This is a genomic window from Prevotella sp. oral taxon 376, from assembly GCF_003043945.1.
Lineage (GTDB): Bacteria > Bacteroidota > Bacteroidia > Bacteroidales > Bacteroidaceae > Prevotella.
On sequence record NZ_PYXG01000001.1, the window covers coordinates 979,364 to 1,347,500 of the forward strand.

Annotated in this window: 283 protein-coding genes, 4 tRNA genes, 1 rRNA gene and 9 pseudogenes (2 of these 297 cut by a window edge); 167 read left to right on the plus strand and 130 right to left on the minus strand. The window is 50.3% G+C overall.

Annotation, left to right across the window (positions count from 1 at the left end; genetic code table 11):
- From C7120_RS04295 to C7120_RS04330, 8 genes are all read left to right on the plus strand, one after another.
- Nucleotides 1-393: the final stretch of an isoprenyl transferase gene (locus C7120_RS04295; protein ID WP_107620497.1), read on the plus strand. Its footprint begins 396 nt before the window's first position; 393 of the gene's 789 nt are visible here — the last part of the coding sequence; the start codon falls outside the window, past its left edge; it ends in the stop codon at nucleotides 391-393.
- Nucleotides 393-3,032, plus strand: a complete 2,640-nt coding sequence (locus C7120_RS04300) for an outer membrane protein assembly factor (protein WP_107621384.1) — start codon at nucleotides 393-395, stop codon at nucleotides 3,030-3,032. The genes C7120_RS04295 and C7120_RS04300 overlap by 1 nt, the downstream gene beginning before the upstream one ends.
- 82 nt (nucleotides 3,033-3,114) lie before the next feature.
- Nucleotides 3,115-3,630, plus strand: a complete 516-nt coding sequence (locus tag C7120_RS04305; RefSeq protein ID WP_107620498.1) for an OmpH family outer membrane protein — start codon at nucleotides 3,115-3,117, stop codon at nucleotides 3,628-3,630.
- Nucleotides 3,631-3,744: 114 nt separating this feature from the next.
- Nucleotides 3,745-4,230 (plus strand): OmpH family outer membrane protein, encoded by a 486-nt coding sequence (locus C7120_RS04310; RefSeq protein ID WP_107620499.1) that lies wholly within the window; start codon nucleotides 3,745-3,747, stop codon nucleotides 4,228-4,230.
- A 76-nt stretch (nucleotides 4,231-4,306) separates the two neighbouring features.
- Nucleotides 4,307-4,813, plus strand: a complete 507-nt coding sequence (locus tag C7120_RS04315; RefSeq protein WP_107620500.1) for an OmpH family outer membrane protein — start codon at nucleotides 4,307-4,309, stop codon at nucleotides 4,811-4,813.
- Nucleotides 4,810-5,652, plus strand: coding sequence for a glutamate racemase (murI, locus tag C7120_RS04320; RefSeq protein ID WP_107620501.1), 843 nt, complete (start codon nucleotides 4,810-4,812; stop codon nucleotides 5,650-5,652). The genes C7120_RS04315 and murI overlap by 4 nt, the downstream gene beginning before the upstream one ends.
- A 4-nt stretch (nucleotides 5,653-5,656) precedes the next feature.
- Nucleotides 5,657-5,992, plus strand: coding sequence for a 30S ribosome-binding factor RbfA (gene rbfA / locus C7120_RS04325; RefSeq protein WP_107620502.1), 336 nt, complete (start codon nucleotides 5,657-5,659; stop codon nucleotides 5,990-5,992).
- Between the two features lie 40 nt (nucleotides 5,993-6,032).
- On the plus strand, nucleotides 6,033-7,265 hold the full coding sequence (locus tag C7120_RS04330; RefSeq protein ID WP_107620503.1) for an FtsX-like permease family protein: 1,233 nt from the start codon (nucleotides 6,033-6,035) through the stop codon (nucleotides 7,263-7,265).
- 67 nt (nucleotides 7,266-7,332) lie between these two features.
- On the opposite strand, the gene C7120_RS04335 is transcribed toward C7120_RS04330, so the two are convergent.
- Both C7120_RS04335 and C7120_RS04340 read right to left on the minus strand, forming a co-directional pair.
- Nucleotides 7,333-8,031, minus strand: a complete 699-nt coding sequence (locus tag C7120_RS04335; protein WP_107620504.1) for an O-methyltransferase — start codon at nucleotides 8,029-8,031, stop codon at nucleotides 7,333-7,335.
- A 15-nt stretch (nucleotides 8,032-8,046) separates the two neighbouring features.
- Nucleotides 8,047-8,463, minus strand: a complete 417-nt coding sequence (locus C7120_RS04340) for a type II 3-dehydroquinate dehydratase (RefSeq protein ID WP_107620505.1) — start codon at nucleotides 8,461-8,463, stop codon at nucleotides 8,047-8,049.
- Nucleotides 8,464-8,502: 39 nt separating this feature from the next.
- Between C7120_RS04340 and xerA the strand changes: the two genes are divergently transcribed.
- The 14 genes from xerA to C7120_RS04410 all read left to right on the plus strand — a co-directional run bounded on the left by xerA (nucleotide 8,503) and on the right by C7120_RS04410 (nucleotide 25,269).
- Nucleotides 8,503-9,423, plus strand: coding sequence for a site-specific tyrosine recombinase/integron integrase (gene xerA, locus C7120_RS04345; RefSeq protein ID WP_107620506.1), 921 nt, complete (start codon nucleotides 8,503-8,505; stop codon nucleotides 9,421-9,423).
- Between the two features lie 189 nt (nucleotides 9,424-9,612).
- Nucleotides 9,613-12,432 (plus strand): pitrilysin family protein, encoded by a 2,820-nt coding sequence (locus tag C7120_RS04350; RefSeq protein ID WP_107620507.1) that lies wholly within the window; start codon nucleotides 9,613-9,615, stop codon nucleotides 12,430-12,432.
- A 250-nt stretch (nucleotides 12,433-12,682) separates the two neighbouring features.
- Nucleotides 12,683-13,036, plus strand: coding sequence for a hypothetical protein (locus C7120_RS04355; protein ID WP_107620508.1), 354 nt, complete (start codon nucleotides 12,683-12,685; stop codon nucleotides 13,034-13,036).
- On the plus strand, nucleotides 13,014-13,271 hold the full coding sequence (locus C7120_RS04360) for a hypothetical protein (protein WP_146154195.1): 258 nt from the start codon (nucleotides 13,014-13,016) through the stop codon (nucleotides 13,269-13,271). Before C7120_RS04355 ends, C7120_RS04360 begins: the two co-directional genes overlap by 23 nt.
- A gap of 26 nt (nucleotides 13,272-13,297) precedes the next feature.
- Complete coding sequence (locus C7120_RS04365; RefSeq protein WP_146154196.1) at nucleotides 13,298-13,786, plus strand: hypothetical protein; 489 nt, start codon at nucleotides 13,298-13,300, stop codon at nucleotides 13,784-13,786.
- 468 nt (nucleotides 13,787-14,254) lie between these two features.
- Complete coding sequence (metK, locus tag C7120_RS04370; protein WP_107620511.1) at nucleotides 14,255-15,514, plus strand: methionine adenosyltransferase; 1,260 nt, start codon at nucleotides 14,255-14,257, stop codon at nucleotides 15,512-15,514.
- A complete protein-coding gene (locus C7120_RS04375; RefSeq protein WP_107620512.1) occupies nucleotides 15,511-16,542 on the plus strand; it encodes a DUF4271 domain-containing protein in 1,032 nt (343 codons plus the stop codon). The genes metK and C7120_RS04375 overlap by 4 nt, the downstream gene beginning before the upstream one ends.
- Nucleotides 16,543-16,551: 9 nt before the next feature.
- On the plus strand, nucleotides 16,552-17,301 hold the full coding sequence (locus C7120_RS04380; protein ID WP_107620513.1) for a uroporphyrinogen-III synthase: 750 nt from the start codon (nucleotides 16,552-16,554) through the stop codon (nucleotides 17,299-17,301).
- A 5-nt stretch (nucleotides 17,302-17,306) separates the two neighbouring features.
- Nucleotides 17,307-17,708 carry a ribonuclease P protein component gene (locus C7120_RS04385; RefSeq protein ID WP_107620514.1) on the plus strand — a complete coding sequence of 134 codons (402 nt, stop codon included), beginning with the start codon at nucleotides 17,307-17,309 and terminating at the stop codon, nucleotides 17,706-17,708.
- Nucleotides 17,705-17,953, plus strand: a complete 249-nt coding sequence (gene yidD, locus C7120_RS04390) for a membrane protein insertion efficiency factor YidD (protein ID WP_107620515.1) — start codon at nucleotides 17,705-17,707, stop codon at nucleotides 17,951-17,953. Before C7120_RS04385 ends, yidD begins: the two co-directional genes overlap by 4 nt.
- A 60-nt stretch (nucleotides 17,954-18,013) precedes the next feature.
- A complete protein-coding gene (gene tyrS / locus C7120_RS04395) occupies nucleotides 18,014-19,315 on the plus strand; it encodes a tyrosine--tRNA ligase (RefSeq protein WP_107620516.1) in 1,302 nt (433 codons plus the stop codon).
- 58 nt (nucleotides 19,316-19,373) lie between these two features.
- Nucleotides 19,374-19,444, plus strand: a tRNA-Gln gene (locus C7120_RS04400).
- A gap of 485 nt (nucleotides 19,445-19,929) precedes the next feature.
- Nucleotides 19,930-23,610 carry a TonB-dependent receptor gene (locus C7120_RS04405; RefSeq protein ID WP_107620517.1) on the plus strand — a complete coding sequence of 1,227 codons (3,681 nt, stop codon included), beginning with the start codon at nucleotides 19,930-19,932 and terminating at the stop codon, nucleotides 23,608-23,610.
- Between the two features lie 15 nt (nucleotides 23,611-23,625).
- Entirely contained in the window at nucleotides 23,626-25,269 is a 1,644-nt protein-coding gene (locus tag C7120_RS04410; protein WP_107620518.1) for a RagB/SusD family nutrient uptake outer membrane protein, read from the plus strand.
- A gap of 373 nt (nucleotides 25,270-25,642) precedes the next feature.
- On the opposite strand, the gene C7120_RS04415 is transcribed toward C7120_RS04410, so the two are convergent.
- Nucleotides 25,643-25,915, minus strand: coding sequence for an HU family DNA-binding protein (locus C7120_RS04415; RefSeq protein ID WP_107620519.1), 273 nt, complete (start codon nucleotides 25,913-25,915; stop codon nucleotides 25,643-25,645).
- 214 nt (nucleotides 25,916-26,129) lie between these two features.
- Between C7120_RS04415 and C7120_RS04420 the strand changes: the two genes are divergently transcribed.
- From C7120_RS04420 to secDF, 3 genes are all read left to right on the plus strand, one after another.
- Nucleotides 26,130-27,044 carry a rhomboid family intramembrane serine protease gene (locus C7120_RS04420; protein ID WP_107620520.1) on the plus strand — a complete coding sequence of 305 codons (915 nt, stop codon included), beginning with the start codon at nucleotides 26,130-26,132 and terminating at the stop codon, nucleotides 27,042-27,044.
- A complete protein-coding gene (locus C7120_RS04425) occupies nucleotides 27,044-28,132 on the plus strand; it encodes an endonuclease/exonuclease/phosphatase family protein (protein WP_107620521.1) in 1,089 nt (362 codons plus the stop codon). Before C7120_RS04420 ends, C7120_RS04425 begins: the two co-directional genes overlap by 1 nt.
- A 114-nt stretch (nucleotides 28,133-28,246) precedes the next feature.
- Nucleotides 28,247-31,240 carry a protein translocase subunit SecDF gene (gene secDF / locus C7120_RS04430; protein WP_107620522.1) on the plus strand — a complete coding sequence of 998 codons (2,994 nt, stop codon included), beginning with the start codon at nucleotides 28,247-28,249 and terminating at the stop codon, nucleotides 31,238-31,240.
- A gap of 258 nt (nucleotides 31,241-31,498) precedes the next feature.
- On the opposite strand, the gene C7120_RS04435 is transcribed toward secDF, so the two are convergent.
- The gene (locus C7120_RS04435) at nucleotides 31,499-32,296 is read right to left on the minus strand and encodes an ADP-ribosylglycohydrolase family protein (RefSeq protein WP_107620523.1); all 798 of its coding nucleotides are present in this window, start codon (nucleotides 32,294-32,296) and stop codon (nucleotides 31,499-31,501) included.
- Nucleotides 32,297-32,328: 32 nt separating this feature from the next.
- Nucleotides 32,329-32,403, minus strand: a tRNA-Arg gene (locus tag C7120_RS04440).
- Nucleotides 32,404-32,508: 105 nt separating this feature from the next.
- Here C7120_RS04440 and C7120_RS04445 point away from each other — a divergent pair.
- Both C7120_RS04445 and C7120_RS04450 read left to right on the plus strand, forming a co-directional pair.
- Complete coding sequence (locus C7120_RS04445; RefSeq protein WP_107620524.1) at nucleotides 32,509-35,007, plus strand: TonB-dependent receptor domain-containing protein; 2,499 nt, start codon at nucleotides 32,509-32,511, stop codon at nucleotides 35,005-35,007.
- An 83-nt stretch (nucleotides 35,008-35,090) separates the two neighbouring features.
- On the plus strand, nucleotides 35,091-37,319 hold the full coding sequence (locus C7120_RS04450) for a GH92 family glycosyl hydrolase (RefSeq protein ID WP_107620525.1): 2,229 nt from the start codon (nucleotides 35,091-35,093) through the stop codon (nucleotides 37,317-37,319).
- A 142-nt stretch (nucleotides 37,320-37,461) separates the two neighbouring features.
- Here C7120_RS04450 and C7120_RS04455 read toward each other — a convergent pair whose 3' ends face one another.
- Nucleotides 37,462-39,165, minus strand: a complete 1,704-nt coding sequence (locus C7120_RS04455) for a Na/Pi cotransporter family protein (protein ID WP_255413135.1) — start codon at nucleotides 39,163-39,165, stop codon at nucleotides 37,462-37,464.
- A gap of 333 nt (nucleotides 39,166-39,498) precedes the next feature.
- Here C7120_RS04455 and C7120_RS04460 point away from each other — a divergent pair, with 333 nt between their 5' ends.
- From C7120_RS04460 to C7120_RS04470, 3 genes are all read left to right on the plus strand, one after another.
- Nucleotides 39,499-40,134, plus strand: a complete 636-nt coding sequence (locus C7120_RS04460; RefSeq protein WP_107620527.1) for a hypothetical protein — start codon at nucleotides 39,499-39,501, stop codon at nucleotides 40,132-40,134.
- Nucleotides 40,135-40,142: 8 nt separating this feature from the next.
- Complete coding sequence (locus C7120_RS04465; protein WP_107620528.1) at nucleotides 40,143-40,424, plus strand: transcriptional regulator; 282 nt, start codon at nucleotides 40,143-40,145, stop codon at nucleotides 40,422-40,424.
- 109 nt (nucleotides 40,425-40,533) lie between these two features.
- A complete protein-coding gene (locus C7120_RS04470) occupies nucleotides 40,534-42,999 on the plus strand; it encodes a TonB-dependent receptor domain-containing protein (RefSeq protein ID WP_158267345.1) in 2,466 nt (821 codons plus the stop codon).
- A 199-nt stretch (nucleotides 43,000-43,198) separates the two neighbouring features.
- On the opposite strand, the gene C7120_RS04475 is transcribed toward C7120_RS04470, so the two are convergent.
- From C7120_RS04475 to C7120_RS04490, 4 genes are all read right to left on the minus strand, one after another.
- Nucleotides 43,199-44,494, minus strand: a complete 1,296-nt coding sequence (locus C7120_RS04475) for a serine dehydratase subunit alpha family protein (protein ID WP_107621385.1) — start codon at nucleotides 44,492-44,494, stop codon at nucleotides 43,199-43,201.
- A 53-nt stretch (nucleotides 44,495-44,547) separates the two neighbouring features.
- The gene (locus tag C7120_RS04480) at nucleotides 44,548-46,632 is read right to left on the minus strand and encodes a cytochrome c biogenesis protein CcdA (protein ID WP_107621386.1); all 2,085 of its coding nucleotides are present in this window, start codon (nucleotides 46,630-46,632) and stop codon (nucleotides 44,548-44,550) included.
- 264 nt (nucleotides 46,633-46,896) lie between these two features.
- Nucleotides 46,897-48,957, minus strand: coding sequence for a methionine--tRNA ligase (gene metG / locus C7120_RS04485; protein ID WP_107620530.1), 2,061 nt, complete (start codon nucleotides 48,955-48,957; stop codon nucleotides 46,897-46,899).
- A 266-nt stretch (nucleotides 48,958-49,223) separates the two neighbouring features.
- Complete coding sequence (locus C7120_RS04490; RefSeq protein WP_158267346.1) at nucleotides 49,224-49,874, minus strand: DKNYY domain-containing protein; 651 nt, start codon at nucleotides 49,872-49,874, stop codon at nucleotides 49,224-49,226.
- A gap of 125 nt (nucleotides 49,875-49,999) precedes the next feature.
- Here C7120_RS04490 and C7120_RS04495 point away from each other — a divergent pair, with 125 nt between their 5' ends.
- Entirely contained in the window at nucleotides 50,000-52,387 is a 2,388-nt protein-coding gene (locus C7120_RS04495) for a TIM-barrel domain-containing protein (RefSeq protein ID WP_107620532.1), read from the plus strand.
- A gap of 25 nt (nucleotides 52,388-52,412) precedes the next feature.
- Here the strand turns inward: C7120_RS04495 and C7120_RS04500 are convergent, their stop codons facing one another.
- The 3 genes from C7120_RS04500 to C7120_RS04510 form a co-directional block, all read right to left on the minus strand.
- Nucleotides 52,413-54,644, minus strand: coding sequence for a patatin-like phospholipase family protein (locus C7120_RS04500; RefSeq protein ID WP_107620533.1), 2,232 nt, complete (start codon nucleotides 54,642-54,644; stop codon nucleotides 52,413-52,415).
- A gap of 153 nt (nucleotides 54,645-54,797) precedes the next feature.
- Nucleotides 54,798-55,637, minus strand: a complete 840-nt coding sequence (locus C7120_RS04505; RefSeq protein ID WP_107620534.1) for an RNA methyltransferase — start codon at nucleotides 55,635-55,637, stop codon at nucleotides 54,798-54,800.
- 61 nt (nucleotides 55,638-55,698) lie between these two features.
- Nucleotides 55,699-56,784, minus strand: a complete 1,086-nt coding sequence (locus tag C7120_RS04510; RefSeq protein ID WP_107620535.1) for a winged helix-turn-helix domain-containing protein — start codon at nucleotides 56,782-56,784, stop codon at nucleotides 55,699-55,701.
- A gap of 206 nt (nucleotides 56,785-56,990) precedes the next feature.
- Between C7120_RS04510 and C7120_RS04515 the strand changes: the two genes are divergently transcribed.
- The 3 genes from C7120_RS04515 (at nucleotide 56,991) to C7120_RS04525 (ending at nucleotide 61,203) form a co-directional block, all read left to right on the plus strand.
- Nucleotides 56,991-57,842 carry a GLPGLI family protein gene (locus C7120_RS04515; RefSeq protein WP_107620536.1) on the plus strand — a complete coding sequence of 284 codons (852 nt, stop codon included), beginning with the start codon at nucleotides 56,991-56,993 and terminating at the stop codon, nucleotides 57,840-57,842.
- Nucleotides 57,843-57,903: 61 nt separating this feature from the next.
- Entirely contained in the window at nucleotides 57,904-60,378 is a 2,475-nt protein-coding gene (locus C7120_RS04520; protein WP_146154197.1) for a carboxypeptidase-like regulatory domain-containing protein, read from the plus strand.
- Nucleotides 60,379-60,567: 189 nt separating this feature from the next.
- Nucleotides 60,568-61,203 (plus strand): DKNYY domain-containing protein, encoded by a 636-nt coding sequence (locus C7120_RS04525; protein ID WP_233247018.1) that lies wholly within the window; start codon nucleotides 60,568-60,570, stop codon nucleotides 61,201-61,203.
- Between the two features lie 60 nt (nucleotides 61,204-61,263).
- On the opposite strand, the gene C7120_RS04530 is transcribed toward C7120_RS04525, so the two are convergent.
- The 12 genes from C7120_RS04530 to prmC form a co-directional block, all read right to left on the minus strand.
- Nucleotides 61,264-62,049: a TlpA disulfide reductase family protein gene (locus C7120_RS04530; RefSeq protein ID WP_107620539.1), complete on the minus strand. Its 786-nt coding sequence runs from the start codon at nucleotides 62,047-62,049 to the stop codon at nucleotides 61,264-61,266.
- Between the two features lie 44 nt (nucleotides 62,050-62,093).
- Nucleotides 62,094-63,641 carry a YifB family Mg chelatase-like AAA ATPase gene (locus C7120_RS04535; RefSeq protein WP_107620540.1) on the minus strand — a complete coding sequence of 516 codons (1,548 nt, stop codon included), beginning with the start codon at nucleotides 63,639-63,641 and terminating at the stop codon, nucleotides 62,094-62,096.
- Between the two features lie 20 nt (nucleotides 63,642-63,661).
- On the minus strand, nucleotides 63,662-64,660 hold the full coding sequence (locus tag C7120_RS04540) for a DUF4369 domain-containing protein (protein ID WP_107620541.1): 999 nt from the start codon (nucleotides 64,658-64,660) through the stop codon (nucleotides 63,662-63,664).
- A gap of 30 nt (nucleotides 64,661-64,690) precedes the next feature.
- Complete coding sequence (locus tag C7120_RS04545) at nucleotides 64,691-66,370, minus strand: lipopolysaccharide assembly protein LapB (protein ID WP_107620542.1); 1,680 nt, start codon at nucleotides 66,368-66,370, stop codon at nucleotides 64,691-64,693.
- Nucleotides 66,371-66,392: 22 nt separating this feature from the next.
- Nucleotides 66,393-66,478 (minus strand) — tRNA-Leu (locus C7120_RS04550).
- Nucleotides 66,479-66,563: 85 nt separating this feature from the next.
- A complete protein-coding gene (locus tag C7120_RS04555) occupies nucleotides 66,564-67,136 on the minus strand; it encodes a hypothetical protein (RefSeq protein WP_107620543.1) in 573 nt (190 codons plus the stop codon).
- A gap of 47 nt (nucleotides 67,137-67,183) precedes the next feature.
- A complete protein-coding gene (argH, locus tag C7120_RS04560) occupies nucleotides 67,184-68,521 on the minus strand; it encodes an argininosuccinate lyase (protein WP_107620544.1) in 1,338 nt (445 codons plus the stop codon).
- A gap of 29 nt (nucleotides 68,522-68,550) precedes the next feature.
- Nucleotides 68,551-68,967: a polyketide cyclase gene (locus C7120_RS04565; protein ID WP_107620545.1), complete on the minus strand. Its 417-nt coding sequence runs from the start codon at nucleotides 68,965-68,967 to the stop codon at nucleotides 68,551-68,553.
- Nucleotides 68,968-69,083: 116 nt separating this feature from the next.
- Nucleotides 69,084-69,719 carry an orotate phosphoribosyltransferase gene (pyrE, locus tag C7120_RS04570; protein ID WP_107620546.1) on the minus strand — a complete coding sequence of 212 codons (636 nt, stop codon included), beginning with the start codon at nucleotides 69,717-69,719 and terminating at the stop codon, nucleotides 69,084-69,086.
- A gap of 175 nt (nucleotides 69,720-69,894) precedes the next feature.
- Complete coding sequence (locus C7120_RS04575) at nucleotides 69,895-70,590, minus strand: ComF family protein (RefSeq protein WP_107620547.1); 696 nt, start codon at nucleotides 70,588-70,590, stop codon at nucleotides 69,895-69,897.
- Complete coding sequence (locus tag C7120_RS04580) at nucleotides 70,587-71,060, minus strand: regulatory protein RecX (RefSeq protein WP_107620548.1); 474 nt, start codon at nucleotides 71,058-71,060, stop codon at nucleotides 70,587-70,589. Before C7120_RS04580 ends, C7120_RS04575 begins: the two co-directional genes overlap by 4 nt.
- Nucleotides 71,057-71,911, minus strand: coding sequence for a peptide chain release factor N(5)-glutamine methyltransferase (prmC, locus tag C7120_RS04585; RefSeq protein ID WP_107620549.1), 855 nt, complete (start codon nucleotides 71,909-71,911; stop codon nucleotides 71,057-71,059). The genes C7120_RS04580 and prmC overlap by 4 nt, the downstream gene beginning before the upstream one ends.
- A gap of 30 nt (nucleotides 71,912-71,941) precedes the next feature.
- Here prmC and ribD point away from each other — a divergent pair, with 30 nt between their 5' ends.
- Both ribD and C7120_RS14010 read left to right on the plus strand, forming a co-directional pair.
- Nucleotides 71,942-72,874, plus strand: a complete 933-nt coding sequence (ribD, locus tag C7120_RS04590; RefSeq protein ID WP_107620550.1) for a bifunctional diaminohydroxyphosphoribosylaminopyrimidine deaminase/5-amino-6-(5-phosphoribosylamino)uracil reductase RibD — start codon at nucleotides 71,942-71,944, stop codon at nucleotides 72,872-72,874.
- A complete protein-coding gene (locus tag C7120_RS14010; protein ID WP_199220670.1) occupies nucleotides 72,871-73,032 on the plus strand; it encodes a hypothetical protein in 162 nt (53 codons plus the stop codon). The genes ribD and C7120_RS14010 overlap by 4 nt, the downstream gene beginning before the upstream one ends.
- A gap of 5 nt (nucleotides 73,033-73,037) precedes the next feature.
- On the opposite strand, the gene C7120_RS04595 is transcribed toward C7120_RS14010, so the two are convergent.
- The 5 genes from C7120_RS04595 to argS are packed head-to-tail and all read right to left on the minus strand — an operon-like array spanning nucleotide 73,038 to nucleotide 76,169.
- Nucleotides 73,038-73,220 carry a hypothetical protein gene (locus C7120_RS04595; RefSeq protein ID WP_107620551.1) on the minus strand — a complete coding sequence of 61 codons (183 nt, stop codon included), beginning with the start codon at nucleotides 73,218-73,220 and terminating at the stop codon, nucleotides 73,038-73,040.
- On the minus strand, nucleotides 73,220-73,423 hold the full coding sequence (locus C7120_RS13755) for a hypothetical protein (protein ID WP_146154198.1): 204 nt from the start codon (nucleotides 73,421-73,423) through the stop codon (nucleotides 73,220-73,222). The genes C7120_RS04595 and C7120_RS13755 overlap by 1 nt, the downstream gene beginning before the upstream one ends.
- Nucleotides 73,387-73,860 (minus strand): RNase H family protein, encoded by a 474-nt coding sequence (locus C7120_RS04600; RefSeq protein WP_107620552.1) that lies wholly within the window; start codon nucleotides 73,858-73,860, stop codon nucleotides 73,387-73,389. Before C7120_RS04600 ends, C7120_RS13755 begins: the two co-directional genes overlap by 37 nt.
- A gap of 5 nt (nucleotides 73,861-73,865) precedes the next feature.
- Complete coding sequence (locus C7120_RS04605; protein ID WP_107620553.1) at nucleotides 73,866-74,345, minus strand: DUF2059 domain-containing protein; 480 nt, start codon at nucleotides 74,343-74,345, stop codon at nucleotides 73,866-73,868.
- A 9-nt stretch (nucleotides 74,346-74,354) separates the two neighbouring features.
- Nucleotides 74,355-76,169 carry an arginine--tRNA ligase gene (gene argS, locus C7120_RS04610; RefSeq protein WP_107621387.1) on the minus strand — a complete coding sequence of 605 codons (1,815 nt, stop codon included), beginning with the start codon at nucleotides 76,167-76,169 and terminating at the stop codon, nucleotides 74,355-74,357.
- A gap of 155 nt (nucleotides 76,170-76,324) precedes the next feature.
- Between argS and C7120_RS04615 the strand changes: the two genes are divergently transcribed.
- Nucleotides 76,325-77,290, plus strand: a complete 966-nt coding sequence (locus tag C7120_RS04615; RefSeq protein WP_107620554.1) for a YitT family protein — start codon at nucleotides 76,325-76,327, stop codon at nucleotides 77,288-77,290.
- A complete protein-coding gene (locus C7120_RS04620; RefSeq protein ID WP_107620555.1) occupies nucleotides 77,287-78,246 on the plus strand; it encodes an alpha/beta hydrolase in 960 nt (319 codons plus the stop codon). The genes C7120_RS04615 and C7120_RS04620 overlap by 4 nt, the downstream gene beginning before the upstream one ends.
- A 151-nt stretch (nucleotides 78,247-78,397) precedes the next feature.
- On the opposite strand, the gene C7120_RS04625 is transcribed toward C7120_RS04620, so the two are convergent.
- From C7120_RS04625 to C7120_RS04650, 6 genes are all read right to left on the minus strand, one after another.
- Complete coding sequence (locus C7120_RS04625; protein WP_107620556.1) at nucleotides 78,398-78,814, minus strand: hypothetical protein; 417 nt, start codon at nucleotides 78,812-78,814, stop codon at nucleotides 78,398-78,400.
- A 14-nt stretch (nucleotides 78,815-78,828) separates the two neighbouring features.
- Nucleotides 78,829-81,183: a glycoside hydrolase family 3 N-terminal domain-containing protein gene (locus C7120_RS04630; protein ID WP_107620557.1), complete on the minus strand. Its 2,355-nt coding sequence runs from the start codon at nucleotides 81,181-81,183 to the stop codon at nucleotides 78,829-78,831.
- Nucleotides 81,170-83,086 carry an AAA domain-containing protein gene (locus C7120_RS04635; protein ID WP_107621388.1) on the minus strand — a complete coding sequence of 639 codons (1,917 nt, stop codon included), beginning with the start codon at nucleotides 83,084-83,086 and terminating at the stop codon, nucleotides 81,170-81,172. The genes C7120_RS04630 and C7120_RS04635 overlap by 14 nt, the downstream gene beginning before the upstream one ends.
- A gap of 420 nt (nucleotides 83,087-83,506) precedes the next feature.
- Nucleotides 83,507-84,376: a PfkB family carbohydrate kinase gene (locus C7120_RS04640; RefSeq protein ID WP_107620558.1), complete on the minus strand. Its 870-nt coding sequence runs from the start codon at nucleotides 84,374-84,376 to the stop codon at nucleotides 83,507-83,509.
- Nucleotides 84,377-84,599: 223 nt separating this feature from the next.
- Nucleotides 84,600-85,466: a helix-turn-helix domain-containing protein gene (locus tag C7120_RS04645; protein ID WP_107620559.1), complete on the minus strand. Its 867-nt coding sequence runs from the start codon at nucleotides 85,464-85,466 to the stop codon at nucleotides 84,600-84,602.
- Nucleotides 85,463-86,368 (minus strand): AraC family transcriptional regulator, encoded by a 906-nt coding sequence (locus C7120_RS04650; protein ID WP_107620560.1) that lies wholly within the window; start codon nucleotides 86,366-86,368, stop codon nucleotides 85,463-85,465. The genes C7120_RS04645 and C7120_RS04650 overlap by 4 nt, the downstream gene beginning before the upstream one ends.
- 222 nt (nucleotides 86,369-86,590) lie before the next feature.
- Here C7120_RS04650 and C7120_RS04655 point away from each other — a divergent pair, with 222 nt between their 5' ends.
- Nucleotides 86,591-87,409, plus strand: coding sequence for a pyridoxamine kinase (locus C7120_RS04655; RefSeq protein ID WP_107620561.1), 819 nt, complete (start codon nucleotides 86,591-86,593; stop codon nucleotides 87,407-87,409).
- The gene (locus C7120_RS04660) at nucleotides 87,410-89,071 is read left to right on the plus strand and encodes a putative transporter (RefSeq protein WP_107620562.1); all 1,662 of its coding nucleotides are present in this window, start codon (nucleotides 87,410-87,412) and stop codon (nucleotides 89,069-89,071) included. It begins immediately after the preceding gene.
- A 16-nt stretch (nucleotides 89,072-89,087) separates the two neighbouring features.
- Here C7120_RS04660 and C7120_RS04665 read toward each other — a convergent pair whose 3' ends face one another.
- Together C7120_RS04665 and C7120_RS04670 are read right to left on the minus strand one after the other, a co-directional pair.
- Entirely contained in the window at nucleotides 89,088-90,629 is a 1,542-nt protein-coding gene (locus C7120_RS04665) for an RluA family pseudouridine synthase (protein ID WP_233247019.1), read from the minus strand.
- A 90-nt stretch (nucleotides 90,630-90,719) separates the two neighbouring features.
- A complete protein-coding gene (locus tag C7120_RS04670; protein WP_233247020.1) occupies nucleotides 90,720-91,832 on the minus strand; it encodes a carboxymuconolactone decarboxylase family protein in 1,113 nt (370 codons plus the stop codon).
- Nucleotides 91,833-92,179: 347 nt separating this feature from the next.
- On the opposite strand from C7120_RS04670, the gene C7120_RS04675 reads away from it, so the two are divergent.
- From C7120_RS04675 to C7120_RS04705, 7 genes are all read left to right on the plus strand, one after another.
- Nucleotides 92,180-92,380, plus strand: coding sequence for a hypothetical protein (locus tag C7120_RS04675; RefSeq protein ID WP_107620563.1), 201 nt, complete (start codon nucleotides 92,180-92,182; stop codon nucleotides 92,378-92,380).
- Entirely contained in the window at nucleotides 92,380-92,685 is a 306-nt protein-coding gene (locus C7120_RS04680; protein ID WP_107620564.1) for a type II toxin-antitoxin system YafQ family toxin, read from the plus strand. The genes C7120_RS04675 and C7120_RS04680 overlap by 1 nt, the downstream gene beginning before the upstream one ends.
- Nucleotides 92,686-93,166: 481 nt before the next feature.
- Complete coding sequence (locus tag C7120_RS04685) at nucleotides 93,167-94,276, plus strand: phosphotransferase enzyme family protein (protein ID WP_107620565.1); 1,110 nt, start codon at nucleotides 93,167-93,169, stop codon at nucleotides 94,274-94,276.
- Nucleotides 94,273-94,926 carry a carbohydrate-binding family 9-like protein gene (locus C7120_RS04690; RefSeq protein WP_107620566.1) on the plus strand — a complete coding sequence of 218 codons (654 nt, stop codon included), beginning with the start codon at nucleotides 94,273-94,275 and terminating at the stop codon, nucleotides 94,924-94,926. Before C7120_RS04685 ends, C7120_RS04690 begins: the two co-directional genes overlap by 4 nt.
- 265 nt (nucleotides 94,927-95,191) lie before the next feature.
- On the plus strand, nucleotides 95,192-98,518 hold the full coding sequence (locus C7120_RS04695) for a TonB-dependent receptor (protein ID WP_233247021.1): 3,327 nt from the start codon (nucleotides 95,192-95,194) through the stop codon (nucleotides 98,516-98,518).
- A gap of 21 nt (nucleotides 98,519-98,539) precedes the next feature.
- The gene (locus tag C7120_RS04700) at nucleotides 98,540-100,444 is read left to right on the plus strand and encodes a RagB/SusD family nutrient uptake outer membrane protein (RefSeq protein ID WP_107621391.1); all 1,905 of its coding nucleotides are present in this window, start codon (nucleotides 98,540-98,542) and stop codon (nucleotides 100,442-100,444) included.
- Nucleotides 100,445-100,510: 66 nt separating this feature from the next.
- A complete protein-coding gene (locus C7120_RS04705; RefSeq protein ID WP_107620568.1) occupies nucleotides 100,511-102,739 on the plus strand; it encodes an alpha-N-acetylglucosaminidase in 2,229 nt (742 codons plus the stop codon).
- A gap of 103 nt (nucleotides 102,740-102,842) precedes the next feature.
- Here the strand turns inward: C7120_RS04705 and C7120_RS04710 are convergent, their stop codons facing one another.
- Both C7120_RS04710 and C7120_RS04715 read right to left on the minus strand, forming a co-directional pair.
- Entirely contained in the window at nucleotides 102,843-104,048 is a 1,206-nt protein-coding gene (locus tag C7120_RS04710) for a GTP-binding protein (RefSeq protein ID WP_107621392.1), read from the minus strand.
- A gap of 456 nt (nucleotides 104,049-104,504) precedes the next feature.
- Nucleotides 104,505-104,684 carry a toxin PIN gene (locus C7120_RS04715; RefSeq protein WP_107620569.1) on the minus strand — a complete coding sequence of 60 codons (180 nt, stop codon included), beginning with the start codon at nucleotides 104,682-104,684 and terminating at the stop codon, nucleotides 104,505-104,507.
- A 121-nt stretch (nucleotides 104,685-104,805) separates the two neighbouring features.
- Between C7120_RS04715 and C7120_RS14120 the strand changes: the two are divergent.
- Nucleotides 104,806-104,973, plus strand: a pseudogene (locus tag C7120_RS14120) (IS982 family transposase); the annotation flags it as partial.
- A gap of 50 nt (nucleotides 104,974-105,023) precedes the next feature.
- On the opposite strand, the gene C7120_RS04725 reads toward C7120_RS14120, so the two are convergent.
- The 9 genes from C7120_RS04725 to C7120_RS04765 form a co-directional block, all read right to left on the minus strand.
- A complete protein-coding gene (locus tag C7120_RS04725) occupies nucleotides 105,024-108,728 on the minus strand; it encodes a hypothetical protein (RefSeq protein WP_107620570.1) in 3,705 nt (1,234 codons plus the stop codon).
- A gap of 68 nt (nucleotides 108,729-108,796) precedes the next feature.
- Nucleotides 108,797-108,997 carry a hypothetical protein gene (locus C7120_RS14015; RefSeq protein ID WP_199220694.1) on the minus strand — a complete coding sequence of 67 codons (201 nt, stop codon included), beginning with the start codon at nucleotides 108,995-108,997 and terminating at the stop codon, nucleotides 108,797-108,799.
- 76 nt (nucleotides 108,998-109,073) lie between these two features.
- Nucleotides 109,074-111,200, minus strand: a complete 2,127-nt coding sequence (locus C7120_RS04730; RefSeq protein ID WP_107620571.1) for a hypothetical protein — start codon at nucleotides 111,198-111,200, stop codon at nucleotides 109,074-109,076.
- 613 nt (nucleotides 111,201-111,813) lie between these two features.
- A complete protein-coding gene (locus C7120_RS04735; RefSeq protein WP_233247022.1) occupies nucleotides 111,814-114,756 on the minus strand; it encodes a discoidin domain-containing protein in 2,943 nt (980 codons plus the stop codon).
- A gap of 173 nt (nucleotides 114,757-114,929) precedes the next feature.
- Nucleotides 114,930-115,139 carry a toxin PIN gene (locus C7120_RS04740; protein WP_107620573.1) on the minus strand — a complete coding sequence of 70 codons (210 nt, stop codon included), beginning with the start codon at nucleotides 115,137-115,139 and terminating at the stop codon, nucleotides 114,930-114,932.
- Between the two features lie 86 nt (nucleotides 115,140-115,225).
- Entirely contained in the window at nucleotides 115,226-118,885 is a 3,660-nt protein-coding gene (locus C7120_RS04745) for a peptidase M26 (RefSeq protein ID WP_107620574.1), read from the minus strand.
- A gap of 30 nt (nucleotides 118,886-118,915) precedes the next feature.
- Nucleotides 118,916-119,731, minus strand: coding sequence for a DUF6261 family protein (locus tag C7120_RS04750; RefSeq protein ID WP_233247023.1), 816 nt, complete (start codon nucleotides 119,729-119,731; stop codon nucleotides 118,916-118,918).
- Between the two features lie 708 nt (nucleotides 119,732-120,439).
- Nucleotides 120,440-120,787: a hypothetical protein gene (locus C7120_RS04760; protein ID WP_233247024.1), complete on the minus strand. Its 348-nt coding sequence runs from the start codon at nucleotides 120,785-120,787 to the stop codon at nucleotides 120,440-120,442.
- A 46-nt stretch (nucleotides 120,788-120,833) separates the two neighbouring features.
- Nucleotides 120,834-122,573, minus strand: coding sequence for a helix-turn-helix domain-containing protein (locus C7120_RS04765; RefSeq protein ID WP_107620577.1), 1,740 nt, complete (start codon nucleotides 122,571-122,573; stop codon nucleotides 120,834-120,836).
- A 542-nt stretch (nucleotides 122,574-123,115) separates the two neighbouring features.
- Here C7120_RS04765 and C7120_RS04770 point away from each other — a divergent pair.
- On the plus strand, nucleotides 123,116-124,117 hold the full coding sequence (locus C7120_RS04770; RefSeq protein ID WP_107620578.1) for a LuxR C-terminal-related transcriptional regulator: 1,002 nt from the start codon (nucleotides 123,116-123,118) through the stop codon (nucleotides 124,115-124,117).
- A gap of 79 nt (nucleotides 124,118-124,196) precedes the next feature.
- Here C7120_RS04770 and C7120_RS04775 read toward each other — a convergent pair whose 3' ends face one another.
- The 8 genes from C7120_RS04775 to C7120_RS04810 all read right to left on the minus strand — a co-directional run bounded on the left by C7120_RS04775 (nucleotide 124,197) and on the right by C7120_RS04810 (nucleotide 138,671).
- Entirely contained in the window at nucleotides 124,197-126,650 is a 2,454-nt protein-coding gene (locus C7120_RS04775) for a zinc-dependent metalloprotease (protein WP_107620579.1), read from the minus strand.
- 16 nt (nucleotides 126,651-126,666) lie between these two features.
- Nucleotides 126,667-129,153 (minus strand): zinc-dependent metalloprotease, encoded by a 2,487-nt coding sequence (locus C7120_RS04780; RefSeq protein WP_107620580.1) that lies wholly within the window; start codon nucleotides 129,151-129,153, stop codon nucleotides 126,667-126,669.
- A 167-nt stretch (nucleotides 129,154-129,320) separates the two neighbouring features.
- On the minus strand, nucleotides 129,321-130,961 hold the full coding sequence (locus C7120_RS04785; RefSeq protein WP_107620581.1) for a hypothetical protein: 1,641 nt from the start codon (nucleotides 130,959-130,961) through the stop codon (nucleotides 129,321-129,323).
- A gap of 29 nt (nucleotides 130,962-130,990) precedes the next feature.
- The gene (locus C7120_RS04790) at nucleotides 130,991-131,851 is read right to left on the minus strand and encodes a DUF4843 domain-containing protein (RefSeq protein ID WP_107620582.1); all 861 of its coding nucleotides are present in this window, start codon (nucleotides 131,849-131,851) and stop codon (nucleotides 130,991-130,993) included.
- 12 nt (nucleotides 131,852-131,863) lie between these two features.
- On the minus strand, nucleotides 131,864-133,375 hold the full coding sequence (locus tag C7120_RS04795) for a RagB/SusD family nutrient uptake outer membrane protein (protein ID WP_107620583.1): 1,512 nt from the start codon (nucleotides 133,373-133,375) through the stop codon (nucleotides 131,864-131,866).
- Between the two features lie 28 nt (nucleotides 133,376-133,403).
- A complete protein-coding gene (locus tag C7120_RS04800; protein WP_107620584.1) occupies nucleotides 133,404-136,739 on the minus strand; it encodes a SusC/RagA family TonB-linked outer membrane protein in 3,336 nt (1,111 codons plus the stop codon).
- Nucleotides 136,740-137,036: 297 nt separating this feature from the next.
- A complete protein-coding gene (locus C7120_RS04805) occupies nucleotides 137,037-138,116 on the minus strand; it encodes a FecR family protein (RefSeq protein WP_107620585.1) in 1,080 nt (359 codons plus the stop codon).
- A 57-nt stretch (nucleotides 138,117-138,173) separates the two neighbouring features.
- Complete coding sequence (locus tag C7120_RS04810; RefSeq protein WP_107620586.1) at nucleotides 138,174-138,671, minus strand: RNA polymerase sigma-70 factor; 498 nt, start codon at nucleotides 138,669-138,671, stop codon at nucleotides 138,174-138,176.
- 422 nt (nucleotides 138,672-139,093) lie between these two features.
- Between C7120_RS04810 and C7120_RS04815 the strand changes: the two genes are divergently transcribed.
- The 12 genes from C7120_RS04815 to C7120_RS04870 all read left to right on the plus strand — a co-directional run bounded on the left by C7120_RS04815 (nucleotide 139,094) and on the right by C7120_RS04870 (nucleotide 152,578).
- The gene (locus C7120_RS04815; protein ID WP_107620587.1) at nucleotides 139,094-139,651 is read left to right on the plus strand and encodes a pilus assembly protein N-terminal domain-containing protein; all 558 of its coding nucleotides are present in this window, start codon (nucleotides 139,094-139,096) and stop codon (nucleotides 139,649-139,651) included.
- Between the two features lie 130 nt (nucleotides 139,652-139,781).
- A complete protein-coding gene (locus C7120_RS04820; RefSeq protein WP_107621394.1) occupies nucleotides 139,782-140,450 on the plus strand; it encodes a NigD-like protein in 669 nt (222 codons plus the stop codon).
- Between the two features lie 28 nt (nucleotides 140,451-140,478).
- Nucleotides 140,479-141,030, plus strand: coding sequence for an RNA polymerase sigma factor (locus C7120_RS04825; protein ID WP_107620588.1), 552 nt, complete (start codon nucleotides 140,479-140,481; stop codon nucleotides 141,028-141,030).
- 10 nt (nucleotides 141,031-141,040) lie between these two features.
- Nucleotides 141,041-142,303: a porin family protein gene (locus C7120_RS04830; protein ID WP_107620589.1), complete on the plus strand. Its 1,263-nt coding sequence runs from the start codon at nucleotides 141,041-141,043 to the stop codon at nucleotides 142,301-142,303.
- 375 nt (nucleotides 142,304-142,678) lie between these two features.
- Nucleotides 142,679-143,902 (plus strand): site-specific integrase, encoded by a 1,224-nt coding sequence (locus tag C7120_RS04835; RefSeq protein WP_107620590.1) that lies wholly within the window; start codon nucleotides 142,679-142,681, stop codon nucleotides 143,900-143,902.
- Nucleotides 143,903-144,231: 329 nt separating this feature from the next.
- The gene (locus C7120_RS04840; protein WP_075588643.1) at nucleotides 144,232-144,456 is read left to right on the plus strand and encodes a helix-turn-helix transcriptional regulator; all 225 of its coding nucleotides are present in this window, start codon (nucleotides 144,232-144,234) and stop codon (nucleotides 144,454-144,456) included.
- A complete protein-coding gene (gene dndC, locus C7120_RS04845; protein ID WP_107620591.1) occupies nucleotides 144,446-145,786 on the plus strand; it encodes a DNA phosphorothioation system sulfurtransferase DndC in 1,341 nt (446 codons plus the stop codon). The genes C7120_RS04840 and dndC overlap by 11 nt, the downstream gene beginning before the upstream one ends.
- Nucleotides 145,783-147,870, plus strand: a complete 2,088-nt coding sequence (gene dndD, locus C7120_RS04850; RefSeq protein WP_107620592.1) for a DNA sulfur modification protein DndD — start codon at nucleotides 145,783-145,785, stop codon at nucleotides 147,868-147,870. The genes dndC and dndD overlap by 4 nt, the downstream gene beginning before the upstream one ends.
- 1 nt (nucleotide 147,871) lies before the next feature.
- A complete protein-coding gene (locus C7120_RS04855; protein ID WP_107620593.1) occupies nucleotides 147,872-149,458 on the plus strand; it encodes a DndE family protein in 1,587 nt (528 codons plus the stop codon).
- Between the two features lie 5 nt (nucleotides 149,459-149,463).
- Nucleotides 149,464-149,865 carry a hypothetical protein gene (locus tag C7120_RS04860; protein WP_146154200.1) on the plus strand — a complete coding sequence of 134 codons (402 nt, stop codon included), beginning with the start codon at nucleotides 149,464-149,466 and terminating at the stop codon, nucleotides 149,863-149,865.
- 12 nt (nucleotides 149,866-149,877) lie between these two features.
- Entirely contained in the window at nucleotides 149,878-151,056 is a 1,179-nt protein-coding gene (locus tag C7120_RS04865) for a DNA phosphorothioation-associated DGQHR protein 1 (protein ID WP_107620595.1), read from the plus strand.
- 25 nt (nucleotides 151,057-151,081) lie between these two features.
- The gene (locus tag C7120_RS04870; protein ID WP_107620596.1) at nucleotides 151,082-152,578 is read left to right on the plus strand and encodes an ATP-binding protein; all 1,497 of its coding nucleotides are present in this window, start codon (nucleotides 151,082-151,084) and stop codon (nucleotides 152,576-152,578) included.
- Nucleotides 152,579-152,637: 59 nt separating this feature from the next.
- Here C7120_RS04870 and C7120_RS04875 read toward each other — a convergent pair whose 3' ends face one another.
- From C7120_RS04875 to C7120_RS04910, 7 genes are all read right to left on the minus strand, one after another.
- Nucleotides 152,638-153,285, minus strand: a complete 648-nt coding sequence (locus tag C7120_RS04875; protein ID WP_107620597.1) for a hypothetical protein — start codon at nucleotides 153,283-153,285, stop codon at nucleotides 152,638-152,640.
- Between the two features lie 2 nt (nucleotides 153,286-153,287).
- Entirely contained in the window at nucleotides 153,288-154,208 is a 921-nt protein-coding gene (locus C7120_RS04880) for a relaxase/mobilization nuclease domain-containing protein (RefSeq protein WP_107620194.1), read from the minus strand.
- Nucleotides 154,205-154,558: a plasmid mobilization relaxosome protein MobC gene (gene mobC, locus C7120_RS04885; RefSeq protein WP_107620598.1), complete on the minus strand. Its 354-nt coding sequence runs from the start codon at nucleotides 154,556-154,558 to the stop codon at nucleotides 154,205-154,207. Before mobC (C7120_RS04885) ends, C7120_RS04880 begins: the two co-directional genes overlap by 4 nt.
- Before the next feature lie 143 nt (nucleotides 154,559-154,701).
- Nucleotides 154,702-155,613 carry a toprim domain-containing protein gene (locus tag C7120_RS04890; protein ID WP_004354396.1) on the minus strand — a complete coding sequence of 304 codons (912 nt, stop codon included), beginning with the start codon at nucleotides 155,611-155,613 and terminating at the stop codon, nucleotides 154,702-154,704.
- A 267-nt stretch (nucleotides 155,614-155,880) separates the two neighbouring features.
- The gene (locus tag C7120_RS04900; protein ID WP_004354431.1) at nucleotides 155,881-157,071 is read right to left on the minus strand and encodes a primase-helicase family protein; all 1,191 of its coding nucleotides are present in this window, start codon (nucleotides 157,069-157,071) and stop codon (nucleotides 155,881-155,883) included.
- Between the two features lie 3 nt (nucleotides 157,072-157,074).
- Nucleotides 157,075-157,368, minus strand: coding sequence for a helix-turn-helix domain-containing protein (locus C7120_RS04905; RefSeq protein WP_004354446.1), 294 nt, complete (start codon nucleotides 157,366-157,368; stop codon nucleotides 157,075-157,077).
- A 124-nt stretch (nucleotides 157,369-157,492) separates the two neighbouring features.
- The gene (locus C7120_RS04910; protein ID WP_004354444.1) at nucleotides 157,493-158,413 is read right to left on the minus strand and encodes a hypothetical protein; all 921 of its coding nucleotides are present in this window, start codon (nucleotides 158,411-158,413) and stop codon (nucleotides 157,493-157,495) included.
- Between the two features lie 392 nt (nucleotides 158,414-158,805).
- Here C7120_RS04910 and C7120_RS04915 point away from each other — a divergent pair, with 392 nt between their 5' ends.
- Nucleotides 158,806-159,987 carry an IS256 family transposase gene (locus C7120_RS04915; RefSeq protein ID WP_004354393.1) on the plus strand — a complete coding sequence of 394 codons (1,182 nt, stop codon included), beginning with the start codon at nucleotides 158,806-158,808 and terminating at the stop codon, nucleotides 159,985-159,987.
- A 187-nt stretch (nucleotides 159,988-160,174) separates the two neighbouring features.
- A pseudogene (locus tag C7120_RS04920) lies at nucleotides 160,175-160,578 on the plus strand (site-specific integrase); the annotation flags it as partial.
- 30 nt (nucleotides 160,579-160,608) lie between these two features.
- On the opposite strand, the gene C7120_RS04925 reads toward C7120_RS04920, so the two are convergent.
- Nucleotides 160,609-161,511, minus strand: a complete 903-nt coding sequence (locus C7120_RS04925) for a DUF6268 family outer membrane beta-barrel protein (protein ID WP_036877353.1) — start codon at nucleotides 161,509-161,511, stop codon at nucleotides 160,609-160,611.
- Nucleotides 161,512-161,710: 199 nt separating this feature from the next.
- Between C7120_RS04925 and C7120_RS04930 the strand changes: the two genes are divergently transcribed.
- A complete protein-coding gene (locus tag C7120_RS04930) occupies nucleotides 161,711-162,679 on the plus strand; it encodes a sensor histidine kinase (RefSeq protein ID WP_233247026.1) in 969 nt (322 codons plus the stop codon).
- Between the two features lie 4 nt (nucleotides 162,680-162,683).
- Nucleotides 162,684-163,424, plus strand: coding sequence for a LytTR family DNA-binding domain-containing protein (locus tag C7120_RS04935; RefSeq protein WP_023983920.1), 741 nt, complete (start codon nucleotides 162,684-162,686; stop codon nucleotides 163,422-163,424).
- A gap of 570 nt (nucleotides 163,425-163,994) precedes the next feature.
- Here C7120_RS04935 and C7120_RS04945 read toward each other — a convergent pair.
- Nucleotides 163,995-164,076 (minus strand) — tRNA-Leu (locus tag C7120_RS04945).
- 125 nt (nucleotides 164,077-164,201) lie between these two features.
- Between C7120_RS04945 and C7120_RS04950 the strand changes: the two genes are divergently transcribed.
- Nucleotides 164,202-165,293: a mannose-1-phosphate guanylyltransferase gene (locus C7120_RS04950; RefSeq protein ID WP_107620599.1), complete on the plus strand. Its 1,092-nt coding sequence runs from the start codon at nucleotides 164,202-164,204 to the stop codon at nucleotides 165,291-165,293.
- A 143-nt stretch (nucleotides 165,294-165,436) separates the two neighbouring features.
- On the opposite strand, the gene C7120_RS04955 is transcribed toward C7120_RS04950, so the two are convergent.
- The 4 genes from C7120_RS04955 to C7120_RS04970 form a co-directional block, all read right to left on the minus strand.
- Nucleotides 165,437-165,838: an HIT family protein gene (locus C7120_RS04955; protein ID WP_107620600.1), complete on the minus strand. Its 402-nt coding sequence runs from the start codon at nucleotides 165,836-165,838 to the stop codon at nucleotides 165,437-165,439.
- A 35-nt stretch (nucleotides 165,839-165,873) separates the two neighbouring features.
- On the minus strand, nucleotides 165,874-166,344 hold the full coding sequence (greA, locus tag C7120_RS04960; protein ID WP_107621395.1) for a transcription elongation factor GreA: 471 nt from the start codon (nucleotides 166,342-166,344) through the stop codon (nucleotides 165,874-165,876).
- A 497-nt stretch (nucleotides 166,345-166,841) separates the two neighbouring features.
- Complete coding sequence (locus C7120_RS04965) at nucleotides 166,842-167,411, minus strand: porin family protein (RefSeq protein WP_107621396.1); 570 nt, start codon at nucleotides 167,409-167,411, stop codon at nucleotides 166,842-166,844.
- A 101-nt stretch (nucleotides 167,412-167,512) separates the two neighbouring features.
- Nucleotides 167,513-170,875: a DEAD/DEAH box helicase gene (locus tag C7120_RS04970; RefSeq protein ID WP_107620601.1), complete on the minus strand. Its 3,363-nt coding sequence runs from the start codon at nucleotides 170,873-170,875 to the stop codon at nucleotides 167,513-167,515.
- Between the two features lie 77 nt (nucleotides 170,876-170,952).
- Between C7120_RS04970 and C7120_RS04975 the strand changes: the two genes are divergently transcribed.
- Nucleotides 170,953-171,420, plus strand: coding sequence for a nucleoside deaminase (locus tag C7120_RS04975; protein ID WP_107620602.1), 468 nt, complete (start codon nucleotides 170,953-170,955; stop codon nucleotides 171,418-171,420).
- Nucleotides 171,421-171,546: 126 nt separating this feature from the next.
- On the opposite strand, the gene C7120_RS04980 is transcribed toward C7120_RS04975, so the two are convergent.
- Nucleotides 171,547-172,542 carry a YqiA/YcfP family alpha/beta fold hydrolase gene (locus C7120_RS04980; RefSeq protein ID WP_107620603.1) on the minus strand — a complete coding sequence of 332 codons (996 nt, stop codon included), beginning with the start codon at nucleotides 172,540-172,542 and terminating at the stop codon, nucleotides 171,547-171,549.
- Between the two features lie 87 nt (nucleotides 172,543-172,629).
- On the opposite strand from C7120_RS04980, the gene C7120_RS04985 reads away from it, so the two are divergent.
- Together C7120_RS04985 and C7120_RS04990 are read left to right on the plus strand one after the other, a co-directional pair.
- Nucleotides 172,630-175,773 (plus strand): glycoside hydrolase family 2 TIM barrel-domain containing protein, encoded by a 3,144-nt coding sequence (locus C7120_RS04985; RefSeq protein ID WP_107620604.1) that lies wholly within the window; start codon nucleotides 172,630-172,632, stop codon nucleotides 175,771-175,773.
- 186 nt (nucleotides 175,774-175,959) lie between these two features.
- Nucleotides 175,960-178,149: a glutamine synthetase III gene (locus C7120_RS04990; protein WP_107620605.1), complete on the plus strand. Its 2,190-nt coding sequence runs from the start codon at nucleotides 175,960-175,962 to the stop codon at nucleotides 178,147-178,149.
- Nucleotides 178,150-178,204: 55 nt separating this feature from the next.
- Here C7120_RS04990 and C7120_RS04995 read toward each other — a convergent pair whose 3' ends face one another.
- From C7120_RS04995 to tsaB, 9 genes are all read right to left on the minus strand, one after another.
- Nucleotides 178,205-179,368, minus strand: a complete 1,164-nt coding sequence (locus C7120_RS04995) for an FN3 domain-containing metallophosphoesterase family protein (protein WP_107620606.1) — start codon at nucleotides 179,366-179,368, stop codon at nucleotides 178,205-178,207.
- Nucleotides 179,369-179,564: 196 nt separating this feature from the next.
- Nucleotides 179,565-180,533: a transporter gene (locus tag C7120_RS05000; protein ID WP_107620607.1), complete on the minus strand. Its 969-nt coding sequence runs from the start codon at nucleotides 180,531-180,533 to the stop codon at nucleotides 179,565-179,567.
- A gap of 134 nt (nucleotides 180,534-180,667) precedes the next feature.
- Complete coding sequence (gene trpS / locus C7120_RS05005) at nucleotides 180,668-181,756, minus strand: tryptophan--tRNA ligase (RefSeq protein ID WP_107621397.1); 1,089 nt, start codon at nucleotides 181,754-181,756, stop codon at nucleotides 180,668-180,670.
- Between the two features lie 53 nt (nucleotides 181,757-181,809).
- Nucleotides 181,810-183,201 carry an RIP metalloprotease RseP gene (gene rseP, locus C7120_RS05010; protein ID WP_107620608.1) on the minus strand — a complete coding sequence of 464 codons (1,392 nt, stop codon included), beginning with the start codon at nucleotides 183,199-183,201 and terminating at the stop codon, nucleotides 181,810-181,812.
- Between the two features lie 20 nt (nucleotides 183,202-183,221).
- Nucleotides 183,222-184,382 carry a 1-deoxy-D-xylulose-5-phosphate reductoisomerase gene (locus C7120_RS05015; protein WP_107620609.1) on the minus strand — a complete coding sequence of 387 codons (1,161 nt, stop codon included), beginning with the start codon at nucleotides 184,380-184,382 and terminating at the stop codon, nucleotides 183,222-183,224.
- Nucleotides 184,383-184,391: 9 nt separating this feature from the next.
- Nucleotides 184,392-184,913: a ribosome maturation factor RimM gene (rimM, locus tag C7120_RS05020; RefSeq protein WP_107620610.1), complete on the minus strand. Its 522-nt coding sequence runs from the start codon at nucleotides 184,911-184,913 to the stop codon at nucleotides 184,392-184,394.
- Nucleotides 184,913-186,223, minus strand: a complete 1,311-nt coding sequence (gene murA / locus C7120_RS05025; RefSeq protein WP_107620611.1) for a UDP-N-acetylglucosamine 1-carboxyvinyltransferase — start codon at nucleotides 186,221-186,223, stop codon at nucleotides 184,913-184,915. The genes rimM and murA overlap by 1 nt, the downstream gene beginning before the upstream one ends.
- A 9-nt stretch (nucleotides 186,224-186,232) precedes the next feature.
- Nucleotides 186,233-186,832: a DUF4290 domain-containing protein gene (locus C7120_RS05030; RefSeq protein ID WP_107620612.1), complete on the minus strand. Its 600-nt coding sequence runs from the start codon at nucleotides 186,830-186,832 to the stop codon at nucleotides 186,233-186,235.
- 2 nt (nucleotides 186,833-186,834) lie between these two features.
- Entirely contained in the window at nucleotides 186,835-187,527 is a 693-nt protein-coding gene (gene tsaB, locus C7120_RS05035; RefSeq protein WP_107620613.1) for a tRNA (adenosine(37)-N6)-threonylcarbamoyltransferase complex dimerization subunit type 1 TsaB, read from the minus strand.
- Nucleotides 187,528-187,638: 111 nt separating this feature from the next.
- Here tsaB and C7120_RS05040 point away from each other — a divergent pair, with 111 nt between their 5' ends.
- The 13 genes and pseudogenes from C7120_RS05040 to C7120_RS05100 all read left to right on the plus strand — a co-directional run bounded on the left by C7120_RS05040 (nucleotide 187,639) and on the right by C7120_RS05100 (nucleotide 200,291).
- A complete protein-coding gene (locus C7120_RS05040; RefSeq protein WP_107620614.1) occupies nucleotides 187,639-188,514 on the plus strand; it encodes a YicC/YloC family endoribonuclease in 876 nt (291 codons plus the stop codon).
- A gap of 199 nt (nucleotides 188,515-188,713) precedes the next feature.
- Nucleotides 188,714-188,953, plus strand: a pseudogene (locus C7120_RS14125) (endonuclease domain-containing protein); the annotation flags it as partial.
- Between the two features lie 60 nt (nucleotides 188,954-189,013).
- On the plus strand, nucleotides 189,014-189,763 hold the full coding sequence (gene gmk, locus C7120_RS05045) for a guanylate kinase (protein ID WP_233247073.1): 750 nt from the start codon (nucleotides 189,014-189,016) through the stop codon (nucleotides 189,761-189,763).
- A gap of 21 nt (nucleotides 189,764-189,784) precedes the next feature.
- Nucleotides 189,785-190,453 (plus strand): nicotinate (nicotinamide) nucleotide adenylyltransferase, encoded by a 669-nt coding sequence (gene nadD, locus C7120_RS05050; RefSeq protein WP_233247027.1) that lies wholly within the window; start codon nucleotides 189,785-189,787, stop codon nucleotides 190,451-190,453.
- A gap of 527 nt (nucleotides 190,454-190,980) precedes the next feature.
- Nucleotides 190,981-191,595, plus strand: coding sequence for a hypothetical protein (locus tag C7120_RS05060; RefSeq protein WP_107620616.1), 615 nt, complete (start codon nucleotides 190,981-190,983; stop codon nucleotides 191,593-191,595).
- Nucleotides 191,596-191,763: 168 nt separating this feature from the next.
- Nucleotides 191,764-193,569, plus strand: coding sequence for a phosphoethanolamine transferase (locus C7120_RS05065; protein WP_107620617.1), 1,806 nt, complete (start codon nucleotides 191,764-191,766; stop codon nucleotides 193,567-193,569).
- Nucleotides 193,562-194,671 (plus strand): acyltransferase, encoded by a 1,110-nt coding sequence (locus C7120_RS05070; RefSeq protein WP_107620618.1) that lies wholly within the window; start codon nucleotides 193,562-193,564, stop codon nucleotides 194,669-194,671. Before C7120_RS05065 ends, C7120_RS05070 begins: the two co-directional genes overlap by 8 nt.
- Nucleotides 194,652-195,665, plus strand: coding sequence for an acyltransferase (locus C7120_RS05075; protein ID WP_107620619.1), 1,014 nt, complete (start codon nucleotides 194,652-194,654; stop codon nucleotides 195,663-195,665). The genes C7120_RS05070 and C7120_RS05075 overlap by 20 nt, the downstream gene beginning before the upstream one ends.
- Complete coding sequence (locus tag C7120_RS05080) at nucleotides 195,650-196,528, plus strand: decaprenyl-phosphate phosphoribosyltransferase (RefSeq protein ID WP_107620620.1); 879 nt, start codon at nucleotides 195,650-195,652, stop codon at nucleotides 196,526-196,528. The genes C7120_RS05075 and C7120_RS05080 overlap by 16 nt, the downstream gene beginning before the upstream one ends.
- Nucleotides 196,525-197,109, plus strand: coding sequence for an HAD family hydrolase (locus C7120_RS05085; protein ID WP_107620621.1), 585 nt, complete (start codon nucleotides 196,525-196,527; stop codon nucleotides 197,107-197,109). The genes C7120_RS05080 and C7120_RS05085 overlap by 4 nt, the downstream gene beginning before the upstream one ends.
- Complete coding sequence (locus C7120_RS05090) at nucleotides 197,081-197,479, plus strand: GtrA family protein (RefSeq protein WP_107620622.1); 399 nt, start codon at nucleotides 197,081-197,083, stop codon at nucleotides 197,477-197,479. Before C7120_RS05085 ends, C7120_RS05090 begins: the two co-directional genes overlap by 29 nt.
- On the plus strand, nucleotides 197,476-198,876 hold the full coding sequence (locus tag C7120_RS05095) for a DUF6080 domain-containing protein (RefSeq protein WP_107620623.1): 1,401 nt from the start codon (nucleotides 197,476-197,478) through the stop codon (nucleotides 198,874-198,876). Before C7120_RS05090 ends, C7120_RS05095 begins: the two co-directional genes overlap by 4 nt.
- The gene (locus C7120_RS05100; RefSeq protein WP_107620624.1) at nucleotides 198,870-200,291 is read left to right on the plus strand and encodes a DUF6080 domain-containing protein; all 1,422 of its coding nucleotides are present in this window, start codon (nucleotides 198,870-198,872) and stop codon (nucleotides 200,289-200,291) included. Before C7120_RS05095 ends, C7120_RS05100 begins: the two co-directional genes overlap by 7 nt.
- A gap of 148 nt (nucleotides 200,292-200,439) precedes the next feature.
- Here the strand turns inward: C7120_RS05100 and C7120_RS05105 are convergent, their stop codons facing one another.
- From C7120_RS05105 to C7120_RS05125, 5 genes are all read right to left on the minus strand, one after another.
- Entirely contained in the window at nucleotides 200,440-201,351 is a 912-nt protein-coding gene (locus C7120_RS05105; RefSeq protein ID WP_107620625.1) for a glycosyltransferase, read from the minus strand.
- Nucleotides 201,351-202,241, minus strand: a complete 891-nt coding sequence (locus C7120_RS05110) for a glycosyltransferase family 2 protein (protein WP_107620626.1) — start codon at nucleotides 202,239-202,241, stop codon at nucleotides 201,351-201,353. Before C7120_RS05110 ends, C7120_RS05105 begins: the two co-directional genes overlap by 1 nt.
- A complete protein-coding gene (locus tag C7120_RS05115; RefSeq protein WP_107620627.1) occupies nucleotides 202,238-204,067 on the minus strand; it encodes a glycosyltransferase in 1,830 nt (609 codons plus the stop codon). The genes C7120_RS05110 and C7120_RS05115 overlap by 4 nt, the downstream gene beginning before the upstream one ends.
- Nucleotides 204,068-204,070: 3 nt before the next feature.
- Entirely contained in the window at nucleotides 204,071-205,507 is a 1,437-nt protein-coding gene (locus C7120_RS05120; RefSeq protein WP_107620628.1) for a lipopolysaccharide biosynthesis protein, read from the minus strand.
- A gap of 295 nt (nucleotides 205,508-205,802) precedes the next feature.
- Nucleotides 205,803-206,522: a porin family protein gene (locus C7120_RS05125; RefSeq protein WP_107620629.1), complete on the minus strand. Its 720-nt coding sequence runs from the start codon at nucleotides 206,520-206,522 to the stop codon at nucleotides 205,803-205,805.
- Between the two features lie 481 nt (nucleotides 206,523-207,003).
- Between C7120_RS05125 and rplM the strand changes: the two genes are divergently transcribed.
- The 23 genes from rplM (at nucleotide 207,004) to C7120_RS05240 (ending at nucleotide 235,635) form a co-directional block, all read left to right on the plus strand.
- Nucleotides 207,004-207,465: a 50S ribosomal protein L13 gene (gene rplM / locus C7120_RS05130; protein ID WP_107620630.1), complete on the plus strand. Its 462-nt coding sequence runs from the start codon at nucleotides 207,004-207,006 to the stop codon at nucleotides 207,463-207,465.
- Nucleotides 207,466-207,477: 12 nt separating this feature from the next.
- Nucleotides 207,478-207,864, plus strand: coding sequence for a 30S ribosomal protein S9 (gene rpsI, locus C7120_RS05135; protein ID WP_107620631.1), 387 nt, complete (start codon nucleotides 207,478-207,480; stop codon nucleotides 207,862-207,864).
- A 167-nt stretch (nucleotides 207,865-208,031) separates the two neighbouring features.
- Entirely contained in the window at nucleotides 208,032-208,907 is an 876-nt protein-coding gene (gene rpsB, locus C7120_RS05140) for a 30S ribosomal protein S2 (protein ID WP_107620632.1), read from the plus strand.
- Between the two features lie 38 nt (nucleotides 208,908-208,945).
- Nucleotides 208,946-209,944: a translation elongation factor Ts gene (gene tsf, locus C7120_RS05145; protein WP_107620633.1), complete on the plus strand. Its 999-nt coding sequence runs from the start codon at nucleotides 208,946-208,948 to the stop codon at nucleotides 209,942-209,944.
- Nucleotides 209,945-210,450: 506 nt separating this feature from the next.
- On the plus strand, nucleotides 210,451-212,685 hold the full coding sequence (locus C7120_RS05150) for an anaerobic ribonucleoside triphosphate reductase (RefSeq protein ID WP_107620634.1): 2,235 nt from the start codon (nucleotides 210,451-210,453) through the stop codon (nucleotides 212,683-212,685).
- Nucleotides 212,682-213,182, plus strand: coding sequence for an anaerobic ribonucleoside-triphosphate reductase activating protein (gene nrdG / locus C7120_RS05155; RefSeq protein WP_107620635.1), 501 nt, complete (start codon nucleotides 212,682-212,684; stop codon nucleotides 213,180-213,182). Before C7120_RS05150 ends, nrdG begins: the two co-directional genes overlap by 4 nt.
- Nucleotides 213,183-213,411: 229 nt before the next feature.
- Nucleotides 213,412-216,207, plus strand: coding sequence for a carboxypeptidase-like regulatory domain-containing protein (locus C7120_RS05160; protein ID WP_107620636.1), 2,796 nt, complete (start codon nucleotides 213,412-213,414; stop codon nucleotides 216,205-216,207).
- A 17-nt stretch (nucleotides 216,208-216,224) separates the two neighbouring features.
- Entirely contained in the window at nucleotides 216,225-217,547 is a 1,323-nt protein-coding gene (locus tag C7120_RS05165) for a DUF4876 domain-containing protein (RefSeq protein WP_107620637.1), read from the plus strand.
- 80 nt (nucleotides 217,548-217,627) lie between these two features.
- Complete coding sequence (locus tag C7120_RS05170) at nucleotides 217,628-219,079, plus strand: DUF6850 family outer membrane beta-barrel protein (protein ID WP_107620638.1); 1,452 nt, start codon at nucleotides 217,628-217,630, stop codon at nucleotides 219,077-219,079.
- Nucleotides 219,080-219,108: 29 nt separating this feature from the next.
- Nucleotides 219,109-220,971 carry a hypothetical protein gene (locus tag C7120_RS05175; RefSeq protein WP_107620639.1) on the plus strand — a complete coding sequence of 621 codons (1,863 nt, stop codon included), beginning with the start codon at nucleotides 219,109-219,111 and terminating at the stop codon, nucleotides 220,969-220,971.
- Between the two features lie 405 nt (nucleotides 220,972-221,376).
- A complete protein-coding gene (locus C7120_RS05180; RefSeq protein WP_233247028.1) occupies nucleotides 221,377-221,868 on the plus strand; it encodes an RNA polymerase sigma factor in 492 nt (163 codons plus the stop codon).
- A gap of 2 nt (nucleotides 221,869-221,870) precedes the next feature.
- Entirely contained in the window at nucleotides 221,871-223,028 is a 1,158-nt protein-coding gene (locus C7120_RS05185) for a hypothetical protein (RefSeq protein ID WP_107620641.1), read from the plus strand.
- Nucleotides 223,029-223,083: 55 nt separating this feature from the next.
- Nucleotides 223,084-225,408 (plus strand): TonB dependent receptor, encoded by a 2,325-nt coding sequence (locus C7120_RS05190; RefSeq protein WP_107620642.1) that lies wholly within the window; start codon nucleotides 223,084-223,086, stop codon nucleotides 225,406-225,408.
- A 375-nt stretch (nucleotides 225,409-225,783) separates the two neighbouring features.
- Nucleotides 225,784-226,725 carry an aldo/keto reductase gene (locus tag C7120_RS05195; RefSeq protein WP_107620643.1) on the plus strand — a complete coding sequence of 314 codons (942 nt, stop codon included), beginning with the start codon at nucleotides 225,784-225,786 and terminating at the stop codon, nucleotides 226,723-226,725.
- On the plus strand, nucleotides 226,646-228,034 hold the full coding sequence (locus tag C7120_RS05200; RefSeq protein ID WP_158267347.1) for an amidohydrolase family protein: 1,389 nt from the start codon (nucleotides 226,646-226,648) through the stop codon (nucleotides 228,032-228,034). Before C7120_RS05195 ends, C7120_RS05200 begins: the two co-directional genes overlap by 80 nt.
- A 153-nt stretch (nucleotides 228,035-228,187) precedes the next feature.
- Nucleotides 228,188-228,775, plus strand: a complete 588-nt coding sequence (locus C7120_RS05205; protein ID WP_107620644.1) for a hypothetical protein — start codon at nucleotides 228,188-228,190, stop codon at nucleotides 228,773-228,775.
- A gap of 120 nt (nucleotides 228,776-228,895) precedes the next feature.
- Nucleotides 228,896-229,117, plus strand: coding sequence for a DUF2795 domain-containing protein (locus C7120_RS05210; RefSeq protein ID WP_092113532.1), 222 nt, complete (start codon nucleotides 228,896-228,898; stop codon nucleotides 229,115-229,117).
- Nucleotides 229,118-229,194: 77 nt separating this feature from the next.
- Nucleotides 229,195-230,133, plus strand: a complete 939-nt coding sequence (locus tag C7120_RS05215; RefSeq protein ID WP_107620645.1) for a type IX secretion system membrane protein PorP/SprF — start codon at nucleotides 229,195-229,197, stop codon at nucleotides 230,131-230,133.
- 4 nt (nucleotides 230,134-230,137) lie between these two features.
- A complete protein-coding gene (locus C7120_RS05220) occupies nucleotides 230,138-231,595 on the plus strand; it encodes an SUMF1/EgtB/PvdO family nonheme iron enzyme (RefSeq protein WP_107620646.1) in 1,458 nt (485 codons plus the stop codon).
- Nucleotides 231,595-232,359, plus strand: a complete 765-nt coding sequence (gene gldL / locus C7120_RS05225; RefSeq protein WP_107620647.1) for a gliding motility protein GldL — start codon at nucleotides 231,595-231,597, stop codon at nucleotides 232,357-232,359. Before C7120_RS05220 ends, gldL begins: the two co-directional genes overlap by 1 nt.
- Before the next feature lie 18 nt (nucleotides 232,360-232,377).
- Complete coding sequence (gene gldM / locus C7120_RS05230) at nucleotides 232,378-233,937, plus strand: gliding motility protein GldM (RefSeq protein ID WP_107620648.1); 1,560 nt, start codon at nucleotides 232,378-232,380, stop codon at nucleotides 233,935-233,937.
- 23 nt (nucleotides 233,938-233,960) lie between these two features.
- Nucleotides 233,961-234,992 (plus strand): gliding motility protein GldN, encoded by a 1,032-nt coding sequence (gene gldN / locus C7120_RS05235; RefSeq protein ID WP_107620649.1) that lies wholly within the window; start codon nucleotides 233,961-233,963, stop codon nucleotides 234,990-234,992.
- A 31-nt stretch (nucleotides 234,993-235,023) separates the two neighbouring features.
- The gene (locus tag C7120_RS05240; protein ID WP_107620650.1) at nucleotides 235,024-235,635 is read left to right on the plus strand and encodes a porin family protein; all 612 of its coding nucleotides are present in this window, start codon (nucleotides 235,024-235,026) and stop codon (nucleotides 235,633-235,635) included.
- A 122-nt stretch (nucleotides 235,636-235,757) separates the two neighbouring features.
- On the opposite strand, the gene C7120_RS13880 is transcribed toward C7120_RS05240, so the two are convergent.
- The gene (locus C7120_RS13880) at nucleotides 235,758-235,898 is read right to left on the minus strand and encodes a hypothetical protein (protein ID WP_158267348.1); all 141 of its coding nucleotides are present in this window, start codon (nucleotides 235,896-235,898) and stop codon (nucleotides 235,758-235,760) included.
- 229 nt (nucleotides 235,899-236,127) lie between these two features.
- Between C7120_RS13880 and C7120_RS05250 the strand changes: the two genes are divergently transcribed.
- The 6 genes from C7120_RS05250 (at nucleotide 236,128) to C7120_RS05280 (ending at nucleotide 244,688) form a co-directional block, all read left to right on the plus strand.
- Nucleotides 236,128-236,745 (plus strand): fumarylacetoacetate hydrolase family protein, encoded by a 618-nt coding sequence (locus C7120_RS05250; RefSeq protein WP_107620652.1) that lies wholly within the window; start codon nucleotides 236,128-236,130, stop codon nucleotides 236,743-236,745.
- Nucleotides 236,746-236,768: 23 nt separating this feature from the next.
- Nucleotides 236,769-240,308 carry a type IX secretion system sortase PorU gene (gene porU, locus C7120_RS05255; RefSeq protein WP_107620653.1) on the plus strand — a complete coding sequence of 1,180 codons (3,540 nt, stop codon included), beginning with the start codon at nucleotides 236,769-236,771 and terminating at the stop codon, nucleotides 240,306-240,308.
- An 82-nt stretch (nucleotides 240,309-240,390) separates the two neighbouring features.
- Complete coding sequence (gene porV, locus C7120_RS05260) at nucleotides 240,391-241,527, plus strand: type IX secretion system outer membrane channel protein PorV (protein ID WP_369916861.1); 1,137 nt, start codon at nucleotides 240,391-240,393, stop codon at nucleotides 241,525-241,527.
- Nucleotides 241,524-242,000, plus strand: a complete 477-nt coding sequence (ispF, locus tag C7120_RS05265; RefSeq protein WP_107620655.1) for a 2-C-methyl-D-erythritol 2,4-cyclodiphosphate synthase — start codon at nucleotides 241,524-241,526, stop codon at nucleotides 241,998-242,000. The genes porV and ispF overlap by 4 nt, the downstream gene beginning before the upstream one ends.
- A 640-nt stretch (nucleotides 242,001-242,640) precedes the next feature.
- The gene (locus tag C7120_RS05275; RefSeq protein ID WP_107620657.1) at nucleotides 242,641-243,915 is read left to right on the plus strand and encodes a glycosyltransferase family 4 protein; all 1,275 of its coding nucleotides are present in this window, start codon (nucleotides 242,641-242,643) and stop codon (nucleotides 243,913-243,915) included.
- Nucleotides 243,912-244,688, plus strand: a complete 777-nt coding sequence (locus C7120_RS05280; RefSeq protein ID WP_107620658.1) for a glycosyltransferase family 2 protein — start codon at nucleotides 243,912-243,914, stop codon at nucleotides 244,686-244,688. Before C7120_RS05275 ends, C7120_RS05280 begins: the two co-directional genes overlap by 4 nt.
- A 77-nt stretch (nucleotides 244,689-244,765) precedes the next feature.
- Here C7120_RS05280 and C7120_RS05285 read toward each other — a convergent pair whose 3' ends face one another.
- The 4 genes from C7120_RS05285 to C7120_RS05300 form a co-directional block, all read right to left on the minus strand.
- The gene (locus C7120_RS05285; protein WP_107620659.1) at nucleotides 244,766-245,707 is read right to left on the minus strand and encodes a M23 family metallopeptidase; all 942 of its coding nucleotides are present in this window, start codon (nucleotides 245,705-245,707) and stop codon (nucleotides 244,766-244,768) included.
- A gap of 230 nt (nucleotides 245,708-245,937) precedes the next feature.
- Nucleotides 245,938-248,037 (minus strand): ATP-dependent DNA helicase RecG, encoded by a 2,100-nt coding sequence (recG, locus tag C7120_RS05290; protein WP_107620660.1) that lies wholly within the window; start codon nucleotides 248,035-248,037, stop codon nucleotides 245,938-245,940.
- 27 nt (nucleotides 248,038-248,064) lie between these two features.
- Nucleotides 248,065-248,742, minus strand: coding sequence for a 2-C-methyl-D-erythritol 4-phosphate cytidylyltransferase (locus C7120_RS05295; protein WP_107620661.1), 678 nt, complete (start codon nucleotides 248,740-248,742; stop codon nucleotides 248,065-248,067).
- 45 nt (nucleotides 248,743-248,787) lie between these two features.
- Entirely contained in the window at nucleotides 248,788-249,351 is a 564-nt protein-coding gene (locus C7120_RS05300) for a DJ-1 family glyoxalase III (RefSeq protein WP_107620662.1), read from the minus strand.
- A 422-nt stretch (nucleotides 249,352-249,773) separates the two neighbouring features.
- Here C7120_RS05300 and C7120_RS05305 point away from each other — a divergent pair, with 422 nt between their 5' ends.
- Genes C7120_RS05305 through C7120_RS05335 form a run of 7 tightly spaced genes read left to right on the plus strand, consistent with a single transcriptional unit; the run spans nucleotide 249,774 to nucleotide 257,726 of the window.
- A complete protein-coding gene (locus tag C7120_RS05305; RefSeq protein ID WP_107621399.1) occupies nucleotides 249,774-250,658 on the plus strand; it encodes an NAD kinase in 885 nt (294 codons plus the stop codon).
- 18 nt (nucleotides 250,659-250,676) lie between these two features.
- On the plus strand, nucleotides 250,677-252,356 hold the full coding sequence (locus tag C7120_RS05310) for an ABC transporter ATP-binding protein (protein ID WP_107620663.1): 1,680 nt from the start codon (nucleotides 250,677-250,679) through the stop codon (nucleotides 252,354-252,356).
- The gene (locus C7120_RS05315) at nucleotides 252,353-253,255 is read left to right on the plus strand and encodes a thioredoxin-like domain-containing protein (RefSeq protein ID WP_107620664.1); all 903 of its coding nucleotides are present in this window, start codon (nucleotides 252,353-252,355) and stop codon (nucleotides 253,253-253,255) included. Before C7120_RS05310 ends, C7120_RS05315 begins: the two co-directional genes overlap by 4 nt.
- 56 nt (nucleotides 253,256-253,311) lie before the next feature.
- Nucleotides 253,312-254,031, plus strand: coding sequence for an ABC transporter ATP-binding protein (locus C7120_RS05320; RefSeq protein WP_107621400.1), 720 nt, complete (start codon nucleotides 253,312-253,314; stop codon nucleotides 254,029-254,031).
- 54 nt (nucleotides 254,032-254,085) lie between these two features.
- Nucleotides 254,086-255,345: an ABC transporter permease gene (locus C7120_RS05325; protein ID WP_107620665.1), complete on the plus strand. Its 1,260-nt coding sequence runs from the start codon at nucleotides 254,086-254,088 to the stop codon at nucleotides 255,343-255,345.
- Nucleotides 255,346-255,352: 7 nt separating this feature from the next.
- Nucleotides 255,353-256,597 (plus strand): ABC transporter permease, encoded by a 1,245-nt coding sequence (locus C7120_RS05330; protein WP_107620666.1) that lies wholly within the window; start codon nucleotides 255,353-255,355, stop codon nucleotides 256,595-256,597.
- Nucleotides 256,598-256,613: 16 nt separating this feature from the next.
- Nucleotides 256,614-257,726, plus strand: coding sequence for an efflux RND transporter periplasmic adaptor subunit (locus C7120_RS05335; protein ID WP_107620667.1), 1,113 nt, complete (start codon nucleotides 256,614-256,616; stop codon nucleotides 257,724-257,726).
- A 216-nt stretch (nucleotides 257,727-257,942) separates the two neighbouring features.
- Here the strand turns inward: C7120_RS05335 and pdxT are convergent, their stop codons facing one another.
- From pdxT to C7120_RS05380, 9 genes are all read right to left on the minus strand, one after another.
- Nucleotides 257,943-258,554 carry a pyridoxal 5'-phosphate synthase glutaminase subunit PdxT gene (pdxT, locus tag C7120_RS05340; protein WP_369916843.1) on the minus strand — a complete coding sequence of 204 codons (612 nt, stop codon included), beginning with the start codon at nucleotides 258,552-258,554 and terminating at the stop codon, nucleotides 257,943-257,945.
- A gap of 9 nt (nucleotides 258,555-258,563) precedes the next feature.
- Complete coding sequence (gene pdxS / locus C7120_RS05345) at nucleotides 258,564-259,439, minus strand: pyridoxal 5'-phosphate synthase lyase subunit PdxS (protein WP_107620669.1); 876 nt, start codon at nucleotides 259,437-259,439, stop codon at nucleotides 258,564-258,566.
- 3 nt (nucleotides 259,440-259,442) lie between these two features.
- Nucleotides 259,443-260,327, minus strand: a complete 885-nt coding sequence (locus tag C7120_RS05350) for a hydroxymethylpyrimidine/phosphomethylpyrimidine kinase (RefSeq protein ID WP_107620670.1) — start codon at nucleotides 260,325-260,327, stop codon at nucleotides 259,443-259,445.
- 70 nt (nucleotides 260,328-260,397) lie between these two features.
- Entirely contained in the window at nucleotides 260,398-261,657 is a 1,260-nt protein-coding gene (locus C7120_RS05355) for a glycosyl hydrolase 53 family protein (protein WP_107620671.1), read from the minus strand.
- A gap of 127 nt (nucleotides 261,658-261,784) precedes the next feature.
- On the minus strand, nucleotides 261,785-263,545 hold the full coding sequence (locus C7120_RS05360; RefSeq protein ID WP_107620672.1) for an alpha-amylase family glycosyl hydrolase: 1,761 nt from the start codon (nucleotides 263,543-263,545) through the stop codon (nucleotides 261,785-261,787).
- A 358-nt stretch (nucleotides 263,546-263,903) separates the two neighbouring features.
- Nucleotides 263,904-265,382: a DUF5115 domain-containing protein gene (locus C7120_RS05365; protein WP_107620673.1), complete on the minus strand. Its 1,479-nt coding sequence runs from the start codon at nucleotides 265,380-265,382 to the stop codon at nucleotides 263,904-263,906.
- Nucleotides 265,383-265,398: 16 nt separating this feature from the next.
- On the minus strand, nucleotides 265,399-266,625 hold the full coding sequence (locus C7120_RS05370) for a SusF/SusE family outer membrane protein (RefSeq protein ID WP_107620674.1): 1,227 nt from the start codon (nucleotides 266,623-266,625) through the stop codon (nucleotides 265,399-265,401).
- A 46-nt stretch (nucleotides 266,626-266,671) separates the two neighbouring features.
- Nucleotides 266,672-268,342, minus strand: coding sequence for a starch-binding outer membrane lipoprotein SusD (susD, locus tag C7120_RS05375; protein ID WP_107620675.1), 1,671 nt, complete (start codon nucleotides 268,340-268,342; stop codon nucleotides 266,672-266,674).
- 19 nt (nucleotides 268,343-268,361) lie between these two features.
- Nucleotides 268,362-271,370 carry a TonB-dependent receptor gene (locus C7120_RS05380; protein WP_107621401.1) on the minus strand — a complete coding sequence of 1,003 codons (3,009 nt, stop codon included), beginning with the start codon at nucleotides 271,368-271,370 and terminating at the stop codon, nucleotides 268,362-268,364.
- Nucleotides 271,371-271,679: 309 nt separating this feature from the next.
- On the opposite strand from C7120_RS05380, the gene C7120_RS05385 reads away from it, so the two are divergent.
- From C7120_RS05385 to C7120_RS05420, 8 genes are all read left to right on the plus strand, one after another.
- Nucleotides 271,680-272,708, plus strand: coding sequence for a LacI family DNA-binding transcriptional regulator (locus C7120_RS05385; RefSeq protein ID WP_107620676.1), 1,029 nt, complete (start codon nucleotides 271,680-271,682; stop codon nucleotides 272,706-272,708).
- Between the two features lie 72 nt (nucleotides 272,709-272,780).
- Nucleotides 272,781-274,088, plus strand: coding sequence for an MFS transporter (locus C7120_RS05390; RefSeq protein ID WP_107620677.1), 1,308 nt, complete (start codon nucleotides 272,781-272,783; stop codon nucleotides 274,086-274,088).
- Between the two features lie 308 nt (nucleotides 274,089-274,396).
- Nucleotides 274,397-274,960, plus strand: a complete 564-nt coding sequence (locus C7120_RS05395) for a phosphatase PAP2 family protein (RefSeq protein WP_107620678.1) — start codon at nucleotides 274,397-274,399, stop codon at nucleotides 274,958-274,960.
- Nucleotides 274,961-275,089: 129 nt separating this feature from the next.
- Nucleotides 275,090-277,792 carry a 4-alpha-glucanotransferase gene (locus tag C7120_RS05400; RefSeq protein WP_107620679.1) on the plus strand — a complete coding sequence of 901 codons (2,703 nt, stop codon included), beginning with the start codon at nucleotides 275,090-275,092 and terminating at the stop codon, nucleotides 277,790-277,792.
- A gap of 56 nt (nucleotides 277,793-277,848) precedes the next feature.
- Entirely contained in the window at nucleotides 277,849-279,978 is a 2,130-nt protein-coding gene (locus C7120_RS05405) for a glycoside hydrolase family 97 protein (RefSeq protein WP_107620680.1), read from the plus strand.
- A 49-nt stretch (nucleotides 279,979-280,027) separates the two neighbouring features.
- A complete protein-coding gene (locus C7120_RS05410; RefSeq protein WP_107620681.1) occupies nucleotides 280,028-282,124 on the plus strand; it encodes an alpha-1,6-glucosidase domain-containing protein in 2,097 nt (698 codons plus the stop codon).
- 1 nt (nucleotide 282,125) lies between these two features.
- Entirely contained in the window at nucleotides 282,126-284,057 is a 1,932-nt protein-coding gene (locus C7120_RS05415) for a glycoside hydrolase family 13 protein (RefSeq protein WP_107620682.1), read from the plus strand.
- A 400-nt stretch (nucleotides 284,058-284,457) separates the two neighbouring features.
- Nucleotides 284,458-286,854, plus strand: a complete 2,397-nt coding sequence (locus tag C7120_RS05420) for a TonB-dependent receptor (RefSeq protein WP_233247029.1) — start codon at nucleotides 284,458-284,460, stop codon at nucleotides 286,852-286,854.
- 114 nt (nucleotides 286,855-286,968) lie between these two features.
- Here C7120_RS05420 and C7120_RS05425 read toward each other — a convergent pair whose 3' ends face one another.
- From C7120_RS05425 to C7120_RS05460, 8 genes are all read right to left on the minus strand, one after another.
- Nucleotides 286,969-287,544, minus strand: coding sequence for a chromate transporter (locus C7120_RS05425; protein ID WP_107620683.1), 576 nt, complete (start codon nucleotides 287,542-287,544; stop codon nucleotides 286,969-286,971).
- Nucleotides 287,544-288,086, minus strand: a complete 543-nt coding sequence (locus tag C7120_RS05430; RefSeq protein ID WP_233247075.1) for a chromate transporter — start codon at nucleotides 288,084-288,086, stop codon at nucleotides 287,544-287,546. Before C7120_RS05430 ends, C7120_RS05425 begins: the two co-directional genes overlap by 1 nt.
- A gap of 189 nt (nucleotides 288,087-288,275) precedes the next feature.
- Nucleotides 288,276-292,019, minus strand: coding sequence for a phosphoribosylformylglycinamidine synthase (gene purL, locus C7120_RS05435; RefSeq protein ID WP_107620685.1), 3,744 nt, complete (start codon nucleotides 292,017-292,019; stop codon nucleotides 288,276-288,278).
- Between the two features lie 303 nt (nucleotides 292,020-292,322).
- A complete protein-coding gene (locus C7120_RS05440; RefSeq protein ID WP_146154202.1) occupies nucleotides 292,323-292,805 on the minus strand; it encodes a hypothetical protein in 483 nt (160 codons plus the stop codon).
- 12 nt (nucleotides 292,806-292,817) lie between these two features.
- Entirely contained in the window at nucleotides 292,818-293,549 is a 732-nt protein-coding gene (locus tag C7120_RS05445; RefSeq protein WP_146154203.1) for a hypothetical protein, read from the minus strand.
- A gap of 617 nt (nucleotides 293,550-294,166) precedes the next feature.
- Nucleotides 294,167-294,757 carry an epoxyqueuosine reductase QueH gene (locus C7120_RS05450; protein ID WP_107620688.1) on the minus strand — a complete coding sequence of 197 codons (591 nt, stop codon included), beginning with the start codon at nucleotides 294,755-294,757 and terminating at the stop codon, nucleotides 294,167-294,169.
- A gap of 13 nt (nucleotides 294,758-294,770) precedes the next feature.
- The gene (locus C7120_RS05455; protein ID WP_107620689.1) at nucleotides 294,771-297,242 is read right to left on the minus strand and encodes a M1 family aminopeptidase; all 2,472 of its coding nucleotides are present in this window, start codon (nucleotides 297,240-297,242) and stop codon (nucleotides 294,771-294,773) included.
- On the minus strand, nucleotides 297,232-298,140 hold the full coding sequence (locus tag C7120_RS05460) for a DMT family transporter (RefSeq protein ID WP_107620690.1): 909 nt from the start codon (nucleotides 298,138-298,140) through the stop codon (nucleotides 297,232-297,234). The genes C7120_RS05455 and C7120_RS05460 overlap by 11 nt, the downstream gene beginning before the upstream one ends.
- 156 nt (nucleotides 298,141-298,296) lie before the next feature.
- Here C7120_RS05460 and C7120_RS05465 point away from each other — a divergent pair, with 156 nt between their 5' ends.
- A complete protein-coding gene (locus C7120_RS05465) occupies nucleotides 298,297-299,160 on the plus strand; it encodes an OmpA family protein (RefSeq protein ID WP_107620691.1) in 864 nt (287 codons plus the stop codon).
- A gap of 71 nt (nucleotides 299,161-299,231) precedes the next feature.
- Here the strand turns inward: C7120_RS05465 and C7120_RS05470 are convergent, their stop codons facing one another.
- From C7120_RS05470 to C7120_RS05480, 3 genes are all read right to left on the minus strand, one after another.
- Complete coding sequence (locus C7120_RS05470; protein ID WP_107620692.1) at nucleotides 299,232-299,861, minus strand: helix-turn-helix domain-containing protein; 630 nt, start codon at nucleotides 299,859-299,861, stop codon at nucleotides 299,232-299,234.
- Complete coding sequence (locus C7120_RS05475; protein ID WP_107620693.1) at nucleotides 299,861-300,754, minus strand: YitT family protein; 894 nt, start codon at nucleotides 300,752-300,754, stop codon at nucleotides 299,861-299,863. Before C7120_RS05475 ends, C7120_RS05470 begins: the two co-directional genes overlap by 1 nt.
- Before the next feature lie 129 nt (nucleotides 300,755-300,883).
- Nucleotides 300,884-301,666 (minus strand): Cof-type HAD-IIB family hydrolase, encoded by a 783-nt coding sequence (locus tag C7120_RS05480; protein ID WP_107620694.1) that lies wholly within the window; start codon nucleotides 301,664-301,666, stop codon nucleotides 300,884-300,886.
- Nucleotides 301,667-301,788: 122 nt separating this feature from the next.
- Here C7120_RS05480 and C7120_RS05485 point away from each other — a divergent pair, with 122 nt between their 5' ends.
- From C7120_RS05485 to C7120_RS05505, 5 genes are all read left to right on the plus strand, one after another.
- Complete coding sequence (locus tag C7120_RS05485; RefSeq protein ID WP_107620695.1) at nucleotides 301,789-302,562, plus strand: SDR family oxidoreductase; 774 nt, start codon at nucleotides 301,789-301,791, stop codon at nucleotides 302,560-302,562.
- Nucleotides 302,559-303,842 (plus strand): PDZ domain-containing protein, encoded by a 1,284-nt coding sequence (locus C7120_RS05490; RefSeq protein WP_107620696.1) that lies wholly within the window; start codon nucleotides 302,559-302,561, stop codon nucleotides 303,840-303,842. The genes C7120_RS05485 and C7120_RS05490 overlap by 4 nt, the downstream gene beginning before the upstream one ends.
- A gap of 185 nt (nucleotides 303,843-304,027) precedes the next feature.
- Nucleotides 304,028-304,390 (plus strand): BlaI/MecI/CopY family transcriptional regulator, encoded by a 363-nt coding sequence (locus C7120_RS05495; RefSeq protein WP_107620697.1) that lies wholly within the window; start codon nucleotides 304,028-304,030, stop codon nucleotides 304,388-304,390.
- A gap of 1 nt (nucleotide 304,391) precedes the next feature.
- Nucleotides 304,392-305,654 (plus strand): TonB family protein, encoded by a 1,263-nt coding sequence (locus C7120_RS05500; RefSeq protein WP_107620698.1) that lies wholly within the window; start codon nucleotides 304,392-304,394, stop codon nucleotides 305,652-305,654.
- Nucleotides 305,655-305,671: 17 nt separating this feature from the next.
- A complete protein-coding gene (locus tag C7120_RS05505; RefSeq protein ID WP_107620699.1) occupies nucleotides 305,672-306,721 on the plus strand; it encodes a lipopolysaccharide assembly protein LapB in 1,050 nt (349 codons plus the stop codon).
- A gap of 190 nt (nucleotides 306,722-306,911) precedes the next feature.
- On the opposite strand, the gene C7120_RS05510 is transcribed toward C7120_RS05505, so the two are convergent.
- Complete coding sequence (locus C7120_RS05510; RefSeq protein WP_107620700.1) at nucleotides 306,912-307,370, minus strand: AraC family ligand binding domain-containing protein; 459 nt, start codon at nucleotides 307,368-307,370, stop codon at nucleotides 306,912-306,914.
- Between the two features lie 42 nt (nucleotides 307,371-307,412).
- On the opposite strand from C7120_RS05510, the gene C7120_RS05515 reads away from it, so the two are divergent.
- From C7120_RS05515 to C7120_RS05530, 3 genes are all read left to right on the plus strand, one after another.
- Nucleotides 307,413-308,720 carry a hypothetical protein gene (locus C7120_RS05515; protein ID WP_107620701.1) on the plus strand — a complete coding sequence of 436 codons (1,308 nt, stop codon included), beginning with the start codon at nucleotides 307,413-307,415 and terminating at the stop codon, nucleotides 308,718-308,720.
- 324 nt (nucleotides 308,721-309,044) lie between these two features.
- Nucleotides 309,045-309,827 (plus strand): porin family protein, encoded by a 783-nt coding sequence (locus tag C7120_RS05525; protein ID WP_107620702.1) that lies wholly within the window; start codon nucleotides 309,045-309,047, stop codon nucleotides 309,825-309,827.
- A 109-nt stretch (nucleotides 309,828-309,936) separates the two neighbouring features.
- Entirely contained in the window at nucleotides 309,937-312,015 is a 2,079-nt protein-coding gene (locus tag C7120_RS05530) for an LTA synthase family protein (RefSeq protein WP_107620703.1), read from the plus strand.
- 345 nt (nucleotides 312,016-312,360) lie between these two features.
- On the opposite strand, the gene C7120_RS05535 is transcribed toward C7120_RS05530, so the two are convergent.
- Nucleotides 312,361-313,026, minus strand: a complete 666-nt coding sequence (locus C7120_RS05535; protein ID WP_107620704.1) for an MgtC/SapB family protein — start codon at nucleotides 313,024-313,026, stop codon at nucleotides 312,361-312,363.
- Between the two features lie 116 nt (nucleotides 313,027-313,142).
- Between C7120_RS05535 and pncB the strand changes: the two genes are divergently transcribed.
- From pncB to C7120_RS05585, 10 genes are all read left to right on the plus strand, one after another.
- Complete coding sequence (gene pncB, locus C7120_RS05540; RefSeq protein ID WP_107620705.1) at nucleotides 313,143-314,351, plus strand: nicotinate phosphoribosyltransferase; 1,209 nt, start codon at nucleotides 313,143-313,145, stop codon at nucleotides 314,349-314,351.
- Between the two features lie 455 nt (nucleotides 314,352-314,806).
- The gene (locus C7120_RS05545; protein WP_107620706.1) at nucleotides 314,807-315,454 is read left to right on the plus strand and encodes a DUF47 domain-containing protein; all 648 of its coding nucleotides are present in this window, start codon (nucleotides 314,807-314,809) and stop codon (nucleotides 315,452-315,454) included.
- 4 nt (nucleotides 315,455-315,458) lie between these two features.
- Nucleotides 315,459-317,018: a LuxR C-terminal-related transcriptional regulator gene (locus tag C7120_RS05550; RefSeq protein ID WP_107620707.1), complete on the plus strand. Its 1,560-nt coding sequence runs from the start codon at nucleotides 315,459-315,461 to the stop codon at nucleotides 317,016-317,018.
- Nucleotides 317,019-317,047: 29 nt separating this feature from the next.
- Nucleotides 317,048-318,406, plus strand: coding sequence for an OprO/OprP family phosphate-selective porin (locus C7120_RS05555; protein ID WP_107620708.1), 1,359 nt, complete (start codon nucleotides 317,048-317,050; stop codon nucleotides 318,404-318,406).
- Nucleotides 318,407-318,432: 26 nt separating this feature from the next.
- On the plus strand, nucleotides 318,433-319,266 hold the full coding sequence (locus tag C7120_RS05560; RefSeq protein WP_107620709.1) for a lamin tail domain-containing protein: 834 nt from the start codon (nucleotides 318,433-318,435) through the stop codon (nucleotides 319,264-319,266).
- A gap of 30 nt (nucleotides 319,267-319,296) precedes the next feature.
- The gene (locus tag C7120_RS05565) at nucleotides 319,297-319,941 is read left to right on the plus strand and encodes a hypothetical protein (RefSeq protein WP_107620710.1); all 645 of its coding nucleotides are present in this window, start codon (nucleotides 319,297-319,299) and stop codon (nucleotides 319,939-319,941) included.
- Between the two features lie 16 nt (nucleotides 319,942-319,957).
- A complete protein-coding gene (locus C7120_RS05570) occupies nucleotides 319,958-320,425 on the plus strand; it encodes a CYTH domain-containing protein (RefSeq protein ID WP_107620711.1) in 468 nt (155 codons plus the stop codon).
- A gap of 87 nt (nucleotides 320,426-320,512) precedes the next feature.
- Nucleotides 320,513-322,228: a DASS family sodium-coupled anion symporter gene (locus C7120_RS05575; RefSeq protein WP_107620712.1), complete on the plus strand. Its 1,716-nt coding sequence runs from the start codon at nucleotides 320,513-320,515 to the stop codon at nucleotides 322,226-322,228.
- Nucleotides 322,229-322,241: 13 nt separating this feature from the next.
- Entirely contained in the window at nucleotides 322,242-323,699 is a 1,458-nt protein-coding gene (locus C7120_RS05580; RefSeq protein WP_107620713.1) for a hypothetical protein, read from the plus strand.
- Nucleotides 323,696-324,064, plus strand: a complete 369-nt coding sequence (locus tag C7120_RS05585; RefSeq protein WP_107620714.1) for a hypothetical protein — start codon at nucleotides 323,696-323,698, stop codon at nucleotides 324,062-324,064. The genes C7120_RS05580 and C7120_RS05585 overlap by 4 nt, the downstream gene beginning before the upstream one ends.
- Nucleotides 324,065-324,355: 291 nt before the next feature.
- Here C7120_RS05585 and C7120_RS14340 read toward each other — a convergent pair.
- A pseudogene (locus tag C7120_RS14340) lies at nucleotides 324,356-324,457 on the minus strand (mobilization protein); the annotation flags it as partial.
- Nucleotides 324,458-325,248: 791 nt separating this feature from the next.
- Here C7120_RS14340 and C7120_RS14345 point away from each other — a divergent pair.
- The 5 genes and pseudogenes from C7120_RS14345 to C7120_RS05620 all read left to right on the plus strand — a co-directional run.
- Nucleotides 325,249-325,458 carry a hypothetical protein gene (locus tag C7120_RS14345; protein WP_078805560.1) on the plus strand — a complete coding sequence of 70 codons (210 nt, stop codon included), beginning with the start codon at nucleotides 325,249-325,251 and terminating at the stop codon, nucleotides 325,456-325,458.
- Between the two features lie 12 nt (nucleotides 325,459-325,470).
- Nucleotides 325,471-325,689 (plus strand): hypothetical protein, encoded by a 219-nt coding sequence (locus C7120_RS05605; protein ID WP_107620715.1) that lies wholly within the window; start codon nucleotides 325,471-325,473, stop codon nucleotides 325,687-325,689.
- A gap of 11 nt (nucleotides 325,690-325,700) precedes the next feature.
- Nucleotides 325,701-325,982, plus strand: coding sequence for a hypothetical protein (locus C7120_RS05610; protein ID WP_107620716.1), 282 nt, complete (start codon nucleotides 325,701-325,703; stop codon nucleotides 325,980-325,982).
- 12 nt (nucleotides 325,983-325,994) lie between these two features.
- Complete coding sequence (locus C7120_RS05615; protein ID WP_107620717.1) at nucleotides 325,995-326,585, plus strand: hypothetical protein; 591 nt, start codon at nucleotides 325,995-325,997, stop codon at nucleotides 326,583-326,585.
- Nucleotides 326,586-326,602: 17 nt separating this feature from the next.
- Nucleotides 326,603-326,821, plus strand: a pseudogene (locus C7120_RS05620) (PcfK-like family protein); the annotation flags it as partial.
- Nucleotides 326,822-327,045: 224 nt separating this feature from the next.
- Here C7120_RS05620 and C7120_RS05630 read toward each other — a convergent pair.
- Nucleotides 327,046-327,144 (minus strand): annotated as a pseudogene (locus C7120_RS05630) (ParA family protein); the annotation flags it as partial.
- 799 nt (nucleotides 327,145-327,943) lie between these two features.
- On the opposite strand from C7120_RS05630, the gene mobA reads away from it, so the two are divergent.
- The 4 genes from mobA (at nucleotide 327,944) to C7120_RS14130 (ending at nucleotide 332,106) form a co-directional block, all read left to right on the plus strand.
- Nucleotides 327,944-328,357, plus strand: coding sequence for a conjugal transfer protein MobA (gene mobA / locus C7120_RS05640; protein WP_107620719.1), 414 nt, complete (start codon nucleotides 327,944-327,946; stop codon nucleotides 328,355-328,357).
- Entirely contained in the window at nucleotides 328,342-329,571 is a 1,230-nt protein-coding gene (gene mobB, locus C7120_RS05645) for a conjugal transfer protein MobB (RefSeq protein ID WP_107620720.1), read from the plus strand. The genes mobA and mobB overlap by 16 nt, the downstream gene beginning before the upstream one ends.
- Before the next feature lie 14 nt (nucleotides 329,572-329,585).
- Nucleotides 329,586-331,598 carry a conjugal transfer protein MobC gene (mobC, locus tag C7120_RS05650; protein ID WP_107620721.1) on the plus strand — a complete coding sequence of 671 codons (2,013 nt, stop codon included), beginning with the start codon at nucleotides 329,586-329,588 and terminating at the stop codon, nucleotides 331,596-331,598.
- A 295-nt stretch (nucleotides 331,599-331,893) separates the two neighbouring features.
- Entirely contained in the window at nucleotides 331,894-332,106 is a 213-nt protein-coding gene (locus C7120_RS14130) for a permease of the drug/metabolite transporter (protein WP_233247030.1), read from the plus strand.
- Nucleotides 332,107-332,246: 140 nt separating this feature from the next.
- Here C7120_RS14130 and C7120_RS05660 read toward each other — a convergent pair whose 3' ends face one another.
- From C7120_RS05660 to C7120_RS05700, 8 genes are all read right to left on the minus strand, one after another.
- A complete protein-coding gene (locus C7120_RS05660; protein ID WP_107621403.1) occupies nucleotides 332,247-332,582 on the minus strand; it encodes an RteC domain-containing protein in 336 nt (111 codons plus the stop codon).
- A 44-nt stretch (nucleotides 332,583-332,626) separates the two neighbouring features.
- Nucleotides 332,627-332,845: a hypothetical protein gene (locus C7120_RS13885; protein WP_158267350.1), complete on the minus strand. Its 219-nt coding sequence runs from the start codon at nucleotides 332,843-332,845 to the stop codon at nucleotides 332,627-332,629.
- 209 nt (nucleotides 332,846-333,054) lie between these two features.
- Nucleotides 333,055-334,542: a hypothetical protein gene (locus C7120_RS05665; RefSeq protein ID WP_107621404.1), complete on the minus strand. Its 1,488-nt coding sequence runs from the start codon at nucleotides 334,540-334,542 to the stop codon at nucleotides 333,055-333,057.
- Between the two features lie 645 nt (nucleotides 334,543-335,187).
- Entirely contained in the window at nucleotides 335,188-336,696 is a 1,509-nt protein-coding gene (locus C7120_RS05680; protein ID WP_107620724.1) for a hypothetical protein, read from the minus strand.
- 24 nt (nucleotides 336,697-336,720) lie between these two features.
- Nucleotides 336,721-338,085 carry an OmpA family protein gene (locus tag C7120_RS05685; protein ID WP_107620725.1) on the minus strand — a complete coding sequence of 455 codons (1,365 nt, stop codon included), beginning with the start codon at nucleotides 338,083-338,085 and terminating at the stop codon, nucleotides 336,721-336,723.
- A gap of 116 nt (nucleotides 338,086-338,201) precedes the next feature.
- A complete protein-coding gene (locus C7120_RS05690) occupies nucleotides 338,202-338,789 on the minus strand; it encodes a hypothetical protein (protein WP_107621405.1) in 588 nt (195 codons plus the stop codon).
- A 35-nt stretch (nucleotides 338,790-338,824) separates the two neighbouring features.
- The gene (locus C7120_RS05695; protein WP_199220672.1) at nucleotides 338,825-339,685 is read right to left on the minus strand and encodes a hypothetical protein; all 861 of its coding nucleotides are present in this window, start codon (nucleotides 339,683-339,685) and stop codon (nucleotides 338,825-338,827) included.
- 188 nt (nucleotides 339,686-339,873) lie between these two features.
- Nucleotides 339,874-340,134 carry a hypothetical protein gene (locus C7120_RS05700; protein WP_199220673.1) on the minus strand — a complete coding sequence of 87 codons (261 nt, stop codon included), beginning with the start codon at nucleotides 340,132-340,134 and terminating at the stop codon, nucleotides 339,874-339,876.
- Between the two features lie 361 nt (nucleotides 340,135-340,495).
- Here C7120_RS05700 and C7120_RS05705 point away from each other — a divergent pair, with 361 nt between their 5' ends.
- The 9 genes and pseudogenes from C7120_RS05705 to C7120_RS05755 all read left to right on the plus strand — a co-directional run bounded on the left by C7120_RS05705 (nucleotide 340,496) and on the right by C7120_RS05755 (nucleotide 357,958).
- Nucleotides 340,496-341,764: an ATP-binding protein gene (locus C7120_RS05705; protein ID WP_107620726.1), complete on the plus strand. Its 1,269-nt coding sequence runs from the start codon at nucleotides 340,496-340,498 to the stop codon at nucleotides 341,762-341,764.
- 34 nt (nucleotides 341,765-341,798) lie between these two features.
- Nucleotides 341,799-344,660, plus strand: a complete 2,862-nt coding sequence (locus tag C7120_RS05710; protein ID WP_107620727.1) for an ATP-binding protein — start codon at nucleotides 341,799-341,801, stop codon at nucleotides 344,658-344,660.
- A 386-nt stretch (nucleotides 344,661-345,046) separates the two neighbouring features.
- Nucleotides 345,047-346,441, plus strand: coding sequence for a DUF3945 domain-containing protein (locus tag C7120_RS05715; RefSeq protein WP_107620728.1), 1,395 nt, complete (start codon nucleotides 345,047-345,049; stop codon nucleotides 346,439-346,441).
- Nucleotides 346,442-346,475: 34 nt separating this feature from the next.
- Nucleotides 346,476-348,608 (plus strand): type IA DNA topoisomerase, encoded by a 2,133-nt coding sequence (locus C7120_RS05720; RefSeq protein WP_107620729.1) that lies wholly within the window; start codon nucleotides 346,476-346,478, stop codon nucleotides 348,606-348,608.
- Between the two features lie 139 nt (nucleotides 348,609-348,747).
- Entirely contained in the window at nucleotides 348,748-349,179 is a 432-nt protein-coding gene (locus C7120_RS05725; protein WP_107620730.1) for a DUF1896 family protein, read from the plus strand.
- A pseudogene (locus C7120_RS05730) lies at nucleotides 349,166-353,461 on the plus strand (DNA methylase); the annotation flags it as partial. The gene C7120_RS05725 and the pseudogene C7120_RS05730, both read left to right, overlap by 14 nt.
- 679 nt (nucleotides 353,462-354,140) lie before the next feature.
- Complete coding sequence (gene ltrA / locus C7120_RS05740) at nucleotides 354,141-355,811, plus strand: group II intron reverse transcriptase/maturase (protein WP_107620234.1); 1,671 nt, start codon at nucleotides 354,141-354,143, stop codon at nucleotides 355,809-355,811.
- Nucleotides 355,812-355,914: 103 nt separating this feature from the next.
- Nucleotides 355,915-356,898 (plus strand): annotated as a pseudogene (locus C7120_RS05750) (DNA methylase); the annotation flags it as partial.
- Nucleotides 356,899-357,022: 124 nt separating this feature from the next.
- Entirely contained in the window at nucleotides 357,023-357,958 is a 936-nt protein-coding gene (locus C7120_RS05755) for an IS982 family transposase (RefSeq protein WP_107620731.1), read from the plus strand.
- 388 nt (nucleotides 357,959-358,346) lie between these two features.
- Here C7120_RS05755 and C7120_RS05760 read toward each other — a convergent pair whose 3' ends face one another.
- From C7120_RS05760 to C7120_RS05780, 5 genes are read right to left on the minus strand one after another with little or no spacing between them, the layout of a single operon-like run.
- A complete protein-coding gene (locus C7120_RS05760; RefSeq protein WP_107620732.1) occupies nucleotides 358,347-360,053 on the minus strand; it encodes a DUF2326 domain-containing protein in 1,707 nt (568 codons plus the stop codon).
- Complete coding sequence (locus C7120_RS05765; protein ID WP_233247032.1) at nucleotides 360,044-360,298, minus strand: ABC-three component system middle component 6; 255 nt, start codon at nucleotides 360,296-360,298, stop codon at nucleotides 360,044-360,046. Before C7120_RS05765 ends, C7120_RS05760 begins: the two co-directional genes overlap by 10 nt.
- Entirely contained in the window at nucleotides 360,274-361,257 is a 984-nt protein-coding gene (locus C7120_RS05770) for an ABC-three component system protein (RefSeq protein ID WP_146154204.1), read from the minus strand. Before C7120_RS05770 ends, C7120_RS05765 begins: the two co-directional genes overlap by 25 nt.
- 30 nt (nucleotides 361,258-361,287) lie before the next feature.
- Complete coding sequence (locus C7120_RS05775) at nucleotides 361,288-361,599, minus strand: helix-turn-helix domain-containing protein (RefSeq protein WP_107620734.1); 312 nt, start codon at nucleotides 361,597-361,599, stop codon at nucleotides 361,288-361,290.
- Nucleotides 361,583-361,936: a helix-turn-helix domain-containing protein gene (locus C7120_RS05780; RefSeq protein WP_107620735.1), complete on the minus strand. Its 354-nt coding sequence runs from the start codon at nucleotides 361,934-361,936 to the stop codon at nucleotides 361,583-361,585. The genes C7120_RS05775 and C7120_RS05780 overlap by 17 nt, the downstream gene beginning before the upstream one ends.
- Nucleotides 361,937-362,157: 221 nt before the next feature.
- Here C7120_RS05780 and C7120_RS05785 point away from each other — a divergent pair, with 221 nt between their 5' ends.
- Entirely contained in the window at nucleotides 362,158-362,436 is a 279-nt protein-coding gene (locus tag C7120_RS05785; RefSeq protein ID WP_107620736.1) for a helix-turn-helix domain-containing protein, read from the plus strand.
- Nucleotides 362,437-362,473: 37 nt separating this feature from the next.
- Nucleotides 362,474-362,776 (plus strand): helix-turn-helix domain-containing protein, encoded by a 303-nt coding sequence (locus C7120_RS05790; protein WP_004366620.1) that lies wholly within the window; start codon nucleotides 362,474-362,476, stop codon nucleotides 362,774-362,776.
- Between the two features lie 49 nt (nucleotides 362,777-362,825).
- On the opposite strand, the gene C7120_RS05795 is transcribed toward C7120_RS05790, so the two are convergent.
- Nucleotides 362,826-363,188 (minus strand): hypothetical protein, encoded by a 363-nt coding sequence (locus C7120_RS05795; protein WP_107620737.1) that lies wholly within the window; start codon nucleotides 363,186-363,188, stop codon nucleotides 362,826-362,828.
- 15 nt (nucleotides 363,189-363,203) lie between these two features.
- Nucleotides 363,204-364,439, minus strand: a complete 1,236-nt coding sequence (locus C7120_RS05800) for a site-specific integrase (protein WP_107620738.1) — start codon at nucleotides 364,437-364,439, stop codon at nucleotides 363,204-363,206.
- A gap of 586 nt (nucleotides 364,440-365,025) precedes the next feature.
- Here C7120_RS05800 and C7120_RS05810 point away from each other — a divergent pair.
- Nucleotides 365,026-365,199 (plus strand): annotated as a pseudogene (locus tag C7120_RS05810) (helix-turn-helix domain-containing protein); the annotation flags it as partial.
- 150 nt (nucleotides 365,200-365,349) lie between these two features.
- On the opposite strand, the gene C7120_RS05815 reads toward C7120_RS05810, so the two are convergent.
- Entirely contained in the window at nucleotides 365,350-365,835 is a 486-nt protein-coding gene (locus tag C7120_RS05815) for a hypothetical protein (protein ID WP_146154205.1), read from the minus strand.
- Between the two features lie 1,011 nt (nucleotides 365,836-366,846).
- Here C7120_RS05815 and C7120_RS05820 point away from each other — a divergent pair.
- Nucleotides 366,847-368,137, plus strand: a 16S ribosomal RNA gene (locus C7120_RS05820) (it continues 242 nt past the right edge of the window).

The following is a 368,137-nucleotide window of genomic DNA, read 5'->3' on the forward strand; positions in this document are numbered from 1 at the left end:
GCTCTCAGCTATTCGTCGCGCTGGGAAATCATCGAGGCGATGAGGCAGACGGTGTTCCATGCGCTGGCTGACGGCTCCGCAATCCCTGACGGGCGTTCGGGCGAGGCTGTCTACGCCGAGTTGGAGGCGCGGCTTACCGAGGAAAACTTCGAAAGGAACCTTGAAACCTCGTTCATGCCCGACCCTGACTTGCTCATCCGTACGGGTGGCGAGGTGCGTCTGTCGAACTACCTGTTGTGGCAGTGTGCCTATACCGAGCTGTATTTCTGCGACACTTACTGGCCTGACTTCGGGGAGGAAGACCTTCACGAGGCCATCCGGAGCTACCAGAATCGCCAGCGGCGATATGGGAAGACGGAAGCCCAAATAGAAAAAGAAAATAATTCCAAATGATGAATAAAATAAATAAGGTGTTGACATTGCTCGCGGCCCTGCTCTTCATGGGCTGTATGAGTGTGCGGGCGCAGGATAAGATCGTGCATCCGGAAATCAGCTATGCCGGGGCACCACGCACCGTAACCATTGCCGGCCTGAATGTGTCGGGTGTCGAGGGCTATGAGGACTATGTGCTTACAGGTATTTCCGGTCTCGTGGTCGGACAGAAAGTAGAGTTGCCGGGTGCCGAGATCACGGAGGCCGTGAAGCGCTACTGGAAGCACGGGCTCTTCTCCAGAGTTCAGATATCGGTCGATTCCCTCATCGGCGACAGGGCTTGGCTGCATATCTCGCTGCGGGTACGGCCGCGCGTCTCTACCATTAACTGGATAGGTCTGAAAAAGTCGGAGCGCGAGGACATGGAGGCTAAACTGGGACTGCTGAAGGGCTCGCAGGTTACGCCGAACTCCCTGGCTCGCGCCAAGATCCTTGCCACGAAATACTTTGATGACAAGGGCTATAAGAACGCCGAGATAGAAATCAACCAGCGCGAGGATGTGGCCGGCAAGAATCAGGTGATTCTCGATGTTGTCGTAGACAAGAAAGAAAAGATGCGGGTGCATGCGATCATCATCGACGGGAACGAGCGACTCACCGACAAGAAGCTCAAGGGAAACCTGCTCTCCAAAGGCGCTTTCGCCAAGATTCACGAGGCCGGGAAACTGGGCAACTTGTTCAAGTCGAAGAAATATACCCCGGAACGCTGGAAGGAAGACCGCAAGAACCTCATAGCGAAGTATAACGAGTATGGCTACCGCGATGCCGCCATCCTGGCCGACAGCGTGTGGAACTATGATAAAAAGCATGTAAACATCTATGTGAAAGTTGACGAGGGCAAGAAGTATTACCTGCGAAATATCAGCTGGGTAGGCAACACCGTCTATTCTACCGACTATCTCAGCCGGGTGTTCGGGATGAAGACCGGCGATGTCTATAACCAGAAACTGATGGACAAGCGGTTATCAGGCGACGAGGATGCCGTGGGCAACGAATATTGGAACCACGGCTATCTGTTCTATAACCTCGACCCCACGGAGGTGAACATTGTCGGCGACAGCATTGATTTGGAGATGCGTATCACCGAGGGACCGCAGGCACATATCAACCGTGTGCGCATCAATGGTAACGACCGCTTGTATGAGAATGTGGTGCGGCGGGAGCTTCACACGAAGCCGGGCGACCTCTTTTCGAAGGACGCGCTGCAGCGTTCGGCGCGTGAGCTGGCCTCTATGGGCCACTTCGACCCAGAGAAGGTGAATCCCGATGTGAAGCCTCATGTCGAGGACGGAACGGTGGACATCAACTGGAATCTGGAACAGAAGTCCAACGACCAGGTAGAGTTCTCACTTGGTTGGGGGCAGACGGGCGTCATCGGGCGTATCGGACTGAAGCTTAACAACTTCTCCCTGCGTAACCTCTTTAATAAGAATAAGGAACACCGAGGCATCCTGCCTATCGGCGACGGCGAGGTGTTGAGCCTCGGCGCACAGACCAACGGTACCTATTACCAAAGCTACAACGCCAGCTACAGCACCAACTGGTTTGGCGGGAAGCGCCCTATCCAGTTCAGCGTCGGAGGTTTCTATTCCAAGCAGAGTGATGTCTCGTCCAACTTCTACCGCAATAACATGAGCAATTATTATGGTTATCTCTCCGGTTACGGCAGCAGCTACTATAATAACTATGAGAATTACTACGATCCGGACACCTATATCAAGCTCTACGGAGTGAATGTGGGCTGGGGCAAACGCCTGCGTTGGCCCGACGACTATTTCTCGCTGTCGCTACAGTTGTCGTATACCCGTTATTCCTTGAAGAACTGGAGCTACTTTGTGATGTCGAACGGAAATGCCAACAACTTGAACCTGAGCATCTCCTTGAGCCGTACCTCGACCGACAACCAGCTTTTCCCCCGCCGCGGTTCGGAATTCATGGCTTCCGTAACGCTCACTCCGCCATGGTCGAAATGGGACAAAAAGGACTATAAGAATCTGGCGAACAATCGTCAGTCGGCTACTTTTTCGCAGGAACAGCAGGATAAGTTCCGCTGGATAGAATATCATAAATGGAAGTTCAAGGCCCGCACCTTCACCGCTCTTTCGGGTGGGCAGAAGTGTTTCGTGCTGATGACGCGTGCCGAGTTGGGTATTCTGGGCTCCTATAACCGATATAAAAAGTCGCCCTTTGAGACCTATTATGTGGGCGGCGACGGTATGAGCGGCTATTCTTCCGGCTATGCGGAGGAGACCATCGGACTGCGCGGTTATGAGAATGGAAGCATTTCTTGGAAACCGGAAACGGGATATAACGCCTATGCCTACGACCGTTTCACCCTCGAGTTGCGCTATCCGTTCCTGCTGGGTAACACCACTATCTATGGACTGGGCTTCGTGGAGGCCGGTAATGCATGGTATGATTCCAAGAAATTCAATCCTTTCGACATGAAGCGCAGTGCCGGTATCGGCGTGCGCATCTTCCTCCCGATGGTGGGCATGATGGGTATCGACTGGGCTTACGGCTTTGACAAGGTGTATAACGGATCGTCCTATGGAAAGGGCGGAAGCCAGTTCCACTTCATCCTCGGTCAGGAGTTTTAGGGAGAAATATTAAAAATAGATAATTAAAATAACTTTCCGGATGCCTCGAGCGTCTATAAGGTTAAATGTAAAATATCAGGGTATGAAGAAATTAATGTCAATATGTCTTTTTGTCCTCGTGGCAATGACAGCAAACGCACAGAAGTTCGCGCTCCTCGACATGGAGTATATCTTGAAGAATATTCCTGCCTATGAGCGAGCTAATGAGCAACTCAATCAAGTGAGCAAGAAATGGCAGGCCGAGGTGGAGGCTCTCAACACCGAGGCTGGTACTATGTATAAGAACTACCAGAACGAGCTGGTGTTCCTCTCGCAGGAGCAGAAGAAGGTCCGTCAGGAAGAGATCATGAAGAAAGAGAAGGAAGCTTCCGAGCTGAAGAAGAAGTATTTCGGCCCCGAGGGCGAGCTCTTCAAGAAGCGTACAAGCCTCATGAGTCCTATTCAGGAGGAAGTCTATAATGTGGTAAAGGAGATCTCCGAGCTGCGTGGATACAGCCTCGTGCTCGACCGTGCGAGTGATTCCGGCATCATTTTCGGTTCTCCGAAGATCGATATCTCTAATGAGGTGCTGCAGAAATTGGGGTACGGTATTCGTTGAAAAACAGTCTTGATGAGACGAAAAACTGTTCCCTGATAACAGGAAAGTTCGTGGATTTCGGGATCAATCGGAATAAAAAGAATAAATCATTAATCAAATTATAACAAGAAAAAGATGAAAAAAGTAATCGTTATGTTGATGCTTCTGGCGCCGATGACAGCATTTGCCCAGAAGTTTGGCAAAGTAAACACGCAGACCGTGGTACAGACAATGACTGAATACGGCAAGGCTCAGGGCGAGCTCCAGGCATTGCAGAAGCAGAAGGAAACCGAGCTCAAGGGTCTGCAGGATGAGCTGCAGCGCAAGAGCGAGGAATATGACAAGACAAAGAGCACCCTGAACGCTACCAAGCAGAAGGAGACAGAAGAGGAATTGCAGAATATGTATACGAAGGTTCAGCAGGCTTATCAGGATGGTCAGCAGGAACTCCAGAAGAAGTCTCAGGAACTGATGACCCCTATCCAGGCCAAGATCATGAACGCTATTCAGGCTGTCGGCAAGGCGGGTAACTTCACTTATATCTTTGAAGAGGGTGCCGCAGTCTATACGGGTACCAATGTAGAGGATGTAACGAGCAAGGTTCAGGCCCAGCTCAAGTAAAAGAAAAGATTTTTTCCGATAATCAACATGGGGGCAGGCTGAGAGTGGCCCGCCCCCATTATATATTAATAAGGTGATGAAACAGTTAATTCTTTCTTTAGTCCTATTGGTGATGCCTCTCGTGGCTGACGCACAGAGCCAGTTGAAGTATGGCTATTTCAGTTACAAGGAGGCGTTTGAGTCCATGCCTGCCTACGCCACGGCTAAGAGCAGTCTGGAAACGCTGAGAGGAAAGTATGATGCCGAGATGAAGCGTGTGGAGGACGAGTTCAACAAGAAGTATGAGCAGTTTCTTGACGGGCAGAAGGATTTTGCTCCTTCAATTCTTAAGAAACGCCAGGCAGAACTGCAGGAATTGATGGAGAAAAACCTGGCTTTCAAGGAAGAGGCAAAGCGTCTGCTTAAACAGGCAGAGGAAGAGGCCTATGCGCCGCTTAGGTTGAAACTCTCAGAAGTGCTCCGCGGCATCGGTGACGCACGGGGCTATGCCTTTATCCTGAATACTGACAACGACGCCGTCCCTTATATCAGCTCGGTGGTCGGTGAGGATATTTCGTCACTCGTCAAGGATACATTGCGTTGACAAATCTGCTGCCTCTGGCTCCTGGGCCGATTGGAGTTTTCGATTCCGGCTATGGCGGACTGACCATCTTGGATGGCATTCGTCGGCTATTGCCCCAGTATGACTATATGTTTCTGGGCGATAATGCCCGTGCCCCTTACGGTCCTCGTTCCTTCGATGTAGTATATGAGTTTACGCGGCAGGCCGTATGGAAACTTTTTGAGAAGGGCTGCCATCTCGTCATTCTCGGGTGTAATACGGCTTCGGCAAAGGCACTCCGGACCCTCCAGCAGAGCGACCTGCCCAGGTGGGACTCCTCACGCCGCGTGCTCGGGGTCATCCGCCCTACGGCAGAAGTTATCGGCACGCTTACTCGGAACGGTCATGTGGGGCTGCTTGCCACCGAGGGTACCGTGAAGAGCCATAGTTACGACCTCGAGGTAGCCAAACTTTGGCCGAAGATTCAGATTACGGGCGTGGCCTGTCCTTTTTGGGTTCCGCTCGTGGAATACAACGAGGCTGACAGTCCGGGTGCCGACTATTTTGTAAAGAAACGCGTCGATGAGCTGATGTCTAAGGATTCGGACATTGACACCATCATTCTCGGTTGTACCCATTACCCCATCCTTCTGCCGAAAATTCAGAAATATGTCAAGGCGGGAGTGAGCATCATTTCGCAAGGTAGATTCGTTGCCGAGAGTCTGAAAGGCTATTTAGAGCGACATTCGGAAATAGAGCGCAGTTGTACCAAGAACGGCCGCGTGGAATACTATACCACGGAAAATCCAGACAAATTCAAGGAAGGCGCACGCATCTTCCTTCACGACAAGGTTAAAGTAGAACATATAGATTTAGAGTAAACACATGCAGGAAACAAGAAAAAACCGTATCTCACGCTTGCTCCAGAAAGAGCTTGCGGAAATATTCCAGTCGCAAACCCGCAAGATGCACGGTATCCTTGTGAGTGTTACCCGTGTCCGTATAAGTCCGGATTTGAGTATCTGTACGGCTTATCTGAGTATATTTCCATCGGAAAAAGGTGAGGAATTTCTGAAAAATATCACGGCAAATGAGAAGACTCTGCGCTATGAACTGGGCACTCGCGTCCGTAACCAACTCCGCATTATCCCAGAGTTACGGTTCTTCATCGATGACAGTCTTGATTATATCGACCATATTGATGAACTCCTAAAGAAGTAGAACGGTCTCATCTTTAAGGCATTCAGCGAGGAAGCGAATCATGAATTTTCCTTTTTACATAGCCCGTCGTTATCTCTTCTCAAAGAAGAGCACGCATGCTATCAATGTTATCAGCATCATTTCGGTTGTCGGAGTGGCGGTGGCAACGGTGGCATTGGTTATCGTGATGAGTGCTTTCAATGGTTTCCACGACCTCGTGGCATCGCTCTTTACCAACTTCGATCCGCAGATAGAAGTATCGCCCGCCATGGGGAAAACGGCTCCGAGCGACGATCCCATCCTCACCCGAATCCGTCAGTTGCCGGAAATTGATGTGGCGACGGAATGTGTGGAAGACAACGCGTTGGCCGTATATCAAGACAAACAGGCTATGGTTGTCATCAAAGGGGTGGACGAGAACTTTGCCGAGCTTACCCATATTACGGAGATTCTGTATGGCGACGGTGAGTTCGGATTGCGTGCCGCAAACCTGAACTACGGCACCTTGGGTATTATGCTGGCCCAGACCTTGGGGACGGGTGCCCGTTGGAGAGGTCCGCTCCGTGTCTATGCTCCAGTGAAAGAGGGGCAGATTGACCTGTCGGATCCCGCCCGGGGCTTCGTCATAGACTCTCTGGATTCTCCTGGTGTGGTTTTCCAAGTGAAACAGTCGAAGTATGATGCCCGTTATATCATCGTTCCCATTTCCTGGGCTCGTGTCCTTTTCGAGCAGCAAGGCATGCTCTCTTCGCTCGAGCTGAGGCTCAAGCCGGGTAGCGACTTAAGCGATGTAAAGGCGGAAATCAAGCAAATAGCTGGGGATAAATATAAGGTTCGCGACCGTTATGAGCAGCAGGATGACACCTTCAAGATTATGTCGATAGAGAAACTCTTCGCCTATATCTTCCTGACTTTTATCCTCGTGGTGGCATGCTTCAATATCGTCGGCTCGCTTTCGATGCTTATTCTTGATAAGAAAGAGGATGCCGTAACCCTTAGAAATCTTGGTGCTACCGACCGACAAGTTACTCAAATCTTCCTTTTCGAAGGGAGAATGATAGCCGTAATAGGCGCCGTGGCAGGAATTTTGATCGGTTTGTTGCTCTGCTGGTTACAGCAGACTTATGGGATTGTGCATCTTGGTAATAGCGACGGATCTTTCATCGTGAACGCTTATCCGATAAGTGTCCACTATACGGATATCGCTCTCATCTTCATTACGGTTATTGCTGTGGGGTGGCTTGCGGTGTGGTATCCGGTAAGGGCATTGAGCAAAAGACTGTTGAGTGTCTGAAGACAGGCCGTTTAGGGAAGCTTTTCCAGAGGGCAGACAACGATTACCCCCCCTCTTTTCTCATGTCTCATTTCTTTCTGATGAGGGTCAGGCCGTCTCTCAAGGGTAGTATGACCTTCTCCACTCTGTTGTCTTTAGCGATGAAGTTGTTGAATTCCCGGATGCCCAGCGTCTGTCGATCTTCGTCATAGGCAGGGTCGATGACATGTCCGTCCCATAGCGTATTGTCAGCAAGGATGAAACCTCCGGGTCGCATGACGGCCAGTACCGTCTCGTAGGTTTCTTTGTAAGTGCGCTTGTCGCCGTCGATAAAAGCCAAGTCAAAGATAACGCCTAATTCAGGGAGCAGTTGGTTAGCATCGCCGATGAGAAACTCAATCCTGTCTGCATAAGGTGAATTCTCTATCCATGGGCGCGTGAAATCCTCCATCTCATCGTTGATTTCCAGCGTGTAGAGCTTGCCATCCCGTGGCAGTCCTTCGGCCATGCAGAGTGCGCTATAGCCACTGAAAGTCCCCACTTCGAGTATTTTCTTGGGGCGAATCATCTCTACCATCATCTTGAGCAGGCGGCCTTGCAGGTGTCCGCTGGTCATCCTGCCGTGTACGGTCTGTATGTTCGTAGCCCTCCAGAGGTGGTGTAGGTAATCTCCTTCTGGATCTATGTGGGTGAGAATATAGTTGTCGAGAGCCTCTATTGCGGAGACTTCTGCGCCGGCAGCCGCTGCTCCTGGGCTGAGCGAGCTGTTTTGTTTACCGTTGCTCATGGTGGTACAGGGCCTTTATTTCAAGAAGGATTCCACGGCCAGTCGGTAGCTGTCGAGCCCGAATCCGGCAATCATGCCCTTGCATGCAGCCGAGATGAGAGACTGATGGCGGAATCCTTCGCGCGCGCTGACATTGCTGATGTGCACTTCTATGACCGGAGCTTTCAGGCTTCGGATACAGTCTTGCAGGGCCACGCTGGTATGCGTGTAGGCTCCCGCATTGAGGATTATGCCGTCGAAACTGAATCCCACTTCCTGCATTTTGTTGATGAGCTCGCCCTCTATATTGCTCTGATAGTAGCCGAACTGGATGTCAGGATACCGGATAATGAGCCTTGCGAGATAGGCTTCAAACGACTCTTGACCGTAGATCTCCGGTTCACGCACTCCCAAGAGGTTCAGATTTGGCCCATTTATAATTTGTATTCTCATAATTTTCTTGTATTTTTGTGGGCAAATATAGCAAATAAAATGGAAAAAGACAAATCTTCCGTAGATATTGTGAAGGCCTACCTGCGTTATCTGAAGTTAGGGAAGAACTATTCCATAAACACGGTGGAGGCTTATAGGCACGACTTGGGGCATCTGCTTGAGTTCTGCAAGACGCAGGAGAAGAGCCCCCTCGATCTACAACTTGAAGATTTGGAACAGTTTGCCGTGCTGCTGCACGAGAAGGGGATAGGCCCTTCCTCGCAAGCCCGCATCTTGAGCGGAGTGCGCTCCTTTTATCGTTTTCTGTTGCTGGACGGCTTCTTGGAGAAGGATCCTACGGAGCTTCTCGACTCCCCCCATTTGGGTGAATATCTGCCCGAGGTGCTCTCTGTGGAGGAGATTGACCGCATGGAGGCTGCCATCGACCTGTCTAAGTCCGAGGGGCAACGCAACAAAGCCATCATAGAAGTGCTCTTCTCGTGCGGTCTCCGTGTGTCGGAACTCGTCAACCTCAAGCTCTCTCAGCTTTATTTAGACGAGCGATTCGTGCGGGTCTTAGGTAAGGGAAACAAGGAACGCCTTGTTCCGATTTCACAGAAAGCCATCAGGGAGCTTCAGCTCTGGTTTTCCGACCGTGTACACCTGACGATAAAGCCTGGCGAGGAAGACTATGTATTTCTCAACCGTCGGGGGCACCATCTCACGCGCACCATGATTCTTATCATGATCAAGCGCACTGCCCGTGATGCCGGCATCCATAAGACCATCTCGCCCCATACGCTGCGCCATTCGTTCGCCACGGCTCTCCTGAAAGGCGGGGCCGACCTTAGGGCCATACAGGCCATGTTGGGCCATGAAGACATCGGCACCACTGAGATCTATACCCATATCGACACTACGACCCTGCGGGAAGAAATTCTCCTGCATCATCCGAGAAATATCAGGTCGTCTAACTTCTAAGGGCAAGGTTATCCCTTCTCTTTTCTTCGGATTGCGGTTAGGCCTGAAAGCGGGTGCCCTAAACCTCTCTCCGCCCTCTGGCTCTAAACATTCTGTTTTTTTGCAAAATAATATCAAATAATTAGGTGAGCCAAGGTTTTTTTAATATCTTTGCCATTAGAAATTGTTTAATTCAAAATTATAGTAAACATGAAACTAAGAGACCTCTTGGTATTAGTTCTGATCTTTGTGGCTGGCTCTGCCCGGGCGCAGATGGACATGACCATTCCTGCCGATACGGCAGTGCGGAAGGGCGTGCTTCCCAACGGACTTACCTATTACATTCGTTACAACAACTGGCCGGAGCATCGCGCAAATTTCTACATTGCCCAGAAAGTGGGTTCTTTGCAGGAGGAAGAGAGCCAGCGCGGCTTGGCTCACTTCTTGGAGCATATGTGCTTTAACGGCACGACTCATTTCGAGGGTAACGGCGTTATTGAGTGGTGCCGTGCTCACGGAATAGAGTTCGGATCCGACCTGAACGCCTATACCAGTATTGACCAGACCGTATATAACATCAGCAATGTGCCTACCGGCAGTCAGGGCACACTCGATTCCTGTCTGCTCATTCTTTCTGACTGGGCCGACGGTTTGACCCTCGACCCTAAGGAGATAGACAAAGAGCGTGGCGTTATTCACGAGGAGTGGCGTCTGCGGTCGAGCGCAAGTCAGCGAATGCTCGAGCGCGCGCTACCAAAACTCTATCCCGGCAGTAAGTATGGACTGCGTATGCCCATCGGACTGATGAGCGTCGTAGACAATTTCAAGCCTAAGGAGCTGCGCGATTATTACGAGAAGTGGTATCATCCGACTAATCAGGGCATCATCGTTATCGGTGATGTGGATGTAGACCATACGGAAGCCATGATCAAGAAATTCTTCGGCAGCATCAAGAATCCAGAGAATCCAGCTCCCATTGTAGATGTAGAAGTGCCAGACACGCCTACTCCCATCGTTATTGTGGAGAAGGACAAGGAGCAGCGTCAGGTCATTGCCGAGCTTATGTTCAAGCACGATGTGTTCCCAGACTCATTGAAGAGCACGATCGTTAACCTGATGCAAGGCTATACGAAAGGGGCAGCCATGTCAATGCTTAACAATCGCATGAAAGAGACGGCGCAGCAGCCGGAGTGCCCATTCGTGAGTGCCAGTGCCGGAGACGGAACCTATCTCTTCTCCAAGACCAAGGACGCCTTTACCTTAGGAGTAGCTCCTAAGAGTCCGGAAAAGATCTCCGATGCGCTTAAGGCTGCGTTTGTAGAGGCTCGTCGGGCGGCAGAGTTCGGCTTCACCCCTACGGAGTATCAGCGCTATCAGGAAGATTATCTTTCCGGGCTTGACAAGGTTTACAGCAATAAGGACAAGCGCACGAACGAGACTTTCTTCTCGCAGTGCTTGGACAATTTCCTGGAAAACGAGCCGATGCCCAGCATTGAGTATACCTATCCGCTGATGAAGCAGCTCGTTCCGAGAATTCCTGTTCAGGTAATCAACGAATATATGAAAGAGCTTGTGCCCTCAAGCGACAGCAATCTGGTGGTACTCTGTTTCAATCCGGAAAAGGAAGGAGCCGTCTATCCTACGGAATCCCAACTTCTTGGAGCCCTGCAGGGCGCCCGCGCGGAAAAGGTAGAGGCTTATGTGGACAATGTGAAGAACGAGCCCCTGATGGCTCAGCTGCCTAAGGCAGGCACCATCAAGAAAGAAGTGAAGAACGACAAGCTCGACTACACAGAACTTACGCTCTCTAATGGTATCAAGGTGGTACTGAAGAAGACCGACTATAAGAAAGACGAAGTGCGCCTCTCCGGTGAGGGCGAAGGCGGCAGCTCGCTCTATGGCGACAAGGACTTCTATAACACGAAGGTGTTTAACAGTGTCATCGGCATCAGTGGTCTGGGAAATTTCTCAAGCACCGAGCTCCAGAAAGCACTCGCGGGAAAGATTGCGAATGCCGATCTCACCATGGGCGATCGCAAGATGGGCATCAGCGGTTCGTCTACTCCAAAGGATGTGGAGACCATGCTCCAGATGGCCTATCTCTATTTCACCAAAATCAACAAGGACCAGAAGTCGTTCGACAACTTGGTGAATCAGTTGGAGCTTGCCTTGAAGAATCGCGACAAACAACCGGACGCGGCCCTCTCCGACTCGCTCACCGCCACGCTGTATGACCACAATCCGCGCATGGCGAACCTGAAGGTCGACGACTTGAAGAATATCAGCTACGACCGAATCCTCGAGATTGCCAGGGAGCGCACGGCATCGGCCAGAGGGTGGGAATTCACCATCATTGGCAACTACGACGAGGCTACCATCCGTCCGTTGCTCTGCCAGTATCTCGGCGCACTGCCTACGAAGGGCAAGGTGGTTAAGGGATATCGCATCGGCAAGCTGCATCAGGGTAAGACCGTGAACGAGTTCCGCCGCAAGATGGAGACTCCTAAGGCCAACAGCTACTTCGTATGGTATAACGAGAAGATGCCTTATACCGTTGAAGACGGTATCAAGACCGATATCGCGGGAGAAGTGCTTTCGCAGATATATCTCAAGAAAATCCGTGAGGATGCCAGCGCGGCATACTCTTGCGGGGCGTATGCGGCAGCATCGGTGGCCGACGACGGTTACCATGTCTACCAGATTGTCGGCTACTGCCCGATGAAACCGGAGAAGAAGGACATAGCCATTAAGATTATGAACGAAGAACTCCCCGCCCTGGCTAAGACCTGCGATAAGGAAATCCTCGAGAAGGTGCAGAAAGCCATGCTCAAGCAGCTGGAGACTTCCCTGAAGACCAACAGCTTCTGGCAAGGCATCATCGGTATGCAGCGCAAGTACGGCATCGATTCCAGCTACGAGGTTCGCAAGAGGGCCATCGAGGGCCAGACTCCGGAAAGCATCTCTGCCTTTGTGGCCGAATTTCTAAAGGACAACAGCGGGGTTACCGTCATTATGTTGCCGGAGGAATAATGTTTTCGGAAAGCAACCCTATACAGAAAGGCCGGAGGAATTGTCTTCCGGCCTTTTTGTTTGCCGTCAGGAGGATGACAAAATCGGCGATTTTGCAGGATTGATAAGTGTTTTCTTTTCCTTGCAGGCCTGGGAAAAGTAAACTTGTAGTTTCCCCGAAATGCGTATTTTATAAGTTTTTTTCTCCCCCCAAGTATAGGTATATTAGAAAAAAGAGTAATTTTGTGGTATTAATTGAAAACTGATAAAGATGATGAAAACTAATATTGGCTTCTCAGAACATTGTGAACTTTTGCTTCGCGAGATAAAGGCAGCCATAGAAATACAGCATTGTGATACTGTTGCTTTAGCTTATATGTTTTCTATAATTGATAAAAAAATAATAGAAGATGGCAATTTGCCTGTGGTCGATAGAGCAATGCTGTTAGGTACAAGTGCAATTGCCAAAGCCAGCTATAAATATAATTTCTTCAACAAGCATGGCAAGTCAAAGCGGAAAATGATTCATCGTTATGGAATTAGAAGAACGAGATCATTTGATATGTTGGAAGATTCTTCTTCTGTAGAGTCAAATAGTGAAGATGGTGATTTTGGTAACAACTAATGCTTGTAAGGGAAAAATGTCTGGGTTAAACTTGGTTTTTGATGATACGGATATGAATGTCTTTCTGAAAAAAAGTTGGGATATTATAAAAACTGATGCGTTCGGATTTGCTGGTAGCTTTGCGAGTTCAGGAGCTATAGAGTTTCTTGTAGAGAATACAGTCAATGTTGAGGTTGCTCTTGCAAATGGCATATTTGGTGGAATTTGTAGTAGTTATGATGCGGCAAATCCATAATTAAAGTAATAATAAACAAAAACGAAATGCAGTTAATACTTCTCTTAAACCTCATTTTTGTAGCCTGTAACTATGTCGTGATTTTCCATACCCGGTGGTGGGACACATTGGAGGAGAACTACTACGACTTGACAGGCCACGATAAATCAAGGTGTCTACTGTCGGTTTTTCTGATGGCCGGATATGTGGTTTTCATGTTTCTGTTGTTGATCAATCTCAAGAACCTTGCCTTATGGCTTGTCATTGGCCTTACGCTCATTTATATGGCGCTATGTGCATATCTCGTGTTGGCAAGGTTTTGGCTGCGGAAGATGGGGGAGAAAGTCAAGAGAGAGAGGGTGGCCTTTTTCTTCCTGGGCAGTCTGACGGTTACGGCTTGTACTTGCTTAAGCAGGCTGATCGGCCATTATTATGCATTGGATGAGGAAAAGGCAATGGGCTTGGTACTCCTGATATTGATGGTATTTGCCGGCTGTGTGTGGATTTGGCGGAAGCTCTTTGTCAAGAACAGATGAAAGCTGGAGGCCTTTAGCGTCTGGCGCAGGTACAGCATCAGCCCAATTAGTTTATACGAAATAGCCGGAGGAATTGTCTTCCGGCCTTTCTGTTTGCCGTCAGGAGGATGACAAAATCGGCGATTTTGTCCCACGATTTCGGCGATTTCGTCAGACAATCTCGCCGATTTTGTCATGCTGTCGTTGGCTTCCTGTTCTGCGGGAGGGGAAGTGCCAGACCGGCATGGGCTTTCCTTATGACTTCCGCCGATCCTCTTTTTGATGTCTCGGATTTGATAAATAGCCTCTGAATATTTGGAGAAGTCAGAAAAAAACAGTATCTTTGCTGACGATTTTAGAATATTGGTTTAACACTTGTGGAAGAATTTGGCTGCTTGCAACCACACTAAAAAATGCTAAAACTGCAAAATCCAGAAAAAGATTTTACGGTCGTTTGGTGTTTTTCCACTTAAAAAAAGTTTGGGAAAAATGAGTTATTTATTTTCATCAGAATCCGTTTCAGAAGGGCATCCAGACAAGGTTGCCGATCAGATCAGCGACGCATTGGTCGACCAGTTCTTGGCTTACGACCCCAAGGCGCATTGTGCCATCGAGAGCTTTGTTACCACTGGGCAGGTGGTTATCATGGGCGAAGTGCGGTCGGAGGCTTACATTGACCTCCAGGCCATTGCCCGCCGCACCATCAACCGGATTGGTTATACCAAGGCGGAGTATCAGTTTGACGGCGACAGTTGCGGTATCATGACTGCCATCCATGAGCAGAGCGGCGACATCAACCGTGGCGTGGAGCGTGCCGAAGAGGAGGAGCAGGGTGCCGGAGACCAGGGCATGATGTTCGGCTATGCCGTCAACGAGACCGAGAACTATATGCCCGTGTCGCTCGACCTGGCTCATCTGCTCATGACAACGCTCGCCGACATTCGCCGGGAGGGCAAGGTGATGACCTACCTCCGGCCTGACTCAAAGAGCCAGGTTACCGTGGAGTATAGCGACGACAATATCCCGCGGCGCATCGATACCATCTTGGTAAGCACGCAGCACGATGAATTCGATAGCGACGACGAGCGCATGCTGGAGAGAATCAAGAAGGATGTCGTCAACATCCTTATCCCTCGCGTGAAGGCTCAGATTCACTCCGCGAAGGTGCTTGCGCTCTTCAACGACGACATCAAGTATCTGGTCAACCCCACGGGAAAGTTCGTTATCGGCGGGCCTCACGGCGATACGGGGCTCACGGGGCGCAAGATTATCGTTGACACTTATGGGGGTAAAGGCGCCCACGGTGGCGGAGCTTTCTCAGGCAAGGACCCTTCGAAAGTGGACCGCAGCGCTGCCTACGCTGCCCGCTATATCGCTAAAAACATGGTGGCGGCCGGTGTTGCCGACGAGATGCTGGTCCAGTTCAGCTACGCCATCGGCGTCGCACAGCCTGTGAGCGTCTATGTGAACACTTACGGGCGCAGTCATGTGGGCCTCTCAGATGGAGAAATCGCAAAGAAGATAGGCACGATGTTCGATCTCCGGCCGAAAGCCATCGAGCGTGCATTGAAGCTTCGCCAGCCAATATATCTCGAAACAGCTTCGTATGGTCATATGGGGCGTAAGAACGAGGTGGTAAGGAAAACCTTTACAAGTCTCTACCATCAGGTGAGGACGATGGAAGTGGAGCTCTTTACCTGGGAGAAACTCGACAGGGTAGAGGATATCAGGAAGGCTTTCGGCTTATGATACAGCAGGCAGACTCCACCACATTGGGTCATACGGGCGAAGCCGGGCTCGGGAAAGAAGTGCCCCGGCCTGTCAAGCATCGCCGCCAGCCTACCCCCCGCGAGGTGGTAGGTTGGTTGCCGGAAAATGCGACTCCTGCCCAGATGGACTCTGCCATACAGCTGCATGTCAAGCCTTCGGAGATTCATTGGAGCCAGATGCCGGACACGCTTCATCTGCCGGGTCATCCTCGGAGTAAGAGTGTCCGCGACATTGGGCTACCCACCTATTATAAAGAGTCGTTTTTCATGAAAGACTCACTCTTTCATCCGGAACTCCCCGGGGGGCGTCTTGGTGTTTCCGGCGACCCGATTCCTTATGCCATTGCCAACGATAACTTCTTTGCGAGCCTACTGATAGGCTGTTTCGTCCTGGCATTGGTGGCCTTCTCACAGTCCAGAAAGTTCATCTCCCGGCAGGCCAAGAACTTCTTCTTCGTTCCCCATGAGCATGTAACCCAGATTCCTGAAACGGCCAATGAGATTCGCTTTCAGGTATTCCTGGTGCTGCAGACCTATCTACTTCTGGCTCTTTTCTTCTTTTTCTATAGCAACGCTTATGTGGGCGAGGCCTTCATGCTGGCTCCATATCCGGTCATAGCAATCTATACGGGCATCGGATTTGCCTATTTCCTGTTGAAGGTGTTCCTTTACTGGTTCACGGGATGGGTATTCTTCGACAGGAGAAATAATGTGCAATGGCTGAAGTCATTTTTGTTTATAGTATCGATGGAGGGGGTCGCCCTTTTTCCTATTGTCGTGCTTCAGGCTTTTTTCGGAGTATCGATGCAAACGACGGTGGTTTATGCCATTGTTCTCTTAGTTTTTGTAAAAATGCTTACCTTCTATAAGACATATATCATCTTTTTCCGTAAGAAAAGCTCTTTTTTGCAAAATATTTTGTACTTTTGTGCGCTTGAAATAATTCCAATGCTTGCATTGTGGGGAGTTGTAATTACGATAAACAGTTATTTGAAAATAAATTTTTAATACAGAAAGATGATTAAGAAGATCCTTATCTCACAGCCAAGGCCTTCTAGTGAGAAGTCGCCCTACTATGACTTGGAGAAAGAACATGGCGTTCAGTGCGTTTTCCGTCCTTTCTTTAAAGTGGAAGGATTGTCTGCAAAAGAGTTCCGCCAGCAGAAAATAAACCTGCTTGATTATACGGCCGTAGTGTTTACTTCGCGTCATGCCATCGATAACTACTTCAAAATCGCCAAGGAAATGCGTATAACGATTCCCGAGGACATGAAGTACTTCTGCGTCATCGAAACCATAGCTCTCTATATCCAGAAGTATGTGCAGTATCGTAAACGCAAGATTTTCTTCGGCAATACAGGTAAGATCGACGATCTCGTACCTATCATGGCAAAGCATAAGGCAGAGAAGTTTCTCGTCCCTATGAGTAGCGTTCACAATGATGATGTGAAAAACATGCTCGACGAGAAGAAACTGAATCATGAGGAATGCGTGATGTATCGCACCGTGAGCAATGATTTCACGGAAGAGGAGAAGAACAACTTTAACTATGACATGCTCGTGTTCTTCAGCCCCACGGGCGTTAAGGCCCTGAAGAAGAACTTCCCGGACTTCAAGCAGGGTGATATCAAGATTGCGGCTTTCGGTCCGGCCACGACAAAGACTGTCGCGGAAGAGGGGCTTCACCCTGATGTAGAGGCTCCCTCAAAGGAGTATCCTTCGATGTCGAGCGCCTTGAATGCTTATCTCAAGAAAAGGAAGAAATAAAAAATATGCCTGCGCCGGGAGCTCTCATACTGAAGAAGGAAGAGCGCATATGCAGCAAGAAGCTGATAGACGAACTCTTTACGGGAGGAGAAAGCCATGCTATGACGAGCTATCCTATAAGAGTGGTATATATGCTGAAGGAGCGGAAGACAGTGGAGGAACCATCGGCGATGATGCTTGTGAGCGTCCCGAAGCGATGTCTCAAGCATGCCGTAAAGCGCAATCGGGTAAAACGGCAGATTCGCGAGGCCTATCGCAAGAACAAGGCTCTGATAATCCAAAGGCCGGATATGGATGCGCGACAGCTTGTCATGGCGCTTGTCTGGCTCGACAATAAGGTATATCCTACAAACAGGGTAGAACAGAATGTCATAGGACTCTTGACCCGTTTAAGTGAAAAATTATGAGGAATCCGAGACTTGTTCACTGGATTTCGAGAAGTCTGACATGGCTGCTCATACTTCCAATCAGATTTTATCAGAAGTTTATCACTCCCTACACTTCTCCCTCGTGCCGATTTACGCCGACCTGCTCGGAATATGCTCGTCAGGCTTTATTGAAGCATGGTCCTGTAAAAGGGCTTGTATTGGCCGTTTGGAGAATCTTAAGATGTAATCCATGGGGTGGCTCGGGATATGACCCCGTGCCGTAAGTTTCCGGACATGCCGGGCCCCGTCAACAAGAATATAAAAATAAAAAGATCTACGATTCGATGACAAAAAACTTTGTAGAAGAACTGAAATGGCGCGGTATGCTGGCCCAAATCATGCCAGGTACGGAAGATTTGCTCCAGAAAGAACTCGTTTCAGCCTATTTAGGTACTGACCCTACCGCCGACTCATTGCATATCGGTCATTTGTGCGGTATCATGATGCTTCGTCATTTGCAGCGTTGTGGGCACAGGCCTTTCTTGCTCGTGGGCGGAGCAACAGGCATGATTGGCGATCCCTCAGGTAAGAGCCAGGAGCGCAACTTGCTGGATGCAGAAACACTTTACCATAATCAGGAAGCCATAAAGAAGCAGGTTTCGAAGTTCCTTGACTTTGAAGGAAACGGGCCGAATAAGGCCGAGATGGTGAATAACTACGACTGGATGAAAGACTTCACCTTCCTTGATTTTGCTCGTGAAGTGGGTAAGCATATCACGGTAAACTACATGATGGCAAAAGACAGTGTGCAGAAGCGACTCAACGGTGAGGCTCGCGACGGACTTTCTTTTACAGAATTCACCTATCAGCTCCTACAAGGCTACGACTTTCTCTACCTTTATCAGCATCATGGAGTAAAGCTCCAACTCGGGGGAAACGACCAATGGGGTAATATGACGACAGGTACAGAGCTCATTCGCCGAACTCTCGGCCAGGAGGCTGAGGCCTACGCGCTCACCTGTCCGCTGATAACCAAGTCTGACGGAAAAAAATTCGGAAAGACGGAAAGTGGTAATATCTGGCTCGACCGTGATCGCACAACACCTTATAGGTTCTATCAGTTCTGGTTGAATGTAAGCGATGAAGATGCAGAGCGCTACATCAAGATATTCACTTCGCTCGACAAGGAAACCATAGAAGCTCTCGTGGGCGAGCATAGCCAGGACCCAGGACGGCGTGTCTTGCAAAAAAGACTTGCAGAAGAGATTACCACCATGGTTCACTCCAAGGAAGACCTGCAGGCATCCATCGAGGCCTCTAACATTCTTTTTGGAAAGGCAACAAAAGACAGTCTGAGGCAGCTTGATGAACAAACCTTACTTGATGTGTTCGACGGAGTTCCCCGTTTCGACATCTCCAAAGAGCAGCTTGGGCGCCCGGCAGTAGACCTCTTCGCCACTGATGAAGCTAAAATATTCCAAAGCAAGGGAGAAATGCGTAAACTCGTACAAGGGGGTGGTGTGTCGCTGAATAAGGAAAAGCTTCTGTCTTTTGATCGTCTTGTTACGGCGGAAGACCTTATTGATGGTAAGTATCTATTGGTGCAGAGGGGTAAGAAAAACTATTATCTCATTACCGTTAAATAAAGAAAAAGGGTCGAAAATTTGGTAGTGGGTGAAAAATCCACTACCTTTGCACCCAGATTGTCCTATGGTGTAATGGTAGCACTACAGTTTTTGGTTCTGTCAGTGGTGGTTCGAATCCGCCTGGGACAACAGATTGGTTCCGCATTTCATTGTTCGTCAATGTTGTGTGGAACTTTCTTTTAAGAATTCTACAACATAAATCTAATAAAGGAGTGCACCTTCTTAGGTGCCAAGCGAGCAAGGTTGATCCCGGATTCTGTGGGTGGCTGTTTTCCCCTATCTGTTCTTTGCATTCTTTCCATAATGGTTCATTGTCATGAAAAAGCTCTGACTTGTTCTTTATTCATGATATAGCGATATCATGGAGGAGTATTTAAGTAATCAACATTTTGCGCAAAAAAATTGTGCCTTTTCAACTGCTTTTTTTTAGGATACAAATTAAAAAAGAGTGAAATAGTTGTAAACTATGCGAAAAAGTTTGTATGTTTGTAGCGCTAACAGAAAATGGATTAATTTATAAATAATACCATGACAGACATGTTATGATTTTTTAATTTACTAAATATGGGAATCTTGTGAAACCAATATATTTGTTTAACCTAAAGTGATAATTTATGGATGAGAATTTGAAGAATCGTTCATTCGGTTTGCCGGAGAGGAGACAGTGGAAAAACCTGTTCGCTGCCTCTTTGTTCCTGCTGGCTCCAATATGTATGTCAGCAGCGGAAAGCAATGCTAATAAAAAAACTGTTGCCATCCAGCAACAGGCGAAAAAGACAGTTACGGGTACGGTCCTCGACGAGACTGGCCAGCCCGTAATGGGAGCTACGGTGGTGGAGAAGGGAAATCCCTCGAACGGAACCGTTACCGATATAGAGGGAAAGTTCACATTGAGGATTAATCAGGAATCCAAGATCTCCGTGAGCTATGTGGGCTACAAGTCGCAGGATGTAACCGTAGTTGGGAATTCTGTGGCTGTAAGGATGGTTCAAGATGCTGAAGCTTTAGATGAAGTGGTTGTGGTAGCTTATGGTGTTCAGAAGAAGAAAGACCTGACAGGCTCCATGACATCTGTAAGGCCTGAGAACATTCAGGTTCAGAATACGACCACCGTAACTCGTGCATTGGAGGGTGCAGCCCCTGGTATTCAAGTGGCGGCAGTGGATGGTCAGCCAGGTTTCGATATGGCGGTGCGTATCCGTGGTGTAAGTTCTACGAACGGAAATAGTTCAGCAGCTCTGATTGTAATTGATGGTGTTGCCCAACAAACTAATTCAGAATGGGAAAACCCATTGTCGCAGTTAGATCCTAACGACATTGCCTCTATTTCTATTTTAAAAGATGCAGCCTCCACGGCACTATATGGTTCTCGTGGCGCTAATGGTGTTGTATTGATTACCACGAAAAAAGGGAAGAGCGGTAAGGCTAAGATTACTTTCGAGAGCCGCTGGGGCTGGAATTCCATAGGAGACTATAATGTAAACTCCATAGACAATGCGGCTACTTATTATGAATATGCCTGGAAGAGCATTTATAATTCCTATCGCTATGGTGTGAACGGAACAGGCTTGCCAGGTATTGATGCCCAAGGATTTCCTTATACTAATGTAAAGAATCCAAATCACACAGATGAAGAAGCGCGCTTATTTGCCAGCCAGCATTTATTTGATTATAATAACAGTGAAACAGCTTTCCAGATGAATGTGCTGCGTAACAATATGGCTTACGATCTACCAGGAGCGATTTATACCAATACAGGTACTGGCACACAATCAAGTTCTACAATGAGTGGTGAGTATTTGATAGACCCTGCTACGGGTAGACTGAATCCTGCGGCTAGACTGCTTTATAATGATACAGCTAAAGACCTTTTATTTAAACATGCCTTTCGACAAGAATATAACTTGTCGGCAAGCGGCGGGACAGATAAAATGCATTATTATTTCTCTCTGGGGTATCAGAATGAGCCTTCTTATTTGAAGTATAATGATTTCCGTCGTTACAATGGTCGTGCTAATATGGATGCACAATTATTCGACTGGGTGAAGGTTGGTGCCAACATCGGTTATTCTAATACAAAGACTCATGCTCAGGCTGGGCGCTGGGGTCCCCGCCAGATTGGTGCGGCTTCAGGTAATGCCATTATGTATGTAAAGGGATGGACTCCCATAGTTCCTTTATATCAGAGAGATAAAGAAGGAAGAATAATGTATGGTGCAAATGGTGATGCGATTTTGAATATTGCCAATAAATCCTATTCTCCTTTAGGGGCTGATAATGTTGCTTATTCTGCATGGACTCGTGATTTTATCTATGAAGCTAAGACGAATCAAGATCGTCAGGATATTGCCTTGTGGACGGGTCGTTTGTTTGCGGAGTTTTCTTTTTTGAAATATTTCAAGTTCAACTTGAATTTTAATATGGATGAAACCAACTGGCGTCGTACTCGTTACATGAATAGTATTGCCGGTCGTGGTGCGCCCAATGGTGGTATCGGTATTCTGACTTATAGTCGGCGTATTATCAATACACAGCAGCTGTTATCTTACTCTCAGGACTTTGGAAAGCAACACCATGTGGATGCAATGATTGGTCATGAGTATGAGGATCTCGATAGGAAGGATGTGAACTTTGGGGCTGCCTATGAAATGATTCCGGGCTATCTGATTCCAGGTAACTTTGTAAGCCGTTATTCTAATATTCCGGCTTTCCCCAATCCAGGATGGTCATTAGCTAAGTTTCGTACAGAGTCTTATCTTGGCCGTGCAAATTATACCTATGCAGATCGCTATTATGCATCAGCATCTTTCCGCCGCGACGCATCTTCTAAGTTTACAAAGGATAATCGCTGGGGTACCTTCTGGTCTTTAGGAGCAGGTTGGAGGATTTCTTCAGAGAATTTTATGGCTAACACCAAGGATTGGCTGGATAACCTTAAACTCCGCGTAAGTTATGGTGTAACGGGTAACTCTAACGGGCTGACCTCTTATTACTTGAATCACACATGGAACTATGGTGTCGCCGCCTGGCAGACCTCTACCAATGGAACTGGTATTCCTAAGACTTTCGTAGTAAATTCCGGTGAACTTGTGCGTGATGACCTTACTTGGGAAAATATTCACCAGTTTGACATAGGAGTTGATTTCTCTTTCCTTAATAGTCGCATAACTGGTGCTATTGATTACTATAATCACTTGACCACAAACTCTCTTTATAACCAGATAGTATCTCCTTTGGCAAATGCGGGGAATGAGACACTCATCAAGAATTCGGCGAAGCTTCGTAATACTGGTATTGAGTTTGAGCTGGATGCTGATATTATTCGTACAAAAGATTGGACTTGGAGCGTTGGGCTCAATGGTACCCATTATCGTACTATATTGGTAAAAGTTCCTGCAAGCCAGATTCCTTATTGGGACGAGACCATTGATCTCCCTAAAGGCTGTTGGACCGCTAACAATGAAGCGATGCTAACCGCAGGTACAGGTCTTGTTGGCGGCAGAGGTATTTTCTATTTACGTGGTGAAGGAAAGGATCTCTTTAATCTTTATATGTTTAAATATGCAGGTGTTGATCAGGAGACAGGGTTGCCAATGTATTGGCATCGCGTAACATATAGAGATGTAACTCCAGACAAAGAGACCGGGGCATATGCACATAATGGGCGTTATAAGCAATATAAACAGGGAGAAGATGTGAAGACTACTGCCTATTCTGATGCCTCTCGTTATGAGGTGGGCAGTGCTACTCCGGATTTTATGGGCGGTATAACAACTTCTGTCCGTTGGCGTAACATAGATTTGGGTATCGTAGCTGCTTATCAGATTGGAGGAAAGTTCTTCTCCACGGAATATGGAAATAATTTGTATAAGGGCTCAGACTTGGTAAGGCAAAGCATGCCTCCGTCGAATGACTTGGTAGGTAATACCTGGACTCCTGATAATACAGGCGCTTATTTTCCGATGCAATGGTTCCAAGGTAATGAGAGCAGCGTGGGATCTCTCCATTATGACGGATCTTGTTTTGGTGGATATAATTATACAGATATGGCTCTGTTTGATGCTAGCTATTTCCGCATTAAAAATGTTACCTTAGGCTATACGCTTCCCAAAAATCTTATAAGAAAAATAGGAATTAGTAAGTTGCGTGCATATGTATCTGCTGATAATGTGTTATTATTCTCTAAGAAGCAAGGACTTGATCCAACTGTTTCTACAATTGGTGGTATGGAAGTGCAGGATATGGCCTATCCACAAATGCAGACCATTACGATTGGTTTGAATATTGAGTTCTAATTAAATATAAAGAATATGAAGATATATAGGAATGTAATCGTTTTTACGGTTCTTGGATTGTCTTTTGTGGCTTGCAGTTCTCGTCTGGATGTTACGGATCCGAATAAATTCACAGACGAAGAAATAAACAAGTATAAGGAAGAATCTGATAAAAATACGGAAAGAGTATTAGGCGGCATGGTCAATGCTATGCCAAACTATGTAAATCTTTACGATGCAAAGATGAATAGGAATTATTCTAATAGCAATGCTTATGAGTCCTCATTTGAATTAAGGCGTTTCGTACAATCGGGTGATGTAATAGAAGGGCGAGAGAGTGATAAAGGTAGTTACACCTTATTCTATCAGAATCATGATAATCTGCCTTATTGGGAAAATGATCAGATTGAGCAAAACTATGGGTACTATATAGGACCGGTATTGAAGATCGCGGCAGCCACGAAACCGTTAGACTGGTTGATTAATGCTAAGACACCATTGCAAAAGGGCTATAAGGCTCGCTGCCTTACCATTAAGGCCATGGGATACATGCAGCTAATGGAGCGCTGGACAGATTTGCAAGATGTTACTTCGGATACGAAACAAGGCTGGCCCATCTATAATAAGTATGCATATAATGATCCTTTACCGCCGTTATCTGTAAAGGAAACTTGGAAATGGTTAAAAGATTCTCTGAAATTTGCAGTAGAGTGTTTTAAGGCTTCAGATATTGGAGTGGGTGGGTATACCATTGGTAATGATGCTGATAAAATCCACGATGTGGATTGTGCTGTTGCCCAATATATTCGTGCCCGTGTGGCTTTAGATATGAAAGACTGGGCTACGGTTATTGAAGCAGCCACAGACTTACTGACTCATTATCCTAATCTTATTAAGGCAGAAGATTATGGAATGAACGAATCTTTGCTTCCATCTGTGGCTGCGCGGGACAAGAATAAGGGATGGATAGGTTCTGACTACAATGCAGAAAAAAACGCCTTCTTCAATCTTGAGAAAAATCCAGAAGCTATTTTCGGGGAGGCAAGAGGTGCTTCTTCTAAGTATTGGGAGTATTTTAACACATTGAAGAGCCGTCTAAACAAGTGTTATCAAATAGACCAGAATCTTTATAATGCCATGTCTGATAATGACTGTCGTAAGGCTTGTTTCCTTTCAAAGCCATTTAAGAATTATTCTGTTTATTCTTATGAAAATGGAGATTCTACATGGTATACCTATGATATTCCCGCATACACCAACTTAAAGTGGGCCGCAACTTCTGCCATTGGCTATACCAATCATGCTAACCACTCCAGTGTCTCAGATTTTATTTACTATCGCTCATCTGCGGTTCTGTTAATGTTAGCCGAGGCATATGCGCAAAATGGACAAGAAGCCGAAGCAAAGACTGTGTTGAATAGGCTATTAGCGGCGCGTACTTTACCTCATAGACCAACCATGACCTGCGACAACACGATGAATGCTATGTCGACTTTGGATATGGTAAGGTTGCAATGGCGTATTGAAATGTGGGGAGAGGGAGATTGGGCTTTCTTCAATCAAAAGCGTTGGGGAACGGTTCCTGTTCGTGGTGCTAATCATTGGAGCATGAAGCCTATATCCCACTATACTTGGGAAATTCCACAGCAGGAGCGTCAAGGGAATCCTTATTGGAATTAGATAGCTATTAGATAAATATTCAAGTGGAAGAGGCTGTGCCCTAACATAAATGTCGAAAGCTAGATATGATTAAACTCTAAATCATGAGCCCGGTAAAATACCGGGCTCATTTCATCCAATTTCGATTTAATGCTTTTATAAATGGGATGTATGACTTAGTATAGGTTCTGGTTATTCTCTAAACTTATCACATGGGGAAAAGCATGTTAAATCTGAATTTTCTGCTTCTTTGATGCTATGGCATTATTCGAACTCCTATACATAAATTTCAGAGGTTCGTATTTATAGATGGGAATATACATAATTCCCCCCGAAAGGTAAATAATTGCCTTTCGGGGGGATATCAAAGAAAAGTTCTAAATTATTGTTGCTATTACTTAACAGCGTCAGCCAATTCAGCACCAGCCTTGAACTTAGCTACCTTCTTTGCAGCAATCTTAATTTTTGCCTTGGTAGCAGGATTGATGCCTTCACGAGAAGGACGCTTTGCTACTGCAAATGTTCCGAAACCTACGAGCTGTACCTTGTCACCAGCAACCAGGGCCTCCTTGATGGCCTCTGTTGTAGCATCCAATGCTTTCTTTGCATCTACTTTGCTTAACCCTGCAATTTCTGCAATCTTTGCAACTAATTCTGACTTGTTCATAATTTTGATTTATTAAATGATTAATTAATGATTAGATGTCATATTTCTGCACAAATATAAGTTAAAGATTTTAGAAAACAAACAAAAAATCAAGAAAAATAAAGAAATCCTCGAAAAAAAGGTGTTTGAAATCCCTTTTTATGTTGATTACGGGATATTTTTTGTAATTTTGTCGCTGTTTTTAGTGTTTGATGATTAAACGGAATTACTCTATATGCGGAATATACCTTTAGTAACAAGGAATTTGCTTATCTGCAATGTATTGATGTTTTTGGTAACATTGTTGTATGGGACGAATGCCAGTGGAGGATTCATTCTCAATGACATCCTGGGTCTGCATTTTTTCATGGCTTCCGATTTTCATATTTATCAGTTGTTCACCTATATGTTCATGCATGGTGGGTGGGGGCACCTTTTCTTTAATATGTTTGCCTTGTGGATGTTTGGCATGGTCGTAGAAAGGGTATGGGGACCTAAGAAGTTCCTTTTCTATTATATTTCCTGCGGCCTGGGAGCTGGACTAATGCAAGAGTTGGCTCAGTATGGCACCTATCTGGTAGAGAATTTTGCTGCTTATCAATATGTTGTTACTGAATATGGTCGGCGCATTGCCATGGGAGATTATCTCAATCTGTGGACTACGGTGGGGGCTTCGGGTGCGATATATGGCATTTTGCTGGCCTTTGGCATGATATTTCCGGATGAAAGAATTTTTATTTTCCCTTTGCCGGTTCCAATCAAGGGCAAATGGTTCGTACTCTTGTATGCGGGCATAGAGCTTGTGTCGGCTTTTGCCTCTCAGGGCGACGGTGTGGCTCACTTGGCTCATTTGGGAGGTATGCTTTTCGGATATCTGATGATTCTTTATTGGAAGAAGCATCCTGCGTCGGGATATGGTCGCTCGAACGGGGAGAGAATTTTTGACAGTATGCGAAACAAATGGGAGCAAAGGAATCATAAAGGCTCAAGGAATACGACTACGCGAGCCGGTTCCGATCAGGATTATAATGTGCGGAAGAAGCAAGAGCAGGAAGAAATTGACCGCATCTTGGACAAGATTCGCAAGAGTGGTTACGATAGCTTGACAAGTGAAGAGAAGCAGAAGCTTTTTGAACACAGCGACCGATAATGTTTAAGCAAATAAAGAAGTTTGCGCTGCAGATGGTGGCGGGTGCTAATATAGCCACCCTTCTGGTAATGTGGTTAATAGGATATTCGGGTCATCTGAATCCTGCCAGTCATGCTTCGTTGTCGAATCTTAATTTAGCCTTTCCGATTTTTTTGCTTCTCAATCTTGCTTTTTTAATCTTCTGGATAGTCTTCAAACTGAAATATGCGTTGATACCCCTCGTGGGATTTATCCTTTGTTATCAACCCGTCAGAGCCTATATTCCCCTGAATGTTCCGAGCGAAGTGCCAGATGATGCCATTAAAGTATTGTCGTATAATGTGTGGGGGTTTGCATATTGGGAAGAGCAGAGCCGGGGGAATCCCATCATACAGTATATTGCGGGCCAGAAGGCGGACATCGTTTGTTTGCAGGAGGCTTCGTGCCCTTCGGAGACCCGAGCCTATTTGGATAAGGTGATAGGGGGGATGTATGAGTATTCTGACACATCCTGCATGAAGAAAGGAGAAAACATACTTGCGATTTACAGTCGTTTTCCTATCGTCCAAAAGGAGAAAATCGTTTATAAGTCAGTAGGGAATCATTCTGCCGCATTCACCTTGAATGTACGCGGGGAGAATGTGGTTGTCGTCAATAACCATTTGGAAACCATGGGGCTTTCAGCTGCTGACAAGGCAAACTTCAAAATGATGATGAAAGGGAAAATGGTAGGCGACAGTGCCAGGCACGAGTCATACCGGCTCATAGACAAGCTTTCTGTTGCCGCAAAGATTCGTGCACCCCAGGCAGAGGCTGTCAGGCAGTTCATCAAGAAGCGCAACTACCAAAGTATTATCTGTGTGGGCGATTTCAACGACTCTCCGCTGTCGTATACCCACAACACGATAGCAGAAGGCCTTGTCGACTGTTATATTGCGACAGGGAATGGTCCGGGTATCAGCTATCACAACTCGGGCTTCTATGTGAGAATCGACAATATCATGTGTTCAGACGACTGGAAACCTTATTGTTGCAAAGTTGATGATAAAATTGCCACAAGCGACCATTATCCCATATATTGCTGGCTAAAAAGGCGACCTAAGCCTTAAAAAATGAAGAATAATGGCTTAAAATTTTCCCAAGTATGAAAATTTGCTTATCTTTGCATGTCTTATATACAATTGAAAAAGAGAAACAAATAAATCAAATAAATAAAACAAAAAATGCAAAACAAAGGAATTGTTATTACAACAGCCATCTTGCTGACACTTGCAAGCATTTTTTATCTGTCATTCTCAGTAGCTACACGCTATTACGACAGTCAGGCTGCAAAGCTTAAAGACCCGATAGCACAGAGGGATTACAAGGATTCCGTCAAGTATTTGGGGATTTATTCTTACCAGAAGTGCTTAGAGACTCAGATTGGTCTTGGTCTTGACTTAAAGGGTGGCATGAATGTCATTCTTGAGATCTCTGTTCCCGATGTGATAGAGACATTGGCGGAGCACAAGAGCGATGTGGCTTTCAAGAAGGCGATGGCAGAAGCTCGCAAGGCTGAGGAAACCAGCCAGAGTGATTTCATCTCCTTGTTTATTGATGCGTACAAGAAAAATGCGCCGGGACACCGCTTGGCCGAAATCTTCGCCACGCAGCGCCTTCAGGGCAAGGTGAGTCCTCAGAGTTCCGACAAGGAGGTTGAAAATGTACTCCGCGAGGAAGTGCAGTCGGCTGTCAACAACTCTTACGATGTGGTTCGTACGCGTATTGATAAGTTCGGTGTCGTTCAGCCTAACATCCAGAAACTGGAAGGTCAGGAAAGCCGTATCATGGTCGAGATGCCTGGCATCAAGGAGCCGGAGCGTATGCGCAAGCTGTTGCAGGGAAGTGCAAACCTCCAGTTCTGGGAGACCTATAATTCCGAGGAAATCATCCCTTACTTTACCCAGATAGACATGCGCCTTGCCAATGGCGCGGAGGCAAAGGATACTGCCGCCGTGGATACGGCTAAAGCCGCAAAGCCTGCCATACAGGAAAAGGATGCGAAATTCCGGCTGAAGAATCAGGAAAACAAGGCGAAGGCAGTTGCTGAAAGCACAAGCGCAGAACTTGAGGCTGCCAAAAAGCAGCATCCGTTGCTCGCTATCCTGCAACCTTCAGGCAGTGGTTCCCTAAGCCTGGTCGGTTTTTCCAATGTGCGTGATACCGCTGCTGTCGACGCAATCATCTATTCCGGGCTTGCACGGCAGATTCTGCCTTCAGATGTCAAGCTGCTCTGGAGTGCCAAGCCAACGGACTTGATCAAGGACAATAAAAATGTATATGAGCTTCATGCCATTAAGGTAACCTCTTCCACGGGTCGTCCTCCATTGGAGGGTGATGTCGTTACCGACGCCTCGGACGAGTTCAATCAGCTGTCCGGTTTCCCGGAGGTTTCCATGACGATGAATTCTGAGGGAGCGCGCCGTTGGGCTGCCCTTACGAAAGCTAATGTAGGTAAGGCGATTGCCATCGTTCTTGACGACGCCGTCTATTCTGCTCCCCGTGTAAACGGAGAGATTGACGGTGGCCGCTCTTCCATCTCTGGAAACTTCACGATAGAGGACACCAAGGACTTGGCTAACACGCTGAAATCTGGTCGTATGCCCGCTCCTGCCCGCATTGTTCAGGAAGAAGTGGTCGGCCCGACATTAGGCGCGCAGTCTATCCAGCAGGGGATCAACTCGTTTATCATTGCGTTCGTGCTGTTGATCATCTATATGCTGGTAATGTATAACATCATCCCGGGCTCCATCGCCGTGGGCGCCTTGCTCATCAATGTGTTCTTCACGCTGGGTATCCTCACCTCGTTTCAGGCCGCCCTTACCATGTCGGGTATTGCCGGTATGGTGTTGTCATTGGGTACGGCTGTGGATGCCAATGTGCTGATCTATGAGCGCATCAAGGAGGAACTCAGGGCTGGTAAGGGCATGAAGCAGGCCGTTCAGGCTGGTTACAGCAACGCGTTCTCTGCCATTTTCGACTCTAATGTTACCTCGGCCTTGACAGGTATCATCTTGCTGTTGTTCGGAACAGGGCCTATTCAGGGCTTCGCCACGACATGGCTGATAGGTATTGCCTGCTCATTCTTCTCGGCTGTGTTCCTGACTCGTCTTGTTTACGAATACAAGTTGAGTAAGGAGAAATGGCTCAACCTGAAGTTCTACACTCCGCTTTCTGAAAATATGATGCAGAATACTGACTTCAAGTTCATGTCGATGTATAAGGTTACCTTCATGGTAGCGGCCGCGGCTCTCGTCATTTTCTTGGGAAGTCTCTTCGTGCGAGGTCTTGACCAGAGCATTGACTTCACTGGCGGCCGTAACTATGTGGTGCAGTTTGAGAAGTCAACTACGCCCGAGCAGGTGCGTGCGGTGCTTGATGATGCTTTCCCGGGTTGTACGAATGGTGCGCTCTCATTGGGAACGGACAATAAGACCATCCGTATTTCCACCAATTATAAGATAGAAAGTAATAACCCGACGATTGACGACGAGGCAGAGTCAATGCTATATACGACATTGAAAAAGCATGGCATGGTGAGCCAGAAGAGCGTGGAGGACTTCAAGAACCCCGATATCCGGCAAGGCGGCTCCATTATCAGTTCTTCAAAGGTAGGTCCGTCGGTAGCCAAGGATGTTACCTATGGTGCGATCATCAGCGTCATTGTCGCCTTGGTTGCCATCTTCCTGTATATCTTGCTGCGTTTCCGCAACATCGCGTTCTCGCTCGGCTCTACGATAGCTTTGACCCTTGATGCCATTACCGTGATTGGCTTCTTCTCGCTCCTGAAGGGATGGCTGCCGTTCTCGTTGGAGGTAGACCAGACATTCATTGGTGCCGTGCTGACGGTCATTGGTTACTCCATCAACGACAAGGTGGTGGTGTTCGACCGTATCCGCGAGAACCTGAAACTGCACCCGAGGGAAGATTATCAGATTGTGTTCAACAACTCCATCAACCAGACTTTGGCTCGTACGATCAATACATCTTTTTCTACATTGATCGTGTTGCTCTGCATTCTTTTCCTTGGAGGGAAGAGCATCCAGCCGTTTGCGTTCGCAATGACACTGGGTGTCGTGTTCGGCACCATCAGTTCCATCTTCATCGCGTCTCCGATTGCTTATCTCGTGCTGGGTCGCAAGATACGCAATCGTGCGGGCGAAGTTACGGAGCGTTAATCCGGGAAGACGATTCTCGTTAAGAGAAAGAATAAGAAAACAGGCCCTGCACATGTGTGTGGGGCCTGTCTGTTGCTGTTTGCAGGAAGATTACAAGCAGTGTGTAATAGGATTACAAGCAGTGTGTAATGGGATTACACGCATCGTGTAATAATGTTTGTGTTCGCTTTCGCGTTTCCTCGAAATAGAAGATGGCGGCGGTCAAAGACATCCGGACTGAGCACATCGACGCTCAGCGGCAGCTGTCGGAGCCGTGCGCTATACATGAGAAATCTCCTGTTGGATGGAGGAATAGAACTGCTCGATCACATCCAGCATGTCGCCGGGGAGGTATTCATAGGCTTTTTCTATGAGTTCCTCGGGTATTTCGTAGAATGCTTCGGCCATGCTTCCGCAGATGGCAGCTTTCGTATCGGTGTCGCCTTTGGCAAGGACGGCGATGCGAATGGCGTCTTCGAAGTTCTGGCTTTCCAGGAAACAGCGGATGGCATAGGGGACGGTTTCCTGGCAGGTAGCGTCGAAATGGCCCTCGTCTCCTATCTTGTAGATGTCCTTGAGGGGAGGGAGCGTGTAACCGAAGTTATGCCTTACGGCACTTTCTATTTCTTCCTTGGTCATGCGCACGGTGCGAAGCCAGTAAATGACGGTGGCCACGCACTGCGCTCCCTTTACGCCCTCGCGGTGAGCATGGCTTACCATGGCCGAGCGTTCAGCCTCTCTCAGCACTTCGTGATAGTCGTCGAAGAGCCATCCTATGGGGCTTACGCGCATGGCCGAGCCGTTTCCGTAGGAGCTGGTGGGGTGCGAGTGGTCGCTGTTCAGCCAGTGATGAAACATGTTCCCATAGCCTCCCATGGGGTCTGGATAGCGGTGGCACCAGTCAAGCAGGGAGTCTTTATAGGGGCGGCTGTTCAGTATGGCGTCGGCAATGGCAATGGTGCAGACGGTGTCGTCGGTGTAGTTGCATTGGGGAGCAAACAGCTCAAATCCCTCGACAGGTTTCTCATCGAATTCGAAACGCGAACCTACGATATCTCCTATGATGGCTCCCAGCATGGTCGTAAAGATTTACAAGTTAGAACAAAAAATGGTGATCCCACCGAGAATCGAACTCGGATCAAAGGTTTAGGAAACCTCCGTTCTATCCATTTAACTATGGGACCTAACCATTTGCAAAGGTAATACTTTAACATTAAACTTCCAAAAAACTATCTGTTTTTTTCTTTCTGCGTTAAACTCTTAGGTTTCTTGTGCGTCTAATTCTTGTTATGAATCGATTTCTGATTAGCTTTTCGCTGTGGTTAGGCGTGCTCTCGGCTTCGGCGGAGGGCGTTGTCAAGGGTAAGGTTCTGGACAAGAAAACCAACGCTCCGCTTGAGTTTGTCAATGTTCAAGTATTCTTTGCCTCTGATACTACTTTGCTGGCGGGTGGCACAATTACGGATACCAATGGTTTTTTTCTGGTCTCGAAGCTTGCCGACGGCTCGTATGTTGCCAAGGTTTCGTATGTTGGCTACAAGGAGGCAACTCGCCATTTTGTCATCTCCAGCCAGAACCAGGTGGTAAATTATCCGGCAATTTATATTCGCGAGGATGCGAGGATGCTGGGAGAAGTGCAGGTTACCGGGCAGCGGTCGGCCGTGAAGCTTGAGGTAGACCGCAAGTCGTATGATGTCAGCCAGTTGGTGTCGAATGCCGGGCAGGCAGCGTCGGATGTGCTGGAGAACATTCCGTCGGTGGAGGTTGACAACGATGGAAACATCTCGTTGCGGGGAAATTCAAGCGTAGAGGTGTGGATTAATGGTAAGGCGAGCGGTCTCACGAGCGACAATCGTGCCTCCATACTGGAGCAGTTGCCTGCTGAAAGCATCGATTGCATCGAGGTTATCGACAATCCTTCAGCCAAATTCAGCGCCGAAGGGTCGGCCGGAATCATCAATATCGTATTGAAAAAGAATCGCACGGCAGGCTATTACGGGTCCGTCCAGGCAGGTGTTGACACGCGGAAAGGCGCGAATACCAGTTTCAACATCAATTATACCAGCTCAAAATGGGACGCCTATGCCAACATCGGGTTCCGCCATCGCAACGACGAGGGCTACACCGACAGCGAGCAGGAGTATCCCGGCTCCGGCCTGTATCAGAACTATCACGGTACAACCCGTAACCAGGGCAACAACCTCTTCACCCGTGCCGGACTCACATGGCATATTACCCGGAAGGACGACATCGGTATCAGCGGCATGTTTATGAAAGGTCTGCACAAGAACTGGGGCGATACGCCTTACCGCTACGGCCGCCTGAATACGGGCGAGGAGACGCGTATGATGCTCCGTCGGGCCACCGGACGCGGCGACATGGACATGCCGCATGGCGAGTTCAACTATCGACATAACTTCACCGACAAGCATTTTCTCGACATGACGGCAAGCTACAATCGCTGGAAGGCCGACAACGACAACTGGTATCAGGATTCCACCGTCTATTACGGAGCGGCCCCACAGCCCACGGAGTACGGCTACCAATATCGCCCGATGTTCGTGAACAGCCGGGGGTGGGAGTTCAAGATCGACTACGAGAACCCCCTCACCGACAAGTTTAAGATTCAGGCGGGATATCAGGGAAACCTCAATCACGAGAACACTCCTCAGGAAAGCTGGATAGACAACTCGTCGTGGACAGGCACGAATGCCGTGGAGGATCAGGCCTACTACAACCGATTTATCTACGATATGGATATCCACGCACTCTATTTCACGGCTCAGTATCAGCTCGGAAAGCTTGGCATTATGGGCGGTTTGCGAGGCGAATACTGGAAGGTGAACACCGAGAGCTACGACTGGGAGCAGGAACATGATGCCGCCAAGCGTGGAGAGCCATTCAAGAAAGACTATTTCGAACTCTTCCCGAGCATCTTCATGAGCTATCAGCTCACGCCGAACGACCAGTTCCAGCTGAACTATGCCCGCCGGCTTCGCCGCCCGTGGGGAGGACAATTGAATTCTTTCCGCGATACGAGGGATGCCACGACGGTCTCGTTTGGTAATCCGGAGCTGACCCCGGAGTTCTCCAACTCGTTCTCGCTGAACTACCTGCGCACATGGAATAAGTCTTCGCTGCTCGTCAGTGCCTATTATCGCCCTACGACGGATGTCATGCAGCGCATCAACTGGCGCGGCTCTTCCGACGGGCTGATGTATTCCACCAGCGTGAATGTGGCGCGTTCCACCAGCTCCGGACTTGAAGCTACGATGAAGAATAACCTCTTCCGCCGACTCGAGCTCACCACGAACATGAATGCCTACTACTATAAATTGAACGGCTTCAGCTATGACATCGACGGGCAGACCATCACCGGCGAGGGACGGCACAGCTTTACCTGGGACGCCCGTATGACGGCAAGCCTCATCCTGCCTTACGACATTTCCGTCCAGATGAGCGGGCGTTACAACTCCCGGCAGGCCGTCTCGCAGGGATACCGCAAAGCCAGATACAATGTGGACCTGGGGCTCCGCAAGAACTTCCTCAACAAGAAGCTCACCCTCTCTGTCAGCTGCCGCGACCTCTTCAACTCCCGCAAGTGGGAGAGCTATACCTCTTCCGACACTTTCTGGCGCCACCAGATCAACAAGCGAGGAAGCCGGAAGGTGAACTTCACGCTGACCTGGAACTTCGGAAACAACAACAAGAAGAAACATCGGGAGCAGCAGGGCGGCGAAGACGAGCTCGATCCGCAAGAGCGTTATAATGGCGGCGGGGAGATGTAAAAACATAATTTTTCCTCCATTCTTCTTTCAGGCTTTTCGCTTTTTCATTATCTTTGCACGGAAAATCTATAATAGATAATATCATGAAGAGTGTCAAGACAGTCATTTCGGCATTGCTGTTATTGTCGGCCATGTCGGTTTCCGCTCAGCCGGAGAGGGTTACGCCCTATGTCAATCCGTTTATCGGAACGGGAAAAGTAGATGCAAACAGCCTCAAGGGAGGCAATTTCCCGGGAGCCACGATGCCGTTCGGAATGGTGCAGCTGAGCCCCGAGGAGTTTGTCCGCCCCAACGGAGACGAGGCTTCCGGTTATGATTATAGTTGTAATACGATATATGGCTTTGCCCACACCCACTTGAGCGGTACGGGCTGCGTAGACCTGCTGGATGTGCTGATGCAGCCTTCGGTGAAGCCCCTCGCCGCTCTCACCGGGCAGGAAACTTTCCCCGAGACATTCAGCCATGCCCATGAACAGGCCCGTGTGGGCTACTATTCGGTGCGCTACGACGGCTCCGACATCCTCTCCGAGCTTACCGCCACCGTGCGCACGGGCATGACCCGCATCACTTTTCCTGCCGGAATGCCTCACAGCCTGATATTCGACATGGCGCACGCAGGCCAGAACCGCGGCGGCGACCGCAAGACCGTCATCATCAATTCACAGCTCCGCCTGCTCGATTCCATCACGCTCGTGGGCTACCGCAAACTCAGCGGATGGCAGAAGGAGCGGTCCGTATATTTCTATGCCAAGTTCTCCCGCCCTGTTACGGGAGCCATCTTCAAGTCGGGACAGGCAATCTTTCCAAGCGGGGATGTCGCCAACGGGCGCAACACCAAGTGCTTCCTGTCGTTCGGCAACGCCTCCGCCCCCCTGCTCGTAAAGGTGGCCCTCTCACCCGTGAGCATCGAGAATGCCCGTGCCAACATGGAGAAAGAAAACCCGTCGTGGGACTTCGACGCTGTCGCGAAGAACGCGGAAAGCGCCTGGGAACGGGAGCTCTCCAACATACGGGTAGACGGAACCGACGAGCAGAAGGCCATTTTCTATACGGGTCTCTACCATGCCTACATCCAGCCGAATACGATTTCGGATATCAACGGCGACTATGTGCGCTCTGACTATACTGTGGGAAGGCTTAAGGAGGGCGAGACCCAGTACAGCACCTTCTCTCTCTGGGACACTTTCCGGGCCTGTAACCCGCTCTACACGCTGCTCAAACCCGAGCGTGTGGGCGACTTCGTGAAGAGCATGCTGCGGCAATATGAGGTCTATGGGTATCTTCCCATCTGGCAGTTATGGGGCTCGGAGAACTACTGCATGATAGGCAACCATGCCATTCCTGTGGTCGTCGATGCCGCCTTGAAGGGGCTTCCCGGAGTAGACCGGGCCAAGGTCTACGAGGCCGTGAGGGGCAGTTCGCTTCGCGATCATCCGCAATCACCATGGTCCATGCTCGATAAATACGGCTATCTGCCGGAGCCCCGGCAGATAGAATCGGTGTCTATCACGCTTGAGAACGCCTATGACGACGCCTGCGTGGCACGGCTGGCGAAGGCGTTGGGCAAGACCGACGACTACGACTACTTCAACCGTCGCTCCCGTTTCTATCGCAATCTTTATGATGCCCGGACGGGCTTCTTCCGTGCCAAAGACGAGCAGGGCAACTGGATGGAGCCGTTCAATTCCTATTCCTATAAGCCCGTGGGCATGCACCCCTATGCCGAGGGCAATGCCTGGCAGTATCGCTTCTTTGTGCCGCAGGATGTTCCCGATCTGGTGATGCTGATGGGGGGCAAGCGCAAATTCGAGCAGGCGCTCGACGCCCTGTTTACCGACGAGACGCGTGTAGACCTCGACGGTGGCGGCAATGCTTCCGGGTTCATCGGGCAATATGCCCATGGCAATGAGCCGAGCCACCATTGCGCCTACTTGTATAACTGGTGCGGAGCCGACCGTAAGGCGCAGTATTACGCCAACAAGGTGATGACCGAGCAGTATAACGCACGGCACGACGGCTACTCCGGCAACGAGGATTGCGGTCAGATGTCGGCCTGGTATGTCTGGTCGAGCATGGGGTTCTATCCTGTGGATCCGGCTTCGGGTGTTTACAGCTTCGGCTCTCCGCAGTTCCGCAAGGTGGAGATAACCCTCCCGGAAGGTCGTAAATTCATCGTCAGGAGCAACCGCAAGGGGAAGGAAGACTGCTACATCAAGAGCGTTAAGCTCAATGGGAAGCCCTATAAGAAGAACCATATCACCCACGGAGACATCCTCCGGGGAGGCACGCTGGAGTTCGTGATGGGCAGATAAATGGGCAAAGGGGAAGCCAGACGCCGTCAGGAGGCTGACAATCTCGGCGATTTCGTTCCACGATTTCGGCGATTTCGTGGGACAAAATCGCCGAAATTGTCCGACCGTAGACTACAGATGTGAGGCAGGCTGGCCGCCGGGCCTACTCCTCGTCTTTATGGGCGCTGCCCCCTTTCGTGTCAAGACATGCCTCCACTACATTCAGAATGTAGTCGCCCACCTTCTCGCACTCGGCTATCAAGTCGACATAGTAGACGCCCAACTGATAGCTGTACTTTCCGTTCTCCACATCACGCACATTCTGGTTCTTTAGCTGATTGCGGAAGTTATTGATCTCGTGCTCGATGTTATACGACTTGTTGATGTTCTTGCGCTGTGCCGGATGCTCCACCTTGAGCACCATTTCGTCGAAGGCCTGGTCTACGAGCGACATCATCATGACGATGTGCTCGTGCTGCTGCGGCGTGAAGCTTTCCTCGCCGTGTTCCCGTTTGCGGTTCAGGGAGCGGCCTATGTTAAAGCAACTGTCGCCTATGCTTTCGAGCTCGCTTATCTGCCGGAGCATCATCTGGATTTCCATTTTCGACTCGCTCGACAGCCTTCCTTCGGACACTTGGTTCAGATAGTTGGCAATCTCGACCTCCATGCGGTCGGTGATGGCCTCGTATTTTTCAATGCGGGAGAAGAGATTCATGAAGTCTTTCTCGTTATCGGTGTCGAGCAGAGTCTTCGTAAAGCCGTACATTCGCTGGCAACGCTCGGCGAAACTGTTGATTTCCTTCTGTGCCTCCAGGATGCTGAGCTCGGCCGTAGAGAGCAGTCCGGCGGAGATATACTTAAGTCGATACTCCTCATCTTGCTCTTTCATCGGCAGAATCTTGCACACGAGTTCCTCAATCTGCTTGACAAACCAGATGAGCAGAAGCGTATTGAAGATGTTGAAAGCCGTGTGGAAGGCCGACAGTTTGAAAAGAGGATTGTTGTCTGCGCCCATCACATGGGTAACAAACCAGCTCACGCCGTCGCAGGCGGGGTAGAAAAACGGGAGGATAATGACCACGCCAAACACATTGAAGAACATGTGCGCCAGGGCGGCACGGCGGGCTTGTGTATTGGCCGTGAGCGATGCCATGAAGGCTGTAATCGTGGTTCCGATGTTCTGGCCCATGGCTAAAGCGGCAGCTTGCTCGAACCCGAACCCGGGAATATTCATGTCGAAGAGCATCAGGGTGATGGCCATGGTGGCGGCAGAAGCCTGTACGAGCATGGTTACGAGGGCTCCTACGAGCACGAAGAGGAGGATGGTCCAATAGCTGTTGCCGGATACATGAGCGAGCATGTTGGCCACCAAGGCGCCGATGTTCATGTTGTTTGCCGCCTGCTGGAGGAAGCTCAGTCCCATGAAGAGGAACGAGAAGCCGAAGATAAATTCACCTATGCTTTTCTTCTTGGAGTTGTTTGAGAAAATGAGCGGCATGCCGAAAGCCAGCAGAGGAATGGCAAAAGCCGCAATGTTAATCTTGAATCCGATGGCTGAAATGACCCATGCGGTAACGGTCGTGCCGATGTTGGCTCCCATGATGACCCCGATAGCCTGGGTGAGATTCATCAATCCGGCGTTGACAAACGAGACTATCATGACGGTCGTGGCACTCGAACTCTGGATAAGAGCCGTAACAAAGATGCCCGTAAGCACGCCCATCACGCGGTTTTTGGTCATAGAGGCGAGCACGGTTCTCAACCGGTCGCCGGCGAATTTCTCAAGTCCCTCGCTCATAATCTTCATTCCGTAGAGGAACATGGCGAGTGAGCCTAACAGAGAAAAGAGGTTCAGAATGGTATTCACAAGAATCTATAAGAAGTGTGGTAATAATTATCGCAATTACCCTGCAAAGGTAATTAAATTCAATAAAAATGCCAAATATATTCTTGCTTTTCGCCCTCCTTCCGGCTGGGGAATGCTCACTTCATGACTCAAGACAGGCGCGCGCATCTTATATAATAAGGTGAAATGTTAAAAATGATGGTTCCCATGAATGTTTTTAGCTATTAATTTGGTTTATATTATAAACTTCTTTATATTTGTGCTGTGGTTTAAAGAAAAGAAGGACGCAAAGTTCCTAACAAGAATAAACGAGTTAACGAAAAGAAAAAACCAACCCTTTAAAAATGTAGTAATATGGAAGATCAGAACAAACTGACTGCCGAGCGCAGTCTTGAGATTATCAAGGAGTCTATCGAACAGAGCCGCCGCGACATCACGAAGGGCTCCTGGAAGAGCATGCTGGTGTGGGGCGTCTTGGTCGCGGTTATCGCCCTCATCGTCGGACACCTCTGGGAGCACACCTCCTTGGGCTCCGGCGCAAACGGATTATGGGGCATTCTGGGGCTTATCTCCCTCGGGGAAGCCCGGTATAAGTCGAAGAAGCCTAGGCGGCCGATTACCTTTGTCTCGAAGACCATTACCCAGGTATGGACTTGTTTCGGTGTCATGGCCGGATCACTGGGCGTTATCTGCGGGGTGATAGCCGGCTTCGGATGGAAGATCTCCCTGCTCCACGCTCCCGTAAATGAACCGATGACTGTGATATTGCCCATCACCGCCATCATCATCTTGTTCATGGGACTGGCCGGGATGATCACGGGAAGCATCCTGAAGAGCAAGGCCATTGCCGTCTGCTGCTTCATCGCAGGTGCCTTCGGAAGCCTTCTGGCTCTCATCTTCCACGGCCCCATGGAGATGGTAGTACTGGCGGGAGTCTGCGTGGTGGGACTTGTTATCCCGGCATTGATCATCCGTAACGAAGAAAAATAAGCGCAGCTATGTTTGAGAAACTGGACCCCTTGTTGCATAGCGAGCTTCGACTGGCAGTAATGTCGCTGCTGTTGGGCGTCGACGAGGCCGACTTCCCGTTCATCAAGGAGCAGACGGGAGCCACGGCGGGAAACCTCAGCGTGCAGATAGACAAGCTACGGCAGGCCGGCTATATAGAAGTGTCGAAGGCCTTCGAGGGCAAGCGCCCGAAGACCACCTGCAAGATAACGCCGGTGGGCGTCAAGGCTTTCGAGGAGTATGTGAACGCCCTGAAGAGCTATATCGGATAGCTCTGCGGCTGCCGTGGGCAGCCGTTCCCTCTGCTAAGAATGTCAGAGGCGGCTGCAACTTTCCGCAATCTGACAGCGTCTAAAGATTATGATTATATCCCAAAAAACAATGAAAAGATTATTTCTATTATTAATATTGGCTCCATTGAGCCTCGCCCTGAGCGCCCAGACCCTGCTGAAGGGAACGCTCGTGGACTCGCTGACCCACGAGGCAGAGGCCTATTCCACCGTCCGCGTCTTCAAGGACGACAACACGGAGAGACCCGTCGCCATGTCGATTACCGACACCGACGGCAGGATCAGTATGCGCGTGGCGGGCAAAGGCAGGTATAGAATCACCTTTTCCTCGCTCGGAAAGGCTCTTGTGGAGCGCAGCCTGACTCTCTCAGGAGAGCCGGAAGTAGACCTCGGAACCATCCTCGTGCATGCCGATGCCCAATCTCTGGGCGAGGTAACGGTGAAGGCGCAGGCGCCCCTCGTCAAGATGGAGACCGACAAGATGTCGTATAATGTGCAGGACGATGTCGACTCAAGGTCGTCTACCGTGCTCGATATGCTCCGCAAAGTGCCGATGGTTACGGTGGACGGACAGGACAACATCACCGTGAACGGCAGCTCCTCGTTCAAGGTTTATGTAGAGGGGAAGCCGAATCCGATGATGAGCGCCAACCCCTCGCAAGTGTTCAAGGTGATGCCGGCGAGCATGGTCAAGACCATCGAGGTCGTTACCAATCCCGGCGCGAAGTATGACGCGGAGGGAGCCGTGGGCGTGCTGAACCTGACGATGAACCGCGAGCAGGCCACGGGAGGGCCGGCGCCTGACGGACACAACGGGAGCGTGGCTCTTTCCGCCGGCAACCGCTCCTACGGCGCACAGGGATATGTGAGTGCGCAGAAAGGCCGGTTCAGCGTGTCGGGAAACATGGCTTTCCAACACCAGACGATAAAGGGAATAGAGGTTGCGGTCGACAATTCCCAGACCGCGGACAACGGCACCTCGCTCACCCATGCGGTGTCTGAGACCGACCAGCGTTCCAATGCCGTTCTCGGAAACCTCTCCATGAGCTATGACCTCGACTCGATGTCCGTCGTCAGCGCAACCGCCGGACTCATGCACTATCGCCAGAAACAGCATACGCCCTTGCTCATATCCCTGCGGGGAGGATACTATGGCGAGGGCGCCTCTTACCGAAACGAGGAGTGGGAGCGCCCGAAATACCAGAACCTGTCGCTCGGCGCCGACTATCAGCGCTTCTTCAACAAGGAGCGCACACGCTCGCTGACGCTGAGTTACCTGTTCACCTTGAACCCTACCCACCGCGACATGACGAACTACTACGAGCTTCTCTCGGGCACACCGCTCGTCGACCTTACCGACCGGATGTCGCTCAACCACATGCTGTCGCGCGAGAACACCCTCCAGTTCGACTATATTACGCCCCTCTCGAAGGCCGTGTCGTTCTCGGCGGGCGTGAAGTATACCGGCCGCCGCAACACCTCCAACGCCGAGTATTACACGGCCACGGCCGGCGAGTTCGCCTATCGGAACGACCTGAGCATGCGCTACAAGTATCTGAACCACATTGCGGCGGCCTATGCCGAGGCTACCGCGAAATCCGGAAAGCTGGGCGCAAAGGCGGGCTTGCGATATGAGTATACCTGGCAGAATGTAACCTATGAGCTGGGCAACGGCGAGGATTTCAGGAAGCACTACGGCAATCTGGTGCCGTCGCTGAGCCTTACCTATAACATGGCTCCTACCCGCAACATCGGCCTCACCTATAATATGCGCATCTCCCGACCGGGCATTACCTATCTGAACCCCTATGTGGAGCGGACCCCGCTGTCGCAAACCTATGGCAACACGACGCTCGAAGTGGAGAAGAACCACAATGTGGGGCTGGTGCTCAACTCGTTCAGCCCGAAGCTGATGGTGAATGCCAGTCTCAGACAGAGCTTCTGCGACGACGCCATCTCGCAGTATCAGTTCTATGAGGGGAGCATCCTCAACACCACCTTCGGCAACATCGTGAGGCAGCGCGTCTCCTCTCTGAGCAGCTACCTGAACTGGGCAGCAGCACGGGAAACACGCCTCATCTTCAACGGAAGCGTCTCCTACAGCGACCTTCGCAGTACCGCCCTCACGCAGGAGACCAGCGGATGGGTCGGCAACCTGATGCTCGGCTTACAGCAGACGCTGCCCTGGAAGGTGAAGATGAGTGCCAACCTGATAGTTTCCACTAGGTCTTACAGTCTCCAGGGATGGAGCAGCGGCTTCTCGGGAGTTTTCGGCAGCTTCTCGAAAGACCTCTGCAAGGGCAGGCTGAACATAGCCCTGCAGTATTTCACGGGCCTCCACCGGCATGGGCAGCTGGCCTTCGACAATTATCACGGGGGACGAAACTTTGCCGCCATGCAGCATATCAGGGTTCCCGTGGCTCAGTTTGCGGCGAAAGTGAGCTATTCGTTCGGAAACCTGAAGAAGCAGCTTACCCAGCGCAAGTCGAAGATTCAGAGCGACTTCATCGACCGGAAGGAGGGCGGAACGCAGCTTCCCGAGGGTATGGGCATGTAAGACAGGGAGCCTTTCGGCCGTGATCGTTCGGCATGGCGGGCGCCTTTCATAAAGTTACCAGCCGTTAGTAACACGATTACAAGCGGCTGGTAATGTCGTTACAAACTGCTTGTAATCGTGTTACAAGCCGCTTGTAACAAAATGGGGGATGGGTGTTTGCCGGTCTCTTGGCCGCTGCACGACTGGCGGCTTGCCGTTCTCAGTCCTTGCAGTTCTTGTGCGTCATGATGTCGAGCACCATCTTGTCGGTGGAGCACATGGCCTCCTTGCCGATGCTGGTGAGGTTGCGGATGCTGCGGTCTACATCCTGATCGATGATTCCTTCTGCCGCCGTAACATGCTTGCCCTCGCGAGCCAGCAAGGCGGAGAGCAGGGCCGTGGAGACGCCCGAGCATATTTTGAGCGAGCAACTGGGCTTGGCGCCGTCGCAGATCATTCCCGTGAGGTTGGCTATCATGTTCTTCACGGCATGCGTGATATCGGTGTAGTCGCCGCCCATGAGGTAAGTGATGCCGCAACTGGAGCCTATGCTTGCCACGACACATCCGCAGAGGGCGCTCAAGACGCCGAGGCTCTGCTTGATGTAGATGGCTGTCAGGTGGCTCAGTGTGAGCGCGCGGATGAGTTCTTCTTCGGTGTTCTCGTTCTCGGCAGCATATACGGCCACTGGGTTTGTGGCGCAAATGCCCTGGTTTCCGGAGCCGGAGTTGCTCATCACGGGTATCATCGCGCCTCCCATTCGCGCGTCGCAGGCGAGTGCGGTCTTAGAAAGAATGTGCGAGAACATGGAGTTTCCGAAGATGCCATGGCTCAAGGGGCGGTCCATGGTCTTGCCTAAGCAGTGGCCATAGTTGCCTTTCAGCGATTCCCGGGCTGCCCGCATGTTGTATTCCTGCGTCTCGAGCATGAACCTGATTTCGTCGACGGGGGTCGTGGTGGCAAAGTCGTAGACCATCTTCAGGTCCAGACAGATGCCGCAGTCCATGCTGCCGCCGGCGGCCGTGGCCTGCTCGTCGCGCAGTACCTGCCCGTTTTTCTCCTCGCGGACGATGCTGGTATGTGAGCCAGAGATGACGGCCGTGGCCTTGTCGTCGCCCGCCTGACAGGTTACTTCCACATGTAAGATATCGCAGCAGTTTTGCTTCAGGCTGACGCAGATGCGGTTCTCGGCGATGTACTGCCGGCCTTCCTCGAGGGCTTCAGGGGTGAGGTCCTTGATAACCTCAAGCTTGTATTCCGACTTTCCGATGAGGGCTCCGAGAGCTACGGCTATGGGCAGTCCGATCATTCCCGTCCCCGGGATGCCCACGCCCATGGCATTCTTCAGGATGTTGGCGCTGAGGAGGACCGATATTCGTTCCGGCCGCTTGCCCAACAGTTCCTTGGAGCGAGCCGTGCAGAGGGCTACGGCCATCGGCTCCGTGCATCCCACGGCCGGAACCACCTGCCTGTGGATCAGGCCGATAATCTGTTCGCGAATCTTTTTGTCAAGCATAGTATTATATTGTAGGATGTTCCGGCTCTCTGCGCGGAGAGCCGGGATGAGTGTCATTTCTTGTAGTTCTCGAGTCCCCTGTTGAGGAATTCGAGGAAGGCGGGTATATCCTCCTTATAGCTGTAGGATCCTACGAGCGGGTTACCCTCGTTGTCTACGGGCACATAGAACGGCTGCGTGTTGGCGCCGAACTTGTGGCTCTGCAGGTAGCTCCATTTGTCGCCCACGGTGCGCAGCTTGCGCTGTTGTCCGTTCTCGTTGATCTCGATGGGCTCGGGGAGAGGAGTCTTGTCGTCCACAAAGAGCGAAATCAGCACATAGTCCTTGGTGAGGATGTCGGCCACGGAGGCATCTGTCCAGACGGCAGCCTCCATCTTGCGGCAGTTCACGCAGCCGAAGCCGGTGAAGTCGATGAACACCGGCTTGCCTTGCGCTTTGGCTGCTGCCATGCCGAGGTCGTAGTCGGTGTACTGGGCCTCTACCACCTTGGTGTTGAGATTAAAGTCCTGCGTGGTAATGGGCGGCGCGAAGGCACTCACGGCCTTGCAGGGAGCCCCCCACAAGCCAGGCAGCATGTAGACGGCGAACGCCAGCGAGCCCAGACCGAGCATGATGCAGGCCACGGGTTTGGGCTTGTTCAGCTCGCCTCCGATCTCGTCTATCTGGAACTTCAGCCAGCCTATAAGGTAGAAGCCGAGAGCCGCGAAGATGATGATCCACAGGGAAAGGAAGACCTCGCGGTCGAGGATATGCCATCCGTAGGCCAGATCAGCCACGGAAAGGAACTTCAAGGCGAAGGCCAGTTCGATGAATCCGAGCACCACCTTGACGGTGTTCATCCATGATCCTGACTTCGGCGCGCTCTTCAGCCAGCTGGGAAACATGGCGAAGAGGGCAAACGGAATGGCCAGTGCCAGCGCGAATCCGAGCATGCCCACGGTGGGCGCGATCCAGTTGCCGGAGGTTACCGTCTCCACCAGCAGCAGTCCAATGATCGGCGCGGTGCAGGAGAATGAGACGAGAACCAATGTAAATGCCATCAGGAAAATGGATAACATACCGGTGGTATTCGAGGCTTTTGAGTCTACGGAATTCGACCAGCTGTCGGGCAGTTTGATTTCAAACCATCCGAAAAAGGAAAAGGCAAACACCACTAACAGCAGGAAAAGGAAGATGTTGAACACGGCACTCGTCGAGAGTTCATTGAGCTTGCTCGGACCGAAAATGGCCGTAACGAGCAGTCCGACGCCAAGATAGATCACCACGATGGACACTCCGTAGATGATGGCGTCGCGTATTCCACGCTTCTTATCCTCCTTCGCACGCTTCAGGAAGAAGCTTATCGTCATCGGGATAATAGGCCAGATGCAGGGCATGACGAGGGCTAAGAGCCCGCCGATGATGCCCATCAGGAAGATGTACCACAAGGAGTGGCCCATGATGTCGTTGGTACCGCCGAAAGATTTCAGTTCCTTGACGACGGGCTTCCACCATGAATCGGTATTCGAAGGGGAAAGGGTGGCGGCGATGGCGGCGGAGTCAATCCCTGTCGTGGCATCTTCCCGGTTCTGCAAGGCAGTTGCTGCCAGCGAGTCGGCCTTAGCCTTGGCAAGGGCTGCTGCTGCGGCCGGATCCGGCTTGCTTTCCTTCTTGTTCTCCTCGGGCTTTGCCGTTGCCGTGAAAGCGGGCGACTTACCCGACTGCTTGATACTTACCTCTTGGGGAGGAAGACAGCTCTCGTCGTTGCAGGTGCCATACTCCAGATAGGCATCGATGGTATAGTTTGGCTTGGTGAACCTCACTTTCTGCACGAAGGTAACCGACCCTTCGAAATAGCGGAGGTTCATCTCGAACATCTTGTCGAATTTCGCAATCTCCTTTCCGCGTGGCGTAAGCTTGCCCACAAGTTCGATTCCGTCTTTCTTTTCTACATGAAATATGGCAGGGATAGGTCCCTCGGAGCCTAAGTCGGTGGAGTAAACATGCCATCCGGGATCTATGCTTCCGCTGAAGATTATTTCGCCTTCAGCAGTTCCATTGGTCTTCAATGTCGAAGACATATGTACCGGCTTTGCCATCTGGGCGTTGACCATCAGTGCCGCAAGGAGCATGAGAGTCAGTGTCATTAGTTTTTTCATGTGGAGATTCATTTTTTTAGATTTTGCTGCAAAGATAGCTTATTTCTCCGAAATACATTGTGTTGCCCTCATTTATTTTTAGTTGTTTAACCATATAGGAATGAATCCTGGGGGGAGAAAGGGAGTGTTCCTGTCTTTTCAGGATATGCCGGATGCAGGGAAAAACAAATCCCCCGCTCCGTCGCGGAGCAGGGGACAGTCATTTAATTAATTAGAGAGTTTATTGTTGTTAGCTTTGTTTATTCCATGAAAATGTCGTGGTGTTCAGCACACCTGACTGCCCGGTTTCACCTTGCCGAGCACCGTCGTAACGCTCAGGTCTCCGTCGAAGTTCTCCGCGGAGAGGATCATTCCCTGGCTTTCGATGCCCATGAGCTTGCGCGGGGCAAGGTTGGCGATGAAGAGAATGTCCTTGCCGACGAGGTCTTCGGGGGCATAGAACTTGGCGATTCCGCTCACGATGGTGCGCTCCGTGCCGCTGCCGTCGTCGATGGTGAACTTCAGGAGCTTGTCGGCTTTCTTCACCTTTTCGCAGTTGAGGATGTGTCCGACACGGATGTCAAGTTTCTCGAAGTCTCCGAACGGTATGTTCTGCTTGATGTCCTTGGCCTTGTAGGCAGCAGCCTCGTTGGCCTTCTTGGTGGCGGCGAGCTTGTCGAGCTGCGCCTGAATGGTCTCGTCCTCTATCTTTTCGAAGAGCAGGTGAGGCTCGGCAAGCCAATGTCCGGCCTTCAGGAGGTCGGTTTGGCCAAGCTGGCCCCATTCGAATCTCTCGATGTTGAGCATGCCTCGCAGGTCCTTGGAGGAGAAAGGCAGGAACGGCTCGAAGGCTATGGCCAGATTGGCCACCAGCTGCAAGCTGATGTTGAGGATGGTCTCCACACGCTTGGGGTCGGCCTTCCACACTTTCCACGGCTCACACTCGGTGATGTATCGGTTGCCGATGCGGGCGAGGTTCATGGCCTCGAACTGCGCGTCGCGGAACTTGAAGCTGTCGAGCAGGCTCTCTATCTTCTGCCTTGCGTCCTTGAATTCCCCGATGGTCTTGCGGTCGGTGTCGGTCAGTTCGCCGCAGGCGGGCACTATGCCGTCCCAGTATTTCCTTGTGAGCTGCAGCGCGCGGTTCACGAAGTTGCCGTAGACGGCCACGAGCTCATTATTGTTGCGTTCCTGGAAATCCTTCCAGGTGAAGTTGTTGTCCTTGGTCTCGGGAGCGTTGGCGGTGAGCACATAGCGCAGCACATCCTGCTTGCCGGGCAGCTCCCGGAGGTATTCGTGCAGCCAGACAGCCCAGTTGCGCGAGGTGGAAATCTTGTCGTTCTCAAGGTTGAGGAACTCGTTTGCCGGCACATTGTCGGGCAGGACATAGTCTCCATGCGCTTTCAGCATGGTCGGGAAGATGAGGCAGTGGAACACGATGTTGTCCTTTCCGATGAAGTGTACCAGCCGGGTTCCCTCGTCCTGCCACCATTTCTGCCACGGACCCCACTTCCGCGGCTCTCGGTCGCACAGTTCCTTGGTGTTGGAGATGTAGCCGATGGGCGCGTCGAACCATACATAGAGCACCTTGCCCTCCGCTCCCTCCACCGGCACGGGAATGCCCCAGTTGAGGTCGCGGGTCATGGCGCGCGGCTGCAGGTCTATGTCGAGCCAGCTCTTGCACTGCCCGTAGACATTGGAGCGCCACTCTTTGTGCCCGTCGAGAATCCACTGTTTCAGCCACTCCTGATAGTTGTTCAGGGGCAGATACCAGTTCTTTGTCTTCTTCACAATGGGCTTGGAGCCGGAGATGGTGGAGTGGGGATTGATGAGTTCCATCGGACTCAGGTCCGACCCGCACTTCTCGCACTGGTCGCCATAGGCGTTCTGGTTGTGGCAGTGAGGGCATTCCCCGACGATATAGCGGTCGGCAAGAAACTGACGGGCTTCCTCGTCGTAGAGCTGTTCCGTTTCCTTCTCCAGCAGCTTCCCGTCGTCGTAGAGCTTGCGGAAGAAGTCTGACGCAAACTGGTGATGCACGCTTGAGGTGGTGCGGCTGTAGATGTCGAATGAGATGCCGAACTCCTCGAACGAGTCCTTGATGAGTTTATGGTAACGGTCTACCACATCCTGGGGCGTGATGCCCTCTTCTCTCGCGCGGATGGTAATCGGCACTCCGTGCTCGTCGCTGCCGCCAATGAAAACCACTTCCTGCCTCTTCAGGCGCAGGTAGCGTACATAGATATCGGCCGGAACATAGACTCCGGCCAGATGGCCGATATGGACACCGCCGTTGGCATACGGCAGAGCGGCCGTAACGGTGGTGCGCTTGAACTTGTCTCTCATTGCTGTTTGTGAATTTGATTGCAAAAATACGAATTATTCTCGATAATCGGGAATCTCTCGTCTTTTTTTTATTAATAAGGTGGAAAATGACCGGCGGGCGGGTCTCCTCTGGTGTTTCGTCCTGCCTGTGTCGGTTTCCCGTGTGGCTGTCAGCGGCAAACAGCCTGACAAAATCGGCGATTTTGTCGCACGATCTCGCCGATTTCGTCGTACGGTTTCGCCGATTTTGTCAAACCGTCGGTCGTCTCCGAGAAAGAGGGAGGGGCTTAGTTGCGATCCACCTCCTTGCCTTTGAAGTAGGTGTGGAGCCCGTCGGTGGCATAGTCGTCGCCGCTATAGGAGAAGTGCTTGCCGCCGATGGCATTGCTGATGACGGTGCCTTTGTAGTAGCCATGCCGCCGGTCGCGGGCATAGCCGGCCTTCAGCGGTTCGAAGGACGCGGCATCGGCACCTTTGACGGCATGCCCCTCGTAGGTTACGATGCCGTCTTTCACGAGATACTCGCCCGCTTCCGACGGGCCCAGTCCGAGCCATCCCTCAATGTCCAGCCCCTTGCCCTCGCCCTGGGGGGAGGCCAAGGCAGAGGCTTTTCCCTGATTTTCCGAGTGCGCCGTGCGAGGAACGGGCGTCCGTGCGGCAGCCCCAATCTTGTGATGCCGCGTGAAACGGGCGTCCACCTTGAAGCAGGAGGGGTCTACAAACTCAAGCACCTCGCCCAGATAATACACATTATAGCGGTCTCTGGCATATCCGAAGCCGAGCTCCTCGAAGCTTTCGGCGTCGGCGTCGGGCAGATACTGTCCCTGATAGAGCACCTTGCCGTCGGCAGCGTGATAGTCGTTCCACCTTGTCTGAGCCTCCAAATGCAGGCAGGCCGTCAGTGAGAGGGCTGCCAGAAAAACTCTCATCGTTCTCATATTCGTCGGTCTTGTTGCGCTTAATTGTGCCAAAGATACGCATAATTTTTCGGAATCCCAATCCTGTTTCGTGCTTTTCTCAAATATTTCCATTATCTTTGTGGCTGATAATATCATAGAAAACAATGAAGAAACTACTTTTACTGCTCTTCGCGGCGGCCGTGGCGATGCCGATGAGAGCACAGGCTCAGACGGAGTTCAACCTACGACTCGACAATCGGATGCAGATGAATATTCAGGTCTGCACCGATGAAATCTTTCGCATACGCATCACCCCGCGCGACCAATATGCCGAGAACCTGTTGATTCGCTACGGCGTGCAGAAGGCCGACTGGCAGCGGGTGGACTGCCGGCAAAGGGATAACGGCTCGACCGTGGAGCTCTCCACGGACAAGTATGTGCTCACGGTGAGTAAGAAAGACGGTGCCGTCCGTGTGGCCGACAGGAACGGCCGCATCGTGCTTGAGCGGGTGCTCTTCCGCCCGGGGGCCGACGCCCTCACGGCAGAGCTGGGCAAGAGCGTCAACGAGCAGTTTGCCTCGTTGAAGGTGGCGAGAAACGACGGCATCATCGGCGACGACAGAAACCGGAAACAGGCGAAGGATACCGTGGAGACGGGCGACTACCGCAAGTGTAGCGTCGTGAGCCTCTCGATGAAGCCCGGAGAGCGCTTCTACGGCGGCGGCAGCACCTCGCGCGAGCACATCCAGCACCGCGGCGAACTGCTGCGCATGTGGGCAACCTATCAGCACACCGAGATTCCGCAGCCCTTTTTGATGAGCAGCGAGGGCTGGGGGGTGTTCAATAATACCACCGTGAAGAATTTCTTCGATGTAGGGCGCTATCAGAGCGACGCCCTCAACATCTTCAATACTGTCGACGAGGCCGACTTCTATCTGATGTTCGGACGGTCGATGCCCGATGTGCTCAGCGCCTTCACGCTCATCACGGGGCGTGCCTATCTGCAGCCGAAGTATGCCTACGGTCTTTGTTTCGGCCCTAATATGTATGAGAATCAGTTTGATGTGCTGAGCGACGCGGTCGCCTTCCGCCGCGACGGATGCCCCTGCGACCTCCTCTGGTTGGAGCCGCAGTGGATGGAGAAACGCTACGACTTCTCAACCAAGAAGAAGTGGAACTACAAGCTCTTCTCGCCCGAAGGCTACTGGGACTCTCTCTCCTATCCGAAGAAAGAGCACTTCCGCCTCTTCATCGGACGCCTCCACGGCATGGGATTCAGGCTCGGACTGTGGCTCTGCGAGGAATACGACCTCAGCATTACGGAAGAAGACGAGATTGCTGCGGCCGCGGGCAGGAAGACCAGCGGCAAGGAGCACTGGATGGATCACTTGACGAAATTCATCGACAATGGCGTAGACGGATTCAAGATGGACCCCGCCCGCACCATCGACGAGCATCCCACATGGAAATATTACAACGGTTATAGCGACAAGGAAATGCATAACCTGAACCAGGTGCTGCTGCCCAAGCAGATGGAGCTGATGATGCGCCGCCACACGGGACGCCGCAACTGGCATCACTATACCTCGGGATATGCCGGAACGCAGCACTGGGGCGCATCGACGAGCGGCGACAACGGGGGCGGCAAGACGGCTCTCTTCGACCAGCTGAACCTGGGAATGAGCGGGCACATGAATACCTCCTGCGACATCATGTCGGTGGATTCGCTGGCCCTGGAGATGCCGGCGCTGTACTTCGGGGTGTTTCTCCCGTGGATGCAGATCAACAGTTGGTACTCGCTGATGCAGCCGGAATACTTCGCGCCGAAACAGAAACGGATGTATATCGACTATATCCGGCTGCGCTATGCCCTGCTGCCCTATATCTACTCTACGGCCATCGAGGGATCGCAGACGGGCATGCCCATCGTCAGGGCGATGCCGCTCGAGTTTCCCGACGACCGCAATGTGGATGATGCCTGCTATCAGTATATGTTCGGAAAGAATCTGCTTGTGGGCATTTTCAGCAACTCTGTCTACCTGCCGGAGGGCGAGTGGACCGACTTCTGGACAGGAAAAAAGGTTGCGGGGGGCACTACCGTTACCCACGCATACCCCAAAAATCGTGCCGGCTTGCTCTTCGTGCGTCCCGGAGCCATCGTTCCGATGCAACGCGACATGAACTTTGTGGGCGAATATCCGCTCGATACGCTGACGGTGAGGGTGTATCCTGACGGCAAGTCAAGCTTCACGATGCTTGAAGACGACGGCATCTCGTATGACTTTGAGCAGGGAGCCATTGCCCGGACCACCTTCCAAAGCAGTCTTTCAGACCGCCTGCTGGAGTTCGAGGTGCTTCCCGTTGAGGGGCAATATAAGGGCATGTATACTCATCGAGTCTACCAGTTGGAGGTCTATCTGCCCCGACAGCCGCGGAAAGTCTTCGTGAACGGTGTGAAGACCAAGGCTTCCAGTTATGCGGACGGCATCCTCAAGGTGGCCTTGCCACAAGAAAGCATCGGTGAGAAGGCGACCTTAAAAGTGGCCTTTTAGGGCATGCAGGCTCCTGAAAGACCCTCTAAAACTCATATCCGAGGTTGATATAGAAATAGAGCCTGTCGCTGCGGTTGTTCCATCCGAGGCTTGCCCCGAGCGGGCCGAGCATGGATTTATAGTACCCGCCGACCTGAGCGCCCCAGAGCATGGTGGTGGAGAAGAGGTCGGCAAGCCGATTGGCATGCACCGCGGCATTGACCTTGGCAGTCAGGAAGACGGACTTATAGATGTTTTCCTGCGCCTTGAGCCGCAAGCCGATGAAGTGGTTGTCGGCAAGTTCCATGTGCCCCAGTCCGGCAAACGGCATCTGCTGGTCTACATAGTGGCCGAAGAAATCGCCTCCGATGGTATTGGCGACGACCATGGGGATCTCGCTTCCGAAGAGCATGCGGCCGTAAGCCATGGGCTGGAGAGTAAGCCGCTTGCTGAGGGCAAACGCCATTCGCCATGCCGCGTCAAGCACGGAGAAGCCCGTGTGGCCGTCAAATCCGGTGAAGTTATCGGTGTAATAGCCGTATCCACCATGGAAACGGGCGCCCCGGGTGGGGAAGTAAGCATCGTTCTCAGAGTCGTATAGCGTCTGGAAATGGTAGCTGTAGTAGTGGTCGTCGGTAAGTTTCTGCAGGTCGCCGGCGGCCAGATACTGCACTCCGGCCAGCAAATCGTCGTGGTGATAGTAGTCCCAGCAGGCACTCATGGTGATGTTGAAGTTGCGCAGATTGAAGTCCAGAGGCGTGAAGCTGACGGCATGGTGGTTGAAGGTATGATTGAAAGCCTTCGACCCCTTGCTGTAGATGTTCATGTCGTTGTGGGCATATTCGTATGCCAGACGCAGCTTGGTGAAGCTGACGGGGGTGTATACGATTTCAGCCCGGGCCTTCACGCGGCGTCCGAGCCGCACCGTGATGTCGAGCACGGCGGGTATCTTGGTGTGGAAGGGAACCTCTGCTCCTATCTGGATGGCTGCCATCTCTTCGGTGTCGAAGCGTGTTCCCGCCTGTATCTGGGCGGTCTCCCGTGCGCCGGCTTTAAAGGTAAGCGTATAGCCGTCATGGTTTCTTGCGAACTCATAGTCGGCCTCTTCATAGTAGAGGTCTACCCTCATGGAGGTGGCGATGAGCTCCGCGTGGGCAGCATCAATGCTGTCGCCGTCTTTCAGGCGGAACTTAGTGCGGATGAAATACTCGTCTTCAGGGGTCGTGCCGACGAAGTTGAACCGGCTTACAAGGTATTTCTTTTCCATCGACTGCGGCTGCTGACAGGCTATCGGGCTGACCTGATAGTCGGCCGGGATGCCGATTCGGGCCTTGAGTGCCATGAGTTCGTCCCAGTGCCTCATGGCTTCTTCCTCACCGCGGTGTATGAGCGTGTCGATGGCTTCACGGGTGAAGCTCGCCGCACCGTAAGGTTTGGTGTTCATGCGGATGGGCACATCGGTGATGGACAGATTCTCGTCGTACTTGTTCTTGCAGTTCACATCCACGATCTGGCCTAAGATTGCCGCCGTGTTTGTCAGGTCATCCGCCGTCTTGGGAGTTCCTTGGACGGTGGATCCGATGATGATGTCGGCCCCCATTCGGCGGGCGATGTCGGCCGGATAGTTGTTGCGCAGTCCGCCGTCTACGAGCATCATCCGCCCTTTTCTTACCGGCGAGAAGGCACCGGGGATGGCCATGCTGGCCCTCATGGCCTCGGCGAGCACGCCGCTATGGAAGTCATACTCCGTATTGGTAACGATGTCGGTGGCCACGCAGGCAAATGGCCGCGGGAGCGAATAGAAGTCGAGGCTGTCGTTATAGCCGTCGGTGAGGTTGCGGAAGAGCACCGCAAGGTTCTTTCCCCGGAGTATTCCCGCCGATGCCGACTTCTTTTCCGACTTCAGCGAGATGCCCCGTTGGAAGAGGTAGGTATTCTTCTTCTCACGCTTGCTGAGGCTCTGATTTCTGAGGTTTTCATCGTCGGACAGCACATAAGTCCAGTTCTGCGCCCGCACGAGGGAGTCAAGTTGGTCGGCGGTATAGCCTATACTGTAGAGCCCTCCCACAATGCTGCCCATCGAGGTGCCTGTTACGATGTCGACGGGAATGCCCGCTCGCTCAAGCACTTTGAGCACTCCGATGTGCGCTATGCCCTTGGCGCCGCCGCCGGAGAGCACCACGGCCACCTTCTTGCGCTGTTGCTGCTGTGCCCAGCAGGGCAGGACGGCAATTCCGGGAAGCATGAGGAGCAGGATGAAGAGCCGTTTTCGTTTCATGATGATAGGGTGTCTGTATATTGCAAATATAAGCAGTTTTTTCGTAATTTGCAATCTTTTGCCTCCCTTTTGGCGTTTGTTTTTCGTGGGCGGGCCGGTGTCGCTTCGTGTAAAAGGTCGTTATCGGCTCGACAAAATCGGCGATTTCGTCGGTCAATCTCGGCGATTTTGTCGGTCAATCTCGGCGATTTCGTTGCGCTGTCTGACAGCCTCGAAGAGAAGGATGGCCGTGCTTACCGATACATTCAATGAGTCGAGCCGACCAAGCATGGGGATGCGGATGTGGGCATCGGCGGCCGTGCGCCACAGGTTTGTGAGCCCCGTGGCCTCCGTTCCCATGACAAGGGCCGTGCCGCAGGTCATGTCGGTGTCATAGTAGAGCCGTGAGTCCTGCAGCTGGGCGGTGAGGATGCGGATGCCTTTGGCTTTCAGAAACGCGACGCACTCTTCGGAAGAGCAGGCCACGAGGGGGATGGTGAAGACGGAGCCGACGCTGCTGCGGATGAGGTTGGGGTTGTAGAGATCGGTCAGCGGGTCGCAGACGATGACGGCGTCGGCAGCCGCCGCGTCGGCGCTGCGCAGCACGGCTCCCAGGTTTCCCGGCTTCTCCACGCTCTCCAAGACCACGATGAGCGGACTTGGGGGCAGCCGGAGGTCTTGCAGGGTCTTCCCGCGAGCCTTGACGAGGGCCATGATGCCCTCGGTTGCTCCCCGATAGGCCATCTTGCCGTAGACCTCCTTGGTAACTTGATAGCTGTCAGTCTGGCGTAACAAGCCCGGCAGACGGGCTGCCTCGGGGTGGTCCTGCATGATCTCGGGGCAAAGGAAAAGGGAGTCGATCGTGAACCCGGCATTGACGCAATGGCTCACTTCCCGGACGCCCTCTACGACGAAGAGCCCCGTCTTCCTGCGCTCTGACGACTTCTGCTGCAGGGTTACAAGTTTTTTGACTCTCGTGTTCTGAGGGCTGGTTATCAGGTTTTCCGCTGTCATCTCGTTATCGTTTATGCCGCAAATTTACGAAGAAATTACGAGAAACGGCCTCTTTCCGGCCTTATAATTTCACCCTCAGAAGGTAGCCTTTCTTGTATATGACATCGATGGCGAGGCTTTCATCCGACCTGATGGCCCGTCTCAGATAGCTTATCTGTACATTCAGGGCCATGGAATTGGCATAAGAGTCGTCGCCCCAGGCCGCGAGGAGAATCTGCTCCCGCGGCACAATCTCGTTGGGGGCATCGCTCAGGAGCTTGAAGATTTCAGCCTGTCGCGAGGTGAGCATCACTCGTTCGTTGCCGCATTTCAGCTCATTGAGGTCGTAGCGGAACTCTGTGTTGCCGAGTCGGAGGAAGTTTTTGCCGGAGGAATCTTCCCTGGGTTGTTTCATCTCGAATATCATGTTCTTCATAAACTCATGCCGGATGCCGTCGATGCGCTTCTGTATGAGAATCGTTTTCACCTGATATATGAGGCAGAAAGCCAACACGCAGAGGAACAGGAGGCTTATCAGCAGCTGCCACGCCATGGTCCTGATGACGCCACTCACGGGGATGGGGATGATGAAGGAGACGCCTTCCTTGAGCATGGGGTTGCTGCAGTAGACCACTTCCAGCTCTTTGCGCCATCTGTTGAGGATGCGGTATTGCGGCTCCATCTTCACCTCTGTCTTTTTCAGAAACCTGAATTCGGCGGAGGGAGGCAGGCTCCCGGCGATGAGCAAAGAGTCGAGAACATCTTTCTGGAACGGCCTGAAGCGGGTGTTGACATAGCGGTTGTAGATGGTGGAGGCATCCTCCGTTTCCAGTCCTCGCCCGCTGAACCTGATGCGCCGCTTGCCGGGCAGGTCGTAGGTGAAGGTCGAAGTGGTCTGCGCGGGGCCGTTCCTGCGGTTGTCGATGTGTATGTTGATGTTGATTTTCAGGGTGTCTTTCTCGCCGTTTCTCGGTTTTGCCCTCGTGCGTGCGTCGCTTCTTATCCGCTCTTCGGCCTTGATGACCTTTGCGCAGACCTGCTTCATCTCGTCAGCTTTCTTGCTGCCGTTGTATTGATACTGGTTGTATAGCCAGTAGAACTGCCCTGTCAGCATGAGCAGCAGCGTGAAGATGCTCAGGTAATATACAGTCTTGATTCGTCTGTCCATAGCCGTTGTGTTTCGGAAAGCAGGTCGTTGGCTCCTGCTCTTGCAAAGATAGCATAAACTTGGCGAAACCAAAGGCTTTTGGGGCAGATGTTAATAAATTAGTAATAAAAAACGGCTCGCAAGATAAGAATATAGTAATAGAAACCGAAGGCGCGGCCGCAAGGAATTCGATAACTTTGCGTCAGGACTTTAAAATACGGAAGCATATGAAACAAAATGTCATGTTCCTGGCCTGTATGCTGCTCTCGCTGGCGGCGTGGCCGCAGGGTGTAACGGTTTATACGGCGGCAGATGCCGCTCGTGGAGACTCCATAGACCGGGTGAAATATGAAGTGGTGTATGACTTGCGGGGCATGGTTCCCGCCGTTCCCGACTCCATCGTCTACGATGAACGCATGCTGCTGCAAATCGGCGAGAGGGCCTCGGCTTTCTACAGTTACGCCGCCTATCAGGTGGATTCGATGGTCGCGGAGCAGATCAGGAGGCGCGATAACCTGAATATCCGCTACACGGCCAGGGTGAATTGGCGGCTTTACAAGAACTATCCGGCTATGGGCAGGACCATGTTTCTTGACCGCGTGGCCAACGATCGCTATGCCGTGGAGGAGGGCGAGGAGCTTCCGGAGTGGTCGTTGGTGGCCGACAGCGTAAAAGAACTGCTCGGTTACCGGTGCCATCAGGCCGTAGCGGCGTATAAGGGAAGGATCTGGAGCGCATGGTATACCGATGATGTGCCCATCGACAACGGCCCATGGAAGCTGCAAGGACTGCCCGGCCTGATTCTTCAGGCTTATGACGAGGGACGGGAATTTGTGTTCACGGCCGTCGGGATGATGAATGTCGGCACGGGGAAGGCCATTGAGTATAAGGGCAGAGGCTTCACCCCGATAGACCGCGGGTCGCTCAACAAGATTTATAAGCGTTATTATGCCGACGCCATCGGCTATACGCTGATGAGCTATCCGTCGTCATCCCGCAACTCCATCAAGATTACCGACGGCGAGGGGAACGAGCTGAAGCATTCCAAGCCAATACCCTATAACCTGATAGAGCGGTGATTCCGGGCGATGCCGGATGGTTTTAAGCCACGCAAGAATCTCTCATGAAGGAGGCTATACCGTGAAAAGGATCATAGGAATCCTTGTCTTTCTGACGACCTTTCCCAGCCTGCGGGCACAGAGCTTGCTTTTCGGCGTGGTGGAGGATACGGTTACCCGGAGCCCGATAGGTGGAGCTTCGGTTACGCTGCTGCGGCAAGGCAGGCCCTTGAAGTTTACTCGCACAAACGACCGGGGCGAGTTTCGCATCGGCATACAGGCCTTGCAGGCGGGCGACTCGCTGCAGGCCGCCAGTATAGGATATGCCAAAAAGCGTGTGAAAGTTGTCCCGGACGGGGCGACGAGAATACTGATGTCGGCCCAGACCTTTGAGCTGAGCGAGGTGAAAGTGCGTGCCGGGAGGGTCTTCGGCAGGCAAGATACGACGGTCTACGACCTCACCCGCTTTGCCAGCGAGCGCGACAACTCACTGAAGGATGTGTTGAAGAAGCTGCCCGGAGTAGAGGTCGGCGACGACGGCAGCCTGCAGGTGAACGGCAGGGAACTAAGTCGCTTCACCGTAGAGGGGCTTGACCTGACGGGCGGAAGATACAGCCAGTTGGAGGAAAGCATCAAGGCCAGGGATGTGAGAAAGGCCGAGATCATCGAGCACGACCAGCCCGTCAAGGCCTTGCGGGATAAGATTCTGACGGATGCCGTGGCCATGAATATCGTCTTGAAGGATGAGGCGCGCGACAAACTGCTGCCCACCCTGAAGCCATATGCGCTCGCCGGTGAGCCTACGCATGTGGGCGGAGCGGTTCATCTGCTGCAGATTGGCAAGAGGCGGCAATGGATGTACGACGCTGCCTATGACCGCACGGGCCGGGATCTCGCGCAGGAAACGAGAGTGCTGGCCGACTATGGCCGTGGCCTGAGCCCACGGAGTCTGCCCTCATGGTTTTCCACACCCTCGCTCGTGGCTCCGATCGATGCCAACCGACTGCGTTTCAACACTTCCCAACGGTATGGAGCCAGCAAGATTCAGAAGACAGACAGCGACGGGGAACTTCGCTTTACGGCCGACTATCTGCGCATCGTGGAACGGCAGGATACAAGGAACGAGTCGGTTTACAACCTCGGGGCGGCCTTGCCCGTGGTAACAAATCAGAAACAGCGTCTTATCCTGCGGCATGACGACTTGTCGCTGGAGCTGGAGCGTAAGGTGAACACCGAGACCGCTTATGGCAGGGAACTATTGCGGCTGTCGGCAAGAAAGGCCGACGGAAAGGCCGACCTGAACGACACGCTAAGCCAGCGTGTCCGCACGCCGGAAGTGAATGTAGAGGGCAATCTCCATCGCCTGTATACGCTTGGCAACGGACAGTTGTCGCTGCAGTCGGTCCTGGACTACCACCATTCCTCCCCCTGCTTGTATGTGGATAAGGACGAGATGCCCCTGCAGACCAATCTCTGGCATGGGGCGGCAGCTATAGGCTGGCTGAACAAGCGGCTGTATCTGACACGCCAATACACCGTGGGAGCGGATGTGCAGAGCCTGAATGTGCAGGGCGGCAACGCCCTGCTCTCACTGTATCTCGCGCCTTATTGGCAATACGAGCGGGGGAAATGGCAGGCCTCCTTCAGCCCCAAGGTGTCGTGGGAACGGTATACCCGGCAGCGGCGGTCGTTCTTTCTGTGGCATCCGAGCGTCTATGTGCGGTGGAAATCGGGCTTTCACGGCGAGTGGACCTTTGCGGGAAGCTACGATGAGAGCATCGGAAATATGGAGGAATTTGTGCTGGGGAGCTACCGGCGGGACTATCGCACCTATTATGAGAGCCGGGGGCTGATACCCCGGACGGCCGCCCTCTATTCCACCTTAGGCTATGTCTACAAGCGTCCGGTGCAGGAGTTTTTCCTCAATGCGCACATGACGGTGGGGAGAAACTGGCACAACACGATCAGCGATCTGCGCATTGCGGAAGGAAAGTATTATCTCTCCAAGGAAGAAGGCCATACCCGCAGCGACTTCTTCCGGACGGAAGGCACCCTCTCGAAAGGCATCTACGACTGGCACCTGAAGCTGCGCCTGAGCGGCAGTTTCATGTATGCGGCCGGCTGGCAGATGTCGGCCGGCAGCCTGTTGGGCTACCGTGCTAAAGTCTATGAGCTGACACCCCATATCGAGTTTGCACCCGCATGGGGAGCCTTGAGCTATCAGGGCAACTTCAAGTGGCAGTATTCCTCCGTGATGAAGACCTTGTGCGGATGGGGGCAGAGCCTCTCGCTGACCTCCACGATGGGGCCGGCAGACCTCACATGGAGCATGACCCACCATCGCAAGGAACTGCAGGAAGGGCACACGCTCAACGCCCTCATTGCCGACGCCAAGGCTGTCTGGCGGATGAAGAGGCTGCGTTTGTCGGCCATGCTGAGTAACCTCTTTAATAAGCGGGAGTATATAGTCAGCCAGTATAGTGGCGTAAGCATGTTCACGGATTATTATGTGTTGAGGGGGCGCGAGCTGCTGGTATCAATGCAGTATTCATTCTGAGAAAGAGGGGGCGGGCGCCCTTCGCCCTTCGGGACTCCACGGCCAGTCTGATAGAAAGCGGCAGAAAGCGGGACAATCTCGCCGATTTCGTCCCACGATTTCGGCGATTTTGTTCTTCAATCTCGCCGATTTTATCTTTTTAATGCTTATCTTTGTAGCGATAATTAACGGTAAGTTGTCATGAGAAAAATGAAAAGAGGCATTATTGCTAAGATGGCCTTGGGCCTATTCCTGCTGTTCGTGTCTATGCCCTTGATGGCTCAAGAATACAGGTCGGACTATCTGATAAGGGACGGACAGGTGTTCTACGACTATGTGCCGATGGAAACGGCAGACTTCAGAACCTTCCGGGTTCTGGGAAAAGGCTATGCCAAAGACCGCTATCATGTGTATTTGGACGGAAAGATACTGGCCTATGTAGACCCTCTCACTTTCCGTCTGCTCGGCGAGGGATATGCTCCGGAGTATGAAGAGGCGGAGCCCTATGGACGGAATCGTGCGGGCGAGGGCTATTTCAAGTCGAATTTTGATGTCTTTTATAACGGTCGCAAGCTGGAAGGAGCTTCCGCCAGCACCTTCCGGGAGATAGGGGCAGGCTATGCCAAGGATGCTTTCAGGGTGTATTATCGCGGACGATTGCTGGAGGATGCGACATCCAGCACATTCCGGGAAATCGGCGGAGGCTACGCCAAAGACTCCTTCCGGGTGTACTATTGCGGACGAGAACTGGCCGACGCGTCGGCAAGCACTTTCGTATATTCCGGCAAGGGCTATGGCCGCGACACCTTCAACACCTATTTCTTAGGCAGGAAAATCTCAGACTGAGACAGCCTCTGGCAATCGGAAACGACGCTGCTCGTGGCTTTTCGGCCTGCCTCCTCGCATTCAATGGCCGTGCAGGGTGTCCAGTAATTCTAATATTTTCCGATGCACGGCCTCGCTCGCCCCATGCGAGATGTGCCTCACGATGCCCTCTCTGTCTATGACAAGGTTCAGCGGATAGCCCTTGTCGCCCACCCATTTCGTGAAGTAGGTGTCTTCCGCCAGATGTGTCCAGCTAAAGCGTCCGGTTGTGATTCTCTGGATTTTGTCGGCATTCTCAAAATCAGCTGACAGGAAAACGGCATCGGGGTATTTGTCTTTCCAAAGGGAAAGGGCGGGCATCTCTTTCCGGCAAGGGCCGCATCCGGAGTACCATACATTGACGACGACGGTCTTGCCGGCGATGGAATCCTTTGTCCAGACATGCCCGTCGATGTCTTTCAGGCGGAAGTCGCCGGGTAGCTTCTCGTTGATTGCAAGGGCAGGGGTGGTCTGCCCGTTGCCGTGCGTGGCTCTCCGCATCAGCGAGTCGGTGTGGATCGCGCTCTCGAAGTCGTCTAATCCCCTTACTCGTTCTCGGGGTATGAGGAACCTTTTTGCGCTTTCCGGAAGTTGAGCGTCTGCTTTCAGGGCGATTCTGAGAATGGAGTTGCCGTCTTTGTCGCTGAAACTCCCAACCTCCTTGATGCTTTCCATAAGCGTGTTCAGGGGCAGTTCCTTGGTGTAATATTCGCCGTTGATGGTATATGCGGGAGTTATGGCCTGTGCTTTTGACTGTGCCCGGATTGCAAGGGGGGCTGCTGCCAAAAGCAGAAACGGGAGTGTTCGTAATATGCGGGGATATTTCATGTCTTTATGTTTTTATGTCTTTAAAATGTGATGGTAGGCTTCCGTCAGATGCCGCGTTCGGCCCAGTCGCCGCGATCGAGGTTCCGGTAGCTGATGGCTTCTGCCAGATGTTCGGGTCGGACGCCCTCGCTGTCGGCAAGGTCGGCGATGGTGCGGGCCACCTTCAGGATGCGATTGTAGGCCCGGGCGCTCAGGCTGAGGCGTTCCATGGCGGTCTTGAGCAGGCTGATGCCTTCCTCTGAGGGCTCGGCGAACTTGTGGATCATGCGCTCTGACATCTGCGCGTTGCAATAGATTCCCCGGTAATCCTTGAACCGCTCGTTCTGGATGGCACGCGCCTTGATTACCCGTTCCCGGATGGCAGCACTCGGTTCGCCGGGCCCGGCCTTGGAAATGTCGGAGAAGGGAACGGGCGTAATCTCTATCTGGAGGTCGATGCGGTCCATGAGCGGACCGGAGATTTTCGACATATATTTCTGTATCTGTCCCGGCGTGCACACACAGTGGTGCGTGGGGTCGCCGTAATATCCGCAGGGACAGGGATTCATCGAGGCCACGAACTGGAAGTTGCAGGGAAACTCGACGGCATATTTGGCCCGTGAAATGGTAATCTTGCGGTCTTCCAGCGGCTGGCGCAAGACTTCAAGGGTATGGCGATTGAACTCGGGAAGCTCGTCGCAATACAGGATGCCATGATGTGCCAAGCTGATCTCTCCGGGCATGGGATTGGCTCCTCCGCCTACCAATGCTACTTCGGAAATCGTGTGGTGAGGCGACCGGAAGGGTCGCTGCGCGATGAGGGAACTGCCTTTGCCGAGCTTTCCGGCTATGGAATGCACCTGTGTTGTTTCCAGACTCTCGGCCAGAGTGAGGGGAGGAAGGATGGAGGGAAGGCGCTTTGCCATCATGGACTTTCCGCTTCCGGGCGGTCCGATGAGGATGATGTTGTGCGAGCCGGCCGCTGCCACTTCCAATGCCCGCTTCACATTCTCTTGCCCGCGGACATCGGCGAAGTCGAGATCGTATTGGTATTGATGCTCGTAAAACTCCTTGCGCGTGTCGATAACGGTAGGCTCGAAAGCCTTCTGACCTGTGAGAAACTGGATGACATCCATCATGGACTCCATGCCGTAGACCTCCAGATTGTTGACCACGGCAGCCTCACGGACATTCTGTCGGGGCACGATCAGGCCCTTGAAGTGCTCCTTTCGGGCACGGATGGCGATGGGCAGGGCTCCTTTCACGGGTTGCAGTCTGCCGTCGAGGCTGAGTTCTCCTACCATCATATATTGCCCGAGCTGCTCTGATTCTATATTTCCGTTGGCGGCAAGGATGGCTATCGCAAGCGGCAGATCGAAACTGCTGCCTTCCTTTCTGAGGTCGGCGGGAGCCATATTGACGGTGATGTCGGCTGTTGGGAATCGGTATCCGGAATACTGCAAGGCGGCTGCTATGCGGTCTTTGCCCTCACGCACGGCCTCATCGCCCAGCCCCGTGAAGTGATACATGACGCCCCGGTTGAGGCTCACCTCTATGGTTATCGTCGTAACATCGAGCCCATTTACGGCCGCGCAGTATGTCTTTACCAGCATTTAGATTATATTCGTGGGTGTTAAATCAGTTCTTCGAGCCGTCTCTGCAGGTCTGTAAGCTTCAAGTCTCGCGCGATAATCTTGCCGTCTTTCAGTAGAATATTGCCGGGAATGGTATATAGGCCGAGCTTTTGCAATAGTGGCGACTCGAGCATTTGTTCGTCGCAGATTGTCGGCCAGATGGTCAGCGAGTCGTTTTTCAGGAAATCCCGGCAAGTTTTCTTATAGGGATCCACGCAAATGCTCACGGCTTTTAGCCGACCCTTGGACCGCTTGACATATCCTTTCAGCTGTCTCTGGAAAGTCTGGCTGTCGTAGTTCCATGTAGCCCAAGTGGTTATCAAGGCCACGGGGGCGTTCAGAGAAGATTTGCTGACCAGGTTGCCATTGATGTCGTATGCCGTGAAATTGGGAAGTTGCGAGCCTATTGTGAGTCCTGCGAGCGGTTTCAGCTGTGCCGACAGGCGGATAATCTCCCTGTTTTCAGGATTCTCTTCCTGCATTATTTTCAGCAATTTCTCCGCCTTTTTGTAATCAGGTTTGGCACCCGCGATGAAATATTTGCGAAGGATGTAGGTGCTGATGGAGGATGTGGGATGGTCTTTGACAAACTGTTCGGCATATTTCAATATCTCGGGGGGTGAGGCATTGGCAATCTGCTTGCGGAAGTCGTTCATCAATTCGTTTTCTTTCGTGCCCGTGATTTCAAGTTCCTTCAAGTGCGAGGCATCGGCTCTCAGCTCCACCGACTTGCCCGGTTCGGCAAATACCGGCTGTTCGGAAAAGTTCGGGAATACGAGCATTAGGGTGGTCGGCCTGGCACACGGCATTTCATAGGCCAGCTTTCCGCCATTCACCTTGATGGTGTCGATGCCGTTGACGGAGCCGTCAAGGCTGTAAATGTAAAACTCACCTTGGTTCATGTTGCGCATCCGGCCCTTCAGTTTGAAGTGGTTATTGTCGGTATTGCAGGCTCCAAGAACCAAAGTGAGCAGAAAAATATAGGTTATTTTCCTCATTTCAGACTTTTAATTCCAAGTCGTTTTCCCTCATCTCAGGCTTTCAAATTCCAGGTCGTTTTCAGCATAAGTGCTGAGGGAAGGGTCTTTTTGCAATGCCTCTTTCAGATAGGACTGTGCAGCATATTTGTTTCCCTGCCGTGCGCTGGCTACTGCATGGAGGTAGCTTGTGAGCCCGTCAGGGGTCTTGATGTTATTCAGGGTAGCCTTCGCGGCAGCGTAATTCTTATTCAGAATCTGCGCGAGGGCGGCACTGTTGTTATAGCTGTCCTTGAAGTTCTCTTCTGCCTGGGCATAGTTTCCTTTGGCGATATTCAGGTTTCCGAGGGCCTGATGGAGGTCGTTGGCGTCAGTAGCCTTGGCGATATATCGCTCTGCCTCCTCGATATTGCCGTTTTTCAGCGCGATCAGGCCGAGGTTTGCGTTAGCTTCTGGTGCACCTGGGTTTTTGCTGAAGGCGCGCTCAAGATAGCTTTTGGCCTTGGTCTCGTCCCCTTCTTTGAATGCCAGCACGGCAAGATTGTTGTAGGCGCGGTAGTCTTTGTTATAGTAATTTGCGGCAGTCATATAGACTTGCTCTTTCTCTGCATTCGTTTCTACGAGCGTGGCAAGGTAGAGAAGCTCCTCCGGAGAAAGCTTCGTGGCATCCGTCTTATACTGCTCCTTAATCTCGTCGTCGCTGCGGCCGATGGTTTCGTAATTGATGATGAGGCGGCTTCGGCGTAGTTCGGGTAGTATTCCGTCGGCTAATTCGCGGAAACCTTCACTCATATTGCGGATTTGCTGCTCGCGCTGCTCGGGATCCTTGTACATGGAAAGCACGCGCAGGATGACTTCCTTGTCCTGGATATTACTTGCCTGGACGAGGCGTTGGAAGCCGTCCCAGTCTTGTGCGGTATAGTGAGCGTCGATACCCGTCTTCAAGCCGGCGCTCTTCAGTTGCTGTTTCACATAATCCTCCGAAGTGTTCTGGCGCTTGTTAGCCAATTTGTCGTTAAATGCCACGCCACCTTCAGGAGACGCATAGGCCTGAATCTCCACATTGTTCATGTTGAGGCCTTCTCGGTCTTGGTTGATTTTCTTCAGCATTTTCACGAATTCCTGCACGCTGTTGTTCTTCAGTTCACTCTTGCGGATGTTAGCCTGATTGACAAGGAATTTGATGTTTGCCTCCTGCTTTTGTTCTTTAACTCGCTGGAAGGAATCGGGAGCGATACAGCCGCCGGCATTCAGGAGAGTCTTCCTGTACAGCTCGGAGGTAGTGATGATGCCATAGTTGACCTTCACGGCAGGGACACTGACCCTCTTGTTGCCAAGGCGCGCATCGAAAGTGAGATACATATCGCATTTCTGGAGGCCTTCCTGATAGGTGAAATTGCTCTTCATCGTGTAGTGTCCGCCCAGCCGATAGGAAATGGTCTGGTCGTTCCCCATTACTTTCTCACCCTGGAAAGTTGCAGGCGTTCCTTGTGCCACGATCTGATTGTTGGTTGTAGAACGCAATTCCGGGACAACAGTTACTACGGCATTGCGCTTCATGTATTTCTCCGGGAAAGTTCCGTTGATGGTAACGGGGACATTCCCTCCCACGGTCTCAAGCGGCTTGGGCGTTACGGTGAAGTTGTCGGCTGACAAGGCACCGAGTTTCGAACAAGAGCTGAAAATCAATAAAGAACAGGCTGCAAAAGCAAGCAATAATTTTTTGCGCATAAGGATTAAAGTTTAATAGAAGTGCCGCGAGCGGGACTTGAACCCGCACAGCCATTACTGGCCAAGGGATTTTAAGTCCCTCGTGTCTACCAATTCCACCATTGCGGCATGGTCGTTGATTTCGATACAAAGGTAGTGTTTAATCCTTAAAACTCCAAAGGATTTTTCACATTTTTAATACTTATGCGTGTATTTAATAGATGTGGAGCAGGCCGTTTGCGCCTGTTGTGGTTGCCCGATATCTGGTCAGTCCCTTTCCGGTGTTGTTGATGCAGTTGCCGCCACTATTCATGTTGTACTGCCGCCTACATTTGCCGCATGTGGCGATGCCGCTGCTGTTCATGTCAAGAGGATAGCTCTTCATGGGAATGGCGTTGTCGTCGAAGCAGTTGGGGCATTCCGCGTCGTAGGCATAGAATTGTGCCGGGTCGCTGAGGTTGCCGTATCCCACGATGACGCCGTTGTTCATACCAAGGCGGTTTTGACTCTGCAGCCTCTGGTCGATGGCATTGAAGATGGACTCGGAAGTCTGTCCCTGACAGTTCCTGAATACGAAGTAGAGCGCTCCGGAGTTGCTTTTATGTGAAATCTTGCAGAATATTCCTTTCGAATTGGGATTTAACGCGGAGTTCAGGGTCTGGTCAAGATGCTTGCTGTTGTCTATGGTGAGATTACAGTGATGGTCGCTGTAGGTGAACTCCTCGCCGCCACAGGAGGTCAGGGCGGCGGCAAGCAATATTGGTAAGAATATTCTGGATTTCTTCATTTCGTGGGTTTTATGTCTTGTCCTTATGGGGCGGAGCCATGTAAAAACTATTTCAGCAGCTCCTTCTCGGCCTTTTCCATTCTTTCAAAGTGGAACTCCCTGAGCGTCTGTTGCATCAGGGCTTCAATCCTTTCGTTACAGAGATTGCCCATGGAACCTTCGTGTGTGTGATGGATATGCTTGTCGGCCCTGAATGTGCCGGCCTCGATTTCGAGGCCCACTTTCTTGTAGGCGTCACGGAAAGGCATGCCTGCCGCGGCGAGCCGGTTCACTTCTTCTACGGAGAACATTGGGTCATACATCGGGTTTTCGGGGATATGTTCGTTCACTTCCATCTTGTTGATGATGTACGCAGCCATCTGCAGGCAGTCCTTGAGCTCGTCGAAAGCGGGCAGGAAAACTTCCTTGATAATCTGCAAATCACGAAAATAGCCCACGGGGAGGTTGTTCATGATGAGCATGATTTGCTGCGGCAGTCCCTGCAGCTTATTGCTTTTCGCCCGGATCAACTCAAACACATCGGGGTTCTTCTTATGCGGCATGATGCTTGATCCGGTGGTGCATTCCTTGGGCAATCTTATGAAATTGAAGTTCTGGCAGTTGAAGAGACAGGCGTCGAAAGCCATTTTAGCCAGCGTCCCGGCTACGGTGGCGAGCGCGAACGCCACATTGCGCTCCATCTTGCCGCGGCCCATCTGCGCGTAAACCACATTGTAGTTCATGGAGTCAAACCCCAGCAGATCGGTCGTCAGGGTGCGGTTGAGCGGAAAGGAAGAACCGTATCCTGCCGCCGACCCCAGTGGGTTGCGATTCGCCATCTTGTAGGCAGCCTGCAGAAAGAGCATGTCGTCGGCGAGAGACTCTGCGTAGGCGCCGAACCATAGGCCGAAACTTGAGGGCATGGCAACCTGCAGGTGGGTGTATCCCGGCATCAGGACCTCTTTGTATTGGTGGCTCTTGCGGAGGAGTTCGTCGAAGAGAATCTTCACCAATTCTACCGTTTCCTTCAGGGCATGGCGGGTGAAGAGCTTCAGGTCTACGAGCACTTGGTCGTTGCGTGAGCGTCCCGAATGGATTTTCTTGCCCATGTCGCCGAGTTTGCGCGTGAGCATCAGTTCCACCTGTGAGTGCACATCCTCCACGCCCTCCTCGATCTCAAACCTGCCTTCATCGGCAAGCCTGTAGATGGTTTTCAGTTCTGCGAGCAGCGCCTTGAGTTCCTCGGCCGTGAGGAGGCCAATGGTCTGCAGCATGATGATGTGCGCCATGGAGCCCAGCACATCATATTTTGCCAGGCAGAGGTCGAGCTCACGGTCTTTCCCTATCGTGAACCGCTCAATCTCCTTGCTGACCCCAAAGTTCTTTTCCCAAAGTTTATTCGTCATAATGCTGCCTTTCTAAGGTCATCTTTCACTTATTCGTATTGTATCATCTGCAACACATCAGCCACCTTTTCCAGTCCTTCTGTCAGCGGACCTGATACCATTCCCTTGATAAACGGGTTCAGTTCGGCCTTGATGGTGAGCTTCATCTTGCAGTTGCCGGCATCCATGGGCAACAGTTGGATCCAGAAATCGAAAGGCACGGGACTCTGTTCGGTCTCGAACTTGATGGTCTTCGGTTCCTCCCGGTCTATGATGCGGAGCTTGATTTCACCCACCACAGGTGCCTTGATGGCAATGTGGTCGGCGTCGAAGCTGAAGTCTTCGAGCTTGTCTTGCGGTATTCTGTCGCGCACCTTCTCAAGATTGTTCAGGTCGCTGAGTTTTTCGTAGACGCTTGTCTGCGGATACGGAATCTGCCGTATGGTGCTTTCAAAAGTGCTGCTCATATCTTTTTGTTTGATGGTTTATTGTTGCCTGTCTGACAAAACCGGCGATTTCGTCGCACGATTTCGCCGATTTTGTCCTACGATTTCGGCGATTTTACTCTCCTGTCAACGGTCTCTTACTCTGTTTCATAGTGTGCGGGATCCTGTCGCCAGCGATGCAGGGTGTCCACATCCTCGGCCTTGATGTATCCAATCTCAAGCGCCTTGTCGATCACATGCTCGTAGTCGGTGAGGGTAACAAGCCTCACCCCGGCCGCCGTGAACGCCTCTTCGGCAACCGGGAAGCCGTAAGTGTAGGAAGCCACCATGCCCACTACCTCGAACCCAGCCTGTCGCAAGGCCTCCACAGCCTTGAGTGAGGAGCCGCCGGTGGAGATGAGATCCTCTACGACCACCACCTTTGAGCCCTTGGGCAGCGTGCCCTCGATGAGGTTGCCCATGCCGTGGTCCTTGGGTTTCGACCTTACATAGCAGAAAGGCAGGCACAGCGCGTCGGCCACCAGAGCGCCTTGGGCGATGGCTCCGGTGGCTACTCCGGCCACGGCTGTTGCCTCGGGGAAGTTCTCAAGGATGGCGTGCACCAGCTCGAGCTTTACGAAGGTGCGCACTTCGGGGTAGGAGAGCGTCTTGCGGTTGTCGCAGTAGAAAGGCGATTTCCATCCGCTCGCCCAGGTGAAAGGCTCTCTTGGCTGCACCTTGATGGCTTTGATTCCAAGGAGTTTAGAGGCAAAGTCCAGTTTCAGTTTGTCCATGTCGTTCGTTTGATGAGGGTTTATTTTCCTGCAAAGATAAGGATTTTAATTCGAAATTCATAATCCATAATGCATAATTCATGATTTGCCGTGCATGTGATTCATAATTCGGGATGCACAATTCATGATTTTCCGGTATGACCGGTTGCGGGCTTTCGAGAGCTTCCCGCCCGTTTCACGACTTTGCGTAGGCAAGGGTGAGGATGCTCACCCGGGTGTCTTCAGCCTTCAGGAGCTCGGTGCCACAGGCGATGAGGGTGGCCCCCGTGGTGGCCACATCGTCTATCAGGAGCAGATGCTTGCCCCTGATGGGGCTTGCGTCTTCAAGGCGGAAGGCATCCTTCACATTCTCATTGCGCTCCCAGCGGCCTTTATGGGTTTGGCTTTCCCTGAACTGCGTGCGGCTCACGATGCGTTCGCCCACCAAGATGCCCGTAACCTCGCTGACGCCCCGGGCTATCTCCGCGCTCTGGTTGAAGCCCCGCTGGCGGAGCCGGTTTTTGCCCAAGGGCAGGGGAATGAGCAGGTCGATATCCTCGAAAAAACCGGAATCCATGAGCTCCGAGGCCATCTTGTGCCCCATTTTCCTGCCGATTTCCGGATGTCCGTGATACTTCATCTCGTAGATGATGTTGCCGGCCTCGCTGCCCGCATTATAGAAGAGGAAAGCTGCGCACCGCTCTGTCTTCATCCGCCCCCAGAACATTGTGGCCATGGCATTCTCGTATGGGTCTTCGTGATAGAGCGTGCGGGGCAGCCGGAGGTTGCATTTTGTGCAGACAATGTCCTCGCCCGGAGCCAGCCGGAGGCCGCACGATACACACCGCTGGGGCGAAATCAGGTTCAGAAGACGGCTGCAGACTCCGGTCATAGTTCTATGTCGCTGAGGTTGTCGACGCATTTCCGGATGATGTCGAGGCTGTATCCGCGCGCCATGGCCCACCTGATGAGCTTCACGGAACGCTCGTAGTCGCTCACGGCCTTGATAGTCTTCCACTTCCGTTGCGCCATCGGGCGGAGGATTTCAAGGTATTGCTCGTCTTCCACGGCATCGAAAACCGGGTCGGAAATATCCTTGCCGATGTGCTTCAGGCGTAAGGCCTGTTCTATCTTGCGCCTTCCCCATCCATTGTATTTCAGCTTGTCGTTGACAAAGAAACGGCAGTAGCGGCTGTCGTCGATGTATTTTTCCCGGGCCAGATACGCCATGATGCGTGCCTGAGCGTCGTCGGGGATGTCCCACTTGCGCATCTTCTCGAGCATTTCCCACGAGCAGTGCTCGGCTGTCGAACAGAGTGCGGCGAGCTTATAGAGCGCTTGTTGCTCGGTCATTTCCTTCATGGTCTTGTTCCTTTCATCATCCGTTGTTTGCCAAACTGGTCTTTCCTGATTTCCAAATTCCCGTATCCCGTTTTTTCCAGCATGGCTTTCAGCTCACCGGCATATAAGGGATTGATTTCAAAATAGAGTTCTCCGCCCGGTTTGAGGGCCGTCTTGCCATATTCCGCGATGGCCCGATAGAAGCGCAACGGGTCGTCGTCGGGCACGAAAAGGGCTGTTTCCGGTTCGTAGTCGAGCACATTCCGTTCCATCTTTCCGCGTTCTTTCATGCAGATATAGGGCGGATTTGAGATCATGATATCTATTTCCCCCTTGTCTTTTGCGGCCTTCTCGGAGAGGCCGGGGGCGAGTATGTCTTTCTTGAGAAACCTCACGCCGGCCTTCAGCCGTTCGTTGTTTTCCCTTGCGATGCGGAGGGCTTCCGAGGAGATATCCCATCCCTCTACCCGTGGATGAGGCAGGTTGAGGGCGAGCGTAACGGCTATGCAACCGCTTCCGGTGCCTATGTCGACGATGCGGAGGTGGTTGGAATGGGCGTGGCGGGCGGTGATCCATTCGCACAACTCTGCCGTCTCGGGCCTCGGAATGAGAACTCCGGGACGCACCGTGAAGGCTCGCCCGCAGAAGTCGGATTGTCCTAAGACATACTGCACGGGCTCGCCCTTTTGCAGTCTTCCGACAATTTCCCGCAAAACCTCTTCCTCGTCTGAGGATAATTCATTAACTTTGTCCGAGTAAAGGTCGGCGAGGCTGAAGCCGAAGACCACCTCCAGCACCATGCGGATGACGGCTTTTGCCTCGCTTTCGTCGTAGGGCGGCACAATCAGGTGCCACAGTTGGTTGTAGGTCATACAGAAAGCAAAATTATAAAATAAATTGAAATGACGCAAGAAGAGACGGATAAAAAATACATGCGACGCTGCATTCAGCTGGCCGGGAACGGCCGGCAGAGCGCCAAGCCGAATCCCATGGTGGGGGCTGTGCTTGTTGCCGGCGGGCGCATCATCGGCGAGGGCTACCATGTGCGATGCGGTGAGGGGCATGCGGAGGTGAACTGCTTTGCCTCCGTGAGTACTGAAGACGAGGTCTTGCTCTCTCGGTCGACGCTTTATGTGAGCCTGGAGCCCTGTTCGCACTTTGGCCGGACGCCACCTTGTGCCGACCTTATTATAAGGAAGGGGGTGCCCCGGGTGGTCGTCGGATGCGTCGACCCGTTTGCCAAAGTGCAGGGGCGGGGCATCCGGAAGCTGCAAGAGGCGGGCGCGGAAGTCGTCGTGGGCGTTCTCGAAGATGAGTGCCGTGAGCTCAACAGGCGGTTTATCACCTTTAATACGGCTCTTCGTCCCTACATTCTTCTCAAGTGGGCACAGACGGCCGACGGCTTTCTGGACGACCATTTCAGACCAATGCAGATCTCTACGGCCTTTACAAGGATGCTCACCCATAAGCTCCGTGCGGAGAATGACGCGATTCTGGTGGGGCGGGTAACGGCTGAGCGCGACCGTCCGCGGCTGGATGTGCGGGAGTGGAGCGGTCGGGATCCCCGCAGGTTAGTGCTTTCTTCCGCGACCTCCATAGACAAAATTCTCGACGAATGTTATCAGGAGGGGTTGCAGTCGCTGATCGTGGAGGGAGGGGGGAAGACCCTCGAGAGTTTCATGGAGCGTGATCTGTGGGATGAGATACGCGTGGAAACGGGCACGATTGCGGCAGGAGCAGGTACCCGTGCTCCCCGTTTGCCCGGCAATCTTAGGGTAGTGAGGGTTGAAAACTATGATGGAAACGAGATTATAACCTATGAGCGAAAGTCATGACAGCGAATAGATTCACCACACGGCTCAGCGACTCGGACGACTATCAGCGGGAGTTGCTGATCCGGAAGATAGAGCATGCCGTAGAACAGCTCAAGCTTTCGGAACTGGAAGCCTTGTCGTATGATATGTTTACGAAGGGATATATGAAGGAAGGGTAGGGCCGTTACTTCTTCTCATTGCGGAAAAACCTGTCGTAAAGGGCTCCCGCAAGGATGCCGGCGGTTATCGCCAGCGGGATTACGCCGGGGCTTCCGGTGATAAGGGAAAGGGCCACTCCGGTTATGGAGCCGTAGAGGACGCCCTTGAAAAGGCCGTTGTGCTTGCTGGAATTCTCGTTCTCGTCCATTATCTGGCGCCGTTCTCTTGCTCCAGACCTTTGCAGATATAGCCCACGATATACTCTATCGGGGTCTGCAGCTCCAGGTCGTTGTTGTCCTCCAAGTCTTCAATCAGCTTTCTGATGACTGGCCAATAGGGCGAGCTTTCGTATTTCTTGTAGGGATGGCACATGTCTATTTCCTCCCGAAATCGGCGGGTATCTCGCCCCATTTGGTGGTGTCCCACTTTTGGATGGGCGTTGTGATGTGGTGCGTGCGAAGCCAGGCCTCGGCCCTGGCGATGACCCGGAAGAGCGGCTCGGTCTGCGGATTATGCTCAAGCTTGGTCTTGCACTTCTTCTTGTTCACCCATAGAATGGCGTTGTAGGAGTCGCTGTAGATGATCTTGCCGCTGATGCCCTCCCTCTCCATGAGGGCAAGGGCGTGCACGATGGCAAGGAATTCGCCGATGTTATTGGTGCCGTGGACGGGGCCGAAATGGAAGACTTGTGCGCCCGTTTGCAAGTCAATGGCCTGATATTCCATAGGACCGGGGTTGCCGGAACAGGCTGCGTCGACGGCCCAGGCTGTTGCCACAACCTCCGGAGGCAGCGGCAACACGGTGTCGTTGCGGTAGTCGGGCGGGTTCAGGAGTTCCTTCTTCTTCATGGTTTTTACAGGGTTGTGGGTGTATAACCCTCTTTCTTCAGCTCTTGCAGCACTTCCCGTGCTATGCTCTGGCCTGCTTTCTGCCCCGCTTCCATCAACTCTTTGTTCAGGGTCGGTATGGTCATGGCGATTTTCTTGCCGAGGGGAGTCTCGTAGAAGGCGATGTATCCCTTGAGGTCTTCCAGCGTGAGGTATCTTTTATAGATAGGCGTATAGAGGTCGCTGATCCTTTCGAAGAAGAGGTCTCCAAACTTGTCCTCCATCTTATGAATGACTTCTTCCGGCACATCGGGCAGCATGTTCTCCATCATCTGCATCAGCAAGGGAAACTGGGCGCGGAGGGCAGTGGAAGTGCCGGAAACCAGCATGAGGCGGTCGAGCGTCTCGCGATATTCCTTGTCGTTGCCCTGCAGGGTGTCGCTTGTCTGTGCGTATCCGTAGCTAAGCGTGCACAGGAAGAAAAACAGAATGGCGGTTCTTTTCATATTTTTTGCTTACATTCTTTCCGGAACCTCTATGCCTAATAGCTCCATGCCGTTCTTGATGGTCTTGGCCACATTCTTTGCGATGACAAGACGGGTGAGTTTCTCGGTCTCCGTGCCTGCGCTCAGGATGCTGTAGTCATGGTAAAACTGGTTGAAAAGCTTCGTGAGGTCGTAGCAATAGTTGGCAATGCCGGCCGGATTGTAGTTCTCGCCGGCGTCCGCTACGGCCACTCCAAACTCATTCATCTTCTGAATGAGCTCCACCTCCTTGTCGTTGAGGGGAGCATCTGTCGCTACCGGTCCGAGATTGAGTCCCTGTTCCGCGGCCTTGCGCATGATGCTGCGGATGCGGGCATAGGTGTATTGGATGAAAGGACCTGTGTTGCCGTTGAAGTCGATACTCTCTTCCGGATTGAAGAGCATGTTCTTGCGGGCATCTACTTTCAGGATGAAGTACTTCAGCGCGCCGAGTCCCACGATACGGGCAATCTCCTGCTTCTCCGTTTCAGTCATGTCCTTGAACTTACCGAGCTCGTCGCTTGTCTTGCGGGCATCGTCTATCATGGTGGCTATCAGGTCGTCGGCATCTACCACGGTGCCCTCGCGACTCTTCATCTTACCGTTCGGAAGTTCCACCATGCCGTAGGAGAAGTGTACCAAATCCTTGCCCCATTTGAAGCCGAGGCGGTCTAAAAGAAGGGACAGAACCTGAAAATGGTAGTTCTGCTCATTGCCCACCACATAGATCATCTTGTCGATGGGGTAGTCGTTGAAGCGCATCTCGGCCGTGCCGATGTCCTGGGTCATGTAGACGCTGGTTCCGTCGGAGCGGATAAGAAGCTTCTGATCGAGGCCTTCCCGGGTGAGATCAGCCCATACGCTGCCGTCTTCCTTACGGAAGAAGAGGCCTTTTGCAAGCCCCTCCTCCACCTTCTTCTTTCCCTCAAGATAGGTGTTCGACTCGTAGTAGATCTTGTCGAAGCTTACGCCGAGTGCCTGATAGGTCTCGTCGAAGCCGGCATATACCCAGGAGTTCATCTTCTCCCAGAGGGCACGCACTTCTTTGTCGCCCTGCTCCCACTTGACAAGCATCTCGTGGGCTTCCTTGATGAGCGGGGCTTCTGACTTGGCTTTCTCCTCGGCTTTATCTTCGTCGAGGCCGTCGGTTACATATTGCGCCTTGAGGGCTGCACACTCTTCACGGTAATGCTTGTCGAAAGCCACATAGTAGTCGCCTATCAGATGGTCGCCTTTCTTGCCGCTGCTTTCGGGAGTTTCACCATCGCCCCACTTCTGCCATGCCAGCATCGACTTGCAGATATGAATGCCGCGGTCGTTCACGATGTTGGTCTTTACGACCTTATTGCCGTTGGCTTCCATGATTTTTGACAGCGACCAGCCGAGCAGATTGTTGCGCACATGTCCCAGATGGAGCGGTTTGTTGGTGTTGGGAGACGAGTATTCCACCATCACCAGTGGTGAATCGCCGGTGGATTTCTTCTCGCCGAACTTCTCGTCGGCATTGATATCGTTCAGCAGAGACAGCCATGCGCCTTTCGCGACGATAAGATTGAGGAACCCCTTGACCACATTGAACCTCTCAACGGCTTCACAGTACTGCTGCAAATACAGGCCGATGTCCTGCGCCGTGTCCTCGGGTTTCTTCCTTGAGGCTTTCAAGAAGGGGAACACAACGAGCGTGAGGTTGCCCTCGAAGGCCTCCTTGGTCTTCTGTAACTGTATCATCTTGGCTGGCACATCCTGCCCATATAATTCTTTTACGGCCTTGACGACGGCACCGCAAATTGTGCTTTCAATATCCATATCGTATTTGTTTTCCTTTTGCTTTTTGTTTTTTCTCAGACAGGGAATCCTGTTTTGTAAATACTTAGATGTGTGCAAAATTACAAAAAAATAATCGGATATAGGGGGAATCCCAAATAAAAATGTTACATTTGCCAGCAAATGTTTAATCATCTATGAAAACAAAGAGGAAATCGCGTTATCGAGACTTTCGGGATTATGTCATTATCAGCATCGCCATGCTCATGGGTTCGGTGGGTCTGGTGCTGTTTTTCCTGCCTAACGAGATTACGACTGGGGGTATCACGGGGGTCGCTTCTATTCTGTATTGGGGCTTCCAGATTCCGGTGTCGCTCACTTTCTTTGTCATGAATGCCGTTCTCATGATGTTCGCCCTGCGCATTTTGGGCTGGAAGTTTTGCGTGAAGACCATTTACGCAGTTGTTCTCTTCACGGTTATCACTTCTCTATTGCAATACTATGTGGGTGATTTGCACCTGCTGGCCGACCAGAAGTTCATGGCTCTCATCGTGGGAAGTGCTTTCTTGGGCACGAGTGTGGGGCTGGGCTTGTCGTCAGGAGGCTCCACGGGAGGCTCTGATGTGATCGCTGCCATGGTCCATAAATATAAAGATGTGTCGCTGGGGCATATCATTTTGTTCTGCGATCTCATCATCATCACTTCTTCTTATCTGGTCCTGAAGGACTGGGAGAAGGTGCTCTATGGCTATTGCTTCCTTTTCATCTGTTCTTTCTGCGTGGACCAAGTGGTGAATACCATGCGGCGGTCGGTGCAGTTCTTCATCATTTCCGATAAGTATGATGTCATCGGGAAGGCCATTAATGAGTTCGTGCCCCGTGGCTGCACGGTCTTTGACGGACATGGATTCTACTCGGGCAAGAAGATTCAGGCCCTCTTCGTCATAGCCAAGAAGAGTGAGTCGAACATGATATTCCATCTCATTGACGATATAGATCCCGACGCTTTTGTTTCCCAGAGTTCCGTAATCGGCGTGTTCGGAGAGGGCTTCGACCAGTTTCGTGCGCGTAGCAAGCAGAGGAAACAGGAGGAGAAGGAGTTCATTCGCCGGGCTTTGGAGGAGTCGGAAGCGGCAAAGGGAGAAACAGGCGGAGCAGCATGAGAAGGTCGTTTGGATTCTTATTGGCAGCAATCCTCATCGCAATTGTGGGAGTCCTGTCTGCGGCGAGTTGGTATATGCTTGACTATTCCCTCATGTCCTCCATGCGGCATAGCCACCAATTGGAGCCAAGACTGGCCGAGATGCGGCGAGGATATCCCCAGATTCGTCCGTGGGTAGACAGCCTGCAGGATGCCGGGGCACTGAGAGACACCTTTGTCCTCATGCCTACCGGAGAGCGTCATCACGCTGTCTATGTCCGTGTGGCACAGCCTTCAAATAAGGTGGCGGTGCTCATTCACGGATATAAAGACAACTGCATGGGCATGATGCATATAGGATATGTCTACAGTCGGTTGGGGTTCAATCTCCTGCTGCCCGACCTCCATGCCCATGGCAAGAGCGAGGGCGCTGACATCCGGATGGGATGGGAAGACCGCAAGGATGTCATGCGCTGGATGGCGGTTGCCGATTCGCTCTTCCGCGATTCCACGGCAACCTCGCGGATGATGGTTCACGGCATCTCTATGGGCGCTGCAACGGCCATGTGCATATCGGGAGAAGAGTTGCCGCCTTATGTGAGAGGCTTTGTGGAAGACTGCGGATATACCAGCGTTTGGGAAGAGTTCAGGGGCGAGATGAGGGCCCGGTTCGGTCTTCCGGCTTTCCCGTTGCTCCATGCGGCAAGTGTTCTTTGCAAGCTCCGCTTTGGGTGGAGCTTCCAGGAAGCCTCTCCCCTCAGGCAGGTCGGCAGGTGCAAGCTCCCGATGCTGTTCATTCATGGAGATGCCGACACTTATGTTCCTTTCTCCATGCTCGAGCCTTTGTATGAGGCCAAGCCGGGTATCAAGGAGCGGTATGTTGCGTCGAAGTCAGCCCATGCCCTCAGTTACCGCGACCATCCGCGGGAGTATGCCGGACGGGTGGCGGCCTTTGTCAGGAAGTGCGGCATCCCTTAGTCCATGGATTTTTTGCCGTCAGGACTGTCCGTGCGGCTCACTTGTTTTTAGATATGTATCTTCCGGTTTGACAAAATCGGCGAGATTGAAGGACGAAATCGCCGAAATCGTGGGACGAAATCGCCGATTTTGTCAGGCTGGGAGCGGCCTTTTAGTCGTCTGCTGTCCACTTGCCGTCTTGCCGGAGCATACTCTTGATGTCGCGTATTTTCTGTTTCCTGGACAGTGAGAACTCTTTGCTGTGGGCATCGATGTAGTCGTAGAGTCGGAAAGCTTTGTCGAGGAAGAGGTCGCGGAGCGGCTTCATCTTGCAGGTTCCCTCGGCATACCAGAGCTCGGCAAGCATCTCGAGCTTCTGTATCCGTCGGTCTTCTTCCCATTGCTGGCGGGCATAGTCGACGGCTTCCTCCATAGAACAGTTGCGCAGCAGTGAGTAGTCGCCCACATACTGTCGGTAGAGCTCCCTGAAGTCTTCGTCGGTTCGCTGGTCGATGTCTTTCTCGAGGAAGCGCTGCAAGGCTGCCATAAACTCCTCGATGATTCTGATGAAATAGTCGCGTTGTAACATACTGTTCTCTTAGATTAGTTCCATGTGAAAGTGTCTTCTAATTTAATGTCCTGCGAACTCCTGCCTATCATGACTCTGAAGGTCCCCGGTTCTACGGTGAACTTGCGTTGCAGGCCCCACAGGGCGAAATCGTGGGGATGGAGCGTAAAAGTTACGGTCTTCGTCTCACCTGGTTCCAGACAAATGCGTTCGAAGCCTCGCAGCACCTTCGTATATGCCGTTACGCTGCTCACCTCGTCGTGCAGGTAGAGTTGCGGAACCTCATCGCCGCTGCGGGTGCCCGTGTTCTTGACCTCGCAAGTTACTTTCACGCCTTCCTTCAGTCTCTGAATCTGGAGGTTGGCGTATTCGAATGTCGTATAGCTCAGTCCGTGGCCGAAGGGATAGAGAGCCCCCCAGACAGACCTGCTCGCCTTCTCGTCGGAACCTGGCTTGAACGGGAAGTGGAACGGAATCTGCCCGACGCTCTTCGGAAAGGTTACCGCAAGATGGCCTCCGGGGTTATAGTCGCCGAACAAGGCCTCGGCCACGGCCTGCCCCGTGAACTCTCCGGGATACCATCCATGTAGGATGGCGGGAATGCTTCTGGCGGCAAAGTTGATGGTACAGGCACGCCCGTCGAGCAATACGAGGACGACGGGAGTGCCCGTGTGATAGACAGCTTCGAGGAGCTCTTCCTGTCTGCCGGGCAAATTGAGGTCGGTGCGGGAAAGGCTTTCGCCCACAATCTGGTTGTTGCCTCCCAGCACGAGGATGGCCACATCGGCCTCTTTGGCGAGTGCCACGGCTTCGTCGCGGTCGGCTTTTTCTTCTTTGGAGAGCGGGAAATCCATCAGTTCGCTCTCTGGAAAATGCGTGTCGAGGAGGTCGCATCCTTTCGCGTAGCCGACCTCGGCGTAGGGAATCAGATGGCGAATGGCCTCGTATACCGTGATGATGTTTGCCCCCCGGGCTCCATAGCGGCTCACGAATTCGGCCTTTTCATTGGCATTTGGTCCGATGACGGCAATCTTTTGGAGCGACTTGCTCAAAGGAAGCAGGCCGCGTTCGTTCTTCAGGAGCACGAGCGACTGTCGTGCCGCCTCCAGCGAAACCTTCTGGGCGTCGGCGTTCCTGACGGTCTTTCCGGCTTCCCCTGCGTTGCCTCGGTAAGGATTGTCGAAAAGTCCCAGCCAGAATTTCACTCTCAAGATCTCTGCTACCCGCCGGTTCAGGGTCTCCTCGGAGATCTTTCCGTTCATGACGGCTTTCCTTAGCGGTTCGACATAAGTTTCCGGCTGGGTGAAGTTGGTGCGGATGTTCAGCCCTGCGTTCACCGCCAATGCCGCGGCATCCTCGTAGTCTGCCGCCACATGGTGCTTGTTGTAGAGGAATTCCAAAGCCTCGCTGTCGGATACCACATAGCCGCGGAAGCCGAACTCATTGCGCAGCAACTCGGTGAGGAAATAGTAGCTGCCGGATATCGGCTCACCGTTATAGTCGTTGTAAGAGCTCATGATGCCGAGCGCTCCACCTTCCTGTACGGCCATGCGGAAGGGCTTGAGATAAAGTTCGTGCAGGGCTTGCTCGGTAATATGGGGGTCGGTGCGGGTCCTGTCGTCGCGGCCTCCGACAGGACTACTGTATGCCGCATAGTGCTTGGGGGTGGACACCACGCGGCGCGCCTGAAGGCCTCTCACCATCTCAAGGCCAAGCTGCCCCACCAGATAGGCATCCTCTCCGTAAGTCTCGACGCAGCGTCCCCAACGGGGGTCGGTGGCGATGTCGAGAATGGGCGAATAGATGTTGGTGTATCCGAGGATGTCGGCCTCGGTGGCTTCGATGTCGGCTATCCTGCGAATCAGTTCCCGGTTCCAGGTAGCTCCCTGGCCGCATTGGGCAGGGAAATAGGTTGCCTGATAGTGACAAAGCCCGTGTATGCCCTCATTGCTGAAGTCTACGGGAATGCCGAGGCGTGTTTCCTCAACAAACCATCGCTGTATTTCGTGTAAGGCTTCAACATGTTTCCGTGCGTCGGTGATAAAGGGCTTGAGCGGTGTTCCTATTCCGTTGTGTTCCTCGTCGATGTTGCCGATGCCGTCTTTCCATACGCGGGTTTTCCATTCAGCTGTCGGGAGGTCGTCTTTGAGAACGCGTCCAGAACCATAGAGGGTGGTCATCTGACAGGTTTTTTCTTCCATTGTCATCTGCTGGAGAAGGTTGTTTACGCGAGCTTCAATGGGCATTTTGGGGTTTTCGAAGATGTCCATCTTTCCGTTTTTGTTGAAGTCAATCCATCCTTTATGATAGATTTTCTGGTTGCCGGCCTGTGTTCCCGTGGCCGTGAGGATGATGAGCGCAAGGGCTGCGAGTTGTTTAGGATTCTTCATGGAGCGATAGTATATGTGTATAAAGTTTTTTATAGAAGGGATGCTTGGTCAGCGTCTTGGCATCTCCGAGGATGATGAGCTTCATGCGGGCGCGGGTCATTGCCACATTCATGCGCCGCAGGTCGCGTAGGAATCCTATCTCACCCTCGGCGTTGGAGCGTACCAGCGAGATGAGGATGATGTCTCTCTCCTGTCCCTGGAAACCGTCTACGGTGTTCACGCTGATGAGTTTTCGGAAAGGCTTGAAAAACTCCCGTTGCTTGAGCAGGTGGCGCAGATACTGCACTTGGGCACGATAGGGCGAGATGACTCCTACATCAATGCGCTCGTCGAGGATGCGCTGCTTGCCGATTTTGGCGAAGTATTCTTGGAGCGCAGACAGCGTGAGCTGTGCTTCCTGCCTGTTGATTCTTCCGAAAGAATCGCCCACGAATTCTTCTCCCCATCGTTGTCCGGATGCAGGAGGGTCGCCGGCTGGAGCATCGTTGGTCGCCTGCCGCCATTCTATGGGGATGTCGTAGTCGAGTATTCCGCGGTATTTTATCTGTGGGGCACTCTCCACCTTGCCGTCGTAGAACCAGTTGCTGGAGAAGTGCATGATCTGTTCGTTCATGCGGTATTGTACCCGCAGGAGCGTTACCACTTCGGGCTTGTTCTCCACGATGCGCTCCATGAGGGTCTTGCCAAGCCCTCCTCTCAGGGCAGCGATGCTTTTCACGGTGGGTGGAAGCTGGCAGTGGTCGCCGGCAAGAATCACTCTCGACGCCCTGCGGACGGGTATCCAGCAGGCAGCCTCAAGAGCTTGGGCGGCCTCGTCGATGAAAAGCGTGCCGAACTTCTGTCCTTCCAAGAGCCGGTTGGCAGACCCGACGAGGGTAGAGGCGACCACCCTGGCCTCGCTGAAAAGCTCACTGTTGATGCGGATTTCGATCTCGGTGGCGCGGCTTTTCAGCCGGTCGAGCTTCTGGTGGAAAGCCTCACTGCGCCCTTTGCGCCGTCCTCTTAGCTCTCGTATGGCCTTTCTGATGGCCCAAAGCTGCGGATAGTCGGGGTGCGACTCGAAGCGCCTCTCATAGGTGAAGCTCAGCATTTTGTCGTTCACCCTCGTGGGATTGCCGATGCGGAGCACATGGATGCCCCGGTCGACGAGCTTTTCCGATATCCAGTCTACTGCCATATTGCTCTGCGCACAGACGAGCACTTGGCTCTCGCGCATCAGCACTTCGTTGACGGCTTCTACCAGCGTGGTGGTCTTCCCGGTGCCTGGCGGGCCGTGCACCACCATCACATCCTTTGTCCGAAGCACCTCGTTCACCGCCTTTTCCTGCGTGGGATTGAGCCACGGAAACCGCATCGGCTCGAAGTTGAGCTGCCCGGCCTGACGCGTCTTGCTATAGAAAAGGTCGCGGAGGTAGGCCAGGCGGTTGTCCTTGGCCTGCATCACCCGGTCGAGGGCATCGAACATGGTCTTATAGCTGGTCTCGTCGAAGAAGAGTTGCAGCCCTACGGAGTCTTCACAACTCTGTATGTCCACGAGGCTTCCATTGTCGGGAAGCACCACGACCATGCGGTCGCCGTCTACATAGTTTACGGTTCCCGTAAGGCGGAAATACCGCAGCTCACCGTTGCGGGAGACCTTGAAGAAAACCACGGGACGGCCAAACTCAAAGTTGTGTTCTATGTCCTGGTCGGCAGCGCGGGTTACTTCCAGCGACAGCTGGTTCAGCGAATTATAGTAACTCTTGCCGATCTTCAGCGGAAACCAGGCATCACCGCGCTTCACCTTCCGCGCCAGTCCCATTGTCTCGGTCTGCTTGCGGAAAGCCTCTTTCTCGGCGTTGTACTCCATTTGGAGCAACAATCGCTGTTGCGCCAAGGCCTGCTGTGGTGAGTTCTCTGCCATGTTCTTTGGAAATTCTGTCCAAAGATAATGCTTTTTCTCGATATCTGCAAGCATGGAGACATTTATGAATTCTCCTCTTGCTCACTTCAGGGGAGAGCGGGAGGAGTGTGGCATATTTCTATAATCAGGCCTTTAAAAAAGACACGGGAGTTGCTTTTTCTTTATAGGGATATTCTTGCCCGGTTCCACCGCAATGCTCCCAGGCCCTCATATCCTTGATGTATTGTTCTCCTTGATGGGCCTGCGCCTTTCCTCGATGATCCCGGCAAGGTGGAAACGAGGAGGCTTCCGCGGCGCATGGCCGCGGAAATGCGAAGGCCCTTTCTTCTCTCAACGCACGGCTTGAGACAGGCTTCGCAATTTGTTGATACCTTATTTTATATAGGTGGCGACAAACCGCGTGAAATCTTGAAGGTGGAGTTATCCGATGATATCGCGGATATCACTCAGGGTGCCGTGGAAGGGTCCGGAATGCTCCAGTTTCTTCGTGCACATGGCCGCGGCAAATTTTCCGGCTTCCAGGGGAGCCATTCCCTGCATGCGGCAGTAGAGATAGCCACATCCGTAGGTGTCTCCGCACCCCGTTGCGTCTATTAGAGCGTGTGGCGCATAGGCTGGAATTTCATAGAATATGCCATCTTTCAAGATGAGGGAGCCTTTGCTCCCAAAGGTCAAAATCACCTCTCTGATGCCGTATCCCGCCAGTTCCCGGGCCACGGAGCGAGGGTTGGTGAGCAGGCTGATGGTCGACATCTCGTGTTCGTTCAGCTTTACGAAATCCGTGAGGCGGAGCACTTTTTCTTTCTCAGTCCATTCCGCCGCGACCACCTCTTTCCCCTTGACTTCGCGCAGATAGCCTTGAATGTCAATGGAAACAAGTGCTTTCTCCTTCAGGGCCCTCACGACCTCCGTGGGGAAATCGTTTTTCAGGAGCGGGCCTAAATGAAATACCCGCGCCTCGAGCGATCTCACATCCTCAAGGGTGAAAGCATCGGCCTCGGCGAGCACCCTCTGTGTGCGGTGGTTGGCATTCTCCCCGTACTTGTTTTCAAAGCAAACCGTCTTGCGGCTATGGTTTGCGATGACCTCGATACCCGCCTCGCGCATTTTCTCCACTTCGCCGAGGGCATCGTCGCCAACCTTTGTAACAAGTTCAAACGATACTTTTCCGGGCAACCTGTTGATGCCGTAGGCGAAATAGAAGGCCGTCCCGCCCGCCATGTCTATCGACCTTTGCGGGGTGATGATGCGGTCGTGGGTGATGTGTCCGATGCAGCAAATATCTTTCATCTTATTTGTTTTTGGTCAATGTTGGTAAAATATTTTCAGACGGCTGAATCTTATGGGCTCCTTTGCCGTTCAGGGTTTGAAAAGCCGCTTGCGGCAAACCGGAAAGTAAAAGGCGGCTTTTTGCCTTCCTTTTAACGGCTGAAAGCCCTCCTTCTAACGGCTTTTTACTCGCCTTTTAGCCGCCTTTTACTTTTCGGTTTCTAACCATCTGATTCACAGCCGTTTAATTTCGGTACTCCTGGATGCTTATCCCCGTGATTCTCTGGAATAGGGAATGGAAACAGTCTGAGGATTTGAAGCCGAGCTTTTGTGAAATTTTTTCATCGTCATCCGTGGCCATCAACCGCTTGGCCATTTCAATTCTGCGAGACTGAAAATAGCCGTCAAACTCCTTGCCGGTGGCATGTTTGAGCAGGTCGTTCAGATAAGCCGTCGATATATTCATAGGGTCGGTGAACACCGAGGCGCCCGGCTGGCCTTCGTTTTGGATTCTTCCACTCTGCAAATATTCGTCTACGGCCTCCATGAATCGCGTCAGTATTCGCTCGGAAGCAATCTCGCGCGTGATGAACTGTCGCTGATAAAACCTTTGGCAATGGTGCAGGAGCTGCGTGATGAGGTCGCACAGGATGGATGCGGTGAGCTGGTCGATGCCCCATTCGAGTTCCCTGCTGATTCCGTCGATGCAGCATTCGGCGGCCTTCCGTTCTTTGCGGGAAATGTGGAGGGATTCATCCTGCCGGTAGCGGAAGAAGTTGAAGTCCTTGATCTGTTGTCCTAAGGGAGTGCCGCAGAACAGGTCGGGATGGAACATCAGCAGTTTCCCTTTGTGCTCGTGGAGGCTGTCTTTCTCAAGGTCGAGGGTCTTCTCGGGCGATCGGAAGAGCAGCGTGGCGTCGGAGAAGTCGCAGGCCTGACGGCCAAATCGTCTCTCGCCGTCTTCGTTGCGCCGTAGCAAGATGGCATAGCAGTCGAGCCTTATCGCCTCTTCCTTACACTCCGTGGAGAGGTTGATAACGCTCGCGAGAGGGTGTAAGGCCTTCTCGTCAAAGAGCTTGTTGCAGGCACAAATGCTGATAGAGTGTTTCATGCTTTGCGATACTGGCTTGGGCTCATGCCCATATTGCGCTTAAAATATCGGTTGAAGTGCTGGCTGTACTGGAATCCGAGCTGATAGGCGATTTCGCTGATGGTCTTCTCCGTGCCCAGCAGCGCCTCCTTGGCCAGGTCGATGATTTTAGCCTGGATGTGTTCTTGCGGGGTCATGCCCGTTTCTTTCTTTATCAGGTCGCCGAAGTAGTTGGGAGAAAGGAAACATTCTTCGGCAAAATACTTCACCGTGGGGAGCCCTTTTAGATAGGAATTAGTGTCCTCGAAATAGGTGTTGAGCAGTTCCTCAAACCTTTCGAGCACATCTTTGTTGACCGCCTTGCGGGTGATGAATTGTCGTTCATAGAAGCGCAGGCAGTAGTCGAGCAATAATTCTATGTTGCGGCAAATCAGCCTTTTGCTGTGATTGTCTATCGGATGTTCCAGCTCCTGTCGTATTTTTTGGATGCAGTCCTTGAAGATCTCCTTCTTATCCTCGTTCAGATGGAGGGCTTCCCGCGAGGAATACGAGAAGAAACTGTATTGCTTGATGTCCTTGCCCAGCGATGTTCCCTTGATGAGATCGGGATGGAAAACCAGTCCGATGGCATCAGGCTGCACATTGGGATGCAGCTTTATCGTTACCACCTGACCTGGCGCAAAGCTGGCCACGGTGCCTTCCTGATAGTCGTAAGGCTGCCGTCCGTAGGTGATGTCGCCGCACAGGGTCTGCTTCAGGAAGATAGCGTAAACCCCGTAATGATAGGTTGTCGTGGCGTTCAGGTCCACGACGGGATGCGCTTTCGCCATCTCTACGATTGACACGAGCGGGTGGCGGGTCTCTATGCCGAATGCCTTGTTATAGGCATCAATGGTGTTGATGTTGATAATCTGTTCTGCCATATGCTGATTCTATATTCTGATTCCGAGACAAAGATATATAAAATTTCTGAAACCGCAATGACCCGGATTACGGATAAAGAAAACTTCTTTATCTTTGATTCGGCGTCGCTGTGGTGGTGGGTGGGGGTATCTGGTTTTTTTGAGATTTGCTAATTTACTGTCTTTTCATGCTTCGTTTCAGAAAAATAGACTACCTTTGTACCCGGAAAAGAATGTAAGCACATGAGTAAGAGACAGATTCTTCTTATCAACGACATGGCCGGCTACGGCAAGGTGGCTACGGCGGCGATGCTCCCGATATTGTCTTACTTCGGCCATCCCACTTATAATCTGCCTACCGCCTTGGTATCGAATACGCTGGATTATGGCAAGTTCAACATCCTGGACACCACGGAATATATCAAGGGAGTCTTCCCCGTGTGGAAAGAACTGGGCTTCAGATTCGACGCGATAGCCACGGGCTTCATCGCCTCGGAGTATCAGGCCGGCATCATCTCACGCTATTGCATGGAACAGGCCGCGAGGGGGACGGTCATCTTCGTCGACCCTATCATGGGCGATGAGGGAAAACTCTATAACGGAATTACCGAGGCCGCCATCAAGAGCATGCGCGAAATGCTTTCCGTAGCGCATCTGTGCTATCCCAATTATACGGAGGCATGCTATCTCACGGGGCATCCGTTTCATGCAGAGGGAGTAACGCTCGGCGAGGCACGGAATCTTCTCGACCACCTTCGGAAGATAGGCTCGAATTCAGCGCTGATTACCAGTATCACCGTCGATGGGCAATCTTCGGTGGTGGGGTATAATCATTCTGAGGATGGATATTTCATACTTCCATATACGGAAATCCCCGTCCATTTCCCTGGAACGGGTGATATTTTCTCTGCGGTATTGATAGGTCATCTCCTCGATGGCGAGCCTCTGGAGCCGAGTACGCAGGCTGCCATGGATGCTGTGTATAGGCTCATCGACCTGAACAAGGACAATGAAGACAAGAACAGGGGAATTCCCCTTGAGAAATACTTGAATGTTTTGTAAATGGATTGGTTGAACAGTCTTTTTTCCATAGAGTCTCCGATACAGTCAATCATTGTTCTTTCGGTGATCTGCGCCTTGGGTTTGTCCCTTGGAAGGGTCAAGGTGATGGGCGTTTCGCTGGGAGTTGCCTTCGTGTTCTTCATCGGTATCCTCGCGGGACATCTGGGTCTGGAGATAAATCAGAAAGTCCTGAACTTTGCGGAGACCTTCGGGTTGGTGATCTTTGTCTACATGCTGGGGCTCTCGGTGGGGCCGAACTTCTTCAGTTCGTTGAAACATGAAGGCATGCCTCTCAACCTTTGGTCTTTGGCCGTGATATTGCTGGGCACCGTCATGGCCCTGATCATGGTTCCGCTTACGGGTATCAGCCTCCCTGACATGGTGGGTATCCTGTGCGGCGCAACTACCAATACTCCGGCGCTGGGTGCCGCGCAACAGGCATTAGGGTTGCTTGGACAGCCGGCGGGGTCGCTTGCCCTGGGTACGGCGGTTACTTATCCGTTGGGTGTCGTGGGCGTGATTTTTGCCATGGTGATATTCCGCAAGTTGATGATAACGGCCGACGACTTGAAGATTCGCGGCGAAGAGGCTGATGACCACACTTATATCGGACAATATGAGGTTTGCAATCCAGCCCTCGACGGCCGTCCGTTGTTGGAAATTGCGCAAAGCTCGCGCGATAAGTTCATCATCTCACGGGTGTGGCGGGGGCGAGAGGTGGTGGTGCCACAAGCCAGTACGGAGCTTCGTAAGGGTGATAATGTACTCGTCGTAACGAATCATGACGAAAGGAAATCAATGGAGATTCTTTTCGGAAAAGAGGTGGAAAAGGATTGGAATCAGGAACAGATAGACTGGAATCATATAGACTCGAAGGTGGCCAGTCGTAACCTTGTGATTTCCCGCCGGGTACTCAATGGCAAGAAACTGGGCACCCTGCAGCTGAGAAACATCTATGGTGTGAATGTAAGCCGGGTGCTGCGTGGCGACATGAAGCTTCTCGCGACCGACGATCTGCGCCTTCAATACGGCGATCATCTGATCGTGGTGGGACCTCCCAACGCGTTGGATGATGTTGAGAAATTCATTGGAAATGCAGTTCAGATATTGAATGAACCCCAGGTGGGAAGCATCTTCTTGGGAATTCTTCTGGGGCTGGCCCTCGGCACGATACCGATTTCCATTCCTGGCATGACGGCTCCCATCCGACTGGGCATTGCCGGCGGCCCGATTCTGATGGGCATCATCGTGGGCGCGCTCGGCCCGAAGGCTCATTTCATCAGCTATACCACACGAAGTGCCTCGCTGATGCTCCGCAAGCTCGGTCTTTCCCTCTATCTTGCATGTCTTGGCTTAGATGCGGGCAAGGACTTCTTTAATACACTTGTGCGCCCTGAGGGATTGATGTGGATAGGCGTCGGATTTGTGCTCACCATGCTGCCCATACTGATTGTAGGCATTATGATCCTAAGGACGAAAAAGTTTGATTTCGGTACGGTCTGCGGTATTCTCTGCGGCAGCATGGCAAATCCCATGGCATTGGGGTATGCCGATGATACAATCGAGGGCGACACGCCTTCTGTGGCATATGCGTCGGTCTATCCGTTGGGAATGTTTGTCCGCGTAATCATAGCCCAGATGATGATCATGTTTTTTGTGTAGGTTGCCCGACCCTTGGTCAGAAGTCGGCCTTTGCCTCGAAGTGGATTCTCTCATCGGTAGCGGGATGGGTGAATTCAAGATGTTCCGCGTGAAGATATAGGCGCTCGGCTCTCTTGCCGTAGAGCTCGTCTCCCAGAATGGGACGGGACAGTCCTTCTCGGTGTGCGCAATGGACACGCAACTGGTGGGTACGCCCGGTCTTGGGATAGAGGGCTATCCGGTTTTCGTCTAAGAACTCGTATTCGGTAATAGACATTTTCCCCTTCTTGAAGTCTATGATCTGTCGGGGCCGGTCTTCCGTGTCTGCCGTCAGGGGCAGGCTGATGGTACCTTTCACCTGAAGGGGCTTTTTAGGAGAGGGAGAGAGCAGGGCAATGTATCTTTTCTTAACAGTATGTTCCTTGAACTGCCGTTGCAGGCTCCAATAGCATTCGCGGTTTTTTGCCACTACGAGAAGTCCGCTTGTCGACATGTCTAAGCGGTGAACGATCATGGGATCGCTCTCTTTTCCGCAGTGCTCTTTTATCAGGGAGAGTACGGATTGCCGCTTACTCTTTCCGGGAATGCTCAACATGCCTGCCGGTTTGCTTACCACGATGATATCGTTGTCTTCATATAGGATAGGCAGTGGTTGACTCTGTTCTTCCTCAAGGGGATTTCCCTCCACATCCAGTCCTTTCAGCATCCAGTCTAATATCGGCTTGCACTTGCCCTGACAGGCAGGGTAGAAATGGAGATGATGCCTGATTTCCTGCCGGGGCGACTCTCCCCACCAGAACATGGCCATGCAGAGAGGTTTCATATGGTTGGCATAGGCATATTGCAGGAGCTTCGGCTCGCAGCACTCTCCCGCACCGGATGGGGGCATCTGGTTGTAGGCTTGGGAGAAAGAATCATGGAAGATGTCCGTCAGAGTCTTGTTCTCCCCACGGGCGTTGAGCATAGAGAACTGTGAGAAAAGCCATCCCTGCAGGGCGTCGCTCTTCTGTTTTCGGAGACGCTTCTTCTCTTCAATCTCCCTTATATACTTCTTCACTTTCTCTTCTTGAATGTCGATTTCAGCCGCCAGAGACCTTTTGAGTCTTCGCAGTTCGGCCTTCTGGAATTGTGATTCTTTTAAGAGAGAATCTTCGTCTGTGGCGCCGGAATTCCTGGCTTTGTCCCTTTGTTCCTTACACGCCTTCATATGTTGTCGGTAATCGGAAATCTTGTTGGAAGCTTCGGATTGTAATTTGGAAAGATGTAATTTGGCTTCTTTAAGGCAAAGACTCGTTTCCAGCTCCCTGATTTGCTGATTGAGAAAGGATATTCGGCTTTCCTCTTGCTTGAAATATCCGTCTGGCAGAAGGTAGTCGAATATCGCCGGAACAAACTCACGGTCATCCTGGGGATTTCTTTCCGTGGCTTCATCGATGGCAAGAATCTGTCCGCTATAGGCCTGGAGATAGCCAGTCTGTCCGTCGTTATCTACGATGAGCACGCCGAACATCTTGCCTCGATCGATTTCATTACGATAAGGGGCATGCCCCAACAGCGTCTTTAGCTCCTGAATAGCCAAAAGACAGAGGGGATGAGGCTCATAATAGAAAGGATTGTTGAACCTCTCGGGTGGTTTTGTTTTTATTTTTAATGAGTGAAAGATCAAGTCTTATTTCAGCTTGTTGTAGTCTTCTTCAGATACAGGCTCCAGCCATTCGTTGCTTGCGCCTTCCTGAACCTTTGTCATATAGGCAATATGCTGGAACCATGAGTATTTTGCGGCACCATGCCAGTGCTTGGCCTCCGCGGGGATGGCGATGACGGTTCCCGGAGTCATCTCTATTGCCGGCTTTCCCCATTCCTGATACCAGCCACGACCCGCCACGCAGATGAGCACTTGTACGGATTTGTGGTGAATATGCCAGTGGTTGCGGCAGCCGGGCTCGAAAGTAACATTGGACGCTACGCCTTCTAAGGGGGCGAGATAGCTGTTGCCGTCGAAGTATTGGGCATAGTTTACATTGGGTTCCCCTATCGGCCACGGACTGTTTTCTATGCCTTTCTTTACTTTGAGGTTTTCAGCCAGTTCCATGCCCAGCGCCTTGCTGATGGCCTCCCGACTTCTGGCAGCTTCAGCGCTTCCGACTTTGGTTTCCAATACGGTGGGGATATCCTGAAGCTCTTCTCTTTTCACTCCCATGTTCAAGGCTCCGTGGGCATGGGAAAGGAGCTGAGGCTCACAGCCGGGAAGACTGGCAATGGCAGATATGGTTACTATCTCACGGTCGGATTGGGAAAGTACCTTGCCGGCGAAGATGTCGCCAAACAGGTGGGCCTTCAGGTAATAGTCGGTGCGGGGAGCAAAGGTATAGTCGAAAGGCCTGCCGCTCACCTTGGTCTGGACTTCCTTACCCGTTTTCAGGGCATCAAAATCTTTGGGAAGAACCGTTGCGTCGTCCTGTCCCATGGGTGTCTCTTTGCCGGATTTCTTGCGGTAGTCTATGACCTTCTTGAGTGTTTCGAGCGCATTCAAAGACCGTGGGAAACCGGTATAGGCGTAAAGCTGGGAAAGGGCTTCCTTGATTTCCGCTACTGTCAATCCGTTGTCAAGGCTTTCGTCGATAGCCTTGCCGAGATTCTCTAAATCTCCTTTGGCCTCCAGTCCTGCAATTGCGGAGAGGCTTTGTTGTCTTGCGTCTAATGTCATATTCTGTTGCGCTTTCATTTGGGTTCCTGTGAATAGCATCGCTATTGCGAGCATGATTTTAGGGATGATCTTCATTGTTTGAATATTTGTTCTACGATGCAAATATACGATAAATTTAAATAAGATGAACAATAAATGTTACGGAATCACTTATCTTTTTTACGGATTACAGTATATCTCTTTTATGCGAGATCTATCCTAAACGGTCAAGAATCCGATTTCCCGATACCACGGCTGGATTATCCGATCCCCGTCCGTGGACCGCGGCATCTCCGCCTTACGGTCTGTTATTTTTTCTTTTTATTGCCTGTTGAATCTTTAAAATCTTTCCATATTCTTGCGTAATCCGGAAATATTCCATACCTTTGTCCTCGCTTGCACAATTTTTGCACCGGAACAATAAAAGAACAGGAGGTAAAACCATGGCAACTTACACTATCAACATCAACGAACGCACGAAGGAAGGACGCAGCATCGTGGACTACCTGCGCGAAAAGGGTTTGATATCAACAGCCAAGACAGACAACGGAAGAGAGGCTACGCGCCGTGCACTCCGCGAATTGAGCGAGGGCAAGGTAACCCATTGTAGAAATTTTGACGACTATCTGAAAAGTGTCAAGTGATGCGTGAAATCGTCTATACAGGGCAATATAAGCGCGACTTGAAGCGTGCCCGCAAACGTCGGATGCCGGAAGATGACCTTAACGAAGTCATTCGCCTACTGGCAGAAGACAAACCATTGCCCGCAGAAAGACGCGACCATGCACTTACAGGCGAATTCTCCGGGCTGCGTGAATGCCACATTCATCCCGATTGGCTGTTGGTGTACAGCAAAGAAGATATCATTTCTGCAGAAAAGGAATCAGTGGAAAAGGAATTGCATATTCTGAATCTTATACGCACCGGCACACACGCCGATTTGTTCTGACATTTCTTTTGCGGAAATCTTTTCCGTCCCACGCTTCACATCGTTTGGAGCGTGGGACGCTTGTTTTCCCACAAGCCGCCAGCCGAGATTTTTCGTTTTCCGTCGTGTGGTCAGTGCCAAATTTCGCGGTTTTTGTTTATCCGAGGGCTCGGATGAGCGGAAAATGAGAAAAATAACGCTTCGGCCACGGCCGAAATGCGGAAATTAGCAAAATCTACGTTTCGGCCATGGCCGACGAGTCAAAAAACAGCAAAAACATGGTTTCGCTCGCGGTCGAAAGCCCCAAAATGGGAAAAATAATGTTTCGCTCCGGAGCGACGAGTAGAAAATAGAAAAAACAGAGCTTCGCTCACAAGCGACGGACAAAAAACACTAAACACAAGCGGACAGCTTGTGTTTTTTTTAAAAGAAAAAACCTCCAAGGCCTTGTTATTTACAAAAAAAGACTTAACTTTGCGATATATTGTAAATCTAAGAATCCATGCAAGAAAGAGAACTACAGACCATCGTGTCGCATTTCCTGATAGAAGGAACAATTGATACCATCGAGCCATTGGGAAACGGGCTGATTAACGACACGCTCAAGATTACCACCTTGGAGAGCTGCTCGCCTGATTATGTCTTGCAACGCATTAATAATAAAATATTTACGGATGTAGATGTTTTGCAAGATAACATAGAGTCGGTAACCCGCCACATTCGCAAAAAGCTGAAGGAAAGAGGCGAGAATGACATCGACCGAAAGGTTCTCCGCTTCATAGAGACCGATACTGGAAAGACTTATTATAAGGACGAGAAGGGGCAGTATTGGCGAATCTCGGTATTCATATCCCATGCGAAGACCTATGAGACCGTGAATCCGGAGTACAGTTACTATGCGGGCAAGGCTTTCGGAGACTTTGAGGCGATGCTTGTAGATATCCCCGACCAGTTGGGTGAGACGATTCCCGACTTCCATAACATGGAGCTCCGCATGCGCCAGCTTTGTGATGCGGTAGGCTCGGATGTAAAGGGGAGGATGGAAGCCGTGAAGCCTCTCCTTGATGAACTGAACCTCGACGCCGACGAAATGTGCAAGGCCGAACGACTCTATCGTGAGGGCAAACTGCCCAAACGCATCTGCCATTGCGACACGAAGGTGAATAATATGCTTTTCGACGAGAACGGAAAGGTGCTCTGTGTGATTGATCTTGATACGGTAATGCCCAGCTTCGTCTTCTCGGACATCGGCGACTTTCTGCGCACGGCTGCTAATTTCGTGGCGGAGGACAGTCCTGAAATAACCAAGGTCGGCTTTAATATGGAAATCTTCAAGGCCTTTACGAGGGGCTATTTAGAGTCTGCAAAGGTATTTCTGACCCCCATTGAGATCGAGAACCTGCCTTATGCGGCAGCCTTGTTCCCGTATATGCAGTGTGTCAGGTTCCTTGCCGACTATATCAATGGCGACACCTATTATAAGATAAAATATCCAGAACATAACTTGGTGAGGACGAAGAATCAACTCATGCTCTACCGGAATGTGCGCAAACACGATGAGGAGATGCGGCGGTTTGTGGATTCTTGCCTTGATAATAATGGTATAGGATGAAACAATTGATCGTAAAAAGGTTGCCAAAGAATGATTATGAGGCGAGCCGTTTGCCGTCTTTGCTCGACGGGCAAGAGATGTCGTTCGAGCGGATAGACTGTGTGAATTGGGTGGAGGATTACCCCTATGCCCCGAAAGTAGAGTTCCGTATAGCCCATGCTGATGACAGAATCCTATTGCATTATCGGGTAGAAGAGGAAAGCGTGGCCTCCATGGCCGGGCATGACAACGGGCGAGTATGGGAGGACAGCTGCTGCGAGTTCTTTTTCGTGCCCGCTGCCGATGGGCTCTATTATAATGTGGAGTGCAACTGTACGGGCACGCTGCTTATCGGGGCGGGGGCCGAGCGCGAGGGGCGCGTGCTTGCCCCGGAAGCGGTCTTACAGTCTGTAGACCGTTGGTCGAGCCTCGGGAGCCGGCCTTTTGAGGAGCGTGTGGGCAAGGTGAAGTGGGAGCTGGCACTCGTCATTCCCGTGAGTGCTTATTTCAGAAGCAAGGTCGGCTCACTTTCCGGACAGGTTCTCAAGGCTAATTTCTATAAGTGTGGCGACAAGTTAGAGCGCCCACACTTCCTCTCTTGGAATCCGATCAATGTCGCAAACCCCGACTTCCATCGCCCCGATTTTTTCGGGGAGCTTCGCTTTGAGTAAGAGAATTCAGGGCAATGGGCGCCGGGGGCAATCTCTTGAAAGAATCTGCTCGTGGGAAACTCCCCATCCATAGTGAGCATTGATGCCGTTCCGTGATGTATTAATAACAATCCCTAATTTCATTTTGCCTATGAGGAAAACCACTTACTAAAGACTAATAGAACTGTTCCTTTATTTTATCCCTTGTTTAATATTAACCTAAAATTAGGTTTAATTCCTAATTTCTACCGTAATTCATGTTTTAATTCTTTATCTTATGATTTGTGTGAAAAAGAGAATCATGTTGATACTGCCGCTATTGCTGGTGGTTACTATGATGGTGTCTGGCCACTCGGTTTCTCGAGAATCAAGTTTCCCTGTAGTGGGAAAGGAGACAGGTCAGTTGCAAGAGAGTTCCAGACATTCTGTGAGTCTGCGGATAGACCAGAAAAAGAGAACTATAAGAGGTACAGTCGTTGATAATACCGGTGAGCCTTTGATAGGGGTAAGTGTCTTGGAAATGGGTACTTCAAATGGTGTCGTAACCGATATGAATGGCAATTTCTTATTGGAGGTGTCGTCTCATTCCGTGCTTCAGTTTTCGTATGTCGGCTTCGTTACGCAGAGAGTGAATATAGACCAACGAGATGAATATAGAATCGTGATGAACTCTCAGGACAAGGCTTTGGACGAAGTCGTGGTCGTTGCTTTCGGTAAGATGAAGCGCGAGGCTTTTACCGGATCCGCGGGAATCATGAAAGGCGACGACCTGGGCAAGGTGCAGGTTACGAATGCCACGCAGGCTTTGGCGGGTAGAGTGGCCGGTGTACAGCTCAATAACTCTTCGTCTCAGTTGGGCAGCTCTCCCTCAATAACCATTCGGGGTATCGGTTCTATATCTTCTGATACCCAACCGCTCATAGTCATTGACGGGATGCCTTTCGATGGAGACTTGAATACTCTAAACTCCAATGATATAGAATCCATGACGGTATTGAAGGACGCAGCCTCCAATGCTTTATATGGAGCCCGTGGCGCCAATGGTGTGATCATGATAACCACTAAGCAGGGGTCGTATGGAAAGACCCGTATCAATATAGATGCGAAATGGGGTTGGAACACCAATGGACTGAAAAACTATAAGACGCTGAATGCACGGCAGTTCTATGAGACCTATTATAAGATGCTGTATAATTATTATACCAGCGCTGATTATCCGAGTGGAGCCATGACCCCACAGGCTGCCAATGCACAGGCTAACTCGGACTTGACGAATGCCTCCTCGGGAAACGGCCCTGGATACATGGTGTATACGGTTCCAAACGGCCAGCCGTTCATTCAGCTGGATGGAACGATGAATCCTAATGCCACCCTTGGTTCCCTCTATACTTATGGGAATACACAGCTCTGGCTTCAGCCTGATGACTGGGAGAAAGAAGGGTTACAGACGGGTGCACGGCAGGAATATAATGCCACAGTATCGGGCGCTACTGATAAAATCAACTATTATACATCGCTGGGCTATCTGAATCAGGATGGCATACAGCGTGGGTCCAATGAAGACCGTATCTCCGCTCGCCTAAAACTTAGCTATCAAGCCAACAAGATTGTGCGTCTGGGCGCGAACTTTGATTATGCCCGTTATAAGTATTCCCGGACAGAAGAAGGTACCATCGGAACGGGTACGATATGGAGTACGATCAAGACGCAGGCTCCCATCTATCCCGTGTACTATCGCGGATCCGATCATAATATCTTGACGGACCAGTGGGGAGAGCCCATGTATGACTTTGCCCGTCTTTACGACCTGAGCAGGGCGGGAGGTGTAGGAGGCAACTGCATTTTCAGCAATAAGTATGTGGAAAACAAGAATACCGTATCAGACTATACGGCAAGCGGCTTAGCAGATTTCCGTATTTTCGAGGACTTGATCCTTACTTTAAACGCGCATGCCTATAATCATGACAGCCGGTATACTTACATTAAAAGTCCGTTTGTAGACCATTATACAGACTCTTCAGATAATGGCTATCTGTCGAAAAGCTCCTCTAAGATATTCAGCTATAACTTGCAGCAGTTGCTCAATTATAGCCATTTGTTCGGCAGACATACCGTAAGCGGATTGCTGGGACATGAGTATTATAATTATAAGTATGAGTATATGGGCGTGTCCGGTCGCAATTTCGGAATAGAGGGAGCTACGGAGATAGACCAGTTGCTCAACAAGGACTATCCTTCTTCCTACTCGTCGCGCTATAATAATGAGGGTTATTTCTTCAGGGGAATGTACGACTACGCTAATACCTATTATGCCTCGTTGTCTTTCCGGCGCGACGCGTCGTCCCGGTTCAATAAAAACAATCGTTGGGGAAACTTCTGGTCGGCGGGCGCGGCCTGGGTTATTTCCAAGGAAGATTGGTTCAGGATGCCTTGGATCGATAATCTGAAGCTCAAGTTTTCGGTAGGTTCACAAGGTAATGACAATATCGGAAACTTCCTTTACACGAACACCTACAACATCGTGAACAATGGCAATAGCGTGGGTTACCAGTGGCGCGGAAAAGGAACGGAGAACATCACATGGGAGACCAACACGAACTGGAATGCAGGCATAGAGTTTGAGGTCCTTGGCCATCGAATCAATGGTAGCCTTGATTTCTTCTATCGCAAGACCAGTGATATGCTTTTCTCCTTGGCTACGCCCCCTACCATCGGTTATACCAGCCGCTATGTGAACATGGGTGATATGAGAAACACGGGCGTAGAACTTGTGTTGAATGCGACTCCCATTAAGACTAAGAATTTGAATTGGGAAATCAGCTTCAATCTGTCGCATGTAAAGAACAAAGTGCTCAGTCTGCCTGCGGATGTGAAGACAACTACCGTGGAGGGATATGACGGATATGTGAATCATGACGCCTCCTTTGCGGAGAAGTATTGGTACTTCGTCGGTGAGGGATTGCCTCTCTATACTTGGCATATGCCGAAATATGCAGGAGTTGATGGGGAGACGGGCGAGGCTCTGTATTATAAGGATGTGCTGGATAGTGAGGGAAAGGTTACAGGTCAGGAAACGACGAAGAACTGGAATGAGGCCACCGACTACCTTTGCGGAGACGCCATGCCTTCTTGGTATGGCGGTATTGGGACAACGCTTACTGCTTATGGCTTTGACTTCTCTGTGAATTTCACTTACCAGCTGGGCGGAAAGGCCTACGATTATACTTATCAGACCCTGATGCATACCGGTGGATCGTCGGCGACCAACTGGCATGAGGACATCATGAATGTATGGTCGGCGGACAACAAGAACAGCAACATACCGCGATTGATGTTCAGCGAGAAGAATTCCCAGAGCGGCCGTTCCGACAGGTTCCTTGAAAGTGCCTCTTATCTGAATTGCCAGAACCTGAATGTGGGATATACTTTCCCCAAGAACTTGACGCTTAAAGCTCAGATAGAGAGTGTCCGCATCTACTTCTCGGCAGAGAACCTATTCTATCTTTCTGCCCGCCAGGGCTTTGATCCTCGATATACTATTGCAGGTTACACGAATCCAGAGTTATATTCCCCCATGCGGACTTGCTCTTTTGGGATTCAACTCGCGTTTTAAAACCATTAATTGAAAAAGATTATGAAAGGATATACGAAGATATGCGTGGCTGCAACTGCGGCCATACTTGCTCTCTCGGGTTGCATTGACGAGGTAACACCGACGCAATATGTAACAGAAGAGCAAATTTCTAACTCGGAGTCGGCATTGGATGGGATGGTTAATTCCATATATACCACGATGGTGGGATATTCTAATGACGACGGTGGTATCGAGCTGATTTCTTATGCGAGTCTGCTCGCCATGCTGGAGCATGCCACGACACCGATGGTATGCACGGGCACCAATGGATATAATACATTGGCCGCTTGGCATTATGGAAGTATCAGTTCTACGGGTTCCAACCGCGGGATTTATCCTTCTTATGTCTATTATGGGTATATTAAGACGGTGAACGACATCATCGGGATGATAGACTCGACGACGACCGATGCGGCGCAGCGGTCTTATCTGGGCATTGCCTATGCTTACAGAGCCTTGTATTACATGGAGATTACGCAGATTATGGAATACAAGAAGCCCACGGATAGCAGGTTCAGCTTTACCCAGCCGGAAAACGACCTGACGAATCTGGGAGTGCCGATCGTAACAGAGAAGACGCCTTCTGATGCAGCCACCCACAATCCGAGGGTATCGGTTGACGAGGATTTTGACCTCGTGCTGGGTGATTTGGCCAAGGCCGAGAGCTATCTGGCAGACTTTACGCGGACGGACAAGGTGCAGCCCGACATGAGTGTTGTCTATGGACTTTATGCCCGCGCCTACAATTTCCTCGCCTCCCATGCCAATATCTCTGCCAAGTATAAGGATGCGCCTGCTTATTGGCGGTTGGCGCAGCAGTATGCCGAGAGGGCCATCACCGCCTCTCATTGTACGCCTCTGACGGAGCAAGAGTGGACAGACCCGAAGAGCGGTTTCAATAACCGGACCTCCCAAAACTCTTGGATGCTGGCAACCTCCATATCGGAAAGCAACACGAATGCCGCCCATGGAGGAGCTTGGGGGTCTTTCGGCTTTGCGATGCTCTATGGCACGGAGACTAATTTCTCGGCCTATGGTTGGCGGGTAGGCCGCTCTCTGGATCGCAGGATGTATGAGCGTCTGGCAGATACCGACTTCCGAAAGAAGTCTTGGCTGGATCCCAATTTCTTCTATGAGTCTAAAAATCAGGTTGCCGGGCAACCGTATCTTGTGGAGCGGAATGCCAGCGGCAGTTTTGTTAATAACAAATGGAATCTGAAAGGGGATAACACCTTGACGACTGACTCGGCATGGAGCAAGGAGTATTCCGGCCGCTTGGCCGATGGCTATAAGTATCAGCTGACTTCGGGAAATGCCGCCTGGATTCGCTCACGCATCAATGTGTCGTATGGATTCCAGTCGTGGCCTTGGCTTTATGTGAACATTAAATTCCGTCCTCATAACGGCGACTATCAGCTGGAAGACATCGGGGGAGCTGTTGACTTCCCCGCCATGCGCGTCGAGGAAATGTATTTCATCAAGGCCGAAGCCCTTATGCACACGCAAGGTGTGAATGCGGCTAAGGCTGCGCTTGAGGAAATCGTCAGGACCCGCAATCCCCAATATTCGTGTACTGCGGCCAGCGAGGCGGATTTCATAGACGAACTGGCTTTCCAGAAGGCGATAGAATTCTGGGGCGAGGGTAGGAATTACTTCGACGCCAAGCGTCTGGAGCTCGGCATCCACCGTGGTTATAAGGGGACTAATTGTGAGAGATACCAGCAAGCGTTGGATATGAATGGTGTCTATGTGGGCTGGACTCCCGGATGGAACCAAGCCGAGCTGAACACCAACCATGTGCTCTTGCACTACAACAACCCTTACACCAATCCCACGGTATACCGCACGGCCGTGTTTAGTGATAATTCGGAGTTGCGCTCTCACTATGGGGAGCCCCTGCAATAGTCAGAATAGCAATGCCTGCCTGCGGCTTAAATGAATGGCCGCAGGCTCTTATAAAAACGATTTGATATGAGAAAGTTTCTTTTAATACTTGTTTTTTTCACGGGAGGCATCGTTTCTTCATTCTCCGCATCCGGGAGAAATGGAGATGTCGCGGCCGCCAGGGGGCTGGTCCATCGCCTGTTGCCCGGTTATGAAAAGTGGTTCGATTTCAAGTTGTTGAAGGCCGGCGAGGATGTCTTTCGCCTTGAGTCAAGAGGCGGCAAGGTGGTTATCAGCGGCAATAATGCCAATTCCATGGCCGTGGGACTGAACCATTACCTGAAGTATTACTGCCGGGTGGAGGTGGGCTGGCTGTCGCACGACAGTATCGCGATGCCCGCTGTGTTGCCGAAGGTTCGTGAGCCTAAGACCATCAGGGCACGCGTGAAGAACCGTTTCTTCCTGAACTACTGCACCTTCGGCTACACCATGCCGTGGTGGGACTGGCAGGAATGGGAGCATTTTATAGACTGGATGGCGTTAAACGGCGTGAATCTGCCGCTTGCCATCACAGGCCAGGAGTCCATTTGGTATAAGGTGTGGACGGAGCTGGGGCTTACCGACGAGGAGGTGAGGAGCTATTTCACGGGGCCGTCGCACCTGCCCTGGCACAGGATGCTGAACATCGACTCCTGGGGAGGGCCTCTCCCCAAGTCGTGGCTGGATGGGCAGTTGAAGCTTCAGCAGCAGATTACGGCCCGTGAGCGTGAGCTCAACATGCGTCCGGTGCTGCCGGCCTTCGCGGGGCATGTGCCCCATGCGCTGCTCCGTCTCTTCCCCAAGGCTCGCATTACGCGGCTTGAAGCATGGTCGGGATACCCTGATCAGTATGCCTGCAGCTTTCTCGACCCGATGGATTCGCTGTTTATCGAGGTGCAGAAAAAGTTCATCACCGTTGAGGAAGAGATGTATGGCACCGACCATATCTATGGCATCGACCTCTTCAACGAGCTCACTCCGCCGAGCTACGAGCCGTCTTATCTGAGCCGTGTGAGCCGTCAGGTCTACGAGTCCCTGCGGTCGGCCGACCCGGAGGCGGTATGGCTCCAGATGACATGGCTCTTCTGGAACGAGCGCAAGGACTGGACCAACGACCGCATCAAGCCTTACATCACCTCCTATCCCAAGGACAAGTCGCTCCTCTTGGACTACTATTGTGAGCGGCAGGAGATATGGCAGCTCACCGACAAATATTTCGGTGTGCCCTACATCTGGTGCTATCTGGGCAACTTCGGAGGCAACACGATGCTCGTGGGCGACTTCTATGAGATCAACAAGCGGCTGGAGAATACCTTTCGGAACGGCGGCGACAACTTCACGGGTATAGGCTCCACGCTTGAGGGGTTCGACTGCAATCCCTATGTCTATGAGTATGTCTTCGAGAAGGCTTGGGACTTCGGAACCCATAAGGATGTGAGGCTGTGGACCGCCGCCCTTGCCGACCAGCGCGTGGGGAAGGTTGATCACAATGCCCGGGAGGCATGGAGACTCCTTGTGGACAGCATCTATGTGGCTCCCTCCGTGCCGGGACAATGCCCGCTGATCAACATCCGGCCGACCTTCGGCAAGTATAGGACTTATTACGCGAATCCGCGTATCAGGTACGACAACCGCAACCTCCTGAAGATTGCCGAACTGCTGCTGAAGGTGCGGTCGGGCACGGCGGCCTATAAGTTTGATGTCGCGAACATCACCCGCCAGCTGCTCAGCAACTATTTCCTCACGGTGTTCAGGCAGTACGAGGAGGCCTATAACAGGCGCGACCGGCAGGTGATGGGCAGGCTGCAGACGGAGATGATGAGCCTTATCGACGATGTGGACCGCATGGTGGCCACGCAGTCTTATTTCCTCACAGGCAAGTGGATAGCCGACGCACGCAAGTGGGGAGGCGACTCGCTGCGTGAGGCACGCTACTATGAGCAGAACGCCCGCAACCTGATTACTACCTGGAGCGACAAGGATCAGCTGCTGAACGACTATGCGAGCCGCACCTGGGCGGGGCTTACCAAGACCTTCTACGGCAGGCGGTGGGGCATGTTCTTCGACGCCGTCAACGAGGCGCTCGACGAGGACAAGGCCTTCGATGAAGACCGCTTTGCCGTCTATCGCGACGCGGTTACCACCTATGAGCGGTATTGGTGGCAAGCCTGTCTCGGCCGCTTCGACGAAAGGCCTGTAGGCGACAGTCGTCAGGTGGCCGCCGAATTGGTAGCCAAGTATCGGGGGCATATCCTCAACGGTCCGCTGGCCGATTAGTCGCCCGCTGGCGGGATCATGCTGACATGACGAGGCCTCCTCTGGATTTGCCAGGGGAGGCCTCGTTTGTCTGATGCCCTAAAGTCGTTCTCGCCTGTCGGGCTTAGTCTTCCAGGCAGGAATCCAGGGCGTTTGTGATGGCTTTCTTGTCGAGGCTCTGGCCGATGAAGACCAGCTTCTGCATGCGGTCGCCGTAGCGTTCGTCCCAGTCCCGGCGGAGTCCCGGGTTCTGCTTCATGAACTGCTCCAGCTCTTTTTCAGGCATGGTGGCATACCACTGGCCGGCATTTCGCAGTCCCACCTGCTTTCCGGCCTGCTCGAACACATAGCAGGTGTCGGGCTCGTCGCGGAAGTAGCAGATGCCCTTGCACCGTATGACGGCCTTGGGCCATTTGCGGGCCACGAACTCATCGAAGCGTCCTAAGTTGAAAGCGGGGCGCCGACAGTAGACGAAGGTGTCGATGCCATACTCCAGCGCCTCGCCTTTCTCGCCGTGCGTGTGCTCATGATGGTGCCCGTGGTGATGGCCTTCGCCGCTTTCATGGTCATGCTCGTCCTCATCATCTTCTTCGTGGCCGTGCCCCTCCAGCATTTCAATCCATTTGGCGGAGGTGGCGACTTTGTTGAAGTCGAACAGTCTTGTGTTGAGAATCTTGTCGAGTTCCACATCGCCGTAGTTGCACTCCAGTATCTCTGCCTGTGGCTGCAAGGCGCGAATAATGTTCTTCAGCCCGGTCAGCTCGTCGGCGCTTACCTCCGCGGCCTTGTTCAGCAGGATGATATTGCAGAACTCCACCTGCTGGATGACGAGGCTGGCCAGGTCGTCCTCGCCCATGTTCTGTGCCGTCAGGTCGTTGCCATTGTTAAACTCGTCGCGCATGCGGAGAGCGTCTACGACGGTTACGATGGCATCGAGCTTTGCCACTCCCTTCTCCGCATAGTCGGGGTACATCTGCGGATAGGCACTAATGGTCTGTGCGATGGGTGCGGGCTCGCAGATGCCGCTGGCCTCGATGACGATGTAGTCGAACCGCTCCATCCCGATAATTTCTGACAGTTGCTGCACCAGGTCCATCTTCAGCGTGCAGCAGATGCAGCCGTTCTGTAGGGCCACGAGCGAGTCGTCCTGCTGCCCTACCACGCCGCCCTGCTCGATGAGGCTGGCATCGATGTTCACTTCTCCTATGTCGTTGACGATCACGGCGAACTTAATGCCGCGCTCATTCTTCAGGATTCTGTTCAGCAGAGTGGTCTTGCCGCTGCCTAAATAGCCCGTGAGCAGCAAGACGGGTGTTTCTTTCATCTTCATGATTTGTTGTTCCTTCATTTTTACCGGATGCAAAGATACGCTTTTCCCAGTTTCTGTGCAAATCTTTTTTTATAAACTATTGTAATGTGATTTATTGCTGTCGGCATGACGAAATCGCCGATTTCGTCGCACAATATCGCCGATTTTGTCATTCAAAATCGCCGAAGTTGTCAGACAGAAGACGGCTTCCGGGAAAAGTTCAGTCCACGACAATGAGATGTTCCTGTTTGTCCGGCCGTTTTATTTGGCTTCTGTGTCGGTTGGACAGGGCCGGTTCAGTGGCATGGGTTAATATACTTTCTCATGTTGATTCCTAAGGGATTGGAGCCACAAACCTATGGGGACTAAGGAAAAGGAAATAGGGGAACCAGCGTATAGGTTCCCCTGTGATGATGTATTGCGCCTTTCAGAGAAGGCTCTTTCTACATGATTTTACGGCGAGTGATTACTCCCCTGTTACTCTCCCCATATCGAGGAGGATGAACTGCCGTCCTCCTCGGGGGAGGAAGAGTCTTTCGACAGGGCCGGTCCCGTGGCGGGATCTTCGCTGATGGGCACGCTGATGGAGCCGGCGAGGATGCAGTTTTCTAACTCGATGAGTTTCGATTTCATTTCCGGTTTGATGTACTTTTTCATTTTCTAATTCTTTATTTTAATATGAGTTCAATGAATTATAAGTGCCTGTAAATTGGTGATCAGCGAAATTTGTTATAACTTTATAGTGTTGATGTATAAAGCATTACAAACACAAATCGCTATGATTACCGAGGACAAAGTTACGAAAATATTTTGTATTACAGATGATTTCTGCAATTTTTTTGATGCAATAATGGCAAAATACATGCTAAAAACCATTAATAAGAGGAAATACCACTGTTATTCCACGATGTCAAAGGCAGAAATCATGCTGATGATTTTTTATCATTGGGGGGCGCACCACATATTGCGCATTGCGCCCCCGATGAAAAGAGAGTTTTACTTCACTACCACCTTGCGGCCGCCCACGATATACACGCCTGCGGGCAGCTGGTGGCGTGCGTCGTCTAAGCGGTCGGCCACGCGACGGCCCTGCAGGTCATATACCGGACCGTTCTTCCCGTCGTTCGCTTCGTTCGTCACGTCGCCGATGCCGGTGGTCTCGCCGTCGAGGATGACAGAGAACTGCTTGGCACCTAACGTCTTCGGACAAGTGATATAGGCGCGATAAGCAGGAACGGTGGCTTCGGGATACTCCGTCGTTACCTTGTGGAACTTGCCGTCGTCCTGCAGGATGTAGGCGTTGGCTGCTGCAGCCGTAGCGTTGTCCACGCCGTCCACCGTGCCCACGAATCTGAAAGCTCCGGCGGGCTGCTTCAAGCCATCGGCATTGTAGGCTTTCACCTGCAGGTTATAGCCGCCGAGCTGCGGCGTGCCGCCGGCAGTGATGTAATACGGGCGGTATGCCTCGAGCTTATCTTTCGTTTCCTTGAAACTGATTGAGGTGTTGCTGCCGGCCGAGAGGTTGTAGGCTGTGAAACTTCCGTTACGAGGCAACTCGTAGGGCAGGCACACCGTGGCGTTGTTCTTGCTGCTGAAGGGGCGCTCGTAGGTAGCCTTGACGGCAAGGAAGTCGAGCCCGATGGGCAGTGGTGTGCCGTCGGTGAGGCGGAAGTCTTCGCACGTCCAGCGGCTGTTCGCCTCGTCGTAGTACACGTAGTTGGTCCTGCTCTTGTCGGGCGCGTGGTAGAGGTTGGGCATTTCGCCCAGCGTCTGTGCCCAATGGCAAACGTCGGTGCGGTTGTTCTGCAGGAGCTTGGTTACCTCGCCGCTCTTGAGCTGCTTCTCGGTTACCTGCGTGCCCTGTGGCGTATCGCCGCATTTGTTGAGGTGGTAGCAGTTGTTCAGGGTGGTGTACTTCTCGGGAGCAAAGGTTCTTAAGCTTCCGCCCATTTGGCTTACATTGCCTGCGCCGAGGTAGAGGCAGTTGTTCAGCGTAACTGGTTTTGTTGTAGGCTCGTTCTTATACTTATAATAAAGATCAAATATAAACCCGGACATCTCTGTTCGGGCCCAGTCAGACACAGGGACGAGAGATACTTTGACGAGGCAGTCGGTCATGGTAATCGAGGCGTTATATCCAGAGCAAATCATGCCGGCGCCATATCCCTTGTTGCCAACTGTGATCACGCCATTAGTAACGCATTTGGTCATGGTAAGACTACCTGCTGTCTCGCCAACCATGCCGCCAACATCGCCATCTTTAATCGTTAGACGCATATCGGTGATGCAGTTGGTGATAGTGGTATTGCCGTTCGCATTGCTAATCAATCCGCCAAAGATACCTCTATTCATTTCAGAATTTATGTTTCCTGTAACGCACAGGTTCTTGATGGTGGCGTTGTTCACCCTTTGGAAGGGGGCCACCCAGTAGACCAAGTCATAGTCATCTTTTGGATACCAGCTGACATTGAGCGTATGCCCCTGCCCGTCGAAGGTGCCAGTGTAGGGGTTGCCGAAACCGACGATGGCATAGCTGTACTCTTTATTGCCCACCATCGCGATGTCCCTGCCGAGGTTGATGTCGGCAGTCATTTTGGCATCGAGATTAGTCTGTCCGTCCTTCACGAGTTCGCAGAACTCTTTCCATTCTTCCTTCGAACCTATCATGTAACAGTTATTTATGAGTATGGTTACAATCACGGTGCGGTCGGCTGTGATGGGGGTGGAAGTCGTGAATTTGCCTGAGAAAGTGAATTTATAAGTCTCTTGAGGGTTGAAGTCGCTGCCCAACATCTCCTTCGCCGTGGGCAGCGTGCCGTAGATGCCCTTGCCCTTGTTGGCGTAGCGGGTGGTTCTCACCTGTCCTTTGTAGCTGAACTTCACTTCATACACTATCTTCAAGGGAGCGGTGGTAGGCATCGGCTGCGCGTCGCTGTCGAGGTCTTGTCCCCAAATCGTGTATTTCCTGCCGGCCTGCAGCTTATAGGCTACGTAGCCGTTCCTTAGCTGCTCGGCAGTTACCGGCGTGCCTTGTGCCTCACCGCAGGCGTTGAGGTAGTAGCAGTTTTTGATGGTGGCGTTGGCGGCGAAGGTGTTACCGCCGGTGGCGTTGTTCTCGCCAATGTAGAGGCAGTTGTTCAGAGTGCACTTACCATACTGATTTTCTACAAATCCGCTCATATATCTCCTGCCTCCCTCCGTCGTGGCGTGGAACTTGCCCTTGACGAGGCAGTCGGTGATGGTAACATTGGCATTATCCCTTACGCATTCAACCATGCCCGCTGCGTCGCATCCGCTACCGTTATAGGTGCTCGTGATGTTCACTGCGCTGACGCAGCCCGAGATGGTGGTGTTGCCATAGGCTTCGTGAACTAATCCTGACAAGATGTTCGAGCTTGACTTAATCTCTCCTTCGGTGCGCAGGTTGCGGATGGTGGCGCCGTTCACAGTTTGGAAAGGAGCTATCCATTTTCTATCGCCGCTATTCCAGTTGATCTTCAGCGTATGTCCGTTGCCGTCGAAGGTGCCGGAGTAAGATATGGAAGTACCCACCATCACAATGTCCCCTCCGAGGTTGACGTCGCCGTCAAGGCGGGCGTTGAGATTGGTCATGCCCTTTTCGTTGACGAGTTTGCAGAACAGCTTCCATTCGTCGGCGTCCTTGATGAGCATCGCGCCGTTGCGGTCCCTGCGTATCACATAGAAAGTCTGCGAGAAGGAGGCCGCCTCGTAGTAATCGTTCTGCGCCTGTTTGATGGTGATGATCGCCTCGCCAGCCTTACTGCCGCACTTGACCCTGCCGTCAAAATTGACGACATTGGAATTGCTGCTGGTAACGCTGAATCCCCCATTGTTCGTATTGTAATCTCTGTGACTGCTCGTGTTATGGTTGAACAACTCGAATATGCCGTAATTATCGCCGCAGGAAATCAGGTTGACCTCATTTTTCTTACTGAAGGTTACCTTGTCGCGCATCACGTTGATAGTAGTGCTACCCTCCGATTTGGCATATGTGCCATTGGCAAGGTAAGTGACGGTGAAGACTCCCTTTCCGGGGCGCATAATATGTAACTTACCCCCATCGAGGACTTTCGCGATAGTGCCATTATTCTCCAGAGAGTACCGGACATTGCCGGTGTGCCCATTGGAGATGATTTCGGGCGTTATCCAACCCGACATGGAGTATACATTATACTGTGAATGCTTAAATCCCACGCTGACGGCCTTTACATAATCTATCTCGTACACCGCGAACTCCACGTCTTTTAGCGCTTCTATCCTAATGTCTTGGCTGGGCGCGTCCCAGCAGCTGATATTTAGTGATTTTTCATGAGTTTCGTCACTGAATTCATAATACTTTTTCTTATAGCGATTGTCATCCACGCAGTTGATGTAGGTTGGGTTCTCCAGCTGTTCGCGGATGCTAAAACCGCGCACCCGCCAGCCATCCTTACACCTGATGGTAACGGAAGAACCTTTTTTCATCACCCAGTTGCGGTTGGCAGCCGTCAATGCCGGACCGGTCTTGCAGTCGCTCCACGTGACGGTAACAATGCCGTCCTTGGTTGTACGAGTACCCTCTACTTCGCCTCGGCTTCGGTAGCGAGCTATAGTTGTGTAGGATTTGCTCCACGCCGGCGCGGCCAGCAAGAAGACCAATAGAAAGAGGCAGAGCCTCTGAATTGTAATTGAATGTTTCATGTTAAATTGAAATTTAAATAATTAAACATTGAGTTTGAAATTAAACATTGCATTTTGAAATTAAAAAATTAGAAAATAATTATTTGTCCGATTTGTCCCGATTTGTAACGTGAGGCACACTCTTTTTCAGTCGGCTTCGCCGAGACGAGTTGATGAGCCGTCAGGCGAATAAATCTTCCAAATCTTTCCAAATCTTCCGATTCATCTTTCTTCGTTCGCGTCATCACCTGCTCCTTGTAGCGCTTGATGTCGGCGTTTGTCGTTTTCACCTTTTATATATATAGGGTTGCGGGATATCGGGGGAGCGCCCGTGGGCGGGCGCTCCCCCAGATAAGAAGAGAGACATTATTTCACGACCACCTTGCGGCCGCCCACGATGTAGACGCCGGCGGGCAACGAGTGGCGTGCGTCGTCTAAGCGGTCGGCCACGCGGCGGCCCTGCAGGTCATATACCGGACTGTTCACGCCGGCCGCGTCGTTCGTTACGCCGTCGATGCCCGTAGGCGTGGTTACGGTTACAGCCACGGTGCGGTCGCCATTGATGAGGGTGTAAGGCTGGAAGCCGCCGTCGTAAGTGAGCGTGTACGTTTTCTTGGAGTCGTATTCCGAGCCTAAGAGATCCTGCACGGTGGGCAAAGGAGCCAAGATGGGCTTGCCGCTGTTGGCGTAGCGTGTGGCCTTTACCCGGCCCTTGTAGGTGAAGGATACCTGATATACATGCTTCGCGGCTTCGGTCGTGAGCAGGGGCTGCTCATCGACTTGGATGAACTGTCCCCACACGTTTCCGGCGCGCTTGTTCTGCAACTGATAGGCCACCTCGCCGCTCTTGAGCTGCTCCTCGGTTATTTTCGTGCCCTGCGCCGTGCCGCAGGTGTTGAGGTAGTAGCAGTTCGTAATGGTGGTGCCGGAGAAAGAGTTCGTGCAGAAGGTGTAGCCGCTGGAGCTGTTGTTCTCGCCGGCGTAGAGGCAGTTGGTCAGAGTGCAGGTGCCATACTGATTATTTACAAATCCGGCCATATATCTCTTGCCATTCTCCGTCGTGGCGTGGAACTTGCCCTTGACGATGCAGTCGGTGATGGTAACCTTGGCATCTTTTCTTACACATTCAATAATGCCCGCAACGTTGCATCCGCCTTCGTTATAGCTGCTCGTGATGTTCACTGCGCTGACGCAGCCCGAGATGGTGGTGTTGCCATAGGCGTCGTAAATCAATCCTGACAAAAAGAGGGTGTTCGAATTGATCTCTCCTTCGGTGCGCAGGTTCTTGATCGTGGCGCCGTCCACAGTTTGGAAAGGAGCTATCCATTTTCTATCGCCGCTATTCCAGTTGATCTTCAGCGCGTGCCCCTGCCCGTCGAACGTGCCGGAGTAGCTTTTGCCACCGCCTGCCATCGTGATGTCCGTGCCGAGGTCGATGTCCTTCATCAGCTTGACGTTGAGGGAGGCCTTTCCGCTGTTCACGAGGTCGCAGAACTTCTTCCAGTCTTCCCTCGATGCGATGCGCATCTCGTTGTCTACGTTGACAGTAAATTTGAGCGTCGCACCTTTGTACTTGCGGGTTTGCGGGATCTTAACGGTGATGGTGGCCGACCGTCCGTAGCCCGAGCCGCCGAACTTCAGTCTGCCTCCTTCGACCACTGCCACACCGTTGTCGCTGCTCTCATACGTTATCTGACCGTCGTAGTCATTGGGCATTCCATTCAGTTTGGGTATCTGCGGATTTTCCCATGCTTTCATCGTGATGGCCGTTTGCGCCAGAGAGGGGTGAATGTCGCGCACCACGTTAATAGTTGCCGTAGCTTCAGTGAGAGCATGATCTTCGTCGGCTGCCACCTTAGCGGTGAGGGTGGTCTGGCCTACTCCCTTTCCTTTTACTTTCCCATTTTGAATTTCAGCCACATTCGTGTTACCTATGCTCCACGTGATGCTGCTTCCCGAAGGGTTGTCTATCATTTGGTCAAGCGGCGTGTCGAGTACCTGGTCCACGCCAACGGTGTAGCTTGATTTCTTGAAAGAGAGCGGACGCACTTGCACATAATCTATGGTGTACTCCGCAAACTCCACATAGTTCCCCGCGGTTATCGTAATGCTTTGTTGGGGCGCGTCGGTGTTTGCTATTGTCCCCCCCTTACTCCAATAGGTTTTGTCTGACGAGCAGTAGAGATACTCAGCATTCTTCAGCTGTTTGTTGACATAGAAAGCACGCACGCGCCAGCCTTCCTTGCAAGTGATGGTAACGGTAGAATTATATGCCATCTCCCAGTTGCGGTTGGCCGGAAGCAATGCCGGCCCGGTCTTGCAGTTGCTCCATTTGACGGTAAGAATGCCATTATCAAATGTGCGTGTGCCTTCCGCTTCGCCTTGGTTTCGGTTGCGAGCTGTAGTTGTGTATACTTTGCTCCACGCCGGCGCCGTCAGCAGCAGGGTGAAGAGAATGAGGCAAAGCCTCTGAACTGTAATTGAATGTTTCATGTTGAATTAAAATTAAAATTTGAAATTTGAAGTTTGAAATGAATCATTGAATTTGAAATGAATCATTAAGATTGAATTTGAAATTTGAAATTAAACCATAGGCTTTAGAGTTTGAAGTTTGAAATGTGAAGTTTGAAATTTGATGTTTGATGTTTAAAGTTTGAAATTTTTAATGTGAGAACGGTTGCCGTCGTTTGCCGGGACGTTTGCCGGGCTTCGGCATTTAACATCTATTATGTCTTGACGTTTGCCGAACCTCGGCATTTAACATCCGTTATACCTTAGCGTTTGCCGAACCCCGGCATTTAATATCCGTTATACCTTAACGTTTGCCGAACCCCGGCATTTAACATCCGTTATGTCTTGAAGCTTCCCGAACTCCGGCAAGGCTGTCGGCGTTTGTAGGAATGTTTTTTGAGAGGCCGGAAAGGCTGCCGCCATTTGACGGGGCCTCTTCTTGCATCTCGGAAAGGCTGCCGCCATTTGACGGGACGTCTTCTTGCACTCGGGAAAGGCTGCTGTCGGTTGTCGTTTCCACCTTATTATATATATAGGGTTGCGGGGTTATCGGGGAGCGCGCCACGGTTGGCGGGCGCGCCCCCGATGGAAGGCGTTACTTCACGACCATCTTGCGGCCGCCCACGATGTAGATGCCGGCGGGCAACGAGTTGCGTGTGGCGTCGTCTAAGCGGTCGGCCACGCGGCGCCCTTGCAGGTCATACACCGCCGTGCTCCTTGCGCCTACCCTGTCGACCGTCACGTCGTTGATGCCCGTGATGCTGCCGAGCAGCTGTGGCCAGAACTGGTCGCTGCGGCCGGCCTGCAGCAGACGGGCCACCTCGCCGTTCTTCAGCTGCGCCTCGGTGATCTGCGTGCCCTGTGGCTTGCCGCAGGCGTTGAGGTAGTAGCAGTTGTTGAGGGTGGCGTTGTTGTCGAAGGTGAAGGTGTAGTACTCTCCGTACTTGCTCGTGCCTAAGTAGAGGCAGTTGGTTATCGTGCGGGTGCCCTTGTAGCCACCTACAAACCCGCTGATTCTTTTACCCGCAAACCACGAGGCGTCGGTGATGCTGCCTTTGACGAGGCAGTCGGTGATGATAACCGAGGCACCATTCTCTACATTTGTAACCATGCCCGCTATATAGGGTGGAATGGAATGGTGGCCTCCCGTAATGTCCACGTCGGTGACGCAACGGGAGATGGTAGTGGTGCCATTGGCCTCCATAACCAATCCGGACAAATAGTCACCGCCCGTCATGATCCTCCCTTTGGTGCGCAGGTTTTGGATCGTGGCGTTCTCCACACGCTGGAAGGGGGCGATTTGGTTATCTTCGCCCGCATTCCAGTTGAACTTCAGCGTATGGTCCTGTCCGTCGAACGTGCCGGAATATTGCTGGTGGACTGTTCCCAGCATCACGATGTCCGTGCCGAGGTCTACGTCCTTTGTCAGCTTGGCGTTGAGGCCGGTCTCGCCGCCGTTCACCAAGTCGCAGAGCTCCTTCCAGTCGGCCTTCGAGGAGACGGCGAAATAGCCATTCTCGACGATGGCCATTTGCACCTTCACCGTGCGGTCTGCCGTTACGGTGGTCGTAGCGTCGAAGCCATCGGCAAAGGTGAGCGTATAAGAATTGTAGGGGTTGTAGCTTGCGCCGAGGATGTCTCGTGCTATGGGCAGGCCGCCGGCGATGGGATTGCCGTAGTTGGCGTAGCGGAAGGCCTTCTTGTCGTTGTAGGCGAAGGTTACCTGATACACGTGCTTCGCGGCGTCACTGGTGAACAGTGGCTCATCGTCCGTTCCGATCGTCTGTCCCCAGACTTGGTCGGTGCGGCCGGCCTGCAAGTGATAGGCCAAAAAGCCGTTCTTCACCTGCTCGTTGGTGATCTGCTCGCCCAAGTTGCCGTTCATGTTATTATCCTGATCAATGCCTTTAGACCTCTCGGAATAATACACGTGGCTCAGGTTGTTCTGCGAACCTTTGTCCCGGCACAGGATAGCGTTGAGTCCCGACACGTAGGTGTAGGTGGCATTCACGTAGCTGTTGCGGATAGTCAGCGTGCCGTCATCGCCCCAGGCTACGAGACCGGCGATGTTGGAAATGTAGCCATCGTCGCCTCTGATGGAACCGATGAAGGCGCAGTCTTCGATGGTGGTATTGCCCGATAAAATATGGCCTATCAAACCGCCCGAGTACTGGTCGTACCTCTTTCCAATATGTATGGCGGCTTTCACGACGCAACGCTGGAGGGTTGTGTTTTCACAGAAGCCCACCAAGCCGGCCGTGTGGTAATTGTCCGTATTGGACGGAGCGGTTACGGTGCCCGCGATGGTAAGGTTGCGGATGGTGGCGCCATTCGTGCGGTGGAAGGGGGCTGTGCCCTGCCCGGTGCCCACGATGTTGACGGTGAGCGTGTGGCCCTGGCCGTCGAACGTGCCGGCATACTTATGTTTTTCTGTGCCCACCAGCACGAAGTTTTTGTCGAGTTCGAGGTCGGCGGTCAGCTTGGCGTTGATGTTGGCATGGCCGTCCGCAACCATCGCGCTCCACCATTTCATCTGGGCGGCTGTGCCTAACTCATAGAATCCCTCGGTATTGACCGTCATGTAAGCGGGGTCGGGGCGATGGCAAATCGTGCAGTAGCCATCCACGTAGTTGTGCGCATGAATATCCTCGGCTTTCAGGGCCAGCTCGCCCATCTGGAAATACGTGCCGCCCGCCGCGCCGCTGACGGTGAAGCGATAGTACTGGTAACCGACGCTCGCCGATGTTACCTCGAAGAAGTAGGGATAGCAGTTCTTGTCCTGCATCACCGTGTTGCTGGTCTTGGTATCCAGCACGGTCCAGTTGGTCTGGTCATTGGAACCTTCCACTTTCCAGTCCTTCGGATTGCGACCGTGGTGTTCGGAATTGTCGTTGCCGGTAGTGAACTGGTAGCCCAACAGCAGGCATGGCTGGCTGGCTTTCACCACGACGTTCTGGGGGGTATTGCCCTCCCACTTCTGTCCGGTCTCGCCATCCATGGCCTTGGCATCGCCCGACGCCAAGGTCATCCCTTGCGCGGCCGGCAACAGGGCGAACTCGGAAATCTGGAACAGTCTGTCGTCATAGCCCCATGTGTTGTGCGATTCCTTGATCCAGAGCTTGAAGTACTTGTATTTCTCCTTGCTGTTGCAATACACCGTGTAGGTCTTGAAGTTCTCGTCCTCGATGAGGTTGTCGTCCTGCTGGTGATAAATGACGGTCCAGTTGGCATTGTCGTTGCTTCCGAAGATGGTGTAGTTCCTCGGAGCGCGCCCGCGGCAGGTTTTGCTGTCGTTGCCCGTGGTCATGCTGAAGCCTTCGATGTAGGTGGCCTCATTGGCTTCCACCACCAAGTAGCAGTTGTTTACGTTGTCGTTGCCTTTCTTGCACCATTTGGTGTTGATGTTTCCGTCAAACGCCAGCTTGGAGCCTTCGTCAGCGTCGAAATCGGAGCCGCCGATGGCTGTGAACGTAACTTGCCCCATGGCGCTGATGCTGACGAAGGCCAGCGCCAATAAAAAAAGAAGTTTCTGTTTCATTTTAATTTAATCATTTGATAATTTAATATGTTAATAATTGGTTGAAGTAAATATATTCATCATCATGTTTTTTATTCTCTTGTGGTTGTCCTCATTTTGCTTGTCAAATGATGGTTTATCGGGGCGCGCGCCCTGATTGGCGGACGCGCCCCCGATGAAAGCGGGCGGGAACGTTACTCGCCCCATACCGAATACGGAGCATAGCCGCGGTTGCTCTCGCTTACTTCCTCCTCGTCGTCGTCGCCAAAGAAGTTATTACCTTTCGACAGTGCTGGTCCCGTTGCGGGACCCTCGCCGATGCCCACGCTGGTGGAGCCGGCGAGGATGCAGTTTTCCATTTCAAGAGGCTTGGCCTTCATGGTCGGTTTAATATACTTTTTCATATTTTTTGTTTATAATTTATTAGTTATGTGCTATCGGGGAGCGCGTCGCTTCTTGGTGGACGCTCTCCCCGATAAGAAGAGAGACATTATTTCACGATGACCTTCCGTCCTCCTACGATGTAGATGCCTGCGGGCAGCTGGTGGCGTGCGTCGTCTAAGCGGTCGGCCACGCGGCGGCCTTGCAGGTCATATACCGGACCGTTCTTTCCGTCGGTCGCCTCGTTCGTCACGTCGCCGATGCCGGTGGTCTCGCCGTCGAGGACAACAGAGAGCTGCTTGGCGCCTAACGTCTTCGGACAAGTGATATAGGCGCGATAAGCAGGAACGGTGGCTTCGGGATACTCCGTCGTTACCTTGTGGAACATACCATCGTCCTGCAGGATGTAGGCGTGATCGGAAGCTAGCCACCTGTTCACCACCTCTTGCACCGCACCACTGAAGGCGTATTCGCCGGAATAGAGGACGATGCTGCTACGGTCGGCCTTCACCTGCAGGTTCTCGCCGTCGAGCCGTGCGGGGGCGTCGGCCACGAGCAGGTAGGGCCTGTAGGCCCCGAGCGTGCCGTTCACCTCCTTGAAGTGCACCGCGGTGCGGCTTTCCTGTCTGTCGGCAAGGGTGTAGGCCCTGAAGCCCTGCACGGGCAGCTCGTAGGGCAGGCAGAGCGTGGCCTTGCCGGCGGCGAGGGTGCGGTCGTAGGTAGCCTTCGTGGCGGTGAAGTCGAGCCCGATGGGCAGAGACTGTCCGTCGGTGAGGCGGAAGTCGTCGCACACCCAGCCTTTCTTTGCCGCGTCGTAGTACACGTAGTTCGCCTTGCTCTTGTCGGCTGCGTTGTAGAAGTCGGGCATTTCACCCAACTGCTGTGCCCAGTAGCACTTGTCGGTGCGGTCGGCCTGCAACTTCTTTGTCACCTCGCCGCTCTTGAGCTGCTCGGCGGTTATCTTCGTGCCTTGTGCCTTGCCGCAGGTGTTGAGGTAGTAGCAGTTGTTGAGGGTGGTGGTGGCCTCGTCGTCAGAGTCCGAGGCAAAGGTGTAGCCTCCGCTGGCGTTGTTCGTGCCGGCGTAGAGGCAGTTGTTCATCACGAGGGTGCCGTTCTGAACATATACAAATCCGCCCATGCCTCTCCTGCCTTTCTTGCCGGTGGCGTTGATCGAGCCCTTGACGAGGCAGTCGCTGATGGTAACGCGGCCAGTGGTGTATATATAGCAAATCAGGCCCGCCGCGTCGCATGAGGAATAGTCATAGCTGGTCGTAAGGTTCACATTGCTCACGCAGCCCGTGACGGTGTTTTCGCCGATCGCTTCGTCAATCAGTCCGCCCAGATAGTAGCTGTCCGACCGGATGGCTCCTTCGGTGCGCAGGTTTTTGATCGTGGCGCCGCTCACTCTTCTGAAGGGGGCGACGTCGTTGGCCGAGCCGGCATCCCAGTTGACGGTGAGCGTGTGGTTCTGCCCGTCGAACGTGCCGCCATAAAGGTTATTGGTAGTTCCCACCATCGCGATGTCCGTGCCGAGGTCGACATCGGCGGTCATCTTGGCGTTGATGCCGGTCTGTCCGCCGGCCACGAGGGCGCAGAACACTTTCCAGTCGTCCTTGGTGGCGATTTCGAAGGTGCCGCCCACGGTCATGCTCACGGGCACGGTCTTGTCTTCCGTTACGAGCGTTTCGGCGGTGAAGTTGCCGCCGTCGAAGATCATCGTGTACGTGTTCTGCGGGTTATAGCCCGTGCCGAGGATGTCCTTGGCCGTGGGCAGACCGCCGAAGACGGGCTGGGCGTTGTTGGCGTAGCGCGAGGCCATCTCATTGCCGTTGTAGGTGAACTTCACCCCGTACACCTGTTTTGTGGCGTCGTTGGTGAGCAGTGGAACGGTGTCGGTGCCGAGCGTCTGTCCCCACACTTGGTCGGTGCGACCGGCTTGCAGCTTGTAGGCCACCTCGCCGCTCTTGAGCTGCTCGGCCGTTACCTGCTCGCCCTGCAGCGTGCCGCTGGCGTTGAGGTAGTAGCAGTTTTCGAAGGTGCCGCCCTTGCGTAAGAAGGTGTGGCATTTTCCGTTGTCGGAGGCGTTGTTCGTGCCGAGGTAGAGGCAGTTGGTCATCGTGCAGTCGGCCCAATCGGTATAGATGAAGCCGGCCAATTGTCGCACGCTTTCCTCCGACCGGTCGGTGATGCTGCCCATGACCACGCAGTCGGTAATGGTGAGGTGGGCACTGCCTACGCCGCTAATCAGGCCCCCCGCGTTGGACGGCTCTCCGCTGTGGCCTCCCGTGATGTCGACGTCGGTGATGCAGTTGGAAATGGTAACGTTGCCATAGACTGCATAAGCCAATCCGGCCGTATTGCTTTCATCCACCGTGATTTTTCCTTTTATGCGCAGGTTCTTGATGACGGCGCCATTCTCCACGTTAAGGAAGGGAGTAGCTCCCGCTTCGCCCTGCCAGTTGATCGTGAGCGTGTGGTTCTGTCCGTCGAACGTGCCGACATACGGATGTAAATATCTGCCCACCTGCACGATCTCGGTGCCGAGGTCGATGTCCTGCGTCAGTCTGCCGTTGAGGTTGTGCTCTCCGCCGTTCACGCGCTGGCAGAACGCTTTCCAGTCAGCGGCCGTCGAGATGGCGACATCGTTGACATGGGCGGTGATCTGCACGGGCACGGTTATGTCGGCCGTTACGAGCGTGAAGACCTCGAAGCCGCCGTCGAAGATCATCGTGTAGGTTTTCGTTTCGTCGAAGTCAGCGCCCACCAGCTCCTTGGCCGTGGGCATACCGCCGACGATGTTGCCGTTGTAGTTGGTGTAGCGCGAAACCGTGTTGCCGTTGTAGGTGAAGTCTACCTTGTACACGTGCTTGCTTGCGAGGGCCGTGGGCAGCGGCTCGTTGTCGGTGAGGATCGACTGCCCCCAGATGTTGTCGGTGCGGCCGGCTTGCAGCTTGTAGGCCAAAGCGCCGTACTTCACCTGCGCTTCGCTCACCTGCGTGCCCTGTGCTTCGCCGCAGGCGTTGAGGTAGTAGCAGTCGGTGAGGGTGGTGCCGGTGCCGTTGCCCTTGGCGAAGGTGTTGCTGTTGGGATCGCCGGTGGAGTTGTTCTTGCCGACGTAGAGGCAGCGGGTCATGGTGCAGCTGCCCTCAGCCCAATAGACAAAGCCGGCCATTCCTCTCTGGCTTTCCCACGCATTGTCGGTGATGCTGCCTTTGACGAGGCAGTCGGTGATTTGAACCGAGGCACCTCTGGCTACAACGAGAACCATGCCCGCCGCTTGGGATGCCTCCCCCAAACGGCCCCCCGTGATCTCCACGTCGCTGGCGCAGCCCGTGATGGTGGTGGTGCCATTGGCCTCACGAATCAATCCGGACAAGCCGAAACCCTTCGTCGTGATCTTCCCTTGGGTGCGCAGGTTGCGGATGGTGGCGTCCTTCACACACCAGAAGGGGGCGAGGTTGCCCTTGTCGCTGCGATTCCAGTTGAACTTCAGCGTATGTCCCTGTCCGTCGAACGTGCCGGAATACATTTTTTCATATTTGCCCACCATCACGATCTCCTCGCCGAGGTCCACGTCCTTTGTCAGCTTGGCGTTGAGGGTGGTCTGTCCGCTGTTCACCCGATTGCAAAACGTTTTCCAGTCTTCTTTCGAGGCAATCGTAATGGTCTCGCTCTCGTTTCCGGAGCCGCCCTGCGCCCACGTCGGCATCGTCAGCACGAGGGCAAGCAAGAAGAGGCTGAGCCTCTCGATTAAATTTTTTGTTTTCATTTTGCTTATTATTTTGGTAAAAGTTTTGTTTTATGAATTCTCGTCCGCTGCCGTAAGCGTGTCGGCCGTGCGGGCGGTCGTCGTGTTGTCGCCACCGTACTTCTCGGGTCGGTCGTCGTCCTTTTTCTTGCCGCGCGTCATCACCTGCTCCTTGTAGCGCTTGATGTTGGCGTTGAGGTAGTTGATGAGCGGCGTGAGGCTCTTCTCGGTGCCCACCACGGCCATGGCGTTGATCAGGCGCACGGTGTCCAGATAGGCCTCGTCGCTTGCCAAGCGTGCCTTGCGCAGCGCGCCGGCTATCTGCTGCGAGCGATCGTCGGTGCGGGTGGCGAGCAGTTCTTCCACCGTGTCGTTGGCTGCCCTGAGGGCGTCGACGTAGGGTTTCAGACCAAGCAGCTGCACCTGTGGGGCCAACTTGTAGTCGAGGTCGGCCACGAGGTTCATCATCCGCGAGGTTTCGCGCTCGAGCTGCATATCGGGGTCGATGTTGTAGTCCTTCAGGTGCTGCCATAGGTCGGCAGCCGCCTTGGCCATTTCTGCCACGGGCATGCGCAGCATTCCCTTCACGGCGGTACGGTAGCCTCGGAAAATGGAGTCGCGCTCGCGGTCCTTGGCGGCAATCTGTTCGGTGTATTGACTTTTCTTGGAGAGGATGAGGCGTTCGTCTTCCTCCTTCACGGCTTCCTTGAGGGCTTTCACGGCGGTTTGTATTCTCGCCACGGTTTTTGCCCCCTCGTCTTCTTCTATCACATTCTCCACGTCCTTCATATAGATGAAGTGAGCGTCGTTGGTCAGGCTGTGCAAGTCAATGGTGCCAACCTGAGCCACTTTGCTTTCGTTTGCCATAATAAATTCTTTTTTTTTGATTAAATGATTAAAAATGATTTCTTGTTTTTTGTCTCCTCGTTTGCCGGGGCGTTTGCCGAGCTTCGGAAAGTCTGCCGTCGTTTGCCTTGACGTTTGCCGAACCTCGGCATTTAACATCCGTTATGCCTTGACATTTTCCGAACCCCGGCATTTAACATCCGTTATGTCTTGACGTTTGCCGAACTCCGGCAAGGCTGTCGGCGTTTGTCTTGACGTTTGCCGAACCTCGGCAAGGCTGTCGGCGTTTGCCTTGGCGTTTTCCGAACCTCGGCAAGGCTGCCGTCGTTTGCCTTGGCGTTTTCCGAACCTCGGCAAGGCTGCCGTCGTTTGTCGTTTTTCATCTTATTATACATATAGTTGCGTATTATCGGGCGGCCCGCCCGTTAGCGTGGGGTTCGGATGACTATTGTGAGGCACACTCCTACAGTCGGCTTCGCCGAGAAATTCCACAAATCTTTCCAAATCTTCCAAATATTTTTTATCATTATCTATTTGTTCTATTTGTTCTATTTGTCCAGATTTGTAAGATTTCTGTGCCGTGAGGCACACTCCTACAGTCGGCTTCGCCGAGACGAGTTGATGAGCCGTCAGGCGAATAAATCCTCCAAATCTTTCCAAATTCTCCAATTTTTATCATTATTAAATTAAGATTGAAAATAAATATTCTTTTGGTTATCGGGGGTATAGTTACAGCGTTTTTAGGAAAACTTCCTTGTAGATTTCTGTCTGTTCCCGATTACGTTGCACGAGAAAGTTGATCGTATCTTTGGAAAGAGAATCCAAAAGATGTTTGTGTGCCAAGCCGTCGAACGGTTTTTCAAACGGACGGAGATAATACAGCTTTTCCTTTCGCGTGGCGATTTCGGTGAACTTTTCATCCATATCGACTGAAAAGCCGATGATGATTTCTCCGGTTTCATTTCTTAAGATATATACCCAACAGTTCTTTTTCATCTTTGCTGTTTGTTGATTCTGTTGCAAAATTATTCTACGAAGCCCAACAGGGCGTTTCATATTTGCAAAAACTTGTATCATATTTGTAATTCACTAAGAATTGACGATTTATAAATGTCCGGAACACCTATGCCCTCTCTTCGGATGAGCCCTTTTGCGTTTTCTTTTTTTCTTTGGAAACAGCTTTGTATTCTGAAGGCGACATCCCGAAGAAAGTCCGGAAACAACGGTTAAATGTGGCCCGGGAATTGAATCCTGACCTATATTCCACCTCATTGATGTTCAAGTCGGGATTGTTGGTGAGCAGCGAAGCCGCGTGCCGCAGCCGGTAGCCGTTGATAAATTCGTTGACCGTGGCTCCATCGGCATACTTGCGCACGGCATTGGTGATATAGACGGCATTTGTTCCAATCCGCTTTGAGAGAATATCGCGGTTTAACTCCGTTTCTTTATAGATTTTCTCTTTCTGCATCAGCTCGCACAACCGGCGATAGATTTTCCCCTCACGGTCGAGTTCTTCCTCGGGAACGAGCCTTGCGGTGGTCTCGATGTCGCTTTCTGCCTTGCGGTATAATAGAATGGAGTCGTACAAAGCCCTGTTTTTGCGGCGCAAGCGGCGGGTGTAGATGATGTAAAGTACGACGGTGGCAAGCAGCAATACCACGATGATGAGTGAGAGATAGAGCCGTGTTGTGATGACCTCGTTCCGTAGTGTGAGCTTGTCAACCTCAAAGATGGTGCGCAGTTCGTCGAGCTGCTTGGCAAGCTCGGTGTTGCGCAGTTTGTCTTTATGTGGGATGACGAGGCTGTACAATTCTGCGGCTTCCTTGTATCGCCCGGCTTGCGTGTAGAGGTCGGCTTGCTGCATTTGCACGGTGAGCAAGCTGACGGAGTCGCCGGCGGCAGTCATGATGTCCATGTTCTCGTTGTTGCAGGCAATCGCCCGGTCGTACTGTTTTGTGGCTACATAGTAGCGGGCTTTCACTTGCAGAAGCTTGAATCGGGCGACGGCTTTACGCCCTTCGGCATATTTATCGGCGAGCTGCAGCAAATCCTTGGCGCGGTCGTAATGCCCCGTTTCCAGTTCAGCGACGGCAGTGGCCAGCGTGCAGTAGAGGTAACGCCCGTTGAGCGAGGGGGTGTAGCCTTTCTGTAGGGCTTCCTTCTTGTATTTGTCGATGACCGCTTTCCATTCTGCGCATTTCGCCCTTAGCTTTTCATATTTCCGCAGTCCGTCGAGCGTTTCGCCCAAGACATTATAGGCAGAGAGCAATTGAGAGATTTCATCGGCCTTGGAAAGGGCGGTGATGCTCTCCTCGATGGTTTTCTCGGCTTCGCGGAAACGCCCCATCGTCTGATAGATGCATGCCATGCCGTAGGTGGAAGTGCCTAATCCATAGTTGCTCTTTCTTTTTCGCGCATCGGCATACATCTTTTGCGCTTCCAGCAATGCGGTCTGCACCTTGTCTTCGTAGAGATAACTCTCAATGAGCACGTTCCACGCATTGTAGTAATAATCCCATGTGCCGTTCTTTTTCATAGCACTGAGGACTTCGGGCAAATAGTAGCTAATGCTGTCGGTCATCTCGTAGTTGTAATAGCAATACAGCTGGGTGACGCGCGCCTGGGCTTCCGCCTCCTTGTCTTTTTGGCGTAAGGATTCGGCAAGATATTCACGGATGCAGCGTAATTCATAGCCCATATTATCTTCGGCAGCTGCCAACCGGCAAAGATTATGGTAGGCCTGCAAAAGTTTTTCTCCTTTGAGGTGCTTCATCTCTTTGCGGATGGAGTCTGCCGGAGTGGCGGCATACATTTCTCCTGCGGAGAGTGTAATGACAAACAGCAGTGTGATAAAATTTTTCATTTCCGATATATATTCAGTTTTACAGCTTCATAGACATAACAGGTTTCTTGTCCTTCCTCCCCCTAAAGTATATCCCGCAGGTAGTAGCAACGACTGCTCTGCTTGAGCTGTTTTCTATCCCTGCCGTACCACCAGTATCAGGACGAAGAGGTAGGTGCTGAGCCTGATTCTCTGAATGATGCCTGTTGTTTTTCATTTGCCATAATCTCATTTTCTTTATGAATAACTCTTTTCGCTCATTATGAATTAAAAATATTTCTATGTTCTTATTTCACATTCCTGCCGGTTGAGTTTCGCATGCAGGAGACGGTTCTCTTCCAGGCTATTCTGCAAGGAATATTTCTGCGAGAACAGCAAAAGACCATACAAAAATAACAAAAAGCGAGTTGTGAATTTGAGAATTTTTAGTAAAAAGGCTATTTTAAAGGTATCATCGCACCCTAAAAACCTTAATATCCCCTTAAAAATACTTAATAAAAAGGTTGGAGAAAAGAGAATAAAAACATATCTTTGCAGTCGTTATAAAAAGTAAAACGACAACAATGATCATTCATTCTCTCACTGAAAAAGTTTCGGCCTTCTTGCAGTCGCGCGCCGAAAACACCATCGGGCGGCACCGCGTCATTGTATATTTGCTCCACTCCGTACTCGTTGTTACCGTCATCTCCTTGCAGTTCATGGGGCTTGGAGGTTCGCAGGAAGCGTTGCCACGGTCGATGAGCGGCATCCATCTGGCGACGTGTCTCTTTTCGTTGTCGCTCTATCTTACGCGGCGGCTGACGCTTTCCAAGGCTTTCTCGCTCGTGGCGCTCGTGGCACAGTGCACCATCGCCGTGCGTTTCTTTTATTTCGCCACGGTGCGGCCCGACCATTTTCTGCAACTCATCCTTATCAATCAGATAACATCGCTGCTGGCGATCTTCTTCCTTGTGATGAGCTTTGTCCGGTTCACCCCCTTCATCGTCTCCTTCATCAGCGTGACCAGCTACGGTTGTGTAGCCTCTTATCTTCACGAGCCCGCGCTTTGGCAGCTGTTTGGCTTCTTCCTCTTCGTGCAGTTTTTCCTCTGTGTACTGGGCGAACTGTTACAGCACAATGTGATGAGCGTGTCGAAGGAGAATACCGACCTGCACCACCGTGAGACGGCATTGATGCACGCCGTCAGGCTGAACAAACGGGAGATAGAGGCCTATCTGCGCATGAGCAGCAACGACCACCCGTCGCCCGAGGACACCGACCGCCTGTTTTCCATGCTCAAGCCGAAATCGCAACGCAACCTCGTCAACGCCGTGCGCCTGCATCTGAAAAAACACTTGATGGATGACTGCGACCTCGCCCAGATCTTCCCCTGTCTCACGAAATCGGAAACGGATGTGTGCCGCCTCATCCTCGCTGGGAAGAAGCGGAGCGAAATCAGCCTACTGCTCGACAAAACAGAGAACAACATCGATGTAACGCGCAACCACATCCGCAGGAAGCTCAACGTGCCGCAGAAGGAAGACCTCAAGCAACACCTCGTGGTACTGCTGGTGGAGAGACAGTAACCTAGGCGGAGAGGTCTTCGTTCACTTTAGTATCTTACCGTATATCCCTTGCCGCTGCCGTAGCAGGGGGCACAATCTATCATTTCTTTAATACTCTATTGACGGTTAAAAGAAGGTATTGGATCTTTGCCGCATCGTTAGGATTCCCGCAAAGACTTTTCGCCTTGAGCAGCAAAGCATGCGCATCGATCAGTTTTTCATAGAGAATGGGTTCTAAATCTGTCTGATGGAAGAAGTGGATATTGGTCGTAGGCCCTACTCCGGATACAGACATAACATCCTCGCCGATGAGTGCCTTCGCCTCTCCCTGCTTGTTTTTAGCTATGGCTGTCATGGTGGGGGAATATCCAATTAAATTGCCCACATATATTCCCATTTTGATAATGTCTGTGTGCTGCGGCGTCTTATTCAACCTGACGGCGTTGAAGACATGGCGCTCGATATCCGTCAAGAAATCTTTTTGTGTGTAAGGGTCATCGGAATGGTCGATACTCAGATCCATGAACTTCAGCCGCGGGAAGATGCTCCGGATGATGTATCCTTGTACCTGATAGAAATAGTTGACATTGCTGTTGGCGCCTCCCATTCTTGCGAACTCGGGGTTGGAATCATACCAAGTGATGTCTCCTAAAATTTCAAACAAGGCATCGGTGCATTGGCGTTGGAGTGTTTTAGGTACGGATACCGTGAGGGAATTGTTTCTGCCTTTCACAGGCTCGTTCTGATAGACACCACCGATGTGATACATCAGCGTATAAATAGAATTGGCGAGTTCCAGTATAGACATTTCGGGGAACAGCTCAAACGACGGTGGCAGTTCACTCATATTAAACCAAGATGGAGCATGCTGTACTAAATACTTCAGGTGATGGATTTTTGATTTCGTTGCTTCGATAGGATCATTTCCCAGATCATTGGATAAACTGCGTGGATCCATGCTGTAACGCATGTTAGGTTTTCCGTAAAGATATTCGGGATCGTTGGCATGCAGGGCAATTAGCTGTTCCATACCTCTTCGTGAATCGTTTCCATAAAGGTAGCGAAGGACGAAGGCATCAGCTTTCCCCGGCTTATTCAGTGTGAGGACTACTCCCCTTTCTTTATCTCCCGGCATTGCAACATAATTATAAATAATGTTATCCATCACCGATGCGGTAATCCCGTTCTGTTGAGTAAATTCAGGAGAGCGCAATTGCTGTGGGGAATAAGCATGTGAACCTGCTAAGTTCCGCGTAAGGCCTAAGCTGATTCCAAAGGCTTTCAGCATGTATGCTTTCAGGATCTCACAGAGTAAATCGTCCGGTAGATAATAAGTTCTGTATCGGTCGTCAACTTCGGCCATCAGGCTGATGCCATTTCTCCTAACATTGGCGGCCAAGTCTCGGGGTACGGAAATTTTCGTACTGAAGATTTCACCGGTCCTTGGATCCGTGATGTTGCGTGATGTTACATATCGACTCAAGTTGTTTGCGAAAAGAATCGTGTTGACCATCGGGTCGTTGGAACTAAAGGTCGAATCTTTCGAAAAAGGCTGTAATGTCAGTGGGCGCCCTAAGTTTAGTTTTTCAAATTCATCGTTCCAACGCTCGGCGGCCTCGTCTATGGACTTACGCCAAGAATCACTGATGAGCGTATCTACATGGAAAACAATCTTGTTTCCTGGATAAAACCTGCGGCGTGTGGCATAGTATCCCTGTTTCGTGTCAGTCAGTTTGCGATAGTCTGTATATTTTACGAATCCGCTCCCGATATGTGGGTCTGCCTCTTTGGTCTGCATCATCAATAGCCTTTCTGGTAGGACGCTGATCATCATCTGAATGGACAATGAGGTAACAGGCTTGTTGGCCAAAATACCAATCATGCTTCCAAGAGCAAGTTCAAGCGATATCGATTTGTTGACACAGACGCAGTTCTGATAGGCATTGATGCCTTCAATGAACTCTTCTCCCTTGGGGGTAGATGACTGAATTGTTATCCCCTCTTCATAGGCTTTGCCTTTGAGGTTGAAAAGATCCGTATTGTTCGTCTTCAGATAATTGGTAAGATCGATGACGACGCGCGAACTGTCTACATTATATGCTGCAATACGGAAAGAATTACAGATAGCGTCCATTTTAGACAGATCCATCGCTTTCGCCCTGGCAGTATCTTCCTGATTGACAGCATAAATGGCATGTGGTTTCTTGAAATAAACCAATGAGTCCTGCCGATCGATGATAATACATTTCGGCTGATTGGCCATGATTCCGTAAAGCGCAAGGTCCGTAGCTTGAGTGATGCTTGTCGTTAGCAGAAACTCACGGCCGAAGTTACGACGGGGAATCTCCAAATAGATTTTATCGTTGTAGAGATACAGAGACAGATCGAATGATTTGGCTGATGTTAATTTTGATGCATCTTTAAAGAGCTTGGGATATGTGCGGTCAGCCTTTACTTTTTCTATTTTCGTAGTTTTTTTCTTTTCTTTCTTTGCACTATAGGCATTGAAGCTGAATGTCGATAATACGATGAGTATGTAAATGATTTTTTTCATCTCCTGTTCCTCCGCTTTATTTTATATTTTGTTCTAAAACCTTCAGAAGGAATGCGTAATGTGCATGTGTCTTACCTTTAGAAGAAGCCAAGCGTGATTTCATCAAAGCTTGAGCCTTAAGAACATATGGGTAGAGGTCGGCCTGGGTAAGCCGTACGGATTTGGCGAACATATCGCGGTTACCGAATCCAAATCCGGAGATGGGATCGTTATCGATGTTGAGAGCAGCAACGGATTTGTCAGATTGGGGAACTTTGAAGCCGCTGTTAGTCATCATGTTGTATAGGAATGTTTTTTCCAATTCAATCTGCCCTTCATTCAGGGATTGTCCCTTGATGGTTGGGCCCCATACAAAATGATATACCATATTCATAGCCTCATCGTATTGCAGGGTATTTTTGTCGAGATCACTTGTTATTGTAATGATGAGAGGGGCAGTAATAATCTGATTGGCAATATAGGGGCGGATGGTTGCCTCAGGAGATCCCGATAGCGTAAGCTTGCGAAGCAAGGTCTTATTATCTAACCAATTTAGGTCATTGTATATGGTGAAGAGATAGCTTAAGGCTTCCTTCTGTTTGGATTTATTCAATGGAATGAAACGCTGTTGCCCGTCTCCTTCTTTTACTTCATTTGCATAATAGCCACTGACATTGCTTGCGACATGGATGGTATAGAGCCCTACTTGATTGACAATGGCAGAAAGCAATTCGTTTCGCTTTTCCATTGTGATATCTTCCTTACTGAGCCATTCGTCCATGTGGGCAACAATATATTTCAGATTTTTGATGCCATATTTTGTAGCGGCTACAGCATCATCCCCCAAATCTTCCATTTGATTGCGAGGATCTGTGAATGGGGGGCTGAACTGTTGTTTGCCATAGCGATACCAAGGATTTGCTTTCAAGGAATCGGTGATCCATTGGGACATGTATTCTGCCTCTTCTTTATCCGTTTTTCCAAATATAGGCATATATCCCCATTTTATCGAGAAATGATCGTAAACGCCAAAACGGGGCGGAGTTAGTTTTACGCCACGCTCTTTATCGCCTGGTTGGGCGATATAATTGAAGCGCGCATAGTCCATGATGCTGGGCGTAGTTCCATATTTCTGGGTGAATTCCGGATCACGAAGCTTTTCTACAGGGAAATTATGAGAGGCTCCCCAATTATGCATGAGTCCCAAGCAGTGTCCTACCTCATGTCCGATGACATAGCGGATGGCATCGCCCAAAACGGTTTCAGGGATGTTGGTCGTTCGGACCAGGGGATCAGCTGCGGCAGTCTGCACAAATAACCAATTGCTGATGAGCTTAATAAAATCATGATAAACATATACGGACGCCATGAGAATCTCGCCACTTCGGGGGTCAACCCATGACGGTCCCATTGCATTCTGAACATTGATAGGTGCATAGCGAACACAGTTGTACTTGATATTATCCGGATCGAAATCTGGGTCTTCTTCTTTCGTGGGAAAGTCTTTTGCAACGATAGCGCCTTTCAAACGGCATTCCTGTTCGAAAACTTCACTCCACATATTGACTGCCTGCTTGATATAAGGGCGCCATTGTCCAGGGAAGGTGTTGTCTATATAGAAAACGATCGGTTTGTTGACTTCTACGAGTTCTCCGTGTTGCCACGCAATTGTATCTTTAGGTTGCAAATCCCAACGATTGGTATAGTAGACTGGCAATGTCGTTGCTGAAGACGGTCCAAGTTGGTCCCTTCGGGTATAGAAATAGTTGATACGGTAGTCAGCCATGCGCGGACGATAAGGTTTCTCCTTGAGCAACATAATTGACCGGGTCATTTCCGCAGTAAAAGGCTGATCCTTGGCTATTTCTTTTCCTTGACCAGTGGTGAGAGTGAAGGTATAAGAGAGAATGCTCTTAATCATCACATTATCCGTGAAAGCTTTTATTTGTGCAAGGTATGAGAGGTTTTCCTTGTAACTTTCGGTCCGTTTGTATTTAGATGTATATTGGGAGTTATTGTCGAATGGGGACATTTTCTTATTATCACTGACGAAGAAAGAAGTCATGTCAAAAACTACAGCAGTGGAATCTTTATTCCATGCCTCGATTTTCTTGTTTTCCAATATCATGCCAATATTGTTCTTTTTCAGTGCTTGATCAATTGCCGATTCCGTGGCGATGTAGTCATAATTGACTAAGCGTAGCTGTACATGTGTCTTGTCCATGGTAAACTGTACATGTAACGGAGCTTGTGGTTTAGATCCGACAATAGCGTTTCCGTTGTCAGAAATATTGGTGACGGTAGAACCAATAAGCATGTCGTGTCCCATTAACTTGATAGGCATTTCGAAATAGAGTTTACCCTCTATCCGATGAAGAGTAAAGAGCCCTTCGGCAGTCTCGTGCTTTTTGGTGAACAACTTGTCGTAATCTGACTTCTTAGCTTCCGTTGTCTCAGCTTTCTTTTTTTTCTTCCAAAAAGGCACATTAATTGCATTCGTTTCGGTGGGGACGCAGAAAAGCATTGCCAAGAGAGTAGCAGTACCAGCTAAAAAATGTCTATTCATTACTTACTTATTATTTTGTTTTTTGTTTCTTGCCAATTTATCAAGTTTTATTCAAAACGGATTCGTCGCTTTTGGTGGATTTATCTTATTGACAATTATATGAATGTAGTATAAGATTAATGCTATTAGTATCCCGTAGCACAGAAATCAAGAATCTTTCCAAAGCCATCATATACTTTAGCTTTCGAGGAGTCTAAGTTTCCTGTACCAATTTGTTTCATTGGGATAACCACGATCTTTCCATTGTAGGTTTCGCTTTGTGTCGCTATGACGATGGCATTAGAGTTATATGGAAGTTCATCACGCTCAGGCCAAGATGTAGTATAGCAACTATAGGCGCCCTGAACAAAGAGCTTGGCCTTTGTGATTTTTTCTCCATGAGCTGGCGTGTATTTGGGAGTTGCATAGATTTCGGGAGTGTCTGTAGCAAAGTTGATTCCATAAACTCCATCTTCGGTAGCTATATATAAAATGGCTTGGTTTTGAGCAAAGAAAACGGATACAGCCTTGTCGAGCAAAGTTTTCCCTGCGTGTGGAATATCTATTCTACGCTCTGCTGAAGGAATCTGTTCGGGGATAATTATTTCGGTCCAATCATTATTCCATACAGCCTGTTGATAGGATGTAAGTGTATAGATAGAATACTCGCCGGTTGTTTTATTCTTCAGTAAGAAATCCGGGGATTTCCCATCTTCTGAAAAACCACCAGCGATAGCAGTGTAATTACTCAAATCTTTCGGATCAAAAACATTCTCCTTGGCAGCTAAGGCGTCATCATATGCAATCGTTGTGCCCATAGAGTAATTAAGCGCAACGATGTGTCCCGTATTTGAATCAAGCCAGAACACATTATAGTTATCTCCTGTCGGACTGGCAATAACCACATTATTGTTTATTTTATATTGACTGGTTGTAGCGTCATGCCATCCAAAAGTGTTGGCGCTTCCGGGCAATAGCGAATAAGTGGCTTTATCGCTGACAGCGAATAAAGTTGAGTGTCCGACGAATGTGTGGGAGAACTTGGGATTACCACCTGTATAAGTGAGAATGGCGTCGCCCTCTAATGAAGTTCCGTCAAGAGAAAAATCCTTGGTGTTATAGCGATATAAGGCACCGTCGCCAGTTACAGCCCAGATCTCGTTTTCGGTGCTTGTAGATGTAAATGTTCCCGAGAATACACTGAATGTGAGCTGAGAAAGCAAACGATCACATGCCGAGCCTGTAGCTGATTTGAGTATGTTGTGATATATTTTGTCTTCCTTATTATAATTAACAGTAATGTCTTTGTTCATGATTAACGAAAAGTCTGAGGTTCTGTCATCTAAAGTGGAAGCCACGGCAATACCGTCGATAAATGTGCTTTGTACATAGACTTCCCAGATTTTCGATGCTTTCAGATTGTCGTTTTTGGTATCTGTAACGGTAAGTCTCAATAGGTAAGGAGAGGTGGAAATCTCATTTTTGATGATTGTTTGGAGGCTCACCTCTTTACCTATTATAATATAGTTCTCAGGCTTACTGCCCGGTTCGTCTCCGATCTCCCATTGATAGACAAGGCCATCAGTATCAGCTGATGTTCCTCTTGTTACTGTCGGGATGATGGAAAGTTGGTCTAAATAGCCTACATACAGGGTGTCTCTGACATCAGAAGATGTGATATTGATAGCTTGAATTTCATCTGTTGCCAATGCGCTGTCATCGTTGATGCACGAGCTTATGCCCAAGGCCACGAAGCAGGCAATCCAGAGATATTTTGTCTTTTTCATATTCAGTTGTTATTTTCATTCATAATTGATTAATAGGTACGAGCTTGTATGGGTTGTCCCTTATAAGAACCTGCATCGTGGAGCAATGGAGAGCCATGTTCTTTCTTGTATTTCATCAGGTAATCTCCCAATTTGGCCGCATAACCTTTATAGGAATTACCTGTATAAATCCACCGATATTGTGGAAGATATTTGTAATATCCATAGGCTGGGCCATTGGCACGATTGCCATGGATATCCGTGTTGTCCCAATCATTCCAACCGGTGGCTGCAACAATGGCACGCAGGGCATTAGGACTTACAATTGCCGCACTTGTAGAAACGAAGTTCAAGGTTGAATACACTAGCATGTTATAGGAACGACGCAGGTTGTTGTGAGGAGGATATGGAATCTGATTATTCCATGTTAGTTTGGCTTTGCTGTAATTTGAAGGCCCAACCTTTAAGTCTGCTGAAGAGAGAAGCTGGATGAATAATTGATAGGTTGTATCATTCAGCTCTGTCGTATTTTTCAGAATCACACGAATATGTCCTGTATATTTCTTGGCAGGAATGAGCGCCTCCTTGATTTCATAGTCAGCAGCATTGCTTTTTGACTCCACTTTATATTTAACGATTCGGTCGTGGTCGGCAATCTTTCCTATCAAAGTTAATGGGATATCATAGGTAAAACTTTCAGAGTCGGGATATTCTATGAATGAGAAATTGCATTCGAGCAGAGAGTCAACACTCATATAGGATCCGTTCACAGAATCTGTTTCATGAGATCTTATCTGGATATTTGCCGCAAATCTTACGGCATCTTTACTCTCGTTATAAGTATTGATTTCATCTTTGCTGCAACTGAGTATGAGTGCAACAAAAGGAATGTAAAATAGTATTTTCTTCATAATGAGGACATTTTATTGTATGCGCCCTGATTGGATTTCCAAATCAGGATAAGGTAAAACATAGTCTGCATCTGTCATCGCTCCTGACTTGGCAGGGACAGTTTCTGCACCAATGCGTTTATAATAAAAATACATCATGCCTTCACTGAGGAACTCTCGTTGGTATTCTTTCCCGATTTCTTCCAATACCTGTGCTTGGTTGAGATCTATAAGCGGTTCATATAAACCTCGGGTTTCCCGGAAAGTATTCATTAGTGATAGAGCCTGGTCAAGATTTCCGCTTCTTGCATAACTCTCCGCAGCAATAAAGTAAAGCTCTGGAAGGCGAATGACATTGATTTTGTTCTTGAAATAGTTGTCAATACCAAATCCAGAATAGTATTTCTGTGGAACATATCCGGCTGGAGATGAAGTCATATTATGGTGGAGCAGTTTAACAAATCGGTAGTCCGTATTGCTATTATTGTACAACTCTTGCATCTGGCCTTCATTGAGCGACATAACATCAGTCTGGTTAGTACTATAGTTTGGATTAAAGAGAGTGAGTGTTTTATCAGATAGATTCTGTGTTTCAATGGCAAAGACAGCCTCACGGGTTAATGCCGATGTGGTTGATGTTACTTCACTGACTGGCATTAAGTGCAATGTGAATGCCGTTGTGTTGCCTATGCTCACGCTCTTGCTTGTCCCAACTGCATCGATTACCTCCTTTGCAGGGGTGAGCGCATTGGTATAATCTCCAATCCATTGATATACTTGTGCTGTGATTGCGCGGACGGCATAGTAATTAAGATGGAAGTTGCGTGATTCATAGAATCCTTCTTCGTCCACCTTACTATAATAGTTGTCGGGATGTGTACTGCTTACAGGGTCGTAGTCTTTCATCAGTGTTGCAGCATCATTCAAGTCTTTGAGAGTATTGGCAATAACTGCGGATCCTGTTGATTGGGGAGTAAGATTCTTTTCAACAGTGGTTACATAAGGAATTGTCAGCCTTGCATCTAATTCTGTTTTTCTGTTGCCCCAATTTCCATATCCGAAATAGCGTAGGAGATTAAAGTGCATGAGTGCACGGATTGCAAGTAATTCTCCTTTCAGTATATGATAATTGATGGGATCTAAGCTGCTTTCTTTTTTGTCGATATTCTTTAAAGCTTCATTTGCATTTGCTATCACACGATATGATGATGTCCATATATTATCAATAATCGGTTTTGCATGCGAAGAGTTCCATAGATGCTTTTGCAAATATGCAAGGGCAAGATATTCTATTGAGTTTGTTCCCATCGTTCTGTAAGGGTTTACGGCAACTTCGGGCAAAACATACGATGTATATTCTCCATAGAGGGAATTTTCACCCATCTGAATATAACATCCGGCAACGCTTTGCGCAAAACCTTGATCGATAGCAAAATGATATTCTTCACGAATTTCATGAGAAGAAGTAACATCAAACCAACTATTACAAGAAGTAAGAGTCAGGGATATTAGACCAAGAGTTATTATATATAGTCTTCTTTTCATTTTTTCAATATTTTATGTAGGGTTACATTTAGAATGTTGCTGTAAGAGCAAAAGAAAGGGTGCGTGCAAATGGATATGAGGTGCCGCGCTCGACTTTTATTGAAGAGAAGGTGGCAATGTTATTCAGATATACCGCAAAGCGTAGACGCTGCATGGCAAATCTCGAGTAAATGCTTCTGGGGAACTCATAATATGCACTAATAGACGATAAGTTCAATTCATTGCGATTCTGGACAAAACGGGTGGTAGCTCTTGTCTTGTCTGTAGCACTGAATCCTTTATAACGTGTTATTTGTCCAGGTTCTTTCCATCGCCCCGTGAGAACCCGGCGGTCTACATTGTATTGAATGTCGGCATCCTCTACACGATTAATAAGAGTGGAATTATACATCTGTCCACCAGCTAAGTAGGTAAGAGTTGCCGTAAGTCCGATTCCTTTATATTCAGCCGTGAATCCTGCTGTTCCCCGATGCTTTGGCGTAGCATCACCTGCAGCAATCATGTCACTTGAATCATAGGTGTAAGTTAGCGCCCCGTTTTTCTTAATATAGATTTCCTTACCTGTTTGAGGGTCAATGCCTACCGATTGTACAGCCCATATTGTATTCATAGACAAACCATCCTGATACATTAGCACGGGAGCGGTCTGATTTGTTGATTCTGCCAGTTTCAGCATACGGTCGTTATATTCGCGCATACTCTCTGACAGTTCTACAATTTTGTTCTTGGTATAAACAAATGTCCCGTAGACATTGACGAATCCTTCTTTGTTTTGCCAGGGAGTGATGCTTATCTTGAGTTCGATGCCACTATTTCGAACCAATCCAAGATTGTCTTTTACCGAAGGGAATCCTGTTGATGTGGGAATAGTAACATCGGTCAACATGTTTTTGGTATCGGCTGTATACCAATCGAATGTGAGAGCCAGTGGCCCAGTCTTTAAATCAAAGCCCACATTAAGATCCTTTTTTTGCTCCCACATGAGTCCGGGGTTCGGCATGTTCGCCAAATAAGCACCCATATATCCAACATATGAGTATCCTGTATAGTATCGATAAGTGGCTATAGCTGCATTCGTATTGAAGTTCTGATTTCCCGTAAGACCATAACTGCAACGAATCTTCATTTGTTTCAACCAACTTATATTCTTCATGAAAGGTTCATAGTGTAAGTTCCATCCGAGCCCCAATGACCAACTGTTTGCCCAACGTTTGTCTGCACCATATAATGAGGATGCGCTTTCACGGATTGTTGCGTCAAACAAATAGCGATTGTCATAATCATAGGAAGCTGCTAAAAGAAAACTCATCTCACGGTTTATAGAAGCATAACCCGTTGGTGTGGAATTTTCTAAATACTGGCGTGCGAAAGTCGCATCAGCAATCGTGCTATTGGCGAATCCTTCAACAGTTTCCTGATAAGCTTGGTATTTGTGTTCCGAGATGAAGTAACCAGCGTTTGTAAAGAGATTGTTCTTCCCAAAGGAATGATTGTAATTAATGTTCAAGTCGCCACTTAATTCAGAGCTCTTTCCGTTTTCCATGATGTAGCGCCCGCGTTTCAAATTTTCTGCCGCGGATGAGAGATAGGTGACAAACATGGAGTGATTAGCCGGATAGAAACTATCAGCATCGTTTCTTTTCTGCATGGCTCCTAACCGTAGTGTGGCTTTCCAATCAGAATTGATGGTCCATTCTGTATAGAAATTATTCGTTATTTGGGTATATGTTGACTTTAAGCTAGTGCCGATAGTTGCATCGTAAATTGGGTTTGGAACCTTACTGGTACTATATATATTATAAGTATTTAATACCCCTTCGTCTTCTGCATATCTCAGAAAGTTTCCATCTTTATCTACTGACTGCCAATATGGGTTCATCTTTACATAATTGGAAAAGGTCCCGTAAGGAGAATCTTGGCCTCGGTTAGAGATAACTTCCAAGATATTACGGAAAAGGACATTGTTCTTTCGATAAGAAATTGCTGCAGATCCCGCTATATTGCGCCGATAGGATTCTTTCATGGCACCGCTTACATCGTTATATGTAAAGTCGAGAATTGTCCTCAAAGAACGCGCATCACCTAACTCTACATTAACATTATGTTTTTGTCCAATACCATTATGAAGCGGCTTTGACATCCAGTCGGTATTTAGCCCATTCATTACCAACAGTTTCCGCTTGTTGTACAGATTGTCAAGTTGCTGTTGTTTATATGCATCGCCAAACGGGTCTGTATAGAGTCCTTCATATTGTTCTACTTGCAATTTTTCAATGGCGTTACACATGTCGTAGCTGCTTAAATCGGGAAATTCAAGGTTCAACGAACCGTTGTAGGTTACCCTTGTTTCCGTGCCGGCCAATCGCTTGGTCTCAATAACAATTACCCCGTTAGCTGCTTTGTTGCCATATAATGCCTTGGCAGAGGCATCCTTTAAGATGGTAACACTCTCAATACGGTTCATGTCTAGATCCACTACATGTTCTGGCGATGTTTCGAATCCATCAAGAATCCACAATGGAGAATTCGGGTCATGTTGATAGTTACTTTTCAGGGATGAAGTTTCTGCAGGGAAACTAGAGGTGCCACGCATTGAAACTGTGGGTATACTATTGGGGTCAGAGCCGCTAGTTAGGTTATCTGCTATATATACAGAGGGGTCTAAGTTTTTTAAACTTTGCAGGATATTACCATTGCCCACACGCTTTAAATCTTTTGAGGTTACAGTGACTGCCGCCCCAGTATAGCTTTCTGCTTTTCTAGTGTAGATACCGTTGACCACAACTTCACCTAAAGTATTGTCGTCTATATCCAAGGCGATAGTTATCTCGTTATTTGTAATGCTTACTGTCTTTGACTTCATGCCGATATAACTGATTTGTATTTTATCGCCATTATTATAATGCAGTGTGAATGCGCCGTTGACATCGGTTACAGTCATATTCTCTTCAACTTTATTTTTGGACAGAAGTCTGACAGATGCTCCGATCACAGGTTCTTTACTATCGGCAGATATGACATATCCATGAAGCAGTATTTTTTTCCCTGATAATTTGTTGGCCTGTATTTTGGTGATATATACAAGTTTTTCCTTAATCGTATATTCCAAGGGTTTGCCATCAAGTATATATTTTAATGCGCTTTCAAATGTAGCGTTCTTAATGTTGCCGCTTACATGATAGTTTTCCACATTGTCGTAAGTGAAAATAATCCTGTAGGAGCTGGCTTTTTCTAAGCGTCTGAGCACAGAAGGCAAACTTTCGTTTTCAAATGTCATTGTTATTTGACTTTTGTCCTGCGCTGTAATAGGAAGAAACATGAAGCAGAAGACTGCTAACAATAGAATGATTTGCCGTTTTTCCATACTAACCGTTTTACAAAATTAATAACTATTCTATAATTTTATAACGTTTAAACGATAAAAGTCGTTACCATGATGGTAATTATTTTTGGAAAAGTGTTTAAGGAAGAAGGTTGTTGACAGAATGATATTATCATTTAGATATGATCGATTAAGGGAGAGCTTACTCAAAAAGGTTCCGATTTTTTCGTATAAACATCTTTATAATAAGATGTTGCCATCATTTTATCGCAGTGTACCAATCTGATAAGTGATACAACGCTTTTTGTCTTTTCTTCGGTATGTAGTTTTTAAAGTTGCTTATCTTATGACAATTTTATCCTTTTCCATAAACGCATTACATATTTTCATAAGATTGATATTGTTTATCACAGTACGCAGATCTGCATCTCGCTTGCAGAAGAATCTTACTCTGCTGGATAATGCTTTTTGGTTGTATGATTCAATATTTACATCATAGTAACGCCCTAATTCAATCAGAACATCTCTGAGTTGCTGTTGGTCAAAATAGAAATAGCCGTCTCGCCACATTGTATATGGATCTGTGTCTATAGACGAAATTAAAGGAATTCCAGCTGTACTAATGGTAACTTGTTGTCCGGGCGTTATGATGACAGTATCTTGTAATGTCGCGGGTCTAAAAGAAACACTACCGCTAATTAGTGTTACGGACTCTGGTTGCTCAGAATAGGAGGTAATATCAAACTCGGTTCCTAATACCAGTGTCTGCGAGCGATTTGTCGTTACAACAAACGGATGCAGGCAATCTTTGGCTACTACAAAATAGGCTTCCCCGCTTAGCTTTACTTCTCTTGTTTCCCCATAGAAGCGAGAAGGATAGACAAGTCGGCTTCCGGGATGTAAATAGACCCTGCTTCCATCTGGTAACCCTATTTGGTAAGTCCGTCCATTAGGGACATTGAGTACAAGAGTATCTCTGATTTCAAGATTGGCATTTGGGGTAATCAGTACTTCCGGATCTGCAAGTTGTTTTTTGTGCACAATCCGGATCGGTACTTCTTGTCCGTTTGTTACCATTAAAACGGGTGCATCCTCTCTGATTTCTCCTGTCCTAGTCAACAGATTTATATTGGAGCGGTTCGGATGGGGCAATAGGAGAATGGCGCCAATAATTACTGCGGCAGCTCCGATGATGGTGGTTACAATACGAAGACGGTATTTTGGGGATGATTGATGTCGTTTCTTGAAAGCGGAGAGTTGAGTTTCTACATCAGGCATGTTTTTCTTCCTGTGAATTCTACGAGCATACAAGATATCACGACAAGATTCCTTCACTTCTGGAATTTTGCTCACTTTCTGTAGTTGCTCTTCCGAGATAACTGCATCTTGTTTCATCATCTCCAGTATGTCTTCTATCATGATTGCTTTTATTTTTTTCTATTCTCTAAAATTATAACGTTTATATGTAGGATTTCGTTACCTCCTTCGCATTCTTTCCTCTCGTATGATTTTTAAAGCCTTTACTATATACTTCTGAATAGAGGCTATACTGAGTCCGGTGATCTCAGCTACCTCCTTATATTTTTTCCCATCCGCATAACAGGCTAAAAAGATTTCTCGAGTCTGGCTGTTGAGTTTTGCCAATATCTCTTCCATTTGTTTTTCGCGTTCTTGTTGAGCTTCTAATTCTTCTTGTGTGAAAGTGCTTTCTGTCAGCAACATATAGAGATCGACATATCTCTTTTTAACTTTTTGATGGCGGATATAATCAATGCATTTGTTATGAACATTTTTATAAAGATAAGATTGCAAGGCTGTCTTTTTAATATGTGAGAAATCACTCCATAGATTTTCAAATGCTTCGCTGACGATGTCTGCACAGGAGTCGTTATCAAAGACAAATTGTCCCGCATAGGCACAGAGTCTGCCGTAGTACTGTCTGAAGATGCTGTCGAAGTCTTTCTTGTCTTCCATTTAAATTTATAGAAATCATTGAAGTACAAACTTACATAAAATCGTGGTAATATTTGCATAAATTGGGAAGTTTAACGCAATTCCGCTTGATTCTTAAGCTAATTAAGTTAATGGCGGATTGATCATAATAGCTTTTAAGAAGGTATTATGATAGATGAAAACACTTCTATACGGATTCTCCCATCTCTTAATTTCACATGGATCTATTACAACTCTATCTTGTCTGCCAAATGAAAATTTGTATGGCTTTATGTGGATTGATAGCATGAATATATTCGTCTTTAATTTAGCTTTCAAAAACAATTTAACTTATTTTTGGCTTTTGCTAGGCAAGTTATTTGAATTGTTGATTTTAATAAGTGAGTTGAAATGATAATTATTTTAGTTTTAAACATTAAATAACAATTTTAAAAACAGAAAAAATGGAAATGAAAACTATTTTCAAGACTATGATGATGGCTGCATGTTGCCTTGGTGTTGCAATGTTTACATCTTGCAAAGATGATGATGACAACTCTGGTTTAAAATTCAGTGTTGCTAAGGTAGAGGTTGCATCAGGTGCTACCGCTAACATAACCATTGGAAACGGGACGCAGCCTTTCACAGTAAGGTCTACGGACGAAAAGATCGCTACTGTTAAAGTCGACAAAAATATCATAACCGTTACAGGTGTTAAGGAAGGCAAGGCTTCTATTATCGTTACAGACAAAAATAAGCAGTCTGGTACGCTCGCTGTCAATGTGATAACGCCTCTTTCTTTTGATAAGGCAAATGTAAATGTTGAAGTTGGCAAGGAAGATGTTGTCGCCATCAAGTCAGGCAAGGCGCCATATACAGTAAGTGTCAAAGATACAAAGATTGCTACTGCTACGATAAAAGATGACAAGATAACCATCACAGGCGTTAAAGCGGGAAGTACGACAATAAATGTTCTTGACAAGGATAAGTTAGCAGGAACTGTTATTGTTACCGTAAAGTAGCCCATAATATATCCAAGATATTGGAGAACAGGGAAGTTCTCTTCTGGATTTCCCTGTTTTTAATAGAATTAGGCTTTATCATAAAACATTTAATACTTTTATAGCATAAATAAAATAGGGAGGGATGAAAATGATGCGACTATTATATTATTTTCTCAGTTCTTGGATTGTGTTAGGTTCTTTGACTTTGCAGTCATGTTCTAACGATGATGATTTTGTTAATTATCCGAATGCGCTTGTTACAATCAAAACCAATAGTTCCACGGGGCAGGTGTATTTTCAGTTGGATGACTTAACAACAATTTTTCCAACTAACCTAAAAACTTCTCCTTATGGTAATAAGGAATTGCGAGCCCTTGTAAACCTTAAGTTGCAGGAGGGACAGAATGGACATTATTCAAAAAGTGCGTATGTGAATTGGGTAGATACTATACTTACAAAGAATATGGCACAGAGTTTCGGGCAAAAAAATGATGATGTATATGGAAAAGATCCCGTAGAAATAGTCAAAGATTGGACAACTATTGTAGAGGATGGGTATCTTACATTGCGCTTCCGGACATATTTTGGTAAAGGAACAAAACATACCATGAATCTTGTTAAAGGAGAAAATCCATACGAGGTTGTACTTCATCATAATGCCTTCAATGATTCGAAGGGCATTATTCGTGATGGCCTTGTAGCGTTCAGACTCGGCGATCTTCCCGATACACAAGGGAAAACGGTAGATCTAACATTAAAGTGGCAATCATTTACGGGCATGAAGAGTGTCAAATTCAAATACATCAGCCGCAAATAGTATCAACAGAAAGCCTCTTCACTAATTAATGAGCTTCTCTGGCTATAATAAAGAGCAACATATTATAAGCCTTTTTGCAAAAGATGATGCCCTCGCCATGGATGAACTCTATGGTGAGTATGCAGATTATCTAGCCAAAGTATGTTCGAGATATATTGCAAATCAAGAGGACTTACATGATGTGCTCCAAGAAGCTTTCATTAGAATCTTTACTAAAATTCATATATTTGAGTATAGAGGGAAAGGTTCTTTAAAGGCTTGGCTTACAAGGGTGGTCATTAATGAGTCTCTTCATTTTCTTAGGGACAATGATTCAAGTGTCTTCATAGATAAAGATGTGGACTTACCGGAAGTTGTTGCTGATGAACCGGATATTGATAGTTTGTCTATAAACCAAATAGCAGATACAATCCTCAAACTACCGACAGGTTATAGGACCGTTTTTAATTTATTTGTGATAGAGGGTAAAAGTCATAAGGAAATAGCCAAACTCCTCAATATCAAACCGGATACTTCCGCGTCGCAATTTTACAAAGCAAGAAGTATGCTTGCAAGGATGCTTAAAGAGCAAAACATATAGGATATAGCCTATGAAGGAAAAATGGCTTAATAAATTACAAGCCCGTATTCAAAGTGAATACGAAGCAAAAGCTCCTGAAGGTCTTCTCGACGACATCAAAAAGGAGATGAATCGCCGCGGAGTAGCACCCGTACATTCTACCCGGCAGAAAGCAAAGATAGTACCTTTATGGATTTATCGTTCTGCCTCTGTTGCCGTCATGATTGCTGTTGGTCTATGTCTGGGCGATATGTTTGTTGACCAATCCTCTTTGCCGAAACAGGTTGCAACTGTGCTTGATAATAATGTCGTTTCAAATTCATCAATGACAGAAACAAGTGCGAATAAGCATGTATCGAGCATCGTAAAGTTAGTTTCATCTATTTTAAAAGACACACAATTAGGTCTCAACGATAAGACTTTACTTGCTTGCAATTCTAACGATAGTACGAAAAAAGAAATCGGTAGCGACGATAAGGCTATTGGAAGCCAACAGACAACATGTAATCCAAGTCAAAAGACGGCAGAAAGTACAGGCAACTCTCAGACTATAAAGCAACAGTCATGGGAGAACTTGGGAACGGATAATACCTCGTATGCCCCAAACAATACCCGGTCATCTCGGTTTAGTATTGGAACATCTTATAACAATGCCTCAGGAATATCAATCAATGCCCAAAGGCCTCTGTTGGAAGTAGCAAATCCTTACGGCGAGTATGATCCAAAATTCTCAGGAGATAATATACAGGATCCTATAATGGGATCGAAAGATATAAGAATCAATGCGAAGCATCATCAACCCGTTAAATTTGGCATATCTGTGCGATACAATCTTAGTAGCCGTTGGAGTCTACAGACAGGCCTTACCTACAGCTATCTTACCTCTGAATTCTTGTATAGCAAAGAGACTGAAAGTTATGTCGTGGAACAAAACCTGCATTATGTTGGTCTACCAGTAAGTGCAAGCTACAGTCTTGTCAAGGTAAAAAGGTTTAATGTTTATATAACCGTATGCGGTGAGATAGAAAAACTTGTAAAAGGTGAGTTGAAACAGGCCGTAGGAGATGTGTCTAAGGAAAACCCGAAAGATTCTGCCATCAAGGAGGGCATCCCTGTGTTCTCGGTTAATGCTGCTATTGGAGGAGAATACAGATTTAGTAAGGATATCAGTGCTTATATAGAGCCAGGAGTGAGTCGTCATTTTAACAATGGCAGTACTGTTGAGAGCATATATAAAGATAAACCCACAAATTTTAATCTTAACATAGGAATTAGAGTCAATTTAAATAAATAAAACGATGAAGGGTGATTATAAATAAAAGTAAATATTTTGTCTTAATTGGCTAACAGGGAATTCTTCTAAAACAAGAAAAGCTAAGTGTTGAATAATCAATGACTTAGCTTTTTGCTTTGTACCCAGACCCGGTACAATGCCGTGAAAACAAGAGAAATCAAAAGAATATATTGTATTGGTAATCAATGATTTAATATTTTCTTGTATTTGTTGATTTTGCTCATTTTTGCCTGTTTTTTGTCATAAAGTACACTTTTAGTACACTTTGATATTCGGAACTTTTTAGTATCTTTGCAAAATAAGAAAACATCTGAAAATAAACAAGTTAATGATTTTACTCGGTTTGATACACATTTAGGTACATAACTATCAATTATGGCAAAATTAGAAAATAAAGCAAAGGAAAACCCGAAATTGGAGCAAAATGTGCTGTCTGATGGTCGGATAAGTCTATATCTGGAGTATTATCTCGGTAGAGAAGAAACACCGGTTTTAGACGAAAACAGCAATCCCGTTTTGTACGAAACAGGCAAGATGATAGGCAAGCCCAAGGTACACATTAAGCACAACAGGCGAAAAGAAAATTTGCAGTTGTACTTGATAGCTAAGCCTCGTACTCCAACGGAACGACAACAGAACAAGGAAACACTCGAACTGGCTGCCAAAATTCGAGCGGAGCGTGAACAGCAGTTTAAGGAGAGCATGTTCGGCTATCGTCTGAAGAAGGATAGGAATATCAATTTCTTGGACTATTATCAGGCGTACATTGACAGTTACACCAAGAAAGACCTGCGAATGATAAAGATAGCCTTGAATCGTTTTAAGGATTTTCTGAAAGAGCAATACCCACTCTATGAGTTTGGCATTAAGCCTGACTTGATAACCAAGGATATGATGGAACGCTTTGTGGAGTATCTGCAATCACGAAGCGTGGGTGAAGGGGCAAAGAGCATCTATCAGCGTTTTAAGAAAGTTGTACGCTATGCCATTGACCATGAAGTGATGCAGAAAGATCCCTGCAAGGGTGTTGTGTGCAAGGTAGACGACCAAGTGTTGCGCAAAGATGTACTCTCAATGGACGAAATACAGGCACTGATTCAATGTCATTATGAGAATGAGAATCCTAATGTTAGGCGTGCTTTTATTCTCTGCCTCTATTGCGGTCTGCGTTTCTGCGATGTAAAAGACCTAACCTATAAGAATGTAGATTATACCAATCGCCTACTGAAGTTTGAGCAGAATAAGACCAAAGGACATTCTACACATAGTGGCGTCATTATTCCTCTCAATGACGGCTTAGTCTCTTTAATTGGTGAAGCTCCTGAGGATTTAAATTCCTCTATCTTCAACCTCCCCTCATATGAGAGTTGCAGCAAATCTGTTAAACGGTGGGTAAAACGTGCAGGTATTAACAAGCACATCAGTTGGCATTGTGCTCGCCACAGTTTTGCTGTAAACATTCTCAACAATGGTGCAAATATTAAAACGGTAGCCAGTTTGTTAGGGCATAGCGGATTGAAGCATACCGAGAAATACACTCGTGCAGTTGACAAGTTGAAGTCGGAGGCTATCAATAGTTTACCGGAATTGAAGCTATAGTGGTGTTTATATGAGATACAATAATGAATATTGGCAGGATAAATGACTCTACAGCATTATCTTCATACATTGAAACCTCAGCAAAGCCCAATTTGTTAAAAATGGCCGTTATTGATTACCAACAAGTTGCATGTCTTAAAACCTCCTTTACAAGGAGGTTTTAAGACATCTCATATTTATAAAAGAAGAGATTGATTATAGTGCATTTTATCTCATTAAAGTGACATATTCGATAATCAAATTAACCCTGATGAAATATAACGCAGAATTTTGTATGCGTTATAAAATATATTGTGTATTTTTGTACTCAATAATGAAATCAAAATATTATGGGTAAAGATATTAATCGTATAAAGGTTGTACTAGTCGAAAAGAAGAAGACCAACAAGTGGCTTTCTGAGCAATTAGGATGCGCTACGACCACAGTGTCGAAATGGTGTACAAATGCCTGTCAGCCGCCTATGGAAACATTTCTAAAGATTGCTAAAATACTTGATGTTGAATTAGATGAATTATTGAATAAGTCTCATCTAACTTCTTTAGATAATGAATAAACGAATAGAATATATCATAGATGAAATAAAAGATCAGTATATGTATGCTGATGATACTTACCGTCCGTGGATTATAGGCTTTAGTGGTGGTAAGGATTCAACGGTATTACTAACATTGGTCTGGCTTGCATTGAAGAAAATCAAAGAGGATATTCTCGTTCCTTTTCAGCTTAGAAGACCTGTGTATGTTGTTTGCAATGACACATTAGTAGAGAATCCGATAATATCTTCTTATGTTGATGATGTACTTAGTCAAATAGAAAAACAAGCAAGGAAAGAAGATTTGCCAATATTTGTTAGGAAAACCATTCCTAAATTAGAAGATTCTTTCTGGGTCAATGTTATAGGAAAAGGGTATCCTGTTCCAAATACGGCATTCCGATGGTGTACTGATAAAATGAAAATTAAGCCGACTGCTCGTTTCATTACGGAACAAGTGGACGAATGTGGGGAGGCTATTATACTGATTGGGACACGGAAAGCAGAGAGTGCTACGCGTGCACGATCTATAAAAAAGCATGAAATACATGGTCAAAGGCTTACTTATCATACACTGTTACATAATACTTATGTGTATGCCCCTATTAAAGAACTGATGTTAGAAGAAGTTTGGTATATAATTAAGGCGATTCCATGTCCATGGGGCTTTGATAATTCTGTACTTTTTAATATATATATGGATGCAAGTGCAGATGATTATGAATGTCCTACAGTTGTCACAGATAAAAGCCATGGTTCTTGTGGACAAAGTCGTTTTGGATGTTGGGTTTGTACCGTTGTGAAGGATGATAAATCTATGCGCTCTTTAATAAAGAATGGACGAGAATGGATGAGACCATTGTATGATTTCAGAATGGAATTGGACGCAGAGCGAAATATTTTAGATAATCGTATGCCATTTCGCAGAGATGGACGGAGGGCCGTTAATGATATGGGACCATATGTATTTAGATACAGGGCTAAAATCTTAAAAAGACTTCTTGAGGTACAGCACGAATTACAACAAGTGGACCCTAAAATAAGATTAATCTCAGACCAAGAATTAATTGCAATTCAGGTTAATTGGTATAGAGACTTTAATTTTGGTTATCAAGTATCAGAAATATATAATTCAATTTATAAAGAATCTTTCATTATGGAGGAGAATGTAAAAAATAAATTAGAAGCCGATTTGATGCGTGAAGTATGTGTCAACAATCCAGAAGAAGGTGAGTTAATTGAACAATTACTTCTTCTTCAAAAAACTAAATCCCTTATGCAGCGTAGAAGGGGATTAAAAAATGAAATAGAATCACGACTGAAAGATTTTATAAATTCTAAAAAAGCATGATAATAAAGTCTATAGAGTTATATAACTTTCGTATCTATCGTGGGGTTAATAAAATAGATTTGACACCTAATGGAGAACGGAATATTATTATAGTAAGTGGTAACAATGGATATGGAAAAACAACTTTCCTAATGTCTCTTGTGTGGTGTCTCTATGGCAAGAATATGGAGAAAGTTGATGAGCTGTATAAGAAAGAGATTGATGAAAAAGGCTCTTATAGCAAATATATAGGAAACAGTCTGAATACTATTGCAGCTCAAGAGGGAGAAACGAGATTTTCCGTGAGTGTTACTTTTACTGATGTAGAAATACCAAATACAACTTGTACAGAGATTACAATAGTTCGTTCGTATGATAGGGCTACTAATACATCTGACGAATTGAAAATACTGATTGATGGACGTGAAAGTGATTTATTTAGTGATAAAGATGAAGAAGAAATGTTCATTAGGGATTATATATTGCCTATAGAAATAGCTAAATTCTTCTTCTTTGATGCTGAAAAAATTGTATCATTTGCTCAGGTAAATACTCCACAACAAAGAGCAGAACTTAGTCAAGCATATTCCCAGGTTTTGGGTATTCAGAAATACGCAGAATTAAAATCTGAGTTAGAGAAAATACAAGATGACTATAGAAAAGAGTCTGCTCAACCGCAAGATAAAAGGGATTTTAATGAACTCATCCTTTCAATTAAGAATGATGAAGACAGTATTGCAGACTTTGGACATCAGATTGAGGAAAAGCAGGAAAAAATATCCATTCTTCGATATGAATGTAATGAGTTACAGGAGAAACTTATTCGTGAAGGTGATTTAATGAGCGTCGAACGTCTTGCAGAGCTCAAAAAAGAACAGGAGCGTTGTCAATTAGAAGTTTCTGATGCTCAGGAAGGGCTAAAAGAACTATATAATTATATTCCATTTGGTTTAGCAGGCAATGTGGTTTCTATTGTGGCAACCCAGTTAAAGGAAGAAAGGGCATATAAACAAAATAAGTTGCAACTTGAAGGGGTAAAAGAGAAAACAGACGATATTCTTAATGATCTTGACAGGGCAAGAAATGATTTTGAGTCTCATATAGATATCAGAATAAGGGACTTTTATGAAGCAGAGATTAGAAAGTTGATACTTAAACATTTTTATAATGACTGTGATATGGATAGGTATGAGAATTTTCAAACCTTGCACGATTTTACAGAATTGCAAAATGATGATTTTTCAAACTTGGTATCAAAATTAAAGGAATGTAAATCTTCATTTGAGTCTCTTGCAACAAAATATTCTAAAGCAAAAGCGGAGTTATATTCTATAGATAAAAAAATCCGAGAAGCAGAAAAGAATGCCGAAAGCGAATATATTCAATCTTTGCGTAGAAAGAAGATTGAGAAAGAGGATGTCATTTCTGATTTGCATCAAAAAATAGCTTCTTTGAATATTGAAATAGAACAAGCCAAAGATAGAATAAAGGCATCAAAGCAGAAGAAAGAAATTCTATCTAAGAAAATTGATGTTTCTCAAAAGAATAAAGCTGTAGATGACGAAGCAACCCACTTGATACACACAATACAAAAATTTTTATTAAAATTTAAAGATGAGAAGAAAAAAGCCCTTGAGAAGAAATTAAAAGATAAACTTACAAGTTTTTTGCATAAAAAAGATCTTGTAAGTTCTGTCGTTGTTGATATCCAAGGCAATGGTGAGGATGTTGATATAAATTTATTTGATGCTAATAGCAAGAAAATAGACAAGGGGATACTGTCGATGGGAGAGCGCCAGATGTTCGCTTCTGCGTTACTTGGTGCACTTGTTGAGGAAACAGGATTGGCATTTCCTGTATTCATAGATAGTCCTATGCAAAAATTTGATATAAATCACAGTCAAAATATTCTGACAAAATTTTATCCGAATGTTTCTAAACAAGTAATACTATTCCCTCTTTTATTGAAAGAATTAACGGAGAAGGAATATTTATTGATTAACGGATATGTAAGTAAAACTTATCTCATTCAAAATTCAAAGAAAGGATCCTGTTTTAAAGAAATAAAAATAGAAGAATTGTTTGACACTTATAAGCATCAATAAAATGCAGATAAATATAAAAACTTCCGCAGCAAACCAGAGCAAAGTCTCTAATTTGACTCAAAAATTACCTGGTGGTGCAAAAGAGAATATTATAGCACGTATTGCCTTAGGATTTTCCTTGGCTTCAGGGAAAAGATTTCAGCAAAATGAATTTAACACTTACGACTCACAAGGCAAAGAATATAAAGAACATATTTTATTTGATTCTGCTAACAGAGATTTTTATATCGCTCTTATTTGCCAAGCTTATGGCATTAATAAGAATGATGAACTAATTGCCAAATATGTGAAATTGCACATAGATCATGGTCTTGAGCAGATTAACTATCTGTTTGAGAATCGTTCGCAATATACCTTTTTTGATTTTCTGGTTGAATATCTGGGAAAAGGTATTGACGCAATCGAAGACGCACCTGTTTCGTTAGATGCAGTTAAAAACAATAATCAACACATCAACAAGACGAGTTTTACAGGGGCTATTGATATTAAAGTGGGATATAATCCTAAGACAAAAGAGCCAGTAACATTTTGTTTTAACAACACCAAAATCTACAATAATCAACATATTGCAGTTGCAGGAAAATCCGGTTCTGGAAAATCTCAATTTGCCTTGGAATTTTTAAGGCAATTAGTATCTAAGACACAGGGACAAGTTAATTTCCTTTTCCTCGATTTTAAAGGAATATCAGTAGAAGATAAAAATAAGATGCATGATTTCTTTACAGAAACTCATACAACTTGTATCAATGCCCCAGATGAACCTTTCCCACTTAACCCACTTTCGTTCATAGACAATATAAATGATAGGAATAAACTTGTTGGTATAAACAAATTTGTTGACATTATAGCTAAATATTCAAACATCGGCAAGAAACAACAGCAAACATTAAAAGATGCAGTGCAAGAAGCATTTATCGAGCAAACAAGTGGAGATTACCCTTCTATGAAAGAAGTCTATGATTTGATAATAAATCAAGTAGGGGAAAATCGAGACACTCTAACAGAAATAATGGGACGTTTGAGTGAGTATGAATTGTTTGCTTCTAAGGTAAAGAATCCTAGTGCATTCCTAAATAACAATTACTATTTATCATTATCTGGTGAACTTGATAATACCGTCAGATTTACTTCTGTATTTCTAATTATAAATTACATTTTTAATGTGTTCTCTAATATGGGAAGTACTGATGTCAACGATAATTATAGAGAAATGCGGTATTTGCTAATGATAGATGAAGCTCATGATCTTTTCCGCGAGAAAAAATCATTAGAAATCTTAGAGGTAATACTTCGAAAAATTCGTTCTTATGGTGTATCTGTTTTTCTGCTATCACAAGGAATTGCAGAATATAATACAGCAAACTTTGATTTTTCGCAAGAATGTGAAACTTCGTTCTTGTTGCCAATAAATGATATGGCTAATACAAAGGCTATCAATAAATTCCTAGGACTTACTCCAAAGGATGGAACTGCCGCTTTACGTAACTTAGAAAAACTTCAGAATGGTCAAGCAATATCAAACATAAAAGAATACTCAAGAACAGATGTTTTTGATGTTGTACAGTATTGGAAAGAAAAAATAAAGTGATAAAAATGAAATTTGTTTTCTTTTTGATTTTCTATGTCATTTTAGGCACAACAGGAATTACTATTCCTGTCTTAATAAGCCAACAATTTGCCCCAAATGAAATTTCGATAGGTTTTATAACTATTGTGATGTCAACTATTGGGTATAATGCTTCTGAAAGAATTATGCAACTATATGATTCTAATTCTCGTTCCAAAAAAACAGAAATGTTTATAAATCTTATAGCATTGGTGATAGCTTTATTGTGTACGATATATGTGTGTATATGTATTTTAAAGCCAACAACAATATGGGTTTCTATTATTGTTTATGTGTTTTCCTGTTTATTTTGGTGGTTTCAAAATTGGAACAATAAAAATTTAGAAAAAACTTCTGCTTCAGATGCTTTAGGGGGAGATAATTTTTAAAATAATTAGGAAATGATTATAAGTGCAATTAAAGTAACTCAACCTTTAGGTGAATTTTATATCGCTAAGATAAAAGCTCGTGATTTATTAAAAGTTTCAACATCTTCAGTATTGAGATACGATAAAGATGGAACTTTGAAAGGAAATCAACGTCCTTTAAGATCAGATAGACTAAAAGCTATCGCTAATTTCATAAGGTCAGAGGAAATGTGTTTCCCCACTTCAATTATAGTAGCAGCAAATATAGATAGCTCTGGGGAGATTCTCGAAGATGAAGATAGAAGATGGAAGATTGAACGTATAAATAATGACGTGTACCAATTGGATATTCCAAATCAAGATAATATTTCTTCCTTGATTATTGACGGGCAACATCGCCTAAAATCGTTTGAACTTACATCCGATGAATTCAAGGATATCGAATTGGTATGTTCTATTTTCTTTGATTTACCAATGCCTTATCAAGCATATTTGTTTGCGACAATTAATGGTAACCAAAAGAGGGTAGATAAAAGTCTTGCATTAGAGCTGTTTGGATTTAATGTTGATAATGAACCAGAAAATACTTGGTCTCCAGAGAAATTGGCTGTATACTTAACTAGAAAATTAAATTTCAGTCAAGATTCCCCTCTTTATCAAAGAATTAAATTAGCCCCTCTGTTTACAGGAATTGAGGGGATTGTTGATAGATCAAAATGGATATTGTCAACAGCAGCAATGGTTGAGGGAATATTAGGATTAATTTCTACTAATCCACAACTTGACAGAGACACACTAGCTTTCAGGAAGGACTCTTTTTGGGGAGATAGAACTCGCCGCATATTGAAAGAGGACAAAACGGTTTTAAGAGAGTGGTATTTAAATAATAAGGATGAGAAAATATATGAAGTATTAATATCTTATTTCTCTTCGATAAATAAGATATTATGGAGTCAAGTAGATTCAAATAGTGTAATATTCAAGACTATTGGTATATCTGCTCTTTTTGATTTATTGAAAGCTATTTTAGAAAAAGATAGGAATATAAGTAATTTTGATCAGTACATCAATAAAATAAATAATATTGATTACCTAAATAACTATTTTTCACTATCTGGAGCTGGTAAAACCCGATTAAAAAGAGTTCTTAAATTTAGAGTTGGACTAATAACAGAAGCGGGACTGAAGGAAGAAGATAAGGCTTTTGTCTAATTATGATTTACTCTATGTCAAAAATATGACCATACAAGAAATAATATCTCGCAAAGAAGACCAGACATTTGATTGCAAGAGCATTCAAATTGATCCGAAAGCATTGGCTATTACCATTGTGGCGTTTGCTAATGCTGACGGTGGTGATATTGCTATCGGCGTGTCTGACAAGACAAGGAAGATAGAAGGGGTTGACCAGCATACGGAAAAGTTGAATGAGTTGCTGCGGGTGCCTTTAGACTTTTGTAATCCTTCTGTGTCTATTACCAGCGACTTGTTACCATGCACGGATAAGGATGGGAACGACAACCATATCTTGTTAATGTATATCCCTGCAAGTTCGGAGCTTCACACCAATCAGGCAGACGAAGCCTATATGCGTGTTGGAGATAAGAGCCGTAAACTGTCTTTTGAAGAACGCATACAGTTGATGTATGACAAGGGGGAGCGTTACTATGAAGATACAACAGTATATGGTGCTACGGTAGATGACATTGATATGGCTGCCGTCGAAAGATATACAGAATTGATTGGTTATACAAAATCAGCAAAGCAATATCTACAGGAAAATAATGGCTTCATCACTACCAATGCAAAGGGAGAGGAGCAAGTTAGTGTGGCTTGTATTCTGTTGTTTGGTAAATATCCTCAAAAGTTCTTTCCTCGTGGGCGTACTCGCTTCATCCGCTATAAAGGTACAGAGGAACGAGTGGGTACAGAGATGAACGTTATCAAGGATGTAACCTTTGAAGGAACGATACTTGATCAGGTGAAAGCCACGATAGCTTATCTTGAAACCCAAGTAGAGGAACATACATTCCTTGGGCAGCATGGGCAGTTTGTGACCAATAGAGATTATCCAAAGTTTGTGATTCAAGAAATGGTTGTCAATGCTTGTTGCCACCGTGCTTACAATATAAAAGGTACGGAAATCCAAATCAAGATGTTCGATGATCGTTTGGTTTTCGAGTCGCCCGGCAGATTACCAGGAACGGTCAAGCCTTCAAATATTCGCCATACCCATTTCTCTCGCAATCCGAAAATTGCTCAGTTCTTAAAAGCATACGACTATGTAAAAGAGTTTGGAGAGGGTGTGGATCGAGTATGCAGAGAGTTGGAAGCTAATGGTACACCACATCTATCTTTCCATCTTGATGATTTTATTCTGAAGATTACAGTACCAAAAGTTATTTCTCAGGCAAATAATCAAAGAGATGCAACTGCAAATGCAGAAAAGAGGACTGTAAATGCAACTGTAAATGCCCAAAATGCAACTGCAAATAGTGAGAACCTTATTAAGAGGCTAATTGAAAAAGCAACTGTAAGAGGAGAAAAACTTACAGCCAATCGTATTTCCATTTTGCGATTAATGGCTGAAAATCCTTATATTACAAAGGAAGAAATGGCTGCTATCACAAGTCTAAATGCAAGCACGATTATGCGTAACATAGAATTTATGCGTGATAAATATCTCCGCAGAGTTGGCTCGGATAAAAATGGATTTTGGGAAATCATAGACTAAGATGCTACATAACGAGCCCAACCAAGAACTTTATTTGGTTGGGCTTGTCTCGTATAAGGTTATTTCAATTTCTTCTGCATCAAACTATCTGTCTTTTGCTTCAATTCCATGTCGTAATTATCGGCTTTTTCCTTGATTAGCTTGATAATTTTTTCATCACGATGAATGTCAAACACATCATTGAGCCATAGAATGTCCTTAGAACTACAACCTCTCCATACCCTGATGATACGGAATTTCAAGGCATCATCCTTGTATTGTTGTTTGCTTTGCCACAGGAAATAGTTGCCGACCAAAGAAACAAAACAAAGGACAGATACTGCTACCATATAAGTAAAGACTTTCGAGGACTTGAGGTCAAAGCTGTGTCTGTGAATATGTTCCTGCGGTATTGGATGCTCTTTCTTCTCCTGCCATTCGTGCAACATGGTCAAGACGCTTGCCACCAATTTGTCCATAGATTTAGCCTCCTCGTCCTTGATGCGCACTTGCACACCAAGATACTTGTTAATCACTTCTTTTGTTCGCTGTTCATACTGATTGAGCAATTCCTGTTCCATCTGTTCGTCACGTTGTACAGGTGGAGATGGAACAGGAAGAAAAACAGAACCGTTCTCCTTTTCTTTCAGTTCCTTTAGTTCCCTGTAAATTGTCTCCAGTTTGTTTTTGATTTCCTCAAATAGAGCAAATGTATTATTATCAGCCATAGTTATAAATGTATTTTACGTTTTTTCTTTTTCTTCTTTTTGTCGAGTGTGTTGTAAACCTCCGCAGGGACAGTACCATGAGTTTGAAATAAATCCAATCCTCCTTCGATGAGCTCGTTGGCTATTTCGCTCGTAACACTTGCAACATTGGAGATGAGGTTTACCATTCCTTGCATCTGTTGTTCGTGTTCCCGGTTATTCTGGTGCAAGGCAAAGTCTATCTTGGAATAACTGAAACCCCTATCCACTTTAGAGCCATTGAAATGATAACCGTTCTTTTCAAAGATGATACCTTGAACTTCCTGTGAGTTGCCTTTGTACTTGAAACGGACACCAATATCCTGCTTTCCCAAATGACTAAGGAGAGTTGTCCAATTCCTGCACCGAGCAATCTCTGCTTTCAACGTCTGATAGATTTCATACTTGGTCTTGTCAGGTTCTTTCAGTCGGTGTTCTTTGACATTCTCCTTACCACCAGCGAAGTACAAGCTATATTTAGCGGTCAGTTCCTTGCAAATTTTCTCACTTCTGAATCTGTCGTTACGGTCAGAAATAGTCTTGCCATTATTGTCTATCCGATTGAAAGCTATATGAATGTGTGGATGTTCCTTGTCGAAATGGCGACCGATAATGTACTGCGTATCTTTTATTCCCATCTTCTCCATGTATTCACGAGCGATCTGCGCCATCCATTCATTGCTGAGCTTGGAAGAATCCTGTGCCGAGAAACTCAGAGAGATATGCCCCACAACCTTGCTTACTCTTGGATTCAGTTCTGTCTGGTCGATGAGACTTTGGACAATATGGTTGATGCTCTCCGTTCTCACTCCGGAACTATCAATGAGTTCCGTTCCTTTCTTCGGGTCAAGGATGTAATTAATAACTCCCTTGAAGCCCGAACCTTTCATTATCTTGGCTATCATCTTCGTATCAGATTTAATATTTCATCTATCTTGCCAATGACGATTTTATGGAAAGGGACAACGGCATGAAAACCTTCTGCATTGGCGCGATGCGCCAACTGATTGAGATTGTTTGCCATTCCGCACAGTTTACGAATGAAGTCTGCCTGCTCAACCGTAAGGCGTTCAATGACGTTTCCTTTATCAAGAAGTTTTCTTATAAACTCACTCATGGTTACTCCTGCGCCTTTGGCTTTACCTTTAAGCGTATAATAATCCTGCGTATTCAGTTTTACCGTGATACGGTATTTCTTCTTTTCGGCTACGCCCTTGGTTGGACGACCACCTTTTTTATATTCTGTTTTTATCATACTTGTTTCTTTGATTTGATTTGATGGAGACCAGCGGGATAATCCTCTGCAACGACTGTCAGGAGGTGGAGCAAGTGGTTTTGGTATGCCCAAAACATAAACTTGCTCCCCGAAAAACAGATTACGCAAAGCAAATCCTACAATCATAGCTTAATCCCTTTGATTTTCTTGTTTTCTGCTTTCTCTGAATGCTTAATTTTAGCACACAGATACTCGTTCAAGTCCTTGTAGCCATTGTATAAAGTTGATGCATCCACAACAGAATTTTCTAATTCCTTTGAAAGTTGCAGGTAGGCATTTCTTCCGGCATTGTCATTGTCCAAGAAGCATTGAACACTATCATATTGCGACAAGCGCTCTAATGCCTTTTGGATATTTGACACAGAATTGAGTACCAAATAATCTTGCCGCTTTAATCCGTCATTCTCCTTTCTTCGGAGCGTCATAAATGAAAGAAAGTCTATGAAGCCCTCGAAAACAAAACATATTTTCTTTGGTTCTTCTGCATAGAAATGGCTGATGTCTTTTGGTGCAATGCAGCCTTTGAAGAACGGATTGCGTATTTCGTAGCCACCTGCGATATTGGGAAAGCCAATACCAAAGTAATGCTTACCCCTTGTATCAAAGTGCAGCTCCTTACACACAGTTCTTGCCGTTTCAATATCAATACACCTTTCTTCAAGATATTTGATAAGGGCTGGATGAGTGATAGGAAGCACCTGAAGATGCTCAAAAGAGTTCTGCGGTGTGGTTGGCTTGACTGTGGGCAGACTGCCTGACACGCTGCTTGGTGCGTTACGCTCTATCTGATGAATGAGATACGACACGTCCGAAGAGTTGTAGAGCAACTCTGCAAGGGTGATGATATTGCCACCTCTGCCAATACCGAAGTCATACCATTGATTGATTTCTGTATTTACCTTGAACGATGCGTGTTTCTCCGTTCTTAATGGAGAAAGGTACATGAGGTTGACACCATATTGTTTTACGGGTTTACAGCCCATTGCTGTAAGAAAGTCCTGCAACTTAATTTGTTTGATTTCCTTTATATTCATGATTGTAGGAAGTTAAAGTGATAAAAAAAATGATGAATTGATGAATTTGATTTTATCTATATGGTTATCAGATGGTTTTGCACTCATCGCACCCTCATCGTACTACTCAACAAAATGGAGTTGCTGCCGAAAAAGAAAACACAATCCTTTTCTTTTTTCATCAGCAGAATATCCACGACGAGCAAAAGATGAGAAAGTAAACGGTTTATACTGAATACTTTATATAGTTTATTCATCATTTCATCAAAATAATGGATATAAAATTGTTTAGAGACTCTTAAGCTGCTTCTTAGTAATAGTATAGAACCTGCCAGTTCTTCTGATAGGAGAGTAATACTGCGGAGCGTTGTAACTGAGTTGGTAGGTGGTGTAGGTCAGCGTATTGGACACAGGCGTGAGTTTCCAGATGTCCTGCACAATCCTCCTTATCTGCCCTTTGTCATACTTGCATTGCGTATTACTCAAAAGTGGCATCATGTCATTGATGCAGAAAGAGACTTCCTCAACGTTATTTATCTCCATGATGTCAAGGCATAACTCGGACATTTCAAGTTCCAACTTGTTTCGGTTACTGCGGATGATGCGCTGCAAGGCAGGAGTAAAAGTCAGTTGGGGCGAAAACCACATACGGCTCTCTTTATGGGTAGAGAGCGTGCGGTGTTGCAGGAAATAGAGAAAGGCAGGAATTTCGGCTTTCAGCTTTTGCAGAAAGTCGGTGTCATCGCTTTTAAGACGCTCTATCTTCCTTACCCAATATCGGGTTTCTCCCACGTCTATGATGACTGGGAGTAACTCGTTATTGGAACACAACACGAACTTGGCAAAGAAGGAGATTTCATCTCGGTCTTTACCCTTTGCTTCCACTTTATAGGAAAGTGTTGTACTGAGATTTTTCAACCGTTCACTATCCTCCCTACGGTTGAGCAATACTTCGTCCACAACAATAAGCAGTTTGCCTGCCCAGTCTACGTTGAACTGACTGCGAAAATCCTCGTTGGTGTTGAAAGTAACATTGTTCTGAAAAACAGCTTTGAGGAAGTTGAGGAACGTACTCTTGCCTGTATTACGTTCCTCTGATACCATCAAGAGAATGGGGAGTTTCTGCACGGGTTGGAGATAGAGCAATTGCAAGTAATCCATGCCCAACTCGTATTGTTCCCCGAAGATATGCCTTATCAGGGATTCGATGTGTAGGAACTCTCCTTCTTTTGGCTGGTGTCCTATCGGCTCGTAGAGATTCAGAAACTTGTCAACCACTGGTTGATAGTTCACGTGGTTAGGTACGGTACAGAAACCATCGTACTTCGGGACAGTGGCAATGAAGTTCTTACCATAGTCCTGCCGTAGCGTCTCATTGTTCCACACGATACGCTTCTTGACAAAACCGCCATTGATGCGTGGTTGGTTCACAATCTTATATAAGGTTGTGCCAACACGGATAAATTCTTCCTGTGCCATGAGCTATTTCTGCATTAAGGGTTTGTTGCCCATGATATACCTTTGAGCCTCTTGATTTATCTGTGCTGTGGTCTTAATAGGATTCTGCCGTAGCCACGCTTCAAGTTCTGCCTTCTCAAAATAAAGCATTTTACCTTGTGGCTTGTAATGAGGTATCAGATTTCCCGATGTGAGTTTGTAGAGATAACTCTTTGAGAGGTTCAAGAATCTGCTGGCTTCTTCAAAACTCAGCACGTTCTTATTCATGAATACCATTTGTTCGAGTTCTTCAACTCGAGTTTCTAATGTCTTGTTCATATTGAAAACATTTTGAATTAAACAACATGAAGGTGCACCTTCGCTAATTATTTGTTAACGAGGGCAAAATTAGAAACGATAAAAGTAAATGGCGTTGAGCAATGTTTGAGGTATCAACCTATGCTCAACCTTTTTTCAGTTGTTTGATGTAGTTATCAATGGTTTCCCATCCTTTCGGCTGCTTCATGTTGATTTGGTCTGTTGCGGTGGAAAGGTCGGTGCGTGTCAGTGGCGTATCTTTTGTTTTCCCCAAGACAAATTCATTACGAGCAATCGCAGATTGCCATTCATCAGTAATGAACCCTCGAAGATTAAGACTTTGCATGAGATATGCCAGCTGGCGATTGTTGTTTGATTTCAAAACACCTTTTAGTTTACAAGCAAAAAAGTCTTTGAGTATCTTGGCAGATATGTGGGTCGTGAATAATTGGATTTCGTTGATGCAAGCGGTAAGAATCTCAATTTGCTCATCTGTAAACTCGGATTGAAATGGATTTATTCCTTTACCAACGATGACCGGTTTCTTTTTCTGCTCACATGGTTCATCGTTTATCAAGACAGAAGAGCGAGACCGATCAGTTTGTACCTCTGTCAATTCAATTCGTTCTATTTCTGCCATGAGGTATTTTGCGTATCGTTCATATAGAATTGCATCGACAAGATACGAAAACATCGGCAGAGCATCATTATATAAGGTGTGTGTCTCAATGTATTTCGCATATTCAAACGAAGATACAGAGAATGAGGTATATTTCTGTTTTTGTTCTTTGGTCAGTGATTCAAAGAAAGTGCTTTCCCACAAAAAGTTATCATCTGTATAGTATTTCTCTACACATGTAAGGGCAGGATAATTTAGATAAATGGAAGAAAGATCGTCTGTTATTCGGATATATTCTTTTTGTAAAATCTCTTTAAACTGCATATTGCTTACACAGCTCTTTTTCCTCAGAATATTTCCAATGAGCACATTGTAGGTCTGGGTAATGCAGTAGTTTAATATTCGTTGAATACTGTCAAGCTGTATCTTTAGATTGTCATTTTCCATTTTTGCAATTTTCTAAGATAGGTATTGTTTACAAAGATAGGGCATTCGTTGGAGAAAAAGCCAAGGAAGGGAAAGAAACAGAATAAAAAGGGAAGAGTTGTCGTTAATTAAATATAAAACTAAGTGGCGAAAAACTATAAAAGTACACCTTTTTCTTTGTTTTGTTACAAAGTACACTTTTAGTACATATTAAAAAAGAAAAGCCCCTTGTAAATCACTGATTTACAAGGGGCTTGTGGTACAGATCCGGTACAAGATAGTGAAAACAAGAGAAACGAAAAGAATATATAATACTGATAATCAGTAATTTGAGTTTTGGTAGTGTCCTATAAAAGTGTGTAAGCCCATTTTATTCTTATCTTTGTATTTGAAAACCATAAAGAAAGGAACAAATGAAGCTTACACATTCACAAATTTCGGAAATTCTTTCGAATTACACAAGCAGTAGCGAGGGTTTTGTTACCCTTCAGTCTTTAATTATGAACTCTCTGATGTTTCATGAACGGGAGGTGTTCGTCAGTGCAAACGGCAATGAGCAATACAACGGTTTCCGTTCTCGACGTTGGTACAGTCACGGCTTTGAGTTTTCCCTGCGTATCCCTCGCAGCCGCAGCGGCAACTTCTATCCCGTTCTCCTGGGCCTGATACGCAATGAAAGCGAGGAACGTGCGAGGCTGTTCAACCTTCTCTATACCAAGGGACTTACTACGCAACAGATAGGTGAGATCTCCGACAGCATCTATGGCCGCGCTTACAGCAAGCAGCAGGTTTCCTGTCTGTCCAGGAGTTGCCGTGAGGACGTTGAGCTGTGGCTGGGCCGTGCCTTGTCCCCGCATTACCTGGCCGTCTACATTGACGCTACCTTTATCTCCACCCGCAGGGACGGGCAGGTATGCAAGGAGGCTTACTATACCATGCTGGGGGTGTTGGAGGACGGAAGCAGGGAGGTGCTCACTGTAGTCAATCATCCCACGGAAGGGGCCGTATGCTGGAAAGAGGAGCTTGAGGCGTTGAAGGAAAGAGGCGTCGAAGGGATTGACCTTGTCGTTTCCGATGCGCTGCAAGGCATAGAGAATGCCGTCTGTGCTGCCTTTCCGCAGGCAGCACATCAGTTCTGCGTGGCACATGTCAAGCGACAGATACTTGGTAGCGTATCCTATAAGGATAAGCCGGCAGTGGCCCAGGAACTTGGCGAAGTGTTCTCCTTGGAGAACAAAGAGATGAAATCCTTGCAGGGATACGAACATTTCATTACTTTTGTGAACAAATGGGAAAAGAAGTACCCAACCTTGAGAAGGTATAAGGCGGAGCGTAACGCAGCTTACTTCACGTACATGGACTTCCCCATAGAAGTACAAAGGTGCATATACACCACCAACTGGATTGAAAGGTTAAACAGAAAATACAAGAGAACCATAAGTATGAGAACCTCTATGCCGTCAGACAAGGCAGTGATATTCCTATTGGCTGCTGTGGCTATGGAGGAAACAAAGAAAACATATCCCAGAAGAGTATATCAATTTAAAAACTGGAAAGAGAGAATAAAAAACGAATGGAAAGAGAGAAGAGAATAGAAGGAATACTTACACACTTTGAAAGACAGTACCTGAGTTTTTCTTATTTTTGCTAAATTAGCCTATTCTTGCCTGTTTTTTGTTAGATAGTACACTTTGATTTTCAAGACTTTTTAGTATCTTTGCAAAATAAGAAAACACCTGAAAATAAACGAGTTAATGATTTTACTCGGTTTGAAATGTGTGACGAGCATTTATCCTTTGCGCCTGTATTGTGGTCTGCGTTTCTGCGATGTGAAAGACTTAACCTATAAGAATATCGACTATACCAACCATCTTTTGAAGTTTGAGCAGAATAAAACCAAAGGACATTCTGCCAATAGCGGTGTGGTTATCCCTTTGAACGATGGTTTGCTTTCATTGATAGGAGAAGATCCAGAAAACTTAGATTCATCCATTTTCAACTTACCCACTTATGAGAGCTGTTGCAAATCAGTAAAACGGTGGGTAAAGCGTGCAGGAATCAATAAACACATCAGCTGGCACATGGCACGCCATACATTCGGTACGTTTGCTTTGAGTGCGGGAATTCCTATTGAGAGTATCGCCAAGATGATGGGACACGCTTCAATCGCTAGCACACAGATATAATTGCATAGAAAGGCAACTTCTTATCATCGGCTAAAATTCGATATTCAAACCGGCAGAAGCATAAGGAGATACTTGGAAATAGCATGACCTGTCCCGAAACATACTCTTTAAGCTCCTGTCAGTGATTTCCGCAGGGCGTATGACATGAATGCCGGCCGTGAGGGGAATAGAGATGCGTTTGCCGAGTTTTATTTCGGGGCGGAAGCCAGCGATAATGTATTGGTGGGAGAAGATTTTGTCTTTTCCGTCCTGCACCATCAGCGCCATTTGTCCCTTCATTTCCGCCACGATGTTCAGACTTAAATGTCTGTTCGCATTATATCCCGCCGACATTTCCACACCGTCCATCATCGAGATTTTTACGGTATATTTTCCAGCCGTCGCCCAGTTCAGGTAAAAGGCGGGGAACAGCATCGGATAGCCGAAGGAGTTATTCAAAACAATCCCCCCGCCCAATTCAAGATTCGGTTTCAGATGATAGATGAAAACCACTCCCACACTGCCTAAAACGTTCTTGAACCTGATTTTGGAAAGCTTAGTGCTCGGCATATAAATGCCGCCTCCGACGGTGGTGAGCATCGACCATCTGTCATTCAAAGGCCTTAAATGATTCAGGCTCAGGCCGAGGTTCATTATCTCGTCGATGACCAAAGGCTCCGTGAAACCTTTGTTATCGAGCCTTACATATGCTCCTCCCACACTGAGTGCCCACATGGTAGGGCGTTTGTTTTCATCGAGTTTCATCGACAGCGGAATATTGACACCGCCCTGATAAACAACCGCCGAACCTTTGCTGTTTCCCACTTTCCTGTCCGTATCGCCTTCTGTCATTCGATAATCCGATTCTCCGAAATATTCGGTTTTGAACATGATTTGGGCATTTAAGCCCGTGCAGGCAGCCATCATTAATTCTAAAAGCAATATTTTTTTCATCTTGGTATTTATGAATGAATAATAATAATCTGCCACAAAGTTATATGTCCGACCGCCATTTGCCAAAATCTCTTTGACGAATCACAGCTTTACCTTTGACGAATAATAATATATCTTTCATTTAATCCGTTAACTTTGCAGTATGAATATTGACTTGATAAAAAAAGACCGATACATTATTATCCCATTTTGGATATTGATGTTTTTTATTTTCTGGCTTCAGGTGATGCCGCAAACGGCGTCGGCACTCGAATCGGTGCTGTTTGCTGCACTTCTGATCATTACGATATGCCCTGTTGCCAACTACCTGAGCGGACCTTTGCTGCTGCGAGCCATGAAACAGAAAGAAGCAGGGCGGTTTGCCGGGCAGTTTGTCGCGTTATCGCTGGTTGTGGGACTTGTCTTCGTGAGCTGCATCGAACTGTTTTCCGGTTTGGAAAAGGCGGGAGTGTTTCTCGTGTCAGGCTGTTTCAACTTGTCAGCAACGCAACCTTACGCCTTTTTCGTACCTGTTTCGGCGGGTGTTATCATCAATATCGCCATTTGTGGACTGCGTTTCTTTTTGGAATATGTCAGGTCGCAGCAGCGGCTTGCCGAATATCGGTTGTGCACGCTCAGGCATCAAATGACGCCTCACTTCATGTTCAACGTGCTGAACGACATACACGTGCTGATGCAGACCGATGTGGAACTGGCGTCGGAACTGCTGATAAGGTATTCCGAGATATTGCGTTATCAGCTGTATAGCGGGGACAGGCAAAGCGTAACGCTCGGCGAGGACGTGCAATTCCTGAAAGATTTTATTGCCGTGGAGCAGTTGCGCCGGGACGACAGGCTCACGGTGTCGTGTTCGTGGGAGATTGAAAACGCACAGGTGGAAATCCCGGCATTGCTCTTCATTGCGTTTGTGGAAAATGCGTTCAAGCATGTTGCCGGTGCTGATATGGAAAAGGGATATATCGATATTTGTCTGCGGCAGGCGGGCAGTACCATCTTTCTTGAAGTAAAAAACTCTAAACCGGCATTGCCTGCAAGAAGAACAGATACGGGAGGGAGGGGACTTAAAAACATAAAAGAGCGGTTGGATATACTCTGTTTCGGAAAATATGACTTGACAATCGATGAAACGGAAAACTGCTATCATACAAAACTTGTAATTGATTTCTAAACCGATGGTGGAAACGATATTGAAAACGAACCCGTACAGGATGAAATGTTTGGTGGTGGACGACGAGTCGATTGCCGTAAAAGGAATTGCGAACTATATCGGAAAGTTGGATTTTCTGGAAGTTGCCGCTTCCTGTTCGTCGGCGTCGGAGGCAGCCGAAATCCTCCGAAACAAAGAGATTGATCTGATGTTTCTGGATATTAACATGCCCCGTCTTTCCGGATTGGACTTTTTGGAGTCGTTGGATAAACCGCCATTGACCATCATCACCACGGCATATTCGGAATATGCGCTCGATGGTTTCCGATTGCACGTTACAGATTATCTGATGAAACCCATTGCCTTTCAGCGCTTCTTTCAGGCGGTATCGAAAGCACGGGAGATGTTTCTCCTGCAAAGCGGACGCGAAGAAACAACGGCTCCGGGCATGTATATCAGGCAGGGAGATTCCTTCAAGCGGATTGCATGGGAAGACATTCTTTACGCGGAGGGTATGCAGAACTACGTAAGACTGCATTTCGAGGACAGGGTTTTGACCATTCACCAAACCATGACGTCTTTAGAAGAAATGTTGCCCCGAGAAGCCTTTTTCAGAATACACCGCTCCTTTCTTGTCAACATATCCCATATAGATACCATTTCGGGAGGGCGGATTTTCATGGGCGGGAAAGAACTTCCCGTCTCAAAGCAGCGAAAAGACGAGCTGTTGCGGTCTGTTGTGTATAAGAATCTGATAAGTAAATAGCAATGACAGTACGAGAAACTCATTGAGAGTTCTCTTGTATGTGTACCAAAGGCAGTCGATATGGGAGCAGAATCCTTTGCAGAGTATGAATAATAAAGAAATTCAAGTATGTATGGCAAACTTCCGAATAAAATGGGATCACTCAATAAGAACGAGAGTGTGTCCAAATGGTCATATTCTCTTTTTCTGCACAAAGCCCCGACTTTCTCAAGCCAGGGCTTTACTATTTCCTAAAGTTTTTATACCTTTAGGCATTCGAAATTACAATGCCAAAGATACACTTTCGTTCTTACATACACAACCAAATGCAAAGAATCGACAAAGATATTGTGAAGTGCCCCCAAATCGTATCGGCGGATAACTTAAGCAATACAAAAAAGGAGGAGCGCATCACTTTGCACTTGCTTATGGAATTCGCCAGGGAAGAGTTGTCGTTAATTAAATATAAAACTAAGAGACGAAAAATCATAAAAGTACACCTTTCTCTTTGTTTTGTCATAAAGTACACTTTTAGTACGCCTTGAAAAAGAAAAACCCCTTGCAAATCAAGGATTTACAAGGGGTTTGTAGTACCCAGACCCGGGCTCGAACCGGGATGGGTTTCCCCACTGGTGTTTGAGACCAGCGCGTCTACCGATTCCGCCATCTGGGCTTAATTAGCGGTGCAAAGGTAATATATTTTTTGGAATTAGCAAAGTTTTACTTGAAAAATATTAAAATTCTTGCCGGTGCAAAAAATATTGGTTATATTCGCAATATAATTTTAAATCTGTAATTATGACAAGCAGGCTCAATAATGACTATTGCGTTATTCTGGCAGGGGGGAAGGGACGGCGACTTTGGCCTTGCAGCCGTGCTGAGAGGCCGAAGCAATTCATTGACTTCTTCGGATTCGGCCGTACGCAATTACAGCAAACCTTTGACCGGATTGCGCAGATTCTTCCCAAGGAGCATATTTTCATCAATACCAATGAGTTGTATGTGGATTTAGTGAAGGAGCAGCTGCCTGATATCTCCGACGACCGCATCATGGCGGAGCCGATTCACCGGAATACAGCACCGAGCGTGGCATGGGCGTGCCATCGTATCGCCCATCTCTGCCCCAATGCCAATCTGCTGGTTACGCCTTCCGATCAGGCTGTGAACAACGAGAGGGCTTTTTTCCAGAACATTGAGGAGGGCTTCGAGTTTGTGCAGGACAATGACGGGTTGCTCACCTTAGGCGTGAAGCCTACGCGTCCGGAGCCAGGGTATGGTTATATTCAGTTGGGCGATGAGGCTACCCATGACATCTACAAGGTGAAATCCTTTACGGAAAAGCCCGAGCGAGAGTTTGCCAAGATGTTCCTCGACAGCGGGGAATTCTATTGGAATACAGGTATGTTCCTTGCTCGGACATCCTATCTCCGTGAGTGTTTTTATAATTTCCTGCCGTCTATTCTGCGGGTTTTCGACCGCGACCATGCCGACTGGACCATTGCGGAAGAGAATGAGTTTATCCGTGCGAATTTTCCTTCTTACCCCAACATCTCCATCGATTACGGAATTCTGGAGAAGTCAGAGCGCGTCTTCGTGCTGAAGGGCGACTTCGGATGGGCTGACCTGGGCACTTGGCACAGCATCTACGAGGCGATGATGAGGAGCGAAACCGATAATGTCGTCATCGATTCGGAGGTGATGCTCGACGACGCCCACAACAATGTCATCAAGCTGCCGAAGGGCAAGTTTGCCGTTATCAATGGGCTTGACGGCTATATAGTGGCTGAGGGCGAAAATGTGTTGCTGATCTGCAAGAAGGAGGATTCCTCGTCGTTGGTTCGCAAATATGTGAACGAAGTGCAGATTCGGAAGGGTGATGAGTATATCTGAAGCTTTCTGGCGAGCGGCTTGCTGTCGTGAGGAGACCTCGGGTTAGAGGGTAAAAAAGGCTCTCCCGGAAAAATTTCCGGATGAGCCTTTCCGTTGTCTCGGCACTTCTCTTCCTTCAAGGAATGGCTGTAGAGTGCGGTTTCCTATTGTTTCCTGAACTCTTCGAAGATTTTGTCGGCGATGGCCTTCATCTCTTCGTCTTCGAGCTTCAGGTGGGGCTTGCCAAAGTTGATGTCGCCCTCTGAGTTTATCGGAATCAGGTGAATGTGGGCATGTGCTACCTCGAGCCCCAGCACAATCTGGGCCACCTTCCTGCAAGGGATGGCTGCCTTGAGGGCTTTTGCCACTTTTTTTGCGAACAGCTCGAATTCCGCCAGCTCGTCGTCGTCCATGTCGAAGATATAGTCTGTCTCCTTACGGGGAATCACCAATGTGTGCCCCTTCGCCACCGGGCTGATGTCGAGGAAGGCATAGAATTTCTCGCTCTCGGCGCATTTGTAGCTGGGAATCTCGCCGGCCGCAATCTTCGTGAATATAGTTGCCATATTGCCTTATGGTTTTAAGTTTCCGGTTTTTTTAGTCAAGCCTCTAAGGAGATGCTGTCGATACGCAGTTTGATGGTGCCGCGGGGAATCTTGATTTCCGCGATATCTCCCACCTTCTTGTTCAGCAGGCCTTGGGCAATGGGGGTCTTGATGGATATCTTACCCTCTTTGAGGTTAGCCTCGCTCTCGCTGACGATGGTGTAAGTCATCTTCGCCTTGGTTGCCATGTTGGTCATCTCCACCTTGGTGAGAATCTGTACGGAGTCCGTGCTCAATCGGGTGGTATCTACGATCTTGGCTTCCGCTACGGTTATTTTCAGCTGGTTGATTTTCCCCTCGAGGCGGGCCTGGGCCTCCTTGGCCGCGTCATACTCCGAATTCTCACTCAAGTCTCCCTTGTCGCGCGCTTCTGCGATGGCAGCCGATGCTTTCGGGCGCTCTACTGCTTCGAGCTCATGAAGCTCTGCTACGAGCTTGTCGTAGCCTTCCTGTGACATGTAAGCCATAATCTTTCTATTTAATTTTTTATTGTTATCAGGCAGTTGGATGATTAAAATAAAAGAATTCCAACAACCTTTGCCGGCGTCGGAATTCATTATCTCCTAATGTCCTGTTGTTTCAATATTGTTGTGCAAAGGTAGGAAATTAAAATGAAAGCGCCAAGCGAAAATGCGAAAATCTTCTTTTTGGAGGTTGATTTATGTCAAGAAATGCCATGTGGCAGTATAAAAAGCAGGGCAAAAGCTTGGTTGTTTGCGCAAACAATCGTAATTTTGCCATGTGTTTTTCATAGTATTAGATTTAAGGTTAACAAGGTAGGGACTCGGCGGAGTCCCATTTTTTATGTTCTTAGGTTTTATTCTGAGCAATTTTCCTGCAGGCGTGTATCATGTATCGGAATAATCTCTTTCCCAGAGAGAGTTGTCTCTTTGCATCCGTAGGGATAAAAGAAAAAGGGGCGCCTCATAGGAAGCACCCCTGTGGAATCGTCTGTTTTCCTTGCTTAAATGCCAAACTTGTATCCTACGGTGATCTGGAATACGCTGTTCTTGCTGTCTGAATTCTTAAACACTTTGGATACTCCCCAGTTGTAGCGAGTGTCAAGCACGAAGTTCTGATATTCGTAAGACAGTCCTACGGGGATAGAAACATCTACCGCGTTGGGTTTTGTGTTGTCTTTGGAAACGCAGAAGCCTGGTTGTACGCCCAACTTTACAGCGAGTCCCTTCACGACATATACATTGGCTATGATGGGCACATTGATATATCCGAGGTTAAGTTTCGCGTCACCAGTACTGATATTTCCGAAGATAGGCAGGGTTATGTTTGTCCCTTCCCACTTTGCTCCTTGCATGGAATAGAGGAGACCTCCTGATAGGCTGAAGATATCTGTTACCTGATATTCTGCCTCTGCCCCGAATACAAGTCCTAATTTTGCGTCAGCATTAGCATCCGTAAGATTGGCAATACTGAGTCCGGCCTTGGGCTGAATGGAGATAGAACCTACAGCGTTCTGTGCAAATGCTGCAACTGAAGACAGCATTAAGGCTGCCATTAAAATAACTTTCTTCATAATAACTCTTATGTTTAAAGGTTTCATACATTGCCTGCAAATTAAACAAATAATATTCATTCCTGCAAATTTTTCTTTCATAAAATTACTTTTCAGCCATTTTAAATTCCGTTTTGCAGGGAAACATTCTCCATGAGCATCTTGAAAGTAGGGTTTAGAGAGAGCGTTTCCGGGTTACCTGTCAGGATGAGTTGTTCGCGTGCTCGTGTCATGGCCACGTTCAGTTTGCGATCGATGAGACGGCCGTCCTCCACGAAGGTGTTGCTTGTCAGGAAGTCGAGTTGGTACTGGTGTTGGATGGTGAACGAATAGATGATGACATCCCGCTGGCTGCCTTGATAGCGTTCCACGGTGTCGATGCTCACCTGTTCAAGTTCGGGAATGTCGAGCCGTGCTATTTCCTGGCGTATCATGGCGATCTGGTTGCGGTAGGGCACGATGACGCCCACCGTCTTCCGAGGATCGAAACGTCGGCCGTAGAAGCGCCGGATGCGGCGCAGCAGGTCGCTCACGAGGGCTGCCTCCTCTGTGTTCACCTTATCTGATAGGTGTGGCTGTCGGCAACCCTTGGAGGGTAGGAAGATCACGCGGTGCGCTTTCAGTTGCTCGTCGAGGCTGTCTTCGGCGGTAAGCGTGTAGCTTAGGCAGCTTTCCAGTTGATGCTTCAGCGGCACAGCTTCCAACTGTTCGTGGCGGTAGAACATTTTGCAGGGAAATTCTGCAATGTCGGGGTGCATGCGCCCTTGCTTGCGAAGAATGCCGATGAAATTGCTGCGCCCCACTTTCCGTTCCCAGCGCAAGAGTCGCTCAAAGAGCGAGTTGCGACAGTTGTCGAGGCAGATGGCTCTTAATGTAGGTTCTTCCACCTCCGATTCGCTCGGGTCCTGCTGTACTACGGCCGGTAGTTGCTTATGGTCTCCTACGAGGATGAACCGCCGGATATAAGGCTCGTGGTTGTGCCCGCAGAGTAGTCCAACGATGTTTGGCTCTAGTATTTGACTCGCCTCGTCGATGATGGCGAGGTCGAAATGCTTCAGGTTGAATAAGGTTGCGTTCGACTGCATGGCCGTTGTGGTGGCTACAAAGATGCGCGTGTTCCGGATTTTCTCCTTGATTTGCGCCAGCAGAGGTAGTTCCTCCACGGCGTATTTGATGAGATGTGGGCGATAGCGGGCATCGCACGAGAATTCTTGTCCTATGCGCAGGTAGTCGAGGTGATTCTCTTCTAGCATGCCGCAGATTTCATCCACGGCACGGTTGGTATAGGAGAGAAGGAGCACGGAATGGTTTTCTGTGGCCAGTTCTTCCCTTACTAGGTATTGCAGGGCTAGCGAGGTCTTGCCTGTTCCGGGAGGTCCCACGAGCAAGAAATAGTCCTGCGCCTGCTTGGCTCGCAGCAGGATGTCGTCGTAGTCGGGGTGGTAGAGACGGGTGAGGGCGAGATTTCTGTCGATTCTTGGCTCTCGTTGAGAGAGTAGTAGGGCCTTACGGTCGGGTAGGGTAGAGGCGAATTGCGCTAGACTGCGCACTTGTGCGCCGTGCCCCATGTCGCTGTGCTCTATGGCGAAGGCCTCTCCACGAATGATGTCGGGATTCTGCTGCCCATCTGAGAGGTGAACGACGAGTAGGTCGGTATGGATCTCCGCGAGGCATCCCTTGAACAGGAGGGCGTTCCGCACATCAGGCGTTTCGTCTCTGCGGTAGGCATATAGGTAGACGAAATCGCCCTGCCGGAAGTTGGGGAGAAAGTCATCTCCTTGGGTGGGCACGCTCAGCGTGATGGTGTCGAAGCCGTTGTAAGGGGTGCTTTTCTCCTTTTTTAGAATGGTGAGGTCGGTATAGATGCTGCCTGTCTCTCTCTTCTCAGCCAGCGGCATGTTCCAGAGATCGGCACAGGCGTTGCCTTGCCCTTCCTGCGCGCCTAGTCGCGAGGATAGCTGTTCGCGGTAGACAAAGGTCATCATGCGGCACAGATAGGCTCGTTCTAAGGGCTTTAGGTCGTGCAGGCGGTCGGTGATGCGCTTGATTTCGGGCTCTTTCCAGCGACAGAAAAACTCCGCTTTGCACGCGTCTTGCAGAAAAATTCGGGGCTGTAGGTGGTCGATCACCTTGTCGAAGCCGTCCTGCGCCATGTGGAATTCATTCCATACCACTTGGTTGCGGAATCCGATGGCCTCGCGAAAGAGCTTTTGATAGGCATGCACCCTTACCAACCCGTTAGGCAGCGGATAGCGTGAATAGAGTAGGTGGAGGTCTGCCTGATTGGCTGGTAGGCGAAAATTATGGAGCAGTACGCCGTAGTAGAGGAGCAGTTGGACATAGTGTTCCTCCTTTTGGAAGCTCCCGTGCTCGTTCGGGAAGTTGCGTTCGATGTTGAAGTTCTTGCCTGATTTCTGTTCCACGAGCAGCTGCATGTCGGTTGTCATGAGGTCCACGCGCCCTTGGATGCCCAGCTTCTCGCATACGAACGACGGCTCTAGGATGGCCTTCGAACGGTCGTAGCCTCCCTTCTGGTCGTCGAAGAGCGTGCCTACGATTTCTCGGATGTTCACCGATTGGCGTAGGATTGCCGCCTTGAAGTCTTCTTTCTGATTCAGGTCCGGGCAGGTGCAGTAGTCTAGAGCTTGCTCCTTAAAGTTGTTTCGGAATGTTTTTTCCCAATGATAGTCGGCCTGTTGGTTGATGATGTCGTCCAATGCGCTACCCGCGAAGTTGCCCACGAGGATGGCTTGAGAGCTTGCCTTGGGTGCGAGTTGGTTTAGAAGGTAGGAAAAAGGGTGGTGCCCATAGTCTTGAAAGCAGCGCGCAATGGCAGAGATGTCTAGCAAATAGTCGGGCTCGAGGATGATGAGAGAGGGACGAACGAGCGAAGCGGTCGTCTCGCAGTCTATCAAGTTCAGTTGCATGCCTTCTCTTAAGAGTCCTCGGAGGTGGCTGAGGTGCTCGGCAGAGTAGTCCACCGTCAAGGTCTCTGTCGGTGATTCGTGGTCCGGAAGCACTTCGATTTCAATATCGCTGAAGGCCTTTACAATGCAGCGGATGCGGCGGTAGTCTATGTGATGGTGCTCGGCGAGTGGCTTGCGCGATACGGGAATGCGCCCAACGAGATATCCCGGGACGTCGCAACAGCAAACGGCGGAGATGAAAATAGCCGCCGCTCGGCAATCGTAGAGCAGTTCTTCTGGTTGGAGCGACTGCTTCCGGTTGCTGTTGCGGCGCATGCGCTGGATCTCAATGCGGTCGCTCGGGGCCACCCGATGCAGCTTGCAGAGAAAGTCTACCTGTGAAAACAGATTGCCAAAGGCATGTCGCGTGCCGCTCAGTCCTTTATGGCAGGTCAGCACGAGGGTCTCGTGCAGCATCTTGTTGGCGTCCGCCCTTTCCGCTTCTTGCAGGTTGAGGATCGTTTCGATGCGGCGGAAGAGTTCTTCGGGGGTGATGTTCTTCTCGGGTTGAAATGCCATTTCGTCTTCTTTATTATTGCAAATGTACCGAAAATATACGGAAAATGCTTATCTTTGTGGTTGAAAATTAAGATACTATGGACAAAAAGGATTTCATGCGCAGGGCCATAGCCTTGTCGGAGGAAAGTGTCCGAATGGGGGGCGGACCTTTCGGCGCGGTTATCGTGAAGGATGGGGAGATCGTCTCCGAGGCGTCAAATAGCGTTACCCTCGACCACGATCCTACTGCTCATGCAGAGGTGAATGCCATTCGCAAGGCCACCCAGAAGCTGGACACTTTCGATCTTGAGGGCTGCGAAATCTATACTTCGTGCGAACCGTGCCCCATGTGTCTGGGTGCTATTTACTGGGCTCATCTCGATCGTATCTATTATGCCAACGACCGAAAGGATGCTGCCCGCATCGGTTTCGACGATGATTTCATCTATAAAGAGATCGCCTTGAAACCCCAGGAACGCCATAAGCAGATGGAGGTCTTACTGTCTGAGGAGGCTAAAGAGGCGTTCCAGATGTGGGAGGCCGATGGCGACAAGGCGGAGTATTAATGGCTTTTTAGGAGATTACACACGGTGTGTAACGATGTTACAAGCCGTGTGTAATCGTGTTACAAGCCGTGTGTAATATGGTAGGGAGTCATCTCCCGTCTGTACATGGATGCTTTCGAGTGCGCCTTATTGCCCTCCTAAGCGTTCAAAATAGGTGAGAATCTCCTCCCAAGTCTTGAACTCATCGCTGTCGAAAGCTAGGCTCGTGCCCATGAATCCATCGTCGGGCGTCTTCGAAATCCTATAGTCTCCATAGAGCAATCGGGGTTGCTGAGTGTAAACAACATGGTTCCAGGCCGGCGTGGAGAGATATGCTTCAATCCATGCGCTGGCCTCTCGGAGTAATTCCGGCTCGTTTGTGGGAGCCGGAGAGATGATGTAGACGTTGTAATTCTCTATCAGCGACCGATAGGTCTTCCGCATGCTTGGCCGGTCTTTGCCGTAGTTGTCTCGCAGCGTGTCAAGGTCGAGGTAGACGATGGGGCGCTCTCGCTGCTCCTGACGGTCGTCTATCCATCGAATGACGGGTAGCACTCCATTCATAAACGACTCGTCTGTCATGCGGTGCTCACCATGGAAGTGGATCGCTTGGGGATAGTGTGAGCGGAACAAATCGTAGGTATTCACAACGGAATCCTTGTCGCCGAAGAGTCCGAAGACGTGCCCCTGTTCCTCGGGAGTGATGTCCTGAAAGCAATGGTAGGTAATCTCCTTATACTCCTTTACCAAGGCCTTGGTTACGATGAACTCTTGAACGCCGTCTTGCCGCGGATTCTGGAAGGTCTGCTTGCCCACCATGCCATGGCTGGCCATGGTCTCTCCCATCTCGAAAGCAGGGTTTACGAGGATGCGGTCATAGCCTCTGAGCATCTCGGCATACATCCCTCCCATTGAGGTCCCGATGATCAAGTCAGGTTTTTCAGCATCCGTCTTTTCTCGAAGGAGTGCCATGGCTTCCTCGGGATGCAGTGGCAGGTCGTAGGCGATGACCTTTGCTTGGGGGAAGGTCAGGGCAATTCGCCTCACCGTTCCCGATTGCGCCGAGGAACCGAAACCGTGTACATACATGATTTTCTTGTCTTTCATCAGGTCGGGAAACTGTTTTATGTACTGATTTTCCATATCTTATTTCGCTTGATATTGCAAAAGTAATATTTTTTTTTTATCTTTGTCGCAGATAAACTAAAAACGTAAAAAGATACGGATAAGATGAAAAAGCAGGTATTATTAGCGGCTTTGTGCTTGGCGATGAATGCGCATGCACAGAGGGGAGGCGGTCCGACATGGACGGAGTGGCAGGATCAGCAGGTGAACGAGGTAAACAGATTCCCGCTGCATACCAACTTCTTTGCCTATGAGTCAGAATCCGAAGCTTTGAAGGGAGCGAAGGAGAAGTCTTCTAACTTCCTTTCTCTCGATGGTGTATGGAAGTTTCAGTTCGTGGAAAATGCTGATCAGCGTCCCACGGATTTCTACAAAACCGATCTCGACGACTCATCGTGGAAGACCATTAAGGTGCCGGGCATGTGGGAGTTGAACGGCTATGGAGACCCCGTCTATGTAAATGTAGGCTTCGCATGGAAGGGACATTTCAAGAACAATCCTCCCTATGTGCCCAACGAACACAATCATGTAGGCTCTTACCGGCGTACCATTACCATCCCGGCAGACTGGGATGGCAAGCAGGTGATAGCGCATTTCGGATCGGTAACGAGTAACATTTATCTCTTCGTCAATGGCTGCTATGTGGGCTATGCGGAAGATTCTAAGATGGCCGCAGAGTTCGATATCACCCCTTATATTAAGAAAGGTGAGAACCTGTTGGCGTTCCAAACCTTCCGTTGGAGCGACGGCACCTATCACGAGGACCAGGACTTCTGGCGCCTTTCGGGTGTAGCACGCGAGAGTTACTTATTTGCTCGCGATGCGAAAGTCCATCTGGACAACATCAAGATAACGCCCGACTTGACGAACGGGTATGCTGATGGCACGCTTGACGTTAATGTGGCGGTGAGCGGGAAGCCTGTCGTAGACTTCCAACTGCTGAACGCCAATGGAATTGTAGTGGCAAAGAGTACGGCCGATTTTAAGAAACACGGCTATGGGAACATACATTTTACGCTTCGGAACGTGAAGAAATGGACTGCCGAAATTCCCTATCTCTTCACCCTTTTGGCAACCGTCAAGTCTGGAGGAAAGGTTGTTGAGGTGATTCCTCAGAAGGTGGGCTTCCGCAAAGTGGAGATCAAAGGCTCACAACTTCTCGTAAATGGCCAGCCTATCTACATCAAGGGAGCCAATCGGCACGAGATGGATCCCGACGAAGGATATAATGTAAGCTATGATCGCATGGTTCAGGATGTAAAGCTGATGAAGCAGTTGAACATCAACGCAGTGCGCACCTGCCACTATGCTGACGATCCCCGTTGGTATGATTTGTGCGATGAATACGGTCTCTATGTATGTGCCGAAGCTAATCAGGAGAGCCACGGCTTTGGCTATGGGGAAAAGGCCGTCAGCTACGGGAAGTCGTTCGGTAAGCAGATTCTTGAGCGCAATCAGCATCATGTGGAATCGTTCTTCAATCATCCGAGCGTCATCATCTGGTCGATGGGCAACGAGACGGCCGACGGACCGAACTTCACGGCCGCCTATCAGTGGATTCGCCAGACCGATCCTTCTCGTCCCATTCACTGGGAGAGAGGCCTGAAAGGCGCCAACACTGATATCTATGCGGAGATGTATCAGTCGCCGGAAAGTTGTGAGAAATATGCCAAGAGCACGAAGCCCGATGATCAGAAGCCACTCATCATGTGTGAGTATGCTCATGCAATGGGTAACTCGCAAGGCGGGTTCAAGGAATATTGGGACCTTGTCCGAAAGTATCCGAAGTTCCAGGGAGGCTACATATGGGACTTCGTGGACCAAGCCCTGCACGGCGTAGACAAGAATGGAGTGAAGATTCTGACCTATGCCGGCGATTACAACGACTGGGATAACAACGACGACAAGAACTTCAACAGCAACGGATTCATTACTGCCGACCGCGGGCTTCATCCTCATGCCTACGAGGTAAAGCATCAGTATCAGAACATCTGGGTTACCCCTGTCGACCTCCGGAGCGGCAAGATAAAGGTGTATAACGAGAACTTTTTCCGCGACTTGAGCAACTATAAACTGGCATGGAGCATATTAGAAAATGGAAAACCAGTGAAGAGCGGTGTCGTGGAAGACATCAATGTGGCGGCTCATCAGACGCGCGAACTCGTTATTCCCTATACGCTCAACGGTCTTAATCCTGACGCGGAGGTGCTCTTGAATGTGGAGTTTCAGGTGAAGGAAGCGGAGCCTTTCCTCCCCTCGGGTTATGAGGTTGCCCAGCAGCAGTTTGCCATCCAGCCCTATAAGAGCGGTGCGCTGATGCTGAATGACGACGGATTCCTCGGGGAACAGGCTTGGACAAAGAAGCCGAAGGTGTCAGACAAGAAAAAGGACGCTACTCTGGATGTCAAGGGGGAGCGCTTCTCAGCCTCGTTCAACCGGCAGAGCGGACTGCTGGTTGCCTATAGCGTGAACGGGAAGAGCCTCCTCGGCGAGGGTGGTTGTCTGCGTCCGAATTTCTGGCGCGCTGTTACTGACAACGATATGGGAGCCGGTCTGCAGAATCGCTACAAAGCCTGGAGGAATCCGGTGATGAACCTGAAGGGGCTGACGGTTGTCCCGAAAGGTAAGTCTACGACGGAAGTTACCGCCCGGTATGATATGCCCGAAGTGGGCGCAAGCCTGACACTGGTCTATAGCATCTATGCCAACGGACAGTTGAAGGTGGTGGAGCGCCTCGTTCCGAACGCTGGCGCGAAAGCCAGCAACATGCTCCGCTTCGGTATGGTGGCCGACCTTCCCTATGGTATGGACAAGAGCGAGTTCTATGGTCGCGGGCCGATAGAGAACTATATCGATCGCTGCACTTCCCAGAATATCGGCATCTACAGGCAGTCGGCAGATGAGATGTTCCATCCGTATGTCCGTCCGCAGGAGACGGGAACTAAGACCGATATTCGTTGGTGGAAACAGACCGACGCCGCGGGTGTCGGCTTCCAGGTCGTGGCGGAAAAGCCTTTCTCCGCTTCGGCACTGCATTATGACATCAAGGATCTGGACGAGGGCGATGTGAAACATCAGCGTCATTCGTCGCAGGTGCCGAAGTCTAAGTACACAGAGCTTTGTATCGACGAAGTTCAGGCTGGCGTTGGCGGCATCGATAGCTGGAGTGCCGATGCCGAGGCTCTGCCCCCCTATCGGGTGGAATTCAAGGAGCGCACTTTCACTTTTTGGATTATCCCATTGAAATAAGCGGTATCCGCTTGAGCTGAAGACGGCTTTCTATCTTCCTGGCTACGGCAAACAGGATGGTGGAGGCCGTCTTTAGCATTACTTTTTCTTCGGTTTATCAGAAAAATATAGTATCTTTGCGTCCATATAATGTTAAGACGAGAAGTCTGATTCGTTAGTTATATAGTTTATAATGTTATTTAAACCATGGCAAATTTGAGATTTGAAGCAGTAACGGCGGCTTTCAAGCAAAGGCCGGTTAAGGTCGTGGCTCCCAGTGAGAGGCCGTCGGAATACTTTGGGAAGTTCGTTTTCAACCGTGCGAAGATGTACAAGTATCTTCCGGCGGACATCTATTCCAAGCTGGTGGATGTCATTGACAATGGCGCAACGCTCGATCGCTCAATCGCCGATGCGGTAGCGGCGGGAATGAAGCAGTGGGCACAGGAGAACGGGGTAACCCATTACACCCATTGGTTCCAGCCCCTCACGGAGGGTACGGCAGAGAAGCACGATGCCTTCGTCGAGCACGACGGCAAGGGCGGAATGATAGAAGAGTTCTCCGGAAAGCTGCTTGTCCAGCAGGAGCCGGATGCCTCAAGCTTCCCTTCCGGAGGAATCCGTAACACTTTCGAAGCCCGTGGTTACTCGGCCTGGGATCCCACGTCGCCCGTCTTTATCATAGACGACACGCTTTGTATTCCCACTATTTTCATTTCTTATACGGGTGAGGCACTCGACTATAAGGCACCTCTGCTCCGTGCGTTGCATGCCGTGGATGTGGCTGCCACTGATGTCTGTCATTATTTCTATCCGGATGTAAGGAAGGTGAAGACAAACCTTGGCTGGGAACAGGAGTACTTTCTTGTTGACGAGAATCTCTATGCCGCTCGTCCGGACCTGCTTCTTACGGGGCGCACATTGATGGGACACAGCTCGGCCAAAGACCAGCAGATGGACGACCACTACTTCGGGACCATCCCGGAGCGGGTTCAGGCTTTCATGAAAGACCTCGAGATACGCGCCCTCGAACTGGGAATTCCCTGTAAGACACGGCACAACGAGGTGGCTCCTAACCAGTTTGAGTGCGCCCCGATCTTTGAGGAAATGAACCTTGCGGTCGACCACAATATGCTCTTGATGAGCCTTATGAAGCGTGTGGCACGCAAGCACGGCTTCCAAGTGCTTCTTCACGAGAAGCCGTTTGACGGCGTCAATGGCTCAGGCAAGCACAATAACTGGTCGCTTTTTACTGATACGGGCATACTGCTTCACAGCCCGGGCAAGACTTCGGAGGATAATCTTCGCTTTGTCGCGTTCATCGTAGAGACCCTGATGGGCGTCTACAGGCATAATGGCCTGCTGAAAGCTTCCATCATGAGTGCCACGAATGCGCATCGCCTGGGCGCCAACGAGGCTCCCCCGGCCATCATTTCCTCCTTCCTCGGGAAGACGATTTCAGAGCTGCTCGACCACATCGTGAAGGCCGATAAGAATGATCTCTTCAACATTCAGGGCAAGACGGGCGTGGAGATTGATATTCCCGAGATTCCCGATATCATGCAGGACAATACCGACAGAAACCGTACTTCGCCCTTTGCTTTTACCGGTAACCGCTTCGAATTCCGTGCCGTAGGCTCCGAGGCAAACTGTGCGAGTGCCATGATAGCCTTGAATTCGGCGGTCGCAGAGGCACTGACCGACTTCAAGATGCGCGTGGATGTCCTCATCGCGAAAGGCGAAGACAAATACTCGGCCATCCTGGAAGTCGTCAGGGAGGACATCAAGACCTGCGCTCCCATTCATTTCGACGGAAACGGGTATTCGGAAGAATGGTTGGAGGAGGCTGCCCGCCGTGGTCTTGACACCGAGCAATCGTGCCCGCTGATCTTTGATCGTTACCTCGACGAGGCCAGCGTCAATATGTTTCAGAGCCTCGGTGTGATGAGGCGCAACGAGCTTGAGGCACGCAACGAGGTAAAGTGGGAGACTTATACCAAGAAGATCCAGATAGAAGCCCGGGTGCTGGGCGACCTCTGCATGAATCACATCATCCCCGTGGCTACTCATTATCAGAGCCAGTTGGCGAAGAATATCCAGAACATGATAGCCATTTTCGGCACGGAGGAAGGCAAGCGACTGAGCGAGCGGAACATCAAGATCGTTAGGGAGATAGCCGAGCGTACCGCCGCCATAGAGAAGGGAGTGGAGGAGCTGGTGAGCGCCCGCAAGGTGGCCAACAGGATCGAGACGGAGCGCGAGAAGGCGATAGCCTACCACGACACGGTGGAATCCAAGTTCCATCCGATTCGCTATCAGATAGACAAGTTGGAGCTGCTGGTGAGCGACGAGCTTTGGACGCTGCCGAAGTATCGCGAGCTCCTGTTCATCCGGTAGCGGCTCGCATGGATGCTATAATCCCCTTGCCGGCAGGCCGGCAAGGGGATTATAGTTAATAGTCCTTTTCCAGGTTCACCGTTCCATCTGCCTCCTGCACCTTCACATGGAGCTTGTCGCCGTGCGTATTTGCGGTTAGCACCCCGTTGTTTGAGTTGACGATGATGGGGAAATCGCAGCCTTTCATCTTGTCGCGGTATCCATATTGATGGTTATGTCCGCAAATCATGAGGTCGATTCCGCTATTGTTAAGGATGGGGATAAACTTGTCGCTGACCTCCTGAGCCCCGTGCCAGACGGGCCCTTGGTTATCGAAAGGCGGAATGTGCCCTAACACGACGCGGAACCGGGCCTTCTTGAATTCATCGCTCCTGACGATGCCTTTCAGCCATTCCGCCTGTTCCGTGCGGTAATTGTCGTAGTCGGTAATGCCGCTATACTCCCAGTCCGTGTCGGGCTTGTCTTCTCCCGTGTCCAGGCAGATGAAGTAGACGGGTCCTTGCTGGAAGGCATAATAGATGTTTGGCTTCCGCGGGCATACATAGTCGTGGAACCTATCGGCCCACTGGCCACGGGTCTCGTGGTTGCCTCTCACATAGTAAAGCGGGATGTCGGTGGCAAATTCCTTGACGGCGGTATCCATGAAACTTCTGAAGAACTTTGCCTCGCTGTCGAAGATATTGAGCATGTCGCCATTGAAGAACACGATGTCTCTCGACTTGACTTTCCCCATGGAGAGCAGCTTGGAGAGCAGTTCGTTGCGCTGGTGGATGTCGTTCACGACGAGGAATGAGGTTTCCGGCTTTGATGTGTCGAGGGTGGTGAACTTCGGGAGAGCCACATTGTAGGCCTCGGTTGCCACTATATCGCCGTAATGGACGCGGATTCCCTTATGGGAGAGCACCTGCTGGGCGAATACGCGATACCGATAGCTCGTGCCGGGCTTGAGGCCTTTCACCGTTACGGAGTGTATCCTGCCCTCGCGCTTGATGCCTATCGTGGTGTCGTAATAGCGTGGCCGGGTCCGGAGATAGGCATTCGAGCCGTCGTCGGGAAACAGCTCCACCCAGCCTATGGAGGTGGAGTCTGAGAGCCACACCAGGGTGGCCTCGGTCTCTCCCACATCTTGGAGATAAGGGCCGTGGACGATTTTGATAGCCTTGGCAGCAGTCATCTGCATCAGGCAGAGCAATAGGATGAATAAGGTGTTCTTCTTCATTATCTGATGGTTTTAGAATTATGGTGCAAAAGTACGCATTATTTTTGAATCCCCCAAATATCGTTTTGGAAAAATTAGGGCTTCCTCTCAGAAACCTGCCGTCGGCTCCCCGTCTGACAAAACCGGCGAGATTGTACGACAAAATCGCCGAAATCGTCGCACGAAATCGCCGATTTTGTCGAGTTGCCGGCGGCCTTCAGGAAGCGTGCAGGTTACCTTTCCTCCTCTCTCTCCATATTTCTACGGAGTTGATGATGTTCTGCCAGAGGATATAGCAGCCGGGGCCTACCGAGGAGAGAGGGTTCAGATAGGTGTAGGCTATCCATATCGCGAAGGCCGTGTTTTTCTGTCCGAGGGCCTGCCCAGCCTCTACGGTGGCCTCGAAATAATGCCCGATGAAGCGCCCGGTGGCGAACTGGACGATGCAGAGCATGAGTGCCAGTCCAGCAATGAGGAGCAGGAAGCCGACGGGCGAGTCGGCATGTACGATGTTCTTCACCGTGGTTCCCGTTACGAGCATCAGCGAGCATCCCCAGAGGTAGTAGCTCAGGTCTTTCACGCCGGTTACCCATTTGTGGAACCGATGCATCGTGTGCTTCACGATGAAGGCCAGAAGCATCGGCAGGAGGAGCACGATGCAGACTTGGTTGAGTATCTTGAGGAAGGCCGCCGCGAACGATATGTCGGCTGCTTTGTCAATCATCGGGAAGCAGACGGGGATGAGCAGTGCCGTGATGAAGTTCGAGAGGAAGGTGTAGGTGGTCATTTCCTCGAGATTTCCGCCTAGCTTTGAGGTTACCACGGGAGCCGCCGCGGCACACGGGCCGATGATGCAGGTGAGGACGGCCTCCATCAGGATCAGGGTGTAGCCCGACATCCTGAACCATAAAATCAGGGCTACGAGTAGGGCCACGAAGGCCACTTGCTGCACGCCTATCCACAGATGCCACTGCACGGGGGCGAGTTTCTTGAAGTCGACCTTGCAGAATGTAACGAAGAGGATGAGGAACATGAAGAGTGGCAGTATCTGGTCGCAGACGGGGGCGAGGAATGTGGCGGCACCGTCAAGGGCCGGCGTGAAGGCAAAGAGGAGGTAGATGAGGCTTCCTGAGAGCATGGCGACAGGGAGGGTCCAGTCTTTCAGAAATCGGATAAATGCTGTCATGCGGTGAAGATTTTCATGACAAAGATACGAAAATATCGGTAATTGCGGAGCAAAAGGATATAAAAAAAGAGAGCAAAAGAGGGATTCCCAAAGTCTTGGCAACCCTCTTTTGCTCTCCGTGAGTTACTATTGTCTTACTTTTTCTTGAACTTCTCAGCCTGCTGGCATATGAGTTCCTCGTCGTCGAAGTAATTGATGCGCATGGCTGCGCGCACCTCGTCCATGGTCTTGGCTGCCGCTTCGCGGGCTGCCTCGGAGCCTTTCTTGAGGATATTGAATATCTCGGGGATATCCTGCTCATATTGGCGGCGACGCTCGCGGATGGGGTCGAGCATGCGGTTGATGACATTGTTCAGGAGCTTTTTGCACTTCATGTCGCCGATGCCGCCGGCCGTATAGGCAGCCTTCAGTTCTTCGAGGTTCTGGAAATCGGGCCAGAAGTCGGCAAAGTCTTGGTCGGTCGAGAAAGCGTCAAGGTAGGTAAATACTGCGTTTCCTTCCAGATGACCGGGATCGCTGACATTGATGTGGGTCGGGTCGGTATACATGGAGCGCACTTTCTGCCATACGGTGTCGGCATCATCGCTCAGATAGATGCAGTTGCCGAGGCTCTTGCTCATCTTTTCCTTGCCGTCGGTGCCTGGCAGACGACGGGCGGTAGCGTTTTCGGGGAGCATGATATTGGGCTCTACGAGCACTTCCGCGTATATCTGATTGAAGCGGCGCACGAGTTCACGGGTCAGTTCCAGCATGGGTTCCTGATCTTCCCCGGCAGGTACGGTGGTAGCTTTGAAGGCCGCGATGTCGGCCGCCTGGGAGACGGGGTAGCAGAAAAATCCCAGCGGGATGTTGCCCTCGAAGTTGCGCATCTTGATTTCGGTCTTTACCGTTGGATTGCGCTGTACGCGCGATACGCTGACGAGGTTCATCAGATAAGTGGTGAGCTCGGCAAGTTCAGGTATCTGGCTTTGTACATAGAGTGTGCATTTGTCGGGATCAAGACCGGCAGCAAGGTAGTCAAGGGCTACCTCGACCATGTTCTGGCGAATCTTCTCTGGGTCGTCGGCATTATCGGTGAGGGCCTGCACATCGGCCATGAATACGAACATGCGGTCATAGTCTCCCTTGTCTTGAAGCTGCACCCGGCGACGGAGAGAGCCAACATAGTGTCCCAGATGGAGCTTCCCGGTAGGACGATCACCTGTCAAAATGATTTTTCCCATTTTCTTTTTATGTCTTTTCTTGTTTTTGTTTTGAATCGTTTTTGTCTTTGTTTTTACATGACACCAATCCACCTTAATATATCATTGAGGTTCGCCACCACCATGAGCAGGATCAAGATGCTGATGCCGATATACTCAGCACGGATCATGAAGGTTTCCGATGGCTTGCGCCCCGTTATCATCTCGTAGAGCAAAAAGAGCACATGGCCGCCGTCGAGGGCCGGGATAGGGAGGATGTTCATGAAGGCGAGGATGATGCTGAGGAAGGCTGTCATGAGCCAGAACATGTGCCAATCCCATGTGGGAGGAAAGAGACTGCCAATGGATCCGAAGCCTCCGAGCGACTTTGCGCCGTCGGCCGAGAAGACATACTGCAGGTCGCTGACATAGCCACCGAGTACATGTACTCCGTATTTAATGCCGGCCGGGAAGCTCTCGAAGAAGCCGTAGTCCTTCTGGATGGGCTTGTAGTAGCTGTAGATGGTGGTCATCTGTATGCCCATCGTCAAGTCGGGCGTGAGCATGATGCTTGCGGAGTCGGCCGTGGCCGAGCCTTTGTGTTGGAAGACAACGGATGTCGTGCGGATGGCAAGGCTGTCCTTATGGGTCTCGGCGGCGGTCAGGGCATCCTTCAGCCGTCCCACCTCGTCCTGGAATTCGTTCCAAGACGAGATGCTCTTGCCACCAAAGGCAAGCAGCTTGTCGCCTTTTCTCATGCCTAATTTTGCGGCAGGAGAGCCGGGTATTACGCTGTCTATGTCTGCCGGAATGTAAGGGCGGGCGAATTGTGGGGTAACCTTCAGCATGCCGAGGAGATTCAGGTCGCCCGGCAAACTGAGGCTCATCTTTCTGCCGCCGCGCAGGATGTCGGCACGCTTTGCGGATGCCAAATCCCTGTAGAGGTCGGCATTGAAGTCCTTGAATTCACGCTGATCCGTACCCAGGAGGATATCGCCGTCCTTGAAGCCCAAGGCCTTTGCCTCGCTGTTAAACTTCATTCCCATGCTCATATCCTTAACCTGGATGTAGCTTTCACCCCAATGGAAGAGTACCATGGAGTAGATGAAGAGGGCAAGGAGGAAGTTGACGAGCACGCCGCCAATCATGATGAGCAGTCGTTGCCATGTGGGTTTGGAGCGGAATTCCCAAGGTTCGGCAGGCTTTTTCATTTGTTCGGTGTCAAAACTCTCGTCTATCATGCCGGCTATTTTACAGTATCCCCCCAGTGGGAGCCAGCCTATTCCGTATTCAGTATCACTGTTTTTGGGCTTGAAATGGAACAAGCTACCATTCCATTTGCCGATTCCGATGTCAAAGAACATGAAGAATTTCTCGACCCTTACACCAAAGAGCTTGGAGAAAAACATGTGTCCGCCCTCGTGGAGGAGCACCAATAAGGAGATTGCCAGTAGGAACTGAAGCAGTCTGATCAAAAAAACTTCCATTTGTTATAGTGGCTTTTACTTTATTTATAGTTATTCATTAATTCTCTCGCTATATGTCGCGCCTCGGCATCTGTCTGCACATAGACCTCATAGTCGGGACTGGCGTCGAAAGTGGCCTTGGCCATGGTCTGCTCGATAATCCGCCCCATCCCCAGGAAGGAACATCTGCCATGGCGGAAGCCTTCGTTTGCAATTTCGTTTGCCGCGTTCACTATGCACGGCATGTTGCCGCTCCTCCTGATGGCCTCGAAGGCCAATGCGAGGCACTGGAACTTCTCAAGGTCGGGCTCGAAGAACTCGAGCTGGTGCTTGAAGAGGTTGAGGCGTTCTCCGTTAAGCGGCAGTCTCTTGGGGAAGGAAAAGGCATACTGAATAGGCAGGCGCATGTCCGGCACTCCAAGCTGTGCCTTTACCGAGCCGTCGGTGAATTGTACGGCACTGTGAATGATGCTCTGTGGATGCACCAGTACCTGTATCTTGTCAGCCGGGACACCGAAGAGCCACTTGGCTTCAATCACCTCAAACCCTTTGTTCATCAGCGATGCGGAATCGATGGTGATCTTCGCGCCCATCTCCCAGGTAGGATGCCTGAGGGCGTCTGCCGCCGTTACGTTCTTTAGCTGTTCGTCGTCGAACAGCCTGAAGGGGCCTCCGGAACAGGTGAGCAGTATCTTGTCTATCTCGTTCTCGTCCTCGCCTACGAGGCATTGGAAGATGGCGCTGTGTTCGGAATCTACGGGCAGGATGGGCGCGTGATATTGTGTTGCCAGGTTGCGGATGAGTTCTCCTGCCACTACAAGGGTTTCCTTGTTGGCCAGACATATCTTCTTGCGTGCCTTGATGGCGTGAATCGTGGGAGCAAGTCCGGCAAATCCGACCAAGGCCGTAAGCACCATGTCGACCGGGTCGGCCTCTACAATCTGGCAGAGGGCCTCCTTTCCGGCATAGACCTTTATGTCTGATTGGTCGGAAAGCAGTTCCGAGAGTTCCTTATAGTGATCCTCATTGGCGATGACCACGGCTGCGGGATGGAACTTGCGTGCCTGTTCGGCCAGCTCTTGGACCCGGTTATTGGCGGTGAGGGCATAAACCTCATACAGGTCAGGGTGCTGCTGGATGACATCGAGGGCCTGAGTGCCTATCGATCCGGTGCTCCCGAGTATGCAAATTTGTTTCTTCATTCTTTTATATTACAGATCTAAAATGCCTTCGGGCAGGTTGATCTTGATTTCTTTTCGTGCTGTATCGATGCTTTGGATGAGGTCTTCGCTGGCCGGAATCAATATTTCTCTTTGCCCGGTGGTCATCACCTCAAAGAGAATATTGATGGTGGAGTCGTTCACATTCGTAATCTTTCCCACGACTTCTCCGGTGTTTGTGTCCATAAGCCGGTAACCTACGATCTCGCTCCAAGACACCTCCCCTTCGTCGCTGTTTGACAATTTGCGGGGAAAAAAGACGCTGCAGCCGGTCAGTTCTCGTGCCTGTTCCTGTGTCTCTATGCCGCAAAACTTCATCAAGGCAGCATTGTTTCCGTGAAAGCGATATTCCTCGATGTAGAACGGAACGAGGATGCCGTCAACTTCGAGGATAAGGTATTCGGCGTCCGCACGGTCGAAAATGTCGTCGTCGAACATGAAGCTAATCTCTCCCTTTACGCCATGCGGCTTGCCCAGCTTGCCTATCCTGAAGACTTCTTCCTGCTTGATCATTAGTTTTCTACGCGTTTGATGTTGGCCCCGAGCTTGTTCAGCCGACCCTCGATATTCTCGTATCCGCGGTCGATTTGCGCGATATTGTCGATACGGCTGATACCGCTGGCACTCATGGCAGCTATCAGGAGGGCGATTCCGGCGCGGATATCCGGACTTGTCATGCGTCCTGCACGGAGACGGGTCTTATGGTCGTGTCCGATGACGACGGCCCTATGGGGATCGCAAAGGATAATCTGTGCACCCATGTCGATGAGTTTGTCGACGAAGAAGAGCCGGCTTTCGAACATCTTCTGATGGAAGAGCACGCTCCCGCGGCATTGGGTAGCCACCACGATGAGCACCGATAGCAGGTCGGGAGTCAGCCCCGGCCATGGCGCATCGGCAAGAGTCATGATGGAACCGTCGATAAACGAGTCGACTGCATAGTGTGGTTGTCCGGGAATAAAGAGGTCGTCGCCCTCTGCTTTCATCTTTACTCCCAGTCTGTGGAAGGCCTCCGGGATAATCCCGAGGTTATGGAGAGAGACATTCTTGATGCGCACTCCGTCGCCCACCATTGCCGCCATGCCGATGAAAGAGCCGACTTCGATCATGTCGGGCAGTATCGTATGCGTTGCTCCATGCAGCTCTTTTACACCAACAATGGTCAGCAGATTGCTTCCGATGCCGCTGATCTCGGCCCCCATGGCGTTCAATAGATGGCACAATTGCTGTATATAAGGCTCACAGGCTGCGTTATAGACGGTCGTGGTGCCGTTGGACATGGCGGCAGCCATGACGATATTGGCCGTTCCGGTTACCGAAGCCTCGTCGAGGAGCATGTAACAGCCTTTGAGCTTTTTGGCTTGGATTTCAAACACATTGCGCTCCTCGATGTGTACAAACTTAGCCCCCAGGTGCCTGAACCCAAGAAAATGGGTGTCGAGACGCCGCCGGCCAATCTTGTCGCCGCCGGGTTGTGCCACGATGGCCTTGCCGAATCGTCCCAGAAGAGGCCCTATCATGAGCACGGAGCCGCGGAGCGAAGCGCACTTTCTGACAAACTCGTCGCTCTCCAGATAGTCCAGATTCAAGTCTTTTGCCTGAAAGGTGAAGTCGTTGTGCGCATTCTTCTTGACGCTTACCCCGATGTCCTTGAGCAGCAGGATGAGGTTGTTTACATCCAGAATATTGGGTATATTCTTGATTCTTACTGGCTCTGCTGTCAACAAACAAGCACAAACCACCTCAAGAGCTTCGTTCTTGGCACCCTGCGGAGAGATTTCTCCTTTCAGGGGATGGCCGCCTTCTATGATGAATGACTCCATAAGCCTGTGTTATTTTTTCTTCTTTTTCTTACCATTGTCGTCCGTCCGGGGAACGATTTTCTCGAAAGTGAAGCTGTCTAAGTCCAGCTGCACCTTGCCGTCTGTATAGTTGGCAAGATCCGAGGCAACCTTCTCGTTGTCGACAGAGCCATGGCTCCACTGATAAAGGTTGCGCTTCATCTGATTGGCCGTGAGGGCTATCAGCTCGTCGCGCTCTTCTCCCGGCTCCATGGTCTTGAGCTTCTCGAAAAGCTCGAAAATCATTTTGCCATAATGTTTAACGGGTATTTGGGTCATGGGATATTCCATCGGGGCTGGCTTCTTGTTGATGATCCTGGCATCGGAGATGTCGACAGGCCAGTCGATATCAAGCTTGAAGCCACTCATAATGGCGAGGTTGTCCCAAAGTTTCTGCGTCAAGTCGCCGTTCTCGCGGTTCTGCGGGAACATGCGGCTCATGATGGCGATGATGGTCTCGGCGCACCTCTGGCGTTCCTTCTTGTCCTCCAGGCCAGTGCAGTAATCTACCATGTTCTGTAGCTCGCGTCCGTATTCGGGCAGTACGAGCTTCTCTCTCTGGGTATTGTAGTCTAATCCTTCTATATTCATTCTTATAGTAATTTCTTGGGTTTCTTTGCTACGAAGTCTTTTAGATACATCGGCACGAAGTAGGCCACATCCTCAAACTTCTGCACGGCAATCCTCTTTTCGGCCAGCGGGAACATGTTCTTTGCCAACGGCTCGATGCCTTTTATCAGGCGGGCGTTAGGGTGGCTGATGACCTCCATGCACTTCTCGGCTCCGTTCCCGAAGAAATAGACGGGTCGCTGGTCGAGAAACTCCTTGTAGGTGTCGATATCCACGATGTCCGCCCGAATCTCGCGCACCTCCTTCAAGGTACGGTCGAAGACCTGGGCATATACTTCCATCCTGCGGGCATCCAGCATCGGACAGAGCAAGGCGTTGTCTTCTTTCACCATTTCGCGCAGCAGGACGGGGACGCAGAGCAGTTCCAGGGTCGGAACGGCCACCAGTTTCAGGTCGCGCCCATAGCAGATGCCCTTGGCCATAGAGGTTCCGATGCGCAGCCCGGTATAGCTCCCGGGGCCGCTGCTGACGGCAACAAAGTCTATGGGGACGGCATGGTTGTCGATGAACGACAGTGCTTCGTCCACAAAGTTGCCGAGTTGCTCGTTGTGATTGATGCTGGCTCGGTCTTCTTTCTCAAAGACACAGGCAGAGTCGACGCTGACAGCCACGGAACAGATGTTGGTGCTTGTTTCTATGTTTAAGATGCAAGACATAATTATTTTTTAGCTCTAATAAAATGCAAATTTACTCTTTTTTCTCCGAATAAGCTCCCCTTTGTCCCGTATTTTTTGTATTTTTGCCGAAAATATAAGAAATCAAAGCCTATGATACAATCAATGACAGGTTATGGGAAAGCGGTCGTAACCTATAAGCATAAGAAAATTCATGTTGAGATAAAATCACTGAACAGCAAGGCGATAGACCTCTCCACCCGCATAGCTCCTCTGTATCGTGAGAAAGAAATGGAGATTCGCAAGATGCTGGTCAAGGCTCTTGAACGAGGAAAGGTCGACTTTGCCATCTGGACGGAGCAGGACGCGGACAGCGAGGCGTCCCCTATCAATGCACCTCTTGTTGAGAATTATTATCGTCAAATCAAGTCGATAGCCGTTCAGACGGGTATTCCAGAGCCCCGGGATTGGTTCTACACCTTGTTGCGATTGCCGGATGTAACCAGTAACACGGTGGTTGAGGAGCTTGAAGACGAGGAATGGAAGGCTGCCGAACAAGCCATCAGCCAGGCTCTCGAGAACATCATTGCCTATCGCCGGCAGGAGGGATCGGCCCTCGAAAAGAAGTTTAGCGAGAAGGTGGACAATATCGAAAAGCTGCTTGCGAGCATCGAGCCTTACGAGCGGGAACGGGTTCCGAGGATCAAGGCGCAGATTCTGAAGGGGCTGGAACAGATTCCGGAGGCCGACTACAGTCAGAATCGGCTGGAGCAGGAACTGATTTATTACATCGAGAAACTCGACATCAGCGAGGAGAAACAGCGTCTGACCAACCACTTGAAATACTTCCGCGAGACCATGGCCGAGAATCATCCGAACGGCAAGAAACTGGGATTCATTGCCCAGGAAATGGGTCGGGAAATTAATACGACGGGCTCGAAGAGCAATAATGCGCAGATGCAGAATATCGTGGTGCAGATGAAAGACGAGTTGGAACAGATCAAGGAGCAGGTGCTGAACGCACTGTAATACCCGCCTCCAGCCTCCTAAAGAGGGGGAGGACACACCCACCCCAATCAGGGGATAGGATCGTGAAAAGAGGAAGAAGTGAGAACTCTCCTGATCTCTTCCTGCCAAAGGGAGGGAGGACAACCGTAAAACCGTGAGATGTAGGCATGAGACTACGGACGGGGAGTCCTGCCTGTTGCCCTTGGAGCGAGCCAAATGGATGCACGATCACCCGACGCCGGCAGAAGTCCCCGTATGGGAAAGGCTTGTCGACAACCGATTGGGCTCCCACTTCAGGCGGCAGCATCCGATATGCGGATATATTTCCGATTTCGTCGGTTTGCGCAAAAAGTGAATCATCGAGTTAGATGGAGGATGCCATCTTGAAGGTGAACAGCCGGCAAAAGACGCAGAGCACACCAAAGAACCGCAAGGACAGGGATACAGGATGGTTCGCTTCAGCAACGAAGAAGTTGGTGCAGGTATAGATCATATTTTACAAAACATAAGGCAAACGATAATGGAAACCAAAGATAATACACCCTCCCTTGGGGCATCCCGGAATGCTCCTGATGGTCCGACAGCGCCATCCTTAGTCCAAAGTTCCCCCTCCCTTGAGGAGGCTCGGGGCAGGTTGCTCATCTTTTCCGCTCCTTCCGGTTCGGGCAAGAGCACCTTGGTGCAATGGCTCATGTCGGCTCATCCTGAGTTGCGACTGTCCTTCTCCGTTTCCTGCACTTCCCGCGCCCCCCGCGGGACGGAGCGTAACGGCGTGGAATACTTTTTCCTCACGCCCGGAGAATTCCGCCAGAAGATCCAGGAGGGAGCGTTTCTGGAATACGAAGAGGTGTATGCCGATCGCTTCTACGGCACGCTGAAGTCGCAGGTGGAGGAGCAGACGCGGAGGGGAGAGAATGTGGTCTTCGATGTCGATGTCAAGGGTGGCTGCAACATCAAGCGGTATTACGGTCGCCGGGCGTTGAGCATCTTCGTGCAGGCCCCTTCCGTCGAAGAGCTGGAGAAGCGGCTGCGAGACCGCGACACGGATAGCGAGGACGCCATCAGAGACCGTCTTTCAAAGGCTTCCTATGAGATGACCTTTGCGCCGAAGTTCGACCATGTGGTCGTCAACGACGACCTTGAGAAGGCCAAGGAGGAAACTTACAGGATTGTAAAAGAGTTTCTGAACCCCCACCCCGACTCCCTCCAAGAGAGAGGGAAGGCAACCCCAACACCTGCCCCAACCCTCCCGAGGGGAGGGAAGGCATAGCCTCTTAAATCCACAAATGGGATGATGGGAACCTACAATCATATGAAGCATGTTTCCTTGTCCCTCCCTTTGGGAGAGCGGGGCAGGCTCTTTGGGGCGAACCGGGACGGCTCTGCTTCTTCTCGCGTCGGCGTTTTCGGCGGCTCTTTCAACCCGATTCACAAGGGGCACATCGCCCTTGCCCGCCAGATTCTCCGCAAGGCAAAGCTCGATGAGATATGGTTCTTGGTAACGCCGCTGAACCCCTTTAAGAGGACTGACACCGACCTGCTTGCGGACAACCTGCGCCTTGAGATGGCACGGGCGGCTCTCTCCGGCATGCAGGGCCTTGTGGCGAGCGACTATGAGTTTCATCTGCCCAAGCCGTCTTATACTTGGGATACGCTCCGGCATCTTTCAAAAGACCATCCCGAGAAAGAATTTGTCCTGATTATTGGTGCCGACAACTGGCTGAAATGGGACAAATGGTATCACGCCGGGGATATTCTCCGGAACTATGAGGTCGTGGTCTATCCCCGGGAGGGCTGTCCCGTGGATGAGTCGGCGATGCCCCAAGGGGTACGATTGATAAATACCCGGCTCTATAAAATGAGTTCTACGGAAATCCGGAAACGCGTGAGAGAGGGAAAGGACATTGCCCGGTTAGTGCCCGGGTGCATCCTCGAGAGTGTCAAAAAATATTATCGTTGACAAGAGGCGGCCTCTGACATTTTGATAATTCCTGTCCGTCCCTAACTCCCGCGAAATCCACCAACCCTACTTTCGGTCTCAAAACAGGGCTGAATTTGTGATTTCTTAAACTTATGATAATCATGGCATTGTAAAATGGGAGGCGTTTCGCAGCTTGCTTTTGACCGCGAATTTGCTTGCAGGAAACGGCAAACAGCGTTGTAAAAGACGGCAAAGAGGAAGGTCGGAAGCCGTTAGGAGGAGTGTCGGAGACCGTTAGAAGGCGACCAAAAGGCCGTCTTTTGTAAAATAGGGGGTGTTTTGGAGTCTATTTTAAGGCTACTCCCATTCCGGAATGCGGTTTCTTGCGCAACATTTCAAAATGTCTCTTTGCAAGGAAAACCCTCATTTTCCTTTCTCTTTGTCTTTGTTTTTCGTGAGAATGTTTCCTGCCCATTTCCTCGCTTTCAAATATTTTCAGCAGGAGCACCGACTTTGCGAAATAATGCTTATCTTTGCGGAAAAACAAACCCTTTAAAACCTAAGAGATGGAAAAATCAATCTTTAAGAGTGCCGTGCGCATGCTTTTGTCCCTTGCCCTCACGGCCCTGTTGATTGCAGGCTGCGGTTCCGGCAAGACGGAAAAGTCGTCTGCAAGTCCCGACCTGTCGCCTCTTACGCTGATGGACACCGCCCAGATGCGCCCCAGCCTGCTGCGCACGATGCGGCAGTTCATGGCTCAGTTTCCCGCCCACAAGGCTTTCATCTTGAAGAGTACCGGGCTCTTCAAAGATGAAGGAATGACATCTAACGGCGTCAATGTCCACAACGACATCTTCCTCTTCTGCCCTGCATATCAGTTTGCTTTCGATGGCGGCGAGTGGTCTTTGGGCGATTGCTACCCCAGCCGCTACTTCGTGTTGGGCGGCAAGGTGGTCTTCGTGCCCTCCCGCAGCGACGGATTCATGCGGCAGACACCGCTGAAGCAGGCTTACGGCAGCATCGTGGGAGAGGATATGGGCGTCGGCGTTTCCGACAAGCACTATCTGCTGGTAGTGCACGGAAAGGATTCCGTGCGGGTGCTTCCTGATTTGTGGGATGACGACATTAAGCCGATTGTAGGACCTGTGCCCAGGATAAAGTTCAAGCCTTCAATCCGGTAGCAGGATTGAAAAAGGCTTTCTGCCGGTAGGGCAGAGGCTGCTCCGGAGCACGGCGGCTGCTTTTCGCGGCGTGGCGGGCGAAAGCTGCGGCGAGGGAATAAAACTATGTTTTATTTGCTTTTCCGCTGAATTTAGTGTAACTTTGCATCTGAAACAGGGAAAAACCGTATGAATTTGCGAAATATGGCAGGTCGGATACTCGCGTTGGGGCTGCGTCCCATTAGGACGAACGCCGCTTTCTTCGTGTCTATGTATGCGCTTGGCGTGGTGGTGGAGTGGCTCACGCTCGTCCGGGCGCCGGGCATCCGTCTTTACGGGAACCTCTATCTCGAGCTTTTCCTCGACCTTTATGTGGTGTGCGTGGTGCTTACCCTGCTGCCCGAAGGCATCCGCCGATGGGTGCGGCGGCTGCTCTACGGGGTACTCTATGCCGTGGCCGTGGTGGATGTCTACTGCTTCTGGAAGTTCGGCTCCACGCTCACGCCTACCATGCTCCTGCTCGTGGGCGAGACCAATAGCCGCGAGGCGGGCGAGTTCCTGAGGCAGTATCTCTCGCCGGAGGTGGTTTTCTCGCCGGTGGGCAGTGTGCTCCTGCTGGCCGCGCTGCATGCCGTGGGGGCATGGAAGCAGAAGTGGATTCGGGCGAAGGCAGAGCCTTTCTTCGACAGGCTGTCGCCCGGGCTCGGCCTCCTCGTCATCGGCCTTTTCGTGTGGAGCTGTTTCTCGAGCTATGCGAACAAGAAAGCCACCGCGAAGATTTATGCCAACCGCAATATCGGCGATGTGGAGCACACGCTCACGGAGCCCGGCCACGCGGTGTTCTACACGCCTCTCTATCGCCTTGTCTTCAGCATTTATGCCAACTCGCTGGCGGCGAAACAGATTGCGCGGTTGATAAAGACAAGCGAGAACATTGAGGTAGACGGCTGCTCCTTCCGGTCGCCGCACATCGTGCTCATCATCGGCGAGAGCTACGGCAAGCACCACTCGCAGCAATACGGCTACTTCATGCCCACCACGCCGCGGCAAACGGCGCGCGAGAAGACGGGCCTGCTCGTGAAGTTCAGCGATGTCGTATCGCCTTACAACCTGACGAGCTTCGTCTTCAAGAATGTCTTCTCGATGCATGTCATCGGCCAGCGGGGGGAGTGGTGCGACTATCCGCTCTTCACGGAGGTGTTTCGCAAGGCGGGCTATCATGTGTCTTTCCTCACCAATCAGTTCCTGCCGAAGGCCAAGGAGGCTGTCTACGACTTCAGCGGCGGTTTCTTCCTGAACAACCCGAAGCTGAGCGCGGAGCAGTTTGACACGCGCAACACCGAGCTTCACAGGTTTGACGAGGGACTCCTGGAGGACTACGACCGCCTCAAGGGGCGCCTCGGAAAGCATAACCTGACGATATTCCATCTCATCGGGCAGCATGTGGGCTACAAGCTGCGGTTCCCCCGAGACCGGGCGAAGTTCTCTGCCGCCGACTACGAGAAGCGCCGGCCTGAGCTCACGGCGCGACAGCGCAAGATGCTGAGCTATTATGACAATGCCTGTCTTTACAACGACTCGGTGGTCGACGAGATATGTCGGCGGTTTGAAAAGGAGGATGCCGTTGTCATCTACATGCCCGACCATGGCGAGGAATGCTATGAGGGAACGCGTGGAATCGTGTGCCGCAACCACTCCGCGGTCGTCGACTACGACCTTGCGAAATATGAGTTTGAGATTCCCTTCTGGATTTACTGCACGCATACCTATGCCGTGAGGCACCCGGAAATCTACCACGAGATAATACAGGCAAGGAACAGGAGGCTGATGACCGACGCCCTGCCGCACATGCTGCTGTATCTGGCGGGTATATCCGCGCCCGCTTATCATGAGGAATATAACATCTTGAGTCCGGACTACAACGAGCTGCGACCGCGGATATTGAAGTCGTCGGCCGATTACGACAAGTTGAGAAAGGAGGCCGGAAATGAGTAGGGAGCTGCTTACAAGGGCAGAGTGCAATGCCCTTCGGGGACTTGCCATCATCGGCATTTTCCTCCATAACTACTGCCATTGGCTGAGGCCCATCGTGAAGGAGAACGAATATACCTTCGCCCGACATAATGTGGATGTGTTCAGTCAGGTGCTCTCGCATCCTGACGCAAACCTTCCTCTTCATCTGTTTTCTTTCTTCGGCCACTACGGGGTGCCGATATTCCTTTTCCTGAGTGCCTTCGGCCTGGTGAATAAATACGAGTTGGCTTCTCCCCGGCGGGTGCCGGTGGTGCCTTTCGTGAGGTATCATTACCTCAAGTTATTCAAGATGATGATCGTGGGTTTCGTGGCTTTCGTCCTCGTGGATGCCATCACTCCGCGGAGCTGGCATTACGATGTGGTGAAGGTCGTGTCGCAGTTGCTGATGCTGAACAACCTCCTTCCCGATCCCGACCATATGATCTGGCCGGGTCCGTATTGGTTTTTCGGCCTCATGCTGCAGCTCTATATCGTCTATCGCCTCGTGCTCTATAAGCGGCATTGGGGATGGACGGCGGGATTGACGCTGGTCTGCCTTGGCATACAACTTTGCCTCATGCCCGAGAGTGAGGAGCTCAACCGCTACCGATATAACTTCATGGGCGGCATGCTTCCTTTCGGCGCGGGACTGCTCTATGCGCGATATGGCGGACGACTGATAGGGCAGGTGGGCCTCAAAGGCCGTCAGCTGTTCGGCGGATTCTTGCTGTGCTCGGCGTTGGCCGTGGTTTTGAGTTACGACTTTGTGGCATGGGCGGTAGTGCCTCTGGCCGTTTGCGGAGCGAGCGTCTGCCTCGTCAAGTGGCTTGCGGGGTTGTCCGGCGGTGTCCCCGGAATGGCCTTTGACGCTCTGGAATGGATGGGCAGCATCAGCGCGGCGCTGTTCGTCTGCCACCCGATCATCCGGAAGGTTCTCATCCCCATCAGTCGCCAGGGCGATATCTATACAGGGCTGATTCTCTATATCATGGCCAGCATTTGTGTGGCGTGGCTTTTCAAGGAGCTCATGAAGCGCATTCCTAATCCCAAAATGAAGTTGAAAGATGAAGCTGAAGGAGATTGAATTTGCCGATATATCCCGTTATCGTGGCGAACTGATGGGAGCAGCCATTCTCTTCATCATCCTCTTTCATGTGGGCTTGTCCCGCAGCGATGCCTTCTTCGGGCTGCGGAGGATGGGAAATGTGGGTGTCGACCTGTTCTTCTTTCTTAGCGGAATGGGACTTTGGTTCTCGTGGTTGAAAATGCCGTCGATAACCCATTTCTACAAGCGACGCCTCCTCCGCGTCTATCCGACATGGCTCGTCATGGCCACGCTCTTCTATCTTCCCGACTATCTGGGCGGCCGGAAGTTCTCATCAAGCCTGTTGGATTTGATAGGCGACATCACCGTTAACTGGGATTTCTGGATTCACGATGAGCTCACTTTCTGGTATATTCCCGCCATCCTGGTGCTTTATCTCCTCGCTCCGCCATACATGATGCTCATACGCAGGCATCCGGTCTATCGATGGCTGGCGGTTGCCATGATCGTCTGGTGTGTCGTTGTGCAGTATATAACACCTGTTCATCAGGCCTTGGGGCATATTGAAATCTTCTGGAGCCGTGTTCCTATCTTCTTCATTGGCATCAACTGTGCCGAATGGGTGCGGCAGAAGCGCAGGCTCGAAGCCTCCTCCCTGTGGCTGATTCTTCTCTTGTTCGTGATGACTTTTGCGTCGTGTGTCTATCTGGAGCAGAACCTTCACGGGCGTTTCCCTCTCTTTCTGGAGCGCATGCTGTATATTCCGATGACGCTGTCGGGCATCCTCCTGCTTGACGGAATCTTCAGTTATGCCGGAGGGTGGCTCCTTCGGGGACTGGCATTCGTAGGTTCCTTGAGCCTTGAGATTTACCTCATCCACGCCCAATTCGTGCTGCCACACCTCGAAAGGTTGGGTTGGACCTATTGGGCGAAGGCGTTAAGCTGTGTCGCCATCAGCATTCCATTGGCATGGATGCTGCAGCATGCCATTGCGTTTATCCTGAAAAGAAATACGATATGCAAAATATTCTGAAACTGATACGGCTTCGCCAATGGGTGAAAAACCTTTTTGTGCTCGTGCCCCTGTTCTTCGGAGGAGCCCTGTTGAATGCCGAGGCTGTCTTTGCGGGCGTCATCACGCTTGTCTCTTTTTGCTTTGTCGCCTCGTCGATATACTGTCTGAACGACATTCGTGATGTCGAGGCCGACCGCAGGCATCCCGTGAAATGTAAGCGGCCGATAGCCTCGGGTGCGGTAACCATCACCCAGGCCTACGCCTTCATGATAGTGATGTTCGCGCTTTCACTGGCCGTCTTGTTCCTGCTTCCTAACCATCAGCTGGAGGTGGGAGGAGTAATCGTCCTCTATTTTGCCCTGAATGTGGCCTATTGTTTGAAGCTTAAGGAGTATGCCATCGTGGATGTTTGCATCGTGGCTTTCGGCTTCGTGCTTCGCATTCTGGCAGGAGGCATTGCCGCGGAGATAGTGCTCAGCAAGTGGATTATCCTCATGACCTTCCTCTTGACCTTGTTCCTTAGCTTCGCGAAGAGGCGTGATGATGTGCTGAAAATGGACGAGACGGGCGTCGCGCCGCGAAAGAATACCATCCGGTATAATCTTACCTTCATCAATCAGGCTATCACCATCACAGCCTCGGTAACGCTGGTATGCTACATCATGTATACCGTTTCTCCTGAGGTGGTTGGTCATTTCAGGTCCAATCATTTGTATCTGACTTCCGTGTTCGTGCTCGCGGGACTGCTTCGCTATATCCAGATAGCGGTGGTGGACAAGCGAAGCGGCGACCCGACGAAGGTGATTCTGAAAGACCGCTTTACCCAGCTGGTGGTCTTGGCATGGCTCGCATCCTTCCTTTTCATCATCTATGTGGCATGAGACAGCTGTGGGTGTTTGACTTCGACGGTACGATTACCCGGTGCGACTCGCTGCTTGCGTTCATCCGGTTTGCCTGCGGAAGCGGTCGGTTTGTATGTGGATTTTTGCTCTATAGCCCGCTGCTCGTACTCATGAAGTTGCGCCTGTATCCCAACTGGAAGGTCAAGCAGAAGGTCTTCTCTTATTTTTTCAGCGGCAGGACAACAGAGGATTTCGACGCCCTATGCCGTTCTTTCGCGGAGAAAAGATCGTCCTTGATACGGCCGGAAGCCGCCAGGAAGATGGCCGAGGGCCGTCGGCAGGGAGCACAGGTGGTGATCGTGAGTGCGAGCATCGACAACTGGGTGCAGCCCTTCTTCCCGTCCGTTACGGTGCTGGGGACGAGGATTGAGACGGCCGGCGGTCGGCTCACGGGTCGGTTCCTGACCCCCAATTGCTATGGCGAGGAGAAGGTGAACCGCCTCCGGGAGGTGCTTGCCGCCCCTCGTGAGGAGTATTATATCGTGGCTTTCGGCGACAGTCGGGGCGACAAGGAGATGCTGGAATATGCGGATGAAGGATATTTTAGGCCGTTTGGATGAAACCAGGAGGCTGTGGTTAGGCGAGGTGGTGCGTTTCGGAATCGTAGGAATCACCGCCACGCTGATTCAGTATCTGGTATACTGGATATGCTTGCATTGGCTCAGTCCGTGGCTCTCCCTCACGGGGGGATACATCGTCAGCTTCCTCTACAACTTCTATGCCTCCACGCATTTCACCTTCCGCGTGGCGGCGAATGTCAGGCACGGGGTGGGGTTCCTGCTCTCCCATGGGGTAAACTATCTGCTCCAGATGCTCACCTTGCAGTTCTTTCTCTGGCTGGGAGTCGGCAAGCAGGTGGCTCCGATACCGATGTTCTGCGTCTGCGTGCCCGTGAATTTCCTATTGGTTAGATACTTTCTGAAGCGATGAAGACAGGCAGTCTCTTTCAAATAAGGCGCGAGGAACGCTGGATCGCGCTGTCGGCCCTGCTCCTGCTGACGGCTTTGAACGCCTTGGTAATTCTCAAATATGTCGACCTTTTCACGCCGCTTCAGGACAATTACTGGAACCTTTTCATCGGCAGATTCCATGTCTCGGGCTTCGACCCGATAACCTATTATGTCGTTTCAGACTGGGAAGCGCGCTATAATGTCTATCGCCATCCGCTCCTGAGCTTCCTCATGTGGGTGCCGTATGTCGTCAATCAAGGCTGCATGGCACTCTTCGGCATCAACTGCGTGCAGTTCATCGTCGCCCTGATGCTCGTCTTCGCCGCCTTCTATGCCTTCATTTTCCTGCACCGGATATGCCGGGACATCATCGGGCTGGGCCGCTTCGACTCTGCCTTGCTCAGTTTCTTCCTCTATTCTTTCGCCTTCGTGATGCTCTCGGCGATGGTGCCCGACCACTTCATCCTTTCCATGTTCGCGCTCTTGCTGACGCTCTATGTCTCGGGAATGCTGATCAAAGAGCGGAAGGCGATGGGCATCTGGCAGACCCTGCTGCTGTTTTTCTTTACGGCGGGCATCTCCCTGAACAACGGTCTGAAGGTCTTCTTGGCAGGTCTTTTCGTAAACCGAGGGCGCTTTTTCCGCGTTCGCTACCTGCTTTTTGCCGTCTTCTTGCCGGCCTTGCTGCTATGGATGGGCGCACGATATGAATACCACTATCTGGTGGCTCCCCATGAGAACGCCCGCCATGCACAACAGGCCATGCGCAAGGCAGAGAAGGCTCGTCTCGACTCCATCCGTCTGGCAGAGGCCTCCAAGTTATGTCAGAAAACGGGTGATACCACCTGCAAGGAGGCTCCGAAGCCAGCACCGAGGAAGCGCGTGCGGCAAGGCGTGCCGTTCATGCAGGGTCAGTTCATGCGTTGGACTGACAAGACCACGCCCCGATGGGAGTCAATCGTGGAGAATCTCTTCGGTGAGAGCATCCAGCTTCACCCCGATTACTTGCTGCAGGACGAGTATCGGGTACGCCCGATGGTCGTGAAATACCGCTGGGCTTTCAACTATGTGGCGGAGGGCCTGCTGGTGCTGCTCCTCCTGCTGGGCATTGGATGCGGCCATCGCAGTCGTTTCCTGTGGCTTGCCCTGTCGTGGTTTGCGCTCGACCTGACGCTCCACATCGTCCTGGGCTTCGGCATCAACGAGGTCTACATCATGTCGGCGCACTGGATCTTTGTCATCCCCATTGCCGTCGGCTATCTGCTGAAGGCCCTGGCTCCCTTGCCCCGGAGGCTCTTCAGGGCGTTGCTCGTGCTGCTCACTCTCTACCTATATGTTTATAACGGATATTTTATAATCGACTACATGATATGCTGAAGATATTCAAGATAAGGCCCGAGGAGCGGTGGCTGGCCCTCGTCGCCCTGCTTTTCGTGGGCATGCTGAACGCCTTGGTGGTAGCGGAATACTTTCCCGTGCTGTCCCAGCCGTTGGCTGATTATCACAACCTTGCCCGCGACACCTTTCATATCTCAGGCTTCGACGCATGGACCTATTCCATCTTGAGCGACTGGCACGGATGGGAGTTCAACATCTACCGCCATCCGCTGCTGGCCGTTTTCTGCTTCGTTCCTTTCCTGCTGAACCAGGGGCTGATGGCGTTGACGGGCATCAACTGTGCCGTTCCCATCATGGCACTGATTGAGCTGTTCTCCGGATTCTACTCCGTCGTCTTCCTCTACCGCATCCTGCGTGAGGTGATAGGCACCGGCCGCCTCGACGCTACGCTGCTCACCGCCCTGTTCTTCACCTTTGCCTTCATCATCCTCACCGTCATGGTGCCCGACCACTTCAATCTGTCGATGTGCCTGATGCTTATCTGTCTCTACATCGCGGGCAGGAAGATGGGGCGCCGACGACTGATGACGGCATGGCAGACCGTGCTCCTGTTCTTTTTCACGGCCGGCGTATCGCTCAACAACGGGGTCAAGATTTTCCTCGCGGCACTCTTCGCCAACGGCCGCAGATTCTTCCGTCCACGGTTCTTCCTGCCTGCCGTCATCCTCCCCGCCGCCGTGATGTGGGGCATCGCCGTGCTCGAGTTTCAGGTGTGGGCACAGCCTTTAGAGACGGCGGCGCACCGGAAGATGGAGGCTCGCGACCGGTTTTTCAAGGACAGCGTGTATCAGGCGTTCCGCCGTCAGCATCCCGAAATGGACAGCGCGGAGGTTCGTGCGGGCACGAATAAGGTGCTGAAGCGGTTGGCCTATCAGCAGTATGTGCGGAATCATGCCCACCCGAAGATAGGGCGCCCGATGTCGAAAAAGGGCTTCATGGCATGGACCGACAAGGAAACCGACCGCTGGCGCAGTGTGGTGGAGAATCTTTTCGGCGAGTCGATACAGCTTCACAGGGCCAACCTCCTTCAGGATATCATGAAAGACAAGCGGCCGATGATCGTGCCGTATGAGAAGGATTACCACTATTGGATTGAGGGATTGCTGGCCGGACTGTTTCTCGCGGGCGTCTTCCTCGCCCGTCGCAGCCGCTTTTTCTGGCTCGTCTTCTCGTGGTTTGCGTTCGACATGGCCATCTATATCGTGCTGGGCTTCGGCATCAACGAGGTCTATATCATGACCTCGCAGTGGGCTTTCATCATCCCGGTAGCCATGGGCTATCTCTTCCGTGATGCCCGAGGATGGCTCCGCGGGGCGTTGCGGGCGGCGGCGGGAGCACTCGCCCTGTATCTCCTCGTCTATAACGGCAGTCTGATCCTGACACACTTGAGCTGACCCTGCACGACCGGCATCAGGGCTGCCGGCCGTCAGGAGAATGGCGAAATCGGCGAGATTGAACGACAAAATCGCCGATTTCGTCGCACGATTTCGCCGATATTGTCACGCTGAAAGCCGTTACAAGGAAACGAACCTGCCGCTGCCCTCAGAATCGGAAGTAGCCTTTGATCATGCTGCGGAGTCGTCTCGGAATCTTCACCCAGAGATTGTTGGTGCGGCCGTAATAGCGTTCGTAGGCGCTGCGGGCGGCTTCGTTTTCCTCGACGGGCGATATCTTCTTCACCTCAAGCGGCTTCATCCACAGGCGGGAGACATAGGGGTCTCCCGACAAGGAGTTTGTCCCTGAGCCGTCGAGGCCCTCGTTGGAGACGAGGGAGCGCCCTACATTCAGCGACAGGATATCCTTCAGGAAGAGCGAGGCGTTCCAGCGGATGGCCCAGGAGTTGTTCTTTCCCTTGGTCTGCCGCCGCAGCATGCGGGTGAAGCCGTAGGTTCCATTGAAATCGAAGCGTCTCGTGAGTCTCCTTTCCTCCAGCTGCCGCAGCAGTTCCCTGCCGTCGGGATTGAAGTGTGTCCATGCCCGTTGCCAGGTAGCCCACCCCCAGCTTCCCGTCCATTGGATGAGGAAGGTGTCGGGCAGGGTCGTGTCTTGTGTGAAGTCGCACGCCTGGATGTGTCCCACACGGGGCTCGTCGGCATAGGTTTCGAGAGCCTCGTTCATGAACCGCAGGAAATATGGCGACACCACGAGGTCGTCTTCGAGCACGATGACGCGCCCATGCCGGTTGACAACTGTCGACACTCCGTCGATCACATTGCGGGCCAACCCCCAGTTCTCGGCGCGCTCAATGATGTGCACTTGCTTGAAACCGGTGGTGCCGCGCACGATTTCCCTCACCTGCCTGACGGCGTCCTCATCGGCCGCCGACCGTGCCGCGTCTGAGAAAACATAGAGTTCAGAGTTGCCGGTCTCCGCGTTTTGCAGGAGTGAGGCCAGTCCCCGCTTGACATGCTGCGGGCGGTTGTATACGAAAAGTAAGATCGGTGCTGGTTCCATTATACATAGTTTCTTAGGTCGACATGCAGTGAAAGTTCGCGCGCCTTGATGACTTCGCCGGTGCGGAAGAGCAGTGCGAGAGCCATGGAGAGATAGGTGAGCCCATAGCCCCAACGGCCTTTGGCGAATGACCGGAGCGCCTTTTTGCCCACCGCCAGCACGCCCGGGGCGAAGGCCTTGCCGAAGGAATGGTTGATATTGGCGTATTCCGAGAGGTGATAGACACGCTCCGTGCGGAAGAACGACCGTCTCGTCTGCTGGCGGAACTCACGGTCGTGGTAGCCGAAGACGGCGGGTGTGAAACCTGTCTTCCATCCATAGTGGAGCATGCGGTTCGCCAAGTCCTTGTCTTCGCCGTAGTGATAGAAGATGGGGGCAAAGAATCCCACCTCGCGGAGCGCCCTCATCGGCAGATACCAGATGGCCGCATTGATGAAGGGCACCTCTGTTACCTCGTCTTCGGGCAGCCGGTGGAGGTCGCTCAGACCGCTGTATGCGCTGAAGCCATGCTCTATCTTGTCGCCGCTGCCCGTGAGATGAACGGGCGAGAGGATTCCGTATTCGGGATGTTTGCGGCTGGCGGTCGTGAGGGCGGCAAGGGTATTGGTGTCTATCCATGCGTCCTGGTTCAGCAGGAGCACGCCGTCGTAGTCCTCACGGTCGGCCTTGTGAAGACCTATGTTGTTGGCCTTGCCGAACCCTAGGTTGCTCTTGTTTTCAATGAGGGTTACCTCCGGGTAGCGTTCCCGCAGGGTCTTCACGGTGTCGTCCTTGGAGCCGTTGTCCAGAACGATGATGTCTACCGGCACCGAGGAGGCCTTCAGCGAGCCCAGGCACTTATCCATCCACTTCGTGAAGTTATAGGATACAATGATGGCGAGTATCTTCATGATGGGTCTTTTTTGATGATTTCCACTTCGATTCGTCCTATGGCGGCGGCCGTCAGGGAGAAGGTGCTGCCGAAGGAACCGATGATTCTGCGGGTGCGCGACAGGGTGTAGAGTTCCACGAGGGCGTCTTCCATACCGCTGAGCGAGCTTCTGTCGGCTTTCCGGGGCAGGGTGAGGATGCGGCCGGGGAACTCTCTGCGGAGCTCGGCCTTCACCTCTTCGTCGTCGGAAGCCAGATAGAAGCGGGTGTCGTCGGGCTCCTCCCGCATGCGGGCGACGAACATCGGGGTGGGGCTATACCGTATGGAGCGTTCCTGATCGGTGCGACGGATGTGCACGCCGACCACTTTTCCGTGGAAGTCGGCGGTTGCCTCGTCGACTCGCCGCTGCAGTTCGGCAATGGGGTGGAAGCCGTCGAAGGCATTGTCGGGAATGTCTTTCGCCATGAAATACACATGGCTGGCGAGCCATACCCTCTTGCCTTTCGCCCAAGGGGTGAAGTCGAAGCCCTCATACATCCGTCGGGTGGCTTCCCCTTCGTCCATCCTTGCGTTGAAGAAGAGTTTCTGGAAGAGGCGTGGGAGCCGGAAGTTGCGCTTGCGGGGGCGGTCGCGGAGCATCTTGTCGGCGAGCGAACCTTGCCGGAGCGATATCCCCATGCTGTCTATGGAGCAGAAGAGCTGGTCGAAGCGGCAGCCTAATCCCCAGTCCTCAAACCACAGGACAGTGAGCCGGGAATGGCTCTCCCGGGCCAGCCGGACGGCTGCGGCTATGGCTTTCATACGGTTGCCGAGGCCTCCGGCGGGCACGAAGACGATGGCTCCCGCGGCCGGCTCCTTGATCCGGGGCAGGGGGAGGAGTCTTGAAACGAGCCTCCGCCCCCGGGTCATCATGCGTTTCAGGGGCGAGAATCCTTGTTCCGCGGCCTTCAAATGCCCTGTTTCCCTCGTGATGTCGGCTTCTGTCCATTCGGGCATGTATTGCCGTGCAAGTTGCCCGAAAGCCTCGGCGTCAGCTTTCCCGTCCGTGCTTTTCAACTGAGTGGACAGGTTCAGGCAGTTGCGGGCGTTGGCTTTGCGGAGAAGGTCATAGACCTCCCGGTCGCGTTCTTGGAAGTAGTCGATGAGCAGGTCGCGGTTTTTCAGGGAGATGAGGGCACGCTTCTTGCGGTCTCCCCCTGTCCAGATGCTGGTCTCGAGCTTGCGGTAGACGGCCATCACCCGTCTCATGTAGTAGGCATCTCCATACCGTGCGTTGAGCATGTGCATGGCGAGATCGTAGCTCGTAACCCTGTCCATCCAGTCGGGAAGCGGCCCGAAGAACCCCCGGCGATAGAATACGGAGACATTGGTGATGGGGTTGCAGAGGGCTAAGTCGTGCAGGGAGACGGTCTCTTTCTGGCCGCCGTTGCTCAGGCTCTTGGTTCCGTCGGCCTCGTAGAAGTTCACCACACGGTGGAAGCACATGCTGTATTGCGGATGGGCATCCATGAAGTCGGCCTGTATCTGCAGCTTGCGGCTGTCGGTCCAATAGTCGTCGGCCTCGCAGACGGCGATGTACTGCCCCCTCGCGAGGCTGTAGGTCTCGATGAAGTTGCGGGCCAGTCCGAGGTTCCGGGCATTCTCGTGGACGATGATTTGTTCCGGATACAGTTCCTGCCAGGCCCGGCAGCGGGCCAGGGTGCCGTCGCCGCTGTGGTCGTCGCCGATAATCAGTTGGATGGGGAACGAGGTCTGCTGCAAGACCACGCTGCGGATGGCCTCGTCGATGTATTTCTCCTGGTTGTAGGCGAGCATCAGCACGCTCACCTTGATCGGGTTCTCCATATCTTATTTCTTTCTTTTCAGCAGTTCGATTGACTCCCGCAATATCTTGCTTCCGCTGAGGTAGGCGATGAGGAAATAGACCGTCATGCCCGTGATGAGCTGGCAGACGAGCAGCAGGAGGTGGTGGGCGACGACGAGGCTCACGCTCCACACCGCGGCCATCATGAACAGCGAGACGGCCAGATAGGGCAGGATGTCGCGCAGCTGGTGCGTGAGCCGGTAGCCCGTATACCGCTGGGTATAGGCCATGCTGATGATATAGACGAAGAGGCGGACGCTGATGAGTCCGCCCACCATCGTCAATACGCCCTGACGGAAGAACAGGGCGATGGCCGCGGCGGTGAGGGCGATCTTGAAGATTTCTATCTTCAGGATGCCCGACGAGCGTCCGCTCACCTTGATAAAATTGTTGTTAATGGCCGTGAGAATCGTGAAACAGCCGCCCATGCAGAGCAGTTGGAAGAACGGCATGGCGGCCCACCAGGCTTCCTTGAACAACAGGCGGAAGAGGGCGGGGGCCACGGCGATGGCTCCGCACATCATCGGGAAGGTGAGGAAGGCCGTGAAACGAATCGACTTGCGATAGGCGTTTATCAGTCGGTCGTGCTCGTCCTGGATGCCCGAGAATATCGGGTAGGTGGCGTTCTGGATGCTTCCGTAGATGAGGCTCACGATGGGATCGCAGATCTTATTTCCCTGCGTGAAGTAGCCGAGTTCGCGTTTTGGATAGAGCTTAGGCAGCACGAGGGAGTAGATATTCAGGAAAACGGTGTTGACGAGACCGGCGGCGAGCAGACTGGAGGAGAATCCGAAAAGCTCGCGGAGCAGCCGGAAGCTGAAATAACGCTTAGGACGCCAGTCGCTCCAGAACCAGAGCAAGGCGCTCTTGGAGGCTGCGAGCGTTACGGGTTGCCATGCCAGCGTCCATACGCCGCAGCCGCCGGCCGCCATGCCTATGGCGCATGTCGACGAAAAAAGCATCGAGAGGAGGTCGACTTTGGCCAGTTGCCTGAAGCGAATCTGCTTGTTGAGCAGGGTGTTCTGTATCAGCATGGTGGCATTGAGGGGCAGGGCGAGGAACACCACGGCGGCAAGCCTCGTGAGCAGGGGCTCGTGGAAATAGGCCACGATGAGCGGACTGGCCGCCATCAGGAGGGCATAGATCAGGAGGCTCATGGCCAGGTTGAACCAGAAAACGGTGCTGAAGTCGCGGTTGTCGGCCTGCCTTTTCTGAATCAAAGCCGCCCCGAAGCCGCTCTCTACGATGAGGTTGCCGATGGCGGTGAAGATGGCGAGCATGGCCACGAGGGCGTAGTCGTCGGGAAACAGGATGTTGGCCACGATGACGGCGACGGCGAACTGCAAGGCTTGCTGACCGAAGCGGTCGGCGAAATTCCATATTAAAGCACCTATCGTTTTCTCTTTCAGGGATTCGGACATGGACTCTCTTCTTAGGAGTTAAGGAGTAAAGGAAGTAAAGGAGATAAGACATGAGTCTGCTCCGCGCCTCCTTGCTCCGCAGTATTGAGGAGTTGAAGGAGTTAGGGAGTTAAGAAGCTAAGACGGTGGTCTCTGTTCTTGCGCCTGCTCCTGTTGTTCCTATACCTTATATTATATAGGCGCAAAGATAGGTAAAAAAAACGAGAAAGACCCTAAAACGAAAAAAGAAACTGCCCTTTGCGGACTCTTTTTGCCAAATTCAGGCGGTCCGAAAGGGCAGTATGGGCGGTTCGGCTTAGAGCCCGAACTTATATCCGAGGGTGAAGGTGAACACGCTGTTGCGCGAAGAACCTATCCCGCTCTTGTCGAGATCAGTGAGGCCGAGGAGATAGTGGGCGTCGAGCACGACATGCTTGTACTCGAAGGAGATGCCCACAGGGATGCTGAGGTCGAACTTGCGAACGGCATCCTTCGCAGAGATGTCTACATAAGTGCTCGTCCAAGAGGAATTGTTTGGATCGAAGTTGATAAGTCCTGTGTCTCCGGAAGGCAGCTCCGACAGCTTTGCGGAGTATAAAGTGCCTTTCTCGTGAGCCCGCAGCAGATAGCCGGCCTGTAGCCCGGCATGCAGGGCAAGGCCTTTCCATACATAGAAGTTGGCCTGTACGGGCAATGTGAGGAAGTCCAAGTCCTCGCGCACATTGTCGGCCTTGATGATATAGACAACCTGTTTTCCATTCTCTTCTGCCAGTGTCCCAATGGCATTATTGGCCTTGTCGCCATACTGGGCATAGGCCAGTCCGGCCGACAGCGACCACCGGTCGGAGAGCCCGTATTCGCAGTCGAAACCCACGGTGAAGCCTGGCTTGATTTTAGAACCATCTGTGAGACTGCCCGCCTGGTTGCCCAAGGTGAGACCCGCACGGGGCTGGAGAGTGAGCTTTCCTTTGCCGGTCTGTGCGTGAATGCCGCTCGCGGAAAGAGCAAACAGCAGGAATAGAATTGTTTTCTTCATTGTTTATTATATATTAAAGTTCCAAATTCTGGCAGCAAAGGTATGATTTTTTTCGTTCTGCACCAAGGCTTTCAGGAAAAAAAAGTATAAAAAAGATTTTCCTGGGACTACTTCCGGGCTTGTCAGCGTTTATCGCCCGCATTCTCCAAGATTGTTTTTTCCTGTACTTCCAATAACGGAAAGGGATAAAGAAACTTAATTTTGTTAATAATTTATAAATCCGTTCGTTTTGTCTCCTGCTGCCCTTGTCTGATTTATAAATAATGAGTAATTTTGCAATCCGATTGATTGGGGCACGCTTAGAGCCCCAAGACATGGTTGTGTTAATAGCGTCGCCTTTGGCCGGACGGCGCGGTTAGTGAATCAGCCGTGCGGCAGAGCGAAAGCCATGGATGGTCTCTTTTAGACTGGAGGCGCCGTGAGGTCTCTGCTGGAATTAGTAAGGAAAAATGTTTTTTAGTAGTAAAATTTAAATTTTAAGATGAACACTTTAAGTTACAAGACTATTTCCGTGAACAAGGAAACAGCTACTAAGGAGTGGGTGGTAGTGGATGCCACCGACCAGATTGTTGGTCGTCTCTGCACAAAAGTAGCCAAGTTGCTTCGCGGAAAGTACAAGCCAAACTTCACGCCTCATGTGGACTGTGGAGACAATGTAATCATTATCAATGCCGAAAAGGTGGTTTTCACAGGTAAGAAGGAAACCGATAAGGTTTACACTCGCTATACTGGTTATCCCGGCGGTCAGCGTTTCAACACGCCGGCGGAACTTCGCACTCGTAAGAACGGTGTGGAGCGCATTCTCCGCCACGCAGTGAAAGGTATGCTGCCAAAGGGTCCTCTCGGCCGCGCTCTGCTCAAAAACCTCTATGTCTATGAAGGTTCAGAGCATCAGCAGGAAGCCCAGAAGCCAAAGTCAATCGATATTAACCAGTATAAATAATAAGGAATCAAGATGGAAGTAATCAATGCAATTGGTCGCCGCAAGAGCGCTGTAGCTCGTGTATACCTTTCTGAGGGTACCGGTAAGATCACAATCAATAAGAGGGATATCACCGTATTCTTCCCATCAGCAATCCTGCAGTATGTGGTTAAGCAGCCACTGCAGCTGCTTGAGGTTGCTGAGAAATATGATATCAAGGTTAATCTTGACGGCGGCGGCTATACAGGACAGAGCCAGGCTCTTCGCCTCGCCATTGCCCGCGCACTCGTCAAGGTGAACGCAGAAGATAAGAAACAGCTGAAGGATGCAGGCTTCCTCACGCGCGACTCTCGTGCCGTTGAGCGTAAGAAGCCGGGTCAGCCCAAGGCTCGCCGCCGCTTCCAGTTCAGTAAGCGTTAATATCCTGTGGGGTCGGAGCGTGGCGCCGCCGCCTTCGCCCGGCATGATAAACTGAACTGTCGTTTAGTATCTAAATCCGTGCGACTCGCTTTCCGTGCGATTACCCATGGATTGATTCTGAGCAAATAGAATTAAAAGGAAAGTGAACAATTAAAAAGAAAGAAGAAATGTCAAGAACAAATTTCGACCAGTTACTTCAGGCAGGGTGCCACTTTGGCCACCTCCGCCGCAAGTGGAATCCAGCTATGGCTCCCTATATCTTCATGGAGCGCAATGGCATTCATATCATCGACCTGAATAAGACGGTAGCTAAAATCGACGAGGCTGCCGAGGCTTTGAAGGGCATCGCTAAGTCAGGAAAGAAAATCCTGTTTGTCGCTACTAAAAAACAAGCCAAGGAGATTGTGGCTGACAAGGCCACTTCCGTTAACATGCCTTATGTAATCGAGCGTTGGCCGGGCGGTATGCTCACCAATTTCCCTACCATCCGCAAGGCTGTTAAGAAGATGACAAACATCGATAAGCTGATGAACGACGGCACTTTTGCCAACCTCTCAAAGCGCGAGCTGCTGCAGATTACCCGCCAGCGCGCCAAGTTGGAGAAGAACCTTGGCTCAATTGCCGACCTGACACGCCTTCCTTCCGCGCTCTTCGTGGTGGATGTCATGAAAGAGCATATTGCCGTGAAGGAGGCCGTTCGTCTGGGCATCCCCGTATTTGCGATGGTGGATACGAACTCAAACCCGAGTGATATCGACTATGTTATCCCGGCTAACGACGACGCAAAGGACTCTATTGAGGTTGTCCTGAATGCTTGCTGCGCTGCCATTGCGGAAGGTCTTGAGGAGCGTAAGGCAGAAAAAGCTGACGAAAAAGCCGCTAATGAGCAGAGCGAAGAGGTTGCCGACGAAAAGCCGAAGCGTGCCCGCCGTGCCCGCAAGGAAGTTCCCGTGGAGGAGGCTCCTAAGGCTGAGGAACCGGTAGAGGCTGCCGTGGAGGAAGAGGCTCCTGCCGCAGAGGAGGAAGCTCCTGCCGCAGAGTAATTTTATTAATTTCATATTAAATATTAATTTTCAAGAAAATGGCTGTTTCTATAGAAGATATTAAGAAGCTCCGCGCTATGACCGGCGCGGGACTTGCTGATGTAAAGAAGGCCCTGACAGAGGCTGAAGGCGATTTTGACAAGGCTAAGGACCTTCTCCGTGAGCGTGGTCTTGCCATTGCCGCAAAGCGTTCTGACCGTGAGACTTCAAATGGTTGCGTACTCGTTAAGAATGTTGATGGCTTCGCCGCGACGCTCGCCTTGAAATGTGAGACCGACTTCGTGGCTAACGGGAAGGACTTCATCCAGCTTACAAGTGATATTCTGGATGCTGCCATCGCCGCTAAGGCCCATACCCTCGACGAGGTGAAAGAGCTGGTGCTGGCTGATGGGCAGAAAGTTCAGGATGCCGTTACGCATCGCTCTGGTATCACCGGGGAAAAGATGGAACTTGACGGATATCATGTCCTCGAAGGTGCCAATATCGAGATTTACGACCACATGGGCAAGCATACGCTTTGCACCATGGTTCAGCTCAACAAGAATCTTCCCGAGGCAGGGCACAAGATTGCCATGCAGGTGGCCGCTATGAAGCCGGTTGCCCTTGACGAGGCTTCCGTTCCGCAGTCTGTTAAGGATGAGGAACTGAAGGTCGCCATTGAGAAGACGAAAGAGGAACAGGTGGAGAAAGCGGTCTTCAACGCCATCAAGAAGGCTGGCATCAATGCTAATCTCGTGGACTCTGACGACCACATCGAGAGCAATATCGCTAAAGGCTGGCTGACCCGCGAGGACGCCGATAAGGCGCGTGAGATCCGGGCGACGGTGGCTGCGGAGAAGGCTGCCAACCTCCCCGAGCAGATGATTCAGAATATCGCAAAGGGTCGTATGGCCAAGTTCTTCAAGGATAATTGCCTTGTTGACCAAGAGTTCCAGTTCGGGGATGGCGACAAGGCAAGCGTTAACGAGTGGCTCAAGCATCAGGATAAGGAGGCTGCCATCGTAGCTTACACGCGCTTTACGCTCGCTTCCGAATAATCGAGGGCGATGAGACAATTGCCTTGATGGTCTTGTTCCATCAAGCTGTCAGGTATAGATTATATTGAGAGGGGCTATCGGAAACATCCCGATAGCCCCTCTCTTTGTTAAGAGTTCGGTGGTCGATTAACCTTCATGTTCCATCTATAAGGGGTCTACATTACCTATTTTATTCATAAAGGCATCGGGCGCCTCTGGGCAATAGGCATCTTCTTTTCTTCCCGTATCTGTCTCTAAATCGGTAACTTGTAGACTGAAAACCGATATAAAAGTTTTCATTTTTAAAAACTTTAAATGTAAATAATTCAGAAAAGTTTCCCGTTTTATTTTGTAATATGCTGAAAATTAGAGAGTTGACAATATTTAACACTTAAAAAGTTTTCCAAAAGTATCATCTTATCTAATAATTTATTATCTTTGCAGAGCAGTTCGCAATTCTCTTTGAGGGCGACTAACATGAGAAAGGATAATCAACTGATAAAACCGGAAACTAAATAATTTAAGAAATGATACAGACTGTTGTAAAGCGTGATGGACGCATTGTAGGGTTCAACGAGCAGAAAATTCAAGCGGCTGTCCGTAAGGCTATGCTCCACACGGAAAAAGGAGAAGACGAGGTGCTGTTGGAGCGCATTACCGACCATATTGCCTTCCATGGTAAGTCGCAGATGAGTGTCGAGGACATCCAGGACGCCGTCGAGGTAGAACTCATGAAGAGTTCTCGCAAGGATGTGGCACAGAAATACATCCAATACCGAAACCAGCGCTCCATTGCCCGTAAGGCCAAGACCCGTGATGTGTTTCTTGACATCGTGAATATCAAGAACAACGACATCACTCGCGAGAATGCCAATATGAACGCGGACACGCCCGCGGGCATGATGATGAAGTTTGCTTCGGAGACCACAAAGCCTTTCGTGGACGACTATCTCTTGTCGGAGGAGGTGCGCGAGGCGGTGGACGGCAACTATATTCATATCCATGACAAGGACTATTACCCCACGAAATCGCTCACATGCGTGCAGCATCCGCTGGATAATATCCTTCAGCACGGTTTTACGGCTGGTCATGGGAGCAGTCGTCCGGCAAAACGCATCGAGACGGCAGCCGTTCTGGCTTGTATCTCCCTTGAGACCTGCCAGAATGAGATGCATGGTGGGCAGGCTATTCCGGCCTTCGACTTCTATCTTGCGCCTTATGTCCGCCTCAGCTATATCGAAGAAGTGAAGAAGCTGGAACAACTTTCGGGTATGAAGCTCGGGCACCTTTATGAGGTGGAAATCGATGATTATGAGGAGAAACCGTGTGAAGGACTTGAGGGAGAGGATCGTCTGAAGCAGCATGCCATCAACATGACCGTTCATCGCGTGCATCAGGCCATGGAAGCCTTCATCCACAATATGAATACCATCCATTCCCGTGGTGGCAACCAAGTCGTGTTTTCGAGTATCAACTATGGTACGGACACCTCGGCCGAAGGGCGTTGCATCATGCGCGAAATCCTGCGCTCTACCTACAACGGAGTGGGCAACGGCGAGACGGCCATCTTCCCCATCCAGATATGGAAGAAGAAGCGAGGCGTTAACTATCTGCCTTCCGACCGCAACTATGACCTCTATCAGATGGCCTGTAAGGTAACGGCACGCCGATTCTTCCCCAACTTCCTGAACCTTGACGCAAGTTTCAACCTCAACGAAAAGTGGCGTGCCGATGACCCGGAAAGATACAAGTGGGAGGTGGCGACGATGGGATGCCGCACCCGGGTATTTGAAAATCGTTTCGGCCAGAAGACCAGTATTGCCCGAGGAAACCTGAGTTTTACGACCATCAACATCGTCAAGATTGCCATTGAGTGCATGAATATCAAGAGTAGAGAGGAGCGTGTCAATACCTTCTTTGCCAAGCTCGACCACATGCTTGAGATTACCGCCAAGCAACTCGACGAGCGTTTCCAGTTCCAGAAGACAGCCTTTGCCAAGCAGTTTCCCCTGCTCATGCAGTATCTCTGGGTCGATTGCGACAAGCTGAAGCCCGAGGACACCATCGAGTCGGTCATCAACCAAGGCACTCTCGGCATCGGTTTCATCGGATTGGCTGAATGTCTGAAGGTCCTCGTGGGCAAGCATCATGGTGAGAGCGATCAGGCTCAGGAACTCGGACTGCGTATCGTTACCTATATGCGCGACCGTGTGAATGAGTTCTCGGAGCGCTATCAGCATAACTACTCCGTGCTTGCGACGCCAGCCGAAGGCCTGAGCGGTAAGTTCACGAAGAAGGATCGGAAAGAGTTCGGAGTAATCCCTGGGGTTACGGATCGCGACTACTATACCAATTCCAACCATGTGCCTGTTTACTATAAGTGCTCCGCGCTTCATAAAGCACAGGTGGAGGCTCCTTATCACAACCTCACCCGTGGTGGTCATATCTTCTATGTGGAGATAGACGGCGACGCTACCCACAACCCTGATGTCATCATGAATGTGGTGGATATGATGGATAAGTACGACATGGGATACGGGAGCGTCAACCACAACCGTACTCGCTGCATGAACTGCGGCTATGAGACGGCCAAGGACATCAAGGTCTGTCCAAAATGCGAAAGCACCTATATTGACCGTCTGCAGCGTATCACGGGCTACCTCGTGGGCACTACCGACCGCTGGAACAGCGGCAAGCTGGCAGAGTTGAAAGACCGCGTTACTCATATCCAAGGACCGGAATACTCCTCTGAAACCAAATGATCTCAGTATTGGATATCATACACGACACGATGGTGGACGGTCCCGGATTCAGGACCTCCATCTATTGTGCGGGCTGTCCGAATGCCTGCCCGGGCTGCCACAACCCGTTGTCGTGGGATATCAGGCATGGGCATGAGATGTCGACGGAGCAGATGATGGCTGAAATTGAGAGCGATCCGTTTGCCAATGTAACTTTCTCGGGCGGAGACCCAATGTTCCAACCGGAAGGTTTCACCGAGTTGGCGCAGGCTATCAAGTCGCAGACTCAGAAGACTATCTGGTGTTTTTCAGGCTTCATTTTTGAGGTATTGTTGAAGAATCCTCGGCAGAAGAATCTCCTTCAGCTTGTGGATGTTCTTGTGGATGGACCTTTCGTGAAGTCGCTGCGGGATGAAGATCTGGTCTTCAGGGGCAGTAGCAACCAGCGTATCCTTGATGTTCCGAAGTCGCTTAAGACAGGGAACCCCGTGCTCTACGAATTCAATCTGGGATTATAAGGAATGTGAGTTCGATATAAGAAAAAGTTCTAAAAAGTTGTAGAAGCGAAATATAGAAGTGCGCCCCCAAAGTTTTGTGTCTAACTTTTGGGGCGCACTTTATTCCTGTGGGTAAGATATTCGGATATGCTAAATTAACGAAAAAATAATAATTTTTAGGTATTGTAAGGAATTCTCGTTTTATCTATATTTGTAACAAAATTAGTTACCCTTTCAGATAAAGGTAAAAATGAAGTTCAGACAAGCTGTTTTTCTGATATTGTGCGTATTGGCTACAAGTATCAGAGCGCAAAATTATGTTGTGATAAACGGTTCCATAACCGATGACGCCGACGGCGAAACCTTGCCCAACGCTACAGTCTCGTTTCGTGGTCATCGTTCCTATTCCACTCTTGCCGATGCCAACGGGCATTATTCTCTGAAAATCGTGGCCGGCGAATCGTATGCTCTTACCGTATCGTATGTAGGTTACAATACATATCGGCGTAAGGTCTCCTACATGTCGAACGCTACACTGAATGTGCGTATGAAGAGTAATCTGCAGTTGCAGGAGGTAATCGTAACGGCCAAGGAAGGGCAAGGGCCCGTTACTACCTCGGTAATAGGCCGCGATGCCATGGAGCATCTGCAGCCTACGAGCATCGCGGACCTGATGGAATTGCTTCCGGGTGGTTACAGCAAAGATCCCAACATGGGGCGGGCAAACACTATCAATCTGCGCGAGACGGGCACACTCTCTTCTCTGGGCAAGACGACATATAATAATAACTATTCGATTTCTTCGCTCGGTACGCAGTTTATCGTAGATGGGGCACCCATCAATACCGACGCGAACCTGCAGTTCTCGCCTTTAAGCGACACACAGCAGCTGAATACGGGGTCTTCGGCCGAAAATTCTCGGAATATAACCAACAAGGGAGTAGATATGCGTACGATAGGCACGGATGATATCGAGAAAGTGGAAGTGGTGCGCGGAATTCCCTCGGTGGAGTACGGGAATCTGACGAGCGGTATCGTAAATATACATAAGATACGAAAGGCTATGCCTCTAACCTTGCGTTTCAAGGCTGACGGATACAGCAAGTTGGTGTCTGTAGGCAAGGGCGTGAGTCTGGATGTCGATGGCAAAAGTGTACTGAATCTGGACTTTGGATACCTCGATTCGAAGATAGATCCTACCGACAATCTCGAGAATTACAAGCGACTCAATGCTTCGTTGCGGTATACATTGCGTAGGAAAAGAGAAAGGTTCGATTGGAACTGGAATTCGGGTCTGGATTATACAGGGTCTTTCGATAACAGCAAGCGAGATCCCGATCTCAATTACGGACATATCGACGAATATCGAAGCCATTATAACCGGATGGCGTTCACGAACAGTGTATCATTGAATTGGCCCAAAAGTATTTTCAGGCAGTTAGAGGTAAACAGTTCGGTGAGTCTTCAACTTGACCGTTTGCATGAAAAAAGACTGGTAGCGCCGCAGCGTTACGGCATAGTGCCCACTAATTACGACGACGGGGAACACGAGGCAGAGGCCGTGTATGCCGAATATGTGGCAGACTATCTAAGCGATGGAAAACCTTTTAACGCCTTTTTCAAGGCCAAAGGACTGTTGCTGCTGAATCTCCGAAAAGTGGTAGAGAACAAAACAAAGTTCGGACTTCATTGGGATTATACCAAGAATTACGGTAATGGACAGGTGTACGACCTACGGCGCCCGTTGAGCATCAACGGTTGGTCCTCTCGTCCACGTCGTTATAAAGACATACCCGGGCTGCAGAATCTGTCGGCTTTTTTAGAAGAAAATCTCGATATCCATGCCAGAAATAGTTTGATAAAACTCATGCTGGGCACCCGTTTTAATACGATTCCGGGGCTGGACCGAAAGTTTCAGTTGCAGGGAAAGGTTTATGTAGACCCCCGTTTCAATCTGAGCTGGCGCTTGCCCTACATCACATTGGGCGACCACCCGTTGCGGATAACGCTTAATGGAGGATGGGGACTTACCACCAAGAATCCGACGCTGAACTATCTGTATCCCGATCTATATTATAGCAATTTCATAGAAATGGTTTATTACGATACGAAGAATCCCGAGCAAGACAGCCGCTTTGTGGTTATGAGTTACAAGCAAGACCCTACTAACTATGCTCTCAGACCGGCCCGTAATCATAAATGGGAGCTGCGTCTGGATTTGGACTGGAATGAGAACTCTCTTTCTGTAGACTATTTCAGAGAAACGATGAACGATGGTTTTCGTTATAGTCGCATTTATGGCGTGTACGATTATAAGGATTACGACGAGTCGAAAATGGCAGCAGGAGTAGATTGGCATACTGTTCCTTATGTGGAAAAGCGAGTGCTCGACGGTTATCAGCAGTCGTCGAATGGCAGTAAACTTGTAAAGCAGGGTATTGAACTTCAGTATACATCGGCTCGTATTCGTCCCCTGCGTACACGCATCAATATCAGTGGTGCTTGGTTTCATACTACCTATACCAATAGCCAACCTATGTTCGATCCCGTAACGACCGTCATTAACAACCAGCAGGTATCGGATAAATATGTGGGACTGTATGATTGGAATGATGGTAGGGTGAACGACCGATTGAACACAAACTTCACTTTTGATACGCAAATACCCGAGTGGGGCTTTATCTTTACCACATCGGCACAATTTATGTGGCTGGTAAAAACTAAGTTGCAAGACAAAAACGGGTATCCAATAGGCTATGTATCCTCGGTCGACGGTCAGCTGCATCCTTACACAAAGGCGGAAGAGGAAGATATATATCTTAAGCAATTGGTCAGGCAATATAGTGATACGCAATTCAAGCCGTTTACTGTTCCCATGTCAATGATTATTAATCTGAAAGCGACAAAGAACATAGGTAAATATATCAAATTGAGCTTCTTTGCTAATAAGATCCTTGATTATCTACCCGACTACAATTCAGGCGGGCGTATTGTGCGCCGTAATGCTTCTCCCTATTTCGGAGTGGAAGCCAATCTGAAAATTTAACGCAATTTCCAATAAAGATGAAGAATATGAACAGTAGTTATATATATAAAGGAATAATATCCCTCCTCCTTATGTTGCCGGCTCTATCCTCGTGTGTTGATAATGACAACAATGTTTATCGCACAAAGACACAGCTGAATATTACATATCCTCAAAATGTCGATGATATGCAGATAATAAAAGATTCGGTTATCTTCAGAAACATTTCAACCGGACAAACTACCGTTATCGGCAAAACTCGCGATATCGACTTACCCGAAGGATTCTATGACTGTTCTTACATGGCCGATGTAACCTACAAGAACGGAACGGGTAGCGATGCCATACAAGCGAAAGGACATCTGTCGGGCAAGATAGAGAATATACAGATAACGGGTGAAAAAAAAGAAATCGGCATTGAGACTTATCTGTCGACCGACAATGACGACTTTATCTTCGAGGAGATATTCTTCACGGGTACGCTGCGTGCATCAGGCTCGCAATATTACGGCGATAGCTATATCAAGATATATAATAATACAGATCATGTGCTTTATGCCGACGGGCTCGGATTCTGTGAATCCAAATTCAAGTCTACGCTGTTTTTTAAGTATGATCCGGATATCCGCAAAGATACTTTTACCGTTTGGTCCCTATATGTAATACCGGGCACGGGCAAGGAACATCCTGTTTTGCCCGGTCATTCCCTGTTGCTTGTAGATACGGGTATCGATCATCATACAGCCAATCCGAATTCCCTGGATTTCAGCAAAGCTGATTTCGAATGGTATGATATCTCTATTCATCCTTCCCATATGGACATTGATAGCCCTACCGTTCCGAATTTAGATAAATGGTATTGCTATACGGAGAGTTTCTATGTGCTTCATAATCGCGGTTTTACATCGTTTGCCCTTTGCCGCTTTCCCAAAGGAATGACCAAAGAGAAATGGCTTAAAGAGTTTCATTACTATTATCATTACATACAACCGACGATTATCGGTGATTTCTATATGACCCAGCATTCATACAAACTACCGAATTCATGGATCATAGACGGCGTGAACTGCAGTGTCGAGGCTAAACGACTCTGGAATATCCTCCCTCCTTCGATCGATGCGGGATGGACGCATTGTGGCACCATTGATCACGATAAGACCCGATATTTCAAAAGTGTACGCAGGAAACTTCTTTATTTGAGTTCAGATGGAATCATGCATTTAAAAGATACCGATAATTCGACAGAAGATTTCAACACAGAATGCGTACCGTCCATGATAGAAATGCAACATTCCTCTATGAATGCGGAGGGAGCTAAATGTACCCAGCAAACCTATGATGGAGTAATTTCTAAAAACTAAGATAGGAAATGAGATCTCAAAAACTAGTAGCTTCGATTTTTGCAGCCGGAACTTTCCTTTTCATGGCATCATCCGGTATAATGGCACAGAATCTCGATACTCGGCACATGGAGCATGAAAAGGCTGCAACTAATTTCATGGATATGCTTTACCTGAACCCTTCCTATCAGGTCGGTAGGTATAGCAGCTCTTTAAATCGTGCAGATTTCTATTACAACGACCGGCATGCCACACAGCCCCCTCTCTTAGAGTCCGGTAATGAGACAAATCTGTGGGGAGGCAGAATAGATGCTTATATAATTAAGGGAAAGTCCACTATCTGGGGATATGCTCATTATGATAACGGCCGTATTCAAAATGTCCGGTATTCGGAAACCAGCGATGCCTCGCTTCTCTATCCTTATTTGATAGCAGATACCATTGGAGGAGGTGTTTCCAAAGATGAAATCTATGATTTTATGGGAGGTTTCGCAACCCGTTTAGGTTCCCGGTGGATTATCGGCGGGCAAGGAACCTATACGGCACAACTCGATTACAGAACTCGCGACCCAAGGCCCAAAAATCTAACTTCTGACATAAAGCTTGTAATAGGCTCTTCTTATCTCTTAAACAACTATAAACTGGGCGCCTCTTTCGATTTCCACAGATACAAGCAAACAAATGTAGTTAAGATTTATAATGAGGTGTCGTCTCCCGTATTTTATCATCTTACAGGTCTTGGGACAGACTATTATCGTTTCCGTGGAGAGAATACCGAGACTTATTATAAAGGTGTAGGTTGGGGATTCATGCTGAATGTAGCTCCTAAAGACAAGAGTGGCTTCTTTGTTTCTTACAAATATCAGAATCTGTTCATCGACAAGATTATCTCTACACTGAATGAATTGCCGATGTCAACACTCAAACTGTACAGCTTCTCAAGCGAAGCGGGTTATCTAAGACAGGGGCGATCGCATGATTTCGGCGTAAAGGTCGACGAGAACTATAGACTGAGAAAAGGCATAGAAAACATTTTCGGGAGTCCTGCTTCCAATATGTATCCGCAGATAGCCAGGATGCCGCAGTATAAACAGCAACAGCTTAACTTGTCCGTCGAGAGTTTTTATGGCTATCATCCTCTCCATACCGTTTATGAATTCGGATATCGTTTCGGCTATGAAAACTTAAGAGAAACATATAATGAACCGGCTCAAGTTATACGGTCTTCATCCGTTAGTTCAAGGTTCCATTTCAAAGGCTTGCGGCAGATTCGCCAATTCCTGCTCCAATTTCGTACCTCTTTCCTACTGACCAATGCTTTTAAGAATAAGATACAATTAAGCGCTGAAACGAATCGCCCCATGTTACCGCCACTCCTTCAAAGATATAGTTATCTTTCTTCCAGCCGATATCTTATCGACAATAATATAGAGTTGCACTACGATACCGGACACAAATACAGTCTTTTTATGGCTCTCAACTGGCAGTACAGTCATTATTTGGAGCATCAGCATACGCATGAAGAAAGGATTTCAATAGGAATCGAATTTTAAATAGAATGTCTAATTAAAAATGTATTAACATGAAAAAAACTTTTATTCTTATCGTGCTTTTCGCACTGTTTGGGACTGTAGGAGTTGTCGCAGACGACTATAAGTTCAGTTGGGGACACACCATGGATGGCAATACATCCGCCGGCGACAATGCGGTGGATGTTCAGAAATCTTCTGACGGGTGTGTGTTCGTACTCAATACTTGGGGTAGTGCCACGCGTAAACAAACCTATAAGGATGCCCCATCCGAATATATGCATTTGTATATAGACGGTGTTCAAGGTAAGGACGACCAAGGAAACGAGATTATTGGCTCTGACTATAAAGAAAGCGACGGAACCTCTATGTGCAACAATATAGCCCTCCAGAAAATGGATCCAGTAACGGGAAATGTCAGGTGGATTATATATTCGGACCGTGGCGACCACTATCCTACCAACTGCCATGTGCGTCCAGCTAAAGATGGTGGTGCTTACATACTGATCTATGTGCGCCATTGGGCCCAAGATAAGATGACAATTCTCAGTCGTATTCGTGGTACCAACGGCACAATGGCTACCTTGGAAACCCAACAAGGTCTGTGGGAGAAGGATGGGCAAACCCACCTTTACTATGTGCCCGTATTGGTTAGGGTTTCGACCGACGGGAAGATAGAGTGGGCAAAGGTGTTATGGGAAGTGCAACCACATAAAGACTTGCAACGGAAACCGTCATGGCTCTCCTTTATTAATGCTTTTACTATCGATAGTGAAGAAAATCTCTATGTGGCAGGTAACTTCCGCACAAAACTTACTTTTACAAAGAAAAACGGCGAACAAGAGAGTATTACAGCAAAGAACATTGCCAATTGGGATGGAGACGACCAAAAGCCTGTAGGCGATTTGTACCTGGCTAAATTCGATAAAGAGGGAAACTATTTGTCCTGTGTCGTACCAGAAGGAACAGCGGGAAATTCCTACTTCAATGTGATGGTTTCAAACGATGACAAGATTTATGCCGCAGGCCATGCTACAGGAGACGGCACCACATTCAAGATCGGTACTTTCGATATCACAGTGCCTGAAACTAAACAGAGTCTGATAGTGTCAGGTTTCAATAAAGACCTTACTCCTTTCTTTGCTCTTTCTTATGATAGCAATGCCGATACAAGGGCCTTGCATCTTAATGGTTTACAGGTTGTAGACAATGAGCTTTACCTTACCGGTTCAGCTTTAACGAACGCGGGTGGTGCATGGATGGATAAGGACGGTAATAAGGTAATTGCTCCCACACTGGCCATGCACCAAGGATATATCGTGAAGATGAAACCCGAAGACGGTTCCGTTATCTCTTCCGGTATCAATACGAAGACTAAAAGCATCAGTAAATTCGCGGGCATTTACGAGGCTAAGGATACAGACGGCAAAAAGAAGATTCATGCTTTTGGCTATGATTTCAGTATGGGGGCTTTAGACTTTAGCTTTACAGAAGATAAAGCAACCAAATCGTTGACTAATACGGAGATTCTTACGGTTATGAAGTCAGGTATCAAAGCTCCGAATTTAGGCATTATTGCCGTAGTTATCACACCGGTTGCCTACGACGGGCGGGTTATTTACTTCAATCGTTTCGGCAAGGCTAACACAGCCAATTTTAAGACATCCTACCTCGATGATACTGAAACTGCACTCGTTAATTGCTGGAGTACATCCGTTTATTCGTATACCGATACTAGCATTTTAAGTAATGGAGAACCTTATGGAAAAGCCCCGACCAAGGTGCAAGATCCTTTTGTAAGGCATGCAGAAGACGGCAAGATATACAATCTTAGCGGTCAGTATATGGGAACTTCCACTACTACCCTGCCCAAGGGAATCTACATCCGTAACGGAAAGAAGTTTATTGTAAGATAAAGAAGTAGGTTCGTTCACACGATACATTGATATTTCAGAAACCAAGGAATGCGCAGAATCGTTTTTACAGAAAGATACATCTCTGTATACGGCTGCGCATTCTGATACAAAGAATTGGAAATAAAAATATAATTAAAAGTGGGTTCGATATGAGAATGATGCGATGAACCTGCTTTTAGCAATGATATCGATATCCATGGATGGCTTCTTGGACAATAGATCGTAAGCAATCAACCCGACAACAGATTTGCCGCAAAGCTTGTTTAGAGGCCTGTCGGAATTGGCGACAAGACAGAAGTAAGACGGGCCGGAACAGGTTTTAGCTTTTATTAATATTTATTTTTCGTCTTTTTCTGTTTTTCTCCGTCTTTTCAATTAAACAACAAAGAATGGATGTTTGAGAAGGTGAGAGACAGAAAAACCATCGATAAAATGGTAGAGGTAAGCCTTGACGATCTTGTCAGGTTTGCCTATTACCATGTCGGAAACAGGACTGATGCAGAAGACATCGTTTACGAGGCGATACTCCGTTTGTTAGAGAAAGTCGCCCGTGATCTTGTCCCTGATAAGGTGCGAGGTTATTTATTCAGAATCGTCTACAATCTGTGTCGGGATCATTTCCGGCATAGGAATGCCCCCTCTGTTTCCTTCGAGGCGATAAATCTGCCAAACCTTCCTGATGATGTGCTTGACAATGAGGAGGTGGATCGCGTGAACGGTCTTCTGGATGGACTGCTGTCAAGAGAGTTGGAGGTCATCCGCATGAATGTAATAGACGGCCTTTCGTTTGTCGAGATTAGTCAGATACTTTCGATTCCGCAATCTACGGCCAAGTCCCGTTTCAATTCGGGAATGGAGAAACTTCGCAAACAGTATTTCACAAAAAAGCCATTATAGTCATGAAGGAATATGAGGAAATAAGAAAATTGCTGACCCCTCGCCGCGACATCAAGGCTTCGGCGGAACTCAGAAAGCGTGTTCATAGGGCGATGGAGTCCAGGCGGCGGTCATCTGTCAGGATGAGATGGGTTTGGGGAGGTATCGGTATGACTGCCGTCGCCATAGCCTTCCTGTTGCTGTTGCCCGTTACGGGCATCTCTGCCAAAGAACTCCTCTGTGCGGCCATCAAAGCCATACGGGAGGTAGAGAATATCCAGATGACGGCTGAAATCCGCACGCGTGCGACGGAGAACTTCTCCTATATCGATGTTGGGGATGATTTCGTATCCCACAGGATAAGCAGATCTCATGTGGATTCCATTGTGCGATGGCGGGTGGACAAAGGCGGAAGGGTTGCCATGGGCGATGATTCGGATATCTATATGTGGGTCGTGCCGTTGAAGATCGGATGGCATTCGGGCCCTGCAGACCGCGATAAGATGCTCGGATACTTGTCAACGCTCATCAATCCCGAACATATTCTGGAGACGGAACTGCAATCTTGTCTCAACGACTCAAAGGCAAGATATACGGTTGAGAAGAGCGGGAAGGAGATACATCTTACCGTTTATGCGGAGCCGCAGGGGAATTTCCGGAATCCGTATAGGTTGAACACCACCATTGAGGAGTCAAGGAATATCCGTCGGTATGCGATAGACGCTGCCACGATGCGCCTCAAAAGCGCCTCGGTGAGCATTGTTAAGGAAGGCAAGGAAATCGAAGTCTTGAAGATTACGGATATTCTTTACGCCGCATCCGGATACTCTGTGGGCACGCTCCCGAAGGATGTTCATTTCGTTGAAGTTACAAGCGGGAAAGTGCCGGGATTGACCGGGGCAAGTGCCATGGAGGCGGCCTCTGTTATATTAAGTGCTTTCAAGGATTGGAACAGTCGGATTCTTGACCGTGTGATTGCCCCTTCCATATCCAAGGCAGCTTACCGGCAGCGGTTTATGGCGGCAGAGCTTGTCTCCGTAGGACAGCCGTTCCATTCCGGCAAGGCGGCCTCGACCTATGTGCCTTATACGCTGCGGCTTCGGGATGGATCGCTTATACACCACAATCTGGCCTTGCGGAAGAACGACGGTGGCGGCTGGGTGGTGGACGGGGGGCTGTAAGCCGTCTCTCTTACTCTTTTCTTTTCTTCCTGAATTCAGACAATTCAAACCCAAAATGATGTCAATAAGAACCATTGTGATGGCGTTGCTGCTTGGCAGCCCTGCCTGTTCTCTCCTTGCTCAGAACGACCTGATAGAAGGTACCGTGAAAGACGAGGCCGGTGCGCCGGTAAGCTTTGCCAATGTTATATTGTTGGCAGAGAAAGACTCGTCGCTGATAAGGGGCGTGGTAACAGGAACCGACGGCACCTTCATGCTTGGCCGGGAATCGTCTGATGCGCCGGCTCTCCTCCGGGTTTCGGCCATGGGCTTTGAGGACAGGTATATCACCCATCTCTCGGGGAACATAGGCGTGGTCGTACTGACGACCGCGACCTTCCAGCTGGATGAGGTTTCCGTCAGGGGAGCTCGGCCCATGGCACGATTGATGGAAGACGGCGTACAGGTTGTCGTCTCCGGCACTTATCTTGCCAAGACGGGCACAGCTCTTGAACTGCTGGGTAAGATGCCGTTTGTCTCCAGCTACGGTTCTCATATCGAGGTGTTGGGCAAAGGCACCCCCATCGTCTACATCGACGGCCGTCAGGTGCGCGATCTGTCGGAGCTTACCTGGCTCTCCTCCTCGGAGATAAAGGCTGTGGAGGTGGCAACAACTCCCGGCGCGCGTTACGCCTCGACCGTTAACGCCGTGATTCGGATTACTACGACGGATCCTCTTGGCGAGGGTTTCTCCCTCGGCAACAGGACAACGCTGGGGCTCAAGCACTATGGTTATCTGTTTGAACAGGTCAATCTTAACTACAGGAGGCAGAGATTCGACCTCTTCGGCATGCTGAACTACGAGAATTATCGTGATCGCCCGCGGGTAAACAACGCCACTTCCTACTACCTGACCTCGGGCGTTGTAGAGCAGAACACCACGGGTGGGGAAGTAGTCCGATACCCGGTATATGAAGGGAAGCTGGGTCTCAATTACAAAACAGCCAACCATAGTCTGGGCTTTTATTATAATTTCTCGTTCAGGCCGTCTGAGTCAGCAGGTCTCTCTGCGGCCTCACGCTATATAAACGGCGTTTTCAGTGAATGTCTCGACAATCGCAGTATTGTCAGCCGGCACAACCGACAGCATCTGCTGAGTTCCTATTACATGGGTGCCTTCGGTAAGTGGCGGTTATCCACGAACTTCGACGCGATGTGGCAGAGGAACGACAGAGGAACGGCCGAGAAGGATTTGTCGTCGGTTAATCCGCCGCGTAGCTTCTCGACGGTGAACGATGCCACCAACCGTCTTCTGGCCGGGAATGCCATCTTGTCCTTTCCCGTGTGGCGGGGCGACATGAGATTCGGGGCGGAAGTGAACTCCATTCGGAGAAATGACCGCTATTCCGGCGATGCCGACTTCATCCTGGGCAACGACAATCATATCGATGAGACCACCACGGCACTGTTTGTGGAGGTCGGGCAGAAATGGGGCGGCGCGGCCGTGAGCGGCGGGTTGCGCTGGGAATACACCGATTCCCGGTTCTATAAGTTCGCTGAGCTCCAGACCGATCAAAGTCGCAGGTACCATAATGTGGCCCCGTCGGTCTCGGTCTCATTCCCCCTCGGAGCGGTGCAGACAAAGCTTTCATATGCCCGCAAAACCTCCCGCCCGGCTTTCGAGCAGCTCAGTTCCGCCGTTAAGTACATCGACCGCTACACCTATGAGTCGGGCAATCCCGGCCTGCGGCCGATCTACCGCGACTATCTTTCGCTCTCTTCTTCGTGGAAAGACTTGGTCATTGAGTTGTCATACTCGTCCACCAAGGACTATTTCATGTGGCAGACCGTCCCTTACCCTGGCAGTTCGGAGGCTACGCTGCTGACCCGGGAGAACATGCCGAGGTTCAGTTCATACGGGCTAATGCTTAATTATTCGCCCATCTTCTTCGGTTTGTGGCATCCCGTATGGATGTTTGCCATGACGGCACAGGACTTCAAGCTCACTCATCGGGGAGAGACGCTGCGGCTGAACAATCCCATTGGCGTTTTCCGTTTCAACAATGCGCTCCATCTGCCATGGGACATGTGGCTGAACGCAGACCTCTCCGTCCGGACCTCCGGCAATGGCGACAATGCTTCTCTCAAGGCTTGCTGGGCTTGTAATATGGCTCTTTATAAGGCGTTTGCCAACGACGCATGGAGCATAAAGCTGCAATTGAACGACCTGTTTGCGACCTGGCGGCAGGAGTTCACCACTTATGACGCCTTGGCGCGCACCTCTGTCCATAAGATATACGATACCCGGGATTTAACGCTTACCATCAGATACAACTTCAATCTGTCTCGTTCCAGATACGGGGGGCGTGGAGCCGGCAATGCGGAGAAGAGCCGGTTCTGAGCGTACAGTTGGCGCCGGATAATCCCCTAAGTGTACCATTTGGGATCGCAAGGCGCCCCTTACAGTCCCTTTCCTTTGGCCCCGGTATCCCTGGAGACCGTCGTGAGTTTGACAAAATCGGCGATTTTGTCGCACGAATTCGCCGATTTTGTCGTTCAATCTCGCCGATTTTGTGCGCTTGTTTGCCGTTCCCGCTTTTTCCCGCGGCCGTCTCCCGTCGCGCGCTTTGTCGTCCCGGCGGTTTTCGTGCATGCTTTTCGCCATGTGCGGGGTGCTTAATAAGTAAAACTGGTATATATTTCCTTGTTTTTTCTATCATGCTTATCGGGAAAAAGAAGTAACTTTGTCCTCAAATTTTAACATAGAAAAAATGAAATGAAAAAGAACAACATCACATTAGGGACATGGTCGTGGGGAGCGGGTGCTGCCGGTGGCGACCAGGTATTCGGCAATCATACGGACGCCGCTCAGTTGAAGCCCGTGTTTGACGCAGCCATGCGTGAGGGGCTCAATCGCTGGGATACGGCGACGGTGTATGGCATGGGAGCCAGCGAGGAGATTCTCGGAACTTTCGCGCGCGGCGTGAATCGTGGTGAGATCGAGCTGTCCACGAAGTTCACTCCGCAGATAGCCGAGCTGTACGCCAATTCGGTAGAGAAGATGGCCGAGGCAAGTATGAAACGACTGGGAACAGATTATATTGACATTTACTGGATTCATAATCCGATGGATGTGGAGCGTTGGACGCCCGGATTGCTGCCCCTGCTCAAGTCGGGGAAAGTGAGACGCGTGGGTGTGAGCAACCACAACATCGAGGAGATAAAGCGTGCCAACGCGATTCTCGAGACCGAGGGCTTCAAGGTGAATGCCGTGCAGAACCACTACTCGTTGCTCTATCGTTCGTCGGAGCGGGGCGGCGTGCTCGATTACTGCAAGGAACATGACATTGAATTCTGGGCTTACATGGTGCTGGAGCAAGGTGCTCTGTCGGGCCGATACAGTGCGCGGAACCCCCTGCCGGCGGAATCAGACCGTGGGCGGAAGTATAATCCTGTGCTCGACAAGATAGAACGGCTCACGGCAGGTCTCTCCGAGATAGGTAGCCGCTATGGTATCAGCGCCTCGCAGACCGCCATTGCCTGGGCTGTCGCAAAGGGCACGATGCCCCTCATAGGCGCAACCAAGGAAAAGCATGTCGTAGAAGCGGCACAGGCACAAAGTGTAATACTTGACAAAGATGAAATTGAACAATTGGAATCGCTGGCTGATCAGACTGGTGTTGACACTCGTGGCAACTGGGAGCATGGCATGGAGTAAGGCACAGACGGTGGTGGATGTCCACTCGCACATCATCACCAGCGGTTATCGCGCTATGCTGAGAGCACACGGGGCCGAGATGGAAGAGGGATTCCCGCTGCCTCAGTGGGAAGTGGAAAGGCAATTGGCGTTCATGGATAAGGCTGGCATTAAGACAGCCGTGCTAACCATGAGTGCTCCCCAGCCTTACTCCGACAAGGCCGGTGAGGCTGCCGCCTGTATCCGCAAGGTGAACGAGGAGGCCGCCGCCGTCAAAGCTGCTCATCCAGGGCGCTTCCTTTTCTGTGCGGCATTGCCTCTTCCAGATGTTGCAAGTGCCATCAGGGAGGTGGCCTATGCCATGGACACGCTCCATGCGGATGGCATCAAACTGGCCACCAACAGTCGAGGCCAGTATCTCGGAGACCCTGCTTTAGAGCCGCTGATGGCGGAGTTGAATCGCCGGGAGGCCGTGGTAATTCTGCATCCCCATAAGCCCTCGCCTTACTCTGACGCGCTGATGGAAGGTGTGCCGCTTGCCATGCAGGAGTATCTGAGCGAGACAACGCGTGCCGTTGCCAATATGATAGTGCACGATGTGATGGGTCGTTATCCAGACATTAAGTTCATCGTGCCGCATTGCGGAGCCTATTTGCCCATAGCCATTCCAAGGATGAAAAGTCTGGCGGGCGTCATGCAGGCCAGTGGACTGATAGGCGAGATAGATTGGGAGAAGAGCCTTTCCTGTCTGTATTACGACTTGTCAGGGAGTCATTCCGCAGAAGCAGTGCACGCCTTGCTGTCCATCACCTCGCCCGATCATATCCTCTATGGCAGCGACTATCCCTATGTGGCAACCGACGCATTGGTGAAGGGTTTGCAGCGCATGCGTCAATATCTTTCTGGAAGCACATTTCTGGCGCGTTATGAGCAAATGTTTCTGCATGCCAATGCCGAGCGCTTGTTCCGCCTCTCGCCGGGTGCGTCCCCCGCTCCCGTTCCGGCTGACAGCATGCTCATCCGCCTGTCGGAGATAGAGATTTATCCGGAATATATGGAAGAATACCTGAAATTTGCCGCCATGGTGGGCCGGGAGTCGATGAAGTGTGAGCCTGGCGTCATCTCTATCTTCCCCATGCAGGAGAAGGAGGACAGTTGTCAGATAAGGATTGTGGAGATATATCGCGACCAGGAGGCTTATAAGAAGCATATTGCCAGTGAGCATTTCCAGCATTACAAGCAAAGCACGCTGAAAATGGTGAAGAGCCTGAAGCTCGTTGATATGCATGCGCTGGATGCCGAGACCATGCCGCTTATTTTTAACAAATAGACCATAATGGGGGCGGCAGGCTCCGGGTGCCTCCGGGGCTCGCCCCCTTTCGGCTCATTGTGGGCAGCTTTCCGCGAGCATCTTTTTTGCCTCGTTCCGTTTCGTGGTTTCTGTTTTTTGTGTATCTTTGCAACATTCTAAAGAGATAAGGATATGGGATCACGCGTGAAAAGAGCGCTTGTCAGGTTGCTTCGGATTCCCCGCAGCAGGGGGTTCGGCGTGCAGTCGCCCTTTGCCTATCGATTCATTCGTGAGGTCGTGAGAGGAGGCGTGCCCGAGGAAGATAGGCTCAGGTCGTGCCAGCTCTATCCTCAAGGTGATAAAAAATGGCTTCGTAAGGCCGCGCTCTATGGGCGGTTGGCCCGCTGTCAGGGGCCTTGCCAGTGGGGCATCTGCCTGTTTCAGGTGGAGAATTACGAGTCTGCCGTGCTCATGGGGTGCCCGGAGGCCACGGTGGTGGACTGCATCCACGGCTACGAATTGGACCGGGTGGCGCGAAGCAAGGTCGTGGTGATGGATTTGGAACAGAACTGGTGGCGCATATACGAGGCGTTTGCCGACCATGCTGATGAAGCCTCGGTGCTCGTGGTGGAGGATATCCACTATTCCAGGAAGACGCTTCGGGCCTGGCGGAAAATCGTAGCCGACGGTCGCAGTGGCGTCAGTTTCGACCTCTACGAATGTGGCATTGTGTTCTTCGATCGGAAGAAATACAAGCGAAACTACCGTGTGAATTTTTGAAATCATTGTGTTTTTGCATTTTATTGACAGATAAATTGAAAAAAAATCCCTTATCTCTTGCAATTCCCGATAAAATGATTACTTTTGCACGCACAAGTAAAACTCGTTAAAATAAAGTATATGTATTGGACATTGGAACTGGCTTCAAAGCTCGAGGATGCACCTTGGCCTGCAACAAAAGAGGAGTTGATAGACTATGCTACTCGTTCGGGTGCCCCTTTGGAAGTTATAGAGAATTTGCAGGAAATAGAGGATGAGGGTGATGTTTACGAGAGTATCGAGGACATCTGGCCCGACTATCCGTCGAAAGACGACTTCCTCTGGAATGATGACGAATATTAGAGTCAGAAATAAAGACCGTTCTTTCCAAGAGCGGTTTTTTTTATACAATAAAACGAAAGCGGGTTCGTTATTTAGTCGTGCTTAAGAAAACTCTGGTCATAATTTCGCTGCTGTTATTGGCACTGCTCCCTGCAAGTGCACAATATGATGTTTCTTTCAGTCATTATTTTGACATGGAACCATCGTTCAACCCGGCTTCTGCCGGCAAAGAGGCGAAGCTTAATGTAAACGCCGCCTATGCCCAGGACCTGATGGGGTATGAACATAATCCCCGGACGATGTATCTTGGTGCCGACATGCCTTTCTATTTCATGAAGGCCTATCATGGGGCAGGCGTGCAGCTGATGAATGACAAGATCGGACTTTTCACCCATCAGCGCTTAGCCCTGCAGTATGTCTACAAGCGAAACCTGCTGGGTGGTACGGTCAGCGCGGGTCTGCAGCTTGGCTTGTTGAGCGAGAATTTCGATGGGACAAAGCTCGATGCCGGCGAGGCCAACGATCCCGCACTGCCCACATCGGAGGTTACGGGCAGCGGCGTGGATATCGGGCTGGGGCTGTATTACCGTCATGGACCGTGGTATGTGGGACTGTCGGGCCAGCATCTCAATGCGCCGACGATAGACCTGGGCGAAACCCATGAACTGAAAATAGATGCTACATATTATTTGACGGGTGGATACAATATTAAATTAAGAAACCCGTTTCTCACAATACGACCGTCGCTTCTGGTCAGGACAGACCTTACGGCCTATCGGGCAGACCTTACTGGGCGATTGGTATATAACAATGACGGCAGGATGATGTATGGAGGAGTAGCCTATAGCCCTACAAACTCGGTAACATTCCTTGTGGGCGGGAGCTTCCACGGGATAGTGATAGGCTACAGCTATGAGCTCTATACTTCGGCCATCAATCCCGGCAACGGCAGCCATGAGCTGTTCATTGGCTACCAGACCGATATAAATCTGGTGAAAAAAGGAAGAAACAAGCATAAAAGCGTAAGAATACTATAAAGATATGAAGAAGAGAAAAGGTATCATAACTCTTTGTGCCATTTCGTTGTCGCTGGCTCTTACCGGTTGCTTTGGCAGCAAGTCGATGTCCGCTTCGGGGCGGGGCGGCGAAGTGGTGGGCGTCGGTGGCGGTAAAGGGTTCTCCGAACCGGCACCTTATGGAATGGTGAAGGTAAACAGGGGTTATGTGAGGATGGGTCTTGAGAAGCAAGACAGCCTTTGGGGAATGACCACTCCCGTGAAGGATATCTCCGTAGACGGTTTCTGGATGGACGACACGGAGGTTACGAACTCCGAGTATAAGCAGTTTGTGGAGTATGTGAGAGATTCTATCCTTCGCACCCGTCTGGCCGACCCGGCCTATGCGGGCGACGAGACTTATATGATTACCGAGGATAAGAACGGCGACCCCGTTCCTCCGCGGGTGAACTGGAGAAAACCGCTGCCCCGCAAGCCCAACGAGGATGAACGGCGTGCCTTCGAGAGTCTGTATGTTACAAATCCCGTTACCGGAGAGAGGTTGCTGGACTATCGACAGCTCAACTACAAGTATGAGATTTATGACTATACCGCTGCCGCTCTTCGCCGTAACCGCCTGAATCCCGCAGAGCGCAACCTCAATACGGATTTAGCGGCGGCTCCGAACGAAGCCGTGATGATTTCGAAAGATACGGCCTATATCGACGATGAGGGACGAATCGTGAGAGAAACCATTGATCGGGAGCTGACCGGGCCTTGGGACTTCCTCAACACTTATATTGTAAATGTATATCCGGACACCACTTGCTGGGTGAACGATTTCAAGAACTCGGACAACGAAATGTATCTGCGCAACTACTTCAGCAATCCTGCCTACAATGATTATCCCGTGGTGGGCGTTACCTGGGAGCAGGCCAATGCCTTCTGTGCGTGGCGTACGAATTATCTCCTAAAGGGCTTGGGCGGTGAAGCTCGCTATGTGCAACGCTATCGTCTGCCCACGGAGGCGGAATGGGAGTATGCCGCGCGTGGCAAGAACGGTACGGAATTTCCTTGGGAAAACCAGGAAGTGAAGAGTGGAGACGGATGTTTCTATGCCAACTTCAAGCCCGACAGGGGTAACTATACTAAGGATGGAAACCTCATTACCAGTAAGGTGGGTATCTATTCTCCTAACAGCAATGGTCTCTATGACATGGCTGGCAATGTGGCGGAATGGACCAGTACGGTCTATACGGAGTCTGGTGTTGACGCTATGAACGACCTGAATCCGACCCTTGAGTATAATGCGGCCAAGGAAGACCCTTATAAACTCAAGAAGAAGAGCGTGCGTGGAGGATCGTGGAAAGACCCGGAGTCATACATCCGCTCGGCTTGGAGAACCTGGGAATACCAGAACCAGCCCCGTTCTTATATCGGATTCCGTTGCGTAAGGAGTCTGGCTAACAGTACAAGCACGAAACAAAAAAAGAGCAAAAGATAATGTCTAAGTATAGTAAATATAATATGGTATACCGTCTGCAGAAGTGGATAGATACCGTGCCCGGCCAAACCTTCCTGAACTATGCCTATAGCTGGGGTGCCTCGGTGGTGATCCTGGGCGCACTGTTCAAGCTCACGCATTTGCCGGGAGCCAACCTCATGCTGTTTCTGGGAATGGGAACCGAGGTCGTCGTGTTCTTCCTGTCTGCCTTCGACCGCCCTTTCGACAAGACCGCCATCGGTCGAGAGCTTCCCACCCATATAACCGAGGATTTCCTCGAAACGGGTAAGGTGGTTTACGAAGAAGACAGAAAGAAGAGCTTGGAGCATTCGGGAGAAGAGCAGAAACAAGAGGCTCCGTCCGTTCCTGCTGTTTCCGCTGTTGCACAACCTCAGCCCAATTATGTCCCCCAGATGTCTATGGCAGAGGCTGAAGCTTTCAATGAGGCTCAGGGCAATTATGTCGAGGAGCTGAAGAAACTGGTGGAAACGCTGCAGAAGGTGAACGAACAGAGTAGTCGCCTGACTCGCGACAGCGAGGAAATGGAGAATCTCAACCGTACCCTTACAGGCATTGCAAAAGTCTATGAGATGCAGCTCAAGGGTGCCAGTCAGCAAGTCGGAACCATAGACCAAATCAATGAGCAGAGCAAGAAGATGGCCCAGCACATCGAACAGCTCAATAAGATTTACACCCGCATGATAGAGGCGATGACCGTCAACATGAAAGTGGCTGCCCCCAGTGCCTCTTCCACGGAGGGTTGAGACGCATAAAGTTACGATATGGCTATAAAGAAAAGACCCGTAACCCCTCGCCAAAAGATGATAAACTTGATGTATATCGTCTTGATGGCCATGCTTGCGCTGAACATTTCAACCGAGGTGCTCAACGGATTCTCCATCGTGGAGGACAGCCTGAATCGCACCACAAGGAGTTCGAGCGAGCAGAACAAGGCCCTATATGATGGTTTTGAGGAACAGATGAAGGCCAATCCCGGGAAAGTGCGTATATGGTTTGAAAAAGCTACGACCGTCAAGAACATGAGCGATTCGCTCTACAATTTTGCCCAGACATTGAAGACAGAGATCGTGAGGGTGGCCGACGGCAGAGATGGCGATCCCCTCAATATTAATAATAAGGATAATCTGGATGCCGCAGGCGAAGTGATGTTGGCTCCTGGCAGCGGTAAGGGGCGGAAGCTCTTCCATGCCATCAATAGCTATCGTGAGCGCATTCTGAAGATGATAAGCGACCCTGCGCAGAAGAAAATCATAGCCAACAACCTCTCGACGGCAATCCCCAAAAATGCCAAGAATGTGCTCGGCAAGAACTGGCAGGAGTATATGTTCGAGAATATGCCTGTCGCGGCAGCGGTAACCCTGCTCTCCAAGTTGCAGAGCGATGTGCGCTATGCGGAAGGGGAGGTGCTCCATGCTCTGGTTTCTAACATAGGCTTGAAGGATATCAGGGTAAATAAACTTGATGCTTTCGTGATTCCCGAGAAGACAGTGCTCTATCCGGGTGAGTCTTTCAAGGCAAATATCGTGATGGCAGCGGTAGACACTACGCAGACTCCTGAAATCTATGTGAACGGCCGGCGGATAAACTCCGCGACCGGACGATACCAGTTTGCGGCCGGTGGAGTGGGCGACCACCAATTCAGCGGATATATGCTCATGCGCAATGGCAACGGCGATATGGTTCGCCGCGACTTCCTTCAGAAGTATTCGGTGATACCTGCGCCCAACACGGCAACCGTAGCTGCCGACCTGATGAATGTGCTCTATGCCGGCTATAGCAATCCTGTCAGCATCAGTGTGCCGGGAGTTCCGGCAAACGGAGTAAGTGCGACGATGACGGGTGGAAGCCTTTCCTCGAAGGGTAATGGGCACTTTGTGGCCGTTCCAGCTGCTGTTGGACAAGATGTAACCATCCATGTTACGGCCCGCGACAAGGGACAGACTCGCACGATGCCGCCGTTTGTATTCCATGTGCGTAAGTTGCCGGATCCGACGGCTTACCTCAGCATCGGTACCAACCGCTTCAAGGGGGGTGGGCTGCCGAAGGTTTCCCTGATGGGGTTGAGCACCGTTTCGGCTGCCATTGACGACGGTTTGCTCGACATACCATTCAAAGTGCTTGGATTTGAGACTGTGTTTTTCGATAATATGGGCAATGCCGTGCCCATAGCGTCGAATGGAGCCTCGTTCTCAGAGCGTCAGAAGGAGCAGTTTCGTCATCTTTCTCGTAACAAGCGATTCTATATCCGCGGCGTGAAGGCAGTAGGACCCGACGGTATTACCCGCACCCTGCCCTATCCTTTGGAAGTAATAGTGAAGTAAAAAAGATAATACGATAAGCTACAATGAAGAGAATACTGTTTTTATTGCTTATAGTTCTTGCTGCCCAAGGTGCCTTCGCGCAGTCTGTGCGTCGTAGAGCAGAACAACAGGCTGCTCAGAAGAACAACGCCGGTAACATCACCACCCGTGCGCAAATCTCGTTTCCTACAGAGCTGAAGATGGACGAGAATGTGGTCTGGCGTCGTGATGTATACCGTGAACTCAACCTCAACGAAGATGCCAATGCTGCCCTTTACTATCCCGTAGAGCCGTTGGGAACGCAGATGAACCTGTTCACCTACATCTTTAAGCTCTTCATGACGGGACAGGTCAAGGCCTATGAATATCGTCTGGACGGCAATGAGGTGTTCAATGAGGGCGCAGAAGTCAAGCGCAAGGCATTTCTCGATAACTATCACATCTTCTATGAAACCACCGACAGGGGCACACATATCGATGACAGCGACATCCCCTCGCGTGAGGTAACGGCCTATTATGTGAAGGAATCGTCCTACTATGACCAGGCCTCGGCAACCTTCCATACGAAGGTTCTGGCACTCTGCCCGATCATGAAGCGTGAAGATGATTTCGGAGACGGGGCCACCTCTTACCCTCTCTTCTGGGTCCGGTATGACGACTTGGCACCGTTTCTTTCCAAGCAGACTATCATGACGAGCAACCTTAACAATGCAGCGGTGATGAGTATTGATGATTATTTCACCAAGAATTCTTATCGCGGCAAGATCTATAAGACAACTAACATGCTCGGAAAGACCCTGGCTCAATATTGTCCTAACGAGGAGGCCATGACCAAGGAGCAGAAGCGGATAGAAGAAGAAATCAAGGCCTTTGAGGAACATATATGGGGCGACAAGACCCGCAAGGATTCGCTCGACAGCATAGCAGTGGCTGACAGAAACCAGAAGAAGGTGAGCCGTAAGAATCGCCGGAGTCTGAGGGGAGGCAATTCAAGCATTCGTTCCAAGCGCAAATCGGACGGTGGAAGTCTGTCTGGGTCGTCGGCACGCGTTACTGTTCGACGCGAAAGACATTAACCAAATAAAAAATAAGAAAGGAAAAGGTAAAATGAAGAAGTTGATCACAATGGCTTTTACAGCCCTCATGATGTTGTCTGCCACTACTGCGCAGGCTCAGATAAAGTTCGGTGTGAAAGGCGGACTGAATGTAACGAACATGTCTTTTGATAAGTCTGTCTTTGATAAGTCTAATCAAGCGGGGTTCTACCTTGGCCCGACGGCCAAGATCAGTCTGCCGCTTGTAGGTCTCTCGCTCGACGGAGCCTTGCTCTACGACCAGCGTAGTGCCACGATAACGGTCGACAAGGGTAGTGAACAAATCATAAGGGAGGAGGAAACCGTCAGGCAGAAGCAACTCGCCATTCCTGTCAACCTCCGCTATTCTTTCGGAATCGGAGGTATTGCGAGCGTGTTCTTTTTCGCAGGTCCGCAGTTTGGTTTCAATCTAGCGGATGACATGAAGGATGTTGACTGGAAATGGAAGAATACCAATCTTAGTGTAAACCTCGGCGTTGGCATCACGACCTTGAATCATCTGGAGGTTTCAATGGACTATAACTTCGGTTGTGGACATACCGGCGAGTTCTCCGCCTCAAGCCTTTACAAGGGTGTAAAGAGCAGGAGCGGAGCGTTTCAGATAGGCTTGGCCTATTACTTCTAAGATGAGGACACTGGTTTTCCGAACGCTGCGCGAGCGGCTTTAGGGAAGTTTGACTCTTAAATTGGATATGCCATCGCGTTGGCGGTGGCATTTTCTATTACATTCCGGAAAGGCTTTCAGCATCAGGATAGTATCTGCCTGTGTGAGATTCCGTCTTCCGGAAACCTCTCTGATAAGGCCTGAAATTCCGTATGAATGGCCTTTGGGTCGATTCCGTCAAGGTTGGGATTGGGGCAGTTTTCTTCCGCCACGAGTACATCCATGCGTACCTTAAGGATGACAGAGACTTCGTATGTGATGAGTTGGGCAAAAGTTTTCTGCGGCTATTGCATAGCTCGGCAAAGATACAATTTATTCTCCGATCTACAAAAATAGCTTTCTAAAGTCTCTGAAGTTTGTCTTTGACCTTTGTTAGCTTGGCAGAAAATAAATGTTTATTTATTTTGCGTTCTCTCCGATTTCTACTATCTTTGCTATAAAATAAGGAAAGACATGAAAATCTTTGCAGTAGGTACGAACTACCGAGAATATAATAAAGAGCTTGATGGGGCGTTATATAAACTCGAGGACCCCGTGATTTTCACGAAGGCAGATTCCGCCCTGCTCAAGCCGGGGAAGCCTTTCTTCGTACCCGACTTCATGGGCCGCATCGATTATGAGGCTGGGTTGGTGGTGCGAATATCACGCTTAGGCAAGACGATTGCCGAGCGATTTGCCCACCGCTACTATGATGCCGTAACGCTGGGAATTGACTTTACGGCCCGCGATGTGCAGCGGAAGTTACGCTCTGAGGGGCATCCGTGGGAGCTCTGCAAGGGTTTTGACGGCTCTGCTGTTATCGGTGAGTGGGTAGATAAAGAGAAATTCCTAAGCGTGCAACGCATTGGTTTCCGCCTTGCCGTTAATGGTGAGATGCGGCAGGAGGGGCAGACGGCCGACATGCTCTACACAGTCGACCAATTGATAGCCTATATCAGTCGGTTCTTCACGCTGAAGACGGGCGACCTCCTTTATACGGGCACTCCTGCGGGCGTAGGCCCCGTGCAGATAGAAGATCACCTGGAGGGCTGGCTGGAAGACAAAAAGGTGCTGGATTTGAGATGTAAGTAATTCTGTGTGAAATAGCATAACAGATGAAGAAGCGAATACTGTTGTCCATAGGGATGCTGTGCAGCCTGATGCAGGTGAGTGCGCAGCGGTTCTATAACCTTACTGCTCAGGAAGTCAGGGTCGACTCGGTGTTACCTTCGTTTACCTATCAGGTACCCCTTGGTGAGGGTTATGCCGACTCCGTCTATACAGTTTCGATTGCCTATCCGGAATTCATCGATATGACCAAGGACGACATCGAGCGTTACCGAAGAATATCAAGGGCGGAATTGCCCGCGCTCCCTGTGGTGAATCAAAGCATTGGCGTGAGTCGCAAGCAGGGCGTGCTTGAGGTGCAGTTATGTCCGCTGGTCTATAGAAATCGCCGCTATCAGGTACTCGTGAGTTTCATGCTCCGGGTGGAGGCGAAGGCTGCAAGGCGATCCGTGCGTAAGTCTAATGCTCTTACCCGTGTGGGAACAGCGGGCCGATATGTCGACCATTCAGTGCTGGCAAGCGGTCGATGGGCCAAGGTTCGTGTGCCCTCCACAGGCATCTATGTCCTCACCGAGGAGCTGATTCGTAAGGCGGGCTTTAGCAATCTGTCAAAAGTCAGGGTGTATGGCTATGGCGGCGCCTTGCAAAATGAGGTGCTCGACGGCAATGAGCTTCAGCGATTGGACGATCTGAAAGAAGTGCCGACCTGCGAGGTCGATGGTCGTAGGCTCTTCCATGCACAAGGTCCCGTGAGTTGGGCAAGCAACACCGCTGTCATCCGTATCCGCAATCCGTATTCCGATTATGGATATTATTTTATTACCGAAGCCGATGGCGACCCCCTGAAAGTGGATTCCGAGACCTTCCTGAAGACCCATTATCCGTCGGTCGACGACTATCACGAACTCTATGAGGTGGACTCCTATGCCTGGTATCAGGGCGGCAGAAACCTTTTCGGCGACGACCCTATCGATCAGGGCGAGAAACGAGTCTACACCCTGACGAATGATGCGAGCGTACAGGGTACGAACGCCCGGCTCACCGTGCGCCTCTCTGCGGGTACCGCCAGTACGGCCAGCATCAAGGTGAACGATCGCGAGGTGGGGTCGCTGCAGATAAGATTATCGAAATATGACAAAGGCAACATGGTTGCCGAAACTTACGAGATAGCCTCCTTGACATCCGCGGACAAGGTTGAGATAGCCACGACAAGCGGTGGTCCCGTACGCCTCGACTTTCTCTCGCTGACCTACAGCAAGCCGAAGGCTGCGCCCGTCCTTTCGGGTGTCAGTTTCCCCGAACCGGAATATGTATATAATATCACCCATCAAGATCACCATGCCGACGGACCTGCCGATATGGTCATCATCATACCGACTTCACAGAAGTTGCTCTCGCAGGCACAGCGTCTGAAAGAATTCCACGAACAGAAGAACGGCCTGAGAGTGCGCATCATACCCTCAGACGAGCTTTTCAACGAGTTTGGCAGTGGCACCCCCGATGCCAATGCCTATCGGCGATATCTGAAGATGCTCTACGACAGGTCTTCCAGTGATGCCGACATGCCCAAATACTTGCTGCTCTTCGGCGACTGCGTATGGGATAACCGACTGCTGACCAGCGACTGCCACAATCTCAAAGCCGATGACCTGCTGCTTTGCTTTGAGAGCGAAAATTCGTTCAATGAACTTTATTGTTATGTCGACGATGGATTTTTCTGCCTCCTCGATGATGGCGAGGGTGGCAATCCCCGCAGCTCCGACAAGCTGGATATGGCCGTCGGGCGATTCCCCGTAACGACGGAAGCCGAGGCGAAGATTCTTGTCGACAAGACCATCCGCTACGCTGAGAACGACAATGCGGGGGCATGGCAGAACACGCTCGTGTTCATGGGCGACGACGGTAACGACAATATTCACATGAGCGATATAAATGATGCCGCTGAGCAAATAGCCTCTCTGCATCCGGGATATCTCGTGCGCAAGGTAATGTGGGATGCCTATACCCGCAAGACTTCGGCCACGGGCAACACTTATCCAGAAGTTACGGCACTTATTAAGCAGTATCAGGCCAACGGCGCGCTCATCATGGACTATGGGGGACATGGACGCGAGGACCAGATTTCGCACGAGTTGGTGCTCCGTCTCGCCGATTTCGAATCGTTCCGCAATGAGAATCTGCCCTTGTGGATAACGGCCTCTTGTGATATCATGCCGTTCGACGGTACGGTTTCCACTATCGGAGAGCGGGCCTTGCTGAATGCCAAGGGGGGGGCGATGGCATTCTTCGGTACAACTCGAACCGTGCAGTCCAACTATAACAAAGCCATCAACATGGCCTATCTGCGCCATGTGCTGACTGTTAAGGACGGGCAGCCGACCACCATCGGGGAGGCCCAGATGCTGGCGAAAAACGAGATGATTACCAGCGGGCAGGACTATACGACGAACAAGTTGCAGTATTCCTTGCTGGGCGACCCGGCCCTCCGCCTGAACCTTCCTACGAGAAAGGTGGTCATAGACGATATCAACGGCATTGCGGAAGGTGCGCAGTTGAAGGCCGGGAGCATAGCTCGGGTGAGTGGGCACATTGAAGACGGCGACGGCTTCAACGGCGTGATGACGGCCACGGTGCGTGATCAAAGGGAACTCATCACTTGTAAGCTTAACAATACCAGTGATTCCGGGGCAGACACGCCTTTCCGATATTACGACCGGACGAAGACCCTCTTTACTGGCTCGGACAGTGTAAGGAACGGGCGGTTCACCTTCTCGTTTGCCGTACCGAAAGATATCAGCTATACCGATGCCAGCGGACTCATCAATGTTTATGCGGTAAATGCCGACCATACGCTGGAGGCCCACGGCTCTACCGACCGTTTTACGATAGGCGGAAGCGAGCTTGAGGGCAGGAATACCATCGGTCCTTCCATCTACTGCTACCTTAATTCGCCCTCGTTCATGAATGGAGGAAATGTGAACGCGACCCCTTACTTCGTGGCGCAGGTGAAAGATGAGGACGGCATTAATGCGTCGGGAAACGGAATAGGACACGATCTTGAGCTCATTATTGACGGCGACATGAGCAAGACTTATATTTTGAACGATAACTTCCAGTTCGATTTCGGAACCTATACCAGCGGCTCTACCTATTATAATCTGCCGGAACTGGCACCCGGAAAGCACAAGCTTCTGTTCCGTGCATGGGATGTGCTGAACAATTCGTCGACGGCAGAGCTTACCTTCAAGGTTGTGCCCGGGCTGGAGCCCAACCTTTTCAGCGTGGATGTATCGCACAATCCGGCAACTACCACAACTACCACAACTACCTTCATCATCAATCACGACCGTACCGGAAGCAACATGGATGTGGAGGTGGATGTCTACGACATCAGTGGCCGCTGGATGTGGTCGCATTCCGAAAGCGGCGTGAGCACCTCTCAGACCTATACGCTAAGCTGGGATTTGACGACAGGCAGAGGCAGGAAGCTGCAGACGGGCGTATATGTTTACCGTGTGCGTATCGCCTCGGGCGGAAGCACCAAGGTGTCGAAAGCCAAGAAATTAATAGTTGTAGGCAATAATTAAGATAGCTTCTGCGTTTATAGGCAGTAATGTATCGTCATCTGATTGGAAAATGAACAGAATTTTCAGAATATTCGCAGTAAGCATGCTGGGAACATTGTCGCTCGGCTTGTCTGCCCAAGAGAAGCGCGACCTCTTTAACCCTGTGAACTATTCCGTAACCTCCCAGAACATTGCTCCTGATGCCCGTGGGGCAGGTATGGGTGATGTGGGTGTGGCTACGGAGGCTGATGTCAACTCACAATACTGGAATCCGGCGAAATATCCGTTCAATATTTCCCGTGCCGGAGTATCCCTGAACTATACCCCTTGGCTGCGGCAGTTGGTCAATGATATGGATCTGGCCTACCTTTCCGGATACTATCGTATCGGCGACTATAGTGCGGTGAGCGGTTCGCTGCGGTATTTCTCCATGGGAGAGGTTTTTCTGGACAAGACGGCCAACTCCCTGTCTATAAACCCTTATGAGATGTCCTTGGATGTGGCTTATTCCCTGATGCTGAGCGAGAAGTTCTCTCTCGGAGCGGCGGTCAGGTGGATTTACTCCGACTTGAAATACACTTTGACCGACGATACATCGCCGGGCTCTGCCTTTGCGGCTGATATTGCCGCCTATTATCAGAACTATGTCAACCTGGGATCCCGTGAATGCCAGCTGGGCTTGGGACTGAACATTTCCAATATCGGCAGCAAAATAAGCTTCGGGGGCGACAACCATAGTTACTTCATACCGACCAACCTCCGGCTGGGAGCCTCTCTGATGGTGCCCATCGATGAGTATAATAAGATTACCGTGGCCGCTGATGCCAATAAGTTGCTGGTGCCGACCTATCCGAAGAAGGAGGAAGGCGAGAGCACGGAAGATTACCAGCGTCGCATGGAGAACGACTACTGGAATGTGTCGTCGATTTCCGGTATCTTCAAGAGTTTCAGCGACGCTCCAAACGGATTTTCGGAAGAGTTGGAGGAGATTTACTGGAGCGTGGGCGCGGAGTACACTTATAACGACAAATTCTCGCTGCGTGCCGGTTATCACCATGAAAGCGAGAACAAGGGAAACCGTAAATACTTCACCGTGGGCGCGGGATTCTGGATGAGCGTGTTCTCTCTGGATGCCGGATACCTGATTTCCACGGCCAAGAGCAACCCTCTCGACCAGACCTTGCGTATCTCATTGAGTTTTGACATGGACGGTATCAAGGATTTATTTCACAGGAGATGAGCATTCGGGTAGGTATGGGCTATGATGTCCACAGACTCGTGGAGGGTCGCGAGTTGTGGATGGGAGGCGTCAAGATAGAGCACGAGCTGGGGCTTCTCGGCCACAGCGATGCCGATGTGTTGATACACGCTGTCTGCGACGCGCTGCTGGGAGCGGCCAATATGCGCGATATCGGCTACCATTTTCCCGATACTTCGGCAGACACGCTGGATGTAGACAGCAAGCTGCTTCTCCGCAAGACCATTGGCTTGATAGCCACGAAAGGATACCGGCTGGTGAATGTCGACGCCACGATTTGTGCCGAACGGCCCAAGCTCAATCCGCATATTCCGGCTATGAGGGCATGTCTTGCCAAGGTGATGGATACCGACGAGGAGAACATCTCCATCAAGGCGACGACCTCTGAGCGGCTTGGCTTCACGGGGCGCGAGGAGGGAATCAGTGCCTATGCCGTCTGCCTGATAGAGCGGTAGCGGCCGCTTGTATTCCCTCGGGTGATCTTCTGATATTCTCTTTGCCGTGGGCAGTTTGACGAAATCGCCGATTTCGCCGCACGATTTCGCCGGTTTTGTCGTTCAATCTCGCCGGTTTCGTCAGGCTTATGGCCGCTTTTGGCATTCTTCCCAATCATTCTCTTGTTCTTGACCTGCGCTTCACGGTGCTCCCGGAAAGGCTCCGCGCGGGGCTGAACCCTCTTCGGCGTCCTGCCCGAAAGCGGCTGCTGCCGGAAGAAAAGGCAAAAAAATACGCTGCAACTCTCAACGAGCAACAGCGTAAAACCTATGTTTAACTAAAAATCCTTTTTCGAAATAAATGAAAGCCTCGCGGTTTCCATTGTCATCCTTCGTTAAACAATCTGTAAATCTACCTTAAAACCTAATAACTAAAAACCTAAATCTATTACTACTAACCTAAACAATCTATTAACCTTTTGATGATGCAAAGATACGGAGAAATTAGGAAAAGCGCAATGAATTCTTGCTTGTTTGTGCTGAAAACATGCTTATTCTTGACTTATATCAAAGTTTTGTGCCCGCACACAAGTAATAATCCATGGAAATTCTTGTCATTTATGCCATTTTGCATTACCTTTGCTCGTAAATACTTCTGCGGATGAGAATATTGATTGTGAACACCAGCGAACAGACCGGCGGTGCGGCCGTGGCAGCCCGACGCCTGTTGCAGGCACTGAACAATAATGGCGTAAAGGCGAAGATGCTGGTCCGGGATAAGGAGACCGACCGACTTTCCGTCGTACGGTTGCCGGACAGCTTCCTGAATAAATGGAACTTCCTGTGGGAGCGATGGTGCCTCTTCTGCCATCTTCATTTCTCTCGCCGCCACCTGTTTGAGCTCGATATGGCAAACACAGGGCGTGATATTACCTCATTGCGGGAATTCCGTGAGGCAGACATCATCCATCTGGGCTGGATCAATCAGGGGATGCTATCCTTGAAGAATATTCGCAAAATACTTGAAAGCGGTAAGCCTGTGGTATGGACGATGCATGATATGTGGCCTGCCACTTCACTCTGTCATCTCACTCTTGGATGTGAGAGTTTCAAGGTTGGGTGCAGGAACTGCAAGTATTTGCCGGGCAATGGGAGCCGGAATGACTTGTCGGCGAAGGTGTGGCGGCGTAAGCGGAAGGTCTTGGAAGGTCGGAGCATGACATTCGTGGCATGTTCCCGTTGGCTTGAAAGCGAGGCGAAGTCGAGTGCCTTGCTGCAAGGACAATGGGTAACCAGCATCCCCAATCCTATCGACACACATCTTTTTCAACCCTCGAACAGGCAGCGGGTCCGGAAAAGCCTGGGCTTGCCGGCCGACAAGAAGTTGATTCTCTTCGTCTCCCAGCGGGTTACGAATGTGAATAAAGGTATGCGCTACCTGGTGGAGGCCTGCAACCAATTGGTCGGGGAGGAACCGGGGATGAGGGAGAACATAGGGCTGGTGGTTCTCGGAGGACATGCCGAGGAAATCGCTCCCTTGTTCAACCTGCCCGTTTTTGCTTTGGGCTACATCAACGATGTGCACCAAATAGCCCGCGTCTATGCTGCTGCCGATGTGTTCGTTTTGCCTTCTCTGTCGGAAAATCTACCGAATACCATCATGGAGGCGATGGCTTGCGGAGTGCCCTGCGTTGGTTTTGAGGTGGGCGGTATTCCAGAGGAGATAGACCACCTGACGAACGGCTATGTGGCGAGATACAAGGATTCCGGCGATTTGGCACGGGGGTTACGCTGGGTACTTGCCGAGGCTGACGGTCCAATTTTGAGCCGGGCCGCCGTAGAGAAGGTTGCGTCGTGCTATTCTCAGAATGCAGTCGCGATGAGATATATCGGTATATATAATAAGGTATTGTCAGATACGGACTCGAAGATATGATTAAATTCACGGTTATAACCTGTACATTCAATGCCCAGTCGGTGGTAAGGCGCACGCTCGTGAGCGTGTTGGAGCAGTCTTATCCTCATGTGGAGCATCTCATCATAGACGGTAACTCAAGGGATGCCACCATGCGGCTGGTGGCTGATTATGCGGAGGAATCCGCAAGGAAGGCAACCTCTCACGCGATCGCAACCGTCAGCAAGCCGGACAAGGGCCTCTATGATGCGATGAACAAAGGCCTGAGAATGGCTACCGGCGACTATCTTGTGTATCTCAATGCGGGAGATGCCTTTCCGGCCAAGGACACTTTGGAACATATAGCCAATGCCGTGGGTGAGGGCGAAAAGCTTCCGGGCGTACTCTATGGCGATACGGATGTCGTGAACGACGAGGGGCACTTTGTCCGCCATCGCCGTCTGTCGCCTCCCCGGGAGCTGTCGTGGAAGTCGTTCCGATGGGGCATGCTGGTGTGTCATCAGGCGTTTTATGCTCGTGCGGACTTGGCCAAGGCGCACCCTTATGACCTTCGATATCGCTACTCGGCGGATGTGGACTGGTGTATCAGGATTATGAAAGATGCCGAGACAAGGGGGCTTCCTTTGAGGAATGTGCATGCTGTGGTCGTGAATTTCCTGGATGGCGGGATGACCACAGCTTATCACAAGGCCTCGCTGAAAGAGCGTTTCCGGGTAATGAGAAAGCACTACGGTTTATTAGCAACGCTGCTCACCCATGTATGGTTTGCGGTGAGAGCGATTTTTAAGAAGTAGAGAATAAGAGAATGCCCGCCTTGACAACTCTTCAGGCGGGCATTCTATTTTCTGATTGTTGTTTTATGTGGGGATGATTAAGAATACCTGATAATCATGCCGGGACGAATCTTGGAGGAGCGTGAGAGCTTGTTCAACTTCAGCAAGATGTCGACGGTTACGCCACGCTTGTCGGCAATGGAGTAGAGGGTTTCCCCTGAAACCACTTTGTGATATTGCTTCTCTTCGTTGCTGACGGTCGTTGTGTTTTGTGCTATCTCACCTCGGACTTCCTCCCGGGTATATCTGCCGTTGCCGACAACGCCACGCGAGTGATTGGCTTCTACTGACTCATGCTTATAGGAATTCTTGCGGAACATATAGCTGTCGGCCACTACATCCTGCGCTCTGAAGTCGAACATAAGAGCCGGATTCAAGGCTACGCCGCACAGACGGGTCTCAAAATGGAGGTGGGAGCCTGTACTGCGCCCCGTGTTTCCGCCTAAGCCGATGACATCGCCGGCCCTGACGGTCTGGTTCTCAACCACCAACTGCTTTGACAGATGCCCGTAGATGGTCTCTAAGCCGTTTGTGTGGCGGATGACGATATATTTTCCATAACCTCCGCCTTCATACTGTACGATGCGCACTTTACCGGAAAAAGCGGCCCGAATGGTATCTCCGATATAGACTTTAATATCAATGCCTTTGTGCTGGCGACCCCAGCGACTGCCGAAATTGGAAGTGATTACTCGACTGACAGTCGGCATGTGGAAGTGCCGTAGATCGATGCGGAAAGAGTCGGGGAGTTCCTGCTCTCGATGTGCATATTGATTATTCCAGTCTGCATATAGCTGCGCGGAGGGTGATTCCAAGTTTTCTTTGCGTAAAAGGTTCTGTAACGCCAGAGTGTCCACTTTCTTTGTCCTGCGGTCTATGGGTGCTTGGCGGGCCAAGAGGTCCTGCGCGCCGGCCGGAAGAACGGCAAGGAAGAGTAATCCTGTAATTGTAGTAGTCTTGAAAATATTTCTTAAAGTCATACAAATTGTTTGTAGGTTTGAGTCCTTAGGCGGAAGAAAAACAACACGCCTGATTTCGTCAAAATGAGCTATAACCAGTTCATTTATTAAAAAAGGACTTTGCAAATATAATAAAAAAAGACAAGGGAACCTATTATATTAACACATTTTTTGTGGCATTTAACATAATTGGAATCATTTTAAATTGCTTGCGCTCGCCCTGTTTATAGCATATATGGTTGATTCCCGCATCAACTTATAGCAGACCAGTTGACGTTTGACTTTCTTAATTTTTTTAACCTATTCCATAAAATCTGGTATTCCGGACGGTTACATTCAGGATCCGCATCGATGATCTTTTGTGCCTCGTCCCGCGCCATTTGCACGATCTGACCGTCGCGGGCAATATCCGCAATCTTCAGATCAAACGCCATGCCGCTCTGCTGGGTGCCTTCCAGGTCTCCGGGGCCGCGGAACTTGAGGTCGGCCTCTGCTATTTCAAACCCGTCGTTGGTCTCGCACATGATGTCGATACGCTTCCGGGTCTCTTCGGCCAGTTGGTAATTCGTAACTAGAATGCAGTAGCTCTGGTCGGCTCCGCGCCCTACGCGCCCTCTCAGCTGATGCAGTTGGGAGAGCCCGAAGCGCTGGGCGTCGAGGATAACCATGACAGAAGCGTTGGGAACATTTACTCCCACTTCTATCACCGTTGTGGCAACGAGAATCTGGGTTTCGCCCGCGATGAACTTCCGCATCTCCTCCTCTTTCTCCTTGGGCTTCATCTTGCCGTGTACCTTGCTGAGCCTGAACTCCGAGAAGACTTCCTTTAAGATTTCAAATCCTTTCTCGAGGTTTTTCAAGTCTATCTTCTCGCTTTCCTGAATGAGCGGGAACACGATGTAGGCCTGTCGCCCTTGGCGAATCTGTTGGCGGATGCCCTGATAGAGGCTCGTCATCTGGTTGTCGTATTTGTGCAGCGTCATAATGGGTTTGCGACCGGGCGGAAGCTCGTCGATGACGCTCACATCAAGGTCGCCGTATATCGTCATGGCCAATGTGCGGGGAATGGGCGTGGCCGTCATCACAAGTATATGAGGCGGATTCTCACTCTTCGACCATAGCTTGGCACGCTGGGCGACCCCGAAGCGGTGCTGCTCGTCGACCACGGCAAGCCCCAGGCGGGCAAACCGGACGGGGTCTTCTATCACGGCGTGAGTACCTATCAGTATCCGCACACTGCCGTCGGCGAGCCCCCTGAGAATCTCCTCCCGTCGCTTGCCTTTTATGATTCCGGTGAGCAGTTCAATGCGGATGTCCATATCTCTCAGGAGCTCTTTGATCGTTTGGAAGTGCTGTTCGGCCAAGATTTCAGTTGGTGCCATGATACAGGCCTGATACCCGTTGTCGAGCGCAATGAGCATGGTCATGAGGGCTACGAGCGTTTTTCCCGACCCCACATCACCCTGCAGCAGTCGGTTCATCTGTCTTCCTGACCTCATGTCGGCCCTGATTTCGTGCATTACCCGTTTCTGTGCCCCCGTCAGGGAGAAGTGAAGGTTGTGCCTATAGAAGTGGTTAAACTCCCTTCCCACATGCTGGAAGATGTATCCGCGGTACTTGCGGCGCTGGTCGGAGGCATACCGGAGGATGTTGAGTTGTACATAGAACAGTTCCTCGAACTTCAGGCGCAGGCGGGCTTTCCGCATCTGCAGGGCATTTCTGGGATAGTGAATCCAGCGATAGGCGGAGTCTCGGTCGATGAGGTGGAGTGGCCCCGTGATGTAGGGAGGCAGGGTTTCGGGCAGCGTCTCGGTGAGTTTTTCCACCAGTCCCTTCGTCATTTTCTCCATTCCCCGCGATGTCAGTCCCGCCTTTTTCATCTTCTCGGTCGTCATGTAATACGGCTGCATGCCCATCTGCGACAGCTCGAGGGTGGCCGCATCGTCGATGTCGGGGTGGGCAAACTGATATCTTCCGTTGAATATCGTGGGCTTTCCGAAAACGATGTAGTCGACGCCAGTCTTATAGGTCTTGTAGATGTATTGCGCCCCGCGAAACCACACGAGGTCGCAGATGCCGTGCCCATCGGCAAAATGGGCCACGACGCGCTTCTTCCGCCCTCCCATGCTGAACTCCTCGAAGCTCAGGATTTTGCCCTTGATCTGTATGAAGGGCATGTCGGCAGACAGTTCCGAGATGGCGTAGATGCGGCTGCGGTCCACATATTTATAAGGGTAATACTCGAGCAGATCGCGCCAGGAATGAATATTGAGTTCCTTACTCAATATTTCCTTCTTCCTCGGCCCTACCCCGGGAAGATACATGATGTCCTGGTCGAGAATGCTGCTCATTTCACTGCATGATTTATAATGTGTAGTTCATAATTGACAATTCACAATCGTCTCGCCTGTTTTCAGGTCGAAGGGGGTCGTGAGCTTGATGTTCTCACGGTTGCCCTCTGTCATCTCCACCTTATGCCCCAAGGCCTCCACGACCGATGCGTCGTCGGTGAACCGTGGCTGCCAGGGCTGCAGGAAAGCCCTTTTGAGGAGTTGGATGTCGAAGGTCTGCGGGGTCTGGACGATGCGGTAGTCGCTTCTGAGCACATTGCGGCCGCCGCCGGTCTCGTCGATGTGGCGAAGGGTGTCGGTTACGGGCAGCACCGGGATGACCGCTCCGCAGCGGCGTGCCATGTCGTAACACCTGCGGATGACCTCCACGGAGACAAAGGGGCGCACGCCGTCGTGTATTCCCACGATGCCCTCTTCCTCGTCGGGGATGGCACGGAGCCCGTTGCGGGAGGAGGCGAAGCGAGTGTCGCCGCCGTCTACGAGTGTGTGGCCGATGTCGAAGCGGTGTTCCTTGCACAGCCTCTGCCAGTAATCCTGCTGTTCGCGCGGCAGTACGAGGATGATTCGGAGCGCTCCGTCATATTCACGGAAACGCTCCATGGTGCGCATGAGCACAGGCTTTCCACCTATCGGCAGAAACTGCTTCGGCACCTCGGAGCCCATCCTGAGCCCCTTGCCGCCGGCAACGATGATGATATAATCCATGGGCGAACGCTTTTTCCCTGTCCTCCGGAAGACAGGGGTTTCATATTATCTGCTCATCAGATGGGTGTACACCATATCCTCCTCCACCTGGCGGGCAGTCTCCTCTCCCTTGAGGAAAGAGAGTATCCGGTAAGCGTAAGGCAGCACGGCGGCCGGTCCCTCGCCGGTGATGAAGTTGCCGTCTACGGTTACGAGCTCGTGCGTATATTCCGCTCCTTCCAGATATTGTTCGAAACCCGGATAGCAGGTGGCGCGCTTTCCCTTGAGGATTCCCAGGTTGCCGAGCACCATGGGAGCGGCGCAGATGGCGCCGATTCTTTTCCCCGCCTCGCATTGAGCCGTCAGGGCCTCGCGCACGCCGCGGTGTTCCAGCAGGTTTTTTGCTCCCGGCATGCCGCCCGGCAGCAAGAGCATGTCGGCGTCGCGGAGGTCGGCATCCTCAAATCTCAGGTCGGCCTTGAGGGTTACGCCGTGCGAGCTCTCCGCGAATTCGCTGCCCGTAACGCTGACGGTCTTGATGTCCGCACCCCCTCTGCGCAGGATGTCTACCGGTGCCAAGGCCTCGATGTCTTCGAAGCCGTTGGCCAGAAATTCATATACCTTTGCCATTTTCTCTTTTGTTTTGATGTGATTATTACCTTACGCAAAGATAGATAATTTCCCTGAATATTGCAAGTGGGGTGGCGGAAAAAGACTGCTTTCCGGAGAAAAGACGGACAAAAGGCATGGGAGAAGCCCCCCCGAGCCTCGCCTTTTAACCGCCCCCTGTTTTTCAATCTCGCCGATTTTGCCGGACGATTTCGGCGATTTCGTCGGACAATCTCGCCGATTTTGTCAGACGGGAGACGGCCTCCTGTCCGCCGGCTTCCCGCTTGCCTCTATGGCAGAGGCGGAAGATGCGGTTTATAGAAGATTTTAATGGTTTTGCGATTCATCCTTCCGAAATCATCGAAAAATTTGTGTTTTTCCTTGAATTATGTTATCTTTGCCCTGTCAAAAGCAGGTGCTGCGACCTTGAAAGAGAAAAGGATATGGCAGGGAAGAAATTGCGTTTTGCCCTTTTTGGCAAGGCGTTTCAAGATGATAAGTCGACGGCAATACGGCGAATCCTCGATTCTCTCCGTGAGAGAGAGGCCGAGGTGTATGTGCATCGGGCATTCTATGATTATCTGACAAAGGTTCTCAATATGGAGATCGGCGCCGACGGAGTCTTCGACGGCTATGATGTCGAGGTGGACTATGCCCTCTCCATCGGAGGCGACGGCACCTTCCTGAAGGCCGCCTCGCTGGTGGGATCGAGGCAGACCCCCATCATGGGCGTGAATACCGGCAGGCTCGGATTCCTGGCCGATGTGCTTCCCGCCGAGGTGGGACAGGCTCTCGGGGAGATCTATGAGGGCAGGGTGAGAATCGAGGGGCACACGATGATACGGCTGGAGACCGACGGAGAGCCCATAGAGGGCAATCCCTGCGCCCTGAACGACATCGCCGTGCTGAAGCGTGATATGGCCTCCATGATATCCATTCGCGCCTGCGTGAACGGCGAATATCTGGTTACCTATCAGGCCGACGGCCTCATCGTGTCGACGCCTACCGGCTCCACGGCCTATAACCTGTCGAACGGAGGCCCCATCATGGTGCCCTCCGACCGCAACCTGTGCATCACCCCGGTGGCTCCCCACAGTCTGAACATCCGCCCCATCGTCGTGCGCGACGATGCCAGGATTGAGCTTGAGGTGGAGAGCCGCTCGCATAACTTCCTCGTGGCAATAGACGGCCGGTCGGAGAAACTTGTCGAGGGCACCCGTCTCACGGTGTCGAAAGCTCCCTACGAGGTGAAGATGGTGAAACGCCTGAACCAGCGTTACTTCTCCACGCTGCGCGAAAAGATGATGTGGGGAGCCGACCAGAGGTAGTCCCCGGAATACAGCAATATGAAAATCAAGAAATTTCTGAAGATACAAGACACGAAGTATGGCTCCAAGGCCATCTTTAAATGGCTCTGGAATGCGTGGCGTGGCAATCGCCTGCAGGCCGTGCTCAATGCCCTGATAGGCCTGCTGTCGGTGGCCGTGAGCCTGTTGCAGGTGTGGGCGGTGCAGCATGCCATCGATGTGGCAGCCCATCATGTGTCGGGCTCCATCTATTGGGCCGTGGCCGTCATGGGCATTCTGATTCTCTGCGATTTCGGTCTCAACATCTCCTCGGTGTGGGTGCGCAACATCCTCGGAGTGAAGGCTCAGAACCGTATGCAGCAGCGCATGCTCGACCGCATCTTGCGTTCGGAGTGGCGCGGCAAGGGTTCCCTGCACTCGGGCGATGTGCTCAACCGTCTCGAATTCGATGTCGGCAATGTGGTGAACTTTCTCACCGAGACCATTCCGAACACCCTGAGCGTGCTCGCGATGTTCTTCGGAGCCTTCTTTTATCTCTTTTCCATGGACAGGATACTTGCCTTTATCACCGTCGCCATCATACCGGTGTTCGTGATGCTGAGCAAGGTCTACATCTCTCAGATGCGCCGTCTGACCCGCAAGGTGCGCAATTCCGACTCCAAGGTGCAGAGCGTCTTGCAGGAAACCATTCAGAACCGCATGCTCATCAAGACGCTGGAAAGCGACTCGGCCATGGTAGACCGACTTGAGAACACGCAGAGCGAGCTGCGGCAGAATGTAGTCAGGCGCACGGCGTTCTCGGTATTCTCCAACCTGATTCTCAACTTCGGGTTTGCGCTCGGATATCTGGTGGCTTTCCTTTGGGCGGCCGTGAGGATGTCGGCAAACACCCTCACCTTCGGCGGAATGACGGCTTTCCTGCAGTTGGTGAACCGTATTCAGAGCCCTGCCCGCAACCTTACCAAGCTTGCTCCGGCCTTCGTGAGTGTGTTTACGGCGGCCGAGCGACTGATGGAACTTGAGGAAAATCCGCTCGAGGAGCAGGGAGAGCCAGTGGAGCTGGCCGCCCCCTGCGGGGTAAGAATGAAGGATGTGAGCTATGCTTACGATGCTGCCGAGGGGAAGGTTCTCGACCGTTTGAGCTTCGATTTCCTACCCGGGTCGTGCACGGCGATACTCGGCGAGACGGGGGCTGGCAAGACCACGCTCGTGCGACTGATACTGGCTCTTCTCCGTCCGCAGGCAGGGAAGGTGGAAATCTATTCCGGCCAGCGCATCGAGGAATTGTCGCCGCTCACACGGTGCAACCTCGTCTATGTGCCCCAGGGCAACACGCTGATGAGCGGAAGCATACGCGACAACCTGCGGCTGGGCAAGCTCGACGCTTCAGAAGAGGAAATGAAGGAGGCCTTGAGACGGGCGTGCGCGGAGTTTGTGATGGACCTTCCCGACGGCTTGGACACGCTTTGTGCCGAGAGCGGGGGCGGACTCAGCGAGGGGCAGGCACAGCGCATTGCCATTGCCCGCGCCCTGCTGCGCGACCGCCCGGTGATGCTCTTCGACGAGGCAACCTCTGCCCTCGACCCCGAGACCGAACGGCAGTTGCTGCGGAATGTGTTGTCATCTCACGACAAGACCATTATTTTCATCACTCATCGTCCTGCGGTGGTAGACTATTGCGACCAGACGCTGAGAATAGAAAAGATAGAGACAAAATGAAAAAACTGTTTTTTGCCGCATTGCTTTTTGTGTGCGCGTTGGCCGCAGGTGCCCAGGAGCACCCGGAAGACATGGATGCCAAGTATGCCGCCGACCTCCTGAAGCCGGGAACGGAGGCACCAGACTTCGTCGTGGACTCTGTTAGGAATCGTTCGCTGAGCTACTATCGGGGCGCCTATGTGGTGCTCGACTTCTGGGCTTCGTGGTGTCCCGACTGCAGGAAAGACATTCCCAAGGTGAAGGAGATAGACTCTCTCTACTGGAACAAGGTGGCTGTCATCGGCATTTCTTTTGACACCAACAAGGACTCCTGGCAGCAGTGCATCAAGAAAAACAAGATGTATTGGCTGCAATACAGCGAGCTCAAGAAGTGGAAAAAGGAGACGGAAGTAGACCGGAAGTATCATGTCAACTGGATTCCTACGATGTATCTCATCGACCCGGAGGGCAGGATAGTGCTTGGAACCGTCATGGTGGAGAAGATGAAAGCCAAGCTCGAGGAGCTCGACAAGGCCGGAAAGCTGAAGCAGATACTCTTCTATCCCACCTATAAATGCGGCGTCCAAGGCATCGTAAAGTATTTGTCCGACCATCTTAAATACCCCAAGAAGGCTCAGAAAATGGGGGTTACGGCAAAGCTGATGATGAGTTTCTGGGTGGCGGAAGACGGTTCAGTAGAGGATGTCCAGACAGATTCCTGCAAGATAACGGGATGTGATGATGTCAATTTCGCCAAACTGCCTGCCGACGAACAGGCACGACTGAAAGAACAGTTTACCGTCCTTTTCGAGAACGAGGGCAAGCGAGTGGTGTCCAAAATGCACGACTGGACCCCCGGAATGTATATCGGAAGGAAGGAGCGCGTGAAGTTCCATCTGCCCATTACCTTCCGGTTTTGAGAAAAAACAGAGCTGTTCTGCAACTAAATCGATGCACATTGCGTCTATAGAGTATGATGATTCATTTGAAAGATATCAACAAGACCTATTTCGGAGCCCAGCCTCTGCATGTATTGAAGGGCATCAGCCTGGATATTGAGGAGGGCGAGTTTGTCTCCATCATGGGAGCTTCGGGCTCCGGGAAGTCCACCTTATTAAATATATTAGGTATCCTCGACAATTATGATAGCGGGGAATATACGCTGGCGGGAACGCTTATCAAAGACCTTTCCGAACGCCGTGCGGCGGAGTATCGCAATCGAATGATAGGCTTTATATTCCAGAGCTTCAACCTGATAGGCTTCAAAACGGCGGTGGAAAATGTAGAGTTGCCACTCTTCTATCAGGGTGTGAGTCGCAAGAAGCGTCGTCAACTGGCCATGGAATATCTGGAAAAGCTGGGGCTTCTGCAATGGGCCGGGCATTATCCCAACGAGATGAGCGGCGGACAGAAGCAGCGCGTTGCCATTGCGCGTGCCCTCATCACCCAGCCGAAGATTATCCTTGCGGATGAGCCGACGGGTGCCTTGGACTCGAAGACGAGCATGGAAGTGATGGAGCTTCTCAAGCAGTTGCACGAGGAGGAGCGCAAGACCATCGTCGTGGTAACCCATGAGAGCGGCGTCGCCAACGAGACCGACAAGATCATTCACATAAAGGACGGTCTGATAGGAAACATCGATATCAACACCGAACATAGGTCCAGTCCCTTCGGAGTGAATGGAGTCATGAAATGAAAAAGGGCTCACGGTCTGGTGTTTACACTTCAAAAGTAGGATAAGGAGCAGGAAATGAGAGACATCATCACGGAAATCTGGTCGACGGCAAAGCGCAACAAGCTGCGCACGGCACTGACGGGCTTTGCCGTGGCATGGGGCATCTTCATGCTGATATTCCTCTTGGGGGCGGGCAACGGGCTTATCAATGCCACGCAGCAGAACTCCATGAGGTATCTCAGCAACTCGATGGTTATCTTCGGCGGGCAGACTTCGAAGCCTTACAAGGGGATGAAGGAGGGTCGCTCCATCGACCTTAACGACCGCGACAAGCAACTTACCGAGCAATTGTTCAGCGAGAATGTGGAGGAGGTAGGTGCCGAACTCGACCATCCCGGGACGATCATCAGCATCGGGGAGAACTATACCAGCGTGAATATCAGCGGTGTCTATCCCAACGACTGCGTAATCAACAAGCGGGATATGCTGTACGGCAGGTTTATCAACGACATGGATATCCAAGGCAGGAGAAAGTCGCTGGTCATCAGCGAGGATATGGCCAAGGAACTTACCAGCCGCCCCCTGTCGGGCCTGATAGGGCAGACGGCCAAGGTAGGCGACCTCGCGTTCAACATCGTAGGCATCTATCAGACCGATAAGAGCATGATGGGCACCGACGCTTTCATTTCCTTTACCACTTTCCGAACCATCTATAATAGTGGCGACAAGACGGGAAACCTTGTGTTTTCGTTTCATGGTTTGAACTCTGAGAAGGAGAATGAGGCCTTCGAAAAGCAATATCGGGCAGTGCTGAATGCCAACCATCAGGCTGCGCACGACGACGAGGAGGCCGTCTGGATATGGAACCGATTCACCCAAAACCTCCAGATGAACAAGGGGATGGGCATCATCCGCATAGCCTTGTGGATAATCGGACTCTTCACGCTCCTTAGCGGCATCGTGGGCGTTTCTAACATTATGCTCATCACGGTGAAGGAGCGAACCCGCGAGTTCGGCGTTCGCAAGGCGATAGGAGCTAAGCCCGGGTCGATCTTGAGGCTGATTATCGTGGAGAGTGTCATCATTACCAGCTTCTTCGGATATATCGGAATGCTGCTGGGGATAGGAGCCAATGCCTACATGGATGCCACTGTCGGCCATATGAAAGTAGACTCCGGAATGTTTGAGGCCACGATGTTCGTCGACCCCACGGTCGGCCTGGATGTCTGCATAGAGGCCATGTTGGTCATGGTGATAGCGGGAACCGTTGCCGGGATCATTCCTGCCCGCAAGGCCTCGAGGATACGCCCGATAGAGGCGCTTCGTGCTGAATAGAGGAGAAATGAGAATAGATATTGATACATACAAGGAAATTCTGGACACGCTGACGCGTAATAAGTCGCGCTCGTTCCTGACGGGCTTCGGCGTGTTCTGGGGCGTCTTCATGCTCGTTGCGCTGATAGGAGGCGGCAAGGGGTTGGAGGAAATGCTCTCGAATAACTTCAAGGGGTTCGCCACCAACTCGGCCATTATCTTCGCGCAGCCCACTACCAAGCCTTACGCCGGCTTCCGCAAGGGCCGCGAATGGCAGATGACCTATCGCGATGTGGAGCGCCTGAAGAGTCAGGTGGCCGATGTGGATGTGGTTTCTCCCATGGTTTCGATGTGGCAGCGGTCGATTGTTTTCGGCGACAGGAAGGCTCTGGGCACCGTGAAAGGCCTGCTCCCGGAGTATGCGAAGGTGGAGGAACCAAGCCTGTTCTATGGCCGCTATCTCAACGACATGGACATGCTTCAGCGGCGCAAGGTGTGCGTCATAGGCAAGAAGATATACAAGACGCTCTTCCCGGGCGGCGGCGACCCGTGCGGCCAGCTGGTGCGCATCGACTCGATGTATTACAGCATCGTGGGCGTGGACTACAGTTCGGGCAACATCAGCATCAACGGAAGGGCTGAGGAGAGTGTCCTCATTCCGCTTACCCTGATGCAGCAGGCCTATAATAGGGGAGATGGAGTAGGGTTGATTAGCATTACCGGCCGGCCGGGTGTCAAGATGAGCGAGATCACTCCGCGTGTGCGGGAGGTGATAGCACGGGCTCACAAGGTGGATCCTACCGACGAGAAGGCGGTTACGATATATAATACGGAGGTGATGTTCGGCATGGTCGACAGTCTCTTCACGGGTGTAAACTTCCTCATCTGGCTGGTAGGCATAGGCACGCTGCTGGCCGGAGCCATCGGAGTTTCCAACATAATGATGGTAACCGTGCGGGAACGAACCACCGAAATCGGTATCCGCCGGGCCATCGGGGCTACTCCCAGAACCATCCTCTCGCAGATTATCTCGGAGAGCATCGCGCTCACGGCCGTTGCCGGAATGAGCGGAGTGCTCTTCGCCGTGCTGATATTGCAACTGCTGGAGCTGGGCAACACCACCGACGGAATTATCGAGGCCCACTTCCAGATAAGCTTCTGGACGGCCGTGGGAGCCGTGGCGCTCCTCAGCGTCCTCGGTGTTCTTGCCGGGCTGGCACCGGCGGTAAGGGCCATGAGCATCAAGCCCGTGGACGCCATGCGTGATGAATAGAAAATAAGAACGAAATATGAAGAAGTACATTAAATTCATTGTTGCAGGACTCATAGTCCTTGTCTTTATCCTGACATTCATCTTTCTGTGGGTGAAATCACGGCCGCAGCCCGTGGTTTATGATGAGTTCACGCCCAAGGTGATGGACCTCAAGAAGACCACGGTGGTAACCGGAAAGATCGAGCCTCGTAACGAAGTGAATGTGAAACCGCAGATTTCCGGCATCATTACGGAACTCCTGAAGGAGGCCGGACAGTCCATTCAGGCCGGCGAGGTGATAGCCAAGGTGAAGGTGATACCCGACATGGGGCAGCTGAGTAATGCTCAGGCTCGCCTCCGACTGGCCCAGATCAACCTCAAGCAGGCGCAGGTGGACTATGCCCGCGAGAAGCAGCTCTTCGACAAGGGGCTTGTGTCGGCCGACGAATACGACAAGATTCACCAGACCTACAAGCAGGCCAAGGAGGAGCTGGCGGCAGCAGACGACAACCTGCAGGTGGTGCGCGACGGTGTCTCCAAGAGCAATGCCAGCACCAGCAGCACGCTCGTGCGCTCCACGGTGAGTGGTCTCATCCTCGACATTCCCGTCAAGGTGGGCAACACGGTCATCCTTTCCAACACCTTTAACGATGGAACCACCATCGCAAGCGTGGCTAACATGAGCGACCTTATTTTCCGCGGCAACATCGACGAGACGGAGGTGGGGCAGCTCGTAACGGGCATGCCCATGAAGATTACCATCGGTGCGCTGCAGGACGAGCACATGCAGGCCTCGTTGGAGTATATCTCGCCCAAGGCCGTGGAGAACAACGGAGCCAACCAGTTTGAGATAAAGGCGGCCGTCACGAATCCCTCGGCCTCTATCCGGAGCGGCTACAGTGCCAATGCCGAGATAGTGCTGGCGCACGCGGAAAAGGTGCTCACCATTCCGGAAAGCGCCGTCGAGTTTCAGGGAAACGATACCTATGTGAACATCGTGAAAGGCTCCGGAGAGAAGAAGACCTATGAGCGGCGCAAGGTCGTAACAGGTCTTTCCGACGGCATTAACATCCAGATTAAGAGCGGACTGAAGGCCACGGAGAAGGTGCGCGGCCCGAAAGTGGTGGCCGGCATCGATGGTGAAGACTAAGGTTGCTTCCTCGCATCCGGGCGAGACGGGGATGCAAGGAGAGTGAAAGGCCGTCTCCCATCTGACAAGATCGGCGATTTCGTGCCACGATTTCGCCGATTTCGTCGTTCAATCTCGCCGGTTTCGTAAATCATGAGGCGGCAGGAAGAAAAAGCGGAAGCCGCGTCCCTCGCATGGGGACGCGGCTTCTGGTATAGCCCGAGAAATCCCGGTGCTCTATCTCTCTTTCTTTTCTGCGGACGGCAGAGAGGATTCCGCAATCATTTTCAGGAAATATCGGTGCACCCGTGTGTCGCTCTCCAGTTCGGGATGAAACGCCGTTGCGAGCTGCACGCCTTGCCTTGCCGCCACGACATGGCCGTCCACGGTGGCCAGGGTCTTGCATTCCGTGCCTTCCACCTTGTTTATATAGGGGGCACGGATGAAAGTCATGGGGATGTCGGAGCCGACATCCTCGACGGCGGCCACCGTCGTGAAGCTGCCCAGCTGGCGGCCATAGGCATTGCGGCAGACCTCCATGTCCATGGTGGCGATGCGCCGGGAGTCTTCTCCCTCCACTCTCTTGGCTAAGAGAATCAGCCCTGCGCAGGTGCCGAACACGGGCAGTCCGCGCCGTATCTCCTCGCGGATGGGTTCCAAGAGACCGAGTTCCCGGAGCAGTTTCAGCTGCGTGGTGCTCTCGCCGCCGGGTATGACGAGCCCGTCCTTAGGCTGCCTGAAGTCTGCCGGCTGGCGAATCTCGAAGACCTCGGCACCTATCTTCCGGAGCATTTTCTCATGTTCTATAAAGGCCCCTTGCAGGGCGAGGACGCCGATCACAGGATTCATCAAGCCCATCTACTTGCCTCTTTCTGCCATGAGCAACTGAATTTCCTGCTCGTTGATGCCCACCATTGCCTCGCCTAAATCCTCGCTCAACTCGGCCAACATCTTAGGATTGTTGAAGTTGGTAACGGCTTTCACGATGGCCTCGGCACGCTTGGCGGGATTCCCGCTCTTGAAGATTCCCGAGCCCACGAACACTCCCTCCGCGCCCAACTGCATCATGAGGGCGGCGTCGGCAGGGGTGGCAATGCCTCCGGCGGCGAAGTTCACCACCGGCAGCTTGCCGTTGTCGTGTACATATTTGGCAAGCTCATAGGGCACTTGCAGTTGCTTGGCGGCCTCGAAGAGCTCGTCCTCTGCCATGGCTGTCAGCCGCCTGATTTCGGCCTGCATGCGGCGCATATGGCTCACGGCCTGCACCACATCGCCCGTCCCGGGTTCGCCTTTCGTGCGAATCATGGTGGCTCCCTCGGCTATCCGGCGCAGTGCTTCGCCCAGGTTTTTGGCGCCGCAGACAAAGGGCACATCGAACTTCGTCTTGTCGATATGGTGGATATTGTCTGCCGGCGAGAGCACCTCGCTCTCGTCGACATAGTCTATTTCAATGGCCTGCAGTATCTGCGCTTCGGCAAAATGGCCGATGCGGCACTTGGCCATGACGGGAATGCTCACGGCTTGCTGTATGCCCTTGATCATCTTCGGGTCGCTCATGCGCGACACTCCGCCCGCTGCCCGGATGTCGGCAGGTATCCGCTCGAGTGCCATGACGGCGCATGCTCCGGCCTGTTCGGCAATGCGAGCCTGTTCGGGAGTGGTTACATCCATGATGACACCGCCCTTCAGCATCTGGGCGAGGTTGCGGTTCAGTTCTTGTCTTGTTAGTTCCATGTTTTATTCTTGTTTTCGATATTGACTTGGGGTGATGTCTTCCATCTTGCGGAAGAACTTCGTGAAGTGGGCTTGTGAGGAGAAGCCGTAGTCATAGGCCACCTGTTTCACGGTCTGGCCGGGTGTCAGGAGAGCTTGCTTGAGTTCTTGGATGAGCAAGGAGTCGATGATTTGCTTGGGCGAACTCTTGCCCTTGCGCTTGCACACTTGCGCCAGATATCTCGGACTCACATTCAGTCGGTCGGCATAGTAAGCCACATCGTTATTGGTGTGGATGTGCTTTTTGAGCAGCGACAGGAACTCTGAATACAGTTCCTGGCCTCTTCCCCGCAGGCCGGAGAGCCGGCTCTGGAGCGACTCCATGTAGGCTTCCGCCCTCTCCTGGGCCGTCGCCAGGCTCTCCCCCTGGCTCAGAAAGACCGCTATGGCACTGGCATAGGCGTTACCCGCCCCATGCATATTGTGGCGCTTCTCGATGACGAGACTGCAGAGAGGGACGAGCTGCCGGCGTATCTGCGTTACCACCTCGTCGTCCATCAGGCGCTCGCCCTTGCTGGAATAGAGTATCGGGTCGTAGATGATATGCCGGGGGCGGTGCTTGGAAAGCGTGTCTGCGATGACCTGCAGGACATCCACCCGGCGCACCATGCCTATCTTCACGATCTCCGGCTGCACATCGTTGACGATGGCTTCCATCTGTCCCTGCACGATGCGGGCGGGCAGGTCGTAGAATTCCTGTATGCCTAGGGTGTTCTGCAAGGTGATGGAGGTAACGACCGAGACGGCATATCCGCCCAGTTCGGATATGGTCTTGATGTCGGCCTGTATGCCCGAGCCTCCCGTGGAGTCGGATCCCGTAATGGTTAATATGGTGTTTCCGTCTTCCATAAACGGCTACAAAGGAATAAAAAAATATCCGGAAAACCTCAAGGATATTCGCCTTTTGACAAAAGAAACTTCATTTTGTGTAATTGTACACCACCTTTTTGCCCCGATGAATATAAACATTCCTCATGACAGGGACCTTTATTTTCTGTCCCATCAGGTTATACCAGCGGGCGTTCTCTTTCTTCTGATCGTTCTTGATGGTATTGATATCGGTTGAAACCAGGAAGTCTCTCAAGGAGGAGAGGGCGGAATAAGCCCTTCCGGTATTGTTGTCAAACAGGGTGGCGTTATACCAGTTGGTCGTAACCTGCGGGCCTGTGTGCCCGTATTCGTTCGCTTCCGGCCACCACCAGAACAATCCTTTCACCTTGCCGTGGCTGTTGAGCTTGGCGACGAGAGCATCTGTGAATGCCTTCTGCCCTGTGTCCGAGTAGGGATAGGTGGCGCTGTAATCGATGGTTGTACCGGGAACTTGCCAGTGTGCGGGATATCCCGCCTCCACCACCATGATGTCTTTGTCAAAACTGTTTTCCAGCGTGTTGAGAGCTATCTCCAGCTGTTCCAGCTTCCCGTGGTAGTAGGGATAGTAGCTGATGCCTATGATGTCGTAGTCCACTTGTCGTCTCGCCATGTTGTCATAGAATCCTTTCAGGACACCGGTGTCTGCTACCCGCTCGGTGTGGATGATGATTCTGGCGTCGGGGCAGACCTCGCGGCACGCCCTGCCGGCGTTTCTGAGCAGGGTGGCAAATCGGTCCCAGTTGGCCGTGCTGTTGGTGTAGCACCGGTAGGTCGTGGCGTCTCTTGCGCCCCACAGCATGCCATAGCTTATTTCGTTGCCTATCTGGATGAGGTCGGGAGCCGCTCCATGGTCCTTGAGCGTCTGCAAAGAGGCCTTGGTATAGTCGTAGATCTTGGCATAGAGTTCCGTCTCGCTTAAGGCCAGCCAGTCGCTTGGAGTCCACTGTTTAGACGGGTCGGCCCAGGTGTCGGAGTAGTGGAAGTCGAGCAGGAAGCTGAATCCTGCCTCCTTGATGCGTTTCCCGAGGGCCTTCACATAGTCCAAGTCCTGGCATACCCCTTCGCCTTTCTCGACTCCGGTGGCATTGCGGGGGTCTACGAAGAGCCGCACGCGCAGGGCGTTCCAGCCCTCATCCTTGAGAAAGGTGAGCATGTTTGTAATGGCGTTTCCGCCGTGATCGTAATATTTAGAGCCCGCCTCCTCATACCTCGTCTGCATCGAGAGGTCGCCGCCCACATATTTCTGTGCCTGCCCCGTGGTGATCCATAAGGCGAGGAAACCTATGAAAAAGAATCTTCTAATATCCATATTCCGGTTGTAATTATTTTCCACAAAGATACGAATAAATTCTCAATTCAAGGGCAAAGAACGAAAAAAAGGGGCCCTTCTTCACAGAGAGACCCCCTCGTTTAAAATGCCTAACTTATATGTAAGGTTACCGAATGATGGCTTTCCTGCCACCGTGAATATAGATGCCTTTTGCCGAGGGCTTGCCGATGCGTATGCCCGAGAGGGTGTACCAGGCGTCGCCTGCCGGCTTGTCAACGCCCATGGTGGGAGCCTCTATTCCCGTTACTACGGCCTGCAAGCCCTCGAGGGTATAGTAGCCCCCGTTCCGGAAGTCCTTGTCAGAGGTCTGGTTGCCCGTGCCGTCGTTGAAGATGATCTTGTCGGGGGCTGCCAGCGTCCCGCCGTATTTCCACAGATAGACCTTCTTGCCGTCGTGGATGCCCGCTTCCGACACATCCGCCTGGCTCGCCGTGCCCGGCCAGTTGCCAGAATACATGTTGCTGCCGTCGTTGTGCCAGGCCCATACATTGATGGTGTTTCCCCAGTTGGAGGGCTTCTCGAAGTAGGCATAGGTGCCTTCTTGCTCGGTTACGAACGGGGGCAGGGTAAAGGAGTTTTCCTCTTCGCCCACTTCTTTTATGCTGCTGATATCGATGTTGTCGCTGATATAGAGCTTATAGTTCTCACCCTCCACGGCCAGTTGATAGCCGGTGGTGGCGGTCGTGGTCGTTCCGAGACACAGCAGCAGGTTGCCCTTGGTGCCCTTTACGCTCACGCTGTAGCCCGCGTTTTCGCCCACGGAGGAGAGCACTTCGCTCTGGTTGTTCACGCCTGCCAGTCTGCGTGCCAGTATCTGTTTCTTGATGGCTTTCTTGTATTCTTTCCAGTGGGTGAGGAATATGCACGGCGTTCCGGGCATGGTGAGGATATAGGCGTTGGCAGCCTCGATGTTTGCCTTGAGCATGTTGTCGCTGCTTCGCCCTGTGTCGTGGTTATCCGTGAAGGTAACGGCATAGCGCCTGTAGGCCGCGTCGCCGATGAGGGAACCGGATTCGTAGTTGGCCAGGTTGCGCCATTGCGTTCCGCCGGTGTTGAACACATTGTTGATGAGCCACTTCAGCTGGAAGTCGAAAGCGGCGCTGGTCTTCCCCGTGCCGTCTATCCACGACTTCAGTCCGCCCAGTCCGTCGCTCATCCAATATTCGCCCACGCTGTAGGTGGGGTTGGCACTTTCGTTGTATATCTTCGTGAACCGGGGGGCATATCCGCCCGTCATGTCGTAACGGAAACCCGCATATCCCATCTCTTCCTGCAGGAACCGCAGATAGAGCTTGATGTTTTTCTGCACATTCGCGCTGGTGTGGTCGAGGTCTCGACTTCCGTCGAAGTCGGTGCCGGTGTCGTTGGCGCCGGTGAGTTTGCCTTTCCCTTCCGACCTCGGGTCTCGGTTCCCCTCGTCGGTATTGCAGATGTCGGCATAGCTCCAGGTCATCGTTCCGTGGCCTTCCCATGTCTCTTCGGGGAAGTCGCACCAGCCCCTGTTGCCGCTCTTGTGGTTGATGACCACATCGGCAATGGTCTTCAGCCCCTTGGAGCTGAAGGTCTGTATCATCGCCTTCAGCTCGTCGGCCGTGCCGAAGGCGCTTTTCTGGTCGAACCACCATATATCGGCATAGCCCATCTGGTTCTCGAGGGTGTTGCAATAGCCGCTTTGCGGCACCCAGATGAGCTGATAATACTTGCTTAGCGTGTCGGCCTGACTCTTCAGGCGGCTCCATTGGGTGTCGCCGTAGCTGTCCCAGTAGAAGCCTTGCAGCATGACGCCGCTATAGCTGGCCGGCCATCCCTGCGCGAAGAGTGCCGCGGAGGCAACGAGCGTGAGCAATAAAGTGTAGAATCGTTTCATATCCTGTTTAAGTTAAATAGTTTGGTTTCATAGGCAAAGTTACGATTATTCCCCACATGGCAATCGATGGTTTATGTTCTTTTCTCATTCCGTTAGTGCAAACGATTGCACCAACCGGCTTGCCTTTCTGCGGACAAAGACAATCCGGGAGGTTGTTCGGAGCTTTTCGATTTGCCGTTGGCAGTTTGACAAAATCGGCGAAATCGTGGGACGAAATCGCCGAAATTGACGGACAATCTCGCCGATTTTGTCATTCAGATAACGGCCTTTGGTCCTAGGGCAGGAAAAAGGAGGGCTCTCTCACGAGAACCCTCCTCAAGTGTAAATAAAACTTTATTTAGTTCGAAGCAATCTTTGCTTAGTTTACCGCCACGATGTTCCACTGACCTGTAATGTCGTTCAGGTAGAAGTCGTAGGTACCTGCCGGCACGGTGATGTCCTCCGTTCCTGCCGGCCCGTAGTACACATCGCCCACGGCATAGTTCTTGGTCGAGCCCCAGCTGGTGGTCCAGGCGTGGTTCGCGCGGAACTTCAAGCCGCCGCTCTTGTCAATCTTGGCACGCGCATACCAGTTGTGCGGAGCCTTGGGGCATACGGTCATGTCGATTTCGGAGTTGTTGTCGGTTTTCCATCCGTTGAATTCACCGATGATGCTCACCGCCGTGTAGGTGGTGGGAGACTGGTTGTCGAGCTTTTTCCAACTGTAGCTCTGGCTGTTCATGTCGACGGTCAGCGTCCAGTATTCGTTCTTCGACGGTGCCGCGAACGACTGGGCGTTGCTGTTGATGAGGCTTCCCGCCTCGTCGGTGGCACCGTCTACGGCCGTGCCGAAGGCCACGCCCCAGTTGCCGAAGTCCTTGCCTTCCCAGATTTTCAGGTCCCATGCGCCCTGCCACTGGGTGGTATAGCTGTAAATATTGCCGCCCTGTGCATAGAACATGCACGACATATCTGTCTGGCTCCAGCCCTGCAGGTTGCCCACGATGTAGTATTTGCTCTCCGCGCGGGTAATGGTGTAGGTGAGGTTTTTCATGTCGAGCGTGATGTTGAAGGTGCCTTGGCCCTCGATACCCACGCTCTGGACGCCTCCCGTATAGATTGGGTCGCCCCTATAGATGAGGAAGTTGGGTGAAGTGGCGTCGCCGTTTTCGGCACAGCCCATTTGCCCGAGGTTCACTTCGTCCCAGTTGGCATTGTCATAGTGAGACCCCTCAAAGAATTGGAAATAGTTGGTTCCGGCATTGGCGGTCGTAACCTTAGCCGTGAAGATTCCGTCTCCGTTGTCTTCCATCCAGAGAGGAGTAGACAGGTTCCAGCCCACATTGACAAAGTTGCCGAGCAGGTAGTAGCCCTTGCTGTCGATGGTAGGAGTGGCGGCGGGAGTGAAGCTGCCCGTCGTGGTGGCTCCTTCGGCCGTTACGGCATCGCCGTTTCCCAGATTGATAGAGACCGTGGATTTCACTTCCAATGGGCGTGCTATGGCCGCCCGGCTTCCGTTCTGCTTCTCAATGAGCTTTGCGAGCGTTGTGGCATTCACGGTGATATAGCTGCCGCTGACGGTTCCCTCTATGCTCTCGCCGTTCACGGAGAGGCTTTTCAGGGTATATCCGGCTACGCCGGAGTTGCTGGTCTTGATTTCGACGAGCTGGATAATTCCGTCTCCGTCGGGCATCACGGTCGTTGCCTCCGGACCGTTGCTGAAGGTTACGCCATATGCGGCGGCGGCCTCTTCCGGGCCATAGGCCTGGGGCGATGCCCAGTCGTCGTAGTCGCCGTTGCAGCCGGCGAGCCCGAAGGCTGCCATGGCTGCTAAGCTGTATAATAATGTTTTCTTCATTTTCTTGTCGTTTTAATTATTTCATTTCACCTGTGCCGGTGTCAAAACTTACATAGAGACGCTGTCCGGCAGAGCACTGGATGCTGTAGTTGTCAGGATCCGGCTTGGCGGGGACGGCCTTCTCGCGAGCCCCTTGCGACCAGCTGTCCGGAATATCGAAGTCGCGATAGTAGACCGTGGTGCCCTTATAGAGCGTGAACTCCGTGCGCCACCATTGATGGGTTCCTACCTTGATATAGGCGCGGAGTTCACCCGCCTGCTTGAACGCAGGCGATACCCACTGCCCGGTCTGGTCGGCAGGAGCGGTGCAGGCCAGCGACGCGTCTGCGTCGCCCCAGTTGTCGCAGGCATTGCCGATGACATAGACCTTGCCGGGATATACCGTGAGGTCATACTGTACAGACTTGCCTATGATCTCGCCCGTGAACAGGAGGCTATACCATCCGGCGTTCTTGAAGGTGATGTTGCTGTTGCCGTCGGTGCTCTCGCTGATTTCGGCCTGTGCCTCATCCTTGATGGTGCGCAGGCGGTTGTAGCCGCGCCAGTCGTTCTCAAAGGTGCCCCATTTGAGTTGTCCGCCTGCCGGGACATAGACAATCGTGTAGTAATTGCCACTGACGCCGTAAACCTGTGGAGCGACCTGCCATGTAGTCCATGCCGTCCCAATGGATGCGCCTACCACATAGAGCTGGGTGGGCAGCTCGGCAGCAGGAGCTACATAGGTGGCCAGAGTCTTTGGCAAGGTGATGATGTTGCTGTAAGTCTGTCCCATGCCACTTGTACCGTCAAGTGCGGCACGTAGACGGATGTAGATAGGCTTTACATTGTTAGGATAGTCGGTGTCGGGGTTGGCTTTTTGGAAAAGCTCTACCACGGCATTGTTCAACTCGCTGGCATCCACGGCCATCTTGGCCGTTGTGTAGGAAGTCGGCAGTTCCTTGTGGTCCACGGTGGTGTCGTTCAGGAAAGCCGGGTTGTCGGATACCTGTACATAATAGCGCGTAGCATAAGGCACGCCGCCATAGTTCGGCTGTGAGCAGGTGAGGGCCACCGTCTCTGCACTGGCCAAATCGTATGTGTTGTTGGCCGCGTTGGCCGGCGTGTTCAGAACGAATCCTTCTGCGACATGGCTCAGGTCCAGGGTCGGATTGCTGTCGCGGTCTTCATCGCAGGATGTAAAGCCGAAGCTGGCAATGGCAGCTATGGCGAACAGCCAACCTATATTAAATATTTTCTTTTTCATGTCTAATAAAAAAATTATGGTTCCTAATCTTGGCTATCTGCATGTATTAATTGCCATATCCCGTGTTCTGTTTCATGTTGGGATTACCCGCAAGGTCATTGGCGGGGATGGGATAGATATTGAAGTGGGAATCGATACCCGTGCCGCCGGCTACGCCTCCCTTGAAGTCCCAGAGGTATTTGCTGCCGCTGAAGAGACCGAAACGAACCAGATCTGAACGGCGACGGCCTTCCATGTAGAACTCCTTGCACCATTCGTCGATGAGCACATTGTCCGTAATCGATGTGTGCGTTACGGCATGGGCGCGGTCGGTGAGCATCTTGAGATCGGCAAGAGCCGGTCCTGTCTGTCCCAGACGGTACAGGGCTTCAGCGCGTGTGAGGTAAATCTCGGCAAGGCGGAAGAGTGGGATATCGGTGTCAGAGAATGTGCGGTCGTGGGCTGCGCCGTTGTTGATGCGCTGGTTAGACCACTTGACAATGGATGCCCCATTCAGGAAACCGGTAATCTGCTTGCCCGGGGAGAGCGTGCGGATGCCGCCACCTACACCCATGTAGAACATGGCGCGGTCGTCGCCTGCGGCAGCGATGACATTCGCCGTGGCGACACCAAGCTCGTTGTCCTTTGCGATGACCTGTGCTTCGGTGGGGTTGCTCAGCGCATCGGCTTTGGAGGCCATGGGGATGTTGTCGCCGGGGAAGAATTTCTCTACGAGGTCTTTGCGGGCGAAGTTACAGCTCCAGTAACTGTCCGTGTTGGCATAAGGCATGCCGGAGATGCGCATAGAACTAACGAGATAGGTAGAACCGGCATACGCCTTGGTCTTCTCGCCGTCTTGGCGGATGGGGAAAATGATTTCTTTCATGGCCTGTGCATTCTCGTCGTTGTCGCCCATGAAGACCTGAGCATAGCCGGAGAAGCCATTGGTGGCCGCGGTAGACAGCGCATAGGCATTGCTGCTGATAATCTTGTCGCAATAGTCTTTGGCTTTCTGGTAGTCCTTGGTAGCTCCGTCGGTATAGACGCTGGAGTTAAGAGCCAGGCGGGCATGAAGGGCATAGGCCGCGCCTTGGTCAGCCCGTCCGAAGTTGGTTTTGCTGTTATAAGTGCCTGTAGGTTTCAGGATATTCTCAATCTCAGTAAGCTCCGTGTCAATCCAGTCATAAAGTTCCTTGCCGCCTTTCTCTACAGGCAGTTCCTTATTGAAGGTGTCCTTGAAGGGAGCCTTATGGAAAAGGTCGAGGAAATACCAGTAGTGCAGGGCGCGCAAGAAGCGTACCTCAGCGACAAAATCCTCGTCGAGCTTCCCGCTCTGCTCATGGATGAACTGGTTGTAGAGTGTTACATCGTATGCAAGACGCTGATAAGCCCAGTTCACACGAGTAGAGCTTGAGTTCCATGCGATGTTGGTAATGGCGGGGATATCTTCATTATCCTGCCATGCCCAGATGCATTCGTCAGTACAGAGCTCTTGAAGATTGAATACGGTACGATAGAAGCCGCTCTCGCCTTCGTCGCCGCTCATGTCGGGTTTTCCGGCAGGACCAGCCTGTCCGGTTAAGCCAAGGGTGGCATATTGCTTTGCAAGCAGCTCGGTCGCGTCATACGACTGTGAAGACTGTGGGTCGATGGAAGAGAGGTTCAGGTCATCGGCGCATGAAGCCATTCCTGCCAACAAGAGACCTAAAGTTGCTGTTTTGATTATTATTTTTTTCATGATTCTTTTCCTCCAAACTTTAGAAATTAAGATTCAGCCCAATCTGGAAACTCATTGGACGGGGATATGGGTTACTGTCTATGCCGCTCGCAACCTCGGGGTCGATGCCGTCATACTTGGTAATCATGAACGGGTTCTGTGCGGTAAAGTAGATGCGACCCGAGAAATACTGGGTGTTGTTGTAGGTCAGCAGGGCCGGGAATGTATAGCCAAGCGTGATATTGGTACACTTCAGGTAAGAGGCATTGCGAATGAAGTAGTCGCTCTGGTATGGATTGTTGACAGTTGTTCCCGTAAACCCTAAGGCAATAGCTTCTGCCGAAGTGTTAGAGAACGCCGAGTTATGGTAGAGACCAGAACTGGATATGGAAGCCTTGCTCGCCAGGAAGTCATAGTAGACATAGTTGCCGATGGACGCATGGAAAGCCGCGCTCAAATCCCAGTTCTTGTAGATGAACTTGGTGGTGAGACCCATGATGACAGGAGCGGCCGGACTCTTGTAGTAATAGCGGTCGCCGTCGTTAATCTGGCCGTCGGCATTGCGGTCTACATAAAGACCTTCGATAGGTTTGCCGGCCTCATCATAAACTTGCTGATAGACGAAGAAACTGTTGGTGGGCTGTCCTACCTTGTGCCTCTGTATCTTGGTATTGTTACCGCGGGAAATCTTATCACCCGTCCATACCCAGTCTTGGGCACCGGCTTCCAGCTCAGTAATCTCGTTCTTGTTCCAACCGACATTATAAGTAATATCCCATGTAAAATCCTTTGTTACGATGGGCTTGACATCAAATGCGAGCTCAAGGCCATAGTTTTTCAGTGATCCTATATTCTGCAGCTGCGTGTCGCCGAATGTTGTGCCGGCAGGAACATTTACGGTAGCAAGCAAATCTGAGGTCTTGCGATAGTAGCCGTCAAGGTTTACTACGAAGCGGCCGTTATTGGCACTGAAATCAATACCTGCATTATAGGTCGTGGTTTTCTCCCATGTCAAATTCTCGTTGTAGTTGTTCGGGCGAACCGTATAATAATAGGTATCGCCGAAAGGATATTGAGCGTAGGAGTTGCCGCGCACATAAAGCGGCAGATAATAGAAGTCGTCGATGCCGTTCTGCTGACCGGTCTTACCCCAGCCCAGGCGTAGTTTCAACTCGTCGAGCCAGTTTACATTCTTGAGGAACTTCTCGTTGCTGATCTTCCAGGCAAAGGCTGCCGATGGGAAATAGCCCCATTTGTGCCCTTTGGCAAAGCGAGAAGAACCGTCGGCGCGGAAAGTTGCCGTAATCAGGTAGCGGTCGAGGAGGTTATAGTTCAAGCGACCGAAGTAAGACACGAGACTATTGCGTTGAGCCCACTGCTGCTCGGAACGGAGAGCAGGGTTGTGTGCCTCGCCCGTGGCCCAGTCTGTGCCTTGTCCTTCGTTATAGCCGCTTCTGTGATAATGGCTGTCCTCGGCACCTGCCATGATGTCTACTCCGTGAGCCCCGAACTGGTGCTGATACTGGGCATAGGCACTTCCCACGATGCTGTATTTCCAATAGTAGGTCATTCCTTCCCATCCATAGTAGTTGTTGCTGTAGGAGTAGCGTGAATTCTGGTCGCTTTGATCGGTTGCCGTATACTGTGCGCCAAGGGAAGCATGGATTCTCAAATCCTCGAAGCCGTGGATCTTATAGTCCATTTCTATATTGCCGCTGAAGTCGTTGGAGTTAGCCAAGGTGTGCTGGTTGTTGAGCAGAGCCAGAGGGTTTTGCGGAGCATTGGAGTTGGTTGTGTATTTCCAGCTCTTATCATTAAAATCGGCATTCAACAGGTTCTGATACCAGCCTCCCGTAAATTTATACTTCTCGTCCGACATTCTGACAGGACGGGTAGGGTCAATGGACAAGGCCGATCCTATTGCGCCGCCAGCATCGGCATAGCGGTCTTTCTCATACATGTACTTCGCCGTGATGTTGAAGTTCAGATGTCCGCCGAGCAAGGTCGGAGCCAGGTTTACCGATGCGTTCGTACGGCGCATCCAGCTGGTTTTCACGATACCGTTGGAGATGTTGTAGCCTACGCTTATGCGATAAGGCATATTTTTCAGGCCGCCGCTCATGCTGACGCTTTGGTTGGTAGAAACCGCGGTGCGGAAGATCTCGTCCTGCCAGTCGGTGTCGGCATCGCCGAGCAAGGAAGCGTCGAGCCCGCTGATAGATCCCACGAGTTTCTTGTAGTCGGCCGCGTTCAGAACATCGTATTTCTTCTGGATCATAGACACCGTAACATCTCCGTTATAGTTGAATTTCGGGGCCTGCCCTGTGCGCCCCTTCTTCGTTGTGATGATAATTACGCCGTTGGAAGCACGGGAACCGTAGATGGCAGTGGCCGAAGCGTCCTTCAGTACGGTAAAAGTCTCGATGTCGTTGGGGTTGATCATCGCGAGGATATTGCTCATACCCTTAGCGGTGTTGTTGTCGATAACCAGTCCGTCTATTACATAGAGCGGATCGTTGCTGGCGTTCAGGGAAGCGCCGCCACGGATGCGAATCTGCGCGCCGGCACCCGGAGTGCCTCCCGTGGTCTGTACATCCACGCCGGCCACCTTGCCGACGAGCATGTCGGAGGCGTTGTTCGTAATACCTTTTGACAGGTCGTCCGGCTTCATGGCCGTAACCGAGCCGGTGAGATCTTCCTTCTTGGCATGACCGTAACCGATTACCACCACCTGTTCGAGGGTCTTGGCATCATCCAGCATAGTGATGACTATATTCGGACTTGCAGTGGCGGTAGCGGTCATGTATCCTATATAAGATACGGTGATCGTTGCGCCCTGGTCAGCCTTGATAGAGAAGTTGCCGTCGATGTCTGACACCGCTGCCGCCTTACCGCCTACGCTGATAGTGGCACCGATGACAGGTTCGCCGGTAGCATCTTTGACATGCCCTTTGACAGTGATAGACTGTGCAAAGGCACAGACTGAAAGGAGAAGCCCGCAAACTATTGCAAGCATCCTTAAAGGCATAGTGATTTTTACCTGCTTCATCATTTTTTTGGTTTTATTAGTTAGCTATGTTGTTGTTAATTTTGTTATTGTCAGTTAGTTAGGGCCGGTAATCCAGTGAAAGTTCATCCGTTTTAGGTTTGCGGATTAAAGGTTTCTATCGCCTCTCATTGAGAAACTCCCACGCTGCAAATTTAGCTTGTTTAGCGATACATTATAATTTTTTTCGGTAAAAATCGTTAATTATAGCGTGCAAACGATTGCACGATTAAAACGCAATTAATAAAAAAGGTAATTGTCAACTATTTCAGGGGTTTCATTATCTTTGCATCGAGCTTAAAACAAAATCTGATGAGTGAATCTACGCCTATTACGATGAAGGATATTGCCAGGAAGTTTGGGGTCTCCGTGGCAACGGTGTCGCGTGCGCTCAATGACAACAAGCGCATCAGCGAACCCACTCGCAAGGCCATTCAGGCTTATGCCCTGGAACACGGCTTCTATCCCAATATCATCGGTGAGCAGTTGCGCCATTCAAAGGTGAAGAATACGCACATCATCGGTGTCATCGTTCCGCAGTTTGCACATTATTATTTTGCGACGATCCTCAGTGGCATCGAGGAGGAGGCCAATGCCCGCGGCTATTACATCATGGTGGCCCAGAGCAACGAAAAATATGAGCGTGAGGTCGAGATCTGCCGTAACTTCTATAAGAGCAGGGTGTGTGGCGTCATCGTCTCTCAGGCCAAGGACACGGTCCGCTATGATCATTTCCAGCGGCTCATAGACAATGGGATTCCTCTTGTTTTCTATGACAGGATTTCCACGGGCGTGGATTCCTCGCGCGTCGTGGTGGATGATTACATGGGTGCCTTCACGGCCGTGAGCCATCTCGTTGATACGGGCTGTCGGCGCATAGCCTTCTATGGAGCCCCTCTGACATTGGAGATTTCCAAGAACCGCCTTAACGGATACAAGGACGCTTTGCTGAAGCATGGCATGAAGATAGACGAGAGCCTGATCCGCTATTGCGACAACCGTGCCGATGCGGAGGCCATAACGCCGCAGATGCTTGAGAGGAATGACAGGCCCGACGGCTTCTTTGCGGTGAACGATGATACGGCAATCGGCATTCTGTATACGGCCAAGCGCATGGGCTTCAGGATTCCTGACGATGTCGGAATCTGCGGGTTCACCAACGGTTATCGGGCCATAGCCTGCGACCCGATGCTCACCACGGTTGAGCAACGCGGCTTTCAGGTGGGCGAAGAAGCGGCCAATATTCTCATTCGGCAGGTAGAAGGCTTGATTCCGAAGGACAAGGTGGAGCGCAGGGTGGTAAGAACCAAGCTGATCGTGCGTGGCACAACCAAGGAGTAAGCCGCTCTTCCTCTCCCTTATGGGAAACGGCAGTATAAGACAAGGAATAGAAACAAACAATCTAAATATAATATGAACAAGCAGAAACCTGATATGAAATTCTGGGGGCTCTGGAACCTCAGCTTCGGTTTTTTCGGCGTGCAGATAGCCTATGCGCTGCAGAGTGCCAATGTGTCGAGAATCTTTGCTACCCTGGGCGCAGACCCCCACAGCCTGAATTACTTCTGGGTGCTTCCACCGCTGATGGGCATCATCGTGCAGCCGATTGTGGGTACGCTGAGCGACCGCACCTGGACGCGTTTCGGCCGGCGAATACCTTATTTATTTATAGGGGCCGCCCTGGCGGTCCTCGTGATGTGCCTGCTGCCCAATGCGGGTTCTTTCGGCCTTGCCGTAGGGGCTGTGATGATATTCGGACTGGTTGCGCTGATGTTCCTCGACACTTCGCTTAACATGGCGATGCAGCCTTTCAAGATGCTCGTGGGCGACATGGTGAACGAGAAGCAGAAGACTAAGGCCTACAGCATTCAGAGTTTCCTGTGCAATGCGGGCAGCGTGGTGGGGTTTGTCTTTCCGTTTTTCTTCACATGGCTGGGCATCCGGAATGTGGCGGCTGCCGGCGAAGTGCCCGACTCGGTGAAGTGGTCGTTCTATGTGGGAGCGGGCATCCTCATCCTCTGCGTGGTCTACACCGCGCTGAAAGTGCGGGAGTGGAATCCGCGGGAATACGCGGAATACAATCCTGTCTCTGAGACCAGGGAGGAGAAAGCCGACTGGATTACGCTGCTCCGGAATGCTCCCGCCACTTTCTGGAAGGTGGGCTTGGTGCAGTTTTTCTGCTGGGCAGGCATGCTGTATATGTGGAACTACACCACCGGAGCTATTGCCGAGACCGTATGGAATACCACCGATGCCGGTTCGGCAGCTTTTCAGGAGGCCGGCAACTGGGTGGGAATCCTCTTCGCCGTGCAGGCCGTGGGCAGCGTGATATGGGCAGCCCTGCTTCCCAGTTTCAGGAATATCAAGGTGGCCTACTCGTTGAGCCTCGCCATCGGCGGCATCGGCTTTGCCATGATCCCGTTTCTCCACAATCCCTACACGCAGTTCATCGCCTTCCTGCTCATCGGCTGCGCCTGGGCCGCCATGCTGGCCATGCCGTTCACTTTCGTTACCAATGCCTTGCAGGGCTACGGCCACATGGGAGCCTATCTGGGGCTCTTCAACGGTACGATTTGCCTTCCCCAGATTGTCGCGGCCCTCTTTGGCGGCATGATACTGCGTCTCGTGGGCAGCCATCAGAGCACGATGATGATTGTGGCCAGTGGGCTGTTCTTGTGCGGGGCCTTGGCTGTAACCTTCATCAGGGCGAGGAAAGCTTAGGACATTGATGACCCGGACAACGGCAATCGGCTGCCGCCGTGGGTTGCTGTTGCTGGGAGCTTGTAATGCGCCGCATGTCTTCCGGCGGATTACAAACCGTTTGTAACAGGATTACAAGCTGTTTGTAACAGGATTACTTGCCGTTTGTAATCACATTACTAACAGCGGGTAATATCATTGCCACTTGTTGGCAAGAATCCGGTAAGATGCTCCCTTTGCTCCGGTTCGTTGTCTCCGGATGCCCTTTTGCCGCTTTTTGCCGGTGCCGTTTTCTTGGTTGATAGGAATCTTTTTTGTATTTTTGCATCATGAAAAGCTTTATCTGTAGTCTGCTGTTCCTGCTGACTGCCTTGCCGATGCAGGCGCAGAAGGAGTTTCATGGCGACGGCATCGACGACTATCTGCGCTTTGTGCCCATGGCGTCGGCCTATGTGCTCAAGATGAGCGGCGTGCAGAGTGCCTCGTCGTGGAAGCGGCTGATGGTAAATTCCGCGGTCTCCCTGACCGTTTCCCTCGGTGTGGCTTATGGTTTGAAGCAGACCGTTCATGAATGGCGGCCCGACGGAACCGATCGCCGTGCCTTCCCCTCGGGTCATGCCACATTAGCCTTTGCGGGAGCCACCATATTATATAAGGAGTTTGGCCATGTGTCTCCGTGGATCAGTGTGGCAGGATATGGAGTTTCCGCTTTCACGGCCGTCGATAGGGTGCGGCGCAATCGCCACGACTGGGGGGATGTGGCTGCCGGTGCTGCCATTGGTGTCGGGGGTGTCCTGCTGGGTTATTGGATCGGCGACAGGATAACGGGCGAGCGACGCAGGTGCGATGTGGCCCTGACGGGCAGCGGGGTGTGCCTCGTCTATCGGTTCTGAATGCCGGGAGGTCCTGTGGTCCATGGGTGCGCAATCGTTTGCATAAAACTTTTCTGCCTTTGCACACTTTCGTTACACCTTGTGTTATAATAATTGCTAACTTTGAACCAAATTTATTAACCAAAGCCTATGAACTTGAAATTTAATATCGGCTACAGAACCGTATTCGGTGAGGAGCTGGTCCTCAATGTGGTTGATAACGATAAGCTGGGAAGCACCAAAGAGTCGCAATACAGAATGAGCACGGTGGACGGCGAGCACTGGGTGTGCCAGATAAGCCTTGCCAAAGGGCAGGCTCCGAAAGTGCTCCGCTATTACTTCAGCGTTCACCGGGCCGGCGTGCAGAGCCGTCATGAATGGAAAACCATGCTCCACACGCTGGAGCTCAGCTCACACAGAGCAGACTTCTATAACCTCTTCTGTCGCTGGGCAGACATCCCCGAGGAATCCTATCTCTACAGCTCGGCCTTCACCGACTGCATCAACCGGTGTCGCGTCGAAGCTCTCAAGGTCTCCGAATTCAAGAAGACCGTCCGGCTTCAGGTGCGTGCCCCGCAGCTCCGTAACGGTGAAAAGCTGGGCGTGGTGGGCTCGGGCGACAAGCTTGGAAACTGGAATATCGACCAGGCTCTTCCCATGACGGAGCACAACTACAATGAATGGGTGGTGGACCTTGATGCCGACGACTATCCCCAAGGCAGGCTGGAGTTCAAGTTCGTGGCCTTCAGCGAAGAGGGCGAGACGGCCCCCATGTGGGAGGACGGCCTGAACCGCACCATCGACCTGCCGTGGATGAACGAGGGCGAGTTGGTGAGTTACGACCTCACGCAGGCCTTCTTCCCGCTCTCCAATGAGAAGCTGGCCGGAACGCTGGTACCGGTGTTCTCGCTCCGTTCGAAGAGGAGCTTCGGTGTCGGCGACTTCGGCGACCTCCGCATGATGATAGACTTCGTGGCAGCCACCCATCAGCGGGTGCTGCAAATCCTGCCGATCAACGACTCTACGACCACCCACACTTGGACCGACAGCTATCCCTATAGCTGCATCAGCATCTTCGCGCTGCACCCGCAGTTTGTAAACCTCCACCAGCTTCCCGGGCTCAAGGACGAGCAGTTGCGGGCAAAATTCGCCGCGGAACGCGAGGAACTGAATGCCTTGCCGCAGATAGACTATGAGCGGGTGAACAAGGCCAAGCTCGCCTATCTGCGTGTCCTCTTCGAGCAAGAGGAAGGGCGGGAGATGATGAGGAGTGCCGAATTCAAGGCATTCTTTGCCGAAACGGAGAGCTGGCTGGTGCCGTATGCACAGTATTGCACCTTGCGCGATGAGTATGGAACGGCCGATTTCAACACTTGGAAAGACCATCGCGTGTGGAACGAGGGCGACCGCAAGCAGCTCTCCAATCCGCGCTCGAAGGCATATGGGGAGGTCGCGTTCTTCTATTTCGTCCAGTTCGTTCTCAACACCCAGATGCAAGGCGTGCATGAGTATGCCAAGTCTAAGGGTGTCATCCTCAAGGGCGACATCCCCATCGGGGTAAACCGCAACGGTTGTGATGTATGGACCGAGCCCAAATACTTTAATCTCGACGGGCAGGCCGGAGCACCGCCCGACGACTTCAGCGTGAATGGACAGAACTGGGGATTCCCCACTTACAACTGGAATGAGATGCTCAAGGACGACTGTGCATGGTGGGTGCGTCGCTTTCAGAATATGTCGAAGTTCTTCGATGCCTACCGCATCGATCATGTGCTGGGGTTCTTCCGCATTTGGGAGATTCCCGTGGAGGCCGTCCACGGCTTGCTCGGGCAGTTCGTGCCGTCGCTGGCCATGAGCCGCGAGGAGATAGAAGCCTACGGACTCCACTTCCAGGACGACTTCTTCCTGAAGCCGTTTATTGCCGACTGGGTGCTAGACCGTGTCTTCCGGGAGCATGCGCAGGAAGTGAAGGAGACCTATCTGAACCATGCACATGATGACCTCTGGGAGATGAAACCGGCGTTTGACACGCAGCGCAAGGTGGAGAGAGCTTTCGAGGGTAAGACCACCGAGAAGGACATTTGGATTCGCGACGGGCTCTATGCACTCATCAGCAATGTGCTCTTTCTCCGAGACCGTAAGAATCCGGAACTCTTCCATCCGAGAATCTCAGCCCAGTTCGGCTTCACCTACGAGGCCCTCTGGGACAGCGACAAGGCTGCGTTCAACCGTCTTTATAACGATTATTACTATCGCCGTAACAACCATTTCTGGTACAGCGAGGCCATGAAGAAGCTACCGAAGCTCGTTCAGGCTACGCGCATGCTCGTCTGCGCCGAAGATCTCGGTATGGTTCCCGACTGCGTGTCATGGGTGATGAGCGAGCTCCGCATCCTGAGCCTTGAGATTCAGAGCATGCCCAAGGACCCCTCTGTCAGGTTTGGATATCTCTCGCGTAATCCTTATCGCAGCGTGAGCACCATCTCCACGCACGACATGTCGACCCTGCGCCAGTGGTGGGATGAGGACTACGAGCGTGCCCAGGCTTATTATAACAGTATGCTGCATCGGGGAGGAGCCGCGCCTCACCCGCTGCCCGGCTGGCTTGCTCGCGATATCGTGAGCCGACATCTCTCGTCGCCGTCGATGCTCTGCGTATTGAGCATCCAAGACTGGCTGGCCATCGACGAAGACCTGCGGTTGGCGGATGCGAATGCCGAGCGCGTCAACATTCCGGCCAACCCACATCATTATTGGCGCTATCGCATGCACCTGAACCTCGAGGACTTGATAGGAAATAAAGACTTTAAGCAGAATATCTCGGAACTGGTGCTCCAGTCTGGAAGAAAATAATCCATCGGCCCTCCCGCTCTTAAGGGGGAGGGGGCCGTTCATTAATAGAAGTTTTTATGAAAAAGATTGCCTTATTCCTTTTCACAATGCTATTGCCGGTTATGGCAATGGCACAGGAGGTAAAGTCGCCTGACGGCAATATTGTGGTGGCTTTCCAAGTTGATAATGGCCGTCCTTGCTACCTTGTGAATTACAAAAACAGGTCTGTGGTGAAGAAAAGCTATCTTGGTCTGGAACTGGCCAAGAACAGGAATGCCAGTAAGCGGTTTGACGAAACCGACCTGATGGAAGGCTTCCAGATAGCCAAGAGCGAGACTTCCACCTTCGATGAGACCTGGAAGCCGGTATGGGGCGAGACTGCCACTATCCGTAACCATTACAACGAGCTTGCCGTAACGCTGAATCAGATGGCTACGGGGCGCAGTATGATCATCCGTTTCCGCGTCTACGACGACGGCATGGGACTGCGCTACGAGTTTCCGCAGCAGGCGTCCCTGAACTATTTCATCATCAAGGAAGAGCATACGCAGTTTGCCATGGCGGGCGACCACACGGCATGGTGGTTGCCCGGCGACTACGACACGCAGGAGCAGGAGACGCAGGAGACAAAGCTGTCCGGCATCCGCGCCCGTTTCAACGAGGCCGTAAACTGGAGCAACTCGTCGGTTTCGGTCTTCTCTCCGACGGGTGTTCAGACCTCTCTACAGATGCGCTCGGACGACGGGCTCTATATCAACATTCACGAGGCGGCCTGCGTCAACTATGCCACCATGCACCTCAACCTCGACGATAAGAACATGGTCTTTGAGAGTTGGCTTACTCCCGACGCGACAGGTCTTAAGGGTTGTCTCCAGACTCCGTGCGCAACGCCTTGGCGCACGGTGATGGTCAGTGATGATGCCCGCGACATGCTGTCCTCTAATCTGATACTGAACCTTAACGAGCCATGTAAGATTGAGGACACCAGTTGGATTCACCCCGTGAAGTATTGCGGCGTGTGGTGGGAGATGATAGTGGGTAAAAGCTCATGGAGATATACCGACGAGTTCCCCTCCGTGAAGCTGGACGAGGTCGACTGGGCCAAGGCAAGGCCTAACGGGCGGCATGGCGCAACGACGGCGAATGTAAAGAAATATATCGACTTTGCTGCCGCGAACGGCCTCTCCGAAGTGCTCGTGGAAGGCTGGAATGTCGGCTGGGAAGACTGGGCTGGCTGCTGGAAGCAGGATGTCTTCGACTTCGTTACCCCCTATCCGGACTTCGACATCAGGTATTTGAACGACTACGCTCACTCCAAAGGGGTAAAACTCCTGATGCACAACGAGACTTCCTCAAGCACCATTAACTATGAGCGGTACCTGGGGGCAGCCCTTAACCTGATGAACCAATACGGCTATGATGCCGTCAAGACAGGCTATGTGGGGGATATAATTCCTCGTGGCGACCACCATTTCAGCCAGTCGATGAACAATCATTATCAGTATGTGGTGGAACAGGCGGCCAAGCATCACATCATGGTGAATGCCCACGAGGCGGTCCGGCCTACGGGCTTGTGCCGCACATGGCCGAATCTCGTGGGCAACGAGAGTGCCCGTGGGGGCGAATATGAGGCCTTCGGAGGGAACCGGCCGGACCATACCGTGATCCTGCCGTTCACTCGCCTTCAGGGCGGACCTATGGACTATACGCCCGGTATATTGGAGACGCAGCTCAAGACATGGTCTGACAATACGAGCTATGTGCACACCACCTTGGTCGGACAGCTGGCTCTTTATTTAGTAATGTACAGTCCTCTTCAGATGGCAGCCGACCTTCCGGAGAACTACGCGAAGTATAACGATGCCTTCCAGTTCATTAAGGATGTGGCCGTTGACTGGGAAGACTCCAGGTATCTGGAAGCAGAGCCGGCCGATTACATCACCGTGGCCCGCAAGGCAAAGGGCACCGACAACTGGTTTATAGGAGGAAAATGCGATGAAAACGGACACAGGTCAATCGTCAGACTCGACTTCCTCGACAAGGGGCGCAAGTATGCCTGCACCATTTATGCGGATGCCAAGGGTGCTCACTACGAGAAAAATCCCAAGGCTTATACGGTTACCAAGCGCACGGTGAAGAAGGGCGATGTCTTGAAATTGACAGAGGCGCCGGGCGGAGGCTTTGCCGTTTCGCTCATTGCACAATAATCATTGGTGGCGGGTGTGCCGTCAGCGGGACACCTGCCCAATACGGCTTATGGATACAAAAAGACTATTATTTGCGTTTATATTGGGCTTTTACATGCTGGATATTGCCGCACAAAAGAGCGGTTTCGACTTCAACGAGGTGGCTTACACCCCTTCGGAGACCACTTTCCGCCTGTTCGCGCCGCGGACGATGAAGCGCGTGAGGCTTACGGTCTACGACAAGGACGCGCCGCTTCCGTGGGAAAACTACCTGAAGAAAGACAGCCTCGGTGTCTATGCCGCCCTTAATGAATACCGTTCCTATAAGATGAAACATGTGGGAGGCGATGTCTGGCAGGCCGTGGTGAAAGGTGACCTGAAGGGAAAATACTATAGTTTCAATGTGGCCGACCATACCCGGGTGGGCATGGCTTGCGTGCCGATACCCTTCACCTACAAGACTTATTTCGGTGAAACACCCGGTGTCTTTGCCAAGGCGGTGGGCGTGAACGGCAACCGCGGAGCCATTATCGACCTGGCAGAGACCAATCCCGAAGGTTGGGAAAACGACCGGCGGCCGGAGCTGAAGTCGCCCTCCGACCTCGTCATCTATGAGATGCACCACCGAGACTTTTCCATTGACGCCTCGTCGGGCATCGTCCACAAGGGCAAGTTTCTTGCGCTTACCGAGCCGAAGGCCATTGCCCATCTGCGGAATCTGGGCGTGAACGCCGTACATATCCTGCCGTCTTACGACTTCGGGTCGATTGATGAGACGCGTCTCGACCAGCCTCAATACAACTGGGGGTACGACCCCGTCAACTATAATGTGCCCGAGGGCTCCTACAGCACCGACCCCTACGATCCCCTCGTGCGCATCCGGGAGTTCAAGCAGATGGTGCAGGCTCTTCACAAAGCAGGCATCCGGGTCATCCTCGATGTGGTTTACAACCACACTTACGACATTGCCCACAGCAATTTCCAGCGCACCTATCCCGACTATTTCTATCGTAAGACCGACAGGGGCGACGGCCCTGAAAGGGTGGTGGGCCGTGCGGGGCTGATAAACTATGGTCCGAAAGAAAATACGGGAACCTACTCCGACGGGTCGGGCTGCGGCAATGAGACGGCCTCAGAGCAGCCCATGATGCGCCGGTTCATGATAGAATCGGTGAAATACTGGGCCACGGAATACCATATCGACGGCTTCCGTTTCGACTTGATGGGCGTGCACGATATCGAGACGATGAACCAGATCCGTGCCGAGGCCGACCGCATAGACCCCTCGATATTCATCTATGGCGAGGGATGGAGCGCGGGCAGTTGCGCCCATCCTGCCGAGGAGCTTGCCCTGAAGGCCAATATCAGCCGGATGCCCCGCATCGCCGCCTTCAGCGACGACATTCGCGATGCCCTCCGCGGTCCGTTCTCCGACGACAGGAAGGGGGCGTTTCTTGCGGGCATCGCCGGCGAGGAGGAGAGCCTGAAGGCAGGTATCGCGGGCATGATAGCCCATCCCCAGATAGATTATAATAAGGTGAACTACTCCAAGAAGCCGTGGGCTGCCGAGCCGTCGCAGATGGTCAGCTATGTGAGCTGCCACGACGACATGTGTCTGGTAGACCGTTTGCGGGCCGAAATGCCGCAGATTACGACCGAGGAGCTGATTCGCCTCGACCTGCTTGCCCAGACCGCCGTCTTCACTTCACAGGGTGTGTCCTTCCTCTTGGCGGGCGAAGAGATGCTCCGCGACAAGAAGGGCGTGCACAACAGCTACAACTCTCCGGATGAGATCAATCGTCTGGACTGGCAGAACCTTACCCGTTATCCGCAGGTCTTTGCCTATTACAAGAACCTCATCCGGCTGCGCAAGAACCATCCGGCCTTCCGCATGGGCGACGCCGAAAAGGTGCGCCGCCATCTTCATTTCCTCCCCACGGAGCCTTGTCTGGTCGGTTTCTATATCGACGGCAGGGAGGTGGGCGACAGCTGGGACCGCATCGTGGTCATCCTGAATTCCTCCAAGGAACCTCGTGAGGTTTCCGTGCCGGAAGGCAGCTATACGGTAGTCTGCTGCGACGGTGTAATCGACGAGGGCGGCAGCGAGAAGACAGAGGGCGGAAAGGTAGTAGTAGACCCGCAGTCAGCATTGATCATACATAGTTAATATGAGAAATATAATCCTGATATTCAGTTTGTTTCTGAGCGTGGTGCCGGCAAGTGCGCAGGTGAAGGTCAGCTGCGTGGAACCCGCCGACTGGTATGCGGGCATGAAAGATGCCTCGTTGCAGTTGATGGTCTATGGCAAGGGCATCCGCACGGCCGATGTAGAGGTGTCCTATCCGGGTGTCCGGGTCGACTCGCTCGTGCGCCTCGACTCGCCGAACTATCTCTTGGTCTACCTCAATCTGCAGGGGGCGCAGCCCGGCACGATGACGCTCTGCTTCAAGAACGGGGGCAGGGAAGCCAGGGTGAAGTATGAGCTGCGCCGGCGCGAGATGGCCGGCGAGGAGCGCAAGGGCTTCGACAATGCCGATGTGCTCTATATGCTGATGCCCGACCGCTTTGCCAACGGAAATCCCCGGAACGACCAGCTCAAGGGCATGAATGCCTATGTCTGCGACCGCACACAGCCCTCTCTCCGCCATGGAGGCGACCTGGAGGGCATCTGCCGGCATCTGGACTACTTCAATGAGCTGGGCGTTACGGCCTTGTGGCTTACCCCGGTGCTGGAGAACAATTCGCCCGATGCCAACGGTTACTCCACCTATCACGGCTATGCCACTACCGATTACTATCGCGTAGACCCGCGTTTCGGTACCAATGAGGAGTATGCCCGCCTCGTCAGGGAGGCGCATGCGAGGGGCCTGAAGGTGGTCATGGACATGATCTTCAACCACTGCGGCTTCGAGCATCCGTGGGTGAAGGACATGCCGTCAAAAGACTGGTTCAACACCCCGGAATGGCTCTCGGAAGTGCGGGATGCCACCGACAGCGGCTTGGATCGCAACACGGGGATGGCGAGCGGAGCGTCGGCCAAGACCTCCAAATACCTCCAGACTTCCTATAAGCTGACGCCCGTGCTTGATCCTTATGCATCCAAAGTCGACCTCAGGGAGACCGTAGACGGATGGTTCGTGCCCTCCATGCCCGACCTCAACCAGCGGAATCCCCATGTCATCAGATATCTCATCCAGAACTCGGAGTGGTGGATAGAGACCGTGGGCATCGACGGCATCCGCATGGACACCTATCCCTATGCCGACCGCACGGCCATGGCGCAGTGGATGGAGGCGCTCGACAGGGAGTATCCTCACTTCAACACCGTGGGCGAGACATGGGTTACCGAGCCCGCCTATCCCGCCGCATGGCAAAGGGGCAGCAAGCTCACCCGGCAGGATTCCTATCTGAAGACCGTGATGGACTTTGCCTTCTACGATCGCCTGAACAAGGCCAAGGACGAGGAGACCGACGCTTGGTGGAACGGCCTGAACCGCATCTACAATGTGCTTTGCTATGATTATGTCTATGCCGATCCGTCGAGCGTGATGGCCTTCATCGAGAACCATGATACTGACCGCTTCCTCGGCAACGGCGGGGATACGCTTGCCCTGAAGCAGGCCTATGCCCTCTTGCTCACCGTCAATCGCATCCCGCAGCTCTACTATGGCACGGAGGTGCTGATGAACGGCACCAAGGAGGTTACCGACGGCAATGTGCGCAAGGACTTTCCGGGAGGATTTCCCGGCGACCGGCACGATTGCTTCGCTCCGCGGGGACGCTCGAAGGCCGAAAGCGCCATGTTCTCATGGCTGAGCAGGCTGCTCCATTGGCGGCAGGGCAACGAATTGATATCCAAGGGACGGCAGACGCAGTTCGTTCCGTGGAAGGGAGTCTATGTCATCGCCCGCCAATACGAGGGCAGGACATTGCTGACGATTCTCAACGGGACGACCCGTAACGCCGTCTTTGAGGCGAAGCGTTATGCCGAGGTCATAGGGGCGGCACGCAAGGCGGTGGATGTCATCACGGGGCGCGAGGTGGATCTCGGGGCCGACTTTAGCCTGTCGCCGCGGCAGACGCTGATTGTTGAGTTTTAGCTGTTTGGCGGGTAGTTATATGAAATGGGATGTCGGAATGAGGAGGTTCCGGCATCCCGTTTTTCAGATGTCTGTCGGTTCGTGTCTTGGCGTTCCTCTGGTTCCGTGCCGCCGGAAGCGGCTTCCCGTGTTACGAAATCGGCGAAATCGTAAGACAAGATCGCCGATTTCGTCCGACAATTTCGCCGATTTCGTCAGGAGACTTGCCGCCCATGTAAAAAGCGGAGCAGTTTTCCTTTCTGTCCCTTTGCTGCCTCCGTTGTCGGGAAGACAAGTTTCCGGGGTCGAAAAAAATGCGGGAAATACCTAAAAGTAGGTATTGTGAGGTCTGGGAAAAGGTTGTAGTTTTGCATTTGGTAATTAAATTCAGAAATATTAAAACTTTTAAACACTAAGTGAAATGACGAGAAAATCACTGTGTGTAATTATGACTCTTCTCGTTACCATGACGGCCATGGCTCAGGAAACCGATGCCATGTTGTTTGGTGATGTGAAGAGCAAGGTAACGGGAAAACATATTCCTTATGCAAAGATTCAGGTAAAAGGAACCAAGTTGACGGCCATGTGCGACAAGACGGGCCACTTCCAGATGTCGAACCTGCCACTGGGCAAGCAGACCGTCGTGGCCAGCTGCATGGGCTATGAGAGCGAGGAGCGCGAGGTGATGATGCAGCACGGCAAGGGCTCGGAGGTCTATTTCCAGTTGGACGAGGACGAACAGGAGTTGAATCAGGTGGTGGTAACGGGAACGAGAACCCAGCACTATCTGAAGGATGTGCCCATCCGCACGGAGGTGTTGACCTCAAAAGCCATCACAAACAAGAATGCCAAGAACCTCTATGAGGCACTCGAGGGAGTGCCGGGCATCCGCGTGGAGCAGCAGTGTCAGTTCTGCAACTTCTCCATGGTGCGCATGCAGGGCCTCGGCGCGGAGCATACGCAGGTATTGATAGACGGTGAGCCTGTCTATTCGGGCTTGGCCGGGGTCTACGGTCTGCAGCAATTGGGGACCAACGATGTCGACCGCCTGGAGATCGTGAAGGGTGCGGGCTCGGCTCTCTATGGCAGCAGTGCCGTGGCCGGAGCCATCAACATCATCTCCAAGGAGCCGTCGTTTGAGCCGGAGGTAAAGGCCGACTTGCAATTCGGAAACTGGGGATATAAGAACCTGAATGCCTCTGCCTCGATACGCAAGAACGACATCGGACTGAACTTCTTCGCGCAACGCACGGAGAGTAATGCCGTCGACGATACGGGCGAAGGCGAGACCCGCGACCAGGTGAAGAAGAAAGACGGCGTGTCGGACAAGGTGGAGGCCACCCTCACGAATGTGGGTTTCGGCGTGTATTTCTTCAATCCCTTTGCCAAGAACGACAAGCTCGTGCTGCGCGGAAAGGTGATGGAAGAGCAGCGGGCGGGCGGTACGCTCGTCGACGACCAGTTCCGCAATCCCTTCTCCGAGGGCACGGAAAACATCAAGACCAACCGTCTGTCGGCCGACATGAGCTATAAGCTGCCCATCGGGAAGAAGTCGGAGCTGAACCTTGCGGCGGCTTATGTGCATCACAAGCGCAACGCCACCAACGACACTTTCTTGGGAGACTATATGGAATCGCATGGAAATCAGAAGCCTAAAGTGGACGACATGCGCCCCTATATAGCAAAGGAAAACACGCTGACACCGTCAATCACCTTCACCTCACGCCTCGGCGACCACACCTTACTGGCAGGTGTGCAGGGATATTTCACCCGTCTGCGCGAGACCGGTCTCTACTGCATCAACGACGAGGACGACCCGCTCAACGGAACGGCCTATACCTCTGTCGGAAAGAAACATGCCAACGAGTTCGGCTTCTTCCTGCAGGACGAATGGAACATATTGCCCAATCTCTCCCTGGTGCCCGGCCTGCGCCTCGACAGCCACCACTCCGGCGAGGAATACGAGTCGAGTGAGAAAGTGTATGACGGCACCTTCCCCAAGACCAGCTTCCATGAGACCTCCTTCAATCCGCGCCTTGCGCTGAAGTATGAGCTTACCCCCTCGTTTGTGTTGCGTGCCAATTTCGGTACCGGATTCCGTGCTCCTTATGGCTTTTCGGAGGACTTGCACCTGTGCAGCGGCTCTCCCCGTGTGTGGAAGTCGTCTAATCTGAAGGGTGAGCACTCTATGAGCTACAATCTTTCGGCCGACTACTACGGTTCCAAGGTGCAGCTGAGCGTCAACCTTTTCCGCACCGACTTGAGGGATAAGATTGAGTTCCGTCCGGCCAGCGCAGAAGTGAAGAAGCTGGGATATACCTATCAGTGGGAGAACATTGACGACGCTTATGTGCAGGGAGTGGAGCTCGGCGTGAAGTGGAATCCGCTTAAGGATCTCAAGACAGGGCTGAACTGGACTTTCAATCAGGGCAAATTCAAGCACGAGCGTGCGGACTGGGCCGGCACGGAGTATGCCAAGGCCAGCAAGAACATATCTCGCTTTCCGGCTATGACGGGCGATCTGAGCCTTGAATACACGCCCGGTACTTGGACCTTCAGCCTCACGGGCTCTTTGCAGGGCAAGATGTATATCGATTATATGAAAGATGACGAGGTGGCGGTGAAGATAAAAGAGACCAACACTTTCATGCTTTTCAATGCCCGCGTGGCCAAGAGATTCGGCGGGTTTACCGTCTATTGCGGGGGTAAGAACATCTTCAGCTACCTTCAGGACGAGAAACACATTGATAACGCAGCCTTCATGTATGCCCCGGTATATGGCGCGACATGGTATGCAGGCCTAAGTGTGGAAATCTAAGGGATATCTTATATAGGGAAGCGGGGCGACATTATTGTCGCCCCGCTTCTTTCTTTCTGCCGTGTCCCTCCGGTCTGCGGATGACCCCATGCCCGCCTTCATGCCGCCTTCCCATTAATATAATAGGAGTAATCCGGCAAAGGCAGCCCAGCAAATCATGTGGATGGGGTTTACTTTTACATATTTCGTGCCTACGAAAGTGGCGATGAAAAGGGCGACGCTGATCCAGAACTGCCACGGATTGGATATCGGCGAGCTGAAGTTTTCCTCATTGCAGAGCAGAAGGGTTGCCGCCGCCAGAAGACCTACGACGGCCGGTCGGAGTCCTGTGAAGACGCTCTGTACGGCAGGCGTATCCATGTATTTCATGAACATCTTGCTTATCAGGATCATCAGGATGAAGGAGGGAAGCACAAGGGCGAATGTGGCCGTGGCGCTTCCGGCTATTCCCATGAGGTTGCCGAACCCCGCATTGCGCACGGCCGTATAGCCGCAATAGGTGGCAGAGTTGATTCCGATGGGTCCCGGGGTCATCTGGCTGATGGCCACGATGTTGGTAAACTCCGCACTCGTGAGCCAATGATGGTGTATCACCGTCTCCGTCTGGATGAGCGACAGCATGCCATAGCCTCCCCCGAAACCGAACAGGCCTATCTCGAAAAATGTGATGAAGAGGTAAAGGTAAATCATTATTCAGTCGGTTTTAGGAAGGCTCCGTAGAGATAACCGCCAACTCCTGCGGCGATGATGATATAGATGGGGTTCACTCCGAGTGCCCAGATGAGCAGGGCGCTGCCTATGGGAATCCAGCAGTTCACGAGGTTGATCTTCGCGTCTTTTGCGAGATTGAAGGTGGGAACGGCAATCAGAGCCACCACGGCAGGGCGTATTCCCCTGAACATAGACTCCACCCAGGCATACTCCATGAATTCATGGAAGAACATGGCGATGAGCAGGATAATCAGAAAAGAGGGTAGTGCCGTGCCTAAGGCGGTGCAGAGAGCACCCCTCAGCTTGCGGAGCTTGTAGCCGATAAACACGCTGATGTTGATGGCGAAAACGCCCGGACAACTCTGGGCGATGGCAATCAGGTCGAGAAACTCATCCTTTTCAATCCAGCGTCTCTTGTCTACGACCTCGCTCTCAATGATGGGAATCATGGCATATCCGCCACCCAAGGTGAAGGTGCCGATCTTGAAAAAGGTCTTGAAGAAGGCCCAATAGTTCGCCAGTCGACCGTTGTCTGCTTTCTCCGCAGCAGCGGAAAATGGTATTTCGGTCTGTTTTAGGGAAGGAATATCGTCCGTTCTTTTTTCTGTGCCGTTGATTAACTCTTCCATCCGTTCTTTGTTGTGTTGTATAAGTATGCCTTGCCCGTCTGTCCCATTTCCATTTCCGGAGGGAACAGCGGGATGCGTGCTTTATCGCTTTTCCTCTATCCACTTCCTCGCATTGACAAAGGCTTCCATCCACGGCGTTATCTCCTCGTCCTTGTGGTTGCGGGGATACCAGGCCTGTTGCCATGTGAAGATGGCGCGTTCCAGATGGGGCATCATGGCAAGATGACGGCCGTCGGCCGAACAGATGCCCGCCACCTGATAGTCGGAACCGTTCGGATTACCCGGATATTCGGCATAGTTGTACTTGGCAATGATGTTGTAGTTCTCCTCCGGTTCCGGCAATTCGAACTTACCCTCGCCGTGAGCAACCCATATGCCCAGCTTGCTTCCGCTCAGCGAACCCAGCATGACGCTGTCGTTCTGAGGGATGCTGAGCCCCAGGAAAGCACTCTCGAACTTATGGGAAGTGTTGTGAACGAGGCGAGCGCGATGCCTGTGCTCAGGATTGATGAGATTCAGTTCGGCCATGAGCTGGCATCCGTTGCAGATGCCGAGGCTGAGCGTATCCTTGCGGGCATAGAACTTTTCGAGCGCCTCCTTGGCCTTCGGATTATAGAGGAAGGCTCCTGCCCATCCCTTTGCCGACCCCAAGACATCGGAGTTGGAGAATCCTCCGCAGAAGACAATCATATGGATGTCTTCCAGTGTTTCCCGTCCGCTGATGAGATCGGTCATGGTAACATCCTTCACATCGAAGCCTGCGAGATATAGGGAATAGGCCATCTCGCGCTCGCCGTTGGTGCCTTTCTCACGGAGAATGGCGGCCTTGACGCCCGACGGTTGTCGCCGGTCGGCACTCAGGCCATATTGGGCGAGCTTGCCGGTGAAGCCGGCGTTGAACTTCATTTCTATCGGCTGCCCTTTATAATGCCGGTAGCGCTCCTTGGCCATGCCGTTCAGGCTCTGCCTGCGATCGAGCAGATAGCTCGTCTTATACCATGTGTCGCGAAGCGTGTCGATGTCGAAGGTGTGCTCATAATCGTCTTTCTTGATGACGAGCGTGCGTTCCCCGGGCGTGGGATAGCCGATCTTGGCGTAGCCGATGCCGCTGTCCTCGAGATAGGCGCGTAGCTCCTGCTTGTGCTCGTCGCTCACCTGAATGACCACTCCGGGGTTTTCAGCGAAGAGCGTTCTTATGATATCCGTGTCGGCCAGGCCGTGCAGGTTGATGTGCAGACCGCCTCTCGTGTTGGCGAAGGTCATCTCGAGGAGGGTGGTAATCAGTCCGCCCGCGCTGATGTCATGTCCGGAGAGAATCCACCCCTTATGGATAAGTTCCTGAATGGCATTGAAGCAGACACAGAAATAGTCGGCATACATCAGTTGATTGTCGTTATAGTCGCCGTAGGGAACATCCTCTCCCACCTTGCCGAGGCTCTGCGCGAAGGCACTCCCACCCAGTTTTGCCTGCTGGAAACTGAAGTCTATGTGGTAAAGAGAGGAGTGCTTGTCGTTCACCAATACCGGGGAGACCACCTTGCGGATATCGGAAACCTCGCCGCCGGAGGTTACGATGACTGTTCCCGGCGAGATAACCTTCTCGCCGTCGGGATATTGTTGGCTCAGGGAAAGGCTGTCCTTGCCCGTCGGGACATTCACATGGAGGTCGCAGCAGAAGTCGGAAAGAGCCTGGACGGCAGCATACAGACGGGCATCCTCGCCTTTCTGCGAGCGGCAAGGCCACATCCAGTTGGCCGAGAGACTGACTCCCTGCAGACCGCCGGCCAAGGGAGCCCACACGATGTTGGTGAGCGACTCTGCCACCGACAGCACCGAGCCGGCCTCCGGAGAGGCCAAGCCCGCCTGAGGAGCGTGCCCAAGGGCCGTCGCGATACCCTTGCGGCCACGGTAGTCGAGGGCCACGACGCCACAGTCAGACAGCGGAAGCTGTATTTCTCCTTGGCATTGCTGATGCGCAATCTTGCCCGTTACGGAGCGGTCGACCTTGTTCGTCAGCCAATCCTTGCACGCCACGGCCTCCATCTGAAGCACGCGGTTGAGATATTCGTCGATTCGGTCGGCAGAATAGGTGGCACCTTCATAGTGCCGAAGCACGGTCTCGTCGGTCATGACGGTTTTCGGAGAGTGTCCGAACATCTGAGCCACATCAAGGTCGAACGGTTTCGTGCCGTCGCCCAGCATGAAAGAGAAATGGGCGTCGCCTGTGGTTTCGCCGACCACATACATCGGCGCACGCTCGCGTTCGGCAATCTTTTTCACATGGTCGAGGTGCTTCTCGTCTATCAGCAGCCCCATGCGCTCCTGCGACTCATTGGCGATGATCTCTTTGGCGCTAAGCGTTTTGTCGCCAATCGGCAGCTTGGTCATATCTATCTTGCCGCCGCAGTCTTCCACAAGTTCCGACAGACAGTTCAGGTGTCCTGCCGAACCGTGGTCGTGAATGCTGACAACAGGGTTGTTGTCTTCCTCTACGAGCGCCCGGACAAGGTTGTAGGCACGCTTCTGCATTTCGGGGTTGGCACGCTGGATGGCATTCAGCTCAATGCCGTTGGAGTATCGGCCGGTGTCCACCGAGGAGACCGAGCCGCCTCCGAGGCCGATGCGATAGTTGTCGCCGCCTACCACCACCACCTTGTTTCCCTTCTGCGGCTCTTTCTTCAGGCAGTCGCGCTTCTTGCCGTAGCCCACGCCTCCGGCAAGCATGATCACCTTGTCGTAGCCGAGTTTCTGGTCGCCTTCCTGATGTTCGAAGGTGAGCAGCGAGCCGGCAATCAGCGGTTGGCCGAACTTGTTGCCGAAGTCGGAGGCTCCGTTCGAGGCCTTGATGAGAATTTGTTCCGGCGTCTGGTAGAGCCATTTGCGCACGGGGAGAATGTCTTCCCAGTCGCGCTGCGCGTCGGCCTTTCCCTCGTCGTCTTTCAGGCGGGGGTAGGCGGTCATGTAGACGGCCGTTCCGGCAATAGGCCAGGAGCCTGTTCCTCCGCCCATGCGGTCTCTGATCTCGCCTCCCGTGCCGGTAGCGGCTCCGTTGAAAGGTTCCACCGTGGTGGGGAAATTGTGCGTCTCGGCCTTCAGGGAGATGACGCTTTCGATGTCTTCTACCTGAAAATAGTCGCTCGTAGACTGATCCTTGGGGGCGAATTGCTCAATCACGGGGCCCTGGGCAAAGGCTACATTGTCCTTGTAGGCCGACAAGATATTGCCCGGATGCTCCTTCGTGGTCTTCTTGATGAGGCTGAAGAGGCTCGATTTCATCTCCTTTCCGTCGATGATGAAGGTTCCTCCGAATATCTTGTGGCGGCAATGTTCCGAGTTGATCTGGGCGAATCCGAAGATTTCGGAGTCGGTCAGCGGCCGTCCGTTTTGCTTTTCTATCTCGTGCAGGTATTCTATCTCCTCGGGGGAGAGGGCCAGCCCCTCTTCTTCGTTGTATTTCTCGATGTCCTCCACATGCCTGACAGGCTCTGGAGCGTGGTTTACGGTGAAGATATCTTGGTTCAGACCGTCGTACATGCGCTGCAGCATCGGGTCGTGCTCGGCATCCTTCGAACTTACGGGAAAGTATTCCTCAATACGCGAAATGCCGCTAAGACTCATATTCTGGGTAATCTCAACGGCATTCGTGCTCCATGGGGTGATCATCTCGCGGCGGGGGCCTACATAGTAGCCCTTCAGTTCCTTGGCGTCTAAAGGAGTTGCCTCGCCGTAGAGCCAACTAAGTTCGCTGATTTCATCGGGATTGGGATGATGGTCAATTTGCGTCGCAATCACATGCTCTTTCTGGGTCTTGAAGAAAAGAATCATATTAATTATACTACAATAAGGTGAGTTTACTGGATGCAAAGATACATATATTCTTTGGATTCCGTCGGTCTCTACCGATATTATTTTTCATGTCTTAGGAGTGGAAATATTAGATTCAAGGAGAAAAATGGCAGGGAGATGAAGCTGTGGAAGTATATTTTATATGCTAAGCTTTATTCTCCCTGCCATGATTTTATTATGTATGGCCTTTGGTCTCAATAGTTTGCTCGGAAAAGCAGGAAAGCCCTATGTCAGCCTTTTTGCAGAGATCGGTTCCCTTGTCTTTTGCGGACTACTGTACACTTACTCGTCATCTGGAATGCGTATGTCTTTTATTTTGTCTCCGACGAAGATGATTTCCAGGTTAACAGTATAAATTTTGCTTTGATTTGAATAAGGGTATTTCATACAAACTTTATAGTTTATCCGAGAACAATCTTTATTAATATAAGTAATCTTCATTGTTGACAGGGAATTTTCATCAAGCCCTAAGTTGTCAGTAACGAAGTCGTAGCCATCTCCTTCTCTTTGCTCTTGCAACATGGCATCATAGAAATTTTTAGTGCAATACTTTTTTATTATGCTAAAACTCTTTTCGTAAGGGCATTGTCCTTCTAAAAGTGGTTGAGCCTTTTCTTTATCAAGTGCTCTCTTGTATTCCGCATAGAAATTGCGGATATAAGCCTCATGGGGATTTACCGGATTGCCAGCCTTTACGATATTCATGAAGGCACCTCCAAATGCGAGCAAAATGGCTGTTGTCAGATAAATACTTAACTTTTTCATATATTATTTGATTTAGTTTGTGGGTCGATATATTTTATAATTTGTTTTTTCGTATTTGTCGTTTACATATGCATGTTTCTCAATATAGTCAGATACCCAATTCTGTCCATTCCAGATGTCAATATGGCCATTTTCATTGCCTTCTGGATAAGAGCGTAGTTTAAATCCTGCCTTCTGCAAAGCTCTTCTCACATATCGAGCACAGTGCCCACAGGTCGATTTGCTGTAATGGGAGTGAGCATTTTGCGTCGCAATTCTTGCGGCACTTCTGGCTTTTCCCAATCCCCGTTGATTGTTTTCGTATTGAGGTCCGTTTAGGTTGGAAGGATAGGTGGGGGTTCCGTCGCCCGTGATAGGCTCTGTATCGGTGCTATCTATTTCCGTAGTGTCATTATAATCATACGGCCAGTCTTCAGTTTCAGGAGTATTTTCTGGGAAGTCCGGGAAGGTGATAGAGTCTTTGGGAGTAACGACCACTTCGTCAATCCAGTTTGTATCGGAAAGCGATCTTGTTGCTTTCTTCTTCAGATTCTTTATGAGTCCCGTCTTCTCCACTTTCCCTAAGAAGCGGTTTAATTCATCGTAATAATTATCATCTCCAACAAAGTCGTCATAGAATATCTTATTTCGATTTGCTTCAAAGTAGTTTTTCTCGGGCTTGCTTTCTAAAAACAGAATCTTCCGGATTTCATATAAGGGATTCATGAAGGTAAAGGCATATGTCCTGACGGGTTCTGTTTTCAAACTGTCAACGGTAGAAAGAGAGTCCGCGAGAAGCTTGATGACAGGTGTTTGGACAATGAGGTTTCCATTAATGCGGTATATGCGTGAAGATATAATCTTTAAATCTGTAGGAGTATAGTTTCTTGCAGAAAGATAAGCACAACTGTTTTTGGTGTGGCTATAATAATGTCTGACCCGTTTTAAAGCCGTGTTTGGGTTAACCTCCATCGTGGATTTCTGGGACAAGAACAGGTCTTCTTCTACATTGCAAGATGTAAAAGCAATGAGACTGAGAGCTGATAATAAAAAAGTTTTTTAGTAGATAACATAACAAGTAGGATAATAATGGTCGCGGCAAAGTTATGTTTTCTATTTGACAAAACAAAATATTTTTGTCGTTTTTTTCGTGATAGCGAGGGTTTTTAACTTATAGGGTTAGCTGCCGGGACAGCCTTAAGAGCTATAATCTTGGACAAAAAGCAGGCAGGAGAATATTTCTGACTCATTAACCAAACAAAGAAGAGAAAAGTAAAAGGCGGCTAAAAGCCCGGCTTCTAACGGCTAAAAGCTCTCCTTCTAACGGCTAAAAGGCGAGCTTTTAACGGCCTTTTACAAAGCTTGCGGTATGTGGCTGGTTTTCAGGGGGTTGTGTCTTCGTCTTTCTGTCTTATCGAGAACTCGCAGCCGCAGTAGGTCTGGTTGTAGAAATTATTCTCCTTGAGCAGGGCGTTGCGCCGTTCCTGCAGGCCGCCTACGCGCCAGTTCTGTCCCCACCAGATGACGCCGGTCTGGGCACAGGCCCACTCGCCGGCCTCGTTGATTTGCTCCAGGCTCTTCCATCGGGAGGAGGCGAGGGTGGTGGTGAGCACCTTGTATCCGTTCGCCTGGGCGTACCGGGCGGCATGCAACAGGCGCATCTTGAAGCATTCCAGGCATCGTAGGCCCCGCTCGGGCTCCTTCTCCAGCCCCTTGACGCCGCATTTCCAGTCGGCATGGTCGTATTCCGCGTCTACCTGCTGCAGTCCCAAGGCTTTGGCATAGCGCATGCATTCCTGCTTGCGCACCTCGTATTCGTGTTCTGGATAGATGTTGGGGTTATAATAATAAATGGTGGGGGTGATGCCGTTTTGCATCATCCATTCGATGATGGCCGAGGAGCAAGGCGCACAGCAGGTGTGTAGCAACACGCGGTTGGTGGCATAGGGAATTTGTATGGGGGCTCGCTTCATTTCTCTTTCGGTGTTATTGCAGGTTGCGGAGCAGGTGATAAGCACTCTGCTTTACCTTGTTCATCAGGGGTTCCGGATAGTCAGGATGCGTCTTGATCCAGTATCTCACGATGGCTTTGGCCTCATAGCTGCTATGTCCGCCCAGCAGGGCGTTGAGCCAGTTGCTGGGAAAGAAGATGTCGCCCGTGCGCTGGATTTCCTGCAGGGCATTCAAGCCTGGATGGATGAAGCGGTTGTTCTGTGGCTCACGGGCTCCGGTGTTCAGCAGCGCCAGCATCTTGGCGGTCCAGGGCTCTACGCTGCGGTTTTCCCTGTCCATCAAACTCTCGAAAAGTTTCTGCTGGATATCCTTGTCGGGGTTACAGGCTCTTGAAATGTAATCGAAAGCTCTCTGTTCGTCGATATTTGTCAGTCGGGCGCGTTGCGTTTGTAATATTTCCTGCCATTGAGCGGGTTTCATAATGGCAAGGTGGTATGCCATGTCCGTAAAATCTTGCTCCGTGAGCAGCGAATCACGGTGAGATTTCCATTTATAATATACGAATTCAATGGCGGAAGCTGACAGGCAGTTTTGCGAAATAGATCTGAACAATTTTTGTCTAATACTTTTCTCGGGGTGCTTTTGCGCGTCATTGAGTAAATAATATTCAAAATATTTCTTGCTTTCGGTATCCAACTCCCCGTAAGCACTTAGCAGACAGTCGCACAGGGTGGAGGCTATGAGCGGATTCTCCTCGTTCATGAGGAAGGTATTCATCGCATTCATGTACGCCCCGGGCTTGATGCGGTTCATCAAATAGTTCTCGTAGAGCGTCGTGATGGCCGCAAATCGGTTGAGTTCGTTGGGCATGGTGCGCCACGCGTACTCCATGACGGCACAGCTCAGGCTGTCGGCAACAAAGCGTCCATATCCGCTGCCGTCGTAGTTAGGGATGATGGCATAGGGTTTTTCAGCGATCGGAATCTGCACTTGTGCCTGTTGCATGTCGACCTCGACGCTCTTGATAGAATCGCTGTGGACATCAACAAGTCCTGTCTTGAATTTCTGTTTCCAGACCAGGCCACGCCCCCAGGGGTCTTGCTGGGTAATGATGAGCCGGCCGTCGGCATACTGCGTGTGGATCAAGGGAAGTCCTTTCTGTTCCACCCAGACCTCCGACCACTCCTTGATACCTGATTCTGGGGCCTCTGATTGCAGGATGTCTATCAGGTTATCCCATGTCGCGTTGCCATAAGAGAACTGTCGCAAATATCTTTTTGTGGCGCTGCGAAGTCGCTTTTCTCCGGTCTGCTCCTCCAGCTTTCGCATCATTACCGGTGCCTTTTGGTAGATGATGTTGCCATAGAGCAGGCCTGCATCTTTCAGATTGGCAAGTGTTTGGTGGATCGGGTGCGTCCCGTCGGTGCGGTCGGTGCTTAGGGCACGCACTTGATAGGTCTTCAGGAAGTTCAGTTCATGATTGATTTCGGGGAATTGTTCACGACTGATTTTTGCGGCAAAGAAGTTGGCAAACACTTCTTTCGTCCATACATCGCTGAACCAGCGCATGGTAACTAAGTCGCCAAACCACATGTGGGCAGTCTCGTGGGCTATCAGTTGCAGCCGTGCGAGCTCTTCATCGGGGGTAGGGTTGCTGCCTAAGAATATCTCGCGGTCCGTGAACTGAATGGCTCCCGGATGCTCCATGCCCCCGAACTGATATCCGGGGAGAACCACGAAGCCGTATTTGTCGAATGGATAACTGGTTCCCGTATATTCTTCCATCCATCGGAGGGAGAGCGCCACTTCGTCGATCACCTTCTCCAACTGGGCAGTCTTCTGAGTGTCGGTCTCCCGAAAGAGCGCCCGGAGCGTGCGCCCGTCTCTTTGTGCGATGCTCTCTTGGAACTCCCCGGCCGTGAAAGAGAAGAGATAAGTGGGTATCGGATGACTATCGGCGCTGTTGATTTGTTTCCAACCTTCCGGTAGTTTGAGGTCAAGAAAGAATCTCGCTTTCAGGTCAGGCTGGTCGAGACAGGGGAAAACTGTCCTTGCATGGGCCGGTACGAACAGCGTGTAGAGGTAGTCGTCGTGCCGGTTAAGGGCTGCGTCGGCCGACACGAACGAGAGCGATAATTCGTTCGGTCCCTGTGTCAAATGATGGTTGGGAACTATGATATGCTCGTGGGTCCACTCGGCGGCTACCTGTTTGCCATTGACCATGCAGCGACCGTCGAAGCCGTCGCCCGCAAAATCGAGCACCAAATCTCTCTTTCCGCTGAAGTTGAAGCGAAGGGTGGCGCTGCCTGTAACCTTCTCTGCCTTTGAGGCGGGAATGTTGAATTGTAGCTGATATTCGATGTTGTCCAGCGATCTGCTCCGTTCGGTGGCCAGAAGATGTGATATGCCGTTCTCGATGGTGTCGGCAGGCGCGGGACGGGGGATGGCTACCAGTAAGGACGCCGTGAGCAGAAGGGGGTATAGGGAGAACGGTTTAATGCTCATTTCGGTTTTCTTTGGTTACGATATAGGCGCTTAGGAGCACCAGAATCAGTGCCACGGGTTTATCCCAGGTGAAGATGTCTTGGCCAATCCAGATGGCGATGAACGACGCGACGATGGGCTGCAGGTTGGTGTAAATGCTCACCGTGGTGGCCTTGAGGTAATGCATGGCAAACGGAATGGCAAAGTATCCGGCAACCGTGGCAAACACGATGATGAACAGCATGCCGCTCCAGCCGAGCCAGGAGCCGGCCTGCCACTCACCGCCAAACAGCTGCGTATGTGGGAATTCATGCCATGCAAACGGCAGGACAGCGATCGTGGAGATGAGGAATATCCACTTCATCTGGCTCACGGCGGAGTATTTCTGTGAAACCTTACGCGTTATAATAAGGTAAACTGCCCACGAGAGCAGGCTTAGGACGGCAAGGGAAATGCCGAGGATATCGTTCTTTCCGGTTCCCGACTGCCATGTGATGATGATGCCGAGCAGGGCTCCCGCGATGCCGATGGCGACGCCTACGGCCTTGTTCATCGTGATTTTCTCACTGATGAAGAGAGCTGCCATGAGCATGGTGGCCACGGGCGTGAGCGAGGCGATGACCGAGAAATAGACGGGCGTGGTGTAATAGAGGGCCCAGGCCGTGAGTGTTTGGGAGATGACGACCCCCAAGAGTCCTCCGCCCATGATGACAAGTAGGTCTTTCCCGGCTATCTTTTCTTTTGGAAGAAATAATGAGATGATCCAGAATATCAAGGCTGCGCCGACACAGCGGGCTGCCATGTAGGTCATGGGAGTTAGCCAATCTGTTAGCAGCCATGCCGTAACAGGCACGCCGACACCGAAGATGATGTTTGCAAGGAGGACTGAAGAGTGCCCTGCAACTTTGTGTTTATCCATTTCCCAGAGATTGTTTTGTCTTGCAAAGGTATTAATAATAATTGAAAAACGCCGTTTTCTGGTTAAAATTCTATAAACGGTTTTACAAAATTAGGTATTTGTTCGTCTAATCGATAAATTTGCAATAGAGATTAAAAACCAAAAAATCAGGAAGATATGACAAATAAGAAGAGTATCGCAATGTTGACCCTTCTGGCTGGAACCCTCGCCTTTTCGAGTTGTGCCAGTAAGAAGGAGCTGGAAAACTGTCAGACCGAAAACCGCGAGCTGACGGCTAACTACCAGAACACGAAGGAGGAATTGGCTGCCTCCAAAGCGCGTGTGAGCAGTCTTGAGAGCCAGCTCGAGCAGCAGAAGAAGGACTATGCCGCCCTTCAGAGGAGTCTTGACAAGAGCCTGAGCAACGCCAACGACAATAATATCAATATCTCAAAGCTCGTCGATCAGATCAACGAAAGCAACCAATATATCCGTCATCTGGTAGAAGTGAAGAGCAAGTCAGACTCCCTGAACATGGTTCTGACCAATAATCTCACCCGTTCCCTGAGTCGCGAAGAGATGAAAGAGGTGGATGTGCAGGTGCTGAAAGGCGTGGTCTATATCTCTTTGGCCGACAATATGCTTTACAAGAGCGGTTCCTATGAGATTAACGAGCGAGCCGAGGAGACACTGGGCAAGATAGCGAAGATTATCATGGACTATAAGGACTATGATGTCCTGATTGAGGGCAATACGGATAATGTGCCTATCAACACCGATTCCCCTTCGATGAAGAATATCCGCAACAACTGGGATCTCTCGGCCTTGCGTGCCTCGTCGGTAGTCCAGTATCTTCAGAATCGTTTCGGCGTGGCTCCCAAAAGGCTCACGGCGGGCGGGCGTGGAGAATACAATCCCGTGGCAAGCAATGATACGGAGCTGGGCAAGCAGCGCAACCGCCGCACCCAGATCATCATCACTCCTAAGCTCGACCAGTTCATGGACCTGATAGAGCAGGCTCCGGAAGAGAACCGGAAATAAGCTCCTCGGGGCGGCATCTTTCAAGAGATGCCGCCCCGATTGTATCCATGAGTTCCCGGTCTTACCGATAGTTATCTGAGGAAGAACAGGAAGTCTTCGCCGTTAAACTCCCAGCTTGCCAGGTCATATCTTATCAGTCGTGCCAGAATCTTTATGATCAGGAATCGCTTGATGTGGGCAATCTTCGAGATTACCTCTATCGGCTGGTGCGGGTTCAGCCGCATCATCTCCATCAGACGGGATTCGGTATCGGTGTAGGGCATCATGTTTTCCTCTCTTGATTCCTGTTTCCACATTTCTATGAAGACGGGCGAAGCCACGATGTTCTCGTCCCTGATGCGGACATAAGCCGTCTCGCGGCCCTCCTCGTCGATGGCACAGACCGGGCGCCCCATCGCCCGGGGGACGGTTGCCACCACAATGTTGCGTCCTTCCACATGATAGGTCCTGAAGTTGATGGCCGCCTCCGGTCGGCAACAAGCATAGGCCGCCTTGTGCACCATGTAGATTTCCTCCTCCGATTTCACTCCCGCGAGGCTACCGTTATCCCGCACTCCGATGAGCAGCCGACCGCCCTCTGTGTTGGCAAAAGCCGATACAGAGCGGGCGAGCTTCATCGCGTCGTCCACCTTGTATTTGAAGTCTTGCTGCTCATGCTCGCCTTGCGCGATGAGTTCCTGCAGGTATGCTTTGTCATCCATCAGGCCTGATATCTCTTGGCACGCACCTTGAACTTGTCGAAACCTTCACCGTAGACGCCGATGACGGCACTCTGCGACACGAAAGCGTGCGGGTCTATGTCGTTGATGATCTGGAAAATCTTCTGACTCTCACGCTTCTTGGCAAGGATGAAAAGCATCTTCACATCGTGGCCGGAATAGAATCCCTGCGCCGGAACCACCGTTACGCCGCGATGCGGATCTTGATTGATATGGTGCCCGATCTCCTCGTATTTCTCCGAAATGATGAAGAACTGCACCGAGCGACGCATCGCGTTCACTACCTGGTCAATGCAGAAAGCCGTAACCCAGAGCACCACATAACCGTAGATCACTTGCTCCCAGTCTTTCAGCACAAGGTAGCTAGAGGTGATGATCACGATATCGATGAGCATGATGACGCGCCCGAGGGAGATGTCGCGGTATTTGTTGACGATGGCGGCCACGATGTCCGTACCGCCGGTAGACCCGTTGAAGGCCAGCCCAAGGCCTACGCCGCTGCCCGTGAAGATGGCCCCGATGATGCTTGCCATGAAGGGCTGGTCGCGCAGGAGGTGCAGTTCGGTCGACCATCTCTGGAAGAAGGGCAGGATGAGGGTGAGCACCGCCACGGCATAAATCGTCTTCACGCAAAACCGCCAGCCCAGTATCTTCAGCGCGATGATGAGCAGCAGGGCGTTTATGGCGAAGTAGGTGGTCTGTACGGAGATGCCCGTTCCCCAGAAGATGACGGACGATATACCCGGCACTCCTCCCGTTCCGATATTGTTGGGGAGCAGGAAAATGGTCCATCCGATGGCATACGATACCATGGCCACACCTATCATGAGGTAATCGCGGGTTTCCTTATAGAGTTGTTTCTTGTCTGTCAGCATGTCGATAGTGGTTTTTACATCGTGCAAATATACAATGATTTCTTGAAAATCGGATGTAATCGAGACTTATTTTTTCTGTTATCCGCTTTTCGGTTTGTCGCGAATTTTGCTCTTGCAGGTGGAAAAACTTTAAATAACGCGGAAGTGGCGGAGGGCGTCGCGGATGCCGTCCTCGTCGACGCCCGTCGTGATGTAGTCTGCGCAAGCCTTCACTTCGCCGATCGCGTTGCCCATCGCCACCCCTGTTCCGGCAGCCTTGAGAATGGGAATGTCGTTCCCGCCGTCGCCGAAGGCCATGATTTCTTCGGTTTTCAGGCCCATGTATTCCGCCATCTCGTGCAGCCCTTGCGCCTTGTCGATGCCGCCGGCCGTGATGTCGATGAATTCAGGATGCCATCTTCCGGCGGTGCAGCTTTCGAGCCGGGGCATGAGGCGGGTCTCCTGCTCTTCGGTTACGAACGGCGTAACCTGCAGGATGTTTTCGTCCGTGAGGTCGTCATAGGTGAGCGAGAAGTCGATGTTCTCCACTTTCAGGTCGTGCACGAAGACGCGGCGCAGGGTGGGGGTGTCGTTGCAGACGACGAGGCTCTTGGTTCCGACGACAATCGTCGAGTAGTCGTTCTCATAGCCGTCGCTTACGATGGTCTCCACATCTTTTCGCAACATCGGGTGCAGGCTCACGGTCTTGCCGTCCGCGAAGCAGTAGGCGCCGTTGGTCGTGATATAGCCGTCTATCAGTGTCTCGATTTGCCCGAGGTTTGTGATGATGCCCGGGGGACGGCCTGTGGAGATGAATATCTTTACCCCCCGGTCCTTGGCTTTGCGGAGAGCCTCCACCGTGGAGACGGGTATCCGGTGGGTGTGAAAGCTTACCAGCGTGCCGTCGATGTCGAAAAATAATGCCTTGAACATACTGTCTGCAAACCTTTCCGTGTGCAAAAATACGAAAAAAAGACGGATTTCGGTTCTCCTTGTGCAAACTTTTCCTATCTTTGCAATGGAAGGTTTAAGATTTAACTCTAAACAGATGGCTTATGGAAAACTATTTTGACTTGACGGGAAGGGTGGCTCTCGTTACGGGATGCTCCACCGGACTGGGCGTACAGATGGCCCGTGCGCTGGCAGGCCAAGGGTGCAACATCGTGCCCGTTGCCCGCCGCGAGGAGAAAATCAGGGAGGTAGCGGCGGCACTGGAGGCCGACTTCGGGGTGGAGACCTGCCCCATCCGCTGCGACATCACAGACACGGAACTGGTAAACCGGACGGTGGGCACGGCCCTGGACCGCTTCGGCCGCATCGACATCTTGATCAACAATGCCGGCACGGGAGCCATCGCTCCTGCCGAGGACATCAGCGACGAGCAGTTCCAAAACGAGGTGGATGTCGACCTCTTCGGTACTTTCAAGATGGCGCGCGCCGTTGCCAAGAGGGCGATGATACCGCGGAAATACGGTCGTATCATCAACATCGCCTCCATGTATGGCCTCGTGGGCAACAAGATTGCGCCGTCGTCGCCCTACCATGCGGCAAAGGGCGGCGTGGTAAACCTTACCCGTGCGCTGGCGGCGGAGTGGGGGCGGCAGGGCATTACGGTGAATGCCATCTGCCCCGGATACTTCCGGACGCCGCTCACCCAGGCCACTCTGGAGACCGACTGGTTCCGCGCTTATGCCAAAGAGGCCATTCCCATGGAGCGCTACGGCCGTGAGGGCGAGCTCGACACGGCAGCCCTTTTCCTCGCGAGCGAGGCCTCCAGTTATGTTACCGGCATCATGTTGCCCGTAGACGGAGGATATACCTGCGTATGAAAAGCCGCAGACTGTCTGACAAAATCGGCGAGATTGAAGGACGAATTCGCCGAAATCGTGCGACGAAATCGCCGATTTTGTCATCCTTGCAGCGGCAGATAGCATTGCTCGCGGCCGTCGTTGTCTTTCCCGCCTGTGCTCTCTGCCAGGAGGCGGGGCAGCCCGACGCCTATGCCATCGACTTTTATGGGCACATCTATCTCCGCAACCAGTTCGCCGGCCGGCCGTCGCACTTCATCTTCGACACGGGTTCTCCCTACACTTGTGCCGACAGCACTTTCATCGCTTTGGGGCACTTTGACTTCCGGAAGGTGGGTAGGGCTCGCATGGGGGGCGCGAGCAAGAATCGGGTGCGGGTGCCCTTGGTGCTGGACAAGGTGAGCAACCGTTTCCTGGCGCACGAGCATGTGCCCTCGATGATACCGGTCGTCCAGTTGAAGCCAATCTTGGGCGACTATGCCGACGGCATCATCGGCCTCGACTATTTCGGGCCGAAGGTGTTCCGGATAGACTATGCGAAGAGGCGCATGCGTGTCTATGAGCGGATCGATTCCATAGACCTGGCGGGCTTCACGGCCGTGGACATTGAGTTCGACGGCCACCGAATCTATGTGCCGGCGAGTGTCTCTGTGAACGACACGCTCACCATTGCGGGCAAGATGCTCGTCGACTTGGGCTCGGGGGGAGCGTTTACGCTGACGAGTGCCACCGCCAGGAAGTATGCCCTGGACAGTCTCATCACCCGCAAGCTGCGTTGGTATACGGCCTACGGAGGCATCGGCGGCGAGGGCAGTTCCTACGACTTCCGGGCCGCGAGGGCGCGGATTGGCGCTTTCGAGTGGGCCGATGTGCTGATGGACTACAGCATAAACGCGACCGGAGCACTGTCTGACAGGCCTTATCTCGGCATTATCGGGAATGAGGTATGGAGTCGCCTTGATGTGGTTTTCTATCCGCAAGGCAATAAAATGTACCTCCGCCGCAATGTCGATTACGACAAACCCTATGAGATGGGGACATTCGGATTCGGCCATGTAGACCGCGGTACGACCCTGGGCTACTGGGTCGTTACCGGCTTGTATGAAGGAGGAAAGGCCGAGAAGGCGGGTCTCCGGATTGACGACCATATCCTCCAGCTGAACGGAATGCCCGTAGGCGAGCTGGACATCGACTGGCAGTATGCCGATCATAAGAACCTGCGCCGTCTCGACCTGCTGATCGAGCGGGATGGAAAGAGACTGAATATAGGTTTCGATACCGAGGATCCCTATCGTATTTGAGTGCCTCAGAACCTTCTCCCGGCCTTTTCCAAAGAGTGTTCTGGCTGGGAGATTTCATGATGAACATGGCTTACGAAAAAATCGTAAATTGTTAAAAATCAGCCTCGTTAATATATTTTAACGCCCTATCCATGTCTTGTCTACGAAAATTTCGTAGATTTGCGTTCGAGAAAAGATCATGAGACATGGAAAGACTTACCGCTCAAGAAGAGGAGATCATGCAGCTCGTGTGGACGCTGGGACCGTGTACCGTGCGCGAAATCGTCGACAGGATGGCTCGGCCTAAGCCCCCCTATACCACCGTGGCATCGGTGGTGGGCAACCTCAAGGGCAAGGGTTATGTGGCGCAGAGTCGCAAGGGCAATACCTATTTATATAGTCCCGCCATTGCGGAGAACGAGTATAAGAGCAAGTTCATGAGCGGATTCGTGCGCGACTACTTCCGGAATTCGTTCAAGGAGATGGTCTCCTTCTTTGCGAAGGACGAGAAGCTGTCTCCACAGGACTTGCAGGATATCATCACCGAGATAGAGAAGGGAGGAAAATAAGATGGCAGTCTATCTTTTGAAAGTCAATGTCCTGCTGATGCTGTTCTATGGCTTTTATCGGCTGATGCTGGGTCGTGATACCTTTTTCTCGTGGCGGCGCGGCGCGCTTCTTGCCGTCTACGGGCTTTCGGCAGGGCTTCCCTTGGTGGACCTGAGCGGATGGATGCAGCAGCAGGAGGCCCTTGCCGCCCTTGCCGATGGATACACCCATGTATTCCTGCCGGCCGTAACCGTCTCTCCCAAGGCTGCTGCGGCGCTGTCGGCGAGCCATGTGCTGTCCGGTCTCTGGGTGGCAGGCGTGGTGCTTCTGACGGTCAGGTTTCTCATCGGGCTCGGTTCCATCCTGCGTCTGGCGCATACATGTCCGGCGGCGGAGGTGGACGGCGTGCGCATCAAGGAGCTGCGCCATTCGGAAAGTCCGTTTTCCTTCTTCCGGTGGATATTCGTGAATCCCCAGGCGCAGGATGCCGACTCGTTGGCCGAGATCTTGATTCACGAGCAGACGCATGTCAGCCAGTGGCACTCCGTGGACATTATTCTCGGCGAGCTCTTCACGATGTTCTGTTTCTTCAATCCCTTTACCTGGCTTCTGCGCAGGGAGGTGCGCGTCAATCTGGAATACCTTGCCGACGAGCGGGTGATCAGCGAGGGCAGGGAAATCAAGTCTTATCAGTATCATCTCTTAGGACTGGCCTATCATAAGCATGTAGCTACACTATCCAATAACTTTAATGTTTTACCGATTAAAAAACGAATCAAAATGATGAACAAGAAGCGTTCCAAGGAATATGGCAAGTGGAAATACCTGCTGTTTGTGCCGGTGGCAGCCGTGCTGCTGATAGCGTGTAATCTGAACAAGAAATCCCAGAAATCTGCGGAGCAGACAGACTCTATGGCGGCGGTTGTAGTTGCGGATTCCGCGGATTCCGGTATGACGGCTTCCAAGGGGAAAGTCTTTGATGTAGCGGAACAGATGCCCCGATTCCCGGGCGGCAACGGGGAACTTATGTCCTACCTAAGTCGGAGTCTCCGGTATCCCGCGGCCGCACAGAAGAAAAAGATTGAGGGCCGGGTCGTGGTGTCGTTTGTCGTCGGGCTTGACGGTTCTGTCAGCGATGTGAAAGTCGTGCGTCCCGTAGACCCGTTGCTTGATCGGGAGGCCGTGCGCGTGGTAGAGCGTATGCCCAAGTGGCAGCCTGGTAAGCAGGATGGGAAACCCGTCAGGGTGAGGTATAACATCCCGGTATCGTTTAAACTTCAGTAGGGCTATATGGTGTGATCATGAATCAGTTCCCGATTTTCTTTTTCTGGTTCGTCTGCCTGCCCGTGTGGGCAGATGGGCAAAACCTGGTGCAGAAAGGTGATAGCTGCATGGAGGCCTATGATACCTTCCATGCCCTGCAGTTCTATGAGGCCGCTTTCAGGGCGGATGGCAGCGTGGTCAACCGCCATAGGCTGGCTCATTGCTATTACAGGAGGCAGGCTTTTGCCAAGTGCATCGACCTGCTGAAACCCTTGGAGGATGATTCCGTGTCGCACCAGGGCTTGCGTGAGCTTTTCTACAGCTATCGTTTCTTGGACAATTCGGCGGCCCAGATCTATTGGGGAAACCAGCTCCTGAAGCGCTATCCGATGGACTCGGAGATGGTGGCGGAGATGGCGAGGACCTATAACCAGGCTATGCAGCCCCACAAGGCGTTTGCCCTGACGGCGAGATACGGGCTGAAAGACAGCAGCGACATCGCCGTAAACCGCCAAATGGGCGATGCCTGTTTCCTGAATAAGCAATATCAGCTGGCGGCTGAGATTTACTCCCGACTTGTGGGCTTGGGCGACAGCACTTACTCGGTGTGCTATTCGCTGGGCATCTGTTACCAGCAATTGAAGCGTCCGGACCAGGCCCTGCCATGGCTGAAGCGGGCTGTTGCCGTCAGCGATTCCACCAAGGCCGGTGCCTTATACTATCTTGGGTATGTGGCCAACGACCTGAAACAGCCGGAGGAGGCTCTCCGCTGCTTCAAGAAGGCTTACGGACTGCTGGAACCCGAGCCGTCGCAGATGTTCAATGTCGTGCGCGGACAAGCGGAGAGCTATTTCCAACTGGGCCGCTACAAGGATGCTTCCGATGCCTTCAAGGATGCGCTGAAATACGATGCGGGTTCCATCACCTCCTATTATTATCTGGCTTATTGCTATCAGCAGATGGACGACAGGGAGAACGCCGTCGTCAATTACAACATCTTCATGAGCATGGCCAGGGTGATAGAGAGGAAGACCGATGACCTGAAAGAGCTCATGGGGTATGCCCAGAGCTATCTTTCTCGGAAGTGAGAAGGGTGAAGGGAGAGCCTTCGATTGAAGTGAACCCCGAAAGTTTTTCAGTCTAACTTTCGGGGTTCACTTCAAATCCGTGTCCTGTTTTTGGCAGAAGGCTTTGTGAACAAACAACAATACGGCAGGCATAACCTGATGCAATGAATGGTTTTGCTAAGTGTGAGTGGTGTTGCGACATACTGAATTTTCAATAAAATAGTACAAGTAAAAGATAAGCAGTAAATTTGTTTTCTGTCTCCAATATTGCTAACTTTGCCCCTATAAACATAAATCTATGAAGTTCCAGATATGGGAAGAGTGCGAAATCCAACGGCGTGAAGCCCGACATATATATTGTCCAAGGGTCGTGTTCCGACGCCCCGAACGACAAAGGGGTGCCTGGAGGCAGAATGATGAACTGGTTAGCGCGTATCATATAGCGCTGCCCGATAATCTCGCACCACCCCTCGCCATCGGTGCAGTATATGAGCATGGCATAGTCTACTCCCTGCGGTTTCTGCACGAAGTGGTACTTCACACGGGGGAAGAAACCTATCTTGCGCAGATAGAGTTGCCCGATTATCGGATCCTTGGCATATTCGGCAAGCTTCGTGTCGGAGAGGGATATGAGTCGCTGGCTCTTGAAGCCTTCCTTTATTCTTATCATAGCTGCAAAATTAATATGAAACAATAAAATAAACGAAACAACATGAAAAAAAACTTCTTAAGCTTATTGGCAGCTGGCATCATGCTCTTTGCATCTGTCCAAACTGGAACTGCCGACAACTCTGCCGACAACCGACAGCTTGCCGAGACAATCCTTAACGACAAGTCGTTTGACGAAGTGGTGGTACTCGCACAGAAACTACTCTCTAAGGGATTCAACGCCGGAAGCGGATATTCTCAGGTGTGGTGTCGAGACATGAATACCTTCATAGAGGCTGCCCTCGATGTGGTGCCGCACAAGGATGTGCGCGAGGCGCTGTTGCTGTTCTTTGCACTGCAGCAGCCCAATGGTGAGACCATAGACGGATATGTAACGAAAGACCAGTTCAATTGGGGGGACGACCATGCCTACTACTCCGGTCTTGCGCCCAATCATGTGGCGTTTAAGAATACCGTCGAGACTGACCAGGAGACATCTACCATTCAAGCTCTCGCCAAGTATATCCGAAAGACGGGCGACCGTCAGATTCTTCAGCAGAAGGTGGGCGACCGCACCGTCACCGAGCGCATACACGACATGATAAGCTTCCTCTTGAAAGAGAAGTACAGCGGGAAGTACGGACTCATCTACGGAGCCACGACTGCTGATTGGGGCGATGTGCAACCACACAGCGACGATGTGGTGGACATCAATAAGGACACTCGTTTCGCCATAGATGTCTACGACAATGCCATGCTCATCATCGCCCTCGATGACATGAGGGAGATGGGCATCGCCACAAAGGACGACATGAAACTCAGACGGAGCATCGCAAAGAATGTACGCAAGTATCTTTGGGACAAGAAACGCCAGAAAATACGCCCTCACATGTATCTCGGAGAATCGCCAATTCCCGCCGATTTCAATGAGGAAGAGGTCTACTATCACGGCGGTACGGCGATAGCCATTGAGGCTGGGCTTCTCTCAAAGAGGGAGATCGCCACTGTCAACCGGACTATGTTGCGCAATGTTAAGGCTTCAGGTATGCCGAGTATCGGTCTGACCATATATCCTGTCTATCCGAAGGGGTTTTTCCATGGCGGCATGGCTGACGCATATGTCTATCAGAACGGCGGCGACTGGACATGGTTCGGTGGACGGATGATACAGCAACTCATCCGTAACGGCTATGTAAGGGAGGCTTACGACGAGGTGCGCCCGATGATCGACCGCGTTGTCAAGAACCAAGATTTCTACGAGTGGTATGGTCCGGGCAATAAACCCAGCGGTTCGGGAGCGTTCAAAGGTTTGGCCGGTGTACTTGTGAAGGCAATTGAAATGTTCAGGGAATGGAGTAAAAATAAGCGATAAAGACGCTTTGCTTCCAGCATGACGCCAATCGGTTTAGAATGTTACGATAAAGTTGTGCCGTTTATCTTCATAGTGGTAGGAGATATCCCAATGGTGGGAGTCGCAAATCGATCTCACAATGGCGAGCCCCAAGCCATTGCCTTTTTGAGTCTCTTCTCGGACTTGATGCTCTGTCAAGCGTTCTTGGCGATAAAAGGCTGATAAAAACCAAAACTTTAGTTTTGTGCCCAAAAGCGAAACCATTATAAAACAAAGTATGGAAAATTCTTGATTATATGACCGAAAAACTATAATTTTGTACGGATTTTAATAAAACAACTTCTTATGAAAAAGCTTGTATTAACGCTGATGTTGTTTTGCGGTCTTGCAGCTTGGGCGCAGCAGAAGCCCCGAACCTGGTCGATAACGCCTAAAATCGGGCTGAATATTTCCAGTCCGACCAATCATCCTCCCTTCTACATAGGCACTGTGATAAAAGAAATCATATCAGACGGCGGAACGATACACCAAGCTGGTTTTTCCATGAATCGTTACACGATGACAACGGCAACCGCCATCAAGTCGGGTTGGGCCGGTGGCGTGGAAGTGCAGTACCAATTCAATTCGAGATTAGGCATATCATTGGGCGCTTACTATAGTCAGCAGGGCGTGAGATACGACAACATAGCTCTTGGCGATGTGCCCTTGCCGGATGGCCAGGAGCCTATCAAGCTGGGCATAGCCAAGCAAATGAACGCAAAGACAGACTATATCACCATGTCAATTCTGCTCAACTGCTATGTGTACAAGGGCCTGGCACTAAAGGTTGGCTTGCAACCGGCCTACAATGTGGTGGCAGAGGCCCGGGCTGATTTGGACGCGGAAGTGAGAGAAGGCTATTGGATAAAAATGCAGGCAGGCATGGCAGAGGTTCATAAGTTGGATGTAACCGTCCCTGTGGGTCTCTCTTATGATTTTCCGAACGGTTTGGTGGTCGACCTGCGCTATCATACGGGTATTGGCAACCTGTACTCCTCGGGATGGGAAGGATTAGGAGCGCGTGAAAATAAGCCCAAGAGCCGTACGAGCATGTTCCAACTGACCGTGGGTTATAAATTCGAGCTGTGAGCGTTTGCGCGTCCTTGCCCCCTTTCGCTCCTCATTGAAACCTCCTTATTAGGTAGACAAAAAGAACATTTTATAATCAAAGCGCTGTTTTTTACAGCCGATCAAATAAATGGATATGAAAAAGAAAAAACAAACTGAGTTCCGCAACCCGCTTTATCTTATTGAATGTAGATTTCTGAAACTCTACTTGGTATTAGGATTTTTACTCCGTATAGTGCTGATGCTGGCATCGCCGGCCGATGCCTCGTTCACGATGGGTGAAACCATACGATTGCTGGGTGTGGGAATCTTGTCTGATTTCGGTATGGGTATCCTGCTTCTCATTCCTCTTCAGATTTTCTATCTGGGGCTGAATGAGTGGAAGTACAATCGTGTTGCCGGCTGGGTAATCGAAGTCCTGATCGCTTCCGCCCTAATTTATGTATGCTGTTTCCATTCCATCTTTGACGAATATGGCGGTGGCGCGCCGAAGATTGCCAAGATATTCATAGGCTGGAAGCTCCTGAGTTTCACGCTGCGCTTTCTCATTCCCAAGATAAGAGAGGCATGGCGACGCGTCACGCTCTATACTACCTGGGGTGTTTACGTATTCCTTTTCCTTTGTGTTACAGCGGGTGAAATCATCTTCTGGCAAGAGTTTGGCGTTCGATACAACTTTATAGCCGTGGATTATCTGGTCTATACGCATGAGGTTATCGGCAATATCATGGAGTCCTATTCCATCGTTCCACTTCTCTTGTTGATCGTCATACTCACGGTAAGCATTATCCTATGGGACTCTCGCAAGCGAAGATTCAGACTTACAGGCCTCTATACGCCCCGACTGCTGGCTGTCCACTTGGCTATTTATGCCGCTTTTGCCGTTTGCTCCTACTTCATCCTGTGGGGAACACATAGCATGCAGAGCAACAATCAGTATGTTACGCAGCTGGAGCAGAATGGGGCCTGCGACTTCGTCATCGCATTCCAAAGCAACAAGTTGGAGTATGATAAGTTCTACCCCATGCTGCCCAAACAGCAGGCTATCAGCATGTACCACAAGGAGGCAGAATTGAACGCGGATGGTAGCAAGACCATCGGAGACAGTATCACTACACGCCGCCCCAACATTGTCCTCATCACGGTGGAGAGTCTCAGTGCAGACTTTCTCACCCGTTACGGCAACAAGCAACAACTCACACCGGAGCTTGATCGGCTGATGCAGAAGGGTTTGGTATTCGATCGTCTTTATGCGGCCGGCAACCGCACCGTCCGTGGTCTGGAGGCCCTGTCTCTCTGCGTACCGCCCAGTGCCGGCGAGAGTATCATCAAGCGCAAGGCCAACCGCATGGGAAGTCTGTCGGTAGGAAGCGTTTTAGGCAAGCTGGGATACCGCTGCCAGTTCTTCTATGGTGGCGACAGCTACTTTGACAACATGGGCGACTTCTTCTCCCATAACGGTTATGAGGTGATCGACCGCAACGATATAGCAAGTAAGGACATCACCTTTGCCAACATTTGGGGCGTGTGCGATGAGGATATTTTCAAGAAGAGCTTGGAAACCTTCGACGCCAACACCCGAGACGGGAGCCCATTCTTTGCTCAAATCATGACTACGAGCAACCATCGCCCTTACACTTATCCTGCCGGACGCATCAAAGTGGAGGGAGATCCGAACACACGGGAAGCCGCCGTGAAATACACCGACTACGCCATCGGCAAATTCATCCGCGACGCGGCGCGCAAATCATGGTTCAACAACACCGTCTTCATTATCATTGCCGACCACTGCGCGTCCAGCGCGGGCAAGACTTCACTGCCGATAGACCGTTATCATATTCCCTGCATTGTCTACGCGCCGGCCATCGTGAAGTCACAGAAAGTGGAAAAGGTTTGTTCGCAGATAGATGTCATGCCGACCATCCTATCTCTGCTGCGCCTGAAAAGCCGTGTTCGGTTTACAGGACAGGACATTCTCTCTCCCACATTCCGTCCCCGTGCTTTCATGGCAACTTACCAAGACTTAGGTTATCTGGAAGGGAACCGGCTTACAGTGTTATCCCCTGTCCGTGTCGTTCGGCAGTATTCAGTTCGCCCGCTCGGCGACGGCACTTATGACGAGCAACCCGTCAGCCAGCTTGACAATCATCTTGTACGCAAGGCACAGGCTTACTATCAATACATAAACCTTTATCTGAAAGCAAGATAAAGGATATTATGTGTGAAAGAATGATTATCGGGCAATATAAAACATAATTTTCTGTAGATATTTGGGATTTTGACCACAAACATACTCTCTCCCAAGTATCTACAGATTTGGTTGATAAGTTTGCATCCATAGCCATTCAGGAGCAAAAATATGACCAAAGAAAACCAAAAGAGACGGAAAAGCCGGATATCGATTTGCCTCCGTGATATTGCCAGAGGGTTAGACATGATGTTCCCGAAGATGGTTTTTCCCCATCTCTCTCACATGTTTACTCTATCGTGCATTTGGGCGTGAAGCCCCAGAGGCTGCATTAGGAGTCCGGCCAGACAGAAGATGGCATGATTTTTATTCTATATTCTCAAAAGTTACTCCACTGAATTCTTTCATCAAGCTGAGAATCTGAGAGTGATAGATATTGCGGCGAGCCTTGATTTCCATGGAGGCATGGTAGGTGATTCCGGCGGAATCCTGTTGTTTCTGCATACTGTAGGAGTCGATTTCGATGCCTTTTTGCCGCATTTCGTCAAGAGTCTGGACAATGTCTTCACCGGTAGAGGCAGTAAATGATATGTTCAAGCTTCGGTATCCGAGTTTTTGGATACCGATATTGAATGCTTCCAAACAAATGAGTACCATGATGGTAGAGGCTGTGGCGAGTAAATAGAGCCCCGATCCGCAGGTCATGCCGATAGCGGCGGTTACCCAGAGCCCGGCTGCCGTGGTGAGTCCCCGTATTATATGTTTCTGTAGGATGATGGTCCCGGCACCGATAAAGCCGATGCCCGTTACCACCTGCGACGCGATGCGTGAAGGATCGAAGCTTGCCTGGTCGAGTTTGCTGAGCACAGCGTTGAATCCATACTGTGAGAGTATCATGAAGAGGGCACTGCCCAAGGCTACGAGAAAGTGGGTCCTGATACCGGCTTCCTTTGCCCTGTATTCGCGTTCCAAGCCGATGACGCTACCCAGAAGAACGGCAATGAAGAGGCGGAGAATGAATTCTGTAGTCATATTTTATAGTTTTAATCCACGCAAAAATAAGAAATATAATTGTATTTGGGACACAACTCCTTGCTGTTTTTAAAAATTAATGTTATTTTTGCCAATAATATATCAAATTCAATAGGATGAAACAAATTATCAAGCATTTCACCGATGACGACCTCTATAAGTTCTCGATGTGCTGTGCAGTTATTGAGAACTATCCCCGTGCACAGGTTAAATATGAGTTTGTAGACCGGGATGACACCGTCTATCCAGCAGGTTTCGCCGATTTGCTCAATGAGCAGATAGGCTATCTTGAGCACTTGGAAATCACCGAGGAGGAGATTGCCTTTATGAAGCGTCGATGTGCCTATATCCCCCAATGGTTCTATCCTTACCTGAAGGGATTTCGTTATAAGCGCGAATGGCTCAAGGCCTGGCAGGACGAGGAGGGGCATCTGCATGTGGAGTTCGAGGGAAACTGGAGCGATACAATCCTTCTCGAAGTGAAGGTGCTGGCGATAATTTCAGAGCTTTACTATATTGTAACGGGGCAGACAGACAAGTTGGATTACGAGGCATATTATAAAAAGTCATACTGCAAGGCAGAGCGTTTGTTGGAGGCTGGTTGCGTATTTACCGACTTCGGCACGCGCCGCCGCGTTGCGCTTGAGGCCGAGTCAACCTGCGTCCGTGCCTTTAAAGACTGCTATCAGTCGAGGTCGTGGAAAGGTAAGTTCGTTGGCACGAGCAATGTCTATCTCGCTATGAAGTACGATCTGGTGCCGGTAGGGACCATGGCCCACGAGTTTATCTGTGCCATTGGCGGCATGTATGGGCCCCAAATGGCCAATCATATTGCCATGAACGCATGGCGTAATACTTTCCGTGGGGCGCTTGGGACTTATCTCTACGACAGCTTCGGATGGGATATCTTCAGCATGAACTTCTCCGAAGACTTTGCGAACCTCTTCAAGGGGCTAAGAATCGACAGTGGCGACAACCGTGAACAGCTTGAGAAAATAGCGGAGAAATACAGGTCGCTGGGTATCGATCCGCGCACCAAACAGGTGATTTTCAGTAATGCGCTCGATACCGATGGTGCCATCAAGATCCAAAGTTATGCCGAGGACTATTGCCAGCCGAGCTTCGGTATCGGTACTCACTTTACCAATGACTTTGAGGGATTGAAACCAATGAATATAGTCATCAAGCTTGTTGCGGTGAAGATTACCGAGCTTTGGCCTTTCTATAATGATACCTGTAAACTCAGCGAAGATAAAGGGAAGCATACGGGCAAGCCGGAAGTTGTGAAGCGCTTCATGGAGGCCGTGCATTTCGTTGAAAAGTAAAAGGCCGTTAGAAGCCCGCCTTTTAACCGTTAGAAGGAGAGCTTTTAGCCGTTAAAAGGAGAGTAAAAGGCCGTCTTCTGCAAAAGCATAGATATCCAGGCGTAACCGTCATGACGGTTACGCTTTTATTTAAATGTCTTTTTCCATGACGAGAGAATTGCCGTTTGTAGGGTTCAGCGATTCTCGTATAGAGTTGTTGAAGTCCGCGTAACTTTACAAAAAGGCATGTCCTTACAGTTGTTATAGCTACATCGCGCTATAAATAAATACTACATGCGCTGTCGCTTTTTGTGTTTCTGCCACTACATTATAGTTGGGAAATACTTAATAATCAGTGGTTTCATAAACAGAAAAACTCTACATTACTCAACGCAAACCTTTATTCGCTCAAAAATAAATTTTGATGTATACAGAATTATTTCTATATTTGCAACAGTACAAAAAGCGTTAGCCTAATGTTAGATTCTAAAAAAGTTAATAAGACAATCTCGGACCTTGATCATTATCTTGATCAGTTGGATGAGTGTGTGCTGGTCTTCAAGAGTGGGGTAAAAAACTATCTCGAGGGAAATCCGGAGTCATTCGCAGAGAATTTGAAGTTCATCACCTCCCTGAGAAACTCTACCGCGGAGCTTCGCCGTTCGATAGAAAATGATATATACACCCATGCGCTGATTCTTGATCATCGTGTGGATATTCTCCAGTTGTTGGAGCGACTTGACCAGATTGTCAGCATGTTGTATAAGTATCTCTATCAGTATGAGGTTGAGATTCCGTTCTTCCCATCCGAGCTTACAATCGATTTCCTGAAGCTGGTAGAAGTTTCGGCACTTTCTGTGGAAGGCCTGGATCAGGCGGCCAAGGATTATTTCAGGCGGCCAAAGTATGTAACGGAGAAGATACATCGCATTTATTATTTTGAAAAAGAGGTAAACCGGCTGGCTCAATCTATCAAGCATCATGTGTTCCATGATATGGATAGTTTTAAGTTGAGCCAGAAGATTCACATGCGTTACTTCACCCTTCATGTGGAAGAATTGGCCGAGGAGGCTGTGAAGACGGCCGATTTGCTCTCAGTCATGGTATTAAAACAGTCTCTCTGATAAAATGTGTATCCTGTCAATCATCCTATTTCTCCTTATCGGAGTATGGCTGGGCAGAAATGAGATTGCCTATAGCTTCGCAGATATCCATATCTTGGATATCCTGTCCGCAAAGCTGTTGGGTGGTATCTTGCTGTTTGCCATGGTGATTGGCGTGCTTTGGAGCCTACTGACAGACAACTCCCGTCCGGCTTTTGGGGCCGGCGAGAATTATATTCTGCTGGCTTCAATCGTCTTTACCGTATCCTCTTTGACGCTCGTTCGCTGCCACAGTTCCGTGATTACGGCCTTTGTGGGTGCCTGGATTGCTTTCTGCTATATGACAGGCGATACCGACTGGCTGGTATCCGTCTTGTCTCCTGCTCTCACATTGTTGGTGGCCCCCTTGCTGGTTTTGCTGGTTGCTTACGGATTTAGCCGTTGGTTTGCCGCCTTGCTGTTCAATCGTGATTGCCATCTGTTATTGCGCAACCTATATATAAAATATGTGGCGTTGGTTGGTTTGCTGATTTGCGGCATCCTGTTGATTTTCAACTATACGCTCTTTGCAGATCCTTTCTTCACTTCTTTAATAGAAAACGAGCGTCCACCTGCCGCCGTAATTATTGCAATTATTGTCCCGGCATGCCTTGGTTGTCTGATTCCTGTGGTGCAGGAATCGCGAAGAGAAACGAGAAATGGCAAGACGCACCATAACCTGCCATTTCTGTATGCGCTCTCCGTAGTGCTTTTGATTGGCAATGCTTTGCTGCCAGCCATCTCGGGGATGTTACCCGTCTTGGTTTCGGCCAACCAGTCGAAGGAACTTTGTTATCTGTATTTTGATTCGCCCAAGAGGTTTGTTCATTTGTGGAATGTCATTGCAATTACCATTCTTACACCGCTGTTGGCATTTATTGTTTGCCTCAGTCTTCTGATGATCGACCATCTTTTGCTGTCGTCCCTGATTCTTGTATTCCTGCTTCTGCTCTGCCTTTCTTATAGAATGGTTACCTGTCAGTATTCCAGAAACAAGCAGATGCGTCAGGCATTGAGTGTGGAAAGACTGCGTAAATCGGAGGCAGATGAGGAGATGAACCGTCTGGATGTGGTGGCTGTAACCTCTCAGTTTAATTCCATTTCGGCTGAGATAGACCTCAAACAGAAAGAGCTGATCAACCTTTCCCTCTATATCAAGCAGGAGTGGGAATATCTGGAGGGAATGTGCGATAGGTTGATGGAAATCTCAGAGATGCAGAATCTGGAAGACATACGGGAGAGCATGCGCACGCAAGTGCAGGAACTTAGGGAGAACATGAAGTTCAGCAGAGAGATGGATCACTTCTATGCGGATGTAGAGGAGATGCACAAGAACTTTGTGAGCAGGCTCCTCATGCGGTGCCCAAACCTTACAGAGCGCGAGCGAAGGTTGGCCATTCTCCTGAGATTGGGCCTGTCGAGCAAGGAAATTGCAGGTTTGGTGAATATAGAGACCAAGAGTATTGAGATCAACCGATACCGATTGAGAAAGAAACTCAGGCTCGACAGAAATGAGAACATAGTACAGTTCTTACAATTATTATAACCTAAATAGTGTATTAAAGTTTTAGATTTATGAGAAGGTTAACCATTTTATCTTTAGGGCTATTGCTGACCACTACTTCAGTCTGCGCCCAGGAAAACGATTCTGTACGCTATAATCAGTATGGCGTAGCGGTAGATCGTAAAGAGCTTCATACCGAAGCAAGGAACAATATCTTGGTTTTTGAATCAAAAAAACAAGATTACAAAGTCTGGTTCGACAACCGTGTACAGGTTGACGGAGCCACTTTCTTTGGCAAGAACAGCGATTATGATGCTATTGGTAATGGCGTTTCTTTGCGTCGTGTGCGTTTTGCCATGAAAGCTCAGATAACCAAAAATTGGTATGGTGAGGTGGATGTAGACTTCGCAGACGGAAAGTTTGAATTGAAGGATGCGCTCATCGAGTTTGACGGAATTAAGAATATGGCCTTCAAGGTCGGTAACTTCAAGGAGGACTTCTCTATGGAGGAGACCACCAGTTCCCGCTACCTCGCATTCATGGAGCGTCCATTGGTGACCAAGGTGTTTGCCCCTTCTCGTCATCTGGGTATTCAGGGAGAGTATTTGCGCGATCATTTCCGTGCGTCATTGGGTATGTTCTTCCAGACAATAGCAGGTGAAGAGGAGCTCACTTATGTGCAGGATCTCAACAAGAGCAAGGGCTATGATCAAGGCTATTCATTCACGGGAAAAGCTGGTTGGATGCCTTATACAGCTGATCGCTTCATGGGATTCTACCTTGGTGGAAAGGCTTCATACCGCACTCCTAAGACTGATGTGGAGGCAGCCGAATACGGTGGTGTAAGATACAGCACAAGAAATGCTACCTCTATTAACCGTAAGAAGTATCTGGATACAGATGTGATTCCGGGTGTAGACCATGAGTGGTATTATGGTGGAGAGACTGCTGGTTACTATGGTCCGGCTCGTTTTCAGGCTGAATGGATTGGCAGTCATGTGTCAACTATCAACACTCCTTACAATTTCAGCGGGTGGTATTTCCAGGCCGGGACAATGCTCTTTGGTGGCAAACAGCGTTTCAATGTCGCAGAAGGTGAGTTCACGCAGCCTTCTCGTGGTCGCAAGTGGGGGGATATTGAGTTGCTCCTGCGTTACGACTACCTGAATCTGAACAACAAGGATATTTACGGTGGTGCAGGTGAGAACTTCACCGTTGGCCTGAATTTCTATGTAAATAATAATGTGAAGTTTGCTCTCAACTATCAGTATTCTAATGATGACCGCTATGCAAATGGCAAGGGTAAGTTGCTCATCGGCCATGATGCGGCCGGCGTTCCTACTACTGATTACACCAAGGCGGTAGAAGCGAAGGGCAAGGGAGGCATAGACTATCACATGCTCGGTATTCGTTGTGAGATTGATTTCTAATTGCAAACTATTAAATATAATGGATTATGAAGACAATAAAATATTTATTGATGCTGGTGGCAGCGCTCCTCATGGCGAGTTGCGTGGAAGACAAGGTATATGAAGGACCATCAACAATTAAGTCGGTAGCTGTAAATCCTGAGGCTCCGACATCTTTTGACAATGTTACGGTAACGGCAAAAGTGGAAGGTTTGCAGGCACCTACAAAGGTTACTCTTGAATATACGACAGGTGCAAGTGCCCAGACAGTGGAGATGACAGGAAGCAATGGCACTTATACGGGTGTGATTCCTGCCCAGCCAGACGGGACGAAGGTAAGCTATAAGGTGACTGTTCTGAATGAGGCTGGCTATACCGCGGTAGCCGAAAAGGATTATACAGTTGGTGATAAGCCGTCTGATTATTCTCAACTGGTGCTCAATGAGCTCTATGGTGCGGCTGCTGAAGACGCAGGTAAGTTCATCGAGCTTTACAACAAGAGTGATGATCCTGTCAAGTTGAAGGGGGTAACTCTGAACAAGGACGAACAACTCACATGGACAGGCATCGAAGGTGAGATCGTCATGCCGCACAGTTGTTTCGCCATCGTAGGTGCTAAGGGCACTACGGAGCGCGGCTTCTCAAGTGGTTTCTCTGCGAAGAAGTCCGTTCTGGTAGAGTTGTTTGATCCTAATGGCAAGAAACTTGATGTCTTCCAGCGTGGCGAGAAAGGCACGGCATGGGGTGCTGCTTCTCTGGCCAGTGTGAAGGGGTCTTGGTCCCGTTGTCCAGACGGTACTGGTAAGTTTATGATTACAGATCCTACCTGTGGCGAGAAAAATCCGTCAACAGGGACAGCTGACGACACGGTAGTACAGTAATACAACAACTTTGTAAACATTTAATAAGAAATGGCAAAAGAAGAATTAAAGATCGGCGAGATTTCAAAACCTCGCTTTGAATTCCGTAGTTTTGGCCGCTGCTTTTTTGATGCGGCCAAGAGAATGGCGCGCTTGAGTGCTCCTGTCCCGGAGAAAGTCTGGGAACGCCACAGTACAGAGACCTACATCGTAAGCCGTACGAACGATGTCAACAATACCAAAATCCGTAATGGGAAGATGGATATCAAGACATTCGTACAGGTCGTGGATGGTCTGGAGCAATGGAATCCTCTGATGAAAGGTGAGTTCCCTATTTCTGCGCAGGTGCTGAAAGATGAGGTATTCCCGGCATTCAAGGTTGAGGGTTGCCCTGAATTGACAAAGGAAAGCTATATGCTCGATGAGTTCCTACAGATGATTGACGAGCATCCTGACCTTCAGGCGGTAACGGTAGAGAAGGTTCGTTTTGGCTATATGGTGAATAACACCATCTGCGAGACAGGCGATGTTTACATCAACGGCGCTTTGGTTAAGACCATTAATTCAGAGTCTACAGAGATTGAGGATATCAAGAAGACCATCAAGGACTGTGGTTTGGAAGGTGTAGAGAATATCAATTATCTGCAGGCAATCAAACGTGTGATTGGTATGATTAACAAACCTTTGGCTAACTAATCCGTAAATTACAATTATGGCACAAGAAATAGAAAGAAAGTTTTTGGTGAAGGGCGACTTTAAGAGCGAAGCTTTTAAGGCTACCCGCATAACACAGGGTTATCTCTGTTCCGTTCCAGAGCGTACTGTTCGCGTGAGGGTGAAAGGCGATAAGGGCTTTATCACGATTAAGGGTATCGGGAACGAGAGTGGCGCAAGTCGTTTTGAGTGGGAGAAAGAAATTCTTGTGGCTGAGGTTCAGGACCTTCTCAAACTCTGCGAGCCAGGCATTATCGACAAAACCCGCTATCTTGTAAAGGCTGGTGAATTTACTTTCGAGGTAGACGAATTCTATGGCGAGAACGAGGGATTGACCGTTGCAGAAGTAGAACTTCCCGACGAGAATGCTGTTTTCGAGCATCCCGAATGGTTGGGCGAGGAGGTAACCGGCGACAAGCGTTATTACAACTCAATGTTGATGAAGAACCCGTATAAGAACTGGTAATCGAGTTTCATACCGACTTTTGAGAAGAGGTGAGTCGGGGAAAGCCCCGGCTCACATCCTCTTCCTTAAAACCTAAATCATAGCATCATGACAGAAGAAACAAAACCCACTAAGCCTTACGATCCTTTAGACATGAGCAACTATCGCATAGAGAACTTGCCTAAAATGCAGAAAACCGGTTTCGAGTGGTTCCTGCAGAAGATAGGCGGCCCATTGTCGGTTGTAGTTTTCGTGCTGTTATACTGGTGTGTAGACCTTCCGTTCATTGATCGTATCGACACAAATGCTGAGACTACAACTCTCACAGAATCTGCCATGCAACGCTATGAACAGTTGAATAAAGCGACGACAAAAGAACTGAAGCTGGCTGCGGAGGGTGAGAAGGTGCGGCCGACGGAAGAGGCACTCGCACAGAAGTCGGAAGTTACCACTCATGGCAAGTTCCTGCGCATCAATTATGCCATGATGGCCATCTTCGTGGCAGCAATCATCCTGTGGATCACAGAGGCAATCCCGAATTACCTGACATCCCTATTGATCATTCTGTCGATAGTTTTGACTGGTGTAACTACCGACAAAACGGCCTATGCCCAGTTGGGACATCCGGTGATGTGGCTGAATATCCTGTCGTTTATATTGGCAAGCATGCTGGTGAAAACACAGGTGGCAAAGCGATTCGCGCTGTGGTTTGTACTCAAATTCGGTAAGAAAGCGAGTGGTGTGATGATCAGTTTTATCGTTATCAACCTTGTGCTTTCTGCATTTATCTCTGCTACAACGGCTAAAGCTGCCATCCTTTTGCCAATCTTTATGGTGATAGCAGCTATTTACGGGGCAACTGGTGGTGAGCATCGCAACAACTTTGGCCGAAACTTGATTCTGCAAAATCTCTTCCAAATCAACCTTGGAGCAAATGCCTTCCTGACAGGATCAGGCGCTACTTTGCTGGCAGGGTCGCTGATTGCAGGTGCAATGGGCATTGGTTCTTTCAGTTATCAGGACTGGTTTAAGGCTGCTTTTCCAATGAGTGTATTGCTCATTTTCATTGCTTGGTTTGTGGGTTCCAGGATTTTCTTCCCACTGAAAAGGGGAGAGGATATACCTCAGATCAGTGGCGGAATGGATCGTTTGCGCGAAGAGTTGAACAAGTTGGGTAAGATCAAGCCTGAGGAATATAAGGCGATTGCCATCTTCTTGATTGTGCTGATCCTGTGGGCAACTGATAAACAGCATGGAATCAACCAGACGGCAGTAGCCTTCATGGGTGCCGTGGCAGCATTGCTTCCCGGAATAGGTGTAGTGAGATGGAATGATGTAGACATACCTTGGCATCTCTTGCTGTTCTCTGCAGGTGCCTATACTTTGGGTGCCGGCTTTGATGCAACAGGCCTTCCCGGTACGATGGTGGATGCCTTGTTCAGCAGCCTGGGCATCTCTCAGGCCACTCCTTTCTGGGTGCTTTACCTTATGCTTACGGCCGGGATGCTTGTCTTTGCTCTGGTATTTGAGTCAAAAACCATGCTTACACTCATTTTCGTGCCTATTGCCATTGGTGTTGCGCAGAAGAATGGCTATCCCGTCATGAGTCTGGCATTCCCTGTGGCCATGCTTGTGGGGCATGTTTATGTATTGCCTTTCAATAGCAAACCGGCAGCTTTGCTTTATACCACCAACCAATATAGCTATAGCGACACTTTCAAGTTTGGCATCACGATGATGTTCATCAGTTGGCTGGTCATCATCCTGTGGGGGGAGACGGTCCTTCGCTGGATGGGTTATACATCAGGAGTCTTTGGCGTTTAAGAGGTGAGTTGCTATGATAGAAATCAATCCGAAGATACACGATCGGTTCTCCCTGGAGTTTAAGGTGGGCTTCGTTGCCGAGGGCGACAAGCCTACCAGCGAATTCCAGATGAACACCTGGATTTACATTCCGGAGACGCTGGATGTGAATCGCTATACTTATTTCAAAGACAGTTTCTATCGAGACACGCGTTCTTATCTGCGTTTTATCACGCCTTCTTATCGTCTGTCGGAACTTGCGGATGATTACATCTTGCCTTACAAGCGGCTTCGCCAGGCATGTTATAATATGGTTGAAAACCTTTCCGAGAAGACTCGGAAGGCCTATGAAACGGAAATCAAGATGTATGCCTCGATAGTGAAGAGCAGCATCCGCGACGGATATGTGGAGGTTGTGAACTCTCAGGACGAGGCTGAAAAGGCAAAACTGGCCGACCTATACCTTATTAATATATATAAGGTCTTGCAACTCTACCGTTCAGTCCGCGTGCTATTTGACGGGGCGAGGGGCAAGGGAGCCATCGCGGAGCCCTTTGATTTCGGCGATGAGTTTATCTCAAATGTAGTGGAGCAACATGTTTTCCGCCTGGTGGAATGGCTGAAGGAATCTGGTTTTGAATGGACGGATCAGTTTAAAGTCCGTATCGATGATTTGCTTAAGAAGGAGGATGAGTACCGCAAGTCAAGGGGATTCCTGCGGGTAGAGAAGGAGAGCGATGACCGCAACCGCAAGTTTGTGTATCGTGCGGGACAGTTGAAGAAGTATCTGGAGAGCAATCTCTATCTGCCTGTCCACAAGCGCAGCAATACGGTCTTCCTCGAGCAGGTGGCGTTCAGCTTTGCGGCCGGAGTCTCCATGATTTTTGCCACGGTTGTTTCCTTTGCTTTTCAGCAGACCTATGGTAATTTCACCCTGCCGTTCTTCATTGCGCTGGTCATTAGTTACATGTTTAAAGACCGCATAAAGGATCTCATCCGCAACTATTTTGCCAATCGTTTGGGCAGCCGATTCTATGATTATATCATCCATATACGGGTGAACAATCGCAAGTTGGGTTGGTGCAAGGAGGGTTTTGACTTCGTTTCTTCACAGAAGATCTCTAGGCATGTACAGGAGAAAAGAGCACGCAAATCGCCTTTGGTATTGGGAAAAGGAGTGGATGAGCAAATCATGCAATACCGTAAGAAGGTGCACCTCAGGCCTAAGGAGGTGGCCCGGCTTTCTGAATATCCGCTTGCGGGTATCAATGAAATCATTCGTTATAATCTCTCAGAGTTTATGCGTAAGATGGACAATCCGCAGGTGCCGCTCTATGTAAATGAGGGCGGGGCAGACCTGGACAGAACTTTGGGAGACAAGGTGTATTATATCAATTTTGTCATCCAGTGTATCTACGATGAACAGCGCGAATACCGTCGCTATAAAGTATGCTTGTCGCAGGCTGGAATTAAAGGTATTCAGGAAATATGAAACTAAGGAATCTCTTTTTTGCAGGCTTCTTGCTCGCTGCCACTTCTTGCACCAATACGAATACGGTGAATATTCTCATTCAGAATACAGGGGTAAAAGATCTCGTGAATCCCGAAGTCGCCGTGTCGTTAGAGGAAGTGATGGGTTATCTGCGGACTAAGAAATCTGATGTTCTTGTTCTCCTCAACGAGAAGAATCTTCCCGTAACCTACACCTATAATGCGGATAGTACTTCTATCATTTTCTCTGTTCCTGTAATCAAAAAAGGATCGCAAAAGACCTATTCCATGAATCGTCGAGAGAGCAGACTTGTGGACAATCTCTTCAAATTCCGTCAGGAAAACATCCTCGTGTCCGTGAAATGAAAATCCTAAAAATATTCTAAAGATAGCCGGGCCTTCTCTTTGTTGTAAAGAAAAATATGCAAAAATGGGGCGTCTCTAACTTTGCGTTCCAGCAAAAGATTTGGCCGGGAAGTCTCAAAAACGGCATCTGAAAATGTCCCATATGGCTTTTGTTTTCGCGGGAGATGGCCTTTTGTCCTGTAAGATTATTCTTAAAATACAACTTGTTGGAAATAAAGAAGTTACTTTGTTACCGAATAACAAGCGTTTTTGATGAGAATTTCTTTATTCTGCGCTGCTTGAATGTATGTATTACAGTCCTCTCCCTCGTTTCTTTTTCCTGTTGGCTTGGTTTCTTAGCTTGCGCTGTCATGCTGTCTCGGCATAGTCATCGCTCTGTGTGGTAGGTGTAATTTTATAGGAGACACTTGACAAACAGAATCAATTTTCCCTTCTCAATTGACAATTAAATGCAGTATCAAACTATCATTATTTAGTTTGAGAATTTCATCTTTATTGGTGTTTTTGATAAAATATAAAACATTTTGGTTAAATGCATGTAGTTTTTTGAATAAAATCTATCATTTAGGTCTAAGTAATTGGCTATGAACAGCCTTGTGAGTTATGATTTTCAACAGGTAATGATTTAGCGACCTATCTTCTGCAATGACACACAACGCTTTGCATAACTCGAATAACCTATTGCAAAGGTAATACTATCTACGGAGAAAGACGAAACTTTCTCCGTTTTTCTTTTCTAATAGTTGTCTGTTAAGACAATAGTTTTCATTCTTTTCGTCTTATTCCTCACGATTATGGCAGCCTTTCTTGTGAAGGCTGCCTTTCATTTTTTCGCTCTGTCCTCTCAGGTGTTCCTCTCCACATTCTACTCTATGTATTCGCATCGGGATCGGTTGTTCGTTGTCAGCGGCAAAGGTAGTTCCGGGCTTTTACGGACAAAAAAGGTCGGGACGGCAAGCCGTTTAGACGACAATCTCCACACTTCCATTTCATTGCAGGTAGTATTCTCGCCGTAAAACCTTGTTTGTCCTAAGCCCTACCTTTTTACGCCCCTGAAACGAAAACGACCGACCCGACGGAAAGACGCATAAAAAAATGTCGGAAACACGAGGACAGAGGACATTAAAATGGAAACTCAACTCCCTCACCTCTGGAATCCGCATAAAATCAAAAAATCAGACAAGATGAAACTGAGATACAAAATATCAATTTGGGTGGTACTTGCACTCGCAGGCTCTCTCCTTTGTGGCGGAAGCGTCTGGCTTTGGCTAGTAGGGATATGTGCAGGGAAATTCCTCTTTCGGCTACTCCTTACCATCACTTTGACAATCGCAGTGTACATCTTGGCTTATGCCCTCATCATCGGGGCAATACTTTGGATACTCATTTCTTAAACAGACAGATATATGAAAAGAAGAAGCAAGACAATCGCACAGCAATGCAGATACTACGAAGTGGACAACATCTTCGAGTATATGGTATCGGTTTACCTCAACGGAAACATATCCGCCTTTGGGGAACTATACAAGGAACTCAATCGGAAAGACAGAAATGAGTTTATCACCTATCTCTTTTCAGAGGTTGCCCCTACCCATATCCAAGAAATCATTTTAGCAACAATCTAAATATAGGAACAATGGAAGCATTCAGATTTTACCAAGACCGAAAGGTTACTTGTTGGGAACGCACCCACTTTGAAGTAACAGTCGAGAATTACGAGGAAGCCGTTGCTCTTGTCAAGTCGTGGCAAGGTGAGGACGTTCTCTGTTTTGAGGACAACGAGAAAGTCATCATTACGGACGGAGAAACATTATATGACACCTCCGAACACCTATCCGTAGAGGAAAACGGAGGGAAACCGACTATCGAGGTCTTTGCGGACAATGGAGAAGACATCATCAATAATGCAACCCGATAACACCAAACGAATATGAGAACGGAAACAAGAACATACGAGGTATATAACCTCCACGAACTGACCAAAGAGGCACAAGCAAAGGCACACAGCCATTGGGCGGAACATTTCAACTATGGTTGGGACGAAGAAAACCGAAAGACATTGCAAGCCTTTGAACAGATGTTCAATATCAAGGTGGACAGATGGTCATACGATGATTATTCCTATTGGTATCGTTTCACTTCTCCTTACAGCGAGGAAGAAGATAATTTGAAAGGGGTTAGACTTCTGAAATACCTTGTCAATAACTATTGGAACGACTTGTATATACCCAAAACCATTTGGGGGCACAATTACAAGACAAAGCGCAAGAGCCGTGTATTCGTCACCAATGATTGTGTTTTGACGGGCTATTATATGGACTATGAGATATTACAGCCTATATACGACTTTCTGAAAGCCCCCGACAACACCACCCTTTACGAACTTATGAACAAGTGCTTAAACGGCTTTTTCAAGGCTTGCAGGGACGATATGGAATATCAACTCAGCGAAGAAGCCTTTGCCGAGAGTTGCGAAGCCAACAACTACGAATTTCTTTCTGACGGAACATTATTCAACTGATAAAAACAACAAAGACAATGAAAGGTACAGAACATTTCAAGGACGTTATCCAAAACTATTTGGAAACGAGAGCATCATACGATGAACTCTTTGCGGAGAGTTTCCGCAAAGAGAACAAGAGCATAGACGAGTGTATTACCTACATCTTGACGGAAGTCCAAAGAATGGGGTGTGCAGGTCTGTCCGATGAGGAGGTATATTCCCTTGCCGTGCATTATTATCCCCACTCCAAGATTATCCCAAGCCAATAACGACAAGCGTTGAGTATTAAGCATATACCGTCATTACTTGCTGCAATGGCTTGGGATAATATTACTTCCGTGTAAACTGCTTTAGCCAGTTTTTTATGTGAGGCTTAGTTTCCCACTCTCCCCTCTCGGGGCGTTCAGGGGTGATGTTTGCATAAGCCTTCTCAAGCGCATCCCTCTTTTGCTTAGAGTCTGCATGAGCATATATTTCAGGCATAGTGCAGGTAACTTGCCGTCAAGACCGTAAAGGTCGTTTTGCCGACACCGCCCTTCTGGGTGGAGAAGGCAATGAAAACAGGTTTCTTTTTCATTTCATTTTCTGTTTAATGGTTCTACATATATGTGTGGAAAGGCGTATTCACACCTTGGTTTGTTTCCTTGAAAAGGCGGATGTGGAAATAAGTCCGTGAGGGAATAAATCCCCGGACAGGCATACGGCGAGGTATTCCGATAAGGGAACATAGACCCGCCTTTTGGGATATGTCCCTCCTTGCATAGGAGTGGAGCTATATGACGGGAGTCATACCTGCACACGTCCACCCATCCATACGTCCACACTTGTACCCTTGCACAAGGGTGTGAGGGGCGACGGGTGCAATAACTTGTACACATTCTCATTCCTATTTCCATTTCCGTAATTGTCTGTTCAAATGGCTGCGGACAGGTTTTTAGACTTGGGCAGGCAGGTGTGTCCACCGACCCGCAAACAGCCGTCCGACAGGGCAAATATAGAAGCCTTTACCCCCTTGTTTCTACCCTTTTTGCTAACTGCGTACTTGTGGCTTCGATTTACGTATTTGTGGCTCCGTAAAAGATAAGTGACTTAGACACAAGGCTTAGTAACTTTGCACCCAAGCGGTAAGCCGAAGCCTTCGAGGCATAAAGCGTTCTTTTTTGAGGGACTCGACTTCCGTCCTTCGCGGACGGATTTATTTGCGCCGGAGCAAATAGCAAGGTATGTTTTATGCAGCACGACTCCGTTTTTGCAGCATAAAACCCTTGCTCTTGCAGAGGGCTGAAAAAACTCCGAAGTCGTTTTTTCTTGGAAGAGAGAATGCGATGCCTCAAATGCCGGTGATGTCGTGAAACACTAAAATCCAAAGTAAACAAATGAGACAAAAGAAAATGAGGAGCATAAGCTCCAAAGAGAAGACGGAGAAGCGTGTTTCTGTCAATTTTACGCCTACTGAATTTGCACAATTCCTATCTATGAAGGAAGCGGCAGGTGTTCAGAGTTTATCGGCTTTCATCAAGGCAAGGGTCTTTGATGAGACATTTCGAGTGATAAAAGTCAATCGTTCATTGCTCGATTACTATCAGAAACTGACGACTTTGTATGGGCAGTTTCGCAGCGTAGGGGTGAATTATAACCAGACTGTGGTCGCTCTGAAGAGCAATTTTACGGAGAAGAAAGCCTTTGCGATGCTCGCCAAGTTGGAGAAGATGACACTCGAATTGGCAGTTATTGGAGGCGAAATCGTACAACTCACCCGTGAATTTCAAGAGAAATGGTCGCAAAGATAAGCTACGGGAGTTCTCTTTTCGGGGCGTTGGCGTACAATGGAGAGAAGGTAAACGAGGGTGTTGCGAAGATTTTGGAGACCAACAAAGTGTTTTGTTCTGCCGATGGAACACACGATATAGCGGCTTGTATGCAGGACTTTCTGGCATATATGCCGAGTCTGATTCATACCAAAAAGCCTATTATACACATCTCTCTGAACCCGCATCCCGATGATAAAATAACCGATGAGCAGTTCTCTGCCATTGCTCAGGAGTATATCGAAAAGATGGGCTATGGCAACCAGCCCTTTGTCGTGTATAAACACGAGGACATAGACAGGCATCACCTGCATATTGTCACCTTAGCCGTCGATGAACAAGGGAAGAAGATTAACGATGGCAACAACTTCTACAGGAGTAAGCATATCACACGGGAGATAGAACAGAAATACGGATTACACCCTGCCGACAAGAAACAATTCAAGGAGGTATTCCGTTTGCAGGAAGTCCGTCCGGAAGAAGGAAACTTCAAGAAACAACTGGCTTCAGTTATCAAACTGGCGGTCAAATTCTACCACTGTACGAGTTTCAAGGAATACCGTGCCTTGCTCTCCACCTATAATATATGTGTGGAAGAAGTCAAGGGAGAGGTGCATGGAAAACCTTACAACGGGCTGGTCTATTTTGCCACAGATAAGAATGGCAAAAAGGTTGGAAATCCATTCAAGTCCTCGGTCTTTGGAAAAGCGGTCGGATACGAAGCCCTGCAAAACAGCTTCAAGGCTTCAAAGGAGGAACTGAAAGAAAAATGGCTTGCTCCCAAGACCAAAGCGGTCGTAGCCGGAGCATTGAGACGTTCTGCCACAAGAGAGGATTTCAGGGATAATCTCTATCGCAAGGGAATTGATGTCCTCTTCCGTGAGAACGAAGAAGGTCGGCTATACGGTGTCACCTTTATAGACCATAACAACGGCTGTGTCGTCAATGGCTCGAGATTGGGGAAGGAACTTTCGGCAAATGCCATTGCCGAGTGGTTCAACTGCCCGCATCCCGAATTGTCTGCTCCTATACAACAGAATGTGAAAGGCAGTATTTCCCAAACTCAGACTTCGGACGGGGATGCCGTCTTGGGTGGTCTTCTCGATTTGCCCTTGGAAACTCACGGAACGGATTGGGAGGAAGAGCAGTTCCGCAGACGGATGCAGCGCAAGAAAAGAAAACAACGTAAACTCTAAAAAACAGAAAGATTATGTCACAACAAGAAGACGATTTGAGAGCACTGGCGAAAATCATGGATTTTCTGCGTGCCGTAAGTATTATATTGGTAGTAGCCCACCTCTATTGGTATTGCTATGAGGCGATACGGCTATGGGGCGTGAATATCGGTGTGGTGGACAGGATACTGATGAACTTCCACCGCACGGCAGGACTGTTCGGCAATATGCTTTATACCAAGCTTTTTGCGCTGGTACTGATGGGACTTTCCTGTCTGGGTACAAAAGGCGTGAAAGAGGAGCACATCACTTGGACGAAAATATGGGCATTCATGGGCATCGGCTTTGTCTTTTTCTTCCTTAACTGGTGGATACTCGCCTTGCCACTGCCCATAGAGGCGAATGTGGCTCTCTATACCTTTACGATAACCGTAGGCTATATTTGTCTGCTGATGGCGGGACTCTATATGAGCCGGCTCTTGAAGAACAACCTGATGGAGGATGTCTTCAATCAGGAAAACGAATCCTTTATGCAGGAGACAAAGCTATTGGAAAACGAGTACTCGGTCAATCTGCCGACCCGATTCTATTATCGTAAGAAATGGAACAGGGGCTGGATAAATGTCGTCAATCCTTTTCGTGCGGTCTCCGTATTGGGAACGCCGGGCAGCGGTAAGTCCTATGCCATCATCAATAATTTCATCAAGCAGCAAATCGAAAAAGGTTTTGCCATCTACTGTTATGATTTCAAGTATCCCGACCTTTCCACGATTGTTTACAACCATCTGCTGCATCATTCGGAAGGGTACAAGGTCAAGCCGAAGTTTTACGTGATCAATTTCGATGACCCTCGTCGGTCACATCGCTGTAATCCGATACACCCTGACTTTATGAGCGACATATCGGATGCCTACGAATCGGCTTATACGATTATGCTTAACCTCAACAAGACGTGGGTGCAGAAGCAGGGAGATTTCTTCGTGGAGTCGCCCATCGTACTCTTCGCCGCCATCATCTGGTATCTCCGCATTTTCGAGGGAGGGAAATACTGCACCTTTCCGCATGCCATAGAGTTTCTCTGCCGCAAGTACGAGGATATTTTTCCGATACTCACCTCATATCCTGAATTGGAGAACTATCTTTCTCCTTTCATGGATGCTTGGCTCGGAGGGGCGGCTGACCAGTTGCAGGGACAGATAGCCTCCGCCAAGATACCCTTGTCAAGGATGATAAGTCCGCAGCTCTATTGGATTATGACAGGAGATGATTTCACACTCGACATCAATAATCCCAAAGAGCCTAAAATCCTTTGTGTGGGGACCAATCCCGACAGACAGAACATTTACGGAGCAGCATTGGGGTTGTATAATTCGCGTATCGTCAAGCTCATCAATAAGAAAGGAATGCTGAAAAGTTCGGTGCTGATAGACGAGCTGCCCACCATCTATTTCAAGGGATTGGACAACTTGATAGCCACCGCACGAAGCAACAAGGTGGCGGTATGCTTGGGCTTTCAGGACTTCTCACAGTTGAAGCGGGATTATGGAGACAAGGAAGCTGCAGTGGTGATGAACACTGTCGGAAACATTTTCTCCGGTCAGGTGGTCGGCGAAACGGCAAAGACGCTCTCGGAGAGGTTTGGCAAGGTGCTTCAGAAACGGCAGAGCATGAGCATCACCCGAAGCGACAAGACGACCTCCATATCCACGCAGATGGACAGCCTGATTCCACAGAGCAAGATTTCCACGCTCACACAGGGAATGTTCGTGGGAGCGGTCGCAGATAACTTCTCCGAACGTATCGAGCAGAAGATATTCCACTGTGAGATTGTAGTGGACAATGCGAAAGTGGCAAAGGAAACGGCTGCTTACCGCCCGATACCCATTCTGACAGACTTCACGAATGAAAACGGAGAGGATATGATGGAGCAGGAAATCAAGGCGAACTATGACCGTGTCAAGACGGAGGTGCGGGACATCGTGGAAAGGGAGTTGCAGCGGATTGCCGATGATCCGGAACTCTCCAAACTGCTCAATACCAAGAAATAATGGCTGTTTTTCTTGGCTCTAAGACGGGATTTTTGTATTTTTGAACACACTAATTGATTACACTATGAATTGTTTTAATCATACCCAAGAACCGGCAGTTGCCCAATGCTCAGATTGCGGGAAAGGACTATGCTCAGAATGTGCGGAAAGGTATCAGCCGATACTCTGTACACCTTGTTTTCAGAAAAGAAAACGTAGTGAGATTTGGCGAAGCATCTTCAGTCTGTTGTTTCTCATCGCCTTGTTTGTCATAGGTTTCAGATGGAATTTCTTGGCGACCAAAGGTTTTGAAGATATGAGAGGTCTGTCCGGATATGTGCTGATGGCCATATGGTCGGGCTACCTCTTCGTGGAAAAGTTCATTCCCTATAAAATGATTGCCGGAACAAACGGGCAGTGGGTATTTTACTATATCTTCAAACTCCTCCTCTTTGTTATCATCGGAGTTTTTACCGCTCCTTTCACCTGTCTGTGGGCTGTGTATCGGATAATAAGGGCATTTCGGTAAGAGGTGGTAATTTCTCCAACTGAGGGCTGGAGAAATTACAATCTATATTTTGAGAGATTAGAAGAACTTCTGCAACCGATAGTTGCAGAAAATAAATGAAGGGAGATATTCCTGGTTTGGAGTATCTCCCTTTGTTTCATTTACCGTTTCTTGAATTTTCCGCCTTTCAGGTCGCTTTCCACCATACGCTTGTTGAGTTTCTCCCGGAGTTCATCAAGGAAATAGGTGCGGCTGTCGTCCTTGCGTCGCTTCATGTTCATATAGACGTTGTAGCAGTTCTTGACTTCTACGCCGAAGATGTTGGAAAGAGCGTCTGCCAACTCTTCTACACCGATTTTTCCGTTGTTGATACAGTCGCAGGTGTCGAGAGCATAGAGCAGTTCCACCAAATCCACGACCTTTCCCGTCCAGCGGAACTTCTTGGCAGGAGAGGCAAGGACGGTGTTCGCTGTCGGCAGCAGCCCTTTGATACGCATGTCGAGGAGTTCCAGCTCGATGGCGACGATGTCCGAAAGTTCTTTCAGTTTTTTTCTGCCATGCTGCCCTTCCGACAAGTTCTGTTCAGGGCAAGTAGATGGCAGGCGGTGTAACGCAATGTGCGGTACGTTGCTGTCAGGGGGGGCTCCGTTTCGCTCATGGCAAGGATTTCCGTGCGGAAGTCCTCGGCGGCGCGACATACCTCGGGGGATTGTGCGGAGAGGATTATCTCCAATTTGGGTGATTGCGTCAGTCGTTCCATAATATTGTGAGTTAATATTCTATCATTGCTGTTTTCTGTTAATTGATTTATCGTTTTTGTTCTGCAATCGTGCCTTTTGCACCCCACCCGTGGGGTATCTCGGCAGGTCACTCGTGGGGTATCGTCGCACCCCACGAGTGAGGTACCGAAGACGTTGCTTTGTTTGTTGCGTTTCCGCCCCCTCGATGGCTGATGCTATTTCGGCTTCGTCACTGTTTTACATATACCGTCTGCATGCCGACGCCCTTATAGCGCATCGCCCCATACTTTCCACCACCCTGATAGTCCTGGCAGAAGCTGTAGTCATGGGCTTCGAGCTTGCCCTTCTTGTTGCGGTAAACCACCCATGCCCGCACGGCGCGATCGGTCGGCACACTACCGTTGTAGTGAACCTTCCACGCTTCGTTGATGACCACCACGCGGAGTGCGCCCGGCACCTTCTGCCTGGCAATGCTCAGCACCTGTGCGTTGAGCTGCCTGTCCATTGCGCCTGCCTTCAGGGCCATTGTCGGGGGCTCGGGCGTCACCACTGCCGCATTGACTATCTCTGCGTATTCGGGCGTATTGTTGTAGCGGGTGTAAGACATCAGCTGACTGTTGAACTTGCCCTTGTTGCGTTCGTAGTCCTTGTGCTCTGTCAGTATGTGCTTGTACATCTCGTTGCCGGCAAGCATATACAGCACCTTCAGATGCGGCTCTTTCGAGGTTTCAACCATTTCATAGAAATCGTTCACTGTCGTGGCGATGAGGTTAATATCGACCGCCACGCACGCCACATCCCGCATCAGCACCTCGCGGTCGTACGGCGACACCCCGGCGGCATAGGGAAACATCAGGCCTGCCTTCGCGTCGGCCACTCCGGTATTGCCCTTCACGGCATACTCTTTCACCGCCGTTACGCGGGTGCTTTCGTAGGCAAGCAGCATGCCCAGTGCCCATACCGATGACTTGCAATTGGGGTCGGCAAAGAAGCGTGCCGCCATGGGATAGCGGAACAGTTCATCTACCTGCATGGCCAGTTTCTGTCCGTCGGCAGAAACGAGTTCCGGGTTCTTCGTTGCGTTGTAGCCCACGATGCCCAGTTTCTCATAGCCCTCATAGCCCATCGGGGCCGTGAGGAACATCTTGATCATATCGAGATAGTAGGCAAGAGGGTTAAAAAGCCGGTTTTTCCCAAGGGCATAGAAGGTGGGATACTTGTAGTAGGGCTGCAACGGGAAGAGCTTCGGGTCGAGGTGCTCGTAGGCGGCGTACATCTGCTTGTACGACTTCGAGTAACCGCTCGGCACGCTCTCGTTGTTGGCAAACGGCTCGTGGGTCAGTGCCTCTTTCGAGGGCTCGAAGTTCTGCTTGTAAAGGCTGATGAGCTTGTTGTACTGGCCGCTCTTGCTCAGGTTGCTGCCGTTGATGAAGAAATACGTATCTACAGACTCCTCCGTGTTGCCTGCTGTTTTGTCCGCCGTTTTGTCCATGCCTGTAACATTGTTAAGGGCGTCGCCTGTCTTACTCTTCACGGCATTGGCAGCCTTGTTCATCACCTTGTCTTTGGTCTCTTCGGCCTTTTCCTTCGCTTTCTCTTTCACGGCGTTTTTGGCTTTCTTCAGAATGTTGCCAAACTGCGCGCGGGCAGGTGTGGCCAAAGCAAGGGCCAGCACCATGGCGGTCGATAATACGGTGATTTGATTTATTTTTACCATGTAATAAAGTGCCCCCCTGCTGAATCTCCTTTCAGAGCAACGCCGTGTCGAGGGCCTGGGCGTTTGCCGTGGCGTTTGCCGAACTTCGGCATTTAACACCTGTTTTGCTTTGGCGTTTGCCGAACTCCGGCATTTAACATCTGTTTTGCTTTGGCGTTTGCCGAACTTCGGCATTTAACATCTGTTTTGCTTTGGCGTTTTCCGAACTCCGGCATTTAACACCTGTTTTGCTTTGGCGTTTGCCGAACTTCGGCATTTAACATCTGTTTTGCTTTGGCGTTTCCCGAACTCCGGCATTTAACATCTGTTTTGTTTTGGCGTTTGCCGAACTCCGGCATTTAACATCTGTTTTGCTTTGGCGTTTTCCGAACTCCGGCATTTAACATCTGTTTTGCTTTGACGTTTTCCGAACTTCGGCATTTAACACCTGTTTTGCTTTGATGTTTTCCGAGAGCCCGGAAAGTCTGCCGTCATTTGCCGGGACGGCGAAAAGACATGATTTATCGCTATAATTTGTTTACCGGACACCAATAATAGTGAAACATTTAGTTATTGTTTATATCTCCCCTCCCGCCGCTCTGTGGGCGGGCGGGAGAGGTTTTTATTGTCAGCTTATTGCATCATGCCCATAGGGGCAAGGCTAAGTTATTGGCGCACGGGGCGAATCGGGAACCCTTTGTAGCGGTCGACGAAGATCCTGTTTTGGTCGTTCGAATTGAAGAAGAGGTAGCGGGCGCAGACGCCGCCTGGCACATCGCTGAGCGAACTCGACCAGTAGTAGCCTATTGTGCGGATATCTTGGGATTCGAAACCTTCGCGGCAGCCGGCGGCAGGCAGGAAGATGACGTTGCCATTCGTGCCTTTCACCTCGTAGCCTGCTACGCCGTTCTTCTTCGTCCATTTCCAGGTGCATACGCCGATCAGTTCCTTGATTTCTTCTGCGGTCGGCATGCGCCAGGGAGTGCCAAGTTTGGCAGTGGCGACATCATCTTCCGGATCGAGGACGGTCTTGCTGTCACTATCGTTGTACTTGGTAATGTTGCTTTTCGTACCCCACTTGTAGGTATTCCATGAGTAGTCGGCCTTAACCATTGTTTCGCCCCAGGCGTAGTAGTGGCCGTAGTCGCTCGGTTTCGTTGCACCGAGGTTGCATGTTGCCCATTTTACGGATAGGCCGAGGTCTACATATTCCATCGTGGGCTGCGGTGTCGGGGGTGTTACCCCTCCGCCTCCGTTGCCAATCTTCTCTTTCAGTTCCTCAAGCTTCTGGATAATCTGCGCGAGGGCTGCGGCTGTATCGGCGTTGCCACTGTTCACGGCAGCGATGAGGCTGTTGATGGCGGCTGTCGTGTTGTTGATCGCCGTAACGATGTCGGCCTGCCCCGTGCCGAGCGCCTCAATCTGCGTTTTCATCGCATTGAGGGCGGCAACCACGGCGTCGAACTTGTCGCTGTAGTTCGGCATGGCCTTGATGGCGGCTTCGATGGCAGCGATCTTGTCGCCGTAGTCTGGCAGGTTCTCGATGGCCGTCTGGATGGCTGCAAGCTGCGAGCTGTAGTCGGGCAACGCCTTGATGGCGGCTTCGATGAGGGCGAGCTTTGCCTCGAGCGAGAGGGTCTGCGCCGTGATGGCGCCCTCGATGAGGGCGAGCTTGCTCTGGAGCGTGGTGTTCACATTGTTGATGGCCTCGGCGATGGCTGCTATCTTCTCCTGCATATCGCCTTGCAGGTTTTCGATGGCGGTGATGAGCTTGCCTGCCAGTTCCTCCTGCTTGAGGGTCTGGTTCTTGATGGCGGTCTCCAAGAGGGTGAGCTTGCTCTCGAGAGTGAGGGTCTGCGCCTTCATCGCTGCCTCGATGGCTGCGAGCTTGGTCTCGAGTGTGGCGTTCACGGAGGTGAGCACGTCAATGATGGCCTGCAGCTTGGTCTGCTGGTCGGCGTTCATCTTGTCGATGGCCTCGGTGAGCTTCTTGATGGCTTCCTCGTTTTTCAGGAAGCCGTTGTTGATGGCCTCAACCACCTTGGTGAAGTCGTTGATAACCGACACGTTCATCGTGTAATTAATCTCGGGTGCGTCTTCCTGACACGAGGTGAAGAACGCAGGTGTTGCCAACAGCATCGCGATGGCGAACAGAATGGATTTGATTCGTTTCATCTTACTATGATTTTAATGGGTTGTTTACATTGTTGTAGCTTGCTTTTCCACCTTTATGGTTACCCTGCGCCCTTCGGCGGCAGGCTTGCCGTTGCGCTCACCGATGGCTGTCTGCGGGTGCAGGTCGGCCCTGTTGAAGCCCTCCCTTACGAGAGCCTCGACCACACGGGCCAGGCGACGCTCGGAGAGCTGCTGGTTGTAGCCGTCTGCGCCCGGCGTACTGGCCTCGGCCACGAGGGTAAGCCTATGGCCGCGCACGCTACGGGCAAAGGCTTTGAGGTGTTCAGCTTCCTCACGGCTCATATAGGAGCTGTTGTGGGCAAACTGCACGAAGTGCGAGGGCTGCACGGTGGCAGGAGACTCTGCTTGTCTCTCTTCACAGTCGGTCAGGCGGCGTTGCAGTTCGGCCTGCTGCTGCTCTGCCCGTTGGCGGTCTGCCGCTTCGCGTTCGGCGCGTGCCTTTTCCGTTGCCACGTCCTGTTGTAGAGCGTTCACGCGATCGTTGAGCGCGGAGAGTTCGCCCTCGTAGTAGGCTCGCTGCACCTTGGCACGGCTCGCCACGAAGTTGTAGCGTACGGTGGCAAGGGCGAAAATGAGGTTCTTCGGGGCGATGTCCTTGCGATTGAGAAGCCAGTCCGCCTCGCCTTTCAGTCCGAGGGTGAAGCGACGGCTCACGTCGGCCTCGATGTGGAGCGAGGCGGGAACGTAGAGCGTGTTGAACTTCTCGTGGCGGTTCGTCGTGCGCACGTTACCCGTGATGGTTATCTCCGAGTCGTTGCCGATGGTCGTACCGTCACCAATGGGCGTGGTCTGTCCGCCCTGTGTCTGCGTGTTGCTGATGTAGATGCCGTACTCGTTGCCCTTGGCAAAGGTGTAGCCTACGCCCGTGCCCACCCAAATGTTCAGCCACTGTGCGCGGCGGCGGGGCCACAACTCCATCAGGTTGAAGCCTACGCCCAGCTTGGCGTTGTGGTAGTTCATCAGGTAGTTGCCATACACCTTGACGGGCATCGTCTTGGTGTCGAGCGTGGAGAAGCGCTGCTCACGGCGGTAGCGCGACCAGAGATACTCGGCACCCACACGCACCCACGAGCGGATGGTGAAGTCGATGCCGCCGCCCACGGCGGGCGACTGTTTGTAACTGCGTTTGGCATCGAGGTTCTGATACCACACGTCGCTTGCCCACGACAGTCCGCCCTGGGCGTAGACGCTCCAGGTGCGGGTGCGCAGCTCGCTGTTTTGGTCTCGCGGCGGCTGTGTTCCACCCCCGTCTGTGGCCTGCGCCTGTGCGCCGACGGTTACGGTTGCGGAGAACAGGACGCAGAGACCCACTCGTGCCCATCGGCCGCTGAGCGGCGGAATGAGCGGTTTCGTTCGTCTTTTGTTCATACTTGTTGCTTGAATTAAAATAAAAGAGTTAATGATATTATCGTCTTGTCTCACATAATTATAATAGGCCGCTTGTGAAGATACCCATGAGCCGTTGCCAGAGGGAGCGGCAGAGGTTACTTCTTTAATTTCGTCATCGTGCCGCTGTAGCTGGCGGTGATGGTGTGCTCCTTACCGTCCTCGCCTTTTACGCGCCCGTTTTTCAGCACAATCTTCATTGTGCCCTCTACATCGCCAATCACGGTGAGCGTGCCACTTACGAACACGGGGTAAAAGTTTCCGTCTGGATGGGGGATATTGCTAGGACGACCTTCTGTGGTGAAAAGATTTTTGTTCTTCGACATAATGTAACTTAGCAACCAATAGGGCCCGTCGCGTTCAGGTTCCTTTTTTGCTAAGTCGATGGCACTGCCGGTGATGTGGAGCATCTTGTTTACCCCCACAGTCAGGTATTCTTCACCCTTGGCATCAAGATTGAGGAAAAGGTAGTAGTTGCCATAGCCTTTGTCGTCATATTCGGCAGATAGCACGGGCTTTTCTACACCGTCGAGGGTGACGGTGTTGGCCTTGAGCTCGGGTTCCGGGTCGGGCTTCGGGTCGTCGTTGTCACTCGAGCAGGCGGTGAACGCCATGCTCATCATCACTACTGTGGCAAGGGCGAAAGCTGCTTTCGCTACTGTTGCCGAAAACTGTTTTGTTGTCATGTTCTTTATCATTTAAAGTGTTTTGGTTTTGTGTATCATTTCACCACCTTGCGGCCATCTACGATATAGATGCCGGCGGGGAGGTTGTCGAGTGCACCGTTGAGGCGCATGCCGTCGAGGGTGTAGATGCCGCGCTTGCCCTGCGGTGTGTCAGCCGTTACGGAAGAGATGCCGGTGGGCGCATTGCCCGGAACGATTTCCACCTCGCTAGGGTAGGTATAGTTATCGGTGCCCAGCAGTTCGTAGCAGGTGCTGTTGCTTCGCTTACCGAACCTCACGCCGGCGGTGCTGATGTGGCAGTTTTTCAGCTCATAGGATTTGAGATAGGTGATACCGGACTCCTTCCATCCCCAACCGCCCGTGGCGCCTTTTACCTTGAGCGTGGCGTTGTCTACCACGAGGTTGAGCGTCTCCGTATTGTCTCCGTTTTTATAGCCGGCGATGCTCCTTCTCTTTCCCTGCACGTCGAGCTTGCAGTCTTTGATGGTGAGCGTGCGGGGGGCTGCATAGTCATTCATATAGATGGCTACGTTATTCTCGCTACGCGCCGTGAGCGAGCCTTTGCCCGAAATCTCCACGTTTCCACCACGCCAGTAAAGAAAACTACCATTGGACTTCACGCTATTGCTGCCCTCGAGCACGATTTTCAGGTGGGCAATGCCCTCGCACGAGATGAAGTTGTCGGATACGTTCTCTGCTTGAACATTCTTCAGGGTAAGCGTGGTGGTGGCTTGGTTCCACGTTGCCGTGCCTCCGCCGAGCGGGATGGTGGCATCGGCGGTGTACCTGTTGCCGCAGAAGCGGAAATACTGCGCCTTTACCGGCGTTGCTGCCATGATGCCCATCAGGGCGATGGCGAATGATAGGATTGTTTGTCTTAATTTGTTGGTCCTCATAATTACTGGTGCCCCCTTAGACCTCTCTTTGTGAGGAACGCCGTGTCGGGGACTTGGGCGTTGGATTGTTATGATTTGTTCTTTGTCTTATCTTGTCCGGTTTTGCTTGACGGTGCGACTGAACAATGCGGAAAAGGAGAGTTGCCGCACCTTATTATATATAGTCTTCGTCTTATATATAGTCTTCGTCAGACGGCGAAGAACTTCACGATGCGCTGCCACAGCGTGCGCTTGGGCTTGCGGTCGGGAGGCTTGCGCCCCGTACCCTCGGGCGGAGGATTCTCGGGATGAGAGTTGCCCTCGGTTTTCACTCCGTGGCGCTCGAACTCAATGTCTATCATCTCGCGGATGGTGTCAAGGAGTTGCATTCGGTCTTCCGAGAACCGCTGTGCCTCATCGGACTTCCGCCGTCGTTCTTCTGATTGTATTTTTCTTTCTGTTTGGTTCATAGCTCATCTGTTTTTCTGTTGCGAAATTAAAGATGAAACGATGGGAGGGGACTATGCTAATCGGACAAAAAACTATTCTAATCGGACATTCTGCACCTGCCCCAATTATTCTAATCGGACATTTCAGGATTGTAACTCACTGATACTCATAAGAAACCCATGAATAGTTTTACATCTTTTAAGAGATGGGTACTTTGGGGCTCAGAGACAGGTCTTTTCGCATTTTATGATTGATTTAGGAGCAGAAGACAATGAGCCGATAAAAGAAATATTTGACGAATTATGGAAGTTTTCTCGGTATTGTATTGCAGATTATGGAACTTTTCACTATCTTTGCAGGCAGTTAAAACATCATGATAACATGGATGCAAGAAGACTGATAACCATCTTTTCCGACCAAAAGGAAGAATTGCTGTCACACAACTTGTCGCTGCTGTGCGACAGGATGGAGGAAGGGCAGCTCTCGCCGTCGAGCAACCTTGCCCAGATTGTGATAGGTGTGCGGAGAAGCGGAAAATCCACTCTGTGCGAGAAGTTCATACGGCAGCAGGGAGTGGAATTTGCCTACGCCAACTTCGACGACGACCGACTGACAGGGCTGGAAACCGGAGATTTCGACCGCGTGCTCGATGCCTTGTATCAGCTATACGGCGATTTCAAGTATCTCTTCCTCGATGAGGTGCAGAACATCAAGAGCTGGCAGCTGTTTGTCAATCGGCTGCTTCGCCAGAAAGTGCACCTGTTCGTCACGGGATCCAACTCCAAGTTGCTGAGCAGCGAACTGACCACCCACCTGACGGGACGGCACAACAAGGTGGAGCTCTATCCGTTCTCGTTTGCCGAATATGCCACGATGCACGGCGTGGAGCTTCGATCCCTCTCTACCAAGTTTAAGGCCCTGCGCAAAAAAGCCCTGCATGAATACCTGACGGACGGCGGTTTTCCCGAACTGCTGAACGAGCAGAACAAACGGGGATACATAGAGGCGCTGCTCAATTCCATCATCAAGAACGACATTGCCCGGCGGTTCCGCCTGCGGCATGTGGAGGTGCTCCGGCGGATGGCAACCTACCTTGCCGACAATTTCTGTCAGGAGTTCGTAGCTACGGATCTTGCCCAGATGTTCGGTGTATCGAACCATACCATAGAAAACTACTATTCCTATCTGAAGGAAGCATTCCTGCTTCTGGGTGTTCCCAAGTTCTCCTACAAGAGCCGGGAACGCGTACGAAACGAAAAAGTGTATGTCGTGGACGTGGCTTTCGTGTCGGAGCGCAGCGGCACCTTCTCCACCGAGAACACGGGATGGCGGCTGGAGAATGTGGTCTATGTGGAACTGCTCCGCCGCTACCGCCCTGAATATGCCGACGTGTTCTACTACCGTGACAAGCAATGGGAGGTGGACTTCGTCATCGCCAAGGGCGGCAAGGTAGAACAACTGGTGCAGGTATCCTACGACATCAGTGCAGAGAAGACCCTGAACCGTGAGATCAACGCCCTGCTGAAAGCCGCTACGAAATTCCACTGCGAGAACCTGCTTCTCATCAACTTCGACGAAGACCGTGAGGTAGAGAAGAACGGACATATCATCCGTATGGTTCCTGCCGCCGAATGGTTGACCCGACAATAAACACACTTATGAATAAATATAAAATGTTATACTTATGCAGCACCACAAACGCGGTCTTAAAGCCTCCTTACAGCCTCTCTATGAGCCTTTTAGTGAAACGTGGGGTAAAAACCTCCGTTTGATTTTAAGCGCGTTAACGGCGTTTATTTCAGTTTGTTTTCTACTCGTTTCGTGCGGGAGAAAGCCTGTGTCATTCACCCCTGACGAACGCAAGGTGGCGGACAGCATCGTGCGCTCCACCCACGGCATCAATTCACTCGCCTCGCTGCAAAAGCGGTTGGAAAGCGAGGGCGACAGGCTCGGCAGCATCATCGCCCTGCGGGAATGGGGCAAGGCATTGCGCAACGAGAGCCGCTTCGAGGAAGCCCTGAACGTACACAGCAAGGGACAGCAGCAGGCGGAAGCCATCGGCGATACGCTTGAGTGGGTGCAGGCGCTGAACAACATCGGCACCGACTACCGGCGGATGGGCGTGCTCGACGTGGCGCAGGAATATCATTACCGTGCATGGACGCTCAGCGAGGAATGCACCGACACCTCATTCACCGCCAGGAAAAACCGGGCAATATCACTCAATGGACTGGGCAATATCTACATGACACTGGGCAACTACGAGCGTGCCGACAGTGCGTTGCGCCTTGCATTGAAAGTCGAGCAGCAATTACACAGTACATTGGGGCAAGCCATCAACTACGCTAACCTCGGCTCCATCTTCGAGCATCACGGAGAGATAGACTCGGCGTGGGTGTATTACCGCAAATCTATGGCGCGAAACCAAGAGGCGGGCAGCACACTCGGCATATCGCTCTGCCACACTTATTTCGGTTCGCTCTACAAGAAGGCACGGCAATACGACAAGGCAACCGAGGAATACGAAACCGCCTACCGCCTGATGAAAGCCTCAAAGGACGAATGGCATGCCCTGAATTCGCTCATTGCCCTTGCGGACATCTACCATACCACCGGCAACAACGCAAAGGAGATGGAATATCTCGGCAAGGCGAAAGCGATAGCCGAACGCATCAAGTCGCCGGAGCATCTGACGGAAATCCATACCTTATATTACAAGCACTATAAACGGACGGGCGACTACCGTACGGCCTTGTCCTCCTACGAGCAGGCTACCGTCCTGCAAGACAGTGTGCTGAACATGGAAAAGGTGAACCGCATCCAGAACACGAGCCTGAACATCGAGCGCAACCGGCAGGCGAGGGAGATGAACGAGGCACGGCACAAGCTGGAACAGGAACGGGCGACGCGCTATGTCGGCTTTGCTATTCTGGGAGCTGTGTTGCTCGCCTTGTCAGGAGTATTGGCAATCGTACTTTATACCAACCGATTGCGCCGCCGCAGCCACCTGGCATTGAAAAGACTGTCGGCCTTGCGAGAAAACTTCTTTACCAACATCACCCACGAATTCCGTACACCGCTCACCGTGATACTCGGACTGAGTCACGACCTGCAAGATGCCGAAACGGAAGCGGTCAGGGAAAGCGCTCGGACTATCGAACGGCAGGGTAAGGGTCTGCTCACGCTCATCAACCAGCTTCTGGACATCTCGAAAATCAAATCTTCCGTGGGCAATCCCGATTGGTGCAACGGCAACATTACGGCTCATCTCACCATGATTATAGAGACCTACCGTGACTATGCCCGCAGCTGTAACATAGACCTGCACTTCCTTGCCAAAGAGGCGGTGGAGATGGACTTCGTACCCGACTATGTGAGCAAGGTAATGAACAACCTGCTCTCGAATGCCTTCAAGTTCACGCCTGAATATGGAAAGGTAAGCGTGTCGGTATGGCGCGAAAGCAATTGCCTTTTCTTGGATGTAGCCGATACGGGCGAGGGAATGGACAAGGAGACACTGTCTCATGTCTTCGAACCTTTCTATCAGGCAGAGACCGATGCGCGAAACATCGGTACGGGTGTGGGGCTGGCACTCGTCAAGCAGATTATCGACGCAGTGGAAGGCTCCATCACGGTAGAGAGCACGGTAGGAAAAGGCACGACATTCCATATCCATGTGCCGATTCACAATGACAGCAAGCGAAAGGTGGCCCATGAAATGATTGACAGCACCCCGCTCCTGCCCGAAAACGAGGCAACGCCTGCCGATAGTGAGAGTGAGGACGGCCGGTGCCGTCTGCTTGTCATTGAGGATAATCGCGACATTGCCGCCTATATCGGTTCGCTCTTTGCCGACCGCTATGACGTTTCCTATGCTTCCAACGGTAAGGAAGGAATGGAGAAGGCGCTCGACCTGGTGCCCGACCTCATCATCACCGATCTGATGATGCCCGGCATGGACGGTCTGGAAGTGTGCCGGCAAGTACGGGGAAACGAAATAATCAACCATATCCCTATCATCGTCGTTACGGCGAAGATCACGGAGGAAGAACGTATCAGGGGATTGGAGGCAGGGGCCGACGCCTATATTGCCAAGCCGTTCAACGCCGACGAGCTGCGCACAAGGGTGGAGAAGCTGCTCGACCGTCATCGCCTTCTGCGTGACAAGTTCAGCAATAGTACTGATACGGACAAGGAGCAGAAACTCACGGATGCAGAGCGACGCTTCCTTGCCAAGGCGGTGGATTTCATCTATCAGCTCTTGGACAAACAGCACTTGGAGGTGAACACGCTGGCAGAGAAACTCTGCATGAGCCCACGACAGCTGCACCGTAAACTCGTTGCCATTACAGGCGACTCCCCCGCCTCATACATGCTGAAGATAAAGATGCAGAAGGCACGAAACCTGCTGGAAACCAAACCCGGACTTACGATTGAGGACATCGCCGATCGTTGCGGTTTCGAGCATACGCCCAATTTCTATAGTGCCTTCAAGAAGACGTACGGCGTCACGCCTATGGATTATCGCAGGGGAATCGGCATTTGAACCCACATAAGTCGTAGATAACAGCATTTTACATTAATGTGAGTTCGACGAATTTATCGGTTGCTTCATCTTGTGCGAAACCGCTTTCATACCCCATAAACAGGGTGTGCTTATACCCCACTCGTGGTATGCATTTATAGAGCACTCGTGTGGTACAGCATCATCTCATTCACAAACAAATACAATTCGTGTTACATTAAAAACGATTTCCTACCGAACGAACATGTTCACGCACATGTCCCGTTCGGTATTTTCTTTTTTGTAATGCCACTTCCATCCATATCGAAGCCACAAGTACGCAGTTATCTCAAACCTCTAACATACACGGTTTCTTTGGTTTACTTTTGTCCGTGCACCGCTGTTGGTGCCATTAAATACATTATAATATGGACGAAAAAATCAAAGACCAAGAAGTCCTTTTGGTCAAGGATCAGAAGGGCGAAAACCTCAAAGCCGTCACAGGAACAGACGAGAAAGGCGATCTGAAAACCGTTCCGCCCACCGCCGAGCATGAACAGAGCTTCCTGAAGTTCGACAAGCACGGCAATGCGCTGGAGGACTTTCTTTCCAACTTCATGCGGCAGTTCAAGAACCCCACACCGCTGAACTTCTTCAAAGTTCCCTTTGAGAGTGCCGTTGCCAGTGCACGCGTACTCTCGGAGATGCTCAAAGCACCGGATGTCCCCTCCAATAAGGAGATGCTGGACTCTGCCCGTGTCAATCCTGCGGACTATGCAGGAGAGCAGAAACAGTCCTTCCAAGGCATTGACCCCGACAAGGTGAGATGGGAGCAGTTCGAGCAGATGGGCGTAAGCCGTGAGAGTCTGGAAAAAGGCAAGCATCTTGATGACCTGCTTCAATACCGCAAGACTCCGCTTGTTCCCATCAGCATTAAAATCGGCGAAGTCTCCCTCTACACCGATGCCCGTCTTTCTCTGAAAGCCTCCGGAGACGGTACGTTTATCCCCGTCGTCCATGCCATCCGCAAGGAGCCGCAATTGGAGCGTGAGTTCTTCGGGCATACCTTCACCGACGAGGACAAGAAAGCCCTCAGAGAAACGGGCAACCTCGGTCGTACCGTGGAGCTGACCTTCCCCGGCAAAGATGAGCCGACCCGCAGTTTCGTAAGCATTGACCGCTTGACGAACGACATCATCGCCCTGAGTGCTGACCGGGTACGCATCCCCGATGAAATCAAGGGCGTGAAGCTTAGCGATGAGCAGAAAAAGGAACTCTCGGAAGGCAGAAGCATCTATGTGGAGGGCATGACCTCCAAAACGGGCAAGCATTTCAATGCCAACCTCCAATTCAATGCCGACAAGCGGTCTATTGAATTTCGTTTCGGCTCTCCCAAGCAAGGACAACGCCAAAGACAAGCTCCCGAAGGACAGGAACAGTCAGAGCAGAAAGAACTGCGTGTCCCCAAGAAGATGCTGGGACGCGACATCTCTTTCGAAGAGCAAGCGAAGCTCAAAGCTGGCCAGACGGTCTATATGACCGGGCTTATCGACAAGAAAGGAGAGCCTTTCAATGCCTATGTGCGTCCGAACTTTGAGAAGAACAAGTTCGACTTCCTCAAATGGAATCCCGACAAGTCCCAAGCCAAAGAGGTAACTCCCGACAATGCTTCCCGCACGCAGGTCGCCGTCAATTCCGAAGGCAAGACCAACGAAGCTACCAAGCATGTGAAGGAGCCGCTCAAGCAGGGACAGACAGAGCCTACCGCCCAGCAAGAGCAGAAGGAAGAAGAGAAGAAGCGTTCCAAGGGAATGAAAATGTAATCCGCCACCACTAATATCCAAAAAGTAAGAACAAATGAAAGTCATTATAGCAGAAAAACCGAGCGTCGCTCGTGAAATCGCCCGTGTCGTTCGGGCAACCAACAGGAAAGAGGGTTATATCGAAGGAGGCGGCTATGCCGTCACGTGGGCATTGGGACACCTGATAACGGCAGCCATGCCCGAAGCCTATGGCATCAAGGGTTTCCGCAAGGAGAACCTGCCGATTCTCCCTCCCGTCTTTACCCTTATTCCCCGTCAAATCAAGGAAGGGAAAGGCTATAAAGCCGATGCTGCGGCAGTCGCCCAATTAAAAGTCATTGAAAAACTCTTCCGAGCGTGCGAGGGCATTATCGTCGCCACCGATGCAGGACGTGAGGGTGAGTTGATCTTCAGGTTCATCTACGAGTATCTCGGCATTGCCAAACCCTTCGACCGTCTATGGATCAGCTCGCTTACGGACAAAGCGATCAAAGAGGGGCTTGCCCATCTGCAAAGCGGAGCGGCGTATGACAATCTCTATTATGCCGCCCGCGCCCGCAGCGAAGCCGACTGGCTGGTGGGCATCAATGCCACCCAAGCCATATCCATTGCGGCAGGGCGAGGCACTTACTCCTTGGGCAGGGTGCAGACTCCGACCCTCTGTATGGTCTGCTCCCGTTTCTTGGAGAACAAGAAGTTCGAGCCACAGCCATTCTGGCAACTCAGCCTTTCCGTAAAGGAAGGTGATGAGAGCTTCCGTTTCTCCTCTGCCGACCGCTGGTTCGATAAGACGACGGAAGCCACCGCCCTGTACGAGAAACTCAAACAGGCTCCTTATGCCACTGTAGAAACGATTGTGCGCAAGGAGACCAAGCAGGAGCCACCGCTTCTGTATGATTTGACCACCTTGCAGAAAGAGGCGAACAGCCGGTTCGGCTATTCGGCGGAACAAACCCTTTCCTTGGCTCAGAAACTCTATGAGAAGGCATACATCACCTATCCTCGCACGGGCAGCCGATATATTCCCGAAGATGTCTTTGCCGAAATACCTGCCCTGATAGCCTTTTTACACGACCATCCCGTCTGGGGTGTCCATGCCCGCCGACTGACCGAACTTAATGCGCATTCGGTGGACGGCAAGAAAGTGACCGACCACCACGCCCTGCTCATTACGGGCAAGAAGCCGATAGACATATTCGGAGAGGAAGTAGTCATCTACGATATGATAGTCGGACGTATGCTCGAAGCCTTCTCCGCCCGATGCGTGAAGGATGTCAGTACGGTTACTGCCGCCTGCGAGGATGTGAAGTTTATCCTCAAAGGTGAAATCATCAAGGAAGAGGGTTGGCGTGCCATTCTCAAAAACAGCAAGAAGAAAGACAAGGAACAGCTGGAAGCCGAAGAACGGGAAAGCCGTGAAAACGGAGAAGGCATCATCATCCCCCAATGGGAGGAAGGTAAGCAACTTCCGCTCTGCGCTTGTTCCTTGGCACAGGGAACGACCAAGCCCAAGCCCCTGCACACGGAAAGTTCGCTGTTGGCAGCGATGGAGACGGCGGGCAAAGAGTTGGAGGACGAAGAATTGCGTGCGCAGCTCAAGGATTGTGGTATCGGCACGCCCGCTACCCGTGCCGCCGTCATCGAAACCCTCTTTGCACGCGAGTACATGGTGCGCCAAAAGAAGTCGCTCGTCCCTACTGAGAAAGGACTTGCTGTCTATTCCATCGTTAGGGAAATGAAAATCGGTAATGCCGAGATGACCGGACAGTGGGAAGCGGACTTGGCGAGAATCGAACGGGGAGAGTTGAAAGAGCAAGAGTTTCGCAAGGACATCGAAAACTACGCCACACAGATTACCGACGAACTGCTCTCCTCCAAAATCCTCTTCCCCAAAAAACAGAGCGACATCCATTGCCCCAAATGCGGCAAAGGCTCACTGGTCTTCTATCCCCGATGTGCCAAATGCTCTGATGCCGATTGTGGGCTGACGCTTTTCCGCAGCGTGGCAGGCAAGAGCCTCACGGACGAGCAACTGACGCAGTTGGCGGTAAACGGAGAGACTGGCATCATCAAGGGCTTTACCTCCAAAACGGGCAAGAGCTTCGAGGCTTCTCTCTCCTTGGACGGAGAGTTCAAGACGGTCTTCATCTTCCCCGAGCGTAAAAAACCGGGCAAATCCCGAAGGTAAATCCCCGTAATTTGCTAATTTTGCCACTGAATGATGCGGTCATAAACAATCCTGTTGTTTTTACTGCGGATTTTAGTGGTGGCACTCGGCGGGGACGTCGAGTGCCTTTGTATTATATACCTCACTAAAATCATTCAAAATGACAGCCATTCATTTTTCATACTACGAGCTTTCCCTGCTCTCTTTTCTTCGGGAAAGCCATCCCGAAAAAGCCGATGACATTCCCTTCGTCAAAGAGCGTGCGGCAGCCGCTTCCGAAGTCTATGCCGAAGCCTTCGATACCGGTCTTCCCATAGCCGAATGTATCGGCATTGCCAATAAGACGCTCTATGCGGGTCTGCACTTTTCCCGCCACGATACCATCTCTTCTGTTCTTTGGAATGAGTTCTCTGCTGAAGTGCCGCTTGAAGCTGTCAGGGAGACCGCTATCCGCCTGCGCCCGCTCTTAGAAAGCATCTTCGCCAAGTATCCTATTTCGGACGAGTTCGCCTATATGCCCGAATACAACTCCCTCTATACGGAGATTACGGGTTTTGTTCAACTAAAACTCGAAGAAGATGGCAAGTTATAACAAGAAGGAGCATCTAAGGGCGAACATAGAAGCCATCAAGACGGTCTTTGCCCTGCATCGGGAACAACGCACGGCAACGGAGGAGGAAATGGAGGTGTTGCGGGCTTATACGGGCTTCGGGGCTTTGAAGTGTATCCTCTCTCCCGCCAACACGATGGAGGACATCGCCCGATGGAACAAGTCGGAGTTGGAGCTATTCCCCTTGGTGATGGAACTGCATCGCACCATTCGGGATAACACTGCTTCCGAGTCGCAATACAAGAGCTATATGCAGAGCCTGAAAAATTCCGTGATGACCGCTTTCTATACACCTGCATCCGTAGTACGGGAGATTGCCGCTTCCTTACGGGAGGCAGGCATCGTCCCCCAACGCATCCTTGACCCTTCAGCGGGAATGGGCGAGTTCATCCGCTCTTTTGACGGCATTGCAGCCGAAGGGCATACGACTTTCGGTTTCGAAAAAGACATCCTTACAGGACAGATGCTCTCCGCTCTGCATCCCGAAGACAATATACGCATCCGAGGCTTCGAGGAAATCGAATCCAAGTTCGGAGGCTATTTCGATGTGGTCAGCAGCAACATTCCTTTCGGAGATGTGGCCGTCTTCGACCCTGTTTTCAGCAAGACGGACGAACCTGCCCGAAAGGTCGCCCGCATGTCCCTGCACAATTACTTTTTCGTCAAGGGGGTGGATATGCTCCGCGAAGGCGGTGTGTTGGCATTCATTACCTCGCAAGGCGTTATGAACGCCCCGACGAATGAACCGGTACGGGAGTGGCTGATGAACCATACCCGCCTTGTTTCGGCAGTCCGTCTGCCCAACAATCTCTTCTCGGAAAATGCAGGGACGGAAGTGGGCAGTGACCTTATCGTCCTGCAAAAGCAGAGTGGGAAAAAGGAACTGACCGAAGAAGAGCAGCGTTTCATCAAGAGCGAGAAACGCCCCAGCGGAGTACTGTTCAACACCTATCTGCGAAGCATGTCGCAAATCGTGCATACCGAGTGGAAGCAGGACACCGACCCTTACGGCAAGCCTGCCATTCTGTTCCATCACGAGGGCGGAGCAGAAGGCATCGCCACCGATATGGGAAAAATCCTGCGGGCGGATTTAGCCAAACGCTTGGATATGGCATTGTACCAAAAGCATATCTCCATTCAGGAGCAGCCCAAAGTTTCCGTTCCTCCCGAAGTCAAGCAGCAAGAAGCAACGCTTACGCCTGTCGCTTCGACAGAGGAGCAACCACACCAAGAGGTGGGGCAACCGAGAGAGGAACAGCCGACGGAGCAATCCCGAAGCAGTGTCACACCGCAGGTACAACTGCTCGACCTTTTCGGCAATGTTATCCCGGAAGAAAAGCCCAAACGTAAAACTGCCGCAAAACAGAAGCTTGTCGCTTCACCTTCCCTATTTCCCGAGGTTTCCCAAAGCGGCGAGACGGCACACGGACTGAAAGACAAGAACGAACTATGGTGGCAGCAGGACAAGGAGAAAGGGATGCTGCCACGTCCCTATGAGGGTTTATGGCACGAACACCTCAGAGAGGGTTCTTTGCTTGGCTCGGACTTTCAAGTGGGCACGCTTGTCCGTGATATGGAGGACAACCGCCTATTTCTGCCCATAGACCTCCCATCCCAAGAGCGGCAGAAGATGTTGCTCTACATAGATCTGCGTGACGCCTACCACGCTCTCTATGACTATGAAGCGGAACGCAAGGTGGCGAATGAATCCTTGCGACAGAATCTCAATGAACTGTACGACCGTTTCGTGCGGCTGTACGGGCATCTGAACGACCGTAAAAACCACGAGCAGATCCTGATGGATGCCGGTGGCAGGGAAATTCTCTTCTTGGAGCGGAAGGTGGATAAAGAGACGCTCAAAGCCGACATTTTCCATCAACCCGTTTCGTTCAGCCTGCACGAAGTGACAGAGGTGAGCAATGCCCAAGAGGCTCTCTCGGCGTCACTCAATAAGTTCGGAGCGGTGGACACCGAGTATATGCTCTCTTTGCTCCCCGACACCTCCGAGGAAGAGATGCTCTCCGAATTGCACGGCAGGATTTACTACAATCCCTTGGAGGGAGAGTATGAAATCGCCGAGAAGTTCATATCGGGCAATGTGGTTGCCGCATCGGAACGTATCGAACTCTATCTCTTGGAGCATCCGGAAGACACAAGGGCGCAAGCCTCCTTGCAGGCACTGAAAGATGCCATCCCCGAACCGATTCCTTTCGGGGATTTGGATTTCAATTTCGGGGAGCGATGGATTCCCGTAAACCTATACTCCGACTATGTCTCGCACCTCTTCGACACGGAGGTGACGATACGCTACAATTCAAGTGCGGACGAGTATTCCGTGGAAGCACGGTTGCACAATGCCAATATCTGGGACAGGTTCTGTGTGCGGGGACAGCATCGTCGCTACGACGGCATTGCCCTGATGAAACACGCCCTGCTGAATACAACGCCCGACATCACCAAGAAAATCATGGTTGGCGACAAGGAGGTCAAGATACGGGACACCGAAGCCATACAGATGGCGAATGCTAAAATCGACGAGATACGAAACGGATTCACCGATTGGCTGAACGAGCAGAGCGATGAGTTCAAGCAGCGGTTGGAGAAACTCTACAATGACACCTTTAATTGCTTTGTCCGTCCCCAATACGACGGCTCGCACCAGACATTTCCCGACCTCAACCTGAAAGGTTTGGGCATCGAAAGCCTGTATGATAGTCAGAAAGATGCCGTGTGGATGCTCAAACTCAATGGAGGAGGGATCTGCGACCATCAGGTGGGAGCCGGAAAGACGCTTATCATGTGCACCGCTGCTTATGAGATGAAGCGGCTCGGCTTGGCGAACAAGCCGATGATACTCGCTCTTAAAGCCAACGTGCAGGAGATAGCACAGACTTTCCAAACGGCTTACCCGAATGCCAAGCTGCTCTATCCGGGTAAGAACGACTTCACGCCCGACAAACGACAGCGGATTTTCCACGACATCAAGAACAACAACTGGGATTGCATTGTCCTCACGCACGACCAGTTCGGCATGATACCGCAGTCGGACGAGATACAGCAGAAAATCCTTCAGGACGAGCTGGACAGCGTGGAAGAGAACTTGGAAGTTCTGCGTCAGCAGGGACGCAGCATCTCCCGTGCGATGGAGAAAGGACTTGTCAAGCGACAGATGAACTTGCAGGCGAAGCTGGATGAAATCAAGTTCAAGATAGAGAGCCGAAAGGACGACGCGGTAGATTTCAAGACAATGGGCATCGACCACCTTTTCGTGGACGAGTCGCATACGTTCAAGAACCTGATGTTCAACACCCGTCACGACAGAGTGGCCGGACTGGGTAACAGCGAAGGAAGCCAGCGTGCTTTGAATATGCTCTTTGCAATTCGTACCATTCAGGAAAGGACGGGAAAAGACTTGGGAGCAACCTTCCTTTCGGGTACGACCATATCGAACTCCCTCACGGAGTTGTATCTGCTGTTCAAGTACCTGCGTCCCCAAGCTCTCGAAGCCCAGAACATCAAGACCTTTGATGCGTGGGCTGCCATCTTCGCCAAGAAATCGGTGGACTATGAGTTCTCCGTCACCAATGAAATCGTGCAGAAGGAGCGTTTCCGCTATTTCATCAAAGTACCGGAGTTGGCGGCGTTCTACGCTCAAATCACTGATTATAGGACGGCGCAGGACATCGGCATAGACCGACCGGAAAAGAATGAGATTATGCACAACATACCGCCCACTCCCGAACAGGAGGAATTCATCGCCAAACTGGTGGAATTTGCCAAGACGGGCAACGCGGAACTGCTGGGACGTCCCAAACTCTCCGAACGGGAGGAAAAAGCCAAGATGCTCATTGCCACCGATATGGCGAGGAAGATGAGCTTGGATCTGAGGCTCATTGACCCGAACAGGTACGGAGATCATGTGGACAACAAGGCTTCCCACTGTGCCGCCAAGATTGCGGAGTACTACCGGAAGTTCAATGAGCAGAAAGGAACGCAGTTTGTGTTCAGCGACCTCGGTACTTATAAGCCCGGTGAATGGAATCCTTACAGCGAAATCAAACGAAAGTTGGTGGAAGATCACGGCATTCCTGCTCAGGAGATACGCTTCATTCAGGAAGCCAAGACCGACAAGGCACGAAAGACGCTCATTGCAGGTATGAATGAAGGTTCAATCCGTGTATTGTTCGGTTCCACTTCTATGCTCGGCACAGGCGTGAATGCCCAGAAACGTGCCGTTGCCATCCATCATCTGGACACACCGTGGGTGCGACATGAAGTCGCATAGATAATTGTTAGAATGATACTTACGAGTATCAGCTTTAACCCGCTGTTCCGTCAGCGGTAGCCTACCGACCAATGCACCTTAATGTTGTATTAAGCGGTTGGGACAAAGTACACTTTCCGAAAGGACAAGACAGAACCGTGAGGGAAAGTCAAGTGCGGTTAGTATCATACCGCAGAGTGGCGAGGCTGGATAGTATGGTTAGCGTAAGCGAACTGTTAGTAAACTTCGTAATGTCGTAAATGAGTGTAAGATACTGGTACACTCTTCCCAAAAGGGAAGCGGTCAGTTAATCCTCTCCATGGTAGGATTACACGGATATAAGCACCGCCGGAGGATGAGACAGAACCTAACCTATCCGTTAGTTATCTATGTGGAACATGGTAAGCCTGTATATCTCCTGTCATGTCAAAGTGGCAGGTAAGCTGACAGCAATGGAAGCTGAACGGTGTGCAGGTATAAGATAACAGAAAAAGCGAATGCCGTTCTGTAATGGAACGGATACGGATTGAGCCGACATCACGAGTTGATTTGGGCGACATCACCCGACACGAAAGTGGGCAGACTTCTGTGACAATATTCGGGAGGCAAGATACCCGACTGTTGTCTAATGGTAATTCTTTACAATTAACTTTTAGAACTTTCAAAAGAAGGAATGCAAATGAACGAAAACAAAACATCGTGTGCACCTGCTGACAATCAGCTGACACTTTGGGACAGCATAGACTGGACCAAGGCAGAGTTGGCTGTCAGAAAGCTACAAGCACGTATTGTAAAGGCTCAAAAGGACGGCAGACACAATAAGGTGAAAGCCTTACAGTGGACGCTGACCCACTCTTTTTACGCAAAAGCCTTAGCCGTAAAGAGAGTAACTTCTAACGGAGGTGGCAACACCCCTGGGGTTGACATGGAGACATGGGATAAACCCGAAACAAAAATGCAAGCAATAAACGACCTCAGACGCAGAGGCTATCAGCCGAAGCCCCTGAGAAGAGTTCACATCAAAAAGAGCAATGGCAAACTGCGCCCATTGGGAATACCGACAATGAAAGACAGAGCCATGCAAGCACTCTACCTCATGGCATTGGAACCAGTGTCCGAAACTACAGCCGATACTCGTTCATACGGGTTCCGCAAGGAACGCCGCTGTATGGACGCTGTAATGCAATGCCATAATATTCTCCGAAAAGGCTATTCTCCCGAATGGATTTTGGAGGGTGACATCAAAGGATGCTTCGACCATATCAGCCACGAATGGCTACTCGCCAACATCCCTATGGACAAGGCGATGCTCCGCAAATGGTTGAAATGCGGCTATATCTTCAACAAACAGATGTTCCCGACGGAGGAGGGTACACCACAAGGAGGTATAATCTCCCCGACGCTTGCCAATATGGCATTGGATGGATTGCAGAAAGTTCTCGCAGAGAGGTATAAAAGAAGAACCATAAAAGGGAAACATTATTCCCCCATGGTGAATTTGGTACGCTATGCCGATGATTTTATCATCACCTGCGAGAACAGGGAAACGCTTGAGAACGAAATCAAACCATTGGTTGCCGAATTCATGGCTGAAAGAGGTTTAACCTTATCAGAAGAAAAGACTGTGATAACCAATGTCCGTGACGGGTTCGATTTTCTCGGTTTCAACATCCGCAAATACGGTAATGAAATATTGACCAAGCCGACCAAGAAAGCCGAAAAACGCTTTATGGAGAATATTCGTAAGGTGATAAAAGGCAACAAGGGTTGCAGGCAGGAGTCCTTAATCAGAATGTTGAATGCTAAAATCCGAGGATGGGGAGCATACTATCAGCATGGCGCAACGCGTGATTCCTTTCACAGAATTGACCATCAGATATTCCTCTCCCTATGGCAATGGGCTAAACGTCGCCACTCCAAGAAAGGAAAGCGATGGATTAAAGACCGCTATTGGCATAATATCCGAGGTAACAGTTGGACTTTTGCAGCCAAGTTCAAGAAATCAAATGGAAAGGAAGACCAACTAGCACTGTTGACTTTGACTTCCTCGTTCCCCTTTCTGCAATATACGCAGATAAAAGGAGATATGAATCCGTTTGACGTGGACTGTCGTTTATACTTCAACCAAAGAATGAAGTCGAAAATGCTTGTTTCACTGAAAGGGCGTAAGTCTTTGCTTCACCTATGGGAAAAGCAGGGTAGAAAATGTCCAATATGTGGTGAGCCGATAAACACGCACAAGGCATGGAATGTGATGCCTACCGTCCAAAACGGACGAAAATGCAACCTATTGGTTCATGACGAATGTTTCAAATTATCCCGCAAATCCAATGACAACAACAAGAAGTAATATGAGCCGGTCTCTATATAAGAATAGGGATTTAGAAAAGCTTGAGCCGTATGAGGGGAAACTCTCAAGTACGGTTCTTAGGGGGGAAGAGGGCAGTAATGCCCTTGACCTACCCGATCGTCCTTCCGACTTGGAGCAGAGGGACGGGAGAGCCGTGCGTAAGGGGAACGAGGTCGCCAAATTTCATGCGGACAATAAGGTGGATGTCATCATCTACGCCGTGGAGAAGTCGCTCGATAGCTATAAATTCAATCTGTTGCACAACAAGCAACTCTTCATCGAACAGCTTAAAAACAACCGTATGGGTAGCCGTACCATTGATGAGGGAAGTATGGACGAGAAGTCGGGAATGAATTTCTCCGAATATGTAGCCATCCTCTCGGGGAATACCGACTTGCTGGAAAAGGAAAAGTTGGAAAAGAAGATTGCCGGCTTGGACAGCGAACGGCAGGCGTTCATACGCAGTAAATCATCCTCCCGAAGCCGATTGGACGAAGTCGTGCGGACGGTGGACGGCAACAAGGAGCTGATTGCCCGTTTCCAAAGCGACTGGGACTTGTACCAAAGCCGTGTACAGAAGGATAAGGAGGGCAATATTCTCAATCCGATAACGCTCAAAGGGGTGGAAGGAAGCGACCCGAAACGCATTGCTGCCAAACTCGCGGAAATCAACGAGAAAGCCTGCACACGGGGAGAGTATTTCAATATCGGAATGCTCTACGGATTTAATCTCGTGGTCAAGACAGAATCCTCCTCCAAAGATCTGTTTGACCTTTCACAGAACAAATTCTTCGTGATGGGAGAAAGCGGAATGAAGTACAGCTACAACAACGGCAGGATTGCGGCAGACCCGCAACTCGCCTGCATGAACTTCCTGAACGCTTTGGAAAAGATACCCGGCTTGATTGAAAAGTATCAGGCTGACACGGAAAAGATAGCCAAGGATATTTCTGTTTTGCAAGAGGTCGTGAACGGCTCTTGGAAGAAGGAAGAGCAACTTAAAGACCTCAAAACGGAACTTGCCGCCCTTGACCGAAAAATCCAGCTTTCCCTAAAACCGATTGAGCAGGGAGAAGAGAATGTAGAAACCCCAATTCGGGATAAGCAGTTCTTCTTTTCCTCAAAAAAAGTTTTAATAAAAGCCTAAAAAGAGGATTGTTTTTTGTATATTTACTGTTGAAAATCAATCATATAACAAAATAACAATCCTCATGAAACTTGTCAGCAAAGTTACGGAAATCTATTGTATTGCAGATGATTTTTGCAAAGAATATAATTTAGAATTGAACAAAACCTCTCTTTCTCTCTCAAACCCCTCTGCCGATAGTCCAAAACATCGCAAGAGAAAAGGGCGAATGAGTGATGCTGAAATGATCACAATTCTTATTTTGTTCCACAGCAATACATTTCGGAATTTCAAACATTTCTATCTCTTTTATGTTTGCCGAGAGCTAAAAAAAGAGTTTCCCGCCCTGCTCTCTTATACACGCTTTGTTGAGCGTATGCCTCGTATTGCAATACCTCTATTGCTCTTTCTCAAACTGGGATTAATGGGAGAGTGTACAGGAATAACCTTTATCGATTCTACACGTATTCCAGTGTGCGAAAATAAGAGACAATCCCGTAATCGCGTATTCAAAGGGTACGCTCAAAAGGGGAAAAGTACAATGGGATGGTACTATGGCTTCAAACTTCATCTTTTGTGTAATGAACGAGGAGAACTACTCAATTTTGCTCTAACCCGAGCCAACGTAGACGACCGTAACCCAAAAGTATTCAACGATTTGACGAAAGATTTATTTGGAAAATTATATGCTGATAAAGGTTATATTTCTCAATCACTTTTTGCTTCACTCTTTGATAGAGGTGTGCACATCGTAACTGGAATACGAACTAATATGAAGAACAGATTAATGGATGTGCATGATAAAATCATGCTTCGCAAGAGAAGTATCATAGAAACTATCAATGATATGTTGAAGAACGTTGCACAGATAGTTCACACGCGCCATAGAAGTATCTCTAATTTCATCGTTAACCTTTTAGCTGGTATAGCTGCGTATGCTTTCTACGACACCAAACCTTCCATCAATATCGAGTTTGAGAGGGAAGAAAAGCAGGATGTAAAACAGCTCACGTTATTCTAACCTATAATTTGCGTGAAACAATTATACTTCGGTTTTAGGTCAAGGCCGAAAGGATGCGTGTGCGGTTTAAGAAACTCATGAAAGAGCGTTTCTTAAACAGAATTGGGGTTAGAAGAGCAGAAAGGAAAGGAGGAGGATGTCTTAGGGCAGTCCCGTCCGATTGAGCCTGCCACTAACGCACCCTCCGTCTGCACGCTCTCGGCTCAAACCGGCAGACAGCCCAAAAACGTGGGGCAGAGTATCAGAGATACACAGCCCCTTACGGACGGTGTGCCGTTATTGGCAAGCAAGGCCTTTGTTCCTAGACCAAAAAGACTATAAAGAATGATAAAGGTGTGATGAAATAAATAATATTACGCCTTTATCTTACACTCTGATGTCAAATGATTTAATTCTCTATTTTAAACAATTTACTTTCCTGTGATAGTTCAATAATGAATAAAGAATTATCTTGTAATTGTTCTGGTAATTTATCTTTTAGAATAGACGCAACAAACTGTATATTTTCTTCTTCTACAACCTTTGCAATATCAATTAGCTGATTATCGCTCATCAACTCTTTTTTATCATTAAGAAGAAAATGAACACATGGAATATTCATATCATCTGCAAACATTGTATAGGCAATATCAAAGCATGAAATTTCACCCATTTTCTTTCCTGAACTTAAATTTGCATTAAAGGATGAAAATTTATAGATATAACTATTTGTTTTTTTGTATGGAATTTGTTCGACTTTAATAGCATACTCCTCATTATATAGACGCTTAGATATTGATGAGAAAAACAGATTGAATTTATCTATTTTTTTTTGAACTCCATCTTTGAAAGATTCAGAAAATTGATTTTCATCAATTCTTCTTAAATCTGCTTGTATCTCAGATATTGAATTTTCCACCATTTCTATTTGACTAATAATATCTTCATATTCGCCCTTCTGTTGGAATTTCTCATTCAATTCATTAATGATAGTTTCTAAATCATCATATGTGTCTGACTTCACAACTTTTTTCGTTAAGGAATCTTCTTTCTCAAGTAATTCTTTTAATCTTCTTCGCAAATCTTTTATATCCGCCTCTAATGTAGGTAATTCACTAGTTATAAAAATAATCTTATTTTCAACCATCTGGTTGTGATAAGTCACTAAGTCATTGAATGTCTTTTGTAATGTTGGAATTAATGCTTTTGCTTGTTTATAGATAAGTGCTAGCTGTTCCAAGTCGATTTCCGATTTGAGATTTATAGCAGCTTCTTGAGCTTCTATAATCATTTCTTTTCTGATATTGAGAATATTAAGTTTTGATGTTAATGAATTTATATCATATTTTACTTTATTCAGTTTCTCTAAATCAGACTCAAAATTTGGATTTATGTTCAAAGAAGATTTATTAGCGTTAAGCTCATTTATCTTTGCATCAACTAGTCCTAGTAAAGACTTGTATGTACTTTTATCATGTGCTTTTTCTAATTTTAATTTGAAATTTACTTCAGACTTTAACTTCTCGATTTTTTCTTGTCTAACTTCGCCTTCTTCATATTGACAACCAAACATAAATAGATATAAAGTTTCATACTCTGCATCAGATGTATATGGGTTTAGTGTTTTTAAAACATTATTGATACTCTGATCGCTATACCTTATATTGTGAGATATAATCTGACGAAATGAAGGCTTTTCTGTGCGAATACCCAAAATTGCAGATTCTAATTCTTTTTCAAAATCATCTTCTCTGCATTGAATACCATTTATTTCACGTATAGCTTCTGACCTTTTCTTGAAATTACGCCTAATAACTACATCTTCTTTTGTAAAATCATTTGTTAATGCCAACTCAATTATAACATTAGTATCAAACAAAAAATCTTTAACTTCTTTATGCTCGTCTTTTGTGTTAGCAGGATCTGTATAAATAACTTTTGCATTTTTTCCTAGACAGAAATCTATTAGCCGTAAAACTGTTGTTTTCCCAACATTATTTCCTGTTTCTGTGCTTGAACTTGGAGTGTTGTCTACGATTAAGTTAAGACCTGGATGAAACTCTATATTTCGAATTTCACCATTATCATTAAATATCCTAAGAAATTTTATGAACATAGTATTACTTTCTCCTTTTTAAGTTTTGCGACATTTATAAGATATAACCAATCAAGACAAAGAATATAAACAGAAAAAGACATTTTAACCTCTTCTAAAACTGCTTGATACAATTCCAAAAGTTCTTGTTCCTTTGTTTCTTGTAAAACTTTTAAAACCAAGGCACCATTATAGTATATACTATTTTTAGGTCTAATATTATCAGGCATTAACATAACAATCAAGGTTTTTCGAATATTTTGCATCTTATAAATGAATCGACTAAGACAATATCCACATATAATTCTAGATCATTTTCATTAAATTGTTCTAGATTTGAACTAAGGGATAATTTTTTCTTGATATTTTTGGCTATTTCATTATACAATGAATCACCATTGAATTTTTCCTTATTGCTCAAGTACTCCTTATTTATAGTATGTAAAACAGCCATACTTTTATTTTTCCCTATTTTGTCATATTCATCATAAACCTTTTGAATAGTAGTATAATATACACTATATTGAGCAATAATATCTTTAAATACAGACAAGTTGTTTTTTATTATTTTCTTTTCAATGTCAAATTCAGAGGTGTCAAAATTCACTTCTTTAAATTCTTCTTTCGCTAATTCGTTTATCACATATGCAATGCCAGTTTCTCTCTTTTGCTCTTCCGTATCAAAAGAGAGTTCTTTTTTTACAAGATTATAAATCGCTTCTATTTTTTCTATAGGAAGATCTTTTATATAGACAAGAAGAGTTTTGAGATCAATGATATCCTTATTGGGGTTGAATTCTATGCCTTTAGGTACGGAGAAATATTTTTTTGTAAGTTTATCTACTTCTCGTGCCAAAGAAAGAAATTTAAAATTATAACCATTGAACTTTGCAATTGGTATTTTATTTAGTGAATTTTGTATTTTCTCTTTTGTCAAAGTTGATGAAACTTGAATAATAATAGCTTCTGTATTGTATATCAAGTCTATTCCTGGCATATTATTCCTTTCTGCATTTGCGTTATATAAATTCCAGTCATATATACAATTCAGCAAGTGCATAAAAAAGCTCTCTGAATGAATATTAATATCATTCAAATTAAGAGTTCCTCTATTTACAATCCTAAATGCAAGAAAGGATAAACGCTCTTCAATATAATTGAAATAATCCATTAACTTCATAGTGAAATATTTGAATAAAATATCCCAATTTGCAAAGTTAGTCATTATTTCTGTAAATGAAGAAAGGATTGTCTTTTATGTTCTGTTTTTTCTCCTCCGTTTCTTATTCTCGGTGAAATGGTGCTCCATAAAGGCGGTTATCTCCGACTCCAAATACCACGTCTTGTGATAGACGATGTGGTAAGGAAGTGTTCCCGAATCTCGGTAACGTTGCAAGGTACGCTTGCTCACTTGAAGCATCATGCACACCTCTTGATTATCCAGCAGCGGTTCTCCGTCTATCATCGGACGTTGGGGGATGTCGGGAGCCGTCTGTTTCAAGTCATCGAAACGCTTCATGATGCGTTCCATCCATTCAAGGAAAGTCTCTCTATCCAATAGTTCCATCCTTTATCTTCCTGCTTTTAAGTTCGAAGTTATGCCGTAGCTCTTTCAGGTTCTGAGGATTGCAGTACAGGCTCTTGTTTCGTATCGCCTCCTCGATGTCGTGCAGGTCATAGTAGCAACGTCCGTAGATCATCTTGTAACTGATTCTGTCCGCACTGCGCATACGCTGAAGGGTACGCTTGCTGATGCCGAGAATCTCGGCTAACTCATCATTGGTAACAAGGCGGTTCTCATACTCTATCTTTGCCTTTTCCTCTTTCTCCACATACCGGAGGATTTTCTCTATTTTGCCCATCAGTTCGTGGTAGGCTTTGCTTTCGATTGTTATGACATCCATGACGCTTTGAATTTGATTATGCTGCAAAGTTCGGGAGTTAAAACCGTCCGGATTGTATGCTAAATATGTACTGAATAGAGATTTTTCTGTCTGCTTCCAAAAGTCATACGACAAAAGCATCCATATTGAAGCCACAAGTACGCAGTAAAGGAAATGTTGGTTTTGAATACTTACTCCGTAAGTACATTTGCACAAAGTGTAACATTAAAACGGACAAGAATATGGAAGTAATAACAATCGAGAAGAAAGCGTATGAAGCCATGATGGAACGTTTTCGCATTTTGACCGCCAAAGTCGATGCCCTGTGTCGGGAGTGTGACGAAAAGCGTATGGGCAGGTGGCTGGACAATCAGGATGTCTGCCAAATCCTGAACATCAGTTTGCGTACCCTGCAAACTTACCGCAGCAACCGGATGCTGCCCTATACGCAAATAGGGTATAAGATGTTCTACAAGCTGGAGGATGTCGGGAAACTGCTCGAACAATCCTCTGCTTTATGACCAATAGATAATATCACCACTAAATCCGATGTAAAATATGGACAACGATGTAAAGACCAAGAACAATGAAGAGATTGCGCACTTTCTCAACGCGAGCGACCGTATGATAAAGGGGATAGATGTCCTGCGGAAAAAGAACAGACCTCTGCTTAACGGGCATCGCTATCTAACGGATGATGAATTATCCCGCCTGTTGCATATCAACCGGCGCACGTTACAGGATTATCGTAATATGGGGAGAATCTCCTTTGTCAAGTTAGGCGGAAAGGTACTCTACCGGGAAGAAGATGTGGAAAAACTGTTGCAGGAGAATTATCGCCCTCGGTTTGAGAAGCCTTGACAGAGAAACAGGCAGTAAGAAAAATGCTTCTTACTGCCTGTTCTCATATTCAGTTGTACCATCCACCTTTGCCATAACACACAAGTAATGGAGGACTTGTTCTCTTCTTTTCGGTCAGTCTTCCGATTATCCATTGACGGAAATTCTTGATTTGTGGAGAGGCAAATCGAAACGATAGCATCGTTATCATTTCAATATTATATAAATCTACCGCACCGTCCTTGAAAGATAAGGTTCTCATCACCTCATCTTCTCTGAGTAAGCCCTCTTTGAAGATAGACTTGATGTGGCTGTTTATCTTACCGGAGAATACGCCGAACAAATCGGCTATTTCACAAGCCGACATCCAAACGGGAGCTGTCGGGATATATACTTTTCCGTTCTCTCCAATGGTTATGATTTCTCTTTTCATCGTTCCTCCTCCTTATTATATAGTGATACCATTGAACTGCTCTATCTTACTCAGTTTGTCGGAGAGTGCCACCATGTCCCGACTTTCCTTTTCATGGGTGATTTTGGCGTAAATCTGCGTGGTGCGAATATTCGTGTGTCCGAGCATCTTGGAGAGGGTTTCGATGGGAACGCCGTTGGTCAGGCAGATTTCCGTCGCCATAGTATGGCGGCTGGTATGCCACGTAATCTCTTTTTCGATACCGCAGAGTCCGATGATTTTCTTGATGTTCTTGCAGGCGGTCATATACTGCGGAACGGGCAGGAGGTAATCCTCCTTCGCCATGCCATCGTACTTCTCGATAATCTGCTTCGGAATATCCAAAAGCATGATATTGGACTCCACACCTGTCTTTTGTCGCTTGGTCATAATCCAGAGTTTACCGTCAAAGGAAGTCTGAAGGTTACCTTTGGTCAGGTTCTTCATATCGGTAAAGGACAAGCCGGTAAAACAGCAGAAGACGTACAAATCCCGAACCAGCTCCATTGATTTACGCCTGAATTTCAAATCCAACAGCCTGCGGATTTCATCCTTGGTCAGATAGTCCCTGTCTGTACTCTCGGCGGATATGCTGTAATCCACGAACGGGTCACGGACTATCCATCCGTGGTTCTGGGCAATGGTAATCATACGGCGCAGGGGCATCATGTAAATCCATACCGTGTTGTTACAGCATTGCTTTTCGGTGCGCAGGAAGATGTCGAAGTCGGTAATAAAAGCCGGAGTGAGTTCTTTCAAAGCAATGTCGCTAACACGGTAGCGGTTCTTGATGAACTCCTCCAGATGCTTATAGACCGTGCAATACTTGTGGTAGGTGGATGGGCATCGCAAGCCTGCATTGACCTGTTTGAAAAAGTCCTCATTGTGCAGGGCAAAGACTTTCAGCAAGGTTTCGTGCCTCATTTCCAAGCCCAAGAAAGCATTCTTCACTTTCTCGGCAGTGACATAGTTGTCTCTTTCGGCTATCTCCTTGTATTTGGCATTGATACCGACACGTATCTTGTCTAAGAAACGATTGGTTTCCAACGCCACGGTACTTTTGCCCGAAGCACGGTTGCTCTTGATGTCCCACAAGTCGGGATGGATGTCGCATTTGCAACAGAACTGGGCTATCGTACCGTCAATGGTGATACGACACATCACGGGAACGGAACCGTTCTTCTTGGGGGCGTTCTTTTTGAGGTAGAACAGAACCTTAAACGTACTACGCATAACTCTGACTTTTTACGGTTTACAAAACTATTCATTGTCAGGTTATTTGTTGCTATGCAAAACATTGTCGTTCAATGGTAAAGAAACAGTCCGCAAATTATTTGCCTGTTTCCTTTCATCGAAGTACCTTTGCAGGAGGTAATCCCCGAAGTTCAAATCGGATTTTGCACTGTTCGTTACCGCTTTTCCCAATCCTTACATGCAAAGAAGGTGGTAATGTTTTGGTAACGCTGCTCTGTCCGAAGTAGGCATAAGCCTGTCTTTTGACGGTTTTCGGACAAATGGCTTAAAAATCAGAACTGACTGACTCACAATTCATTCACGCTATTCCGCCTTTTCTTGAACCTGGGGGATAGATTTTTATATAAAGTATCTTCATTTTTTATCTCCCGTTTGAGTTCAAAAATCCTAGAATGAGTAGAATCGTAGAAGATTGAATCCTGAATATTGACTTGTCCTTTGACAGATACAGTAGAAAACAATAGTATCAAAACAAGACTTATTTCTTTTATACTAATTATGTTCATCATATTTATTTGAAAGCAGATTGCCAATCTATATTATGCCTATTAAGCTTTAAGACTCCCTCACAAGCAAGGATGTGGGCGAGCGACTGTATATTAGCCCCCGCACCTTGCAGGACTATCATCGGGACAGGAAGGTTATTCCCTATACGCAGTTTGCAGGGAAGATACTCTACAAGGCTTCGGATTTAGAGAGGATGTTGCAAGAAAATTATAAAAATAGCCTTGCAATTTGAATATATGCAAAAAGGAGGGTGTTTCAGTTTACTTTTACACACCCTCCTCAGTATTGTTCTAAATCTATCAACACAAGTTACCACCTTTGTTTCTACCATTATCTCTACAGGTAAAGGATCTCTCGTGAAACAGCGCTTTGTAAACAATTTTTACCGAATCTTTGGCCACATTTTAATTGTCTTCATACTTTCGGTAGGCGGATAAGTCAAAGTCCAATTATTTTTTTGCAGGTCTTTCAGGCTTAAATCATATCTGACCAAGAGGGAATACTTGACATGAGAGTCTCTTTTCTCAAGTTTCTCTGCATCAAACACAAATACCATTAATGTGTCGCTCGGAATTATTTTATTCCCTTTATAACCTTTAAAAGTCATTTCATATGTGTCATGTGGGTGTAAGGAAAGTGCTTCGTAGTTAAAACTATAAGCCTCTACTTTGTAAATCTTAGGCTGATTAAGCACCCCCAAGTCTGTTATAGTAGTATCTGGATATTTAGTATCTTGAGCAATATACAAAGCTGTCCCAGTACCATTATAAAAAGTAATATTATTATGATTATTTTCATCTTCAACAGGTCTACAACTTATGCAGACGCAAGATGTCAATAGTATAAATATAAGATGATAAGGATTCATAGCTTTATTGTTTTAATTGTAAAGTATCAAATAAATCTGGTATTAGTATAGATGGTCCGAATACATAGTCTGCCCCTCCCAAAAACATAATGCCATTTCTCAGTACAGATTGATTGTCGGGGCTATCAATGGATTTGGCCCAATTATACCCTACGATTGTTTTTTTTCATATTTTTTTAGATCGTGTATTGATGAGGTATGACTTACATGAATACATACTGGGTATGTCAAGAGAATATAGGTATTCAATTCAGATTAACACATAATAATGAAAACTCTTATTTTTTGCCTATCTGCATGCATCCCCAAAAGTTTGTATCAAATTAAAATTCTTTCCATAGGCATACTCTAATATGTGGTAAACATTCGCAATAATACTAAAAAAATCTTCAATTTGCAAAGATTTGCTCTGTAAAAATTATACGGAGCCTGTATTTTTAATATTTGACTATCAAAAGTCGGTAATATTTCCTAATGTGATACATGTCTTTTAACCGTTACTTACCTGTTTGACTTGTCATTTAAACGACTAGGCAAACTCGTCGGCAGGCATCACATCGTATCACATCACATAGCACAGATAGTACTGATTAAGCAATTTAGGATATATATATATAATAATGTGTAAAGATTCTCTTGACTTGATATTAGTCAAGAGAAGAGAGGAAATCATAGAAAAATAAAAAATATTTCTCGGAATATTTGGAGGATATAAAAAATCTATTTACCTTTGCACTCGCTTTCGCCCATTTTGCGGGTCGTTAGCTTGATATTTTTCGTTCTTTGGCATTCTTACATAGAGAGACAGGTAGTACAGGAAGTCCAGGCATTCTCCTTCCCGGCGCTCGTTGCCCGGTTTGGTTTTTGCCTGTCATTTTTCAGGAAGAGTCCGTTTTTCCCTTTTCCTTGATTGGTATTGGGAAGATTCCACGGATTCCGGATAGCCGTTCTGACCGGATCGGCGCGCGCCGTTTCCTTTTTTGGGAATTTGGCGCCGCCACATGATTTTTTACAATGGAGAGTTTGATCCTGGCTCAGGATGAACGCTAGCTACAGGCTTAACACATGCAAGTCGAGGGGCATCATGTCGGTTGCTTGCAACCGATGATGGCGACCGGCGAATGGGTGAGTAACGCGTATCCAACCTGCCCCCGGCCGGGGTATAACCCGTCGAAAGGCGGCCTAATCCCCCATGTAGTCCTCTGAGGTCCTCCGATGAGGATGAAAGGTATTTTTCCGGCCGGTCGATGGGGATGCGTCCGATTAGCTTGCTGGCGGGGTAACGGCCCACCAGGGCTTCGATCGGTAGGGGTTCTGAGAGGAAGGTCCCCCACACTGGTACTGAGACACGGACCAGACTCCTACGGGAGGCAGCAGTGAGGAATATTGGTCAATGGGCGGAAGCCTGAACCAGCCAAGTAGCGTGCAGGATGACGGCCCTATGGGTTGTAAACTGCTTTTGCGCGGGGATAAATTGGGGAACGTGTTCCCCTTTGCAGGTACCGCGCGAATAAGGACCGGCTAATTCCGTGCCAGCAGCCGCGGTAATACGGAAGGTCCTGGCGTTATCCGGATTTATTGGGTTTAAAGGGAGCGCAGGCCGCCCCTTAAGCGTGTTGTGAAACCCGGGCGCCCAACGCCCGGCCTGCAGCGCGAACTGGGGGGCTTGAGTGCGCGCAACGCCGGCGGAATTCGTCGTGTAGCGGTGAAATGCTTAGATATGACGAGGAACCCCGATTGCGAAGGCAGCCGGCGGGAGCGCAACTGACGCTTATGCTCGAAGGCGCGGGTATCGAACAGGATTAGATACCCTGGTAGTCCGCGCTGTAAACGATGGATGCCCGCCGTTGGCACTTGGTGCCTTCGGCCAAGCGAAAGCGTTAAGCATCCCACCTGGGGAGTACGCCGGCAACGGTGAAACTCAAAGGAATTGACGGGGGCCCGCACAAGCGGAGGAACATGTGGTTTAATTCGATGATACGCGAGGAACCTTACCCGGGCTTGAATTGCTGAGGACGGCGCCGGAGACGGCGCTTCCCTTCGGGGTCTCAGTGAAGGTGCTGCATGGTTGTCGTCAGCTCGTGCCGTGAGGTGTCGGCTCAAGTGCCATAACGAGCGCAACCCCTCTCCGTAGTTGCCATCGGGTCATGCCGGGCACTCTTCGGACACTGCCGCCGCAAGGTGTGAGGAAGGTGGGGATGACGTCAAATCAGCACGGCCCTTACGTCCGGGGCTACACACGTGTTACAATGGCCGGTACAGAGAGTCGTCCGGGCGCGAGCCCGGCCCAATCCCTAAATCC

Excerpts from the sequence above, each read along its gene's own strand:
- C7120_RS05690 (WP_107621405.1), bottom strand. The coding sequence starts at position 338,789 with ATGACAACAAAACAGTTTTCGGCAACAGTAGCGAAAGCAGCTTTCGCC.
- C7120_RS05770 (WP_146154204.1), bottom strand. The coding sequence starts at position 361,257 with ATGACTAACTTTGCAAATTGGGATATTTTATTCAAATATTTCACTATG.
- C7120_RS04380 (WP_107620513.1), top strand. The coding sequence starts at position 16,552 with ATGATTAAGAAGATCCTTATCTCACAGCCAAGGCCTTCTAGTGAGAAG.
- C7120_RS04470 (WP_158267345.1), top strand. The coding sequence starts at position 40,534 with ATGAAAAGATTATTTCTATTATTAATATTGGCTCCATTGAGCCTCGCC.
- C7120_RS05310 (WP_107620663.1), top strand. The coding sequence starts at position 250,677 with ATGAAAATCAAGAAATTTCTGAAGATACAAGACACGAAGTATGGCTCC.
- rimM (WP_107620610.1), bottom strand. The coding sequence starts at position 184,913 with ATGATCAAGCAGGAAGAAGTCTTCAGGATAGGCAAGCTGGGCAAGCCG.
- C7120_RS04865 (WP_107620595.1), top strand. The coding sequence starts at position 149,878 with ATGATTATAAGTGCAATTAAAGTAACTCAACCTTTAGGTGAATTTTAT.
- C7120_RS05800 (WP_107620738.1), bottom strand. The coding sequence starts at position 364,439 with ATGCGTAGTACGTTTAAGGTTCTGTTCTACCTCAAAAAGAACGCCCCC.
- C7120_RS05725 (WP_107620730.1), top strand. The coding sequence starts at position 348,748 with ATGACAGCCATTCATTTTTCATACTACGAGCTTTCCCTGCTCTCTTTT.
- C7120_RS04595 (WP_107620551.1), bottom strand. The coding sequence starts at position 73,220 with ATGGACGAGAACGAGAATTCCAGCAAGCACAACGGCCTTTTCAAGGGC.
- rpsI (WP_107620631.1), top strand. The coding sequence starts at position 207,478 with ATGGAAGTAATCAATGCAATTGGTCGCCGCAAGAGCGCTGTAGCTCGT.
- C7120_RS05605 (WP_107620715.1), top strand. The coding sequence starts at position 325,471 with ATGAAAAGAAGAAGCAAGACAATCGCACAGCAATGCAGATACTACGAA.
- C7120_RS05085 (WP_107620621.1), top strand. The coding sequence starts at position 196,525 with ATGAGACAGCTGTGGGTGTTTGACTTCGACGGTACGATTACCCGGTGC.
- mobC (WP_107620598.1), bottom strand. The coding sequence starts at position 154,558 with ATGATAAAAACAGAATATAAAAAAGGTGGTCGTCCAACCAAGGGCGTA.
- C7120_RS05065 (WP_107620617.1), top strand. The coding sequence starts at position 191,764 with ATGAATTTGCGAAATATGGCAGGTCGGATACTCGCGTTGGGGCTGCGT.
- C7120_RS04930 (WP_233247026.1), top strand. The coding sequence starts at position 161,711 with ATGTTTTTTATTTTCTGGCTTCAGGTGATGCCGCAAACGGCGTCGGCA.
- C7120_RS05220 (WP_107620646.1), top strand. The coding sequence starts at position 230,138 with ATGAAGAAGAGAAAAGGTATCATAACTCTTTGTGCCATTTCGTTGTCG.
- C7120_RS04760 (WP_233247024.1), bottom strand. The coding sequence starts at position 120,787 with ATGATACAAGTTTTTGCAAATATGAAACGCCCTGTTGGGCTTCGTAGA.
- C7120_RS05250 (WP_107620652.1), top strand. The coding sequence starts at position 236,128 with ATGAAAATCTTTGCAGTAGGTACGAACTACCGAGAATATAATAAAGAG.
- C7120_RS05715 (WP_107620728.1), top strand. The coding sequence starts at position 345,047 with ATGGACGAAAAAATCAAAGACCAAGAAGTCCTTTTGGTCAAGGATCAG.
- C7120_RS04745 (WP_107620574.1), bottom strand. The coding sequence starts at position 118,885 with ATGAAAACAAAAAATTTAATCGAGAGGCTCAGCCTCTTCTTGCTTGCC.
- C7120_RS04775 (WP_107620579.1), bottom strand. The coding sequence starts at position 126,650 with ATGAAAAAAATCATTTACATACTCATCGTATTATCGACATTCAGCTTC.
- C7120_RS05500 (WP_107620698.1), top strand. The coding sequence starts at position 304,392 with ATGGCAGTCTATCTTTTGAAAGTCAATGTCCTGCTGATGCTGTTCTAT.
- C7120_RS05380 (WP_107621401.1), bottom strand. The coding sequence starts at position 271,370 with ATGAAGCAGGTAAAAATCACTATGCCTTTAAGGATGCTTGCAATAGTT.
- C7120_RS04495 (WP_107620532.1), top strand. The coding sequence starts at position 50,000 with ATGAAGAAACTACTTTTACTGCTCTTCGCGGCGGCCGTGGCGATGCCG.
- C7120_RS14130 (WP_233247030.1), top strand. The coding sequence starts at position 331,894 with ATGAGAGGTCTGTCCGGATATGTGCTGATGGCCATATGGTCGGGCTAC.
- C7120_RS05530 (WP_107620703.1), top strand. The coding sequence starts at position 309,937 with ATGGATATGAAAAAGAAAAAACAAACTGAGTTCCGCAACCCGCTTTAT.
- C7120_RS05320 (WP_107621400.1), top strand. The coding sequence starts at position 253,312 with ATGATTCATTTGAAAGATATCAACAAGACCTATTTCGGAGCCCAGCCT.
- argS (WP_107621387.1), bottom strand. The coding sequence starts at position 76,169 with ATGGATATTGAAAGCACAATTTGCGGTGCCGTCGTCAAGGCCGTAAAA.
- C7120_RS05480 (WP_107620694.1), bottom strand. The coding sequence starts at position 301,666 with ATGTTCAAGGCATTATTTTTCGACATCGACGGCACGCTGGTAAGCTTT.
- C7120_RS04750 (WP_233247023.1), bottom strand. The coding sequence starts at position 119,731 with ATGGCAAACGAAAGCAAAGTGGCTCAGGTTGGCACCATTGACTTGCAC.
- C7120_RS04980 (WP_107620603.1), bottom strand. The coding sequence starts at position 172,542 with ATGGAAAATCAGTACATAAAACAGTTTCCCGACCTGATGAAAGACAAG.
- C7120_RS05455 (WP_107620689.1), bottom strand. The coding sequence starts at position 297,242 with ATGAGCATTAAACCGTTCTCCCTATACCCCCTTCTGCTCACGGCGTCC.
- C7120_RS13880 (WP_158267348.1), bottom strand. The coding sequence starts at position 235,898 with ATGGATGTACTCGTGGCGGAAGAAAACTGCCCCAATCCCAACCTTGAC.
- C7120_RS05200 (WP_158267347.1), top strand. The coding sequence starts at position 226,646 with ATGAAATTGAACAATTGGAATCGCTGGCTGATCAGACTGGTGTTGACA.
- C7120_RS05210 (WP_092113532.1), top strand. The coding sequence starts at position 228,896 with ATGTATTGGACATTGGAACTGGCTTCAAAGCTCGAGGATGCACCTTGG.
- C7120_RS05785 (WP_107620736.1), top strand. The coding sequence starts at position 362,158 with ATGGAAGTAATAACAATCGAGAAGAAAGCGTATGAAGCCATGATGGAA.
- C7120_RS04335 (WP_107620504.1), bottom strand. The coding sequence starts at position 8,031 with ATGAGCAACGGTAAACAAAACAGCTCGCTCAGCCCAGGAGCAGCGGCT.
- C7120_RS04510 (WP_107620535.1), bottom strand. The coding sequence starts at position 56,784 with ATGGACAGACGAATCAAGACTGTATATTACCTGAGCATCTTCACGCTG.
- C7120_RS04355 (WP_107620508.1), top strand. The coding sequence starts at position 12,683 with ATGATGAAAACTAATATTGGCTTCTCAGAACATTGTGAACTTTTGCTT.
- C7120_RS05095 (WP_107620623.1), top strand. The coding sequence starts at position 197,476 with ATGAAGACAGGCAGTCTCTTTCAAATAAGGCGCGAGGAACGCTGGATC.
- metK (WP_107620511.1), top strand. The coding sequence starts at position 14,255 with ATGAGTTATTTATTTTCATCAGAATCCGTTTCAGAAGGGCATCCAGAC.
- C7120_RS04545 (WP_107620542.1), bottom strand. The coding sequence starts at position 66,370 with ATGCGCAAAAAATTATTGCTTGCTTTTGCAGCCTGTTCTTTATTGATT.
- C7120_RS04855 (WP_107620593.1), top strand. The coding sequence starts at position 147,872 with ATGCAGATAAATATAAAAACTTCCGCAGCAAACCAGAGCAAAGTCTCT.
- C7120_RS05575 (WP_107620712.1), top strand. The coding sequence starts at position 320,513 with ATGACAGAAGAAACAAAACCCACTAAGCCTTACGATCCTTTAGACATG.
- C7120_RS05570 (WP_107620711.1), top strand. The coding sequence starts at position 319,958 with ATGGCACAAGAAATAGAAAGAAAGTTTTTGGTGAAGGGCGACTTTAAG.
- tsf (WP_107620633.1), top strand. The coding sequence starts at position 208,946 with ATGGCTGTTTCTATAGAAGATATTAAGAAGCTCCGCGCTATGACCGGC.
- purL (WP_107620685.1), bottom strand. The coding sequence starts at position 292,019 with ATGATTCTTTTCTTCAAGACCCAGAAAGAGCATGTGATTGCGACGCAA.
- C7120_RS05555 (WP_107620708.1), top strand. The coding sequence starts at position 317,048 with ATGAGAAGGTTAACCATTTTATCTTTAGGGCTATTGCTGACCACTACT.
- C7120_RS05485 (WP_107620695.1), top strand. The coding sequence starts at position 301,789 with ATGGAAAACTATTTTGACTTGACGGGAAGGGTGGCTCTCGTTACGGGA.
- C7120_RS05175 (WP_107620639.1), top strand. The coding sequence starts at position 219,109 with ATGAAAAAAACTTTTATTCTTATCGTGCTTTTCGCACTGTTTGGGACT.
- rbfA (WP_107620502.1), top strand. The coding sequence starts at position 5,657 with ATGCAGGAAACAAGAAAAAACCGTATCTCACGCTTGCTCCAGAAAGAG.
- C7120_RS04825 (WP_107620588.1), top strand. The coding sequence starts at position 140,479 with ATGAGCTTCTCTGGCTATAATAAAGAGCAACATATTATAAGCCTTTTT.
- C7120_RS04620 (WP_107620555.1), top strand. The coding sequence starts at position 77,287 with ATGAGAAGGTCGTTTGGATTCTTATTGGCAGCAATCCTCATCGCAATT.
- C7120_RS04905 (WP_004354446.1), bottom strand. The coding sequence starts at position 157,368 with ATGAACAAGACATTAGAAACTCGAGTTGAAGAACTCGAACAAATGGTA.
- C7120_RS04870 (WP_107620596.1), top strand. The coding sequence starts at position 151,082 with ATGACCATACAAGAAATAATATCTCGCAAAGAAGACCAGACATTTGAT.
- C7120_RS04360 (WP_146154195.1), top strand. The coding sequence starts at position 13,014 with ATGGTGATTTTGGTAACAACTAATGCTTGTAAGGGAAAAATGTCTGGG.
- C7120_RS04805 (WP_107620585.1), bottom strand. The coding sequence starts at position 138,116 with ATGATAGAAGACATACTGGAGATGATGAAACAAGATGCAGTTATCTCG.
- C7120_RS04555 (WP_107620543.1), bottom strand. The coding sequence starts at position 67,136 with ATGAAGAAATCCAGAATATTCTTACCAATATTGCTTGCCGCCGCCCTG.
- C7120_RS05410 (WP_107620681.1), top strand. The coding sequence starts at position 280,028 with ATGGATACAAAAAGACTATTATTTGCGTTTATATTGGGCTTTTACATG.
- argH (WP_107620544.1), bottom strand. The coding sequence starts at position 68,521 with ATGACGAATAAACTTTGGGAAAAGAACTTTGGGGTCAGCAAGGAGATT.
- C7120_RS05790 (WP_004366620.1), top strand. The coding sequence starts at position 362,474 with ATGGACAACGATGTAAAGACCAAGAACAATGAAGAGATTGCGCACTTT.
- C7120_RS04480 (WP_107621386.1), bottom strand. The coding sequence starts at position 46,632 with ATGAAAAAACTAATGACACTGACTCTCATGCTCCTTGCGGCACTGATG.
- C7120_RS05040 (WP_107620614.1), top strand. The coding sequence starts at position 187,639 with ATGATACAATCAATGACAGGTTATGGGAAAGCGGTCGTAACCTATAAG.
- mobA (WP_107620719.1), top strand. The coding sequence starts at position 327,944 with ATGAGACAAAAGAAAATGAGGAGCATAAGCTCCAAAGAGAAGACGGAG.
- C7120_RS05700 (WP_199220673.1), bottom strand. The coding sequence starts at position 340,134 with ATGAACCAAACAGAAAGAAAAATACAATCAGAAGAACGACGGCGGAAG.
- C7120_RS05120 (WP_107620628.1), bottom strand. The coding sequence starts at position 205,507 with ATGTCCGAATCCCTGAAAGAGAAAACGATAGGTGCTTTAATATGGAAT.
- C7120_RS04860 (WP_146154200.1), top strand. The coding sequence starts at position 149,464 with ATGAAATTTGTTTTCTTTTTGATTTTCTATGTCATTTTAGGCACAACA.
- C7120_RS05315 (WP_107620664.1), top strand. The coding sequence starts at position 252,353 with ATGAAAAAACTGTTTTTTGCCGCATTGCTTTTTGTGTGCGCGTTGGCC.
- C7120_RS04820 (WP_107621394.1), top strand. The coding sequence starts at position 139,782 with ATGATGCGACTATTATATTATTTTCTCAGTTCTTGGATTGTGTTAGGT.
- C7120_RS05355 (WP_107620671.1), bottom strand. The coding sequence starts at position 261,657 with ATGGATATTAGAAGATTCTTTTTCATAGGTTTCCTCGCCTTATGGATC.
- greA (WP_107621395.1), bottom strand. The coding sequence starts at position 166,344 with ATGGCTTACATGTCACAGGAAGGCTACGACAAGCTCGTAGCAGAGCTT.
- C7120_RS04670 (WP_233247020.1), bottom strand. The coding sequence starts at position 91,832 with ATGAAGATCATCCCTAAAATCATGCTCGCAATAGCGATGCTATTCACA.
- C7120_RS05795 (WP_107620737.1), bottom strand. The coding sequence starts at position 363,188 with ATGAAAAGAGAAATCATAACCATTGGAGAGAACGGAAAAGTATATATC.
- C7120_RS04330 (WP_107620503.1), top strand. The coding sequence starts at position 6,033 with ATGAATTTTCCTTTTTACATAGCCCGTCGTTATCTCTTCTCAAAGAAG.
- C7120_RS04500 (WP_107620533.1), bottom strand. The coding sequence starts at position 54,644 with ATGAAACGAAAACGGCTCTTCATCCTGCTCCTCATGCTTCCCGGAATT.
- C7120_RS04925 (WP_036877353.1), bottom strand. The coding sequence starts at position 161,511 with ATGAAAAAAATATTGCTTTTAGAATTAATGATGGCTGCCTGCACGGGC.
- C7120_RS05285 (WP_107620659.1), bottom strand. The coding sequence starts at position 245,707 with ATGACTTTAAGAAATATTTTCAAGACTACTACAATTACAGGATTACTC.
- C7120_RS04660 (WP_107620562.1), top strand. The coding sequence starts at position 87,410 with ATGGATTGGTTGAACAGTCTTTTTTCCATAGAGTCTCCGATACAGTCA.
- gmk (WP_233247073.1), top strand. The coding sequence starts at position 189,014 with ATGGAAACCAAAGATAATACACCCTCCCTTGGGGCATCCCGGAATGCT.
- C7120_RS04465 (WP_107620528.1), top strand. The coding sequence starts at position 40,143 with ATGTTTGAGAAACTGGACCCCTTGTTGCATAGCGAGCTTCGACTGGCA.
- C7120_RS05330 (WP_107620666.1), top strand. The coding sequence starts at position 255,353 with ATGAGAATAGATATTGATACATACAAGGAAATTCTGGACACGCTGACG.
- C7120_RS05405 (WP_107620680.1), top strand. The coding sequence starts at position 277,849 with ATGAAAAAGATTGCCTTATTCCTTTTCACAATGCTATTGCCGGTTATG.
- C7120_RS05325 (WP_107620665.1), top strand. The coding sequence starts at position 254,086 with ATGAGAGACATCATCACGGAAATCTGGTCGACGGCAAAGCGCAACAAG.
- C7120_RS04900 (WP_004354431.1), bottom strand. The coding sequence starts at position 157,071 with ATGGCACAGGAAGAATTTATCCGTGTTGGCACAACCTTATATAAGATT.
- C7120_RS05460 (WP_107620690.1), bottom strand. The coding sequence starts at position 298,140 with ATGGATAAACACAAAGTTGCAGGGCACTCTTCAGTCCTCCTTGCAAAC.
- susD (WP_107620675.1), bottom strand. The coding sequence starts at position 268,342 with ATGAAAAAAATAATAATCAAAACAGCAACTTTAGGTCTCTTGTTGGCA.
- C7120_RS04800 (WP_107620584.1), bottom strand. The coding sequence starts at position 136,739 with ATGGAAAAACGGCAAATCATTCTATTGTTAGCAGTCTTCTGCTTCATG.
- C7120_RS05275 (WP_107620657.1), top strand. The coding sequence starts at position 242,641 with ATGAGAATATTGATTGTGAACACCAGCGAACAGACCGGCGGTGCGGCC.
- C7120_RS05760 (WP_107620732.1), bottom strand. The coding sequence starts at position 360,053 with ATGTTCATAAAATTTCTTAGGATATTTAATGATAATGGTGAAATTCGA.
- C7120_RS04780 (WP_107620580.1), bottom strand. The coding sequence starts at position 129,153 with ATGCTTTTCTGCGTCCCCACCGAAACGAATGCAATTAATGTGCCTTTT.
- C7120_RS04625 (WP_107620556.1), bottom strand. The coding sequence starts at position 78,814 with ATGTTACAACGCGACTATTTCATCAGAATCATCGAGGAGTTTATGGCA.
- C7120_RS05780 (WP_107620735.1), bottom strand. The coding sequence starts at position 361,936 with ATGGATGTCATAACAATCGAAAGCAAAGCCTACCACGAACTGATGGGC.
- C7120_RS04655 (WP_107620561.1), top strand. The coding sequence starts at position 86,591 with ATGAGTAAGAGACAGATTCTTCTTATCAACGACATGGCCGGCTACGGC.
- ispF (WP_107620655.1), top strand. The coding sequence starts at position 241,524 with ATGAGCATTCGGGTAGGTATGGGCTATGATGTCCACAGACTCGTGGAG.
- C7120_RS05440 (WP_146154202.1), bottom strand. The coding sequence starts at position 292,805 with ATGAAAAAGTTAAGTATTTATCTGACAACAGCCATTTTGCTCGCATTT.
- C7120_RS04410 (WP_107620518.1), top strand. The coding sequence starts at position 23,626 with ATGAAGATATATAGGAATGTAATCGTTTTTACGGTTCTTGGATTGTCT.
- ribD (WP_107620550.1), top strand. The coding sequence starts at position 71,942 with ATGACGCAAGAAGAGACGGATAAAAAATACATGCGACGCTGCATTCAG.
- C7120_RS05415 (WP_107620682.1), top strand. The coding sequence starts at position 282,126 with ATGAGAAATATAATCCTGATATTCAGTTTGTTTCTGAGCGTGGTGCCG.
- secDF (WP_107620522.1), top strand. The coding sequence starts at position 28,247 with ATGCAAAACAAAGGAATTGTTATTACAACAGCCATCTTGCTGACACTT.
- C7120_RS05030 (WP_107620612.1), bottom strand. The coding sequence starts at position 186,832 with ATGAATATAGAAGGATTAGACTACAATACCCAGAGAGAGAAGCTCGTA.
- C7120_RS05685 (WP_107620725.1), bottom strand. The coding sequence starts at position 338,085 with ATGAACAAAAGACGAACGAAACCGCTCATTCCGCCGCTCAGCGGCCGA.
- C7120_RS04310 (WP_107620499.1), top strand. The coding sequence starts at position 3,745 with ATGAAAAAAGTAATCGTTATGTTGATGCTTCTGGCGCCGATGACAGCA.
- C7120_RS05545 (WP_107620706.1), top strand. The coding sequence starts at position 314,807 with ATGTTAGATTCTAAAAAAGTTAATAAGACAATCTCGGACCTTGATCAT.
- C7120_RS04630 (WP_107620557.1), bottom strand. The coding sequence starts at position 81,183 with ATGAAGAATCCTAAACAACTCGCAGCCCTTGCGCTCATCATCCTCACG.
- C7120_RS05360 (WP_107620672.1), bottom strand. The coding sequence starts at position 263,545 with ATGAAACGATTCTACACTTTATTGCTCACGCTCGTTGCCTCCGCGGCA.
- C7120_RS04615 (WP_107620554.1), top strand. The coding sequence starts at position 76,325 with ATGAAAACAAAGAGGAAATCGCGTTATCGAGACTTTCGGGATTATGTC.
- C7120_RS04685 (WP_107620565.1), top strand. The coding sequence starts at position 93,167 with ATGCAAGAAAGAGAACTACAGACCATCGTGTCGCATTTCCTGATAGAA.
- nrdG (WP_107620635.1), top strand. The coding sequence starts at position 212,682 with ATGATCTCAGTATTGGATATCATACACGACACGATGGTGGACGGTCCC.
- C7120_RS04915 (WP_004354393.1), top strand. The coding sequence starts at position 158,806 with ATGAAGCTTACACATTCACAAATTTCGGAAATTCTTTCGAATTACACA.
- C7120_RS05195 (WP_107620643.1), top strand. The coding sequence starts at position 225,784 with ATGAAAAAGAACAACATCACATTAGGGACATGGTCGTGGGGAGCGGGT.
- C7120_RS04305 (WP_107620498.1), top strand. The coding sequence starts at position 3,115 with ATGAAGAAATTAATGTCAATATGTCTTTTTGTCCTCGTGGCAATGACA.
- C7120_RS04435 (WP_107620523.1), bottom strand. The coding sequence starts at position 32,296 with ATGCTGGGAGCCATCATAGGAGATATCGTAGGTTCGCGTTTCGAATTC.
- C7120_RS04650 (WP_107620560.1), bottom strand. The coding sequence starts at position 86,368 with ATGGCAGAACAGATTATCAACATCAACACCATTGATGCCTATAACAAG.
- C7120_RS05815 (WP_146154205.1), bottom strand. The coding sequence starts at position 365,835 with ATGAATCCTTATCATCTTATATTTATACTATTGACATCTTGCGTCTGC.
- C7120_RS04970 (WP_107620601.1), bottom strand. The coding sequence starts at position 170,875 with ATGGCATTTCAACCCGAGAAGAACATCACCCCCGAAGAACTCTTCCGC.
- C7120_RS05535 (WP_107620704.1), bottom strand. The coding sequence starts at position 313,026 with ATGACTACAGAATTCATTCTCCGCCTCTTCATTGCCGTTCTTCTGGGT.
- C7120_RS05720 (WP_107620729.1), top strand. The coding sequence starts at position 346,476 with ATGAAAGTCATTATAGCAGAAAAACCGAGCGTCGCTCGTGAAATCGCC.
- C7120_RS04705 (WP_107620568.1), top strand. The coding sequence starts at position 100,511 with ATGAGAAAGTTTCTTTTAATACTTGTTTTTTTCACGGGAGGCATCGTT.
- C7120_RS05100 (WP_107620624.1), top strand. The coding sequence starts at position 198,870 with ATGCTGAAGATATTCAAGATAAGGCCCGAGGAGCGGTGGCTGGCCCTC.
- C7120_RS14345 (WP_078805560.1), top strand. The coding sequence starts at position 325,249 with ATGAAACTGAGATACAAAATATCAATTTGGGTGGTACTTGCACTCGCA.
- C7120_RS05350 (WP_107620670.1), bottom strand. The coding sequence starts at position 260,327 with ATGGAAGACGGAAACACCATATTAACCATTACGGGATCCGACTCCACG.
- C7120_RS05390 (WP_107620677.1), top strand. The coding sequence starts at position 272,781 with ATGAACAAGCAGAAACCTGATATGAAATTCTGGGGGCTCTGGAACCTC.
- C7120_RS05565 (WP_107620710.1), top strand. The coding sequence starts at position 319,297 with ATGGCAAAAGAAGAATTAAAGATCGGCGAGATTTCAAAACCTCGCTTT.
- C7120_RS04580 (WP_107620548.1), bottom strand. The coding sequence starts at position 71,060 with ATGAAGGAAATGACCGAGCAACAAGCGCTCTATAAGCTCGCCGCACTC.
- C7120_RS04460 (WP_107620527.1), top strand. The coding sequence starts at position 39,499 with ATGGAAGATCAGAACAAACTGACTGCCGAGCGCAGTCTTGAGATTATC.
- C7120_RS04795 (WP_107620583.1), bottom strand. The coding sequence starts at position 133,375 with ATGAAAAGAAGACTATATATAATAACTCTTGGTCTAATATCCCTGACT.
- tsaB (WP_107620613.1), bottom strand. The coding sequence starts at position 187,527 with ATGTCTTGCATCTTAAACATAGAAACAAGCACCAACATCTGTTCCGTG.
- C7120_RS05070 (WP_107620618.1), top strand. The coding sequence starts at position 193,562 with ATGAGTAGGGAGCTGCTTACAAGGGCAGAGTGCAATGCCCTTCGGGGA.
- C7120_RS04875 (WP_107620597.1), bottom strand. The coding sequence starts at position 153,285 with ATGGCTGATAATAATACATTTGCTCTATTTGAGGAAATCAAAAACAAA.
- C7120_RS05525 (WP_107620702.1), top strand. The coding sequence starts at position 309,045 with ATGAAAAAGCTTGTATTAACGCTGATGTTGTTTTGCGGTCTTGCAGCT.
- C7120_RS05695 (WP_199220672.1), bottom strand. The coding sequence starts at position 339,685 with ATGAGGACCAACAAATTAAGACAAACAATCCTATCATTCGCCATCGCC.
- C7120_RS04725 (WP_107620570.1), bottom strand. The coding sequence starts at position 108,728 with ATGAAACATTCAATTACAATTCAGAGGCTCTGCCTCTTTCTATTGGTC.
- C7120_RS05090 (WP_107620622.1), top strand. The coding sequence starts at position 197,081 with ATGAAGGATATTTTAGGCCGTTTGGATGAAACCAGGAGGCTGTGGTTA.
- C7120_RS04530 (WP_107620539.1), bottom strand. The coding sequence starts at position 62,049 with ATGAAATATCCCCGCATATTACGAACACTCCCGTTTCTGCTTTTGGCA.
- C7120_RS05665 (WP_107621404.1), bottom strand. The coding sequence starts at position 334,542 with ATGGTAAAAATAAATCAAATCACCGTATTATCGACCGCCATGGTGCTG.
- C7120_RS05495 (WP_107620697.1), top strand. The coding sequence starts at position 304,028 with ATGGAAAGACTTACCGCTCAAGAAGAGGAGATCATGCAGCTCGTGTGG.
- C7120_RS05280 (WP_107620658.1), top strand. The coding sequence starts at position 243,912 with ATGATTAAATTCACGGTTATAACCTGTACATTCAATGCCCAGTCGGTG.
- C7120_RS04690 (WP_107620566.1), top strand. The coding sequence starts at position 94,273 with ATGAAACAATTGATCGTAAAAAGGTTGCCAAAGAATGATTATGAGGCG.
- C7120_RS04840 (WP_075588643.1), top strand. The coding sequence starts at position 144,232 with ATGGGTAAAGATATTAATCGTATAAAGGTTGTACTAGTCGAAAAGAAG.
- C7120_RS04965 (WP_107621396.1), bottom strand. The coding sequence starts at position 167,411 with ATGAAGAAAGTTATTTTAATGGCAGCCTTAATGCTGTCTTCAGTTGCA.
- C7120_RS04680 (WP_107620564.1), top strand. The coding sequence starts at position 92,380 with ATGCGTGAAATCGTCTATACAGGGCAATATAAGCGCGACTTGAAGCGT.
- mobC (WP_107620721.1), top strand. The coding sequence starts at position 329,586 with ATGTCACAACAAGAAGACGATTTGAGAGCACTGGCGAAAATCATGGAT.
- C7120_RS05755 (WP_107620731.1), top strand. The coding sequence starts at position 357,023 with ATGAAACTTGTCAGCAAAGTTACGGAAATCTATTGTATTGCAGATGAT.
- C7120_RS04450 (WP_107620525.1), top strand. The coding sequence starts at position 35,091 with ATGAAGAGTGTCAAGACAGTCATTTCGGCATTGCTGTTATTGTCGGCC.
- C7120_RS04955 (WP_107620600.1), bottom strand. The coding sequence starts at position 165,838 with ATGGCAACTATATTCACGAAGATTGCGGCCGGCGAGATTCCCAGCTAC.
- C7120_RS05420 (WP_233247029.1), top strand. The coding sequence starts at position 284,458 with ATGACGAGAAAATCACTGTGTGTAATTATGACTCTTCTCGTTACCATG.
- C7120_RS05335 (WP_107620667.1), top strand. The coding sequence starts at position 256,614 with ATGAAGAAGTACATTAAATTCATTGTTGCAGGACTCATAGTCCTTGTC.
- C7120_RS04810 (WP_107620586.1), bottom strand. The coding sequence starts at position 138,671 with ATGGAAGACAAGAAAGACTTCGACAGCATCTTCAGACAGTACTACGGC.
- C7120_RS05185 (WP_107620641.1), top strand. The coding sequence starts at position 221,871 with ATGAAGGAATATGAGGAAATAAGAAAATTGCTGACCCCTCGCCGCGAC.
- nadD (WP_233247027.1), top strand. The coding sequence starts at position 189,785 with ATGATGGGAACCTACAATCATATGAAGCATGTTTCCTTGTCCCTCCCT.
- C7120_RS05000 (WP_107620607.1), bottom strand. The coding sequence starts at position 180,533 with ATGACAGCATTTATCCGATTTCTGAAAGACTGGACCCTCCCTGTCGCC.
- C7120_RS05450 (WP_107620688.1), bottom strand. The coding sequence starts at position 294,757 with ATGAAGCGAGCCCCCATACAAATTCCCTATGCCACCAACCGCGTGTTG.
- pdxT (WP_369916843.1), bottom strand. The coding sequence starts at position 258,554 with ATGAATCCTGTGATCGGCGTCCTCGCCCTGCAAGGGGCCTTTATAGAA.
- C7120_RS04910 (WP_004354444.1), bottom strand. The coding sequence starts at position 158,413 with ATGGAAAATGACAATCTAAAGATACAGCTTGACAGTATTCAACGAATA.
- C7120_RS04835 (WP_107620590.1), top strand. The coding sequence starts at position 142,679 with ATGGCAAAATTAGAAAATAAAGCAAAGGAAAACCCGAAATTGGAGCAA.
- gldL (WP_107620647.1), top strand. The coding sequence starts at position 231,595 with ATGTCTAAGTATAGTAAATATAATATGGTATACCGTCTGCAGAAGTGG.
- metG (WP_107620530.1), bottom strand. The coding sequence starts at position 48,957 with ATGAGAGACAAGTTCAAGCGCACCACCGTTACGGCCGCTCTGCCGTAT.
- C7120_RS04740 (WP_107620573.1), bottom strand. The coding sequence starts at position 115,139 with ATGAAAAAGTATATTAAACCGACCATGAAGGCCAAGCCTCTTGAAATG.
- C7120_RS04785 (WP_107620581.1), bottom strand. The coding sequence starts at position 130,961 with ATGAAAAAGACAAAATATCTCTGGATTGCCTGCTTCGTGGCCTTGGGC.
- C7120_RS04790 (WP_107620582.1), bottom strand. The coding sequence starts at position 131,851 with ATGAAGAAAATACTATTTTACATTCCTTTTGTTGCACTCATACTCAGT.
- gldM (WP_107620648.1), top strand. The coding sequence starts at position 232,378 with ATGGCTATAAAGAAAAGACCCGTAACCCCTCGCCAAAAGATGATAAAC.
- C7120_RS05105 (WP_107620625.1), bottom strand. The coding sequence starts at position 201,351 with ATGGAACCAGCACCGATCTTACTTTTCGTATACAACCGCCCGCAGCAT.
- C7120_RS04710 (WP_107621392.1), bottom strand. The coding sequence starts at position 104,048 with ATGAAGATGAAAGAAACACCCGTCTTGCTGCTCACGGGCTATTTAGGC.
- C7120_RS04315 (WP_107620500.1), top strand. The coding sequence starts at position 4,307 with ATGAAACAGTTAATTCTTTCTTTAGTCCTATTGGTGATGCCTCTCGTG.
- C7120_RS04565 (WP_107620545.1), bottom strand. The coding sequence starts at position 68,967 with ATGAGCAGCACTTTTGAAAGCACCATACGGCAGATTCCGTATCCGCAG.
- C7120_RS04475 (WP_107621385.1), bottom strand. The coding sequence starts at position 44,494 with ATGCTTGACAAAAAGATTCGCGAACAGATTATCGGCCTGATCCACAGG.
- C7120_RS05165 (WP_107620637.1), top strand. The coding sequence starts at position 216,225 with ATGAAGAATATGAACAGTAGTTATATATATAAAGGAATAATATCCCTC.
- C7120_RS05190 (WP_107620642.1), top strand. The coding sequence starts at position 223,084 with ATGATGTCAATAAGAACCATTGTGATGGCGTTGCTGCTTGGCAGCCCT.
- murA (WP_107620611.1), bottom strand. The coding sequence starts at position 186,223 with ATGGAGTCATTCATCATAGAAGGCGGCCATCCCCTGAAAGGAGAAATC.
- C7120_RS04675 (WP_107620563.1), top strand. The coding sequence starts at position 92,180 with ATGGCAACTTACACTATCAACATCAACGAACGCACGAAGGAAGGACGC.
- C7120_RS05170 (WP_107620638.1), top strand. The coding sequence starts at position 217,628 with ATGGCACAGAATCTCGATACTCGGCACATGGAGCATGAAAAGGCTGCA.
- C7120_RS05240 (WP_107620650.1), top strand. The coding sequence starts at position 235,024 with ATGAAGAAGTTGATCACAATGGCTTTTACAGCCCTCATGATGTTGTCT.
- C7120_RS04490 (WP_158267346.1), bottom strand. The coding sequence starts at position 49,874 with ATGAGAACGATGAGAGTTTTTCTGGCAGCCCTCTCACTGACGGCCTGC.
- C7120_RS05705 (WP_107620726.1), top strand. The coding sequence starts at position 340,496 with ATGGATGCAAGAAGACTGATAACCATCTTTTCCGACCAAAAGGAAGAA.
- rseP (WP_107620608.1), bottom strand. The coding sequence starts at position 183,201 with ATGGAAGTTTTTTTGATCAGACTGCTTCAGTTCCTACTGGCAATCTCC.
- rplM (WP_107620630.1), top strand. The coding sequence starts at position 207,004 with ATGAACACTTTAAGTTACAAGACTATTTCCGTGAACAAGGAAACAGCT.
- C7120_RS05400 (WP_107620679.1), top strand. The coding sequence starts at position 275,090 with ATGAACTTGAAATTTAATATCGGCTACAGAACCGTATTCGGTGAGGAG.
- C7120_RS05205 (WP_107620644.1), top strand. The coding sequence starts at position 228,188 with ATGGGATCACGCGTGAAAAGAGCGCTTGTCAGGTTGCTTCGGATTCCC.
- C7120_RS04730 (WP_107620571.1), bottom strand. The coding sequence starts at position 111,200 with ATGAAACATTCAATTACAGTTCAGAGGCTTTGCCTCATTCTCTTCACC.
- porU (WP_107620653.1), top strand. The coding sequence starts at position 236,769 with ATGAAGAAGCGAATACTGTTGTCCATAGGGATGCTGTGCAGCCTGATG.
- C7120_RS05475 (WP_107620693.1), bottom strand. The coding sequence starts at position 300,754 with ATGCTGACAGACAAGAAACAACTCTATAAGGAAACCCGCGATTACCTC.
- pdxS (WP_107620669.1), bottom strand. The coding sequence starts at position 259,439 with ATGGAACTAACAAGACAAGAACTGAACCGCAACCTCGCCCAGATGCTG.
- C7120_RS05080 (WP_107620620.1), top strand. The coding sequence starts at position 195,650 with ATGCAAAATATTCTGAAACTGATACGGCTTCGCCAATGGGTGAAAAAC.
- C7120_RS05560 (WP_107620709.1), top strand. The coding sequence starts at position 318,433 with ATGAAGACAATAAAATATTTATTGATGCTGGTGGCAGCGCTCCTCATG.
- C7120_RS04505 (WP_107620534.1), bottom strand. The coding sequence starts at position 55,637 with ATGACAGCGGAAAACCTGATAACCAGCCCTCAGAACACGAGAGTCAAA.
- C7120_RS05765 (WP_233247032.1), bottom strand. The coding sequence starts at position 360,298 with ATGCAAAATATTCGAAAAACCTTGATTGTTATGTTAATGCCTGATAAT.
- C7120_RS04300 (WP_107621384.1), top strand. The coding sequence starts at position 393 with ATGAATAAAATAAATAAGGTGTTGACATTGCTCGCGGCCCTGCTCTTC.
- C7120_RS05710 (WP_107620727.1), top strand. The coding sequence starts at position 341,799 with ATGCAGCACCACAAACGCGGTCTTAAAGCCTCCTTACAGCCTCTCTAT.
- C7120_RS05515 (WP_107620701.1), top strand. The coding sequence starts at position 307,413 with ATGAAAAAAAACTTCTTAAGCTTATTGGCAGCTGGCATCATGCTCTTT.
- yidD (WP_107620515.1), top strand. The coding sequence starts at position 17,705 with ATGAGGAATCCGAGACTTGTTCACTGGATTTCGAGAAGTCTGACATGG.
- C7120_RS05110 (WP_107620626.1), bottom strand. The coding sequence starts at position 202,241 with ATGAAGATACTCGCCATCATTGTATCCTATAACTTCACGAAGTGGATG.
- C7120_RS13885 (WP_158267350.1), bottom strand. The coding sequence starts at position 332,845 with ATGGAACGACTGACGCAATCACCCAAATTGGAGATAATCCTCTCCGCA.
- C7120_RS04525 (WP_233247018.1), top strand. The coding sequence starts at position 60,568 with ATGAAAAGAGGCATTATTGCTAAGATGGCCTTGGGCCTATTCCTGCTG.
- xerA (WP_107620506.1), top strand. The coding sequence starts at position 8,503 with ATGGAAAAAGACAAATCTTCCGTAGATATTGTGAAGGCCTACCTGCGT.
- C7120_RS14010 (WP_199220670.1), top strand. The coding sequence starts at position 72,871 with ATGACAGCGAATAGATTCACCACACGGCTCAGCGACTCGGACGACTAT.
- C7120_RS05395 (WP_107620678.1), top strand. The coding sequence starts at position 274,397 with ATGAAAAGCTTTATCTGTAGTCTGCTGTTCCTGCTGACTGCCTTGCCG.
- C7120_RS04535 (WP_107620540.1), bottom strand. The coding sequence starts at position 63,641 with ATGCTGGTAAAGACATACTGCGCGGCCGTAAATGGGCTCGATGTTACG.
- C7120_RS04975 (WP_107620602.1), top strand. The coding sequence starts at position 170,953 with ATGGACAAAAAGGATTTCATGCGCAGGGCCATAGCCTTGTCGGAGGAA.
- C7120_RS04990 (WP_107620605.1), top strand. The coding sequence starts at position 175,960 with ATGGCAAATTTGAGATTTGAAGCAGTAACGGCGGCTTTCAAGCAAAGG.
- C7120_RS04405 (WP_107620517.1), top strand. The coding sequence starts at position 19,930 with ATGGATGAGAATTTGAAGAATCGTTCATTCGGTTTGCCGGAGAGGAGA.
- C7120_RS05060 (WP_107620616.1), top strand. The coding sequence starts at position 190,981 with ATGGAAAAATCAATCTTTAAGAGTGCCGTGCGCATGCTTTTGTCCCTT.
- C7120_RS04365 (WP_146154196.1), top strand. The coding sequence starts at position 13,298 with ATGCAGTTAATACTTCTCTTAAACCTCATTTTTGTAGCCTGTAACTAT.
- recG (WP_107620660.1), bottom strand. The coding sequence starts at position 248,037 with ATGAGCAGCATTCTCGACCAGGACATCATGTATCTTCCCGGGGTAGGG.
- C7120_RS05295 (WP_107620661.1), bottom strand. The coding sequence starts at position 248,742 with ATGGATTATATCATCATCGTTGCCGGCGGCAAGGGGCTCAGGATGGGC.
- C7120_RS04445 (WP_107620524.1), top strand. The coding sequence starts at position 32,509 with ATGAATCGATTTCTGATTAGCTTTTCGCTGTGGTTAGGCGTGCTCTCG.
- C7120_RS04515 (WP_107620536.1), top strand. The coding sequence starts at position 56,991 with ATGAAACAAAATGTCATGTTCCTGGCCTGTATGCTGCTCTCGCTGGCG.
- C7120_RS05680 (WP_107620724.1), bottom strand. The coding sequence starts at position 336,696 with ATGAAACGAATCAAATCCATTCTGTTCGCCATCGCGATGCTGTTGGCA.
- prmC (WP_107620549.1), bottom strand. The coding sequence starts at position 71,911 with ATGACCTACAACCAACTGTGGCACCTGATTGTGCCGCCCTACGACGAA.
- C7120_RS05300 (WP_107620662.1), bottom strand. The coding sequence starts at position 249,351 with ATGGCAAAGGTATATGAATTTCTGGCCAACGGCTTCGAAGACATCGAG.
- C7120_RS05505 (WP_107620699.1), top strand. The coding sequence starts at position 305,672 with ATGAATCAGTTCCCGATTTTCTTTTTCTGGTTCGTCTGCCTGCCCGTG.
- C7120_RS05660 (WP_107621403.1), bottom strand. The coding sequence starts at position 332,582 with ATGCGTATCAAAGGGCTGCTGCCGACAGCGAACACCGTCCTTGCCTCT.
- C7120_RS05015 (WP_107620609.1), bottom strand. The coding sequence starts at position 184,382 with ATGAAGAAACAAATTTGCATACTCGGGAGCACCGGATCGATAGGCACT.
- C7120_RS05510 (WP_107620700.1), bottom strand. The coding sequence starts at position 307,370 with ATGATAAGAATAAAGGAAGGCTTCAAGAGCCAGCGACTCATATCCCTC.
- C7120_RS04715 (WP_107620569.1), bottom strand. The coding sequence starts at position 104,684 with ATGAAAAAGTACATCAAACCGGAAATGAAATCGAAACTCATCGAGTTA.
- C7120_RS05125 (WP_107620629.1), bottom strand. The coding sequence starts at position 206,522 with ATGAAGAAAACAATTCTATTCCTGCTGTTTGCTCTTTCCGCGAGCGGC.
- mobB (WP_107620720.1), top strand. The coding sequence starts at position 328,342 with ATGGTCGCAAAGATAAGCTACGGGAGTTCTCTTTTCGGGGCGTTGGCG.
- C7120_RS04830 (WP_107620589.1), top strand. The coding sequence starts at position 141,041 with ATGAAGGAAAAATGGCTTAATAAATTACAAGCCCGTATTCAAAGTGAA.
- C7120_RS05470 (WP_107620692.1), bottom strand. The coding sequence starts at position 299,861 with ATGGATGACAAAGCATACCTGCAGGAACTCATCGCGCAAGGCGAGCAT.
- C7120_RS05615 (WP_107620717.1), top strand. The coding sequence starts at position 325,995 with ATGAGAACGGAAACAAGAACATACGAGGTATATAACCTCCACGAACTG.
- C7120_RS04815 (WP_107620587.1), top strand. The coding sequence starts at position 139,094 with ATGGAAATGAAAACTATTTTCAAGACTATGATGATGGCTGCATGTTGC.
- C7120_RS04605 (WP_107620553.1), bottom strand. The coding sequence starts at position 74,345 with ATGAAAAGAACCGCCATTCTGTTTTTCTTCCTGTGCACGCTTAGCTAC.
- C7120_RS04880 (WP_107620194.1), bottom strand. The coding sequence starts at position 154,208 with ATGATAGCCAAGATAATGAAAGGTTCGGGCTTCAAGGGAGTTATTAAT.
- C7120_RS04645 (WP_107620559.1), bottom strand. The coding sequence starts at position 85,466 with ATGAAACACTCTATCAGCATTTGTGCCTGCAACAAGCTCTTTGACGAG.
- C7120_RS04890 (WP_004354396.1), bottom strand. The coding sequence starts at position 155,613 with ATGAATATAAAGGAAATCAAACAAATTAAGTTGCAGGACTTTCTTACA.
- C7120_RS04420 (WP_107620520.1), top strand. The coding sequence starts at position 26,130 with ATGCGGAATATACCTTTAGTAACAAGGAATTTGCTTATCTGCAATGTA.
- C7120_RS04375 (WP_107620512.1), top strand. The coding sequence starts at position 15,511 with ATGATACAGCAGGCAGACTCCACCACATTGGGTCATACGGGCGAAGCC.
- C7120_RS04635 (WP_107621388.1), bottom strand. The coding sequence starts at position 83,086 with ATGGCAGAGAACTCACCACAGCAGGCCTTGGCGCAACAGCGATTGTTG.
- C7120_RS04600 (WP_107620552.1), bottom strand. The coding sequence starts at position 73,860 with ATGAAGAAGAAGGAACTCCTGAACCCGCCCGACTACCGCAACGACACC.
- C7120_RS05465 (WP_107620691.1), top strand. The coding sequence starts at position 298,297 with ATGACAAATAAGAAGAGTATCGCAATGTTGACCCTTCTGGCTGGAACC.
- C7120_RS05160 (WP_107620636.1), top strand. The coding sequence starts at position 213,412 with ATGAAGTTCAGACAAGCTGTTTTTCTGATATTGTGCGTATTGGCTACA.
- pncB (WP_107620705.1), top strand. The coding sequence starts at position 313,143 with ATGAAACAAATTATCAAGCATTTCACCGATGACGACCTCTATAAGTTC.
- porV (WP_369916861.1), top strand. The coding sequence starts at position 240,391 with ATGCTGGGAACATTGTCGCTCGGCTTGTCTGCCCAAGAGAAGCGCGAC.
- C7120_RS05370 (WP_107620674.1), bottom strand. The coding sequence starts at position 266,625 with ATGAAAAAGAAAATATTTAATATAGGTTGGCTGTTCGCCATAGCTGCC.
- C7120_RS04700 (WP_107621391.1), top strand. The coding sequence starts at position 98,540 with ATGAAAGGATATACGAAGATATGCGTGGCTGCAACTGCGGCCATACTT.
- C7120_RS04950 (WP_107620599.1), top strand. The coding sequence starts at position 164,202 with ATGACAAGCAGGCTCAATAATGACTATTGCGTTATTCTGGCAGGGGGG.
- C7120_RS04995 (WP_107620606.1), bottom strand. The coding sequence starts at position 179,368 with ATGAAGAAGAACACCTTATTCATCCTATTGCTCTGCCTGATGCAGATG.
- C7120_RS05550 (WP_107620707.1), top strand. The coding sequence starts at position 315,459 with ATGTGTATCCTGTCAATCATCCTATTTCTCCTTATCGGAGTATGGCTG.
- gldN (WP_107620649.1), top strand. The coding sequence starts at position 233,961 with ATGAAGAGAATACTGTTTTTATTGCTTATAGTTCTTGCTGCCCAAGGT.
- C7120_RS04770 (WP_107620578.1), top strand. The coding sequence starts at position 123,116 with ATGATCATTCATTCTCTCACTGAAAAAGTTTCGGCCTTCTTGCAGTCG.
- C7120_RS04425 (WP_107620521.1), top strand. The coding sequence starts at position 27,044 with ATGTTTAAGCAAATAAAGAAGTTTGCGCTGCAGATGGTGGCGGGTGCT.
- C7120_RS04385 (WP_107620514.1), top strand. The coding sequence starts at position 17,307 with ATGCCTGCGCCGGGAGCTCTCATACTGAAGAAGGAAGAGCGCATATGC.
- tyrS (WP_107620516.1), top strand. The coding sequence starts at position 18,014 with ATGACAAAAAACTTTGTAGAAGAACTGAAATGGCGCGGTATGCTGGCC.
- C7120_RS05585 (WP_107620714.1), top strand. The coding sequence starts at position 323,696 with ATGAAACTAAGGAATCTCTTTTTTGCAGGCTTCTTGCTCGCTGCCACT.
- pyrE (WP_107620546.1), bottom strand. The coding sequence starts at position 69,719 with ATGGACAAACTGAAACTGGACTTTGCCTCTAAACTCCTTGGAATCAAA.
- C7120_RS05075 (WP_107620619.1), top strand. The coding sequence starts at position 194,652 with ATGAAGCTGAAGGAGATTGAATTTGCCGATATATCCCGTTATCGTGGC.
- C7120_RS05610 (WP_107620716.1), top strand. The coding sequence starts at position 325,701 with ATGGAAGCATTCAGATTTTACCAAGACCGAAAGGTTACTTGTTGGGAA.
- C7120_RS05365 (WP_107620673.1), bottom strand. The coding sequence starts at position 265,382 with ATGAAGAAAACATTATTATACAGCTTAGCAGCCATGGCAGCCTTCGGG.
- C7120_RS04640 (WP_107620558.1), bottom strand. The coding sequence starts at position 84,376 with ATGAAAGATATTTGCTGCATCGGACACATCACCCACGACCGCATCATC.
- C7120_RS04540 (WP_107620541.1), bottom strand. The coding sequence starts at position 64,660 with ATGAGGAAAATAACCTATATTTTTCTGCTCACTTTGGTTCTTGGAGCC.
- C7120_RS04935 (WP_023983920.1), top strand. The coding sequence starts at position 162,684 with ATGGTGGAAACGATATTGAAAACGAACCCGTACAGGATGAAATGTTTG.
- C7120_RS05150 (WP_107620634.1), top strand. The coding sequence starts at position 210,451 with ATGATACAGACTGTTGTAAAGCGTGATGGACGCATTGTAGGGTTCAAC.
- C7120_RS05385 (WP_107620676.1), top strand. The coding sequence starts at position 271,680 with ATGAGTGAATCTACGCCTATTACGATGAAGGATATTGCCAGGAAGTTT.
- C7120_RS04985 (WP_107620604.1), top strand. The coding sequence starts at position 172,630 with ATGAAAAAGCAGGTATTATTAGCGGCTTTGTGCTTGGCGATGAATGCG.
- C7120_RS05305 (WP_107621399.1), top strand. The coding sequence starts at position 249,774 with ATGGCAGGGAAGAAATTGCGTTTTGCCCTTTTTGGCAAGGCGTTTCAA.
- ltrA (WP_107620234.1), top strand. The coding sequence starts at position 354,141 with ATGAACGAAAACAAAACATCGTGTGCACCTGCTGACAATCAGCTGACA.
- dndD (WP_107620592.1), top strand. The coding sequence starts at position 145,783 with ATGATAATAAAGTCTATAGAGTTATATAACTTTCGTATCTATCGTGGG.
- C7120_RS05580 (WP_107620713.1), top strand. The coding sequence starts at position 322,242 with ATGATAGAAATCAATCCGAAGATACACGATCGGTTCTCCCTGGAGTTT.
- C7120_RS05490 (WP_107620696.1), top strand. The coding sequence starts at position 302,559 with ATGAAAAGCCGCAGACTGTCTGACAAAATCGGCGAGATTGAAGGACGA.
- C7120_RS05115 (WP_107620627.1), bottom strand. The coding sequence starts at position 204,067 with ATGGAGAACCCGATCAAGGTGAGCGTGCTGATGCTCGCCTACAACCAG.
- rpsB (WP_107620632.1), top strand. The coding sequence starts at position 208,032 with ATGTCAAGAACAAATTTCGACCAGTTACTTCAGGCAGGGTGCCACTTT.
- C7120_RS04350 (WP_107620507.1), top strand. The coding sequence starts at position 9,613 with ATGAAACTAAGAGACCTCTTGGTATTAGTTCTGATCTTTGTGGCTGGC.
- C7120_RS04340 (WP_107620505.1), bottom strand. The coding sequence starts at position 8,463 with ATGAGAATACAAATTATAAATGGGCCAAATCTGAACCTCTTGGGAGTG.
- trpS (WP_107621397.1), bottom strand. The coding sequence starts at position 181,756 with ATGGGAAAAATCATTTTGACAGGTGATCGTCCTACCGGGAAGCTCCAT.
- C7120_RS05425 (WP_107620683.1), bottom strand. The coding sequence starts at position 287,544 with ATGATTTACCTTTACCTCTTCATCACATTTTTCGAGATAGGCCTGTTC.
- C7120_RS04415 (WP_107620519.1), bottom strand. The coding sequence starts at position 25,915 with ATGAACAAGTCAGAATTAGTTGCAAAGATTGCAGAAATTGCAGGGTTA.
- C7120_RS13755 (WP_146154198.1), bottom strand. The coding sequence starts at position 73,423 with ATGGGGCGAGATACCCGCCGATTTCGGGAGGAAATAGACATGTGCCAT.
- C7120_RS04765 (WP_107620577.1), bottom strand. The coding sequence starts at position 122,573 with ATGAAAAATTTTATCACACTGCTGTTTGTCATTACACTCTCCGCAGGA.
- C7120_RS04735 (WP_233247022.1), bottom strand. The coding sequence starts at position 114,756 with ATGAAACAGAAACTTCTTTTTTTATTGGCGCTGGCCTTCGTCAGCATC.
- C7120_RS04575 (WP_107620547.1), bottom strand. The coding sequence starts at position 70,590 with ATGACCGGAGTCTGCAGCCGTCTTCTGAACCTGATTTCGCCCCAGCGG.
- C7120_RS05775 (WP_107620734.1), bottom strand. The coding sequence starts at position 361,599 with ATGGAACTATTGGATAGAGAGACTTTCCTTGAATGGATGGAACGCATC.